Here is a 454,234-nt window from a genome sequence, read left to right as displayed (position 1 = left end):
CGACGTGGTGCTGCTCGACCTGGGCCTGCCGGACGTGGACGGCATGGTGCTCTGCTGGCGGATCCGCGAGATCAGCGACGTGGCGATCATCGTGGTTTCCGCTCGCGGTGAGGTCGACGACCGCATTCTCGGCCTGCGCTCGGGAGCCGACGACTACCTGGTCAAGCCGTACGACGTGGACGAGCTGGTGGCCAGGGTGCACGCGGTGCGCCGCCGCCGCGGCGAACCGGCCAGGGCGGCCACCGGCGCGATCAAGGTGGCCGACGTGGTGATCGACCTCGACCGGCACGAGGTGACCGCCGGTGGTGAGGTGATCACGCTCTCGCGCAAGGAATTCGGCGTGCTGAAGCTGATCGCGGCCGAGGGCGGCGCGGTCTGCTCGCGCGACCGGCTGCTCACCGAGCTGTGGGGCAGGCGCGGGCAGGCGGAAAGCCGCTCACTGGACGTCCATGTCGCTACCCTGCGAACGAAGCTCGGCCGCGCCGAGCTGATCGAGACGGTGCGCGGGGTCGGCTACCGGCTGGGCGCGCGGCCAGACGAGGAGTGAGCAGTGCGGGTCCGGCTCCAGGCCACGGTGCTTTCGCTGGTCGCGCTGCTCGTGTTCGGGCTCGGTGTGCCGCTGGCGCTGAGCGTGGCCGGGAGCGCCGGGCAGACGCTGTTCCTGGACCGGCTCACCGACACCGCGCGGTTCGCCTCGCTGGCGCAGCGGCCGCTGATCCAGGGGCAGCCCGACCTCATCGCCGCCGAACTGCGGCGGTACGCCGAGGTGTACGGCATCGCGGTGGCCGTGCTCAACCAGGACGGCCGCCCCACGGTCACCTCCGGCACGGTGCCCGGCGCGGTCCGGCTCGACCTGGCCGACACCAGGGTCGCCGGGCAGGTGCAGTCGGCGCTGGCCGGGCGGCACTCCGAGCCGGGGCCGACGCTGGTGCCCTGGGACGAGGGCACGCTGGTGCTGGCCGAACCGGTGCTGATCGACGGTGACGTGCGCGGGGTGGTGGTCACCGAGTCGCCGACCGCGCAGGCACGCCAGGAGGTGATGCTGTGGTGGGTGCTCATCGCCACCGTCGGCATGATCGCGTTCTGCCTGGCGCTGCTGGTCGCGCTGCCGCTGGTGCGGTGGATCCTGCGCCCGGTGCGCCGGCTCGACGAAGCCACCGGGTCCCTGGTCGAGGCCGTGGTGAGCGGGCGGGAAGTGGACCGCGTCGGCGAGGAGAGCGGGCCGGCCGAACTGCAGCAGCTCGGCCGCTCGTTCGACATGATGGCGGCGAGTGTGGGGGAAGCACTGGCCGCGCAACGCGCTTTTGTCGCCGACGCGTCGCACCAGCTGCGTAATCCGCTGACCGCGTTGAAGCTGCGGTTGGTGAATCTCGAAGGGCATGTGGACACCGAAGCCGAGGAACACCGCGAGGCCGCGGTCGCCGAAGCGGACCGGCTCAACCAGGTGCTCGACGGGCTGCTGTCGATGGCGCGCGCGGAAGCGTCAGCGGGTGAGCTGGTCGCGGTCGACGTGGACACCGTGGTCGCGGAACGGGCCGCGGACTGGAACGTGGTCGCGGTGGCCCGCGAAGTCAGCCTCGACGTGGAGGGTTCGACCGACGGCGTGCGCGCGCTCGCCCCGCCGCGCGGGCTGGAAGCGGTGCTGGACGCCTTGCTGGACAACGCGCTGAAGTTCACCGGCGCCGGTACCTCGGTCTGCGTGCGGACGTCCACTGTGGACGAAAAGGTGCGGCTGACCGTGCGGGACCACGGACCGGGGCTGCGTGCCGAGGAACTGGAGCGGGCCACCGACCGGTTCTGGCGCAGCACCGCGCACCAGAACGTGGCCGGGTCCGGGCTGGGGCTGTCCATCGTGGCGGAAATCGTGGCCAGGTCCGGGGGTTCGCTGAAGCTGGACCTGCCAGCGGGCGGCGGGCTCCGGATCACCGTTGAGCTGCCCGCCGCTAATTCTTGAGGTTGCGGTAGTACCGCAGCGCGCCAGGGTGCAGGGCCATCGGCGCGGTTTCGATGGCGGGCCGCAGATCGATCGACAGCGCGGCGGTGTTCGCCTTGGCCAGCTCGGGCCGCGCGTCGAACAGCCCGCGGGTGAGCGCCTCGGCCACGTCGTCGGACATGCTCGTCGGCACCACCAGGAAGTTGGGCACCACCAGCGTGGTCACCGGCCCGCCGGACTGCGGGTAGGTGGAGCCGGGAATGGTCGCCGTGCGGTAGACCGGGTTGGCCCGGCGCATCGCGGGCATCGCCTCGCCGACGTCGATCAGCCGCAGCGGGATCCGGTTGGCCAGCGTGCTGATCGAGTTCGTCGGCAGGCCGCCCGACCAGAAGAAGGCATCGATCTCCTGGCGTTCCAGCGCGCCGAGCGACTCGTCGAGGCCGAGGTAGCGCACGGTCATCGAGCCGGGGTCGCCGAGGCCGCTGGCGTTGAGCAGCAACTGCGCGATCACCGCCACCCCGGATTCGGGGGAGCCGATGGCCACCCGCCGCCCGCGCAGGTCGGCCAGCGACCGGACCGGCGAGTCGGCGCGGACCACCACGTGCAGGTAGTCGTCGTAGATGCGGGCGAGCGCGGCGAGATTGGGCTCGCCGCTGGGGTCGGTGGCCACGTCGGCCGCGCTGAACGCCACGTCGGCGGTGCCCGCGCGCAGCCGGGCGAGGTTGTCGGGGGAGCCGCGGGTCTGCTGGATCTCGGGCCGTTCGATCTCCAGCCCGGCCGCCCACGCCCCGGCCAGCGGCTGCGCGAGCTGGTAGTAGACGCCCCGGTCGTTGCCGGCGGCGATCCGCAGCCTGGTGCCGGTGAAGTCCGGCCCGCAGGCGGTGAGCGTGGTGAGCAGCAGGAGCACGGCGGCGGTCACCCGTGTCAGAGCTGTCACGCCCGCAGATGGTGCCAGCTCGGCGACCGGAAATGTCGTACATCCCGGTTACGATCCGGTAGTGCCGCAGTGGCACCCCGAGTAGCATGGGAGGTATGAAATTGAGCGTCAGCCTGTCGGACGAGGACGTGGCCTTCATCGACCACTACGCCGCCGCGGCGCACGTTCCGTCGCGCTCCGCGGTGGTCCACCGCGCGCTGGAGCTGCTGCGGGCCAGCCAGCTGGAGGACGACTACCGGGCCGCGTGGGACGAGTGGGCCGCCCGCGGGGACGAGGCCGAATGGGACGCCGCCACCGGTGACGGGGTGCTGACCCGCTGATGCGGCGGGCCGAGATCCGGCTGGTCGACCTCGACCCCGCGCGGGGCAGCGAGTCGAACAAGACCAGGCCGGCGGTGATCGTGAGCAACGACGGCGCGAACGTGATGGCCGGGCGGCTGGGCCGCGGGGTGGTGACCGTGGTGCCGGTGACCTCGAACGTGCGCCGGGTGTTCCCGTTCCAGGTGCTGCTGCCCGCCGCCGAGTGCGGGCTGGCGGTGGATTCGAAGGCGCAGGCCGAGCAGGTCAGGTCGGTTTCGGTGGAGCGGGTGGGCCGCCGGGCAGGCAAGCTGACGCCCGCGCTGATGGAGCGCCTCGACGCCGCGCTGCGCCTGCATCTCGGGCTGTGACCGGCGGGGCCTACCCTGGAGCCAGATTCGCCTAAGGAGCTTTTGTGTCCCGCACCTTCCAGATCCGCACGTTCGGCTGCCAGATGAACGTCCACGACTCCGAGCGCCTGGCCGGGCAGCTCGAGGCGGCGGGCTACGTGCCCGCCACCGACGACGCGCCGGACGTGGTGGTCTTCAACACCTGCGCGGTGCGGGAGAACGCCGACAACAAGCTGTACGGCACCCTCGGCCACCTGCGCCCGGCCAAGACCGCCAAGCCGGACATGCAGATCGCCGTCGGCGGCTGCCTGGCGCAGAAGGACCGCGGTGAGATCGTCAAGCGGGCGCCCTGGGTGGACGTCGTGTTCGGCACGCACAACATCGGCTCGCTGCCGACGCTGCTGGAGCGCGCGCGGCACAACGCCGAAGCGCAGGTGGAGATCCTCGAGTCGCTGGAGACCTTCCCGTCCACGCTGCCCGCGCGCCGCGACTCGGCGTACTCGGGCTGGGTGTCGATCTCGGTGGGCTGCAACAACACCTGCACCTTCTGCATCGTGCCGTCGCTGCGGGGCAAGGAGCGCGACCGGCGGCCGGGCGAGATCCTGGCCGAGGTCGAGGCGCTGGTCGCCGAGGGCGTGCTCGAGGTGACCCTGCTCGGGCAGAACGTGAACTCCTACGGCGTCGAGTTCGGCGAGCGCGACGCGTTCTCGAAGCTGCTGCGCTCGTGCGGGTCGGTCGAGGGCCTGGAGCGCGTGCGGTTCACCTCACCGCACCCGGCCGCGTTCACCGACGACGTGATCGACGCGATGGCCGAGACCCCGAACGTCTGCCCGCAGCTGCACATGCCGCTGCAGTCCGGTTCGGACCGGGTGCTCAAGGAAATGCGCCGCTCGTACCGGTCGGCCCGGTTCCTGTCCATTTTGGACAAGGTGCGCGCGGTCATGCCGGAGGCGGCGATCACCACCGACATCATCGTCGGTTTCCCCGGGGAGACCGAAGAGGACTTCCAGGCCACGCTCGACGTGGTCCGCCAGGCGCGGTTCTCCAGCGCGTTCACCTTCCAGTACTCGAAGCGCCCCGGCACGCCGGCCGCCGAAATGCCGGGGCAGCTGCCGAAGGAGGTCGTGCAGGAGCGCTACGACCGCCTGGTCGCGCTGCAGAACGAGGTGGCGTGGGAGGAGAACAAGAAGCTGGTCGGGCGGAAGGTCGAGCTGCTGGTCGCGGCCGGTGAAGGGCGCAAGGACGCGGAGACGCTGCGGATGAGCGGGCGCGCCCGCGACGGCAGGCTGGTGCACTTCACCCCGGGTGAGCTGAACGTGCGGCCGGGGGACGTGGTGGAGACCGTGATCACCTACGGCGCGCCGCACCACCTGGTGGCCGACGGCGAGCTGCTTTCGCACCGCCGCACCCGTGCCGGTGACAACGCCGAAGCCGGGCTGCGGCCGAAGACGAACGGCGTCAGCCTGGGCCTGCCGAGCATCGGCGCGCCGCCACCGCAGCCCGTGGCCACCGGGGGGTGCGCGCTGTGAGCACCTCGGAACCGCCGCGGGATTCCGTGGACGAGCTGGGCGCGGACGTCGACCAGGTGGTGCGCAAGGCGTCGCGCACGGTCGACCTCGGGCATCGCGCGCTGGTGGTCTCGATCGCGGTTTTTGTGCTGATCGTGGGCATGCTGCTGCCGTGGGCGGGTGAGCACGTCGGCTGGCAGGTGCTGGCCGGGCGGGCGGGGCCGATCCCGCAGCTGTTCGCGCTCACCTCGACCGGGTTCGGCGTGCTCGGCTCGATGGTCGTGCTGATCACCCGGCGCTGGTGGGTCGCGTGGGCCTGCGCCATCGGCGGCTGGTTCGCCTCGGTGGACGGCATGCTGGCGATCTGGTCGCAGCAGTCCTCGCAGGCCAGCGGCGCGGTCGGCGGTGGGCCGGGGTTCGGGCTGATCCTCGCGGTGATCGCGACCGTGGTGATCGCCTTCCAGTGGATGCGGGCGGCCTGGTCGCGCGGCTGAACCCGAGCGACGCCGGTAGGGTTCACCCAAAGTGTCGTTCACACACCCGAACGTGTGGGGGTTCCGCATGCACTCGAGCGGGCAAGAGGTGGAGCAGCTACTGGCCGTGAGGGCCGTGCTGGCGGCCGAAGCGGCCCGGCTGGCCGCGCTGCACGCCGGCGCGGACGAGGTGCGAAGGTTGCGCGCGCTGTGCGCCGACGGTGAGGCCGCGATCGCCGCCGGTGACGTCGACGGCATGCTCGCGGCGAGCACCACCCTGCACGAATGCGTGGCGGAGCTGGCCGGGAACCCGGCGCTGCTGGACTTCGTCGGGCAGGTGGACCTGCGGGTGAGCGCGCACTACCCGGCGATCACCCGGCAGCGCGGGGCGCAGGCGTGGCGGGAGCACCACGCACTGGTGGACGCCATCGAACGGAAGGACGCGGAGTCGGCCGCGCGCATCATGCGGGAGCACGTCGACCACACGCGGGCCGCCTACCTGCAAACCCACCAGCCCGCCGCCCCCGCCACGACCACCAGGACGCGCCCAGCCCCGGTCCCGGCACGCCGCCGTCGAGCCCCGCGCCCCTGACGCCCCGTCCCGTGTCACGAATGTGGCTTTCGAGACGTTTGGTGTCCCGAAAGCCACATTCGTGACATGCGAATGCTCGCGCCCCCCGCCAGCCCGCCGCCCAGCGGCCGCTACCAAGGCATCACACGCTCCTGACCCGCCACGTCCGAACGGTTCCCCAAGGTGAACACGAATGTGGCTTTCGGGGCGAAAAACGCCCCGAAAGCCACATTCGTGTCCGGTCGTGCTGCATCAGTCGGGCGGAATCAGCGGTCCGCGACGGCTCGTTCCGCGGCGTCCAGCCACTCCCGCCACTGCGCCGCCTGCTCCTCGGCCTTCTTCGCCCGTCGCTCGTCTCCGGCGGCCCTGGCCTTCGCGGCCTGCGACTCGAACTGCTCGACCCGCTCCCGGAACTGCGCGGCTCTGGCCTGCGCCTCGGGATCGGTGCGGCGCCACTTGCTCTCCTCGGCGTTGCGCACCCGGTCCTGCACGGCCTTGAGCCGTGAGTCGAGGTCCCGGATCCGCTCCCGCGGCACCTTCCCGATCTCGTCCCACCGCTCCTGGACCTTGCGCAGCTGCGCCTTCGCGGCCTCCAGGTTCGCGCCGGGGTCGATCTTCTCGGCTTCGGCGAGCAGTTCCTCCTTCTTCGCCGCGTTGCCGGCGAACTCGGCGTCACGCTCGGAGAACGCGGCCGACCGCCGCGCGAAGAAGGCGTCCTGCGCGGCGCGGAACCGCTGCCACAGCGCGTCGTCGCTGTCCTTGGGCGCGCGGCCGGCGGCCTTCCACTCGCCCATCAGCTCCTTGTACCGGGCGGCCGTCGGCCCCCAGCTCTCGGAGTCGGCCAGCGACTCGGCCTCGGCGATCAGCTCCTCCTTGCGGGCCTTCGCCGCGGCGCGCTGCTTGTCCAGCTCGGCGAAGTGCGACCCGCGGCGGCGGTTGAACGCCTCGCGGGCCTTGGAGAACCGGCGCCACAGCTCGTCGTCGGTCTTGCGGTCGACGCCCTTGATCGTCTTCCACTCGTCGAGGATGGCGCGCAGCCGGTCACCCGCGGCCTTCCACTGGGTGGAGTCGGCGGCGATCTTCTCCGCCTCCTCGGCCAGCGCCTGCTTGCGCGCGACCGCGACCTCGCGAGCCTGCTCGCGCTCCTGCTTCGCGTCGGCCAGTGACCGTTCGGCGTGCGCGATCACCTGATCGATGCGGGCGCCCAGCGCGGCGAGATCGCCGACCACCGCCGCGTCGGCGAGGCCGTCGCGCAGCTGGGTCGCGCTCGACAGCGCGTGCTTCGGGTCGCCGGCACCGGAGGCCAGCCGCGTCTCCAGCAGCTCCACCTCGGTGCGCAGGTCGTCGAACCGGCGCGCGAAGTGCAGCAGGCCCTCTTCCGGGGTGCCCGCCTGCCACACGCCGATCGCGCGTTCGCCGTCGGCGCCGCGAACGTAGACCGTGCCCTCCTCGTCCACCCGGCCCCAGCGCTCCGGGTGTGGTTCGGCCGGTGGCACCGGCGGAACCGGCTGGCCAACGGTGTGCGCGTGCGGCACCGGGTGTGGTGCCGGGGCTTCCGGGGCTGCGCTTTCCTGAGCGCCCTCGGTTGTGTTCTCCGCCATGGCAGGCTCCTTATCGCCTGTACGCCCGCTCGCGCGGGCGCCCCACCACCGGTGGGGCCGGGTCGTGCCGCTGCCGGACCACGCTCGTGTCCGTCGTGGCATTCAAACAGGTCAAGGCGCGTCGTGGTACATGGTGCTCGCATCAGGACCCGCTTTCGGGTGGCGAGGTAACGTCGGACAGCGTGATCACACGTGCCGTCGTGGTGCCGCAGCCGCCGCTGCTGGTGCCCGAAATCGCCGCCGGGGCGCGCGATTCCACCGCCGAACTGCGGGCCGCGTGCCTGGCCGCGGCCGACCGCCTCGCCGAAACCGCGAGCCGGTGGGTTGCCGTCGGCCCGGGTGAGGACACCGTGTCCGTGACGCCGCCGAGCGCGTGCGGATCGTTCCGCGGTTACGGCGTCGACGTCGGCGTCCGGCTCTCCGGCACCACCGGCACGGCGGCCGAGCTGCCGCTGTCCGCGCTGATCACCGGCTGGCTGCGCGAGCAGGCCGGCGCGGCCGAGGCCACCGTGCACGGTTTCCCCACCGACACCCCGGCCGACCGCAGCGCCAAGGCCGCCGCGCTGATCACCGAACGGCATCCCGGGCACGGCCTGCTGGTGCTCGGGGACGGCGCCAACCGCCACGGCCCGAAGTCGCCGGGCGGCGAGCACGAAGGCGCGCCCGCCTTCGACGCCGCCGTCGCCGAAGCGCTCGCCACGGCCGACACCGGCGCGTTGCTGGCGCTCGACGCCGAATACTGCGCCGAGCTGGGCGCGGGCGGCCGCTTCCCGTGGCAGGTGCTCGCCTCGATCGCCGAGGGCGCCACCTGGACCGCCGAACTGCTGTACTCCGGCGCGCCGTTCGGCGTCGGCTACCACGTCGCGGTCTGGACGCGCGCGTGACGCGCCCGATCGCGGTGGTCGGCCCGACCGCCACCGGCAAGTCCGAACTGGCCGTCACGCTGGCGCTCGCGCTCGGCGGCGAGGTGATCAACGCGGACGCGATGCAGCTCTACCGCGGCATGGACATCGGGACCGCGAAGGTGACCGCCGAGGAACGCCGCGGCGTGCCGCACCACCTGCTCGACGTGCTCGACGTGACCGAAACCGCCTCCGTCGCCGCCTACCAGCGCGACGCCCGTGCCTGCGCGGAACGGCTCATCGCCGAGGGCAAGGTGCCGGTGTTCGCCGGCGGTTCCGGCCTCTACGTGCAGGCGATCGTGGACGAACTGCGGTTCCCCGGCACCGATCCCGCGGTCCGCGCGCGCCTGGACGCCGAAGCCGCCGAAGTGGGCGCCGCGGCCCTCCACGACCGGCTCGCCCGCACCGATCCGAAGGCCGCCGCCGCGATCCTGCCGACGAACACCCGGCGGATCGTCCGCGCGCTGGAGGTCATCGAGATCACCGGCGAGCCGTTCTCGGCGAACCTGCCCCAGCCGGGGGAGCCGCGGTACGGCACCACGCTGATCGGCGTGGACCGCGAGATCGACGACCTCGACGAGCGGGTGGACCGGCGCGTCGAGCGGATGTTCGCCGCCGGCCTGGTCGACGAGGTGCGGGAACTGGAGAAACGCGGGCTGCGCGAGGGGAAGACGGCTTCACGGGCGCTGGGGTACCAGCAGGTGCTCGAACACGGCGACGATCAGGCGGCCGCCGCGGCCGCGACGGCGCAGGCCACCCGCCGGTTCGTGCGGCGGCAGCGGTCCTGGTTCCGCCGGGACAAGCGGATCCACTGGTTCCCCGGCGCCGCCCCGGAACTGGCCGACCGGGTGCTGGAACTCGTTGGCGGCCAAGGCAAGGCTACGCTTTGACCATGGGCGGTATCGAATTCCTCAAGGGGCACGGCACGCAGAACGACTTCGTGCTGCTCCCCGATCCGGCCGCGCGGCTGGACCTGACCCCGGCGCGGGTGGCCGCCCTCTGCGACCGGCAGCGCGGCATCGGCGCGGACGGTGTGCTGCGCGTGGTGCGCGCGGCCGACTTCGGCGTGGAGTCGGCCGGTGAGTGGTTCATGGACTACCGCAACGCCGACGGCTCGATCGCCGAGATGTGCGGCAACGGCGTCCGCGTGTTCGTCCGCTACCTGGTCGACGCCGGACTGGCCGCGGGCCCCGAGTTCGTCATCGGCACGCGGGCCGGGGATCGCCCGGTGGTGGTGCGCGAGGACGGCACCGTGACCGTCCAAATGGGACCCGCGACGATCACCGGTTCCTCGGTGACGATGGTCGGCGAGCAGTCGTTCTCCGGGGTGGCGGTGGACGTCGGCAACCCGCACCTGGTGTCGTTCACCGAGGACGACGTGGCCGGGCTCGACCTGCGCGACCAGCCCGCCTTCGACGGCGACTTCTTCCCCGAAGGGGTGAACCTGGAGTTCGTCAACGCGCTCGGTGAGGGGCACCTGCGCATGCGCGTGTACGAGCGCGGTGTGGGCGAGACGCGTGCCTGCGGCACCGGCACGGTGGCCGTGGTGGCCGCCGCGCAGCACCTGGCCGGGCTGGAGTCCGCCGAATCCGTGGTGGACATCCCCGGCGGCCGCGTGGTGGTCACGGTGGCGCCCGGCGAGTCCACGCTCACCGGGCCGGCGGAGATCGTCGCCAGGGGAGAGCTGGACGAGGCCTGGTGGGCGGCCAACGGCTGACCTAGGCGGGCACGGCCGCCGGGATGTCGCGCATCCGCCGCAGCGGTGAGGTGAGCACCCAGACCACGGCCAGCGTCTCCAGCGCCCCGGCGATCCACAGCGTGTTCCGGATGCCGGCGAATTCGCCGAGCACGCCGCCGAGCAGCGAGCCCAGCGGCAGCACCCCCCAGACCACGAACCGCACGCTCGCGTTCATCCGCCCGAGCAGCCGGTCCGGGCAGATCGCTTGTCTGTAGCTAACTTGCGCGACGTTATACACGATCACGCCGTAGCCGAACAACGCCAGGCCGGCCACGGCGAAACCCAGCCGCCAGCCCGGCGCGGCGAGCGGCACCAGCAGGTGGGCGGGCCAGGTCAGCAGCGGGACGAGCCAGATCGCCCGCGCCTGCCCGATCCGCCGGTTGACCAGCCCGGAGGTCAGCGCGCCGAGCACACTCCCCGCGCCGCCGACGGCCAGCAGCACGCCCACCGCGGCCGCCGACAGGCCCAGCGTGCGCGTCAGGAACAGCATCTCCACCGCGAGGAAGATGCCGTTGGCGAAGTTGGCGGTGGCGGTGGACGAGGTGATCGCGCGCAGGGTGCGGTTGCCGAAGACGAACCGCAGGCCCTCGGCGATTTGGGCGGACAACTTCGGGTTCTCGTGGGGTTCCGGCTCGGGCTCGGTGCGCCGGATCCGCAGCAGGCACAGTGCCGAGCTGAGAAAGCCCAGCCCGGTCACCAGCACCGCGTTCGCCGGGCCCAGCAGCTGCGCGATGCCGCCGCCGATCCCGGGGCCGACCACCTGCGAGACCGACTGGCTGGACTGGAGCTTCGCGTTGCCCTCCAGCAACTGGTCACGGCCGACGAGCGAGGGCAGGTACGACTGGTAGGCCACGTCGAAGAACACCGTGCACACGCCCACCAGCAGGGCGACCACCACCAGCTGCGTCAGCGTCAGCACCCCCGCCCACCAGGCCAGCGGCACCGAGATCAGCAGGGCGGCGCGGGCGAAGTCGGCCCGCAGCATCAGCGGGCGGCGGCGGAACCGGTCCACCCACGCGCCCGCCGGCAGGCCGAGCAGCAGGAACGCCAGCGTCTCCGACGCGGCCAGCACGCCCATTTCGAGCGGGGTGGCGGCCAGCACGGTGGCCGCGAGCAGGGGGAGCACGGTGTGCCCGACGAAGGTGCCGAGCTGGCTGGCCGTGTCACCGGCCCACAACCGGCGGAAGTCGGCATGCCGCCACAGCGAGTTCTCACGCACCCGGGCAGTCAAGCGGAAGCGATTGGAAAGTGTCAATCACTTTGCCGTCGTACGCTGACCGCCGTGGGCACCGAGCGACGCAGGGCGACCGAGGCCGAGGCGAACGCGCTGGCCTCGGGAATACGGCTGCGCATCATCCGGTTGACCTTCAAGGAAGCGCTGACCAACAAGGAACTGGCGCGCCGCCTTGGCAAGGACCCGGCGACCGTGCTCCACCACGTGCGCAAGCTGGTGGACACCGGGTTCCTGGTGGCGCAGCCCGCCCGGCGCGGCAACCGCGGCGCCAAGGAGATCCCGTACCTGTCGACCGGCCTGTCCTGGAACCTCCAGTTCGACGAAAGCGAAGAGCTGGGGCAGGCGTCGCTGGAGGCCTACCTCGCCGAGGTCGGGGAGGCAGGGACCGCCAAGGTCGAGCAAACGCGCCTGGTGCTCCAGCTGGCGGAGGACGAGCGCGCGGAGTTCAAGCGCCGCCTGTACGGGCTGCTCGAGGAGTACGCGGAACGGCCGGTCACCCCGGGTGCCGAGCGGACCGCGGTGTACGTGGCGCTGTACCCGAGCACGTAATGCATTCGGCAGTTCCCGCGGTTCGTGGGACCATGGAAGGACGATGACGGAACTGACACACACTGATATGGCAGCCGAACTCGACGGCGAGGAGCTGTCGATCGGTGAGCTGGAACTGGAAGACCGCGCCTCGCTGCGGCGCGTCGCCGGGCTCTCCACCGAGCTCGAAGACATCACCGAAGTCGAATACCGGCAGCTCCGCCTGGAGCGGGTCGTGCTGGTCGGCGTGTGGACCGAAGGTACCGCCGCCCAGTCGGAGGCCTCGCTGGCCGAACTCGCCCGGCTCGCCGAAACGGCGGGCTCGGAGGTGCTCGAAGGCATCGTGCAGCGCCGCTCCCGGCCCGACCCGGCCACCTACATCGGTTCGGGGAAGGTGCGCGAGCTGTTCGACATCGTGCGCGCCACCGGCGCCGACACGGTGATCTGCGACGGTGAGCTGTCCCCCGGCCAGCTGCGGCAGCTGGAGGCGAAGCTGAAGGTCAAGGTGGTCGACCGGACCGCGTTGATCCTGGACATCTTCGCCCAGCACGCCAGCTCCAAGGAGGGCAAGGCGCAGGTCGAGCTGGCCCAGCTGCAGTACCTGATCCCGCGGCTGCGGGGCTGGGGTGAATCGCTGTCCCGGCAGGCCGGTGGCCGGGCCGGTGGCGGCAACGGCGGCGTGGGCCTGCGTGGTCCCGGTGAGACCAAGCTGGAGACCGACCGCAGGCGGATCAACAAGCGCGTGGCCAAGCTGCGCCGCGAGATCGCCTCGATGGACACCATTCGCGAGACCAAGCGCGGCCGCCGCGTGGCCAACGAGGTGCCCAGCGTGGCCATCGTCGGCTACACCAACGCCGGCAAGTCGAGCCTGCTCAACGCCATCACCGGGGCCGGGGTGCTGGTGGAGGACGCGTTGTTCGCCACCCTCGACCCGACCACCCGGCGGGCCGACACGCCCGACGGGCGCACCTACACGCTGACCGACACCGTCGGCTTCGTCCGGCACCTGCCGCACCAGCTGGTCGACGCGTTCCGCTCCACGCTGGAGGAGGCGGCCGACGCCGACCTGCTGCTGCACGTGGTGGACGGCTCCGACCCGGCGCCGGAGGAGCAGGTCAACGCGGTGCGTGACGTGCTCGGCGAGATCACCAGCAAGCGCAGCGAGCCGCTGCCGCCGGAACTGCTGGTGATCAACAAGGCGGACGCGGCCGACGAGGTCACCCTCGCCAGGCTGCGGCACCTGCTGCCCGGCGCGCTGGTGGTTTCCGCCCAGACGGGTGAAGGCATCGAGGCGCTGGTCGCCGAGATCGCGCAGCGCGTGCCGCGCCCGGACGTGGTGGTCGACGCGGTGGTGCCGTACACCCGCGGCGAGCTCGTGGCCAGGGCGCACGCCGACGGTGAGGTCCTCACCGAGGAGCACACCGAGGAGGGCACGCACCTGCGGGCGCGGGTCCACCCGGACCTGGCCGCCGCGCTGGAGACCTTCGCGGTCAACGGCTCGCCCGCGTGACCCAGTACCTTCGACGGCGAGGGTTTCTTCGCTGACGGAGGTGGGTGGGTGCGCGGTCGGGCGTGCGCGGTGGTGCTCGCGGGAATGCTGGCGGTGACCCCGGCCGCGGTCGCGCAGGACGTGCCCGCGCCGGAGTCGCTGTGCACGGTCCGCGACGCACGGCTGGCCGAGCTGTCCGGCCTCGCGGCCGACGGCGATCGCTGGTACGCGATGGGTGACGGCGGCACAAAGCTGCAGGTGGTGGTGCTCGGCCGGGATTGCCGGGTGCAGAAGGTGATCTCCGCGCCGGTCGACCCGTACGACGTGGAGGACCTGGCCCGCGCGCCGGACGGCACGCTCTGGCTGGCCGACACCGGGGACAACCGCAAGCAGCGTGAAACCGTGGCGCTGCACGCGCTGACCCCGGCGGGCAAGGCCACGCTCTACCGCCTCACCTACCCGGACGGGCAGCACGACGCCGAGGCGCTGCTGCTCGACGGTTCCGGCACGCCGTTCGTGGTGACCAAGAACGTGCTCGGCCGCGCCGAGGTGTACAAACCGGCCGCCGAGCTGAAGAGCCCCGGCCCGAACGCGCTGGAGAAGGTCGGCACGCTGGACATCGCCACCACCGACACGCCGGGAGGACCGGTCGGTGGCGTCGGCTCCTTGCTGGTCACCGGCGGTGCGGTGAGCCACGACGGCAAAACCGTTGCCCTGCGCACCTACACCGACGCCTACCTCTACGCCGCCCCGGACGGTGACGTGGCGGCCGCGCTGAAGCGCAGTCCCGTGCGCGTGCCGTTGCCGAACGAACCGCAGGGCGAAGCCATTGCCTTCGAACCGGACGGCACGCTGCTGTCCGCCAGCGAAGGCACCGGCCAGCCCGTGCGGGCCGTGCGTGGGGCGACCGGGCTGGTCTCGGCCACCACTACCGCCGCGGACGAGCAGGGCTCGCCCGGACCCACCGGTGACCCCGCGACCGGTGGATCCGAGTCGGGCGTGCCGCTGTTGCCGGCGGCCGCCATCGCCGTGCTCGTCGCGCTCGGACTGGTTTTTGTGGTGAGCCGCCTGCGCCGCCGGTGAACTAGAGCCTGCGCAGTACCGCCACCACCTTGCCGAGGATCGTGGCGTCGTCACCGGGGATCGGTTCGTACGCCTCGTTGTGCGGCATCAGCCAGACGTGCCCGTCCTTGAGCTTGTAGGTCTTCACGGTGGCTTCGCCGTCGATCATCGCGGCCACGATCTCGCCGTTGTTCGCGGTCGGCTGCTGGCGCACCACCACCCAGTCGCCGTCGGTGATGGCCGCGTCGACCATCGAGTCACCGGTGACGCTGAGCAGGAAGACGTCACCCTCGCCGACGATGTCCTTCGGCAGCGGGTAGACGTCCTCGATGGACTGCTCGGCCAGCACCGGGCCACCGGCGGCGATCCGGCCGACCAGCGGTACGTAGGCCGGCTTGGGCATCTGCTCGATCGGCGTGCCCGGCTCGGCGTCCGCGGCCAGCACGCCCACCGCGCGCGGGCGGTTCGCGTCGCGGCGCAGGTAGCCCTTGCGCTGCAGGGCACGCAGCTGGTGGGAGACCGAGGAGGTCGAGTTGAGGCCGACCGCCTCGCCGATCTCGCGCACGCTCGGCGGGTAGCCGAAGCGGTCGACCCAGGCCCGGATCACTTCGAGGACCTGCGACTGCCGGACGGTCAAGCTCTCGTCCGAGTCCTCGGGTTCACGCAGCGCGGGTATCTTGCCGCCCGGCGGGCCCTTCCTGACACTCACTGTGGTTCGCCTCCCAGGTGCTGGAGGCCGGTGGACGGGGTCTGCCACCGGCCCGGTTCGGTTGCCGAGGGCCGCCACGCCACGCCGGAGCGCGCCACGCCGGTGGCCCTTCCTGCGACGCTAGCCCGCCACGGGGTGGAGATCAAACATTTGTTCGACCGACACGCCGGGCGCCGCTCGATTTTGTCGGTCCCGGGTGGTACACATTCGCACGGGAGTTCGATAGAACGCCTGTTCGAGGGTTCGGTGCCAGCGTACCGGCCCTGGGCGAGGGCCGCGAGGAGGTTCCGTGATGTCGGTGCTGGTCGACGTGAGCGACGTGCGGGGAGTGGTGGTCAGGCGCGGGGTCCTGATCGACGAGAACGTGACGGTCGGGGAGGCCGTGGATTCGGTGGAGGCGCCCGTCGCACCACCGGTCCGGTCCGCCCGCCGGGGCAGGGTCAGGGGCGAGGTCCGCCGCCCGCCGACGCGGCCGCGCGTGGTCGCCGGATTGCGTGCCGCGCCGGACACCCGGTGCACCCCGGTCCGGCGGGCGGTGCGCTGGCCGTGGCTGGCCGCGCTGGCGGTGGCCGTCGGCGTGGTGGTGGCCGGCTTCGGCCTGCTGGCCGACGCGATGACCGCGCCGGTGCCGTCGCAGACCGCGGTGGTCTCGGTCGCGCCGGGGGAGACGCTGTGGGATGTGGCCGAGCGGATGGCGCCGAGCAGCGATGGCGCCGCCGTGGTCGACCGCATCCGTGACCTGAACCGCCTGGACGAGCGCGGCCTCGTGCCAGGCCTGCCCCTCGAAGTCCCCACCGAAGCCCACACGAACTGACTCCACGGCTCCGCCTTCTGGGCGAGCCGGGGCAGGCGCACACCTGAGGTGTGCCCGCGTCGAGGCGCGGCTGTGCCCGGAACTGGCGAGGCCCGTCGAAGCGACCTCCGCGAACTGGCCCGCCGCTGTGCCCTCGGGATGCCGGGGCAGGCGCACACCGGCGGTGTGGCCAGGGATGGTCGGGCGCCAGGCTGCCCATCGAGGCTCCCGCCGAAGCGGTCGCCGCGAACTGCCGCTCCTGCTGCGGCTGGCCGTCGGCGGCCCGGCGAAACGGCGTCCGCGAACCAAGCCGCGCAGACAGCGGCCAGGGGTTACCCCATCGAGGGGACTACGAGCCCAGCAGAACTTCCGGCCCCCCAACGCGGGGCACCACGAGTGGCGAGGTGGACGTGGACGGCAACCAGCACCAGCCCGCCGGGGCACCTGAATCCGAGGTTCTGCATTCACCCGGTCCAGCGGCGTTGCGCGGTTGCGGTCGGCCCGGTGCGCTTCTAGAGTCCACCCCCATATCTAGTGGTAACACGCCTGTAGTTGGTCCACAGCTTGGGGTAGAATCGGAGCCAGTTGTCCCGGGTGTGCACACCTGCCGCGGAAGGAAGGGTGGTCTGCTGATGCGGTGCCCGTTCTGCCGTCACGCCGACTCCCGCGTCGTCGACTCGCGCGAGGTGGACGAGGGGCAGGCGATCCGCCGCCGCCGGTCGTGCTCGGAGTGCGGCCGACGGTTCACCACCTCCGAGACGATGGTGCTCGCCGTGGTGAAGCGGTCCGGGGTCACCGAGCAGTTCAGCCGGGACAAGGTGGTGCGGGGGGTGCGCCGCGCCTGCCAGGGCCGCCCCGTCGATGACGACGATCTCCAGCAGCTGGCGCAGCGGGTCGAGGAATCGATCCGGTCCGCCGGGCTCGCCGAGATCCCGAGTCACGAGGTCGGTCTCGCCATCCTCGGCCCGCTCCGCGACCTCGACGAGGTCGCTTACCTGCGCTTCGCCAGCGTCTACCGCTCGTTCTCCTCGGTCGAGGACTTCGAGAAGGAGATCGCGGACCTTCGCCAGGCCATAGCCGGTAGCGAAGAGAGCGCGAACGACGAGTAAGGCTCGCCGTTCCGTGCCGGAACGAGGGAGTGCCCATGACCGAAACCGTGGGAACCGGCGCGGACGCCGTTGAGCAGCGGCAACCCGGCCGGCTCGGCATCCGCCGCGTGTTCACCACCGAGGGCGTGCACCCGTACGCCGAGGTGGAGTGGGAACAACGCGACGTCGTGATGACGAACTGGCGCGACGGCACGGTGAACTTCGAGCAGCGCGGCGTGGAGTTCCCCGCGTTCTGGTCGGTGAACGCCACCAACATCGTGACCAGCAAGTACTTCCGCGGCGCGGTCGGCACCCCGCAGCGCGAGCGCAGCCTGAAGCAGCTGATCGACCGCGTGGTCGGCACCTACGTCCGCGCCGGTACCGAGCACGGCTACTTCGCCACCCCGGCCGACGCCGAGATCTTCGAGCACGAGCTCACCTGGATGCTGCTGCACCAGGTGTTCAGCTTCAACTCCCCGGTCTGGTTCAACGTCGGCACCGCTTCGAAGCAGCAGGTCTCGGCTTGCCTGCCGTACCACGCCCTGGTCAGTACACCCACCGGGCTGGTGCCGATCGGGGAACTGGTGGACACGGACGCGGTCGGGGCGAAGGTCTACGACGGACACGGCGTCACCGGCGTGGTGGCCACCAAGGCCAACGGCCGCAAGAACGTCCACCGGGTGCACACCAAGGCCGGGTACACGCTGGACGTCACCGCCGATCACCTGGTCTGGAAGGCGACGAGTGCCACCGGCGGCGAGTTCGTCGAAGCGGGCACGCTGCGCCCGGGGGACCAGCTCGACTGGCACCGGGTCCGCTCGTTCGGTGAGCGGGAGATCGATCAGCGCGAGATCGCCGAAGCGGCGCTGGCGGGTTGGCTGCAGTCCGATGGGTTCGTCGGACGCTACGAGGGCACGAACCGGTCCCTGACCATCGAGGCGATGACCGTCAACGACGCGGAGCTCGCCTGGGTGACCGACGCCCTCGACCGGGTGTTCCCGGGAGCGCACCGCCACGAACGGTCAGTGGTCACCAAAGACGAGGGACTGGACTGTCGTCGCACCCGGCTCTGCGGCAACCATCTCCAGTCCTTTGTGGATGCTTGGAGCCTGCGTACCCGCGGTGCGGCCATGACGGTCCCGGCGCGCCTGTACACCGCGCCGCTGCCCGTGGTGGCCGCGTACCTGCGTAGCCTGTTCCAGGCCGAGGGCTATGTCTCGGATCGCGAGCGGTCCACTTTGGTCGGCATGGACATGATCTGCGAGCAACTGGTCCGCGGGGTGCAGAACCTCCTGCTGCGCTTCGGCATCTTCTCGCGGGTGGCGAAGAAGGCCGACCCCCGGCCGAACCGGCACGGCTGCTGGTCGCTGCGGATCCAGAACCGGGGTGACTGGGAGATCTTCGCGGCGGAGATCGGCTTCGTCGACGAGCGCAAGTCGGCGAAGCTCGAGGCGAGCCTGGAACGGCCGGGCAGGCCCGCCAAGCCGACCAAGCGGCTGGAGATCGCGCGCATCGAGGACCTCGGGCCGATGGAGGTCTACGACATCCAGACCGACAGCGGGGAGTTCCTTGCCGGGAACCTTCGCGTGCACAACTGCTTCATCCTCGCCGTGGACGACTCGATGGAGTCGATCCTGAACTGGTACCGCGAAGAGGGCCTGATCTTCAAGGGCGGCTCCGGCGCGGGCCTGAACCTGTCGCGCATCCGGTCGTCGAAGGAACTGCTGTCCTCCGGTGGCACGGCGTCCGGCCCGGTTTCGTTCATGCGTGGCGCCGACGCCTCCGCGGGCACCATCAAGTCGGGCGGGGCCACCCGCCGGGCGGCGAAGATGGTGGTGCTCGACGTCGACCACCCCGACGTCGAAGAGTTCATCGAGACCAAGGCCAGGGAAGAGCAGAAGATCCGCGTCCTGCGTGACGCCGGGTTCGACATGGACCTGTCCGGTGCCGACATCTCCTCCGTGCAGTACCAGAACGCCAACAACTCGGTGCGCGTGTCCGACGAGTTCATGCAGGCGGTCGAGGCCGACACCACCTTCGGCCTGCGCGCCAGGCAGACCGGCGAGGTGGTCACCGAGGTCGAGGCGAAGAAGCTGTTCCGCTCGATGGCGCAGGCGGCCTGGGAGTGCGCCGACCCCGGCATCCAGTACGACGACACCATCAACGACTGGCACACCTGCCCCGAGTCCGGCCGGATCACCGCGTCCAACCCGTGCTCGGAGTACATGCACCTGGACAACTCCAGCTGCAACCTGGCTTCGCTGAACCTGCTGAAGTTCCTCGGCGAGGACGGCACCTTCGACGCCAACCGGTTCGCCCGCGCGGTCGAGTTCGTGATCACCGCGATGGACATCTCCATCTGCTTCGCCGACTTTCCGACCGAGCCGATCGGTGACACCACGCGGAAGTTCCGCCAGCTCGGCATCGGCTACGCCAACCTCGGCGCGCTGCTGATGGCGATGGGCCACGCCTACGACTCCGACGGCGGCCGCGCGCTCGCGGCGGCGATCACCTCGCTGATGACCGGCGTGTCCTACCGCCGCTCCGCCGAACTGGCCGGTGTGGTCGGCCCGTACGAGGGTTACGCGCGCAACGCCGAGGCGCACCAGCGGGTGATGCGCAAGCACGCCGCCGCGAACGAGCTCATCCGCACCTACCACACCACCGACGCCGCCGTGCGCAAGCTCGCCTCCGAGGAGTGGCACCGCGGCATCAAGATCGGCACCGAGCACGGCTGGCGCAACGCCCAGGCGAGCGTGCTCGCCCCGACCGGCTGCCTGACCGCCGACACCTTGGTGACCACCGACCGCGGGCTCGCCCGGCTGTCCGAGCTGGGCGAGGTGTACGGCGATCGCTGGCAGGACGTCGACTTCACCGTCGCGACCGACGAAGGACCGCGCCGGGCGACCAGGTTCTTCGTCAACGGCGAGGAGCCGACCCGGCGGCTGGTCACCGCGGGCGGGTACCGGATCCAGGGCACCCTCGCCCACCGGGTGAAGGTGGTCGAGAACGGAGCCTGGGTGTGGAAGCGGCTCGCCGATGTGCGCTCCGGTGACGTCCTGCCGCTGCAACTGGGCGGGCTGGTCGGCGAACCGCGCCGGGTGGCGATGCCGGTGCTGGACCAGGCCTGTGAGGGCGACCGGACCACGGTGGTCCCCGGCTTCGTCGACGAGGACCTGGCCGAACTGGCCGGTTACTTCATGGGCGAGGGAAGCCTGCACGCCGAGGGGCTTCGGTTCCGCGTCGCGGACGCCGATCTCGACGTGGTCGAGCGACTTCGGGTACTGGGCAAGGGGCTGTTCGGGGTGGAGGCCACGGTCACCCCGGCCGCCGGTCACCAGGAGGTGTTGTTCGCTTCCGTGCGCCTGGCCAACTGGTGGCGGGCGGCCGGGTTCGCCAAGGACCTGCCCGGCACCGATCACACCGGCAACGGCTGGACGCCACGCGTGCCCGCCGCGATCCGCGAGACGAACGACGTGACCGTGTACGCGGCGTTCCTGCGTGGTTTGTTCGAGGCGGACGGCACGGTTCTCGAAGGCGTGCCGAGCGTGAGCACGGCGTCGGAGACCTTTGCCGAAGACATCCGCTCGATGATGCTGACCCTGCGCCTGGCGACGACCACGCGGGAGATCACCAGCGGCCGGGGCGGTGCCCAGTACCAGGTGCGGGTGCGCGACGTCGACCACGCACCGGCGTTCGACGAGGTGGTCGGCTTCATCGGTGAGCGCAAGTCGCGCGCGGTGGTGGCGGTGGAACCGCGCACGTCCGCGAAGCGCGACCTGGTCTTCCTGCCCGCCGAGCGCTGGAACTCGCTGGTGCCGCCGGGGCACGAGGACCGCGACGCGGTGCTCCAGTCACTGCGGAAGACGGGCGGGGTGGCCAGGAGGCTGGCGTCGCGGCTGTTCGCCGAGACGCTCGACGAGCAGTTGGGGCACGCGCTCGGCTACCTCTTCGAAACGGTGGCGGCAAATGAGGACGGCGGGGTGCGGCCGACCTACGACCTGTCCGTGCCGGAGAACGTCACCTACGTCGCGAACGGGTTTGTCAGCCACAACACCATCGGCTTCATGATGGACTGCGACACGACCGGGATCGAGCCGGACTTTTCGCTGGTGAAGTTCAAGAAGCTGGTCGGCGGCGGCTCGATGCAGATCGTGAACCAGACGGTGCCGCGCGCGCTGTCCGTGCTGGGGTACCAGGGCGAGCAGGCCGAGGCGATCGTCGAGTACATCGCGCAGCACGGGCACGTGGTGGACGCGCCGGGGTTGCGGCCGGAGCACTACGAGGTGTTCGACTGCGCGGTCGGCGAGCGTGCCATCGCGGCGATGGGTCACGTGCGGATGATGGCCGCGGTGCAGCCGTTCCTGTCCGGCGCCATCTCGAAGACGGTGAACATGCCGGAGTCGGCGACCGTCGCCGACGTCGAGGAGATCTACTTCCAGGGCTGGAAACTCGGCCTGAAAGCGCTGGCGATCTACCGCGACAACTGCAAGGTCGGCCAGCCGCTGTCCACCGCCAAGTCGGACAAGCCCGCCGAGGCACCCCAGGTCGAGTACCGCCCGGTCCGCAAGCGCCTGCCGAAGAAACGCCCCAGCCAGACGGTTTCGTTCACCGTGGGCGGTGCCGAGGGCTACCTGCACGCGGGGTCCTATCCGGACGACGGGCTCGGCGAGATCTTCATCAAGCTCGGCAAGCAGGGGTCCACGCTGGCCGGGGTGATGGACGCGTTCTCCATGTCCATTTCGGTCGGCCTGCAGTACGGGATCCCGCTGGAGTTCTACATTTCGAAGTTCTCCAACCTGCGCTTCGAGCCGGCGGGCATGACCGACGACCCGGACGTGCGGATCGCCACCAGCGTGCTCGACTACCTGTTCCGGCGCCTCGCACTGGACTACCTGCCGTACGAAAAGCGTTCGCAGCTCGGCATCTTCACCGCCGAGGAACGCGCGGCACAGGCCGACACCGACTACGGCACGGCCACCGCCGAGCCGCCAGGGGTCGATCTCGACGAGTTGCGCAGCAGCGTCTACGCCGAGGAAGCCGAGCCGGAAAGCGAACGGAAGCCGCAGACCTCCGCCGAGCTGATGGAACTGCACCTCGGCAAGGTGGCCGATGCGCCGCTCTGCATGACCTGCGGCACCAAGATGCGACCGGCCGGCTCGTGCTACGCCTGCGAAGGCTGCGGCGCCACCTCGGGCTGCAGCTGAGTCACGCTCCCGGACGGGGTGCCTGCTTCAGCGGCAGGCACCCCGTCCGGCTTTCCCACCAGATCGAGCACCCGTTCCGCCCGGTCGAGTAGTTGCTGGTAGGTAATGACTTCGACTCGGCTGAGATGGCTGTTGAAGATGCGCAACGTCTCGTGGATCTCCGCGGCAGAAAGATTCTGCTGGAACCCGGGGTGGCCGACGACCACGGTCGCGCTCGCGCGGCGGGTGTCGATACCGAACTCGATTTGCAAGCTCGTGCGCTGTTCGTCGAGCAAGGTCAAGTAGTTCATCGTCTGGCCGACGGCTTCGTGTACCACGGCTCCGACAATGAGGCCATTGCGATGATTTCGCACAACCGGGACGTCGGCTCGCTTCAACTCCACGACGTGGAGAACCCCATCCGGCTGGAGCAGCGGGATGTCGAGTTCGGCCGTGGCCACCAAGCGGCGCCGTGCTGCTTCGCCGACGAACTCACCCCCGAACATCCACCACGCGTCGCTCAGCGCGGCCTGGATCTCCCGCTCCAGGGCGCCGGGCCGCCGGACGGCCGCCCGCACGGTGGCCAGCTGGTCTCGCCGGACGTGCAACTGGATCGCGGACAACAGTTGGGCGGCGTTCCCCTTTTCCAGCAAGCGAACTACCTCGATGGGCAGGCCTCCCACGGAGATGGTGGGTTCGTTCGGCTCGTCGTGGATACCGGCGAGCCAACCCTTGCGAATTCGCCGATCCCCCTGTGCCAGCTGAGCTGCATAGCGGCAGTCCGCGGGGGCGAGCCCGTAGTCATTCAAGCCGTAGCCGAAACCTCGGAAGTAGTCGTCGATTTTGCTTGCGTCGAACGGAGGGTGCCGAGGTGGGTCCGCCGCCACGTTTTCCACACAACGAGCCAACTCCGGAAACCCGTGCAATGTGAACAGGTTTTTCAGGAACAAGGCGGGTCTCTTGTGGTCGTAGACGAAGGAATCTTCGGGGTCCACTTCGATGCCGTTCAAGCCGCGTGTGCGCTCCTTCAGGCACAGCCGGAAGATCGCGGGTATGGCTCCAGCGAGCCAGGTGAAGGTGGTTGTCCTGATTCGGGCGCAGGGGAACAGCCGATGGAACGCGTACGTTGGCACCGGGAGCTGGTCCTCGTGGAACAGGGCGAAGGTCTCACCGTGGTTCGCGGCGCAGATTCCGTCGAGAAGGCCGATCCAAAGCAGCGCGGTGGTGGTCCACACCTCATGGACGCGGTCCGGGAGAGTTGACCATCTCTCGTCGGCCTTATCTGAGTCTGACAACGTGTCGACCGCTCGACGTGCCCACTTGGCTTGCTGAGCAGCGACTTTCCTGGCTGCCGAGGTGGGGTTTTCGCCCTCCCAGACCAGGTCGAGGAACCTGGGGAGCACGTGGATGCCGGCCAGGTACCGGATGTCCCACTCCTCGAGTTGTTCTATCGGCTGGAACTCCCGTACCGCGATTTCGACGAACCTGGCGTACTTGCGATGTTTGGTGTCCTGCTCCGAGCGGTCGTTGGTGCGGAGCCAAGCGGCGGCGACCATCACCGGTAGCCGTTCGGTCAGCATTTCGGCCAGCTCGGCGAGGAACGATTCCCGGCGCTCGCGACACTGCTTCCACACCTTGACGAGCGGCGCCCTGACCACCTTCGGGTGCTTCTGCCGGATGGTGGCGAGGTCGAAAGCGGTCAGGTCGACCGTGCCCTCTCCCAGTAGTTGGACGAGGGTGTCGGTGCGAGCGTCGAAATCGACGAGCGCCTCTCCCGCGGCGAAGTGGTCGGCAAGCGGACCTTGCGGAACGCAGTGCACCCGCCCGGGTGAAACCAGGTCCGCCAACGAGCCCTTACGGGGCTGCTTCTGCACGACGTGCCGTGCTCGCTGCTTCATTCCCGGGCAGGTGTCGTCGCCGTGCCAAAGCCGTCCGGACTTGGTGCACCAGAGCGTCAGTTCGGTACCGGCCAGCGGACCGAGCCGAACGTCCGCCATCGTCAAGGTCACGAGCGAGCACCAAACATCCACTGGTTTGCCCGGGTCACTGGTTCGTCCGGGAGGGTGACGCCATGGTGATGTGCCAGCTTCCTCTCGGCTTCGGCCATGATGCAGGCGATGGTGGACGGGTTGAGGCGACCTTCGCCGAAGTGGATGACCGCCCTGGCGAACTCGTCTTTCAGCACGGCGCGGAACCCATCTGTCAGTTCGTCGACGGCGATTCCGGCCGCCAACAGGCATTCGAGTGGTTTCCTGCCGAACATGACCTCGAATTCCGCTGTGCCGCGGATCGTCCAGTAGGTGTCGTATAAGGGAACACAGGTGGCTCGCAACCACCGCCACATGTACTCGGGTTCCGCATGGTTCGGTGCCTCGCGGTGGCATCGGCCGCACAGCAACACGAGGTTGTCCGGCGAAGCGCGTCCGCCGAGCGAGTCGGGGATGATGTGGCATCTCTCCAGGCGGGACCGATACCCGCAGCGCCAGCACCGTTCGTGGGCTTCAGCCCAGTCGACGGCCAGGCCGGATTCGTCCTCGACCGCCGCCCAGTAGTCGACAATCTGCTTGTGGCTGACGTCCATGTGCCCCCCTCAAGTCTGCTCTCAGCATGTCGGTCGACGTGGTACTTGTGTTACGGAAAGTGTCGGGTCAGCTCCCCGCGGCAGGCGAGTCCACAGGATCTCCACAAACCGTCCATCGAACCTCCCGGTGGGTTCGGCCAACGCGCTCCGTGCACCGCCCGTCTCAAGGGACGGAAGGAAAGGAGTGGCAAGTTGAGCGAATTCACCGGGTGGGTCGAGCACTTCGAGGCGGAAGCCGAGCGGCGGCGGGAGCTGGGTGATCCACAGTGGACAAAGGGGGCCGAGTTGCCGGCGGCGGTGATCCGCAGTGTGCAGCGGTTCCAGGTCGGCGAGGCGGGTGACGGCGCCAACCTGATCGCGAAGGCCGAAGCCGCCGGGGACGCGGCGTATTCGACGGCGGTGCGGATGTTCGTCGACGAGGAGCGCAACCACGCGCGCCTTCTCGAACACCTGCTCACCGCCGCGAACGCGAAGACCATCGGCGGCCACTGGACCGACGCCGTGTTCGTGCGGCTCCGCCGTGCGCTCGGGCTGCGCCTGGAACTGATGGTGCTGATGATCGCCGAGGTCGTCGCGCTGCGTTACTACCGCGCGCTGCGCGACGGCACGCCGGACGCGCTGACCACCGAGGTCGCCGGGCGCATCCTCGCCGACGAGGAGCGGCACGTCCCGTTCCACCTGCGGCGCCTCGCGGCCGCGTTCGCGCCGCTGTCACGGCCGGCGCGGCTGCTGGTGCACGGCGTGTGGCGGGTGCTGCTGTTCGGCGCGGTGGTCACGGTGTCCTACGACCACGGCCCGGCCCTGCGAGCACTCGGCCTGACGCGACGCCAGTTCGTCGCCGACGTGCTCCGGATCTGGGGAAGGACGTCGGAACTGCCGGACCCTGTCACATCGGGGCCCGCTGTGTAGTCCACAGCTCGAACGCGGCGAAAGGGAGGGCGATGACTCCGATCGTGGTGACCGGTGGCACCGGTTCGCTGGGCAGGCGAGTGGTCCGGACCCTGCTCGGCGCCGGGCGCGAGGTGGTGGTGCTGAGCAGGCGGACGCGGCCGGTGGCCGGCGGTAGCCGGTTCGTGCCGGTGGACCTGCGCACCGGCGCCGGGCTCGACGCGGCGCTGGCCGGCGTGGGCACCGTGGTGCACTGCGCCACCACGCTGACCGGCGGCGACGAGCAGTCCGCCGCGAAGCTGTTCGCCGCGGCGAAGCGGGCCGGGGTGGCGCACCTGGTGTACATCTCCATCGTCGGCATCGACCGCATCCCGTTGCCGTACTACAAGACCAAGCTCGCCGTGGAGCGGCAGCTGGAGGCGTCCGGCCTCGGGTACACCACGATGCGCGCGACGCAGTTCCACGAACTCATCCAGTTCATCTTCGCGACGCTGGGGCGGTCACCGATCGTGCCGGTGCCGTCGATCCGGTTCCAGCCGGTCGACACGCGGGACGTGGCCGACCGGCTGGCCGAGCTCGCGCTCGGTGAGCCGGCCGGGCGCGTCCCGGATTTCGGCGGCCCGGAGATCCGGGACGCCAAGAGCCTCGCACGTGCCTACTTCGCCGCCACCGGACGGCGGCGGTTGCTCGTGCCGCTCCGCGTGCCCGGCCGGATCATGGCCGGGTACCGGAGCGGGCACAACCTGGTCGGCGACCGGTTCGACGGGACGATCACCTTCGAGCAGTTCCTCGCCGAGCGCGCCACCCGGCGGCCCAGCCGGTTCACCGACGCCGGTGACAGCGGCGGCTGAGCTACGGCTGGCAGCTGCCGACCAGCTACCGCGACGGGCCGTTGCCGGCCACGGTTTTCTGCTGGTGGCGCGAGCTGGAGATCCACTTCGCCGATGCGGACCTCGGTTACCGGCCGGACGACTGGAGTCCCGAGTTCTGCGCGCACGCGCTCGACTTCCTCGCGCCCCGCGCGCCCGAAGGTGTTCGCCTGGTGCTGAAGCCGCCGTGTCGACAAGTCACTTCCCGGGCTCGGCCCGTGGCCGTGAGGTCATCGTGTCGTAAGCCGGGCGCAGCAGTTCGGTGACCGACCTGCCGCCGGATTCCAGCGGCAGCGGATCCAGCTGGTCGAGCACCGAGGTGGTCGCCCCACCGGAAACCGCCACCTCGGTTCGCTTGCCCCAGAAGGAATCCAGCTCGTCGGCCAGGGTGGCGGGCCCGGTGTCCCGGTCGGCCGAGTGGGTGCGCAGCGCACGCAGCCGGTCCAGCAGTTGCTCCCGCGTGCGCCCGCGCCAGGCGAGATAGGTGAACGGATCGGCGTCGAACGACTCCGCGAGCACCACGCAGGCCGCGGCCAGGTGGCGGCACGGCACTTCCCAGCCGGGGCAGGAGCAGTCCATCGTCATCTCCCGCAAGCTCCGCGGGAACAGGCTCAGCCCCAGCTTCACGAACAAGCCTTCGAGATCGGCGGGCACCTCACCGGCGAGCAGCTTCGCCGCGAACACCGCCTGCGCGGCGAGTTCCTGCTCGATCCGCGCCCAGTCCGCCGATTCAAAGGCCTTGACCGCGATCCGCGCGCGGTGCGGATCAGGCCCGGAGTCGCGGACCAGCGCGGTCACCAGGCTGGTCGACACCGACAGGTTCAGCACGTACCCGGCACGCGCGGACCGCTGCCCGCTGGTGCGGTAACCGCCGAGGCCGAGCCCGTCGAGCGTCTCCAGGAACCGCCGGGACCACCAGGTCATGGCGCCTCCAGGGTGAGCAGTTCGCGCAGGCTCTCGGTGGACAGCTCGGTGAGCCAGTGCTCCCCGGCACCAACCACCAGCCGCGCCAGCGACGCCTTCTCGGTCAGGATCCGGTCGATCTTCTCCTCCAGCGTGCCCGCGCAGGCGAACTTGCGGACCTGCACGTCACGCCGCTGCCCGATGCGGAACGCGCGGTCGGTGGCCTGGTCCTCGACCGCCGGGTTCCACCAGCGGTCGATGTGCACCACGTGGTTGGCCGCGGTCAGGTTCAGCCCGGTGCCGCCCGCCTTGAGCGAGAGCAGGAACAGCGACGGCCCGCCGGGTGACTGGAAGCGTTCGACCAGCCTGTCCCGCTCGGGCTGGCTGGTGCCGCCGTGCAGGAACAGCACCTCGGTGTCGAAGCGTTCGGACAGGTACGGCACCAGCATCGCGCCGAACCGCGCGAACTGCGTGAAGCACAACGCCTTGTCGCCTTCGGCCAGCACCTCTTCGAGCACTTCCTCCAGTCGCGCCAGCTTCCCGGACCGCCCGGCGAGTTCCGAGCCGTCGCCGAAGAAGTGCGCCGGGTGGTTGCACACCTGCTTCAGCTTGGACATCGTCGCCAGCACCAGGCCCTTGCGCTTGATCTGCTCGGCCTGCGCGATCTGGTCGAGCATGTCGTCGACCACCGCGCGGTAGAGCGTGACCTGCTCGGCGGTGAGCGTGCAGAGCTGCTTGAACTCCAGGCGTTCCGGCAGGTCGTCGATCACCACGGGATCGGTTTTCAGCCGCCGCAGCACAAACGGCCCGGTGGCGCGGCGCAGCCGGGCGGCGGCTTCGTGGTCGCCGTGGCGTTCGATCGGCACCGAGAACCGCGCGTGGAAGGTGTTGGCGGTGTCCAGGAAACCGGGGTTCAGGAAGTCCATAATGGACCAGAGTTCGGCGAGCCGGTTCTCCACCGGGGTGCCGGTCAGCGCCACGCGGTGGCGGGCGGTGAACCCGCGCACCGCTTTTGCCTGTTGTGACGCGCTGTTCTTGACGTTCTGCGCCTCGTCGAGCACCACCCGGTCCCAGTCCACTTCGGACAGAGATTCGGCGTCCCTGGCCGCGAGCGCGTAGGTGGTGATCACCAGATCGGCTTCGGCCGCGCGCACCGGGCCGCGGTCGATGCCGTGGTGGACGTGCACGCGCAGGTCCGGCGTGAACCGCGCGGCTTCACGCTGCCAGTTGCCGACCACCGTCATCGGGCAGACCAGCAGTGTGGGTGGTCGCGGGCCGTCCTTGCGGCACAACGCTTCCAGCGCGAGCAGCTGCACCGTCTTGCCGAGGCCCATGTCGTCGGCGAGGCAGGCGCCCAGCCCCAGTTCGTCCAGGAAGGCCAGCCACGCGAGCCCGCGGAGCTGGTACGGCCGGAGCGTGCCGTGGAATCCGGGCGGCGTGTCGATCCGTTCGACAAACCGGCCCGCCTTGCCTTCGAGCAGCTCACCGAACCGCCCGTCGCCGGTGACCTCCGCGACCGGCAGCGGCGCCGGGCTCGCGCCGAGGTGCCGGATCGCCTGGCTGACCGACATCTCCCCGCGGCGGCTGGTGTTCAGGAAGGCCAGCCCGGCGGCCAGTCCGCGCTGGTCGATGCGGGTCCACTGGCCACGCAGGCGGACCAGCGGCACCTTCGCGGCGGCGAGCGAGGCCAGCTCGGCTTCGGACAGCCTCTGCCCGCCCACCGACAGCTCCCACCGGTAGTCGACGAGCTGCTTGAGGTCGAGCGGACGGTCCTTCGTCACCACCCCGGTGGCCGACTTGCTCCGCGTTTCGAGCCGGAGCGCGACGTCACCGGGACGCCGCCACTCCTTCGGCAACAGCACGCCGTAGCCTGCCTCGTCCAGCGCCGGGGCCTGGGTGAGGAAGTCGTAGGCGCCTTCGGCGTCGAGATCGAGACCGGCCGGGTGCGCTTCGGCGAGCGCGTCGTCGAGCCGCCGGAACAGGCGGCTGGCGCGGCCGAGTTCGGTCAGCAGCAGCTCCTGCGGGCGGTGGATCCACCGGCTGAGCACGTCGTGCTGGCCGGACCGCCACACCTGGCTCGCCGGGATCAGCACGGACGGGTCCTCGACGGCTTGGAGCAGGAACTCCAGCCGCCAGTCCTCCTTCTCGTTCTGCTCCGGGGACAGCAGCCGGAAGCCCAGCCGGACTGCGGCGTCGTGCGCGGCGCTGGCGTGCCAGGCGTCGATCCGGTCGCGCAGCTCGCGGGCTTCGTGGCGGTCGGCCTCGAACCCGGGTTCACCGGTGAGCGCGCCCAGCCAGGACTCGACCGCGCCGGAGCCGGTGGCCAGCTGGAGCCCGTCCAGCCGGTCGCGGACCTCGTGGTCGGTCAGCGCGTTGAGCAGCGAGCGGAGCACCTCGGCAGCCGGACGGCCGTCGGTGTCTTCGGGTCGCACGGGCTGCGCGCGGCAGATCGGCGGCATCGCGGCGGCCAGCTTGGCGAACCGTGCCGAGTCCACTCCGGACAGTGCGGGCCGCCACCGCGCGCGCAGCCCGCCGACGCCGGTGACCAGGCCCGGCAGCACGCGCCCGCGGTCGGCCAGGTCCGCGGCGAAGGCGGTCACCTGGCGCAGGTAGTGCGGTGAGCTGCCGAGGCGGACTTGGGCTTCGGTGAGCCCGGCCAGCACCTCGGCGGCGGCACCGGGGGACAGCACCACGGCGGGCACGAGCCACGGCTCCAGCCGGACGCCGGTCGGGGGCGCCGGCTCGGCCAGCGGGTCGCGGACCAGTTCGGGGGAGGCGAGCGGCCCGTCACCGGTCGACGGCAGCAGCAGCGGCACGACCTCGGCCCGGCCGCCCGGCACCAGGTGGGACAGGTCCTCGACGGCGAACGGGTGCGCGACGGCGGCGCCGGGCAGCGGGCCGCTCACCGTCGCGGGCAGCGCCGAGTCCTCGGCCCACAACGCGACTTCACCGGCCGCGGTGCCCAGGCCGTGCAGGACCAACACCCCTCCACGCTAGCCGAGCTTGACTCTCCCGCTACGTCAAGGTGCACGGTGTCGGCCATGCCCACTCGACGTGACTTCCTCAAAGGCGGCGCCGCCGTCGCGGGCGGCCTGCTCGCCACCATCGGAACGGCCACCGCGGCCACCCCGCTCGTGCTCACCGGCGCCACGCTGATCGACGGCACCGGCGGCCGCCCGCGGCGCGGCTGCACGATCGCGCTGATCGGCGACCGGATCGTGGCGGCAGGCTCGGTCGCTCACGCGGGCGCGCGGGTGATCGACCTGCGTGGCAAGTTCGTGATTCCCGGGCTGTGGGACATGCACGTGCACACCGTGCCGCTGGACGCGATCTACCCGCCGCTGTACGTGGTCAACGGGGTGACCGGGATCCGCGAAATGTACGGCTACTTCCACCCGCAGCTGCCCGACCTGCGCGATCGCATCGAGCGCGGGGTGGTCACCGGTCCGCGCATGGTGATCGCCAGCAACATCATCGACGGGCCGCATTCGGTCCACGCGCCGACCGGGGCGGTGTCGGTGAGCACCCCGGACGAGGCACGCGCGGCCGGTCCGGACGATGAAGGAGCAGGGCGCGGACTTCGTCAAGGTGTACTCGATGCTGTCGGCGGAGGCGTTGCACGCGGTGGCCGACGAGTCCCGGCGTGTCGGCCTCCGGTTTGTCGGGCACGTGCCGGAGCGGATGTCCGCGCTCGACGCCGCCGACGCCGGTCAGCACAGCATGGAGCACCTGTTCGGCTTCTTCACCGCGACCTCGTCGAAGGAGGCCGAACTACGCGAGCGCCTCGCCGCGACGCCGATCGATCCGGCGAACCCGCAGGCCTGGTACACCGTCGCCCGGGCACTGGAGCGCGAAGCGGCCACGACGCACGACCGGCGTCGCGCGCGCCGCCTGTTCGACCGGCTCCGGCGCAACGGCACCCACGCGTCGCCGACGCTGAGCGTGCTGAGGGCGCTCTCCCTGCCCGCGAGCGGGTTCGACCGCAACGATCCGCGCCTGCGTTACCTGCCGAAGATGATCACCGACTACTGGTGGCTCCAGGTCGAGCAGACCGGACCGGCCACCCCAGTGGAGATCGAGGAGCACCGGCGGTTCTTCGAGGCCGAACTCGCGATGACCGGCGACCTGCACCGCGCTGGCGTGCCGATCCTGGCCGGGACCGACTCGAACAACGCCTTCTGCTTCCCGGGTTTCTCCCTGCACGACGAGCTGGCACTGCTGGTGCGCGCGGGGTTGTCGCCGATGAGTGCGTTGCAGGCGGCGACCAGGGACGCCGCGCGATTCCTCGGCCGCGACCGCACCGAGGGCACGGTCGAGCCGGGCAAGGTGGCCGACCTGGTGGTGCTCGACGAGGACCCGCTCGCCGACATCACCAACACCCGCCGCATCCACGCCGTGGTGCATCGCGGCCGCTACCTCGGACCCGGCGAGCGCACGCGCATGCTGGCGGACATCGAGAAGGCCGCCGCCGAGCAGCAGTTCCCGGAACCGCCCGTGTCGGGCTGCGGCTGCGGCGGCGGCCTGGTCTCAAGCGCGTCCGGCGGCGTCGCCAAGCCCGCAGGTGCGTAACGCGAGTTCACGCAGGTTCCGCTTGAGCCGGTCCAGGCTCACGCCGCGTTCCCGCTGGTAGCGGAACAGTTCCGGGGCCAGCGGCGCGAGCACGACGTCGACGAGGCCGTCGGGATCGGGCAGGCTCGCTTCGGTGAGCAGCGCGTGCACGTGGGCGCGCCAGAAACCGTAGGCGCCGGTGCCGAAGCGCTGGTGCCCGATCTCGCTGCCCAGCACCAGGTGCCCGTGGTCGGCGAGCAGGTCGAGCATCGCGGCGTAGAAGGCGGCCAGCCGCTCGGCGGGCGGCGCGCCGGGACCGAGCGGCGGATCGCCGCGCAGCAGCTGTTCCTGCAGCTTCCGCTCGTGCTCGTCCAACAGGGCGACGGCGATGGCCGCGCGGTCGGGGTACCGCCGGTAGAGCGTGCCCCGGCCGACCCCGGCCGCCTTCGCGATGTCGTCCATCGTCACGTTTTCGGCCCCGCGCTCGGCGAACAGCGCCTCGGCCGCGTGCAGCACCTTGGCGCGGTTCCGGGCGGCGTCGGCGCGTTCACGGGTCACCTCTCGCACTGTAGTGGACATCGTGTCCACTTCGCGCGTAGGGTGGGGAGTAAGTGGACGCGGTGTCCACTTACTCGGTGATCTTCCGGAGGGACCTCCCATGGCGCAGTTGCTCCACCTCGATTCCAGTGCCCGCCGCGACTCCTTCTCGCGACAGCTGGGTGCCCGGTTCGCCGAAGCCTGGCGTGCGGCGCACCCCGGCGCCGGGTACACCTACCGCGACCTCGCCGCCGACCCGGTGCCGCTGATCGGCGAGGCGTGGACCGAGATCTGCGACTACCTGCTGGCCCACGGCATCACCGAGCCCGCGCGGTACCCCGAGGCCGTGCGCACCGACGCGCAGCGCGAGGCGTGGGCGGTCGTCGCGCCACTGCTGGACGAACTGCTCGCCGCGGACGTCGTGCTGATCGGGGCGCCGATGTACAACTTCTCCGTCCCGGCCGCGTTGAAGACCTGGATCGACCAGGTCACCTTCCCGCGGATGTCGTTGTCGGGGAAGGCTTTTGTAGTGGTCGGCGCGCGTGGCGGCGCGTATGGGGCGGGCACCCCGCGTGAGCCCTTCGACTACCAGGAGCGGTACCTGCGTGACTTCTTCGCCGGGCACTACGACGTCACCGACGTGCGGTTCGTGCACGCTGAGCTGACCAACGCGGTGGTCGATCCGTCACTGTCCGATTTGGACGGCAAGCGGCGGGAGTCGCACGCCGCCGCGCTGGCCGCGGTCGATCGGCTGGCGTCGTGAGCTGGTTGCTCCTGGTGGCGGCGGGCCTGGTGGAGATCGTGTGGGCGCAGAGCATAAAACCCACCCGCCAGCCCGCCACCGCCCTCAACGGACGCGCTGCGCGCGCGGCCTAGACGAGTAATGCGTAAGTCGGGGTGGTAGCCGGGGAAGGACGAAGGGTGTTCAAGATCCGTTTGTGACGACAGACCTGAACACCCTTCTGACCGCACTCTACGTCAGGATCGACGACCACCTCGCGAGCAGGCGCCGCCTGGGCAGACCGCCCAGGCTGACCGACGCCGAGCTGGTCACCCTCGCGGTGGGCCAGGCATTGCTCGGGTTCACCTCCGAAGCCCGCTGGCTGCGGTTCGTACCCGCCCGTATGCCCGGCGCCTTTCCGTTCCTGCCTGGACAGCCCGGCTACAACCGCCGCCTGCGTGCCGCGTTGCCACTGATCAAGCAGGTGATGCGCTGGCTGGCGGCGGACACCGACCTGTGGACCGACACGACCTGGATCGTCGACTCCACCCCGGTGGAGTGCGGCCGCTCCCGGCCAACGGCCAAGCGTTCGGACCTGGCGGGCTGGGCGAAATACGGCTTCTGCCGTTCGCACTCCCGCTGGTTCTGGGGCCTGCGCCTGCACCTGGTCTGCACCCCGGCCGGGCTTCCGGTCACCTGGGCACTGGCCGATCCGAAGATCGACGAGCGGCAGGTGCTCATGGCCCTGTGCGACCATGAACCCCACCTACTCGGCGAACGTCCCGGCCTGCTGATCATCGCCGATAAGGGCTACGTCTCCCGTGAGCTGGACCGGTTCCTGCACGAGCGTGGGATCCGGCTGATCCGCCCGTCCTACCGCAACCGCACACCACATCCCGGCGAACCGCTGCTCAAGTCCATCCGCCAGCTCATCGAGTCGGTCAACGACACACTCAAAGGTCAACTAAACCTCGAACAACACGGTGGGCGCACCATCGAGGGCGTCGGCGTCCGCATCGCCCAACGACTACTCGCGCTGACCGCCGCCATCTGGCACAACCGCGCCACCGGCCAACCCGTCACCCGATCCCTTACCGCCTACGACCACTGACCGACTTACGCATTACTCGTCTAGTCCCCGAGAACTTTCACCAGGCCACTGCCCACGATCCGCTCAGCGCGGGCAGGCTGGCCGCGCTGAGCCTGATCGTCGGCGGCATCGTGCTGGCCAGGCTCACCGAGGCCGGCTGAGCTGCTGCCACAGGAACTCGAAGGTCAGCGCGGTCTTGAAGGCCAGCTGCTCGTTGTCGGCCGCGGCACCGTGCCCGCCCTCGATGTTCTCGTGGTAGCGCACCGGATAACCCAGCTCGCGCATCCGCGCCACCATCTTCCGGGCGTGCGCCGGGTGCACCCGGTCGTCCCTGGTCGAGGTGACGAACAGGATGGGCGGGTAGTCACGTCCACTGTGGACATTGTGGTACGGCGAGTACTCGCCGATGAACGCCCAGTCCTCCGGGTCGTCCGGATCACCGTACTCGGCCATCCAGGAGGCCCCGGCCAGCAACTTGTGGTAGCGCCGCATGTCCAGCAGCGGCACCTGGCAGACGATCGCGCCGAACAGCTCGGGGTAGCGGGTGAGCATCACGCCCATCAGCAGGCCGCCGTTGCTGCCGCCCTGGATGCCCAGCCGGTCCGGGGTGGTGATGCCACGGGCCACCAGATCCTTCGCCACGGCGGCGAAATCCTCGTACACCAGGTGCCGCTCCGCCTTCACCGCCTGGGTGTGCCAGCCGGGACCGTACTCACCGCCACCGCGGATGTTGGCCACCACGTAGGTACCGCCGCGCGAAAGCCACGCGCGGCCGGTCGCACCGCTGTAGGAAGGGGTGAGCGAGACCTCGAAACCGCCGTAGCCGTAGAGCATGGCCGGCCCGGCGTCCGCGCCTTCGGGGCGCACCACGAAGTACGGGATCGCGGTGCCGTCGTCCGAAGTAGCGAAGTACTGCGCCACCTCGATTCCCGTGCTGTCGAAAAAGGACGGTGCGGACCGGATCGGCTCGGCCCGCTCGCCGATCACCCCGCGCACCAGGGTGGACGGCTGCGTGTAGCCGCTGATGTCGAGGAAGTACTCGTTGCTGTGGTCGGGATCGGTGTCGACGATGTCCGCGCTGCCGACCTCCGGCGCACCCGGCAGCGGCTCGTCGGTCCAGCCGTCCGGGCCCGGCGTGAGCACCCGGAGCCGGGCCTTCACGTCGGAGAGCGTGCCGAGCAGCAGGTGGTCGCGTGTCCAGGTGTAGTACTCGAGCGAGGTGTGCGCGTCGGGGAGGAAGAGCGCGGTCAGCTCGCGCGACCCGGCGAGGTAGGCGTCGAAGTCGGCGGCGAGCAGCGCGCCCGCCGGGTACTCGGTGCCGCCGACCGTCCACGGCGAGCGGGTCCGGACGAGCAGCCATTCGCGGTGGACCGACGGCTGGGCGTCGTCGGGCACGTCGATCCGGGTGAGCGTGCCGTCGGCGCGGCGGAGGTAGCGCTCCGACCGGTAGAAGTCCAGGCTGCGGCCGACGAAGTCGCGTTCGAAGCCCTCGGTGAAGTCGTGGTAGGCGAACGCCGCCACGTCCTCGGGCTTGCCCTCGTAGACGACGGGGGCCTCTTCGATCGGCGTGCCCCGGCGCCATTCACGCATCACCCTGGGATAACCGGAGGTGGTCAGCGAGCCGGGACCGGTGTCGGTGCCGACGTACACGCGGTCGTGGTCGATCCAGCCGATCCGCGTCTTCGCCTCGGGCACCTCGAAGCCGCCCTCGACGAACTCGCGGGTTTCGAGGTCGAACTCACGGACCACGGTCGCGTCGGCGCCACCGCGTGAGAGCGAGACCAGGCAGCGCCGGTAGTCGGGGCGCAGCACGTTCGCGCCGTGCCAGACCCAGTTCTCGCCCTCGGCTTCGGCGAGCGCGTCGACGTCGAGCAGCAGCTCCCACTCGGGCCGCGACCTGCGGTACTGCTCCAGCGTGGTGCGCCGCCAGAGCCCGCGGGGGTGCTCGCCGTCGCGCCAGAAGTTGTAGAGGAACTCGCCGCGCCGCCGGGGGTACGGGATGCGGTCGTCGGCGTCGAGCACCTCGCGGATGCGGTCGCGCAGCTCGCCGAACCGCTCGCCGCCGGTCAGCTCGGCCACCGTCTCGGCGTTGCGGGCGCGCACCCAGTCGAGCGCCTGCTCGCCGGTGACGTCCTCCAGCCAGAGGTACGGGTCGTCGTCGATCTCGGTCATGCCCTCCAGTCTCGCCTACCGGTATCCTCGGGACAGCTGCCGAGGGTGGGGGAAATGAACATCGAGCCGACGTCCGCCTGGCCGCCACCCGCGTCGCCGCCGCCCTCGAACTCACCCGTCCGGGTGCTGGGCGTCCTGGTGCTGGTGGTGGCGGTCGTTGCCGCCGTCGCGCTGCCGGGGCTCGGCGTGGTCAGCTTCGGTGAGACGGTGGTCACCGGGCAGGCCAGGCCGGCCGGGTCGGGGGTCCACTCGCAGCGTGAGCCGGGCCAGCCGGGGCCGGTGTTCGCCACCGCGGAGAACCCGCTGCTCGCCGAGGGCGTCGAACTGCCGCAGACGAACTGCCAGCTGCCCTCGCTGCGCCGGTCGGAGGAGCAGCTCCAGGCCTACTACGAGGCGGCCATGCGCTGCCTCGACGCGGCGTGGAAGCCGACCCTGGAGAGCGTCGGCGAGCCGTTCTCCACGCCCGTGCTGCAGATCAAGGACGAGACCGAGAGCTCGTGCGGTGGCCTGCCGCCCAAGGAGGAGGCCACCGCCTTCTACTGCCCGGCCGACAAGGCCATCCACATGCCGCGCAAGCGCTTGCTGGAGACCGTGGGCACGGTGCAGGCGGCGCACCTGGCGGTGCTCGCGCACGAGTACGGCCACCACGTGCAGTCGCTCAGCGGCATCATGGAGGCCGCCTTCGAGGAGATGTCGGCGCACGGCGAGGACAGCCCCGGAGAACTGCAGGTCACGCGCCGGATGGAGCTGCAGGCGAACTGCTTCGCCGGGCTCTTCCTGGCCAGCACCAGCGGCCGCGGCTCGGTCAGCAAGGCGCTCGCGCAGCAGGGGGTCAAGGAGTTCGAGAACTCGATTGGCAGCGACAGCCACGGCACCGTGCCCAACCAGGTCAAATGGGCCAAAGCCGGGTTCCAGAAGGCGACCTCGGCGTGCAACACCTTCACCGCCGCCGACGGTGAGGTCCGCTAGGCGGCCGTCATGGAGATCCACATCGACACCGAGGCCGGGCGCGGCCGTCGAGAGGAGATCTACCGGCAGATCCGCGAGGCGATCCTCGACGGCAGGCTCCGCGCGGGTGAGGCGCTGCCGCCCACGCGGGAACTGGCCGAACGGCTCGCCGTCTCCCGGAACACCGTCAGCGCCGCCTACGACCGGCTGACCGGTGAGGGCTTTCTCGAAGGCCGGGTCGGCGCGGGCACCTTCGTCCGCAGGGTGCCGGGGAGCGCGGCACGCCGGCACGCCACCGAGTTCCCGATCGAGACGGCCGAGGTGTGGGAGCGCGTCCGGCTGCCGTTGCCTGCCGGGGTGCGGGCCGAATTCGACTTCCAGGCCGGGATTCCCGATGTCAGCCGGTTCCCGTTCGACACCTGGCGGCGGCTGCTCGGCGGTGAGCTGCGCGTGTCTTCGCCGGATTCGCTGGAGTACGGCGATCCGGCCGGGCACGCCGGGCTGCGCGAGGCGATTTCCCGGCACATCGCGGTTTCGCGTGACGTGCGGGCTTCGGCCGAGGAGGTGGTGGTGACCAGCGGCGCCCAGCAGGCGATCGACCTGCTCGGGCGGGTGCTGCTGCGGCCGGGCGACCGGGTCGCCGTCGAAGATCCGGGCTATCCGCCGGCCCGGTTCGCCTTCGAGGCGCTCGGCGCCGAGGTGGTGCCGGTCGGGGTGGACGCCGAGGGCATCCGGGTCGCGGACCTCCCGCGCGGCACGAAGCTGGTCTACGTCACGCCCTCGCACCAGTTCCCGCTCGGGTTGCCGATGTCGCTGGACCGGCGGCTCGAACTGGTGGCGTGGGCCGGGAAAACCGGGGCGGTGCTGGTGGAGGACGACTACGACACCGAGTTCCGGTACCACGGCAGGCCGCTGGAACCGTTGCACAGCCTCGATTCCACCGGCCGCGTGGGCTACGTCGGCTCGTTCTCCAAGGTGCTTTCGCCCGGGCTGCGGCTGGGTTTCCTGGTGGCGCCCGCATCGCTGTGCCGGGTGGTGGCGAAGGCGCGGTTCGTCACCGACTGGCATTCCGCCGGACCGGTGCAGGCGGCGCTCGCGCGGTTCATCGACGACGGCGGGCTGGCGAGTCACGTCCGGCGCATGCGACGCGAGTACCGGCGTCGGCACGATCTGGTGATTTCCTTGCTGGAGCGGGACTTCGCCCGCCTGCTGACGCCGATCCCGTCCGCGGCGGGGTTGCACGTGAGCGCGTACAGCACGCGGCCGACCGCGACGGCGGCGCGGCGGGCGCTGCGGGGCGGCGTGCTGGTCAACACCCTGGACGAGTACGCCGTGCTGCCCGGGCGGCGGCCCGGTTTTGTGTTCGGCTATGGCGGTATCCCGTTCGCCAAGATCGAGGCCGGGCTGTCCCGCCTCCGCGAAATCCTGCACTGAGCGAGCTGAATGTCGTACCCCTGTGCGACCTTCCCTGCATGACCACCCGCATCCCCGGCTTCACCACCCGCAGGCTCACCGCCGGCGGCACCGACCTGCACGTCGCGATCGGCGGCGCGGGCCCGCCGCTGCTGTTGCTGCACGGCTTCCCGCAGACGCACCTGACCTGGCGCGCGGTCGCGCCCGCGCTCGCCGAGTCGTACACGGTGATCTGCCCGGACCTGCCGGGTTACGGGGACAGCGGGCCGCCGGGGGAGGGCGTCGAGCACTACTCGAAACGGGCGATGACCGCCACGTTCGCCGAGCTGATGACCACGCTGGGCCACCAGCGGTTCGCCGTGGCCGGGCACGACCGCGGTGGCCTGGTCGCCTTCCGGATGGGCCTCGACCACGCCGACCGGGTGACGCACACCGCGGTGCTCGACGTGCTGCCCGCGGTGGACGTCTTCGGCGCGCTGGCGGGTGCGGGCGGGGTGTTCGCGTTCCACCTGTCCTTCCTGGCGCATCCGGAACCGTTGCCGGAGCGGATGATCGGGGCCGATCCGGCGGTGTTCTTCGGCCACTTCCTGGATGGCTGGACCAAGGTCACCGGCGCGCTGCCCGCCGAGGTCCGTTCGGAGTACCTGCGCACGCTGTCCGAACCCTCGGTGATCCACGCGATCTGCCAGGACTACCGGGCCGGGGTGTGCTTCGACCTGGAACACGACAAGCAGGACAAAGCACTCGGCCGGCGGTTGCCCATGCCGGTGCTGGCCCTGTGGCAGGACCCGGGTGAGGCGCCGCTGCCCTTCGATCCGGCCGCGCTGTGGCGCTCGTGGGCGCCGTCGGTCACCACGAAGGCGTTGGCGTGTGGGCATTTCCTGCCGGAGGAGCGGCCGGAGGAGGTGATCGCTGCGCTGCGTGAGCTGCTCGGCTGAGCCCGCGGCCGGGTGGCTGCCGGGAGGCCGCCACTCCGGTGGTGTCCGGTTCGCGACTTTCGTGCTCGGCCCGCTGGCCCTAACCTGGTGTGAGCCGGGTCACCAGCGTGAGGAGCTGCCATGCGGATCGCCGACGTGTTGCGGAGCAAGGGAACCCTGGTGGCCACGGTGGCCCCGGAATCCAGCGTGACCGAGTTGCTGGCCCAGCTGACCGAACACAACGTCGGCGCGATGGTCGTGCTCGGTGCCGATGAGCAGGTGGTCGGCATCGTGTCCGAACGCGACGTCGTCCGGCGCCTGCACGACCGGGGGCCGGAGCTGCTGAACAGGCCGGTGTCGGAGATCATGACCACCCTGGTGGCGACGTGCACCCCGGAGGACTCGGTCGACCACCTGAGCGCCGTGATGACCGAACGCCGCATCCGGCACGTCCCCGTCGTCGTGGACGGCAGGCTGGCCGGCATCGTCAGCATCGGGGACGTGGTGAAAACCAGGCTGAACGAACTCGAAGAACGCCACGACCAGCTACAGGCCTACATCGCCCAAGGCTGACCCCCTGCCCCGGGGCGCGACCACACGTTCACCTGCCACCGGGACGGCCCCACACGCCCACCCCGGCTCGCCCACCCGCGGCCCACTGTCCGCGCACCCACCATCAGGACGGCTACCCGCCCGCCGCTGATCTGGCTACGTACGGCCACGGTCCACGCAGCCACCATCAGGGCGGCTACCTGCCCGCCGCTGAACCGCCCATGCGCGGCCATGGTCCATGCACTTCACCCGTCACCTGGGCGGCCCCACGCGCCCGCGCCTGGCCACGCGCGGCCCACGGTGCACGCACTCACCCGCCACCCGGGCGGCCCCACGCGCCCGCGCCTGGCCTGGCCTGGCCATGCGCGGCTTCCCGCCCACGTCCACACGCACCCACCGCCGGGCTGGCTGCGTCACTCGTGCGCCCTTTGTCGCGCGGCCGCGCGACCCACTGGACTGGCCCGGCATGGCCGCAGCCCGCCGCACTCGCCTGCCGCCGCCCGCCGCACCCGCCCGCCGCAGCCCGCCACACTCGCCTGCCGCACCCGCGCGATCACTCGCGGGGCGCCGCTCGCCGCGGCCGCATGTCCTCTCTCGCGCCGCCGTCATTCACTGCTGAGGTGGCTGCGCGCGCCCGCCGCCCACTCGACCCAAGCGACCTCGCTCGCGGCCCCGCGGCCCGCTGCGGCCGCGTGCAATCACGCTCAACCAGCCCACCGGGCGAGCACGCGGTCGATCGCCGGGCGGATGCGTTCGCGGGCCTCCGCCCGGGGCACTCCGGCCATGAGCAGATCGTCGTAGTCGGTGTCGACGTGGCGGATCGAGGCGACCACGGCGGCCCGCACCGCGTCCTCGTCCAGTGCCCGCCCCGCCGCGGACCGCCCCACCCGGCCGCTGCCCCGCACGCCCGCGTGCGCCGCGATCGCCAGCGCGCGTTCGTCCGGGCAACCTGGGAACGCGGCCCGGATGGCCGCGGCCAGCTCCGCCTGGAATTCCGCGTCCGCGTTCACGCGGCGCTCGGCGTCCCGTTCCCGTCGCCGGGCGCGGATGTCCTCGTCGGCGAGGCAACGTTGCTCCGCGCGTTCCAGCGCGTCCTCCTCGACGAGCGTGCCGATCCGCTGGTACCGCTTCCGCCGCCGGTTGAACTCGACCACCACAGCCGACAGCTTGCTTTCGCTCTTCGCCCGCCGCGAGAGTGCCGCGTTGCCGGACGCCAGGAAACGCAGGTGGTCAAAATCGGCGCACGTCAGGCACAGCGACGACTTGTCCTCTTCGAACACCAGCTCACCCGCGTCACCACGAATGCCGCAGCCGTCGCACACCCAGGCCTTCGCCGACCGCACCACCACCAGGTCCGGCGCCTTGCTTTGCCGCTCCCGCAACCGTTCCAACCGCTTCTCGGACAGATCCGCCGAGACCCAGTGCGTTTGGAAGAGCCGTTCGAGTGCTTCGTCGCCGTCGGGGGTGAACCGCAGCGGACGCCGGTCGCGCGTGGCCGCCAGGTAGCTCACCTCGGTGGCGCGCAGTCCGCGTCCGGCCGCCCATTCGCGCAGGTAACCCAGCGCCGTCCGGACCTTTTCGGTGTCGACGGCCAGGCTGTCGCCGAGGTGAGGCGCCTGACCCCGGCGCCATTCGTCGACCCGCGCCGACGGCAGCCAGCCGAGCGCGTTGAGCACTTCGAGCGGAACGACCTGGCTCTTCGTCTTCAGCGCGATGTCGGCGGCCGAGATCACCCGGCGCTGGATCTTGGGCGGCTCTGGCGTGACCACGGACAGCGAGCTTACTTAGCCCTTCTCCGCGCCCGACAGCACCGGCGCCATCGCCGCGATGCCCGCCGTGATGGCCTGCGACGCGGTTTCGTAGCTCAGTCGCGACGGCTGGTGGGTCAGCAGCGCGACCGAATACCGATCGCCCACCACCCCGGTCGTGTGCAGCACAACGTGTCCCGCCGCCCGCATCCAGCCCTGCTTCACGCCCCAGGTGGTTTCGGGCAGCGCCGCCGGGATGCCGAAGAACTGGTCGAACCCGTCGGCCGCGCGGTCGTCGGGCCCGGTGAGCGCGGCCAGCAGCACGTCCCGCGCGGAACCGGGAATCCCGTGGTGGATGTACTCGTAGGTGGTGATCACGTCCTGCGCGCTGAGCCGCGTCATCTCCCACTCGTCGGAGACGTTCGGGGGAGTGGTGTTCGCCAGCCCGATCAACGCGCTCACCTGCCGCACGATGTCGCGCCTGCCCCCGGCCGCCCACAGCGCATCGGCGACGCCGTCGTTGCTCGCGCCGAGCAGCTGCGCGAGGTTTTCCTTCGCGCGGTCGTCCGCGGTCCAGCCCGCGTCGTGCAGGAGGTCGATCGCGATGAGCAGCTTGACCACCGACGCCGAGTAGAACGGCGCGTCGGCGTTCTCGGCGGCCACCGCCGAACGGGTCACCCGGTCGTACACGGCGAGCCCGAGATCGGTGCCGGGCGCGGCCGATTCCACCGCCGCGACCACAGCCGACGCCACCTCGGCCCGCTCTTCTTCGGTGAGCGGGACCCCCGGCGCGGGGGCGGCGGACGACGGCGACGCCATACCGTCCGGCAGTGGGGCCGACGACGGCAAGGCCATCGCCACCTCGTGCTTCGGCTCGGTCTCGGGCCGGGCGACCACGGCCACCGCGGTCAAGCCCGCCGTCACCGCGAGGGTGGCGACCAGGCCGAACACCACGGACCGGGGGCGCATGCCATCGATATAACCCGATCGAGTGTTTTTCCGCGGTTACCAGTTGCTGTCGGTTGCCTGTCGGTACGAAGGGCGCGCCAGCACGGTGCTCACTCGCGCCAGCCGCGCAGCTCCACCCCCTTCGACACGTCCACCCGGAACGACAGGTTCGCTTCGGCCGAAGCACCCGGAGCCAGCTCGAACCGCCAGGTGACCTCGCCGAGCGAACTCAGCTCTTCGGGGTCGGGGGAGGTGCGCACGTCCCGCACCACGATCGCCTCGTCGCGAGAAACCGGCGCCTGGTCCAGCACGGTGATCGGCGCGACGCGCGGACCGTGGTTCGTGACCGTGATCCGGTACTCCAGCTCACGCCGTCGCGTGCCGGTCAGCGCGGTCTTCGTCGCGCTGCGCCGCCGCAGCTCGCGCTTCACGCGCAGCCTGTCGTCCACCCCGAGCGCCAGCTCGACCTCTTCACCCGGCGCCCAGGTGTCCAGCCGCGTGGTGCCGACGAATTCGTTGTCGTGGAAGACGGACGCCTTGCCCGGCAGCAGGGTGTGTTCACCGCCGTTGGTCACCGTGGCCCGCAGGTACGCCTCCTCCGCGAGCACCGGCGCGGTCACGTAGCTCAGTTCCGCGTCGAGTCCCAGCGTCGCGATCGTCGTGCGGTGCGCGCCGCCGTCGGAGGGCACCGCGACCGGCCGCGCAGGCCGGTACGACGCCGCTGCCGCGCCCTGTTCCACCTGGGCCGTCATGTCCGCCATCGGTGGCCCCGCGGGTGCGGCCATCTCCGGCATCGACGCACCGTAACCGCCACCGCGTCCACCTGCGGCCGCGCTGCCCCCGCGCACTGCCGTGGGCACGGCGCGGTCGAGGTACCAGGGTTGCGGCTCCGGCACGTGCACGGTGGCCGCCGGGCGGGCGGTCGACAGGATCAGTTCGCATTCGGGCCAGTCCTCGCCGGTGTGCTGGGTGACCAGGCCGTACCAGGTGAGCCGCACCCGGTCCTCGTCGAGCCGGATGTCGTAACCGGACTCCCACCGGGCATTGGTGACCACATAGGACAGTTCCAGCTCGACCTCGGCGGGGCCGGCGTCCTCGGCCGGTTCCAGTTCGATCACCACTTCGGTGCGGTCGGGGGTTTGCGCCGCCTGCCGCGCCGTGACTTCACGCTCGACCGCTGCCAGTTCCTCGGCCAGCCGGGCGTGCCGGTCGGCCAGCTCCCGTCGGCTGGCGAGCACATCGGACAGCTGCGCCGCGAGCGCGTCACCGATCTCGGCCACCCGCGACGGTTGCGCGTTCCCGGCGGCGAGCGCGTCGGCGAACGCCCGGCCGGATCGCTGCGCCAGTGCGCTCAGCAGGTCCGCCCGCCCGGTCTCGACGGCTTCGGCGTCGGTCACCTCGTCGAGCTTCCGCTTGGCCACGCGCTGGCGTTCGAGCAGCTCGTCCAGTTCTCGCTCGGTCGGCCGGGCGAGGTGCTGCGGGCGGACGTCCACACCGACGATGGACGCGGGCCCGGTGCCCGAGGCACGTACCGAATCCGGCAGCAGGGTCCGGGGCAGCCCGCCGATGGAGAACCGGCCGTCACCACCCAGTTCGGTCCGGGCCCGGCGGACGATCCTGGCGTGCTGCGGGTAGACGGTGACGGCGACGATCGGGGCGCGCACGGGGGTCGGCATGAAACCCGACGCTAGTCCAAACGCAGAGCGCCCGTGCCGTCTTTCGTCGGTTAACGCCGGGAAGGGCTTGACACCCCTGTCGGCCGGAGCAAGTGTCATCGCAGTCCTTTCACCACACCTTCACAGGGGGTCCGTGTGAGATCCGCACGCCTTGCCGCTGTGCTCGTCGGTTTGCTGCCGCTGGCGCTGGTGCAGCCCGTCAGCGCCCAGGTCGCTCCGCCCACCGGGCCGGTCTTCGAGAACGGACAGGCCCAACCGGTGTTCGACCCGGCCGACGTCGTCCGGGACAACGTCTGGGTCACCGCACCGGTCGACAGCGACCGCGACGGCAAGAACGACGAGGTGCACGTCGAGGTGGTGCGCCCGAAGGCCACCCAGAACGGGCTCAAGGTGCCGGTCATCTACCAGGCGAGCCCGTACTACGCCGGTGGCAACGACGTCGCCAACCACAACGTCGATGTCGAGCTCTACGTGCCGGGCCAGCCCGCGCCCGCCGCGGGCCCGCGTGGCCGGACCTCCGACGTCGGCCCGTACGCCGCGCCGATCACCTGGCGCTACGAGTCCTACTTCACCTCGCGCGGGTTTGCCGTGGTGTACGGCGAATCGCTCGGCAGCGGCCAGTCGACGGGCTGTCCGACCACCGGTGGCGAGAACGAGACCATCGGCGCCAGGTCCGTGGTCGACTGGCTCAACAACCGGACACCCGCGCGTGACGCCGCTGGCGCCGCGGCCAAGGCGGACTGGACCACCGGGAAGACCGCGATGATGGGCGTCTCGTACAACGGCACGCTGCCGAACGCTGTCGCCAGCACCGGGGTCGAGGGCCTCGAGACGATCATCCCGATCGCCGCGATCTCCAGCTGGTACGACTACTACCGCGAAAACGGCGCCGTGGTGGCCCCCGGTGGTTACCAGGGTGAGGACGCCGACGTGCTCGCCGAGTACGTGCACACCCGTGCCGACCGCGCGGTGTGCCGCCCGGTGCTCGACGAGCTGGCCGCCCAGCAGGACCGGATCACCGGCGACTACAGCCCCTTCTGGGACGAGCGGAACTACCTCAACGACGTGGACCAGGTGCGTGCCTCGGTGCTCGCGGTCCACGGCCTCAACGACTGGAACGTGACCACCAGCCAGGTCGCCAAGTGGTACGAAGCGCTCAAGGCACACGGGGTGGAGCACAAGATCTGGTGGCACCAGTCCGGGCACGCCGACCCGTATTCGCTGCGCAAGGAGGAGTGGCTCGCGACCCTGAACAAGTGGGTCTCGCACTACCTCTACGACCTCGACAACGGCATCGAGAAGGAGCCGAAGTCGACCATCCAGCGCGAGAACGGCTCGTGGGCCGACGAAGCCGAGTGGCCGCTCCCCGGCACCTCCGACGCGACGATCTACCCGTGGCCGGGCGGTAGCGCCCGCGGCAAGCTCGACCCGCGGCACAAGCTGCCGGGCCGTCCGCAGGTCGAACGGCTCGCCGACGACGCCACCAAGACCGTCGAGCAGCTCGTCGACCTGCCCAGCTCCGGCAACCGCCTGGCCTACTCGACCACCGAGGCGCGGCAGCCGGTGCGGCTGAGCGGTACGGCGAAGGTGGACCTGAGCGTGTCGTTCGACCGGCCCGCGGCCAACGTGACCGGTGTGCTGGTCGACCGCGCGCCCGACGGCAAGGCCAAGGTGATCACCCGGGGCTGGACCGACCCGCAGAACCGCACCGACCCGGCCAGGACCCAGCCGATCGAACCGGGCAAGTCGTACAAGGTCTCGTTCGAACTGCAGCCGGACGACTACGTGCTGGCCACTGGCCACAAGCTGGAGTTCGTGCTGCTGTCCAGCGACCACGACTTCACGTTGCGCCCGAAGCCGGGCGCCGGGGTGGCGATCGACCTGACCAAGACCTCGATCACCTTGCCGGTGGCAGGCGGCAAGGAGGCGCTCCGCGCGGCTTTCTAGGGGATTCACCGCAAACGGGCCGTTCCGCTGGCGGGGCGGCCCGTTTTGTACGGAACGTGTACGCGCGATCGCTTGGCTGGTCGCTGACGAGTCCCCGTATCCCGGAGGTATCGATGTCTGTGTTGAGACGGCTCACGGCGGCGGCCGCCACCCTCGTGCTGCCGGTGCTCGGCCTGGTGGCCACGCAGGGCACCGCTTCGGCGGCGCCCAACTTCCAGGTGCCGTTCAAGTGCGGCGTCACCGTCACCGCGGCCACGTTCAGCGGGCACAACCCGGCGAACTCGGTCGACTTCCAGAAGTCGGGCATCACCGGCATGCCGGTCCTCGCCTCGGCCGCCGGCAAGGTGACCGTGGTCGGCAACACCGGTTCGACCAGCTACGGCCGCTGGATCGAGATCGACCACGGCAGCGGCTGGCGGACCCGCTACGCACATCTTTCCTCCCAGGAGGTCTCGGTCGGCCAGCAGGTGGCGCTGGGCAAGCAGATCGGGAAAGCGGGGGCGACCGGCGGCGTGACCGGCCCCCACCTGCACTACGAACAGCGGCTGAACGGCGTGGCGCAGAAGGCGGTGCTGCACGGCGTCGCGGTTCCGTACTACGGCCACACGAACTTCACCAGCAAGAACAACTGCGGTGGCGGCGGGAACAACCCGTACACCCCCGAGCAGGTCTGCGGCGCTGGCTTCGACGTGATCGACTCGGCCAACCTGGGTACTTCGGGCACGGCTTATCTCCTTTACAACGCGGACAACTCGAACAACTGCGTGACTACGCTGAAATCGGTCTCGCTCGGCACGGCTTCGCCCACCTCGGCGTTTCTTGAGGTGCAGGGTTCGGCCAGGGTGACCGACTCGGGCAACTTCACCTACTACGCGGGCCCGGTCAAGAAGGCCGCCGCGAAAACCTGCGTGAAATGGGGCGGATCGGTCGGTACGACGACCTACGAAAGCCCCTTCGAGCACTGCGACTGATATCGATCTCGTGAATGGGGCATTGCTCGCTCGGCGGGCAGTGCCCCATTCCTCTGCGATGCAGCCTACCCCGCGGCGCAAGGCGGCCCGGCGAGTTATCCACAACGGCTCGAGTTGTCCACAGTTTCGCGACTCGTGCCCCACGACCTTGCTTCTCGTCGCACAGTGGACCCATGACAACGTCCACACGCCCCGCAGCCCAGAACGGCGCCAACCTCAACCTTGGCGGCGATCCCGGCGAGATGATCGCCACTGTTCCCCCCATGCTTGGCTTCCGTCCCGCGAACTCCGTGGTGCTCATCGTGCACCGGCACGGAGAAAACGGTCAGCCCGGCAGCATCGTGCAGATGGCCAGAAGTGATCTGCCACCGCCAGGATTCGCACTGGCGGTGGCGGAGAGATTCGTGCCGCTGGTGCATGGCAACTCCGCGGCCACCGTGCTCATCATCGGTGGTGGCGGTGAGTTCGCCGGTGCGGAATTGGTCGAAACCATACGAGAACAGTTCGCCGCCACCGGTGTTGACCCAGTCCACTTCCTGTGGATGGCGGAAATCCGCACCGGCATGCCGTGGCGGTGTTATCTGGATCCGGACTGCCGCGGTGAGTTGCCGGACCTCGAACACGGCCGGATCGCGGCCGTGGCGGCGAGCGCGGGCTTGGTCACCTTCAGCAGCCGCGAGGCCAGTGCGGCCAGGTTGGACCCGACCGATCCGGAGGCGATCTCACGGCGTTCGCGCCAACTCGACCAGGCGGCCGACGAAGCCGAGCCGGATTCGCGGGCGATGGTGCCGGAACAGGGCTTCGCCGTGGTGCGGGCGGCCATCCGCCGTGCCCATCGCGGCAGGCTCGAACTGTCCGACAAGGACGTGCTCGATCTGGTGTTCGCCCTGCAGATCACCGAAGTGCGTGACGCCTGCCTCGCGCTGGCGGTGCCGTCCGGCACAGCCGTGGCGAGGGCGGCCGAGCAACTGTGGCTGGCCATGGTCCGCGAATGTCCGCCACCGGAACGCGCGCAGTTCGCCACGCTGCTCGCGTTCAGCTCCTACCTGCGCGGCGACGGCACCTTCGCCGGCATGGCAATGGACAACGCGCTGGAGGCCGATCCGGGGCACCTGCTGGCAGGGTTGTTGTCCAGGGCGATCGACGCGATGCTGCCGCCGTCGCGCCTCGCCGATCTGGGCCGGGCGGACCCGGCTCTCGACATCGACCTGCCGCCAGCCAAGGGAAAGTGACCACGCTGACGACGGTTCAGCCCAACGTCCGCGAGCGCTGACGCTCGCGTGAACGCGATCATTGAAAACTCAAGAGTGAATCTTCGCGAGCCGGTTAATTGTCCACAAAGGACAAATGTCCGGGCCGCCGTGATCGCGGCGGCCCGGACATTTGGTCAGGCGGGGTTCGCGGCGCCGCGGCGTTCCTGGGTGAAGCGCCAGGCGTCGGCGACGATGCCCGTCAGGTCGGCGCGCTGGGGCCGCCAGCCCAGTTCGGCACGGGCCCGGTCGCTCGCGGCGACCAGCACGGCCGGGTCCCCGGCCCGGCGCGGCGCGACCACGGCGGGCACCGGGTGCCCGGTGACCTCGCGGCAGGCCTCGATCACCTGCCGCACCGAGAAGCCGGTGCCGTTGCCGAGGTTGTAGATGCGGTGTTCACCGGCGGTGGCGTGGCGCAGGGCCAGCAGGTGGGCGTCGGCGAGGTCGGCGACGTGGATGTAGTCGCGGATCGCGGTGCCGTCCTCGGTGGGGTAGTCCTCGCCGTAGATCTGGATCTGCTCGCGGTCGCCGGTGACCACCTGCAGCACCAGCGGGATGAGGTGGGTCTCGGTGCTGTGCCGCTCGCCGATGCTGCCGTAGGCGCCGGCCACGTTGAAGTAGCGCAGGCTCACCGCGGCCAGGCCGTGGGCCCGCGCGTAGGTGGTGATCGCGTTGTCCACGGCCAGCTTGGTGGCGCCGTAGGTGTTCGTCGGCTGGGTCGGTGCGGTCTCCGCGATCGGCGAGACTTCCGGCTCGCCGTAGGTGGCCGCGGTGGAGGAGAAGACCAGCCGGGGAGTGCCGTGCTCGCGCATGGCGTCCAGCAGCTTCAGGGAGGTGACCACGTTGCCGTGCCAGTACCGGGCCGGGTCCTGCATCGATTCGCCGACCAGCGACTTCGCGGCGAAGTGCAGCACGCCGTCGAAACCTTCGGCCAGCAAGGTGCGCAGCGTGTCCGCGGCGTCACCTTCGACGAACCGGGCGCCGTCGGGCACCGCGTCGGCGTGGCCGGTGGACAGGTCGTCCACCACGGTGACCTGGTGGCCCGCCTCGAGCAGCCGCTGGGTGCAGACGCTGCCCACATAACCGGCGCCGCCGGTGACGACCAGCTTCAGAGGCGTGTTCGGGTTGTCGGTAGGCATGTGCTCGGTGGCCCTTCCAGTACGGCGGCGTTGGGTTCAGGTGGCGGAAAGTCTCCACCCTGACCGACGTTCCGGCGCAGGCGGGGTTGCCTTACCCGGCCCAGGTCTCCGGTGGGTCCTGGCGGGCGCCGGGTGAGGGCACGGCGACGAACGTGCGGGGTGCCTTCAGCCCCGCGCGCTCGAACTCGGCCTTCACGTTGGCCTCCACCTTGGCCAGGTCGGCCTCGGGCACCAGCGCGATCGCGGAGCCGCCGAAACCACCGCCGGTCATCCGCGCGCCGAGGGCACCCGCGGCGCGGGCGGCGTCGACGGCGACGTCGAGTTCCAGGCAGGAGATCCGGTAGTCGTCCCGCATGCTGACGTGGGAGGCGTCGAGCGAAGGGCCGATCTCGGCCAGGCGACCGGACTTGAGCAGGGTGACCACGTCGAGCACGCGCTGGTTCTCGGTGACCACGTGCCGGACCAGCGGTCGCAGGTCCTCCGGCAACCGGGCCAGCGCGTCGTCGAGACCGTCCGGTTCGATGTCGCGCAGCGCCTTCAGGCCCAGCAGGTCGGCCGCGCGTTCGGTGCCGCGGCGGCGGTCGCCGTAGCCGGACTCGGCGAGCGTGTGCTTGGCACGCGTGTCGATGACCAGGACCCGCAACCCCGCCGCGGCGGCGTCGAACGGGACCTGCTCGATTTCGCCGGAGCGCACGTCCAGGAACAGCACGCAGCCGTCGACGCAGCGCATCGAGGCGGTCTGGTCGAGCACGCCGGTGGGCACGCCGACGAACTCGTTCTCGGCGCGCTGGGCCAGCCGGGCGATCTCGGTGCGGCGGCGCTCGTCCGGATCGGCTTCGCCGGCCGCGCCGAGCAGGGCGAGGGCGACGGCGCATTCCAGCGCCGCCGAGGAGGACAACCCGGCACCAGTGGGCACGTCGCCGGCCAGCACGACGTCGGCACCGCGCTCGAAGCCGTGCGAGCGCAGCACCCAGGCGACGCCGGCCGGATAGGCGGCCCAGCCTTCGAGCTGACCGGGCTCGAGTTCGCTGATGTTCACCGGGTCGGCCTGCTGCACGCGGCCGTCCGAGCCGAGCGTGGCCACGGTGAGTTGCTCGTCCTCACGCGGCGCGACGGCGGCGGCGAGCCGGTGGGGCAAGGCGAAGGGCAGCACAAAGCCGTCGTTGTAGTCGGTGTGTTCCCCGATCAGGTTCACCCGGCCGGGGGCCGAGAAGACCCCCACGGGCTCCTTCCCGTGTAGTGAGCGGAACGTGGCGGCGGCGTCGCTGGCCGCGCTCACCGCGCCTGCGCCAGTACCGCGTGCAGGACCGACGGCGCGACCTGGACGCTGATGCTCTCGCCGGTGATCTCGATGGTGGAGCCCGAGCCGTTGGCCCGGCTCACGCTGACGGTCTGGCCGGGGACCAGGCCGACCGAGTTCAGCTCGGTCATCAGGGTCTCGTCCTGCTGCACGTGCTCGGCGATTCGGCGGATCTCCACCTTGCCGCCGCCGGCGCGGGCGAACTCGTCCAAGCGGACGAGGTCGGCCTCGGCGTCCGGAGCGGGGTCACCGGCGCCCAGCTTGTCGAGGCCGGGGATCGGGTTGCCGTACGGGGAGGTCGTCGGGTTGTTGAGGAGCTTGACCAGCTTGCGCTCGACGGCCTCGCTCATCACGTGTTCCCAGCGGCACGCCTCCTTGTGCACGTGCTCCCACTCGAGGCCGATCACGTCGAGCAGCAGGCGTTCGGCGAGGCGATGCTTGCGCATCACCGCGATCGCCAGCTCCCGGCCGTGGTCGGTGAGCTTGAGGTGCCGGTCGTCCGCGACGATGACCAGGCCGTCGCGCTCCATCCTGGCGACCGTCTGGCTCACCGTGGGACCGCTCTGCTGGAGACGCTCGGCGATGCGGGCGCGCAGCGGAACGACGCCCTCTTCCTCGAGCTCGTAGATCGTGCGCAGGTACATCTCTGTGGTGTCGATGAGCTCGTTCACTTCTGTCCCCTTCGTCCGCGTCTCCCATGGTAGTCGCTATCGACGACGACTACGGCAGGTGACCTGGAATTCCCCGGTCGGGCGGCCGGGCTGCGCGGGCGGCCCGGCCTGCTGGAAGATGGCCGCATGTCCCCCTTGATCACGACCGCGGAGCTGGCCGGCCTGCTGGACGGCCCGCTCGATTCGCGACCCACCGTATTGGATGTCCGCTGGCGTCTCGCCGGGCCTCCCGGGGTCGAGTCGTTCCGCGCCGGGCACATCCCCTCGGCCGTGTTCGCCGATCTCGACACCGCGCTGGCCGCGCCGCCGGGTGAGGGCGGGCGGCACCCGCTGCCCGAGCCCGCGGCCCTGCAGGAAGCGCTGCGGCTGGCCGGAGTGGACGAGGGCAGGCTGGTGGTGGCCTACGACGACGCCGACTCGTCCGTGGCGGCGCGGGCGTGGTGGCTGCTGCGCTGGGCGGGCCACGCCGAGGTGGCGGTGCTCGACGGCGGGTTCGCCGCCTGGGAGGCCGAGGGCAGGCCGGTGACCACCGAAGAAGAGGTGCCGTCGCCGGGCAACATCGTCGTGCGGCCCGGGGGCATGCCGGTGCTGAACGCCGACGAAGCGGCGGAGCTGGCCCGTGACGGTGTGCTGCTCGATGCTCGCGCTCCGGAGCGGTATGCCGGCGAGACCGAGCCGGTCGATCCGCGGGCCGGGCACATCCCGGGGGCACGCAACGCGCCGTTCAGCGCCCACTCCGGCGCCGATGGGCACTGGCACGCGCCTGAAGTGCTGGCACAGCACTTCGCCTCGCTGGGAGTCGGCGCGACTACGCCGGTCGGCGCGTACTGCGGCTCGGGGGTGACCGCGAGCTCGGTGGTGCTCGCACTGGAGATCGCCGGGCACCCGGCACCGGCGTCGCTGTACACCGGCTCCTGGTCGCACTGGTCGCGTGACCCGGAACGACCGGCGGCCACCGGTCACGAGCCCGGCTGAGCGCCCGCGGACGCATTAGGGTTTCGGGCATGCACCCCTCCGCCGTCGTCTGGGATCCCGCGCTACTGGGCTACGACCTGGGTGGTGAGCACCCGTTCAACCCGGTCCGCCTGGAGCTGACCATCCGGCTAGCCCGTGAGCTCGGCGTGCTCGACGACGTCGAGCTGCTGGTCCCGGAGGCGGCGACGGACAAGGAGCTGTACCGGGTGCACGTGCCCGAGTACCTGGAGGCGGTCAAGCAGGCGCCGATGGCGGGCTGGGACGTCGGCCACGGGCTCGGGACCACCGACAACCCGGTGTTCTCCGGCATGCACGACTCGGCCGCGCTGGTGGTCGGCTCCACCCTGCTCGCCGCGCGGAAGCTCGCCGAGGGCGAGGCTGAGCGCGCGGTCAGCATCGCCGGCGGGCTGCACCACGCGATGCCCGACCGGGCCGCCGGCTTCTGCGTCTACAACGACTGCTCGATCGCCATCTCGTGGCTGCTGGACCACGGGTTCGACCGCATCGCCTACGTGGACACGGACGTCCACCACGGCGACGGGGTCCAGGCGGCCTTCTACAACGACCCGCGGGTGCTGACGGTTTCGCTGCACCAGCACCCGTTCACGCTGTGGCCGGGCACGGGCTACTCCGGGGAGACGGGGGAGGAAGGCGCCGAGGGCACGTCGGTGAACCTCCCGTTGCCGCCGCACACCAGGGACCCCGGGTGGTTGCGGGCGTTCCACGCGGTGGTGCCGTCGCTGCTGGAGCAGTTCCAGCCGCAGTTGCTGGTCACGCAGTGCGGGGTGGATTCGCACGAGGAGGATCCGCTGGCCGATCTGTCGCTGTCGGTCGACGGCCACCGCGAGATCTACCGGACGCTCCGCGAGCTGGCACAGCGGTACGCCGGGGGCAAGTGGCTGGCCGTCGGTGGTGGTGGCTACCAGCTCATCCGCGTGGTGCCGCGCTCGTGGACGCACCTGCTGGCCACCGTGCTCGACCGGGACGTCAGCCCGGAAACACCGCTGCCGCCGGGCTGGCGGGACACGGTCGGCCGGGCCGCTCCCGGTGCCGAACTGCCGCTCAAGATGACCGACGAGGCCGACACCGCCTACCGCCCGTGGGGCGACGGGCAGGACGACCCGGTGGACATCGCCATCCGCGACACCCGGCGAGCGGTCTTCCCGTTGCACGGTCTCGATCCGGACGATCCCAGGGACTGAAGATGAGCACCGAGAACGACTCGGCCGAGCCCGATCTGCGCGAGTCCTACGACTACCCGCGGCACTGGGAAGCCGACGTGCTGCTTTCCGACGGCGGCACCGTCCACTTGCGACCGGTGGTGCCCGACGACGCGGACGGGCTGGTCGCGCTGCACAGCAGGCTGTCCGAGCGCACCAGGTACCTGCGTTACTTCGGGGCGTACCCGCGCATCCCGCAGCGCGACCTGGAGCGGTTCTCCCGGGTGGACCACCACGACCGGGTCGCCTTCGCGGCGATGCTGGGCGACCACATCGTCGCGGTCGGACGGTACGAGCGGCTCGACAACGGGCCATCCGCCGAGGTGGCATTTGTCGTCGATGACGCGCACCAGGGGCGCGGGCTCGGCTCGATCCTGCTGGAACACCTCGCCGCGGCGGCGTCCGAGCGCGGGCTGCGCCGGTTCGTCGCCGAGGTGCTCGCCGAGAACCCGCAGATGGTGCGTGTTTTCCGCGACGCCGGTTACCAGGTCAGCCGGGCGATCGAAGAGGGCGTGCTGCATCTGGAGTTCGACATCGATCCGACCGAGGAGTCGCTCGCGGTGGCGCGGTCGCGGGAGCAGGCCGCCGAGGCCCGCAGCGTGCACAACCTGCTGCACCCGCGGTCGGTCGCGGTCATCGGGGCGTCCACCGATCCGACCAAGATCGGCTACGTGGCGCTGACGAACCTGCTCACCGCGGACTTCGCCGGCACCGTCTACCCGGTCAACCCGGAGCACCGGTCGGTGCGCGGGGTGCGCGCCTATCCGTCCGTTGTGGACATTCCGGATCCGGTGGACCTGGCACTGGTCGCGGTGCCCGCCGACCAGGTGGAGTCGGTGCTCGACGGTGCGCTGGAGAAGGGCGTGAAAACCCTGCTGATCGTCTCCGGCGGGTTCGCCGAGGCGGGGCCGCACGGGCTGCACGCCGAGCTGCGGCTGGTCGGTGAGGCCCGTGCGCACGGCATGCGCGTGGTCGGGCCGAACGCGCTCGGGGTGCTCAACACCGATCGGAACGTCCGGCTCAACGCCACGCTGGCGCCCCGCCTGCCCGCGCGTGGCCGGGCCGGGTTCTTCTGCCAGTCGGGTGCGCTGGGCACCGCGATCCTCGCCGACGCCGAGGCGCGCGGCCTGGGGCTGTCCACCTTCGTCTCGGCGGGCAACCGGGCCGACGTCTCCGGCAACGACCTGCTCCAGTACTGGGAAACCGATCCGGGTACCGATCTGGTGCTGCTGTACCTGGAGTCGTTCGGCAACCCGCGCAAGTTCGCCAGGCTGGCGCGGCGGCTCGGCCGGACCAAGCCGATCGTGGCGGTGAAGTCGGGCCGCCACGCGGTGCGCCCGCAGCTCGCGGCCACGTCGGCCGAAGTGGATGAGGCGAGCGTGCAGGCGCTGTTCGAGCAGGCGGGCGTGGTGCGGGTGGACACGCTCGCGCAGCTCTTCGACACCGCGCTGGTCTTCGCGCACCAGCCGCTGCCAGCCGGGCCGCGGGTCGGCATCGTCGGCAACTCCAGTGCGATCGGCCTGCTCGCCGCGGACACCGCGCGGGCGCAGGGCCTGCGGCTCGCGTTCGAACCGGTGGACGTCGGACCGCAGGCGTCACCCGAGGAGTTCGCCGGTGCCGTGCGCGAGGCGTTGAACTCGGCCGAAACCGACGCGCTGGTGGTGGTTTTTGTGCCGCCGCTCGCGATTCCGGGCACCACGTACGCCCGTGCCCTGCGTGAGGTGGTGCAGGAACTGCGCAAGGAGAAGCCGATTGTCTCCACCTTCCTCGCCGCCGAAGGGGTGCCGGACGAACTGGCCGTGTGGTCGGACGACGGTGCGCCCGTGCGCGGGTCGGTGCCTTCGTACCCGAGTCCGGAACGCGCGGTGAACGCGCTGGCGCGGGTGGTCCGGTACGCGGCGTGGCAGCAGCGGCCGCAGGGCACGCTGACCCGGCCGGTCGGGCTGCACGCCGAGCAGGCGCAGGTGATCGTGAACGAGATCCTCAGCGAGGAGGACGGGTGGACCACCGTGCTCGCGGACGAGGACGTGGTGCGGCTGCTCGGCTGCTACGGCATCGAGGTGGTGCCGTTCCGGGTGGTGTCCACGGCGGACGAGGCCGTCGAGGCGGCGGGCGCGCTGGGGTACCCGGTTGTGCTCAAGGCGGTGGACGAACGACTGCGGGGGCGGCCGGACCTGGCCGGGGTGCGGCTCGACCTCTCGTCCGAGGACTCCGTGCGCGCCGCCTACCGCGACCTGCGCGAGGTCTCGGGTGAGGACGACATGTACGTCCAGGCCATGGCACCCAAGGGCCTCTCGTGTGTGATCGGCCTGCAGGACGACCCGTCGTTCGGCACGCTGGTCTCGTTTGGCCTGTCCGGCCTGGTGAGCAATCTGCTGGGGGACCGGGCCTACCGCGCGGTGCCGCTGACCGACGTGGACGCGGCGACGCTGATCCGGGAGCCGCGGACAGCGCCGCTGCTCACCGGCTACCGCGGTGACGAGCCCGCCGATCTGGCCGCGCTGCAGGACCTGGTGCTGCGGGTGGCCGCGCTCGCCGAGGACAACCCGGAGGTCCGGTCGCTCGTGCTGGACCCGATCCTGGCATCCCCGGATGGTGCCTTCGTGGTCTACGGCCGCGTTGTGCTCGGTCCACCGCCGTCGCGTCCGGACACCGGGCCGCGCCGACTGCGTCCGATCAACGCTCCGCGGGAGTGAGCCACCAGCGCTCCGCCACTCGCGGGTGCGAGCGCAGCCAGCCGAGCAAGGCGTTTTCGCCATAGGCGGCCAGTAGCGGATTGTTCTCGTCCTGCGTCACCCCGCGGGCGACGGCGGCCAGGTCGGGCGGCAGATCGATCGGCTCGATCACCGCGTCCAGGCGTGGGGCGAGGAAGAACGGGATGGAATACCGGTCGACGCCGGCCGGTGGGCTCAGCACCCGGTGCTGTGTCGCACGCAGGTATCCGTTCGTGGCGATTTCCAGCATTTCGCCGATGTTCACCACAAAACTGTCCGGAATCGGGGTGGCGTCGATCCAGGAACCGTCGGCCCGCTGGACCTGGAGCCCGCCGACCTCGTCCTGTTGCAGCAGGGCGAGGAAACCGTAGTCCTTGTGTGAACCGACGCCCTGCTCGGTGCCGCCGGGTTCGCGTGGCGGGTAGTGCACCACTTTCAGGTGCACCGCCGCTTCCGCGTCGAACCAGCGGTCGAAATACGTCAGTTCCTGGCCGAGCGCGACGGCCAGTGCCCGCAGCACCTCACGCGAGACCCGCAGCGCTTCGCACTGCCAGAGCAGCACCACGTCCCGCAGCTCGGGCAGGGCGGACGGCCACTGGTTCGGGCCGATCAGGCGCAGGTAGCGGGGATCGTCCTCGGTCAGGTGCAGTGCGGGGCGCTCGGGGCCGATGTCGAGTTGCTCGCGCCAGTCCGCGCCACCGGCGGTCTGTTCCGTACCCGTTCGGGTGTATCCGCGGAAATGCGGTGAACGCACATTCTCGATCTCCAGCCGCTGCGCCTGCGGCAGGGCGAAGAACCGGCGTGCCGAATCGACGATCGCCCGCATGGTTTCCGGGGCGACACCGTGTCCGACGAGGTAGAAGAAACCCACCTCGTGCGCGGCGTGGCGCAGTTCGGCCAGAAATCGTTCCCGCTGCCTCGGCACCCGGAAACGGGACAAATCCAAGATCGGCAGTGTGTTCACCCGGCTCAGGGGAGCACAACCGGGCGGAAGCCCGCCACGGCTCCCAGATACTGGTCTCAGCCGGAGATCAGGTCACCGAGCCGCCGCAGTTGCGCGGTGGCGCCGCCGAGGGTGAACTCCGCGCGCTTGGCGGCGACAAAATACCGGTGCAGCGGGTAGTCGACGTCGATGCCGATACCACCGTGCAGGTGCACCGCGGTGTGCGCGACCCGGTGCCCGGCTTCGGCCGCCCAGAACTTGGCGGTGGCCACTTCCTCGTCGGCGGGCAGGCCTTCGGACAGCCGCCAGGCGGCCTGCCACAGTGTCAGGCGGACCGCTTCCACGTCGGTGTAGGCGTCGGCGAGCCGCTGCCGGACCGCCTGGAACGAGGCGATCACGTTGTCGAACTGCTTGCGTTCCTTGGCGTATTCGGTGGTCATCTCCAGCGCGCGTTCGACCGTGCCGAGCTGGTAGGCGCACAGCCCGGTGGTGCCGCGCAGGCGGATCCACTCGGCGACTCCGGCACCGCTGAGGCGCGCCGAGTCGCCGACGTGCACGTCGTTCAGCTCGACGAGGCCGGCGTCGCCGCGGTCGACGACCTCCTGCGGGGAAATCTGGGCGGCGTCACGGTTGACCACGAACACCGCGTCACCGTCGTGCGTGGTGGCGGCAATCAGCAGGGCGTCGGCGTAGGCGGCGGCCGGGACGGCGGTCTGGGCACCGGTGAGCCGCCAGCCGTCGCCTTCGGCCTCGGCCGTGAACGCACACGGATTGCCCGCATCCGGTACGGCCGCGGTCAGCACCCGTTCGCCGCGTAGCACCGGGACCAGGGTTTCCAGCTGCCGCCCGGTCCCGAACTCGGCCAGTGCGGAAGCGGCCATGGTGATGCTCGGCAGGTACGGCACCGGGGCCACCGCGTGGCCCAGCTCGATCAGCACCGAGCACTGCTCCAGCAGGCCGAATCCGCCACCACCGGCATTCGAAGGCAGGGCCGCGTCGAGGATTCCGGCGCGGGCCAGCTCTGTCCACAGTGCTCGGTCGAAGCCGCCGGAACCGTGGGGTTCCCACGACTTCGGGTCCAGCTTGCCGTCGAGGATGCGGCGGGTGAGCCCGCCGAGGTCGTGCTGCGCCTCGGTCAGCGAGAAGTCCATCTGGCGTCCCCTTTCAGCGCGTGACCGGCAGGCCGAGCGTGGTGGCGGCGATCAGGTCGCGCTGCACCTCGTTGGTGCCGCCGCCGAAGGTGAGGATCAGCGCGGACCGGTGCAGCCGCTCGATCCGGCCGCGCAGCAGCGCACCGGGGGAGCCCTCGCGCACCACGGCGCCCGCGCCGAGCACCTCCATCAGCAACCGGTAGGCCTCCAGCGCGAACTCGGTGCCGAACACCTTGGTGGCCGAGGCCTCGCCGGGGCCGAGTTCCTGTTCGGCCGCGGCCCAGGCGATCTTCCAGTTGCGCAGTTTCAGGTAGTCGGCGTGCGCGTGCACGCGGGCCAGGTGCAGCCGGACCCATTCGGCGTCGATCACCCGCCGTCCGTCGGGGCCCTGGGTTTTCTGCGCCCAGTCACGCACCTCGCCGAGCGCGGTGCGGATCGGCGCGGCCGAGGTCAGCGCGACCCGCTCGTGGTTGAGCTGGTTGGTGATCAGCGGCCAGCCCTTGTTCTCCTCGGCGATCCGGGCGCTGAGGGGGACACGCACGTCGGAGTAGTAGGTCGCGCTGGTGCCGACGCCGGCCACCGTGCGAACCTTGGTCCAGGAGAAGCCCTCGGCGGTGGTGGGCACGACCAGGATGCTGATGCCGCGGTGCTTCTTCGCGTCGGGATCGGTGCGTGCGGCCAGCCAGACGTAGTCGGCGTACTCGATCAGGCTGGTCCACATCTTCTGGCCGTTGATCACGTACTCGTCGCCGTCGCGGACCGCGCGGGTGCTCAGCGAGGCCAGGTCGGTGCCGGCGCCGGGCTCGGAGTAGCCGATCGAGAAGTGCAGTTCGCCGGCGGCGATCCGGGGCAGGTAGAAGGCCTTCTGCTCCTCGGTGCCGTACCGCATGATCGTCGGCCCGACGGTGTTGATGGTCAGAAACGGTACCGGCACGCCCGCGGCCGCCGCTTCGTCGGTGAACACCAGCTGGTCCAGCATGGAGCGCGCCTGGCCGCCGTACTCCTCCGGCCAGCCGAGCGCGAGCCAGCCGTCCCGGCCCAGCTCCCGCACGATCTCCTGGTAGGCGCCGTCCTTGCCGTACTCGGCGCCGCCCGCGCCCAGTGCTTCGCGGCGTTCGGGGGTCATCAGCCGGGCGAAGTAGGAGCGCAGTTCGTCCGCCAGCCGCTCCTGCGCCTCGGTGTATCCGATCCGCATACCGTCACCTCCGCCCGTCGGGCTCGTTCTGGTGTATGCCCGTTAACCGCGTTAATCTAGAACAGGTTCTAGTTGTACCGCAGAACACCGGCCGGAGGAAGCCATCGGCACCGGCTTGTACTAGAACGCGTTCTCGTGGATGTCCGAAACCTGCTGCAAAACGGCCTTGCCTTGGACGAGAACAGATTCTAGTCTGACTGCATCCGACGGTCAGTGACGATGCGACAGGTGGTGGAGTTCTGGTGACTTCGGTGACCCTGGAAGGCCGCACTGCGATCGTCACCGGAGCCGGTGCCGGGCTGGGCCGTGCGGAGGCGCTGGCGCTGGCGGCGGCCGGTGCGTCGGTGGTGGTCAACGACGTCGCCGAGCCGGCCTCGGTGGTCGAGGAGATCGAGGCGGCCGGCGGCAAGGCCGTCGCGGTCACCGGGGACATCGGCGAGCGCGCCACCGCGGACGCGCTCGTGGAAGCCGCCGTCGGGCAGTTCGGCGGGCTGCACGTGGTGGTGAACAACGCCGGGGTGCTGCGCGACCGGATGCTGTTCAGCATGTCCGACGAGGAGTGGGACCTCGTGCTCCGGGTGCACCTGCGCGGGCACTTCCTGCTCTCCCGCAACGCCTCCGCCTACTGGCGCAACAAGTCCAAAGTAGACGGGCAACCGGTGTACGGCAGGGTGGTGAACACCGCGTCGGAGGCGTTCCTGCTCGGCTCGGCCGGGCAGCCGAACTACGCGGCGGCGAAGGCGGGCATCGTGGCGCTGACCATGTCCACCGCCCGGGGGCTCGCCAAGTACGGCGTGCGTGCCAACGCGATCTGCCCGCGGGCCCGCACCGCGATGACCAAGGACGTGTTCGGCGACGCGCCGGAGGGCGTCGACCCGCTGTCCGTCGAGCACGTGGCGCCGCTGGTCGCTTATCTCGCGTCACCGTCCGCGGCCAAGATCAACGGCCAGCTCTTCGTGGTGCACGGGGGCATGGTCGCGCTGCTCGCCCCGCCCACGATCGAGCAGCGGTTCGACACCGGGAACCAGCTGTGGAGCCAGGACGAACTGGAGGAACGCCTCGGCGGGTACTTCGCCGAGCGCGACGCCGACCGCATGTTCGTCACGCCCGAAGTCCTTTCCCTGCCTTAGGAAGGCCGTGCGGGCCACCGACCGACGAGATGATGTGAGGCGCGATGGGCAAGCTGGACGGCAAGGTCGCTCTGATCACCGGGGCGGCCAGGGGACAGGGCGCGGCGGCGGCCCGGCGGTTCGTCGCCGACGGCGCGCGGGTGGTGGCCGCCGACGTGGCCGACGAGCTGGGTGAGAAGCTCGCCGCCGAACTCGGGGACGCCTGCGTGTACCAGCACCTCGACGTCACCGACGAGAACGCCTGGCCGGTGGCGACCGGGCGCGCGGCCGAGGCGTTCGGCAAGCTCGACGTGCTGGTCAACAACGCGGGCGTGCTGTTCTTCTCGGCGCTGGAGCAGACCAAGCTGGCCGACTACGAACGCGTGATCCGGGTGAACCAGATCGGCACCTTTCTCGGCATGCGCGCGGCGGTCGGCCCGCTGACCGAGGCCGGTGGCGGCTCGATCGTGAACGTGTCCTCTGTGGAGGGTCTGGCCGGGATGCCCTACCTGACCGCCTACACCGCGAGCAAGTTCGCCATCCGCGGCATGACCAAGGTGGCCGCGCTCGAACTGGGCGAGCGCGGGATCCGGGTGAACTCGGTGCACCCCGGCGCGATCGACACGAAGATGATCACCGACGCGCTCGGGGGTGCGCCGGTGGACATGTCGCTGGTGGGCAAGAAGGTGGCGCTGGGCCGGGTCGGCGAGGCCGAGGAGATCGCCGCGCTGGTCGCGTTCCTGGCCAGTGACGACAGTTCGTACTGCACGGGGAGTGAGTTCGTGGCGGATGGCGGGGCGACCGCCACGCACGCCTTGAAGGTCTGACGAGTCCGGAGGCGCGATGGCTGGCCTGGCGACGATGCCCGGCACGGCGGCACTGGCCCAGGTGGGCAGGTTGGCCACCCTGGCCTGGGAAGTGCTGCGCGCCATCCCGCGCCGGCCCTTCCAGTTCCGCGAGTGGATCCAGCAGTGCTGGTTCTTCGCCAGCGTGACCATCCTGCCCACCGCGCTGGTGGCGATCCCGTTCGGCGCGGTGATCGCGCTGCAGCTGGGCTCGCTGACCCAGCAGATCGGCGCGCAGTCGTTCACCGGCGCGGCCAGCGCGCTGGCCATCGTGCAGCAGGCGAGCCCGCTGATCACCGCGCTGCTGGTGGCGGGCGCGGGCGGCAGCGCGGTCTGCGCGGACATCGGGGCGCGCAAGATCCGCGAAGAGATCGACGCGATGGAGGTGCTGGGCGTCAACCCCGTCCAGCGGCTCATCGTGCCGAGGGTGCTGGCCGCGATCGTGGTGTCGGTGCTGCTCAACGGCCTGGTCAGCGTGGTTGGCGTGCTCGGCGGCTACTTCTTCAACGTGGTCATGCAGGGCGGCACGCCCGGGGCGTACCTGGCCAGCTTCAACGCGCTGGCGCAGCTGCCCGACCTGTGGGTCAGCGAGATCAAGGCGTTCCTGTACGGGTTCGTCGCCGGGGTGGTGGCCGCCTTCCGCGGGCTGAACCCGTCCGGTGGGCCGAAGGGGGTCGGGGACGCGGTCAACCAGGCGGTGGTGATCACCTTCCTGCTGCTGTTCGCGATCAACGTGGTGCTCACCGCCATCTACCTCCGCATCGTTCCCCCGAAGGCGTTGTGATGACCGAAACCAGTACCGAACGGGTGCCGGACCGCACCCTCGAGATGATCGCGCGGCCGGGGGCGTTCCTGGAGGGCTTCGGCGCGCAGCTGTCCTTCTACGCCCGCGCGATCGCCTGGACGCCGCGCACGCTGCGGCGTTATTCACGCGAGACGCTGCGCCTGCTCACCGAGGTCAGCTTCGGCACCGGCGCGCTGGCGGTGATCGGCGGCACGCTCGGCGTGATGATCGGCATGACGCTGTTCACCGGCCTGGTGGTCGGCCTGCAGGGTTATTCCGCGCTGAACCAGCTCGGCACCGCCGCGCTCACCGGGTTCATCTCGGCCTACTTCAACACCCGTGAGGTCGCGCCGCTGTCGGCCGGGCTGGCGTTGTCGGCGACGGTCGGCTGCGGGTTCACCGCTCAGCTCGGCGCGATGCGGATCTCCGAGGAGATCGACGCGCTCGAGGTGATGGGCGTGCCGAGCCTGCCGTACCTGGTCACCACGCGCGTGCTGGCCGGGGTCACCGCGGTCATCCCGCTCTACGCGGTCGGCCTGCTGTCCTCGTACCTGGCGTCGCGGCAGATCACCATCTGGTTCTACGGGCAGTCGGCGGGCACCTACGACCACTACTTCGGGCTCTTCCTGCCGCCGGAGGACGTGCTCTGGTCGTTCCTGAAGGTGATCATCTTCAGCGTCCTGGTGATCCTTTCGCACTGCTACTACGGCTACACCGCGCGCGGTGGGCCCGCCGGGGTCGGCATCGCGGTCGGGCGGGCGGTGCGCACCTCGATCGTGCTCATCTCGGTGCTCGACTTCTTCCTCAGCCTGGCGATCTGGGGCACCAACACGACCGTGCGGATTTCCGGATGAACCCCGGGCGCCGCATCCTCCTCGGCCGCCTGCGCCACCAGGCGCTCGGTGTGCTGTTCCTCGTTGTGGTGGCGTTGTTCTTCACCGTCACGATCGCCATCTACGAAAAGAAGTTCGTGCCCTACACCGCGGTCACGCTGGAGACCGACCACGTGGGCAACCAGATGCGCGAGGGCGCCGACGTGAAGGTGCGCGGCATGGTGGTCGGCGAGGTGCGCTCGATCAGGGCCGCCGGGGACGCCGCGGTGCTCGAACTCGCGCTCGACCCGGACAAGACCGAGGTGATCCCGGGCAACGTCAACGCGCGGCTGCTGCCGAAAACCCTGTTCGGGGAACGGTATGTGGCGTTGCAGGTGCCCGGCGACCCGGCGCCGCCGATCGCCGCGGGCGCGGTGATCGGGCAGGACCGCAGCAGCACCGCCATCGAGCTGGAGGAGGTGCTCGGCAACGTGCTGCCGCTGCTGCAGTCGGTGCAGCCGCAGAAGCTGTCCAGCACGCTGAACGCGGTGGCCACCGCGCTGGAGGGCCGGGGTGAGCAGCTCGGGCAGACGCTGGTGCAACTCTCCGACTACCTCGGCCAGCTGAACCCGTCGCTACCCGACATCAAGGCCGATATCACCGGACTGGCCGACACCGCCGACGTCTACAACCGCGCCGCCCCGGACTTCCTCGACGCGCTGTCCGACCTGACCACGACCACGCGCACGCTGGTGGAGAAGCAGAACGGCGTGGCGGAGATGTTCGGCACGGTCACCGACGCCTCTGCCGACCTGACCAGCTTTCTCGAGGTCAACCAGGACAACCTGATCAACCTGACCAAAACCGTGCGGCCCACGCTCGACGTGCTGGCGAAGTACGCGCCCGAGTACCCGTGCCTGCTGCGCCAGCTCGCCGAATCGGTGCCCCGCGCGGAGGAAGCGTTCGGCAAGGGAACCGACGAGATGAACCACGTGACCATCCGGATCACCGCCAGCCGCGGCAAGTACCTGCCGGGCGTGGACGAACCGCGCTACGACGACAAGCGCGGGCCGCGGTGCTATCCGGACGTGCCGCCGCCGGGGCGGTGGCCGCAGTACCCGCCGGGCGGCCCGATCGAGGACGGGTCCAGCAAGCCGGCGCCGCCGAAGTCGCCGGGACCGGACCTGCCCGGCGGTGGTGGCGGGGCGAGTTCGCTGGCGAACTCGCCGGAGGAGCAGCAGTTGATCTCCGCGCTCACCGCGCCGGCACTGGGCCTGCCGCCCGCCGAGGTGCCGGGCTGGGGCGGGCTGCTGGTCGCGCCGTTGTACCGGGGAGCGGAGGTGACGCTCGAATGAGGAGCTTCGTACCGGCGTTGCTGAAGATCCTGGCCTTCGCGGTGGTGACCGTGCTGCTCACCGCGGTGCTCGGGGCCACCATCGCGAACACCGACTTCGGCGACAGCGCCCGCTACAGCGCGGTGTTCACCGATTCCTCCGGCCTCAAGGAGGGCGACGACGTCCGCATCGCCGGGGTCAAGGTGGGGCAGGTGGAGTCCATCACCGTCTCGGACGACCACCGCGCCGAGGTCCATTTCGGCGTGGACGCGCTGCGGGAGCTGCCCGAGGCGGTCACCGCGACGGTCAAGTTCCGCAACCTGATCGGCCAGCGCTACCTCGCGCTCGGGACCACAGTGGACGGTGACGGCAAGCTGCCGGACGGCGGCCGGATCCCGGTGGAGCGCACACAGCCCGCGCTCAACCTGACCGTGTTGTTCAACGGGTTCGAGCCCCTGTTCAAAGCACTCGAACCGGCACAGGTGAACCAGCTGTCCTACGAGATCATCCAGGTGTTCCAGGGCGAGGGCGGCACGATCCGCAGCCTGCTCTCGCACACCGCGTCGCTGACCTCGGCGATCGCCGACCGGGACGCGGTGATCGGCGAGGTGATCACCAACCTGAACAACGTGCTCGGCACGATCAACCAGCGCGGGCCCGGCCTGGGCAACCTGATCGACCAGACCCAGCAGCTGGTCACCGGCCTGGCCGAGCAGCGCCAGCCGATCGGGGAAGCGGTGTCCGCGCTCGGTGAGCTGACCGACACCACCGCCGGGCTGCTCGCCGAAGCCCGGCCGCCGCTGAAGGAGGACATCGCCGCGCTCGGGCAGCTGTCCGGCAATCTCGCCGACTCCGAGCAACTGCTGAACGAACTGCTGCAGGTGATGCCGGGCAACCTGGAGAAGTTCACCCGCACGCTGAGCTACGGCAGCTGGTTCAACTACTACCTGTGCGGGCTGTCCGGCACGATCGGCATCTCCTCGCTGAACATCACCGTGCCGTTCCTGCCGATTCCCACCAACGAGATGCCGGAGAGGTGCCAGCCGTCATGACGCCGCTGCGGGAACGGAACCAGGCCGCGGTCGGCGGCGTGGCGCTGGTGCTGATCGCGCTGGTCGCCGTGGTCACCTACGCCTGGAACGACCTGCCACTGCTGGACAAGGGGATCGGCTATTCCGCGGAGTTCGCCGAGTCGGCCGGGCTGGCCGCCGGCAACGAGGTGCGGGTGGCCGGGGTGACCGTGGGCGAGGTGACCTCGGTCGAACTGGACCGCAAGAAGGTGCTGGTCGAGTTCGAGGTGGAACGGGTCGGCGTGCCGGACGCCACGATCGCGTCGATCGAGATCAAGACGCTGCTGGGCGAGAAGTTCCTGGCGCTGCACCCGGCGGGGGAGCAGCCGCAAGATCCGGCCGCGTCCATTCCACTGGAACGCACGCGCACGCCGTTCGAGCTGCAGGACGCCTTCGAGAAGCTGTCCGACACGGTCCAGGAGGTCAACACCGACCAGCTGGCGCAGAGCTTCAACGTGCTCTCGGACGCGTTGAAGGACACCCCGCCGCACCTGCGTGAGGCGCTCGACGGGCTGTCGTCGTTGTCGAAGACGGTGTCCTCGCGGGACACCGAACTCGCGAACCTGCTGTCGAACACCAGCCAGGTCTCGAAAACGCTGTCCGACCGCAACGCCCAGCTCTCACGCATCATCGGTGACGGCAACCTGCTGCTCACCGAACTGCAGAACCGGCAGGACGCGATCACCCGGCTGCTGGACGGCACCAAGCAGCTGTCCGACCAGCTTTCCGGGCTGGTCGCGGACAACCGCGGGCAGCTCAAGCCGGCGCTGGAGAAGCTCGGCACGGTCACCGACGTGCTGCACCGCAACCAGGAGAACCTGAGCCGCAGCCTGGAACTGCTCGCGCCGTTCACCCGGATCGGCGCGAACGCCACCGGCAACGGACGCTGGTTCGAGGGCTACATCTGCGGGCTGCTGCCGCCGGTGATCACCGTGGCCGGGGCGCAGATCAATCCGGAGGGCTGCAGTCCGCCGATCGCCGCGCCGAACCAGGGGGTGGCCCCGCGATGACCGTCGAGACCAGGGCCGGGCGAAGCCTGCTGTCGTGGCTTTCCCTGGCGTGCGTGGCGTTGCTGGTGCTCGCGGCCGGACTGTGGTTCGCGGTGCGCGACCCCGGTGGCACCAGGATCACCGCGTACTTCGAGAAAACCGTCGGGCTCTACGCCGGTTCGGCGGTGCGGGTGCTCGGCGTGCCGGTCGGCGAGATCACCGAGGTGACGCCCCAGGGCGCGGTGGTGCGGGTCGAAATGCGGGTGGACGGCGGGGTGCAGATCCCCGAGGGCGCCGGTGCGGTGGTGGTGGCGCCGAGCCTGGTCAGCGACCGGTACGTGCAGCTGACCCCGGCCTACGACGAGGGGCCGGAGCTGGCTTCGGGAGCGGTCATCGGCACCGACCGGACGGCCACGCCCGCCGAGCTGGACGATCTGTACGGCAGCCTGAACGAGCTGTCGACGTCGCTGGGGCCGCAGGGCGCCAACCAGGACGGGGCGCTTTCGCGTGTGCTGGACACCGCGGCGGCGAACCTCGACGGCAACGGGCAGAACCTCAACGACACGGTCACCCGGCTCTCCGAGTTGTCCAGAACGCTGGAGGGTTCGAAGGGCGACATGTTCGCCACGGTGAAGAACCTCAAGTCGTTCACCGAAATGCTGGCGGGCAGCGACAAGCAGCTCAACGAGTTCTACGCGCGGCTGTCCGATGTGGCCGGTCACCTGTCCTCGGAGTCCGACGACGTGGGCGCCGCGCTGACCTCGCTGGCCACCTCGCTGGACGACGTGCGCGGGTTCGTCGAAGAGAACCGCGACCTGCTCGGCTCCAATGTGGACAAACTTGCCGGGATCACCAAGGTGCTGGTGGACCAGCGGGGCGCGCTGGCCGAGGTGCTCGACGTCGGGCCGACCGGCATGACGAACTTCATCAACACCTACGACGCGGCGTCGGGCAGCATCGCGGTGCGGTACAACGCGAACGAACTCGCGCACCCGCTGATGGTCACCGTGTGCAAGCTGGTCAGCGCCGGGACGCCGGCCCAGCTGCCGGACACGCTCGGGCAGTTGTGCCAGGGGCTGGCGCCCATTGTCGACGGCACGCTCAAGGTGCCTTCGCTGTCGCAGATGCTCAACTCCATCCAGAACGGCGAGCTGCCGCCGTTGCCGCTGCCGCTGGTGGACCTGCTCTCGGGCAACCTGGGGGTCAAATGACCAGGTGCCGCAAGCTGGTCGCCGCGGTGGCGGGCGCGTTGCTGCTCAGCGGCTGCGGGGAGTTCGCCGGCATGTACGACACCCCGCTGCCGGGCGGGGCGGAGCTCGGCGACCACCCGTTCCGGCTGACCGTGCAGTTCACCGACGTGCTGGACCTGGTGCCGCAGGCGGCGGTGAAGGTGGCCGACGTGCCGGTCGGGCGGGTCGAGGAGATCGCGCTGTCGGAGGACACCCACTACGCGGTGGTGCGGATCGTGGTCAACGGCGGCGTGGTGCTGCCCGCGAACTCCGGCGCCGAGCTGCGGCAGTCCAGCCTGCTCGGCGAGAAGTTCGTCGAGCTGCGCGGGCCGTCGGCCGGGGAGCAGGCGGACGGCAGGCTCGGGGAAGGCGCGGTCATCCCGCTGGCGAAGACCAATCGCAACCCCGAGGTGGAGGAGGTGCTCGGCGCGCTTTCCCTGCTGCTCAACGGCGGCGGCATCGACCAGTTGCGCACGATCAGCCAGGAGCTGACCAACGCGCTGTCCGGCAACGAGGCCGACATCCGCGCCCTGCTGTCCAGAGTGGACGAAGTGGCCACCGAGCTGGACGGGCACAAGGGTGAGATCGTGCGCGCCATCGACGGGCTGAACCGGCTGTCGAGCACGCTCAACTCGCAGACCGACGACCTCGAGGTGGCGCTGAACGACCTCGCGCCGGGGCTGCAGGTGGTCACCACGCAACGCGATCAGCTGGTCGGCATGCTGCAGTCGCTGGACAAGCTCTCCGATGTCGCGGTGACCACGGTCAACGCCAGCCGCGACGAGCTGATCGCCGACCTGCGCGCGCTGGAGCCGACACTGGAGAAGCTGGCCGAAGCGGGGCAGAACCTGCCGACCGCGCTGAAGATCCTGCCCACCTACCCGTTCCCGGACGCGGCGGGCGCGGTGGTCAAGGGCGACTACGCGAACGTGCGTGCCCGCGTCGACCTCAACCTGGATTCACTGGTGCAGAACTTCCTCAACTCCTCGCAACCACCGATCGCGCTGCCGCAGAACCCGTCGGCGCCCCCGCCGCCGTCACTACCGCTGCCGACCGCGCCACCACCGCTGGGCGTGCCGGGCGGCGGTGTGCTCGGCGGGCTGGACGGCCTGCTCGACGGCATCCTGGGAGGTGGCTGATGACGCTCGGCCGCAAGCACCGCATCCAGCTGATCGCCTTTGTGCTGATCGCCGTGGTCTCGGTGGTCTACGCGGGCGGCAACTACGCCGGGCTGGACCGGCTGTTCGGCGCGCGTGGTTACCTGGTCACCGCGCGGCTGGCCGATTCCGGCGGCATCTTCGTCAACGCCGAGGTGACCTACCGCGGGGTGACCGTCGGCAAGGTGACCGAGCTGGTGCTGCGGCCCGACGGCGTGGACGTCCGGCTGGACCTGGCCGACGACGGGCCCAAGATCCCCGCCGACACCGCGGCGGTGGTCGCCAACCGCTCGGCGGTCGGGGAGCAGTACGTGGACCTGCGGCCGCTGCACGAGAACGCGCCGTACCTCGAAGAAGGCAGCGTGATCACCAAGGATCGCACGCAGCTCCCGGTGTCACCGGACACCGTGCTGTCCAATCTGGACTCGCTGGTGTCCAGTGTGGATCCCCAGTCGCTGCGGACGGTGGTGGACGAGACCTATCTCGCCTTCGCCGACGCCGGGCCCGACCTGCGGCTGCTGCTGGACACCGCGGGCTCGTTCACCACCACCGCGACCGAGCACCTGCCCGACACCCGGGCGCTGCTCGCCGACGCCCGGGTGGTGCTGGACACGCAGCGGCGCCAGGGCGACAACCTGACTTCGCTGGCCAGCGGGCTCAAGGAGATCAGCGCGCAGCTGAAGGAGTCCGACCCGCAGCTCCGCAAGGTGATCGACGACGCGCCGAAGCTGAGCAGGCAGGTCAGCGACGTGCTGGCCACCTCGGGCACTGATCTCGGGGTGGTCTTCGCCAACCTGCTGACCACCGCGCAGATCACCACCGTGCGGGTGGACGCGGTGGAACAGCTGCTGGTGGCGTATCCGGTGATCTCCGCGTTCAGCCGGTCGGTCACCTCGAACGGGGAGGGCCACCTCGGTTTTGTGCTGAACCTGTTCGACCCGTACTCGTGCACGAAGGGTTACGAGGGCACCAAGCAACGGCCCGCGAACGACACCAGCGAACTGCCCGCCAACACCGAGGCGTACTGCGCGGAGCCACCGGGCAGTCCGACCGGGGTGCGCGGGGCGCAGAACGCGCCGTACGCGGGCAAGCCGGTCGAGGTGCCCGCCAAGCCGTCACCGCAGGCACCGGCGCCGCCGGGGCAGCCCAAGCTTCCCGGCCTGCTGGACCTGGCCGGGCGGCCCGGCTCGGAAAATGTCGGCGGACTCTTGGGCTTGCCCGGTTGATCTGGAATCGTGCGCGTGTGAAATCCGTGAACCTCCGCCTGCTGCGGCGTGGCCTGCTGGTGGCCGCGGTGCTCGCCGTGGCCGCGGCCGCCTGGTTCGGCTGGTCGTGGCGGGCCGCCGCGCAGGACGACGAGCTGACCCGCGCGCGTGAGCGCGACGAAGTGCTGTCCACCGCCTCCACCGCGCTGACCGCGCTGAACACGGTCGACTACCGCACCGTGCAGTTCGACTACGACCGCTGGCTGCAGGTCAGCACCGGGCAGTTCGGCAAGGACCTGGCCACCGACCGCGAGGAGCACCTCAAGCGCACGGCGGAGACCAGGACCATGGCCACCGCGTCGGTGCGGCAGGCGGCGCTGGTGGAGCTGCTGCCAGACACCGCGCGGCTGGTCGCCGTGCTGGACGTGCGGATCGGGATCAACAACGAGCCGCCGGTGCCCAACCGCAGCCGGCTGTCCGTCGAACTGACCCGGACCGACCAGGGCTGGAAGGTGAGCGCCGTCCAGGCGGGCTGATGATGGGTACTGACAAGCAGGACACGGAAACCGGCGAAGAATTCACCGAAACGCATTCGGGCACGCTGGAACTGGACACCGATGCCGTCTCCGGCACCGACGGCACCGAATCGGAAAAGCCGGCGGAAGAATCGGCGGAAACGGGCAAAACGGATTCCCGGCTGGCCACTTCGATCGCCGTGCTCGCGGCGGTGCTAGTGCTCGCCACCGGGTGCGCGGTCTGGTTCGGCGTGGAGGCGGCGCGGCTGTCCGAAGGCGATCCGTCGGCGAACCTCGCGCTGGTGGACGCCGCTGCCACGGCCGAGGTCTCCGATCAGGTCGGTGCCGCGGTGAAGGCGATTTTCTCCTACGACTACGCCAATCTCGACCGGACCGAGCGCGCCGCGGGCGGGCTGCTGGTGGACAAGGCGGTCACCCAGTACCAGGAGAGCTTCGCCGCGGCGCGGCAGCAGGCGGAGGCGGAGAAACTGGTGCGCACCACCACGATCCGCTCGGCGGGCGTGCGGGAACTGCGGGCCGACAGCGCGCGGTTGCTGGTGTTCCTCGACCAGCAGACGCTGCGTCCCGGCGAGAACGGGCAGACCTCTTCGGCCGCCCATCTCGACGTGCGCGCGAAGAAAATCGACGGCTCCTGGAAGATCGCCGAACTCACCGCACTGTGACCCGGCTCCCCGGCCCGGGGGAGAGTTCCGCGCTACCAAAGAGCGATCGGCCGCTCGCACCCAGTACCGCCTTGGGTCACCCGAATGCGCCGCCGGTAACCTGCCGCCTGTGTCTGTCAACAACGATGGGCCTGGCAGGTCCGGCGGGCAGGTGCCGGACAGCCCGGTGAAGGCCGTCGTCGCACCGCCCCGGCCGGCGCTGACCGAGCCGGTGCCGCTGAACACGCTGGTCGCCCGCGCCGACGCCCGGCTGATCGCGCCACCCGAAAGCGTGGAGACGGCGGTGACCGGCGCGACCCTGCGCGCCCAGCACGTCCTGCCCGGTGACCTGTTCGCCGCCCTGCCCGGTGCCCGCGCCCACGGCGCCGACTTCGCCGAAGCCGCGATCGCCGCCGGTGCCACCGCGGTGCTCACCGACGAGGCGGGCGCCGAGCGCCCCGCCGTGCGCGACTCCGGGCTGCCGGTGCTCGTGCACCCCGAGCCGCGCCAGGCGCTCGGCCTGATGGCCGCGTGGATCTACGGCGAGCCGTCGCTGAAGCTCTCGGTGCTCGGCGTGACCGGTACCTCCGGCAAGACCACCACGGCCTACCTGATCGACTCCGGGTTGCGTGCCGCGGGCCGCACCACCGGGCTGATCGGCACGGTGGAGACCCGGATCGCGGGTGAGCGGCTGGCCAGCGCGTTCACCACCCCGGAGGCGCCCGACCTGCAGGCGCTGTTCGCGGTGATGGTGGAGCAGGGCGTCACGCACGTGCCGATGGAGGTGTCCAGCCACGCGCTGGCGCTGGGCCGGGTCACCGGCACCCGGTTCGCGGTCGGCGCGTTCACCAACCTGTCGCAGGACCACCTGGACTTCCACCGCGACATGGAGGACTACTTCGCCGCCAAGTCGCTGCTGTTCGACGGCCGGTCCACCACCGAGGTGGTGGTGGTCGACAGCGCGTGGGGGCAGGCGCTGGTCACCCCGCACACGGTGACCGTGTCCACCGAACCGGAGAACGAGGCGGCCTGGACCGCCACCGAGCTCACCGCGCTGCCCACCGGCGAGCAGTCGTTCGTGCTGCACGCGCCGGGTGGCCGCACCGCCGCGGCGAAGATCCCGCTGCCGGGTGAGTTCAACGTGGCCAACGCGCTGCTGGCCGCGGCGATCCTGGACGTCACCGGCGTGGAACTGCCCGACATCGTGCGCGGGCTGAGCGAGGTCGAGGTGCCGGGCCGGATGGAACGCGTCCACTTGGGACAGCCGTTCACCGCGGTGGTCGACTACGCGCACAAGCCGGCCGCGGTGGCGCAGGCGCTCGACGCACTGCGTGCCCGCACCGACGGCCGTGTGATCACCGTGCTCGGCTGCGGTGGCGACCGCGACACCGCCAAGCGCCCGATGATGGGCGAGGCCGCGGCCAGGCGCAGCGACGTGCTGATCGTGACCGACGACAACCCCCGTTCCGAGGACCCGGAACCGATCCGCGCGGCGATGCTCGCCGGTGCGCGGTCGGCCGGTGCCGCGGGCGGCGAGATCGAGGAAATCGGCGACCGGCGCGCGGCCATCGCGCGTGCGGTGGAACTGGCAGGCCCGGGCGACATCGTGCTCGTCGCGGGCAAGGGCCACGAGACCGGGCAGGAGGCACACGGCGTGGTGCACCCCTTCTCCGACCGCGACGAGCTGGAGGCCGCGATCCGCATCAGGCTGGGGGTGCACGCGTGATCGCGCTGACCCTGGCCGAAATCGCCGAGATCGTCGGCGGGCGGCTGCACGGCACCGACGGCAGCCAGCGGGTCACCGGATCGGTGGAGTTCGACTCGCGGCAGCTCACCGAAGGCGGGCTGTTCATCGCGCTGCCCGGCGAGAAGGTCGACGGGCACACCTTCGCCGCCAAGGCGGTGGCCGCCGGCGCGGCCGGGGTGCTCGCGGCCCGCGAGGTCGACGCGCCCGCGGTGATCGTGCCGCCGCTGGCCGACGGGCAGGCGAACGAGCGCGCGATGGTGCTCACCGGGGACTCCGACGGTTCCGGTGCCGCCGTGCTGGCCGCGCTCGGCAAGCTCGCCGCGCACGTGGTCGGTGAGCTGGCGAAGACCGGGCTGACCGTGGTCGGCGTGACCGGCTCGTCGGGCAAGACCTCCACCAAGGACCTGATCGCGCAGCTGCTCGAACCGCTGGGCCCGACGGTCGCGCCGCCCGGTTCGTTCAACAACGAGCTGGGCCACCCGTGGACCGCGCTGCGTGCCGACGCGAGCACCCGGTACCTGGTGCTCGAGATGTCCGCGCGCGGGCCGGGGCACATCGCCGAGCTGGCCCGGATCGCGCCGCCGCGCATCGGCGTGGTGCTCAACGTGGGCAGTGCGCACGTCGGCGAGTTCGGTTCGCGTGAGGGCATCGCCAAGGCCAAGGGCGAACTGCCCGAGGCGCTGCCGGAAGACGGCATCGCGGTGCTCAACCTCGACGACGCGCTGGTCGCGGGCATGGCGTCGCGGACGAAGGCCAGGGTGGTCGGCGTCGGCGAACACCCGGACGCGGCCGTGCGCGCCGAGAACCTGGTGCTCGACGAGCAGGCCCGCGCTTCGTTCCGGCTGGTCACCGCCGCCGGTTCCGCGGACGTGAAGTTGCCGCTGCACGGCGAGCACCACGTCGGCAACGCGCTCTCGGCCGCCGCCGTCGCGCTGGAGCTGGGTGCCTCGCTGGAGGATGTGGCCGCGCGGCTGTCCGCGGTGACCCGGCGCTCCGCCCGGCGCATGGAGGTCACCACCAGGGAAGACGGCCTGGTGGTGCTGAACGACTCGTACAACGCCAACCCGGAGTCGGTCCGGGCGGCGCTGAAGGCCCTCGCCTCGATGAGCGCGGGCCGCCGATCTTGGGCGGTCCTCGGTGTGATGGGCGAACTCGGTGCCGATAGCGTGGCCGCGCACGACGAGATCGGCCGCCTGGCCGTCCGGCTCAACATCGGCAGGCTCGTGGTGGTCGGTGAGGAAGCCGCCGCGATGCACCAAGGCGCAAGCCACGAAGGTTCATGGGGAGAGGAGTCCGTCCTGGTGCCCGACACCGACGCCGCCATCGCCTTGCTTCGCGAGCAGCTGCGGCCGCAGGACGTGGTGCTGGTCAAGGCATCCAAGGCCGCCGCGCTGTGGCGGGTGGCCGACGCGGTGCTCGCGGGTACTGGCGGTGAGGCGTGATCAGCATCCTGATCGCGGCATCCGTCGGCCTGCTGGTCTCCATCCTGCTCACGCCGTACCTGATCCGCGTGTTCTCCCGCCAGGGCTTCGGCCAGGAGATCCGCGAGGAGGGCCCGGCCGGGCACAAGTCCAAGCGCGGCACGCCGACCATGGGCGGCGTGGCGATCATCATCGCGATGGTGGTCGGCTACTTCGTCGCCCACCTGATCAACTGGATGGGCGACGACAACAGCAGCGGCCCGTCCGCCTCCGGCCTGCTGGTGCTGTTCCTCGGCGTCGGCCTCGGCGTGGTCGGTTTTCTCGACGACTTCATCAAGATCCGCAAGCAGCGCAACCTCGGGCTGAACAAGACGGCGAAGATCGTCGGCCAGGTGGTGGTCGGGGTCGCCTTCGCGGTGCTCGCGCTGCAGTTCGCCGACGAGAACGGGCTCAGCCCGGCGTCGATGAACCTGTCCTACGTGCGCGACATCGAGCTGATCGTGCTGCCGATCCCGCTGTTCGTGCTGTTCACCCTGGTGGTCATCTCCGGCTGGTCGAACGCGGTGAACTTCACCGACGGCCTGGACGGCCTGGCCGGCGGCGCGGCGGCCATGGTGCTGGCCACCTACGTGGTCATCTCGTTCTGGCAGGCCAGGCTCAGCTGCGCGGAGAGCCCGGCGGCCGCCTGCTACAACGTGCGCGACCCGCTGGACCTCGCAGTGGTCGCCGCGGCCGCCACCGGCGCCTGCGTCGGCTTCCTGTGGTGGAACGCCGCGCCCGCGAAGATCTTCATGGGCGACACCGGCTCGCTGGCGCTCGGCGGCCTGGTCGCCGGGCTGTCCATGACCACCCGCACCGAGCTGCTCGCCATCGTCATCGGCGGCCTGTTCATGGTCGAGATGATCTCGGTGGTGCTGCAGATCGCGGTCTTCCGCACCACCCGGCGGCGGTTGTTCCGGATGGCCCCGTTCCACCACCACTTCGAGCTGGCAGGCTGGGCCGAAACCACGGTGATCATCCGGTTCTGGCTGCTCGCGGCGATCTGCTGCATGTTCGGCCTCGGCCTGTTCTACAGCGAGCAGCTGGCCGGCGGCGGCTGACGCAGGGAAGGACTAGCTGATGGAGCTGGCCGGACGCCACGTGCTCGTGGCCGGGGCCGGGGTGACCGGCCGGTCCGTGGTCACCGCGCTGCTCGGGCTGGGTGCCGAGGTCACCGTGACCGACGGCAACGCCGAACGCCTCGCCGAACTCGACGGGCTGGGGGCCGCGCTGGCCCCCGGCCTGACCGAACCGCCGGCGGGGACCGCGCTGGTGGTGACCAGCCCGGGCTGGCGGCCGACCGCGCCGCTGCTGGTGGCCGCCGAGGCGGCGGGCGTCGAGGTGATCGGCGACGTCGAGCTGGCCTGGCGGATCGGGCAGGACCTGCCGGAGCCGCCGGTGTGGCTGGCGGTCACCGGGACCAACGGCAAGACGACCACGGTCGGCATGCTGGAGTCGGTGTTGCGCGCGGCCGGGGTGGACGCGGTGGCCTGCGGCAACGTCGGCTACGCGGTGCTGGACGCGGTGCTCGCCGGGCACCGCGTGCTGGCCGTGGAGCTGTCGAGCTTCCAGCTGCACTGGTCGCGGTCGCTGGCGCCGCACGCGTCGGTGGTGCTCAACCTGGCCGAGGACCACATCGACTGGCACGGCTCGATGGCCGAGTACGCCGCCGCCAAGGGCAAGATCCACCAGCACTCGGCGACCGTGGTGCACAACTCGCTCGACGAGTGGTCGGTCCGGCTGGCCGCCGCGTACGCGCCCGAGTCCGCCACCCAGGTCGGCATCGGGGTGGACACGCCGCGGCCCGGTGAGCTGGGCGTGGTGGAGGACCTGCTGGTCGATCGCGCTTTTGTGGCCGACCCGGTGCACCGCGCCGAGGAACTGGGCGCGCTGTCCGACGTGCGCCCGGCCGGGGCGCACAACGTGCTGAACGCGCTCACCGCGGCCGCGCTCGCGCGGGCGTACGGCGTGCCCGCCGACGCGATCGCCAAGGGGCTGCGGGAGTTCCAGCCGGGCGCGCACCGGGCGGTGGAGGTCGCCGAGGTCGCCGGGGTGCGTTACGTCAACGACTCCAAGGCCACCAATCCGCACGCCGCCGCCGGTTCGCTCGGGGCCTACGCCGACGTGGTGTGGATCGCCGGCGGTCAGCTCAAGGGGGCCGCGGTGGACGGGCTGGTCCAGGCCGCCGCCGACCGCCTCCGCGGGGTGGTGCTGCTCGGCGTGGATTCGCCGGTGATCGCCGCCGCTTTGGCGCGACACGCGCCGGATGTCCCGGTGAAGACGCTCCGCCCGGGTGACGATGAGCCCATGACTGCGGCGGTGAGTGCGGCCAGTGCCATGGCACGTCCCGGGGACGTGGTGGTGCTGGCGCCCGCGGCCGCCTCATTGGACATGTTCCGCGACTACGCCCAGCGTGGCGATGCCTTCACCGCCGCGGTGCATGCCATGGCGGGCCGGGGGCGGAACAGTGACAGCGGCTGAGGCTGACGACGAGGGCAAGACCGCGGCCGGGCGCGCGGCGCGGCGGCGGGCGAAGGGCGAGCGGTCGTCCAGGAGCTTTTCCACCGAGCAGTTCGCGCTGACCGCGTGGCTGTCGCGGCCGCTGGCCTCGTTCCACCTGGTGCTCGCCATCACCGGCACGCTGACGGTGATCGGGATCGTGATGGTGCTCTCGGCGTCGTCGCCGTCCTCCTACAACCCCGAGACCGGCTCGTCGGTGTACGCGCTGTTCCAGAAGCACCTGATGTTCGTCGGCATCGGCTCGCTGGCGTTCCTGATCGGGCTGCGGGTGTCGCTGCGGCGGATCAGGGCGCTCTCGTCCACCGCGATGGTGGTCTGCCTGGGCCTGCTGATGCTGGTGCTCACCCCGCTCGGCAAGAACGTCAACGGCTCGCAGGGCTGGTTCGTGGTCGGGCCGTTCTCGCTGCAGCCGGTCGAGCTGGCCAAGGTGGCGCTCGCGCTGTGGGGCGCGCACATCCTGGTGATCAAGTACAACGTGCTGCACCAGTGGCGGCACCTGCTGGTCCCGGTGGTGCCCGCCGCGCTGCTGATGTTCGCGCTGGTGATGGCGCAGCCCGACCTCGGCGGCACGGTCACCCTCGGCGTGGTGCTGGTCGCGCTGCTGTGGTTCGCCGGTGCGCCGAAGCGGCTGTTCGGGGTGATCCTGGCCGGCGGTGTCGGCGGTGCGGTCATCCTGGCGCTGATCGCGCAGTACCGGCTGGACCGCGTGATGACCTTCCTCAACCCCGGCGCCGACCCGCAGGGCAAGGGGCTGCAGGCCAACCAGGCGCTCTACGCCATCGCCGAGGGCGGCTTCTTCGGCAAGGGGCTGGTGCAGGGGCAGTCGAAGTGGCGCTACCTGCCGAACGTGCAGCACGACTTCATCTTCGCGCTGATCGGCGAGGAACTCGGGTTCGTCGGCTGCGTGGTGGTGATCGGGCTGTTCGGCCTGCTCGCCGTGGTCGGCATGCGGATCGCCACGCGTAACCTGGACCCGTGGATCCGGATCGTGGCCGGCACGCTGACGGTGTGGGTGGTCGCGCAGGCGGCGATCAACATCGGCTACGTGATCGGGTTGCTGCCGGTCACCGGGGTGACCCTGCCGCTGATCTCCTACGGCGGCACCTCACTGGTGGTGACCATGCTGCTGCTCGGCATCCTGGCCAACTGCGCCCGGCACGAACCGGAGGCGGTGGCCGCACTGCGCACGCAGGGGCCGGGTAAATTCGGGCGACTGCTGCGCCTGCCGGCGCCCGAGCCGTACCGTCCGCCGACCAAGCGCCGGGGCTCCGCCGGTGCGCGTGGCAGCGGTACCAAGCGCGGCCGTCCCGCGGCCCGCGGCGACGGCAGGCCCGCCGCCGTCCAGCGGCGCGGCGGCGGTGCGACCAGGGCCACTACGGCACGCGGAAGTTCGACACGGAGAGGACGTCGGTGACAGACCCGGCAGTGGGAGCGGACAGAGCCAGCAGGGCCGTCGACCAGGCGGCGCCGACCGTGGTGGTGGCGGGCGGTGGCACGGCAGGCCACATCGAGCCGGCGCTCGCGCTCGCGGACGCGGTCAAGCGCCTGCGGCCGGACGCGAAGATCGTCGCGCTCGGCACCGCACGCGGACTGGAGACCAAGCTGGTGCCGGAGCGGGGGTATCCGCTGGAGCTGATCCCGCCGGTGCCGATGCCGCGCAAGCCGACGCCGGAGCTGCTCCGGCTGCCGCTGAAGGTGCGCGATTCGGTGAAGAAGACCCGCGAGGTGCTGGAGCGGGTGGGTGCCGACGTGGTGGTCGGCTTCGGCGGTTACGTCGCGCTGCCCGCGTACCTGGCCGCGCGTGGCCGCGTGCCGATCGTGGTGCACGAGGCGAACAAGACCGCCGGGCTGGCGAACAAGGTCGGTGCTCGCTTCGCCGCGCGCGTCGCGGTCGCGGTGCCGGGCACCCCGCTGCCCAACGCCGAGGTCGTCGGCATCCCGCTGCGGCGCTCGATCACCTCGCTGGACCGCGCGGCGCTGCGTGCCGAGGCACGCGCGCACTTCGGGCTCGACCCGGACGCGCCGACGCTGCTGGTGTTCGGCGGTTCGCAGGGCGCAGCCTCGATCAACAACGCGATTTCCGGCGCGGCCAAGGACTTCGCCGACGCGGGCATCGGCGTGCTGCACGCGCACGGCCCGAAGAACACCTTGGTGGTGCAGGAGTTCCCGGACAAGCCGGCCTACGTGCCGGTGCCGTACCTGGAGCGGATGGACCTGGCCTACGCGGCCGCCGACGCGGTGCTCTGCCGGTCCGGCGCGATGACCGCGGCCGAGGTTTCCGCGGTGGGGCTGCCCGCGATTTTTGTGCCGCTGCCGCACGGCAACGGCGAGCAGGGCCTCAACGCCAAGCCCGCGGTGGACGCCGGCGCGGCGCTGCTGGTCGAGGACGCGGACCTGACCGCGGGCAAGGTGGCCGAACTTGTGGTGCCGCTGGTGGCGGATAAGGCCAGGGTGGCGGAGATGAGCGCGGCCGCGGTGGGTCTCGGGCACCGCGAAGCCGACGAGGTGCTGGCCCGGATCGTGCTGGAGGCGGCGGCGAAATGACGGAACTTCCCGAGGTGCTGCGGCGGGCGCACCTGATCGGCATCGGCGGTGCCGGCATGAGCGGGATCGCCCGCATCCTGCTCGCGCGGGGTGCCGAAGTGTCCGGTTCGGACGCCAAGGACTCGCGTGCCTTCCCCGGCCTGCGCGCGCAGGGCGCGAAGATCGCGGTCGGGCAGGCGGCGGAGAACCTGGACGCCTTCGACGGCGGGCCGAGCGCGGTGGTGGTGTCCACCGCGATCAAGGACACCAACCCGGAGTTCGCCGCGGCGCGTGAGCGCGGCATCCCGGTGCTGCACCGGGCCGAGGCGCTGGCCGGGCTGATGGAGGGCCACCGGGTGGCCTGCATCGCCGGTACGCACGGGAAGACCTCGACCACCTCGATGCTCACCGTGGCGTTGCAGCACTGCCGGCTCGACCCGTCGTTCGCCATCGGCGGTGACCTGAACGAGTCCGGTTCGAACGCCCACCACGGCACCGGCGGCATCTTCGTCGCCGAGGCCGACGAGAGCGACGGGTCGTTCCTGGCCTACTCGCCGTCGGTCGCGGTGGTGACCAATGTGGAGCCCGACCACCTCGACCACCACGGCACCGCCGAGGCCTACGTCGAGGTGTTCACGAAGTTCGTCCGGCGGCTGGAGCCGGGCGGGCTGCTGATCGTCTGCGCCGACGACGCGCCCGCCGCCGAACTGGCTGGCAAGGCCGAGGCCGAGGGGCTGCGGGTGCAGCGCTACGGCCGGACGGTCACCGGAGAAGGCGACGCGAAGGTCCTCGACTACACGCCGGGGCCCGAAGGCGGCGTCGTCCGGGTCGAGGTCGGCGGCAAGCAGCTGGACGTGCTGGTCGCGGTGCCGGGGGAGCACATGGCGCTCAACGCGGTCGCCGCGCTGCTCGCCGGGGTCGAACTGGGCGCGCCGGTCGAGGAACTGGCCGAGGGGCTGGCCGCGTTCGGCGGGGTGCGGCGGCGGTTCGAGTTCAAGGGCCGCTCCGCCGACGTCCGGGTCTACGACGACTACGCCCACCACCCGACCGAGGTGGCCGCGCAGCTGCGCGCGGTGCGGCACGCGGCGGGCAGCGGGCGCGTGATCGTGTTGTTCCAGCCGCACCTGTACTCGCGGACCAAAACCTTCGCCACCGAGTTCGCCGAGGCGCTGAGCCTGGCGGACGAGGTGGTGGTGCTCGACGTGTTCGGCGCGCGCGAGGAGCCGGAGCCGGGTGTGAGCGGTGCTCTCATCGCGGAGCAGGTGTCCACGGTGTCCACCTCGGTCCACTACGAACCGGCCTTCGACAAGGTGGTGACGCTGGCGGCCGACCTGGCGAAGCCGGGTGACCTGGTGGTCACCATGGGCGCCGGTGACGTCACGCAGCTCGGTCCGGAGCTCCTCACCGAGCTGGACCGCCGGAGCGAGCAGGGCTAGCGCGTGACCACGGCCAGGGAAGCCAGGCAGCGGCGGCGGCGCGGGCCGGGCGAGGAGCGCGGGCCCGCGCGGTCGGCGTCGGCCAGCCGCCGGGGCCGCCGTCCGGCGAGCGCGCGCCAGCGCACCGGCACCCGGCCGAGCCGCCGCAAGGCGATGCAGCGCCGGTGGGTGGCGTTGCTCAGCGTGGTCAGCGTGATCGCCGGGCTCTACCTGGTGTTCTTCACTTCGCTGCTGGGCGTGCGCACGGTGGACGTGGTGGGCGCGACGAGCCTTTCGCCCGATCAGATCCGCGCGGTCGCCGCAGTGCCGGACAGGCGCGCGATGCTGCGGGTGGACACCGACGAGATCCGCGACCGGGTGCTCACCCTGCCGGGCGTGGCCACCGCGGACGTTTCGCGGTCGTGGCCGTCGACCATCGAGATCGCGGTTTCGGAGCGCACGCCGATCGGGTTCTTCAACACCGGGCAGGAAATCCACCTGGTGGACGAGTCGGGGTTCGTGTTCAAGAAGGTGCCGATGGCGCCGTCGGGGCTGCCGGAGCTGAAGCTGGCGCGCGTCGGCCCGGACGACCCGCCCACCCGCGCGGCGACGGCCGTGCTGATCGCGCTGCCGCAGCAGTTGCGCGCCCAGGTGGCCGCCGTCGGCGCGGACTCGCCCGGCAGCGTGCGGCTGGACCTCAACGACGGCAGGCAGATCCGCTGGGGCGACGCCGACCAGATCGATCGCAAGACCAAGGTGCTCGCCGCGCTGCTCACCCAGCCGGGCAAGGTCTACGACGTCTCCAGCCCGGAACTGCCCACGGTTTCCTGAGGCTCACGGCGAATCGTCGTACTGGAAGCCGAGCAGGGTGATCTCCTTGAGGTCGGGGTCGCCGTCGAACGGCTTGCCCTCGTAGGTGATGCCGAGCAGCGCGCGCAGCGCCTCCTCGCCCAGATCCAGCGGGTGGAACGGGAACGGGCCGGGCAGCAGCGGCGGGCGGTCACCCGACCAGTACGGCTTCTCGAACATCAGGGCGTCCCCGGTTTCCTCGAGAATGCCGTATTCCGGGGCGAGGCTGAGCGAACGCACCAGCGTGCCCTGCTCCCACATCGCGTAGGCGAACCAGTCCACCGCGCTGTGCATGGCGTGCAGGTAGACGGTGGCGTCGCCGGCCGGTTCCAGCAGGTTCGGCGGCAGCTGCGACGGCTGGTCCACCGCTGCCTCCGGCGCGCAGATCACGGTCAGCCCGGGAAAGCAGCCGACGTACATGCGGCCGTCGGGCGGGTTGACGTTCTCCAGCAGGTTTCCGTCGCCGATCTCTTCCAGCACGCCGTGGGGCTGGAGCCGCCGCGCCATCGCCCGCGTGGCCTCACGATCGGGCACGGGGTGGCCGGGCAGCACCACCTTCGCGTCGTCTTCGGAATAGACCAGCATGGCTGTCACCGCACCCATGGGGCCTCCTTCCGGCCAAGGCGAGGGCACGCACTGTCGTGTGTGGAGCGAGCCGGGCCAGTGAACCAACTGGCCACTGCGGAGATGACTAGTCTCAGCGAGCGAGCGGTATCCCAGCATCGGTACCCCTTTGGTCGGCCGTACTCCGTCGAGCATGTCGCGGTTGCGGTCCCCGCCGCATCAACCTCTTGGTGGATGCCGCGGCGGCGGGTACTGGGCAATTCCTTAGCTTGTTCCAGTTGCACCGTGCAGAATGCCGGGCATGGCTTCCGAAACGCGCCCCGAACCGCCGATGACCGGTTCCGAACGCGACCAGCTCAACGGTTTTCTCGATTTCCTCCGCAGCGCGGTTTCGCTCAAGGCGCGTGGGCTCACCGACGAACAGGCGCGGCGGGTGCACGTGCCGACCAGCACGCACACCACCGTCGCCGGGCTCGTCGGCCACCTCACCTACGTCGAGTCGTACTGGTTTTCCGTGGTGCTCGGCGGGCAGGAGGACCCGTGGCGGGAACGGTTCAAAGAGGATCGCGACGCCGAGTTCACCGCGGCCGCTTCGGTGCCGATCGACGAGTTGGTCGAGGCCTATGAGGCGCAATGCCAGACCGGCCGTGAAATCGCCGCGAAGCTCGAACTGGACCAGGTGATCACCTTCGGCCGCAAGGAGCGTGAGGTGACCGTGCGGTGGGTGCTGCTGCACATGATCGAGGAAACCGGCCGCCACGCCGGGCACCTCGACCTGCTTCGTGAACTCACCGACGGGCAGACGGGGGAGTAGCCCGCCGGGGCGGCAGCGGGAAGAACCCGCTGGTGCGCTCGACGTAGTAGGCGTATCCCGGCCGCGTGCGGTGGAGTCCCTTCTCCAGCAACGGTTTCCCGGTGCCCTTGACCAGGGTGAAGGTCATCACCAGCGGGGAGAGCACGGTGGCCGCGCCCGGCCAGGTCGAGCAGGCCAGCAGGTACAGCCCCCACCAGACGCAGGCGTCGCCGAAGTAGTTGGGGTGGCGGGTGTAGCGCCACAGCCCGGTGTCCAGCACCCGGCCGTGGTTGGCCGGGTCCGCCTTGAACCGCCGAAGCTGCTCGTCGCCGACGACCTCGAAGGCGAACCCGATCGACCACACCGCGACGCCCAGCCAGCCGAGCACGCCGATCCCGGTGCCGTGCTGCGCGGCCAGCACCGGCAGCGAAACGAACCACAGCACGAGCGCCTGCAGGAGGTACACGCGAACGAAAACCCGCGACGCCGGCCGGTCGGCCATCCCGGCGTAGCGCGGGTCCTCCGGCTGCCCGCGGTTGCGCAGGTGCAGGTGCACCGCCAGCCGCACACCCCAGACCACGGTCAGTCCGGTGACCACGAGCCGCAGCGCCAGGTCCCCGGTGCCGTACGGGAAGGCCACCACCGCGATCAGTGCGAAGCCCAGGCCCCAGAAGGTGTCGATGGTGTCGTACCGGCGCCGGGCCAGCGCGACGGCGAAGGTGGCGCACACCGCCACCAGCGCCATGCCGAGCGCCACCGCGGCGCTGATCAGCAGGTTCATCGCTCGCGGGTGGCCGTCAGGCCGCTTTCCCCGGCTTCACCCGGGCGTACGGCCAGGATCTGGTCCACTCCCATGCGGTTCTCCTCGAAGGCCAGCGCGCCGCCGGTCAGGTAGAGCCGCCACACGCGGGCCCCGGCCTCACCGATCAGCGCGACCACGTCGTGCCAGCGTGACTCCAGCGTGTCCGACCAGGCACGCACGGTTTCCACGTAGTGTTCCCGCAACGCGTGCACGTCGCGGATCTCGAAGCCGGAACCCTCCAGATGGCCCAGCGTGCGCGAGAGCGGGCGCATGGTCATGTCGGGCGCGATGTAGCGCTCGATGAACGCGCCACCGCCCGGGGCCGCCGCGCCCCGCGACATCTGCTGCAGCACCAGCCGTCCCCGCGGCTTGAGCAGGCGGAACAGCGTCCCGGTGTAACGCGGGTAGTTCTCCTCGCCGACGTGCTCGCCCATCTCGATGGACGCCACCGCGTCGAACGGTTCGCCGGTGATCTCGCGGTAGTCCTGCCGCCGCACTTCGACGCGGTCGTCCAGGTCGAGCGCGGCGACCCGTGTGCGCACGTGCTCTGCCTGCTCGGCGGACAGCGTCACGCCGACCGCGTGCACGTCGTAGTGCTTGGCCGCGTGGATCACCAGCGAGCCCCAGCCGCAGCCGACGTCCAGCAGGCGCATGCCCGGTCGCAGGCCGAGCTTGCGGCAGATCAGGTCGAGCTTGTCGCGCTGCGCCTGGGCCAGGTCGTACCCGGGCCGGTCGGCGGTCCAGTACGCGCTCGAATAGGCCATCGATTCGTCGAGCAGCAGCTGGTAGAAGGCGTTTCCCAGGTCGTAGTGGTGTGCGATGGCGGACCGGTCGCGCCGCGGCGTGTGCCGTCTGCCGGTCAGCCGCGCCTCCTCGGCCGGTGGTCGGGGTGGTGGCCCGGCGAGGCCGAGGCGCAGAGCCAGCCGGACGCCCCTGGCCCAGTGCGCCGGTCCCATCCGGACACGCGCGCCCGACCTGCTCAGCGCCCAGATCCGGCGGAACCCCTCGCTCAGGTCGCCCTCCACGTCCAGGTCGCCGCTGACGTACGCGCGGGCGAGCCCGAGTTCACCGGGTGCGTAGAGCAGCCGCCGCAGCGCCCGCCGCGAGTTCAGCACCACGGTGACGCCGGGCGGCCCGGCCCGCGAGCCGTCCCAGGCGCGGATGCCCACCGGCAGCGGCGCCCCCAGCAGGTCCCGTGCGAAACCGGCGATGCGTTCGGCAGTTCTCGGCATACCGGGGATTCGCCGCCGGCGCGCGAGCGGATGGGTACCAATCCGCTCGCCGGTGGGCGCCGAATGATCCACGTGCAGATCACTGGAGAACGAGTCGGCGTCATCGGCAGCGGCGTGGCCGGGCTCACCGCCGCCTACCTGCTACAACGCCGCTACGACGTGCTGCTGTTCGAAGCGGGCGACCGCCTCGGCGGGCACGCGCACACCCACGACGTCGCGGGCGCCCACGGCACGATCGGGGTCGATTCCGGCTTCATCGTGCACAACGAGCGCACCTATCCGACGCTGCTGAAGCTGTTCGGCGAGCTGGGCGTGCGCACGCAGGAGACCGAGATGTCGATGAGCATCCGGTGCGACGGCTGCGGTCTCGAATACGCCGGGGCGAAGGGTCTGCCGGGGTTGTTCGCGCAGCGGCGGAACCTGCGCAGCCCGCGGTACCTGCGCATGCTCGCGGAGGTCAAGCGGTTCCACCGGCACGCGGCGCGCGTGCTCGCCGCGCGTGATGCCGGTGATGTCACGATCGGCGCGTTCCTCGCCATCGGCGGCTATTCGCGGTACTTCGTGGACCATTTCCTGCTGCCGCTGGTGTCCACCGTCTGGTCGGCCGACCGCACCGGCACGCTGCGGTACCCGGCGCCGTACCTGTTCGCCTTCCTGCGCAATCACGGCATGTTGTCGGTCTCCGGTTCACCGACCTGGCGCACGGTCACCGGTGGCTCCCGTGAGTACGTCGATCTCGCGGTGAAGCAGCTGACCGCGGTCCACCTGTCCACGCCCATCCGCTCGCTGCGCCGCACGACGGCCGGGATCGAGCTGCGCGACGACGCCGACAGCGTGCACCGCGTGGACAAGGTCGTGGTGGCCACCCACGCCGACCAGGCGCTCGACCTGCTCGAACAGCCCACGGAACGCGAGCGCGACGTGCTCGGCGCGTTCGGCTACTCCCGCAACGAAGCCTGGCTGCACACCGGATCGGAGCTGTTGCCGCGCACGCCCGGCGCCCGCGCGTCCTGGAACTACGCCGCGCCCAGCTGTGGCGCGGACAACGGCGCGGTGCAGGTCAGCTACGACATGAACCGCCTGATGCGCTTGGACGAACCGGCGGAGTACGTGGTCACGCTGAACCCGTCGAAGGCCGTGGAGCCGTCGAAGGTGCTCGCGCGGATGACCTACGAGCACCCGGTCTACACGCCGGAGTCGGTCGCCGCGCAGCGCCGCCTGCCCGAGTTGAACGACGGCGTCGTCGCCTACGCGGGCGCGTACCACGGCTGGGGCTTCCACGAGGACGGCTGCGCTTCGGGCGCGCGGGCCGCCGAATCGCTGGGGGTGCGCTGGTGACCGCCGCGCTCTACGACGCCACGGTGGCGCACGTGCGGCGGATCGAGCCGCCGCTGTCCTTCGCGCACCGGCTTCATCTGTGGCTGGTCGATGTGGACGACCTGCCCCGGCTGCCGCGCTGGTTGCGGCCGTTCGCGCGGTTCGACGCCCGCGACCACTTCGGACCCGGGCCGGGCACCATCCGCCAGAAGCTCGACGCCTGGCTGGCGGCACGCGGGATCGATCTGGCCGGTGGCCGGGTGGTCATGCTGGCCAGCGCGCGGGTGCTCGGTTACGTGTTCAACCCGATCACGCTGTACTGGTGCCACCGGCCGGACGGCGAACCCGCCTGCGTGGTCGCCGAGGTGCACAACACCTACCGCGGCAGGCACGCGTATCTGCTGTTCCCGGACGCGGAAGGCCGGGCGACGGCGGCGAAGGAGTTCTTCGTTTCGCCGTTCCAGACCGGCGACGGCGAATACCGCATGTCGGTGCCCGAACCGGATTCGCTGCTGGCCGTTTCGGTGGTGCTGCACCAGGCCGGTTCGACCCCGCTGGCCGCCACCCTTCGGGGGGTGCGTCGTGCCGCCGGACCCGGACAGGTGGCCCGTATGCTGCTGGCCCGGCCGTTCGTCCCGCAGCGGGTGACCGCGTTGATCCGCAAGCACGGGGCCGTCCTGTGGCTGCGCCGCGCGCCGATGGCGGCGGTGGCACCGGCGGACCGGCTCGGCGAACTCGGAGGCTGTGGAGGCCTTGATGGATGAGACCGCACCGCGTGGGGAGCGGCCGTCCACTGTGGACGGGCCGACCACCGAGGAGCTGCTGGTCCAGGTGGCCAAGGGCGACGAGCGCGCGTTCGAGCAGGTCTACGACCGGCTCGCCGGGCCGATTCTCGGCCTGGTCCGCCGGGTGGTGCGTGACGGCGCGCAGTCCGAGGAGGTCGCGCAGGAGGTGCTGGTCGAGCTGTGGCGCACCGCGCCGCGGTACTCGCCGGAGCGCGGCAGTGCGCTGAACTGGGCGCTGACCCTGGCGCACCGCCGCGCGGTGGACCGCGTGCGCTCCGCCCGCGCGAGCACCGAACGCGAGGTCAAGGCCACCTTCGAGGCGAGCCGGAACCGCCCGTTCGACGAGGTGGCCGAGTCGGTCACCGCGCGCTGGGAACGCCAGCAGGTCCGCCGCTGCCTCGGCAACCTGACCGAGCTGCAGCGCGAGTCCGTGCTGCTGGCCTACTACCAGGGCTACACCTACCGCGAGGTGGCCGAAGTGCTGTCGACCCCGCAGGGCACGGTGAAGACCCGGCTCCGTGACGGGCTGATCCGCCTGCGGGACTGCTTGGGGGTGACCGCATGACCTCGCCGGAGATGCACACGCTGGCCGGGGCCTATGCGCTCGACGCGCTGGACGACCTGGAACGCGAGCGGTTCGCGCGGCACCTCGCCGAATGCCCGTCGTGCGCGCAGGAGGTGCGCGAACTGCGGGCCACCGCCGCGCGCCTGGGTGCCGCGGTCGCCGAGGAACCGCCGTCGGCGCTGAAGGCACGCGTGCTGGCCGAGGTCCGGACGACCCGCCAGGAACCGCCGTCGGCACGCGGGGACCGGGGCAGCCGGTCGCGGCGTGGTGCGGGCGCGCCGCGCTGGATGGTCCTGGTCGCGGCCGCCGCGGCGGTGATCGGGCTCGCGCTCGGCGGGGTGTTCGGCGGGCTCGCGCTGCACACACAGGGCGAACTGGACGCCGCGCGCCAGCAGGCCGCCGAGGCCAGGGCGAAGTACGCGCCGATGGGGGAGCTGCTCGCGTCGCCGGACGTGGTGACCGCGCACGATCCCGGCGGCCACGGCACGGTGGTGATGTCGCCGAGCCTGGACAAGGCCGCGTTCATGGCGTCGGACCTGCCAGCCAGCCCGCCGGACCGCGAATACCAGGTCTGGCTGATGCACGCCGACGGCCGGGTGCGGTCGATGGGCCTGGTGCCCGGCGGGCCGGAACCGGGGTCGGTACTCACCGCACAGGGCCTGGCCGGGGTGGCCAAGATCGGGGTCACCGTGGAGCCGCGGGGTGGTTCGCCGGCGCCCACCTCGGCACCCCTGCTGACCATCTCGATGGCGGCTTGACACTTTCCACACACGAAGGCGTTGTGGTCAAAGAGATTGCGACGCGCGCGGCGTGGCTCCTGGATTCCGGGCGTGCTCCTCCCTACCGTCCTGGAGCAACGTCGGTAGTTGACATAACTCTAAGCCTCGACTAGAGGTCGAGGGTTTCGGGCGGGGAAGTGTCCGAGGGGCGACCGCCGGCGGGGCAACACGCACAGTCACGATCAGGAAGGCGGATCCCGATGACGCCCCCGCACAACTACCTCGCGGTGATCAAGGTCGTCGGCATCGGTGGCGGCGGCGTCAACGCCGTCAACCGGATGATCGAGGTCGGCCTCAAGGGTGTCGAGTTCATCGCGGTGAACACCGACGCGCAGGCACTGCTCATGTCCGACGCCGATGTCAAGCTCGACATCGGCCGCGAACTCACCCGCGGGCTCGGCGCCGGCGCCGCCCCGGAGGTCGGCCAGCGTGCCGCCGAAGACCACCGCGAGGAGATCGAAGAGGTCATCAAGGGCGCCGACATGGTGTTCGTGACCGCGGGCGAGGGCGGCGGCACCGGCACCGGCGGTGCGCCGGTGGTGGCGCAGATCGCGCGCAAGCTGGGCGCGCTGACCATCGGCGTGGTCACCCGGCCGTTCTCCTTCGAGGGCAAGCGCCGCGGCAAGCAGGCCGAGGACGGCATCCAGGCGCTGCGCAACGAGTGCGACACGCTGATCGTCATCCCGAACGACCGGCTGCTGCAGCTCGGCGACATCGGCGTCTCGCTGATGGACGCCTTCCGCTCGGCCGACGAGGTGCTGCTCTCCGGTGTGCAGGGCATCACCGACCTGATCACCACGCCCGGCCTGATCAACCTGGACTTCGCCGACGTCAAGAGCGTGATGTCCGGCGCGGGCAGCGCGCTGATGGGCATCGGATCCGCGCGTGGCGAGGGAAGGGCGGTGCAGGCCGCCGAGAAGGCCATCAACTCGCCGTTGCTGGAGGCCTCGATGGACGGGGCGCACGGCGCGCTGCTGTCCATCGCGGGCGGCTCCGACCTCGGCCTGTTCGAGATCAACGAGGCCGCGTCGCTGGTGCAGGAGTCCGCGCACCCGGACGCCAACATCATCTTCGGCACGATCATCGACGACTCGCTCGGCGACGAGGTCCGGGTCACCGTGATCGCGGCCGGTTTCGACGCGGGCGCGCCGACGCACAAGAAGCTCGACCCGTCCGCGGTCGGCTCGCGCAGCACCACGGTGTCCGCCGAGGCCGGTCAGGTCGGCGGTTCGGGCAACGGCGCCGGTTCGCTGCCGCCCGCCTCGTCCCAGCGGCCGGGCACGCCGGCGCCGGGGCAGCGCGGGCAGTCGCCGGTCGGCGGCGGCGCCACGGGCGACCGGCTCGGTGGCGGCGGGTTCAGCGGCGGCACCGGCTCGATCTCGGGCGGCCTGCCGCAGCCGGGCGGGAGCCGTCCCGGCTACCCGACCCCGCGCACCACCTCGCAGAACACCCAGGGCAACCTGCCCCCCGGCCGTCCGGTGCCGGTCACCGACGACCCCAGCGACGACGAGGTGGACGTTCCCCCCTTCATGCGCCGCTAGGCTGCGTGGGTGCGTATTCGGAGGGTCGTCACGACCAGGGCGGGCGGTGCCTCGCGGGCACCGTACGAAAGCTTCAACCTCGGTGACCACGTCGGCGACGACGAGTCGGCGGTGGCGGCCAACCGTCGCCGCCTCGCCGCGGAACTCGGCCTCGCCGAAGGTGATCTGGCGTGGATGGAACAGGTGCACGGCCGCACGGCGACCGTGGTCGACCAACCCGGCGGGCCGCCCGCCGAGGCCACCGACGCGCTGGTCACCGCACGGCCCGGGGTCGCGCTGGTGGCGCTGGTCGCCGACTGCGTGCCGGTGCTGCTCGGTGACCCCGAAAACGGGGTGGTGGCCGCGGTGCACGCGGGCCGCGTCGGCGCCAGGGTGGGCGTGGTCCCCGCCGCGCTGGACGCGATGAAGTCGGCCGGTGCCGAACTCGGCAAGGTCGAAGCGCTGCTCGGCCCGGCGATCTGCGGTGAGTGCTACGAGGTGCCGAAGGCGATGGCCGACGACGTCGGGGCGCACCTGCCCGGCAGCGCCTGCAAGAGTCGCAACGGCACGCCGGGACTGGACCTGCGTGCCGGGCTGTGGCGCCAGCTGGCCGACGCGGGCATCGCCAAGATCGGCGTGGACCCGCGGTGTACCGCCGAGGACAAGACGCTGTTCAGCTTCCGGCGCGACGGCACCACCGGGAGGATCGCCGCGATCACCTGGGTCGAGGCCGGATGAGCACCGACCGGCAGGCCGAGCTCGCCGAGTCACTCGAACGGGTTCGCACGCAGATCCGCGACGCCTGCGCGGCGGCCGGGCGGCGTCCCGAAGAGGTGCGGCTACTCGCGGTGACCAAAACCTTTCCGGCGGTGGACGCCGCGCTGCTGACCGATCTCGGCATGACCGATCTCGCCGAGAACCGCGACCAGGAGGCGAGCGCGAAGGCGGGCGAAGTGGCGTCGATGCGCCCGGACGCGCGCGTGCGCTGGCACATGGTCGGCAGGCTCCAGCGGAACAAGGCCCGGTCGGTGGTCCGCTGGGCGGACGAGGTCCAATCGGTGGATTCGCTCCGGCTAGCGGACGCCCTCGCGAAGGCCGTCCGCGCCGCGCGCGAGCGCGGTGAACGTGATCATCCTCTCGATGTGCTCGCCCAGGTCAGCCTGGACGACGAGGAGACGGCGCGTGCGCGCGGCGGCTGCCCGCTCCCGGAGCTGCCCGCGCTGGCCGAGAACCTCACCCAGTCGGGTGATTTGCGGCTCCGCGGCCTGATGGCGGTGGCCCCGCTGGGTACTGACCCCGCCGAGGCCTTCTCCCGCCTGGCGGCTGCCAGGGAAAAGTTCCTTGAAGACCACCCCTCCGCCGTGGAACTCTCGGCGGGGATGAGCGGTGATCTTGAACAAGCCATCGCGTGCGGCTCGACCTGTGTGCGTGTCGGAACCGCGTTGCTCGGACGGCGAGGTTTAGCCTCACCGTAGTGAAATCGTCGGGCGGCGCCGTATTCGGTGACGTAGCGTAACGGTGGGGCACTGGCGTGGCTTTCGGGCGTGAGTGGCCGTGAGGGTCGAAGAGGGCAGGGAGGCACACCGCATGAGCGCGCTGCAGAAGCTGAAGGCGTACTTCGGCATGGTCCCGGCCGACAGTGACGGCTATGACGGGTACGACAGCTACGACGGCGACTACCGGCGTGACTCCCGTGACACCCGTGACTTCGCCGACTACGCCGACGCCGACGACGAGTACGAGACCTACGAGGAGCCTGCCGCACCGCCGGTGCGCACCCGCTCCCGGGGTCGGTACCGGGCGATGGACGAGTTCGACGACGACGAGCCGCGCCCGCGTGGCCGCGTGCCCGCCGCCACCCCGGCGGTGCAGGGCGCGCTCGCGGTGGACCGGCCGGACCCGGTGGCCAGGCTGCGGCCGGTGCCGGAGCAGTCGCGGCTGCCCAGCCGTGACCCGCTCAGCCGGATCACCACCCTGCACCCGACCAGCTACGCGGAGGCCAGGGCGATCGGCGAGCACTACCGCGACGGCATCCCGGTGATCATCAACCTGACCGAGATGGACAACGCCGACGCCAAGCGGCTGGTGGACTTCTCGGCCGGGCTGGCGTTCGCCCTGCGCGGCTCGATGGACAAGGTCACCAACAAGGTGTTCTTGCTCTCACCGCCGGACGTCGACGTGACCGCCGAAGACCGCCGCCGCATCGCCGAAGGCGGGCTCTTCCTCCGCAACTGACGCGTTCCGCGACCAGGGGCACCAGCCACGCGCCGGTGCCCCTGATCGGCGTTTCCGCCCTGTTGTACGGTGTTGTCCGCCACGCCGGTCCGCCCCAGGTCAGCCCGCTGTCCGCACGCCGGGGCACGGGTGTGGCAGAGTGGAGACGTGCAAGCGGTCTGGATCGTCCTCTACTACGTGCTGTTCGCTTTTTGGCTCCTGCTCACAGCACGGGTCGTGGTCGAACTCGTGCGCGCCTTCGCGCGCGAGTGGCGCCCCGCCGGAGGGGTTGCGGTGACGCTGGAGACCATCTACACAGTTACGGACCCGCCGGTCCGATTGGTCCGGCGGATCATCCCGATGGTGCGGATTGGCGGCGTCGGACTGGACTTATCGATTATGGTGCTGCTGTTGGTTGTGTTCATACTGATGCAACTGGCGTATCCAGGGTGATCGGGGACCCTGGTGACCTGCAGGCCATGGAGTGCGTGAGGTGATCTGATGTCGTTGACCCCCGCTGACGTGCACAACGTCGCGTTCAGCAAGCCGCCCATAGGCAAACGGGGCTACAACGAGGACGAGGTGGACGCGTTCCTCGACCTGGTGGAGACCGAACTCGCCCGGCTCATCGAGGACAATAACGAGCTTCGCCAGCAGGTGGAGCAACTCGATGCCGAGCTGGAATCGACCCGTGGCGAGCTGGAGACCGCGCGGTCCGCCGGCCCGGTGGGCAGCGTGCCCCCGCCCGCCCCGGTGCGCGAGGAACCCCGGCGGCTGGCCCCGGTCCCGCCGCCCAGTGCGATGGAGCAGACCCAGGCCCACGGCATGGGCCCGGACAACGGCGAGCCCAACGTGCAGGCGGCCAAGGTGCTCGGCCTGGCGCAGGAGATGGCCGACCGGCTGACCGCCGAGGCGAAGACCGAGTCCGACGGCATGCTGGCCGAGGCCAGGACCAAGTCGGAGCAGCTGCTCTCGGACGCGCGGGCGAAGTCGGACTCGATGGTCAACGAAGCACGCACGCGTGCCGAGACCATGCTGAACGACGCTCGCACCAGGGCGGAGACCCTGGAGCGGCAGGCGCGCGACAAGGCGACCACGATGGAACGCGAGTCGCAGCGCAAGTACACCGAGACGATGAACAGCCTGAACTCCGAGAAGAACACGCTGAACAAGCGGATCGAAGAGCTGCGGACCATCGAGCGGGAGTACCGCACGAGGCTGCGCGGGTTCCTCGAGTCGCAGCTGCGTGAGCTGGACGACCGCGGCTCGGCCGCCCCCGCTTCGCCGGGCGCGAACCAGTCGGCGAGCGGGTCCAGCAGCGGACAGGGCTACTCGTTCGGCCCACGGGCCGAGGCCGGCTGAGGCCACACGATCGAGTGAACCGGCGGCCCCGTCCCTCCTGCCGGAGGGTCGGGGCCGTTTCGGCGTGCCGTCCGTGTTGTAATTCACCGTGCTCTACGTCGTCCTGGTGCTGGTGCTGATTGCTGCGGGTCTGGTTGTCGCGGGTCTGATCACCGCGAACACGTTGTGGGCCTGGATCTCGGTGGGCGTGTCCGTGTTGGCCGGGATCGTGATGCTGGCCGAATGGCTGCGGCGCCGGAAACGGGCAGCCGCCGAGCCCGAGACGGCCGCGGCTGCGGCTTCGACCTCGGCGTCCGCGGACGAAGCCGCTGATGCCGACAAGGCCGATCCAGCCGACTCCGCCGTCGAGGGCGAGGTCACCGGCGAACTCCCGGTCGAGGACGAGAAGGAGCCCGCGACCGCACTCATCCCCGCTGAGGGTGATTTGGCGGAGTCTTCCGCCGACAAGGACGAGGACACGGCCGGTGCCGCCGAGCCCGATGAACCCGCCGCAGAATCCGGCGACCCGGGCGAAGAAGACACCGACGCCGCCGATCTGCTGGTGGTCTCGGGGCTGGACGTGGAAGTACTGGTGGTGGACGAGTACCCGCGCTACCACCTCGCGGCGTGCACCTGGCTGGTCGACCGGGACACCATCCCGATCGCCGTCGCGGAGGCGCGGGACCTGGGCTTCACCCCCTGCGACCGCTGCCGCCCCGACGCCCACCTCGCCGCCACCCACCGGGACAGCCGCAAGAAGGCCAACAAGTAGTAGGCGGGTAACGGCCTCCTTCCCGCTACCCCCGGATTCGCGCCCACGCCACTCGCACTACCTCGCGCCCCCGGCTGCTCGCGCTACCTCGCGCTCCGGGTTGCTCGCCCTGCCTCCCGCGCCCGGCTGCTCGCGCTGCCTCGCCTCACCTGGCGTGCTGTCACGCGCCCCACCTCCCGCGCCTCGCCCTGCCTCGCGCACCGGCCGCCGCGCTACGTCGCGCCCCCGGCTGCTCGCGCTGCCTCGAGCCTCCGGGGTGCTCGCGCTGTCTCGCGCCACCGGTCGCGCTGTCTCGCGCCACCTGGCGTGCTGTCTCGCGCCCCACCGCCCGCGCTTTTGCCCTGTCTCGCGCCCCGGCTGCTCGCGCCGCCTCGCGCCCACGCTGTCTCGTGCCCGCGCTGCCACGGATCGAGCCTGGCTGCGCTCTCGTTCGTGCCCGCCGGGCTCGCGCTACCCACTCACCTCGCTGGGATTTGTTCGAGCCACGCCTCCGCGGCCCGGTGCCGACCGGCTCGTGGCTGGTGGTCAGGTGGTCGAGCGCAGGGCGGTCAGGTGTGTGGTCAGCGACGTCAGCAGGAGGCGTTGCTCGTCGTCCGTGGGCGTGTCGGTGGGGGTGTGGCCGGCCAATAGCTCGGTGATGGGTTCGGCCAGGGAAGCGTGCCGGGGGCCTGGTAGGGCGATGGCGACGGCGGTGGTTTGCAGGCCCCGCAGGGCTTCGGCGGTTTGTTCCAGTGATTCCTGTTGTGGCCCAGTGGGTTCCGCGCTGCCCGGCTCGGCGGCGAGCAGGTCCTGCTGCGAACGCGCCGCCTGCCGGAACAGGGAAGCCAGCTCCCGTGGATCGGCGTCACCGCGCAGGGTGTCGGCCAGGCGGGACAGCAGCGCCCGCGTGTCGGCGACCGCTGTCGCCAGGCGTTCCGGCGCGCCTGGTTTGCGCACCCCCGGCACTGCGGCGAAACCGAACAGCAAGCCGATCATCACCGCCAGCAGGATCAGCAGCAGGTACTCCACCAGCACCGGCGCCGGATCCAGGTGCCGGTTCGCCGCGTTCACGCCGACGCTCATCAGCACCACGCACCCGTTGAACAGCACCGGCCTGCTGGCCATCACCGGCACGCCGGCGAGCATCGCGACCAGGCCGACCGGCAGCAGCGCCGACGGCGGCAGCCACCAGAGCACCAGCGCCAGCACCACCGCCCCACCAGCCGAACCGGCGACCCGCTGCCACGCCTTGCGAAGGCTGTCCCGCCACTCCGGCTGCATGACGGCAAAAGTGGCCATCAGGAACGAAAGCGTCAGCGGATCGCCCGGCCGCAGCCGGGCCACCGCCAGCGCCACGAACAAGCCCAGCGCGCACCGGACGGCGTGCCGCAGCTGCGCCGACTTCCACGACAACGCACCGCGCAGCTCGTCCGCCAGCACCCGGCGAGCCAAACCGCGTGGAATCTCCACAGTGGACTCGCCGCGGTGGGTGGCCGCGCGGTGGATCTCGCTGAGCGCTTCCCGCATCCTCGAATGCCACTCGTCGGCGGGGCCAGTCAAAGATGGCGCCGCAACCCCACTGTCCGAAGTGGACCGGGAACGCACCAGCGAAGCGAGCTTGTCCGCCTCGGTGGCGGCCTCCTCGGTAACCACCCCGCGTTCTTCGAGCACCCGGCGCGCCGCGCGGTACCGCAGGGTCTGGGCGAGCACCCGCGCGGTCCACCGCCGCGGCTGGTCGCCGAGCCACAACCGGGTGGCCTGCTCAGCGCTGCCGCCACCCGCCAACAACTCGGCGAGGGCCTCGCGGACCGGCTTGCCGGGGTCCCGCAACCCGGCCAGCAACCGCAGCACCACCACCACGCCGACGGCCAGCGCGGGCGCGCCGAGCACCTGGGCCGCGCTCGCCGCGCCGGTCAGCTGGAACCCGTACCCGAACACCGACGCCATGCCGAGCCCGAGCCCCACCGTCACGTACCGGCGGCCCAGCGCGGGCAGCAAGCCCGCCACGAAGACCACCGCGGTGAGCAGCGCGATCGCGGCCCAGTCCGACACCTCGCCGAGCAGCCGGGGCACCCCTGCGCCGAACACCAGCGCGGGCGCGAACCCGGCGAGCAGCCGCAGGTCCGCCCGCAGCGGTCCGCCGAAGGCCGCCATCAGGCAGAACAACGCGGTCAGCGCGGCGAGCACGGTCGCCGGGCCGAGCCCGGCCAGCGCGCCCAGCCCGGCCACCCCGCCAGCGACCACCACAACGAGCACGGGAAGTGCCAGCCCCTTCATGCTCAGCGACCCTAGCCCCGGAAAACCGACCTCCCCGGAATCCGCTTGCCCCGGCGCGTTAACCTGGAAGAACACAGGCGCTGATCCGGCCATCACCGGGGAGCCTCCGGAAGAACGGGCCACCGGCCTCAGTAGAACCGGACGGGTACGGCCCGTGACAGCCGTCGAACGAGCGGCCCGCGCTTCGCGTGCGGGCAAGCGGGGTGGTACCGCGGAACGCGGCCGTGACCGGCCGGGCTTCGTCCCCGTGACCCGGGACCACTGGACACCGCGAGGAGCGCTCGATGTACCCCAAGGCCGAGGCTGGTGAACCGACCGGCCAGGTGCCGTCCCAGCCGTCGTTCCCGGCGCTGGAGAAGGACGTGCTGGCCTACTGGGAGGCCGACCGGACCTTCCAGGCCACCGTGGACGCCCGCGACCCCGGCGTGAACGGCGCCAACGAGTACGTCTTCTACGACGGCCCGCCGTTCGCCAACGGCCTGCCGCACTACGGGCACCTGCTCACCGGGTACGTCAAGGACATCGTGCCGCGCTTCGAGACCATGCGCGGCAAGCACGTGGAGCGCCGCTTCGGCTGGGACACCCACGGCCTGCCCGCCGAGCTCGAAGCCGAGCGGCAGCTCGGCATCACCGACAAGTCGCAGATCGACGAGATGGGCATCGCCGCGTTCAACGACGCGTGCCGCGAGTCCGTGCTGCGTTACACCGGCGAGTGGCGCGAGTACGTCACCCGGCAGGCGCGCTGGGTCGACTTCGAAAACGACTACAAGACGCTCGACGCCACCTTCATGGAGTCGGTGATCTGGGCGTTCAAGCAGCTGTGGGACAAGGGCCTGATCTACGAGGGCTACCGCGTGCTGCCGTACTGCTGGCGCGACGAGACCCCGCTGTCCAACCACGAGCTGCGGATGGACGACGACGTCTACGCCAGCCGCCAGGACCCGGCGGTCACCGTCGGCTTCCGGCTCGAGGGCAACGGCAACGACCTCGACGGCGCGCACCTGCTGATCTGGACCACCACGCCGTGGACGCTGCCGTCGAACCTGGCGACCGCGGTGCACCCCGAGGTCACCTACGTGCAGGTCGCTTCCGGCGACCGGCGGTTCGTGCTGGCCGAGGCGCGCGTCGCCGCGTACGCCAAGGAACTCGGCGAGGAGCCCGAGGTGCTGGCGCGGTACACCGGCACCGAGCTGCTCGGCACCCGCTACGCGCCGCCGTTCCCGTACTTCCTCGGCCAGGAGAACGCGCACCGCGTGCTGTCCGCCGACTACGTGACCACCGACGACGGCACCGGCGTGGTGCACATCGCGCCCGCCTACGGTGAAGAGGACAAGGTGGTCACCGACGCGGCCGGGATCACCCCGGTCACCCCGGTGGACTCGAAGGGCCGGTTCACCGCCGAGGTGCCCGACTACGCCGGCCAGCAGGTGTTCGACGCCAACCCGAACATCATCAGGGACCTCAAGAACGGCACGGGCTCGGCCGGGCGGCAGGGCGCGGTGCTGCTGCGCCACGAGACCTACGAGCACCCGTACCCGCACTGCTGGCGCTGCCGGAACCCGCTGATCTACCGCGCGGTGTCCTCGTGGTTCGTCGCGGTCACCGAGTTCAAGGACCGGATGGTCGAGCTGAACCAGCAGATCACCTGGTACCCGGAGCACGTCAAGGACGGCCAGTTCGGCAAGTGGCTGGAGAACGCGCGCGACTGGTCGATCTCGCGCAACCGGTACTGGGGCACGCCGATCCCGGTGTGGATGTCGGACGACCCGAACTACCCGCGCACCGACGTCTACGGCTCGCTCGACGAGCTGGAGCGCGACTTCGGCGTGCGCCCGGCGGACCTGCACCGGCCGCACATCGACGAGCTGACCCGGCCCAACCCGGACGACCCGACCGGGAAGTCCACCATGCGCCGGGTGCCCGAGGTGCTCGACGTGTGGTTCGACTCCGGCTCGATGCCGTACGCCCAGGTGCACTACCCGTTCGAGAACGCGGACTGGTTCGAGCACCACTACCCGGGTGACTTCATCGTGGAGTACATCGGGCAGACCCGCGGCTGGTTCTACACGCTGCACGTGCTGGCCACCGCGTTGTTCGACCGGCCTGCCTTCCGCACCTGCGTGTCGCACGGCATCGTGCTCGGCTCCGACGGGCAGAAGATGTCGAAGTCGCTGCGGAACTACCCGGACGTCAACGAGGTGTTCGACCGGGACGGGTCCGACGCGATGCGCTGGTACCTGATGGCCAGCCCGATCCTGCGCGGCGGCAACCTCGTGGTCACCGACAAGGGCATCCGCGACGCGGTGCGCCAGGCGGTGCTCCCGCTGTGGAACTCGTACTACTTCCTCGCGTTGTACGCCAACGCCGAGGGCACCGAGGGCAAGTGGCGCACCGACTCGCAGCACGTGCTCGACCGGTACGTGCTGGCGAAGACCCACGAGCTGGTCACCGACGTCGAGGCGGCGCTGGAGGTCAGCGACATCGCCGGTGCCTGCGCCACCGTCCGCGAGTTCCTCGAGGTGCTGACGAACTGGTACGTGCGCCGCTCGCGCGACCGGTTCTGGGCCGGTGAGCAGGACGCGGTGGACACGCTGCACACCGTGCTGGAGGTGACCTGCCGGGTGCTGGCGCCGCTGCTGCCGCTGACCACGGAGTCGGTGTGGCGCGGGCTGACCGGCGGCCGTTCGGTGCACCTGGCCGACTGGCCGGGCACCACCGAGCTGCCCGCGGACGCCGCGCTGGTCACCGCGATGGACCGGGTGCGGCAGGTGTGCTCGTCGGCGTTGTCGCTGCGCAAGGCGAACAAGCTGCGCGTGCGGTTGCCGCTGGCGAAGCTGCTGGTGGCCGCCGAGGACGTGGACGCGCTGCGCCAGTTCACCGACATCATCCGCGACGAGGTGAACGTCAAGTCGGTCGAGCTGACCGGCGACGTGGCCGCGCACGGCGCCTTCGAGGTGGCGGTGAACGCGCGGGCCGCCGGGCCGCGGCTGGGCAAGGACGTGCAGCGGGTGATCAAGGCGGTCAAGGCGGGCGAGTGGTCCACATCGGAGGGTGGCGCGCTGGTGGCGGCCGGGATCGAGCTGCTGGAGACCGAGTACGACCGCAAGCTGGTGGCCAAGGACGAGGGCGCGGCGGCCGAGCTGCCGGGCGGGTCCGGGCTGGTGCTGCTCGACACCGAGGTGACCGAGGAGCTGGCGGCCGAGGGCGTGGCGCGCGACCTGGTGCGCGTGGTGCAGCAGGCGCGGCGTGACGCCGGGCTCGAGGTGGCCGACCGGATCGCGTTGACCGTGGACGCGCCGGTCGAGGTGACCGAGGCGGCGCGGGCGCACGAGGAGTTCGTCGCGGGGGAGACCCTGGCGACCTCGGTGGCCTACGACGCGGTGGCCGACGGCTCCACCGGCACCGTTGGCGACGGGGTCAAGGTGACCGTGGCGGTGCGCAAGAACTAGCGGGAGGCCCGTGAGCGGCGGCGGGGGATTGGCGGGGACCGGGGACCACCGCCGCTCACGGGCCAAGCTTCACCGCCGGTAAGTTGTTGATCACAACAAATCCTGCCTGGTCCATGACACCTCTTTCCCGGTGGTCTGGACAAGCGGCCATTCGGGCTAACGAGCCGGGGTGAGGTGGGACGCCGGCCGCGAAGCGCTGGGTGCCGCGCGCTCGCCGAGGCGGGGAGCTGGTTCGGGCTGAACGCCGACTTCGACCTTCCCGGCATCGCCACCGGTTATCGCGGGGATCGCCGCGAGTTTGCGCCACTGTCGCATGTGGACTCCGCGGACGTGGAGCCGATATTCACCAAAAGCGACGGTGATGTGTCGAAAATCCACCTTTTGCACCGAGCGCACCACGAGAACGCGCGTTCACTATTCTGAATGCGCGATCAGGTGACGAGGGGAGGCGGTGGATGGACCAGCTCCCGGTCATTCTCGGGGCGGGCGCGGCCGTGCTGCTCGTTTCCGTGCTCGCGGTGCGCGTTTCGATCCGGCTCGGCCTGCCCTCGCTGCTGCTCTACCTCGGCATCGGGGTGTTCATCGGGGAAGCCGGGCTCGGCCTGGAGTTCGAGAACGCCACGCTCACCCAGTCGCTCGGCCTCGCCGCGCTGGTGATGATCCTCACCGAAGGCGGCCTGACCACCCGTTGGCAGACCGTCAAACCGGCGCTGTGGCCCGGAATCGCACTGTCCACTGTGGGCGTTGGGGTGAGCATCGCGATCACCGGCGCCGCCCTGCACCTGCTGCTCGGCCTGGACTGGCGGATGGCGCTGCTGTGGGGCGCGGTGCTCGCCTCGACCGACGCCGCCGCGGTGTTCTCCGTGCTCCGCTCGGCGGGCATCGGCAAGCGGCTGGTCGGCACGCTGGAGATCGAATCCGGTATCAACGACGCGCCCGCCTACATCGCGGTCGTCGTGCTGGCCACCGGGACCACAGTGGACTGGACACTGCCGTTGCTGGTGGTCTACGAGCTGGGCGCGGGCCTGCTGATCGGGTTGCTGCTCGGCTGGGCCGGCGCGCTGGCGCTGCGCAAGGCGGCACTGCCCGCCACCGGCCTGTACCCGGTGGCCACCGTCGCGGTCTGCGTGGTCGCGTACTCCGGCGGTCAGCTGGCGCACGCTTCGGGCCTGCTCGCCACCTACGTCGCCGGTGTGGTGCTCGGCAATTCCCGGCTGCCGCACCGGTCCGACACGCTGTCCTTCGCCGAAGGGCTCGGCTGGCTGGCGCAGATCGGCCTGTTCGTGCTGCTCGGGTTGTTCGCCTCGCCGGGCAGGCTGCTGGAGAGCCTGGTGCAGGGGCTGGTCGCCGGGGCGGTGGTGCTGCTGCTCGCGCGACCCGCGTCGGTGCTGGTCTCCGCGCTGCCGTTCAAGCTGCCGTGGCGCGAACAGGTGTTCCTGTCCTGGGCGGGGCTGCGCGGGGCGGTGCCGATCGTGCTCGCGATGATCCCGCTCGCCGAGGGCGTGCCGGGCGCGCAGGAGCTGGTCGACGCGGTGTTCGTGCTGGTCATCGTGCTGACGCTGCTGCAGGGCGCGACGCTGACCCCGCTGGGGCGCCTGCTCGGGTTGTCCGATTCGACCGAGGCCAAGGAGATCCAGGTCGACGCCGCGCCGCTGGACGAACTCGGTGCCGAACTGCTCCAGGTGCGCATCCAGCGCGGCTCGCGGCTGCACGGGGTGTACCTGTCCGAGCTGCGGCTCCCGGCGGGTGCGTCGGTGAGCCTGGTGGTGCGCGACGGCAAGTCGTTCACCCCGCAGAGCACCAGTCGCCTCCAGGAGCTGGACCAGCTGCTCGTGGTCACCACCGAGGGGGCGCGGGCGGTGGCCGAGCGGCGCCTGCGGGCCATCGACCGGGCGGGCAGGCTGGCCCGCTGGCGGGGCGAGTCCGGGCACTGATCCACTGTGACCTAGGTCACCTGACAAGGATTTGTCTGACTTCGTGTATTCCTAACTGCCGCCGAATGGCTTACGTTTCGCTCGCATTGACTAACCCGAATGGTGGACAGCGAGCGTAGGGAGCACGGCGCGTGGTCAACTCGTCGAACCTTCGTGGACTGGCGGCAGCCGTGGTGCTCACCGGCGGCGTCCTGCTCGCCCCGACCGCGTCCGCCGCGGATGCCTTCCCGGTGTTCACGCTGCCGTTCGCCACCGGGCAGTCGGTCAGCTCGGCGGGCATCCACTCGGACAACGGCAACAGCGGCGTGAAGAACGCGATCGACCTGAGCCCGCGCGACGGCCTGGTGCGCGCGCCGCTCGCCGGGACGGTCCGGCTGCAGCACTGCGACGGCGGCGACTGGGTGACCATCGACCACGCCGGTGGCTGGCGCACCGGCTACTACCACCTGGAGCGGATCGCGGTCACCGACGGGCAGGCCGTCGAACCGGGCGTGGTGCTCGGCGAAACCGGCAACGCGCTGCCGTGCGGCGGCAGCAGTTCGGGTGCCCACGTGCACTTCACCCTGTGGACGCTGCCCGCGGGGGCGGGTGACTGGGACGGCCTCGGCTACCACCAGCTCCAGACGACGGTCGCCGAGGCACACGGCGAACCCGTCGACGGCAAGGAATTCGGCGGCTGGCGGTTCACCGAAGGCGCCGAACAGTACAGCGGCGTCGCGACGCACGTCGCCGATGGCCAGGCGGTCCAGCTCCCCGGCCGGTTCCGGTACGAAGCGGAGTGATCGCCGTCTCACCCACTGGGCGGCCCTGGCGCGGGCGCCGCCCAGTGGGTTAACTTTTCCGGTAGGTCATGAGTGCCAGCGACAAGCCCCGGCTAGCTGGCCGGCAACCCTCCAACCGCGGTGGGGTGCCCCGGGTGAGGACCTGGCTCGTCACGAGGTGTGGCGGGCAAGCGCGGATCCTCCGAGGCGGGGGTCCCCGACCTCGAGGAGGCCTCCCATGACGCTCGCACTCGAACGCCCTTGCCTGGTCCCGGAAGTCGCCGGTGCCGAGTTGTCCGTGCCGCTGGTCAACGGCGGCACGATCGGTTACGCGAACCTCGACCACGCCGCGAGCGCGCCGTGCCTGCAGCGCGTCCGCACCGCCGTCGACGAGTTCCTGCCCTGGTACGCCAGCGTGCACCGAGGCGCCGGTTTCGCCTCCCAGGTGTCCACAAAGGTCTATGAGCGCACCCGGGAAGTGTTGCGGCGCTTCACCGGCGCCCGGTCCACCGACACGGTGATCTTCACCCGCAACACCACCGACTCGTTCAACCTGCTGGCGAAGTGCCTGCCGCGCGAGACCTCGGTGGTGCTGTTCGACACCGAGCACCACGCGGCGCTGCTGCCGTGGCGCGGGCCGCGCGTGCACCGCGTGGAACCGCCGCGCACCAGGCTGGCCGCGGTGTCCGCTGTGGACAGTGCACTGGCCGCCTGCGCGCCGGGACCGCGGCTGGTGGTGCTCACCGGAGCGTCCAATGTGACCGGTGAGCTGCTGCCGGTGGCGGAAATCGCCGCGGTGGCGCGGAAGCACGGCGCGCGGATCGCGCTGGACGCGGCGCAGCTGGCCCCGCACCGGCCGTTCTCCCTGCGTGAGCTGGATGTGGACTACGTGGCGCTGTCGGGGCACAAGCTGTACGCGCCGTTCGGGGCGGGTGCGCTGGTCGGCCGTGCCGACTGGCTGCGTGCCGGGCAGCCGTACCTCGCCGGTGGTGGCGCGACCAAGGCGGTGCAGCGGCACCACGGCACCGAGCTCGGCGTGGTGTGGAACTCCGGGCCGGAGCGCCACGAAGCCGGTTCGCCGAACACGGTCGGCGTGTACGCGCTCGGCGTGGCGTGCGAGGCGCTTTCCGAGAACTGGGACGCCATTCGCGAGCACGAGGACGCGTTGCTGCGCCGGTTGCACCGCGGGCTCTCGTCCGTTCCCGGCTTCGCGGAACTGCGCCTGTTCGACGCCGACGTCGACCGCGTCGGCACGCTCAGCTTCGTCATCGACGGCTTCGAACCCGGCTGGCTCGCCGCGGTGCTTTCCGCCGAATACGGCATCGGTGTGCGCGACGGCGCGTTCTGCGCGCACATCGCGACGCGGCGGCTGATCCGGTTCGCCGGTGGTGCGGGGCAGCAGGCGGTGCGGGTCAGCCTCGGCCTCGGCAGCACGGAGGAACACGTCGACCGGCTGCTGCTCGCGCTGCGGCAGATCGTGGCCAGGGGAGCGCGGTGGGAGTACGGCAAGGTGGACGGCCGCTGGGCGCCCACCCCGGACCCGCGCCCGCTGCCGGAATTCCTTTCCTGAGCCTGGACGCGCGCCGCCGGGCGTGATCTTCTGCGGGGATGAGTGATCCGCTGACCGAACGCGAAGCGACGGCCGAAGCGCTGCGACTGGTGGCGGACGCCGCCGGGCCGTACCTGGCCACGTTGTCCGACCGGCTGGTCCAGGATCCCGCCGGTGCCCCGCTGCTCGACGAACTGGACGGCCCGCTGCCGGAACGCGGCGACGGCACCCTGCCGAGCGTCCGCGAACTGCTGCGGATCGGGACCGGGGCGGCCACCCATTCCTCCGGACCCCGGTTCTTCCACTTCGTCGTCGGCGGTTCGACCCCGGCGGCGCAGGCGGGCGACTGGGTGACCTCGCTGCTCGACCAGGTCGCCGGGCTCTGGCCGGCGTCGCCGTTCGCGGCCAGGGTGGAAACCGTCGTGCTGGGCTGGTTGAAGGACCTGTTCGGGCTGCCCGCGTCCTACGGCGGCGTGCTGACGCCGAGCGCGACGCTGGCGAACCTGACCGGGCTCGCCGCCGCCCGCCACTGGTGGGCCGAACGGCACGGCGTGGACGTCAGCGCCGACGGCATGCTGGGCCTGCCGCGCCTGCCGGTGCTCTCCAGCGGTTACGTGCATCCCAGCAGCCGCAAGGCGTTGCAGATCCTCGGCTGCGGCCGGGACACCGTGCGCGTGTTCGCCCGCGACGACGCCGGCCGGGTGGACCTGGGCGCGATGGAGACGGAACTCGCCGCCGTCGCCGGTCCGGCGGTGCTCATCGCGAACGCCGGTGAGGTCAACGCGGGCGACTTCGATCCCGTCGGCGAGCTGGCCGACCTGGCCGAGGCGTACGGCGCCTGGCTGCACGTCGATGGCGCCTTCGGCTTGTTCGCGGCGGTTTCCCCGAAAACGGCGCATCTCGTACACGGCGTCGAGCGGGCGGATTCGGTCGCGGCCGACGGGCACAAGTGGCTCAACGTGCCGTACGAAAGCGGGTTCGCCTTCCTGCGGGAGCCGCGGCGTCTGGTGCAGGCGTTCGCCATGCCCGACGCGGCATACCTGCCGGTCGGCGACGAAGCCAGGATCAACTACAACTCGCTCGGCCCGGAATCCTCGCGCCGGGCCCGCGCGCTGCCGATCTGGGCGACGCTGCGCGCGTACGGCCGCGAGGGCTACCGCGCCATGGTCGAACGCCACCACGACCTCGCCCGGCTGCTCGGCGAGCTGGTCGACGAGGCACCCGACCTGGAACCACTCGCGCCGCCCGGGCTGAACGTGGTCTGCTTCCGGTACCGCCGCGACGGGCTCGGCGACGAGCGGCTGGACGAGCTGAACCGGCGGCTGGGGGCCGAACTGCTCGAAGACGGCCGGGTCTACGCTGGCACGACCGTGTACCGGGGACGGCTCGCGCTGCGACCGGCGATCGTCAACTGGCGTACCGGGGAGGCGGACATCGAACTGCTCGTCTCGGTGGTGCGGGAGATCGGCGCCCGGCTCACGGCGTAACGGCGTCGACCTGGGGTGGAGCACGGCATGCGCGGACCGGTTTCGGACGGCAGGCGGGACTACTGGCTGCCACTGGCGCTGATCGGGTTCCTGCTGCTCGCCGCGCTCGCGTTCGCGCCGCGGGAGGACTTCGGCTGGTTCGCCTACGCGCCGCAGGGCGAGAACGTGGCGGTCGCGCAGCTGTACGCCTACACCGGGGACCAGGGACTGGTCGCGCTGGAGAGCCCGCAGCCGTTCACCGCGTTCGGTGACTGGCCGGTCGGCGCGCTGCTGGTGTTCGCGCTGACCGTGGCCTGGTACGTCTTCCGCGCGAAGCCGCGTCCGTCGCCGTGGCGGGTCGCCCTGCTGGTGGCCGGCGGGATCGCGGCGATCATGGTGCTGTCGATCTTCGGCGCGGCGAGCTGGAGCCTGATCGACGAATCCGGCTTCGTGACCACCTTCGTGCTGCCCTTGGGCGGGCTCGGGCTCCTCGGCCTGGCCTGGGCGTACTTCGGCACCGGCCGCGGCCGTACGGTGGCGGGCTGGCTCGGCGGGGTGCTGGCCGGGCTGGCGGCGAGCATGCTGCTGGCGATGGCGTTGCCCGGCATGGACGACCTGCTCGTCTACACCGCCGGCCTGCTGGTGCTCGCCTGGCTGGAGCGCAGCCTGTTGCTCGTGGTGATCACCGTGGCGGCCGTGGTGGGCTCGTTGGAGGTGATCCCCGCGCCGCCCGGGCTGGTCCCCGGCCTGGTGCTGCTCGCCGGGGCGATCGCCGCGCTGGTCACCCGCCGTGGACAATGGCGTGGTGAGCGACCAGCCGATACCGCCTGAGGCCGAGCCGAGCGAGGGCACCGACACCACCGGCAGCACCGAGACCGCACCCCAGCCGAAGCGGCGGGTGCTGCTGCTCGCGGTGATCGCCGTGCTGGTGCTCGCCGCCGACCAGGTGACCAAGGCGATCGCGGTGGCCGAACTGGAGTTCGCCGAGCCGGTGCGGGTCCTCGGCGGGGCGGTCTACCTGCAGCTGATCCGCAACTCCGGGGCCGCCTTCGGCATGGCGTCCGGCATGACCTGGGTGCTGGCGCTGATCGCCTGCGCGGTGGTGATCGCGCTGATCTGGTTCGCCAAACGACTGCGCTCGCCGGGCTGGGCGGTCGGCCTCGGGCTGATCCTGGCCGGTGCGATGGGCAACCTGACCGACCGGCTGTTCCGCGCGCCCGGTGTGCTCCAGGGCCACGTGGTCGACTTCGTTTCGGTGTTCGCGCCGAACGGTGACGTGTGGCCGGTGTTCAACGTGGCCGACTCGTCGCTGTTCATCGGCTGCGGCCTGATCATCCTGCTGTCGCTGCTGGGCAAGGACTACGACGGCAAGACGATCCAGAAGAAGGCCAGGAAGTCGTGAGCGGGCGCATGCTGCCGGTCCCGGACGGCCTGGACGGGATGCGGGTGGACGCCGGGCTGGCGAAGCTGCTCGGGCTGTCCCGCACCGCGGTCGCCGAGCTGGCCGAAGCCGGGGACGTGCTGCTCGACGGCAAGCCGGCGGGCAAGTCCGACCGGCTCACCGCGGGCGGCCTGCTGGAGGTCACCCTGCCCGAGCCGCGCACCGTCGAGGTGGTCGCCGAGCCGGTCGAGGGCCTCCGGATCGTGCACGACGACGACGACATCGTGGTGGTGTCCAAGCCGGTCGGCGTGGCCGTGCACCCGAGCCCCGGCTGGACCGGGCCGACCGTGGTGGGCGGGCTGGCCGCGGCCGGGCTGCGCATCTCCACCTCCGGTGCCGCCGAACGCCAGGGCGTGGTGCACCGGCTCGACGCCGGCACCACCGGCGTGATGGTGGTGGCCAAGAGCGAGCACGCCTACACCGTGCTCAAGCGGGCGTTCAAGGAACGCACCGTGGACAAGGGCTACCACGCGCTGGTGCAGGGCCATCCCGACCCGACCAAGGGCACCATCGACGCGCCGATCGACCGGCACCCCCGGCACGACTACAAGTTCGCCGTGGTCGCCGGTGGCCGGCCGAGCGTGACGCACTACGAGGTGGTCGAGGCCTTCCGCGCGGCTTCGTTCGCGCACATCAAGCTGGAAACCGGGCGCACGCACCAGATCCGCGTGCACTTCGCGGCGCTGCGGCACCCGTGCGTCGGTGACCTGACCTACGGCGCCGACCCGGTGCTGGCCCGGCGGCTGGGGCTGTCACGGCAGTGGCTGCACGCCAGGACGCTCGGCTTCGCGCACCCCGCGGACGGGCGCTGGGTGGAGTTCGAGGCGGACTACCCCGAAGACCTGGCGGCGGCGCTGGAAAAGCTGCGCGCGGAGTCGTGACGCGCTTCCGGGCGGGGCTCAGTCGTGGCGTTCGGCTACCCGATCGCACAGCGGCACCCAGGTTCCGGCGGGTTTCCACGCCCAGTGGATGGTTTGCCGCCGGTTGTGCTCGCTGAAGGTGATCTCGGCCCGTTCGGTGTCCCCGGTGATCGTCCACCGGTTGCCGTCGGCGGTGAGCTCGTACTGGCGGTAGAAGCCGCCGTTGTCGAAGGTCCGCACCACGTAGCCGCCGGTACTGGGATCGACGCCCAGCAGGCTCAGCGTGTCGAAGTCCTGCCCGCCCAGGCGGGCCCGTTCGTCCTGGATCAGGAAGAACCCGCCGGTGTGCCAGCGGCCGGTGTGCGTGCTCGACCACGGTGTTTCGCCTGGCTCACCACCGGGGCCGACGTGCGCGACGCCGGTGGCGCGCCAGTCGCCGAGGAACACTTCGAGGCGGCGGTGGGCATCGGTGCGGAGGGGTCGCTCGGTCATGGTGTCCTCTCTCGCCCGCGGCCGGGCACGGTCGTCGCGGGCAGCTCCATCGGCAGCCCGAGCGCGGGGAACTGGGCTGGGCTGAGGTTGACGATTTCGGTGATGTGCTCGCCCGTGGTGCGGAGCACGGTCAGGCTGAACGCGCGGTGCGGGGTGGTGCCGGGAAGCCGGCCGTAGGTGGCGACCGCGGGCTGGTTGTTCACCCCGAACTCGACCAGCCGCAGGTCGAGCGCCATGCTGCCGTGCAGTGCCGGCGCCCAGGCGTCCACTGTGGTCTGGCGGCCCCGGTACCAGGTGACCTCCGGGGTGGCGTTGCCGCCGTGCGGCTGGTGGCTGACCAGGACGTCGGCGGCCAGCAGGGTCGCGATCGCCTCGTCGTCACCGGATTCGACCGCCTCGACATAACGCCGCACCAGAGCCGCCTCGCTCGCGGGCGGGGAACTCCGGCGCCACTCGGCCCGGTCAGGTCCGAGCACCGTCCGCATCGTCCGGCGAGCCCGCTGCAGCAACGCGTTGACCGCCGACGTGGTGGTGCCCAGCTGCGCGGCGACCTCGCCGGCCGGCCAGCCGGCCACGTCACGCAGGACCAGCACCGCGCACTGCCGTCCGGTCAGGTGCTGCAACGCCGCGACGAACGCGATCTCCAGCGACTCCCGCCCCACCAGCCGCTCGTCCGGCCGCGGGTCCCGCTGCGCCACCGCCTCGATCGCGTCCTGCGGCACGGCCTGCAACCACGGCACGGTGGCCGGTACCGGAATGGCGACGCCGTCGCGAACCGCGGTGGCCGCGACCAGTCGCCGCCGCCGCTCGTCCTTGACGCGCCTGGCCAGGCAGGAGTTGGTCGCGATCCGGTACAGCCAGCTGCGCACGCTCGCCCGTCCCTCGAACCCGCGGATCCCGCGCCAGGCCTGGAGCAGGGTGTCCTGCACCGCGTCCTCGGCTTCGTCGTACCGGCCGAGCAACCGGTAGGCGTGCAGGACCAGCTCCGGGCGGAACCGGTCGGACAGCCGGCCGAAGGCCTCGCCATCGCCGCGCCGGGCGGCCGCCACCAGCTCGCTGAGCTCCTCGTTTTCGGTCACACGAGGCAGAGTGCACGACCGCGGGAAAGTGTGCGGCCTAGGGCGTGTTTCACAAGTCTGTTCGATGGGCTTCGTGATCCAGGTGGTTCCTGGCGGTGCCGGGCGTTCGGCCTCGTACTGGGCGTACTCGGCCGAAGGCCCGGTGCCGCCAGGGGCCGCCTGGGCGCGAAGAGCGCGAACAAGACTTGTGAAACGCGCCTTAGTCCTCGATGGACCAGGTGAGGGAGCGTTCGTCCACTTCGGGCCGGGCGTTCCACCGCACCGAAACCACCCGCGTCGCCTCCGGCAGCACGTAGACGGTGTGCCCGCCCGCGGTTTCGCCGGGCTGCACGCCGATCCGGTGCGGTGGCCGCGAGGACAGCGAGACCGGTGCCTTGCCGATGGCCTTGCCGTCGGCGGTGATCAGCTCCAGGTAGTTGTCCGGCAGCGAGGCGAACGGGATCTGGCCGCGGTTGGTGATCTCGGTGTGCACCACCACCGCGCGCTCACCCGGCTCCAGGCTGTACCCGGCCGCGCTGAACAGGAAGTCCGCCGGGTCCTGCACCTCGAGCAGCTGCAGCGCGAGGCGTTCACCTTCCAGGCCCTGGGTTTCCAGCACCTCGCCCGCCTTCCCGGTGCGCCTGCCGGGCGGCACCGGCGCGTTACCGGACGGCGGCTGGTCACCACGCGCCCATGACGCGCTCTGCGGTGGACCCCAGGTGCTCATCACCGGGTCGGCCGACGGCGGTGGCATCGGCGGCCGGTGGACCTGCTGCGGCGGTTGCTGCGGGGGGCGCGGCGGCGGCTGGTACCGGCCGGACGGTGTGCCCTGCACCGCGTACGCCCCGCTCGGCACGCCGTACGCACCGCTCGGCACCCCCTGCACGCCCGGCCGTGGTGGCGGCGCGTGCACGTTGTACCGGCCGGACGGGGTACCGGCGACATTCGGCTGAGGCGGCGGCGCCTGCTGCGGCTGCGAGACGGGCGGGCGCGGCCCGGCACCACCGACCAGCGCGGCCCGCAGCCCGTTCGGATCGCTCTCCACGCCGACGAGCAGCGGCAACCCGCTGCCGGACAGCGCCACCAGCCGGTAGGCCACCTCGCGCGGATCCATGCCGACCTTGGCGGCGAGTTCGTGTACGGCCGTCTTGCCCACCTCGGCCAGCGCGGCGAGCAGGCGGGCATCCACGGGATCGGTCACGGCCACAGCCCGTCACGCTACCGCCTCGCCCGCCCAGGTTCGGACTAGGCTCGGGTCCACCACACCGAACCGACCATGGGGGCCGCCCGATGACCGAGGCCGTCGCACTCGCCGACGAGTTCACCGACCTGCTCTTCGAAGCCGAGCCGCTGATGCCGGTGCTGCTCGGGCTGGACCAGAACCGCCCCGGCATCGGGGATCCCAGCGCGGAGGCCGAGCAGGCACATCGGGCCAAGCTGGCCGACATCGCGGACCGCGCGGCCGCGGTGGACCGGTCCGCGCTCGGCGAAACCGACCGCGTCACCCTGGACGTGCTGATCAGCCAGGCCAAGGCGCACATCGACGGCATCGACGCCCGGCTCACCGAGTTCACCATCACCGACATGTTCGTCGCGCCCGCGGTGAGCCTGCTCACCATGCTGCCGATGATCACCGTGACCGAGGCCTCCGCCGAAGCGCACCTCGGCCGGATCGCGGCGATCCCGGACTACCTGGAGCGGGTCGCCGACCGGCACCGCGCCGGCGTGGCGGCCGGGCGCACCCCGGTCGCGCACCTGGTCGAGGCCGCGATCAAGCACCTGGACCGGTATCTGGCCGAGCCGTCGCAGGACCCGCTGCTGCGTCAGGCCGCGCCGGACGAGGAGTTCGAGCGCCGCCGCGCCGAGCTGCTGAAAACCGCCGTGCGGCCGGCGTTCGCCGCGTACCGGAAGGTGCTCGCCGACGAGATCGCGGCCCACGGGCGCCCGCTCGACCAGGTCGGTCTCAAGTGGCTGCCGGGCGGTGACGAGATCTACACCGCGCTCGCCCGCAAGCACACCACCACCGACCGCACCCCGGAGGACCTGCACGCCACCGGCCTGCGGCTGATCGGCGAGCTGGCCGAGGAGTACCGGGAGCTCGGCGGCCGCGTCTTCGGCACCAAGGACCTGGCGGAGATCTTCCAGCGGCTGCGCACCGATCCCGCGTTGCGCTGGGAAAGCGCCGACGAGCTGCTGGAGTCCGCGCGGGCCGCGATCACGCGGGCCGAGGCGGAGGCACCCAAGTGGTTCGGCCGGATCCCGCCGCAGCAGTGCGTGGTCGAGCCGGTGCCCGAGGCGGAGGCGCCCGGTGCCGCGGCGGCGTACTACCTGTGGCCGGCCGCGGACGGCTCGCGCCCCGGTACCTACTTCGCGAACACCCACCAGGCGACCGAGCGGTTCCGGCACATGTCCGAGGCGGTGGCCTTCCACGAGGCCATTCCCGGGCACCACTTCCAGCTCAGCACCGCGCTCGGGCTGGACCACCTGCCGCTGCTGCGCCGGGTCGGCGACTTCAACGCCTACTCCGAGGGCTGGGGCCTCTACAGCGAGCGGCTCGCCGACGAGATGGGCCTGTACTCCGGCGACGTGGCCAGGCTGGGCATGCTGAGCTGCGACTCGATGCGGGCCGGGCGGCTGGTGGTGGACACCGGGCTGCACGCGCTGGGCTGGAGCCGCCAGCAGGCGGTGGACTACCTGACCGAGCACACCCCGATGCCACCGGTGGAGATCGAGTCCGAAGTGGACCGTTACATCGCGTTCCCGGGCCAGGCGCTGTCGTACATGGTGGGGCGGCTGGAGATCCAGCGCATCCGGGCCGCGGCCGAGGCCGCCATGGGGGAGCGGTTCGACATCCGCGCCTTCCACGACCTGGTGCTCGGCGGTGGTGCGCTGCCGCTGTCCGTGCTGGACGCCGTGGTGACCGAGTGGGCGGCGAAGTGAGCGCCGTCGGGCAGCTGGCGGACGAGTTCGTCGAGCTGCACTTCGAGCACCAGCCGATGCTGCCGTTGCTGCTCGGCCTCGGCATCCCGGAGCGGCAGCTGCCGGACTTCAGCGCCGAAGCGCAGGAGGGCTACCGCACCAGGTACCTGGAGCTGGGCCGCCGGGCCGAGGAGGCGACCGCGGAAACCGCCGAGGAGGAGACCACCCGCCGGACGCTGGCCGCCCTCGCGCGGTCCGAAGCAGCCAGGATCGAGGCGCGGGTGACCGACTTCTCGGTCAGCGACATGCAGGTCGGCCCGGCGCAGCACCTGCTGCTGTTCCTGCCGGTGCCGTCGGTGGCCGACGAGGCGGGCGCCCGCGCCCACCTGGACCGGCTGCGCGCGGTGCCGGAGTACCTCAGCGCGGCGATCACCCGCCACCGCGCCGGGTTCGCCGACGGCCTGCGCGCGCCGGAGTTCCTGGTGGACGCCGGGATCGCCAGCGTGGAGCGCTACCTGAACGCACCGGACGACGACCCGCTGCGCCTGACGCCGGGCGTCGAGCTGCCCGGGTACGCCGAGGAGCAGGACAGGCTGCTCGCCGACGTGGTGCGCCCGGCGCTGGCCGGGTACCGCGATTTCCTGGCCGCCGAGCTGAAGCCGGGTGCGCGGGGTGCCGACCAGCCGGGCATCTGCTGGCAGCCGGACGGCAAGGAGCGCTACGCCGCACTGGCGAAGGTGTACACCACCACCGAGCGGACGCCGGAGGAACTGCACGCCACCGGCCTGGAGATGATCGCGAGCCTGGCCGAGGAGTACCGCGAGCTGGGTGCGCGCGTGTTCGGCACCGAGGACCTGCCGGAGATCTTCCGGCGGCTGCGCGAGGACCCGAAGCTGCGCTGGCGCGACGGCGAGGAACTGCTGGACGCCGCGCGGGCGGCCATCCGGCGGGCGGAAGCCGTGGCGCCGCAGTGGTTCGGCCGCATCCCGGAGCAGGTCTGCGAGGTCACCTCGATCCCGGAGTCCGAGGCCGAGGGCGGCACCATCGCCTACTACATCCAGCCGCCGCTCGACGGTTCACGGCCGGGTGTCTACTACGCGAACACGTACCGCGCCGAGGAACGGCCGCGGCACACGAGTGAGGCGATCGCCTTCCACGAAGCCGTGCCGGGGCACCACTTCCAGTTGTGCACCGCGCTCGACCTGGACCACCTGCCGCTGGTGCGGCGGATCATGTCGGTGGATTCGTACCTGGAGGGCTGGGGCCTCTACACCGAGCGCCTGGCCGACGAGATGGGCCTGTACTCGGACGACATCGCGCGCTTCGGCATGCTGACCCAGGACTCCATGCGCGCCGGGCGGCTCGTGGTGGACACCGGGATGCACGCGCTGGGGTGGAGCCGTCAGCAGGCGGTGGACTTCCTGGTCGAGCACACGCCGATGGCGCGGCTGGAGATCGAGCTGGAGATCGACCGGTACGCGGGCTGCCCCGGACAGGCGCTGGCGTACATGGTGGGACGGCTGGAGATCCAGCGCCTGCGCGCCGACGCCGAACGCGAGCTGGGGGAGCGGTTCGACATCCGTGCCTTCCACGACGTGGTGCTGGGCGCGGGCATCGTTCCGCTGCCGGTACTGGAACACGTCGTGCGAACCTGGGTCGCCTCCGTCTAGGCAACCGAACACGAATGTGGCTTTCGGGGCGAAATCCGCCCCGAAAGCCACATTCGTGTCCAGGCTCGGGGCGTCACAGGCCCGCGCGGTTGAAGTTGCGCACCGACAGGGGCGCGAAGACCAGCAGCAGCAGGACCGACCACCCCACCGAAGCCAGCACCGGGTTCGCCAGCGGCCACGCCACGTCCGGCCCGGTCGGGATGCCGGGATTCCCGAACAGCACCCGCAGCGCGGCGACGGTGGCGCTGATCGGGTTCCACTCGGCGATTACCGCGAGCCAGTCCGGCATGCCGTCCGTGGGCACAAAAACGTTCGAGATCATGGTGACCGGCATCAGCAGCGGCCCGACCCGCGACGCGGTCTCCTCCTTCTTGATCACCGAGCCGAGGAACACCCCGACCCACGAGACCGCGAAGTTCATCAGGAACAACACCCCGAACCCGGCCAGCGTCATGCCGATCCCGTTGTGCGCCCGCCAGCCGAAAGCCAGCCCGCACAACGACATCACCACCACACCGGTGGCGCCGACCAGCAGGTCGGCCGCGGTCTGGCCGAACGGCACCGCCGCCCGCGACATCGGCATCGAGCGGAACCGGTCCATCACGCCGAGCCCGTTGTCCTTGGCGATCACCGTCAGCGTGCCGGCGATCGACATGGTCAGGCTCATCACGAACAAGCCCGGCATCAGGTACTCGCGGTAGTTCGCGCCGTTGTCGATCGGGATCGCGCTGCCGAAGACGTACCCGAACAGCACCACCGCGACCAGCGGGAACGCCAGCCCGGCGATCACCTGGCCCGGGCTGTGCTTGAGCTTGAGCAGGTTCCGGTAGAACACGGTCAGTCCGTCGTGCACGGTGAACCGCAGCTTCGACCACTGCGGCTGGTCCAACGTGGTCATGCGCGGGCCTCCGCCACGGGCTGGGTGCGGTGGGTCAGGGTGAGGAACACTTCGTCGAGCGTCGGCGTGCGGCGGCCGATGTCGGCCACCTCGATCCCGGCCATGTTCAGCCAGCGCAGCACGTCGGGCAGGCTCAGCGTGGCCGAGCCGGTGGCCACGCTGACGCGGCGCTCGTCGGGGTCGACGTCCGGGGCGGCGCGGGCGATCTCGGCCATCGCCCTGGCCGCGCGCATCAGGTCGGCGGTGGGCGCGACCACCACGTCGAGCCGTCCGCCGATGCGGGACTTGAGCTGCGCGGGGGTGCCCTCGGCGATCACCCGGCCGGTGTCGATCACCGCGATCTTGTGCGCCAGCTGGTCGGCCTCGTCCAGGTACTGGGTGGTCAGCAGCACCGTGGTTCCTCCGGCCACCAGCGTGCGGACGGCGTCCCAGATCTCGTTGCGGCTGCGCGGGTCGAGGCCGGTGGTCGGCTCGTCGAGGAACAGCACGGCCGGCCGGATGATCAGGCTGGCGATCACGTCGAGCCGCCGCCGCATGCCGCCGGAGTAGGTCCGCACCTGCCGGTCGGCGGCGTGCGTGAGGTCGAACTGCTCGAGCAGCTCGGCGGCGCGGCGCGCGGCCTGCTTGCCGGTCAGGTGGAACAGCCTGCCGAACATCCACAGGTTCTCGCGGCCGGTCAGTTCCTGGTCCACCGCGGCGTGCTGCCCGGCCAGCCCGATCCGGCGGCGGACCTCACCGGGCTGGGTGGCCACGTCGCACCCGGCGATCCAGGCGCGGCCGGCGTCCGGCTTGGTCAGCGTGGTGAGCACGCGGATGGTGGTGCTCTTGCCGGCGCCGTTCGGCCCGAGCAGGCCGTACACGGTGCCCGCCGGAATGCTCAGGTTCAGCCCGGACAGCGCCTCGGTCTCGCCGAACCGTTTCCGCAGGCCCTCCGCGACCACGATCGGCTGGTGCCCTGGTGCGTACATCCCGCTGACCTCCGAAAGCCACAGACCGGGTACGTCGTACGCAGAGGCTAGTCAACTGGGTACGACGTACGCAACAATGATTCCCCCAGTCTTCGAGGAGGAAGATGCGGCCAATGAGCGAGCCCAGTGCCCCGTGGAACATCTGGATGCGGCCCGAATGGAGCGGCCGCGGCCCGAAGCCGTCCTACAGCCGGGCGCAGATCGCGGACACCGCCATCCGGCTCGCCGACGCCGACGGCATCGAGGCGCTGTCCATGCGCAAGGTGGCCGCGGAGCTGGGCACCGGCGCGATGACCATCTACCGCTACGTGCCGAACAAGGAGGAACTGCTCGAGCTGATGATCGACCAGTGCTTCGCCGGGGCGGAGCTGCCGCCGCGCACCGGTGACTGGCGGGCCGACATCAGCGAGCTGCTGCGCGGGCACCGGGCCACCCTGCTGCGGCACCCGTGGCTCAGCCGGATGACCGTCAGCCGCTCCAGTGCCGGGCCGAACATGTTGCGCCGCATGGAGTTCGGCATGTCCATTTTGGACAAACTGGGGCTGGGCACCGGGTCGGTGCTGGAGACCTTCCTGGTGCTGGCCGCCTGGGTCTCCGGTTCCACCGACGCCGAGCTGGCCGAGCGCGAGGCACGCCGCCGCTCCGGCGCGGACCGCGACGCCGCGCACGCCGCGATCGCGCCCTACGTCGAGCAGGTGGTGGGCAACGGCGAGTACCCGTATTTCGAGCGGACCGTGCGCGAAGGCGGGTTCCGCAGTCCGGAGGAACGCTTCGAATCCGCCCTGAAACTGATCCTGGACGGAATCGAAGCGAACCTGCCGGGGAAGTGAGCTACTTCGCGTACAGCGTCTCGATGTCGCCGGCGTAGTTCTTGGTCACCACGTTGCGCTTGAGCTTCAGGCTCGGCGTGACCTCACCACCGGCCTCGGTGAAGTCCTGCGGCAGGATGACGAACTTCTTGATCGACTCCGCGTGCGAGACCAGGCGGTTCGCCTCGTCCACCGCGGCCTGCACCTCGGCCCGCAGGTCGGCGTCGTCGGCCAGCTCGGCCACCGTGGCGCCTTCCGGCTTGCCGTGCTGGCTCTTCCACGACGGGAAGTACTCCTCGTCGATGGTGATCAGCGCGCTGATGTAGGGCCGCGCGTCGCCGACCACCATGGCCTGGCTGATCACCGGGTGCGCCTTGAGGCTGTCCTCGAGCCCGGACGGGGCGACGTTCTTGCCGCCCGCGGTCACGATGATCTCCTTCTTGCGGCCGGTGATCTTGAGGAAGCCGTCGTCGTCCAGCTCGCCGAGGTCGCCGGTGTGGAACCAGCCGTCCTTGAGCGATTCGGCGGTGGCCTCCGGGTTGTTCCAGTAGCCGGAGAAGACCACCTCACCGGAGAGCAGCACCTCGCCGTCCTCGGCGATCCGCACCGAGGTGCCGGCGATCGGCCTGCCGACGGTGCCGACGCGGAAGGCGGCCTCGGTGTTGACGTTGGAGGCCGCGGAGGTCTCGGTCAGCCCGTAGCCCTCGAACACCGGCACGCCGATGCCGCGGAAGAAGTGCGCCAGCCGCGCGCCCAGCGGCGCCCCGCCGGACACCGCCGCGATGCACCGGCTGCCCAGCGCGGCCCGCAGCTTCGAGTAGACCAGCTTGTCGAACACCGCGTGCTTGACCCGCAGCCCGATGCCCAGCCCGCCGCTGTCCTTGGCCTGGCTGTAGGCGACCGCGGTGGCTTCGGCGGCGTCGAAGATCTTGCCCTTGCCGTCGCCGTGCGCCTTCTGCTTCGCGCCGTTGTAGACCTTCTCGAACACCCGCGGCACGGCGACCACGAACGTCGGCCGGAAGGTGCCGAGGTCGGCGACCAGGTTCTTCACGTCGGAGGTGTGCCCGAGCGTCACCCGCGCGGTCACCCCGGTCAGCGCCAGCGCCCTGGCCAGCACGTGCGCCAGCGGCAGGAACACCAGCAGCGAGTTGCCCTGCTCCATCAGCTGCGGGAAGGCCTGGATCGCGCCCTGGATCTCCGAAAGCAGGTTGTGGTGCGTCAGCTCGACGCCCTTCGGCCTGCCGGTGGTGCCCGAGGTGTAGACGATGGTGGCCAGGTCGGCCGACTTCACCGACTTGCGGCGCGCGTGCAGGTCGTCGTCGCTGATCCCGGCGCCCAGCTTGCCCAGCTCGGCGAGCGCCGGGGTGGCGCCCTCGATCTGCCAGGCGTGCTCCAGCGAGCCGAGCCGCGAGCGCACCTCCTCCAGCGTGGCGTGGTGCTCGGCGGTCTCCACAAAAACCGCCTTGGCCTGCGCGTCGGAGAGGATCCAGTGCACCTGCTCGGCGGCCGAGGTGTCGTAGATCGGCACGGTGACCGCGCCGGCCGCCCAGATCGCGAAGTCGAGCAGGGTCCACTCGTAGCGGGTCTTGGACATCAGCCCGACCCGGTCGCCCGGCTCGATCCCGGCCGCGACCAGGCCCTTGGCCGCGGAGAGCACCTCGGCGGCGAACTCCCGCGCGGTCACGTCGAGCCACGACCCGTCGACCAGGCGCCGGAAGCTGATCACGTCGCCGAAGCGCTCGGCGTTGGACCACACGACGTCGGCGAGGCTCTCCTCTTCGGACACCTTCCGGGCAGCGGGAGCGCTGAATTCGCGCACGTAGACCTCCGAATCGACCACCTGCGTTGGTGTTACTCGCGGGTTAACCTAGCTTGCGTAGTCCGGATTGGCCACGGTGGGCGCACGGTCGTTACGCCGTGTTGTCCGCTCGGGGGACGACCCCCGGACCCCCGAACCGCCTTGACATGACATTCTGCACTCCGTGCCAGCTTCGAACCAGGCGCCGCCCGCGCTCGACATCGTCGACGAGACCTTTCTCGCGGTGCCGCCGCCGACCGTGGCCGCCGCCTTCGCCGACCCCAGGTCGTGGCCGAGGTACTGGCCGGATCTGGTGCTCGAGGTGTACACCGACCGCGGTGACCGCGGCCTGCGCTGGACCGTGCGCGGCGCGCTCGTCGGCACCATGGAGGTGTGGCTGGAGCCGGTGCTCGACGGCACGCTGCTGCACTACTTCCTCCGTGCCACGCCGACCCGTGAGGTCACGCAGCGTGAGCTGAGGCGGGAGTTCGACCGGCGCGCCAGGGCGGCGAAGGCCATCGCGCTGGAGCTCAAGGAGATCCTGGAAGACGGGCGGGCCCCCGGGGTCCCGCCGGGGGGTTGAGGGAATGCGGGTACACGTGGTGTCGGACGTGCACGGCAACGCCGACGCGCTGGCACGGGCCGGTGACGGTGCCGACGCGCTGATCGTGCTGGGGGACCTGCTCGACTTCGTCGACTACCGGCGGCACGGCAACGGCATTCTCGGCACGCTGTTCGGCGAGGAGAAGGTGTCCGAGTTCGCCCGGCTGCGCCGGGAGGGCACCCGCGACGAGACGGTCGCCTTCGCGCGCTCGCTCTGGGGCAGCCTCGCCGACCCCGGCGGTGCCGTCGACGAGGCGATCCGCGAGCAGTACGAGAAGCTGTTCGCCGCGCTCACCGCCCCGGTCTACCTGACCCCCGGCAACGTCGACACGCCCGCGCTGTGGCCCGAGTTCGCCGGTCCCGGTGCCCAGATCCTGGACGGCGAGGTGGCCGAGATCGGCGGCCTGCGGGTCGGCTTCGTCGGCGGCGCGCTGCTGCCGGACGGGGTCAAGCCGCGGCCGAACCCGGTCTGGCGGCCGTACCTGCGCCCCCGGGAGGAGTTCGACGCGTCGGTGGCGAAGCTGACCGACATCGACGTGCTGTGCAGCCACATCCCGCCGGCGGTGCCCCAGCTGACCTACGACGTGGTGGCGCGACGCGCCGAGCCGGGCTCGGACGCCCTGCTCGAACTCATCCGTTCCGAGCAGCCGCGCTGGTCCGTTTTCGGCCATGTGCACCAGCCGCTGGCCGCGCGTGCGCGGCTCGGCCGGACCGAGTGCCGCAACGTCGGCCACTTCAAGGAGACGGCCCAGCCGTACGTGCTGCGCTGGTAGTCCTTACGGGACGGTAGCCTTTGGCGCATGGCCGAGCAGTCCACGCAGTCCATCGAGGTCGACGCGTCGCCGGAGCGGATCATGGAGGTGATCGCGGACTTCCCGGCCTACCCGGAGTGGACCAAGGCCGTCCGCGAGACCGAGGTGCTGGCCGAGGCCGAGGGCGGCCGCGCCAAGCAGGTGAAGCTGACCCTCGACGCCGGTCCGGTGAAGGACGTCTACACCCTGGAGTACGACTGGGCGCCCGACGGGCTCTCGGTCAGCTGGCACCTGGTCAAGGGCCAGATGCAGAAGGCGCAGAACGGGCGGTACCTGCTCGAGCCGCTGGGCGAGGGGCGGACCAAGGTCACCTACACGCTGTCGGTGGAACTGGCCCTGCCGATGATCGGACTGCTGCGCCGCAAGGCGGAGAAAATGATCATGGATACCGCGCTGAAGGAGCTCAAGCGCCGAGCCGAGGGCTGATTCGTGCGCATCCTGCTGTTCACCGGCAAGGGGGGCGTCGGCAAGACGACGCTCGCGGCCGCCACGGCTGCCTCGCTCGCCGCGCGGGGCAGGAAGACGCTGGTGGTGTCCACCGACCCGGCCCACTCGCTCGGTGACGCCTTCGCCACCGCGCTGACCGGTGAACCGTCCGAAGTGGACACCGCGCTCCACGCCGCCCAGATCGACTCGCGGGCGCTGGTCGACGACGCCTGGGCCGAGCTGCGAGGGCAGTTGCGCGGCCTGCTGGCCGGGGCCGGGATCGACGCGCTCGACGCCGAGGAACTGACCGTGGTGCCGGGTGTGGACGAGCTGCTCGCGCTGACCGAGGTGCGGCGGCTCGCCGAGGCGGGACCGTGGGAGAACGTGGTGGTCGACTGCGGGCCGACCGCGGAAACGCTGCGGCTGCTCTCGCTGCCCGAGGCGGTCGCCGGGTATCTGGGGCGGCTGCGCGGGCTCGGCAGACTCAGTGGGCTCGGCCGGTCCGTCCGGCGCTTCGCCACCCACCTGGCCGGGCTGCGCACGCTGCTCACCGATCCGTCGGTGACCACCGTGCGGCTGGTGCTCACCCCGGAACGGCTGGTGGTCGCCGAAACCCGTCGCACGCTGACCTCGCTCGCGCTGCGCGGCATCGCGGTGGACGGGCTGATCGTCAACCGCCTGATGCCCGCGCCCGGCCGCATGCCCGGTTCGGCGGCGGCGTGGCTGCGTGCCCGGCGTGCCCAGCAGGACGCCGTGCTCACCGAGCTGACCTCGAGCGGCCTGGAGCGCGCGCTGCGCCGCGTCGAGCACCGCGCGGTCGAACCGGTCGGCCTGCCCGCGCTGCTGGAGATCGCCGGTGAGCTCTACGGCACCGAAGACCCGCTGGCCCGCTCCGCGCGGCCGGTGGCGCCGCTGCTCTCGGTGTCCGAGACCGAGGGCGGGCACGAGCTGCGGGTGGGCGTGCCGCTGACCCGCTCGGCGAAGGTGGACCTGGCCAGGGTCGGCGACGACCTGGCGATCACGGTGGACGGGTTCCGCCGGCTGATCGCCCTGCCCGAGCTGCTGCGCCCGTGCCGGATCACCGGTGCGGAAGCCGATTCCGCCGGGCTGGTGGTCCAGCTCGAGCCGGCCGGAGGTGCCTGATGCCCGAGACGGAGACCGACACCGCGCATTCGCTCGCCGAGGAGCTGCGCCTGCTCATCGAGCTGGTGGTGGAGCGGGCGGCGCCGTGGCTGGACGGGGTGATCGCGGCCGGGCACGACGAATCCGGGCACGAGCGGCCCGCCGCGGGCGACTGCGGCTGGTGCCCGCTGTGCGCGGTCGTGTCGCTGGCGCGCGGGGAGCGCCCGGAACTCGTCGCGCGCGTGCTGGAGCAGGTCGCGCAGCTGGTCGCACTGCTGCGGGCGGTGCTGGCCGATCGCTGGGCGCCGGAGGAGGGCGTGCACATGCCCGGTTTCGCGCCCCGGCCGGAACCCCGTGCCGAGCGCGGCGCGACGCGTGTGCAGCATGTTCCGGTGCGACGCCGGGAAGACTGGGACACCGGCCGATAGATGGGTTCTCGTGGCTTGAAGAAGACGCTCAAACGGACGTTCCGCCGTCCCGAACTGGCGATCGGGGTGGACGTCGGCGGCACCAGCGTGCGCGCCGGGGTGGTCGACGACCAGGGTTCGCTGCTGGACACCACCCGGGTCGGCACGCCCGGCGGGGAAGGCGCGCTCGAGGACGCCATCTCCGGCGTGATCGAGGACCTGCGCAACCGGCACGAGGTGACCGCGGTCGGGCTGGCGGTGGCCGGGTTCGTGGCCAACGACCGGCGGTCGGTGATGTTCGCTCCCCACCTGGCGTGGCGGGCGGCGCCGGTGGCCGACCGGATCGCCAAGCGCGTCGGGCTGCCGGTCACCCTGGAGCACGACGCGAACTCGGCCACGCTGGCCGAGCACCGCTTCGGCGCGGCACGCGGGTCCAAGGTGGTGGCGCTGATCGCGCTGGGCACCGGGATCGGGGCCGGGCTGCTGCTCGACGGGCAGCTCTACCGCGGTGCGCACGGGGTCGGGCCCGAGCTGGGGCACCTGACCGTGGTGCCGGGCGGGCGGCCGTGCCCGTGCGGCAAGTACGGCTGCTGGGAGCGTTACTGCAGCGGGACCGCGCTGGCGGCGACCGCGGTGGAGCTGCTGGCGCGCAACCCCGGCCGGTCGACCGTGCTGGCCAGGGAGACCGCCGGTGATCCCGGCTCGGTGACCGGGCGGCGCGTGGCCGGTGCCGCCCGCGACGGCGACCCGGTCGCCCAGCGCGCGATGGCCGAGCTGGCGAAGTGGCTCGGGGAGGGGCTCGCGCTGGTGGCCGACGTGTTCGACCCGGAGATCATGGTGATCGGGGGCGGGGTGTCGGAGTCGGCGCCGCTGTTCCTGGACGAGGCCCGCGAGCACTACGCGGGCGCGATCACCGGAGCCGGGCACCGGCCGCTGGCCCGCATCCGCACCGCGCAACTGGGCGACGACACCGCCATCGTCGGCGCGGCCACCCTGGCCAGGGAAGCCGCGGCGGCCAGGGTTGGTGTGCCAGGGTAGACAGGGTGTTTGTTGAAGACACCTTCGTGACCTGTGCGCAGGGGCACCGGCACTGGGGGCTGCACGGTGCGGCGGGGCTGCTGCTCACCGACCCCGAGCGCGGGGTGCTGCTGCAGCGCCGCGCGTGGTGGACCCATCACGGGCGGACCTGGGCACTGCCCGGCGGCGCGCTGCGTCCGGGCGAGACCCCGGCGGAGGCGGCCACCCGGGAAGCCGACGAGGAGGCCGCCGTGCCACCGGCCGCGGTCCGCCCGCTCGCTTCGTCCACTGTGGACCACGGCGGCTGGCGGTACACCACGGTGCTCGCGGTGGCCACCGGCGAGGTGCGCGAGCGCGTGCGGAACAAGGAGAGCACGGAGCTGCGCTGGGTGCCGGTCGACGAGGTGGCGGACTACCGGCTGCACCGGGACTTCGCGCTGGCGTGGCCGGAGCTGCGTGCCCAGGTGGGGCGGGAACTGGTGCTGGTGGTCGACGCCGCGAACGTGATGGGCTCGCGACCGGACGGCTGGTGGCGGGACCGCGCGGGCGCCGCCGCCCGGCTGCGGGACCAGCTGGCGCCGCTGGCGTCTTCGGGCATGGTGCCGCCGATGCTGGACGAGTGGTACTGGTGGCCGCGGATCGTGCTGGTGGTCGAAGGCCAGGCGAGCGGGGTCGCCCCGGTGCCGGGGGTGGAGGTGGTCGCGGCGGCGCGGGATGGTGACTCGGAGATCGTGTCGGTGGTACGCGCGTCCCGGCCCGACGACCACGTCCTGGTGGTCACCGCGGACCGGGAACTGCGCTCACGCGTCGAATCAGCAGGCGCCACCACGATGGGCCCGCGCCCGCTGCTCCAACTGCTATGAATGTGGCTTTCATAGCGCCCACCCGTCGCCCACCGCCACCCTCAACGGAGCTACGCGCTGTTCCGTCGCGCAATGAAAGCCACATTCATAGCGGTCCGGCTCGTGGGATGGCGCCGCGCGGCGAGTGCAAGTGTTGCCGGGGCTACCGAGGCGTCACGAATGTGGCTTTCGGGACGTCTGGCGTCTCGAAAGCCACATTCGTGACATCTGGTCACCCCTCAGGAAGGCTCGCGGGCTGATCGGCCCGGACCCGCTGCTCACCTGACCCGCCAATGGACACGAATGTGGCTTTCGGGGCGAAATCCGCCCCGAAAGCCACATTCGTGTCCGGCCCCGCTCACCTCACCGGGGTGACGCCGTCTCGCATTTCGGCGATCAACGAGGCGACCACCGCCTTCAGGCTCCCGTTGTGCTCCCGCGCCACCGCCCGTTGCCGCTGGTAGCTCGCCCCGTGGCGCAGGATGGTCTCCACGCCGCGCAGCTCCCGGAGGCAGTCGAGCTGCTTCGCCACCGGTTCCAGTCGTTCGAGCACCACGTCCAGGTCCTCGGTGACCAGCCGCTCGTTGCCCGCCGCGTCGAGAATGATGATGGCGTCCATCCCGTACCGCGCGGCCCGCCACTTGTTCTCCTGCACGTGCCACGGCGGCATGGTCGGCAGCGTCTCGCCCTGGTCGAGCCGCGTGCTGAAGTCGTCCACCAGGCACTGGGTGAACGCCGCGATGGCGGCCACCTCCTCCAGCGTCGGCACCCCGTCGCACACGCGCATCTCGATGGTGCCGAAGTGCGGCGCGGGCCGGATGTCCCAGCGGATCTCCGAGAAGTGGTCGATCACCCCGGTGACGAACATGTCGTCCACGTAGCTTTCCAGCTCACCCCATTCGGTGAACTGGAACGGCAACCCAGCGGTGGGCAGCTGCTGGAACATCAGCGCCCGGTTCGACGCGTACCCCGTGTCCTCCCCGCCCCAGTACGGCGACGAAGCCGACAGCGCCTGCAGGTGCGGCGCGTAGTTGAGCAGCGCGTTGAGCACCGGCAGCACCTTGTCCCGGTGGTCGAGCCCGATGTGCACGTGCACCCCGTAGATCAGCATCTGCCGCCCCCACCACTGGGTGCGGTCGATCAGCTTGGCGTAGCGCTCCTTGTCGGTGACCTTCTGCTGGTACCAGGTGGAAAACGGGTGCGTGCCGGCGGAGAACAGCTCCACCCCGAGCGGGTCGGTGTGCACCCGCAGCTCGTCGAGCGAGGCGGCCAGGTCTTCGGCGACCTCGGCCACCGTGTCGCACACGCCGGTGATGATCTCGATGGTGTTGAGCAGCAGCTCCTGCTTGATCTTCGGGTGCTCGGCGCCGCCGGGCGGGCACACCGCGTCCAGCAGGCGCTGCGCCACCGAGGTCAGCTCGCCGCTGCGGCGGTCCACCAGCGCCAGCTCCCATTCGGCGCCCACGGTCGAGCGTCGCGACGGCTGGAAGTCGATGCGCATGACCAAGCCTACGGCGGGAAGCTCAGACCTGCGCGCCGCTGTCCGGGTCGGCACCGTCCGGCGGGCCCTGCCGGACGCGGAGCAGCAGCAGGCCGATGCCCACCGCGAGCACGAGCAACCCGATCGGGGTACCCAGCGAGCTGGACAGCCCGATCACGCCCGGCGCGATCAGCAGCAGCAGGCCCAGCACGAAGAACAGCAGCACCACCAGCGCGCCCTTGCGCGGCCGGGGCAGCGGCGGCGGTTCCGGCGGCACGAAGTGCTCGTCGTCCGAGGCCGGGTCGTCACCGAAGACGGTGGCTTCCCACTCGCGGTCGGCACCCCGCCAGCCGCTGGCCGCCACGGTCTGCTCGGGCGGGCCCGGCGCCGGTGACGGCGGCGGGGGCGTGGGCTCGTCGTCCGGCTGCTGCTCGAGCGTCGTGCCGACGCCTTCGGCCCGCAGGTCGGCCACGATCTCGGCGAACGTGGCGTCGATGTCCTCCGGGCCGTCAGCGGAGTTCGAACGGCTCATCTCGGGTCCACCTGCCCGCTGTGTGCGATCGATCGGAAGAAGCCGACACTGCGCTCGAAGATCAGCGGCGCGTCGTTGTCCAGGGTGGCCACGTGGTAGCTGTCGGTCAGCTCCACGTCGATCAACGGCGAGCTGCGCACGCCTTCGGCCACGATGCGCGCGTTCACCGGCTCCACCACGTGGTCAACGACCGAGTGCAGCAGAAGTAGCGGCTGCGTCACCTTGCCGAGGTCGCGGCGCACCAGGTTCCACAGCCGGCTCAGGCTGGCCGCCGCGCGCACCGGCACCCGCGAGTAGGCCTGCTCCACCACGCCCGGCTTCTTGATGTCCCCGGCCACGCCCGGCACCGACGGCAGCACGCGGCCGAGCACCGGCAGCAGCTTCGCGTCCCACCGCAGCGTGGTCACCGACGGGTTGACCAGCACCAGCCCGGCGATCCGGTCGCCGAACTCCTGCGCCAGCTTGAGCGTCAGCGTGCCGCCCATCGACTGCCCGCAGACGAACACCGAATCGCAGGTGTCCATCAGCTCCAGCAGTTCCGCGCGGACGCAGCCGTACCAGTCGGTCCAGTTCGTCCGGTTCATCTCCTGCCAGGTGGTGCCGTGGCCGGGCAGGCGCGGCCCGCGCACGGTGTACCCGGCGGCGGCCAGGTGCTCGCCCCACGGCCGCATGCTGGCCGGGGTGCCGGTGAACCCGTGGCACAGCAGCACGCCGGCTTCGGTGGAGCCGGTGTGCGCGAAGGGTTCCGCGCCGGCGAGCACAGGCATGCTGCCGCCTTCCTGGGAGAGCTTCCGGGGCCAGGTGAGACCTCCATATTCGCACGGGTCGGGCCGCTCGTGGGGCGATGCCGGACACTGGGGGTGATGCGGCCGGATGTGAGATCGATCGCTGGGCACTCGCAACCGGGGGTCAAGCGTTGTGCGGGGTACGGACGAGTTCGTAGTCTTGCTGATCGGATTCGGCTGACGAAGACCGTTTCGCCTGCGAGGAGGCCTGGAGCAAGGTGCTGTACCGGTTGATGAAGTACGTGCTGCTCGGCCCGCTGCTGCGGCTGCTGTGGCCGACCAAGGTCTCCGGGGCCGAGAACATCCCGGCCTCCGGTGGCGCGATCCTCGCGGGCAACCACCTCGCCGTCGCCGACTCCTTCTTCATGCCGCTCTACGTCCGCCGGAAGGTGACCTTCCCGGCCAAGTCGGAGTACTTCACCGAAAAGGGCATCAAGGGCAGGCTGAAGAAGTGGTTCTTCAGCGGGCTCGGCCAGATCCCGATCGACCGCTCCGGCGGCTCGGCCGCGCAGGCCGCGCTGGACACCGCGATCCGCGTGCTGCGCGAAGGCCACCTGCTCGGCATCTATCCCGAGGGCACCCGCTCGCCGGACGGCAGGCTGTACAAGGGCAAGACCGGCGTCGCCAGGATCGCGCTGCAAGCCGGCGTGCCGGTGATCCCGGTGGTCACCATCGGCACCGACAAGGTCAATCCGATCGGCTCGAAGATGTGGTGGCCGCGGCGGCTCGAGGTCCGCTTCGGCAAGCCGCTGGACTTCTCGCGGTACGAGGGCCTCGCCGGTGACCGCTTCATCGAGCGCTCGATCACCGACGAGATCATGTACGCGCTGATGGAGCTGTCCGGTCAGGAGTACGTGGACATCTACGCGGCCAAGGCCAAGGAGCTGGCCGCCGCCGAGGCCGCCGGGATGCGTCCCGACGTGCCGAAGCAGCCCTCCGGCGTGGACGCGGACCGCGTGCCGGAGAGCAAAGCCTCCTGATCGGCGGCCACCGGCCCGCTACTAGGGTTGCCCGGTGCGATTTTTCTACGACACCGAGTTCATCGAGGACGGCGTGACGATCGACCTGGTGTCGATCGGTGTCGTGGACGAGAACGGCCGGGAGTTCTACGCGGTTTCCACCGACTTCGACCCGGACAAGGCGGGCCCGTGGGTGCGCGACAACGTGCTCCCGAAGCTGCCGTCGCCCGCGGACAAGGCGTGGCGCGGGCGCGAGCGCATCCGCACCGACCTGCTGGAGTTCTTCGGCAAGCCGCCCGGCGGCATCGAGCTGTGGGCCTGGTTCGCCGCCTACGACCACGTGGCGCTGGCGCAGCTGTGGGGCCCGATGCCCGCGCTGCCGAGGCAGCTGCCCCGGTTCACCCGTGACCTGCGGCAGCGCTGGGAGGACGTGGGCAAGCCGAAGCTGCCCGCGGCCCCGGCGAACGCGCACGACGCCCTCGCCGACGCCCGCCACAACCTGGTGCGGTGGCGGGCGATCGAGGAGGAATGGCGCCGCCGGGGGCTGCCCGGCTGAGGTCGTCTCTCCTGGTCAGCGGGCCCGCACGGCCTCGGCGAGCCGGTCGAGCAGGCGCGCCGTGGTGGACCAGTCCAGGCAGGCGTCGGTGATGCTCTGCCCGTAGGTCAGCTCGTCCGCCCGGCCGAGGGTGAGGTCCTGGCGCCCGCCGGCGAGGAAGCTCTCCAGCATGACGCCGGTGAGGCCGCGTTCGCCGCGCTCGATCCGGCCGGCCAGCTCGCCGACGACCTCGGCCTGGCGCACGTGGTCCTTGCCGCTGTTGCCGTGGCTGGCGTCGATCAACACGCGCTCGGGCAGCCCGGCCTTGCGCAGCCTGCCGAGCGTGTCGGAGACGGTGCCGGCGTCGTAGTTCGGCCCGGCCGCGCTGCCCCGCAGGATCACGTGGCAGTCGGGATTGCCCGCGGTGGTCAGCAGCGCGGCGACGCCGTCGGAGTTGATCCCGGCGAACACGTGGCTCGCCGCGGCGGCGCGGGTGGCGTCCACGGCGACCTGCACGTCGCCCTCGGTGGAGTTCTTGATGCCGACCGGCATGGACAGCGCGCTGCACAGCTGCCGGTGCACCTGGCTGGCCGCGGTCCGCGCGCCGATCGAGCCCCAGGTGACGATGTCGGCGATGAACTGCGGGGTGATCGGGTCGAGGAACTCGCAGCCGACCGGCAGGCCGAGTGAGGACACGTCGAGCAGCAGCCGCCGCGCCATGCGCAGGCCGCGGTTGACCGCGAAGCTGCCGTCCAGGCCGGGGTCGTTGATCAGGCCCTTCCAGCCGAGCGTGGTGCGCGGCTTCTCGAAGTACACGCGCATGACCACGTGGAGCTGCTCGCCGAGGCCCTCGGCGTGCGCGGCGAGGCGCTGGGCGTAGTCCATGGCGGCGGCGGTGTCGTGCACCGAGCACGGGCCGACCACGACGAGCAGCCGGTCGTCGGTGCCGTCGAGCACGCCGACCGTCCCTGTTCGTCCTTTATGGACGGTCTGGGCGACGGCCTCGCCGACGGGCAGCTCCTCGCGCAGCAACGCCGGCGGGATCAGCGGGCTGATGCTGGTGGTGCGCTGGTTGTCCAGGGCGAGGGTGGGATCGAAGGTGATCGTCATGACGGGGGTCCTTTCGGCCCAGCCGCCCGATCGTGCTCCGCCCGAGCCGGCTGGGAAACCGGCTCGAGGGTGGAAGGTCAGCGCACGGCGTCGCCGACCGGCCCACCCGGGGCCGGCCTGCTAAACCAGAAATAGGAGCGCTGCACGCCGCGACGGTAGCACAGCCGGGATCGGCACCGGGGGTACGGCGGGCTCGCCCTGGTCGAGGCCTGTACAGTGGTCTAGACCATGGCTGCTGCACCGATCAAGTTCGGTACCGCTACGCTGGCGCCGGATGTGTGACCCAACACAATGCAGGCAAGCGGAGGTCTGAGTCTGATGCGAGTCGGTGTGCTGACCGGTGGCGGCGACTGCCCCGGGCTGAACGCGGTGATCCGGGCGGTGGTCCGCAAGGGCATCGAGGCCCATGGCTGGGAGATCGTCGGCTTCCGGAGCGGCTGGCAGGGCCCGATGACCGGCGACAGCAGGCCGCTGGGGCTCGGTGACGTCGAGGAGATCCTGACCAGGGGCGGCACGATCCTCGGGTCCTCGCGGACCAACCCGTACAAGACCGAGGGCGGGGTCGAGAAGATCCGCGGTGTGCTCGCCGAGCAGGGCGTGGACGCGCTGATCGCGATCGGCGGCGAGGACACCCTCGGCGTGGCGAAGAAGCTGACCGACGACGGCATCGGCGTGGTCGGCGTGCCCAAGACCATCGACAACGACCTCGGTGCCACCGACTACACCTTCGGTTTCGACACCGCGGTGCACATCGCCACCGAGGCCATCGATCGGCTGCGCACCACCGCCGAATCGCACCACCGCGCGCTGGTGGTCGAGGTGATGGGGCGGCACGCGGGCTGGATCGCGCTGCACTCCGGCCTGGCCGGTGGCGCCAACGTGATCCTGGTGCCGGAGCGGCCGTTCTCGGTGGAGAAGGTCGTCGAATGGGTGGAGCGGCGGTTCGAGCGCCAGTTCGCGCCGATCATCGTGGTCGCCGAGGGCGCCATTCCCGAGGGCGGCGCCGAGGTGCTGCACTCGGGGGAGAAGGACGCGTTCGGGCACGTCCGGCTCGGCGGGGTCGGCACCTGGCTGGCCGAGGAGATCGCCGAGCGGACCGGCAAGGAGTCGCGCGCGGTGGTGCTCGGGCACACCCAGCGCGGTGGCATCCCGACCGCCTACGACCGCGTGCTCGCCACCCGCTTCGGCCTGCACGCCGTGGACGCGGTGGCCGACGGTGACTTCGGCGTGATGGTGGCGCTGAGGGGCACCGACATCGTGCGCGTGAAGCTGGCGGAGGCCACGGCCGAGCTGAAGACCGTGCCCGCCGCCCGCTACGAGGAAGCCGAGGTCTTCTTCGGCTGAGCCGCCCCTGTCACGAATGTGGCTTTCGAGACGTTCCGCGTCTCGAAAGCCACATTCGTGACACCGCTCAGATGAGGGCCAGGTCGTCCAGGACGGTCGCGGCGGCGGCGATGTCCTCGGTGAGCGGCCGGTCCGCCGTGCTCGGGTCGAGCACCGCGCCCGCCTGCTCGAACGCCGCCCGCACCGGGATGTCCACCAGGTTCGCCCGCCGCATGCGCAGCGCCCGCACGGCCGCGACCAGCTCGCACGCCAGCAGCTGCCGGTAGGCCCGGCACGCCGCGGTGGTCGCCCGCGCCGCCTGCGTGGAGAAGCTCGCGTGGTCCTCCAGCCCCCGCGAGACGATCGCGCTGCCCAGGGTGACCGGCAGCGCCGCCTGCCGCAGTTCGGTCAGCGCGTCGTGTGCGACGTACTCCAGGATCATCACGCCCGAGCTGCCCGCCGGGCCGTCCGCGAGGAACGGCCGAAGCCCGGTGAACTCCGGCTCGACCAGGTCGCCCAGCCGCGCCGCCGACAGCTCGGCCACCTGGTGCACGGTCGCGCGCGCCTGGTCCAGCGCGGACGACACGTACGCGGTGTGGAAGTGCGCGTGGTGGTACGCGTCGCCCTCCGGTACGCAGATCATCGGGTTCTCGGTGCCCGCGTTGATCTCGATCGCCAGCACGTTCCGCAGGTGGTGCAGCGCGTCGAGCGCGGGCCCCTGCACCTGCGGGAACGCCCGCAGCCCGAACGGGTCCTGGATCCGGCGGCCGGGCGCGGGCGTGGCCTCCATGCCGAGCAGGCGCCGCAGGTCGGCGGCGCAGGCGACCTGACCGGCGTGCGGGCGTGCTTCGTGCACCGCGGTCGCGTACGCCTCGGGATTGCCGTCGAGCGCCACGTAGGTCAGCGCGGTGACCGCGTGACTGGCCTTGGTCAGCGTGTCCAGTTCGAGCGTGGCCAGTATCGCTTCGGCGAGCGTGGCGGCGTTGCTGCTCATGAACGCCAGCGCGTCGCCCGCCTGCACCGCCACCGGGGTAACGCCACCGCGGCGCCACGGGCGTTCCCCAGCCAGCGCGAGCCCGGTTTCCGCCAGTGGCGCCAGGTCGCCGGTGCCGATCGCGCCGAGCCGGTGCACCACCGGCAGCGCGCCGGCCCGCAGTGCGGCCGCGAGCGCTTCGATCAGGCTCGGGCTGATCCCGGACCGCGCCGCCAGCAGCTGGTTCAGCCGGATCAGCATCATCGCGCGCACCTGGCCGTCCGGCATCAGCTCACCGCTGCCGCCGGCGTGGCTGCGCAGCAGGCGCAGGCCGTGGTCGGTGGAGTGCTCCCCGGCGACCGCGTCGTCCTTGTTCGCGCCGACGCCGGTGGTGCGGCCGTACACCACGCGCCGCGTGCTCAGCTCCTCGGCCAGTTCCCACGCCTGCCCGGCCGCGGCCAGCGCACCCGGCTCGACCTCGACCTCCAGCGCGCCTTCGATGCCCGCCACCGCGACCACGTCACCACAGCGGAGTGTCCGCCCGTCCACCCTGACCAACCCGGTCTCCTTCCCGTCGGTTGCCGCTCAGCGTGCCGCTAGGCCGTTCCAGTGCACCCGCGGGGGCGTCCGGTGACCCCGGGTAGCCGGTCCCGGCAACTCAGCGAACCGTGGTCTGTACCATTGACGGATTGGTCTAGACCCATTTAGCTTGGTGGCTCGAGCGGTGCACCGTGGCACCGCCGGGCTCACGGAGGACACCGATGTTCTCATCGCGCAGACGGAGATGGCTGGGTGCGGGCGGCGTGCTCGCCGCCGCACTGATGGCGATCGCGGTCGTGGCTCCGGCCTCGGCCAAGGCACCGGCACCGGCGGAAGCAGCACCCGCCGAAGCCGGGATCACCGCACACGGCAAGACACTCGGCTACTTCGCCCAGTGGGGCGTCTACGGCCGCAACTACCACGTCAAGAACATCCACACCTCGGGTTCGGCGGCCAAGCTGACCCACATCAACTACGCCTTCGGCAACGTGGTCAACGGCCAGTGCGTGCTGGGCGACACCTACGCCGACTACGACCGGTTCTACGGCGCCGCCGAGAGCGTGGACGGCGTGGCCGACACCTGGGACAACGGCGCCCTGCGGGGCAACTTCGGCCAGCTGAAGCGGCTGAAGAAGATGTACCCCAACATCAAAGTGCTGTTCTCCTTCGGCGGCTGGACCTGGTCCGGCGGCTTCGGGCAGGCCGCGAAGAACCCCGCCGCGTTCGCGAACTCCTGCTACAACCTGCTCAACGACCCGCGCTGGGCCGGCGTGTTCGACGGCATCGACATCGACTGGGAGTACCCCAACGCCTGCGGGCTGACCTGCGACACCAGCGGCCCGGCCGCGCTGAAGAACCTGGCCGCGGCGTTGCGCGCGAAGTTCGGCTCGAAGCTGGTCACCGCCGCCATCACCGGTGACGGCTCAGCCGGCGGCAAGGTGGACGCGGCCGACTACGGTGGTGCCGCGCAGTACTTCGACTGGTACAACGTGATGACCTACGACTACTTCGGGGCCTGGGCGGCACAGGGGCCGACCGCGCCGCACTCCCCGCTGACCGCCTACAACGGCATTCCCGCCGCCGGGTTCAATTCGGACGCGGTCATCCAGAAGCTCAAGGGCAAGGGCATTCCGGCGAGCAAGCTCCTGCTGGGCCTCGGTTTCTACGGCCGCGGCTGGACCGGCGTGACGCAGGACGCGCCCGGTGGCACCGCGACCGGCCCGGCGCCCGGCACCTACGAGCAGGGCATCGAGGACTACAAGGTGCTCAAGAGCAAGTGCCCGGCCACCGGCACCATCGCCGGCACCGCCTACGCCAAGTGCGGCAGCCAGTGGTGGAGCTACGACACCCCGGCCACGATCAGGGGGAAGGTCGGCTACGCCCGCACCCAGGGCCTCGGCGGCACGTTCTTCTGGGAACTCTCGGGTGACACCCCCAATGGCGAGCTGATCAGCGCCATCCAGAGCGGCTAGCAGTGGCGGTAGCCGAGGAGCGGGCGGGGAAGCCGAGTTCCCCGCCCGCTTTCTGTCGTGGGCACCGATTATGGTGCGCGGGTGACGTTCACGGGCTTCGGCGAATACGCGATCGACTTCTACGACGGACTGGTGGTCGACAACTCGAAGCCGTACTGGGAGGACAATCTCCGCACCTATCGCGAGGACGTGCGCGCCCCGATGGAGGCGCTGCTGACCGAGCTGGACGCGGAGTTCTCCGACGGCTTCGGCAAGGGCAAGGTCTTCCGGCCGCACCGGGACGTGCGGTTCGCGAAGGACAAGCGGCCGTACAAGACGCACTGCGGTGGCGTGATCGAGCAGGGCCGCGGCGGTGGCGCGTACTACGTGGAGATCAGCTCGGCGGGGCTGCGCGTCGGCGGCGGCTGCTTCCACCTGGCCACCGACCAGCTGGCGAACTTCCGGCGCGCGGTGGACACCGAGCCGCACGGCCCCGAGCTGGAGCGCATCCTGGCCAAGCTGCGCAAGCAGGGCTGGGAGATCAAGGGTGAGGCGCTGAAGACCAAGCCGCGCGGATACGACGCCGACCACCCGCGCATCGACCTGCTGCGGCACAAGTCGCTCTACGCGGTGAAGCTCTGGGAGCCGGACGACACGCTGCACGAACGCGGTTGTCTGGACCGGGTCCGCAAGTCGTGGCGGCAGGTGCGCGCGTTCAACGAGTGGGCCCGCGACCACGTCGGCGTCAGCCAGCTGCCTCGCCGCTGAGCCACAGTTTTTCGCCGGTGGACAGCAGAATCCGGTTGCCGAGCGGGAAAGCGACGGCCTGCGGGGCCGCTTCCGGCAGGGCCATCTCCGTGCCGCAGCCGGTCCACAAGCGAGCCTGACCGCCGATCCTGCCGGTGGTGAGCACGTGTTCCCCGGCGAAGGCGAGGCCGGTGATTTCGGGCAGCTGCGCGGGATCGAGGCCCGGCCCCTCCGCCAGCGACCAGCTCCCGCCGGGCGCCGACCGCCAGCACGCCATTCGCTGGGTGTCCGACCGGGACAGCCCGGCCACCACGCACGCCGTGTCCGCGCAGGCGACCCGCGTGGCGGTCACGTCGGTCGCACCGGCGGGCCGGGGGAGTTCGGTCCGCTGCCAGTTCCGGCCGTTCTCGGAGGTCCAGACCAGAGGGGAGAACCGCCGGTCGGCACGCACGTCCCCGACGGCGGTGAACCGCGAACCGGCCGCCGCGACGCCGAGCGCGCGGGTCTGCGCGCCGGGCGAACTGAGCAATGCCGGTTCATCGTCGAGCCGGGACCACGCCTGACCGTCCGGCGAGGTCCACAGCGCGGCGCCGGGGCCGGTGGCCGGGTGGTCCCACTGCCCGGAGAGCACGGACGCCGCCGGGGTGGTCGCGGTGCCGTTGACCGCCATCGCGCGCGGGCCGCCGAGCAGTTCGAAGGGCTGAGGGTGGTCGGTGAGCCCGGCCGCGTCGCCGGACCAGAGGGTCAGTCGCGCGCTGCCGTGCGCGCCGCCGAAGGCGCGGCCGAGCGCGAGCAGCCTGCCGTCCGCCGCCGACGGCTCGATCAGTTCGGCCTGCCCGCCGTATCCACCCGCGGTGTGCAGCGGCAGCGGCCGCCAGCCGGTGTCCGGGGTGCCCAGCCAGGCCGCGGGCGCACGGCCGTCCGACCCCGGCAGCGACCCGGTGAGCAGGATCTCCTCACCCGATCGGGTGAACCCGAGGACGCGTGCTCCGGGTGACGGCGTGGTCAGCTCCGACCAGGCGGGCGGCGGTGGCGCGGGGCCGGGCGCGCAGGACACGAGGGCCACGGCCACCAGCACCGCCAGCGCCTTGAGCACCGTCGGAGCATACAAAGGGTTACTACCGAGCGAACACGGAAAGAAACAGGTTGAATCGGTCTCGGGATCGGTAAAGACGTGGCCGCGATAAGGGTCTACGCTGTCTGAACGTGAGCCGACGCGCGAAGATCGTTTGTACCCTTGGCCCCGCGACCGCCAGCCCGGAGAAGGTGCGGGCCCTCGTCGACGCCGGGATGGACGTGGCGAGGATGAACTTCAGCCACGGCACTCACGGCGACCACAAGGAGGTCTACGACGTCGTCCGGGCGGCGGCGGCGGAGACCGGGCGCGCGGTCGGCATTCTCGCCGACCTCCAGGGCCCCAAGATCCGCCTGGGCACCTTCGCCAACGGCCCGGTCGAGTGGCGCAACGGCGACATCGTGCGCATCACCGTGGAGGACGTGGCCGGGACCCACGAGCGCGTCTCCACCACCTACAAGGGCCTCGCGAACGACGCCAAGCCCGGTGACCGCCTGCTGGTCGACGACGGCAAGGTCGGCCTGGTGGTCCAGGAGGTCGACGGCCAGGACGTGGTCTGCGAGGTCACCGAGGGCGGCCCGGTCAGCAACAACAAGGGCGTCTCGCTGCCCGGCATGGACGTGTCCGTGCCCGCCATGTCCGAGAAGGACATCGAGGACCTCGAGTTCGCGATGCACCTGGGCGTGGACTTCGTGGCGCTGTCGTTCGTCCGCTCGCCCGCCGACATCGACCAGGTGCACCAGGTGATGGACCGGGTCGGCAAGGGCCGCGTGCCGGTGATCGCCAAGCTGGAGAAGCCCGAGGCGGTCTACAACCTCGAAGCCATCGTGCTGGCCTTCGACGGGGTCATGGTCGCGCGTGGTGACCTGGGCGTGGAGCTGCCGCTCGAGCAGGTCCCGCTGGTGCAGAAGCGCGCCATCCAGATCGCCCGCGAGAACGCCAAGCCGGTGATCGTGGCCACCCAGATGCTCGACTCGATGATCAGCAACTCCCGGCCGACCCGCGCCGAGGCCTCCGACGTGGCCAACGCGGTGCTCGACGGCACCGACGCGGTGATGCTGTCCGGTGAGACCAGCGTCGGCCGCTACCCGGTGGAGTCGGTGGCCACCATGGCCAAGATCATCCAGGCGGTGGAGACCGACTCGCCGCAGGTCCCGCCGCTGAGCCACGTGCCGCGGACCAAGCGCGGCGTGATCTCCTACGCCGCCCGCGACATCGGCGAGCGGCTCAACGCCAAGGCGCTGGTCGCCTTCACCCAGTCCGGTGACACCGTGCGGCGGCTGGCCCGGCTGCACACCCGGCTGCCGCTGCTGGCCTTCACCCCGGAGGAGAGCGTGCGCAGCCAGCTCGCGCTGACCTGGGGCACCGCCACCAGGATCGTGCCGAAGGTGGGCTCCACCGACCAGATGATCCAGCAGGTCGACCACGCCATGGTCGAGATGGACCGCTACCAGCCGGGCGACCTGGTGGTGATCGTGGCCGGGTCCCCGCCGGGCACGGTCGGTTCCACCAACCTGATCCGCGTGCACCGCCTCGGTGAAGACGATCACGCCTGAGCGCATCCCGGATGCGTGCTTTGCCGGGATAGGGTTTCCGGCATGACTGAGGTCGCCCGAGCCGCCGCCACCGAGCTGGACAACAACGTCGGCCAGGGCGGCCAGGTGGTGCTCGACCGCCTGGTCTCCCTGCTCGACCTGGAGCGGATCGAGGAGAACATCTTCCGCGGCGTCAGCCCGCCGCACTCGCCGGTGCGGGTGTTCGGCGGGCAGGTCGCCGGGCAGGCGCTGGTCGCGGCCGGGCGCACGGTGCCGTCCGAGCGCACGGTGCACTCGCTGCACGCGTACTTCATCCGCGGCGGTGATCCGCGGGTGCCGATCGTCTACGAGGTAGACCGCATCCGCGACGGGCGCTCGTTCACCACCCGCCGGGTGGTCGCGGTGCAGCACGGCAAGGCGATCTTCGCGTTGTCGGCATCGTTCCAGAAGGCGGAGCCGGGCATCGAGCACGCCGACGAGATGCCCGACGTGCCCGCGCCCGAGACGCTGCCGACCGTGCAGGAGCGGATCGAGGGTTACCCCGCACTGGAGGGCCTGCACAGCCGGCCGCGGCCGATCGACCTGCGTTACGTCAACGACCCGCCGTGGGTCACCCGCGGTACCGGGAGCCCGGCCACGCGCAACCAGGTGTGGATGCGCGCCGACGGCACCCTGCCGGACGACCAGTTGCTGCACGTCTGCGTGCTGGCGTATGCGTCGGACATGACCCTGCTGGACTCCCCGCTGGCCAGGCACGGCGCGTACTGGGAGCTGGACAAGGTGCTCGGCGCCAGCCTGGACCACGCGATGTGGTTCCACCGCCCGTTCCGGGCCGACGAATGGTTCCTCTACGACACCGAGTCGCCGTCCGCCTCGAACGCGCGGGCACTGGCCACCGGCCGCTTCTTCGCCGCCGACGGCACCCTCATCGCGACGGTGGTGCAGGAAGGCCTGCTACGCGTCCTGTGAGCCGCCGAGCCGTTCGCTGACCCGCCGAGCGTCCTCGATGGACACGGCGTCCTCGACGGACACGGTGGCCTCCGCTGTGGCGGTGGGGTGTCACGAATGTGGCTTTCGGGACGCCAAACGTCTCGAAAGCCACATTCGTGACACTCGGGGCACGCCTGGGAGGGCGGCATGGTCGCGTCGGGCTGCCCGAGCAGGCGGGCTGGGCGCGTCTCCGAGGGGCCTTACTCGCCCCCGGCCGGGCGTTTGCGGTGTCGTCGCCGTTGCGCCGGGCGGGTGATTTCCGCCGGGAGGCCGTCTCCGAGGGCGAGCCGCGCTGCCACGTAAGCGCGACACGGCACGGGTGGGTGAGGGTTTCGCCACCGGCGCCATCGGCGGCCCCGGCACGCCACGCAGCGGCCGCGGGCGTCCGTCCGGTGCTCCGCGAGCACCGCGCGCAACGCGTCGGCCAGAACCGGGATTTCGTGGCGTGCTACCCAGGCGGCGACTTGCGGATCGTCGGTGCCCGCCGATCGGGTGAGGTCGGTCAGCCGAAGTTCCACAATGGCGGCTAAAGGGTTCACGATGTTCAGCTCAGGGTGACCCACGGCGTCCCCGACCCCTCCCCGTAAGTGGTCTTCTCCGAATTTTGCCCGAGGCACTGGCTCCCGGCCCGGAAATGGAGCACACTGCGAGCGTACAACGGCAATGTGCAATTTGCAGTCCACCATCTGGGGACGCGGGCGAAATTGAAGTAGTCAATTCATCACGGCGAGTCTGGGCGGCTGGTTAGATATGACTGGGACATCGGCAAGTGCGGAACACAGTGGAGGTGGGGCAGTGGCGCGAGGACAGGGGCCGACCGTTCGCCGCCGCCGGCTGGCCGGCGAACTGCGCCGCCTCCGGGAGGCCGCCGAGCTGACCATCGACGAGGTCGGCGAGAAGCTTGAGTGCTCCGCGTCGAAGATCAGCCGGATCGAGACCGGGCACGTCGGTGTCACCCCGCGCGACGTCCGCGACATGCTGGAGCTCTACGGCCTGGTCGGCGACGAGCGCGAGGCGCTGGTCCAGCTCGCCAGGGAGGCCCGCAAGCGCGGCTGGTGGCACGCCTACAACGAGGTCTTCACCGGCACCTTCGTCGGCCTGGAAGCCGACGCCAGCTCCCTGCGCGCCTACCAGGCGCTGCTCGTGCCCGGCCTGCTGCAGACCGAGCGCTACGCGCGGACGGTGATCCGCGCGCTGCGCCCGGACGCCGACGAGACCGAGCTCAAGCGCCGGGTCGCGGCGCGGATGGCCCGCCAGGAACTGCTCACCGATCCCTCACCACCGGAGTACTGGGCGGTGATCGACGAGGCGGTGCTGCACCGGCGGGTCGGCGGGTGCGAAGTGATGGCGGAACAGGTTTCCCGGTTGCTCGAAGTGGCGCGGCTGCCGCACGTGACGCTCCAGGTGGTGCCGTTCGGTGCGGGCGCTCATCCGGGAATGGAGGGACCGTTTCTCATCCTCGGTTTTCCGGAGCAGGCAGATCCGGACGTAGTTTACGTGGACAGCACTTCCAGCGGCCTTTACCTGGAGATGCCGGATGATGTGCGCCGCTATACCCTCATGTTCGATCACCTGCGTGCCACTGCCTTGAAACCGGATGACTCGGTCGAACTCATCGCCGAGTCGGCCGATCGGCTGGGTGCGGAGCAAGCAAAGTAAGGAGTGGGGACCATGTCCGAGAACCCTGAATTCCTGACCCGATGGCGCAAGAGCAGCCACAGCGGTGGTGGCAATGACTGCGTCGAAATCGCATTCACCCGTGACGGCGCCGCCGTCCGCGACTCGAAGGACGTCGAGGGCGGTCTGCTCTCCTTCAGCTCCCGGGGCTGGCAGGGGCTGCTGGACGCCACGCGTGCCGGCAGCCTCGACCCCAGCTGAACCCAGCCGCACCGGCCCCTTACCCCCGCCGACCCTGGGGCATGGCGGGAGTAAGGGGCCGAGTCGTGTCCGGACTGCGTGATCGTCCGATGCCGGCGGGCACCCCTCAGCACGACTCTGAGACTCGGCAGAAGAGACCGGGAACAGAGGAGAACGCCATGAGGACCGACTGGATGTGGGACGCCGTGCAGGCCGAGGTCGCCTACCGCACCGACGAGCTGCGCCGCGCGGGCAGGCTGACCAGGGTGGTGCGCTCGACCAGGCCGTACCGCTGGCTGAGCAGCAAGCCACGGGTACACATACCGCAGCAGCGGGACGGGTCGCACGACGCCGCCGCGTAACCGCGATGAGCGCCACAGGCGCCACGCCACGAGCGAAAACCACAGGGCTCCGGGACCGCGGGTAGGCCACAATGCAGACCGTGCCCCGTCTCGGATCCGGAATCCCGCTCGTCGCGCGGACCAGTGAAATGCGCCGGCTTCGTGCCGCGCTCGCCCGTGCCGAGCGCAACGAAGCCGGCGCCGTGCTGTTGTCGGGGGACGCGGGGGTCGGCAAGACCCGCGTGCTGACGGAGCTGGGGGAGCACGCGGCGAGCCGGGGCGCGCTGGTGCTCACCGGCCGCTGCCTGGACGTGCGCGAGGGCGGCCTGCCCTACCTGCCCTTCGCCGAGGCGCTGACCCCGCTGGCCACCTCGGGGGACAGCGCGGTGGCCGACGCGCTGCGCGTGCGCCACGCGCTCGGCAGGCTGCTGCCGCAGCTGGGCACGGTGCTGCCGCCGAGCGCGGAGTACACGCCGGTGTCGGCCAGCGACCACGAGACGATGGGCCCGGTGCGGGCCGAGCGCGACCTCGGCCAGCTCCAGCTGTTCGACGCGGTGCTCGGCCTGCTCACCGAGCTGTCCGAGCGCACCCCGGTGGTGCTGCTGCTGGAGGACCTGCACTGGGCCGACGGCTCGACCCGCAACCTGTTGTCGTTCCTGCTGTCCCGCCTGCGCGCGCAGCGGCTGCTGGTGGTGGCCAGCTACCGCGAGGAGGACGTGCACCGGCGCCACCCGCTGCGGCCGCTGCTGTCCGAGCTGGTCCGGCTGGCCAGCGTGGAGCGGATCGACCTGACGCCGTTCTCCGAGGCCGACGCCCGCCAGTTCGTCGCCGCGCTGGCCGAGTCCACGCTGTCACCCGAGGTGATCACCGAGCTGATCGAGCGGTCGCAGGGCAACCCGTTCTTTCTCGAGGAGCTGATCGCCTCGTGCGGGGACGACGGTTCCGACCTGCCGACCGGGCTGGCCGAGGTGCTGCTGTCCAGGGTGGAGCGGCTGTCCGCGGAGACGCGCCGGGTGCTGCGGCTGATCTCGGTGGCCAACGGCGGGGTCTCGCACGCCGTGCTGAACGATCTGTCCGGTTTGGACGAACTCGCGCTGGACGAGGCGCTGCGTGAAGCCGTGCAGCACCACGTTCTGGTGGTGGACAAGAAGTTCTACCTGTTCCGGCACGCGCTGCTGCGCGAAGCCGTCTACGGCGACCTGCTGCCGGGGGAGCGCACGCGGACCCACGCCCAGTACGCGGACCGCCTGCGGCGCAGACCGGAAACCCGCGGTGGGTACGCGCTGCTGGCCTACCACAGCCTGGAGAGCAACGACCTGCCCACGGCCTTGGCCGCGTCCAAGCGCGCGGCCACCGAAGCCGAGGGGCTCGGCGCGCCGGCGTCCGCGCTCAAGCACACCGAGCAGGCGCTGGCCATCTGGGACGCGGTCCCGGAAAAGGACCGGCCCGAAGGCGTCGACGAGATCAAGCTGCTCAGCGAGGCGTCCTACTTCGCCGGGACTTCGGGTGAGCCCGAGCGCGCGATCGCCTACGCCCGCAGCGCCGTCGAAGCCATCCACGACGGTGTGTCCGTCGAGCGCGCGGCCACGCTGTGGCGACGGCTGGCCCAGGTGCTCGGTGTGCTGGACGGGACGTGGGACGAGTCGGTGGAGGCCATCGGCAAGGCGTGGGAACTGGTCGAGCGCGCGGAGGCCTCGCGCACGCGGGCGTGGGTGCTCTCCACCAGGGCGATCATCCAGCGCGGGGACAACGACATCGCCGGTGCGCTGTGGAGCGCGCAGAGCGCGGTGGCCGACGCCCGCGCGGTCGGCGCGGACGGCGCCGAGGCGGACGCGCTGGTCACGCTCGGCGCGCTCGCCGAAACCGAGGGGCACATCGAAGAGGCCCGCGACCGGTTGCGCCAAGCACAGCTCAAGGCGGAGAAGGCGGGCGCCCTCAACGTCGGGCTGCGGGCCAGGTACTTCCTCGCGTCCAGCTACGAGGAACAGTCCGAAATAGCCGAAGCGCTCGCCGCCTACCGCGAAAGTGCCGACTACGCCAAGGAAAACGGGCTCACCTGGAGCTCGTTCGGGCTGGAGGCGCGGGCCAGGCACCTGTACCTGCGGTACGTCAGCGGCGACTGGCCGACCGAGGACGGGCGCCCGCGGCGAGGGGTGTCCAGCGCGGTGGCGGCCAGGATGACCGCGTCGTGGGTGTACATCGTGGCCGCGCGCGGACGGCTCGCCGAGGCCGAGAAGATGGTCGAGAGCCTGGGCGGGGAGTGGCGCACGGACATCCTGATCGCGATCGCGGGTGGCGCGGTCGGCATCGATCTCGCGTACTGGCGCGGGGAGCACGCCGAAGCGCTGCGCCGGGCCGAGGACGCGATCCAGCGGCTGGAGCAGTTCGATCCGTGGTTGCTCGGCGGGTTGCGCATGGTGGTGCTGGGCATGCGGTCCGCTTCGGCGCTGGCGGCGGCCGCGAGGGTGCGCGGGGACACCGTAGCCGAGGCCGAGGCGGTGGCCAGGGGAGAGGCGTTGCTGGCGCACGGCCGCGCCTGCCTCGAGCACGGCAAGCCGCGGTCGGGCACGCTGGGGCCGGAAGGCCGGGCGTGGCGCGCGCGGCTGGAGGCCGAGGCGCCCGAGTTGCACGGGCGATTCGACCCGGCTGCCTGGGCGGAGACGGTGGCCGCCTTCGGGTACGGCGCGGTCTACGAGCAGGCCGTGTCGCGGCAGCGGTACGCGGCGGCGTTGCTGAGCACCGGGGAAGCCGCCGACGCCGAACGCGCCGCGGCGGAACTGCTGAAGGCGTACGAGGTGGCGGAACGGCTCGGGGCGAAACCGCTCGGGGACAGCATTCGCGACCTCGCGCACCGCGCCCGCGTCGAGCTGCCCGGTCAGGCGCCGCCGCGTGACGTGGTGGACCCGCTGACCGACCGCGAACGCGCGGTGCTGGAGCGGGTCGCGCTGGGCCGGACGAACCGGCAGGTCGGTGAAGAGCTGTACATCAGCGAGAAAACGGTCAGCGTGCACCTGTCCCGCGTGATGGCCAAGCTCGGCGCGAGCCGCCGCGCCGAAGCCGTGGCTATCGCGAAGGACCGCGGTCTGCTGGCCGGTTAGTCCCGGCGGAGGTGACGCCGGGTTTCGTCGACCGTCAGCGAGAAGACGTCCGGCCGCGAGTAGTGGCCCGGCCAGCAGGTCACCGGACGGTCCGGCGGTCAGGGCCAGCTTGCGGTGCTTGCCCGCGTACCCGGTCGCCGGATCGAGGAACACCGCCGTGCAGTACAAAGTGGACCCGTCGCGCTCGACCACCCCGTCCGTGTGTCCTCGCTCGCCCCGAGCTGGAGCGCCGAGAGGGCATCAGCCGATCGCCGCGACCGCTTCGACCTCGATCAGCAGGTCCGGCCGGACCAGGCCGGCCACCTGGACGAGCGAGCTGGTCGGCGGCCGTTCGGTGTCGACGAACTCGTCCCGCACCTGCCGTACCGTCGCCAGCGCGGAGGTGTCGACGACGTAGAAGGTGAGCTTGAAGACGTCCGTCCAGGTCGCGCCCGCGGCGGCGAGGGCGGCGCCGACGTTGTGCATCGCCTGGCGGGTCTGGGCCGCCCAGTCCCCGGCGGGCGCGACGGTGCCGTCCGCGGCGATCGGCACCTGGCCGGAGGTCCAGACCAATCGGCTGCCGGGGCCGACGCTGGCCACGTGGCTGTACCCGTTGGGCTGGGGAAGCGTGTCCGGCGTGGAGAACTCGATGTCGGCCATGCCGGACATCCTATGGCCGCGTCAGCGGGGCAGGCGCCGCAACGCTTTCATGCTCGCGGTCATGCCCTTCACCCACAGCTTCGGCGGCAGCCCGCGGAACGGGCGCAGCTTCAGCCCGCGCTGCACCGCGATCGACTGCGCCTCGGTGTACTTGAGCAGTCCTTCGGCACCGTTGCGGCGGCCGACGCCGGAGTCCTTCATCCCGCCCATCGGCACGCCGACGCTGCCGAAGGTCGCCGCGTAGCCCTCGTTCACGTTGACCGTGCCCGCCTTCAGCCGGGCCGCCACCGCCGCGCCCGCCCGCGTGTCGGTGCACCACACGCTCGCGTTGAGGCCGTAGTCGGTGTCGTTCGCGCGCTCCACCGCGTCGTCGATCTCGGTGTAGCCGTAGATCGACACCACCGGGCCGAAGGTCTCCTCGGCGAACACCTTCGCGGCCGGGGTGACGTCGGTGAGCACGGTCGGCGCGTAGAACAGCGGGCCGAGGTCGGGGCGCGGGTGCCCGCCGGTGAGCACGGTCGCGCCGTTGGCCCGCGCGTCGTCCACGTGCGCGGTGACGTTCGCGAGCTGGCTCTCCGAGGTCAGCGAGCCCATGTCGGCGGAGTGGTCGAGCTTGGCACCCAGCCGCAGCGCCTCGGTCTTCGCCACGAAGGCCCGGGTGAACTCCTCGCGAATGCTTTCGTGGACGTAGATCCGCTCGACCGAGACGCACAGCTGCCCGGCCGACGAGAAGCACGCGGTGACCGCGCCCGCCGCGGCCTTGGCCGGGTTCGCGTCCGGCAGCACGATCATCGGGTTCTTGCCGCCGAGTTCCAGCGAGTAGCCGGTGAGCCGCCCGGCGACCTGCTCGGCCAGCCGCTTGCCGGTCGGCGTGGAGCCGGTGAAGCAGAGGTAGTCGGATTCTTCGACCAGCGCGTCGCCGATCGCCGAACCGCGGCCGAGCACGATCTGCCACACCCCGGCGGGCAGTCCGGCCTCCTCGGCGAGTTCGTGCAGCCACAGCGCGGACAGCGAGGTCTGGTTGTCGGGCTTCTGCACCACCGCGTTGCCCGCCGCCAGCGCGGGCAGCACGTCCATCGCGGTCAGCGCGAGCGGGTAGTTCCACGGGGTGATCACGCCGATCACGCCCTTGGGGTGGCGGATCTCACCGGCCTTGGTGAGCACCGGGATCACCCCGGCCGCGCGGCGCGGGGACAGGATCCGCGCGCTGTGCTTGCCGTAGTAGGCCGCGACCAGCGCCGAGCCGCTGACCTCGTCGAAGGCGTCCAGCCTTGCCTTGCCCGCTTCGACCTGGACCAGGTCGAGCACCTCGTCCTGCCGGTCGAGCAGCAGGTCGTGCAGGCGGATCAGGATGCGCTGCCGCTCGGCCACGGGCACCGCCGCCCAGGCGCGCTGCGCCGTCCTCGCCTCGGCGAAGGCGGCGCGTGCCTCGGCGTCGTTCGCCTGCGGCAGCGACGCGGTGATCAGGCCGGTGAACGGTGAGGTGATTTCGGCCGGCGCGCGGTCGGCTCCGCCGGTGGCGCGGCGGACCAGCTGGGCGGCCCGCGCGGCCGAAGGCGCGCCGACCACGCCGCCCACCGTGCTCGGCCGGGAGGACTGCTGTCCGGTGGGCGCGGGGGTGGTGCTGGTCATGAGCGACTCCGTTCCGTGGCGAGGTTACCCGTCAGTACAGCATACCGGCGGTAGGCGAAACGAATCCGTAGAACGTGAAAGGCACTCACGTTACTCTGGTTGCGGGTGCCATGAACGGCCCACCCCGGGCCGTTCATGGCAGCGAGGGCGCTACTTCGGCGGCTCCTCGTCCTTCTTCTCTTCGGTCTTCTCTTCGGTTTTGCCGGCTTCGGCCTCGGCAGCTGGTTTCGCGTCCAGCGATTCGGTCGCCGCCGCCTGGGTGAACGGCGAAATGTACGGCTCGGGCGCGGGCGGGACCGCTGGTGGGGGCGGCGGTGCGGGTGGCGGCGACATCGGCGGCACTGGTGGCGCGAACCCGTGTGGTGGCGTCCTCGGCTCCACGAACATCTGGACACCGGGCCCCGGCGGCGGGCCCGCCACCGCACGCGAACCGGCCGCGGGCAGCCAGGCGACCACCAGCGCCAGCAGCGCCACCCCGCCACCGCAGATCAGCACCCACAGCCCGGTCTCCAGGTGGTACACCGTCCGGAAGGAGCCGCGGCCGACTTCGTCCGTCACGGCCATGCTTTCCAGGCTCGTCGCGGTCAGCGCGACCATCCACACCGCGACCACCGCGCCCGCGGTGGCGGTGCTCAGCATCAGGCGGGAACCCGCGCGCACGCCGGGATTGGCGCCGCGCCCGGCCGAAGCCACCGTGACGAACGCGCCGATCAGCAGGATCGCGGCGGCCACGGTCAGCACGATGCCGAACCGCGGCGGGTGCGCGCCCTCGGGTTCGGCGAAGGAGGCCGAGGCGACGTCGTTGTCACCGCTTTCGTCCATGATCCACTCCCAGCCGGTGGTCTGCTGGGAGAAGCTCTGCTCGCCGTCGTGGACGATCAGGTATTCGGTGTAGGGCAGGAAACTGCCGAAGATCAGCAGGCCGGCGGCTACCAGCGCGAGCACGCCGGCCGCCACGGAGAAGCCGTGCACGCCGGGCCGCCGCGGCGGCGGGGGCGGTGGCTGGTGGTGCGGCTGGAACTGCGGCGGCATCGCCGGGGGCGGCGGGGTCGCGCCTACGGTCATCGAGGACTCCTGTCGATGCTGGGGACGTCCTCACCATCGCGGGAAAAGTGCCGGAGGGTAGCCGCGGCGCGACCTTCGAGACCTAACCGTGCCCGTAGAGCAGGACCGCGATCCGCTTCCACTCGTCGAGCAACTGCTTGCGCCGCTTGGGATCCCCGCCGAGTTCGGCGTCCAGCGCCAGCCCCCTGGTGAGGTTGACGGTCAGCCAGAACAGCACCTCGGCGCGTTCACGCGGCAGCTCGCCCGCCACCACCGAGATCTGCTCCAGGGTGGAGCGCCCCAGCGCGCGGTCCACCGGCCGGATCGCCGCACGCAGCTCGTCGTCGGTGCGCGCGGCCACCCACAGCTCGGTGACCGCGGTCGCCAGCGTGCCCGAGTAGCCCTCCCAGAGCAGGTCGATCGCGGCCGGGATGCCGTCCGCGCCCGACGGCAGCCGCTCCAGCGAGGCGGCCAGCTCGGACTTGAGCCGGTTCGTCAGGTGCTCGACGGCGGCGGCCATCAGCTCCGCCTTGGCCGAGAAGTGGTGCTGCACCGCGCCTTTCGACACCCCGGCCCTGGCGCAGATCTCCTGCACCGAGGTGCGCGCGTAGCCGAGGTCCACCAGGCAGTCGATGGTCGCGTCGAGCAGGGCGGTCCGCGTCTGCGCCCGCCGCTCGGCCTGGGTGCGGTGTGTTGTGCCGGTCACAGCGAAACCCCGTTCCGCCGGGCTTTACCCGGCCTGGGCTCCAGATGTACATTCCGAGCAGAACTTACATTCCGATTGGCATGTTTTCCAGTCCGGAGGGTCCGCCGTGCCACTGCAGATTCAGAAGAGCTCATGGAGCAACCCCGATCTCGAGGACTTCCGCGACCTCGCGCGCACCTTCTGCCAGAAGGAACTGGTGCCCAACCAGGAACGCTGGATGGCGGAGAAGAAGGTCGACCGCGAGCTGTGGACGAAGGCCGGTGAGGTCGGCCTGCTCGCGCTGTCCATCCCGGAGGAGTACGGCGGTGGTGGCGGCACGTTCGCCCACGAGGCCGTGCTCTACGAGGAGCAGGCCCGGTGCGGGGACGGCGCCTGGGGCGTCACGGTGCACAACGGCATCGTCGCGCACTACCTGCTGCACTACGCGACCGAGGAGCGCAAGCGCGAGTGGCTGCCGAAGTTCGCCTCCGGCGAGTTCGTCGGCGCGGTCGCGATGACCGAGCCCGGCACCGGCTCCGACCTGCAGAACATCAAGACCCGCGCGGTCCGCGACGGCGACGAGTACGTGCTCAACGGCGCCAAGACCTTCATCACCAACGGCTACCACGCCGACCTGGTGGTGGTCGCCTGCAAGACCGATCCGGACGCCGGTGCGCAGGGCGTGTCGCTGATCGCGGTGGAGACCGACACACCGGGCTTCCGCCGCGGCCGCGTGCTGGACAAGGTCGGGCTCAAGGGCCAGGACACCGCCGAGCTGTTCTTCGACGACGTGCGCGTGCCCGCGGCGAACCTGCTCGGCGAGGAGGGCCAGGGCTTCATCCAGCTGATGCAGCAGCTCCCGCAGGAGCGGCTGATCATCGCGGTGACCGCGGTGGCCGGCATGGAGGCGGCGATCGACCAGACCATCGCCTACACCAAGGACCGCACCGCCTTCGGCAGGCCGATCTTCAACTTCCAGAACACCAAGTTCAAGCTCGCCGAAGCGGCCACCGAAGCCGCGGTGGCACGTGCCTTCCTCGACCAGTGCATCGAGCGCCACCTCAAGGGCGAGCTGGACGTGCAGGGCGCGGCGATGGCGAAGCTGTGGACCACCGAGCGGATCAACCGGGTGGTCGACGACTGCCTGCAGCTGTTCGGCGGTTACGGCTACATGACCGAGTACCCGATCGCGCGGGCCTGGGCGGACATCCGGATCTCCCGGATCTTCGGCGGGACCAGCGAGATCATGAAGGAAATCATCTCGAGGACGCTCTGACATGCCCGACAAGACCGGCCCGCTGTCCGGGCTCAAGGTGATCGAACTGGCCGGGCTCGCCCCCGCGCCGTTCGCCTGCACGATCCTCGCCGACCTCGGCGCGGACGTGATCCGGGTGGACCGCGCGAAACCGGGCGAGGACGTGCTGGGCTTCGCGTACGACCCGCTGATGCGCGGCCGGCGCACGATCGGCGTGAACACCAAAACGCCGGAGGGCGTGGAGCTGGTGCTCAAGCTGGCCGAACGCGCCGACGTGCTGATCGAGGGCTTCCGCCCCGGCGTGGCCGAGCGGATGGGGCTGGGGCCGGAGCAGGTGCGTGCCCGCAACCCGCGGCTGGTCTACGGCCGGATGACCGGCTGGGGCCAGGACGGCCCGCTCGCGCCGGCCGCCGGGCACGACATCAACTACATCGGCCTGGCCGGTGCGCTGGAGCCGGTCGGCCGGGCGGGGGAGCGGCCGGTGCCGCCGCTGAACCTGGTCGGCGACTTCGGCGGTGGCGGCCTGCTGCTGGCGATGGGCGTGCTCGCGGCGTTGTACGAGCGGACCTCGTCCGGGAAGGGGCAGGTGGTCGACGCCTCGATGGTGGACGGCGCGGCCCTGCTCACCACGCACCTGCACGGCCTGCGGGCGGCGGGTGTGTGGCCGGGGGAGCGCGGCGACAACATGCTCGACGGCGGCGCGCCGTTCTACGACACCTACGAGACCGCCGACGGCAAGTACGTGGCGGTCGGCGCGATCGAGATGCGCTTCTGGGCGGAGCTGGTCAAGGTGCTCGGCCTGGACCCGGCCGAGCTGCCGGTGCACGTGGACAAGAACGAATGGCCGCGGCTGCGCGAGATCCTCACCGCGGCGATCGGCAAGCACACCAGGGACGAGCTGGTGGCCATGGCCGAGGGCACCGACGCCTGCCTGACCCCGGTGCTCTCGCCGTGGGAGGCGGCCGAGCACCCGCACAACCGGGCACGCGGCACCTTCGTCGAGATCGGCGGGGTGGTGCAGCCCGCGCCGGCGCCGAAGTTCGACCGGACGCCGCCGGGGACGCCGGAGGCCCCGCACGACAAGGGCGCCGACACCGACGAGGTGCTGGCGGAGTACGGAGTGACCGAAGTGGACCAGCTTCGGAGTGCGGGAGTCATTAGTTAACGTGCGGTAACTGCCTGTGTTCGGAACACGCTCGGTCAGCTCGGTACACCATCGAGTGCCGGGCGTGTCCGACCGGGTAATCGGCCGCCCGGCTTCTACACTGGGTGGGAGATCGTCACCTACTCGGCGTGAACGGCAGTACGCATTGGCGTGAAAGCCTGTTCGAATCGGGTGTGGGCGGGGCAGGATGACGGTCGAGGGTGGTTTTGGAGTACGGCGACGCCGACCGCGTGGCCGCCGGGTACACCAGGATGGAGCCATGTCGCCGCAAATCAAGAAGATTCTGCTCGTCGGCGTCGTGGCGCTCGTGTTGTTCCTGCTGATCACCCAGCCCACGCAGTCCGCGGAGGCGGTGCAGACCGCGCTCGGCTGGCTGCGTGAGGGCGCCGAAGCCATCGTGACCTTCGTGAAGAGCCTGTTCGCCTGACCCGCCGGTAACCGTCCACTTCGGCCGGCCCCGCGTGTGCGACGCGGAGCCGGCCGAAGTGGTGTCCGGATAGGGCGAAATCACGCTTAGTCACCATTCCCAGAATTCGGGCGGATCGCTCGACCATCCGGGTGGATATCGACGATTAATGCACTGGTAGACCGATTCATCCGCGGCAAACACTGGCGGAAGCGGGGCCGTGCCCCCTACGGTGCTCACATTGCGTGATCGTCTGGTTCTCATGGATCCGCGTCGGCTCCCCGTTTCGAACAAAGCCCCCAGCTGTTCGACCCGGGCTGAACCCAACGCGGCGCATGGGTAAGGAGGCAGGGATGACCGGGGATCCCGGAGTGGACGCGTTGATCCAGCAGTGGGCCGCCGAGCGAGAGCAGAGCGCGGAGGAGCGCGAAGCGGACCGGATCGCGTCGGCGTGGCTCGCCGACATGCCGCAGGCCCCGCCGGGGATTCCCGGGCAGCGGGCGAGGACCGGTTCGACCGGCTGGGCGCCGCTGGAGGCGGCCGACCCCGGTTACGTGGAAGCGATGCGCGACCGGCTGCCGGAGGTGCCGGTGGAGCTGCTCAGCGCGGCCGCCGGCTGGTGGCAGATGATCGGGCCGGTGGCCGAAGCCGAGAAGTGGTGGGACGCCGGGATCAGCCCGCTCGACCAGCGCGCGCTGGACTACCGCGCGGCCGGGCTCACCCCGGCCGACCTGAGCAAGCGGCTCGGCCCGATGACCGTGCTGCAGCACCTGCGCCGCGGCAGCGCGCCCGCGTGGTGCGTGGCCAGGCTCGCCCGCCAGCGCCGCGACGCGGGCTGAGTCGGCTGGCCGAGGTTCCCAGCTGGCGAGCCGCGTCCGCGAAAGCGCGTGCGTAACGCTAGCCTGCGCCGAGTCGTTGTCCTGACGAAGTCGGTGTGGGTGGAGGGTTCGCGAGTTGACCAAGGTCCGAGCCGGGGTGGCCGCTGCCGCCGGGCGAGCGGGAATCGTGACCGCGGTGCTCGCGGTGGCCGGAGCCGGGGTGTGGGTGGTCGCCAAGGCCAGCGTGCCCGAGGCCGGGCCGATCACCACCGAGATCCCCGCGTTGCAGGTGCAGGCCGCGCCGGTGGAGCCGGGCACGCTCGCCCCGGTGGACGCCTCGGTCGGCGGGGCGCAGCAGCAGGGGCAGCCGCAGCAGCGGTCCGGTGAGGACCTGCTGGCCGGCTGGTCGCAGCGGGCGGCGGCGGTGATGGGTGTGCCGGCGCGGGCGCTGAGGGCGTACGGCAACGCGGAGCTGGCGGTGCGGGCGGAACTGCCCGGCTGCAAGCTGTCGTGGGCCACGCTCGCCGGGATCGGGCGAATCGAGTCGAACCACGGGCAGTACGGCGGGGCCGCGCTGGGTGCCGACGGCCTGCCGTCGAAGCCGATCATCGGCGTGCCGCTGGACGGCTCGCCGGGCGTCAAGGCGATCGGCGACACCGACGGCGGCCGGTTCGACGGGGACTCCACGCACGACCGCGCGGTCGGCCCGATGCAGTTCATCCCCGGCACGTGGGCGAAGTACAACTCCGACGGCAACGGTGACGGCGTCGGCGACCCGCAGCAGATCGACGACGCCGCGCTGGCCGCCGGGCGCTACCTGTGCGCGGGCGGGCGCGACATGTCCGCGGCGCAGGGCTGGTGGGCCGGGATCATGTCGTACAACAACTCGATCGAATACGCGCAGAAGGTCTTCGGCCTCGCGGACGGCTATGCCAAGTCCGCGCGCACCGTCGCCCCGAGCTGACCTCGCGCCTCCCGGCCCCGGTCCTGAACACGAATGTGGCTTTCGGGGCGAAAAACGCCCCGAAAGCCACATTCGTGTCCTGGCGGGCGGGGCGAGCCCCACGTTCGAGTGAGCGAGCGCCCGGGCTCTGCCTCGGGCAGGCGGGCATGTCACGAATGTGGCTTTCGAGACGCGGAACGTCCCGAAAGCCACATTCGTGACACCTCGGCGCCCGGCGAATCGGGCATATCGCGACCAGGTGTGCGGTGGCTCACCCGGACGGGGGTGCTAGCGTCGAAGCGTGTCCATGGCCACCTCACCCGTCGCCCGGCGCCTGGCGATCGCCGGGGTTTGCCTGCTGAGCCTGGTGCTCTGCTGCGGGCTGGCCTGGTGGCAGTGGGAGAAGTTCTCCTCGGCCAACGGCACCTTCCAGAACCTGGGTTACGTGCTGCAGTGGCCGCTGTTCGGCCTGTTCCCGGCCTTCATGTTCTGGCGCATCCGCCGGATCCGCCTGCGCGCGGAAGCCGAAGCCGAAGCCGGGACCCAAACGGAGGCCACCCCGCCGCCCGCGCCCAAGCCGGTCCGGCTCCCGGCGCCGCGGGTTTCCGACGAGCAGCCGCTGGACCCCGAGGACGCCGAACTGGCGGCGTACAACGCGTACCTCGCCGAACTCGCGGCACGCGACGAAGAAAGCAGGAAGTAGCAGATGGTGAGCGCCCAAGACGACACGAAGGACGGCACCGAGCGCGCGGCCGCGCTGCGCGGTCCGCTGGCCCGCTTCCGCGTGGCCGCCTACGTCACCGGTGTCGGCCTGCTGGGCCTGGTCGTGGTGATGATCTGGCGCTACGTCTTCGACAACCCCGGCCCGTCGGCGGTGTACTCGCCGATCCACGGTGTGGTCTTCATGGTCTACGCCGCGCTCACCATCGACCTGGCGATCAAGGCCCGCTGGTCGTGGAAGGCGGTGGCCGGGGTGCTGCTCGCCGGGTGCGTCCCGTTCGTCTCGTTTGTCGTCGAGCGCAAGGTCACCGCGAAGACGCTGGCTGGCGAGCAGCTGTAACCCCCTTCCGCCGGAAGGTCAGCGCGACCAGCAGCGTGCCGGTGGCGATGATCGCCGCCGCGGTGAACGCCGCGGTCATGCCGGTGGTCAGCCGCAGCCCGCCGGTCGTCTCGCGGGAAGCCACGCCGAACACGGTCACCAGCACGGCCAGCCCCACGGTGGTCCCGAGTTGCTGCATGGTCTGCAGCACCCCGCCGGCGGCACCGGCGTCCGACGGCCGCACGCTCGCCATGATGATCACGTTGAGCGGGGTGAACGCGGTGCCCGCGCCCAGCCCCATCAGCAGCAGCGGCCCGAACAGCCCGGGGAAGTAGGCGGTGTCCGGGCTCAGCCGGGTCAGCCAGGCGAGCCCGGCGACCATCAGCAGGCACCCGGTGACGGTGAGCGCCTTCGGCCCGAACCGGGGCAGCAGCCGCGGCACCAGCCGGCTCAGCCCGAACACCGCGCCGGCCATCGGCAGGAAGGCGAACCCGGTGGCCAGCGGGCCGAACCCGCCCAGCTCCTGCATGAACTGGGTGAGGAAGTAGAACATCGACATCATCGCCATCGGGCCGAAGAAGAAGTTCAGGTAGGCCGCGGCGCGGTCGCGGTCGGCGAACAGGGACAACGGCATCAGCGGCTGCCGCGTGCGCAGTTCGACCAGCACAAAAACGGCCAGCAGCACCAGCCCGGCGGCCAGGCCGAGCACGGTGATCGCGGCGGTCCAGCCGCCGGTGGCCGCGTGGTTGAAGCCGTACACCAGCGCCCCGATGCCGAGGGTGGCCAGCAGCGCGCCGGGCAGGTCGAGCCGCGCGCGGGTGCGGGGCGGTTCGACCACGAACCGCGCGGCGAGCAGGCAGACCGCGATGCCGAACGGCACGTTGATGAACAACGCCGCCCGCCACGAGAACCAGTCGGTGAGCAGGCCGCCGACCAGCAGCCCGACCGCGAACCCGCCGCTGGACATGCTGGTGAACAGGGCCAGCGCCCTGGTGCGCGCGGCTGGTTCGGTGATCGTCGTGGTGATCAGCGCGAGCGTGCTCGGCCCGGCCGCCGCGGCGCCGACGCCCTGCAGCACACGGGCCGCGACCAGCCAGAACGCCGAGTCGGCGAGCCCGCCGAGCAGGGACGCGGCGGTGAACACGGCCACGCCGCCCAGGAACAGGCGCCGCCTGCCGAACAGGTCGCCCGCGCGGCCGCCGAGCAACAGCAGCCCGCCGAAGACCAGGCTGTACGCGGTGATCACCCAGGACAGCCCGGTCGGGCTGAAGCCGAGTTCGGCCTGGATGCCGGGCAGCGCCACGTTCATCACGGTGACGTCGAGGACCAGCATGAGCTGCGTGGTGAGCACGGTGGCCAGCGCCAGGCCGGGCCGGGCGGCCGGTGGTGCCGGAAGCGTGGAGGTGGACACGGATGTCTCCAAAGTGGATGCGGGAACCCCAGGAAAGCTAAACGGAGAGATTGTCCGGTTAGCCGTGGGGTTAGCATAGGGAGAGACTCTCCGCTTCCGCAAGCCTAACCGGAGAATCTATCCGCTTAGCCTGACGAGGAGGTCGCGATGCGTGCCGACGCCCGCCGCAACTACGAGCGGATCGTCGCCGTCGCGCGGGAGCTGTTCGCCGAGAAGGGCACCGACGTGCCGCTCGACGAGGTGGTCAAGCGGGCCGAGGTCGGCGCGGGCACGCTGTACCGGCACTTCCCGCAGCGCGACGCGCTGGTCGAAGCGGTCTACCGCGGGGAGATCGAGGCGCTGGCCGACTACGGCCGCGAACTCGCCGCCGAGGCCGCGCCCGAGAAGATCATGCCGCTCTGGTTCCAGGAGCAGGTCCGGTTCTTCACCCGCAAGAAGGGGCTCACCGTCGCGCTCAAGGCGTCCCTGGACCGGGACCGCGAGGTGTTCGCCTGGGCGCACGCCGTGCTGCACGAGGTCGCCGCCGAGGTGCTCGCCGCGGCGGGAGAGCACGTCCGGTCCGACGTCACCAACGTGGACCTGCTGCGCCTCGGCCACGGCCTTTGTGTGGCCACCGAGCAGGCCACGCCCGAGGAGGCCGGGCGCCTGCTGGACATCGTGGTCGGCGGTCTACGCCCGGCCTGAGTGCCGCAGCGAGTACGGCGGCACGGTGCCGCCGCGCAGCGTTTCGGCGTCCACTGAGGACGGACGGTAGGGCAGCGTGGCCAGCCGGGCGGTCATCGTCGCCACCGGGTCCGGCAGCGTGTCGGCGCGCCCGGACAGGAACGCCCACTCGTGCTCGTCCGATCCGAAGTAGACGGTGGTGGCGAACACCTCGGTGAACCGTTGGTACAGCGCGAGCAGGGTCTCGTTGCGCCACAGCGTCGGGCAGCCGGCCTGGCAGCAGACCACCCCGCCCGGCGCCAGCACGCCCGCGCACCGGCGCAGGAAGTCCTTGCCGTACAGGCGGTTGTGCTGCGCCGACGGGTCGGTGTTCTCGTCCGGCAGGTCGATCACCACCACGTCGTAGCGGTGCTCGGTCTCGGCGAGGAACGACCAGCCGTCCCGGTACCACACCCGTGCGGTGTCCGTGCCGCGCTCGGCTTCGGCGAGTTCGGCGGGGGAGTAGCCGTACGGCAGCAGTCCGGCGCAGGTCCGCACCGCCTCGGTGTCGATGTCGACGTGGTCCACGAAGGCCCCGGCGGCCACCGCGATCTGCGTCGCCACGCCCTCGCTGGAGCCGATCACCAGCACCCGCGACCGGCCGTCGGCGAGCAGCAGCGGTGGCACCATCAGCGCCTCGTGGTAGACGAGCTGGCTGGCCTCGGTGCTCTGCCGTTCGTCGTCGCAGAACAGCGAGACGCCCTGGGCGGTGCGCGCGATCACCAGGTGCTGGTAGGCGGTCCGGGTGTCGGCCAGCACCTCGTCCAGCTCCCACACCCTGGTCAGCCCGGCACCGACCGGTTCGACGATGCTCGGCAACTCAGCTCCCGATCGGGTTGTGCGGCAGCACCACGCGGTGCCCGCGGTCGACTGTGGACGAGATCACCGAGCGCGTGCCGAGCGCTTCGGCGAGCAGGCGCACGGCCAGTTCCGGGTCGGCGCGTTCCCCGCAGGTGAACACGTCGACGAACATCGCGCCCAGTTCCGGATAGGTGTGCACGGAGGCGTGGGACTCGGCGAGCATGGCCAGCACGGTCACGCCCTGCGGTTCGAACCGGTGCGCCTGCACGCCGACCACGGTCGCCCCGGCCGACTCCATCACTTCGCGCAGCGCGGACCGCAGGAACCCCTCGTCGTCCAGCAGCGCCGGATCGACCTCGTGCAGCTCGGCCAGCACGTGCCTGCCCGCGAACAACCCGACCTCAGCCGTCATCTTCCACCCCCGTGCCCAGACAATACGTGCGCAGCGGCGGGATCCCGTTGAAGGCCACCGAGGAGTAGCTCGCGGTGTACGCACCGGCGTCGAGGATGTCCAGCCGGTCACCACCACGCAGGGACAGCGGCAGCCGGTACGGGGTGCGCTGGTAGAGCACGTCGTCGCCGTCGCAGGTCGGCCCGGCGACGATCACCGGCCCGGTGCCGGCCGACTGCTCGCCGACCGGCACCAGCCGGTAGGCGATGGCCTCGTTCTCCGTCTCGGCGAGGCCGTTGTACCGGCCGACGTCGAGATAGACCCAGCGCGTCTCGTCCACAGTGGACTTGCGGGCGACCAGCACCACTTCGGTGCGGATCAGCCCGGCGGGGGCCACCAGCGCGCGGCCCGGTTCCATCAGCAGCTCCGGTACGCCGTCCGGGAAGTGCCGCCGCAGCGAGCCGAAGATGGCGTCCGCGTAGTCGGCGGGCGCCGGGGCGTGCTCGCGGTAGGTGATGCCGAGGCCGCCGCCGAGGTTGAGCCTGCGCACGGGTACCTCGGCGGCGATCTTCGCCGCCGCCGCGATCCCGGCGTCCCAGGCCCGCGGGTCCAGTTGCTGCGAGCCGACGTGGAAGGCCACCCCGGCCGCGTCGAGCCCGAGCGCGGCGGCCCGCTTCAGCAGGATCAGCGCCAGCTCCGGCTCGCAGCCGAACTTCCGGCCGAACGGGGTGACCGAATCGGGCCCGTCCACCAGGATCCGCACCGACACCGAGGATCCGGGCGCGTGGCGGGCCAGGTTCTCCAGGTCCTCTTCGGCGTCGAAGACGAAGTCGCGGACGCCCGCCGCGTACGCGACCGCGATGTCCGCGGGCTTCTTGATCGTGTTGCCGTAGGACAGGGACTCGGGCCGCGCCCCGCACGCCAGGCACAGTTCGATCTCCGCCGGGCTCGCCACGTCGAACCGCGACCCGGCGGCAACGAGCGCGCGCACCACCGCGGGCTCGGGGTTCGCCTTGACCGCGTAGTACAGCGAGACCTTGTCGAACAGCGCGGACAGCTCGCGGTAGCGGTCGCGGACCACGTCGACGTCGAGCACCAGGCACGGCGTCGGCGGGTCCGCCCGCTCCAGGAAGTCCAGGATTCGATCAGCGCTCACCCGATCGAGGGTAGGTCAGCCGCTGATGCCGGTGATCGAGCGGACCTCCATCTCGGCCTGCTTGCGCGGGTCGGGCTTCTCGCCGAGCAGGGTGCCGACGATCCCGCAGAGGAAGGAGAACGGGATGGACACCAGGCCCGGGTTCTTCAGCGGGAACCAGCTGAAGTCCGCCTGCGGGAACAGCGAGTCCGGCGCGCCGGAGACCACCGGCGAGAACAGCACCAGCACCAGGCAGGCGGTCAGCCCGCCGTAGATGCCCCACAGCGTGCCGGTGGTGTTGAACCGCTTCCAGAACAGCGAGTACAGCAGCGTGGACAGGTTCGCCGAGGCCGCCACCGCGAAGGCGAGCGCGACCAGGAAGGCCACGTTCTGCCCGCTGGCCAGGATGCCGCCGGCGATGGCGAGCGCGCCGATCACCACCGCGGTGAGCCGCGCCACCCGCACTTCCTGCCGCGGCTCTGCCTTGCCGTCCTTGAAGATGTTCGCGTAGACGTCGTGCGCGAACGAGGCCGACGCGGTGATGGTCAGCCCGGCGACCACGGCCAGGATGGTGGCGAACGCCACCGCGGCCACCACGCCGAGCAGCAGCGTGCCACCGATGTGCAGGGCCAGCAGCGGGGCCGCGGAGTTCTCGCGGCCGGGCGCGCCGAGGATCTCGTCGGAGCCGACCAGCGCCGCCGCGCCGAAGCCGAGCACCAGCGTGCAGAGGTAGAAGACCAGCATGCAGGCGGTCGCCCAGACCACCGACCGGCGGGCCTCCTTCGAGTTCGGCACGGTGTAGAAGCGCATCAGCACGTGCGGCAGCGCGGCGGCGCCGAGGATCAGCGCGATCGACAGCGAGACGAAGTCGAGCTTGCTGGTGTCGGTGGCGCCGTAGAGCCCGCCGGGTTCGAGCAGGCGGTCGCCCATCGGGCTGTTGTCGGCGGCCGAGGAGAGCAGGTTCGAGAAGCTGAAGCCGAACTTGCCGAACAGGAAAACAGTCATCAGGGCCACGGTCAGGATCAGCATGGCGGCCTTGATGATCTGCACCCACGTGGTGCCCTTCATGCCGCCGACCAGCACGTAGAGCACCATCACCACACCGACCACGCCGATCACCAGCGCCTGGCCGAAGCCGCTGTCGATGTCCAGCAGGAGCGCGATCAGGCCGCCGGCGCCCGCCATCTGCGCGAGCATGTAGAACAGCGAGATCACCAGCGTCGAGGTGGCCGCGGCGGCCCGCACCGGGCGCTGGCGCATCCGGAAGCTGAGCACGTCGCCCATGGTGAACCGGCCGGTGTTGCGCAGCAGCTCGGCGATCAGCAGCAGGTCGACCAGCCACGCGACGAGGAACCCGATCGAGTAGAGAAAACCGTCGTACCCGTGGATGGCGATCGCGCCGGCGATACCGAGGAACGAGGCCGCGGACAGGAAATCACCCGAAAGTGCGATCCCGTTCTGACGACCGGTGAACGCGCTGCCCGCGGCGTAGTAGTCCGAAGTGGACGAGCTGCGGCTGCTGACCCGGTAGACCACGAACAGGGTGATGGCGACGAACAGCGCGAACACCACGATGTTGACCACCGGGTCGCTGTCCGGGGCCGCGGCGGCGATGGCGGTCACCGGCCGACGCTCCGGCGGATGGCGGCCACCTGCGGGTCGACGCGCCGGTTGGCGAAGCGCAGGTAGGCGGCGGTGACCAGCACGGTGGAGGCGAACTGGGCGAGGCCGAGCACCATCGCCACGTTCACCGAGCCGAAGACGCGGGTGCTCATGAACTCGTGCGCGTACGCCGCGAGCAGCACGAACGCCAGGTACCAGGCGAAGAACAGCAGGCTCATCGGGAAGATGAACCGCCGCAGCCGCGAGCGCAGGCTGACGAACTCCGGGCTCCGCTGGATCGCCTCGTAGTCCGGGCCAGCCTGCTCGGCGGGGTCGTGCCGGAGCACCGACGGGCCGGGGCCGCCGAACATGATCGGGAGCTGCCCGGTGTCCTCCATGGCGTTCCGGGCGGCACCGGCGTTCAGGGCAGGCACAGCGTTCCTGGCGGGCACCGCGTTCCCCGCGGTCCCGCCGTTCACGGCCCTCCGGGCAGGGGGCTCGTTGGTGAGCTCCGGCATCGTTCCTCCTCCGCGAGCTTGGGCGGCGGTCATCGTAACTACGGCCTTTCGGTGTCCGGAAAGCGACCACTGCTGAATCGTGAGAGTCCGAAAAACGATCTTCACCCGGGCTGGAATGCCCTGGTTAAAGCGCGAATAAATGCACCTTGTCACTCGAATTAGTGAAGGCTGCGGTGACGCTCAGTTCTATTCTTAGGCTAGCCTGTGCGACATCAGAGGGCCCGTTCCGGATAAGTGTCACCCGGCCGGATCACCACAGGTGACCGTGGTTGTGTGGGACCACGAGGACCCTCGGATCCCGGTGCCACCGCACCGCCTCCGGTCCGCCGCCGGTAATGATTCTCCATTTACGACAGTGGATGGAAAGAAGATTCCGGCTTCCGTTGAACCAGGATCAACACCACATCATCGGGGATAAATTGCAGCTCAAGTCCGGTCCAAGTGGCACGGTAGGTATGAGTTTGCCAACGCCGATCGTGGGTGCTGGGCTATGTGGGTGACACGGCGTTCGAGGAAAGGGGTGAACTCTGTAACCGGAATTCGGCCCGCCGCCCGTCCGGGTACGGACAACCCGGCGCCCGCTCCGCCCCAGACACCATTTTTGCAGGTCAGTAGGTGTTTGCTGAGCCGTTCGAACAATCACACTATTGGTGTACGATTCCGGCACCACGCTGACTTTTGTGATCGATTGGGTGCTGCTGTTGTCCCCGTGCACGTGCAGATGGCATGTTGCGTTGTGCCGTGCATCCGCCCGGGGCGATGCACGAGCGGCAGCAGCAGCTGAGCGAAGCCGGTGGCCGCGCGCCGGGTGTGGATCGACGTGCTCGACGATGGCGAACAGGGAGTCACTTTCGTGACTGGTGCAGGAGAAGGCCAAGTGCCTGTTGGAAAGCTGCTCGGACGGCCGCCCCGGAGGCCGTCCAGATGGCGCTCGCTGACGCGCTGGCGCGACTGGAACCTGCCGGTCAAGCTGGCCGCGGTGACGCTGGTGCCGATCCTCATCGCGATCGTGCTCGGCGTGCTGACCATCGGCAGCCAGGTGGAGCGCTCGAGCAGCTACCAGCGGATGGACCGGCTGGTCGCGCTCGGCGGTGAGCTCCGCACCACGCTGGCGCACCTGCAGGCCGAGCGGGTGCGCACGGCCGAGCTGCTGGTGCAGACCACCGTCCGTGATTCGCCGGAGCTGGCCGAACTGCGCCTGCGCACCGACGGCGCGCTGCCCGGGCTGGACTCCGCGATCGAGCGGGCCACCTCGCTCGACAGCGGCGTGGTCAGCCCCGCCAGGGAAGCCGACGACCAGCTCTCCCGGTTGAGCCAGATCCGCCAGCAGGTCGACGCGGGCGGGCTCGAACCCGCCGAGGCGATCACCGAATACACCGCGGTGGTGACCGGACTGCTCAAACTGGACACCGCGCTCACCGCGGGCATCAGCGACGAAGCCATCGGCGGCACGCCGACCGCGCTGCACGATCTGCTGGTGGCCAAGGAAGAGGTGTCGCTGGCGCAGGCGCTGGTGAGCTACGGCATCGCCCGCGGCACGCTCTCACCGGCCGAGCTGAACCAGTTGCGCACCACCGAGGTGCGCCTCGCCGACCGGCTCGCCGACTTCCGCGCCGCGGCCTCGCAGTCGCAGCGCCAGGACTTCGACACCACGGTCGCCGGGCCCAGCTTCGAAACCCGCGACACGCTGGTCCGCACCGCGCTCGGCGAGCAGGGCCGCTCGCCGGAGGAGGCGCTGCGGGAGACCTCGGCACAGCAGTGGACGGACAGCTCGACCGCGGTCGGCACCCGGCTTTCCGAGGTCAGCGGCCGGATCGGCGACCAGCTCGGCACGGTGTCGGCGAACCTGGCCGACCAGGCCAGCACCGGCGCCGGTGTGCTCACCGTGCTGCTGTTCGCCGCGCTGGTGCTCGCCGCCGCGGTGGTCTTCCTGATCACCCGGCAGCTGCTGCGCTCGCTGCGGGTGCTGCGGGCCAGCGCGCTGGACATCGCGGAGAAGCAGCTGCCCGGGGCGGTGGAGAACATCCAGGAGGGCCGTCCGCAGAGCACCGACGTGCAACCCGTTCCGGTGTCGTCGAAGGACGAGGTCGGCGAGGTGGCGCGCGCGTTCGACGCGGTGCACAGCCAGGCGCTGCGCCTCGCCGTGGAGCAGGCCGCGATGCGGACCGGCTACAGCAGCGTGTTCGTCAACCTTTCGCGCCGCAGCCAGAGCCTGGTGCAGCGGCAGCTCCAGCTGATCGAGCGGCTGGAGCGCGACGAGGAGGACGCGGACCAGCTGGCCACGCTGTTCCAGCTGGACCACCTGGCCACCCGGATGCGCCGCAACAACGAGAACCTGATGGTGCTCTCCGGCGCCGAACCGGCCCGCCGGTCCGGGCAGCCGGTGTCCACAACGGACATGCTGCGCGCGGCGGTCTCGGAGATCGAGCAGTACCAGCGCGTGGTGGTGCAGCCGCCGCCACCGGCGAGGGTGGTCGGGTACGCGGCGAGCGACCTGATGCGCCTGATCGCCGAGCTGCTCGACAACGCCACCGCGTTCTCCGCGCCGGAAACCCAGGTGACCGTGGCGACGCGGCTTTCGGAGGACCGCGTGCTCTCGGTGGACATCCTGGACAAGGGCATCGGGATGAACGAGGCGGAGGTCGCCGAGGCCAACACGCGGCTGACCGAAGCCGGTTCGGTGGACCTGGCGACCTCGCGCCGGATGGGGTTGTTCGTGGTCGGCCGCCTGGCCAGCAGGCACGGCATCGGCGTGGTGCTGCACGGCGGCCGGGACATCGTCGGCGTGCGCGCCACCGTGACCGTGCCCGCCGACCTGGTGATGGACGCGATCCCCGGCACCGGCACCCGGCCGCGGCTGGAGCCGCAGTCCACGCCGCCGGGCCGTCAGCCCGCCGGGGCGCTGCCGCGCCGGAAGGCCAACGGCACAAGCCGTCCCGGGCTGCTGCCCGCTTCTTCGCCGGTGCCGTCGCCGTCCGAGGGCAGCGCGCTGGAGCGGCGGCTGAGCGGGGAGGAGGTGCCGTCGCCGACCGCGGCGGAGGTCTCCGGTACCGCGTTGTTCAGCCCGGTCACGCCGACCGAAGAGATCCCGGTGACGGTGGACGAGCCGAAGCCGGAGCCGGAGGCGGCGCCGCTGACCTCGAAGCCGAAGCCCGCCGAGAGCGACAGCGAGGCCACGCTGCCCAGCGGCAAGGCGCTGTTCGTGTCCAATCAGGACACCAGCGCGCCACGCGGGGTGCTCAGCGACTGGTGGGCGGCGGCGACCACGGCGGAGCCCGCGCCGGAGCCGGACCAGCCGGAGAACACGCCGATCTTCGACGCGATGCTGTCGGCCTGGTTCCGCAAGAGCGAGCCGGAAGAGGCGGCGGCCGACCAGCCCGAGGCAGCCGCAGCGGCCTCGACGGCCAAGCCCGCTGTTGAGACGTCCGAAAAGGACACTGAAGCGGCCGAATCGCCCAAGCCGGAGTGGGACTTCCCGTCCGACGAGAGCTGGCGGACGGTGGAGGCGGTGTCCAAATCGGAGCCGTCGAGCTTCACCGCGGCCGGGCTGCCCCGGCGTCGGCGCGGGGAGAAGCTGCTGCCCGGCAGCGCGGCCGCGTCCACCCCGGCGCCGGTCGCCAAGGGCACCGACCTCCCGGTCCGCGACCCGGCGAACGTGCGTGGCCGGTTGAGCAGCTTCCAGCAGGGCGTCAACCGCGGACGGCAGGAAACCGGCCGGGTGCCCGCGGACGGTGCCGAGGTGCCCGCCATCGCGCAGGTCCCACTCGGCCCGGCCCCCGCCCCGGAACCCCAGACCGGCACCACCCCGCCCACCACCTCCGGCACCCAACCCGCGGCGAAGGCCAAGCCTGGTACCCCGCCCGCGAAGCGCGGCACCAACGGAACCAAGGCCGCCACCGGCGGGGCCACCAAGGCCACGAAGGCCACCGCCAAGCCCGGCACCAGCACGGAAACCGAGGCCGGGACCGAAACCGCGGCCAAGACCGGAAGCGAGCCCGCCGCCAAGGCCGGGACCAAGGCAGGAACCGGCACCGCTGCCAAGACCGGCACCGCTGCCAAGACCAAGACCGGCACGAAGACCGCGGGCAAGGCCAGCGGCGCCACCAAGGCCGAAACCGAGGCAGAAACCCCGGCCACTGCCGAGACCCGCACCGCCACCGGAGCCCGGGCGGCCGCCGGGTCTCGGGCTGCTACCGAAAACGGGGTCGCAGCGAAGAGCCCAGCCGCCGAAGCTTCGGCGACCGCCGAGACTCCGGCCACCGTGGAGACCCGGGCGGCAGCCAAGACGCAGGCCACCGTGGAGACCCGGGCCGCCGCCAAGACGCAGGCCACCGCCAAGACGCAGGCCGCCGAAGGTTCAGCGGCCCAGGCCGCCAACGCGGAGGCCCAAGCGGAAGCGAAGCCCGCTCCGAAGGGCTTCGGCTCCGACGAGGGCTGGCAGGCCGCGCAGGCGGTCGCCGAGGCGGTGTCCGGCATCGAGCCGTCCAGTTTCACCGCGGCGGGCCTGCCCCGCCGTCGGCGTGGTGAGCACCTGCTACCGGGCAGCGCCGCACCCGCTACCCCGGCCGCCGCACCGCGGCCGGGCCGTGACCCGCATGATGTGCGCGGCCGGTTGAGCAGTTTCCAGCAGGGCGTCCGCCGCGGGCGGCACCACAACGCTCAGGCCGCCGCGGACGGGAAAACAGAGAAAGTGGAGGGTGAATGACTTCCCCTAGTTCGGCCCAGCCCCAGAACCAGTTCGGCTGGCTGGTCAACGACTTCGCCGAGCGGGTCCCCGGCGTCGCGCACGCCGTGGTGGTCTCGGCCGACGGACTGCTGCTGACCGCGTCCAACCGGCTGCCGCTGGACCGGGCCGACCAGCTCGCCGCCGTCGCCTCCGGCCTGGTCAGCCTGACGCAGGGCGCGGCTCGCTGCTTCGAAGCCGGTGCGGTCAACGAAACCGTGGTGGAGATGGAACTCGGCATCATGGTGCTGATGTCCATCAGCGACGGTTCGTGCCTGGCCGTGCTCGCCGCCCCGAACTGCGACATCGGCCAGGTCGCCTACGAGATGACCATGCTGGTCGACCGGGTCGGCCAGATCCTCACCCCGGAACTCCGCGCGCAGTTGCAGGGCGCCGGCGGTTCGCTGATCGGCCAGCCGGTGGGATGATGGCCTGATGAGCACGGGACCGGACCACGGGCGTGAGCGGGACGACGGCACCTTCGCCGACGTCCTGAACGGGTTCACCCTGGATTCCGGTCGTGGACGTCGTAAGCGCAAGAAGGACAAGGACGGTCATGCTCATGCTCAGTCACTTGACGCACCACCGGCTGAAACGCGGGGGCACGCGATGACGCCCCCGCCGGCGCCGGTCGCCGAGATCCTCGCCCCGCCCAACCCGCTCTTCGACACCGGGCAGCAGCCGCGCGTGCAGCCCCACGGCCACCCCGCCTACCAGCCACCGCCCGTGCCGGAACCGCCACCGGCGGCCGAAGAGACCGCCATCGTCCGCCCGTACGCGCTGACCGGCGGGCGCACGAAGGCCAACCACGTGCTCGAACTGGAGACGCTGATCTCCACGAACGCCGAGGAACTCGCCTCCTTCGTGCCCGAACAGATCGAGCAGAGCTCGATCGTGGAAGAATGCCGGACCCCCCGTTCCGTCGCGGAGATCGCCTCGGCGTTGCGGGTGCCGCTGGGGGTGGCCAGGGTCCTGATCAGTGATGCCGCGGACGCCGGCCTGGTCATCGTGCACAAGACCGCCTCCGGCAGCGAGAACGACGAGGCACACCTGTTGTTGATGGAAAGGGTTTTGAGTGGACTCCGTCGGCTTTAAGGCTCCGCGGGAGAGCGCGCCAGGCACCATGACCTCGGCGAAGATCGTCGTGGCCGGCGGGTTCGCCGCCGGCAAGACGACCTTCGTCGGGTCGGTGTCGGAGATCGTGCCGCTCACCACCGAAGCGATGATGACCGAGGCCAGCAGCGGCGTCGACGACCTGCGGGCGACGCCGAACAAGGCCACCACCACGGTGGCGATGGACTTCGGCCGCGTCTCGCTGGACTCGGACCTGATCCTGTACCTGTTCGGCACGCCGGGGCAGCAGCGCTTCTGGTTCATGTGGGACGACCTCGTCCGCGGCGCGATCGGGGCGGTGGTGCTGGCCGACACGCGCCGCCTGGCCGACTCGTTCGCGCCGGTGGACTTCTTCGAGGACCGCGGCCTGCCCTACATCATCGGGCTGAACTGCTTCGACGGCGAGCTGCGGCACGACGTCGAGGACGTGCGCGAGGCGCTTTCGATCGATCCGAGCGTGCCGATCGTCAAGTGCGACGCGCGGGACCGCGAGTCCACCAAGCAGACCCTGATCACCATGGTCGAGTACGCCATGCGGCAGTGGCTGGCCCGCCGCGGCGGCGGCGTGGCGGCCGGGGTCCGCTAGAAGACTGGTGAAACTCCTCACACGATGGTGGCGGCCTTCAAAATAGTAGGAAGTCCAAGTATTTTGGAGGGATGAGCACCGAGCTGCACCAGCCCGCGCACCCCGTCCGGTTCGTGACCGCGTCCAGCCTGTTCGACGGCCACGACGCCTCGATCAACATCATGCGCCGGATCCTGCAGTCGCAGGGCGCCGAGGTGGTGCACCTCGGCCACAACCGCTCGGTCGACGAGGTGGTCACCGCGGCCATCTCCGAGGACGTGCAGGGCGTGGCCATCAGCGCGTACCAGGGCGGGCACGTCGAGTACTTCAGCTACCTGGTGGAGCTGCTCAACGAGCGCGGCGCCGGGCACATCCGGGTCTACGGCGGCGGTGGCGGCGTCATCGTGCGCGAAGAGATCGACCTGCTGCACTCGCGTGGCGTGGCCAGGATCTTTTCGCCGGAGGACGGCCAGCGGCTGGGCCTGCCGGGCATGATCAACCTGATGATCCGCGAGTGCGACACGGACCTGTCCGAGGCCGGCGCCGGCTCGGTGGACAAGCTGCTCTCCGGCGACGTGCCCGCGCTGGCCCGCACGATCACCCGGCTGCAGCTGGGCACGCTGCCCGAGGACCACCTGACCGCGATCACCGAGGCGGCCGCGAGCCGTCAGGTGCCGGTGCTCGGCATCACCGGAACGGGTGGTTCCGGCAAGTCCTCGCTGACCGACGAGCTGGTCCGGCGGTTCCGGCTCGACCAGGAGGACAAGCTGCGGATCGCGGTGCTCGCGGTGGACCCGTCGCGGCGGCGCGGCGGTGGCGCGCTGCTCGGCGACCGGATCCGGATGAACTGCCTGGACGGCTCGCCGGTGTTCTTCCGCTCGCTGGCCACCCGCACCACCAGCGGTGAGATCCCGGCCGGGCTGGACGAGTCGGTGCTGGCCTGCAAGGCCGCCGGGTACGACCTGGTGATCGTGGAGACGCCGGGCATCGGCCAGGGCGACGCGGGCATCGTCGACCACGTGGACCACGCGCTGTACGTGATGACGCCGGAGTTCGGCGCCGCGTCCCAGCTGGAGAAGATCGACATGCTCGACTTCGCCGACGCGGTGGCGATCAACAAGTTCGAGCGCCGCGGTGCCGAGGACGCGCGCCGCGACGTGGCCCGCCAGCTGGTGCGCAACCGGGAGGCCTTCGGGTCCTCGCCGGAGGACATGCCGGTGTTCGGCACGTCGGCCGCCAAGTTCAACGACGACGGGGTCACCGCGCTGTACCAGTACCTGCGGGACGCGCTGGCCGAGAAGGGGCTGTCGGTCTCGCCGGGCGTGCTGCCCGCGGTCGAGGGCAAGGTGTCCACCGACGCCAGCACGATCATCCCGTCCTCGCGGGTCCGCTACCTCTCCGACATCGCCGACACCGTGCGCGGTTACCACCAGCGCACGATCGACCAGGTCGCCGCGGTACGCCGTCGCGAGCACCTGGAGGCCGCGCGCACCGCGCTCGCCGAGGCGGGCGACGACGTGGCCGCCATCGAGAAGCTGGCCGAGCAGGCCGCCGACGCGGTCGACGCCGACGTCCGCCGCCTGCTGGAGCACTGGGCCGAGCTGGCCGAGTCCTACCGCGCCGAAGAGCTGGTGGTGAAGATCCGCGACAAGGAGCTGCACACGCAGCTCTGGCGCGAAACCCTGTCCGGCAGCAAGATCCCGCGCGTGGCGCTGCCGCGCTACACCGAGACCGGCGAGCTGCTGTCCTTCCTGCGCCGCGAGCACCTGCCCGGCTACTTCCCCTACACCGCGGGCGTTTTCCCGTTCAAGCGGGAGGGCGAGGACCCGGCCCGGATGTTCGCCGGCGAGGGCGACGCCTTCCGCACCAACCGCCGGTTCAAGTACCTGTCCGCGGATTCCGAGGCCAAGCGGCTGTCCACCGCGTTCGACTCGGTCACCCTGTACGGGCACGACCCCGACACCCGTCCCGACATCTACGGCAAGGTTGGCACCTCGGGTGTGTCGATCGCGACGCTGGAGGACATGCGGGCCCTCTACGACGGGTTCGACCTGACCGCGCCGAACACCTCGGTGTCGATGACCATCAACGGCCCCGCGCCGACCATCCTGGCGTTCTTCCTGAACACCGCGATCGACCAGCGCGTCGAGGCGTTCAAGGCCGAGCACGGCCGCGAGCCGACCGAGGCGGAGGCCGCCGAACTGCGGGAGTGGGCGCTGCGCAACGTCCGCGGCACCGTGCAGGCCGACATCCTCAAGGAGGACCAGGGCCAGAACACCTGCATCTTCTCCACCGAGTTCAGCCTGCGCATGATGGCCGACATCCAGGAGTGGTTCATCGAGCACGGGGTGCGGAACTTCTACTCGGTGTCCATTTCGGGCTACCACATCGCCGAGGCCGGGGCGAACCCGATCTCGCAGCTGGCCTTCACCCTGGCCAACGGCTTCACCTACGTCGAGTCGTACCTGGCGCGCGGCATGGACATCGACGACTTCGCGCCGAACCTGTCGTTCTTCTTCTCCAACGGCATGGACGCGGAGTACTCGGTGCTCGGCCGGGTGGCGCGGAGGATCTGGGCGGTGGCCATGCGCGACCGCTACGGCGCCAACGAGCGCTCGCAGAAGCTCAAGTACCACGTGCAGACCTCGGGCCGGTCACTGCACGCGCAGGAGATGAGCTTCAACGACATCCGCACCACGCTGCAGGCGCTGTGCGCGCTCTACGACAACGCGAACTCCTTGCACACCAACGCTTTCGACGAGGCGATCACCACGCCGTCGGAGAGCTCGGTGCGCCGCGCGATGGCCATCCAGATGATCATCAACAAGGAGTGGGGCCTGTCGAAGAACGAGAACCCGCTGCAGGGCGCGTTCATCATCGACGAGCTGACCGACCTGGTCGAGGAGGCGGTGCTGGCCGAGTTCGACCGGATCTCCGAGCGCGGCGGTGTGCTCGGCGCGATGGAGACCGGCTACCAGCGCGGCCGCATCCAGGACGAGTCGATCCTGTACGAGCGGCTCAAGCACGACGGTTCGCTGCCGATCATCGGCGTGAACACCTTCCGCAACCCGCATCCCGAAGAGGACGAGGTCGAAGTCGAGCTGGCGCGCGCCACCGAGGACGAGAAGCAGTCGCAGCTGCGTCGTCTCGCGGACTTCCAGCAGCGGCACGCGACCGAGGCCGAGCTGGCGCTGCGGAACCTGCGTGAGGCCGCGACCCGGGGTGGCGAGAACCTGTTCGGCGTGCTGATGGACGCGGCGCGGGTGTGCTCGCTCGGCCAGATCACCGAAGCCTTCTTCGAGGTCGGGGGCCAGTACCGGCGCAACGTGTGATCAGTGACGGCACAGACCCGTTCGGAACGGCCTGCCCGAGAGGTGCTCGTCGAGGTGATCGAAGTGGACGGCACGTGCGACGCCGAGCAGGTCGCGGACCTGGTGGACGCCCGGTTCAGCTGTTTCCGGTGACCCTGTCGGCCGCGATGAACACCGCGGCACGGCGTTCCGCGGCCATCACGCGGTCGTACTCGGCCCAGTCGTCGTGCGTGCCGGTGGCCGCTCGGAACACGTCGCGCAGCAGCGACGGCAGCTTGTCCTGGTCGAAATCGGGATCGGGGTCGTCGGGGCCGATGATCCGCACCGCGCCCTGAACGCCGGCCCAGTTCCAGCCGCGGCGGAACACGATCGTGGCGTGCCCGGCGGTGCGCAGCAGGCGCAGCTTCAGCGCGTCACCACGCGCGACAAAGCCGACCGACGGCACGTCGCTCACCGGATCGTCGATCAGGCCCGCGTTCACCACGGACGAGTGAACCGTGCCGTTCGCGCGAACGGTGGAAATGACGGCGAGGCCGTGTTCGTCCAGCGCGAGGCGCCGGAGCAGCTCCAGGTCGGCGGGCATGGCCCCACCGTACTGGTTTGCCCGCCGAAAACCGGGGGTAATCCTGCGCCACGACACTCCGTGAGGGGAGAAAGTCATGGCTCGCGAGACCACCGCGAAAACCCTGCGTCCCCGCCGCGCCGGTCTCCAGCCGGTCCAGCTGCTGGCCGGGCTGGTCGGCCTGGCCTTCCTGGTGTTCGGCATCGTCGGCCTGGTGCGGACCGGCTTCGGCGACTTCGCCGGTCACTCGCACGGGACCCTGCTCGGGTTCGCGATCAACCCGTTCCACAACGTGGTGCACGTGCTCAGCGGCCTGCTCGGCGTGCTGATGGCCACCTCGTCCGGGCTGGCAAGGACCTACGGCTGGCTGCTGCTGATCGGCTACGGCGCGGTCTTCGTCTGGGGCCTGATGATCACCGGCGTGATCGCCAGCAACCCGCTGTCCGGCCTGGGCGACCCGCTGCACATCAACGCCGCCGACAACTGGCTGCACGGCGGGCTGGCCCTGCTCGGCCTGGTGATGGCGCTGCTGCCGGCCCGGAAGGTGGTGCACGCGGCCGAGCCCGCCGACACGCCGGCGGAGACCACCGGCACCACCGAACCGGTCACCGACGAGACGGCCCGCGACGAGCCCGCCACCGGGCCGCTGCGCACCCCGAAGCACCGCCGCTGGGACCTGAGGACCCGCTGAACCGGGAATAACCGCCGGGGCGGCCGCGGTTCGCCACGAACATGGACTTCGGTATCTCCACGTTCGTGACCGACGAGGGCATCCGCCCCGGCGTGCTCGGCAAGGCGCTGGAAGAGCGGGGTTTCGACTCGCTCTTCCTCGCCGAGCACTCGCACATCCCGGCCAGCCGCGAGTCGCCGTACCCGCCGGGCGGTGACCTGCCGCGGATCTACTACCGCACGCTCGACCCGTTCGTCACGCTCGCCGCCATCGCGAGCACCACCTCGAACCTGCTGCTCGGCACCGGGGTCGCGCTGCTCATCCAGCGCGATGTGTTCCACACGGCCAAGGAGGTGGCCAGCCTCGACCTGATCTCCGGCGGCCGCGTGCTGTTCGGTGTCGGGGCGGGCTGGAACCGCGAGGAGATGCGCAACCACGGCACCGACCCGCGCACCCGCGGCGCGCTGCTGGACGAGCAGCTGCAGGCGCTGAAACTGCTGTGGACCGAGGAGCAGGCCGAGTTCCACGGCAAGTTCGTCGACTTCGACCCGGTGTTCTCGTGGCCGAAACCGGTGCAGCGACCCCACCCGCCGATCTACATCGGCGGTGAGAGCGAGCGCGCGCTGCAGCGGCTGGCGAAGTACGGTGACGCCTGGTTGCCGCGTCCGGGCACGCCGCCGGAGGAGATCCGGCGGGTGAAGTCGTGGCTGGCCGAGCAGGGCCGGGAGAACGTGCCGACCACCATCTTCGGCGCGCCTGCCGAACGGGCCGGGGTGGCCGCGCTGGCCGAAGCCGGGGTCGACCGGCTGTCGCTGCTGCTGCCGACGCTGCCGGAGTCCGAGACGCTGCGCAAGCTGGACGAGTTCGCCACGTTCGCGGGCGAGTTCAAGTAACCGGAGTAGGTTGGCGAAGCGAGAACCACGGGTGAGAAGGGGTAAGCGTTCGTGAGTGAAGTTCAGATCGGCATGGCCGCGGCACTGGAGCAGTTTTCGCCGCGGGAGTCCATCGAGCTGGCCGCACTGGCCGAGCAGCACGGGTTCTCCGGCCAGATGGCCGCCGACCATTTCCAGCCGTGGGTGCCCGCGCAGGGCGAGGCGTCGTTCGTGTGGAGCGTGCTGGCCTCGCTCGCCGAGAACACCACCGGTGACCTCGGGCCGGGCGTGACCTGCCCGTCGTTCCGGCTGCACCCGGCGGTGGTGGCGCAGGCCGCGGCCACGCTGGAGGCCACCTATCCCGGGCGGACCTGGCTGGGCATCGGCTCCGGCGAGTCGCTCAACGAGCACATCATCGCCGGGTACTGGCCGGAGGCGCCGGAGCGGGTGCGCCGGATGTTCGAGGCGCTGGAGATCATCCGGAAGCTGTTCAGCGGGCAGGACGTCAAGCACAGCGGCGAGTTCTTCAAGCTGCACACCACCAGGCTGTGGACGCTGCCGGAGGCGCCGCCGCCGATCTACATCGCCTCGGCCGGGCCGTACACCTCGCGCAAGACCGGTGAGCTGGCCGACGGCCTGATCACGCCGGGCGCGTCGCTGGAGAAGCTGGCCGGCATCCTGGACAACTTCGGCAAGGGCGCGAAGAAGGCGGGCAAGGACCCGGACGCGATGCCGAAGCTGCTGCAGGTCCACCTGTCGTGGGCGCCGACCGAGGAGGAGGCGCTGGCCAACGCGATGGAGCAGTGGCCCAACGGCGGCATGAAGTTCCCGAAGGCCGACGTGCGCTCGCCGTTCGACTTCGAGCAGATGGCGAAGCTGGTGCGCCCGGAGGACTTCGAGGGCCGCATGGTCATCTCGTCCGATCCGGACGTGCACCGCGCGTCGCTGCAGAAGTACGTCGACGCCGGGTTCAACCGGATCTACGTGCACAACGTGGGCCGGAACCAGAAGGAGTGGATCGAGGTGTTCGGCCGGGAGGTCCTGCCCAAGCTGCACGCCTGAGCCGCGCTATGAATGTGGCTTTCATTGAGCCTTTTCCATCTTGGTTAGTTGGGGAGGTGTTCGAGGGTGAGGATGGCGTGGGCGAGTGTGGTGACGCGGTGGGTGCTGCAGCGGGCTCGGGTGAGGACGCGCCAGTTTTTGAGGGTGGCGAATCCGCGTTCGCCGCGGCTGCGCACCCTGGCCAGGGCGTTGTTGGCGGCTTTGTAGGCGGGCCCTAGTTCACGTTTGGGCTGGTGGCGGTTGCGGCGGTTGCGGTACGGGGTGATCACCCCGGGGGCGACCTGGTCGTAGCCGCCATCGGCCAGCAGCCGCAGCCCGGCCTGGCGGACCTGCTCGCAGATGCGGTGGTGGCGGGCGGCGGCGGTGTCGTTGATCGCGCCGGGCAGCCCGGGCGAGAGCCACAGCAGCTGGCCATCAGGATCGGTGAGGGCCTGGAAGTTGATGCCGTGGTAGCGGTGTTTACCCGAGAAGAAGGGCTTGTTCGCGGCGACACGGTCGATGCGGACGACGGTGCCGTCGATGATGGTGTAGTTGTGCCGGGTGCGGGCCAGCCGTCGGAGGGCGTCGGTCAGGGTGGGAGCCTGGTGGGCGAGCAGGGTGATGGTTTCGTGCAGGTAGCGGCACACGGTGGCCACTCCGATGCCGAACCCGGCGGCGAGGCGGTGGTAGGTGTCGCCGTTGCGCAGGTGGGCCAGGGTGAGCAGGGCTTGGCGCTGCGGGGACAGCCTGCGCCAGCGTGAGCCGATCGCGCGGCGGTGGGTACGGATGATCCGAGTCAGCTCGCGCAGTGTCTGGGTGGACACCGGGATCACCGAGGGGTAAGAAAGCACAACGAAGCTCCTGGTAGCGCATGTTTCTTGGTCGATACACGCATCTACCAGGAGCTTCGCCATGTCCAGCCCAGCGACACACCCTCACCAACCCACATCAGGTTGGAAAAGGCTCATTGCGTCAGGCGCAATGAAAGCCACATTCATCGCATCACTTGTCCAGGAGCAGGTGCACCGAGAGTTCCAGCCGGTTCGCCACGTCCGCGGCCGACGCCCGCCGCGTCACCCAGGCGACCAGGTTCGCCATCCAGACGTCGGCGATGACGTGGAAGATGTCGCGGTCGGCCTCGGTCGGCTCGTCGATGCCCATCGCGGTGGCGAACATGTTCTCCATCAGCCGCCCGACGTGCTCGACCTCGGTGGCCGCGGTGGTGTCGGCGAACATGAACGCGCGCACCATCGCCTCGGTCAGGTGCGGGTCCCGCTGCATCAGCCGGGTGTTGCGGCCCAGCACGAAGAGCAGCCGCTCGGTGGGCGTGTCCCCGGGAATGGCGCCGCGCTGCAGCTTCTCCTGCGCGCGCTCGAACTCCCTGGCCAGCCCGGAAACCAGCAGGTGGATCTTCGACGGGAAGTACCGGTAGAGGGTGCCCAGCGCCACGTCGGCGCGTTCGGCGACGGCCCGCATCTGCACGGCGTCGTAACCGCCCTTGGACGCCAGCGCCAGCGTGGCGTCGACGATGCGCTTGCGACGGTCGCGCTGGGCCGCCGAGCCCAGCTCGTCCCCGTTCAGCGTGCCCATGGGGGCCTTCTGCTTGGCCATCGGGCGGCTCCCCCGGTCTGGTCGAAACTTGTTCCACTTTGCCTGGTTAGCCTACCTAACCTGACCGGGGGTTCAAACTCGGGGGCTTGACTGCCTAAACTGAAACACGTTCTATTTGTGGTCGAGAACGTGGAGGTAACCGTGCCGATCGCCATCACCGACGAGCAGCGGGCGCTGGCGGAGTCGATCCGGGCGTGGGCCGCGGATGACCGCCCGGTGGAACTCCTCCGCGCGGGTGGCGGCTTCACCGGTTGCCTGGCGCCGCTCGGGCGCATCGGCCTGTTCTCCGTGGCCGTGCCGGAAGCGCTCGGCGGCGCGGGCGCGGGCGTGGCCGACGCGGCCGCCGGGCTGGAGGCCACCGCCGAAGCGCTGGTGCCCGGCCCGGTGCTCAGCGGCGTGCTCGCCGCGCTGGTGCTGGGGCAGGCGCCGGACACGCCGGCGGCCAAGGAACTCGTGCCCGCGCTGGCCGACGGCTCGGCGACCGCGGCGGTGTCCTGGACGCCGTTCGAAGCGCTGCCGGGGGCGGACGGCGGGCTGCTGGTCACCGGCGAAACCGGGCCCGTGCTGGACGCCGGTCCGGCCGCGCACCTGCTGCTGACCGCGGGCGACCGGTGGTTCGTGCTGCCGCCGGGCTTTCCCGGGGTGGAGGTCACCCCGGTCGAATCGATGGACTCGTCGCGTGAACTGGGCACGATCCGGCTCACCGGCGCGGCCGTGCCAGCCGACGCGATTTTCCCCGTTTCGGGTGAGGTGCGGGCACTCGCGGTCACGCTGGCCGTCGCGGAGGCCGCTGGCATCGCCCAATGGTGTCTGCGCACGGCGGTCGACTACGCCAAGGTGCGCGAGCAGTTCGGCCGTCCCATCGGCGCGTTCCAGGCGGTCAAGCACCTGTGCGCGGAAATGCTCTGCCGCGCCGAAGCCACCGCCGCGCTGGCCTGGGACGCCGCCCGCGCGGCGGACGGTGACCAGCGGGAGTTCACCGCCGCGACGGCCGCCGCGTTCGCGCTCGACGCCGCGGTGGAGAACGCGAAGGACTGCATCCAGGTGCTCGGCGGCATCGGGTTCACCTGGGAACACGACGCGCACCTCTACCTGCGCCGCGCGGTGACCACGCGCCAGGTGCTCGGCGGGAGCGCGCGGTGGCGGCGCCGGGCCGCCGAACTCGCGCTCGCGGGCGTCCGCCGCCAAGGGGACACCACGACCGCGTCCGATCCGGAAATCCGGGCGCTGGCCGAGGAAATCGCCGCGTTGCCCGCCGACGAGCAACGCCTGAAGCTGGCCGAGACCGGGCTGCTCGCTCCACATTGGCCGGAACCGTACGGTCTCGGCGCGAGCGCGGCGCGACAGCTGGTCATCGACGCCGAACTCGAGCGCGCGGGCGTCACGCGGCCGGAACTGATCATCGGTGCCTGGGCCGCGCCGACCATTCTGGAGCACGGCACCGACGCGCAACGCGAGAAGTACGTCGGCCCGACCCTGCGTGGCGAGATCACCTGGTGCCAGCTGTTCAGCGAACCGGGTGCGGGTTCGGACCTGGCTTCCTTGCGCACCAAGGCAATCCGCGCCGACGGTGGCTGGCGGCTGTCGGGCCAGAAGGTGTGGACCTCGCTCGCCGACCGCGCGGACTGGGCGATCTGCCTGGCCCGCACCGATCCGGACGCGCCGCAGCACCGCGGCATCACCTACTTCCTGGTGGACATGCGCGCGAGCGGCATCGAAGTCCGGCCGCTGCGGGAGATCACCGGCGAAACCCGGTTCAACGAGGTGTTCCTCGACGACGTTTTTGTGCCGGACGAGCAGGTGGTCGGCGAGGTCGGCGGCGGCTGGCGGCTCGCGCGCACCACGCTGGCCAACGAACGGGTCGCGATGGGCTCGGGCACGCTGGTGGGGGAGGGCGTGGAGCGGCTCACCGGGCAGTTGCGCGGCACCGCGGATCCGCTGCTGCTGGACCGCCTCGGCGCGCTGGTCGCCGAAGGTTCCGCCGGTTCACTGCTCGGCCTGCGCGGCGCGCTGCGGCAGCTGGCCGGGCAGGACCCCGGTCCGGAATCCAGCGTGCGCAAGCTGATCGGCGTGCGGCACCGGCAGTCGGTGGCCGAGGCGATGCTGGAAGTCGTTGGCCTGCAAGGAGAAGCGGTGGCGGACGCGCAGTACGAGTTCCTGGTCTCGCGGTGCCTGAGCATCGCCGGCGGCACCACCCAGGTACTGCTGAACGTGGCCGCCGAACGCCTGCTGGGCCTCCCTCGCGCGTAATTGTCGGGGGCGCGTCCTACGGTGACCGCCATGGAGCTGGCTCCCGGAACCCAAGCCCTCTTTGTGCCGTCCGACCCACCTCGCGACGGTGTGCTCGCCCTGTGGGGGCACGGCGGCGGTGACACGCCGATCGACCTGGTCCTGCCCAGGGAACAGGCCTACCGCCGCACCCAGGTGGCCGCTTCGGTGCTGCCCGTCGCCGAGGCGGTCCGCGTGCTGCTCGCCGCCGGTGAGCACGCCAGCGCCACCATCAGCGCCTGGGCGGAGGTGGTGGCGGCGGGGCTGAGCCTGGTCGCGCGCGGCCGGATCGAGCCGGACGGCGCGAGCTGGCGAGCGGGCCCGCTCGAAGTGGACGACGCGCTGCGCCTGACCGAGCTGGCCGGCGCGCTGCCGCCGGAGGCGCTCGCGCTGCCGTTGTCCGGGCTGAAACGCGTCCGGCTGCATTCGCCGGAGTCGCTGGTGCGGGCGGTCTGGGACGCGATCGCCGATCTGCTCGCGGAGAACGAGTCCGTGCGCCTGGTGCTGCGCGTGGACCTCGGCGACGAGTGTTTTGCCGGGGTGCTCGCGGTGCGCAGTGCGAGTGATCCGGGCCTGGTGCTCGACGTGGCCGACCTCGCGGACGCGCCGGAGGTGGTGCGCGCGCAGTTCGGCGAGCACGTCCAGGTGCGGCTGGCGCTCGCGTTGCGGCGTGGAGCGGTCGTGTGGCCGCCGTTGGCGCGGGCGGTGGGCGGGGTGGTCGAGCTGGCGGATCACGAGGTCGCGGAGCTGTTGCGGGGTGGCGGGTCGCGACTGAGCGCGGCGGGCATCGAGGTGCTGTGGCCGAAGGACCTGTTCGACGGACTGCCGCGGGTCCGGGCGTCGGTGCGCGTGCCGTCGGATTCGCCGCCGCAGCTCACGTTGAGCCGGATGCTGGCTTTCCGCTGGCAGGTCAGCATCGGGAACGAGGAACTGACCGACGACGAGGTGGCCGCGCTGGCCGAGGCGAAACGGCCGCTGGTGCGGTTGCGCGGGCAGTGGGTCCGGGCGGATTCGCTGCTGCTGGCCAGGTTGCGCGCGGCGCGGTCGCCGATGAGCGAGGCGGAGGCGGTGGCCGCCGCGCTCGCCGGTTCGGTCGAAGTGGACGGTGAAGAATGCGAGTTCGTGCCGCCGTCGGTGCTCACCGGCCTGCTCACCCGCCTCCGTGAAGCGCCAGAGGCCGAGGTGGGGCCGCCGCCGGGGTTGCACGGCAAGCTCCGCCCGTACCAGCTGCGCGGGCTGGCGTGGCTGGCGCGGATGACGGAACTCGGCGTGGGCGGCTGCCTCGCCGACGACATGGGGCTGGGCAAGACGATCCAGCTGATCGCGCTGCACCTGCACCGCCGCGGTGATGGGCCGACGCTGGTCCTGTGCCCGGCTTCGCTGCTGGGCAACTGGGAGCGGGAGTTCGCGCGGTTCGCGCCTTCGGTGCCGGTGCGCCGGTTCCACGGTGGCCGCCGCAGCCTCGGTGGTCTCGCCGAGGACGAGGTGGTGCTGGCCACCTACGGCGTGCTGCTGCGTGATCGCCAGGCACTGGCCACAGTGGACTGGGGACTGATCGCCGCCGACGAGGCGCAGCAGGTGAAGAACGCGTTGTCGAAGACCGCGCGGGAGTTGCGCCGGCTGCCGTCGTCGGCACGCGTCGCGCTGACCGGCACGCCGATGGAGAACCGGCTGGCCGATCTTTGGTCCATTTTGGACTGGACCACGCCGGGGCTGCTGGGGAACGCCGAGCAGTTCCGGCAGCGCTACGCCCGTCCCATCGAACGGCACGCCGACCAGTCACGCACCGACCAACTGGCCGCGCTGGTGCGACCATTCCTGCTGCGGCGGCGCAAGACCGACCCGGACATCGCGCCGGAGCTGCCCGCCAAAACCGAGAGTGACCTGTTTGTGCCGCTGACCCGCGAGCAGGTCACGCTGTACGAGGCGGTGGTGCGGGAGAACCTGGCCGCGATCCAGCAGAGCACCGGCATCACGCGGCGGGCGCAGGTGCTCAAGCTGCTGACCGAGCTGAAGCAGATCTGCAACCACCCGGCGCAGTATCTGAAGGAGCCGGGGGCACTCGATGGGCGGTCGGGCAAGCTGGCCGCCTTCGACGAGTTGCTGACCGTGATGCTGGAGGCGGGGGAGCAGGTGCTGGTGTTCAGCCAGTACGTGGCGATGTGCCGGTTGCTGGAGGGCTGGCTGCGGGAGCGGGGGTTGCCGGTGCAGCTGCTGTCGGGTTCGGTGCCGGTCGGGGAGCGGGACCGCATGGTGCGCCGGTTCCAGGCGGGGGAGGTGCCGGTTTTCCTGCTGTCGCTGAAGGCGGGTGGGGTCGGGCTGAACCTGACCAGGGCCACGCAGGTCATCCACTACGACCGGTGGTGGAATCCGGCCGTGGAAGACCAGGCCACCGACCGCGCCCACCGCATCGGCCAGGACCGCCCCGTCCAGGTCCACCGGCTGATCACCGAAGGCACCGTCGAAGAACGCGTGGCCACCCTGCTCGCCCGCAAACGCGCCCTCACCGACTCCATCCTGGGCACCGGCGAAGACTGGCTAACCTCCCTGACCGATGCAGAGCTGGCGGCACTGGTGCACCTCCCCTGACCCACTTCTCCTGACCCGCTTCACCCGCCTGACCCACTTCGCCTGGCCCACCTCGCTTGGCCCACCTCGCGTGCCTGACTCACCTCGCTGCCCGACGCGCCACCTGCCTCACGTCACCTGATCCGCCTCACCTGGCGCAGCTCGCTTGCCCCACCTCGCCTGGCCCGCTTTGCCTGCTTGCCCATCTCGCCTGACGCGCCTCGCTGCCTGACGCGCCTCGCCGGACCGCCTCGTTGCCTGACGCAACTCACGTGGCGCACCCAGTCCGGCCCGCCCCGCGTGCCCTATCTCACCTGCCTGCCTAGCTTGCCTGACGCGCCTCGTTGCCTCGCGCACCTCGCATGCACATCTCGCCGCGCCAAGCCCGCCGCTTCGTACGCACCCGCGCGCTTTGCGCACTCCCGTCGCGCGGCGCACCCCCGCCCCCGACGTTGACACTCGGTCTCCGACGCCTAAGCCCCACAGGCTCGCGAGCCCACGCCCACACAGCCGATCTGTGCCTGCCTCGCCGGTCGCAGTGCTCCGTGCAGCCGAGGCCTAGCTCCGATGTCACGAAAGCCACTCAGTGTCAGGGTTGGTGTGGCCGCTCGTGGTGGGCGGTTAGGGTCCGGTCTTGATCGCGTGGTGACTCTGAAAGCCACTGCCGTTGCTGGCTTGCGAACGAATTGTCCAGCGTGATCAAGGTCCGGGCCTGGCTGGCCTGACTTGATAGAAGCGTGGGCATACGCCATCAACCTCGACTGAGGTGTGTCCGACCAGCCCGGCCCGGAAAAGACGCATGTTCTCCGGCTAGGGAAGGAACACACGCGGTGTCCATGGTGGTCATTGGCATCGATCCGCACAAGTCCAGCCACACCGCGGTCGCGGTCGATCAGACCGGCCGCCGCCTGGGGCAGAAAACCGTGACCGCCGACCCCGACGGGCTGCTGCGGCTGCGGTCCTGGGCCACCCAGTTCGGCACCGGGCCGCGCTGGGCGGTCGAAGACGGCCGCGGCGTGGCCGGGCGACTGGTCCGCACCCTGATCGGCACCGGCGCCACCGTGGTCTGGGTCCCACCCAAACTGATGGCCGCCTGCCGCGCCAGCGCCCGCACCCGCGGTAAATCCGACCCGATCGACGCCCTGGCCATCGCCCGCGCCGCCCTGCGCGAACCCGACCTGCCCACCGCACACCTGGACCAGACCGCCCTGGACCTGCGCCTGCTCTCCGACCGGCGCGAACACCTGGTCAACCGCCGCACCGCCAGCATCAACCAACTGCGCTGGCACCTGCACGACCTCGACCCCGCCCTGGACCAGACCCACCCCCGCCTGACCGGGCCCCGCGCCCAGCACACCCTCACCACCGCCCTGTCCACCCTGCCCGCCAGCGTCCGCCGCGACCTCGCCCTGGACCTGCTCACCGAGATCACCACCCTGACCCAGCAGATCACCCAGCTCGAACACCAACTCCGCACCCGAGTCCAGCCCCTGGCCCCCACCCTGCTGGCCATCACCGGCGTCAGCACCGTCCTCGCCGCGAAAATCATCGGCGAAACCGCCGGCATCACCCGCTTCCGCTCACCCGCCGCCTACGCCATGCACACCGGCACCGCACCCATCCCCACCTGGACAGCCAACAAACCCCACTACCGCCTCAACCGCGGCGGCAACCGCCAACTCAACACCTGCCTCCACCGCATCGCCATCACCCAACTCACCCACCACCCACCCGCCCGCACCTACCGCGACAACTGGACCAAACACCACCCCCACGCCACCACCAAAGCCGCCCTCCGCGCCCTCAAACGCCACCTCGCCAACACCATCTACCGAGCACTCACCACCGACCTCACTTGACATAGAAGCTTCATTCGAGACGCCAAACGTCTCGAAAGCCACATTCGTGACATCGGCCTACCGATCCCCAGCTCGGTAGTGGATGGCCAGGCCCGTTTCCCCCGGGGCGTGGGCCGGGCGTAGTACCAGGTCCCCGTCGTAGTCGCCGTGGTTTTGGTGGCGGTAGGGCAGGGGGCGGTCCGTGGCGGCCGAGAGCACTTTCGAGCGCACCAGCGAAGCGGCGGCGTCCAGTGCCTCCGCGCTCATCCGGTCCGCGCCATAAATCGCCACCGGGGGCAGCACGCTCATCCCGGTGTACCAAAGCGTGCCGTGCAGGAGCGGGAACAAAGCCAGGTCCAGCTGCCCGTTGATCCCCCGCGGCCCGAAGGCGGGCTCCCGGCTGCCCGCGGTCAGCACCACCAGCGCCCGCTTCCCGGCCAGCATGCCTTCCCCGTACCGCAGCGTCCGCCCGTCCGACGGATCGGTCACGCCGTACGCGAAACCCTTCACAAAAACCCGGTCCACCCAGCCCTTGAGGATCGCCGGCATGCCGTACCACCACAGCGGGAACTGCAACACGACCGTGTCGGCCCAGTCGAGCTTCTCGTGCTCGGCGCGGATGTCGGCGCTCAGCGTGCCCGCGTCGTAGGCCCGGCGCGAAGCCGAGGCGACCTCCAGCCGGGGCGACGTCTCCTCCGGGAAGTCGTCCCGGTCGACCACGGCCTTCCACTTCATCGCGTACAAATCCGACATCCGGACCGCATGCCCGGCCTCCGTCAGCGCCCGCACGCCCTCGTCACGCAGCACACCGCTGAGCGAAGCCTGTTCCGGATGCGCAAAAACCCAAAGCACGTTCATGATCCCCACCCTGCTGCCCAGGCAGCCCGCACACGAGTGGCCCAAAGGACAACATGTGCCAGAATTGGGCCATGACCGCCACGACCGTCGTCGCCGCGTTGGTTCGGCATGGGGTGATGCCGCTCGAGCTGGGCATCGTGCACCAGATGTTCGGCCGCGCCGCCACCCCGGACGGCGAACCGCTCTACGAGGTCGTGACCTGCGCACTCACCCCCGGCGAGGTCCGCACCGACGCCGACTTCCCGATCCACGTGGCCGCCGGGCCGGAGGTGCTGGACCGCGCCGACACCGTGCTGGTCCTCGCCTCTCACGAGCCGGACGCGACGGAGACCGAGGGGCGCCTGCCCGACGACCTGGCCGCCGCGTTCGCCCGGATCCGGCCGGGGGCCCGCATCGCGTCGATCTGCACCGGTGCCTTCGTGCTCGCCGCCGCGGGACTGCTCGACGGCAGGCGCGCGACCACGCACTGGAAGTCGGCCGCCGACTTCCGCCGCCTCTACCCTCGGGTCGATCTCGATCCGGACGTGCTCTACACCGACAACGGCGACGTGCTCACCTCGGCGGGCGAGGCCGCCGGGATCGACCTCTGCTTGCACATGATCCGCCGCGACCACGGTGTCGCCGTGGCCACCGAAGTGGCGAAGACCACCGTCGTGCCGCCGCACCGCGAGGGCGGCCAGGCCCAGTACATCTCGCTCCCGGTGCCGGAGGAACGCACTTCGTCGACCAGCGCCGCGCGAGCCTGGGCGCTGGCGCACCTCGACCGCCCGATCACCCGGAACGACCTGGCGAAGCAGGCGTCGATGAGCGTGCGCACCTTCACCCGGCGGTTCAGCGACGAGGTCGGCATGTCCCCGGCGCGCTGGCTCACTCAGCAGCGCGTCGAGCGGGCGCGCCGCCTGCTGGAGGAAACCGACCTCCCGGTGGACCGCGTCGCCGAGGAATCCGGCTTCGGCACGGCCTCCTCCCTGCGTCAGCACCTGCAGGCCACGCTGGGGGTTTCGCCGAGCAGTTACCGCACGACCTTCCGGGGAGGGCTTGCCGTCACGCCGGATCCGGGCTAAAACTAGAACAGGTTTCAGTTTGATCCCTGCCCGGATCCTGGCGAGGAGGCCTGAGTGGACTTCACCCCCGGTGCGCACGAGGCCGCGGTCACCGAGCTGGCGGCGCAGATCCTGCGTGGTGAAGCCGATTCCTGGCCCGCGCTGGCCAAGGCGGGCCTGCTCGCACTGGCGCTGCCCGCCGAACTCGGCGGGGACGGGCTCGGCGTGACCGAAGTCTGCGCCCTGCTCACCGAAATCGGCCGCGCCGCCGCCGACGTGCCCGCGTGGCCCGCGCTCGCCCTGGGCGCGCTGCCGCTCGAAGCCTTCGGCAGTCCCGAGCAGCGCGCGGCCTTCCTGCCCGGCGTCGGTGACGGCACCGAGGTGCTCACCGCCGCCCTGCACGAGCCGTCGGCGCCGTTCCCGCTGCGACCGGCGGTGACCGCGTCGCAGGCGAACGGCGGCTGGCTGCTCAACGGCATCAAGACCGCCGTACCCCGAGCCGCCGAAGCCACGCGTGTGCTCGTGCCCGCGTCGCTGCCGGTCGGCACCGGGGTGTTCCTGGTGGACCCGAACGCACCCGGCGTCACCGTCGAGGAGTCGTACCGCTCGGGTGACACCCCCGAATTCCGGCTGACCTTCGCGGAAACCCCGGTGGACGAACGGAATCTGCTCGGCGGCACGATCGAGGGCGTGCACCGCTTCGCGCTCGCGGGCACGCTCGCCGCGCTCGACGGGCTGCTCGCCGGCGCGCTGGAGCTGACCACGAAGCACGTGCGGGAGCGCGTCCAGTTCGGCAGGCCGCTGGCCACCTTCCAGGCCGTGGCCCAGCAGATCGCCGACGTCTACATCGCCTCGCGGACCGTGCACCTGAGCACCACCTCGGCGATCTGGCGGCTGGCGACCGGCCGTGACGCCGACGACGAACTCGACGTGGCCGCGTACTGGGCCACCGAGCAGGTGCCGCTCGCGATGGGCGCCTGCCACCACCTCCACGGCGGACTCGGCGTGGACACGAGCTACCCGATGCACCGCTATTCCGCCGCCGCCAAGGACCTGGTGCGCTTCCTCGGCGGGCACGCGCACCGCCTCGGCGAACTGGCGGGGAGGGCCTGATGCACGTCGAACTCACCAGCGAACAGCAACAGCTCCGCGACGAACTGCGGGCGTACTTCGCCGGGCTGGTCACACCGGAGGAACGCCGGGCGATGGTGCGCGAGCGCCACGGCAAGGTGTTCCGCGAAATCGTGCGGCGCATGGGCCGGGACCGCTGGCTCGGCGTCGGCTGGCCGAAGGAGTACGGCGGCCGCGGTTTCGGCGAGGTCGAGCAGCACATCTTCGCCGACGAAGCGGCGCGTGCCGAAGTGCAGCTGCCTTCGGTGACCCTGCAAACCGTCGGGCCCACGCTGCAGGCGTTCGGCACCGAGGAGCAGAAAGCCTTCTTCCTGCCCAAGATCCTCGACGGTGAGCTGCACTTCGCGATCGGGTACACCGAGCCGGAAGCGGGCACCGACCTGGCTTCGCTGCGCACCACCGCGGTGCGCGACGGGGACGAATACGTGGTCAACGGCCAGAAGATCTTCACCACCGGCGGGCACGACGCCGACTACGTCTGGCTCGCCGTGCGCACCGATCCCGAGGCGCCCAAGCACAAGGGCATCTCGATCCTCATCGTGGACACCCGGGATCCCGGCTACAGCTGGACGCCGATCATCACCTGCGACGGCGCCCACCACACCAACGCCACCTACTACTCCGACGTGCGCGTACCGGTGAACCGCCTGGTGGGCGCGGAGAACGCGGGCTGGCGGCTGATCACCACGCAGCTCAACCACGAGCGCGTGATGCTCGGCCCGGCCGGTCGCATCGGCGGCCTGTACGACCGCCTGCGGGCGTGGGCACGCGCGAACTCGTTGCTGGACCTGCCCGACGTACGGGCCGTGCTGGCCGAAGCCCGCGCGGTGACCAGGGTGAACGAACTGCTCAACTGGCAGGTGGCCTCGGTGGCCAAACCGTCCGGTGTGGACATTGCCGACGCCTCGGCGACCAAGGTCCTCGGCTCGGAACGCGTGCAGCGGATCGGCAGGCTGTGTGAAGAGATAGTCGGACGGCACGGGGATCTGGCCGATCCGGAAACCGCCGAGCTGGCCGAGCTGTTCGACCGGCTGGCCAAGCGCAACCTGGTGCTGACCTTCGGCGGCGGCGTCAACGAGGTGCAGCGTGAACTGATCGCCACCGCCGGGCTGGGCCTGCCGAGGGTGCCGCGATGACCACGGACGCGGAGATCAGGGCGGCGGCGGACCGCATCGCGGCCGGTGGTGAGTCCGCCCGGCGGTTCGCGCGCGACCCGGTGAACCAGGCCATGGTGAACAACTGGGTCGAGGCCATCGGGGACACGAACCCGGTCTACGTGGACCCGGAGTTCGCGGCGAAGTCCGTGCACGGCGGGCTGGTCGCGCCACCGGCGATGGCGCAGGTGTGGACGATGGGCGGGCTGCACCACCAGCGGGGCACCGGCGACCCGCTCGGCGCGATGATGTCCGTTCTGGACGATGCGGGCTTCACCTCGGTGGTGGCCACCAACTCCGACCAGACCTACCACCGCTACCTGCGCCCCGGTGAGCACCTGGCGGCCACCACGGTGCTCGAAGACGTCAAGGGCCCCAAGAAGACCGCGCTCGGCGAGGGCTGGTTCGTCACCACCAGGACGAACTGGTACGTGGGCGAGGAACTGGTCGCGGACATGGTGTTCCGGGTGCTGAAGTTCCGTCCCCGCGAGCAGCCGAAGCCGGAGGTCGTGGACGCGCCGGGTGCCGCCGTGCTGCGGCCGGTGATCAGCCCGGACACCGCGTTCTTCTGGGAGGGCACCAAGGCCGGTGAGCTGCGCATCCAGCGCTGGGGTGACGTGCTGCGCCACCCGCCTGGCCCGATGCCGCCCGACGGGGACCTCGACGCGGTGCCGGACTACGTGGTCGCGTCGGGACGCGGCACGGTGTACAGCTACGTCGTGCACCACCACCCGCCGGTGCCCGGCAAGGAGCTGCCGTTCGTGGTGGCGCTCGTGGAACTGGAGGAAGGCGTGCGGGTGCTCGGTGAACTGCTGGATGTCCGGCCCGACGAGGTCCACATCGGACTCGAGGTCCGGGCGGCGTTCCTCCGGATCGACGACGAGCTGACCCTGCCGGCCTGGCGGGTGGCCCGGTGACCGCGGTGGTGGGCACCGAGCTGCCCGAGCTGAAGATCGAGCTGACCCCGACCTTCGTGATCAGCACCGCGATCGCCACGCGCGACTTCCAGGACGTGCACCACGACCGTGACAGCGCGATCGCCCGCGGCTCCAAGGACATCTTCGCCAACATCCTCACCGACAACGGGCTGGTGCAGCGGTTCGTTTCGGAGTGGGCGGGGCCCGAGGCGCTGATCCGCTCGATCAGCATCCGCCTCGGGGTGCCGTGCTACGCCTACGACACGCTCGTGCTCTCCGGCCGGGTGTCCGAACAGGAGGGTGACGAGGTGGTGGTCGAAGTGACCGGGCGCGGCGCGCTGGGGGAGCACCTGTCCGGCACCGTGCGGGTCGTGCTGCCAGGGGGTGCGGCATGAGCTTCGCCGGGACAACAGCCATCGCCGGCATCGGTGCCACCGAGTTCTCCAAGGACTCCGGCCGCAGCGAACTGCGGCTGGCCGCCGAATGCGTGCGTGCCGCGGTGGCCGACGCGGGCCTCCAGCTGTCCGATGTGGACGGCCTGGTCAGCTTCACCATGGACGGCAACAGCGAGATCGCGGTGGCCAGGGAACTGGGCATCGGCGAGCTGACCTTCTTCAGCCGGATCCACTACGGCGGTGGCGCGGCGGCGGCGACCGTGCAGCAGGCCGCACTGGCGGTGGCCAGCGGTGTGGCCGACGTGGTGGTCGCGTACCGGGCGTTCAACGAGCGCTCGGGGCACCGCTTCGGCCGCGTGTCCGCGGCGGCCGCGCAGCAGGTGAACTCCTCGGGCGTGGACAACAGCTTCCACTACCCGATGGGCATCGCCACCCCGGCCGCCACGGTGGCCATGCTGGCCAGGCGCTACCAGCACGAGTACGGCGCGACCAGCGCGGACTTCGGCCGGGTGGCGGTGGTGGACCGCAAGCACGCGGCGACCAATCCGCACGCCTGGTTCCACGGCAAGCCGATCACGCTGGAGCAGCACCAGGCCTCCCGCTGGATCGCCGAGCCGCTGCGCCTGCTCGACTGCTGCCAGGAGAGCGACGGCGGGGTGGCGCTGGTGATCACCAGCGCCGAACGCGCGCGCGATCTGCCGCACCCGCCTGCGGTGATCGCCGCGGCCGCGCAGGGCAGCGGCACCGACCAGTACGTGATGACCAGCTACTACCGCGACGACCTGGCCGCGCTGCCGGAAATGGGCGTGGTGGCGCGGCAGCTGTGGGCGCAGTCCGGGCTGTCACCGTCCGATATGGACGTCGGCGTGCTCTACGACCACTTCACCCCGTACGTGCTGATGCAGCTGGAGCAGCTGGGGTTCTGCGGCCGCGGTGAGGCGAAGGACTTCATCGCCGACGGCAACCTGGAGCTGGACGGCTCGCTCCCGCTGAACCCGCACGGCGGCCAGCTCGGTGAGGCCTACATCCACGGCATGAACGGCATCGCCGAAGGCGTGCGCCAGCTGCGCGGCACGGCGGCCAACCAGGTCGGCGGCGCCGAGCGCGTGCTGGTCACCGCGGGCACCGGGGTGCCGACCAGCGCGCTCGTGCTCACGTCCTAGCGGTCAGCACGCCTTCGGACAGGACTACCGCGTCGTCGCGCTCGGGAACCGTGGCCACCACGACGAACCGGCCGTCTTCACGCCAGATCGAGGTCCGCAGGGTCTCGCCGGGGAAGACCACCCCGGCGAACTTCGCCGACCACGAGCCGACGGCCGTCGCGTCCCCGTCGAGCACCGCGTCGGTGACCGCCTTCGCCACGATCCCGTAGGTGCACAGGCCGTGCAGGATCGGCCGGTCGAACCCGGCACGGGCGGCGAACGCGGGATCGGCGTGCAGCGGGTTGCGGTCGCCGCACAGCCGGTACAGCAGCGCCTGCTGCGGCAGGGTCGCCGTGTCGACATGGTGATCCGGCTCGCGGTCCGGTGGGGTGATCTTCTCGGAACTGCCGCGGTGCCCGCCGAAACCCCCCTCACCCTTGGCGAAGATGCTCGACCGGGCCGTCCACAACGGACTGCCGTGCTCGTCCACCGTGGTGGTCTCGCGCACGATCACCGCGGCCTTGCCCTTGTCCAGCACGTCGACCACCTTCGTGCGCGAGGTGGCCTTGCCCGCCACCGGCAGCGGGCGGTGCGCGACGACCTCCTGGGTGCCGTGCACCACCTTGCTCAGGTCGATCGACACGCCGGGGAAGGCCACGGTCGGCGGCTCGGTCCAGTGGAACGAGGCGGCCACCGTGGCGAAGGTGGGCAGCACGTGCAGGTTGTCCTCCAGCACGTACCGCAGCTCACGCGGGTCGCCCGGATCGGCGCCCGCGCCGAGCGCGAGGTGGTAGAGCTGGACTTCGGACGCGGTCCAGGAGAACCGCTCCTCGCCGAGTTCCGCGCCGATCGCGACAGCTGGGTCGATGGGCATGCGCACCACTCATTCGTAAGTGACTGAAACCTCGTCGGTGAGCGGAATGGACTGGCACGCCAGCACGATCCCCTCGTCGAGGTCGTCGGAATCGAGTACTTCGTTGTTGAGCATCTTCACCTTGCCCGAGACCAGGCGGCAGGCGCAGGCACTGCACTGCCCGGCGCGGCAGGAGTAGGGCGCGTCGAGCCCGGCCTCCAGCAGCAGGTCGAGCAGCTTGCGTTCCCGTGGCCACGAAAGGGATCGCTGCTCACCGTCGAGATCGACGTGCACGGTCGCGGCCGGTTCGGCCGACGGCTCCTCGGCGACCACTTCGGCGGCTTCCTCGAACGGGTTTCCGTCCAGGGAAAGGAACTTCTCGACGTGGATCAGCTTGCGGTCCCAGCCCAGTGCCTTCAGCCCGGTCTGCGCGGCCTCCATGAACGGCTTCGGTCCACAGAGGAACGCCGGGCGGCCGGGGAAGGGTGCGGCCAGCGCCTGCAGCTGCTCGACCGACGGCAGGCCCTGCACGGATTCCAGCCAGTGCACCACGGTCAGCCGGTCCGGCATCGCGGCGGACAGCTCACGCAGCTCGCGCGCGAAGATCACCGACTGCTCGTCGCGGTTGGCGTACACCAGCAGCAGCCGGCCGGAACCCTTGGCCAGCACGGACTTCACGATGGACATCACCGGCGTGATCCCGCTGCCCGCGGCGAACAACAGCAGGTCGGCGTCCAGGTCCGGTGGGCAGAACACCCCGGACGGCGGCAGCACCTCGATCTCCGCACCCGGTCGGACGTTGTCGCAGATCCAGTTGGACGCGTACCCGGTGCGCTTGACCGTGACGGTCAGCGGATCACCGGTGTGCGGGGAACTGGACAGCGAGTAGCACCGCGCCACCGAACCGCAGCGGTCGCTGGGCACGCGCAGGGTGAGGAACTGGCCGGGCCGGTAGTCCATGCCGGGCGCCGATTCGAACACCAGCGAGTGCGCTTCGGCGGTCTCGGCGATCACGTCCGCCACCCGCAGGCGCCGGACGTCACTCACCGGCTACCCCCAGCGCGCCCGCGCGGACGTCCTCGTTGATGCTGTGCTGCAGTTCCGGGCAGGTGTCCTGGAGGGCGGCCGGCCGGTCGGACGCGGCGTACACCGGGCACGCCGAGCTCTCCGTGGTCCACTGGATGCTGGTGTGCTTGGGGCTGTTCTTCTTCACCAGCACCCGCACCGCGCAGGTCCGGCAGCCGACCGGCGCCAGCCCGCCGCTGAGGAATTCCCTGGTTTCCTCGGCCGACGCGACCGGAGAACCGAACACCGTGTAGTTCGGGGGTCCGGGGGTCGTCCCCCGAGCAGACGGCGGAGTGTAGGGCGTGACCACCTCAGACCTCCGCCTCGGCGGCCTGCCGGGCCAGGTTCTCCCGGACCTCCACCTCCCACACCTCGTTGGCGCGCGTGGTGTCCACTTCGAACTCGAAGCGCTGCGTCATCTCCGGCGTCACGTCGGCGACGTCCACGTAGAACTGCTCGTACCAGCGGCGCAGCTGGTAGACCGGACCGTCCTCTTCGCACAGCAGCGGGTTGTCGATCCGCGACTTGTTCCGCCAGATCTCCACGTCCTGCAGGAAACCCACGCCGATGCTCTTGGCGAACTTGCCGGCGATCTTGTCCGCCTGCTCGTCGTCCACCCCGGGCAGCTTCTTCACGCTCACGCCCCACTGGAGCACGAAGGAGTTCTCCGTGACCGGGTAGTGGCAGTTGATCAGCACGTTCTCGATCTCGAAGCCCTTGTAGGTGTTGAGCAGCGTGTTGATCATGTAGGACGGGCCGTAGTAGGAGGCCTCCGAGCGGAGCAGGTTCTCCTCGCCGCCGTAGTTCGAAGCCATGCCCATGTCCGGGCGGCCCTTGGTGTTCAGGTACTGGGTGGCGATGTGGCCCTCGAACACGTTCTTGAAGTAGGTCGGGAACGCGTAGTGGATGTAGAAGAAGTGGGCCATGTCGACCATGTTGTCGATGATCTCGCGGCAGTTGGAGTTCTCGATCAGCACCGAGTCCCAGGTCCAGTTGCTCCACTCACCGCTGAAGATGCCGTCGATGCGCGGGATCGCCAGCTCCGGCGGCGGTGGGTTGCCCTCGGGGTCGTGCCAGACAAAGAGCTGCTTGTTCTCCTCGCACGTGGTCCACGACCGCGTGCGGGCGCGCAGCGGAACCCTTTTGGCGTAGGGGATCGACTTGCACTTGCCGTCGCCGCCCCAGCGCCAGTCGTGGAACGGGCAGGCGATCTCGTCGCCCTTGACCGTGCCCTGGGTCAGGTCGCCGCCCATGTGACGGCAGTAGCCGTCGAGCACGTTCAGCTTGCCGTCACTGGACTGGAACACCACCAGCTTGGTGCCGAAGGCGTTGATGGCGTGGGGTTTTCCGTCGCGGAAGCTCTCGGCGAGGCCGAGGCAGTGCCAGCCCCTGGCGAACCGGGTCGGCGGTTTGCCTGCGTCGATAGTGCGAAAGCTCTCGGTCATCGCGTACCTCCGGTTCGATTCTTGGCCGCGAGGTCCTCGGCCGCAAGGTAGCCGAAGACCATCGCCGGGCCGATGGTCGCGCCGGGCCCCGCGTAGGTGTGGCCCATCACCGCGGCGCTGGTGTTGCCCGCGGCGTACAGCCCGTCGATCACCGAGCCGTCCGCCCGCAGCACCCTGGCGCGGGTGTCGGTCAGCAGGCCGCCCTTGGTGCCCAGGTCGCCGGGCACCACGCGCACCGCGTAGAACGGGGCCTGATCCACCGGGCCCAGGCTGGGGTTGGGCTTGTTGCGCGGGTCCCCGTAGTAGTGGTCGTAGGCGCTCTTGCCGCGGCCGAAGTCCTGGTCGACGCCGTCGCGGGCGAAGCCGTTGAACCGGGCAACGGTGGCTTCGAGGCGGTCGGCGGGCAGTCCGGTCGACTCGGCCAGCTCGCGCAGCGTGCCAGCCTTGGCCGCGATGCCCGCCTTGTACCAGCGGCCCGGCAGCGGCTGGCGCGGGCCGAGCCCGGTGAACATGTACCGGTTGCGGTTGCGCTGGTCGAAGATCAGCCAGGCGGGCACGTTCTCGCCGGGACCTTCGCCCTGGCCGTACTTCCCGCCGTACATCGCGTGCACGGCTTCGACGTAGGGCGCGGATTCGTTGACGAACCGCTCGCCGCGTTCGTTGACCAGCAGGCAGCCCGGCCGGGAGCGCTCGGCGAGCGCGAACCACGGCCCGCCGGTCAGCGGAATGGACGGGCCCCACCACGCGTCGTCCATCAACTCCGTGGTGGCGCCCAGCTTGAGACCGGCGAGAATGCCGTCACCGGTGTTCGCCTCGGCGCCGACCGTCCACTCCGTACCGATCGGCGCGCGCTGGTACTTGGCGCGCATTTCCGCGTTGTGCTCGAACCCGCCGCACGCCAGCACCACACCGAGCCGCGCGCGGATCTCGGTGCCACCGGCCACCACCACGCCGGTGACGCGGTCGCCTTCGGTGCACAGATCCACCAGCGGGGTGTCGAGCCGGACCGGCACGCCGGCACGCAGCAGCCCGGCGCGCAGGCCCGCGGCGAGCGCCTGGCCCATGGCGAGCTGGCGTTTCCCGGTCAGCCGCCCGGTCAGCCAGCGCGCGCCGAGGCGGAACACCCGCGTGATGCCGCGTGGATGCCGGGCGAGCAGGCTGAGCCAGCGGTAGTCGGCCTGCATCAGCGGCACACCGGCGGGCGGGGCGCTGTACGGCGGTTCCAGGTTGGCCAGTTCCTTGCCGAGCACGCGGGCGTCCAGCGGTTTCGGCTCGGCGGACCGTCCGCCGGCCCGGCCGCCGGGGGCTTCGGGGTGGTAGTCCGAGTAACCCGGCACCCAGCACAGCCGCAGCGGGGTTTCGCGGTGGAGGAACTCGATCACCTCGGGCCCGCGGTCCAGGTAGGTGTTCCGCCGCTCGGCGGGCACCACGTCACCGACGATGGCTTCGAGGTATTCGCGGGCCCGCTCGGGTGGCTCGTCGATCCCGGCCGCGCGCAGCGCCTCGTTGCCGGGAATCCACACGCCACCCCCGGAACGCGCGGTCGAACCGCCGTACTTGGCGGCCTTTTCCAGCACCACCACGCTCAGCCCGTGCCGGGCCGCGGCGAGTGCGGCGGTCATGCCGGCGGCACCGCTGCCGACCACCACGACGTCGAACTCGTCCGGCATCCATGCCTCCCGTGCTACTGGAACGCGTTATAGAAATGCGAACAGCTGGTCGCTGCACTATGGGTCACCATAGACGAGAACGTGTTTCAGTTCTAGGCTGGGCGGGGTGACGGGATCTCTGGAGCCTCTGCGAGCCGACGTGGTGGTGGCCGGGTTCGGGGCGGCTGGCGCCTGCGCGGCGCTGGAAGCCGCCGAAGCCGGAGCCGACGTGCTGGTGCTGGACCGATTCCAGGGTGGCGGCGCCACCACGATCAGCGGTGGCGTGGTCTACGCCGGTGGCGGCACCGCGCAGCAGCGGGACGCCGGGGTCACCGACTCGGCCGAGGCCATGTACGCCTACCTGCGGCACGAGACCGGCGACGTGGTCAGCGAGCGGACCCTGCGTGCCTTCTGTGAGGGCAGCACGGAGATGATCCGCTGGCTGGAGCGCCACGGCGTGCCGTTCGAAGGCAGCCTGTGCCCGGACAAGACCTCGTACCCGGGCAACCGGCACTACCTCTACTACTCGGGCAGCGAGGCGTCCGGCGCGTTCCGCGAGGTGGCCACGCCCGCGCCGCGGGGGCATCGCGCCAAGGGCCGCGGGACCTCGGGAAAGGCCCTGTTCAAGCCGCTCGCGGCCGCGGTACGCCATCGTGCGACGGTACTGCCGCAGACCCGTGTGCGCCGACTCCTCCAATCGGCTGACGGCACGGTCACCGGAGTGCTCGCGACAACGCTGCGTGACGCGCCGGGCTGGGCGAGGGCGACGCACCGCGTGCTCGGGCAATGGTCCGCGAAGCCCGGTATCTACGTGCCCGCGCTGCGGAAACTGCTGAACCGCCGGGTCGCGGCGATCGAGGCGCGGTTCGCGCGTGAGGTGGAAATCTCAGCACGCGGCGTGATCCTCACCGCCGGTGGTTTCATCGCCAACCGGGACTGGGTGCGCGAGCACGCGCCCGCCTATCGCGGCGGGCTCCAGCTCGGCACGGCCGGGGACGACGGTTCGGGCATCGAGCTGGGCCGGTCCGCCGGTGGGGCGACCGCCGAGCTGGGCCGCGTCTCGGCCTGGCGTTTCCTGACGCCGCCGAGCGCCTTTCTCGGCGGGCTGCTGGTGAACGCGCGGGGGGAGCGGGTCATCGACGAGTCGCGATATGGCGCGGCGGTCGGCGAGGAGCTGATCACCCGGCACGACGGCCGGGGCTGGCTGCTGCTCGACGACGAGCTGGTCCGGCGGGCACGCGCCCAGCGTGACGTGCAGTGGTTCCAGCGACTGCAGACCCGGTACCTGCTGCGGCGCGGACGGGTGGTCGGCAGCTCGATCGAGGAGGTCGCGCGCCGCGCCGGGATCGACCCGGGCGGGCTGGCCAAAACGGTGGCCGCCGCGGCCGACGGGCCCGACCCGATGGGCAAGCCCGCCGACTTCACGCACCGGCTCGGCACACCGCCGTACTCGCTGGTCGACGTGTCGATCCGGCCGAGCCTGGCCTTCCCGTGCCCGATGCTCACCCTCGGCGGGCTGGTGGTGGACGAGGACAGCGGCATGGTGCTCGACGGGGACCGCCGTCCGATCCCCGGCTTGTACGCCGCCGGCCGCACCGCGGTAGGAATCTGTTCTCGTTCCTACGTCAGCGGCCTGTCGCTGGCGGACTGCGTGTTTTCCGGCCGCCGTGCTGGGGCCCACAGTGGCCGGACGCTGCGGGAACTCGACAAAAACGAGAACGTGTTCTAGTCTTGCCGGTATGACAGAGTCGAGTGTCGGCGGTGTGCTCGCCGGGGTCGAGGACCTGCTTCCCGTGTTGCGGGAGCGGGCCCAGGAGACCGAGGACGCCCGCCGCATTCCCGAAGAGTCGATCAAGGCGCTGCAGGAAACGGGCTTTTTCAAGCTGCTGCAGCCCAAGCCGTACGGCGGCTACGAAGCCGACCCGGTTTCCTTCTACACCGCGGTGAAACGCATCGCGAGCGCCTGCGGGTCCACCGGCTGGGTGGCCTCCATTCTCGGCGTGCACCCCTGGCACCTGGCGTTGTTCGACGCCAAGGCGCAGGAGGACGTGTGGGCCGAGGACCACGAGGTGCGACTGTCCTCTTCGTACGCCCCGATGGGCAAGGCGAAGGTGGTCGACGGGGGATACCGGCTCAGCGGACGGTGGAGCTTCTCCTCCGGCTGCGACCACGCCACCTGGGTGCTGCTGGGCGCACCCGCCTTCGACGCGGACGGCAAGCCGGTCGACTTCTGCACCTACCTGCTGCCGATCGCCGACTACACCATCGAAGACGTCTGGGACACCGTCGGCCTCCGCGGCACCGGCAGCAACGACATCATCGTGGACGACGTGTTCGTCCCGGCGCACCGGGCGCTGAGCTTCATGGCCACCTCGAAGTGCCGGACCCCCGGCCAGGAGGTCAATCCCGGCCCGCTGTACAAGCTGCCCTACGGCTCGGTGCACCCGTCCACCATCACCGCGCCGATCATCGGCATGGCGCAGGGCGCCTACGACGCGCACGTGGAGTTCCAGCGCAAGCGGGTCCGCGCCGCGTACGCCGGTGAACAGTCCAAAGAGGACCCGTTCGCCAAGGTGCGGATCGCCGAGGCGGCCAGTGAGATCGACGCCGCCTGGTTGCAGCTGACGCACAACATCGACGAGCTGTACCAGCTGGCGTGCGCGGGGGAGAAGCTGCCGTTCGCCACCCGGCTGCGGGTCCGCCGCGACCAGGTCCGCGGCACCGAGCGCGCGATCGCCGCGATCGACCGGCTCTTCGAGAACTCCGGCGGGCGTGCCCTGCGGTCCGGCACGCCGATCCAGCGGTTCTGGCGTGACGCGCACGCCGGCCGCGTGCACGCGGCGAACGATCCCGAACGCGCGTACACCATGTTCGGCACCGGCGAGTTCGGGCTGCCGGTGGAAAATGGGATGGTGTGACGGTGACCGAAGGCCAGTACGCCCAGGTGACGCCGGAACTGCGGCTGCACTACCACGAAACCGGCGCCGAGCACGAGGAAACGGTGATCCTGCTGCACGGCGGCGGGCCGGGCGCGTCGGCGTGGAGCAACTTCGGGCGCAACCTGCCGGTGTTCGGCAAGGCGTTCCGCACCATCGCGGTCGACCAGCCGGGCTTCGGCCGGTCGGACAAGCCGACCGAGCACCCGCAGTACTTCACGCACAGCGCGAACGCCGTGGTGGCGCTGATGGACCACCTCGGCATCGAGCGCGCGCACCTGGTCGGCAACTCGCTCGGTGGTGGCGCGGCGGTCCGGATCGCGCTGGACCACAGTGGACGCGCCGGGCGGCTGGTGCTGATGGGGCCGGGCGGGCTGAGCGTGAACCTGTTCGCGCCGGACCCGACCGAGGGCGTCGGCAAGCTCGCCGCGTTCGGCGCGAACCCGACCAGGGAGAACATGGCAGCCTTTCTCCGGGTGATGGTGTTCGACCAGTCGCTGGTCACCGACGAGCTGATCGACGAGCGGTTCGCGCTGGCGAGCGCGCCCGAGTCACTGGCCGCGATGCGCGCGATGGGCGCGTCGTTCATGCGGCCGGACAGCTACGAGCAGGGCATGCTGTGGCGTGACGTGCACCGCCTGCGCCAGCGGGTGCTGTTGATCTGGGGCCGTGAGGACAGGGTGAACCCGCTCGACGGTGCGCTGGTGGCGTTGAAGAACATCCCGCGTGCGCAGCTGCACGTGTTCGGGCGCTGCGGGCACTGGGCACAACTGGAGAAGTTCGACGAGTTCAACCGGCTCGCCATCGAATTCCTCGGCGGAGGTGTGGGGTAAATGGGCATCCGGTCGCTGGGATATCTGCGCATCGAGGCCACCGATCTGGCGGCCTGGCGGGAATACGGGCTCAAGGTGCTCGGCATGGTCGAGGGCAAGGGCACCGATCCCGAAGCGCTGTACCTGCGGATGGACGACTTCCCGGCGCGGCTGGTGATCGTGCCCGGCGAATCGGACCGGCTCGCGCAGGCCGGCTGGGAGGTGGCCAACGCCGCCGAGCTGGAGGAGGTCCGGCAGAGCCTGGCCGCGCACGAGGTGCCGTTCAAGGAGGGCACCGCCGAGCAGCTGGCCGACCGGCACGTGGTGGAGATGATCACCTTCGAGGACCCGTCGGGCAACCAGCTCGAGGTCTTCCACGGCATCGCGTTGCAGCACCGGCGGGTGGTGAGCCCGTACGGGCACCGGTTCGTCACCGAGGAGCAGGGGCTCGGGCACGTGGTGCTGTCCACTCACGACGATGCCGCCGCGCTGCACTTCTACCGCGACGTACTGGGTTTCCGGCTGCGTGACTCGATGCGGCTGCCGCCGCAGTTCGTCGGCAGGCCCGCCGACGGGGAACCGGCCTGGCTGCGGTTCTTCGGCTGCAACCCGCGGCACCACAGCCTGGCGTTCCTGCCGATGCCGGTGCCGAGCGGGATCGTGCACCTGATGGTCGAGGTGGAGAACACCGACGACGTGGGCCTGTGCCTGGACCGCGCGCTGCGGCGGAAGGTGCCGATGTCGGCGACGCTGGGCAGGCACGTCAACGACCTGATGCTGTCGTTCTACATGAAAACGCCCGGTGGCTTCGACATCGAGTTCGGCTGCGAGGGCAGGCAGGTCGACGACGACACCTGGATGGCACGCGAGAGCACGGCGGTTTCGCTGTGGGGTCACGACTTCTCGATCGGGGCGAAGCAGCAGTGACCGCGTCGGCGGCGATCGACGCGGCCCGGTTCCGCGCGGTGCTGGGGCACTTCTGCACCGGGGTCGCGGTGGTGACCGGGCACGACGGCGCGGAACCGGTCGGGTTCGCGTGCCAGTCGTTCGCCGCCCTCTCGCTGGACCCGCCGCTGGTGTTGTTCTGCCCGGCGAAAACCTCCGGCTCGTGGCCGGTGATCGAACGCAGCGGCTCGTTCGCGGTCAACGTGCTTTCGGAGGAGCAGCAGGAACTCAGCGCCGTTTTCGGGGCGCGGGGGGTGGACAAGTTCGCCAGGGTCGCCTGGCAGCCAGGGCCGTCGGGGTCGCCGGTGCTGGATGGAGCCTTGACCTGGCTCGACTGCGACGTGGAAACCGTGCACGAGGCGGGAGACCACTATGTCGTGATCGGGCGGGTGCGGGCGCTGGGCGCCGAATCCGCGGACCACGGTTCGCCGCTGTTGTTCTACCGTGGCCAATACGCCTTGACCAGGCCACGGACGGAAATCGACAAACTGTTCGACTGGCCGCGCCCGGGCGATTGGCTGTAATGTGGCTTTCATAGCGCGCCAAACGCTATGAAAGCCACATTCATTGCACCCCCCCCGGAACTAGCGGCGTAGCGGGGAACCTGCCTCGTGCAGGTGGCGCAGGGCTTGCGCGTACGAATCGACGAGGCCGGTTTCGTGGTACGGCACGCCGATCTCGGCGCAGTAGTCGCGGACGATCGGCTGCGCGCGCCGCAGGTGCGGGGTCGGCATGCTGGGGAACAGGTGGTGCTCGATCTGGTAGTTCAGCCCGCCCATCGCGGTGTCGACGAACCACCCGCCCCGCACGTTGCGCGAGGTGAGCACCTGGCGCCGCAGGAAGTCCGGCCGCTTGTTCCCGGTCAGCGTCGGCATGCCCTTGTGGTTCGGCGCGAAGATCGATCCCATGTAGACACCCCACAACCCTTGGTGCACGGCGATGAACACCAGCGCCTTCACCGGCGAGAGCACCAGGAACACCGCACCCAGGTACAGCGCGAAGTGCGCGAACAGCAGTCCGGCCTCCAGCCCGCGCCGCTTCAGGCCCGGCTTCAGCACCGCGCGGACGCCCGACCAGTGCAGGTTCAGCCCTTCCAGCGTGAGCAGCGGGAAGAACAGGTACGCCTGGTACCGGCCGATGAACCGCGGGATGCCGCGGCTGGCCCTGGCCTGGTCCTTCGACCAGACCAGCACGTCCGGATCGACGTCGGGATCGAGTTCCTCGTGGTTCGGGTTCGCGTGGTGGCGGGTGTGCTTGTCCATCCACCAGCCGTAGCTCATGCCGATGCCGAGATTGCCCGCCAGCCGCCCGGCGACCTCGCTCGGCCGCCGCGTGCGGAACACCTGCCGGTGCGCGAGGTCGTGCGAGAGCAGCGCGATCTGCCCGAACAACACGGCGAGCAGCACCGCTACGAACAGCGTCGCCCACGAGTCGCCGACCAGTCCGAACAGCGTCCAGGCGGCGGCGAACAGGGCGGTCACCACGCCGATGCGCAGTGCGTAGTAGCCGGGACGCCGGTCCAGCAGGCCGGCCTGGTTGATCCGCCGGGACAACCGGGCGAAGTCGCTTCCGGTTTCCGCGGCGAGAAGAGGCTGTGTGGTCACGCGTCGAGTCTGGTCACCGCGTGTGCCCGCCGGTAGCCGGTGCGCACCCCGGCCGGGGGTGGGGCTGCCCCTACCGGCGCAGGTGCCGGTGCGGTGGCCCGAACAGCTGGCTGCTGCCGTGTGCGCGCTTGAAGTACCGGTGCGCGGGGTGTTCCCAGGTGATGCCGATCCCGCCGTGCAGCTGGATCATTTCCGAGGCGATCGTGGTGAAGGCCTCCGCACAGTGCACTTTGGCCACCCAGGCCAGCGATGGGTCCTCCGCGGCCGCCGCCACGCACGAGCGCGAGGTCTCGACCAGGACGTACAGGTCGGCCAGGCGGTGCTTGATCGCCTGGAAACCACCGATCACCCGGCCGAACTGCTTGCGTTGCTTCGTGTAGTCCAAGGTGATTTCGAACGCGCGCGCCATCGCGCCGGTCTGCTCGGCCGCGAGCAGCACACACGCCTGGTCCAGCAGGGAAGGATCGACGTCCCCGACCAGGGAAACCTGTGCTCCGCGAAGATCCACAGTGGCCAGTCGGCGGGTCTCGTCCATGGTGGGGGAGTGGGTGCGCCGGACACCCGGCTGCTCCACCGGTACCGAGTAGAGCCGATTTCCCGTCACGACCAGCAGAAGCTCGGCTGTGTCGCCGTCGAGCACGTACCGGCCTGTTCCGTCCACAGTGGACCCATCGGCCGAGAAGTCCGCGAAGGCAACGGTGCCGGTGGTCAACTTGGCGGCCAGCGGCGAGTCCGCCAGCGCCAGCGCGGCGATCGAAGTGGACAGGAACGGCAGTGGTGAGAGCACGCGGCCGAATTCTTCGGCGACCACGGCCAGTTCGGGCAGTCCCGCGCCGAGACCACCGTGTTCCTCCGGCACCGCGAGCGCGGCGACCCCGATCTGCGAGCACAACACGTCCCACGACGCACCCCGCGACAAGGCGCTGCGCACCGAGTCCCGCAGTGCGTCCAGCTCCTCCGCGGTGCTCACGGCAGCACCCGCCCGCGGTGGAAGGCGGGCGTGCCCCACGCCGCCACCAGTGCACGCACCTTCGTCAGGCGCAGGCCGAGGCCGTGTTCGGCGGTGTAGCCGATGGCCCCGTGCACCTGGAGTCCGGTCCGCGCGGCCAGTGAGGCGGCCTTTCCGGCGGCGGCCTTCGCCGCCGACACGTCCCGTGCCGACGTGCTCAGCGCGGCCGCCCAGAGCAGGGGCCGCGCGAGTTCGAGCGCGGTGACGGCGTCCGCGAGCAGGTGCTTGATCGCCTGGTAACTGCCGATCTCGCGGCCGTACTGCTTGCGTTGCTTGGCGTAACTCACCGAGGCGTCCAGCAGCCACTGCCCGGCGCCGAGCAGCTGCGCGGCGGTGGCGAGCGCGCCGTGTTCGAAGGCCAGCGGCACGTGGTCGCCGATCCGGTCACCGCGTTCGGGCTCGAACAACCGGCGGACCCGATCGACCGAGGTCAGCCGCTTGCCGGGGGAGAAGGTGTGCAGCCCGTCGCCGGTGAGCATCAGCCGGACATCGGCGACATCGGCGTCCAGGCCGTACGGCACGTGCGGCGGCAGCACCACCGACGCCAGCCGCCCGCCCGATTCGACGGACAGCGCGGGCAGCACGGCGGCGGCGTCGACCCACGGCCCCGGTACCGCGTGATAACCGAGCCGTTCGAAGGCGACCACCAGATCGACCAGCGAACCGCCGGAGTCCAGCAGGTCGAGCAGGCCGAGGCCGGTCAAGCCGTGCCAGAGCTTCATGCCCGGCCCGAGGTCGTCGTCCGCCCACGACCGGGCGGCCGCGTCGCAGTCCGCTGTGGACAGGTAGTCGTCCAGCGCGGCGGCGAAGTCGGTTTGCTCGGTGGACAGCGCGAACCTCATCGATCACCCCGTGGCAGGCCGAGCAGCCGCTCGGCGACGATGTTGCGCTGGATCTGGTCGGTGCCGCCGTAGATCGGCCCGGCCAGCGAGAACAGCCAGCCGTCCGGCCAGTCACCGTCCACTTCGGCCTCGGGCCCGAGCAGTTCGAGCGCGGTTTCGTGCAGGGAAACGTCCAGCTGCGACCAGAAGAGCTTGTTCACACTGGACTCCGGGCCGAGCGAAGCCCCATCGGCGAGGCGGGTGGCCGTGCCGAAGGTGTAGAGCTGGTAGGCGCGAGCCCCGATCCACGCGTCGGCGACCCGATCGGCCAGCGCCGGGTCGCGGCTTTCCGACCACAGCCGGACCAGCCGGTCCGCGCTGGCCAGGAACCGGCCGGGGCTGCGCAGCGACAGCCCGCGCTCGTTGTTCGCCGTGGTCATCGCGACCCGCCAGCCCTCGCCGGGCGTGCCGATCACGTCCTCGTCCGGCACGAAGACCTCGTCGAAGAACAGTTCGGCGAACCCGGGCTCGCCGTCGAGCTGGGCGATCGGCCGCACCTGCACACCGTCGGCCCGCAGATCGATCATGAAGTAGGTGAGCCCGCGGTGCCGCACCGCCTCCGGGTCGCTGCGGAACAACCCGAATGCCTTGTCCGCGAACGCGGCGCGGGAACTCCACGTCTTCTGCCCGGACAGCAGCCAGCCGCCGTCGGTGCGCTGGGCCGTGCTGCGCAACGCGGCGATGTCGCTGCCCGCTTCGGGTTCGGACCACGCCTGCGCCCAGACCGCTTCGGAGCGCGCCATCTTCGGCAGGATGCGGGCCTGCTGCTCCGGCGTGCCGTGGGAGAACAACGTGGGCGCGAGCATGAACAGGCCGTTCTGGTTGACCCGCCCCGGCGCGCGTGCCGCGTAGTATTCCTCCTCGAAGACCAGCCAGTCCAAAAGGGACGCATCACGGCCACCGAACTCGGCGGGCCAGGAGACCACCGACAACCGCGCGTCGGCGAGCTTGGCCTCCCACTCGCGGTGCAGTTCGAATCCCTCGGTGGTGTCGAACGAGGGCAGCGTGACGACGTTTTCCGCCAGCCAGGCACGCACTTCGGCGCGGAAGGCCAGCGTCGATTCGGGGAGGTCGAGGTCCATCAGGACTGCTTCCCGGCGTCCCGCATCGAGCGCGCGTCCTGCCCGCCGAGAGAGTCCCCGCCCGCGACCTCGGCGTTGTGCGCGTGCGCGAAGTGGTGCAGGCCGAACACCGAGTCCATGCCCGCGCGCAGGCCCATCAGGTCCTCCGCCTGGTTGACCGCCTTCTTCGCCAGCGCGAGCCCGAATCCCGGCATGGCGGCGATCTTCCCGGCCAGCGCCAGCGTCTCCGACTCCAGGTCCTCGCGGGGCACCACGCGGTTGAGCATGCCCCATTCCCTGGCCTGCGCGGCGGTGAACCGTTCGCCGGTGAACAGCACCTCCTTGGCCGCACGCGGCCCGAGCACCCACGGGTGCGCGAAGTACTCCACCCCCGGAATTCCCATGCGCACCACGGGATCGGCGAAGAACGCGTCTTCGGAGGCGACGATCAGGTCACACACCCACGCCAGCATCAGCCCGCCGGCGATGCACGCGCCCTGCACGCTGGCGATCATCGGCTTCGGGATCTCCCGCCAGCGGCGGCACATGCCCAGGTACACCTCGGACTCGCGGGCGAAGCGCCGGTCACCGCCGTCCCGGCCGGTGTGGTCCCACCACAGCACCGACCGGCGGTCGAAGGAGGTGTCCGCGTCCCGGCCCGGCGAGCCGATGTCGTGCCCGGCGGAGAAGTGCTTGCCCGCCCCGGCCAGCACGATCACCTTCACCGAGTCGTCGTCCACCGCCCGCGAGAACGCGTCGTCCAGCGCGTAGGTCATCGCCGAGTTCTGCGCGTTCCGGTACTCGGGCCGGTCCATGGTCACCACCGCGACCGCGTCCCGCTGCTCGTACCGCACCGTCATGGGGCCTCCTCGCCGTCGACACGGAGCATTCGCTTGAGTACCTTCCCGGACGCGTTGCGCGGCAGCGCGTTGACGAACTCCACCCGGCGCGGCCGCTTGTAGTTGGCCAGGTTTGCCTCGCAGTGCGCCAGAACGTCCTCTTCGGACAGTGCGGTGCCGTCATCGGAGCGCACCACGTAGGCGGCGCCGACCTCACCGAGCCGGTCGTCGGGCACCCCGATCACCGCCGATTCGGTGACCCCGGGCAGCCGCGCGAGCACCTGCTCCACCTCGGCTGGGTAGACGTTGAAGCCACCGCAGATGTACATGTCCTTGATGCGGTCGGTGATCCGCAGGTAGCCGCGTTCGTCCAGCTCACCGGCGTCACCGGTGTGCAGCCAGCCGTCGGCGTCGATCGCTTCGGCGGTGGCTTCGGGATCGTCAAGATAACCGAGCATGGTGTTCGGCCCGCGCAGCAGGACCTCACCGGTGTCCGCGATGCGCACCTCGAACCCGGCGGCCGCGCTGCCGCAGGTGGTCGCCACGGTGACCGGGTCGTCGCCCGCGTGGCACATCGTCGCCACCACCGCCTCGGTCAGCCCGTACGCGGTGAGCACGGTCTCCAGGCCGAGATCGGACCGCATGCGCTCGATCAGCGGGACCGGCACGGTGGCCGCGCCGGTGACCGCGACCCGCAGCGACGACAGGTCGTGTGCCGCGCGCTCGGGGTGGTCCAGCAGCACCTGGAAGATGGTCGGCGCGCCGGGCAGCACGGTGATCCGCTCGGTCTCGATCAGCTCCATCGTGCGCACCGGGTCGAAGGTCGCCTGCGGCACGATGGTGCTGCCGCCCAGGACCGCCGCGAGAATGCCCGCCTTGTACCCGAAGCTGTGGAAGAACGGGTTGATCACCAGGTAGCGATCTTCCGGGGTGAGCCCGGCGCGCTCGGCCCAGGCGCCGGCGACGCCCAGCGTGCGCCGATGGCTGGTCATCGCGCCCTTGCTGCGGCCGGTGGTGCCCGAGGTGAACAGGATGTCGGCGAGGTCGTCCGGTTCGACGGCGGTGTCGAATTCGCCGGTGAGGTCTGTCCAGTCGGTGGGGATGCGCAAGACCACTTCGGGGCGGGCGTCGCCGATTTCGGCGAGCCGGTCCACCCCGAGGAAGTTGTCGGCGACCACCAGTGCCCTGGCCGCGCTGCGGGTGATGACGTCGCGCATCTCCGGCCCGGTGAACCGGGTGTTGATCGGCACCAGCGCCGCCCCGGCGGCCGACGCGCCGAGCGCGGCGATCACCCAGTGGTACGAGTTCGGCGCGCAGATCGCCACGCGGTCGCCGCGGCGGATGCCCCGCTCGGCGAACCACGCCGCGCGGCCGAGCACCCGCTGGTGCAGTTCCGGCCAGGTGAGCCGCACCGGGCCGTCCACGAGCGCCTCACCGCTGGGCAGCCGGGCGGCCGTCGCGGCGAGTGCGGCGGGAATCGTGTCCGAAGTGTTCAAGGTCTTCGCTCCCTAGCAAGTGCTTGGTAGGGTAGCAGCGTGACCGAGTTCCGGGAACGGGTGCGCGACTGGCTGGCCGAGAACCTGGCCGGTGAGTTCGCCGCGCTGCGTGGCCTCGGCGGCCCCGGCCGCGAGCACGAGGCGTTCGAAGAGCGGCTGGCCTGGGAGCGGCGGCTCGCCGCCGGTGGCTGGACCTGCCTCGGCTGGCCGGTCGAGCACGGCGGCCGCGGTGCGAGCCTCGACGAGCAGGTGATCTTCCACGAGGAGTACGCCAGGGCGAACGCGCCCGCGAAGGTCAGCCACCTCGGTGAGCAGCTGCTCGGGCCGACGCTGATCGCCTTCGGCACGCCGGAGCAGCAGCGCCGGTTCCTGCCGAAGATCAGGGCTGTGGAAGAACTCTGGTGCCAGGGTTACTCCGAACCGGGGGCGGGCTCGGACCTCGCCGCGGTGTCGACCACGGCCACGCTCGACGGGGACGACTGGGTGCTGCACGGCCAGAAGGTGTGGACTTCGCTGGCGCACCAGGCCGACTGGTGCTTTGTGCTGGCGCGCACGGAACCCGGTTCCCAGCGGCACCAGGGCCTGTCGTACCTGCTGGTGCCGATGCGGCAGCCGGGCGTCGAGGTGCGCCCGATCGTGCAGCTGACCGGGACCTCGGAGTTCAACGAGGTCTTCTTCGACGGCGCCCGTACCGCGCGTGACCTGGTGGTCGGTGAACCCGGTGACGGCTGGCGGGTGGCGATGGGCACGCTCGGCTTCGAGCGCGGGGTGGCCACGCTCGGCCAGCAGGTCGGCTTCCGGCGTGAACTCCAGGCGCTGACCGAACTCGCCGAGCGCACCGGTGCCGCCGGTGACCCGCACATCGCCGAGAAGCTGGCCCGCGCGCGGGTCGGCCTCGAAGTGATGAACGCGCACGCCCGCCGCACGCTCGGTGACACCGCGCCCGGCGTGGCGGAAGTGTCCAAACTGGTCTGGGCGAACTGGCACCGTTCGCTCGGGGAGTTGGCGATGCTGGTGCGTGGCCCCGAAGCGATGCTCACCGGCGACGACCTGGACGAGTGGCAGCGGCTCTACCTGTTCACCAGGGCCGACACCATCTACGGCGGCTCCAACGAAATCCAGCGCAACGTGATCGCCGAGCGGGTGCTCGGCCTGCCGAGGGAGGCCCGTCCTTGATCCCCGTGCCGAAGTACCCGGAAGGCCGCGACCTGTTGCGGGACAAGGTGGTGGTGATCACCGCGGCGGCGGGCACCGGGATCGGGTCCGCGGTGGCCAGGCGCTGCCTGGAGGAGGGCGCGCGGGTGGTGCTCAGCGACCGGCACGAGCGCAGGCTGGCCGAGAAGGCCGCCGAACTCGGCGGGGTGCACGCGATCCCGTGTGACGTCACCGACGGTGAACAGGTCCGGGCGCTGATCGACGGCGCGGTGGCCCACCACGGCCGGCTCGACGTACTGATCAACAACGCCGGGCTCGGCGGTCAGAAGTCCATTGTGGACATGACCGACGACGAGTGGGCCACCGTGCTGGACGTGACGCTCACCAGCACCTTCCGGGTCACCAGGGCGGCGCTGCGGCAGTTCATCGCGCAGGGTGACGGGGGAGCGGTGGTGAACAACGCCTCCGTGCTCGGCTGGCGGGCGCAGGCCGGGCAGGCGCACTACGCGGCGGCGAAGGCCGGGGTGATGGCGCTGACGCGGTGCGCGGCGGTGGACGTGGCCGAGCACGGCATCCGGGTCAACGCGGTCGCGCCCAGCCTGGCGATGCACCCGTTCCTGGCCAAGGTGACCAGCGAGGACGTGCTGGCCGAGCTGACCGCGCGCGAGGTTTCCGGCAGGGCGGCGAAACCGTGGGAGGTGGCGAATGTGATGGTGTTCCTCGCCAGTGACTACGCCTCGTACCTGACCGGCGAGGTGGTCTCCGTTTCGAGTCAGCACGCGTAAGGAACACGAGAAGACGATGAGCAAGCCAGGAACGAACTCGGGCCGCCGCGCGGAACTGCTGGGCATCGCCGCGGGCCTGTTCGCCGAGCGCGGGTTCGTTTCCACCACGGTCCGGGACATCGCCGACGCGGCGGGCATCCTGTCCGGCAGCCTGTACCACCACTTCGACTCCAAGGAGCAGATCGCCGACGAGATCCTCACCGGGTTCCTCGACGAGCTGTTCGGCACCTACGCCGAGATCGTGGAGTCGCGGCTGGGGCCGCGCAAGACGCTGGAGGCGGTGGTCGCGGCGTCCTTCGACTCCATCCACCGGCGGCCCGCCGAGGTGGAGATCTACCAGAACGAGGCCAAGCACCTGGCCAAGCAGCCGCGGTTCGCCTACATCGGCACCCGCAACGCCGAGTTCCGCAAGCTGTGGCACGACCTGCTCGCCGAGGGCATCGCGGCCGGGGAGTTCCGCGCCGACCTGGACATCGAGCTGACCTACCGGTTCATCCGCGACACCGTGTGGGTGGCCGTGCGCTGGTACAACCCCGAGGGCACGCTGTCCGCGGCCGACGTGGCCGCGCAGTACCTCGGCATCCTGCTCGACGGCATCGCCACCCGGCGGCGCCGCGTCAAGAAGGAGACCTGATGGCCGAGGCCTACGTGCTCGACGCCGTGCGCACCCCGGTGGGCAGGCGCGGGGGCGCGCTCAGCGCGATGCACTCCGCCGATCTCGGCGCCCACGTGATCGAGGCGGTCGTCGGCCGGGCCGGGGTGGACCCGGCGCTGGTGGACGACGTGATCCTGGGCTGCACGGACACGCTCGGGCCGCAGGCCGGCAACATCGCCAGGACGGCCTGGCTGGCCGCCGGGTTCCCGCACCACGTGCCAGGGGTGACCGTGGACCGGCAGTGCGGGTCGAGCCAGCAGGCGGTGCACTTCGCCGCGCAGGCGGTGCTCAGCGGCACGATGGACCTGGTGCTGGCCGGCGGGGTGCAGAACATGAGCCAGATCCCGATCAGCGCGGCCATGCTGGCCGGGCGGGAGCACGGCTTCGACGACCCGTTCTCCGGCTCGAAGGGGTGGCAGGAGCGGTACGGCGCCGCGGAGATCTCGCAGTTCCACGCGGCGGAGATGATCGCTTCGCACTGGGGTTTCCCGCGTGCGCAGCTGGAGGAGTACGCGTACTCGAGTCACCAGCGGGCCATCGCGGCCATCGATTCCGGTCGTTTTGACGCGGAGCTCGCGCCGGTCGGCGATTTCCGCCACGACGAGGGGCCGCGGCGGGACACCACGCTGGAGCGCATGGCGTCGCTGAAGCCGCTGAGCCCCGGATCGGTGCTGACCGCGGCGGTGGCCAGCCAGATCTCGGACGGTGCTTCCGCGACGCTGATCGCTTCGGCTTCGTTCGTGGCGGAGCACGGCCTGAAGCCGCGGGCACGCATCCACCACCTTTCGGTGCGGGCCGCGGACCCGGTCTGGATGCTGACGGGCCCGATCCCGGCGACGGCGCACGCGCTGCGCCGCACGGGGTTGTCGATCGGGGACATCGACCTGTTCGAGGTGAACGAGGCCTTCGCGCCGGTGGTGCTGGCTTGGCTCGACGAAACCGGCGCCGACCCGGCGCGGGTCAACGTCAACGGCGGCGGGATCGCACTGGGCCACCCGATCGGCGCGACCGGGACCAAGCTGTTCGCCACCCTGCTGCACGAACTGGAACGCCGAGGGGGCCGGTACGGGCTGCAGACGATGTGCGAAGGCGGCGGCACCGCCAACGTCACGATCATCGAGCGAGTGTGATCTAGCCTCGCGGTATGGGTGAACACAAGGAGCGCATGCTGCGCGGCGAGCTGTACCGCGACAACGATCCCGAGCTGGTCGCCGAGCGGCATCGCGCGCAGCGCCTGTGCGCCGAGTTCAACGCGACCGAGCCCGACGCGAACGAGCGCCGGGACGAGCTGCTGCGCGACCTGCTCGGCAAGTTCGGCGACGGCTCGTGGATCATGCCGCGCTTCCAGTGCGACTACGGCTACCTGATCGAGATCGGCGCCAACTCGTTCCTCAACTACGACGCCATCCTGCTGGACTGCGCCCCGATCCGGATCGGCAACGACGTGTCGATCGGGCCGCGGGCGCAGCTGCTGACCGCGCTGCACCCGATGGAGGACCACGAGGCGCGACGCCAGCGGTGGGAGAGCGCGGCCCCGATCACCATCGGCGACAACGTCTGGTTCGGCGGCGGGGTCACCGTGTGCGCCGGGGTGACCGTCGGTGACGACACGGTGGTCGGGGCGGGGAGCGTGGTCACCAGGGACCTGCCGTCCCGCGTGTTCGCCGCCGGGAACCCGGCCAGGGTGATCCGGCCGCTCTGACACGGCACCCGCTACGAAGGCAGGTCCGCCAGCAGCTCCCGCAGGGCGGTTTCGAAGGCGGCCGGGTTGCGTTGCGGGGCCAGGTGCGCGCCCGGCACCTCGGCGAACGGCTGCCCCAGCTCGAGCGCAAGCGTTTTCGCCGGGCGGTAGTGGTAGTAGCCCCGGCTGTCGCGGCCGGCCGTCGGGGTGATCTCCACCCGCGACCGCCGCAGCGCCACCAGATCCGGCTCGTAGTGGTAGAACGCGCGGAGCTCCCTGGTGAACAGCCGGATCCACTCCCGCTCGTTCGGCAGGCGCACCATGCGCAGCTCAGGCAGCCCCGCCCCCGCCAGCGAACCGGCGAACTGCGTGAACGCCTCGACCAGGTCGCCCCGCTCACACGCGGCGACCTGCGACTCGGCGAAGGCCTCCCACTCCTCGGCGTCCGGCAGCAGCTGGACCAGCGGCGGCTCGTGCGCGACCAGCCCGGTCAGCACGTCGGGGTGCCGCGCGGCCAGGTCCAGCCCGATCAGCGCGCCCGCGCTGCTGCCGAACACCGTCGCCTTGCCGAGCCCGGCGTGCTCGATGACCGCCCGCGCGTCGTCGGCCTGCAGGCTGACCGGCACCGGGCCGGTGGTCTCGTCCGTGCTGCGGAAGTGCCCGCGCCGGTCGTAGGTGAGCACGGTGTAGTCGCTGCCCAGGCGCTTCGCCAGGGCGCGGTAGCTGTCCGCGGCGCCGAGCCCGCCCGCGATCATCAGCAGCGGCGGCCCTTCGCCGGTGGATTCGACCTGCAGCTCACCGTCGGCGACCGGGCAACGCTGGGAGATCATGCCGGGAAGTCAAGCACATCAGCAGCCGCCCAAGCGCCGAAGGATCAGCTCCGCGTCGGTCACGATTCCCTCGATCAGTTCCGCCACCGCGGGCAGGTCCGCCAGCAGGCCCACCACCTGCCCCGATGCCAGCACCCCGGCGTCCGGATCACCGCCGACCAGCCCGGCGCGCAACAGCATCGGCGTGTTCGCCGCCATCAGCACCTGCGCCCAGCCACGGTCGCCGCCGCGCTTCATCGCGAGGCCCTCACGCAGCATGGACCGCCAGCTCAGCCCGGTGATCCGGCGGAACCGCGCGGCGTTGGTGACCGCCCGCGCGAAGCCGGTGAGCCTGCCGGAGCGCTCCAGCGACTCGACCAGTTCGGTGCGCAGCACGCGGTGCGGCAGGCCGTCGACCTTGCGGGTCACCACGGTGTCACCGAGCCCGCGCGCCAGGTAGGCCTGCTTGACCGCGTCCGGCACGGTGCTTTCGCGGGTCAGCAGGAACCGCGTGCCCATCGCCACCCCGGCCGCGCCGTAGGCCAGCGCGGCGGCCAGGCCGCGGCCGTCGTAGAAGCCACCGGCGGCCACCACCGGGATGTCCACGGCGTCCAGCACGGACGGCAGCAGCAGCGTGGTGGCCACCCCGCCGGTGTGCCCGCCGCCCTCACCACCCTGCACGATCACCGCGTCGGCACCCCAGCCCGCCACCTTCTCGGCGTGTCGCGCGGCCCCGACCGACGGGATGACCACCACGCCGTTGTCCTTGAGCTTGGCGATCATGTCCGGTTTCGGGGCCAGCGCGAAGGAAGCGACCTTGACGCCCTCGGCGATGAGCAGGTCGACCCGCCGCCCGGCGTCCTCGGCGTCGGCACGCAGGTTGACGCCGAACGGTTTTGCCGTGCGCAGCCGGGTTTCCTTGATCGCGGTGGCGAGTTCCTCGTAGCTCATCGTCGCCGACGCGAGAATGCCGAGCCCGCCGCCCTCGGCGGTGGCGGAGACCAGCCGCGGCCCGGCCACCCAGCCCATTCCGGTCTGCACCACCGGATGCGTCACACCGGTCAGCTCGGTCAGCGCGGTCTTCACGACGGCACCTCGCGCTCCCGGTGCCCATTCGGATCGACGACCTCGCGCAGCAGGCGCAGTTCCTCGTCCGTGGGCAGCCGGGTTTCGGTGACCGCGCTGGTGTCCAGTTCGAACGAGGTGTTCGCGCACACCTCGTCCACCGAAACACCGGGGTGCGTGGACACCAGCCGCATCGTGTGGTCCGGCCCGCCGAAGTCGAGCACGGCCAGGTTGGTCACCACGCGGTGCACGTCGTGGTACGGGAAACCTTTGGCACGCTGGTAACCAACGCCGGACACGATGTCCACTTCGGACACGAAGACCCGCTTGCCGTGCCGCGGCACCCAGTAGCTGGTGCGGTGGTTGACCGTGTTGCCGGGCCCGCCGCGCACGCCGAGCAGTTGCTTCACCGGCCGGGAGTGCTCGCCGATCGCGGAGATGTTCTGGTCGCCGTGGCGGCCGATCTGGTTCGCGCCCATCACCACGTGCCGCTTGCCGTGCGGGACCACGGTGTCGAGCACCTTGCGGAACGGCTGCCAGCCCTCGATCACCCCGTCGGTGTCGACCAGGTACGCCTCGCCGTTGCTGAGCAGCAGGTCGGGTTCGAAGGTGAGCCTGGCCAGCCGCGCGCCGATCGACGGCAGCAGGCCCATCGGGCTGACCACGATCTCGCCGTCACCGCGGAACAGCTCCGCGCAGGCGACCGCGGCGACATCGGCACGGGTCGGGCTCACGCGGCCTCCTCGTGAAACTTGGCGACCTCGTCCTGGTACCGGCGCTCGTCCCCGCTGAGGAACCGGTCGGCGAAGGCGGGCCATTTGTCCGGGTCTTTGGCCGATTCGGCGTAGTGGCGCTGGAAGGCTTCGTCACGGCCGTAGTCGGGCGCCGCGGTGGTGAAGTGCGCGCCCTTCGGGGTTTCCGCCACGCCGTCGACCGAACTCCGGTTCAGCAGCAGGCTTTGCACCGGCCCGGCTTCGGTCAGTTCCGCGGTCTCCACCACTTTCTCCACGCTGACGAAGGTGCGTTCGGCGGCGAGGGCGAACAGCTCGTCGAAGTACGGGTCCGGCCCGAGGTACTGCGCGTTGCCGCGGGCGTCCGCGCGGTTGAGGTGGATGAGCGCGGCGTCCAGCTTCAACGCGGGCACGGCGAGCAGCTCCTCTCCGTCGTCGTAGGGCGAGCGGACGGTGCGCAGGTGGCGGTTCAGGTCGAGCACCGCCGAGCCCAGCCCCGCCCGCGTCGGCAGGAACGGAAGTCGTTGCGCGGCAGCGGAAAGCGCGGTACCGAACACGCCCTCGTCGTACTCGGTGACCTCGATCGCGCCCTGCTCGCGCACGCGGTTGAACCACGGGTCGAACGGGATCGAGTCGAGGGTGACAAAGCCGAACACCAGCCGCCGGATCTTGCCCGCCGACGCCAGCAGGCCCACGTCCGGCCCGCCGTAGGAGACCACGGTCAGGTCCTTGACCGGCGACCGCAGCAACGCGCGGACCAGCGCCATCGGCTTGCGGCGGGACCCCCAGCCGCCGATGCCGACGGTCATGCCGTCGCGCAGCTCGGCGACGATCTCGTCCGGCGTGGTTCGCTTATCCGGCATTCTTCCCCCTGTCCAGGAACTGCTGCCGTGCTTCGTCCGAGACACCGGCGAGGTTCAGCTCGAAGGTGAAGCCCTGTTCGTAGCGGTAGCTGCGGTGCACGTGCTGCGGGTCGATCCCGTTGATCGCCTGCTTCGCCGCGCGGATCACCCGCGTGTCCTTCGCCGCGATGGTGCGCGCCAGCTCCAGCGCCGCCTTGTCCAGTTCTTCGCGCGGCACCACGGAATAGACCGAACCGTGGTGGTGGAGCTGGTGCGCGTCGATGGTGCTCGCGGTGAAGTACAGCGCGCGCATCAGGTGCTGCGGCACCAGCCGCGCGAGGTGCGTGGCCGCGCCGAGCGCCCCGCGGTCCACTTCGGGCAGTCCGAAGGTGGCGTCCTCACTGGCGATCACCACGTCGGCGTTGCCGACGAGGCCGATGCCGCCGCCGAGGCAGAAGCCCTGCACGGCGGCGATCACCGGGACCGCGCAGTCGTAGACCGCGGCGAAGGCCGCCGCGCACCCCTGGTTGGCGCCGATGAGCGCGGTGTACCCGGAATCGGCCTGGATTTCCTTGATGTCGACGCCGGCGTTGAAGCCGCGGCCCGCCGCGCGCAGCACCACGACGTGGCACCGCTGGTCGTCCCCGGCGGCGCGGATCGCGTCCGCCAGGTCGAACCAGCCCCGCACGGACAGGGCGTTGACCGGCGGCGCGTCCACCGTGACCACGGTGACGCCCGGCTCCGGCTGTTCGGTGGTGATGGGCATGTCCGCCTCTCGCCAAACCTAGCACTTGCTTGGTACGTTAGCAGGGCAGTCGTCGGAAGGGCAGGCCATGACGACCTGGAATCTCGGCCTCGGCGGTGCCGTCGTGCTGGTCACCGGCGGCGCGCGAGGCGTGGGCGCCGGGATCACGGCCGCCTTCGCCGAGGTCGGCGCGCGGGTGGTGGTCTGCGGGCGGAAGCCGCCGGATTCCGTTGCCGGGGCGGATTTCCTGCCCTGTGACGTGCGGGAGCCGGAGCAGGTCGAGGCGCTGGTCGAGCGGATCACCGAACGGTACGGACGGCTCGACGTGGCGGTCAACAACGCCGGAGGCGCGCCCTTCGCCGAAGCGGCACGGGCGTCGCCGCGCTTCCACGAGAAGGTGGTCGCGTTGAACCTGCTGGCCCCGCTGACCGTCGCCCGCTGCGCGAATTCCGTTATGCAGCACCAGGAATCCGGCGGGGTGATCGTCAACGTCGGCAGTGTGAGCGGGGGCAGGGCGTCCCCGGGCACGGCGTCCTACGGCGCCGCGAAGGCCGGGCTGGCCAACCTGACGGCCAGCCTCGCCGTGGAATGGGCACCGAAGGTGCGGGTGGTCGCCATCGCGGCGGGCATGGTCCGCACCGAGCAGGCGCACCTGCACTACGGCGACGAGGCCGGCGTGGCGGCGGCCGGTCGCACGGTTCCGCTCGGGCGGCTCGCCGAACCGGCGGAAATCGGTGCGTGCGCGGTGTTCCTCGCTTCGGCGAAGGCGTCCTACGTCAGCGGGACCACGCTGACCGCGCACGGCGGCGGTGAGGTGCCGGCGTTCCTGGCGGCGAGCAACGCACAACACGAGGAGCGGGCATGATCATGGACGGCCGGGTGGTCGTGGTGACCGGGGCGGGACGCGGGATCGGGCGCGCGCACGCGCTGGCCTTCGCCCGTGAGGGCGCTTCGGTGGTGGTGAACGACTTCGGCGTGGCCGCCGACGGGAGCGGCACCTCGGCCGGGCCGGCTGAGCAGGTGGTCGCCGAGATCGAGGCGCTGGGCGGCAAGGCCGTCGCGAACACCGGCGACGTGGCCGACTGGGCGGGCGCCGAACGGCTGATCGGCACCGCGCTGGAGAAGTTCGGCAGGCTGGACGTGCTGGTCAACAACGCCGGCTTCGTCCGCGACCGGATGCTGGTCACGCTGAGCGAGCAGGAGTGGGACGCGGTGATCCGCGTGCACCTCAAGGGCCACTTCGCGCCGCTGCACCACGCGGCGGTGCACTGGCGTGCCGAGGCGAAGGCCGGCCGGACGCCGTCGGCGCGGGTGATCAACACCAGTTCGGGGGCGGGCCTGCTGGGCGGCATCGGGCAGGGCAACTACTCCGCGGCCAAGGCGGGCATCGCCGGGCTGACCGTGGTGGCGGCGGCCGAGCTGGCGCGGTACGGCGTCACGGTGAACGCGATCGCCCCGGCCGCGCGGACCCGGATGACCGAAGAGGTGTTCGCCGAGATGATGGCGGCGGGGGACGGGTTCGACGCGATGGCGCCGGAGAACGTCTCACCGCTGGTGGTCTGGCTGGGCAGCGAGGAATCGGCCGGGGTGACCGGGCGGGTGTTCGAAGTGGACGGTGGGCGGGTCTCGCTGGCCACCGGCTGGCGGCACGGGCCGGAGCGCGACAAGGGCGCCCGCTGGGAGCCGTCCGAGCTGGGCCCGGTGGTGGCCGAGCTGCTGGCCGAGGCGCCGGAACCGGAGCCGGTCTACGGCGGGTGAAAAACCGGTGCCCGAAACCATGACAGGTTCTGTCGGGGTTTCGGGTGACGCTGGGGGCATGACAGGTTCCTGGAAGCAGTTCGAAACCGAGGCACCCGAGCTGGCGAAGCGGGTGCACGCGCGGTTCACCGCGGAGAAGTCGCATGTCCTGGCCACGCTCCGGCGTGACGGCTCACCGCGTGTGAACGGCAGCGAGGTGGAGTTCCGCGACGGTGAGCTCCTGCTCGGCTCGATGCTCGACGCGGTGAAGGCACGCGACCTGCGGCGTGACGGGCGGTGCGCGATCCACGCGTTCCCGGGCGACCCGGAAGGCGGCGGGGACGCGAAGGTTTCGGGCATCGCGGAGGAGATCCCGGCGGGGGAGGACATGCACCTGTTCCGGCTGGCCCTGACCGACGCGTCGGTCACCTGGGTGGAGGACAACACGCTCAAGGTGGAGACGTGGTGGCCGGGCCGCCGCCGCGTCCGCTTCGAACGCCCGGAAAACGGCCCCGCGCAACGCTACGAGTTGTAGGTCCCGCGGCGGCCGCGCGCTCCGGCCTACAGGCGTTCCAGGATCGTGGCGGTGGACATGGCACCCCCGGCGCACATGGTGACCAGTGCCGTCGTCCCGTCCCGGCGTTCGAGTTCGTGCAGGGCGCTGGTCAGCAGGCGGGCGCCGGTGCTGCCGACCGGGTGCCCCAGCGCGATCGCGCCACCGTTGACGTTGACGCGGTCCGGATCGGGCTGGTGCACCCGCTGCCACGACAGCACCACCGACGCGAACGCCTCGTTCACCTCGAAGATGTCCGGGTCCCCGATGCTCATGCCCGCGCGCTCGAGCACCCGCGTGGTGGCCTGGATCGGCCCGTCGAGGTGGTAGTACGGCTCCGCGCCGACCAGCGCCTGCGCCCGGATACGAGCCCGCGGCCGCAGGCCGAGCGCGCGGGCGCGGTCGGCGTCCATGATCAGCAGCGCGGCGGCGCCATCGGAAATCTGCGACGAGTTGCCCGCGGTGTGCACGCCGCCTTCGAGCACCGGCTTGAGCCCGGCGAGCGCCTCGACGGACGTCTCGCGCAGCCCTTCGTCCCGGCTCACCAGTTCGTCGGAGGTCTTGACCGGCACCACTTCGCGTTCGAACCGCCCGTCCGCCCACGCGGCCGCCGCCTTGCGCTGCGACTCCGCGCCGAACCGGTCGACGTCCTCGCGGGTGATGCCCCGGCGGACCGCGATCCGTTCCGCGGCCCCGAACTGGTTCGGCATGTCGATCGCCCACGAGTCCGGTTTCGGCTTGCCCACGTCGGTGCCGATGTTCGAGCCGAGCGGCACGCGCGACATCGACTCCACGCCGCACGCCACCCCGGCCTCGATCGCCCCGGCCGCGACGAGCCCGGCGATCAGGTGCGCGGCCTGCTGCGCCGAACCGCACTGCGCGTCGATCGTGGTGGCGCCGCACCCCTGCGGAAGCCCGGCGTGCAGCCACGCCGTGCGCGTGACGTTCCCGGCCTGCTCGCCAGCCTGCGTCACCGCGCCGCCGATCACCTGCTCGACCAGTTCCGGCTCGATCCCGGCGCGGTCGAGCACGGCCTGCTGGGCCACCCCGAGCAACTCGGCCGCGTGCAACCCGGACAGCCGGCCGCGCCGCCTGCCGATCGGGGTGCGCGCCGCCGCCACGATCACCGGTTCCGGCATGGGCCGCTCCTCACTCGTCGTTCTGCGCCAAAAATAGAACACGTTCTTATTTGAGGCAAGCGGCCGCCAGGTCAACCGCCGATCGGTGACTCTTCGCCACCAGGTCAGTTACCAGTGGTTGACGGAGTCCCGTGTCCGAGTTAACGGGTTTCACTAGAAGCCCTTCACCTGGCGGGACAGCTGTGCTTCAATCGTGAAATAGAACGCGTTTCACTGCCGAGTTCGCGCTGGAGGCAACCGTGGCCGCTCCCGGGATCCCCGCTGGTTTCGACTTCACGGACCCAGATCTCTACGCCGAGAGAGTGCCCCTGGAGGAGTTCGCGGCGCTCCGCCGGACCGCGCCGGTCTGGTGGAACGCGCAGCCCCACAACCTGGCAGGCTTCTCCGACGACGGCTACTGGGTGGTGAGCAAGCTCGAGGACGTGAAGACGGTCTCGCGGAACGACAAGGTGTTCTCCTCACGGGAGAAAACCGCGATCATCCGCTTCGACGAGTCGATCACCCAGGAGACCATCGAGGCGAACCGCCTGGTGCTGCTGAACATGGACGCCCCGCAGCACACCAAGCTGCGGCGCATCGTGCAGAAGGGCTTCACCCCGCGCTCGATCTCGAAGCTGGAGGACGCCCTGCGCGAGCGCGCCCAGCGGATCGTGGCCGAGGCCAAGAAGAAGGGCTCCGGCGACTTCGTCACCGACGTGGCCTGCGAGCTGCCGCTGCAGGCGATCGCCGAGCTGATCGGCATCCCGCAGCAGGACCGGCTCAAGATCTTCGACTGGTCCAACCAGATGATCGCCTACGACGACCCCGAGTACGAGATCGAGCCGGTCGCCGCCTCCGCCGAGCTGATCGGCTACGCCTGGAACATGGCCGAGGACCGCCGCAAGTGCCCGATGGACGACATCGTCACCAAGCTGATCCACGCCGACGTCGACGGGGAATCACTGGCGTCGGACGAGTTCGGCTTCTTCGTGCTGCTGCTCGCGGTGGCGGGCAACGAAACCACCCGCAACGCCATCACCCACGGCATGAAGGCCTTCATCGACCACCCCGAGCAGTGGGAGATCTTCCGGGAGCAGCGGCCGAAGACCGCGCCGGACGAGATCGTGCGGTGGGCCACCCCGGTGACCGCCTTCCAGCGGACCGCGATGGAGGACACCGAGCTGGGCGGCCAGCAGATCCGCAAGGGCGACCGCGTCGGGCTGTTCTACGGTTCGGCCAACTTCGACCCCGACGCCTTCGACAACCCCGAGAAGTTCGACATCCTGCGCGAGGACAACCCGCACGTCGGCTTCGGCGGCACGGGCGCCCACTACTGCATCGGCGCGAACCTGGCGCGGCTGGAGATCGACCTGATCTTCAACGCCATCGCCGAGGAGATGCCGGGCATTCGCGAGGTGGCCGCGCCGGTGCGGTTGCGGTCGGGCTGGCTCAACGCCATCAAGCACTACGAGGTCGCGTACGGCTGACCGCGCTTGGTCAGCCGGAACGCGACGAACGCCGGCGCCTCGCTCAGCTGCGCGTAGCTCTCCGGATAGTGCTGCGCCATCTGCTCGTCCGGCTTCGGTTCCACCAGCTCGTCGATGACAAAACCGGCCGCGGAGAACTCCGCGCAGACCGCGGACAGGGGCTGGCGCCAGTAGCTCACGCGCCAGCCCTTCGTCCACGTCTCGGTGATCAGCTCGGTGCGGAAGTAGTCGCCGCCGGTGCGCAGCCAGTCCCAGGCCGGGTGCCCGGTCGACACCAGCAGCCTGCCTTCCGGCCGCAGCACGCGGTGCAGTTCGCGCAGCGCGGGCACGCGGTCGTCCAGGTGGTGGATGGCCAGCGCGAACAACGCCGCGTCGAACTGCCCGTCGGGCAGCCAGTCGAACGGGTCGTGCAGGTCGTGCACGCGGAAGTCGGCCTCGGGCACGCGTGCCTTGGCCAGCTCCACCATGCGCGGGCTCTGGTCCATCCCGAACACTTCGGCGCCGCGGGCGACCAGTTCGCTGGCGTAGAGCCCCGGCCCGCAGGCGGCGTCGAGCACCTTCGCCCCGCGCACGTCCCCGAGCAGGGCGAGCATGGCCGGGCGGTCGTAGAGCGCGTTGAACGCGCCGTTCTCGGCGTGCTCGGCGAACGCGTCCGCAAACACCTCGTACTGCGGCTCCCGCCCGATCCGGCCGGTCCTGCGCTCCTCGGTCACGCTCGCAGGTTAGTCACCCGGTTTGCGCGAGCCCACCACCCACATGGAGAAATATTGCGAGCCGCCGCCGTAGGCGTGTCCGAGTGCGATGCGCGCGCCGTCGACCTGGTGGTCACCGGCGCGGCCCATCACCTGGCGGGCGGCCTCGGCGAAGCGCAGCATGCCCGACGCGCCGATCGGATTGGACGAAAGGACCCCACCCGACGGGTTCACCGGTAACCGCCCGCCGATCGCGGTTTCGCCCGCCTCGGTCAGCTTCCAGCCCTCGCCCGCTTCGGCGAAGCCCAGGTTCTCCAGCCACATCGGCTCGAACCAGGAGAACGGCACGTAGATCTCCGCGGCGTCCACTTCGGACAGCGGATCGGCGATGCCGGCGTCGCGCCACAGCGCGGCCGCCGCGTCCCGGCCCGCCTGCGGGCTGACCTGGTCGCGGCCGGCGAAGGTGGTCGGCTCGGTCCGCATCGCGGTGGCGTGGATCCAGGCGGCCCCGCCCGGCACCGCGTCCCCGGCGGCCTCGTCCCCGATCACCATGGCGCAGGCGCCGTCGGAGGACGGGCAGGTCTCGTCGTAGCGGATCGGGTCCCACAGCATTTTCGACGCCCGCACCGACTCCACGGTGATGTCCGGCTGCCGCAGGTGCGCGTGCGGGTTGAGCGCGCCGTTGCGGCGGTCCTTCGCCGCGACCATCGCGCCGACCACCTCGGGCGCGCCCGAGCGCCGGATGTAGGAGCGCACGTGCGGCGCGAAGTAACCGCCGGCCCCGGCACCCACCGGCATCTGGAACGGCGGCACGATGGACAGTCCCCACATCGCGTTGGATTCGGACTGCTTCTCGAAGGCCACCGTGAGCACGCGGCGGTGCACGCCGGCCTGCACCAGACTCGCCGCCACCAGCGCGGTCGAGCCGCCGACCGAACCGGCGGTGTGCACGCGCAGCAGCGGCTTCCCGTTGGCGCCCAGCGAATCGGCGAGGAACAGCTCGGGCATCATCACGCCCTCGAACAGGTCCGGTGCCTTGCCGAGCACCACCGCGTCGATCTCGTCCCAGCCGACCTGCGCGTCGGCCATCGCGCGGTCGATCGCCTCGCGCAGCAGGCCGGGCATGGACACGTCGGTCCGCTTGGCCCGGTGGTGGGTTTGCCCGGTGCCGAGCACCGCGGCCGGTAGTGGCGCCATCTCAGTCCCGCCTTTCCAGCACGGCGACCAGGTTCTGTTGCAGCGCGGGCCCGCTGGTGGCGTGCGCGAGGGTGCGCCGGGCGCCGCCGTCGAGAATGCGCTTGGCCGCCTCGCCGATCCTGGCCAGCCCGGCGGCGAACATCGGATTGCCGGTGAGCACCCCGCCGGACGGGTTGATCCGGACGCCGTCGCCCAGGCCCAGTTCCCGGCGGAGGATGAGTTCCTGGTGGGTGAACGGCGCGTGCAGTTCGGCGACCTCCACCCCGTCGATCCCCGCCGCCGCGCCCGCGGCCGCGGTGCTGGGGGAGCGGGTCAGGTCGCGGGCGCCGAGCACCGGGGAATCCACGCGGTGCTCGATCCCGCTGATCACCGCCGGTCGTTCGACCAGGTCGCGGGCGCGTTCCTCGGAAGCCAGCACCACCACCGCGGCACCGTCGGTGACCGGGGCGATGTCGTGACGTCGCAAGGGGTCCGCGACCATCGGCGAGTCCAGCAGCTCGGCGGCGCCGGTGGCACCGGAGAACTGCGCGAGCGGATTGTCCGCCGCGTCGGCCAGGCTGCGCGCGGCGACCTCGGCGAGGTCCTTTTCGGACCACAGCCCGGCGTCGAGCCCGGCTCTGGCCTGCAACGCGGCGATGCTGATCGAATCCGGCCACAGCGGCGCGGTGAAGTACGGGTCGAGCTGGAGCGCGAGCACCCGGCGCAGCTGCCCGGCCGAGGACTTGCCGAAGCCGTAGACGAGCGCGGTGTCCACCTCGCCCATCCGGATCTTCAGCCAGGCCTCGTAGAACGCCCACGCCGCGTCCATCTCCACGTGCGACTCGTGGATCGGCGGGAAGGCGCCGATCGCGTCCACCGCGGCGATGAAGGAGAACGCCCGGCCGGCCAGGTAGTCCGACGAGCCGGAGCACCAGAACTCGATGTCCTGTTTGGACAGTCCGGTTTGCCGGTACGCGGTGGCGAGCAGCGGCACCAGCATTTCCACGCCGTTGGTGGTGCCCGGGGTTTCCCGCACGTTCGGCGCCTGCGCGAAGCCGATCACGGCGACATCTGGCATGTGTGCGTCCCTACAGGTGATGGGCGAAGGATTCGTACGGCGCGTCCGGTTCCCCGGTCGGCTCGAAGTGCGCGATGTTCTCCAGCGAGGTGGTCCACTCCTCGCGCGGGCGCCACGACGCGCGCACCCGCATGCCCATCCGCACGTCGGCCGCGTCACAGCCGAGGATCAGGTGCAGGAAGGCGATGTCGGCGCCGTCGATGAGCACGTAGGCGGTGACGTACGGCGGCTTGATGCGCTGGCCGAGGAACGGCACGTTCACCACGCAGAAGGTGGTGATGATGCCGGTGTCGGGCAGCTCGACCTCGTCGGTGGTCGGCACGCCGTCGGTCGGGCAGGCACCACGCGGGGGCAGGTAGACCTTGTGGCAGACCGGGCAGCGCTGGCCGATCAGCTTTCCCTTGGCCAGCGCGCGCAGGTACCGGCTTTCCTCCGGTGACGCGGAATGCCGGTACTTCAGGTGCACCGGGGTGATCACCACGCCGACCGGATCGCCTTCTTCGCGCTCGGCCACCGGCGGTGGATCGGCCGTCGGCCCGGCGTCGGCGGTGTCTGTCCTAACAGGACGGAAGTAGGCGATGTCGCGGATGTGCCCGACGGTCTCGTCGGCCCAGCGGACCGCCACGCGCATTCCGGTGCTCATGTGCTCCGGGCCGGGCACGTCCACGGCGTGCAGCATCGCGGTGTCGGCGCCGTCGAGCTGGATCAGCGCCCACGCGAAGGGGCGCGACAACGGCTGGCCGTCCAGCGGTTCGGCCATCCAGGTCCACGACTTGACCGTGCCTTCGGTGCCGACCTCGACGAACTCGGTCAGCGCTTCGGCGGTCAGCGGGTCGTACTCGACCGGCGGCACGTGGACGCGGCCGTCGCTGCCGCGGACGCCTTCGATCCGGTGCGCGGCGAGGCCGTTGACGAACCTGCCCAGTACCGGGCCGACCGAACGGGTGTAGTCGAACCCGATGTTCATCGGGGCCGACAGCGGGGCTTCGCTCAGGCTCACGAGCAGAAGTGAAACACGTTCTCGAAATCTCGGCAATGGGACGGCGCCGGGACTTGCCGGAAACTGGAACACGTTCTAGATTCGGGGGCATGAGCCTGGGTCTGTGGAACATCGCCGCCACCGAGGGCGGGCGCACCGCGGTGGTCGAGCCGGACGGTACCGAGGTCACCTACGGCGAGCTGGCCGCCAAGGCCAACGCCTACGCGAACGGCCTGCGGGAACTCGGGCTGGACACCGGCGACGCGATCGTCGTGCTGCAGCCCAACGGTGCCGAGCTGGTGGCCGCCTACTTCGCCGCGATCCAGACCGGCCTGTACATCGTGGTGGTGAACTGGCACCTGGTCGGGCCCGAGATCGCCTACATCCTCAGTGACAGCGGGGCCAAGGCATTCCTCGCGCACGAACGGTTCGGTGAGGTCGCCGTGGCGGCGGCCGACGAAGCGGGCATTCCGGCCGAAGCGCGGTTCGCGGTCGGTTCCGTCGACGGTTTCCGGCCGATCGAGGACCTCGCCGGATCGCCCGAGCGGCCGGAGGTGCGCACTTCGGGCTCGCCGATGCTCTACACCTCCGGGACCACCGGTCGCCCCAAGGGCGTGCGCCGCCCGCTGACCGGTGCCGACCCCGACCAGGTGCCCGCGGCGTCCACCTGGTTCTTCGGCATCTTCGGGCTGAAACCCGGAGACGGGCACGTGCACCTGTGCGGATCGCCGCTGTACCACACCGCGGTGCTCAACTTCGTGGCGATTTCCCTGCAGCTGGGCCATTCCGCGGTGCTGATGGACCGCTGGGACCCGGCCGAGATGCTGCGCCTGATCGAGCGGTACCGGGTGACGCACAGCCACATGGTGCCGACCCAGTTCCGGCGGCTGCTCGCCCTGCCCGACCGCGAGCGGTACGACGTTTCCTCGCTGCGGTGCATGATCCACGGCGCGGCGCCGTGCCCGCCGGAGGTCAAGCGGCAGATGCTGGACTGGTGGGGTCCGGTGGTCACCGAGTACTACGCGGCCACCGAGGGCGGCGGCACCGCGATCAGCGGCGAGGAGTGGCTGCGGAAGCCGGGTTCGGTCGGCAGGCCGTGGCCGGGCTCGACGATCAAGGTGCTCGACGAGGACGGCAAGGAGCTGCCCGCCGGCGAGATCGGCACCGTCTACATGCGCATGGGCGACTCGAAGTTCGAATACCACAAGGATCGGGAGAAGACCGAGCGCGCGCGGGTCGGCGACCTGTTCACCCTCGGCGACGTCGGGCACCTCGACGAGGACGGGTACCTCTACCTGCACGACCGCCGCAACGACATGATCATCTCGGGCGGGGTGAACATCTATCCGGCCGAGATCGAGGGTGAGCTGGTGATGCACCCGAAGGTGGCCGACGTGGCCGTGTTCGGCGTGCCGCACGACGACTGGGGCGAGGAGATCAAGGCCGTCGTGCAGCCCGCCGACGGGGTTTCCGGTGACCAGGCGCTGACCGCCGAGCTGCTGGAGTTCGCCGCGTCCCGGCTGGCGAAGTTCAAGCTGCCGAAGAGCGTGGACTACCTGCCGGAGCTGCCGCGCGACCCGAACGGCAAGCTGTACAAGCGAAAGCTGCGCGATCCCTACTGGGCGGGCCGCGACCGCGCGATCTGAAGCCGCCACAGCGAGGTGGTCTCGTCCTGGCGGGCTCTCTTGTGCGTGGGCCGGGTGTCCAGACGGTCCTGGACGCGCAGGCCCGCCGCGGTGATCTTTCTTTCGAGTTCCCCGCGGGGGCGCAGGCCGAGGTGCACGGCGAGGTCGGACAGGATGAGCCAGCCCTCGCCCGCCGGGGTCAGGTGGCCGGGGAGCTGGGCCAGGAAGCGGTCGAGCAGGTCGGTGTCGAAGATCGCCTGCTCGAGCGCGGAGTGCGCGCGGCCGGGCACCCAAGGTGGGTTGCAGACGACCAGATCCGCTTGGCCTGGCGGGAAAAGATCGCACTCGAGAACTTCGGCGTAATAGCCGAGGCGATCCAGGTTCTCGCGGGCGCAGACGCAGGCCCGCGGATTCACGTCGGTGGCGACGATCTTCCCGGCCCCGCGGCGGGCGAGGATCGCGGCGAGCACACCGGTCCCGGTGCCGATGTCGAACGCGGTGAACCTTGTCGACGGCACGGGTGCCTGGGCGGCGAGGTCCAGGTACTCCTGGCGGATCGGCGCGAACACGCCGTAGTGCGGATGGATCTTGGCGTTCAGCACGGGCACGTCGATGCCCTTGACCCGCCATTCGTGCGCGCCGATGACACCGAGCAGGTCACGCAGCGCGATCGCCTTGGGGCCGGTCGGCGGACCGAACGCCTCGGTGCAGGCGGCGCGGACGTCGGGCGCGCGGCGCAGTGGCACGGTGTAGTCGGCGTCGAGCGGGATGAGCAGCATCTTGAGCAGCGGCACACTGCCGGTGCGGCGGCCGAGGGCGTGCAGGAGCTGGCGGGCGCCGTGGAAGTCGCCCTGCCACAACACCGGGCGGCCGCGGCGGAAGTACCGCAGGGCGGTGTCGGCGGGGAGGCTGTCGTCCGCGGGCAGCGCCCGCACGGGAGGATCGGAAAGCACTTCGGCTCCTGGTGATCAGACGTGTGGGTACGCGGATCACTCCGGCGCCGGGGGAGGGTTACCGGACTTGGCTGCCCCGGCGCCGAAGGGGGAGCCGGATGTCGCCAAGGACCATGCCCATGTTCATCCAGAAACCGTGCCACGGCGGGGGCGGCTGAGGCAACCGAATAAGTACGCGTGGTGCGGGTTGGGACACGAATGTGGCTTTGGGGGCGTTTTGCGCCGCGAAAGCCACATTCGTGTCCCTGAACCGATCGAGACGGGGCCGGGTCGGCGGGCGGGCTGCCGTGCAATGAATGTGGCTTTCATAGCGTCTGGCGCAATGAAAGCCACATTCATAGCGTGGCGCCCCCGCCGGGCGCCTCCGTCGGGTGGGGCTGGGCGCCGTTGAGCTTGCGGGAGCCGCCGAGCGCTGCCGAGAGTGCAGCCGCGCGCGTTCGCCGCGCCGAGTGCCACCGAGCGCAGCCGAGTGCCGCCGGGCGCGGTCGCCGAGCCGGGCGCTGCTGAGCCTTTCCGCGAGCCGAGGGCTGCTGGCTTCCCGTGCCGCCGAGCCGAGCGCCGCTGGGTGCCGTGCTGCCGAGCCGGGCGCTGGGCCCTGTCCGTGAGTCGAGGGCTGCTGCGGCCCGTGCCGCCGAGTCGAGTGGCCCCGCCAAGCCCCCACCAAACCGCTAAGCCCCCGCCGAAGCCCGTCAAGCCCCGCCGAAGCCCGCCAAGCCCCGCCAACCCCTCATCAAGGCCTCCGTCAGCGGCCTTTGAACTCCGGGCGGCGTTTCTCCGCGAAGGCGCGTGGCCCCTCCTTCGCGTCCTCGCTGGTGAACACCGCCGCGCCCAGCTGGGATTCGATCTTGAACGCCTCTTCCTCCGGCATGCCCTCGGTGTCCCGGATCGTGCGCAGGATGGCCTGCACCGCCAGCGGCCCGTTCGCGGCGATCGCCTCCGCGGTCTCCATCGCCGCCTCCAGGGCGGTGCCGTCGGGCACCACGCGGCCGATCAATCCCAGTTCCTTCGCCTCGGCTGCGCGCACGTGCCGTCCGGTCAGCAACAACTCCGCCGCCACCGTGTACGGGATCTGCCGCGGCAGCCGGACCGCCGAACCGCCCATCGGGAACAACCCCCACCGCGCCTCGGACACGCCGAACTTCGCGCTTTCCCCGGCGATCCGGATGTCCGTGGCCTGCAGGATCTCCGTCCCACCGGCGATCGCGGGCCCTTCCACCGCGGCGATCAGCGGTTTGCTCAGCCGCCGCCCCTTGAGCAGCCCCGGGATCCGGCTCGGGTCCCACGTGCCGCGTTCGTACGCGTCCCCCGGCGAGTTGCGCGCCATCGACTTCAGGTCCGCGCCGGCGCAGAACGCGCCACCCGCGCCGGTCAGCACGCAGCACCGGATGTCACCGTCGGCGTCGACCCGGTCCCAGGCCTCGGTCATGATCGCCATCATTTCGCCGGTGATCGCGTTGCGCGCGGCGGGGCGGTTCATCGTGACGACCAGCGTGTGCCCGTGCTGCTCGACCAGGGCGTGGGGGGTATCGGTCATGCGAAGGCCTCCAGGTGCGCCGCTACCATTGCCCAAAACGATAACATGTTCTAATTTGGCCTGGTGGCACTCAACATCGCAGATCTGCTCGAGCACGCCGTCGACGCCGTGCCGGACCGCATCGCGGTCGTCTGCGGCGACCGGCAGGTCACCTTCGCCGAACTAGAGGCGCGCGCCAACCGGCTGGCGCACCACCTCGCGGGGCGCGGTGTGGGGAGAAATTCCCATATCGGCGTCTATTCCCGTAACTCCATCGAGGCACTCGAAGCGATGATCGCCGCCTACAAGCTGCGCGCCATCGCGGTCAACGTCAACTACCGCTACGTCCACAGTGAACTGAAGTACCTGTTCGACAACGCCGATCTGGTCGCACTCGTACACGAACGGCGGTATGCCGACAAGGTGGCGGCCGTGCTGCCGGAGTGTCCCGAACTGGAACACGTTGTCGTGATCGAAGACGGCAGCGACGCCGATTTCTCCTCCTACGGCGGCGTTCCCTACGAGACCGCCCTGGCGGAGAACTCCCCGGACCGCGACTTCGCCGAGCGCAGTGCCGACGACCTCTACATCCTTTACACCGGCGGCACCACCGGCTATCCCAAGGGCGTGCTCTGGCGCCACGAGGACATCTGGCGCGCGCTCGGCGGCGGCATCAACTTCGTCACCGGCGAGTACGTCAAGGACGAGTGGCAGCTCGCCGAAGAGGGCAAGGCGAGCAGCCTGGTCCGCCTCCCGGCGGCCCCGCTGATCCACGGCGCCGCGCAGTGGGCCGCCTTCGGCGCGTTGTTCACCGGCAGCCCGGTGGTCTTCGTGCCGCAGTTCGACGCCCACGACATCTGGAAGGCCGTGCAGCAGCACCGCGTCCAGGTGCTCACCATCGTCGGCGACGCGATGGCGCGTCCGCTGATCGAGGCCTACCGCGAGGGCGACTACGACGCGACCTCACTGGTGGCGTTGTCCAGTCATGCGGCGCTGTTCTCGCAGAGCGTCAAGCAGGAATTCCTGGACACCTTCCCGAACCTGGTGGTCACCGACGCGATCGGCTCGTCGGAGAGCGGGTTCACCGGGATCGGCATGGTGGCCAAGGGCAGCGACCACAGCGCGGGCCCGCGGGTCAACTTCGGCAGCCAGGCCGTGCTGCTCGACGACGACAACAACGTGATCGACCCGCAGCCGGGCGCGGTCGGCCGGATCGCGCGGCGCGCGCACGTGCCGCTCGGGTACTACAACGATCCGGAGAAGAGCCGCACGATCTTCACCGAGATCGACGGCACGCGGTACGTCATCCCCGGCGACTACGCGCGGTACGAGGGCGACGGCACGGTCACCCTGCTCGGCCGCGGGTCACAGTGCGTGAACACCGGTGGTGAAAAGGTCTACCCGGAAGAGGTCGAGGGCGCGCTGAAGTCACACCCCGACGTCTTCGACGCGCTGGTCATCGGCGTGCCGGACGACCGGCTCGGCCAGCGGGTCGCCGCCGTGGTGCAGCCGCGCGCCGGCCGCACGCTGGACCTGGCCGAGCTGGAGGCCCACGTCCGGCGCGAGGTCGCCGGGTACAAGGTGCCGCGCACGGTCTGGCTGGCCGAGCAGATCGGGCGCACGCCGACCGGCAAGCCCGACTACCGGTGGGCCCAGCGGTACGCGGAAGAACACGAAGCGGCAACCGGGCTGGTTGCGGGACAGGCGGGCTGATGCGCACGGAACTCTGCGACACCTTCGGCATCGAGCACCCGATCGTCGCGTTCACCCCGTCGGAGCACGTGGCCGCCGCGGTGACCAACGCGGGCGGGCTCGGCGTGCTGGGCTGCGTCCGGTTCAACGACGCCGGTGAGCTGGACCGCGTGCTCGACTGGATGGACGCCAACACCGGTGGCCGCCCGTACGGGGTGGACATCGTGATGCCGGCGAAGATCCCGGACGAGGGCAGTTCGGTGGACCTGGGCAAGCTCATCCCGCCGGAGCACCGCGAGTTCGTCGACCGCACGCTGGCGCAGCTCGGGGTGCCCGAGCTGCCCGGCGGCGCGGACGAGCGCGAGGGCGTGCTCGGCTGGCTGCACTCGGTGGCGCGGTCGCACGTGGAGGTGGCGCTCAAGCACCCGATCAAGCTGATCGCCAACGCGCTCGGCTCGCCGCCGGTGGACGTGATCGAGCAGGTGCACCAGCACGGCGTGCCGGTGGCCGCGCTGGCGGGCAAGGCCGAGCACGCGGTGCGGCACGTCGACAACGGCGTGGACATCGTGGTGGCGCAGGGTTACGAAGCGGGCGGGCACACCGGCGAGATCGCCTCGATGGTGTTGCTGCCGGAGATCGCGGACGCGGTCGGTGACCGGGTGCCGGTGCTGGCGGCCGGGGGCATCGGCTCGGGCAGGCAGGTCGCCGCCGCGCTGGCACTGGGCGCGTCGGGGGTGTGGACCGGCTCGATCTGGCTCACCACCGAGGAATATCTCCAGACCATGGCCGAATCCGAAGCCATGCAACGGGCTTTGGTGGAGGCGAAGTCCTCGGACACCGTGCGCACCCGGATCTACACCGGCAAGCCCGCGCGCCTGCTGAAGACGCGCTGGACCGAGGCGTGGGCGGCACCCGACGCGCCGGACCCGCTGCCGATGCCGCTGCAGAACCTGCTGGTTTCCCATGCGCACAACCGGATCCACGCCGCCGGTGACCCGAGCGTGGTGTCCATGCCGGTCGGGCAGATCGTCGGCCGGATGAACCGGGTCCGGCCGGTGGCCGAGATCATCGACGAGCTGGTGCGCGACTACGCGGCCGCACTGTCGCGTTTGGACAAAACGAGGTAGGCGAGCGCGCCGAGGGCCAGCACGCCGGCCCCGGCGAGCACCGACGCGAGCGGGAGGCTGAACGCGAGCACCACGCAGCCCGCGAAGCCGAGGCCGCCGATCACACGGCCGAGGGTGAACGCGCTGGCGTTCGCGATGGCGTAGTAGACGAGCACGGCGAACGAGGAGAACCCGATCGCCGAGCGCAGGTCCGCGACCGCGGCGAGCACGGCGACCACCACGCCGACGGTCACCTCGGCGCGGTGCGGCACGCCGAACTTCGGGTGCACGGCGGCGAGCCCGCGCGGCAGGTGGCCGTCGCGGGCCATCGCCAGCGTGGTCCGCGAGACGCCGAGCACCAGCGCGAGCAGCGCGCCGAGCGCGGCGATGGCGGCGCTGACCCGCACCGCCGGTGACAGCCAGCCCGGCACGGCCTGCGCGACCGGGTCGGTGGTCGCGGCGAGCGCGTCCGGGCCGAGCCGCATGAGCAGCGCGACGGCCACCACGGCGTAGACCACCAGCGTGATGCCCAGCGCCAGCGGCACGGCGCGGGGGAGCGTGCGCGCGGGGTCGCGGACCTCCTCGCCGAGCGTGGCGATCCTGGCGTACCCGGCGAAGGCGAAGAACAGCAGCCCGGCCGCTTCGAGCACCCCGCTGGTGCCCAGCCGCAGGTTCGACGGCTGCGGGTCGCCGGTGGCGAAGATGGTGACCACGGCGGCGGCGAGCACGGTCAGCGTGATCGACACGATCACCCGCATGGCCAAAGTGGACCGTTGCACGCCGCGGTAGTTCAACGCGGTCACCGCGAGCACCACGGCGGCGGCGAACGCGCCGCGCCACGGCTGGCCGAGCTCCGGCGCGGCGTAGCTGACCACGGCGATCGCCATCGCCGCGCAGCTCGCCGTCTTGCCCACGACGAAGCCCCAGCCCGCCAGGTAACCCCAGAACTCGCCGAGCCGCTCGCGCCCGTAGACGTAGGTGCCGCCGGAGGCCGGGTAGAGGGCGGCGAGGCGGGCGGAGGAGGTCGCGTTGCAGTAGGCGACCACCGCGGCGATGGCGAGCCCGAGCAGCAGGCCCGAGCCCGCGGCCCTGGCGGCGGGCGCGAAGGCGACGAACACGCCCGCGCCGATCATCGAACCGAGCCCGATGAACACCGCGTCGCCGGTGCCGAGCCTTCGCTGGAGGCTTTCGCTCACGCGGTCACCCTACGAGGCGGGCGGGGTTAGGGTGACTCCCCGTGCCTGAGTCTTCGAACACACATCCGGCCGCGAGCGGGGGTGGCCCGGTGCGCGACGGCATTCCCGAGCACGGCCGGATCCCGCGGTACTACGCGGTGAAGGTCGAACTGCTCGGGCTGATCGCCGAACTGGGGGAGGGCGCCGCGCTGCCCACCGAACGCGAACTCGGCGAGCGGTTCGACGTCTCGCGGGCGACGATCCGGCAGGCCGTCGGGGAGCTGGTGCTCGAAGGGCGGCTGAGCAGGCGGCAGGGGAGCGGCACGTTCGTCGCCGGGCCGAAGCTGGTGCAGCCGCTGGCGCTGGGCAGCTACACCGAGGGCCTGCGGCGGGCGGGCATCCAGCCGGGGCGGACGCTGATCACCCTGGAGACCGTGCCCGCCGGGGCCGCGCTGGGCGCCGACCTGCGCATCGCGCGCGACGACCGGGTCGTCCACATCGAACGCGTCCTCCTCGCCGACGACGAACGGGTCGGGCTGGAGTCGACGTATCTGGTGGCGGACCGGTTTCCCGGGCTGCTGGAGGTGTTCGACCCGGCGGATTCGCTGTACGCGTGCCTGCGGGACCGTTTTGGCGTCCGGTTCGAGGGTGCGGACGAGCGGGTGGAGACCGTGCTGGCCACGCCGCGGGAGGCGCTGCTGATCGGCACGAACCCGGCGCTGCCGATGTTGCTCATGCACCGGGTTTCGTGGGGGCCGGACGAGCGGCCGTTCGAGCGGGTGCGCTCCCTGTTCCGAGGGGACCGGCTCAGCTTCTCCACCCGCCTCACCCCTTGAGCGGGGTGCCTCCATGTCACGAATGTGGCTTTCGAGACGTTTGGCGTCCCGAAAGCCACATTCGTGACACTGCCGCCCCACCCCGCTTGCTGAGTGGGGGTCTCGATCGTGTTCGGGCGGCTGCCCGGTCGGCAGCGCTGCTGCGGAGCGTCGAAGGAGCGTAGGTCACGGATGGGTAACTGGTTCGGTCCAATGTTCCGGGGTGGTTGGCGTCCGGTTTGCTGATTGGCCACCCCGTGTTCGTGCGCGGCGGCGAACGTCGAAGGCATGCGAATTTTGATCGTCGGTGGCGGGGTGCTTGGCACCATGCACGCCTGGCAGGCCGTCGAGCGTGGGCATGAAGTGGTCCAGCTCGACCGGGAACTCGAGGCCCGTGGCGCCTCGGTGCGCAACTTCGGGTTGGTCTGGGTGGGCGGCCGCGCGTCCGGCCCCGAGTTGGCCACCGCCCTGCGTGCGCGCGAGCTGTGGGAGCGCATCGGCGCCCAGGTCCCCGAGCTCGGCTTCCGCCCCAACGGGTCGCTCACCGTGGTGCGCACCGAGGCCGAACTGGCCGTCGCGCGCGAGGTGGCCCAGGGCGAAGAAGCGGCGGATCGCGGGTACAAGCTGCTCGACGCGGCAGAGACCCGAGCCCTCAACCCCGCGCTCGGCGGCGAATACCTCGGCGCGTTGTGGTGCGACCGCGACGCCGCCGTCGAGCCGCGTACCGCGCAGCCCGCGTTGCGCGAGTACCTCACCGCGACCGGCCGCTACACCTGGTTGCCCGGCCGCGAGGTCCGCGGCCTCGGCGAGCACGGCGTCATCGACCAGACCGGAGAGTGGCACGGCGGCGACGTGGTGGTGCTCTGCACCGGCGCCGCGCTCGGTGGCCTGGTCCGCGAACTCGCCGGTGACCTCCCGGTCCGGCGCGTCCGCCTGCAGATGGCGCAGACCGAACCGCTCGGCACCACGCTCACCACCTCGGTGGCCGACGGCGACAGCCTGCGTTACTACCCCGCCTACCGCGGCCCGGCGCTCGACCGGCTGAACGACACCCAGCCCCAACCGGAAATCGCCGCCGAGCACCGGATGCAGCTGCTCATGGTGCAGCGGCGCGACGGCGGCCTGACCATCGGCGACACCCACGAGTACGAGGAGCCCTTCGGCTTCGACGTCACCGAGGAGCCCTACGACCACCTCAACGCGGTGGCGCTCGACCTGCTCGGCCGTCCGCTGCCCCGCATCGTGCGCCGCTGGGCCGGGGTCTACGCCCAGTGCGCCGACCGCGACCAGGTGGTGCACCGCGCCCGCGTCGGCGGCAACGCCTGGCTGGTCACCGGGCCCGGCGGCCGCGGCATGACCTGCTCGCCGGCGATCGCCGAGGAAACCGCGGCCGAAATCGGTTTCTGAACCGTCCTAAGTGGAATAAACAAACCCCGGCACGACGAAAGTAGGTACCGTGCAACCCGATCCGGGCCCGGCTCCGTCTACCGGGCATGAGGTACTCAGCGAAGATGGTTGGCATCGGTGTCGTCCTGCTCGCCGGTACGGCCTGTGCCAGCCCACAGAACGGCAGTCAGCCCGCGGTCGCACCGCCGCCACCGCCCGCGAGTGCGCCCGCGGACCAGGTGCCCCCTGGTGAACCGCAACCGGCACCTCCGGTGACCAAGGTGCCCGGCGGGGCCGAGCCCGCGGAGCCGGGCGATCCCGACGCCGGGACCGAGGTGCCCGAGCAGAAGATCGACGCGGCCAAGCTCCCGGAGGGCTTCCCGAAGGAGGTCGCCATGGTGTCCAATGGCAAGGTGCTCTCCATCGGCGCCCAGGAAGGCGGCTGCGGCAAGGCCAGCCTGGAACTGAAGGAGCAGAGCGCCGACAAGGTCGTGGTCAACGTCGTCGAGACCGAGCCCGGTGGCAACGTCGCGTGCACAATGGACATTCGCTACCCGACGCTGACCATCGAGCTGGCGGAGCCGCTCGGTGACCGGACCGTGGTGCTCGAGCACGAGCAGCGCAAGCAGTAAGCAGCAGACCATTTTGCCGGTGGCCGGGAACATGTCGGGGCGTGTTCCCGGCCACAACCCTGTTCTGGGCCCGAAATCGCCCTAGGGTGAGCGCATGGGACAACGTCAGGTCTCGTCCACCCGGGCGATCGCCGCCACGCCGGAGAAGATCTTCGAGCTGCTCGCCGACCCGGCGAAGCACCCGCTGTTCGACGGCTCCGGCACGGTGCTCGCGTCGCGGTCCGGCGGCCCCGAGCGGCTCAGCCTCGGCGCCAAGTTCGGCATGGACATGAAGATGGGCCGCTCGTACAAGATTCTCAACACCGTGGTGGAATTCGAGGAGGGCCGCCGGATCGCCTGGCGTCACTTCAACGGCCACCGCTGGCGGTGGGAACTCACCCCGCTCGACGACGGCAGCACGCAGGTCACCGAAACCTTCGACTGGTCGACCGCGCGCCTGCCGCTGCTGATCTCGCTCAGCCCGTTCCCGAAGCGGAACAAGGAGGCCATCGAAAAGTCGCTGGCCCGCCTTGACCGCCTGTTCCCCGGCTGAGCGAGAAACGCGCTCAGCTGCGGAACGAGATCTGCAGCACCGGCTCCGAGGTCTCGGCGAAGAAGTCGTTGCCCTTGTCGTCGATCACGATGAACGCGGGGAAGTCCTCGACCTCGATCTTCCACACGGCTTCCATGCCGAGTTCGGGGTATTCGAGGACCTCGACCTTCTTGATGCAGTCCTGCGCGAGCCGCGCCGCCGGGCCGCCGATCGAACCGAGGTAGAAGCCGCCGTGTGCCTGGCAGGCGGCGGTCACCTTCTTCGACCGGTTGCCCTTGGCCAGCATCACCAGTGAACCGCCGGCCGCCTGGAACTGCTCGACGTAGGAGTCCATCCGCCCGGCCGTGGTCGGGCCGAACGAGCCGGAGGCGTAACCGTCGGGCGTTTTCGCCGGACCGGCGTAGTACACCGGGTGGTCCCGCAGGTACTGCGGCATCTCCTCGCCGGCGTCCAGCCGCTCGGCGATCTTCGCGTGCGCGATGTCCCGCGCCACCACCAGCGGACCGGTCAGCGAGAGCCGCGTTTTCACCGGCAGCGCGGACAGTTGCTCGCGGATCTCGGCCATCGGGCGGTTCAGGTCCACCTCGACCAGCTCGCCGGACAGCTCGTCCTCGGTGACGTCGGGCAGGAAGCGGGCCGGGTCGCGCTCCAGCTGCTCGATGAACACCCCGTCGGCGGTGATCTTCGCCTTGGCCTGGCGGTCGGCCGAGCAGGACACCGCCACGCCCACCGGGCAGGAGGCGCCGTGCCGCGGCAGGCGGATCACCCGCACGTCGTGGCAGAAGTACTTGCCGCCGAACTGCGCGCCGATGCCGAATTCGCGGGTCATCTCCAGCACCTGCTGCTCGAGGTCCACATCGCGGAAACCGTGGCCCAGCGGGGAACCCTCGGTCGGCAGGTGGTCCAGGTACCGCGCGGAAGCGAGCTTGGCCACCTTGAGGTTGAACTCCGCCGAGGTGCCGCCGACCACGATCGCCAGGTGGTACGGCGGGCAGGCCGCGGTGCCCAGGCTGCGCAGCTTCTCGTCCAGGAACCGGGCCAGGCGCTTGGGGTTCAGCACCGCCTTGGTCTCCTGGTACAGGAAGGTCTTGTTGGCGCTGCCGCCGCCCTTGGCCATGAACAGGAACTCGTACTTGGGGTCGCCGTCCCCGTCCTTGTGGTACAGCTCCACCTGCGCGGGCAGGTTCGTCCCGGTGTTGCGCTCCTCCCAGAAGTTCACCGGCGCCATCTGCGAATACCGCAGGTTCAGCTCCTGGTAGGCGTCGAACACCCCGCGTGACAGGGCTTCCTCGTCGTTGCCGCCGGTGAGCACCCGCTCCGTGCGCTTGCCGATCACGATGGCGGTGCCGGTGTCCTGGCACATCGGGAGCACCCCGCCGGCCGAGATGGCCGCGTTGCGCAGCAGGTCCATCGCGACGAAGCGGTCGTTGCCGCTGGCCTCGGGGTCGTCCACGATCGACCGCAGCTGCGCCAGGTGTGAGGAGCGCAACAGGTGCTGGATGTCGGTGATCGCGGTGCGCGCGAGCTGGGTCAGCGCGGCCGGATCCACCTCGAGGAACCGCTTCCCGGCGGCCTCGACGACCCGGACACCTTCGGCGGTGACCAGGCGGTATTCGGTTTCGGTGTCCTCGCCGAGCGGCAGGACCTCGGTGTGCTGAAAAGTGGTGGTGGCAGGCAGTTCGGGCACTGCGCGGGCTCCCTTGCACGCGGATTTCGGTGCGGGAACCGTACCTCAGCGGTGAACCGGGCGGATAAACGGAAGGCCGGGCCCACCCCGACGGACCCGACCTTCCGGGGAAAGCGGTGCCGTGCGAGAAGCACCCACCGCGAAACTCATGGTGTGGCCCGGACCGAGACAATCGGGGGACCCGCCCCCGACCGTCTCGTGACACACGTCATAAGTCAACGCCGCCGAACGGGTGCCACTGAGTGACTCTCCGTGTTGCGCCCGGTGGATCAGCTGGCGTAGGCACGCAGGCGGTCGGCCCGCTCGCCCTGGCGCAGCTTGGACATGACCTCACGCTCGATCTGGCGGACGCGCTCGCGGGAGAGCCCGAAGTGCTTGCCGATCTGGTCGAGCGTGCGCGGCTGGCCGTCGTCGAGGCCGTAGCGCAGCCGGATCACGTGCTGCTCCCGGTCGTCCAGGGTGGCCAGCACCCGGCGCAGGTCGTCCTGCAGCAGGCCGGAGATCACCGCGCTCTCGGCGTCGGTGGCCTCGGAGTCCTCGATGAAGTCGCCCAGCGGGGCGTCCTCCTCGGTGCCCACCGGCATGTCCAGGCTCACCGGGTCACGCGCGTGGTCGAGCAGGTCGGCGATCTTGTGCTCGGCGATGCCCGACTCCGCCGCCAGCTCCTCGTTCGTGGCCTCGCGGCCGAGCTGCTGGTGCAGGTCGCGCTTGATCCTGGCCAGCTTGTTCACCTGCTCGACCAGGTGGACCGGCAGCCGGATGGTGCGGCCCTGGTCGGCCATGCCCCTGGTGATGGCCTGGCGGATCCACCAGGTGGCGTAGGTGGAGAACTTGAAGCCCTTGGAGTAGTCGAACTTCTCCACCGCGCGGATCAGGCCCAGGTTCCCCTCCTGGATCAGGTCCAGCAGCGGCATGCCCCGGCCGGTGTAGCGCTTGGCCAGTGAGACGACCAGGCGCAGGTTGGCCTCGAGCAGGTGGTTCTTGGCCACGGCCCCGTCACGCACCAGCGCGGACAGCTCGGCGCGGCGCTTCGGGGTGAGGTCCTCGGCGGTGTCCAGCATGTGCTGGGCGAACACGCCGGCCTCGATGCGCTTGGCGATCTCGACCTCGTCGGCCGCGGTGAGCAGGGCGGTCTTGCCGATCCCGTTCAGGTAGACCCGGACCAGGTCGGCGGCCGGACTCTGGGCGTCCAGGTCGGCGCCATCGGCGCTCAGGTTCACCGTGCTCTGCGTTCCCGCCGAGGCGGCCGAGGTGGCGCTCGAGGAGGAAGTGCCCGTATCGTCGGAAACGGACTTGGGAATCTTGCGCTGGCGAATGCCCCTGGCTTCGCGCTCAAGAGTCTGGACTGACATTTCTGCCTCCCCGGTCACGGGCTGACGTGTGTGGCTGGCGTCACACGCCAACGCTGTGCGTCACGGGACGGGCCTGTGGAACCCGTCTCGTGAGTCCGGCTGGCTGGCCGGACATTCGGTTCAACGCCTCGGTCTCTCGAAACGTTCCCGAGCCGTCGAAGAGAAGACGGCTCCGGGGAGGCCGAAGTTGCTCCAGCAAGCCTGAGCTTTTCCTGAGAACGACTCAGTAGCTTCGGTGTGACAGCGGGGAGTCAGTGTCGCGGTGTGGTCTAGACCATGTCTCACACTTCGACGAGCACGGTGAACGGGCCGTCGTTCACGCTGTGCACGGACATCATCGCGCCGAAGCTGCCGGTGGCCACGCGCGCGCCGCGGCCGCGCAACTCGGAAACCACTGAATCCACCAGTTTTTCCGCTATATCCCCGCGCGCGGCGTTCAGCCACGACGGCCGCCTGCCCTTGCGGGTCTCGCCGTAGAGGGTGAACTGGCTGACCACGAGCAGTGGCGCGCCGGTGTCCGCGCACGACCGTTCTTCGCGAAGAATGCGTAGTTCGTGCAGTTTCCTGGCCATCGTCGCGGCCTGTTCCTCGGTGTCGTCGGTGCGGATGCCGAGCAGCACCAGCAGGCCCGGTTCGCCGATCGCGCCGACCACCTCACCGTCGACTGTGACACTCGCCTCGGTCACCCTGGCGACCACGGCCCTCATCGGCCGGTGTCCTTGTCCACCGGCAGCAGCATGCCGTGCCGCACCAGTTCGCGGACCACCGGCAGCGCCGCCTCGGTCAGCTCCTCGGCGTCCTGGCCGTGCCCGAAGGCCAGCAACTCCAGCAGGTCGGCCAGCGGCAGCGCGCCGCGGCAACCAGCGAGCAACGCGGTCGCCAGCTCGTCCAGTTCGTGCTGCCAGCCCGGCCCGTCGGTGCGGTGCAGGCGGCGGATCGCGGTCTGCCAGCCCTCGTCGGTGGCGTTGTCGACGCGTTCGAGCACCACGGTCTCCGGCACGGTGAACCGCGTTTCCAGCAACTCCGCGTGGTGGTCGCGCAGCCAGTCCACCCGATCGAGCCACCCGGCCGCTTCCGCGCCCAGTGGATCGTCGAACGCCTGGCGCAGGTCTTCGCACACCACCGTCGGTGTGCCGCCGGTCCGGCGCAGCGTGACAAAGCCGAACCCGATGCCCTCGACGTCGTTTTCGGCGAACCAATCGAGCCAGGCACCCGCCTTGGCGCGTCCTTCCGGCGATTTCGGGTCCAGTCCGGCGTCACGCAGCCAGGTGCCGACGTACAACCCGGGATCGGCCACGTCCCGCTGCACGAACCACGCGTCGGTGCCCGCGGGCAGCCAGCGGTGCACCCGATCGGCCCAATCCTCACCGCGCACGTGCAGCCACGAAGCGAGCAGCTGGCCCACTCCGCCTTCGTTGAGGAAGGACGGCAGCTGACGCACCACGAGCGCGCTCGCGTCGTCCCCGGCGAGCCCGGAGTCGCGGTAGACGTAGTCCACCCGCGGCGGCCCGACCACGAACGGCGGATTGCAGACGATCTGGTCGAACCGGCGGCGTGCCACCGGCGCGAACCACTCACCACGCGCGAGTTCCACCTCCACCTCGTTCAGCTCGAAGGTGGCCTTGGCCAGCGCCAGCGCGCGCTCGGAGATGTCGGTGGCGGTGATCCGGTCCGCGTGACGGCTCGCGTGCAGCGCCTGCACGCCGTTGCCGGTGCCGAGGTCGAGCAGGCTGCCCACCGGACGGCGGCTGGTCGCGCGGATCAGGCTGAGCGAGGCGTGCCCGACGCCGAGCACGTGGTCCTCGGGCACCGGACCGCCGAGCACGTCGGAGTCGAGGTCGGACAGCACCCACCACGACGTGTTCTCGTCACCGTGCGGCCGGAGGTCGAGCGCGGCGCGGATGCCGTCGGAAACCCGGCGCACCAGACCGGCTTCGAGCGCGCCGTCGAGCGGCAGCGCCCCGGCGACGGCCCGCTCGGATTCGGTGGAGCCCAGCAGGAACAGCCGGATCAGCACCCCGAGCGCGCCCGCGTCCCGGCTGGCGCGGAAGGCCAGCTCCGGCTCACCGCGGCCGAGCGCGGCGTGCGCGGCACCGCCGAGCGCGTCCACCACCCCGTCGGCGTCGTAGCGGGCTTCGCGCAGCGCGTCCCGCAGGCGGGCGCGGAAGTCGGGGGAGAACTCGGGATGATCGCTCACGAGTCCGCATGATCCCACGGGCGGGGTGACTATGTTGGGCGCCATGTCTTCGGCACAGGTACCACTTTGGGTGCCGATCCTGGTGGGTGTGCTCGGTGTCGCGGGTGTGGTCACCGCGCAGGTGATCACCACGATGCGCGAAGAACGGCGGTGGCGTCGCGAGCAGCAGCGGGAGGACCTGCGCTGGGAGCGGCAGAAGGAGGAGCGCACGCACGAGGCGCGCTCCGCCGCCTACGCCGAGTTGATCGGCGTGGTCGAAGCACTGGACTTCGCGCTCTACCGGGTGCGCAAGTCGGCCAGGGACGAAACGCTCCGCGACGACCTGCGCGAGATCATTTCGAAGGCGCGGCTCGCCCTCGGACCGGTGAACCTGCACGCTCCCGAGCGGATCCGCGCGAGGCTGGCGGAGACGATGCTGCCGCGGTTCGACCTGGCCGCCGGGCTGCTGGACGGCCGCGACGACGACCCGGGGAAGTGGCGGAAGGGCCAGCGCGAGTACCGCCTGCTGCGCGCGGAAATGCGCCGTGACCTGGGCCTGGACGCGGAGGACCTGAGCCAGTGGGAGGAACGATGACCGGGGTGTTGGACGGGCTGCCGGGGCTGCTGCCGGACCTGGAGGCGCTCTACCTCGACCTGCACCGCCATCCGGAACTCGCCTTCGCCGAGCACCGGACCGCCGGAATACTGGCCGACCGGCTCGAAGCGGCCGGGTACGAGGTGCACCGGGGGATCGGGCAGACCGGCGTGCTCGGGGTCCTGCGCAACGGGCCCGGCCCGGTGGTCATGCTGCGCGCGGACATCGACGCGCTGCCGGTCGAGGAGAAAACCGGGCTCGACTACGCCAGCACCGTGCGGGTCACCGGTCCGGACGGGCAGGAGGTGCCCGTGATGCACGCGTGCGGGCACGACATGCACGCCACCTGGCTGTCCGGTGCGGCCGCGCTCCTGGCCGGTGGCCGGTCGGCCTGGTCGGGCACGCTGCTGGTGGTGTTCCAGCCCGCCGAGGAGGCGGGCGGCGGGGCCGCGGGCATGCTCGCCGACGGCCTGTTCGAGCTGGCCGGGCGGCCGGACGTGGTGCTCGGGCAGCACGTGGTGCCGGGCCCGGCCGGCTGGGTGCTCACCCGGCCGGGCGTGATCATGGCCGCCACCGACGCGCTGCGGATCGTGCTGCACGGCCGCGGCGGGCACGGCTCGCGGCCGGAGACCACGGTCGACCCGGCGGTGCTGGCCGCGTCCGTGGTGATGCGGTTGCAGACGATCGTCTCCCGGGAGATCTCGGCGAACGAGTCCGCCGTGGTGACCGTCGGCTCGATGCACGTCGGCACCACGCACAACGTGATCGCCGACGACGCGGTGATCGAGGTCAACGTGCGGACCTTCGACGACGCCGTGCGCAAGAAGGTGCTCGCCGCGATCGAGCGGATCGTGCACGGCGAGGCCGCCGCCGCGGGCGCGCCGGTACCGCCGGAGATCACCGAGATCGGCAGCTTCCCGGTGACCAGGAACGACGAGTCCGCCAACGCCGGGCTGACCGAGGCGTTCCAGGCGCACTTCGGCGCCGAGCGCGTGCTGGAAGCGCCGCTGGTCACCGGCAGCGAGGACTTCAGCGAGTTCGGCACCGCGGCTGGCGTGCCCTCGGTGTACTGGCTGGTCGGCGGCCTGGACCCGGAGCTGGTGCTGACCGCGATGGCGGCGGGCCGGTTCGAAACCGACGTCCCGTCGAACCACTCGCCGCGCTTCGCGCCGGTGCCGCATCCGACCCTGTCGGCGGGCGTGGAGACACTGGTGGTGGGCGCGCTGCACCGGCTGGCGCCCCCGGGTGTCGCTGGAGCGCGCGGAGTGGGAGCATAGGAGGGGTTGGAGGTGGTGTGGTGAGTGAACCGCGAGGCACTTCCGAGCCGGTACTGATCACCGAGGCGCAGCTCTCGTACGAGGAGCAGCACGCGGCCCGCAAGCGCAAGTACATGCTGATGATGGGGCTGCGGTTTCCGTGCCTGATCCTGGCCGGGGTCTTCTACCACACCTGGTGGCTGGCGCTGGGCCTGATCGTGCTGTCCATCCCGCTGCCGTGGGTGGCGGTGCTGATCGCGAACGACCGCCCGCCGCGCAAGGCCGAGAAGGTCAGCCGCTACCAGCGCGAAGCGCGGGCCATCGAGCCCACCGAACACCGCGTCATCGACGGCTGACCGCCTCGCCTCAGGGCTGCGCGCCCACCTTGCCCACGGCACGGGCGCCGAGGCGGACACCGGCACGCAGGGCGTCCACCTGCGACGATCCGGCCAGCCACGCCGCCAGCACGCCGGCGTCGAAGGCGTCCCCGGCACCGGTGGAGTCGATGCATTCGGCGGGCTCGGCGGGCACCGAGACCACGCCGTCGCCGTCGACCCAGCTAGCGCCGTCCATGCCCGAGGTGACCACCACCTCACCGACCGTGCCCAGCAGCGCCTTCGCCGCCGCCGGGTCGCCGGAGCCGGTCAGCGCGGCCAGTTCCGCCGCGTTCGGCATGAGCAGGTCGACCCCGCGCACGTCCTCGAGGAACTGCGCGCCGTCGGTCAGCAGCGGGGCCGACTGCGGGTCCACCGAGGTGGTCAGCCCGGCCCGCTTGGCCGCCGCCAGCGCAGCGAGACCGGCGGGCCTCGACGTGGCGTCGAGCAGCACGTATCCCGAGAGGTGCAGGTGCTGGGCACCTTCCAGCGCTTCCTCGGTGACGTCCTCCGGGCAGAACCGGGCGTTCGCGCCCCGGTCCGGCAGCATGCTGCGCTGCCCGTCGTTGTCCACCAGCACCACCACGCAGCACGTGGTCGCGTCCGGGTCCACCGCCAGCGCGCACCTGATCCCGGCGGCCTCCAGCTCCGCGCGGATCAGCCGCCCGCCCGCGTCGTCGCCGATGCGCGCGACCAGCGTCGCCTCCGCGCCGGCGGCCCGCAGCCACATCGCGGTGTTCGCGCCCGCGCCGCCTCCGGCGAACCGCACCTTCGTGCGCACGTCACCGCCGTGCAGGATGGGCCCGTCGTGCTGGGCGACCACGTCCAGCCCGGCGTCCCCGACCACGACGATCATGCGCTCAGCTCCACGGCCACCTCGGCGGCGAGCCGCACGTTCGACACCACCAGCGCCTCGTTCGCGTCCAGGCTCACCCCGCCGCTGGCGGTGTGGAAGTGCTCCAGCAGCACCGGCGTGACGTCCGAACCGAGCACCTCGCGCTCACGCAGCAGCTCGAGCCCTTCGGCGAGCAGCCGGTCGTGGAGCGCGGCGTCCATTTCGAACTCCGCGGGGATCGGGTTCGCCAGCAGCACCGCGGAACCGGTGAGCCGCCGGTGCGCGGCGACCGCGGCGGCGGCCTGCGCGGCGTCGTCCACCCGCCAGTTCACCTCGTACCCGGACGACCGCCGGTAGAACGCGGGGAACTCGCCGGTGCGGTAACCGAGCACCGGCACCGAGTTCGTCTCCAGCACCTCCAGCGTGGCCGCGATGTCCAAAATGGACTTGACCCCGGAGCAGACCACCAGCACCGGCAACCGGGACAGCGCGCCGAGATCGGCGGAGACGTCCCAGGTGGTGCTCGCGCCGGGCAGCGGCAGGTGCACCCCGCCGAGGCCGCCGGTGCCGAACACGCCGATGCCCGCGGCGTGCGCCAGCGCCGAAGTGCTCGCCACCGTGGTCGCGCCCGAACCACCCAGTGCCAGCGCCGGGCCGAGGTCGCGCCAGGACAGCTTGTCCAGCCCGGCGTCCTCGGCGCAGACCCGCTCCAGTTCGGCGGGGGAGAGGCCGATCACCGCGCGGCCGTCCAGCACGGCGATGGTGGCGGGCACCGCGCCCGCCCCGCGCACCGCGGCCTCCAGTTCGGCGGCCACCTTGAGGTTCCGGCCGGGCGGCAGGCCGTGCGAGAGGATCGTGCTTTCCAGCGCCACCACGGGATTGCCGTCGGCGAGGGCGTCGGCCACTTCGGGGGCCACGGTCAGGTAATCGGTCACAGGGGGACATCCTCACCGATCGGGCCGGTCGCCCGCCGCCCGGGTCTCGAGCACCGCCAGCTCCCTCGCCAGGTTCCGCTTCGCCGCGGCTTCCCAGCGTGACCGCCCGGCCGCGGTCCGGTACAGCGGGTCCCTGCCCAGCAGGCTCGCCAGCACCTTGGCCCGGCCGGTGACCCAGTCCGCGTCGGACACCGCCGCGTACTCGGCACGCACGCTCCGCGAGTACTCGTCGTAGGCGGCGTCCGAGGCGCCGAGGGTGGCGAGATCCGCGTCCAGCAGCGCCGACGCGGCCAGGTCCTCGGCAGGCGCGTCGTGCCCGAGCGTGGTCAGCACCAGTTCCTCCACCCGGAGCACGTCGGAGGCGGCGAGGCCGGCGGCCTCCAGCCAGCTCACCGCCCAGTCCGCGCTGTGGCGCTCGTCGTGGCCGGGGTTGGCGTCGTAGACCACGTCGTGCGCGCAGGCCGCGAGCGCGACCAGCGCCAGGTCACGGGCGTCGAGCCCCAGCTCGGCGCCGATTTCCCGGCTTTCGCGGACAACGGCTTCGAGGTGCTCGGTGGTGTGGTACCGCCGGTGCGGCTGCGCGTACCGGGCGGCCAGGTCGGCGGCCGCCCGGGCGCCGGCTTCGAGGTCGCCGCCGAGCGTGACCAGTGCCTGCAGCCAGGCCTCCCTGGCGTTCAGTCGAAGATCCCGCGTGCCTTGGCCACTTCGTGCAGCCAGCCTTCGAGTTGCTTCTCCCACGGCACCCGCTCGAGGTTCGCGTGGTCGACCTTGAACGAGCCGAGGAACTCCTGCCCGCGCCCGCCGAAGCCGCCGGTCTTGCTCACCCGGACCCGCTTGACCACCTCGAGCACCACGGTGGTCTCGGTCGGGTTCGACAGGAAGGTGACCGCCACCGAGTCGAAGACCGGCGCGAACCGCGGTGACGGGCTGAACCGGATCTCCTGGAAGAACGGCAGCTGCTGGGTGACGCCGTTGATCCGGCCCTTCTCCAGCGCCGCGCCGGCGAAGGTGAAGCCGATCCGGCTCATCGCGTCGAGAATGCGCTTCTGCGCGGGCAGCGGCTCGACCGAGGCGGCGTCCACGTCACGCGGGTCCGACACGCTGCCCGCCAGGTCGAGGCTGGTCTGCACGCCGACCGCGATCCCGGCCAGCGGCTTGCCGAACACGCTGCTGATCGGCGTCTCCCACGGCAGCGCGATCTCGAACGGCAGCCGGACCTGCTGGCCGGGCCGGATGACCTCGTTGCCTGCCAGGTGCTGGTCGCCGAAGCCGAGGTCGCCGATCTCCGGCTCACCGCGGTCCGACGGGATCTCCACCCTGGCGATCAGCCGGATGCCCAGCGCGTTGATCTCCTGATCGACTTCCCCGCCGAACAGCAGAACCTCACCGCGGAGCGGACGGCCCGGCTGGACCGCGCGCTCGGTCAGCCGCGCGTCGAGCCGCGCGCCACCGGAGCCGAAGCTGGCAAGCACCTTCTGGAACATGGCGCCGATACTGCCATTATGGAGGGGTGAGTACGCAGACCTTGCCGGAAGTCGACACCCGTCCAGAGGGCACCGACACCACGGACGACGACGCCCCGAAGATGTTCCACTACGTGAAGAAGAACAAGATCGCCGAAAGCGCGGTCATGGGCACTCACGTGGTGGCGCTGTGCGGAGAGGTGTTCCCGGTGACGAAGTCGCCGAAGCCGGGTTCGCCGGTGTGCCCCGACTGCAAGAAGATCTACGAGGGCCTGCGCCCCGGCGGCGACGACTGAGCCCTTCGATGTCACGAATGTGGCTTTCGAGACGCAGAACGTCCCGAAAGCCACATTCGTGACACTCGGCCCTAGTGGGCGCCCGCCAGTTCGGGTGCCTCGGTGCGGGGCGCCTTCTTCGCGCGCCGCCGTTCCTTGCCGCCCTCGACCATGGTGTACAGCGTCGGCACCAGTACCAGCGTCAGCACCGTCGAGCTGACCAGGCCGCCGATCACCACGATCGCCAGCGGCTGCCCGATGAAGCCGCCCTGCCCGGTCAGCCCGAGCGCCATCGGCACCAGCGCGAAGATGGTCGCCGCCGCGGTCATCAGGATCGGCCGCAGCCGCCGCCTGCCGCCCTCGACCACCGCCTCAGCCACGCCCATGCCCTCGTCGCGGTACTGGTTGACCAGGTCGATCAGCACGATCGCGTTGGTCACCACGATGCCGATCAGCATCAGCATGCCGATCAGCGCGGGCAGCCCCAGCGCGGTGCCGGTGAGCAGCAGCAGGCCGAGCGCGCCGGTGGCCGCGAACGGGATGGACACCAGCAGGATCAGCGGCTGCACCAGGCTGCGGAAGGTGGCCACCATGATCAGGAAGACGATCGCGATCGCCGCCAGCATGGCCAGCCCGAGTTCGGCGAAGGCCTCGTTCTGCTCCTGGCTGACCCCGCCGAGCGAGTAGGCCGCGCCGCCGGGCAGCGAGAGCGCGTCGAGCTTCCCGGTCAGCTCCTGGGTCACCGCGGACAGGTCGGAGCCGGTGGTCTTCGCCGAGACCGTGGTGCTCAGCTCACCGTCGGTCCGCTTGACCTGGGTCGGCCCGTCCACCGTGCGCACGGTTGCCACCTGGTCCAGCCGGACGATCCCGGTCGCGGACGGCACCGGCAGCGCGGCGACCGCGGCCGCGTCGGCGGGCCGGTCGCCGGTGCGCAGCACCACGTCGGTCCGGGTGCCGTCGACCGGCAGCTGCGCCACCGTCTGCCCGGCGATGGCCTGGTTCGCCAGCTGCCCGATGGTGGTCGCGCTCAGCCCGCGCCGGGCCGCCTCGACCTGGTTCACCTCGATCTGCACGCGCGGCATGCCGGTGGCCAGGTCGTTGGTCACCGCGATCAGCCCGGAGACCTCCCCGAAGGCCCGTTCCACCGCGTCGGCGGCCGGGCGCAGCGCGGCCTCGTCCGGCGCGGTGACGGTCACCGACACCTCGTCCGACGCCGGACCGGCGGCCGGGCCGCCGAACTCCAGTTCGCCGAGGCCCGGCTGCGCGTTCAGCGTGTCACGCAGGCGGTTCTCGAAAGCGTCGAGATCGGTGCCCTCCTTGACCGTGATGCTGATGGTGCTGGTGTTCGCCCCGCCACCGCCGAACATCGCGGCGAGCGGGTCGTTGCCCACGGTGACCTGGTACTTGTCCACCTCGCCGGTGGCCGCGAGCGCCTGCTCGACGCGGATCGCGGCCTGTTCGCGGGTTTCCAGGCTGGTGCCCGGCTCGAACTTCTGGCTGAGGCTGGTCGTGGTGGTGGCGCCGTCGTCGAGGAAGTTCGTCTCCAGCTTCGTGGTCAGCCCGATGGTGCCCGCGAAGATCAGCAGGGACAGCAGCACCACGGTCAGCCGCCGCCGCGTGGCGAACCGGATCACCGGCACGTACATCCGCTGCAGCAGCCCGCGCCGCTCCTTCTCCAGCGCGCGCTGGAGGTTCGCCTCGGCTTCCTCCGCCGACGCCGCGGCCTTCGGCGGCTTGAGGAACCAGTACGCCAGCACCGGCACCACGGTCAGCGACACCAGCAGCGAGGCCAGCAGCGCCACGGTGACGGTCAGCGAGAACGGCGTGAACAGCTCACCCGCCATGCCGCCGACAAAGGCGATCGGCAGGAACACCGCGACCGTGGTGAGCGTGGAGGCGGTCACCGCGCCCGCCACCTCACGCACGCCGTTGAGCACGGCGCGTTGCTTGCCTTCGCCGTAACCGAGGTGGCGCTTGATGTTCTCCAGCACCACGATCGAGTCGTCCACCACGCGCCCGACCGCGATGGTCAGCGCGCCCAGGGTGAGCAGGTTGAGCGAGAGGTCACCGGCCCACAGCGCGAGCAGCGCCACCACCACCGACAGCGGGATGGACACCGCGGTGACCAGCGTGGAGCGCACCGACAGCAGGAAGAGCAGGATCACCACGACCGCGAAGGCCAGCCCCAGCAGGCCCTCCGTGGTCAGCCCGCTGACCGCCTCGGCCACCTGCGGGCCCTGGTCGAAGACCGGGGTCAGCTCGGCGCCGACCTGCCGGCTCAGCTCGGGCAGCTTCTCCGCGACCGCTTCGGACACCGCGACCGCGCTGCCGTCGGCGACCATGGTGACGTTGATGCCCAGGCTCGGCTTGCCGTTCGTGCGCGTGATCGACCCGGCCTCGGCGGTGGTGGCTTCCACGCTCGCCACGTCACCGAGCTTCGCCCTGGGGGAGAGCTGCAGCTCGCGCAGGCTGTCCACGGTGACCGGCCCGCCGCCGACCTCCACGCTGAGCGTGCGTTCGCCGTCCTCGACCGTGCCCGCCGGGACCGCCACCCCGGCCGTCTTGAGCGTCGTGGCCAATGCCGTCGGGTCCACGCCCGCGGCCGCGAGCTTGACGTAGTCGACGTTGATGGTGACCGTTTTCTCCTGCGCACCGGTGACGTCAACGTCACGCACGTCGGTGATCTTGCGCAGTTCGGGCACCACTTCGCGGTTCAGCCGCTCGGCGAACTGCTGCTGGTCGCCGGGTGCGGAGGCGGCCAGCATGACCACCGGGATGTCGTCGGTGCCGCCGGCGCTCACCGTGGACTCGCTGTTGTCCGGCAACTGCGGGCGCAGCCGGTTGACCGCCTGCTGCAGCTGGTTCACCGAGGCGTCGATGTCGGTGCCGTAGGCGAACCGGACGACCACCGTGGACGCGCCCTCGGCGGAGGTGGAGGTGATCCGCTCCACGCCGGTGATGCCCTGGATGCCGCCCTCGATCGGCTGCGTGAGCTGCCGGTCCACCGCGTCGGGTGACGCACCCGGGTACGGGGTCACCACCAGCGCGCTCGGCAGTTGCAGCGACGGGTAGAGCTGTTGCTTGAGCTGCGGCAGCGCGAGCGCGCCGAAGCCGAGTACCAGTATCGCCAGCAGCCCGATCAGGCTTCTGTTGCGGAGGCTGAGCTTGGCCAGCGCGGACATGACGGAGAACCCCCTGGATGCGGATGACTCGCCACGCCATCGCGCGGCAGGCCAAAGCTTGTCAGCGCGGGGGGTACCGGCGGCTCAACCCGGGAGTGGATTCACGTCCTACTTTGGGATGAGGGCGGGGTTTCGGCCGGTCGCGGCGGGTGGTCGGCCGGTGCTTCCCGGTCACCTTCGGGCTCGGGGTCCTGGCGGTCCTCCTGCTTGCGCGGGCGCCGCAACGGGATGGTGGTCCGCTCCCAGAGCTTGCGGCCCTCCTCGGTGCGCAGGCGCTCGCTGGCCCGCTCCATCTCCAGCCGCCGCCACTTGCGCCGCTGCCGCCGGGTCATCTTGGCCGGCCACAACTCCTGGATGGCGCTGTTGAAGTAGGCGCCGCCGACCACCGCGAGCCCGATGAAGAAGGTGAACAGCAGGAAGGCGATCGGCGTGGCCAGCGCGCCGTAGGTGTAGCCGGTGGTGGTGATCCACGAGATGTAGATCCGCAGGCCCACACTGGACAGCAGGAAGATCGCCATCGCCAGCACCGCGCCCGGCAGGCCCCGGTGCCACGGCAGCTTGCGCGGCAGCGCCAGCTTGTACAGCGTGGCCAGCGCGAGCACCAGCAGCGCGCCGAGCACCGGGAAGTACAACGTGCCGATCCACTCGCGCACGGTCGGCTGCCATGGATCCGGGAAGAACTCGGGCAGCAGGTCCGGCCCGATCGCGATCACCGGCAGCCCGACCACCAGGAACACCAGCATCACCAGGTAGAGCAGCAGCGCGAAGATCCGCTGCCAGACCTCGTTGCGCACGCCGTACTGGCCGTGCGCCACGGTGATCGCGTCGACGAACGAGGACATCGCCGAGGAACCCGCCCACAGCGAGATCAGGAAGCCGATCGAGACGATCTCGCCCTTCCCGATGGTCAGTATGTCGTTGACCGTCGGCTCGATGATCCTGGTGACCACGTCGGAGCTGAAGATCTGCGCGCAGAAGGCGATGATCCGGTCGTGCACGGCGGTCACCACGCCCTGGCCGAACCAGTCGCCGATGAAGCCGAGGCTGCCGAGCAGGCCGAGCAGCAGCGGCGGCAGCGAGAGCGTCTGCCAGAACGCGGCCTCGGCGGACTCGGAGAAGATGTTGCCGTCCCACGCCTTGTTCAGCGTGCGCTGGATCAACCGCAGCGGCCGCTTGCGGGCAGGCGGGGGCGCCGGAGCCCGCTCGGCGTCCGGGTCCGGGTCTGCGGCGTCCTCGGCTGTGTTCATCTTCACCCTCAAGCATGGTGCATTCGGGCGAATTTGGCTCGTGGGGGCCCGAGTTGCCCGCCTGTGTTCGCCGTCTCGCCACTTCCGGCCGTGGCGCGGCACGAAGTTGTCGGGGGCGGCGGGTAAGCTCGTCGGAGCCTCCGCAGCGGTGCCACGCGGGGGCGTTCGCATGTAGCCGCACGGGTAGCACGCCCGAAGCGCCACCAGAGGGGAGTTGGACCTTCTTGTCGGAGACGGCCCAGCACGATCGGGCGGCCGCCGGTTTCAGTGCTCCGCCGCCCGGCCAGGACACCACGGCCCGGCCGCTGCGTGCCTGGCAGCGACGCGCGCTCACCAAGTACCTGACGACCAAGCCCAAGGACTTCCTCGCCGTGGCGACGCCCGGTGCCGGCAAGACCGTCTTCGGCCTGCGCATCGCCGCCGAGCTGCTGTCCGACCGCACCGTCGAGGCGGTCACCATCGTCACGCCCACCGAGCACCTCAAGCACCAGTGGGCGGCCTCGGCCGCGGCGGCGGGCATCGCGATCGACTCGAACTTCCGCAACACCACCGGCGTGACCTCGTCGGACTACCGCGGCGTCGCGGTCACCTACGCGCAGGTCGCCGCGCACCCGACGATGCACCGGGTGCGCACCGAGAACCGCAAGACGCTGGTCATCCTGGACGAGATCCACCACGGCGGGGACGCCAAGTCCTGGGGTGACGCGGTCCGCGAGGCGTTCACGCCCGCGGTGCGCAGGCTCGCGCTGACCGGGACGCCGTTCCGCAGCGACGACTCGCCGATCCCGTTCATCACCTACGAGCCCGACGGCGAAGGCGCCATGCGCAGCCGCGCCGACCACGCCTACGGCTACTCCGACGCGCTCGCCGACGGCGTGGTGCGGCCGGTGGTCTTCCTCGCCTACTCGGGGGAGGCGTCGTGGCGCACCAGCGCGGGTGACGAGTTCACCGCGCGCCTCGGCGAGCCGCTGACCGCCGAGCAGAACGCCCGCGCCTGGCGCACCGCGCTCGACCCGGCCGGTGAGTGGGTGCCCGCGGTGCTGCAGGCCGCCGACACCCGGCTGAGCCAGGTCCGCACCACCATGCCCGACGCCGGTGGCCTGGTCATCGCCACCGACCAGGATTCCGCCCGCGCCTACGCGAAGATCCTGCAGCGGATCTCGGGGGAGGCGCCCGCGGTGGTGCTCTCCGACGATCCGAAGGCCTCCGCGCGCATCGGCGAGTTCTCCGAGTCGACCGATCGCTGGCTGGTCGCGGTCCGCATGGTGTCCGAGGGCGTGGACGTGCCGCGGCTGGCGGTCGGGGTGTACGCGACGAGCGCGTCGACGCCGCTGTTCTTCGCGCAGGCGATCGGCCGGTTCGTGCGTGCCCGCCGCCCCGGCGAGACGGCGAGCGTTTTTGTGCCGAGCGTGCCGGTGCTGCTGGAGCTGGCCAGCGAGCTGGAGGTCCAGCGCGACCACGTGCTCGGCAAGCCGCATCGGGAGAAGGACGGCTGGGACGACGAGCTGCTGGTCGCCGCCAACCGCACCGAGGACGAGCCGGGCGAGGAGGAGAAGGCGTTCACCTCGCTGGGTGCCTCCGCCGAGCTGGACCAGGTGATCTACGACGGCAACTCGTTCGGCACCGCGGTGTTCTCCGGTTCCGACGAGGAGCAGGAGTACCTGGGGCTGCCGGGCCTGCTGGAGCCGGACCAGGTGCGCGCGCTGCTGCGCAAGCGCCAGGAGGAACAGCTCGCCGACGAAAAGCGGCGCAAGCCGAAGGTCGAAGCCGCCCCGCCGGAACCCAAGCCCCGCACGGTGGCCGAGCGCCTCGGCGCGCTGCGGAAGGAACTGAACGCGCTGGTCGGCATGTACCACCACCGCACCGGGAAGTCGCACGGCCAGATCCACAACGAGCTGCGTGCCGCGTGCGGTGGCCCGCCCACCGCCATGGCCACGCTGGAACAGCTGGAAGAACGCGTCGTCACCCTGCGCTCCTGGTAACCCCCGCGCGCCCCGGGGCGCGGTGCAACCGCCGCGGGCCCCTCCTTGCCTTGATGTCACGAATGTGGCTTTCGAGACGCGAAACGTCTCGAAAGCCACTCAGTGTCAGGGTTGGTGTGGCCGCTCGTGGTGGGCGGTTAGGGTCCGGTCTTGATCGCGTGGTGACTCTGAAAGCCACTGCCGTTGCTGGCTTGCGAACGAATTGTCCAGCGTGATCAAGGTCCGGGCCTGGCTGGCCTGACTTGATAGAAGCGTGGGCATACGCCATCAACCTCGACTGAGGTGTGTCCGACCAGCCCGGCCCGGAAAAGACGCATGTTCTCCGGCTAGGGAAGGAACACACGCGGTGTCCATGGTGGTCATTGGCATCGATCCGCACAAGTCCAGCCACACCGCGGTCGCGGTCGATCAGACCGGCCGCCGCCTGGGGCAGAAAACCGTGACCGCCGACCCCGACGGGCTGCTGCGGCTGCGGTCCTGGGCCACCCAGTTCGGCACCGGGCCGCGCTGGGCGGTCGAAGACGGCCGCGGCGTGGCCGGGCGACTGGTCCGCACCCTGATCGGCACCGGCGCCACCGTGGTCTGGGTCCCACCCACACTGATGGCCGCCTGCCGCGCCAGCGCCCGCACCCGCGGTAAATCCGACCCGATCGACGCCCTGGCCATCGCCCGCGCCGCCCTGCGCGAACCCGACCTGCCCACCGCACACCTGGACCAGACCGCCCTGGACCTGCGCCTGCTCTCCGACCGGCGCGAACGCCTGGTCAACCGCCGCACCGCCAGCATCAACCAACTGCGCTGGCACCTGCACGACCTCGACCCCGCCCTGGACCAGACCCACCCCCGCCTGACCGGGCCCCGCGCCCAGCACACCCTCACCACCGCCCTGTCCACCCTGCCCGCCAGCGTCCGCCGCGACCTCGCCCTGGACCTGCTCACCGAGATCACCACCCTGACCCAGCAGATCACCCAGCTCGAACACCAACTCCGCACCCGAGTCCAGCCCCTGGCCCCCACCCTGCTGGCCATCACCGGCGTCAGCACCGTCCTCGCCGCGAAAATCATCGGCGAAACCGCCGGCATCACCCGCTTCCGCTCACCCGCCGCCTACGCCATGCACACCGGCACCGCACCCATCCCCACCTGGACAGCCAACAAACCCCACTACCGCCTCAACCGCGGCGGCAACCGCCAACTCAACACCTGCCTCCACCGCATCGCCATCACCCAACTCACCCACCACCCACCCGCCCGCACCTACCGCGACAACTGGACCAAACACCACCCCCACGCCACCACCAAAGCCGCCCTCCGCGCCCTCAAACGCCACCTCGCCAACACCATCTACCGAGCACTCACCACCGACCTCACTTGACATAGAAGCTTCATTCGTGACACCGGCTTCCCGGCCTAGCCCTGCTGGCTGAGACCGGCGCCCCGCCCCCCCGGGCACTTTCGGTAGCCCCTTTCCCCGTGCCCGCTTATCGGGTGAACCTGCCCCTGGTCCCTGGCCTCCCGCCGTCACGCTGCGGATAGTGGGCGGGCACCCACTCAGGGCACTCGTTGTTGCCAAAACGTATCCGGACATCCGCGACTGGATCGATTCAGTCTTCTTCCGTTGGTAACCTGCCGGGACATATGTTGTCGCCCACAACATTTGCGCGACGGTGCGCCGGTCCGGGCAGGATCGCCGCGCTGCTCGGGAGCAGAAATCCGGGAAGGACAACGGATGCGCAGGACAAAGACTCTTGCCCTCTTCGCTGCGGCGGCGAGCGTCACGATCGCACTCGCGGGCTGCGGCGCCAACACGGAGGCGCCCTCGGCCGGGTCGAGCGGCACCCCGGCCGCCGGGCAGCAGCCCGCCACCGGTGGCGCGAAGGTCGGCGTGGTGCTGCCGGAGACGGCGACCTCGGCCCGCTGGGAAGGCTTCGACAAGCCGATGATCGAGGAGGCGCTGCGTGCCGCCGGTCTCGACCCCGACGTGCAGAACGCCCAGGGTGACGTGCAGAAGTTCAGCACGCTGGCCGACGGCATGATCGCCCAGGGCGTCAAGGTGCTGATCATCGCCTCGATCAACAGCGAGGTCGGCAACGCGGTGGCGACCAAGGCGCGCAACGCCGGCATCCCCACCATCGACTACGACCGCCTCAACCTCGGCGGCAGCTCCGACTACTACGTCTCGTTCGACAACGAGAAGGTCGGCGAGTTGCAGGGCCAGGCGCTGGCCGACGCGCTCAAGGAGAAGCCGGGCGCGCAGGTCATCGAGATCGAGGGCGCGCCGACGGACAACAACGCGACCCTGTTCTACAACGGCCAGCAGCGCGTGCTCGGCCCGCTCTACACCTCGGGCGCGCTGAAGCTGGTGCAGAAGCAGGCCATCGACAACTGGGACAACCAGAAGGGTGGCGCCACCTTCGAGCAGATCCTGACCGGCAACGGCGGCAAGGTCGACGGTGTGGTCGCCGCGAACGACGGCCTGGCCGGCGCGATCATCACCGTGCTGAAGAAGAACGGCCTCAACGGCTCCGTCCCGGTCACCGGCCAGGACGCCACCGCCGACGGCCTGAAGAACATCCTCCGCGGTGACCAGTACATGACCGTGTTCAAGCCGATCAAGGAGGAGGCCGACGCCGCCGCCAAGCTGGCCGCCGCGCTGGCCAAGGGCGACAAGGCGGCCGCCGACGCGATCGCCACCGGCACCGCCCGCGACGACAAGGGCGGCCGCGACGTCAAGTCGGTGCTGCTCACCCCGCAGACCGTGCTCAAGGCCGACATCAAGAAGGTGGTCGACCAGGGTTACGTGAAGGCGGCGGAGATCTGCGCCGGCGACCTGCAGCCCGCCTGCGCCGAACTCGGCATCCAGTAGCCGAGCCCACCGAGCTCCGGGCTGGGGTGCGTGCCCCGAAGGCGCACCCCAGCCCGGGCCCACCCGTGTAACCACCAGCCCGGAGAAAACTCAGATGACAGTTCCGATTCTCGAACTCAAAGCGGTGAACAAGAGCTTCGGCCCGGTCCACGTCCTGCACGACGTGGACTTCTCGGTGCGGGCCGGTGAGGTCACCGCGCTGGTCGGCGACAACGGTGCGGGTAAGTCCACGCTGGTCAAGAGCATCGCCGGGATCCACCCGACGGACTCCGGGGAAGTGCTGTTCCAAGGCGAGCCGGTGAGCATCAAGGGCCCCAAGGACGCCGCGGAGCTGGGCATCGAGGTCGTCTACCAGGACCTCGCGCTGGCCGACAACCTCGACATCGTGCAGAACATGTTCCTCGGCCGCGAGCGCGGCAGCAGCTGGCTGCTCGACGAGGCCAGCATGGAGCAGGCGGCCCGCGAGACGCTGGCGTCGCTGTCCGTGCGCACGGTGAAGTCGGTGCGCACCCCGGTTTCCGCGTTGTCCGGCGGGCAGCGGCAGACCGTGGCGATCGCCAAGTCGGTGCTGTGGGACAGCAAGGTGGTGCTGCTCGACGAGCCGACCGCCGCGCTCGGCGTGGCGCAGACCCGCCAGGTGCTCGACCTGGTCCGGCGGCTGGCCGAGCAGGGCCTCGGCGTGGTGCTGATCAGCCACAACATGGCCGACGTGTTCGAGGTGGCCGACCGCATCGCGGTGCTCTACCTCGGCCGTCTCGTCGCCGACGTGCACACCAAGAACGTCACCCACGGGCAGGTGGTCGAGCTGATCACCGCCGGTCGTTCCGGCGACCTCGGCCTCGCCCGCCCCGAAGCCGTAGCGATCTAAGCTGCCATCTCGCAGGAGAAATGAAGCAATCATGACTGAGACCCCCGCCAAGCCGGCCGAGCCGGAGGTGTCCGGCTCCGGGTCCGCCAAGGCCGCGATCTCCGACTTCGGGATCGACACCACCTCGATGTCCACCGGCGAAGCCGTCCGCGACTACTTCTCCCGGTTGCGCGCCGGGCAGCTCGGTTCGCTGCCCGCGCTGCTCGGGCTGATCGTGCTGGTCGTGGTGTTCGCCGGCATGTCGGACGTGTTCCTGTCGCTGAACAACATCGCGAACCTCCTGGCGCAGGGCGCCGGGCAGACCATCATCGCGATGGGCATCGTTTTTGTGCTGCTCATCGGCGAGATCGACCTGGCGGCGGGCACCGCTTCCGGGGTGACCGCCGCGGTGATGGCGATGCACTACGTGGAGAACGGCAACCTGCTCGGCGGCATGGGCTCCACGGTGTTCTACGTCTTCGTCACCGTGCTCGGCATCGGTGCCGCGCTGGCGATCTTCCTGCGGATCTGGGCCGGTGCCGTGCTCTCGGTGGTGGCCATCGTGATCGCGCTGCTCGGCATCGCGGCCAACCCGTGGGTGGAGATGCTGCTCGCGCTGTGCGTCGGCGCGGCGATCGGCTCGATCACCGGCTTCCTGGTGTCCAAGATCGGCATGCCGTCGTTCGTGGTGACGCTGGCGCTGTTCCTCGCCTGGCAGGGCGTCATCCTGCAGTTCATCGGCGACGGCGGCGTGCTCGGCATCAGCTCGTCGAGCGTGCTGGACAAGGTGGCCAACGGCAACCTGTCCACCTTCGGCAGCTGGCTGCTGTTCTTCCTCGGCGCCGGCGGGTTCGCCGCGGTGACCCTGGGCAGGCACTTCACCCGGCTCAAGCGCGGGCTGGTCACCCAGCCCACCCCGCTGGTGCTGTTCAAGGTCGGCGGTATCGCGGCGCTCGCCGCGGTGGCCACCTACCTGCTCACGCTCAACCGCGCGCCCAGCCCGACGATCGTCATCTCGGGTGTGCCGTACGTGGTGCCGATCGTGCTGGTGCTGCTGACCATCGGCACCTACGTGCTCAACCGGACCCGCTACGGCAGGCACATCTACGCGGTCGGTGGCAACGCCGAAGCGGCGCGCCGGGCCGGGATCAACGTGACCAAGATCCGGGCCAGCGTTTTTGTGGTGTCCTCGTCGGTGGCCGCGGTGGGCGCGATCGTCTACTCGTCGAAGGTCGGCTCGGTGGATCCGCAGGCCGGTGGGCTGAACACGCTGCTGTTCGCGGTCGGCGCGGCGGTGATCGGCGGCACCTCGCTGTTCGGCGGCAAGGGCCGGGTCTTCGACGCGGTCATCGGTGGCACCGTGCTGGCCGTGGTGGCGAACGGCCTCGGCCTGCTCAAGCAGCCCGCGGCGGTGGTCTCCATCGTGACCGGGCTGGTGCTGCTGCTGGCGGCCACCGTGGACGCGCTTTCGCGCCGCCGCGCGGCGGCTTCACCGCGCTGACCGTGCACATGGGACGATAACCATCGTGACCAGCACGCCCGTTGCACGACCAGACGAGGTGCGCCGGCACAATCGCACGACCCTGCTGCGGTTGCTGCACGTGGGCGGCCCGGTCACCCGGGCCGCCCTGGCCACCGAACTCGGCCTCAACCGCAGCACCATCAAGACGCTGGTGGACAGCCTCGCCGAGGCCGGGGTGGTCGAGGAGCGGGTGCCACGACCGGGGCGAGGTGCCGGGCGCCCCTCGCTGCTCGTGCTGCCGCAGCCGCAGGCCGCCGTGGTGCTCGCGGTGGACATCCAGGTCGAGCACGTCGCCATCGCGCTGGTCGGCTTCGGCGGGCAGATCCTCGGGCGCAACAGCTGGAACCTGCGTGGCCGCTCGCGGGAACCGGACGAGGTGATCACGCACGTCATCGAGTCGGCGGGCATGCTCGCCGCCGATCTCGGCGTGGAGCCGATCGGGACCGGGGTTTCGGTGCCCGGCGTGGTCCGGCGCTCCGACGGTTACGTGCACCAGGCACCCAACCTGCGCTGGACCGACGTCGCGCTCGGCGAACGGCTCGGCTCGGTGCTGCGCATGCCGGTGATCGTCGGCAACGACGCCGAACTGGGCGCGGTCGCCGAGCACCTGCGCGGCGTGGCGAAGGGCTCGTCGGACGCGGTGTACGTGTCGGCGGACGTCGGGGTCGGCGGTGGCGTGATCGCCGACGGGTCGTCGTTGCGCGGCGCCGCGGGGTACATCGGTGAGCTCGGGCACATGGTCATCCGGCCCGGCGGGCGCGGCTGCTACTGCGGCAGCAGCGGCTGCTGGGAGACCGAGGTGGGCGAGGCAGCGCTGCGGCGCGCGCTGGACGTGCCGGAGGAGACCCCGCGCGGGGTGCTGCTGGTCGAGCTGCGTGAGCTGGAGAAGGACCCGGCCAGGGCGGCGGAGAAGCTCGGCGAGTTCGCCGAGTGGCTGACGCTGGGCCTGGTCAACGTGGTGAACCTGCTGGGGCCGCAGCTGGTGGTGCTGGGCGAGCTGTTCGGCATGCTGCCGGAGGAGGTGGTCCGGCAGGTGACCGCCGAGGTGCAGCGGCGCAGCATGGTCAGCCGGGCGGTCGGCGGCACGCGGATCGTGCCCTCGGCACTGGGCGTCGACGTCAAGCTGCTGGGCGCCGCCGAAGTCGCCTTCGAAGGCGTCCTGGACAAGGTCTAGAACACCCGCGGGGCCGCGCACCACGCGAGGTCGCGCCGCTCAACGGAGGAAGGCGCGACGGGCCGCCCAGCGGCACGGCGTGCCTTCCCCCGTTGAGCGGCTCCAAAGCGACCTCGCCGCCGCGCCGGAGGCGCGGCCAAAAATACAGGGGCGGGGACCCCGATGGGATCCCCGCCCGAGACGGATGGATGGCTGCCGGGTGGCTGAGCGCTGTCAGCCTCGCTCGATGCTCGCTTCGAGTTCCTTGAGCTTGTCCTCGTGAGCCCTGGCGTGGTGGCCGCAGAAGAGCAGCTCGCCACCGGTGCGGAGCACGGCGCGAACCTGGGCCGCGGCGCCGCACCGGTCACAACGGTCCGCAGCGGTCAGTTCGGGGCGGGTGAGCGTAGGCGAAGTCATGGGAGTCTCCCTCCGTCCCGGCATCGGCGGGGCCGATGCCATCGATCCAGCCGCGACCACTCCGGTACTTATCCGGCGACGGGGCGTCTCCGGCTCCTCGGTGTTCGCTGCTTCTACTCTTGCAGACGTTTCGCGAGCCGCAAGTGTTCCCATCTCCGTGGGAGGTGTGTCACGCCGAATTACCCCGGATGTCGCAAGTGGCCACTGGCAGCCGGAACAGCCGGTGACGGCAGGTGGTGTTTCCGCAGGTCAGAGCGTTTTCGACGAGCGACGCGGGTGGCTGGTTCCGGTGGCCGAAACGCCCGGGGGAATCCGTGTTCGTTCAGAGCTGAATTTTGAACCGTTATCCCGGGGAAGGCGGGCCGTGACTAAAAACGACCGGGCCTGCCGGTCGGCCGGATTACCCGGTTTGCCGACAAATTCCCTGGTGGGCAACGAAAAATTCGGTTAAACATCGAGTCGCGCGGCGACCGGGGCCGGGCTTCGGACCGCCCGCGGCACCGGTTCGGCGTGGGTTATGTCACGCTCCGTGCCCGCCGCCGAGGTTCGGCAAGAAAAAAGAAGGGATTGCGGGCTGTCACGGGACCCGGACGCCATAGCACCGCTCGCCGTTGGCCCGCCAGAACCCGTTGGTGTCGCCCAGTCCGGCCGCCGCCACGAGCTGCTCGGTGAACCGGACGATCTCGCCGTATTCACCACGAAGACGGCAGACCGGCCAGTCGCTGCCGAACAGCACCCGGTCCTCCCCGAAGGTCTCGAAGGCGAAGGCGGCATAAGGGACAAACCGCTCGACCGGCGTGTCGGCGGCCACTTCGGTGCGCAGGCCGGACAACTTGCACCAGGTGTTCGGCAGTTCGGCCAGCCTGCGCAACCAGGTCCGCCATTCGGCGTCGGCTTCCCAGTCGTAGCGGGGTTTCGACAGGTGGTCGAGCACCACGGTCAGCTCGGGCAGCTCGCTGAGCACGGCGTACAGCGTCGGCAGGTGCCGGGTGAAGGTCAGTGCCTCGAACCGCACCCCGGCCTCGGCGAGCGCCCGCAGGCCGTCGCGGACCTCCGGCCTGCCGATCCAGTGGTCGTCGGGCAGGTCCTGCAGCATCGGCCGCACACCGAGGAAGTACGGGTCGGCGGCCAGCTCGGGTAGCGCGTCCGGCCGGTCGAGCGGTAGCCAGCCGGTCACGCCGAGCATGAAGCCGGTGTTCGCGGCCAGGTCGAGCAACCAGCGGGTCTCGGCGACGCTCGGCGCGGCCTGCACGACGATGGTGCCGGTCACCCCGGCCGCGCTCAGCTCCGGCGCCAGCCGGTCCGGCAGGTACTCCTCCGGCAGCGGCCCGTCCGGCGGCATCCACGGGTAGTCGCCGCGCTCGATGCCTGCCCGGCTCCACAGGTGGTGGTGCGTGTCGAACCGGTTCACCGGCCCACCCCCGCTTCCTGCGCCACGATCGCCGCCTGCACCCGCGAGCGCAGGTCCAGTTTGGTCAGCACCCGCGACACATGTGTTTTCACCGTGGTCTCGCCGATGAACAGCCTGCTCGCGATCTGCGCGTTCGAGAGGCCCTCGCCGAGGCAGGCGAGCACCTCGCGTTCGCGGTCGGTCAGCTCGGCCAGCCCGGACGGCACCGCCGGTTCGGCACGCGGCGGCTCGGTGGCGGCGAAGGCGCTGATCAGCTTGCGGGTGATCTGCGGCGCGAGCACGCCCTCCCCGGCGTGCACCAGCCGGACCGCCTCCACCAGGCGCACCGCCTCGACCGACTTGAGCAGGAATCCCGCCGCGCCCGCGCGCAACGCCGCGAACACGTACTCGTCGAGGTCGAAGGTGGTCAGCACGAGGACCTGGCCGAGCTGCTCGGCGACGAGCTCGCGGGTGGCCGCGATGCCGTCGACGCCCGGCATGCGCACGTCCATCAGCGTGACGTCCGGGCGCAGCACCCTGGCCTGCCGGACCGCGGTGGCGCCGTCGGCCGCTTCGCCGACCACCTCGATGCCCTCGGCGTTGTCCAGGATCATCACCAGCCCGGCGCGGATGGCGCCGTGGTCGTCGGCGACCAGAACGCGGATGCTCATCCGGCCTGCCCTCCGATCGGCAGCGCGGCGAACACGCGCCAGCCGGGCGCGGCCGGGCCCGCGGTGAAGGAACCCCCGACGGCCTGCGCCCGCTCACGCATGTTCAGCAGGCCGTGCCCGGTGTCCGAGGTGCGGTGGCTGGTGGTCAGCTCGTTGGTGACTTCCACGGTGAGGATCTTGCCGTCGAGCCGGACGCACACCGCGGCCGAGGTGCCAGGGGCGTGCTTGACCGCGTTGGTCAGCGCCTCCTGGGCGATGCGGTACGCGGTGAGGTCGACCACCGCGGGCAGCGCGACCGCCGGGTCGAGTTCGTTGGCCACGGTCACCGACACCCCGCTCGTGCGCGCCGATTCGACCAGTTTGGACAGTTCACCGAGACGCGCCGGCGCGGTGGTCTCGTCCTCGCCGACCCCGTGCGAGCGCAGCAGGCCGATCATCGCGCGCATCTCCTCCAGTGCGTCGACGCTGTTGCCGCGCACCGATTCCAGCACGGTGCGCATGGTTTCCGGCTTGGCGCCGTCGGCGATGGACAGCGCGGCCTCGGACTGGATGGCGATGGCGGACAGGTGCCCGGCGATCACGTCGTGCAGGTCGCGGGCCATGCGCGCGCGTTCGGCGGCGACCGCCGCGTTGCGGTCCAGTTCGGCGATCCTGGCCAGCTGCGCGGCGTTGGCGCGTTCCTTGAGCGCGATTTCCCGGTGGGTGCGGACGTTCGACGCCCACCACACCGGCGTGATGATGAACGGCACCGCGGCGACCGCCGCCAGCACCGCGGTGCGCCAGTCGTCGGCGACGATCAGCGCGATCACCACGGCGCCGATGGTGCTGGTCGCGGCGAGCCCGATCATGGTGCGGCTGAGCCATCGCGAGCCGTAGAGCGTGGCCGCGTAGAGGTGGTCGGAGAAGGCGATCAGGATCGGCGCGGACATGCCGAGGGAGAGGTCGACGGCAAACGGGACGGCCGCCAGCAGCAGTGCCACGCCCGGCGTGCGGCGGCGCAGCAGTTGCAGCGCGCACACCGCGCCGAGCAGCAGGAACCGCGTCCAGATCAGGTGGGTCGGCTCGCCGAAGATCGGGTAGATGCCGGACAGGTAGAGCACCGTGCCGCCGGCGAAGTAGAGCAGGGCGATGCCGACGTCCTGGGTGAACGGCGGCAGCCGGCGGTAGTCCAGTCGCACGTGGACCATCACAGCACACCGCGTGAAGCCCGTTCGTCCTCCGAAGTGATGACGGCCGGTCCTGCCCTTCGGCGACGCGCTGGCGCGGACGGCGGCCGCAGGCTGGGTGCCATGAACGAGGTGCTGGATTTCGTCCGGGACAACCCGATGGCGGCGGTGGTCGCGGCGGGGGAGATCGGGTTCTGGGTGTTCATCGCGGCCGGGCTGGTGGCGCGCTACCTGCTCAGGCTGCGGCGGACGAGCGTGGTGCTGCTGGCGATGACACCGCTGATCGACGTGGTGGTGCTGGTCGCCACCATGGTCGATCTCGCCGGGGGCGGGCAGGCGTCGTGGACGCACGGGCTGGCGGCGCTCTACCTGGGCTTCAGCGTGGTGTTCGGGCCCAGCATGATCCGCTGGGCGGACGTGCGGTTCGCGCACCGGTTCGCCGACGGCCCGCCGCCGGTCAAGCGCGGCGGGGCGGAGCGGTTGCGGCACGAATGGCGTGAGTGGGGCAAGTGCGTGCTCGCCTGCGTGCTCGCGGCGGCGGTGCTGGGGGTGCTGATCCTGGTGGTCGGCACGCCGGCGCGGACCACCGCGTTGTGGTCGGGCGGCGGGGCGTGGCTGCCGCGGCTGGGCTGGATCGCCGGTCTCTGGCTGGTGTTCGGGCCGTTGTGGCAGCTGGTTTCTTCGACGGGATCTCGGGAAGGGGTACAGCGATGATCGAGGTGCTCGGCATCATCCTGGTGGTGCAGGGGGTCGGGGGTTTCATCAACCGGGTGGCGGAAAGCTCGTCGATGAGCTGGTTCGTGCAGCTGCACGTCCTGCCGTCGTGGGCGCACATCCCGGTGAGCGTGGTGATGGCGCTGACCGGCGGGGCGCTGGTGCTCGCCGACATGGCGCGGCGGAAGCGGAAGCGCGCCGACTGAGCGGCCGGGGGAGAACACGAATGTGGCTTTCGGGGCGTTTTCCGCCCCGAAAGCCACATTCGTGTCCAAGGGGGCCGCGTCACACGGTGAAGACGACCTGCAGGATGCCCAGCACGATGGTGACCACGGTGAGGATGACGGTCACCACGGTGAGCCGCGTGACGCGGTTGCTGACCGTGCTTTCGTAGGCGTACCGGGTTTCCTCGTCCATCGCCTCCGCCTGCCGGTCGAGCTGGCGCACGATGCGCTCGACGCCCATGTTCGTGATCAGCCGCCGTTCCAGCGAGTCGACTTCGGGCGGCAGCACGGAGTTCAGCATCTGCAGGATGTCGTCGAGCGAGCCGCGCAGCAGGCGGTGCCGGTTCACCGCCCGCGACTCGTCGGCGGCCTCGGCGAGTTCCCGCTGCGCCCGGTGCAGCCACTGGTGCGCCAGCGCCATCCGGATCAGCACCCGTTCCAGCACCAGCAGCCCGCCGTGGTCGAGCCCGCCGATCTCGGTGTCCAGCTCGAAGTACGGTTCCGCCTTGCCGAAGTACCGCCGCGCCAGCTCGGTCTGGTGTGCCGAGTACACCGTGCCCTTGTTGTTGAGGCAGACGATCCCGGCCGAAACCGGGTACATGGCGACGAACGAGCGCGTGCCCCACGCCTCGCCGAGCGACTGCCGCGCGACCTCCCGCGGCACAAACCGCCAGCCCTCGTCGCCGTGTGCCAGGCCGTAGAACGGGCGCGGGTCGGCGGCCACGGTGGCGTCCGGCGGCCGGCCGTCGTACCCGCGCAGTTCGACACACCAGCCGTTGCGGTCCAGCGACTCACGCACTCCGCACCCGTCGACCAGTTCGCCGAAGGCGCGCTCGACGGCGGACCGCAGCGACGGGTACCGCTCGTCCCGGTACCGGCCGTGCAGCAGCCCGGACGGCTCGGACCGGCGGTGGTGCAGGCTGTGCAGGATCGCGATGGTGCGGTCCACATCGGACGTTTCGAGCACCTCGCCACGACCGGAGATCGTCGCGGTGACGAGCAGCGTCATCGCGTGGTACGCGGGATGCCAGGTGACGGTCAGTCCACAAGGGAGGGACGAGTCGCCTTCGCCGATGGCCAGCGGGACGGTGAACCGGTAGCGGTCCGGCGGCTCGCCGTGTGAGGTCAGGAAGCCTTCGGCGACGGACCATTCGGTGCCGACCCGCCCGCCGAGCGGTTCGAGCAGCCCGCGGCCGGGCCGGAAGACGGCCTCCGCTTCGGCCGTGCTCATCGGCACCGGCCAGGCGAAGGAAAGCAGCAGCTTGTTCCGCGTCGCCCCGGGCGGCCACTCGGTCATCTCAGCCGGCCAGGCGGAACAGGTTCACCGTGTCGCGGCCGACTTCCTTGGCCAGCAACGGGGATTCGTTGACCAGTTCGTCGCGGTCGCCGTGCGCGTCGAGCCCGGCGAGGTCGTCCAGCACGTGGTAGGTCCACTCCCAGTCGAGCCGCCAGCCCGCCTCGGCGGCCTCCGCCCGCACCTCCGCCGGGTCGAGCAGGCGGACCGGCAGCGTGTCCGGCAGGCCGGGACCGGCGACGATCTGGTCGAACCGCGCCCGGTCGATCGGCTCCGACGTACTGCGCCCGCCGACCAGCCGGTCGAGCGAGTAGGCACCGCGGCCGACCGGCGACCGGCTGTAGCACAGCACCAGCGCGCCATCGGGGGCGGCGAGCGCGGCCAGGTCCCGCAGGATCGTGCCGACCGCGCCGGTCGGCACGTGCTGGATCACGTGGTTGGCCAGGAGGAGGTCGTACGGCCCGCCGCCGACGCCCGAGGTGTCCGCGACGGTGTAGGTGATCTTGGTGCCCGGCACCAGTTCGCCGCTCTTGCCGCGGGCCGCGTCCAGCCGCGACGGATCGGGGTCGATGGCGGTGATCGTCGCGGCCAGCTCGCTGAGCCACGGCAGCAGCCGTCCGTCACCGCAGCCCGCGTCCAGCGCGCGCACCCGCTCGCGTGGCCCGGTTTCGAGCTGTTCGACGAGGCGCTCCAGCGCCAGGCGCTCGCTGGCCACCCAGTAGCCGGGAAACGGCTCGTGGTGGCCGATGAACGAGGCCGTCACCCGATCGCCGGAGTCCGGGTAGCGGTAGTCGCCGGTGATCACCCCCCTGACTATAACGAGCCCGGCCACCGTGCGGGGCCGTGACGACACCCGGCTGGGGGCTGTTGCCCGCCCGGGCCTGCCAGCAGGCTGGACGGGATGGGATCTTCGCGGCAGACACACCTCAACCAGTCGCTGTTGCGCATTCCCCGGCGAGCGGAGGGCGTGGATCGGGCGACGCTGAGCCGGACCTTCGTCGCGGCCGGCTCGTTCGCCGCGATGCTGCACTCGACCGACCACCAGATCCTGTACGGGCGGCGCGGCACCGGCAAAACGCACGCCCTGCGTTACCTGCACGAACTCGCCTCGCGGTCCGGTGATCTGTCGGTCTACCTCGACCTGCGCACGATCGGCTCGGCCGGCGGGCTGTACTCGGACAGCGAGCTGGGCGCGGACCTGCGTGGCACGCAGCTGCTGGTCGACACGCTGGAGGCGCTGCACGAAGAGCTGTTCACGCTGGCCGTCGAGCGCGAGGTGGGTGATCACCGCCTGTTGCCCGCGCTCGATGAGCTGGCCGAGGCCACCACCGCGGTCGAGGTGGTCGGTGAGGTGGAGAGCGCCACGAAGGTCGGCGCGGCGGCCGAAGCGGAGGCCGGGCTCGAAGTGTCGTCGTCGGCGAAGCTGTCGGGGCGGCGGAAGGACGCGCTGACCGCCGAGAGTTCGTTGCGCCGCACCGGGACCGAGCGGCACCGGGTGGTGTTCGGGCCGCTCGGCCGGGCGCTGCAGCGGATCGCCGCCGCGCTGGGCGGTGCCCGGCTCTGGGTGCTGCTCGACGAGTGGAGCAGCCTGCCGCTGGAGCTGCAGCCGCTGCTCGCCGACCTGCTGCGCCGCAGCGTGCTGCCGGTCAACGGGCTGACGGTGAAGATCGCCGCGATCGAGCGCCGGTCGCGGTTCCGCCGCCGCCTGCCCGACGGGGACCACCTGGGGATCGAGGTCGGCGCGGACGCGGCGACGGCGGTCAGCCTGGACGACCAGCCCGCCGGGCAGGACGAGTTCTTCGCCGAGCTGCTGTTCAACCACGCTTCGGTGCCACTGGCGAAGATGCTCGCCGACCCACCCTCCAAAGTGGACTCATTCTTGCGGGAGGTGTTCCGGCCCAACGCCTTCGGGGAGCTGGCCCGAGCGGCGGAGGGGGTGCCGCGTGACGCGATCAACATCGCCGCGCTGGCCGCGCAGCACGCGCACGACGAGCCGATCGACCTCCGCGACGTCCGGCTCGCGGCCCGCGACTGGTACCTGCGCGACAAGCGCAAGGCGATCGAGACCGACCGTGCCGCCGCCGAGCTGCTGCGCAAGCTGATCGACGAGGTGGTCGGCCGCCGCCGCTGCCGGACCTTCCTGCTGGCGCAGGAGTCGCGGTGGACCGCGATCGACGACCTCCACGACGCCCGCCTGCTGCACCTGCTGCGCCGCGGGGTGGTTGACGAGAACGCGCCGGGAACCCTGTATGACGGGTACTCGCTGGACTACGGCTGCTATGTCTCGCTGCTGCTGGCCGCGGGCAAGTCGAGCAGGCCGCAGGATCGGGTCGGCTGGCTGCGCACCGCAAAAGGCGTGCCACCGGACGACTTCCGCCCGGCGCGGGAGGTGGTCGATCTGGCGGCGCTGCGCTAGAGGTCGAGTGCGATGGTGCCGGTGGTGCGGTCGGTGCAGATCAGCATGCTGTCCTGGTCGCCGTCGAGCACGCGCACGCGGCAGGTGCCGCAGAAACCCTGTCGGCAGGAGTAGGCGACCTCCGGCCGTACCGCGCGGATCACCTCCAGCGCCGAGCGGTCGGCTGGCACCTCCACCGTCCGCCCGCTGCGGCGCAGCTCGACCAGGAACGGCTTGCCGTCCACGATCGGCGGCTCGGCGAACCGTTCGAAGTGGACGGTCCTGGCCCCGCCCGCCAGCGCGTCGGTGCGCACCGAGGTGAGCATCGGGATCGGGCCGCAGCAGTACACGTGTGCGCCCTCCGGTGCCTTCTCCAGCAGTTCGGCGCCGGAAGCGGGAATGCCGTACTCGGTGTCCGGCCGGATCCACACCCGGTCGGTATCCAATGTGGACAGTTCATCGGCGAAGGGCATGGAGGCGCGGTCGCGGCCGGTGTAGACCAGCCGCCAGTCGGCACCGGCCGCCGCGGCGGCGTGCACCATCGGCAGGATCGGCGTGATGCCGATGCCGCCCGCGATGAACTGGTAGCTGCCCGCGCTGATGAAGGGAAAGGCGTTGCGCGGCCCGCGCACGGTGACCCGGGTGCCGGCGCCCACCGCTTCGTGCACCTCGCGTGAACCGCCGTGCCCGTCCTCGATCCGGCGCACCGCGATGCGGTACCAGCCCAGGTCGCCGGGATTACCGCACAACGAGTACTGCCGGACGCGGCCGGACGGCAGGACCAGGTCGAGATGTGCGCCGGGCCGCCACGAAGGCAGCGGCGCGCCGTCGATCCGGCGCAGCCGCAGGGTTTTCACGCCCTCGGCGAGCATTTCCGCCTCGTCGACCACCATCGGCAGGTCGCGGTCCACCGCGGCCACCGGCGGGCGCCACCGGCCGCTCACCCGGCTGATCCGCGTGTACACCGCCGCGACCCCGCTCAGCGTGGACAGCAGCCGGTCCGCGCGGGGGCGGCCGCGCAGGTCCGGCGGGAACCTCGGCTGCGTCACTGGGCCGCCAGCGCCGCCGGTGAACTGGCGAGATAGGCCACCGCCTGCTCGGTGTCGCCGGTTTCGGACGGGTGGTACGACCGCCGGAAGTACGGCCGGATCTCCCGCAGCAGCTGACGCCCGCTCGGCACCAGCCCGCGCCGCGCGCCGCTGCGGAACGCGCCCCAGGTCGCCTTCCGCGACAGCGTCGGGTCGGCGGCCATCAGGAACCGCGTGCCACGCACCCACAGCCAGGCCAGCACCGGCGTGACCAGCGCCATCGTGCGCGCCCGGCGCAGGTACCTGCCGTCGAGGTGCTGGTAGAGGTCGTAGGCCACGGCGCGGTGCTCGACCTCTTCGGCACCGTGCCAGCGCAGCAGGTCCAGCATGGTCGGATCGGCACCGGCGTGGTCCAGTGGCACCGAGTCGAGGATCCACTGGCCGAGGAACGCGGTGTAGTGCTCGATCGCGGCGACGATGGCGACCCGCTCGATGATCCACTCCTCGCGGGCCTTGCCGGTGAGGTCGCGGTCGCCGAGCAGGCGGCGGAACACCCATTCCATCTGCCGGGTGTAGGGGCGCGGGTCGAGCCCGTGTGCCTCGAAGTGGTCGAGCACGCCGCTGTGTGCTTCGGCGTGCATGGCCTCCTGGCCGATGAAGCCGAGCACGTCCTGGCGCAGCCGGTCGTCGCGGATCATCGGCACGGCCTGCTTGAACAGCTCGACGAACCAGCGCTCGCCCTCGGGCAGCAGCAGGTGCAGCACGTTGATCGTGTGCGTGGCCTGCGGTTCGGCCGGGATCCAGTGCATCGGCAGCGCGGACCAGTCGAAGTGGACGTCGCGGGCGCGCAGCACCAGCTGCTCGTCCTCGGTGGTCACCGCGCCCGCCCGGTCAGCTCGTAGTGGCTCGGGTCCACGTGGCGGGTGCGCTGCCAGTAACGCCAGGTGAAGCCGGGCCAGATGGTCCGGTTCACGCCCTTCGCGTCGAGGTACCAGCTCTTGCAGCCGCCCTGCGTCCACACGCCCTTGACCAGCTTGTCCTGGATCTCGGCCTGGAACTCCTCCTGCGCGCGCTCGCGCACGGTCAGCGCGGCGGCGCGGTGGCGTTCGGTCAGCTTGATCGCGTCCACCACGTACCGGGCCTGCGACTCGATCATGAAGACCACCGAGTTGTGGCCCAGCGCGGTGTTCGGACCGAGCAGGAAGAACAGGTTCGGGAACCCGGCGACGGTGATGCCGAAGTGCGTGCGCATGCCCTCGGTGGCCCATTCCTTGGCCAGATCGCGCCCGTCGACACCGGTGATGCGCAGGTACTCCAGCGCGTCGGTGACGTGGAAGCCGGTGCCGTAGATGATCGCGTCGACTTCGTGCTCGACACCCGCTTCGTCCACAATGGAGTGCTCGCGGACCTCGCGGATGCCGTCGGTGACCACGTTGACGTCGTCGCGGGAGAGCGCGGGGTAGTAGTCGTTGGAGATGAGCACGCGCTTGCAGCCCATGGTGTAGTCCGGGGTGACCTTGCGGCGGAGGTCGTGGTCCGGGATCTGCTTGCGGATGTGGCGCTTGGCCACGGCTTCGCCAGCCTTCATCAGCGCGGGGTGGCCGTTGAAGCCGAGCGCGCGGACTTCGAGCAGCCAGTACAGCGCGGTGCGGTAGGCGCGCTGGGCGCCGGGGACGCGGCGGAACAGCTGCTTGGCCCAGTCGGGCATGGCGTGGTCGGGCTTGGGCATGATCCACGGCGGGGTGCGCTGGAAGAGGTCCAGCCGGGTGACGTCGCGGGCGATGCGCGGCACGAACTGGATGGCGCTGGCCCCGGTCCCGACCACGGCGACGCGCTTGCCGGTCAGGTCGTAGTCGTGGTCCCACTGCGCGGAGTGCCAGGTGCGGCCCTGGAAGCGTTCGATGCCGGGCAGTTCGGGGATGCGCGGGATGTGCAGGCCGCCGACCCCGGACACGACGAACTGCGCGACGAACTCCTCGCCGGACTTGGTTTCGACGGTCCACAGGCTCTTCGACTCGTCCCAGTGCGCGCCGGTGATCTCCACGCCGAAGCGGATCTTGTCGCGCAGGCGGTACTTGTCGGTGACGCCCTTGAGGTAGTCGAAGATCTCCGGCTGGCGGGAGAAGGAGCGGGTCCAGTCGGGGTTCTGCTCGTAGGAGAAGGAGTACATGTGGGACTGCACGTCGCAGGCGCAGCCGGGGTAGGAGTTGTCGCGCCAGGTGCCGCCGACCTCGTCGGCCTTCTCCAGGATCACGTAGTCGCGGATGCCCGCCTTCTCCAGCTGGATCGCCTGGCCGAGCCCGGAGAAGCCGGTACCGACGATGACCACCTTGAACCGCGCACCCATGGGTCCTCCACGCCGTTGCGGACACAAGTAGCTGTAACCGGAAGTAACAGCTACTTCGGAGTAGGATGCGGGACGCGCATTGCCGTGTCAAGCGGGGACGCCGACGGACACGAATGTGGCTTTCGGAGCGTTTTCCGCCCCGAAAGCCACATTCGTGTCCGGACCGGGGGTGATGGAGGGCTGGCTGCCCGCGGGTGGTCGCCGTGCTGGGGCAGGCATGGCCCGGCGGGACCTGGCGGTGTCACGAATGTGGCTTTCGAGACGCGATACGTCTCGAAAGCCACATTCGTGACACCGGGCCTATCCAGGTCAGAGGGGGTTGTATTCGCCCAGGGGAGCGGTGCAGAACGGGCCGCCGATGTGGTCGGCGGCGATTCCCGTCGGGCCGGGGAGGTCGGCGACCTCGGCGGCATACGACTCGGCATCGTCCTGCGGCTCGTACCCCAGCGCGGCCGCCTCGTCCAGCGAGAACAGCCGCCGCTTGTTGTTCGAGACGCCCCAGATCAGCCGGTACCCAGGCGAAGGCGCGCTCAGGCAGGCCTCGAAAAGCCGCGCCCCGTCGTCGGGGGAGAGCCACGTCGTCAGCCCACGCTGACCCAGCACAACCGGCGTTTCGAAGCAGGACCCGATCCGCACGCAGATCACGTCCATGCCGAACCGCGAAGCGTAGAGGCTCCCCAGCGCCTCCATCGCCGCCTTGCCCACGCCGTAGTACGTGTCCGGCCGCGCGCTCGAATCGGCGGGCAGCCCGTCCGGGCCAGCCTCGTCGTTCCGGCGGAAGCCGACCGCGTGGTTGCTCGACGCCAGGATCACGCGCTTGATCCCGGCCGCCTGCGCCGCGGCCAGCGCGATCTGCGTGCCGTTGATGTTGACGTCGAGGATCTCTTCCCACGAGTTCTCGCGGCTGTGCCCGCCGAGGTGGATCAGCGCGTCGGCGCCTTCGCAGGCCCGCGCCATCGCTTCGGGATCGGTGACCGACCCGGTCAGCACCTCGACCGCCTCGCCGGGCTCCGGGGGAGCGGGCGGGCGCACGTCGAGCAGCCGCAGGATCCGGCCCGGCTTGGCCAGCCGCGGCCGCATCAGCGTGCCCACCACCCCCGACGCACCCGTGATCAGGACGCGCTCGTCTGCCATGACGCCTCTTTCTTCAACCAGGGAGAGTTTCAGCGGATACCGGCGCGTCGCAGGGTTTGCCCGAGTTCGGTGGTGATCTCGGCGATCAGCTCGCCCGCCCGCCGCGCCTCGGCCTCGGTGACCTGGTCGACCGGCATCGAGCAGCTGAGCGCGTCGGTGCCGGGGATGCGGTACGGCACCACCGCGGCCACGCACCGGATGCCCGGCGTGCCTTCCTCGATCTCCGAGGCGTACCCGCGTTCCCGTGTCTCGGCGAACTGGCGGTGCAGCTCGTCGAGCGAGGTCACCGTGTTGGGCGTGAGCGCGGTGAGCGGGTTCGGCAGCAGCGCGTCGATCTCGTCGTGGGTGAGTTCGGCGAGCAGCACCTTGCCCAGCGCGGTGGCGTGCGCGGGCAGCGTGCGGCCGACCCGCGAGACCAGGTGGATGGACTTCGCGGACTCCCGCGTTTCCAGGTACACCACCTCGGTGCCGTTGCGCCGCGCGTAGTGCGCGGTGAACCCGGTGCGCTCACGCACCTTCTCCAGTGCCTCGGTGGCGAACGGCACCACCGGGTCCCGGTCGAGGTAGGCCGTTCCGCAGATCAGCGCGCGCACGCCGAGGCGGTACCGCGTGCCACTGGAATCGGTCTCCAGCCAACCGGCCTCGTGCAGGGTCCGCAGCAGCCCGTGCAGGCTGGACCGCGGGAACCCGGTGCGGGTGTGCAGGTCCGAGAGCGACATCCAGACGTCGTTCTCGGCGAAGGTCTCCAGCAGGTCGATCGCTCGGCGCGCGGATTTGACGCCGGCCGGCTCGGCATTCTGCTCACCGGCTGAAACAGCCGTCGGCTGAGCCATCGCCCCCTCCTCCACCTGCGGGTTGACTTGTGTCCGCACCCATATTAACGTCCTGCGACAGTGTTCTTGTAGGTGAACGAGCGTCACGATAGCAGATCTGATTCATAAATGTGAACAGAAGGGTTGTGGTGGGGAAGTTGGGACAGCCCAAGACGGCCAAGACGGAACTGGACGGCCTGCTCGCGTTCCCGCTCACCCCGTTCACCGAGGACCTCCAGCTCGACCTCGGTGCCTTCGCCGACCACGTCGAACGGCACCTGGAGGCGGGGGCGGGGGCGTTGTTCATCGCGTGCGGCACGGGCGAGTTCAGTTCGCTGGCCCCCGACGAGGTGCAGGCGCTGCTGGCCAGGGCTCGTGAAGTGGTCGCCGGGCGCGTGCCGATCTGGGTCGGGGCCGGCGGCGGGTCCGCCACCGCGCGCGCCGGGGTCGCCGCGGCCGAGGCGGGTGGTGCGGACGGGGTGCTGCTCCTGCCGCCGTACCTGGTCACCGGCCCGCCGGACGGGCTGGTCGACCACGTCCGCCACACCATCGGCGACAGCGGCGTCCCGGTGATCGTCTACCACCGTTCGCCGGGCGTGTTCACCGCGGCCGCCGCGGTCCAGCTGCTCGAGCTGCCGTCGGTGGCCGGGCTCAAGGACGGCTTCGGTGACGTCGACCTGATGACCAGGATCGTCACCGGCATCCGCGGCGCGGACAACCCGCGCGGACAGGAGTTCCTGTTCTTCAACGGACTGCCCACCGCCGAAGTGTCGGCACGAGCCTACGCGGCCATCGGCGTCGCCCGGTATTCGTCGGCGGTGCACTGCTTCGCGCCCGAGATCGCGCACGCCTTCCACAAAGCACTGTCCACTGGGGACGAAGCGACGATGGACGCGCTGCTGGCCGGGTTCTACCTGCCGCTGGTCGAACTGCGTGACGAGACACCGGGGTTCGCGGTGTCGCTGGTCAAGGCCGCGGCCCGGCTGCGCGGGGAGAAGGTGGGCACCGTGCGCCCGCCGCTGCGTGAACCGAACCCGGCGCAGCTGGACCGCCTCGAACGCATCGTCAGCGAAGGCTTCGCGGTGCTCGGCCGGATCGGGGCCGCGTGATGAGGGTGACCGGCTACGCCTACCCGTGGGACGTGCTGGACGCGCCGGGATTCACCGAGCGCGCGGAAGAACTCGGTGTGGACGAGGTCGCCGTCGCGGTCTCGTACCACAGCACGCGGGCGGCGACCCCCTGGTCGCCGAGCAGGTCGTCGGTGGTGGCGCGGCACGCCGCGTTCTACCGCCCGATCCGCGAGTCCGCCTGGGGACGGCTGCGCCCCGCCGAGCCGGACTGGGCCGGTGCCGAGGACAGCGCCGGTGACGCGGTGCGTGCGCTCGGCAAGGCCGGGATTCCCGCGGCCGCCTGGGTGGTGTTCACGCACAATTCGCTGCTGGGCACCAAACACCCGGAGGTCGCGGTGCGGAACTGCTTCGGCGAGGTGTACCCGTGGGCCCTGTGCCCGGCCCGTGAGGAGGTCCGCGAGTACGCCGCGAAGGTGGCCGCGGAAAGCGTGCGCGGGCTGGAGTTCCGGTCGGTGATCCTGGAGGCCTGCGGGCCGCTCGGCGTGGTCCACCAGCACCAGCACGAGAAAACCGACGGGGTGTGGTCGCCGGCGGCGGCACGCGTGCTGTCGATCTGCTGCTGCGCGGCCTGCGCGGCGCAGTGGGACGGCGACACCGGCGAGATCCAGGCCGCGCTCGCCGCCGAGGCGCGGCGCCTGATCGCCAGCGGCGACCTCGGCGCCACCGAGGACAACCTGTCGCCGGAGGTCAAGGCGACCGTGCTCGCCGGACGGCAGCGGTCCGTCGACGCGCTGCGGGCCGGGATCCTCGCCGAGATCGGCGCCGGGCCTAGACTGGTGCTGCACGGGGCACTGGACCCCTGGGTGACCGGGGCGTTGCCGGGACTGACCCCGGGCGCGCCCGACGACGTGCATTCCGTGGTGCTCCAGTGCTGGGCGCCCGGGCAGGTCAGCGTGGACGCGGTCGCCGCCGCCCGTGCCACGCTTCCGTCCAATGTGGACGTCGGCGCGTACGTGACCGCGGTGGCCGCCAGCCCGGTGCCCGAGATCGACCGCTACACCGCCGAGCTGGCCAAGGCCGGCGCCGGTGAACTGCACCTGTACCACCTCGGCCTGGCCGGCGCCGGTCGCTGGGCCGACCTGGCCGCCGCCGTGCGCGGCGCCCGCACCGTGAACTAGGAGTTTGTGCCTTGTCTGCAGAACTTGCCGCCGAAACCGAAGAAGCCGAGCTGGAGCGGGTGCTCCAGGCCGCTGCGGACGTCGCGCCCGCGCTCGCCGAGACCACGCCCGCCGAGCGGGCCGGCTGGCTCACCGCGGCCGCCGACGCGCTCGACGCGGCCGCCGACGAACTGGTCGCGCTGGCCGCCGAGGAAACCCACCTGCCCGCCGCCCCGCGCCTGCGTGGTGAGCTGAAGCGCACCACCTTCCAGCTGCGGTTGTTCGGCCAGGTGCTGACCGACGGCGCCTTCCTGCGGGCCACCGTGGACCACGCCGATCCGGAGTGGCCGATGGGCCCGCGCCCGGACATCCGCCGGGTGCTGGTGCCGATCGGGCCGGTGCTGGTTTTCGCCGCCAGCAACTTCCCGTTCGCCTTCAGCACCGCGGGCGGGGACACCGCCTCGGCGCTGGCCGCCGGCTGCCCGGTGGTGCTCAAGGCGCACCCCGGGCACCCGCGCCTGACCGACCAGACCGGGCGCGTCCTGCTCGCCGCGCTGCTCGCGGCCGGGGCGCCGGAGGGCGTCTTCGCAGTCGTCCACGGCCGCGAAACCGGGGTGACCGCGCTCAAGGACCCGCGCATTTCGGCCGCGTCGTTCACCGGATCGGTGCCCGGCGGCCGGGCGTTGTTCGACATCGCCAACGCCCGTCCGGTGCCCATCCCGTTCTACGGTGAGCTGGGCAGCGTCAACCCGGTGGTGGTCACCCCGGGCGCGGTGAAGGCACGCGGCGAGGAGATCGCGAAGGGCTACGCGGGCTCGTTCACCCTGGGCGCCGGGCAGTTCTGCACCAAGCCGGGCCTGGTCTTCCTGCCGGCCGAGCACGGGCTGGACAACGCGCTCAAGTCCGCTGTGGACGGTGTCGCCGCGCAGGAGATGCTCAACGACCGCATCGCGGGCGGCTACTCCGAAGGCGTGGCCGCACTGCGGTCCACCGAGGGCGTCGAGGTGGTGGCCGCGCCGGAGAACGCGGGCAGCGGCTTCGCGCCGACGCTGCTCAGCACCACCGCGGAGAACTTCGCCAAGGGGTCGGAGGTGCTGCGGCACGAGTGCTTCGGCCCGGCTTCATTGGTGATCACCTACTCCAGCCAGGAAGAACTGATCGGCCTGCTGAACGGCCTCGAGCCGGGGCTGACCGCCACCCTGCACGCCGAAGAGTCCGAAGTGGACGATGTGCGCCCGCTGCTGGCGCCGCTGGCCCGCATCGCCGGTCGCGTGCTGTACAACGACTGGCCGACCGGGGTCACGGTCAGCTGGGCGCAGCAGCACGGCGGCCCGTACCCGGCCACCACCGCGCCGACCACCACCTCGGTGGGCACCGCCGCGATCGACCGCTTCCTGCGCCCGGTGGCCTGGCAGGGCTTCCCCGACGCGCTGCTGCCGCCCGCCCTGCGCGAGGACAACCCGTGGCAGCTGCCGCGGCGGACGGACGGTTCACCGCAGATCCTCTGACTGGGAGACACCATGCCCGAACTCACCCGCAGATCGGCGTTGCTCGGCGGGGCGGTGGTGGCCGTGGCCGCGACCGGTGCGTTCCCGCACCTGGCCGCGGCCGGCGGCGATCCGGCGAAGATCATCGCCGCGTACCGGTACCTCCAGGTGGGTGCCGGGCGCACCTCGCCGGAGCGGACGAAGGCGGTCCAGGCGCTGGACGAGGTCGCCGTGGCGTACAACGCCGCGATGGACACCACGCGCGACCAGCTGTGGCCGGATCTGCCGGTGGGGCCGGGCAGCACCTACTTCCAGAAGATGTACTACCGGCTGCGCACCATCGCGGTGAACTGGGCAACGCCGGGCTCCGCGCTCTCGGCGGACCCGGCGCTGCCGCGACGGATCCACACCGCGCTGGAAACGCTGTACCGCGTGCAGTACAACGAAAACACCGACGAGATCGGCAACTGGTACAGCTACGAGATCGGCACCCCGCTGTGGTTGCTGCAGACGCTGGCGTCCACTTGGGACATCGTGCCGGCGGCCGATCGCGAGCGGTACCTGCGGCCGGTGCTGCGGTTCGTCGCCGACCCCAACCGGCGCACCAACAACCCCCGGGTGGTGGAAACCGGCGCGAACCGGGCCGACAAGGCCACGCTGACCGTGGTGTCCGGCGCGATGATGGCGGACAGCGCACGCATCCAGCTCGGCGTGGACGCGGTGACCGACGTGGCCGGTGGTGGTGCGGCCAGCCTGATCGCGAAGGTCACCTCGGGCGACGGTTTCCACACCGACGGCTCGTTCATCCAGCACGACGTGGTGCCCTATCCGGGTCACTACGCGCTGGTACTGGTGCAGGCCGTGGCCGGGCTGATGGAGATCACCCGCGGCACCGAGTGGGAACTGCCGGCGCAGGTGCGGCGGGCGATCTGCGCGACCGTGCCGGATTCGCTGGCGCCGTTCATGTTCAACGGCTACATGATGGAGCCGGTGCGCGGCCGGTTCCTGTCCAGGCAAGGGGAAACCGGGCACGACGCCGGGCACCAGCTGACCGCCGCGACGGCGCTGCTGGCGCGCAACGCGCCCGAACCGGAACGCGCGCAGCTGACCGGGCTGGTCGCCTCGTGGATCCAGCGCGGCAAGTGGGCACCCTACCTGGAGGTGACCGACGTCGGGCGGTTCTCCGGCGGGCTGCAGCCGGTGGGCGTGCCGGAGGTCGAGTACGCGCAGGAGTTGCTGGCGTCGAACCCGGCTCCGGCGCCGGTGGTGCCGGAGCACCGGGTGTTCGGCCAGCAGGACCGGATGCTGCACGTCACACCGTCGTGGTCGGCGTCGCTCGGGGTCAGCTCGACGCGGATCTGCCGGTACGAGGCGATCAACTCGATGAACCTGCGCGGCTGGTACACCGGCGACGGCGTGCTGTACGTGTTCCGGCCCGACGCCGAGGGCCACTACAGCGACGCCTACTGGCCGACGGTCGACGCGAAACTGCTGCCGGGCACCACGGCGAAGGACTCCGAACCGCCGAAGCTGGAGCAGATCCCGTTGTCCAGCAAGCCGTATTCGGGTGGCGTGCGGTTCGACGCCCAGCACGGCGCCTACGGGGTCGACTTCATCTCGCAGGACGGCACGCTCACCGCGAAGAAGTCGTGGTTCTTCACCCCTGACGGTGTGGTGTGCCTCGGCGCGGGCATCAGCGACGCCAGCGGCGCGAACGTGCGGACCACCGTGGAAAACCGTGCTCTCGGCGCGAATCCACGCAACGCGCTGCGGGCGGACGGCCGTCTGTTGCCGATCGAACTCGGTAAAACGACCGCGCTGCGGAACCCGCGCTGGGCGCACTTGGACGGTGTCGGTGGTTACGTGCTGCTGTCCGATGTGGACGTTTCGGTGCTGCGGGAGGACCGCACCGGCGCCTGGGCCGACATCGACAAGGGCGCGAACACCGGTGGCACCACCACGCCGTACACGCGGCGGTACCAGAAGGTGGTGATCGAGCACGGCGCGAACCCGTCCGGCGCGAGCTACGCCTACGTGGTGCTGCCGGGTGCTTCGGCGGCGGCCACCGCGGCTTCGGCTTCGTCGTGGCGGGTGCGGTCGAACACCGCCGAGGTGCAGGCGATCCGGTTGCGGGAGGGCGCGCTGCTGGCGAACTTCTTCACCGGTGGCACGATCGACGACGTGACCGTCTCGGGTCCCGCGTCGATCGCGGTGGCGCGGGTGCGTGACGGCTGGGAGGTCGCGGTCTCCGATCCGACGCAGCTGCAGCAGTCGATCCGGGTGACGATCCTGCGCCGGTCGGTGGACGTCGACGTGGCCGGGGCGCAGGGCGCCACCAGGACGGTCAAGATCAGCCGCTGAGCTTGCGTGCCTCGATCAGGTACCGCCGCGAATGCGCCACGAACGAGCCTTCCACCTGGATGCGCCGGTGCAGCTCGGCCAGTCGCGGCCGGTACTTGGCCACGGTGAAGTCCGGCACCGTCCACAGCACCTTGCGCAGGAAGTAGACCACCGCGCCGACGTCGTAGAACACCACGCGCAGCTTTTCGTGACGCACGTCGAGTACTTCGAGCCCGGCGTCGCGGGCCCGATCGGCGGCCCTGGCGGCCGCGCCCTCGTCGGTCTCGCTGTTGCCCGCCTGCGGGCCGAGGAAGAACTCGTACAGCTCGCGGTTCGAGCCGGTGCCGACGCCCTGGGTGAGGAAGGTGCCGCCGGGCCGGAGCACCCGCGCGATCTCGGTCCACGGCTCCACGATCAGGTGCCTGCCGGTGATCAGGTCGAAACTGTGCTCGCGGAAGGGAAGCAGGCCGTCGTGCGCGGCGAGCACCACCGAACCGCCGAGGCGGCGCAGGCGTTGCGCGGCGATCGCGGCGTTGGGCGGCCAGCCTTCGGTGGCGACCAGGCGCGTGCCGCCACGGGCCGCGCTCGCCAGCACCTCACCGCCACCGGTCTGCAGGTCGAGCGCGATCGAGGCGGCCGAAAGCCGGTCGGCGAGCAGCCGCGAGTACCCCCACGACGGCCGTTCCTCGGTGGCGCGCCCGTCGAACCAGGAGAAGTCCCAGCCCTCGACGGGCTCGGCTTCCCCTTCGGCGAGCAGGCGTTCGAACTCCTCCAGATCCACGGGTGACACGCCTGCCGACGCTAGGACAGCCCGGCGGGGACGTCCAGCGAATTCGCTCGGTCAGAGCTTCCACCGCTCGGCCGGGGGTGGTTCCGGCTCGAGTTCACCGCGGAAGGCGGCGGCGATGTCCTCGACCTCCCACCGGGGGCAGGTCAGCACGGGCTGCTTCACCGCGTGCTGCCGCACCAGGTGCAGCTTGTCGCCGCGCAACCGGACCAGCTGGCCGGTGATGCCCGCCGACAGGTCGCTGAGCAGGTAGGTGACCAGCGGTGCGGCCAGGTCGGGGGTGAGGTCGCGGCTCAGGCGCGCGCGTTCCACCTCGTCGGCCTCGACCATCCGGGTCCAGGCCAGCGGGCTGATGGCGTTCACCCGGATGGTCGTCTCGGCCAGGTCCGCGGCCCACGAATAGGTGAGCGAGGCGACCGCGCCCTTGGACGCCGAGTACGCGGCGGCACCGCGCTTTCCCAGCAGCGCGCCCGAGGCGACGTTCACGATCACGCCGGTGCCGCGGTCGCGCATCACCCGCAGGGCCGCCATTCCGGTGAACATCGTGCCCAGCACGTTGACCTCGATCAGCTCCCGCATCCGCACCGGATCGTCGGCCCACGGCGGCACCTGGTAGTTCAGGCCCGCGTTGTTCACCAGCCCGTCGATCGTGCCGAAGGCGCGCACGCACTGGGTGACGATCGCGGCGGCCTGGTCGGCGTCGGCCACCGAATGGGTGCTGACCTCGGCCCGGCCACCCGCCTCGGTGATCAGGGCGGCGACTTCGGTGGCGGGCTCGGGATCCACGTCGTTGACCACCACCGCGGCGCCCGCCGCGGCGGCGTGCCGGGCGTACTCGCGGCCGAGGCCGCGCCCGGCGCCGGTGACCACCACGGCCTTGCCGTCGAGAAGTCCCATCCCGCCAGTTTTGGGCTATGGCCGCAAATTGCCAACTCGGACACCTTCGCCGCGATGGACGTGTACAGCTTTCTCAGCTCGACGGACTTCACGCTGCGGAGCCTGACGACGCAGTTCGGGCAGCTGCCGCCGTCGGGCGTGGCCGCCGGGGACGAGTTGGCCAGGAGCCTCCCGGGGGCGCGGTCGCGCAATGGTTGCCTTCGGGGGAGGGGTGCGCCGGTGCGCCCCTGAGGCCGGTGCCCTCCGGGTGCCTCCCTGCCGCGCGACACGAATGTGGCTTTCGGGGCGGAATCGGCCCCCAAAGCCACATTCGTGTCCCGGGGCCGACACAAAAGCCACATTCGTGTCCCCGGCCGATGTCACGAAAGCCACATTCGAGACATCTGGCGTCTCGAAAGCCACATTCGTGACACCAGGCCCCGCCGTCACGGGGCCGGTTGAGCGGCGGTGATCTCGGCGATCTTCGCCTCCTGGCCTTCCACGATTTTCCTCGCCAGCGCCTTCGTTTCCTCGTGGGCACCGGTCAGCTGGACGTTCTTCGCCATCGCGACGCCTTCGCGTAGGTGCTTCGCCATGGTGCTCAGCCACTTCTGGTCGAACTCCGCCCCGCTCGCGTTCTCCAGGGCGGCGATGTCCTGCAGCGTCAGCATTCCCGGCATGGCGTGGCCACCGTGCGCGCCCGGCGCCGGGACGTCCACGCCCCAGCTCCGCAGCCACCCGGTCATCTGCTGGATCTCCGCGGCCTCGGTGGTCGAGACCTCCTCCGCGGTGGTCTTGACCAGTGGCAGCGTGCCGCGTTCCTTGGCCAGGCCGGCGATCTCCAGTGTCTGCTGGTGGTGCGGGATCATCTGCTGCGAGAAGCGGATGTCCGACTCGTTCCCGGCGGCGGCCGCCGGGGCGTTCTCCCCGCCAGAACCAGAACCAGAACCGGAGCCGGAACCAGAGCACCCGGCGAGGAGAACGGCGGCCAGCAAACAAGCGAGCAAGGCAAACGTGCGCATGGATCCTCCTGGTGCGGGGGCACCACTGGATACGGTCCCCGCACCGCCATGGTTCACCGCCTCAGCAGGTGAGCGTCAGCTCCGCCCAGTCCGCGTGGTCGTTGGTGATGCCGTTGCCCGCGTCGGTGGCCACCAGCCGGACCGCCGCCGCGCCCGTGACGTCGGCGACGAGCGTCCTGGCCGGGTCGGCGGGCGTGAGCACCCCGCTGTCGTACACGCGCTCACCGTCGGCCCACACCTCGAAGGTGACCGAGCCGTTCTTGCCGTCGTCCACGCCGACCAGCGCGCGCACCTCCGCGCACGAACCGCCGGTGAAGTACTCGACCGACGACTGCGCGTGCGTGCCGAGCCCCTTCGCGTAGGTGACTCCGCGCAGCGTGATCGGCCCGCCGTCACCGGCGGCGCGTTCACCGTTCGTGGTGTCCTTCTCGACCGGGCCCCACCCGTTCGACGACCGCAGCCACAACACGTCACTGAGGTACCTCGTGCCGGTCTGCGGTACTTCCGGGACAACGGCCTCGGCGACGTGGGTCAGCGTCCCCGGCGTGCCACTTCGCGGATTCACGTAGTCGAACACCGCGCTCACCGGATACCGGCCCGGCGGCGTGCCCGGCGGCGGGGTCACCTCCCACGTGGTGTGGAACTGCTCGTTCCCGCGCAACACCGTGGCCGCAGCCTCCGAGGTGGCGCGGACCGACCAGTCCGCCGGGGCGAGCAGCCGCGCCCGCACCTCGCTGACCGGCGCACCGCCCGAATTGCCCAGCGTGGTGGTGTACGCGGCCGGGGTGCCCGGCGCGACCACCGGCAGCGCACCGGCGTAGGACAGTTCGACCTCCGCGGCCGCGTCGAGTGCGGGCGGGTACTGGAACCAGTGGCGGTCGGCGCCGATCCGGTACATCGCGGTGCCGTGCGCGGGCACCATCGCGCTGATCGTGCCCGCGGTGTGCGCGTCGGTGTGCGCCCACAGGTCACGCAGCCGGTAACCCGAAGACTGCGGCAGGCCGAGTTCCGCCGCGGTGGTGCTGATCCGCGCCGGCGTGTCGTTCTCGTTGAACAAGGCGACCGCCTTGTCCCCGCCCGCCAGCGGTTTCACAAAAACGTGCAGCCCGTTCGCCGAGCGGATCGGCCGGCCCTGCACGCCGAGCGGGTCCTGGTCGACCGCGATCACGTCCTGGTTGCCGAGGATGTCGAAGGTCTCCTGGCTCGCCTCGCGCAGGTCGGTGCCGATCAGCAGGGGAGCGGCCATCATCGACCACAGCGAGAAGTGCGTGCGGTACTCGGTGCCGGTCATGCCACCGTTGCCGACCTCGAGCATGTCCGGGTCGTTCCAGTGTCCCGGCCCGGCGTGGTCGGCGCGCACCATGTTCTGCTTGAGAATGCTGAGCATGCTGGCCCAGCTGTCGTTGATGTCGATGGTGGTGCGCCACAGGTGCCCGACGCCCTTGCCCCATTCCCACGGTTTGTTCATGCCCCATTCGCAGATCGAGAACACGATGGGCCGCCCGGTGGCCCGCAGCGCGTCACGCATCTTCGTGTACCGCTCGACCGCGTTGATGCCCTGGTTGTTGCAGTTGTCGTACTTCAGGTAGTCGACCCCCCACGAGGCGAACAGGTTCGCGTCGCGCTGCTCGTGGCCGAGCGCGCCGGGGAACCCGGCCTCGTGGCAGGTCTTGGTGCCCGCGCTGGAGTAGATGCCGAACTTGAGCCCCTTGCCGTGCACGTAGTCGGCGAGTGCCTTGATACCGCCGGGAAAGCGCACCGGGTCGGGCACCAGGTCCCCGTTGGGCGCGCGCTCGGGCAGCGCCCAGCAGTCGTCGAGGTTGACGTAGGTGTACCCGGCTTCCTTCAGGCCCTTCGACACGAAGATGTCGGCGATGTCGCGGATCATCGTCTCGTTGAAGGTGCCGTCACAGTGCGTGCTGTTCCAGTTGTTGAAGCCCATCGGCGGGGTGAGCGCCAGGCCGTCGCCTGCCGGTTCGGTGACGGCGGTGGCAGCGGTGCCGGCCACCGGCAGCGCGAAACCGGCGCACAGCGCGAGCGCCGCGGCCAGTAGCCAGCGGCGCGCGGGTCTTCTTTGTCGTTCTGCGGACACGGGTGCTCCTCGGCGGTTGGCGGAAACAATGGCCGGACCCGGCGGGAGGCAGGAAAATCGCTTACCATGAACCCGGCCGGGCGGATCGAGCGCGACAATCCGAACACCTGCCGCGCGGTCCGGCAACCCCCTGCCCGAAGCACCGGAAATACCCCTCAGCAAAATGCGTGACCCCTGTTCGAACCACCGGAAGGAGCGGGCCAGTGGCGGATTTCCCGGCCGCATACCAAGGACCGGCGCTGGCCGTGGACCGGGCGTTCTACACCGGACTGGCCGAAGGCCCGCGTGAGCTGGTGGAGCGGTTCGAGGTGCCGATCCGATCGGGTCGCGCGTGGACGGTCCCACGCGGGCACCTGTGCCGGCTGGTCACCGTGGACGGCCCGCAGGTGGGCGACCTGAACCTGTGGAACGCGGCCGATCCGCGCGAACGGCTGTGGGCCTCGCGCACGCGGCAACTGCAGCGCGCGCACGTGAGCACCTTCGACCGGCTCTGGTCGAACCTGCCGTTCCTGCGCCCGCTGGTCACCATCACCGCGGACACGCTCGAAGGCTACGGCCCGGACGAGCACGGCGGCCGGGTGCACGACCTGCTCGGCACCCGCTGCGATCCCTACGTGAACCGGATGCTCACCGGCGAGGACTTCGATTTCCACTGCCATTCGAACCTGGTGCGCGCGATATTGCCGTACGGGCTCACCGAATTCGACGTGCACGACGTGCTCAACGTTTTCCAGTGCACCGGGCTCAACAATGAGGACCGCTATTTCATGAAGGCGTGCCCGGCGCGGCAGGGCGACCATTTCGAGTTCTTCGCCGAACTGGACCTGCTTTGTGCGCTGTCGACCTGTCCCGGCGGTGATCTGTCCGTGCCATTGTGGGGACCGGACGCCCGCGATCCCCTCGACACCTGTCACCCGATCGGTGTCGAGGTGTACCGGCCCGCCCCGGAACTGCTCGACGGCTGGCGGCCGCCGGAGCGGGCGGCGTACCGCAACCTGCACGGCCTGCGCCCGCCGCGAGAAGGGAACGCGCGATGACCGAGAAGCGGATCGCCGACTTCTGGTTCGACCCGTCCTGCCCGTACACCTGGCTCACTTCACGCTGGATGACCGAGGTCGAGCGGGTGCGCGCGGTCGAGGTGCGGTGGCACGTGATGAGCCTGGCCGTGCTCAACGAACACGCCGAGGTGGATCCGGAAGGCGACACCGAGGGCTATCTGTGGTTGCCGGTGCGGTTGTTCGCCGCCGTCGAGCAGCGTTACGGGCAGGAAGCGCTGGGCACGCTCTACACGGCGTTCGGCACGCGCGTGCACCAGAACGGCCAGTGGGGTTTCGAGGGCGTGCTCGCCGACGCCGGATTGCCCGAGGAACTCGCCGCGGTCGCCGAAACCACCGAATACGACCAGGCCGTGCGCGCCTCCCACGAGGAAGGCATCGCGAAGGTGGGGGACCACGTCGGCACACCGGTGATCTCGTCGGCCGGGGTGTCGTTCTTCGGGCCGGTGATCTCCCGGGTGCCGCGCGGGGAAGACGCCGGGCGGCTGTGGGACGGCACGCTGCTGGTCGCCGCGGTGCCCGGGTTCCACGAACTCAAGGGGCGTCCGCACGAGGAGCCGAAGTTCTGAACCCGGCCAGCCGGGCCAGCGCGGCCACGGTGTCGTCGAACCCGTCGCCGAGCAACGCGCGCAGTTCGGCGTTGAACCGGTCGAGTTCGGGCCGGATGCGCGCGAGCGCGTCTTCGCCGCCTTCGGTCAGCACCAGGCACCGGGCGCGGTGCTGCTCGGGGTGGCGTTCCCGCGCGAGCAGACCCGCGGCGGTCAGCCGGTTCACCATCGCGGTGATCGCCGATTCGCGCTGTCCCAGCACCGCCGCCAGGTCGCGCTGGGACAGGCCGGGCGACTCGCGCACGGCGAACAACGCGCCCAGCTGAGCGGTGGTGATCCCGGCCGCGCCGAGGCAGCGGCGGTCGGCGTCCACCCGCAGTTCGTGGGCGGCTCGCTGGAGCAGGAAGTACAGGCGCTGCTCGGGCATGACTTCGATCTTGACAGCTCGCGCGGGTCCGCGCCATTCTCAATTCACTAGTGAAGTGAGGTGTTCCGCGATGGATCTGGCCTTCGCCCGCGCCGGGCTCGACGCCCAGCCGTTCAGCAAGCTGCTCGGCGCCAGGCTCGCCGAGTTCGGCGACGGAATCGCCGTGCTGGAACTGGACATCCGCGACGAGCTGCGGCAGCAGAACGGGTTCGTGCACGGCGGGGTGCTCAGCTACGCCGCCGACAACGCGCTGACCTTCGCCGCCGGCAGCGTGCTCGGCCCGGGGGTGCTGACCAGCGGGTTCACCATCGACTACCTGCGCCCGGCCACCGGCGGCCTGCTGCGGGCGGAGGCGAGCGTGGTGCGCGCGGGCAGGCGCGGGGCCACCTGCCGGTGCGATCTGTACACAGTGGACGAACAGCGGCGGCTGTGCGCCATCGCCCAGGGTTCGATCGCGGTGACCGGTGACCCCGCCCCGGTGAGCGCGGGGGGTCAGCTCGCCTTGAGCAGGCCGGTGACGTAGGGCCGGAGCCGGTCGGTGAGCCAGTCGTGCGCGCCTGCCTCGCGCAGCTGCGGCGGTTCGGCCAGGCCGGGGCGCCCGGAGAGCGCCTTCGCGGCGAACCGGGCGACTTCGGCGGGGCGTGCCAGCAGCTTGTGCCCGAGGTAGCAGACGATCAGCAGGTCTTCGGCGGAGTGGGTTTCCACGGCCAGCGCCCAGCCGTGGCGTTCGTCCCAGACCAGTGCGACGTCGCGGTCCGGATAGCGGCGCAGGCGCCCGTCCAGCGCGATGTAGGCGGAAGCCGGGGTGCCGGTGTCGACGGTGCAGGACTCCGGCCCGGCGCCGCAGGCCGAGCCGACGGCCGCGGTGTAGGCGCGCAGGGCGCGGGTGAACTCGAAATCGGTTTCCAGCAAGGGGACCACGGTTGCGCGTGCCTCTCGAGATGGGCCGCCGTCCCGTCACGGGGACGGCGGCGGTCCGGTGAGGGTCAGGCCTGGATTTCCTTGCGGTCGCCACCGCTCGCGGAGATGGCGATCTTGCGGGGCTTGGCCTGCTCGGCGATCGGGATGCGCAGCTTCAGCACCCCGGCCTCGTAGTCGGCGCTGATGCGCTCGGTGTCCAGGGAGTCGCCGAGGAACAACTGGCGCGAGAACACGCCGAGCGGGCGTTCCGCGACCTGCATTTCGGCGTTTTCGGCGACCGGCCGCCGTTCGGCCTTCACGGTGAGCACGTTGCGCTCGATGCCGAGTTCGATCGCGTCCGGGTCCACCCCCGGCAGATCGAACATGACCACGAATTCCTCGCCGGAGCGGTAGGCGTCCATCGGCATGGCCGCCGGCTTCGACCAGGTGCCGAACATCTGCTGGGTCAGCCGGTCGAAGTCACGGAACGGGTCGGTGCGCATCAACATCGGTTCCACCTCCTGGAGTAGCGGGCAAGGGGGTGTCAATACGCACCAGTTGTTCTAGCATGTCGTCATAACGATGACAAGCAAAATGTCGTCGAAAGGATGACACATGGATCCCGAGTCACGGTTGCGGCAGGTCGGCGCCGCGCTCGCCGACCCCGACGCGAGCCCGCAGGACCTGCTCGAAGCGCTCACCGCGCTGCGCCTGCTGCGGGAGGAAATGACGGCGTGGGAGCCGGAGCTGATCTCGGCGGCCCGCGCGAAGGGGGTCAGCTGGGCGGCGCTGGCGCCCGCGCTCGGGGTGGCCAGCCGCCAGGCGGCCGAACGCCGCTACCTGCGGCTCAACCCGTCGAGTTCGGGTGAGGCGACCGGCGAGGGGCGCGTGCGCGCGCAGCGCGACCGGCGGGCGGGCGAGCGCGCGGTGGCCACCTGGGCACGCGAGAACTCCGGGTCGCTGCGGCGGCTGGCCGGGCAGGTCAGCGCGGCGGGCGGGCTCGACTCGGAAAGCGCCGGCCGGGTGGAGCGGGCGCTCGGGGACAACGACGCGGCGGCGCTGCTGTCCCCGCTGGCCGAGGCGAACCCGCGGCTCGGCGCGGACCACCAGCAACTGGCCGCCGAGGTCGCCGCGGTCACCGAGCACACCGACCGGCTGCGCCGTGACGCGATCGACTCCCGGCGGCCGGTCAGCGGCGGAACACGATCTCCGGGCACCGGCTGAGCGGGCCGTCGTCACGCACATCTTCGAGCGGTTGATGCGCCTGGCCGCGCCGCTCGCCGGGCTCGAACTGGTGCCCGCCGTCGAACAGTCGCGTCGGCCGGTTCGCGCAGGTGCAGGTCGAAGGGCGGCTCACCGAGCACACCGACCGGCTGCGCCGTGACGCGATCGACTCCCGGCGGCCGGTCAGCGGCGGAACACGATCTCCGGGCACCGGCTGAGCGGGCCGTCGAACAGCCGGGTCGGCCGTCCGCACAGGTGCAGGTCGAAGAAGGCACGCAGGTGCGTGCGGGTGGCGGTGACCACCTTGCCGGGCGCGGTCGGGCCCAGCCGCGGTGAGCCGGGCGGCAGCAGCGGTTCGTAGTCGGTGAACGAGAGCGTGGTCGTGCCGGCCACGGCCAGGTCGCGCTTCCAGCCGTGGTGCCGCGCCCAGAACGACTCGGCCGCCGGCGTCCGGTTGCCCGCCTCGCTGCCGAGCAGCAGGACAGGGCGCTCCAGGTCGTGCCCCGGCATCGGCGGCAGGAACTCGCCGTCGAGCACCACGCCCGCGCGCAGCCGGTTGTCGCGGTACATCGCCTCCGCCGCGGTGCCGCCGCCCGCGCCGTGGCCGAAGATGCCCAGCCGCGTCAGGTCGAGCGCCGCGCCGAGCCCCGGCGGCAGCAGGCCGTCCCCGGGCACGCGCCCCTCGGCCAGGGAGGTCAGCTTGGCCAGCACGGTACGCACGTCCTCCACGCGGGCCGGGATGCGTGCCCGGTCGGCGCGCCGCTCGGTGATCCGGCCGCCGGGGAAGTCGACCGCGGTCTCGTAGGTGTGGTCGATGGTCACCACCACGTAACCGTGGCTGGCCAGGTCCTCGACCAGGGTGGTGTGGAAGTCCCGCGGAATGCCGAAATCGGGGGAGAACAACACGACCGGCCGCTTCTCGCCGCGGGGGACGGCCGCGCCCTCCTCGGTGTGCAGGCCGACGCCGGTCACGTCGAGGTCGCCGATGCTCGCGGCCGCGCCCACGCGCAGGTAACGCGCGGGCCTGCCCCCACCTGCCGACGGGTACCAGAGGCTCACCATCAGCTCGCGATAAGGCTGTTCCGGCACCCACGGATCGGGCCGGGACCAGTCGACCAGCCGGAGTGTCACGCGGCCGGGCAGGTGCCGTCCGCCCGGCCGGGGAAGCGTGGTGCGCACTGTTGTGGTCATGCCGTTCCTCCTCGAACCCGCCGGGAGCAGGTTCGCGGAGGAACGGGTGCGCGGGCTTCCCCCTGCGGCGGGAATCGCCTCCCTCTAGGGAAGGAGTTCCTGCACCTTGGTCTTCACGCCCTCGCGGGCCATGCGCCACGCGTTCGGGTCACCGCGGAGCACCGCCTGCGTGGTCGCCTTGATCTGGTCGAAGGTGGCGTGCGGCGGGATCGGCGGCACCTCGGGGTCGCAGTGCACGTCCAGCACGGTCGGCCCGTCCGAGGCGAGCGCCTGCTCCCAGGCCGGGCCCAGCTGGTCCGGCTCGTCCACGGTGATGCCGCCGAGGCCGACCCCGCGCGCGAAGTCCGCATAGGACACTTCGGGCAGGTTCTGCGACTCCTCGAACTTCGGCGCGCCGCCGAGCGCCCGCAGCTCCCAGGTGACCTGGTTCAGGTCGCCGTTGTGCAGCACGCAGACCACCAGCCGCTGGTCCGTCCACAATGCACGGTAGCGGGCGATGGTGAGCAGCTCGGCCAGCCCGTTCATCTGCATCGCGCCGTCCCCGGCGAGCGCGATCACCGGCCGGTCCGGGTGGGCGAACTTCGCGCCGATCGCGTACGGCACCGCGCAGCCCATGGTGGCCAGCGTGCCGGAGAGCGACCCTCGCATGTCGCCGCGCATCCGCAGGTTCCGCGCGTACCAGTTGGCGGCGGAGCCGGAATCCGCGGTGACGATGGCGTTCTCCGGCACCCGCGGCGAAAGCTCGTGCACCACGCGCATCGGGTTGACCGGTTTCGCGTCGACCATCGCCTGCTGGCCGACGGTCTCCCACCAGTTCTCCACGTTCTTCTCGATCTTCGACCGCCAGCTCGCCGAATCCTTGGGCACCAGCAGCGGAAGCAGCGCACTCAGCGTGCTCCGCGCGTCCCCGAGCAGGTTGACCTCGGTGGGGTAGCGCAGGCCGAGGAACCGGCCGTCCACGTCGATCTGCACCGCCCGCGCCTGGCCGAACTCCGGCAGGAACTGCGAATACGGCAGGCTGGAGCCGACGATCAGCAGCGTGTCGCACTCCTGCATCAGCTCCCAGCTCGGCCGGGTGCCGAGCAGGCCGATCGAACCGGTGACGAACGGCAGCTCGTCGGAGAGCACGTCCTTGCCCAGCAGCGCTTTTGCCACGCCAGCGCCGGTCAGCTCGGCGAACTGGGTGAGTTCGGTGACCGCCGAGCGAGCGCCCTGGCCCGCGAGCACGGCGACCTTCTCGCCGGAGTTGATCACCGCCGCGGCGGCGTCGAGCTGCTCCCGCGGCGGCACCATGGTGGTGCGCGGCAGGTCCGGCGGGCTCGACGGCACGTGCTTGAACTCGTGCTGCGGTGGGGTGTACTTCTCGTCCTGCACGTCGGCCGGGATGATCAGCGCGGTCGGCGCCCGCTGCGTCAGCGCGGTCCGGATGGCCCGGTCCAGCGCGTTCGGCAGCTGCTCCGGCACGTTGACCTCGACCAGGTATTCGCTGGCGACGTCCTTGTACAACGCCTGGAGGTCCACTTCCTGCTGGTAGCTGCCGCCCATCGCGCTGCGCGCGGTCTGGCCGACGATGGCGACCACCGGCACGTGGTCCAGCTTCGCGTCGTAGAGGCCGTTGAGCAGGTGGATGGCGCCGGGGCCCGAGGTCGCCATGCAGATCCCGGCGTGCCCGCTGAACTTGGCGTAGCCCACCGCCTGGAACGCGGCCATCTCCTCGTGCCGCGCCTGCACGAACCTCGGGTCGTTGTCCGCTCTGCCGAACGCGGCCACCAAGCCGTTGATGCCGTCGCCGGGATAGGCGAACACCTGCCCGATCGACCACTGCCGCAACCGGTCCACCACGAAGTCAGCGACTGTCTCAGCCATGCGACTTCGGGTACCGCCCCGCTCCGGCGGCTAAACCGAGTTTGCCCGCACGGTCGGCGGGCACCCGTGGAGCACGAAGGCAGACGCGGACGGAGGACAGCATGAAAGCGGTCACCTGGCACGGCAAACGGGACGTGCGGGTCGACACCGTCGACGATCCGAAGCTGCTCGAACCCACCGACGCGATCATCCGCGTCACCTCGAGCGGGATCTGCGGTTCGGACCTGCACCTGTACGAGGTGCTGGGCCCGTTCATGGGCGAAGGCGACATCCTCGGCCACGAGCCGATGGGCGTGGTCGAGGAGGTGGGCACCGAGGCGGGCGGCCTGAAACCGGGCGACCGCGTGGTGGTGCCGTTCAACATTTCCTGCGGGCACTGCTACATGTGCGGCATGGGCCTGCAGTCGCAGTGCGAGACCACCCAGGTCCGCGACCAGGGCAAGGGCGGCGCGTTGTTCGGCTACACGAAGCTCTACGGCCAGGTGCCCGGCGGCCAGGCCGAGTTCCTGCGGGTGCCGCAGGCGCAGTACGGCCCGATCAAGGTGCCGGACGGCCCGCCGGACGAGCGGTTCGTCTACCTGTCCGACGTGCTGCCGACGGCCTGGCAGGCGGTCGAGTACGCGGCCGTGCCCGACGGCGGCAGCCTGGTGGTGTTCGGCCTCGGCCCGATCGGGCAGATGTGCTGCCGGATCGCGCTGCACCGCGGGGCGGGCAAGGTGATCGGCGTCGACCTGGTGGACGAGCGCCTGACCATGGCCGAGCGGCACGGCGTGACCACGCTCGACGTGCGCACCCAGCCGGAGGTCGGCGGCGTGATCCGGGACCTGACCGGCGGTCGTGGTGCCGACTCGGTGATCGACGCGGTCGGCATGGAGGCACACGGCGCGCCGGCGGGCAAGCTCGCGCACCAGCTGGTCGGCCTGCTGCCGAAGCCGATCGCGGCGAAGGTGACCGAGAAGGCCGGGATCGACCGGCTGAGCGTGCTGTACGCGGCGATCGACGCGGTCCGGCGGGGCGGCACGATCTCGCTGAGCGGCGTGTACGGCGGCATGATGGATCCGCTGCCGATGCTGGAGCTGTTCGACAAGCAGATCCAGTTGCGCATGGGGCAGGCCAACGTCCGGCACTGGATCGACGACCTGATGCCCCTGGTCACCGGCGACGGTGATCCACTCGGCGTCGAGGACCTGACCACGCACCGGCTGCCGCTGGAAGACGCGCCGCAGGCCTACAAGATGTTCCAGGAAAAGCGCAACGGCGCGATCAAGATCCTGCTGCAACCCGCGTGAGAGAGAACGTGCGGCGCGCGCTGTTCATGCTCAGGGCTGTGCGGCGCGCGCCGTTTCCATGGCCAGTTGCAGTTCCTCGCGGGACTGCACAGTCAGCACGGGCAGTCCGGACCGGCTGATCACCGCGTCCTCCTCGCGGGCGGTGTCCAGCCCGCCGCGGAAGCCCAGGATCCCCAGCCCCGCCGCGATGTCCTCGGCGAGTTCCGGCTGGTCCCAGCCGATGTCCCCGGTCAGCACCAGGCCGTCGATCCGGTCCAGGCTCGCCGCCGCCGCAGCCAGTTCGCGCCGCGCCCGGTGGGCGAACACCTCCAGCGCCAGCCTCGCGTCGCTGTCGTCGCGGGCCACCAGGTCGCGGGTGTCCTCGGCGCCGCCGAGCCCGAGCAGCCCGGATTCCTTCTGCAGCCCGGTTTCCAGCTCATCCACGCTCAGCTTCCCGGTGCGCAGCAACCACAGCAGCAGGCCGGGATCAACCGTGCCCGACCGCTTGGCCATCACCAGGCCCTCCAGCGGCGTGAAGCCCATCGACGTGTCGACACTGCGGCCTTCACGCACCGCGCAGACCGACGAGCCGCCGCTCAGGTGTGCGATCAGCAGGTTCAGCTCACCAGCGGGCTTCCCGAGCAGTTCACCCGCCCGGCGCAGCGCCCACGCGTAGGAGATGCCGTGGAACCCGTACCGCCGCAGACCCCAGTCCTCCCGCCACCGCCGGGGCAGCGCGTAGGTGCGCGCCGCCTCGGGGAGTCCATTGTGGAACGCGGTGTCCGGGCACAGCACGTGCGGGCGTTCCGCGATCTCGTCACGCAGGAAGTCCAGCAGCGCCACCGTGTTCGGCACGTGCAGCGGCGCCAGCGAAGTCAGTTCGCGCACCTGGTCGGCGACCTTGTTGTCCACCACCACCGGTTCGGTGATCTCCGGACCGCCGTGCACCAGCCGGTGGCCGACCGCGGTCAGCGCGCCCGAAGGCAGCCGGTCGAGCAGTTCACGCAGTTCCTTGCGCGCTTCCTCCGAGTCAGCGGGGTGCCCGATCTCGGCCGCGTCCACCACGCGGTTGTCCGTGGTGTCGACCAAGTGGGCCCGCAGGCTCGACGAGCCCGCGTTCACCGTGAGCACCAGCATCACGACCACCTCCAGCCGGTGAATTCCGCCGGGTCTTCCCCGTCGGTGTAGGCGCGGTGCCGCAGTTCGTCGCGCTCGCGGAGCAGCGCGTCGGCGAGGTCGCCACCCCGCGAACCCCAGCCCCGCGCGTGGGAAAGCGCGGCGGCGGCCAGGTCGTACCGGCTCATCCGGTTGCGCACCAGCAAATCGAAGGGTGTGGTAGTGGTGCCTTCTTCGAGATAACCGTGCACGTGGAACCGGTTGGGCCGGGTGCGGCCGTGCAGCACCTCGTGAACCGCCGAGGGGTACCCGTGGAAGCCGAACACCACCGGCACGTCCTCGGCGAAGCAGGCGGCGAACTCTTCGTCGCTCATACCGTGCGAATGGCGTTCCCGCGGCGCCAGCGTGAGCAGGTCGACCACGTTGACCACGCGCACCCGCAACTCCGGCGCCGACCGCCGCAGCAGCCACGCCGCCGCCAGCACCTCGGTCGTCGGGGTGGTTCCCGCGCAGGCCAGCACCACCTCGGGCGTGGCACCACCTTCGGTACCCGCCCAGGCCCACACCCCGGCACCCGCCTGGCAGTGCGCGCGGGCCTCGTCCAGGCCGAGCCACACCGGACCGCTCTGCTTCCCAGCCACCACCACGTTGATCAGGTCGGTGGTGTCCAGGCAGCGGCGCAGGGTGACCAGCAGCGTGTTGGCGTCCGGCGGCAGGTAGATTCGCGCCACCGACGACTTCTTGTTCAGCATCGAGTTGAGGAAACCGGGGCCCTGGTGGCTGTAGCCGTTGTGCTCCTGACGCCAGCCGTCGCTGCTGAGCAGGTAGTTCAGGCTCGGCACCGGGGCCCGCCAGCCGACCTCGGCCGACATCTTGAGGAACTTGGCGTACTGGTTCACCATTCCGTCCACAATGGAGGCGAACGCCTCGTAGCTGGCCAGCAGCCCGTGCCGCCCGGTCAGCAGGTAGCCCTGCAGCCAGCCCTGGCACAGGTGCTCGGACAGCACCTCCATCACCCGGCCGCCGCGCCCGAGGTTCTCGGCGTACCCGGGGACTTCGCGGGCATAGGCGCGGGAAGTCACCTCCAGCACCGCGCCGAGCTTGTTGGACTCCAGCTCGTCGGGGCACATGATGCGGAAGTCGCGGCGTTGCTCGGTGGCGCGGAACAGTTCGGCGAGCCAGGCGCCGAGCACGCCGGTCGCACCGGCCGCGCTGGCGCCCGGTTCCTCGACGGGCTCGGCGAACCGGTCCAACTCGGGCAGCGGGAGCGGTTCGCGCAGGCGGCCGCCGTTGGCCTGGGGCACCCGGCCCAGCCGCAGGTCGCCGTCGGGCACCTGGGCGAGCAGGTCCCCGGCCGGGCGACCGTGCTCGTCGAAGAGTTCTTCGGGCCGGTAGGACCGCAGCCATTCCTCCAGCAGGGCCAGCTCACGCGGGTCGTCGGCGGCGTTGGTCAGCGGGACCTGGTGCGCGCGGAACGTCCCGGCCAGCGGCTTGCCCTCGGCGTCTTCGCCGGGTGCGCCCGCGCCCTTGGCGTTGCGCAGCACGATCATCGGCGGCCGTTCGTGCTCGAGCCCGGCGTAGGCCTGGTCGAGCGCATCGGCGAGGGCCTGGTCCGGATCGGCGGCGGTGGTGGTGTCGACGATCAGGGGCGTCCAGCCGCAGCCGCGGAAGTAGTCGGTCAGCTCCTCGTCGGACATCGAGCCGTACACCGTCGGTGACGCGATCTTGTAGCCGTTGAGGTGCAGGATCGGCAGCACCGCGCCGTCCACGCCCGGCACCCGGAACTTGACGGCCTGCCAGGAACCCGCGGTCGGCCCGGTCTCGGCCTCACCGTCCCCGACCACGCACGCGACCAGCAGGCCGGGATCGTCCAGCGCGGCGCCGAACGCGGTCGCCAGCGCGTAGCCCAGCTCGCCGCCTTCGTGGATGACACCGGGCACGTCGGGGGAGAGGTGGCTCGGGAAGCCGCCGGGCCAGGAGAACCGGCGCACCAGCTCGGCCAGCCCGCTTTCGTCCCGGCCCAGCCTCTCGTCGTACTCCGCGTGCGTGCCTTCGAGCCACAGGTTCGCGTGGATCGCCGGAGCGCCGTGACCCGGCCCGGTGACCAGCAGGGTGCGCCTGCCGGTTTCGCGGACCAGCCGGTTCAGTCCACTGTAGACCAGAGTGAGCCCGGGGCAGGTGCCCCAGTGGCCCAGCTGGCGGGGTTTCAGGTGCTCGGGGCGCAGCGGTTCGCGCAGGAGCACGTTGTCCCGCAGGTAGATCATCGCGGCGGCCAGGTAGTCGCAGGCACGGCGGTACCGGGCCGGCGGCGTGGCGTCGGGCAACGGTTCGGCCTTTCCCTCGGGTGCGCTTCGGGAGTAGCCCGGAGCCCGGCCGGGCAAACGCGCGGTGAGGATTGGCCAGGCGCCAAACGGGTAGCCGGTGGAGGTGACCGCGGCGGAGAAGGACCTGCTCGACACCCTCACCAGGGTGGCGAACACGTTGACGCACCAGGGGATCCGGTTCGCGGTGGCCGGCGGCTTCGCGGTGTACGCGCGGGGCGGGCCACCGTCGGAGCACGATGTCGACGTGCTGCTCAAGGAGTCCGACGCGGAGAAGGCGAGCCGGGTGCTCGCGGAAACCGGCATGATCCCGGTCGAGCCGCCGGAGGACTGGCTGACCAAGGTCTACGACGGCGACATCCTGGTCGACCTGATCTTCCGGCCCAACCACCGCGAGGTCACCGACGAGACGCTCGACCGCGCCGAGCCGATGCGCATCGGCTCGACCATGGCCCCGGTGGTCACCGGGACCGACCTGATGACCGACAAGCTGCTCGTGCTCGGCCCGCACCGGTGCGATTTCACCGGCCTGCTGCAGATCGCCAGGGAGCTGCGGGAGCAGGTGGACTGGGCGCGGGTGGCCGACGAAACGCGTGATTCCCCGTACGCACGGGCTTTTCTCCAGTTGCTGCGGGAACTCGACGTGGTGGAGGACCGATGACCGAGCACGCCGAAGACGTGCCGCAGTACTGGGCGGCCCGGTTGCGCCGGGCGATCGCCGAGGACGAGCGCACCACCGAACTGGGGGTGCGGGTGGACATCCGCGGCGGCCACGTGCACCTGTCCGGCGAGGTCGCCTGCGAGGCACGCCGCGCCGAACTGGAGCAGGTGGTCCACGAGCACGCCCCGGACCTGCGGGTGCACAACGACCTGCGGGTCTCGGCGGTGGGGGAACCGGCTTCGAGGGAGGAACTGCGGTGATCCGGATCGCGGCCATCGGGGACGTGCACCTGGGCGAAGACGCGCGCGGCCGGCTCCGCCCGGCGCTGGAGCACGTCGGTGAGCACGCCGACGTGCTGTTGCTGGCCGGGGACCTGACCCGGCACGGCACGCTGGACGAGGCGGAGGTGGTCGCCGACGAGTTCGCCGGCCTGCCGGTGCCCGTGCTTTCGGTGCTGGGCAACCACGACTACCACGGTGACGCCGAGAAGGAGATCACCGAGCTGCTGCGGGAGCACGGCATCACCGTGCTCGAAGGCGAGCACGTCACGCTGGAGATCGGCGGGGAAACGCTGGGCGTGGCCGGGATCAAGGGCTTCGGCGGCGGGTTCGCCGGCAAGTGCGCGAGCGCGTTCGGCGAGCCGGAGATGAAGAACTTCGTGCGGCATTCGGTGGAGCTCGCCGACCGCCTGCACGACTCGCTCGCCGAGTTGCGCACCGATGTGAAGGTCGCGCTGACGCACTACTCGCCGATCCCGGGCACGCTGCGTGGTGAACCGCCGGAGATCTACCCCTTCCTGGGCGCGTACCAGCTGGGCGAGGCGATCGACGCCACCGGCGTGGACCTGGCCGTGCACGGGCACGCGCACTTCGGCTGCGAGCAGGGCGTCACCCCGGGTGGGGTGCGCGTGCGCAACGTGGCCCAGCCGATCATCCGGTCGGCCTACGCCGTCTACTGCGTGGAACCGGCCCGGGTGCCGAGTGCGTGAGCAGTGGCCCCGGACCGCGGTGATCCAGGCGGTCAAGGCGGCCGTCGCGGCCGTGATCGCCTGGCTCATCGCCGCCGAGTGGTGGGGCCTGCCTCAGCCCTTTCTCGCGCCCTACGCGGCGGTTTTCCTGATCGAGGCCACCGTCTACCGCGCGCTGTGGTCGGCACTGCAGCAGATCGGGGCCGTGGTGCTCGGCGTGGTGCTGGCCGCGGTGGCCATCCAGGTGCTGCCGTGGCAGGCGGTGGCGCTGGGGCTGGTGGTGTTCACCGGGCTGCTGCTCGGCCGCTGGCGCGGCTTCGGGTCGAGTGGCGTGTGGGTGGGCGTGACGGCGTTGCTGCTGGTCAGCTACGGCACGGCGGAGAATTCGATGCTGATGCTGGACCGGGTCGGCGAGACCGTGCTCGGCGCGGCCATCGGGGTCGCGATGAACGCGCTGGTCTTCCCGCCCGTGTACACGCGGGGCACCGAGGCGGCCACCAGGGCCGTCGCCGCGGAACTCGCCGACGTGCTGTGCGACATCGCGGCGACCCTGCGTGAGCCGTCGGTGCCCGATTCGTCACCCCACTGGGTGGCCAGGGCACGCAACACCGAGCAGCTGCTCCGCCGTGCCGAGGAAGCCAGCGGGTGGGGCACCGAAAGCGTGCGCTTCAACCCGCGGTCCAAGGTGGGCGACCGGGGTGCGCACGTCGCCCGCTGGCACGCGCTGATGGTGCAGTTGCGCGCGGCCTGGCCGCACGTCCGTGAACTCACCGAAGCGCTGGACCACGCCGTGCGGGAGCACGACGCCTACCGGTACCCGTCCCAGGAGGTGCGCGAGCGCCTCGCCGCGCTGCTCGACGCCACCGCCCGGTTGAGCCGGGCCAGAGCGGACGGCGAGGAGCTCGCGCCGATCGTCGAAGAGGGCCGGGAGGCGATGGACGCGCTCGAACGGGACCTGGTCTCGTCGCAGGGGGTGGACCTGACCGTCGGGCTGGCCGGGGTCCTCCTCCCCGCGAAGAAGGCGTTCGAGCAGTTCGCCGCCTGAGCCGTCAGGCCGTGGCCCGTTCCACCGCGGCCACCACTTCCGGGTGACCCAGCGGAAGGTCTTCGAGGGTGATCACCTCACCGGTGTTCCTCGCCTCCGGCGGCGGGTTGACCAGCAGCAGCGAAGCCGCCGCGTCCGGCTGGTCGTCGAGCACGCGCAGCACCGGGTGGACCGCCTGCGCCCCGCACACCACGTGCACCGGCGGGGTCAGGCCGCCGTCGGCGAGCAGCTCGGCGGCCTCGGTGAGCGCGCCGTCGGCGGGCACGCGGCACCAGACGACGCGCCGCCGTTCGGTCAGCGGGCGCCAGGTGGCCGGCAGCTCACCGTGCTTGGCGAGGCCGTTCGGATCGAACACGAGTATCGTGGACTGCCCTGGATCTCCGCCGGTGACGACCGGCGGTCCTTCGGTTTCGGGATGTGCCGTCATAGTGCGCGAGTACCCGTCCGAGAGGGTGTGAACCGGCCCCGGCACGGGTATCGCTTCCGTCGTGGAGGTGACGTGGTGGCCGCAGTGAGGGAAGTGCTCCAGCCGAGGCCGGTGGAGCACCGGCCACGCCACGCCGGGCCCAAGGGCGGCCTGCTGCTCAACCTGCTCCGCACCACCGATCACAAGCAGATCGGCATTCTCTACCTGTCCACCTCGTTCGGCTTCTTCCTGGTCGGCGGTGTGATGGCGCTGCTGATGCGTGGTGAACTCGGCTATCCGGGACTGCAGTTCCTCTCGCAGGAGCAGTACAACCAGCTGTTCACCATGCACGGCACGATCATGCTGCTGCTCTACGCCACGCCGAACGTGTTCGGCTTCGCGAACTTCATCCTGCCGCTGCAGATCGGCTCTCCGGACGTGGCGTTCCCCCGGCTGAACGCCTTCGCCTACTGGCTGTACCTGTTCGGCGGGCTGATCGTGCTGGCCGCGTTCGTCACGCCCGGCGGCGCGCCCGACTTCGGCTGGACCGCCTACACGCCGCTGTCCAGCGCCATCCACTCGCCGGGCATCGGCGGTGACCTGTGGATCTCCGGGCTGATCGTGTCCGGGCTGGGCACCATTCTCGGCGCGGTCAACATGACCACCACGGTGGTCTGCCTGCGCGCGCCCGGCATGACCATGTGGCGGATGCCGATCTTCACCTGGAACATCCTGTTCACCTCGATCCTGGTGCTGGCCGCGTTCCCGATCCTGACCGCGGCGCTGTTCGGCCTGCTCGCCGACCGGCACCTCGGCGCGCACGTGTTCGACCCGGCCAACGGCGGGGCCATCCTGTGGCAGCACCTGTTCTGGTTCTTCGGCCATCCCGAGGTCTACATCGTGGCGCTGCCGTACTTCGGCATCATCACCGAGATCGTGCCGGTGTTCAGCCGGAAACCGCTGTTCGGCTACAAGCTGATGGTGTGGGCGACGGTCGGCATCACCGCGCTGTCGTTCGCGGTGTGGGCGCACCACATGTACGCGACCGGCGCGGTGGTGCTGCCGTTCTTCGCCTTCCTGACCTTCCTGATCGCGGTGCCGACCGGGATCAAGTTCTTCAACTGGATCGGCACCATGTGGCGGGGGCAGCTGAGCTTCGAAACGCCGATGCTGTGGGCGATCGGGTTCATGGTGACCTTCCTGCTCGGCGGGCTCACCGGGGTGCTGCTCGCCTCGCCGCCGCTGAACTTCCACATCACCGACACCTACTTCGTGGTGGCGCACTTCCACTACGTGCTGTTCGGCACCATCGTGTTCGCCACCTTCGCCGGCATCTACTTCTGGTTCCCGAAGATCACCGGCCGGATGCTCGACGAACCGCTGGGCAAGCTGCACTTCTGGACCACGTTCCTCGGCTTCCACACCACTTTCCTGGTGCAGCACTGGCTCGGCGACGAGGGCATGCCGCGGCGGTATGCCGACTACCTGGTCAGCGACGGGTTCGTCGGGCTGAACATGGTGTCCACGGTGGGCGCGTTCCTGCTGGGGCTGTCGGTGCTGCCGTTCCTGTGGAACGTGGTGCGCAGCTACCGCTACGGCGAACCCGCCGAAGTGGACGATCCGTGGGGCTTCGGCAATTCGCTCGAATGGGCGACCACCTGCCCGCCACCGCGGCACAACTTCACCGAGCTGCCGCGCATCCGCTCCGAACGGCCCGCGTTCGAGCTGCACTACCCGCACATGTCGGCGCGCTGGCGGGACGAGACGCACGTTTCGCCGTTCCGCCGCCGTGAGGAACCGCCGACGCCGTCGGAGAAATTGGCCGACGCGAGCAAATCGCCCGAAGGCTGAGTGTAGGCGGCTCTCCGGTGGGTATGCCTGCGGCGAGGGGAACCGACCAGGAGGTGACTGATGACCAAGGCGCGAGACATCATGACCGCCGGCGCCGAGTGCGTGCGCACCTCGGACACCGCACTCGACGCCGCGCGCCGGATGGCGGAGCTGGACGTGGGCGCGGTGCCCATCTGCGGTGAGGACAACCGGCTCAAGGGCGTGCTCACCGACCGCGACATCGTGGTGAAGGTGCTCGCCGCCGGCAAGGACCCGCGGGCGATCCGGGCCGGTGACCTGGCCCAGGGCGAGGCGGTCACCATCGGCGCGGACGACGAAGCCGAGGAGATCCTGCGGACGATGGCGGAGCACCAGGTGCGCCGCCTGCCGGTGATCGACGGGCACGACCTGGTCGGCATGGTCAGCCAGGCCGACGTGGCCAGGTCCCTGCCGAACCCGCAGACCGGCGACCTCGTCGAGGCCCTGTCGTACTGACGACACGAATGTGGCTTTCGGGGCGTTTTCCGCCCCGAAAGCCACATTCGTGTTCAGGGTTTCCCCCTCGCGCACCCGGGTAGTCCACGGAGCGTGGTGACCAGAACAGCGGCCGAGTTCGTGCCCGCGACCAAGGACCTTGCCCGCCTCCGCGAGGCGGCCGCCGGTTGCCGCGGCTGCGACCTCTACCAGGACGCCACCCAAACCGTCTTCGGCGAGGGCGGCCGCGAGGCCAAGACCATGCTCATCGGTGAGCAACCCGGTGACCAGGAAGACCGCCGCGGTGAACCGTTCGTCGGCCCCGCCGGGCGCCTGCTCGACCGGGCGCTGAAGGAAAGCGGCATCGACCGCGAAGGCGTCTATCTCACCAACGCCGTCAAGCACTTCAAGTTCCGCCGCGACGAGCGCGGTTCCCGTCGCATCCACAAGAAGCCGGGCCGCACCGAAATCGTCGCGTGCCGTCCGTGGTTGCTCGCGGAACTCGCTTCGGTACGACCCGAACTGGTGATCCTGCTCGGCGCGACGGCGGCGCAGGCGGTGTACGGCCCGGACTTCCGCATCACCGAACGCCGCGGCGAAGTCCTTGAACTGCCTGGTGAAGATCTCCCCGGCGAGCACGAGGCACGGGCCGTGGCGACCGTGCACCCCTCGTCGATCCTGCGGTCACGCGAACGCGACGAGGCCTACGCCGCCTTTGTCGCCGATCTCAAGTCCGCTGTCGCGGTGCTGTGACGTCGAACGCCAGCCCGAAGTTGTCCAAAGTGGACGGCAGGCGGCCCGGCTCCAGCGGTTTGAGCGCGGTGAACTCCGCGCGTTCCAGCAGCGCCGACAGCAGCGTGCTGGTCACCAGCAGGACCAGGTTCCGGCCGGGGCACTCGGCGGGACCGGCGCTGAACGGCACCAGCGCGGGGTGCTGACGCGCGCGGCCGTCGAGCCAGATCTCCGGGATGAACCAGTGCGCGAACGGCAGTTCCTCCTCGTCGCGGTGGAAGAACGGCGCGAAGATCAGCACGGTGGTCCCGGCGGGCATGGTGCCGCCACGCCAGTCGGTGTCCTCTGTGGAGTCACGCAGGATCATCGGCGTGGTGGGCCACAACCGGACCGATTCCAGTTCGCAAGCACGCAGGTACGGCAGCAGCGGGCCCTCGTCCTGGAGCGCCTTCGCGCGTTCCTCCGCGTGCGTGGCGAGCAGTGCCAGCGTCCGGTACGACGTGATCCCGGCGGCGTCGAAGGCGAACAGCCAGTGCGGGAGCTGCCCGACCGGATCGGTTTCCGGGCTCGCCGTGGTCTGCGCGATCACGCCGGCCAGGCTGTCCTTCTCCGCGCGGGCCACGTGCGCGCGCAACCGCTGACCGACTTCTTCGCGGGTGGCCTTGTCCTTCTTCATGCCGTAGGCGACGTTCGCACGCAGTCGCAGGCGCGCCAGCAGGTCCGTGGTGCGGTGGTCGTCGCGGGCCGCGTCGCCGAGCGTCACCCGGCGCACGATCCGCCACCAGGCCGTGTTGAACGTGTGCCAGTCGAGCCTGCCGCCGACCTCCGCCAGTTCCAGCATCCGGCTCGCTTCCTCGCGCACCTTCGCGGCCACGGCGGGCGCCAGGTGGTGCAGTGGTTCACCGGTCTCCAGCACGTTCTCGTTGAACTGGCGGCGCACGTCCCGTTCGGCGCCCTGCGAGATCAGCACGCCGTGTGGCTGGAAGTGCGACAGCGCGGCGGTTTTCTCCAGGTTCGCCGGGTGGAACGGCGACGGCGACTCGGCGAGCACGCGGCCGGCGTCCGCCGAGGACAGGGGCAGCGCGAAGGTCCGGCCGGGCGCCTTGATCAGCAGTGGCCCGTCGCCGTGGCGATCACGCAGGCGGCGCAGCACGCGGTCCGCGCTTTCGTCCACACGCAGCTTTTCGGCGACCTTCATCATCGGCGGCAGCCGCTTGATCACCCCGGCGGCCAGCGTGGGCAGTGCGACCCCGGTGAGCACGCGGGCCGCGTCGGTCACCGGCAAGGTGGTCAGGCCGTGGTCTTCCGCGCTGGGCCGTGGCATCGTGTGGACCTCCCTGGTGCGGTTTCCGGTCGCCAACCGACTACCCGCGTGGTGGCCGCCGAAACTGTCGGTGCCCGCTGGCATGATCCATCCGGGTCGAGGGGAGAGGTGGGCAAGTGGGGTTGGGAGGCGTGGTGTCCGAGGTGCCTGAGGTGTCTCCGGCACGGTGGAGCACCGAGCGCGTGATCGGTCTCGCGCCGGACGCGGCTTCGGCGCGGGCCGGGCGCGCGCAGGCGGCGGCGGTGCGCTGGTCCGGCGCGGGCGCGTCGGCGGCGGCCGTGTGGGGGTACTGCCAGGGCAGCGGCAAAAAGCCGTACCAGACGTGCGTGGAACTGGCCGGTCCGGCGTACCGGTGTTCCTGTCCCAGCCGCAAGTTCCCGTGCAAGCACGCGCTCGGCCTGCTGCTGCGCTGGGCTGGCGGTGAGCTGCCGGAGGAACCGGAGCCGGAGTTCGTCACGGCCTGGCTCGCCGAGCGCGCCAGGCGGGCCGAGCGCACCGAGCAACGCCGGGAAAGCGCGGGGCCGCGTGATCCCGAAGCCGCGGCCAAACGTGCCGAGCGCCGGGCCGACAGGGTCAGCGCCGGTGCCGGCGAGCTGCGTGAATGGCTGCTCGACCAGGTCCGCGGCGGGCTGGCCGGGCTGGAGCGCGGCGGCGCCGAGGAACTGCGGCGGGTGGCCGCGCGCATGGTGGACGCGCAGGCCCCCGGCCTGGCCGGTGGGCTGCGCCGGGCGGCGGGCCTGGTCGGCCGCCGCAAGGACTGGCCGAGCCGCGTGCTCGCCGAACTGTCGCTGCTCTACCTGCTGGCCGAGGCCGGGTCGCGGCTGGACGAACTACCGCACGCGCTGGCCGAGACCGTCCGCACGCGGCTTGGCTTCAACACCGACACCGCGCGGGTGCTGTCGTCCGGTGAGCGCGTCTCGGACACCTGGTTGGTCGGCGGGGTGCTCGACGAGGAGCGCGACCAGCTGGTCACCCGGCGGTCGTGGTTGTTCGGCGAGCGGAGCGGCCGGGTGGCGCTGGTGCTGTCGTTCGCGCCGCCGGGCCAGCCGCTCAGCTCGGTGCTGCCCGCCGGGCACGTGCTCCCGGCGGAGCTGGCCTTCCACCCCAGCGCGCTGCCGTTGCGCGCGCTGGTCGCCGACCACGGTCCGCCGGTGCCCGCCACCCGGCCGGACGGCGACACCATCGACGTCGCGCTGGCCGCGCACGCACGGGCGATGGCCGCCGATCCGTGGCTGGACCGCTGGCCCGTGCTGCTGTCCGGGCTGCGCCCGGCACGCCACGGCGAGGAGCTGGTGTTGTCCGATGTGGACGGTCGAATACTGCCGCTGGTACCGGGGTTCGACCCGTGGCGGCTGCTCGCGGTGTCCGCGGGCGCGATGGTCACGCTGGCCGGGGAATGGGGTTCGGCCGGGTTGCGGCCGTTGCTGTGCTGGGACGGGGATCGGGCGGTGCGGTTGTGACGGCGTGGGCGGATCTGGTCGGGGTCGCGCTGCTCGGCACCCGGCGGCGGGCGCCGGATCTCGGCGCGCTGCCACCCGCGGTGCGGGAGCTGGCCGGTGAGCGCACCGATCCGGCGGACGCGCTGCTCACCGCGGGCGCGTTGCTCACCGCGTACCGGCGCGCGGGCTGGCAGCCGGAGAACGCGGCGGAAACACTGCCGGTGGCGGAGAGCGATTCCCGGCCCGACCTGCCGGACGCGGCGCGAGAACGGCTGGCCCGGTTGCTCACGGCGAGCCGTCCCGAACTGCTCGCGGAATGGCTCGGCGTGGTGGCCGAGCGCGGGCTGCGCGTGCCGCCGGAGCGGCTGCCCGCGCTGGCCGAAGCCGCCCGCGCGAAACCGGCGCTGCGTGGTCCGGTGGCGCTGGTGGCCGGACCGGCCGGGCGCTGGCTGGCCGGGCTGAACCCGGAATGGCGCTTCCTCACCGCGGCCGCTCCCGAGCCCGGCGGCGGGGCCGACGACTGGCGTTTCGGCTCGCCGGCGCAGCGGCGCTCGTGGCTGGCGGTCGCGCTGGTGGCCGATCCCGAAGGCGCCCGCGCCGCGGTCACGGCCAGCTGGGAAAGCGAGCCCGCCGAGGTCAGGGCCACCGTGCTCGAACTGCTCGGTGAACATCTGCGGGCCGAGGACGAGCCGTTCCTCGAAGCCGCGCTCGGCGATCGGGCCGCGTCGGTCCGCCAGCTGGCGTCGGCGCTGCTGCTCCGGGTGCCCGGGTCCGCGCTGGGCCGCCGGATGGCCGATCGCCTGCGCCCGCTGGTCCGCGTCCGCGAAGACGCGCTCGAAATCGACGTGCCGGAGGCGGACACACGCTGGCTGCGCCAGGCGGTCGCCGCGACACCGCCCGAGTTCTGGGCCGAGTTCGGCACACCGGCCGAGCTGGTCCGGCTGACCGTCCAGGGCGCGCCGGCGTCGGTGCTGCGTGAGGGCTGGGCCGTGGTCGCGGTCCGGCATCGCGACGCACGCTGGGCGAAGGCCCTGTTCGACGCGGATCCCGGCCGGGCGGACGCGGGCACGCTGATCCAGGTGCTGCCGCCACCCGAACGGGCGAAGGTGCTGGCGCGGCTGATCCGGCAGGCGCGGCCCGAGGCGGTGGCGCGGCTGGTGGTCGACCTGCCCGCGCCGTGGCCGCCCGAAGTGGGCACGGTCCTGCTCGACTGGCTGGCCGGCCGCGAGGACACCCGGGCCGTCGCGCACGCCGCGGTCACCATCGCGCGAACGGTCCCGCCGGAGTGCCTCGGGCACCCGCTGGCCACCACCGCGCCCGAACCCGGCTCGGCGCCCTGGCGGCGGGCGCTGGCCGAAACCCTGAACTTCCGCCGTGAGATGTACGAGGAGCTGGCATGACTTCCACTGTGCTGCGGCCGCACGCCGAGCAGGACCACGCCGACGAGCTGGCGGCGCTGGCCGCGGTCGACGACAGGCCGCGCCCGCCGTCGTGGCGGCTTTCCCCGTGGGCGGTGGTGCAGTACCTGCTCGGCGGCACGCTGCCCGACGGGACCGAGATCACCCCGAAGTACGTGGGGCAGCGGCGGCTGATCGAGGTCGCCGTCGCCACGCTGGCCACCGATCGCGCCCTGCTGCTGCTCGGCGTGCCCGGCACGGCGAAGACGTGGGTTTCCGAGCACCTCGCGGCGGCCATCAGCGGCGATTCCACGCTGCTGGTGCAGGGCACCGCGGGCACCGCCGAGGAGGCCATCCGGTACGGCTGGAACTACGCGCGGCTGATCGCCGAGGGGCCGAGCGAGAAGGCGCTGGTGGAGAGCCCGGTGCTGCGTGCCATGCGTGACGGCCGCATCGCGCGGCTCGAGGAGCTGACCCGCATCCCGGCCGACGTGCAGGACTCGCTGATCACCCTGCTGTCGGAGAAGACGCTGCCGGTGCCGGAGCTGAACACCGAGGTGCAGGCCCGTCCCGGGTTCAACCTGATCGCCACTGCGAACAACCGCGACAAGGGCGTCAACGAGCTGTCCAGCGCGCTGCGCCGCCGGTTCAACACCGTGGTGCTGCCGCTGCCGGACACCGCCGAGGCCGAGGTGGAGATCGTCAGCAGGCGGGTGGCGCAGCTGGGCGCGTCGCTGGAGCTGCCCGCCGACGTCGCCGACCTGGCCGAGATCCGGCGCGTGGTCACCGTGTTCCGTGAGCTGCGTGCCGGGCGCACCGAGGACGGCCGCACCGCGGTGAAGTCGCCGTCGGGCACGCTGTCCACCGCCGAGGCGATCAGCGTGCTCACCGGCGGCCTCGCGCTGGCCGCGCACTTCGGTGACGGCGTGCTCCGGGCACACGACGTGGCCGCCGGCATTCTCGGCGCCGTGGTCAAGGACCCGGTGGCCGATCGCGCCATCTGGGTGGAGTACCTGGAGACCGTGGTCCGCGAACGCGAGGGCTGGGACGACTTCTACCGCGCCGGGCAGGAGATCGCCGGGTGAGCGTGCATCTGCTCGGCATCCGGCACCACGGTCCCGGTTCGACCAGGGCCGTGCGCACCGAGCTGGCCGAGCTGGCGCCCGACGTGGTGCTGATCGAGGGGCCGCCGGAGGCCGACGCGCTGGTCCCGCTGGTCCGCGAGCTGCGGCCGCCGGTGGCGCTGCTGGCCTACGCGAGCGACGACGTCTCGCGCGCGGCGTTCTGGCCGTTCGCGTTGTTCAGCCCGGAATGGCAGGCGCTGCGGTACGCGGTCGAGCACGAGGTGCCGGTGCACTTCTGCGACCTGCCCGCCGCGTTCCAGTTCGCCGAACCGGACGGCACGGCCAGGGCGGGGCGGTCGGCGGATCCGCTGGCGCGGCTGGCCGCGGTCGCCGGCTACGACGACCCGGAACGCTGGTGGGACGACAAGATCGAGCACTGGCGTGACGGCACGTCGCCGTTCGAGGTGATCGCCGAGGCGATGACGGCCCTGCGCGAGGACGAGCCGGATTCCGGCGAGCACGAGCAGCGGCGTGAGGCGTACATGCGCACGGTGCTGCGCCGCACGATCAAGCAGGGCTACGAGCGGATCGCGGTCATCTGCGGGGCGTGGCACGTGCCCGCGCTGGCCAGCCCGCTGCCGCCGGCGAACCGCGACCAGGCCGTGCTCAAGGGCCTGCCGAAGCGGAAGGTGGCCTGCACCTGGGTGCCGTGGACACACGGGCGGCTGGCCGGGGCCAGCGGCTACGGCGCCGGCATCCGCTCACCCGGCTGGTACCACCACCTGTTCACCACCGAGGACGACGTCACCGCGCGCTGGATGACCGAGGCCGCCGGGGTGCTGCGTGGGCAGGACCTGCCGGTTTCCACCGCGCACGTGATCGAGGCCGTCCGGCTCGCCGACACGCTGGCCACCCTGCGCGACCGGTCCTCGGCCGGGCTGGCGGAGGTTTCGGAGGCCATCCAGGCAGTGCTCTGCGACGGTGACGAACTGCGCGGGAAGCTGGTCGTCGAGAAGCTGATGGTGGGGGAGCGGCTCGGCGCGGTGTCCGAGCAGGTCCCGCAGGCGCCGCTCGCCGCGGACCTGACAGCCACGGCGCGGCGACTGCGGCTGAAGCGGGATCCGGTGGTCCGCGAGCTGGATCTCGACCTGCGCACCGATTCGGGCCTTGGCAAATCGCGCCTGCTGCACCGCCTGCGGATCCTCGGCATCCATTGGGGCGTCAGGGAAGTCTCCGCGGTCCGGAGCAAGGGCACGTTCCGCGAAACCTGGGAACTGGCCTGGGAACCGTCCTTCGAGGTGGACCTGATCGCCGCCGGGGTCTACGGCACTACGGTCCCGGCCGCGGCCACCGAGGTGGTCCGCAAGGTGGTGGCCGGGCGGCCGCCGCTGCCGGAGATCACCACCGCGGTGGAGGACTGCCTGCTCGCCGACCTCACCGACGCGCTGCCCGAGGTGCTGGCCGCGCTGGACGAACGCGCCGCCGCCGACGCCGACGTGGCGCACCTGATGGCCGCGTTGCCCGCGCTGGCCAGGGTCACCCGGTACGGCGACGTGCGCGGCACCGACGTGGCCGCGCTGCGAGTGGTCGCCGATCGCAGCCTGGCGCGCGTGTGCGCCGGGCTGCCGCCCGCCGCGCACGGCCTCGACGACGACGCGGCCGCCCGCCTCGGCGAACTGATCGACGACGTGCACGAGGCGACCACCCTGCTCGACGAGAGCGCCAAGGAACGCTGGATCGACGCGCTGCACGGCCTGGTCGACGCACCCGGCCTGCCCGCGTTACTGGCCGGGAAGCTCGCGCGCCTGCTGCTCGACGCCGACCGGCTGGACACCGGGGACGTGGAGATCCGGCTCGGCCGCGTGCTCACCGCCGGCATCGAGCCGGTCAAGGGCGCGGCCTACGTCGAAGGCTTCTTCGCCGGTGGCGCGCTGCTCCTGGTGCATGACGACAGGCTGCTCCGGGTGATCGACGCCTGGCTCGCGGCCATTCCGGGCGAGCAGTTCACCGAGGTGCTTCCGTTGCTGCGCCGCACGTTTGGCGCGTTCGCCGGGCCGGAGAAGCGGGCCATCGGGGAACGCGCGGCCGGGCTCGCCTCCGGTGGCGGCACCCGGAAAGCGGTGGTGGCCGAGGAACTCGACGAGGAACGGGCCGAGGCCGTGCTGCCGGTGCTCGCGAAACTGCTGGGGGTGAGCCGATGACCGAGGAACGGTTGCGCAAGTGGCGGCTGGTGCTCGGCGGCGAGGACGACGGCACCGGCGCCGGACTGTCCGATGAGGACAGTGGCGTCGACGGTGCGCTGGCCGCGTTGTACGACACCCCGCCGGACGAGGCCCGCGGCGGCCGCCGCACCGGCGGGCTGGGCGGTTCGTCACCGCGGGTGGCGCGCTGGCTCGGGGACATCCGGCGCTACTTTCCGGGCACGGTCGTCCAGGTGATGCAACGCGACGCGGTGGACAGGCTCGGGCTGACCAGGATGCTGCTCGAGCCGGAGCTGCTGTCCGCCGTCGAACCGGACATCCACCTCGTCGGCACGCTGCTTTCGCTGAACAGCGTGCTGCCGCAGGAAACCAAGGAGACCGCACGCGGGGTGGTCCGCGAGGTGGTCGCCGAACTGGAAGACAGACTCGCCGAGCCGACCAGGGCCGCCGTCCGTGGCGCCCTCGACCGCGCCGCCCGCACACACCGGCCACGCCTGTCCGACGTCGACTGGTCGCGCACGATCCGCGCCAATCTCCGGCACTACTCGCCCGAGCTGGGCACGGTGATCCCGGAACGGCTGATCGGCTACGGCCGCCGGGCCCGCCAGGTGCGGCGGGAGGTGATCCTGTGCGTCGACCAGTCCGGCTCGATGGCCGAGTCGGTGGTCTACTCCGGCGTGTTCGGCGCGGTGCTGGCCTCGATGCACTCGCTGAGCACGCGGTTCGTCGCCTTCGACACCGAGATCGCCGACCTGACCGAGCACCTGGCCGATCCGGTGGACGTGCTCTTCGGCACCCAGCTCGGCGGTGGCACCGACATCAACCGCGCGCTGGCCTACTGCCAGAGCCTGATCACCAGCCCGGCGAACACGCTGCTGGTGCTGATCAGCGACCTGTACGAAGGCGGGGTGCGGGAAGACCTGCTACGCCGCGCGGCGGAGCTGACCGGGTCCGGGGTGCAGATGGTGGCGCTGCTCGCCCTGTCAGACTCCGGCGCACCCTCGTACGACCGGGAAAACGCCGCCGCCCTGGCCGACCTGGGCATCCCGGCTTTCGCCTGCACGCCGGACCTGTTCCCCGAACTGATGGCAGCCGCCATCCGCCGAGACGACCTGACCCAATGGGCAAGCCACATGACCAGCACAGAACGCTGAATCCCACCCCACCCCACCCCACCCCACCCGAACCGAACCGACGACGCCCCGCCCTGCCCCGGCGACCCCCCGCCCCTGCCCTGCCCCAGCCCGGCGACGCCCCGCCCCTGCCCGGCCCCGGCCCCGGCGACGCCCCGCCCCTCCCCGGCGCCACCCGCCCCGAATCGGGCAGTGAAGCCCCACCCCCGAATCGGGCGGTGACGCCCCACCCCGAATCGAAACGGTGAGGCCCCACCCTGAATCGGGTGGTGAAGACCCGCGCCAGGTCGGGCGATGAAGCCCCACCTCGGGGTCGGGCGGTGACGCCCCACCCCGAATTGAAACGGTTAGGCCCCACCCTGAATCGGGCGGCGAAGATCCGCGCCAGGTCGGGCGGTGCAGACCCGCCCGGGTCTAGGCGGTGAGAATCCCCGGGTCGAAATCGTGAGGCCCCGCACGTGATCGAAGCGGTGCAGCCCTACCCCGGATCGAGCGGCGAAGACCCGCCCCGGTTCGGGCGGTGAGGGCTTGCACCGGTCGGGCGGTGAAGCCTGCACTGGATCGGAGTGAGGAACCGCCCCGGCCCGGGCGGCGAAGCCCTGTCCCGGACCGGAGCAGTGAACGCCCGGCCCAGGTCGGAGTGGCGAGGGTCCGCACCAGTCGGGCGGGTGAAGACCCGCACCGGGTCGGAGTGGTGAGGATCCGTCCCGTGTCGGAGCAGTGAACGCCCGTCCCGACCGGAGCGGTGAGGGCCGCGCCAGTTGGGCGGGTGAAGACCTGCCCCGGGTCGGAGTGGTGAGGAACCGCACCGGGGAGGGCGGGGGTGAAGACCTGCGCTGGGTCGGAGTGATGAAGATCCGTCCCAGATCGGAGGGGCGAAAAATCCGCCGAATACTCGCCGCCCGCCGCCGGTCGCAACCGCTAGGGTCGCACCTGTGAAATCTTCCGGCCGGCGGGTCGTTTCCAGTGTGCTGTCCACCTTGCTGCTGGCCGCGCTGGTGACCAGCCCGGTCGCCCAGGCACGCCCGGTGCCCGCCGCCGGAGACGATCCAGCGGCGGCCGCGCCCGGCTTCGAGCCGGAACTCGGCAGGCGCATCCTCCGCGCGGAGTCCTACGCGCGTAGCCGCCCCGGATTCGCCGGGATCGTGGTGCACGACAGGCAGACCGGCGCCACCTGGCGCAACGCCAACTCGGACACGCTCATCTGGGCCTGCTCCACACCGAAGCTGGCGATGGTGGTCGACCTGCTCCTGCGCGACGACGCGGGCGCCGTCGATTTGACCGACGAGGATCGCGCGCTCATGCACGCGATGCTGAACACCAGCGACAACGACGCCGCGCACACGCTGTGGAACCGGTACGGCGGCGAGGACTTCGCCACCCGCTTCCCGTCATACGGCATGACCGACATGCGCTTCACCGACGAGCACCCGCACCACTGGGGCTGGATCCTCACCACGGCGGACGACCTCGGCCGCCTGATGGACTTCGTGCTCGAGAGGATGCCGGTCGAACACCGCGACTACATCGTCGGTGAACTGCGCGCGGTGGACGCGAACCAGCAGTGGGGCGTGTGGGGCGCGGGCCCGGCCGCGAAGCCGGGCAACAAGAACGGCTGGTCCGACGACAACAACGACGGCTCGTGGCTGGTGAACACGGTTGGCTTCGTCGGCCCGGACGAGCGCTACACGGTGGCGGTCATGAACAACACCCAGGTGGTGGAGGGTGGTTTCGAGACCGGCGTCGAAACGACCACCCGCGTCAACGAAATCCTGTTCCGGGGCTACTTCGGCTAGGGCACGTTCAGCGTCGGGTTCCGGTCGAAGAAGCCGGTCGGCTTGAGGGTGAACTTGGCGTGGTCGACCGGCATGATCGGCCAGTCCTCCAGGCGCGGCACGTGGGTCGGGCCGAAGGTGTGCCACAGCACGATGTCCTCGCCGTCGATGTCGCGACCGGCGGCGGTGTAGGCGGGCAGCCCGTCACCGCCGGGGCTCTGGTTCACAAAATCGCCGGCCGCGTACCGCTCGCCCGATGCGTACCGCGTGACCCACAGGTGCTTCGTGGCGAACGAGGCACGCGCGGCGATCACCGATTCTGGGTCGGCCAGCAGCGTCGGTGACTGCTGCACCGAAAGCGTGTAACCGACCGGCTCACCCATCCGGTTCAGCTTACCCGGGTTGACGATGCGCCAGACGCGGTTCGGTGCGGCCTCGCGGGCCGTTTCACTGGTCAGCCGCGTGGCCCTGGTGGTGAACGCGTTGCCGTGCTCGTTGCCTTCGCCCATCGGCGTGGGCACCACGTCGATTTCGTCGACGGCGTTCGCGCCGCCGTCGACCGCCATGTCGAGCCGCGCGCAGAACAGGTGCTGGTGGTACGGCGCGCCGAGGCCGGGCGCCACCTGCGTGGCGAAGTCGGATCCTTCCTCCGGATACGCCGAGGTGAACAGGAAACCGGTGAGCTTGACCTCGCATTCGATGGTGCCGTCGAGGTAGAGGTACCAGTAGAAGCCGTAGTCGTAATTTCCGACGGTGGTGAAGAAGCTGATCACGAGCCGGCGTTGCCTGCGGGTTTCGGCGATGCCGGTGAACAGGTCGCTGTGCTTCCACAGCGTGCCGAAGTCCTCCTCGTGCACGCAGATCGCGTTGTCGACGACCCGCGGATTGCCCAGTTCGTCGGCCACGGTGACGTCGAGATAGGTGATCTCGCCGAGGCAGTCACAGCCGAGCTTCAGCGAGTTCGCGTAACGGCCGAACAGGTACTCGCCGGTGTCGAAGTAGTTCTGCCAGAACCGGACCGGCGACGGATCGGCGTAGGGCACCACCATTTCGGCGATCGACGCGCGTTCTACGATCGGCCGTCCGCCGAACGCGAGCTTCCGCAGCACCAGCCCTTCCCGAGTGTCGAAGCCGACGCGCAACGACCAGTTGGCCCAGTGCAGTTCGTCGCCATCGAACCGGAAGGACGGCCCTTCCGGCTGACGGATCTCGATCGGCTTGAGCCCCTCGAGTGGCGGCCCGGCCACCTCCGGATCGTTGTAGTTGCCCGATTCCTCCGGTACCTCGAATACGCGGTGGTCGATCAGCTTGTGCAGCTTGCGCTCGATCAAGTCGACATAGGCACACAGCCCGTCCACCGGATGCGCCCAGCAGTGGTCCGCCGGAAAGTCCTGGCGGAAGGCGAGCACCCGCAGCAACCGCTTGCCCACCTCGTCCGGATACCCGTAGTTGCCCGCCGACAGCGGCGCAAAAATCACCGAGCCCGGATCGACGCCGCGTTTCTCCAGCGCCGCCAACCACTCTGGCGACTCGTTGAGGATCGGCCCGATGACGCCGAATTCCTCGTCGAGGATGGGCAACTGCCCGACCGCGGCGTCGATCGGGACGACCTCCACCGCCTTGGTCGTCAGAAAAACGCGCGCATCGCTCGCCGCGCCCGTTTTGAGGTTGAGCAGCAACGCGCGCGCCCGCCGCTCCGGCGCGGTCTCGTACTTGTCGGGCTCGTCCAGACCGACGTACGCGAACCGGGTGTCCGTGTTGACTTGCCCGGCGTCGGTCAGCACCCGCCGGACGTCGTTGATTTCGTCAGCGGTGAGCGCGGAGAGCGGATGCGGCGTCATCGGCGTTCCCTTCGTCGGCGGTCGCTTCCGGGGCTGTCACCCCACCGTCGATCACACCCGCCACCGCTGTCATCATCGGCACCGCGGATTTGACCCGAATGCCGTCAAATCCGCCGCCGTCCACCTCGCCTGGACTGCGTGTCCAAGCTCTGGACAGTTTGTCTATAGTGCTCGGCATGGGCACTCCGTACCTCGCGCTTGACCGGGCCAAGCTCGAAACCAACATCCAGCGGCTGCGCCACCGCCTCGGCGGCACCACGCTGCGGCCGCACGTCAAAACCGCGAAGTCGGTCGAGGTCGCGCGCCTGCTCTTCGACGGCGGAACCGGCCCGATCACCGTCTCCACCCTCGCCGAAGCGGAGGCCTTCGCCGACGCGGGCTTCACCGACATCCTCTACGCCGTCGGATTTTCGCCCGACAAGGTCGGCCGCGTGCGTGCGCTACGCGACCGCGGCGTCGACCTCGTCGTTTTGCTCGACAGCGTGGAGCAGGTGGTGCCCGGCATCCCCGCCCTGATCGAGGTCGACTGCGACGGCCACCGTGGTGGCCTGGTCCCAGGCGACCCCGCCGCACTGGAAATCGCGCGGGCACTTGGCGCCGACCTGCGCGGCGTGCTCACCCACGCCGGCGAGTCCTACTTCGCCGACAGCCCCGCCGCGCTCGTCGCCGCCGCGGAACAGGAGCGGCTCGCCGCGGTGACGGTCGCCGGCGATCTACGAGACGCCGGGCACAAGGCTCCCGTGGTGAGCGTCGGTTCGACGCCCACCGCTCACTTCGCCGAGGACCTCACCGGCGTGACCGAGGTCCGGGCCGGCAACTTCGTCTTCTTCGATCTCGTGATGGCCGGGATCGGCGTCTGCCGGATCGACGACCTCGCGTTGAGCGTGGTCACCACGGTGATCGGCCACCGCCGCGACAAGGGCTGGATCCTGACCGACGGCGGCTGGATGGCGACCTCACGCGACCGCGGCACCGAACGGCAGCGCGTGGACCAGCGCTACGGCCTCGTCGCCGATTTCGACGGCGAGCTGTACCCCGACCTGCTGATGGCCGACGCCAGCCAGGAGCACGGCATTCTCGCGCTCCGTCCTGGCAGCACCGAAACGTTGCCGGACCTGCCGATCGGCACCCGCGTCCGCATCCTGCCGATCCACGCCTGCGCGACCGCCGCGCAACACGACGAGTACCACCTCGGCGATGGCGAACGGTGGCCGCGAGTGCGCGGCTGGTGAACCCGGCGCTTCAGCTGCGCACGGGCTTGAGCGGGTCGTGCCCGAGGGACATCAGCTTGTGCCGCCAGGCCGCCTGGCCCTGGGTGGGCTCCAGGTCGTCGCGCCGTTCGGCGTGCACCCGGTCGACGACCTTGCGCATCACCCGCTCATCGTCATTGTCCAGGTCGACGCGCCGCTTGCGGAGCACCGCGAGCACCTGCCTGCCCAGCTCACGGCCCGCCTGATCCGGCAGCGCCTCGGTCTCGGGCCCGGCGCCGTCGGTGCGCAGCCACTCGTCCAGCTCGCGGGAGGTCATGTTCACCACGCGGTGGAACTCGTTCCAAAGTTCGTCGTCGAGGGACGGCATTCTCGCCTCCATCCGTCGAAGGTCGTGAAGATCGAGTACCCAGCCGCCCGGTGAGCTATTCGAGCGCGCGCAGGATCGGCGCGGCTTCGTCGGGGTGTACGCGCAGTTCGGTCCGCCGGTTCGCCGAATGGAAGGTGATCGCCTGCCGGTCCACCGCCTGCATGGTCAGCGCCCCCGGGTCGAATTCCCGGCCGTCCCAGGTCACCGGCTTCCCGCCGCCGACCGCGAGGTGTCCACCCTGCTCCGCGCCCCCGGTCAGCTCGGCGTCCTTGAGCACGCACGGAATCTCGACGCGTTCGCCGCGCGCGATGGCGTCCGCCCTGGTGCGCCGCCGCCGTCGCTCCCGCACGTCGAACCAATCGACGAGCGGTGCGAGGTGCCCCACGAGCACCAAGAGCCCGCGCCCGACCAGCGCCAGCAGTTCGGCCATGAACCCAGTTCTACCGGGATCGTTCAGCCGATGCCCAGCTTGCCCGCCAGCCTTCCGAGCCAGGCGGTGACCTCGTCGGGTTCACGATCCGGCAGGCCGAAGATCAGCTCGGTCACGCCGATCGACGCGAGGTGCGCGATCCGGCCGGGGTCCGGCTTCCCGCTCAACGCGGCAACCTCCGGCTCGCCCGCGCGGCCCGCTTCGCGCCAGATCCGCCGCAGCAGCGCCACCTGGTCGTCGATTTCGACGTCGCCGGGAGTGGTGAGCCAGCCGTCGGCCGATTTGGCGATCCACCGGAATGTCCGCTCCGTGCCTCCAGCGCCGACCAGCACCGGGATGTGCGGTTGGACCGGCTTCGGCCACGCCCAGCTCGCGCCGAACGAGACGTACTCCCCGGCATAGCTCGCTTCTTCCGCCGTCCACAGCGCACGCATCGCCTCGAGGTACTCGCGCAGTACAGTCCGCCTCTTCGCCCCCGGCACCCCGTGATCGGCGAGTTCGTCGACGTTCCAACCGAAACCCGCGCCGAGCGTGACCCGCCCGCCGGAGAGGTGGTCCAGGCTGGCGATGGTTTTCGCGAGCGTGATCGGGTCGCTTTCGACCGGCAACGCCACCGCGGTCGCCAGCCGGATGCGCGTGGTCACCGAGGCGGCGGTCGCCAGCGCCACCCACGGATCGAGGGTGCGCAGGTATCGGTCGTCCGGCAGGGCCGCGCCACCGGTACCCGGGTGCGGCGCCTCCCGCTTGACCGGGATGTGGGTGTGTTCCGGCACGTAGAACGTGTCGAAACCGGCTGCTTCGGCGGCCTTGGCCGCGGCGGCGGGCGCGATGCCCCGGTCGCTGGTGAACAGCACGATCCCGTGTCTCACCCGGCGGACGTTATTAGAACGTGTTTCAGTTTGCAACCCTGTCACGGGCGCTCGCGACGGCCTGACCGGCGCCGGAACCGTCAGCGCGGGCGACGATCCGGCCGCCCTCGACGCGGATCGCGACCTCCGTGTTGTCGCCGTCGTCCCCGATCGCGGGCACACCTGCCGCCGCGGCGAGTGCTCCCGATGCGTCGCCGACCACCCGCAGCCGAGGCCAGGCCGTCACCGGGAACGCCGGACGCAGGCAGCTCGTGAACTCGGCAATGGTCAGCCGGGCCAACGGCATCAGCTCGTCCGGCGATGCGGTGACCAGGACGGCGGTCACCACGTCGTCCGAACGAACGGCCTGCTCCACGGCGGCCAGCCGGTTCAGCCCGAGAACCACTACGATGCCGTCGTCCTCGAGCGATACGTCCTCGCCGTGCACCAGATCGACCGCCGTCGGCGGCACCCATGGCTCGTCCACCTTCCGGCTCGGCGAAATCGTCGACGGGGGCGCCCACCAGTCGTTGAGGTCGAGGCCCGCCAGCCACTCGCAGGTGCTGACCACGTCGAACGGTTCGACGAAGCCCGGCGCGGCCGCCGCCAGCCGGCTCGCGCCCTGCAACGTTGTCGAAACCGACTCGGCGACCCGGACCAGCCGGCGCGGCGGCGCGCCGGGCGGTCGCTCCGGCGGCTCCAGCCGTTCCATCGCCAGGCCGAGCAACAGCCCGTTGAGCTTCATCAACTGCGTGAACGGCTGTCGAAGCCGTTCATCGGAGCTGACCTCGGCGACCAAGTCCATGCCGAGGCGCGCGGTGTCGGGCGCATCGACGTCCGCGATCGGCAGCCTGCTCACCCAAGTCCGCGCAAGCGACCCGAGTGCTTCACGGAGGTCACGGCCAGGTTCGGCGTGTGGGGGAGGGGTCGCCTGCTCGGCCAGGTCCGCCAGCACCGCGAAATACAGGGCGCGCTTGCCGGGGAAGTTGGAGTAGACGGCACCCCGGGTCAGCTCGGCGCGCTCGGCGATCGAGTCGACCTTCGCGTCGCGGAAGCCGCGTTCGGTGAACTCCTCGCGTGCGGCTTTGAGCACCTTCGCCCGGTTGCGCTCCTGCAGTTCCGCCCTGCTGAGCCGAGCCATCGTCCTCCCTTTCCGGCGTTCAGATGACGCTAACATCTGATCCGCTTCGTGGGTCAGAAGTCGATGCCCGCGTCGTGCACGAGGTGGCGTGCGCGGTCCGCGAGCTGCCGCGCCGCAACGGGAGAGCGGTTCACGATGGGGCCGATCTCGTCGTACGGCATCGCAAAGAGGTCGCGCAGCACAAACGTGAGTCGTTCCGCCGGAGTCAACTGCTCCAGTGCGATCACCAGCGCGAGCCCCACGGAATCGGCGAGTCGCGCTTCGTTCGACAAATCGACGTCCGCTTCTCGCCCACGTAGCTGCTCGATGCACACCCGCGCGACCACCGCCGTCAGCCAGCTGCCGAGGTTGTTGTCGACGCCCGCGTCCGTCAGCCGAGCCAGTGCCTCCCGCATCGCGGCGTCCGCTGCGTCCGGCGAGCCGAGCAGCCGGTGGGCGACCGTTCGCAGCTGAACGCGGTGCGCATCGAACGCCTCCGCCGGGATCGTGCCGTCGTCCACTTTCACGTCCTTCCGTCATCGCACTGACGCCCGGCAGGCGGCCGATGTGACAACGGGGCTTTTCCGGCGGACGCCGGATGGGTATATCGATAGGTGTGAACAAGCGCGCGAAGACAACCGATCGGCTGGCCAAATACCAGTCGATGCGCGATTTCACGCGCACAGCGGAACCGGCCGGTGACGGCAAGACGCAGCCCGCGGGCAACCGCTTCGTGGTGCAGCGCCACCGCGCCCGCCGCCGGCACTACGACGTCCGGCTGGAGATCGACGGCGTGCTGGTCAGCTGGGCGGTGCCGAAGGGACCGACGCTCGACCCCAAGGCACGCCGGATGGCCGTGCACGTCGAGGACCACCCGATCGAGTACGCCGACTTCGAGGGCGTGATCCCGGCGGGCGAGTACGGCGGCGGCGATGTGATCGTCTGGGATCGCGGCACCTGGGAGCCGGTCGACACCGACGACCCGCTGAAGGCCATCGAGAACGGCAACCTCCACTTCAACCTCTACGGCGAAAAACTGCACGGCCTGTTCGTGCTGGTCCGCCCGCGCCGCGCGGAGTCCGAGAAGGACCAGTGGTTTCTCCTGCACAAGCAGGACGAATACGCGGAGCCCGGCTGGGACGCCGAGGACCATCCGAAGTCGGTGAAGACCGGCCGCACGAACGACGAGGTCGCCGCCAATCCCGATGCGCTGTGGCGCAGCGACCTGCCTGCCGCCGAGGCCGAGGTCCGGATGGGCACGCGGCAGTGGGAGCCGCCGACCGAGGACGAGATGGCCGCCCTCGAGGAACTGGGCGCGAAGGGCACCTGGGAACTCGCCGGCCGGTCGCTCAACCTGACCAATCTGGACAAGGTGCTGGTGCCCGGGCGCGATGGCGAGGAGCCGCTGACCAAGCGCGACCTGATCCGCTACTACACGTTGATCGCGCCGACGATGCTGCCGTACCTGGCCGGTCGCCCGCTGAACACCCACCGCTTCCCGAACGGCACCGACAAGCCCGGGTTCTGGCACAAGGAAGTGCCCAGCCACGCGCCGAAGTGGCTGAAGCGCTGGCATCACGAGCAGGCCGAGGCCGGCGACGTCGAGTACTACCTCGTGCCGGACAGCCTTCCCGCGATGGCGTGGCTGGCGAACTACGGCGCGATCGAGCTGCACGCGTGGACGTCTCGGGTGCCGGACGTCGAACACCCGACCTGGGCGCTGTTCGACATCGACCCCGGCCCGGAAACCTCGTTCGACGACCTGCTGGTGCTGGCGCGCCTGCACCGCACGGCGCTGTCGCACCTCGGTCTCGAAGGCCGTCCGAAGGTCACCGGCCAGCGCGGCATCCAGGTGTGGGTGCCGGTCGAACCGCGGTACACCTTCGCCGAGACCCGCGCCTGGACCGAGACCGTGTCGAAGACGATCGGCCGGACCGTGCCCGACCTGGTCAGCTGGAAGTGGACCAAGGACAAGCGCAAGGGCCTGGCGCGGCTCGATTACACGCAGAACGTCATCAACAAGACGCTGGTCGCGCCCTACAGCATCCGGCCGCGCCCGGGGGCGCCGGTTTCGGTGCCGATCGAATGGGACGAACTGGATGATCCGGAGCTGGCCCCGGACCGCTGGACCGTGCGCAACCTGTTCGACCGGCTCAAGGACGCCGGCGATCCGTTCGCCGCGTTGCTCGGTGTCGAGCAACGCCTGCCCAAGCTGTAGACCCTCCGTTTCGTCGATCCCGGCTGTCACCTGGTTCGACGGTGACGCCGCCGGACTCAGGCGGAGTAGGTCTGGATTTCCGTGGCCTTCAACGCCGCCCACAGCCGGGCGCCCGGCGTGATGCGCAGTTCGGCGACCACCGCGGGTGTGATGTCGGCGTGCACAGACGGTTCCCCGTCGAGATGGACGCGGATCGTGTGCGCGTGCTGCTCCAGCCCCAGCACGGTGACCGGCCAGGTGTTGCGAGGGCTGCCGGTCGGCCGGTCGGGGTGCAGGCTGATGGCGGTGGGGGAGAAGGCCACGTGCACGGCACCGGTTGCGGGTTCGGCGACCGTGAGCTGACCGCCGTTGTCGAGCACGACCGTGGTGCCGTCGGCCTTGCCGCGGTGCAGGTTCAGCCCGACCAGCTGCGCGATGTAGTCCGTGCGGGGCCGACGCGCCACTTCGGCGGGGGCGCCTTCCTGCACGACCTGGCCCTGCTCGACGATCACCAGCCGATCCGCGAGCACCATCGCGTCGAGCGGATCGTGGGTGACCAGCAGCGTGCGGCCCGGGTAGTCGGCGAGATGGCGTCCCAACTCGGCGCGGATGTGCAGGCGGGTGCCGGCGTCGAGCGCCGCGAGCGGCTCGTCGAGCAGCAGGAGCTCGGGATCGGTGACCAGGGCACGCGCGAGCGCGACCCGCTGCGCCTGTCCACCCGACAGCGACCGCGGCCGGGTGTGGTGGTGGGCGTCAAGCCCGACCTTGTCCAGCCAGGCCGCGGCCAGGCGTCTTGCCGTGGTGCGCTCGGTGCCGCGCGCGCGAAGTCCGAAAGCGACGTTCTCCAGCGCAGACAGGTGGTTGAACAGCAGGTAGTCCTGGAAAACGACGCCGATCGGCCGGTGCTCGGCGAGCACGAACTCCCGAGGCGGTTCGTCCCAGACGCGGTCGTCCAACCGCAACGAACCCTCGCTGATTGGCAGCAGTCCGGCGAACGACCGCAGTGCGGTGGTCTTGCCCGCACCGTTCGGCCCGAGCAGGGCGACCACTTCGCCAGGCGCGACCGCCAGCCGCAGGTCGAGCCGGAACCCACTGTCCCGATCGACCTGGAAATCGGCGTGCAGCGTCACGACACCCCCCGGATCCAGCGGTCCCGCAGGCTGGCCAGCACCACGACCGACACGATGAGCAACACCATGCTCAGCACGATCGCCGCATCCGGATCGGCTTCCAGCGCCAGGTACACCGCGAGCGGCATCGTGGTGGTCTCGCCGGGGAAGTTTCCGGCGAAGGTGATCGTGGCACCGAACTCACCGAGCGCACGCGCCCAGCACAACACCGTGCCCGCCACGATCCCCGGCGCGATCGACGGCAGCGTGACCCGCCGGAAGGTCAACCAGCGCGACGCGCCCAGCGTCGCGGCCGCTTCTTCGTAGCGAGGGTCGGTGGCCCGGAGCGCGCCCTCCACGGAGATGACCAGGAACGGCATCGCGACGAACGCCTCGGCGATCACGACACCGGCTGTGGTGAACGGCAGCGAGATGCCGAACCACGAGTCGAGGTACTGGCCGATCGGCCCGCGCCTGCCGAGCACGAGCAGCAGGGCGACACCGCCGACGACGGGCGGCAGCACAAGCGGCACGGTCACCAGCGCCCGCAGCACTCCCCGGCCGCGCAGTTCACCGCGGGCCAGCACCCACGCCAGTGGCACACCGAGCACCAGGCAGATCACCGTGGCCAGGCTCGCGCACACCAGTGACAGCCGAAGCGCCTCGCCGACTTCGGGGCTCAGGAGCTGGCTGGGCAGCGTGCTCCACGGCGCCCTGATGATCAGCCCGGCCAGCGGCACCACCAGGAACGCCAGGCTGAGCAGTGCGGGAACGAGCAGGATGAGGGGGAGCCGCCCCCGTGCTCTGCGGCGCGTGGTCATCGCGTTGTCATGGGGCGTCGAAGCCCGCCTCGCCGAGCACGGCGCGCCCGCGTTCCGACAGCACGAACTGCAGGAACGCTCCGGCCGTGCTGGCGTTGGGTGCCTTCGCCAGCGTGGCGATCGGGTAGTCGTTGACCGCCTTGTCGGCCTCCGGGAACGCGATGCCGTCGACCTCGCCGCCGGCGGCCTTGACGTCGGTCCGGTAGACGAGCGCGGCATCGACCTCGCCGAGGCGGGCCTTGGTCAGCGCCGCTTTGACGTCCTGCTCGAGTGTGTCCGGTGCGGCCGTCACCCCGGCGGCCTCGAAGACCTTCTTGGCCGCCGCGCCACAGGGCACCTTCTCGTCGCACAACGCGATCTTGCGGTCGGCGTTGGCAAAATCGACGAGCCCGGTGATCCTTGCCGGATTGCCCTTGGGTACCGCGATCTCCAGGCGGTTCCGGGCGAAGGTGACCGGCTCGCCGCTGGCCGCGCCGGTGTCGCTGACCTGCTTCATGTTGGCTGGCGCGGCGGAGGCGAACACGTCCGCGGGCGCGCCCTGGTTGATCTGCTGCGCGAGCGCCGAGCTGCCGGCGAAGTTGAAGGTGACCTTCGTGCCTGGGTTCGCGGTCTCGAACTCCCGGCCGAGCTTGGTGAAGGACTCGGTGAGCGAGGCTGCGGCGAACACGGTGACCGGTCCGTTCACCGCGCCGGTGGCGTTGTTGTCGCCTACCGGTGCCTCGCTGCCGCAGGCGGCCAGCACCAGCATCGCGGCCACCAGGGTCGTACTGATCCGCAAGTTCGGCATGATCGGCAGTGTAGCTACGCGATCGCGGAAGAAAACCTGTGATGCGGTATCTATTGCGGATCGACTGTGAGACCCCGCGTGAGGTCGCGCCGCGGCAGCGGGCTCGAATAGACCACGCTCGTGGTGACCGAACCCAGACGGGCGATCCGCCCGGTGACCGTCTCCAGGTGCCGCATCGACCGGGCGAGGACCTTCAGGACGAAACAGTCCTCGCCGGTGACGTGGTGTGCCTCCAGGATCTCCGGTGTGGCCGCGAGCAGATCCTGGAACGGCTTGTAGTTGCCCGTCGGGTAACGCAGGCGCACCAGTGCGGTGATGGCCAAGCCGAGTCGTTCTGGGTCGACCACCGCGGAGTAGCCGGTGATGACCCCGGCTTCCTCCAGGCGGCGCACCCGCTCGGTCACCGCGCTCGGCGACATCGCGACGGTCCTGGCGAGGTCCGCGTAGCTGGCGCGACCGTCGAGCTGGAGTGCCTCCAGGATGCGCCAGTCGGTGTCGTCCAGTGATTCAACGGTCATCGCTCCTGGATACCAGGGAAGTGGCGGCGAACCCAGCAATACGCCGTGGAACTTCGGTTCCCTGCGACAGCTCGCCTGTCTAGCGTTCTTCTCATGACGATCACTTCCTCGGATGCCGTGTCCTACTTCGCCACCCAACTGCGGTTCCGCACCGACGCCGCCGACGTGCACGCCGCGCTGGAGTCGGGGACCCCCGGGTTCACCCTGCTGGATTCGCGGGGCGACGTGGCCTGGGCACAAGGCCGCATCCCGGGCGCGCTGCACCTGCCCACGGCCGAGATCGCCCGCCGTGGCCTGGACCTGCTCGACCCGACCCTGCCGGTGGTCACCTACTGCTGGGGGCCGGGCTGCGACGGCGCCACCAAGGCGGCTCTGGCCGTGGCCAAGCTCGGCTTCCACGTCAAGGAGATGATCGGCGGCATCGAGTACTGGATCCGCGAAGGCTTCGGCGTCGAAACCGACGACGGCATCGTGCGACGGCCCGCCGACCCGCTGACGTCGCCGACCGCCGGAGTCACCTGCGACTGCTGAGGCTGGGCCGGATAAAGGCGTGGACAGCGATCCTCGGGGCTGGCTAGCCTGCTAGGCATGTCCAGCCCCGAGGCGTCCAGACGGTAGCCGACCGCGAATTGTCCTATTCGGACATCGCTGAACGCTGCCGTTTTCCCGACGTCCTCAATGGGGTCCTTCATGCCTTTTGCCGTCTACCTGCTCGGGCTGGCCGTATTCGCCCAGGGCACTTCCGAATTCATGCTGTCCGGGCTCATCCCGGCGATCGCCACTGATCTGCGCGTTTCCGTTCCCGCCGCGGGCCTGCTCACCTCCGGTTTCGCGGTGGGGATGGTCGTCGGCGCGCCCTTGATGGCGGCGCTGAGCCTGCGCTGGCCACGCCGCCGCGCGCTGGCGATTTTCCTGACCACCTTCGTGGCGGTCCACATTGTCGGTGCGCTGACCACGAGCTACGAAGTACTGCTAGCCACTCGCGTCGTCGGGGCCTTGGCTAACGCCGGATTCTGGGCCACCGCACTGGCGACCGCCAACGCGATGGTCCCGTCGAACGCCAAGGCCCGCGCCACGTCCATTGTGGTCGGCGGAGTCACCGTCGCCTGCGTTGCCGGTGTGCCGGCCGGCGCTTGGCTCGGGCAGCAGTGGGGTTGGCGCTCGGCCTTCTGGGCCGTCGCGTTGGTTTCGCTGCCGCCGCTCATCGCGATCCTGCGGACGATTCCGGCCGGTCGGCCGGACATCGCGGAGTCAGGTGTGCGCGGTGAACTGCGGTCGCTGCGTAACCCTCGGCTGCTCGTGGTTCTGCTGGTGGCCGCGTTGGTGAACGGCGCGACCTTCTGCGCCTTCACCTATCTCGCGCCGCTGTTCACTACCGATACTGGGCTCAGTGAGGGCTGGGTTCCGGCGTTGCTCGCATTGTTCGGCGTCGGCTCGTTCCTCGGGGTGACGATCGGCGGCCGGATCGGCGACACGCATCCGGTGCCGTTGCTGGCCACCGGCATGGTGGCGCTGATCGTGGGCTGGTCGTTGTTCGCGATGACGGCAGGTAACACGTTCGCCGTCATTGTACTCGTGCTGGTGCAAGGAACGCTCGCTTTCGCGACCGGGTCCACGTTGATTTCCCGTGTGTTCTACCTCGCGGAAGAAGCGCCCACACTGGCTGGCGGATTCGCCACGGCTGCTTTCAACGTCGGCGCCGCTGTCGGGCCGTGGCTCGGTGGCATCGCCATCGGCACCGGGCCGGGGTTCCGCGCACCGTTGTGGGTCAGTGCGGCGTTGATGGTCGCGGCGTTCGCCGTTGCCCTTGCCGCACAGGGTGTTCGGAAGCGAGTTCGCCAGTGACGTGGTGAAGTTGGGCCGGGCACCGTATTCCTCAAATCGAGGAGCGGTGCCCGGCCTTCAGTTCATGCACCGACGGGCCACCCAGGAAGCACCAGACGGCGATCACCGGATCGCAGATGGCGCAACCGAGGGAGGAATGCTCGGCGAACGGCAGAATCGGGGCGCCTTTCCAGTGGTGCAAGGCATCCCACGCCGTGTGGAGCAGCCAGCCGATGCCGATGAAGGTCCACGAATCGAGCCCGCGGTAGGCGACGTAGGTGACCACGGCCGCGAACGCGAGTTCCCACGGGCCGAAGCCGCCGCTGCTGAGGTAGGCGGCTCCGGCGCCCGCGACCATCACCGCGTTGAACCGGCGACGGTTGTGCGGTTCACGGATGAACGAATTGAGGCAGACGTAGGCGATCCCGACCAGGATCGGGGCGATGATGAGCACGTGCCGGACGTTAATCCGGCCCAGGCGCGCCCGACACCGGCTGAATCGCCAACTTCCCCCGGATTATCGCCAACTGTCCCGATGTGCGGCGGCGAACTCGGCGAACGTGCGGGCGGGACGCCCGGTCACCTCGTCGACGGTGGTGGTGACACGGTCCTCGGCACCGTGGCGAATCTGCTCGTCGAGCGCTGCGAGTACATCGGCGAACTCCGAGGGCAGCCCGGTCGCGGTCAGCAGCGCGGCGAATTCGCCGGTGGTGACGGGACGATGGCGTACCGGCTTGCCGGTGACCTCGCTGATGATGCTCGCCGCGTCGGCGTAGCTCAGTGCCTGCGGGCCGGTGATCACATGGTCGGTGTTGTGCGGCAACGGATCGAGCAGAGCGCGGACGGCGACCGCGGCGATGTCGTCGGCGTCGACAAAGGCGACACGACCCGAGCCGGTCGCGGTGACGATCTCGCCCGTCGACCGAATGCTCCGCGCGACGGCGTGCTCGCCGGAGAAGTTCTGCATGAACCAGGACGGCCGCAACACCGTCCATTCCGGAAACCCCACCCGCACCAGGCGCTGGAGTTCGCCCAGTTGGGGAGTGTCCTCGGTGATCGCCGACGAACTCAGCAGTACGACCCGGCGTACACCGTGGTCCCGGGCCTCGGCCAGGAACGGTTCGACGATCGGCACCGGGTCGGCCACGCCGATGGGAGGCACCAGGTAGATCCGGTCGACGTCGGCCAATGCCGGACCGTAGGTTTCCGGTTCCCTCCAGTCAAAACGAGTCTGACCGGCCAGAGCCGGCTTGCGGGTGGCGACACGGGCGGACGAACCGACCAGGGCGGCAACCCGGCTGCCGGTTGTGCCGGTTCCGCCGATGACCAGCGTCGTCATGTCGTCGATGTCGTGGAGTTGGCGAACGACATGAGCTCGCCGGCGCCACCCATCGCTTCGGCAGCGGCCAGCGGGCTCCAGTAGTCGCGGTAGTGCGCAATTTCCCCGTCTTTCGCGGTGATGACCGCGATGTAGCGCATGCGGTAGGGCTGCCCGCTGGCCACGATCGTCCCGGCCACCTCGAACTCCGCGACGACCCGATCGGCGTCGGCCACTTCGTGGATCTCACGAGCTACCACGCGCTCCGGAGCGAGGTAGTTGTTGTAGTCGCGCAGGTACTCGCGCACGGCGTCGCGGCCGTCGAGGCGGCTTGGATATTCAGCGGAGGCGAAGGGGAACTCGAGGACTCCGTCAGCTGCCCAAAGGTCGGCGAAGCCGGTCATATCCTGCACCAGGATTCGGCGCAGACCCTCTTCTACCAGGTCACGGGCGGTTCTAGGCACTACAACTCCTGCAAGTCGACGAATGGACGATACGGCACCGTCCCGTCCACAACCCTACGCGGGACGGGTCCGTCCCGTCCAGTCGTATGCTGTGGGGCATGACCACTCGTCGCACTCCGACCGGCGCGGCCGTGCTCCAGCCCCGGATCACTTCGGCCATCACCGATGCCGTCCTGGATGAGCTCGCCGTCTGCGGTTACGGCCGCCTGTCGATGGAGGCCGTGGCCAGGCGTGCTGGGGTCGGGAAGAGTGCCCTCTACCGCCGCTGGCCGTCCAAGCAGGAGATGGTGCTCGCGGTGTTGTCGGAATTCAGCGTTCCGTTGGCGGAGGTGCCCGACACCGGCTCGCTGCGTGGTGACCTCCTGGCCACCGTGGATGCGCTCCGTGACTGGTTCACCCATTCGCACTTTTCCGCGATCTTCCCGGATCTGACCGCCGAGGCCGGGCGAAACCCCGCGCTGGCTGCCGCTATCCAGGCGATGATCGGTGAGCCGCGACGTCGGCAGGGTGCGGCTATGTTGCGCAGAGCGATCGCGCGCGGTGAACTGCCCGCTGACCTGAACCTGGAAATGGCCCTCGATTTCCTTCCGGGGCCGCTGTTCTGGCGATTGGGTGTGCGGAAAGTGGCTCTGGATCCCGGATATCGAGAAGAGTTGGTCGAGTTCCTGTTGCGAGCCTTGGGGTCGGGGTCTTCGTCAGGCTCTTGACCTTGAAACACCCATTCGTGGCAGGAACAAGTGTTCGATTGTTGGGTATCGTTGTCTGCATGAAGCGATCCCAATTCTTTTCCCTCAGTTCTGCTGCTATCCAAGGGTTCGACGACAGCTCGGTTGTCGACGCCCTGTTCAGCGCGAAGCGGCTGAGCGCGCAGCTCGAAGCGATCGAACTGCGCGCGATCCACCGGTTGACCGAGTTGCGTGGCGACACGCGTTCGGTCGTCGACGAGGTGGCATTCGAGCTGTCTCTGTCGAGACGCGCCGCGGAGAACCTCGTCAGACTCGCTCGCGATGTCATGCACCGCTTGCCGAACGTGCTAGCGGCGATGGAGGCCGGTGCCTTGAGCCGACTTGCCGCAGAGAAGATCTCCGACGTGGTGGCACCGTTGCCGGACGACTTGGCCGGCAAGGTGGACGTTGCCCTGGTCGGCCGGATCACCGCCAAAGACGCTGGTCAGATCCGGCGCATCACCCGCGATCTCGTCCACAAGATCGACCCGGATGGTGCCGAAGCGCGAGCGAGAGCACGAAGATCGGATCGAAGGGTCGAGATTCGTCATCGTGATGACTCGATGGCGCAGCTGGCCGCAGAGTTGCCCGCCGAGGTGGCCTCGACGATCTACGCTCGAGTCAACCGCATTGCTCGGACCATGCGGTCCCGCAAGGAAAAGCGCACCATGGACCAGCTTCGTGCCGACGTGTTCGCCGAGTTGCTCCTGGGGGAGCGTACTGGTGCGCCTCGTGCCGAGGTGTTCATCCATGTGGCGGCAGACGCGGCATTGGGCATCACCGATCGGGCCGCGGAGTTGGTGGGGCATGGTCCCATCCCGGCCTCGATCGCGCGCGACATCATGAAGCAACCGAACAGCGTCTGGCGCAAGGTGATCACGGATCCCGCCAGCGGGGCTCCACTGGATGTGGGACGTTCCCGGTATCGGCCACCCGCTCACCTCGCCGACTACGTGCGAGTGCGAGACCGGGTGTGCCGGATGCCGGGCTGTCACCATCCGGCGCAGTGCGCTGACCTGGACCACAACCGAGAGCGGGTCAAGGGCGGCGACACCAGTTGCCAGAACCTCTGCGTGCTCTGCCGCTCCCATCATCGGCTCAAGGACGCGCCCGGCTGGAAGTTCGATCTCAACCGCGAAACAGGCGAGCTGACCATCACGACCCCGACGGGGCGCAGCCGTACGACGAAGCCGACTCCGCTTTTCCCGGCGAGCCCGCAACAAGCACGCGCCGCCTGATCAACGATGACGAACGGTGTTCAAATCCGTCCAGCCGCCGCCGGCGGCCAGGGCGGTCAGCACCCGATCGATGTGCTCGGCCACCACTGCCAGGTCGGCATGGAGCAGGGCCGCGCGGTCGACGTCGAGCGGTTGGTCGTCGTCCCACCAGAGCCCCACGGCGGCGCCGGTCGTCAGGAACATGGACTGCACCAGCGGCGTGAGCGTTCCGCGTTCAAGTTCATCACAGACGGCGAGCAGCTCACGGATGCGGCGGATGGCGTCGGCCGGGGTGCCGGTCCAGGAACTGTCCGGCCACACCTGATCGCTCAACTCCAGCCACAAACGCCAGCCGGCGAGCAGGTCGGCGTCGTCCCCGGGTGTCCACGAGAGCGACCAGTCCATGGTGCAACGGTGCGCCACGTGGTGCTGTTCGGTCAGCACCTCGTGCCAGAGTTCACACAGGCGGGCAGTCCGTGTGACCACCTGTTGCGGTTGATGGGTGAACGTCTGCTGTTCGGCGTTGTAACCGACATCAGGCATCTCGGCGCCGTAACACGATCGCCGCACTGCCGAGGGCCAGCGTTACGTAGAGCACGATCGCGACCGCCGCACCTGCCTGGGAAAGAACCAGCTCCGGCCCCATCCCGAACTTTCCAGACCCGGCCAACTGCTCCGGAAGGTGGGTGAGCATGACCGACGTCGTCCAGGACGCCCATTCACCTGGCAGCTTCTGGGTGACCAGTGGAGCGACGTACCAGTATGCGACGAGCGCCGAGATTGCGCCGGCAGTCGAGCGCAGGAGCGTGCCGAGGCCAAGTCCCAGCATGGCGTATACAACGGCGATTGAGCCTGCGGCCAGCATCCGCGGGGCCTCTTCGGCGAGTGTGCTCGTGTGACCGACGACGATGCGGTCACCGATCATTGCCCGGCTCAGAAAGAACGAGCCGAACTCGACGATTTGACCGACGGAGAACGCGACCGCGGCAAGCACCAGGGCCTTGCCCGCGAGCACCTTCGTCCGCTGAGGTACCGCGGTGAAGCTGGTGCGGATAAGACCGCTGGAGTGTTCGCTGGTTATTGCCAGGACACCGAGAATCGCCAGGCCGACGCCGGCCAGCCACGAGGTGAAGCCCGTCAACGGGGAGAGGATGACGGTGTCGCGGCGAGCGGGTGTGGCGTCCCAGAAGTTCACGACGGTCATGGTCATCAGAGCGACCAGGCCGAGGATGGCAGGAACGATTGTGAGGATCACGTAGGTGGAGCGAACCGATCGCAGTTTCACCCATTCCGAGCGCAGGATCCCAGTCATCCGACATCCCTCCGGTGGATCAGCACGGTGGCGACGGCCAAAAACACGACGGCCAGCCCGAGCGCGCTAGCTGGATTGGTCAGCAAGGTCGAACTGATTCGTTCACGCCACGGCTCCGGCAGGAACCCGCTGATCATCGGCAAGACGAACAACAACAGCACAAGGAGGGAAACAGCACCGGCCGTGGATCGCAGCACTGTTCCGGCACCGAGACCGATCAACGCCACCAACCCGACCGTTGTTCCGGCGCCGAGCAAACCAGGTGCTTCGCTGGCCAGATCGTGGTAGCCGGGGAAGTCACGGTCGCCGAATATCGCCTTGCTGATCAGGTGGATGGCGAAGGTTGCGCCGATGCCTGCGACGAGCGACAAGGCACTGATTGTGATTGCCTTTGCCGTGAAGACAGAAGTCCGGCGCGGTAGCACGGTGAGGGTGGTCCGGATCAGGCCGGTCGCATATTCGGCGGTGATGGTGAGTGACCCGAGAATGCCCAGGCAGAGCTGGAGAACGGGAAGCAGGGTCTCCTCGATGGAACCATCCGACAACGAACTGCGGCGTTCGATCGTCATCGAATCCCACGTCCGTCCCCACGCCCAGGCAAGGACCGCGCCGACGACCACACTGCACAACACCATGCCGAGCACGTACTGGGTCGACCGCACTGAACGGAGTTTGTGCCATTCGGCGGCCAGTGCCGCGGTCATCGCGCCGCCCGGTAGTCGACGCTGTCCGCGGTCAGCTCCAGGTACGCCTCTTCCAGCGACGCGCTGCGGGGCATGACCTCGTACACCGGGATGCTGCGTGCGGCGGCTATTTCTCCGATGCCGTCAACGCCCATTCCGTGCACAGACAGTGCTTCGTCGCTTTCCTTGACGACCTCGGCACCGGCGTTTCGGAGGGCGTCTGTCAACTCGAGAGCGCGTGGGGAGCGGACGAAAACGCCGCGCTGGAAACGTGCCTCGAGTTCACGAACGGAGGTGTCGGCGATCAGGCGTCCGCGGCCGATGACGATGAGGCGATCGGCGGTGAGGGCCATCTCGCTCATCAGGTGGCTCGACACCAGCACGGTTCGGCCGTCGGCGGCCAGCGACCGCAGCAGTTCGCGGATCCAGCGCACCCCATCGGGATCCAGGCCGTTGACCGGTTCGTCGAGCAGCAGGACGGCGGGGTCGCCGAGCAAGGTGGCGGCGAGTCCCAGCCGTTGCTTCATGCCCAGCGAGAACTTGCCGGCACGCTTCCGAGCCACGTCGCTCAGACCGACCTGTTCCAGTACTTCGCGCACCCGCGCCGGGCCGATGCCGTTTGTCAATGCGAGGGAAAGCAGGTGGTCGTAGGCGCTGCGACCACCATGAACCGCGTTCGCGTCGAGCAGGGCACCTACTTCGGACATCGGCCGCCGCAGGGTTGCGTACCGGCGGCCGCCGACGAGTGCCTCGCCGGTGTCGGGTGCGTCCAGCCCCAGCACGATTCGCATGGTGGTGGACTTCCCGGCGCCGTTCGGTCCCAGGAAACCGGTGACAGCGCCGGGCCGCACCGTGAAGGACAGGTTGTCGACCGCGGTCGCCCGGCCGTAGCGTTTGCTCAGTTCACGCACTTCGATCACGCTCGCAGGCTAGGAACGGCGGCACGGTCGCCGCTGTCCTCGAAGGTCGCTCCCGGTGTTCACCAAAGTCGTTAGCCTCACCGCATGGGCCGAGTGGTGATAGCCGTGATCGCCGTGCTGGTGGACGTGGTCTGGCTGGCGCCGGACCGGGTGGCTGGTGCGGGCTGGTGGGCAGCGCCGTTGTTCGCCGGTGCGATCGCGCTGCTTCTGCTGTGGCGCCGAGCTGTGGCGGGGTTCGCCGTGGCGGCGGTGCTGGCGTGCCTCACCGGTGGTGGCTATGCGCTCCTGTTGTGCACGAGCTATCGCGCCGGTCAGCAGGCTGGTTCGCGGCGGGACTACCTGACGGTTGGCCTGGCGGCGGCGGTCTATCTGGGTGTGCAGGTGGCGGCGGGCCCGCAGCTGGTGCCGAAGGTGGTTGTGCTGGTGGCGTCGCCGATGGTGGTCGGCCGGTACTTCGCGCAGCATCGGCAGCTCGTCGCCGCGCTCGACGAGCACAATCGCCGGCTCCGTGCCGAGCGCGACCTGCTGGCCGAGCGGGAACGGCTCACCGAACGCCTCCGAATAGCCCGGGATATGCACGATTCCCTCGGGCATCGCCTCGGGCTGTTGTCGGTGCAGGCCGCCGCGTTGGAGGTCGGTGGGGCACCAGACCGTGAGGCGGTGCGCCGCCTGGCCGGGATCGCGCGCCAGGCCACCGCCGAGCTGCACGAGCTGGTCGGTACCTTGCGCCGCCCGGGTGAGGTCGAAGGCCGTGAGCCGCGGTTGGCGGAGATCGTCGGTCTTGCTGACGAATTCCGCGCGGCGGGGATGCGGGTGGAGTTGCGCGACGAGGGTGAGGCCAGGCAAGTGGAGCCGGAGGTCGAGCAGGCGGCCTACCGCGTGGTCGAGGAAGGGCTGACCAACGCGGCCAAGCACGCACCTGGCGCCGAGGTTCAGGTGTCGTTGCGCTGGGAGGACGACGCCTTGCTGGTGAGCGTCCGCAACGAACTGTCGAGCGCAGCCGAGAACACCGGCAGGCACGGGCTGGCCGGGCTGGCGGAGCGCGTCGCGTTGGCCGGTGGGCTGGTGCACCACGAGCGGTCGGACAAGGAGTTCAGGTTGACGGCGATGCTGCCCGCCCCAGTGAAGCAGGAGGCCGAGCCGCGATCGCTGGGCCGGGTGCGCGTGGCCGCGCTGGTACTCGCCGTGGTCTCGATGGTGGCCATGGTCGGCCCGGCGAGCGCCTTTGGAGTCGCGGGATGATCCGGGTCCTGATCGCGGACGACGAGCCGCTGATCACCGCCGGTATCCGGACGGTGCTCGAATCCGACGCCGGGATCGAAGTGGTCGCCGAGGCCGCTGACGGGCGTACGGCGGTCGAACTCGCGCGGGCGCACCGAGTTGACGTCGCTGTACTCGACCTGAACATGCCCGAGCTCGACGGGTTGTCGGCCGTGCGGGAGCTGCCCGGCGTGCCCGTGGTCATCCTGACCGCTTTCGGCGTCGAACCGAATGTTCGCCGGGCGATCCGGCAGCAGGTCGCCGGGTTCGTGTTGAAGAACTGCACGCCGGACGAGCTGATCCGGGCCGTTCACGCGGCGCACGCGGGGAAGGCCTACCTCTCGCCCGAAGTGGCGCGGCTGGTGCTGGACATGGTCGGCACCGGCGACGACGGTCGCCGGGAGAGCGCGGCCGCGCGCTTGGCCGCGCTCTCCCCGCGGGAAGCGGAGGTGCTCGGGCTGCTCGCCGAAGGCCTGTCGAACGCCGACATCGGCGCCAAGGTGCACATGAGCGAGGCCACCATCAAGACCTACGTCAGCCGCATCCTGTCCAAACTGGACTGTGCGAACCGGGTGCAGGCGGCCCTACTGGCTCGCGACGGGCTCGGCTGAGCGCTCCAGGCGCCCGGTGCGGGCGTCCCAGCGTTCGAACAGCACGGTGCCGAACGGCGGGATGCTGGCGACCAGCGCGAGCACGGTGGTGCGGGCGTCCCAGCGCAGCGACTCGCGCACCAGGAGCGCGACGATCACGTAGCCGACGAAGATGACGCCGTGGATCGGGCCGAAGATCTTCACGCCGATCTCGTTGCCGACGACCACGTACTTGAAGAGCATGCCGATCAGCAGGCCGGCCCAGGACACCGCCTCGGCCAGGGCGAGCAGGCGGAACCGTCCGGCGGGACTGGTGAGCACGAAGCGCTCCCTTCGGTGGGGGATTTGTCCCCATTGTGGAGATGGCGTCGTGGCCGCCGCCGGGCGGGTCAGTTCAGTGTTGCCAGGATCATGGTGTTCCACCACGTGTCCAGCTGTTCAAGTGCGTCGGCGCTGGTCTGGCCGGGCGCGATAAGTGCACCGATGGTCAGGGTGCGGGTGTCCACCCACCACACCTGCCCGGCGCCCGCTTCGTCGAAGCAGGTGGTGAAATCGCCGGGGAGCGGGCCGCCGGTGTCCCGGTAGTACAGCGCGTAGTGCGTCTCCTGCGTGCGCGGCCGGCAGCCGCCGTGCTCGTCGTGGCGTGGGATGTTCCGGTCGGTCACCAGCTTCCGGAAGAAGGCGTCCTGGCTCGCCCGATCGGCGAACAGGTGGAAGGTGGCTTCCGCGGGCGCCGAAAATGTCGGATGCCTCTGGTTGGCTTGCGTGCAGGTGGCCGTGGACAGTGCGCCGTCGGCTTTTTCGACTACGTGGCAGGAGGGATTGCCGTGGTAGACGGCGGGAAGCAGGTCCAGGAGGTCGGCGTTCACCGTGGTGGTCGACGACGGTGGAGTGCTGGGAGAGGAGGGCGTCGACGGAGTCGACGGAGCTGAGGGGCCTGATGGCGTGGGTGCGGACGAGGTCGCACCGGCGATCGCGGTGCCGGTAACCAGGGAGCCGTCGCTTCGGAAGAGCAGGAGGGCGGACACGACCGAGGCGATGACGAGCACCGCGAGCCCGGCCGGCAGTGTCGGCCGACGGCGGGGTGAGCGAGGAGGCATGACCGGCTGATCGAGTGCGGCCTTGGCTGCGGTGGCCAAGGCGCCCGCGGTGGGGAAGCGCTGGTCCGGTTCCTTCGCCATGCCGCGGATGATCACTTCGTCGAGCGTCGGCGGAATCGACGGGTTCCACCGCGACGCGCGCGGTGGTGGTTCCTGCAGGTGCGCCCAGATCTGCGCGGCTGTGCCTTCGACGGCGAACGGACGCCGCCCGGTCAGGTTAGTGTAGAGCACGCACGCGAGCGCGTAGACGTCGGCGCGGCCGTCGACGGTGCCCTCGCCGAACCGCTCGGGCGCCATGTAGTCGAGCGTGCCGACCACCGCACCGGACGCGGTGATCGCCGTCGCCGTGGGGGACGAGCTGCGGGCGATGCCGAAGTCGGCCAGGTAGACGAAGTCACCGGGCGCGACCAGGATGTTCGACGGTTTGACGTCGCGGTGCACGAGTCCGTCGGCGTGCGCGGCGTCCAGTGCGCTCGCCACCTGCTCGACGATCCGCACAGCCCGCGCCGGCGCCAGCGGGCCCGTGTCGGTGAGTTCCTTCAGGTCCGGCCCTTCGACCAGGCGCATGTCCAGGTAGAGGCGCCCGTCGATTTCGCCGTAGGCGTGGATCGGGATGACGTGCGGTTCGCGCAGCCGCGCGACGATCCGCGATTCGCGCCGGAACCGGGCGCGGAAGCCGGGGTCGCCGCCGGCCGACGCGGACAGCCGCTTCAGCGCGACGACCCGGTCGTGGGTGGTGTCGTAGGCGCGATGCACCTCGCCCATGCCGCCGCGCCCGAGCAGTTCCTCGATGCGGTACGGCCCGAAGGTCTCACCTGGCATGCCTGATCGACGCCGGGGGCGCCCGCCGGGTTCCCGCCGCTCAGCTGGTGACGTCGGCGAAATCGACGGCGTATTCGGCCGACGGCTCGATCTCGGTGATCACGTCGACGAGCACGCCAGCCGGATCGGTCACGATGAAGTGCCGCTGGCCGAATTCCTCGCTGCGCAGCGGCTGCGCCAGGGGCAGCCCGGCCTCCTCGACCAGGTGCCGGTGCTCGGCGTCCACGTCGTCGACCTCGAAGTTCAGGATCAGCCCGGCAACCGGTCTGCGGCTGCCTTCCGGCACTGACGGGTGCGTGTGGTCGACGATGCCGAGTTCGTACGAGCCGCGACGCAGGCTGACGTACCAGCCCGAGTCGAAGGTGACTTCGAAGCCGAAGTGCTCGACGTAGAAGTCGCGGGTGGCGGCCACGGTCGCGGCGTCGGCGCAGATGACGGGGTAGAAGCTGGACAGTTTCACAACGGCTCCCTCAGATACGTACCGGCGGTCGGTATGTGAAAGATAGATACCGACCGCCGGTACGTCAACTAGGATCTTGTCCATGCCGACGAAGGCGCAGCAGCGCGAGGAGACCACCCGCAACCTCGTCGCGGTGGCACGCGAACTTTTTGCGGCGAAGGGCTACGGCCAGGTGAGCCTGGCCGAGATCGTCAACGCCGCCGGGGTGTCCAAGGGCGCGCTCTACCACTACTTCACCGGCAAGGACCAGCTCTTCCGCGCGGTGCTGGAGGAGGTGCACGCGGAGGTGGCCGCCCGGGTGGACAAAGCGGCGCCGGACGCCGATCCCTGGACGCAGCTGGTGGCGGGCTGCACCGCGTTCCTCACCGTGACCACCGAGCCGGAGATCCAGCGCATCATGCTGGTCGACGCGCCCGCGGTGCTCGGCTGGGAGACCTGGCGTGAACTCGACGCGACCGCGTCGATGCGGCACCTCGCCGAGGCGCTCACCCGGCTGATCGACGACGGTGTGCTGGTCCGGCAGCCGGTGGCCCCGCTCGCGCACCTGCTCTCCGGCGCGATGAACGAGGCCGCCGCCTGGCTGGCGGGCTCGGCCGAACCGGCCCGCGACCTCGCGGACACCGTGGCCGCGCTGACCCGGATGCTCGAATCGATGAAGGCCTGACGGCTGTTGGTGGTGTTCAGGGCGGGGAGCTGAGTGGCGTCTTGTGCTCCGGCTTGCTGCAGAGTGCGGCGAATGGCGTCAGGTGCGTGTGGACCATCGCGGGCTCGGCTTCGCTGCGGTGATCGGGTATTTGGTGCGGTGGCACTGGAATGGCGCCGGAGAGTCCTGATCGGAATGCTCGTCGGCAGGAGGACGAGCACTTCTGTCCTCATCGGACGGCGGAATGCCGAGTGCCGCGGACGTTGCCGCCCTTGGTGATCACGCGAATGGCGGTATGCGCGGCACCGTGCAAGGGGTGCTGAGCCGAACGGAGCAGTTCACCCGATGATATTCCGCTTCAACTGGCTGGACGGTTTGGCCCCGGCGAATTCGGCGACAGGGTGAATCGTCGATCCGGCCCGAATTCGACGGTATTCTTCGATGCATGGCGTCCCGGAATGTCACCAGGCTCTTCGGCATGCTGGACCGGCCCCTTGGCGAGCCCGAAGCCGTGGCGCTGGCCGAGCGGATGTACGGCGCGGACCTGATCGCGGTGGCGGTGCGCGAGCACCGCTTCGGCGTCGCTTCCCGCACCGACGACAATCCTTACCCGGCGCTGGAACTTGCTGGTCAGGCGTTCGTGGAGGTGCTGGCCGACGCCGGGTTCACGGTGAAATCGTGGGAGTCGGTCGAGTGGCTTTCCGGCGCCGAGGCGCGGCTGCGGGAGGAGGCCGACGATTTCGCTGAGTGGATGCCAGCCCCGCTCGCCGCGCCGTGAATAACACCGGTAATACGACGAATGGTGGCGGTATTTCTGCCCTGGCGTAGGATTCGGCCATGCCGGGGGAGTCCGTCGAGCAGTTGATCGCAGCCGCGCGCGCCGGCGATCAGGATGCTTTCCGCGGGCTCGTCGATCCCTTTTGTGACGAGCTGCAAGCGCATTGTTACCGCATGCTCGGCTCGGTGCACGACGCCGAGGACGCCCTGCAGGAGACCCTGGTACGGGCCTGGCGCGCGCTGCCGAAGTTCGACGCGGCCCGCGGCACGATCCGCGCCTGGTTGTACAAGATCGCCACGAACCGCTGCCTGACCACGATCGAGCGCCGTGGCCGCCGCGAGCTGCCCGCCGATCTCGGGCCCGGCGCGCCGGAGACCGAAATTGCCTGGCTGGAGCCTTATCCGGACGACCGGCTCGGGCCGGAGGCCCAGTACGCGGCCAGGGAGAACGTGGAACTCGCGTTTGTCGCGGCGTTGCAGCACCTCGGCGCCCGGCAGCGCGCGGTGCTCCTGCTGCGCGAGGTGCTGGACTTCTCCGCGAACGAGGTCGCCGAGTTGCTGGAAACCACCGTCGCCTCGGTCAACAGCGCGCTCCAGCGGGCCCGCCGGACGATCGATCCACAACGGACCAGTCAGCGGGCTGCGCTGGCCGAACTGGGCGCGGACGGCGTCCGCAAGCTCGCCGGCCAGTACGCCGACGCGTGGCAGCGCGGCGATCTTCAGGCCATTGTGGACATGCTGACCGAGGACGCCAGGTACTCCATGCCGCCGCTGACTGCCTGGTACGCCGGGCGCGCGGACATCCGGGAGTTCCTGGCGACCGGGCCGCTGCGCTGGGACTGGCGGTTCCTGCCCGCGCGGGCGAACGGCCAGCTCGCCTTCGGCACCTACCGGTGGGACGAGGAACAGGGCGTCTACCTGCCCTGCGGACTGGACCTGCTCGCCGTGCGCGGCGACCGGATCGCCGAGGTCGTCTCGTTCCTGGACGCCGACTTCAGCCGGTTCAGCCTGCCGCCGTGGCTCTAGGTCGCATCGTGGAAGACCAGGCCGAGCGTGTGCCGTCGCCCGCTGCGCACCGGGGAAACCCCGTGCCGGACCGGCGCCGCGGACCAGCCGCGCGCGGAGACCACCGGCCGGTCGCGGGTGGTGAACACCAGGCCGTGGCCCTGCGGGATGAGCGTCGACATGCCACGCGACTGCGCCCGTGGCCGCTGTTCGACCAGCAGGAACTCGCCGCCGGTGTGATCGACGCCCGGTTCGTCGAGATTGAGCACCACCTGCAGCGGGAACACCTTCTCGCCGTAGAGGTCGCGGTGCAACGCGTTCCACCCGCCGGTCTCGTAGCGCAGCAGGATCGGCGTCGGCCGGGTCTGCCCGGTGTCGTGGCAGACGCGCAGCCATTCGCCGAGGGTGTCCGGCCATTCCGCGTCCCGGCCGAGCTTGGCGTACCAGTCGCGGGCGATCGGCAGCAGCCGCGGGTACAGCGCTTCGCGCAGGGCGGCCACCGGTTCCGGGAACGGTTCGGCGAAGTAGCGGTAGTCGCCGTGGTCGCCGAATCGGTGGCGGCGCAGGTTGATCGTCGCGCGGAAGCGGTCGGTCTCGTGCCACAGCCCGGCGATCCGGCGGCACTCGGCCGGGGTGAGCAGCCGCGGCAGCAGGGCGCAGCCGAGGTCGCCCAGTTCGGCGGCCACCGCACCCCAGTCGGCGGCGGCGACACGTTTGGCGTACTTGTCCATACTTCGAAGACGCTCGCCGGACGCGGAACGTGAGATCCGAATTCCCATCGGTAGAACGTGTTACAGTTTTGCCATGATCCTCGACCGCTTCCGGCTGACCGGACGGGCCGCCGTGGTGACCGGCGCGGGCCGTGGCATCGGCGCCGCGACCGCGGTGGCGCTGGCCGAAGCCGGTGCCGACGTGGTGCTCTCCGCCCGCACCGCGGACCAGTTGCGCGAGATCGCGGCCCAGGTCGAAGCCGCGGGCCGCCGGGCAGAGGTGGTGCCCGCCGATCTCAGCGACCCGGCGGCCGCCGCCGCGCTGGCCGATGCGGCCACCGGCGCCTTCGGCAGGCTCGACATCGTGGTGAACAACGTCGGTGGCACCCTGCCTCGGCCGTTGCTGGAGACTTCGCCGCGCTTTCTCGAAGAGGCCTTCCGGTTCAACGTTTCGACCGCGCACGCGCTGACCCGCGCCGCGGCCCCGGCGATGCTGGCGGCCGGCGGCGGTGCCGTCGTCAACATCTCCTCGGCGCTGGGCCGGGTCGCCGGGCGCGGTTATCTCGCGTACGGCACCGCGAAGGCCGCGCTCGCGCACTACACGCGGCTCGCCGCGGCGGACCTCGCGCCGAAGATCCGGGTGAACGCGGTCGCCGTCGGCACGGTGCTGACCTCCGCGCTCGAGGTGGTCGCGGCCAACCCGGAACTCAAGGGGCGGATGGAGCAGGCCACCCCGCTGCGGCGGCTCGGCGAGCCGGAGGACATCGCGGCCGCGGTGCTCTACCTGACCTCGCCGGCCGGCGCCTACGTCACCGGCAAGCTGCTCGAAGTGGACGGCGGGCTGCAGGCGCCCAACCTGGACCTCGGCCTGCCGGACCTGTGAGGCTCAGGACTTCCAGTCCAGCGGGGAGCGCTCGGCCAGCGCCTGGTCGTGCTTGGTGAAGCTGGCCAGGTCGCCCCGGAGCGTGTTGTGGAAGGCCAGGATCAGGCCGTCGCGGATGAGCTTGGTCTGGACGCCGTCCACGGTGCCCTTACGCGGCCCCGCCGGAACGTGCAGTGTCGAGTCGGTGTGCACGAGCAGCAGGCCGTCGCCGAGCGGGCGGCTGCCGATCAGCCGGTACTCCAGCACGCTGCCCCGGTAGACGGTGTCGAAGATCTTCTGGTGCTCGGTGCCGATCACCTCCCGGCCGCGCTGGATGCGGCCCAGCGCGTCGACGAAGTCGGCGTCCTCGGCGAAGTGCGCGCCCCAGCCGGCGCCGTCACCCGCGTTCCACGCCCGCTGCATGCCGGAGATGATCTGTTCGACGGTCATCGGTTACCCTCACTAGATCGATGGTCCAAAACTTGGAACGACGTTCTAATTCGGAGCATACATGGCAGCGGACCTGCCGGGCATCGTCCGGCTGCGGGATCGGCGCGAAGCGCTGACCCTGCGCACGATCCTCACCGCGGCACGCGGGCTGTTCGCCGAACGCGGGTACGCGCGCACGCCGATCCGGCTGATCGCCCAGCAGGCCGGGGTCGCCCCGCAGACGATCTACGCGCACTTCGGCTCGAAGGCGGGCGTGCTCGGCGGGCTCGTCGATCTGCTCGACGACGAAGCCGGGCTGCCCGACCTGGTCGCCTCCGTCGAGGACCTGCCCGACCCGGCCGACCTGCTCGGTGTGCTGGCGAGGGCGAGCCGCCAGGTCAGGGAGCGCTGCGGGGACATCGTGGCGATCCTCAGCTCGGGCGCCGCCGTCGATCCGGACATCGCGGCGACCCAGGCCGAAGGCGCGCGCCGCAACCGGATGGGCGTCGAGATGGTGATCGAGCGCATCCGCTCGGCCGGGCACCACGTCGAGCCGCGAGCTGCCGACATCGCCGTCGCGCTGATGAGCGCGGGGGTGCACGACAGCCTGGTCGGCGAGGCGGGCTGGTCGCTCGACGACTACGAAGAGTGGCTGCGGAAGACCCTGGTCAGCGCGATCCTGGGCTGAGTTCGACACGGACGGTCAGCAGGTCCGTGCCCAGCACGCGCACCGCTGCGCTGTTCAGGCGAGGCAACGCGGCCAACCGCGCACGGGCGTCGTCGCCCGGTTCGAGGTGCGCGACGCCGTGGTACCACCGGCCCCGCAGCCGGACGCGCACCGACGGATCGGCCTGGATGTTGCGGATGTACTGCGACTTCTCGCCGAACTCCGAGACGAACCAGAACTCGTCGCCGACGCGCCGCCCGCCGATCGGGGTCCGCCGCGGCAGGCCGGACTTCCGCCCGGTCGTCTCCAGCAGCACCTGGAACGGCGACCGCCGCAGGATCGGGTTGCCGACGTGCCGCTGGAACGCGGTCACCAGCCGCTGCTTGTTCACCGGCCGGGCACCTTGATCTCGTACTGCGCCATCTTCCGGTAGATCGTCGCCCGGCTCATGCCGAGTTCGGCGGCCGCGCGCACCACGGTGGCGCCCGGCTCGGTCAGGCAGCGCACGATCTCGTCGCGTTCGAGCGCCTGCAACCGGCTCAGCCGGTGCGCGCCCGAGCTGAACAGTTCGGCGGGCAGGTGCCGCCGGTCGACCACGTCCGCGCGTGCCGCCGCGGTGCGGACCACGCGCTTGAGCTGCTTGACGTTCTCCGGCCAGTGGTACTCGGTCAGCGCCCGCGACGCGGCGGCGGTGAAGCTGATCGGCCGTCCGCGCTCGCGTTCGGCGAAGTGCCTGGCCAGCGGCAGGATGTCGGCGGGACGGTGCCGCAGCGCGGGTGCCTCGACCACGGTGTCCACCAGCGAGCCGAGCGGCCCGGGCAGCGCGCCGAAGTCCTCGGCGGTCAGCACGAACGGCTGCGGCCGTCCGCTGTCGCAGCGGACCGACGTGAACAGCTTCGCCAGCTCGCCAGCCGCCCACGCGGGCAGGGTGTCCACACCGGACACGATCACGCAGGTGTTGTCCTTCTCCAGCTCCGGCGTCCACAGCGTCAACCAGGCGTCCACGTCGTCGGGCGCCGGGTGGCGGGCGCTGAGCACGCGTTCGCGTGGCCGCGCCTGGCGGTGCGCCATCGACGCGAGCGCGGTTTTGCCCGAGCCCGGCTCACCGACCACCGCGACCACCCGGCCCGCCGCGAACGCCGTGTGCGCCTCGGCGACCGCCTCGCTCCAGAGCCGTGACACGCAGGATCCGCCGTCGGCCTGCTGGAACCGGTCGGCGTAGACGTGGAACACCTCACCGCGCGGGGTCGGCCGCATCCGGCGGCCGGCCGAGCGGGCCAGCATCAGCGCGGTGGTGTTGCCCGCGGCGGCCTGCGCCAGCGCGAGCAGCAGGTCCGACGAAGAATTCGACCACGTGGTCAGGTTGACGCTGCCAGCCAGCTCACCGGTGAGCGGGTCGAGCACCGGCACCGCCGCGCAGGTGTACCCGCGCAGCCCGGTGCAGTAGTGCTCCTCGGCACGGACCAGCGAGGGCGCGCGGTCGGCCAGCGCCAGGCCGAGCCCATTCGTGCCGGCGTTGCGCTCGGCGAAGTAGAAGCCCGGCGCCAGGTGCACCCGATCGAGTGAACGGTTGATCGAGTTGTCGTTGCACAGCCTGGCCAGCACCAGCCCGGCGCTGTCGGTGATCATCAGGCTGACCGGTTCGTTCGCCAGCGTGGCCTGCAGTCCGCTGAGCACTTCGTAACCGCATTCGTAGAGCAGGGAACCGGTGTCCACCGAACCGGTGAAGACGGGCTGGACCTCGTCCAGTGACACCCCGTAGCGCTCGCTGCGCTGCCAGGACGCCCGCAGTCGTGGCCGGTCGGGCGTGAGTTGCCGATTCTCCACTTCGACCTCCAGTGGACGCTTCGCTGCGCCGGTCCCAGCCAGGCTAACCCCTGAACCCGCCGGTCAGCGGTGCCCGCGTGTCTCAAACTGAGACAGCCGGACGCTGCCGCGGGCGCCCCGGCCTGCCTAGCGTTCCCTCGCAGAACGTGCCGAAGGCGCCACGACGCGGAGGAAACCCATGTACAGCAAGGACGGCGAGAACTACTTCATCGTCGACGCGCACATCGCGCTCTGGGACGCCCGCCCGGAGAACCAGCTCAACATCCACGGCAAGCAGTTCATCGACTGCTTCTACGACTACCACCGGAACCTGAGCCCGGAGCCGGAGCTGTGGCCGTACGAGGACTACCTCTACTACGGCGGCGAGCGGCTGATGAAGGACCTGTTCGAGGACGGGTACGTCGATCACGCCATCTTCCAGCCCGCCCGCCTCGGCGCGTTCTACAAGAACGGCTTCGGCCAGACCGAAGAAGCCTTCGCGCTGGCCAGCCAGCACCCGGACAAGCTGACCTACAACCACTGCTTCGACCCGCGCTTCGAGCAGGCCGGTCTCGAGCAGCTGCGCCGCGACGCGGACCGCTTCGGGCTCAAGGGCGTCAAGCTCTACACCGCCGAGTGGCAGGGCGATTCGCGCGGTTACAAGCTGGACGACCCGTGGAGCTACCGCTACCTGGAGGCCTGCCAGGAGCTGGGCATCCGGAACATCCACGTCCACAAGGGCCCGACCATCCGCCCGCTGGACCGCGACGCCTTCGACGTGGCCGACGTGGACAAGGTGGCCACCGACTTCACCGACCTGAACTTCGTGGTCGAGCACTGCGGCCTGCCGCGGCTGGAGGACTTCTGCTGGATCGCCACGCAGGAGCCGAACGTGCACGCCGGGCTCGCCGTGGCGATGCCGTTCATCCACACGCGGCCCCGCTACTTCGCGCAGATCATCGGCGAACTGCTGTACTGGCTCGGCGAGGACCGGATCCAGTTCTCCAGCGACTACGCGCTGTGGACGCCGCGCTGGCTGGTCGAGCGGTTCGTCGACTTCCAGATCCCGGCCGACATGACCGAGTACGCGCCGATCACCGTGGCGCAGAAGAAGAAGGTGCTCGGGCTGAACGCCGCCGCGATGTACGGCATCGAGGTACCGGCCGGCCTGGGCGCCGAGACCCCGGTGGCGGTGTGACCATGCTGGAACGCCAAGCCTGGCGGGCACTCGACGCGGTGCTCGACCCCGAACTCGACGAACCCATCACCGAGCTCGACTTCGTCCGCTCGCTCGAAGTCGACGGCGGCCGCGTGACGGTGCACCTGCGCCTGCCGACCGCGTTCTGCTCGCCGAACTTCGCCTACCTGATGGCCTCGGACGCCAAGGACGTGCTGTCCGCGCTGCCGTGGACCGAGGAGGTGGTGGTGCGCCTGGACGACCACCACGACTCGGACCTGATCAACCGCGGCCTCGCCGCCGACGCCGGTTATCGCGGCACTTTTGGTGACGAGGCCGAGGAAAGCCTCGACGAGCTGCGGTTGATCTTCCGGCGCAAGGCGCACACGGCCGCGATGGAGCGGTCGCTGACCGCGTTGATCCGGCAGGATCCCGAACTCCGGCCGCACGAAACGACCCTCGGCGACCTGCCCGCCGGGCCGGCGACGGACGCGCTGCTGCGCCGCCGCGAAGCGCTCGGGCTGAATACCGATCCGGCTGCCAAGGTGCTGGTGGACGAGCACGGAAATCCTTACCCCGCCGAGGAAACCCCGGTGCGCCTGCGGTTCGCGCGCTCGGTCCGCATCTCCATCGAGGGCAACGCGCACTTCTGCCGCGGCCTGCTGAAAACCCGCTACCCGGAAGCGAAGGCGAACGCATGATGAAGGCAGTACAGGTGGTCGGCTACGGGGAGAACCTGCGGCTGACCGAGGTGCCCGCCCCGGAGGTCACCGGCCCGTTCGACGTGGTCGTCCGGATCGGCGGCGCCGGGGTGTGCCGCACCGACATCCACATTCTCGAGGGGCAGTGGGCGGAGAAGTCCGGCGTGACGCTGCCTTACACGATCGGGCACGAGAACGCGGGCTGGGTGCACGCGGTGGGCAGCGCGGTGTCGCATGTGGCCGAAGGCGACAAGGTGATCCTGCACCCGCTGATCACCTGCGGGCTGTGCCGCGCCTGCCGGTCCGGTGACGACGTCCACTGTGCACAGTCGCGGTTCCCGGGCATCGACACGCACGGCGGTTACGCCGAATACCTCAAGACCTCCGCGCGCAGCGTCGTCCGGATCGACGACTCCCTCGAACCCGCCGACGTGGCCGCGCTCGCCGACGCCGGGCTCACCGCGTACCACGCGGCGGCGAAGGCGGCGCGCAAGCTGCGGCCGGGGGACCGGTGCGTGGTGCTCGGCGCCGGCGGGCTCGGGCACATCGGCATCCAGGTGCTCAAGGCGCTGACCGCGGCGGAACTGGTGGTCGTCGACCGCAACCCGGAGGCGGTCAAGCTGGCCGGGGCGATCGGCGCCGACCACGGGGTGGTCGCCGACGGCGGCCACGTCGACGAGGTGCTCGCGCTGACCGGCGGCGACGGTGCCGAGGTGGTGCTCGACTTCGTCGGTGAGGGCGGCGCGACGAAAGACGGCGTGCGGATGCTGCGGCGGGCGGGTGACTACCACGTTGTCGGCTACGGCGAAAATCTCGACGTCCCCACCATCGACATCATTTCCGCCGAGATCAACTTCATCGGCAACCTGGTCGGTTCCTACACCGACCTGTGCGAGCTGATGGCGCTGGCCGCGCGGGGCCTGGTCCGGCTGCACACCGCGAAGTACCCGCTCGAAGGCTTCCAGGACGCGCTCGACGACCTGGAAGCCGGGCGCATCCGGGGCCGCGCCATCCTCACCCCGTGACGCGCCGGGACTACCGCGGTTCCAGCAGCACCAGCGGGATTTCCCGGTCGGTCTTCTCCTGGTAGCCGCGGTAGTTCCGGAAGTCACCGGAGATGCGCGGCCACAGCTCGGCGCGCTCCTCGGCGGTGGCCACCCTGGCGCGCATCGGTTTCGCGGGCGCGCCCTGCAGCGCCACCTCGACTTCGGGATTGGCGCGCAGGTTCAGAAACCACGCGGGATGGTGGTCGTCTCCACCACGCGAAGCGACCACCACCAGCGTGTCGCCGTCGTGCACGGGCGCGGTCAGCATGACCGAGCGCTTCTGCCCGGACTTGCGGCCGACGGTGGTCAGTTCCAGCACGGGCATGCCCGCCGCCTGCCAGCCCACCCGGCCGCCGGTGACCTTGAGCAGGCCGCGGTGGGCCCCGTTCATCAGTTTGAGCACGACGTCGTGTGGCATGGACCGACCCTAACCCGCGGCGGGCCGTGTTACCGTGGAGGCAGCCGCACATCGCAGAGCGCTTCCCGATTCGCCTGGCAACTGACCGGCCCGGAAGCCCGCGGCTCATTCGAAGGAGTTTCACCGTCAACACCACCACAGCGGGAAATCCGCTGTTCAGTCACCCGTACGCCGACGAGGACACCAGCGGCCCCACGGCCGCCGCGACCCTCGGCGCCACCTACCAGAACCTCTTCCGCGAGCCCGGCGCCCGCGACCTGCCGAAGCAGCGCACCAAGCAGGAGGCCGGATGACCGCCACCCTCGAGCGGCCGCGGGCCGAACCGATGCTCGACGGCGAGCAGAGCGGCACCGAGAACTTCCTGGTCAAGCTGTTCGCCGTGGTACCGCTGCTGGCACTGGCCGCGGCCGTGCCGATCGCCTGGGGCTGGGGCCTCGGCTGGACCGATCTCGGCCTGGCGCTGGGCTTCTACCTGCTCACCGCGCTCGGCGTGACGGTCGGTTACCACCGGTACTTCACCCACGGCGCGTTCAAGGCCAACCGCGGCCTGCGGATCGCGCTCGCGGTGGCGGGCAGCATGGCCATGCAGGGCCCGGTGATCGGCTGGGTCGCCGACCACCGCCGCCATCACGCCTACGCCGACCGCGAGGGCGACCCGCATTCGCCGTGGCGCTACGGCACCTCGGCCGGTGCGCTGGCCAAGGGCTTCTGGCACGCCCACATGGGCTGGCTGTTCGACCGGGAGAAGACCAACGCCAAGCGGTTCGCGCCCGATCTGCTCGCCGACCGCGACCTGGCCAGGATCGATCGGCTGTTCCCGGTGCTGACCGTGGTGACACTGCTCTCACCGGCGTTGCTCGGCGGCCTGCTCACCATGTCCTGGTGGGGTGCGCTGACCGCGTTCTTCTGGGCCGGGCTGGTCCGGGTCGCGGTGCTGCACCACGTCACCTGGTCGGTCAACTCGCTGTGTCACCTGATCGGGGACAGGCCGTTCGCTGCCCGTGACAAGTCGGCCAACTTCTGGCCGCTCGCCCTCGCTTCGATGGGGGAGTCGTGGCACAACTCGCACCACGCCGACCCCACCGGTGCCCGGCACGGCGTCCGGCGCGGTCAGGTCGACATTTCCGCCCGGCTGATCTGGATGTTCGAGAAGCTGGGCTGGGCCACCGACGTGCGCTGGCCCAGGCCCGAGCGTCTCGCGCGCAAGCTCAACCCGCGCTAGCGGGCCAGCAGGGCACGCAACTCCTTGATCACCACGCCGGGATCCTCCTCGGCCATGAAGTGGCCGCAGGAGACGGTCCGGTGCTCGAGGTCCGGCGCCCAGGCCCGCCAGCGGGCGGCGGCGTCGAACCCGAGCGCGGCACCCCAGTCCTGCTGCAACACGCTCACCGGCATCCGCAGCTGCCGACCGGCCCGCCGGTCGGCTTCGTCGTGTTCGACGTCGATGCCGGCCGAGGCCCGGTAGTCCGCCACGATCGACGGCACCGCCTCGCGGCTCGCCTTCAGGTACGCCGCGCGGACCTCGGCCGGGATGGCCGCCGGGTCGTTGGTCCACAGGTCGAGGAAATGGCCGAAGAAGGCGTCCGCGGAATTGCCGATCAGCTGCTCGGGCAGACCGGGCGGCTGCGCCATCAGGTACAGGTGGAAGCCGACGGCCGCCGAGGTGCCGTGCATGACGTCCCACATGTCCGGCGTCGGCAGCACGTCCAGCGACGCCAGGTGCGTGACCACCTCCGGGTGGTCGAGCCCGGCACGGATGGCGACCAGCGCGCCCCGGTCGTGCCCGGCCAGCGCGAACCGCTCGTGGCCGAGCGCGCGGGCCAGCGCGACCACGTCGGCGGCCATCGTGCGCTTCGAGTAGTCGCCGTCCGGCTTGTCGCTGTCGCCGTAGCCGCGCAGGTCGGGGCAGATGACCGTGTGGTCGGCGGCCAGGTCGGCGGCCACGTGCCGCCACATCAGGTGCGTCTGGGGAAAGCCGTGCAGGAGCACGATCGGGTCGCCGGAGCCGCCGACGGCGGTGTGCAGCGCGACGCCGTCGGCGACGGTCACGCGCTCGGTGGTGAAGGAAGGGATCATGCGCTCGATCGTGGGCGCTTCCGATCAGCGGCCGATCAGCGCCGGATCAGCACGGTTAGGTTGTGGGCATGGTGGTGTTCCGCGTGCTGGGCCCGCTGACGGCCGAGAACGCGGCGGGGCCCGTCCGGCTGGGCGGCCCGCGGCACCAGGCCGTGCTCGCGCGGCTGCTGGTGGCGAGGGGCCGAGTCGTGCCGGTGACCTGGCTGATCGACGATCTCTGGGGCGGCGACCCGCCGGACGGCGCACTCGGCTCGGTGCAGACCTTCGTCGGTGTGCTGCGGAAGGCGCTGGAGCCGGACCGCCCGCCGCGCACGCCGTCCCGGCTGCTGGTGACCGAGTCGTCCGGATACGCCCTGCGTGCCGAGCCCGATGCCGTGGACGCGTGGCGCTTCGAAGCGGCCGTCGCCGAATCCGCCCGCCTGCTGGCCGGGGGAGAGGCCGAGCGCGCGCGGGTGGTGCTCGACGACGCGCTCGCGCTCTGGCGCGGGCCCGCGTATGTCGAATTCGCCGACGAGGACTGGGCGAGGGCCGAAGCCGACCGGCTGACCGAACTGCGGCTGCTCGCCGTCGAACGCCGTGCCGAAGCGGCGATCGCCGCGGGGCAGGCCGCCGAATCGGTGCCCGACCTGCGGGCGCACGTCGCCGGGCACCCGCTGCGCGAGGACGGCTGGCGGCTGCTCGCGCTGGCGCTGTACCGGTCCGGGCGGCAGGGTGACGCGCTCGCCACGCTGCGCCGGGCCCGCGAAGTGCTGCGGACGGAACTGGGCGTCGATCCAGGCGCCGAGCTGCGGCAGCTGGAGGCGGACGTGCTCGCGCAGGAACCGCGGCTCAGCGCACCGGCACCGCCGCCGGTCGATGAGCCGTTCGTCGGCCGGGAGGACGAGCTGGCCGACCTGATCAAGGCCGCGGTGGCCACCGCGTCGGCGGGACGGCCGGGGCTGGTGTTGCTTTCGGGCGCGGCCGGGGCGGGCAAAACCGCGCTGGCCAGGGCGTTGACGCGGCGGCTGGGCGCGATGGGCTGGGCCACGGCGTGGGGTGGCGGTGTCGAACTTCCGGCGGTGCCGGGGGACGACCTCGCCGTCGCCCGCTTCCGCCGCCAGCGCGCGATGGAGGAGTACCTGGCGAAGCTCGGCGGGCGGGGTCCGGTGGTGCTGGTTTTCGACGACCTGCACTGGGCCGACGAGGAAGCGCTCGCGTTGCTGACCGGGTTGGCCACCGATCCCGGCGCCGGGCCGGTCCTGCTGGTTGGCACCTACCGGTCGACCGAGATCTCCGCCGGGCTGGCCGCCGCGCTCGGCCGCGCGGCCAGAGCCGAACCGGTGCGGGTCTATCTCGGCGGGCTGACCGAGCCGCAGGTCGCCGAGCTGGTCGTCGCCGTCGGTCACCGCGAACCCACGCGTGAAGCCGTCCGGGTGATCCATCGGCGCAGCGGGGGAAATCCGTTCTTCGTCCGTGAACTCGCCCGGTTGTGGGCGGCCGAGGGCGAGGCCGGGCTGCACGCGGTGCCCGCCGGGGTGCGTGAGGTGATCCGGCACCGGCTGGCCGGGCCCGCCGGGACAACGCAGCTGCGGCAGGCCGCGGTGCTCGGCCGGGAGGTCGAACTCGACCTGCTGATCGCGCTGGCCGGGGACGAGGACGCGGTGCTGGCGGCGGTCGAAGCGGCAGTGGCCGCGGGATTCCTGGTCGAGGCCGGTGCCGACTTTGTCCACTTCGGACACGACCTGGTGCGGGAGACGCTCTACGAGGACATCTCGCTGGCGCGCCGGGCACGCTGGCACACCGCGGCGGCCGAGCTGATCGAGCAGCGGCGGCCCGATGACGTGGCCGCGATCGCGCACCACTACCTGCGGGCGGGCAGCGCGGCCACCGCGGGCCGCGCGGCGCACTACGCGCGGGCCGCGGCCGAAGCCGCCGAACAGCGCTCGGCGCCGCACGAAGCGGCCCGGCTGTGGCGGGAGGTCGTGGTGCGCTCGGACGGCCGTGCCCGGCTGGAAGCGACGATGGGGCTGGTGCGGGCGCTGGCGGTGACCGGTGATCTGGTGCGGGCGCGGCAGCTGCGCGCGGAAGCGGTCGCCGAAGCGGAGGCCTTCGGAGATCCTTTGCTGACCGCGCGGGTGATCGGTTCCTTCGACGTGCCCGCGATCTGGACGGCCAACGACGACGAGGCACACTCGGACCGGCTCGTCGCGGCCGCCGAACGCGCGCTGGCGGGACTGTCCGGCCGGGACGCCGAACGTGCCCGCCTGCTGACCACCATCGCGATGGAACGGCGCGCGGACACCGGTGGCCGGGGCGGCGAGGCAGCGGCGGAGGCCGTGCGCCTCGCGCGCGGGCTTCGTGATCCCGCGCTGCTTGCCTTGGCGCTCAACGGACTTTTCCTGCAAACCTTCCACCGGGCCGGGCTCGCCCCGGACCGCGCGCGCGTCGGCGCCGAACTTGTGGCGCTGTCCGGGGAAAGCGGCGGGCTGGTGACCTTCGAGGTGCTCGGTCACCTGATCCAGCTGCAGTCGGCGGCCGCACTGTCCGATCTGGACACCGCCGACGAGCACGCCGCGGCGGCCGACCGGCTCGCCGAGCGTTATGAGCTGCCACTGGTCGGCGTGTTCACCGAGTGGTACGCCGCGCTGCGGCTGGCCATCACCGGACAGCACACGGCCGCCGCGGCGGCCTACCGGGAGGCCGCCGCACGCCTCGGCGGCACCGGGATGTCCGGGCTGGAGCCGGGAATCCTGGCGTTCGCCCTGCTGGGCGTGGACCCGGACACCACGGGGGACTTCGGTCCGTATGAGCCGTGGGCGCGTCCTGGAGAGTCCATTCCGGACTCACCGCGGGATCTGCTGTTCGAGGCCCGCACCTGCCTGCACGCCCGGCACGCGATCCAAAATGGACAGACGTCGGTGATGGAACGCCTGTACGCCGAACTGCTGCCCGCCGCCGGCGAACTGGCCGGCGCGGGAAGCGGCCTGCTCACCTTCGGCCCGGTCGCCCGCTACCTTGGCGACCTCGCCACCGCACTGGGCCGCCCCGCCGACGCCGCCACCCACTACCGCCAGGCCGATGCCCTCAGCCGTCTCGGAAGGCGGCGATGACGGCTTCCGTGCACTCTTGGGCCACTTCGTGGTCCGGGGTGAGGACGTTGCCGGTGATGGTGATCGGCGGGTCCAGTGGCAGCGACCGCACGCGCGTCGAGCCGGTGGCGGCGACGTCGGTGGCGGGGAGCAGCGCCCAGCTCCGCGGATCCGAGCCGACTTCGACGATGGTGTCCGGCACGCTGCCCGCCGGCCGGCCGAACTCCACCGCACTGCCCAGCGCGGCGGTGACCACCTCGCACAGGGGCGGGTCGGATGGCGCCCGCAGCACGTGATCGGCCAGTTCCGCGACGGTCACGCTCTCGCGCCCGGCCGCCGGGTGGTGCCGGGAAACCACGGCGTGCAACGGTTCCGTCCACACCGGCAGCACGCGCACCCCCGGCGCGGAAACCGGGCCGCGCACCAGCGCCAGGTCCAGCTCACCCCGCCGCAGCGCGTGGACGCGGTCGGTCACCGGCAGGTCGACGAGCACCAGTTCGAACTCCGGGTTCTGCGCCCGCAGCGCGTCGATCCCGCGTTCCAGCCGCGCGGTGAGACCGGCCGCCGTGCCGACGCGGAACAGACCACCGCGCTCGTGCGCGGCCGCGCGCACCCGTTCCGCCGCGGCGAGCGTTTCGCGTGCGGCGGCGAGCACCCGGCGTCCGGCGTCGGTGAGGCGGACCGTGCGCGGGGTGCGGTCCAGCAGCCGGGTGCCGAGTTCCCGCTCCAGCCGGGCGACCTGCTGGCTGACCGCGGGCTGCACGATGTTCAGCCGCTCGGCCGCCCGCCCGAAGTGGAGTTCCTCCGCGACAACTACGACTTTCTTAATGCACTCTATCGCTCCCGGGAATCCGGCGGCTGGGCAGCCGGGGGACCTGCCCAGGCGCCGGACGTCGCGAACACCTGCGATGACTGAGCGGAGAGCCTGGCTCGCAATGTGTACGTCGGCACCCCGCATGCCCGCGCCGCCCGCTGGAATGCTTCACGATCGAACTCCCCCACCGCGCGCGGTCCACGCTTGGCTAGTACCCACTCCCGCAGCGGGGCGTACTGCCCATCGGCCCCGGCCAGTACGTCCAGCACAGGCACGGGCACCCACACGTATGGCCCACGACAAGCCCCCAAATCAGCTTCGACACCGCCCAGCAGGCTAGGCATGTCCAGGTTCAGGAAACGGCATAGATCCCGCAGACCCGACACCGTGATTCGCTGCTGGCCGCGCTCGATCATCGATACCGACGTGCCCGACAACCGGTGCACCGCTTTACCCACATCCGTGCAGGCGGCGCCTCGCGACATCCGGACAGCCCGTAAGCGGCCGCCCAGCAATTCCAGGAATGCTTGATCGTGGGTGGTCTGCACTCCGCGCCATTCCGCCCGGTTCACGCTTCCTCCTGCTCGGCATCGGGTTGGTTATGGCGCTGAACGGGCAACATTCGGGCGTGGCCTTCCATATCAGATGAGGCATACACCCCGCGTAGAGCAGCCGCGTCGATATCGCCGCCGCCGCTGTTACCTCCCTGGACTCCCCACTCCTGAGCCTGCGACCGCCTCATGGGAAGATCACCCCTGACACTACTTCGACCACCCGGCGACCTCGCTGCCAGCGGTCACACCCTGGACACCGCCCCACGAACGACGCAGCCTGCCGGGAGCGATCCGCGACGGCGCTCCGGTCATGCCGATCCGGGTAGTAACGCCCTTCCTGGCAACCCGGCGTGATCGCCACCGCCCCGGCTTCTGCTAGGTCGTTCTCCCGGTAAGCGTGCTCCAGTCCATCACCCGCATACCAACGCCGCTCGACACGAACCGCCGTCGGGTCATCAGCGGGTAGTGCCTGGCTAACCAGAGTGTGCCGTCCCATCAGGTCCTCCGTCGTCCCGCATGATCTTCGTGGCTCCTGACCTTCTGCCACCGCAGATGACCTTGAAGCGTGCTTCGCGAGCGGACAAGCAACCACACTGGCAGCGAACCGCCAACGAACCGCCATTTGATACGCTTGACCTGCGGTTACTTGGTGGACCTCGTTCGCACGATGGGACTACGGATGACGATGAAGCGGCCGGAATTGGCGCGAGCGCGCAGGGCTGCGGGCTACACGCAAGAGCTGCTTGCGGAGCACGTTGGCGTGTCCCCCCAAACTGTGCGTAACTGGGAAAGCGGCAGGGCGGAGCCACTTGCATACAAACGACCAAAACTCGCACGCGTGATAGGCATTTCCTTAACCAGACTTGAGACGCTGCTCAAAAACGCGCCCCTGGAACCGGGAAACTGGAATTGTTCGACAGTTCCATCAAATATTGCTATCGCGGATAGTGTGCCTATTGGCGAAATTCCCCTGGATACCCAATATGTCGAAAGCCTGCATAGCCGGATCCAAGAATTAGTGCGCATGGATATGCAATTTGGCGGTGATCTCAGTTCTGGCGTTGCGCTTAAGCTGTTCCAGTCAGTTCACCGCAAGCTTGGGCAAGTCAAGTATGACCAAGCGATTGAGGCCGACTTATATTCGGCAGCCGGTGAATTGGGAGAATTAACCGGATGGTTATTGTTCGACGCGGGAAAGCACGACTTGGTGCGGCGTGTCAATAACGAAGCTTTGAATTTGCTGCGCATGGCGGGCGATCGAAGCACTGAAATACTGACCCTGCAGAACATGTCTATGCATGCAGGTTATCTAAAACGGCCCGCCGAAGCGCTGCGCCTTTCGCAGATGGTGCTTGAGCAAAATAACCTGTCACCTCGCCTGCGCGCCTTATTTCTTATCCGCAAGGCGCGGGCTCTGGCGCTCGGCGGCAACAACAGCGAGGCTAAGCGAACATTTGACCAAGCCGCCTCCCTCTATCTAGACGGAGTGCGCGACAATGATCCCGGATGGGCCTGGTGGATCAATGACGAAGAGATCGCTTGGCATGAGGCGATGATTTACGGTGACATTGGTGAACGATATAGGTCCATAGATATCTTGCAAGAATGCGTTGATCTGACTCCTGTCAATGCGGTTCGCGGTCGTTACGTTCATACGGCCTCATTGCTCGAAGCTCAAACACATGCGCAGGCGTGGGCTGAAATTTCAAACACATTTGAGCGACTAATGCCTTACGTGGACGAGGTTGGGTCGACTCGGGCGGCTACAATGCTGCTAAAAACTATTCCAATTATTGAAAAGTCCGCAACCGCTTCGGGTGATGTGCGCTCGAATGCCGCCGAACTTAAACGGCGCCTGATTGACGCGGGCTACTTTCAGGAAGATGAGTAGTGAGCTACCGCGAAATTGATCGAGGGTTTTCCTGGATCGGCCGGATATTTCTTAATCAAGAATATGATCACACCGAAATTCAGGCAACTGTTAGTCGCTTGTCGTCCATGAGTCTCGATACTATTACCGGATACTACGATAAACAATCCTTGACATTTACAATGCTGCGATGGCCAGAACATCGGCCCAATTATCGGCCGACACCACCAGACATTGCCTGTGACGCTACCCTTAATCATCTATCTGATGACTTAAACATTACCGCAAAGGTTCGCGTATTTATAGGCGAGAATCGCCTGCATGTCTTACTTGGCCGATTAATGAACGGATACGGAACGGGCAAGATTGCCCCATTGTCCTTATTTCGGGCAAATGTGGCGGATTATGCAATCCGGGAAGTGTACATGATCTCAGCTCGGGTGCACGCGAAACGAGGATTGGAATCCTATGGCGAACCGGCGGTAATTATCGAGACCCGTAAAAACAATGAAGGAATTGTACACGCAACCGCCGAACAGGCACAGCAACACCATTACGCAATTGAATTTGGCGAACCCTGCGGGCAGCCCGGTTGCGTCATACTTTATGAGACGGACTTGGCGCGGCGCGTGAAATAGACCGCCTAGCGTCTTTTGTGCCTTTTGAAAGGGTTTAGCCACCCGTCTCTGGGTAACAATTCGGTCACTCCTGCATACTTGATGTCCAAAAAACACTGTTTTTTCGGCCTTGTGTTGTAGCTGGGTCGCCCGGCCTGGCTGTCGCCGAAGGACTGGAGTTGATCTGTGGGCGCCGCCGCACGGTATGTCTCAATGGGATCTCGATTGAATGACGGTTCGGTGGCGGTTGTTCAATAACAGTGTTTTTTTTGGAGTTAGCGGGTGCCTGGGTCGTTCGGCCCGGCTGATCTCGACAGGACAGGGGTTGGTGATCGCCATGAGCGCGACGTGTGATGCGGGTGGCGTGGATGAGCGGGGTGCGGATGGGGTGGCGGTTGGTTCTGCGGATGGTGTGGCGCCGGGTCGGCGTTGTGGATCCGCTGCCCCATCCGCCGGGGCCGCTGGCCGTGGAGCGGCTGGTGGCGGCTGCGTGAGGCGGCCTGGCAGGGAAGGCCGACTGAGGGGGGATGAATCATCATCTACCCAGGACATGGGGGGCGGGGCGGGCCGGCGACTCCGCGGGGCGCCTGGCCGGCGCCGGGCGGGCGAGCCTGATGCCTCGGTCTGGTTCCGCCTGGTCGAGCGTGACCGCCGGGTCTTGGAGCTGCTGGCCGAACATCGGGTCCTGACCACGGGGCAGATCACGGCCGTGGAGTTCTCGTCGGTCCGGCGGGCACAGGACCGGATGCGGCAGTTGCGCGGGCTCGGCGTGGTGTTCTCGTTCCGGGATTCCTACGCGACGGGCGGGACGAGTGAGTCTCGCTTCGCGCTGGGGTACGTCGGCGCGCGGATGATGGCGGCACGGCGTGCGGTCACGCCGCCGACGGCGAAAGAGCACACGCAACGGCTGGAACGGCTGGCGTTGTGGCCGAAACTGGCGCATCACCTCGGCGTGAACGATTTCTTCTGCCGACTGGCCGCCTACAGCAACCCCGCCCGCCCGGCGCTTGCTGCATCTCCGGATGCGGGTGCGCTGACGCAGTGGTGGTCGGAACGTCGATGCGCGGATTTCTTCTGGACCCATCAGGGCGTGAAAGGTGAAGCGCGTATCCGGCCGGACGGTTACGGCTGCTGGGAATCCGGCGGGCGCGTCGTGCGCTTTTTCCTGGAGTACGACACAGGCACGGAATCGTTGCGTGTCGTGGCCCGCAAAATCTCGGGATACGGCGGGTTTCCGTCCGACCGGTTCGGGGTGCTGCTGTTCTCGTTTCACTCGGCCCGGCGGGAAACGGCGTTCCGTGCGGGGCTGGGGAAAATGCTGGGCGGATATGACGCGGGGGTGGTGATCGCGACGACGGCACGGGATCTCCCGGCGCAGGAGTATCCGGCGGGTCCCGTGTGGGCGTTGTGGTCGGCGCGTGAGCCCTGCCCGGCGCGGGAGCGGCTGCGATTGGCGGACCTGCCCGAACGCGGTCCCCGGGTGCGTCACCACACCCCAGACCTGCCCTATGGGCGAGCGGCCTTCGCGCCGAACGATCCGGCGGTGTTCCGGCTGCTCAGCACCGACGCCGCGTGACCCGGAAATCGTGTGCATTCGCACTGTCCAAAACGGCCGTGTTTTCCGGAGTTCAGGAACGTCCCGAATCCATTCCTGCCTGAAAGGCTCGTCATGACCGAGAACACCACCCCGCCCGCCCAAGGTGTCACCCGGGCCGGTTGCGGCCCGCAGGCGCGCTCTGAAGACCGTTTCCGGCTGCCTAGTGAGCGGCTGTCTGCGATGGCCGACGCGCTGTCGGTGCCCGACGGCGGGTTCACCGTCGATCCGGTCACCGGCGCCGACGTGCGGACCGGGTACGCGGTATCGGTGCACCCCGAGTGTGAACGTGTGCTCGACCACCCGGTCACGGCTATGGATCTGGCGTCCTACGTGGCCGATAGGGCCGCCACGCTGGAACGCCCCCGCCGGGTGCTGGGCGGCTGGCACGACCCTGATACCGGGCATGTGTACCTGGATGTGTCCATCGTGGTCGCCACCGAAGCCGCCGCACGCCGACGCGGGCGCCTTGCCGGGCAGAAAGCCGTCTTCGACCTCGCCGCCGGAGAATCCCGGCTGATCCCCCGGCCACGCCGTCACGGCGCGGGAAACCGGCCCGCGCAGGCGGGCAAACGCGGCACCGACCGGCCGCGCGGTGCCCGCCCGCCACGCCTGGAAAGGGTCACGCCGGTTGTCCCGGAACCACGCCCGGCCGAGTCGGACCCGACCCGGTCAATACCGACGCCGCAGGAATGGGCAGAGGAACAACTTGCGCAGGCTCCGCAGCGATCGCAGGAATGGGCACGCGATGTCGCCTCGATTTACGGCCTAGAAATAACGCGCCCTGAAGAAACGGAGTGACGCGGGCGCAGACCGGGAGTATAAACGGCGGTGGGGCGTTCACCCATATTTGGGTGGGCACCCCGCCGCCGTTTCACATGCGTGCTTTCTGGGTTCATTGCCGTTCTTCCTTGAATACTGGCGTGATCTGGTCCGGATGGAACCGCACACCCTTTCCGGCGGGAGCGATGATCACGGCTTCCAAGCTCCGCGCAATGGCGGCCTGCTTCAATTCAATGGTGAAACTCGGCTTCTCCCATTCCTCTGCCAGGTTCGCGACCGCAGCGTCGCGGGCATCTTGCTTTGCAGCGTATTTGCGCTGCTCTCGTTTTAAGGTGGCTACGGCGGCTTCCATGCGCGCCAGGCTGGGAAAGTAGCGTTCCGCCGAATAGTCGCCTGCCTCGTATCGTAACGTGGACTCCCGGATCCGGGCTTGCAGGTCTCTGAGTTCTTTCTCTTTCGGCCAAGGTGGCAGCTTTTCCAGCTTCCGTGATTGAATCTTCTGCTGCTCGGCGATCACCAGCGCGCGAACATAGGCGTCCACTGGTGCGGCATTACGGGTCACGCCAGCGCATCCGCCTTGGCCCTTTGACGGGCACCGATAGATTTCGACCAGTTCACCGGAACGCTGATCGCGCCTGTTTGAACCGATCATGCGGGAATTGCATTTCCCGCAGCGGACGAACGGTGATAGCAGATGAATGGTCCGATAACCGCGTCCCTTGCCGCCGACCCGAGATTTTTCGTGTTCCTCTGCGGGAATCCACGCGCGCACCACCGCCGCATACTGGTCATCAGTCAGGATTGGCTCCCAGCGGCCGCGTACCGGTTTGCCGTCTTCTCCCGTGAGTACCGCCCCCCGGTAGATGACTTTCCCGCACATGCGAGGGCGCGTGAACATATTCCGGACCGTGGCCGCTCGCCATTCAACCCCGGTCACCGTGGGAATCTTACGCTTGTTCCATTCCCGTGCCAGCGTGAGCGGACTCAAGCCTGCGACGATACGCGGCACCGCTTCGCGGATATGTTTCGCTTCACGCTTGTTCACGGTAATCCGGTCCTTGCGCCAGCCAAACGGCCGATTCGGGCCACCGTGCGTTTTCCCCGCATAGGCGCCGCGCCTTTTCCCATTAATGACACGACGGGACGTGTTGCGGGACTCCGAGTTGCGCTGATTGACCAGGCGTCGCGCCGAGTCGATTCCCTCATCGGTAGTGAGGTTGATATTCCCGGTCATACTCACGACATAAACGCCATATAACTCAACCGCATCGATGAGATCTTCCAGAATACGAGGATCCCGGGTAGCGCGGTCGATATCCGCAGAAGCTAGGGCGTTTGCCTCACCACGGCGCAACGCGGTCAGGATGGACTCCCAATCAGGGCGGACCACCCGATAGCCGTAGGTGCCGTCAGGCAGCAGCACACGGCGGCGTTTGAAGGAGGACACGTTAGGCTCCGGAACCTCACGGTCCACTCTTCCGCCGATGGCCTTGACGAACTTGCGCAGGTCGCTGAGTTGGTAGTCAACCTGCCCCTCACCAGGAGCGTCCTGCCCCGGCGTGACCCTGGACTCACGGGCCTGCAGGATCCAAACTAGCTGGTCAGGGTCGTATTCGATCAGCGTCCGACCCTGCTCACGGAGTGGCTGTGAAGGTCCCATGACTCCAAGTGTGCACTAGAACCGCCGTCGCTACGGTGACGAAGTACCGCAGCGCCCGCAACTCCATCCGCCCTCCCGAACGATCACCACATCTTATCGCTGCGCGGGCGAACCGGGTCTCGCTCACCGGCCCGGTTCGCGCTGGACTGGAGGCATGCGGACTGGATTACACCTCGTCACCTCCGGCGCGCGCGGCGTCGCCGACCTCATCGCGGAAGCCGCCGGTATCAAGGCACGCGGCTACCACAGCGTGTGGGCCAACCAGCACCCCGGCGGCTGGGACCCCATCCCGGTGCTGGCCGCGCTGCCGGACGCCCCGCCGGAACTCGCCACCGCGGTGGTGCCGACCTATCCCCGGCACCCGGTGGTGCTCGCCACCGAGGCGCTGACCACGCAGGCGCTCACCGGCGGCCGGTTCACCCTCGGCATCGGCCCGAGCCACGAAACGCTGATGACCGGCCAGCTCGGCCTGCCCTACGACGCGCCGGCGCGTCACACCCGCGAATACCTGGAGGTGCTGCGCCCGCTGCTGCGGGGTGAGCACGTCAAGTACACCGGGCGCTTCTTCACCGTCGACACCCAGCTGGCGATCAGCGCGCCGGAGCCGCCGGTGCTGGTTTCCGCGCTCGGCCCGCGCATGCTGGAAGTGGCCCGTGAGCTGGCCGACGGCACCATCGCGCTGTGGGTGCGGCCCGAACTCGTCGCGGACTACCTGGTGCCGCGGCTCGCGGAAAAGTCGCGCGTGGTGGTGATGGCGACCGTTTCGGTGACCACCGATCCCGACGGCGTGCGCGAAACCTTCGCCCGCGAATTCGCCATGATCAACGAATTGCCCGCCTACCGCGCGGTGCTCGACCGAGGCGGCCTTTCCGGCGCGGCCGACACGGTGATCGCCGGGGACGAGGAGGCGGTGGCCGCGGGGCTGCGCCGGTTCGCCGACGCCGGGGTGACCGATTTGATCATCAACGCGACCGGTGACCCGCGAGAGCGGGAACTCGCGCTCGACCTCGGGGTGTCGCTGTAGCGGCCGAGGTGTCGCAGAGACCACAGTGGACATCGAACAGATGAGCGACGTATGTTGCCGGGTATGGACCTGCCGACGACCCCCGACCGGCCGTGATCGTCAGCCCGCACACCCGCTGGCGGGGTGACGAGCTGCACGGCCGCGTTCCGGTGATCACCCCGGTGTGGGTGCGGCTGGACGCGTTGTACCCGCGCGCACCCGGTGCGCCGGAACACGTGGTGGAAACCGGCCTCGACCTGACCGGCGAGGTGCCGGGCAGGCTGCACGGCTGGTTCCCTACGGTGAAAGGGGACTGGCTGGGCGTGGTGAACTTCGAGGTTTCCTACGCCGACGGCCGACGCGACCAGTTGCACCTGCCCGACCAGCTGGTGCCGGCGCACGCGCTCCGGCCCCGGCGCAGCTGAAGGCGCGCCGGGGCCGGCGGAACGCTTTCCGCGAACCCAGTGCTTTTAGAAACCCGGTGCTTTTAGAACCAGTGGGCGCGGCCACCGACCTTGGTGCCCGTCCGCCCGAGTACCGCGAGCACAATGCCGATGATCGCCAGCGCGATACCGATTGAGTAAAGCACGGGAATGCTGGCGATGACTCCGATGACAATCAGGATTACGCCGAGAACGATCATCTAACTGGCCTCCAGGTGGGGATTTCTGCGCCGCCCGGTGGTGGCGCGGGCAAACCCCGGGTATCCCGTTCTCGGCGTCGATAAACCCGTTCGAATGAACTCGGCGTCGTGGCGAGCCTTATTTTCCGGTGGGTTTTTCACCGAATTCTGCCGAACGGGCTAAGCGTGACCGCCGGATGCCGGTCACCCGGGCGGGTCGCCGACCTCACCAGGCGGCAGGAAGTGCACGTCGTGCTCCGCGGAGACGCGGACCGCCTCGGCCATGTCGGTCAGGTCGTGCAGCCGGTCGAACAGCTGCGCCAGCCGACCCGCCGGGCTGACCCAGAACAGCCCGCGTGACGGCGCCTCACCGCGGTTGTAGTAGGCGTGCGGCAGGTTCTTCGGCATCCGCACGGTGTCCCCTGGCCCGGCGGTCAGCCATGCACCGTCCAGGTAGAGGGTGAACACGCCCTCGAGCACATAGATGTGCTCGTCCTGGGTGGGGTGCACGTGCGGCGGCACCCCGGTGCCCGGCGGGTCGAAGGTTTCGAACGCGAAGCTGCTCTCGGCGGCGGACTTCATCGCGTACCGGTGTCCCAGCACGTTCCAGACGCGGCTGCCCATGCCCTCACCGGCGAGCGTGATGCCCTTGGGCAGCGGTCCCAGCACGATCTCTTCGGTCATGCCCCATCCAAGCGCAGCCTGCCGGGGTTTGCCTTTCGGCTGAACGGGGTAACAACGCGGGCACTGACGTTGATCCGCTGGCGGAGGTGGCGTTCATGTCGATCCCGGACGGGACCGAGCTGCAGTCCTCGCACCTGCTCGAAGACGGCAGCGACCTGGCCGGGATCCGGACCGCCCTCCGCGCGCTGGTCGAGCCGTACGGCCGGGAGGCGGTGATCGACACCCTGCTGGTGGCCGACGAGCTGGCGGTGATCGCGCTCGGCAACGGCAGCCTGCCGGGGGAGGTGCACGCGGTGATCAGCCCGTTCGCCGCCGCCCAGCCGCAGTTGCGGGTCGAGGTGCGCACCGGCCGCGCGCCGGTCCCGCCGGGCACCGCGCCCAGCCGGGAGAGCTGGAAGGTGCTCAGCAACTGCACGCTCGCGTGGGGCATCAGCCGCGACGGCGAGCTGACGATCTTCTGGGCCAACGTCCGGCTCCGCATCCCGGTCGACGAAGGGCACAACGCCGAAGTGCACGTCCTGCGCCGACCGGGCTGACTGGCTCAGCCGGTAGGGCATCATGGGGTGGTGGAGTCCACCCGAGTGGACCGCTGGCTGTGGGCGGTCCGGCTGACCAAGACCCGACCGGATGCCGCCGCGGCCTGCCGTGGTGGGCACGTCCGGGTGAACGACAAGCCCGCCAAGCCCGCCACCACGGTGTCACCGGGTGACCAGGTGCGTGCCCGCGTCGGCGACCGGACCCGCGTGGTCGAGGTGGTGCGGGTGATCCAGAAGCGCGTCGGGGCCGCGGACGCCGCCACCTGCTTCATCGACCACACCCCGGCGCCGCCGCCGGAAGCCGCCATCCCGGTCGCGCGGCGTGAGCGCGGTGCCGGGCGGCCCACCAAACGTGAGCGCCGCGTGCTCGACCGGTTCCGCGCCGGCCGCTGAGCGGTTTCAGGCGGCGAGCGGGCGCCAGACCAGGTCGGGGGTGTGGTGGTGGAACGGGGTCTCGGCGCCGCAGAGCCATTCGACCGAGCGCCACGAACGGATCTGGTAACCCGCTTCGGCCAGGCCGTCGGCGAAGGCCTCGCCGGCGATCTCCAGTGCGGGGTACGGCGTGAAGCGGGTGCGGTTGGCGACGCCGAGCAGGTCGCCCCGCACGGCGATGGCGATCAGCTCGGCGCCGTGCATCCGCCTGGCCAGCTCCTCCGCCTGCCGGTGGCTGATCTCCCGGTCCAGCCTGGCCGAGACCATCGTGGTGTTCCGCGGTGTCATATCAGGCATCCACTCCCGTCGAGTGTCCATTAGCGACACTGCCGGCGGGGCACAGCGTAACCCGGCGGAGGCGCCTCGTCGTGGTGCGAATGGACCCCGCTCAACTGGGTTAACCCGGCTCGCCGCCGCTGTCCTTCGTGGACGGTGACCGTGCTCACTACCAGCGCAAACCCTGATAACACCGCGCCCGGTCCCGGCGAATACCGAGCCGGAGCAACCGAGGGCGAGGCGTGTGATGTGGGCAGAGAGCGTGGTGGACCGCCTGCTGGTCCAATGGCGTGCGGAGATCGACAGCGTGCCGATGCCGGAGCTGGTGTCCATCGAGCGGGCGGTGGCCATCATCGAGTGCGCGCGACGGGCCAGGTCCGCCTGAATCACCCTGCGTGACCGGATCGTGGCGAACGACCACGCTGAGGTACAGGTCACGTCCGCGGCCGGAACACCAGCGGGGCCGGAGCGTTGTACTGGGTGCCGGCCCGCGCGGAGTCCCCGGGCCTCACCCCTTGCCTTCGCGGAATACCAGTACGGCTGGAGCCGCGTCGTGCCACTCGCCGAGAGGCGACCCCCGGGCCGGCCCAGAACTCCCGCTTCGCCTCGGAGCCCCCCGATCCTTGCAGGCGAAGCGGGACTTTTTCACTTGTGCGGCAGGGCGGGCAGGTATTCGTACCCGCGCAGGATCCGGGTGGCGCGCCGCCGCGCGCCGGGCAGGAGCCGCAGTCCGGGGAACCGGTCGAACAGCACCCGCAGCCCGACCTCGCCCTCCATGCGTGCCAGCGCGGCGCCGAGGCAGTAGTGGCGGCCCGCCGAGAACGACAGGTGTTCGCGGGCGTTCTCCCGGCCGACGTCGAACCGCGCGGGATCGTCGAACACGGCCGGATCGCGGTTCGCCCCGGCGAGGATCGTGGTGACCACCGCTCCCTCGGGCACCCGCGTCCCGGAAACTTCGGTGTCACGCACACAGGTCCGGGCGGTGAGCAGCACGGGCGGATCGACCCGCAGGATCTCGTCCACCGCGTTCGGCCAGGCGTCCGGCTCGCCCTTGAGCGCTTCGAGCTGGTCCGGGTGGTCGTGCAGGAGCGCGATGCCGTTGCCCAGCAGGTTCACCGTGGTCTCGAACCCGGCGGCGAGCACCAGGCCGGCCGTGGCCCTGAGCTCGGCGTCGGTGAGCCCCACGCCGTCCTCGCGGGCGGCGATGAGCTTGCTGAGCAGGTTGTCGCCCGGGTTCTCCCGCAGGTGGTCGAGGTGGCGGGCGAGCCAGCTGTCGAACGCTTCGAGCGCGGCCTCCACCGCGCGGAACTGCCGCCACGGCAGGCCCATGTCGAGGCTGGGCGCGGCGGCGGAGCCCAGTTCGAGCATGTGCTGACGCTCGTGCGGTGGCACACCGAGGATTTCGGCGATCACGGTGACCGGGAGCAGGCCGCAGTAGGTGCTCGCCAGGTCGACCGGGCCCGCCGGATCCAGCTGGTCGAGCAGTTCGTGGGCGACCTGCTCGGTGCGGGCGCGCAGGTTCTCCACCGCGCGCACGGTGAACACCCTGGTCACCAGCTTGCGGTACCGCGTGTGGTCGGGTGGTTCGGTGGCCAGCAGGGACGGCGGGGCCATCGGGTGCAGCAGGTCGCTGGCGGACCATTCGGTCAGCCGCGCCAGCAGGCCGCCGCCCGCCACGCCGACGCCGCTGCGGAAGTTGTTGCCGGTGAGCACTTCCTTGACCGTGGCGTGCGACGCGGTGGCGTAGACGAACTGGGACTTGAACAACGGCCCGTGGGCGCGGATGCCGTCGAACACGGGCGCCAGCTCGGCCGTGGTCGCCGAGCTGGCCGAGACGAAGAGCCGGGCCTGCAGATCGCCGCGACGGGCGGCGGCACGCAACGCGGTGCGGGGGAGCGCGTGACCCAGGCTCCAGCGCACGACCGGCTTGATCCTGGTTTCCGCGGTCATCGCCACCTTACCCACGGTAGGAAAGGAGCGAGCCGCTGGTCAAGCGCGGGAAGTCAGCGGATGCGGGCGGACGGGGTGCTGGTGAAGCGGAATTCCAGGGTGACGGGCAGGGTGGTCAGGTCCAGTGCCTGGCGCAGGCGCGGCAGGCCCTCGGTGTCCAGGCGCTGCCGGATGGCGGTGAGGTCGCCGTCCTGGTGGACGCGCAAGGTCACGGCGAGCGCCGGGGCGGTCCGCGGCCCGGCCAGGGTGGCTGACGCGGAATCCACGCCGGGATAGCCGCCGACCTCGTCCACGAAGGGTGCGACCGCCGTCCCGGCGGCGAGTTCGGTGCGGCCCGCCGCGGGATCGGTGTCGAGCCGCCAGGTGTGGGTTTTCGGCTTTCGCGTCAGCTGGGCCAGCAGCCAGCGCAAGGCCAGCAGCCCGGCCACGATCGCGGCCGCCGTGGCGGCGTAGAGCGCCCAGGTCGGCGGCGCCGCGGTACCCGGCACCAGCGAGCCGGTTCGGTCGAGCAGGGTGAGCCTGCCGGAGTAGGTGCCCAGCGCGAACCCGCCGGCGGCGAGCAGGACCAGGCCGACCACGCCGAGCAGGCTGCGGTTCAGGCGCGCTGGACGGTTGAGTGCGGTCATCGCGGCCTCCTGGGACTGCGGCTAGTTCGAGCGCCTGGCGACTTTGACGGAGATTCGCGGCTGGACGGCCGGGTCGATCTGGGCGACGCGCTGCTCGATCGCCGCGCGCACGGCCTCGGCCAGGCCGGTGGGATTGGTGCGTTCGGTGCGCACCTTCGCGGCGACCCGGCGCCGTCGCAGGGTGAGTTTCGCGCGGGACACACCATCCACGCCCGCGGCCGCCGACCGCAGGGTGGACCGGTAGCTGCGCCGCGAGGCCCCGGAATCGGTCTCGCCGCGCAACGGCAGGATGGTCAGCCTGCCGGGCAGGACCGCGGCGAGCACCAACGTCAGTCCTGACAGGACCAACACGCCGCCGCTGACGGCGACCGGCAGTTCGTTCCAGTGGATGCGGTGCAGCACGCCGTAGTCGAGCCACGGCCGTTGCCCGAGGATCAACTGGATGGCGGCCACCGCGACCACGGTGCACCCGCCCAGCAGCACCAGCGCGGTCAGCGTGGCCGGGGTGCTGCGGCGGGGCCGGCGCTTCACCGGACCCTCCGCGTTTCCGCGGCACGCGGCCGCAGCGCGGTGACCGTGATGTCCACGCGCGAAACCGTCAGCCCGGCCAGTTCGCCGACGCGCTGCCGCAGGTGCCGCCGGGCGCTCTCGGTGGTGCTCGCCACCGAGAGCGGGTATTCGACGGACAACCGGACGTCCAGCGCCGCCGTCTCCCCGGTCACCCGCGCGCTGACCTTCGCGGCCTGGTCGTCCCCGAACAGCCGCGTGGTGCCGCCGAGGCCGTCCAGTTCGGTGACCGCTCGCGTGGCGATGCGCTCGATCACCCGGTCTTCGATGGTGAGGGTGCCGCGTTCGGACATGTGCTCACCCCCGGTCGCGGCCGGTCAGCTGGGACAGGTCCAGCTCGCCGTCCAGGAACCGGCCGACGAGCAGGCCGAGCCCGCCCAGGACGAGCACGATCAGGAAGGCGCCGAACCCGCCGAACGCGGCCGCGAGGCCGAGCGCCAGTCCGGTGAGCAGGCCGATTCGAGTGGCGTTCATGGTCTGCTCCCCGCTCAGCGGACGCGGCCGGTGTCGGCGACCTCGTCACCTTCGTCCTCGTCGGGCAGGTGCACGTCGGCCACGGTGATGTTGACCTCGACGACCTCCAGCCCGGTCATCCGCTCCACGGCGGTGATCACGTTCCGGCGCACGGCACGGGACAGGTCCGCGATGGCCACCCCGTACTCGACCTCGAGCTGCAGGTCCACCGCGGCCTGCCGCTCGCCGACCTCCACCGAGACGCCCTGCCCGGCGCTCGCGGTGGCGCCGGGGATGCGCTCGCGCAGGGCGTTGAACGCCCGCGCCGCGCCGCCGCCGAGCGCGTGCACCCCGGAGATCTCGTTCGCGGCCAGCCCGGCCACCTTCCGCACCACGGTGTCGGCGATCGTGGTGATGCCCTCGCTGGTGACCAGCGCGCTGTCCGCCCGCTTGGTGACTTCCTGGGCCGGCTTCTCCTGCTGCTGAGCCATCTTGTCCTCCTCGTTGGTGGCGTCGGTGGAAGGACACGAGGAGCGGGGAAACGTCACGGGTGGATTCTGTGGCGCCGGTCACGGCGGCCAGGACTGTCTACATCGGACGACGGGACGATCAGCCGGGGGTGACCGCTTCGCCGCCTGCCACTTCGCGGCCGGTCACGTCGGTTTTCAGCACGACCGCGTCCACCGGGGAGAGGGTGACCTCGGCCCAGACCGTCTTCCCGCCTTCATGGGCGGCCTGCCCCCAGGAGGTGGCGTAGGCGTCGACCATGCGCAGCCCGCGGCCGCCGTCGTTGCCCGGCGCCCGGTACGCGGCGGGGGCGGGCGAGCTGTCGCTGACCTCGATCCGCAGCAGTTCCGGAGACCGCCGCAGGAGCACGCGGCGGGGTGCAGAGCCGTGCCGGATCGCGTTGGAAGCCAGTTCGTCGAGCGCGCCGACGACGTCGCCGAGCAGGGCGGGCTCGAGTCCGGCCAGCACGGTACGGGCCCAGCGCCGGACGCGGACGAGTTCGGCGGGGTCGCCGGAGAGATCCAGTGCGTGCTCGCCCGGATCCTGGTCCACCACGGTCGCGGCCCTTCCTCCGATCGAACGAACCGATGTCTGGATACCCCAGCCTAAACCTCCCCGCCGCGGCGGGTCCGCGGACGGCACGCGGTGGCGAGCTTGCGCGGGTCGCGGCGGGGTGGTGTGTAGCCTTCCTCAGACGGCCGTGCGGGTACGAGCCGTGCGTTGGTGGCAACGGGTGGATTTGGCGGATTCGGAGGGTGGATGGGCCCGGCTCACTCGCCTGAAAAGGCAGGTCCACTCCCGCGGCTGTCGGCGGGGTATCGCTTGCACGTGTTGCTGGTCGAGGACGACGACGGGGACGCGCTGCTGGTCGAGGAGATGCTCTCCGACGCGCTCGAGCCGACCACGCTGCGGCGGGTCGGCACGCTCGCCGAGGCGCTGTCCGCGCCCATCCGCGCCGACTGCGTGCTGCTCGACCTCGCGCTGCCCGACGCGATGGGCCTCGATTCGGTGGCCAGGCTGCGCCGGGCCGCGCCGGGCACCGCGGTGGTGGTGCTCACCGGCCGCGCCGACGAGCGCACCGGCCAGGCCGCGGTCGCCGCCGGCGCCCAGGACTACCTGGTCAAGAGCCAGGTCGACGGCCCGCTGCTGAGCAAGGCGCTGCGGTACGCCTGGGAGCGCAAGCGGGCCGAGCAGGTCGAGCGGTCGCTGCGCGAGCAGCAGCTGCTGGCCAGCGAGTACACCCGGCTGGAACGCGGCCTGCTGCCGACCCCGCTGCTGGCGTCGGAGGAGCTGTCGCTGGTCTCGCGCTACCGGCCGGGCCGCGACGGCGCGCTGCTCGGCGGCGACTTCTACGACGCCGTCGAAACGGCCGACGGCACCCTGCACGTGATCATCGGCGACGTCTCCGGTCACGGCCCCGACGAGGCGGCGCTGGGTGTCGCGCTGCGCATCGCCTGGCGGTCGCTGGTGCTCGCCGGTCTGCCGCAGGACCAGGTGCTGGCCACCGTGCAGCAGGTGCTCACGCACGAGCGGATCCACAACCACTTCGCCACCGCGTGCGTGGTCTCGGTGGCCCCGGACCGCCGCTCGCTGCGGATGCGGCTGGCCGGGCACCCGCCGCCCCTGCTGCTCACCGGCACCGGCACGCGGCTGCTGCCGGTGGACCGCCTCGGCGTGCCGCTGGGCGTGCTGCCCGACGCCGGCTGGGCCCCGGCCGAGATCGACCTCGAACCGGGCTGGGACCTGCTGCTGTGCACCGACGGCATCTTCGAGGGCCGCAGCGGGCAGGGCAGCGAGCTGCTCGGCCAGGAGAACATGACCGAGCTGTTCCTGGCGCTGCTCGCCGACCGGCCGGACTGGCGGGAGGCACCCGGCGAGGTGCTCGACGCCCTGATCGCCGAGGTCGAGCACCGCAACGGCGGCCCGCTCGACGACGACGTGGCGGTGGTCCTGCTCGGCCACCGGGAGGCGTCGTGACCAGTGCCGTGACCAGTACCGCCGAGACCCCGGCCCAGCAGCGCGAACGCGCGGCCACCGGCTGGCCGATCCGCCGCTGGATGACGCTGCTGGCCACGATCACCGTGGCGCTGCTCGCCGGGGTGATCGTGGCCGGGGTGGTGGCGCTGGAAAACCTCGAAAGCTCCCGCGCGCGCCTGGTCGACGAGATCGATCCCGGGCTGATCGGCGCGCAGACGCTGACCTCGGCGCTGCTGAACCAGGAGACCGGCGTCCGGGGCTACCTGCTCACCGGCGACCGGCGCTTCCTCGCGCCCTATCCCCAGGGCCTGGCCGAGCAGGCGCGTGCGGTGGGGCAGCTGCGTGACGCCGGGGCGCAACCGGGCACGGTGCCAGGTGCGGATCTCGACGCCGTGCTGGCGCGGGCGGGGGAGTGGCAGCGGCTGGCCGACCGCTGGACCGCGCCCGGCGCGCCGCCGGTCGGCGTGGCGCAGGTGGAGCAGAGCAAGGCCTACTTCGACGGCGTCCGCGAGGTGCTCGACGTCCAGCGCGCGCACTACGCCGACGCGCGGGCCGACGCACGCGACGGGCTGGACGCGTCGGCGAGCTTCCTGCAGTGGATGCTCGTGGTGGTGGCGGTGCTGCTGATCGTCCTGTTCGGCGCGCTCTACCTCGGCTTCCGGCGGGCCATCGCCCGGCCGCTGCAGAAGCTGGCCAGCGAGGTCAGGGCGGTCACCGACGACGACCTGAACCGCGAGGTGAGCGCCAACGGCCCGCGGGAGCTGGTCGAGCTGGGCGCCGACGTGGAGGACATGCGCCGCCGGATCGTCGCCGAACTGGCGGAGCTCAAGCGCGCGCAGGACGAGCTGCAGCGGTCCAATTCGGACCTCGAGCAGTTCGCCTACGTCGCCTCGCACGACCTGCAGGAGCCGCTGCGCAAGGTGGCCAGCTTCTGCCAGCTGCTGCAACGCCGGTACCAGGGGCAGCTCGACGAACGCGGTGACCAGTACATCGACTTCGCGGTGGACGGTGCCCGCCGGATGCAGGCGCTGATCAACGACCTGCTGGCGTTTTCCCGGGTGGGCCGCAAAACCGGCGAGATGGCCGAAGTGGACACCGCGAAGCTGGTCGGCCAGGCGATGCGCAACGTGGAGGCGGTGGTCGAGGAGACCGGCGCCACCATCACCCACGGCGAACTACCGGTGGTGCACGGCGAAACCAGCCTGCTCACCGGCGTGTTCCAGAACCTGCTGAGCAACGCGCTGAAGTTCCGCGGCGAAGACCCGCCGGAGGTCCGCATCGAGGCGGAGCGGGACGGCGACGACTGGGTCTTCTCGGTCACCGACAACGGGATCGGCATCGAACCCGAGTACGCCGACCGCATCTTCGCGATCTTCCAGCGGCTGCACCCGAAGAGCGCGTACCCGGGCACCGGCATCGGGCTGGCGATGTGCCGCAAGATCGTGGAGTACCACGGCGGCCGCATCTGGCTCGACACCGATCCGCCGGCCGGGCACACCCGGTTCCGCTTCACCCTGCCCGTCCATCCCGGGACCAGCCGGGCCGAACGCACAGAAAGCGAGTCCCCGTGAGCGATTCACTGGCCCCGATCGACATCCTGCTGGTCGAGGACGACCCCGGTGACGTGCTGATGACGCAGGAGGCGTTCGAGCACCACAAGATCCGCAACTCGCTGCACGTGGTCAGCGACGGTGTCGAAGCGCTGGAGTTCCTGCGCCGCGACGGCGCCTATCCCGACGCGCCGCGGCCGGGGCTGATCCTGCTGGACCTCAACCTGCCGAAGAAGGACGGCCGCGAGGTGCTCGCCGAGATCAAGGCGGAGCCGGAGCTGCGCAGCATCCCGGTGGTGGTGCTGACCACCTCCGAGGCCGAGGAGGACATCCTGCGCAGCTACGACCTGCACGCCAACGCCTACGTCACCAAGCCGGTCGACTTCGAGCGGTTCGTCGAGGTAGTCCGCCAGATCGACGACTTCTTCGTCACCGTGGTGAAACTGCCGAAGTGACTCAGGCCGCGAGCGCGTTGAATTCGGCTTCGGTGCGCTCGCGCTCGACGTACATCGTCCACGCGGTGTCGGCGATGTCGTCGGGGTTGAGCGTGCCGACGCCCTCCGCGAAGTCCTCCCGTGCCGCGAAGGCGCGGTGGATGTCGCCGCGCTCGATCAGCCCGCCTATGGTGAGCGTGGCCGCGTAGACGCCGGTGTCCTTCAGCGCCTCGGCGAGGGTGAGCACGTACATGCGCAGCGCGGCCGCGGCGGGCACCAGGTTGCCCAGCAACGGCATGGGGATCTTGCCGCTGAGCCCGCCGCCGAAGAACAGCGCGCCGTCGCCGCGTGCCACCATCTCCGGCACCACCTCCCTGGCCAGCGTGGCCGGTGCGGTGAGCAGGTGCTGCATCGGCGCCATCAGGTCCTGCGCGCCGGCTTCGGTGAGCGGGATGACCGACAGCGTGTCCGGGCTCACCGGTCCGAAGTAGACGGTGTCGAACCCGCCGAGGTCGGCGGTGATCTCGCCGAGCACCCGCTTGAGTTCCGTCGCGTCGGTGACGTCGGCGGTGTAGGTGCGTGATTCGATCCCCGCCGCCGCGAGGCTCGCGCGGTAGTCCGCGTGCCGTCGATCGGTCCGGGAGACGAGCGCCACCCGGAAGCCTTCCTTGCCGAACCGATGGGCCATCGACATGCCGAGCCCCGGTCCCGCACCGAGCACCACCAGCACCTTGCCTGACGAATCCGTCATGTTCTCTCCATCGTCCATGTTGAGGTCGTCCTCAACTTATTTCGACGCTACCGCTAACTTGAGGCCGCCGTCAACTTGCTAGGCTGGGCGCATGCGCCGGGACGCCCAGCTCAACCGCGAGAAGCTCATCGAGTCGGCTCGCGCGCTCTTCGCCGAGCGCGGGCTGAACGTGGCGCTGGAGGAGGTCGCGCGCCGGGCCGGGGTCAGCATCGGCACGCTGTACAACCGGTTCCCGACCAGGACGGACCTGTGCGCGGCGGTGTTCGCCGACCGGGCCCAGACGGTGGTGCTGACCGCGGAGCACGCCCTGTCCATGCCCGACGCGTGGGCCGGGTTCACCCACTTCCTGGAGCAGCTCTGCCTGTTGCAGGCGGCGGATCGCGGGTTCAACGAGCTGGCCGAGCGCGGGCTGCCGCAGCCGGGGGAGGACCAGCGGCGCGGCTACGAGCTGATGTGCGAGCTGATCGCCCGCGCGCGGCGGGAAGGCGTGCTGCGCGAGGACTTCACCACCGAGGACCTGGCGCTGGTCGTCTGGTCGATCACCAGGACCATCGAGGCCACCGCGGCGGTCAGCCCCCAGCTGTGGCGGCGGCACCTGGCGATGATCTGCGACGGCCTGCGTGCCGGAGCCGCGCATCCGCTGCCCGAGCCGCCGCTGCGGCCGGAACAGCTCGCCGGGATCATCCAGGGTGGCTGCTGAGCGCGTCCAGGAAGGCGGTCGCGGCCGGGCTCAGCCCCGCCCGGCTCCACACCAGGTATTCGACGCGGCCGGGCGCGCCGAGCACCGGGATGGTCGCGACGCCGGTGAGCTGCGGTGTGTAGGCCGACGGGAGCATCGCCACGCCGAGGCCCTGCCGGATGAGCTTGGCCATGAAATCCGCGGTGGTCACCTCGAAGGCCACCTCGCGGTCGAGACCCGCCGCCGCGAAGGCTTCGTCGGACTGCGCCCGGCCAGCCGTCCCGGCCGGGAAGTCCACAAAGGTCTCTTCGGTCAGCCGCCGGAGGTCCACTTGCGACAGTTCGGCCAGCGGGTGGTCCGGTGCGGTCACCGCGACGAGGTGGTCGCGGGCCAGTTCGCGGGCGTTGACCCCGTGCGGCCGCGCGGTGGTCGGCAGCCCGAGGAAGGCGACTTCGAGGCTGCCCTGCTTCACCGCGTCGACCAGTTCCTCGCTGGCGCCGGATCGCAGCCCGACGCGCACCAGCGGGTACCGGCGGTGGAATTCGCGTAGTGCCACCGGAATGTCCACCGCGGCCACGGTCGGGATGGCGCCGACGGTGAGCCTGCCGCGCACCTCGCCGACCGCCGCCGCGACTTCGGCGACGGCGCGCTCGGCGGCGTCGAGGCACTGCCGTGCCGCGGGCAGGAACGCCTCCCCGGCGGCGGTCAGCCGCACCCGGCGGCTCGTGCGCTCGAACAGCTTCGCGCCCAGTTCCCGTTCCAGGCGGGCGATCTGGTGGCTGAGCGCGGACTGCGCGACAAAGCAGCGCTCGGCGCCGCGGGTGAAGCTGTTCGTTTCGGCGACGGCGAGCACGTACCGCAGGTGCTGGAGTTCCACGAATCAATCGTGCAGCACGATCATTGTGGTGACAAACATGTATTGGACTCATGGACGCAGGTCAGCCACCTTGAACGGGTGACCACCCTGACTTCCGGCACGCTGACCCGGACCGCGCTGACCGCCTTCGCACCCGCCGTTTGGGGCACCACCTACGTCGTGACCACCGAGCTGCTGCCCGCCGGGCACCCGCTGTTCGCGGGCCTGATGCGCGCGCTGCCCGCCGGGCTGATCGCGCTGGCCGTCACCCGCGTGCTGCCGCGTGGGGTGTGGTGGTGGCGGGCGGCGGTGCTCGGGGTGCTCAACATCGGCCTGTTCTTCCCGCTCTTGTTCACCGCCGCCGAGCGCCTGCCCGGCGGGGTCGCCGCGACGCTGGGGGCAGGGCAGCCGCTGGTGGTCGCCGTGCTGGCGGTCGGGGTGCTGCACGAACGCCCGTCGGTGGCGCGGTTCGCCTGGGGACTGGCGGGGGTCGCCGGGGTCGGGCTGGTGGTGCTCGGGCCGGCCGCCGGGTTCGACACCGCCGGGGTGCTCGCCGGGCTCGGCGGCGCGCTCGCGATGGCGCTGGGGGTCACGCTCACCAAGCGCTGGGGCAGGCCCGCCGGCGCCGGCCCGACCGCCTTCGCCGGCTGGCAGCTGACCGCGGGCGGGGTGTTCCTGGTGCCGGTCACCTTTCTCGCCGAGGGCGCGCCGCCGTCGATCGACCTGCCCGCCGTCGCCGGGTACCTCTGGCTCGGCCTGGCCGGCGGGCTGCTGGCCTACGTGCTGTGGTTCCGCGGCATCGGCCTGCTGCCGGTCACCTCGGTCGCCGTGCTGGGCCTGCTGTCGCCGATGGTCGCGGCGCTGCTCGGCGCACTGGTGCTCGGGCAGGAACTCGGCCCGGTCCAGCTCGCCGGGTTCGCGCTGGCGCTGACCGCGATGGTGGCCGGTCAGCTGCCGCACGAACGCTGATCACCGTCCTCTGTGGGCGGTTCGCCACCGCCGGAACCCCCACACCGCCGCCACGCCCAGCGCGACCAGCAGCACCGGCAGCAGGGTGAGCGTCCACGGCCAGGCCGGGCCGTCGAGGACCAAGCCGCCGGTGGGCAGCTCCAGCACCTTCGCCGTCCAGCGGGCGGTCGCCACATCGGTGGTGCCCGCGAGGTCGCGCACGGTGGCGTCGAAGGCAAAACCCGGTTGCTGGTGCGGGTATTCGGGCGACGGACCGCCGGGAACCGGGGCCACGGCCCGGGAGCCGGGCACGAGCAGGCGGTCCAGCCGGGGCGCGGCGGTGGCGAGATCCGCGCGCGGCAGGAAGGTCAGGCCGTGCCGCGAGCGCATCGGCCCGCCGTCGGCGGTCACCGCCAGCGTGCGTGCCGACAGCGACTGGCCGCCGTGCACGTCGAACACCGAAGCCAGCTCGATCTCGCCGGTGCCGTCGGTGAGCACCACGCCGATTTCCGGCGGGTTCCAGGTGAATCCGGCGTTGATGATGGCGACCGGGTCCGGCATCCCGGCTTCCGGCGTGACCGGCGGATCGGCGTGGCGCCAGCCGACCGCCGACGCGGCGGCCGCGGCCGCTTCGGGACCGGCCAGGCGCTTGATCACGTGCAGCGTGCCGTCGATCCCGGACAGGATGCCCGCCGTGGAGACGATGCCGCCGTCGTCGACAAATCGCTGTCCCCGCACCCAGTTCACCGCGGGGTAGACGCCTTCGAACTCCCCGATCCGCAGCCAGTGCGCGGTGGCGGACCGCCCGTCGAGCAGGCCGGCCGAAGCGAGCACACCCGAGCCGTTGCACACGCTCAGCAGGTGCGCGCCGCCCGCGGCCTGCGTGCGCAGCCAATCCGTGACCGGTGCCGTGCTGGGCTCGCCGACGTCGGGCAACGCGGGCACCACGACCAGGTCGGCGACGGGCGTCCGGGCGGCGAGTTCGGTGAACGTCAGGTCGGGGACGAGGTCCAGGCCGCCGGTCAACGGCACCGGGCGGCGCTGCGAGGCCGCGGTGTAGACGTTGAACTTGCCGGTGGCGGCGAAGATTTCGTACGGGGCAAGGACATCCGAGACCACCGCACCGCGGTCGCCGACCACGACCACGGCGGTGGGCTTGGCGGGGTCGTGGCGCAGCGGTGCCGCCGCCGGGACGGCCCGCTCCGGTCCGGGGGCGTGGAGGGCGTCGAAGGCGGACAGCGCCGAGACGGTCGCCCCGGCGGCCGGGACCAGCAGCACGGCGACCACCGCGAGAACGCGCTTGACGAAGGTACGCATGGCTCAGTGCCAGTATTCGTCGCGGCGCCACACCATGGCGGCCAGCATCAGCGGGAACATGATGACGTGCCCGGCGGCCATCACCGCGGAGCCGGACAGCACGCCGAACCAGTGCGGCACCAGCAGCGCCAGGAACGGCAGGTACATCACCGCGGACATCTCCGCGATCCGCGGCCACGAGTGCCGCCGGACGGCCATCCACAACGCCATCGCGACGGTCATGTCGGTGGCCATCACCAGCGCGGCCACGTCCGGTCTGGCCACCCACGCGTCGGGCCACAGCGGGGCGAGCGCGAACATGCCGACGAGCATGGCCACGACCATTTCCAGGTAGTGCGCGGTGAAGCGGACCAGCTTGCGGGTCGTGGTGCGGTGCGTGGCGGTTGTCATGGCGGGGACCTCCCGATCGCGGTGAACGCCTTGTCGCGATCGAGCATCGCCGCCGGAGGCCGTGCTGCCAGGTGCCGGAGGTCATGACCTCCGGTCATGTGCCGGGCATGACCTCACAGCAGGCCGAGCGCGCGGGCCCGCAGCGCGGCCTGAGTGCGGTCGCGGGCACCCAGCTTGGCCAGCACGCTGGTCACGTGGTTCTTCACGGTGCCCTCGGCGAGGAACAGCGAGCCGGCGATCTCCCGGTTGCTGTGCCCGTCGGCCAGCAGGCGCAGGACGTCCAGCTCGCGGTCCGACAGCGGAACGACCAGCGGCTGCGGCCGTGGTGCCGGATCGGTGTCGGGCAGTTGCGCGAACCTGGCCACCACCTTCGCCGCGACGGACGGCTGCAGCACCGACTCACCGCGGGCCGCCGCCAGCACCGCGTCCACCAACTGCGCCGAGGACGCGTCCTTCAGCAGGTACCCGAGCGCCCCGGCACGCAACGCGGCGAACACGTCCTCGTCGTCGTCGAACGTGGTGAGCGCGATGACCTGCACACCGGGTTGCTCGGCGCGCAGCCGCCGCGTGGCCGCGACACCGTCGAGCACCGGCATGCGCAGGTCCATCAGCACGACGTCGGGGGCCAGTGCGGCGGACCGGCGCAGCGCCTCGTCCCCGTTGCCCGCCTCACCCACCACCTCGATGTCGTCGCGGGTGGCCAGCAGCGTTGCCAGCGCCTCGCGGAACAGCGCCTGATCGTCCACGAGCAACACGCGGACCGCGCTCATCCCGGTACCTCCATGGTCAGTGCGGACCCCTTGCCAGGGGCGGGTTCGAAGCTCAGCCGCCCGCCGAGCGCGGCGGCTCGTTCGCGCAGTCCCAGCAGGCCGAAGCCGGGCGTCCGGCCGTCCACCACGCCGGTTCCGTTGTCGCGGACGACCAGCCGGATCTTGCCGTCGGCAAAGGTGAGGCCGATTTCCGCGCGGGTGGCGGCGGCGTGCTTGCGGACGTTGGTCAGGCCCTCCTGGGCGGTCCGGTACAGCGCCTCCCGCGCTTCGTCGGCGACCGGCCGTTCGGTGCCGGAAACCGTGACGCCGGTGGGCACTCCGGTCGCGGAGGTCTCTTCGGCCAGCGCGCGCAACGCTTCGGGCAACGGCGGGATCGACCGCGGTTCGCGGAGTGCGCTGACCGAGCGGCGTACGTCGGCCAGCGCGGCTTCGGCCTGCTCCTGCGCTTTGGCGAGCACGGCGTCGGCCTTGGCGGGGTCCGTCTGCAACACCGCCCGCGCGGCCTTGACCTGCATCTGGACCACGGTCAGGGAATGCCCGAGTCCATCGTGGATGTCACGGGCGACACGGTTGCGTTCCTGCGCGGTGGCGAGCCGTTCCGCCTGTGCGGTGTAGTCGCGCAACTGCTCGTGCGCCTCGGCGAGCGCGCGCCGGGTTTTCTGTTCGCGCTGCAGGAGTTCGGTGATGATCGCGGCGAACAACACCGAGGCGAACAGGCCGATGCCTTCGCGCAGCGCGTCGTGCCAGGCCATGCCGGCGTGCGCGAGCGGGACGAGCAGGATCACCACCGCGGTGCCGGGCCGGGGGAGCAGCAGCACGCACTGACTCACCAGCACCACGAAGAACAACGTGCCGCCGACACCGGGATCGTAGGAGAACACCGCGTACGCGAGCGGCAACTGGACCGCGACGTACGCGATCGACCAGCCGAGCCGCTCGCGCCGGTGCACCCAGAGGAAGCCCGCGGTGCCGAGTGCGGTGAACACCGCGCCGAGCGGGATCACCCACAGGGGTTCACGGGACGCGAGCGCGCCGATCACCAGTGTGAGGAACGCGCCGCCGGTCAGCGCCGCGAGAGCCCGGTTCATGGGCTCACTTTGGGCTTTCCGGGTGCGCTGGTCAACGGAGAACGGGCGGCTTCCGCGGTTCGGCCCGCCGGAACAGCCAGGCCGAACCGAGGAAGAGCGCGGCGAAGAACCCGTTGAGCCCCAGGAGTTCAAGCACGGAGGTGGCTGGCGACTCGTGTTTGCCCGCGGCGAACGCGAGCACGGTGACCAACGCCTGGGCGGCCGCCGTGGCGACCAGCGCGCGTGCCATGCCCGCCGGGCGGAAGCGCGCGAGAACGGCACCGACGACCCCGACGGCGAGCACGCCGAAGTACATCAGGTCGGCACGGTCGCCCTCGACGCCGATGACGCCGACCGCGCCCATGCCCCACAGCAGGATCAACGCGGCCGCGAGCGCGACACCGACGGCCGAGCGGTAGGCGGTCTTCTGCTTCTTCATCGCTTCCTCCAGCGTGGGGAACCGGTCCTGGAGGTGTTGTCCCCGCCAGGAAACGTCCGCGGGCAGGCCACGCACCATTCGCGACAGCAGGCCGAGCGCGATCCGCGTGCCGCCGGTTCCGGCGTCGCGTTCGCAGGTGATGTGGTCGTGCAGATCGGCCGCGATCTCCCCGATCCGGCGCTCGGCGATCGGCGCGGGCAGGCCGCGTGTGTAGCAGCGCACCCAGCGGGTCACCAGCGCGGCCACGCGTTCGGGGTTCATGCGGGCTCCGGGGAGGTGCGCGGGGCACGGCGGGCGGGCTGCTCGGCGGCGGCGCGCGCGGCCACCTGGGCGCCCCGCCCGGTGAGTTCGTAGAGGCGGCGGCGAGGACGGCCCTCGGCTGCCTCGGCGTCCTCCCATTCGGAGGTGAGCAGGCCGAATTCCTCCAGCCTGCCCAGGGCTTTGTAGAGCGTGCCGTGGCTCGTCAGCGTGGACGAGCCGCGTTGCTCCCGCATGGTCTGGGCCAGTGCGAACCCGTGGAAGGGCGCGTCCGACCGCAGCGCCGCTTCGAGGATCTCGGTCTCGAGCGGCAGCAGGCTTCCCGGCTTCCGGCGTGGCATGCCGAGAACTATAGGAAGATATCTTCCGATAAGTCAACCACGGGTCGATCCGCTGACCGTCGGGAATGGAGGGAGCTGGGTCACACCGGACGCGTGATCCTGGTCGCAGAAAGCAGAACGGCCCGCCGGATCGGAACCGGCAGGCCGTTGACATCGCTAAACTGGGCGGTGGGCGATACTGGGATCGAACCAGTGACCTCTTCGGTGTGAACGAAGCGCTCTCCCGCTGAGCTAATCGCCCCGCTTGCGGTGTGTGAACACATTAGCGCACCCCCTCGCGGGGCCCGCACACCGGGGTCCCGTTAGCCGGGACCGGGCCCGGCCAAACGGGTGGTTCCGGATCGACACGTTCCGCGCACCGCCCGACACGGAGCGAACAACAACGTGGTAGCGAAGGCCTTCGGCGGGCGGAGGCCGGTGAGTGACTTCCGACATTCGCGCGACAGCGCTATCGCGCCGGGATCAAACCGAGCAGTATGGACCCGTGGGAGATCAGCCAGGGCGCGTGCGGCGGCCCGGAGGCCAGGGGTGATGATGGAGCGAGTGGCCGCCGCGATGACCCCGTACGGGTGATCTTCGGCGAATCCGCGAGCGACACGGCGCCCCGGTACGTCTCAACGTCGCGACTCGGTCAACCTGGACCGGGAGAGGAGTGAAGGGTAGGACGATGCGAAACGATCACGTGACGCTCCGCTCGACCGCGGTCTTCGACCTGCTGGCCCCGCGGACGCCCGCAGTCCCCGTCAAGGTGGAGCTGCGCTACGACACTCGCGACCCGTACGCGGTCGTCGCCGCGTTCCGGACCGGCCGCGCCGGTTGGGTCGAGTGGGTGTACGCACGTGACCTGCTCGCCGACGGCCTGCTCGCCGACGCCGGCGACGGGGACGTGCGGATCCGCCCTTCGGCCGAGGACCCCGAGTCGGTGCTGATCGAGCTGAACTCGCCGTCGGGGCACGCGATGTTCGAGGCGTCGGCCCAGGAACTCGCCGACTTCCTCGACCGGACCTACGACGTGGTGCTGCCCGGAAACGAGCACCTGTGGGTCGACGTCGACGACGCGCTGACCCACCTGATCCCGAACGACCTGAGCTGATCGGGCCTGTTCACGGCCCCGGGAAAGGTTGTGGCCACCCCCCTGTAACCGGGGTCCGGGGCATCGGCTAGAGTTCTTCACACACCGCGAGCGAGGGAAACCCCGAGCGAGCGGGAGAAATGCGGACGTAGCGCAGCTGGTAGCGCATCACCTTGCCAAGGTGAGGGTCGCGGGTTCGAGTCCCGTCGTCCGCTCGGAAGGCCTACTCGGGCCTGACACGGTGGAGTGGCCGAGAGGCGAGGCAACGGCCTGCAAAGCCGTGTACACGGGTTCGAATCCCGTCTCCACCTCGCGCGATTAGCTCAGCGGGAGAGCGCTTCCCTGACACGGAAGAGGTCACTGGTTCAATCCCAGTATCGCGCACCAGCTGTTTTCGCAGGCCAAGGCCCTGTTCCTCCTCCGGAGGGATGGGGCTTTACTTGTGCAATGGAGACGAAATGGAGACGGTCCGCGGGGCCGATTCCAACTCGCCCACCGGCCTTGTCTTCCTTAAGTGGGGGAACCACTCGCCGAGCTTGGTCCGCTCGGTGGGCCGGAGTGCGTTGAGCGAGGCCAGCCAACGTCGTTCGAGTGCCTGGATGACTGCCCGTTCCATTTCCGGGGTGATGTGGTCGTAGACCCGGGCCATACCCTTCATCTTCTGCCCCAGCCGCGCTCGCCGGGCGACTTCGGGTATGCCGTCTTCGATCAGCCAGGTGGCATGGCTGTGACGTCCCTCATGGAAGGTGAACTCCGGCAGGATCGCCGGGGCGACTTGCCGGTCGCCACCCTCGGTCCCATCCCAGACCGGTCGCCAGTGCCGGTTGCGGAAGTTGGACCGCCGCCATGGTTTGCCCTCGGGCGTGCAGAGCACGAACGGGTGTGGGTGGCTGTCCATCAGTTCTTCGTAGAACACCGCGATGCTCGGCGGGAGGTCAACCCATCGGGTCCCGGCTGGTGTCTTGGTCCGGCCCTTCTTCCCCTTGCTCCGCCGACGTCCCGGTCGCACCGGGGAGGGGTGCGATGTCGCTCCGCCTGATTGCGCGGCGAGGCTGCCGCCCTTGAATACTTTCCCGCTGACCTCCTTGAGCGGCGCACAGATCCGGATCCGGCGGCGTTCCGGGTCGTACTCGTGGCGCTGCTGCCCGACCAATTCACCCCAGCGAGCGCCGGTGTAGCCGTCGAGCAGGCAGAGGGTGAACCCGCCGAGGCCGAGCCCGCGTTCGTACAGGCGCATTGCTGCTCGCAAGATCTGGACGGGACTGGCGACGAGGCGTTCCTCTTCGTACTCACCGGAGCCGATCCGCACACCACGGCACGGATTGCCTGGGATGATCTTCGCCCGATCCGAGGCGACGCCCATGATGGTGGAGAACAACGCGAAGTACGAGGATACGGAAGAGTCGGCGTAGTTTTCGTCCAACTGCGACAGCCACTTCTCGATCTCCTCGTAGTCGTGGTAGATGACCACCATGGGCCAGCCGGACCACTTCGGTAGCAGCTGGTTGTCCAGGTAGGATCGATACTTCGCGACCGTGGTGGGTTCCAGCCTCGGCGACACCGCGGCGAACCACTCCTCGGCGAAGACGTCGAACGGCTTCTCCCCCTCGCGCGGGTCCCTCCACACGCTGCGCCTGATCTGGTCTTCCTGCTCGTCACCCCAATCTTCTGCTGCTTCTTTCGTGGGAAACCCTGATTTGCTGCCCCAGGTGCCGTTGGGCAGTTTGAATCGGCACCTCCACAACGGCGGGTCCTTGACTATCAGCTCGCCGTAGGCCATTTTTTCTCCTTCCAGTTGTCGGGGATGCGGGGTGCGCATCGGGCGTGACGCACCATCTCGGCGACGTCGTCGCGGCTGAACCGGTAGTGCTTGCCGAACCTGCGGTGCGGAAACACCCGGGCCGCCGCCTGATCCTTCAACGTGCGCGGCGACAAGCCGAGCAACTCGCCAACTTGCTCCGCGGTGAGCAGCGCATCCGGATCCCGCTGGGCGGCGACGGCCAGGGTGTGGACCGCTTCGGCAAGCTGCTGCACTGCTGCAGGCAGATCCGAAGCCTGATTGCTGGTCGTGAAGTCGTCCACAACGCCTCCTTCCTGTGCCGGTTTCCCTCTGGCAGCGCCGACTTTGAGCGGGCCCGGAAGAGTAGTCGGAGAAGTGCTCATCCCGGAGGCCCCCGATCGGGTGGGCCCTGCCGCGTTGCCGGTCACGCTGCCGACCTCCCGCCGGTGGAGCACAGGCCGAGCCGCCGCAGTCCGATGTCGTGGAATTCCGGGTTCAGGTCGATCCCGATATAGGAGCGGCCGAGTTGCCGGGCAGCGATTCCGGTGGTGGCGGCGCCGCTGAACGGGTCGAGCACGGTGCCACCATCAGGGCAGCCGGCGGTGATGCAGCGCAGCGGCAGGTCGATGGGGAAGGCGGCGAAGTGCGCTTCCCGGAGCGGTCGGGTGGTGATGGACCAGACGTCGCCGGGGTTCCTGCCTCGCGGGTTTCTCGCGGTGTGGCGGGTGCCGGTGGGCCGCATCGCCTGGCCATGGCGGTTGCCGGAGAAGGGTGCGGTGCGGGCATACTTGCCGTCCACGTTGGCATCGACTCGGCGTGCGGGGGCGGGTGGACGGGCGGGTGGTTCCCGGATCGGGTCGAGATTGAAGAAGTAGTGCTGCTGCTTGGTCAGCATGAACACCATTTCGTACCGGGTGGACACGCGGTCGCGTACCGGCTCGGGCATGGCGTTGGGTTTGTGCCAGATGATGGCGCTGCGCAGAATCCACCCGTCGTCTTGAAGCGCGAACGCCACGCGCCAGGGCATGCCGACGAGATTCTTGCGCGGGAGGGGCCGGGTGCGCCGCACCCCTGCGCGGCGAACGGATTCCCGCAGCGGCGCGGCCGCGGATCTGCCGGCCAGGGTGCTCGCTCGCATGCCGTCGGCCGTGCGACCTGGGGGATCGGCGGCGTAGGAATCGCCCAGGTTCAGCCAAACAGTGCCGGTGCCGACCAGGACTCGCGACAGCTCGTTGAACACCGCTCGCAGGCGGTCGATGTAGTCCTGTGGCGTCGGTTCCAGACCGTGTTGCAGGTCCGAGCGCCGAGCCCCGCAACGACGGCACCGCGAGCCTGCGGTGGTCAGGTGCGCGCAGGTCGGGTCACCGCCGCTCCAGCGGGCGGTGCCGTAGTCGCGCAAGCCCCAGTAGGGCGGGCTGGTGACCACGCAGTCGACGGAGCCGTCGGGCAGTCCGCCCAGGACGGTGGCGGCGTCACCGGTGAACAGCGTGACGCCGTGACCGTCGAAGTGAACTTGAGACACGACAAGAACTCCTTAAATCGGGGCGTGACGACGAGAACCCGACCGTCCGGACGCGCGCGTTCGTGATCCGGGTAAGAACCGTGCGGTCGGAGTAACGATGAGCAGCTGTGCGGTGCGGGACACGGTTCGGCACCAACAAAGGGGCCGCACCGTCGCGCCCGCGCCCGAGACGGGGTGCGTGAGGCCAATGGCTGACTGGCATGCGCCACGTTCGGCGTAGTGGCCTTTGCCGAGCAGGCCCACGGCATAGTGGTGGAGTCATCGAGCCTTCCGCACGGTCGTCGGCGTGTATCGCGAAATCACTCCAAGAGGCCGCTCACAGGCCCGGATTTCGACACCAACGACCGAACTTGACTGAATGGCACCTGCTGTCGCGGGTGGAACTCCGAATACAGCACCTCTGCCGAACGACCTCAATGCTGTGAAGTCACCGGTGCGAGCTTGATCAGCCGAGGCACCGGCAGCTGGTACGGCGTTTCCAAGGCACGCTACTTGTCCGCCGACGAGCGCCACAGGGACGGAAGCGGAAGCGAACGTACATGCTGGCGCGCGGCAATTGAGTACCGCCAGTATCCGAACCCGCTGGTTAAGAGTCCGAAGTCCGCCGTGTCGGATGGTGCCGAGTGATGCCGAACAAGACCTTTTCGGCCACCCGGCGGCAGCGCAGCCTGTCCGTTGATGTTGACAAGTGTCGACCGCTGTCGTCTTGTCCGAGCCCTCTCGGGCTCCCCTCGGGCTCGCAAATGTCAACTTCTGCCGGACCACCCCAGCATTTGGGAGCGGTCGTCGGAGGCGCTGGATGTGCCCCTGGGTTCGCCGTTAGCGACGTTGGTCGCAGGTTGGTGCCCTCGGCAGGGCTACACGCAGACGGTTCCGCGGCTGACCAGCGGTTTCCCAGCGGCATGCTGGTCATTGAGGGCAAGTTCGTCGTCGGCGGCCCCGGGGAGGTGCCTGATGGCCTTCGCTGATTTCGCCCGATCGGAGCCTCTTCGGGACCCTGGCCCCATCGTCCGGGCGGTCACGGTGATCATGGGAACGGTCGTCGGGCTGACGTTCCTCTTCGGCTTCGGCAACGTTCTGAACCTGGCGCTCCGGCTCGGAGTACCCGTGTGGGTGGCGCCGTTGGTGGCGCCTGCGGTCGACCTGTCGATCCTGGGGTTGCTGCTCGGTATCCGGCACCTCGTGCTCGCTGGCGCCACGGCAGCGCAGTTGCAGCCGGCGCGTCGGCTCCTGATGTTCGCGAGCGTGGTCACCTTGGCGTTGAACGTCGCCGAGCCGCTTGTGGCGGGCCAGTACGGGAAGGCTGCGTTCGACGCGGTTGGCCCGCTGCTGCTGATCGGCTGGGCCGAGGTTGGCCCGGGTCTCATTCAAGCGATGGCCGGGACCTGCCGCGAACCGGCACCGGTTCGGCCGGTCGGCGGCCCCAACCCCCGGGTGAGTGAAGCTCAGGAGACTGACGGCCTGCCGGGGGCCGACTCGGTGAAGGACGACCAGGGTGATCCCGGTGAACGCCCGGCAGCGCATCTGAAGAATCGAGGTCTTGACCACGGTCTGCTGGAACGGGCCCGGCGGGAAGATGCGCTGCACTGGGAGCAGCACAAGCGTCCGATCTCGGCTGAGACCCTCCGGAAGCGACTCGGTGTCGGAGCGGTTCGTTCGCGGGAACTTGTCGCGGCCGTTCGGTCCGCTCAGGTGGTAAAGCCCTGATGGGTGCACGTCGGCGGCGAAGGTCAGAACCGGCGAGCTAGCCCGCCACCGACCGTGGACAAGCCGCGGTCCTACCTGTGCTATTTCGCCTGCTTTGGCGCCGCTATCTGCATGCGAATCTGACCTCGCCGCTGGCCGAGGACACGATCGCCACCACGGCTGGGACCGGGTCGGCGTGGCAGCTGCGATGGTGTCCGCGTGAGCGCGGGGGCAACCGATCCTCGGCGTCGGCCGCCGGATCACCTTCGACGACGGCGAGCACCAGGTCATCGGGATCTCCAGCACCGCGGTCCGGTTGCGCGGTGAGGACGGCACAGAGCAGGTCGTGCTGGCCGGGTATCTGATGGCCGCGCCGGACCTCGCCGGCCACGTCGGCCGCATACGCGCGGCGCTGGAGCCGTTTGGGTTGCTGGACTCCCTGCCGGGCGAGGTGGTCGCCGAGGCCGAGCGCTGGCGCGCACTTCGTGGAGGTCGAGACCGGGGTCTCGCACGGGGCGTCCGTTCCGGATGTGGCTGTGGCGGTCCGCGCTGATCCTGCCCCGGGAGGAGGGCCGGCGCGTGACCGGTGTCGACGAAGGTCTGTTCATCAGCGTGAGCGAATCCGCCGTTGGCAGCGTGGTGCGGGTCGCTGGCGGCCGGGACGTGGCCAGGTATCTGCAGCTGCGTGATCTGATCTTGAAGTGCTCCGAAGCACGCTGGGCCCAAGCCCGCTGGCTGCTGCACGACGACAACGTCAAGCCGGAAGACCGTGTCGCTGGTCTGCTGGTACTGCTCTACGCTCAATGGCCCTCGGCCATCAGTCGCCTCACCCTCAACCACGTCGAGCGCGGCGACAACGAAGGACGGCTGCGCCTCGGCCGTGAACCGGTCGTCCTGTCGAACCCGCTTGCCGAACTCGTACTCCTCCTCGTCGCCACACGCCGCGGCAAAGCCGCGCTCGGTGACCAAGGCACCTCGCCCTGGCTGTTCCCCGGTGGACAACCCGGCCGTCCGCTCAGGGCCTTCGGCCTCGGCGATCGGCTCCGCCAACTCGGCCTGCACTCCGGCCAAGCACTATCCACCGCCCTGTTCCAGCTCGCTACCGACCTGCCCACAGCCGTGCTGGCCAAGATGCTCGGCATCCACATCAGCGTCGCTGGCGCGTGGCAACGCGCCAGCAGCGGCGACTGGACCACTTACGCCGTCGAAGTCAGCCACCGGACTCCTCATTGAAGACAGGGCATTCGGACAGTTCCAATATTTGACGTTGCCAGAGGCCGTCTACAACGACGACGTTCTGCGCCAGCATCGCTCGTTCATAGCCCGGCGCCGCGCCCTGCGCCCCGGCGGGCGAATACCGCGACCCCAGCCCCAGAGGAGAGTCGAGGTCGGGCCGGTAGGTCGGGGTACTGCTCTGGCGGGGCGCCGAATGGGATGAGTGGCCCCTCGCCGTCGAGGAAGAGCAGAGGCCGTTGTCCAGTGCCCGTCACGACCGCACGATGGCTGCTGATCAGCCTGCGCGGGGCTCGATGAGGAGGCTACGAATTCGACTCGTGACCGCGATCAAGGATTCGGTGGTTCCGTCTGCAGAGCCCCGAAGCGGCCTTGCAACTCGGTATCTCGCAGCTCCAGGTCAAGGGGTGTCGGCGTGTGCTTCGGGGTTCCTGGCCGATGGTTCGGTCGGTGTCGGGAGGTCCAGTGCGCGGGCGAGGGCTGCGGTGACCGGGGCGGCGTGACGGGGCAGGTTCTGGGCGGCCCAGTCGGCTGCCAGCGCGAGGAAGCTGGTGAGGTCGTGCTCGGCTCCTGCAAGAAGGTGCCGGAGATCAGTAGCAAGCAACTCGATCACCGGACTGTCGTTCTGCTCAGCGTCGATGGTCAGCCGGACGTTCTCGCCGTGGCGTTCGGCGCGCGGATCGGGATCGTGCCCGAACCAGGCTTGCCCGCTGCCATCGAGCACCTGGTGCCACTCGCGCCAGTCCTTCAGGCTGTTGCAGCAGCCCGGCAGGAACGCCACGCCCGTGGCGCTGTCGGTCACCCGCAGGCCGCCGGCTGCGAAGAGCGTGTCGAGGGTGAGCAGGCCGTGCAAGAACGACCCCAGTGGGTCGGCGGGGCGGGGCGGGCTGCCGTCATCCTCGGGATCGAGGTCGTTGCAACTGGCGATGCGCATCACCGCTGTCCCGACCTCAAGGGGCGTGAGCTCGCCGCTAAGCGCCAGATAGCCGAACGGCTCGACCTCCGCGACAGGCCAAAGGGCAAAGCCTTCCGGCGCGTAGACCTCCACGACGGGCTGCATCGTGATCACCTGGAGAGTGTCGCGCAACCCCACCCCGTCCTGCCTCCCAATTACGTTGTGCGCCACTGCTCCCTGTCATGCCTGGCCGCTGCCTGGTGTGGCTGCTGCCTGCTCGATGACCTGAACTTCCCGAGCAGGTCCAAGGCGGGCGGCAAGTCCGCGCCGAACGCGTTGATCTTGCCTCACCCAGGCTGGCCGGGTGAGGATGAGCGCGCCGTGGCAGCGGAAGAAGAAGGTCAACTCGAACAGGACTGCGTCGGCAGGAGCATCCAGTCACGATGCCAAATTGCTCGACCGCCCCGCAGAGCGGCGGATCTAAGGCATGCCGAGGCCGACCGGCACGCTGCGGGTGGCGCGCATGGCCTCCTATGACGCCAGGCGTCTCGCTGGAATTGCACTAGATCTACTCTGTACGCTGGCCGAGCAGTAGCAACTTTCTGGCGAGTGAACCGATTAATGCGCCCGTTGCTAGCATTGACCAGTTCTCTCATCTATAGGTCTCCGCAGCCGCATTTCTAGTCTTCATTCGTGCAGCTGTGGCATAGTTTTCGTTTCTAGATATTCGATCAACTTTTCGCCAAGGTTGTCGAGCTTGAAATTAGCCAATTCTCCGCCCCCAAAAAGCACCTGGCCCGTTAGGGTGTTCTTGATAAGGTCCAGCGAATCTAACTGTTTGATCAGGACGCCAATCACGTGCTCCAAATGCGGGAGCTTTGACAAGATATGTGGCACATTAGCGTGCGCCTGTCGCTCTTTGTGAATGGAGTCATCTGACGGGTATTCCCAATCCCTCAGGGTTGTCAGAATTTCTACATGTTCTTTGTCGAGGAAGTCTATTATCCGCAATAAGATCCTGGCGTAAACCCGCTGAACGGGGTCTGATTCAATGCTTCCTGCGAGTACGCCTGCAAGCAACTTTTGCTTGGTTTCGAAGCTCGCTGCACTTGCTGCCGCCATTCCGCGAGCCACGATGTCGGCCAGTTCGCTATCGTTTTCCAATTTTTCCTTAAGGAGTGAAATGTCGACCTGATGATCCTCAATCATCGATTTGATAACTCGTTCTTTGTCGGCTTGTTTGACTTCGTCCAGTCCATTGAGAAACTCAACGATTGCGGGTCCAGCGAATGGGATCGATCCCAAGAGTGCCTTAGCTGCCGACTTGCCTGCTATTTTCGCATTTTCACCCTTCTTCGAATCTTTTCTGACTAGCTTCGTTACGTCAATGTCACTTGTCTTCGCTGGAAGGTTCTTGCCTTCTTCGACCATCGATGCCTCACTTTCGAACCTGGTTCCTCGGAGAGTCGCGGGCGCTGTCGGATGCGTTACTGCACGACCAACGATCGGAAGGTCGTTCCTTGGCACTGAACTCGGCTCTGGTGCGCGTCCCTGGCGCGGGGGAAGTATCACTCGCTCCGCCCGGCACCCCAGAGCCGCCTGGCGCGACGTCGCCGCTGGCGGCGGCATGGTGCGGCCTTGGCCTGTCCACGCCGGATGGCACCACGCTGCCATGGAAGGTGGATAAAGAGGGCACCGAGCACTGGCAGCCTCACCCCGGCTCGCTACATCTACAGTTCCAGGAGCTGATCGTGGTCGTGCTGTGCAGCGCTCGGATCAAGTAGTCGGTGTTCTCGGAGTGCAGCACCCTGCAGCACTCCGCCGCGCGCTGCCCGTGCCACGGTTTGGGCCACGGACTGGTCAAGGCCGCCACGAGGTCGGCGCCAGGGCTTCGTTGCGCGGCCAGGTCGGCCCCGGCTCTGAGGCAGTCAACCTGTCGTCTCGAGGTTCAGCGACCCCTCCTGAACCCGGCTGCGGACGGCGCGATACCTCAAGGACGGACAGGCCGGATGCGGGAACAGAAGCCCTCTTTGATCAAGCTCCCCCAGTCGCGTGCGGGCGTCCAGCTCGGTTGCCGCGTAACGCGGCACCAGCCTTCGCCGCCACCGTTGCAGCGGTGTGGTCGAGGTGAACGCGCTGTCGAAGGACAGCCTGAATAGCGCCAGCAGGGTTACCGCCTCCCGCAGCGAGAAGGCTGCGACCTTCGCCGGCCGGTATTTATCATACCAACCGTGGTCCTCACGCCGCCGCTTCACAGCGACCACTTGATGTGCTGTATCGACTGCGGACGCGCGGCACGGCGCGCGCCTGGACCTCGCCGACCTCTAGCAGCTTGGACACCTTCTTACAGTCGGGGCCGGTTGTCTCGCCGACGCGGAGACCCGCAAGAACGACGGCGAGATCACGGCGACAGATGTCTGCTTCGTCCTGGTCGGCGTTGCATTGCCGTACCCACTCGGCTCGATCCGCTCGGTCGCTGGCCTCGATTTAGATGTGAGGACGATCTGGTGACCTGGACCGAGCGGGAACCGAATCTCCTCGGCGTCGACGATTCCTCTGCCTCGGAATCGATCCATGTAGGATTCCTGGTGCCGGACTATCATCGGTGTGTCTGAGGTGATCAGACGCGGCTTGCGTGCTATCTCCAGGCTCCAGCGCTTGTCGAGTAGCACATCGACCACCTGTTCAATGGTGCTCAGCGGTAGTGAGGTTTTCTCAGTAGCGGGTGTTGGGGGTGGTGGGAACGAGGACGGAGAGCCTTGCTAGGACTGGATTTGCGAAGATCAAGTCCGACCGCGAAGGCTCTCCGTGACCACCTATCGTGCCACGCTCGATGTCGACCGCCCGATCGGCCAGTACCTCGCCCAGCTCCTGGCCGACGAACGCGCCCGCCGCGGCACCCGCACCGGCCGCCGGGCACTAACGGTCTGGGGCCACGCCGTGCTGGTCCTGCGCTGGCTCCGCGACGCCACCCGGGTGAAAAACCTCGCCACCGACAACCACATCGGCCTGGCCACCGCTTACCGCTACCTGCACGAAGGCCTCACCGCACTGGCCAGCCAAGCCCCCGAGCTGCCCGACGTGCTGGCCCAGCGCCTGGCCGCCGGGGACACCCACCTCATCCTCGATGGCACCCTGGTCCGCACCACCCGCGTCGCCGGCACCGTCGGTAAAACCCGCGGCCGGACCGCCGGTAGCCGGGTGCATCGCTGGTACTCCGGCAAACACCGCGCCTTCGGCGCCAACATCCAGTTCCTGGCCACCGCCGACGGATTCCCCCTGTGGTGCTCCGAGCAGCTACCCGGCACCGTCAACGACCTCACCGCCGCCCGCACCCACGGCATCATCGGCCCACTCTGCGCCGCCGCCGCACACGGCCTGACCATCCTGGCCGACAAGGCCTACCACGCCGCCGGGATCGGTATCCGCACCCCGTTCAAAGGCGCCCCCGGCAACCACCCCCTGCACGGACGGCCGCTGCACATCGACCAGCACAGCCACAACACGCTCCACAACAGTCTGCGGGCCCGCGGCGAACGCGCCGCCGCCCTGCTCAAAACCCGCTGGAGAGCCCTCCAGCGGGTCACTCTCAGCCCCAGCCACATCGGCACCATCATCAAAGCGGCCCTGGTACTCACCCAACTCGAGCACCAAGACCGCTACTGAGAAAACCTCAGTGTGACAATCTCGTTCCTCGTTAGCGGCGAATAAAGTTCTGTGGATGCCTGCACGAAGGTCAGCGCGCCGGATATCTCGCCTGCGGAGGGTTTGAATCCCAGGTGGACCTGTTCCAGGTACTCGGCAATGAGGCCACGGTCTACCGTGCGGTCTCCTGCGTAGGCGAGGACATCGGTGGGGAATGAGGCAAACGCGCGAGCCTCCGGCGTCCGCGACTTCTGGATGGCCAAGTAGTAGGCCAACGTCTCTCGTTCAGTGGAACTTGGAGCAGGTAGGGTGCCGTTCGCGATCACGGCCTCGAAAGCTCGGTTAGCCTCACCATCGATATCGGCCAAGCGATCCTCGAGGACTGCCGAGGCGCTGCCGCCCTGTGCTTCTGTCGTGTAGAAGCCTGACTCGACGGCGACTTTGAGCGTGCGCGTGATAATGACGCGCCCCGGTCTCGCCACCTCACTGCCACCCGGTCATCTCTACCAAAGCGCTCCAGATAGGCGCGTGGGACGAAATGATGGCGCTTCGCCATGTTCATCGCCACAGGGTGACATATTTGGATCTCGGTAGCCTCTTGGTTAACCGCAAGTGCCGGGTTCTTAGCAGCCAGTATCGACGGCAACAGGTAGCCCCGGATGGGCAGGGGCGGACGATGGCCATAGCCGCCGTCGGCGGACTGCTACCGCGGCCCTGACCTGGCGATGGACCCCGCTCGCGCGGGGACCAGCCGGCTTCGGCCAGCAGTGGCAGGAAGTCTCCCGGCCTACCCTCGCTCGCGCGGACCACACCTTGTGACCTGCGACGGAGCTGCTGGCCCGGGAGGTCGAGCTGGCCTGGGCAACCAACTGGGGCAGGGTCGCCGCCGACCGGATCGCGCCCCGGTAGGGCTGCCGGAGCTGCCGGTGGTCGAGAATGCAGCTCGCGGGCCCGCGTTCGGCTGGTCGGCCAAGATCGGCCCGATCCGGCGGTGGATCGGCGATTGCCCGCTCGTGTGGATTGACGATCAGTTCGGCGGCAAGGAGCCGGGTTGGGCCGAGGGACCGGTGCGACGAAGCTGGTATCCCGACTCCTCGCCAGAACGCTCGGTAACGGCCACATTCCGCAAACGCGTTTCGCCATAACTTGAACGAATCTGCCATTGGGCGGCATTCGGCTGGGGAGGCACCCTAAACCCTTGCCTCTTGCCAGGCGGAGCAACACCGCCGAACCAGTGATAAGGCCTTTGTGTGCGGTGTGCGCAATTGCGTCCATCATCACGGCAGCTGCCTGTCGCGAACGCAGCAGCCAGCTCGACGCGGCGCCAACAGATGCTGCAGCGCAGCAGGAGGCTTGTGTCCGTTGGACCGCCACCGACGACATCAGCGCTGGCCGCTTGACGCGGTCAGCTCAGGTATAGGGGCAGCAAGTCCCCTCGTCGACTGGCCTTACGATGCCGCCCCCAGCGTACTGGTGTGGATTTTCCGATGAATGGAAGGAAATCACGACGGTTTGGTGGTGGCGGAACCGCGGCGGTAGGTGAAATCGTCAGATCGGGACGTCGAACTGAGGGGGCTGGCTGTGTCCGAGGGGAATCCGCTGGTAGCGCAGGCGCAGTCGCAGACCACCGGGGTGACCGGGATCGGGATCGCGGAGTCGGCGGTCGATCTGGCCAACGGGGTATCGGACGGGTCCTGGGTTGAGGCCGGGCTGGGGGCTGTCGGGGTCGGGCTCGAGGTCCTCTCGATGGTGGTTGACCCGATCGGCACACTCGCTTCCTACGGGGTGTCGTGGTTGATCGAGCACGTGCAGCCGTTGAAGGAGGCGCTGGACTGGCTGGCCGGGGATCCACCGGTGATCCAGTCGTTCTCCGAGACCTGGGCCAACGTCGCCGCCGAGGTCAACACGATCGCCGGTGACCTGACCAACGAGGTCAACAACGGCACCGCGGGCTGGCAGGGAGAGGGTGCCGAGGCCTACCGCGGTGCCGCCGCCGAGCAGGCCGACGCGCTGGCCGGAGCGGCCTCGCTGGCGGACGGCATCTCCGCCGGTGTGATGATCATGGGCACCGTGGTGGCCACGGTCCGCGAGCTGGTCCGCGACCTGGTGGCCGAACTGGTCGGCAAGCTGATCACCTGGGCGCTGGAAGCCGCCGCCACGCTCGGGTTCGCCACGCCCGCGATCGCCGTGCAGGCCACCACCGCCATCTCGAAGACGATCAGCAAGATCAGCGACTTCATCCGCAAGCTGGTCAAGACCATCGGCAACGTCTCGCCGAAGATCCGCAAGATCATCGACAAGCTCGGTGAGATCATCGAGAAGCTGTCCAAGATGCTGCGCAAGGGCGGCAAACCGGGCGGCGGCACCACGCCGTCAAGCGCCAAGGGCGGCCCGCCCAAGTCTCCCGACACCACTCCGAACTCGCCGGACACCACCCCGTCGGGCACGGACACCACACCCAGCGGTGCCGACGGGCCGGGCTCGACCTCGCCGGGCGGCACGTCGCCGAGCAAGTCGCCGGGCAAGGGTGATCCGGACGCCACCGGCGGGCAGAAGTCCGAAGGCGTCGGCGGCTGCGACGGCAAGGGCGGTGACCCGGTTGACACCGTTTCCGGGCAGATGATCACCGCGGGCACCGACGTCACCCTGCCCGGCCTGCTGCCGCTGCTGCTCGTCCGGTCCTACGCCTCCGGGTATCTCGACGGCCGCTCCTTCGGCCCCGGCTGGGCGTGCACGCTCGACCAGCGGCTGGTGCTCACCGACGCCAGGGTCCGCTACCTGGGCGAGGACGCCGAGGTGCTCAGCTACCCGCACCCCGCGCGCAACGGGGAACCGGTGCTGCCCGCCTTCGGCGCCCGGTGGCGGCTGAGCTGGGACGCGGCCACCGAGACCTACCTGATCACCGATCCCGGCTCCGGCTGGACCCGGCACTTCACCGCCAGCGCCGCCGATCCGGACCTGTGGCTGATCAGCGCGCTGTCCGACCGGAGCGGGCACCGCGTCGACTACCTGCGCGACGAAGCGGGCACCCCGGTCGCCGTCACCCATTCCGGTGGGTACCGGGTCGCCGTTGACACCGTGCGCGGTCCCGCGGGCACGCGCATCGCCGGGTACCGGCTGCTCGGCGCGGGCCCGCAGGGCACGGACCAGCCGGTGGTGTCCTTCCGGTACGACAACCGCGGCAGGCTCACCGGCATCGTCAACTCGACCGGCGTGCCCTATGAGTACGGCTACGACGACGTAGACCGGATCGTCGAATGGGTTGACCGCAACGGCTACCGCTACCGCTACGTCTACGGCGACGACGGCCGGGTGGTCCGCGGTGAGGGGCTGGGCGGCTTCCTCAACGCCACCTTCGACTACGACCTGGACAACCGCGTCACCGTGGTCACCGACAGCCTCGGTCACCGGATCGAGTACCACTACGACGAGCACAACCACATCAGCGCGGTGGTGGACCAGAACGGCAACGTCGAACGGCCCGAGTTCGACCGCCTGCACCGGCTGATCTCCTACACCGACAAGAACGGCAACGTCACCCGCTACGAGCGGGACGAGACCGGCGAGCCGGTGCGCATCGTGTACCCGGACGGCACCCAGACCACCATCGAGTACGACCCGCGCTGGCAGCTGCCGGTCCGCGTGACCCGGCCGAACGGCGGGGTCTGGCGGCACACCTACGACCACGCGGGCCGCCTGCTGTCCACTGTGGACCCGCTGGGCGCGGTGGTGACCAACGAGCTGGACGAGCGCGGCCACCTGACCGCCACGATCGACGCCGACGGCGGCCGGTGGAGCTACACCAGCGACGGCACCGGCCGTCCGCTGTCGATCACCTCGCCGCTGGGCGAGACCACCCGCTTCCGGCTCGACGGCTTCGGCCGGGTGATCGAGGCCGTGGACCCGCGCGGCCGGGTGACCCGGTACGGCTGGACCGTGGAAGGTGCGCCGACCTGGCGGGTCGGGCCGGACGGCAACCGGGAGGAGCGGGTCTACGACGCCGAGGGCAACCTGGTGCGCAGCCGCTCGGCCAGCGGGGCGGTCAGCACCCGCGAGTACGGCCCGTTCAGCATGCTCATCGCCCGCACCGGGCAGGACGGCATCCGGCACACCTTCGCCTACGACACCGAACTGCGGCTCACCGGCGTGACCAATCCCGCCGGGCAGGTCTGGTCCTACCGCTACGACCCGGTGGGCCAGCTGGTCGGGGAGCAGGACTTCACCGGCCGGGTGGTGGACTACCAGGTGGACGCGATGGGCAGCCTCGTCCGGCGGTCCGAAGCGGGTGGCGCGGTGGTCGAGCTGGCCAGGGACGTCCGCGGCCGCGTGCTCCGGCAGTCCGTGGCGGGGCGGCACACCGACTTCGAGTACGACGAGGGCGGCTGGCTGCGCCGGGTCGGCGACGGGGATACCGAGGTGACCTACGAGCGGGACCTGCTCGGCCACCCGCTGGTCGAGTCGATCAACGGCCGGGCCGTGCGCAGCGAGTTCGACGCGGTCGGCCGCCGGACCCGGCGGGTGACCCCGTCCGGCATCGAGACCACGTGGCGCTACGACGAGCTGCGCCGGGAGACCGAGCTGGTCGGCACGGCGGGCACGATCGCCTTCGAGTACCAGGCGGGCAACGAAGTGCTGCGCCGGCTCGGGGCGAACGCCACGCTCACCCAGACCTACGACGACCTCGGCAGGCTCACTGGCCAGGCGTTGTTCTCCGCGGCCGCGTCCCCCGGCACGCGGGGCCAGGTGCGCGCGGTGCAGCAGCGGACCTTCCGCTACCGCCCGGACGGCCAGCTGACCGCGATCGACGACCGGCTGCGCGGCGACCGGGTCTACGAACTGACCCCCGGCGGCCGGGTCACCGGGGTGCGGGCGAGTACCTGGTCCGAGCGGTACGCCTACGACGCGCTCGGCAACGTGGTCGCCGCCGATCCCGGCCCGGAACCGTCCGATGAGGACTCCCCGGCGACCGGCGGACCGCGGCAGGTGGACGGGGTGCTGCTGCGGGCCGCCGGCCGCGTCTCCTACGACTACGACGCCGCGGGCCGGGTGGTCAGGCAGGTCCGGCGCACCCTGTCGGGACGGCGGCTGGTGCGCGAGTACGAGTGGAACGACCTGCACCAGCTCGTCGCCGTGACCACTCCCGAAGGGGTGCGCTGGCACTACACCTACGACCCGTTCGGGCGACGGCTGGCCAAGTACCGCCTCGGTGAGGACGGCACGATCGCCGAGGAGATCACCTTCGCCTGGGACGGCACGCTGCTCGCCGAGGAGCGGCGCACGGTCGCGGGCACCACCACCGTGACCGCGTGGGACTACCGCTCCGGCAGTGCCGAACCGGTCGCCCAGACCTCCCGCTCGTGGCTGGCCGACGCGCCCGCCGAGATCATCGACACGCGGTTCCACGCGATCGTCGCCGACCTGATCGGCACGCCGACCGAACTGGTCGACGCCGACGGCCAGGTGGCCTGGTACCAGACCACCGGGCTGTGGGGCAACCAGCTCGCCGTGTCCGCGTCGGCCGGGACGAGCTGCCCGCTGCGCTTCCCCGGCCAGTACCACGACGCGGAGACCGGCCTGCACTACAACGTGCACCGCTACTACGACCCGCACACCGCGCGGTACCTCTCGCCGGACCCGCTCGGGCTGTCCCCGTCGGCCAACCACTACACCTACGTGGCCAACCCGCTGGCCGTGGCCGACCCGCTCGGCCTGGCCGGGTACCAGGACCCGGCCAGCGGCCGGTTCGCCCGCGACCCGGCCCTGCCGCCCGCCGACCACGTGCACAACCGGAGTACCGAATACCCGAGCGGCTACCGGCAGCAGACACACGACGAGATGGCCGCGAAGTGGACCGACGAGGGCCGGGCGCAGGGCGGCACGCCGCGTGACCCGACGACCGGCGAGCGGATCCCGCACGACCAGCTGACCTGGCGCGACGCGACCGGTCGCGAGATTCCCTACTACGACTCGGAAGGCCGGACGAACCTGACCTACGAGCACGTTCCGCCGGTGGCCAGGCACTGGATCGAAGAGGGCTACAACATGACCGACGCGGAACGGGCGGACTGGTACAACAGGACCGACGACATGGAGGCCATGGGCCGGTCGGAGAACTCCTCCGGTGGGGGGAAGATGACCGAGCGCTACGCCGACCAGGCGCCAGGGCCGAGGCACCCCTGTACGTTGAGTCACTGACCGGGCCGCACAAAACGGAGGTAGGCCGTGGACCTGACCGAGCACTATTCGGCGATGCCGAACGTGACCAGCCTCGGCGAGCTGCCCGACGCGTGGCACTGGTCGCACGCGCCGGGCTTCGACTTCAGCGCCGCGCTGTCCGCCGACGGCAAGCACGCCTTCCAGGCGTACGCGCTGGATTCGTTCGACGAAGGTCTCGCGATCGCGATCCTGTCCTTCGCCAGGGAACACGGCGACGAGCTGATCGCCGCCCCGGAGCGGCCGCTGGTGCTGGCCGAGGGGTTCACCCACGAGGGTTATGCCTTCGACACCGTGGTGGCGGTCAGCCCGGCGATCCACCGCCTCTATCCCGACGACCCCGAGCTGAACTCGGCGGTGCGCGCCCTGATCCCGGCGTTCCGCTGCGAGTTCACCGGCGACGAAGATGAGGCCGACGCGGAGTACCGCTACAACCGCGCGGCGGGGGTGCCGGGCACCAAATGGGGGCGCGAACCCCGCCCGTACCTGAAGATGCGGTTCCGCGGGAACACCGGCAACCTTCCGGCGGACCGCGAATTCGACCGGCCCAAGCTCCTGGTTTCGTGGATAGCCCGGAACGAGAACAACTCCGATCTCTTTGTCGAGTTCGAGAACTACCAGCACGAGGTTTACACCGTCGAATGGACCGACACCTGGACCATCACCGCTCCGGGTGCGGAACCTCGCCAGACCACGCTCGAGGACCTGCGCGAGACGATCAAGTCCGCACTGTACGGCCCGAACCTCGACGCTGGCACCAGCGAGTTTCCTAGCTGAACCCGACGAAGTACTGTGGTGGGGCACTGACGATCAGAGGTAGCGTCGCGCTCGATCGCGATCACATGCGTTCCGCGAATCAAGCGCCATCCGCCGGACCATCCTCAGGGAACGGGACGTGCCCGGCGGCGTGAACATCGGACTCCTCTCGACCGTGACGCGCTACGCCCTCGACAACGGCTTTCACGTGATCGTGGAAGGCATCCTGCCCGCCGAGCACTACGGCGACATGCTCGGCGAGCTCGCCGCCGATCACCGCGGCCGCACCGGCGTCTACTACCTGGACGTCTCGTTCGAGGAATCGCTGCGCCGGCACGCGACCCGGCCGCAAGCGGCCGAGTTCGGCCCCGAGCACATGCGCGAGTGGTACCGCGGACGGGACCTGCTCGGGCTCGACGGCGAGCAACTCGTCCCGCCGACCTCCAGCCTGCAGGACACTGTCGGGCGCATCCTCGCCGAAGTCTTCGACCAGCAGCACAAACGAGACACCGACCCGGCCACTTCTGCCGCCTTGGGCAGCGCCCCCGACAGGTGACCGCCGCCGCGCTCCGGTCCGCTCAGCGTGCGACGGTGTGGATCTGGCAGTCGCGGCCAAGCTCGAAGACTCCCCATCAGAAGCGCCTCGCGCCACAGCCGCGTGGCGGTTGTCGGGTCGTGGGTCGGTTAGAACAGGCTTCCTGCTCTGTGGTGTCTGTTGTCGGGTCCTTGGGCTCCAGCCGAGCGTCGCGTTCAAGGCCGTGCAGCCCGCACCACGGACCCAGTCCGAGCAGGCGGGTCAGTACGGTGAGGGTGAGTTCGACGTCGGCCATCGCCCGGTGCCGGTCGGCGGGTATCGGGATGTCCAGGTGGCGCGCGACGTCGTTGAGCCCGTGATGCGTCAGTACGGTCAAGACAGTGCGAGCTAGTCGGACGTTGTCGAGTAGTGGTGTCGCCGCCAGGTTCGGGCAGTGGACCTGTCCGTAGACCAGGGTGCGCTCGGTGGCCGCTCCATGTGCCACTACCCGGTACGGCCAGCAAGTTGATCTTGATCAGTGTCCGAGGAGGGTGTCGTGGATATGGTCGTCGAGTTCGGCCAGAAAGGCTTCGCTTCGCCATGGCCGAAGGTGGCGCCGGGCTAGCCTGATCCGTTGCGCGGCGACCCGTCCGCCCGTCGTCGCGGTGATGTCGACGGCTTCGTGCATAAGCTCGACGCAGGCAGCTGGGTCGCCGAGCCGCAAGCGTGCGAGCGCTAGGTCCGTGCTGCTGACGATGCCGAGTTGGACGGCGTCTTGCGACAATCGCAAGGCGGAAACTGACTGGGTGAGGCTGTCATGTGCATGGTCCGCGTTACCTGCGTGCAGGGCGCACAAGCCGTCAAAGCCGCGCAGGCGATCGGCATTGAATCCGCCGTGCGGATCGTCCACAGTCGATACCAGCCCGGACGGCGACACCAGAACGCGGAGCGCGTTTTTCTCCGGTCCGGCTGACACCGAGCGTCTGTTCGATCCATTGCCCGGCGGTGGGTGGGCCGCGGCGGTGGCGCGCGGTTTGCGGCACGGCGCAGCGGGCCGGTGCGGAGATGGTGATCGTTGCCGATCCCCACAGGCCTGGCGGCCAAGGCGAGGGCGATGGCTGGACGACGTTGACCGGTGCTGTGGGCCGCTGCGTCGCCAAGTCTCTCCCGGTGTGGTGTGTGTGCCGGCGATGGCGCTGTGGTGGGAACGACTGTTGGCCGCGCACCTGGTCCGCCCGCTGCTGGCGCACCAGCAGCGAGCTGTCGAGATCGCAGTAGACCGGCTCCGGTTCGCTCGGGCACGTCAGGCGACGTGGCGAGGCCGGGCCGCTGTGGTCCTGCTGATCGCGTTCGTGTGCGGCACGACCGCCGCGATCCTGACCTACCTCGCCGCCGGAACGTACCCGCCGCGATCCTGGCTGGCCTCAGCGCAGCCGGAGGCGCGACCGTCGTCCTCCACTCGCCCCTCCAGCAACCGGATACGTTGGCCAACCTACCTTAGGGTGGTCAACACCGGCCGTAAGCGCCGCATTCTGTTGCGGCCCTCGGGGGACGGCACCCTCGAATATCAAAATCTCTGGGGCGCCAAAATGGCAATATCCTAATCTGTCGGGCCAGTGACTCAGGGCACTAAGACAGCTCGTTCAGCCACCCATTCACGGCGTTCTCATTGTGTGCGTCCCCCGCCATGCGAAACGCCGAGATCGCTTCTGTGCCGGCAGCTTTTGCCTCCTCTGGGCGCCCCGAATCCCTTTGCGCGAGCCCGAGGTTGTTCCACGCCACGCCTTCGGCGTGGTGGTCGTTTAGCTCGCGGCAGATCTTCAAGTGGTTCTGGTGGGCGGTGATGGCTTCGTTGAACCGCCGCACCTGCCGGAGTGCGTTTCCGAGGTTGTTCCACGCTCTTCCTTCGGCGTGGCGGTCGCCTAGTTCTCGGTAGAGGTCGCGGGCTTTTTGGTGGGCGGTGATGGCTTCGTCGAATCGCCGCACCTCTTGGAGCGCGCTTCCGAGGTTGTTCCACGATCCCCCTTCGCCGCGGCGGTCGCCTAGTTCTTGAAAGAGGTCGCGGGCTTTCTGGCAAGCGGTGATGGCGTCATCGAATCGTCGCACCTGCCGGAGCGCGTTTCCGAGGTTGTTGCGCGCCACGCCTTCGGCGTGGTGGTCGTTTAGCTCGCGGCAGATCTTCAAGTGGTTCTGGTGGGCGGTGATGGCTTCGTCGAATCGCCGCACCTCTTGGAGCGCGTTTCCGAGGTTGTTCCACGCTCTTCCTTCGGCGTGGCGGTCGCCTAGTTTTTGAAAGAGGTCGCGGGCTTTTTGGTGGGCGGTGATGGCTTCGTCGAATCGCCGCACCTCTTGGAGCGCGTTTCCGAGGTTGTTCCACGCTCTTCCTTCGGCGTGGCGGTCGCCTAGTTTTTGAAAGAGGTCGCGGGCTTTTTGGTGGGCGGTGATGGCTTCGTCGAATCGCCGCACCTCTTGGAGCGCGCTTCCGAGGTTGTTGCACGCCACGCCTTCGGCGTGGTGGTCGTTTAGCTCGCGGCAGATCTTCAAGTGGTTCTGGTGGGCGGTGATGGCTTCGTCGAATCGCCGCACCTGCCGGAGTACGTTTCCGAGGTTGTTCCACGCTCTCCCTTCGCCGTGGCGGTCGCCTAATTCTCCGTAGAGGTCGCGGGCCTTTTGGAGAGCGGTGATCGCCTCGCCAAACCACCGCGCCCCGCGCAAAGCGAGTCCAGAATAGTTCAAGGAGGCCGCGAGCGTCCGGGGGATGTTGAGGTGCTGTGCAGCGATGAGGGAATATTCGCTGACGGTGAGTCGGTCGGAGACGTGATGCCGCCAGTGCAAATACTCGTCCAATGCGGCGGCGAGACGGGTGGTGAGGTCATGTTGGCGACCGGTGAGAGCGAGGCCGACTGCGGCGACAAGGTTGGCTCGTTCGGCGTCTAACCAGGCGAGCGCATCTTCTCGCCTAGTGAACCGTTCAAACTCAAGGTCGCCGGCCAGGTCTCGCAGGTGACGGTCTGCCGCTTTGGTGGTTTGTTCGTAGTGGTCGAGCAGCCGCTGAGTTGCCGTGTTTGGGTCCGGGGTGTCGCTGTGGTGGAGGTGGTCGCGGGCGTGGTTGCGGATGAGGTCGTGCATCGTCCACCTGCCGCTTTCGGTACGGCGCAGGAGGCTTGCGTGGCGCAGTGTCCGTAGCCACGACACTGTCGCTGCTGGTGGGTGGCCGGCGAGAGCGGCGGCGGCGTCGGTGTGGAAGTCCGAGCCGGGGTTGAGAGTCAGAAGGGGCAGCAGGCGTGCGGCGTCGGGGTGGCGGGTGCGTAGCCGATGCCAAGACTGGTCGATCACCGCACCGACGGTGCGTTCGCCAGCGGGCAGGCGGTGGACTCCGGTCCCGCCCACCGTTTCGAGTTCGGCGATCAGGTCTGTAATGGACAGGTCGGGCTCGTCGGCCAGAACTGAGGCGGTGATTTCTACCGCCAACGGCAGCGCACCGCACGTTGTCACCGCCAGACGTTTCGCGGCGTCCGGTTCACTGGCGGTTCGTCGGTCGCCGGGCCGCCGGCGGGTGAGGATGGCACTCAGCAGTTGCAGTGCGTCGTGGGCGTGCATGACGTCGAGGTTGAACTGATGGGCGCCGGGCAAACTCAATGTGTCGCGGCTGGTGATCAGCGTTCGATGCAGTCCGGCCCGTGGCACGAGGTCCGCGATCTGTGTGCTGGTGGCGGCGTTGTCCAAGACCAGCAATACTCGTCGTCGCTGGGTCGCGAGCCTGCTTAGAACCTGGTGATACGCCGCTGCCTGCTCGTCAACGGTGGCCGGGACCTGATCGTCGGGTGCGAGGATCCGCAGCATCGACGCGAACACGCGCTCGGGCTGGACTTGGTGGTTGTCAAGGTCGTAGCCGCGCAAGTCCACGAAGAGCACGCCGCCGGGAAACCAGCCCCGGTCCGCGGCGACTGAGGCCGTGTGGCTGCTCAGGGTTGTCTTGCCTATCCCGCCCATCCCGGCCACCACCACGGGGCCCGGGTTCCGCTCGGTGGGTGCGAGCAGATTCAGCAGCCGCTCGAGCTGGTCGTCTCGGCCGACTAAGAGCTCTCCCGCGTGCTCGGCGCTGCCGGTCACGGTGGTGACAACCGCGGCCGCGCCGGTCCCAGCGGCTTGATGGACGTAGTAGTTGTTCTGAGTGTTGTAGTGGCCTGCCTGGACGCCCTGGCTGTTGCGGACCTCGTGCGTCGGCGGTAGCTGACCTTGCGGCTGGGAAGCGGCAGGTGTCTGTTCCGGACCGGGTGGGTTAGCGGGCATGGACGATGGGGTCAGTTGAAGGTGTTGTGCTGGGTGTTGTGCTCGCCTGCCTGCACGCCTTTGTTGTCCCGCAGTAGCATGCGGTACTTTCCCGCCCGGCTTCCGTCTGAATCGGTCACCGTCGTGTCGGGGTGCGTGGCGCCTGGCCCAGGATCTTTCTGGCCCCGTGCCGCACCCTCCGTATTCGAGGTGTGTCGCTTGCCGTCTGCGGGGATTGTTTCGGTGAGGGCGATGGCGAAGGCGGCTGCGTTGGCCGCGGCGATGGGTTGGCCGCCGGCTTTGTCGGCGGTGTGTTTGTTGCCGTCGGCCTTGTCGCTGATACCGCGGATCGCGAGGGTGGGCAGGTTGTGGTTGAGGTGACCTGCTTTGGCGACGCCGGCGCTTTCCATTTCGATGGCGGCGGCGTCGTTGTAGGTGGTGTGCAGTTGTGCCGCGAGTGGGGTGGTTCGGGAGTTGAGGACGACTTCACCGGCCGCGACCGGTTTGAAATGCACCTGGGGCTGCTGCGCGTTGGGGGAGTCTTGCACGAGGGCGGTCCAGGCGCCGAGTCGCGAGGTGTGGCGTGCGAGTTCCTCGAGAACGTAGGAGGCTTCCCAGGCTTGCGGCCGGGTGAGGAAGCCACTGTCTTCTTCCTTGCCGCCGTGGTAGCCATAGACCTTGGTCGCTACGACGATGTCCCCGGATTCGAGGTCGTCATCGAGGGCACCGGCGACGCCGACGAACAGCAACGCCTGGGGTGCGAAGGTGGTGATGGCGCGTTCGGTGATCACGGCTGCCGCTTGGTTCCCTTGCCCGGTGCGGGCAAGAACGACGGTTCGTTGACCATTCGGCGTCTGACCTACTTCGAACAGTGTCCCCGCCTGGTGGTGCTCTACTCGAGGGCTGCGCAGCAGGGCGCGCACGGCGGCGTATTCCACGTCGAGTGCGGTCAGGACCACGATGGTGGGCTCGGGCGTGCTATTCATTGGTTACCTGTCATCTTTCCGAATGGTTCTGGTTGTGTCCGCGCAGGATCGGCGGGTGCATCACCGTGGCCGGTCCGCGCCGGTAGAGGGCGGCGGGGCGGCCACCGTCCCGGGTCGTTCGCTCACCGGTGGGCACAAGAAACCCTGCCACGCTGGTAATCTTGCGGTGGAAGTTGCGGGGATCGAGCTGCTGTCCCCAGACGATCTCGTACACGCGGCGGAGTTCGCTGATCGTGAATTCCGCCGGGCAGAAGGCCGCGCCCAGGCTGGAATATTCGAGTTTGCCGCGGGCGCGTTCCACCGCGTCGGAAACGATCACCTGGTGATCGAACGCCAAGTGCACCTCGCCAGTGAGGATCGCGTCGACCGGTGCCCAGCGCGCGGAGCGAGCGTCCCCGCCCGCGACGGGAATGGGCAGATCGGGCATCAATGCCAAGTAGCACACGGTCACCACCCTTCCCCGAGGATCACGATCTGGCCTGCCGTAGGTACGTAACTGTTCCAGATGCAGCCGATCGGCCGTCAGCCCGGTCTCCTCTGCCAGTTCCCGGGCAGCGGTGACATCGATGTCTTCATCATCGGTATCGATAAAACCGCCAGGCAACGCCAACTGGCCGCGGTAAGGCTGATTAGCCCGTTCCACGAGCAAGATTTGAAATCGATCTTCGCGCACGGTGAAAATCGCCAGGTCGACGGCCAAAGCGACCTTGGGTCGGTGTTGTAGATCTTGAGGCATGTCACCACCGTAGCTTCTCGTCACCTTGACAACAAGGTGGCCAGGCGGCTAGCGTGAAGACTCTTAACGTCTGACTGACGAAAAGGGGTTGTGATGCGGGTTCACTTGTCGGCTTCGCGCGCTCTTAAGGTCGCCGCGGTCCTGCTGCTCCTCGGTGTGGTCGCCGGGTTCTGCCTCGCCAGCTTCGGGCCGGTGGCCGCGGAGACGGCAGCCGGCCTGGCAGGGGTTGGTAGGCATGCCGCGTGCTGAACGGCCGTTGGAGTCGGATGGTTCCGCCCTTTCGCACTTTGCCGCTGCTCTGAGGGCCCTGCGGGTGAAGGCAGGTAGTCCGCCGTATCGGGAATTGGCGCGGCGTGCGCACTACTCGTCGACGACGTTGTCTGACGCGGCCGGTGGGCGCCGGTTGCCGAGCCTGGAGGTGACGCTGGCGTATGTGCGGGCTTGTGGCGGGGACGTCGAGGAGTGGGAGCAGCGGTGGCGGTCGGTCGCCGTGGAGCTGAGCACCGCGGCCACGCCTGCCGACAGTCCGATCTCCGAAGGTGCGCCGTATGTCGGCCTGCGTGCCTACGGCAGCGAGGACGCCGAGTGGTTCTTCGGCCGTGAACGCCTTGTTGATGACCTTCTCCACCGGATCACGCAACAGAGACTGGTGGCGGTCGTCGGCCCGTCGGGATCCGGGACGTCCTCGCTGCTGCACGCCGGCCTAGTCCCGAGATTGACCGGCCTCGTTCTCATGTCCACCCCCGGTGCTCACCCTTTTGAGGAGTGCGCGATCCGGCTCGCGGCGCTCACCAAGAACGCCGTGGCGAGCGTGCGCGAGGATCTGATGAGCGACTCCGGAGGTTTGCACCGGCAGGTCTCGCAGCTGGTTGGCTCCTGCCCAGCGGTGGGCGACGTGGTGATCATCGTTGACCAGTTCGACGAACTGTTCACGACCTGCCAGGACGATCACGAACGAACGCGGTTTGTCGCCGCGCTACTCAACGCGGCCACGGCTGACGACAGCCGCTGCCGCGTCGTGCTCGGTGTGTGTGCTGACGTTCTGCCGCAGTGCGTGCGGCTCCCGGAGCTAGCCGACGCTCTCCGGGGCGCAAAGGTCGCCGTCGGCCCGATGAGTCCGGACGAGCTGCGCCGGGCGATTTCCCAGCCGGCTGGCCGTGCCAGGTGCGCGGTCGAGAGCGGCTTGCTCGCCACGCTCGTAGCGCTCGCACACAATCAGTCTGGTGCGCTGCCGTGGCTATCACAGGCCCTGCTCGAGACGTGGCGGCGCCGCAAAGGCAACACCCTCACCCTCGCCGCTTTCGAAGCCAGCGGAGGCTTCGACGCTGCCTTGGCGAACACCGCCGAAGCCGTCTTCACCGCGCTTGACCAACAGCGGCAAAACGCTGCCCGCTATGTGTTTCAACGACTGACTGCACCCGGTGAGGAAGCCCAGGACGTTGCGTGCGCCGTCAAGGTGCGGGAACTGCACGACGACCCCGCTGTCGCCGACGTCGTCGGGCTGTTCATCCGGGCACGGCTGCTGGTGCGTGGCACGAACTATCTCGAACTGGCACACGAGGCACTGGTCCACGTGTGGCCGCGTCTCCGGGCGTGGCTGGGCCAAGACCGCGAGGGCCGGCGGCTCCACCGCGAACTTAGCGATGCCACCGCACTGTGGGAACGTCACGACCGAGACCGCAGCGCGTTGCTCCGCGGTACCCGACTCGCACTCCTCCGCGCCTGGGCCGACCGCACCTGGTATCCGAACACCGCGGAGCGAGCGTTTCTCGACGCCAGCGTGGCCGCTGAGAAACGGGATCACGACACACGCCGACGGATGACACTCCGCCAACGGCGACTCGTCGTGTCCGTCGTACTGGTATTCCTCATGGCGATATCGATCATGGCCTACCCGTGCACCACGGCAGCCCATTCCCCGAGGTCAACGACGTTAGCCGACGCTGGGTCGCACTGGCTCCAGGTGGCGACTCCAGGCAGTACGCCACGTCGCGCACTCGACAAATGACTTTACCGGTCGAGGCCGGTGCGGCCCAGGGCGGTGTCTTGGAAGGGCGCGCGAGGTCGCCTATGGCGGGACACCTCGGGACCTCTACGGCCGGCGTACCCGAGGCAAGCAGATACAGCGGAGTGTGGCCGATGTTGTCCAAGCCGAGCCGGTCGGCCAGCAGTGAGTCGCTGAAGGCGCCACTCTGGTCGGGGTCAGGCCGAGCGCGGAGGCGGCACAAGCACCCTGGCGACTACCAATAGCGAACGCCGGGGGCCCGTGCCCGCGGCCTTCGTCAGGTCCAGCCAGCTCCACCAGCCGATGTCCATCGTCGTCATCACCCTGATGCACCGGACCCATCGGCAGGACTTCCTCGGTCGACGACGCGCAATGCTCGACACGGGCCTCGCCGCCGACGATCGGGACTGGGGCACCGGCCCGCCGCGAAGCCCAAGCACTCACTGGCAACGTGAACACACCCGGACCGAGGTCGGTCGGACTTGTGGTCAGTGCCGTGACCGACGACGAGGTGGCTCCCGCGGGCTGTGAGCAGGCGCGGGAGGTTCTTGCGTCACCGGCGGACCACCTGCGTAGCGAGCTGACGACGTCGTTCACCGACTATTGGCGACGGCTCTCGAACCCACCTCAACCCTTGTCCGGACGTTGTTGTCCGGCTGCAGAGTTCCGGCGCCGGACACAGCAAACAGCGTACAACGATCTCCGGGACTCGCGTTGAACATGCAGCGGATCGAGGTCCCTCGGCCGCCGGCCCACAGAGGACTACGGCCGACCCAAGAGCAAGTGACCAACAATCGAGGGAGAGGCAATGAAACGGCTTTTCGCCCGCTCGCCGCCCGTCCGGCATTGTCCGCCAGAATCGCAACCGCGGACACCGCTGAGGCAGCTCTGCCGCTGCCCTTCAAGGCCGTGACCGGCAACAAGGGCACCTTCTGGACCATCGCAGCACAGTCGGTAAAGCGAGGGTCTTCAGGCCCGCTCAACCAGCCGGTCTAACCAGCACGGCCTGCCCGGAGTCGCCCGCGAGCGCGGCCAGTACGCACCGCTGCCTCGGTGTACCCGAGTCCACCGCTTGCCCGTCTGTTCACCGAAGCCTCTGCTTAGCGGCTGATGGTGACACCGGGGGTTGCGTGCGAGACGGTGATTGTCGTACTGGCCAATCCCGACCAAGGCCGGTCGCCGGAAACAGCGCCTCGCTCCGAGGGGGACCGAGGACGCCACCGGAACGTGGAGCACTAACAATCGAGAAAGGAAACAAAAGCATGCCCAAGTTCAAAGGTCTATGCGCCGCGCTAGGACTAGCCGCGCTTGTCGCCGCCGCGCCCGCAGCCACCGCTCATGCGGCACCGAGCAGCGATGGAACTGTGTCAGTTGCCGCATACTCGGATTGCCCAGCTGGCTTCTTCTGCATGTGGGACGGCCGTGATGGCACGGGCAATATGCTAGGCTATGATATTGGTTCTGGTGGTGAGTCCAATTTGCACAATGTCGCTCACCCCCGAGGCGACTGGGGCGACAAGACTCGTTCGGTCTGGAATCGGACCGGCACCGTTTGGTGCACCTATATCGACATTAAATTCGAAAGAGGTCTGTGGAAGGTCGGAAACTGGCGGGGAAACACCTGGCAGTACGGCCGAGAGCTGAACATCAGCTCCCTCCATCCGCACACTCCCGCGACCCCTTGCCGACCAGTGTAATGAGCCTTTTCCAACCTGGTTTGGCTTGGTGAGGGTATCGTCGAGCTGGACACCGCGAAGCTTCTGGTAGGCGCGTGTATCGGCCAACAAACATGCACTACCAGGAGCTTCGCTATGCTTTCTCCCCGTCTGCGATCGCGTTGCCTACCCCGGACACTCACCAAGCTCACCCGGATCATCCGCGCGCACCGCCGCGCCACCGGGTCACGCCGGCGCTGGCTGCTGTGGATCTCCGACAGGCTGCCCGGCTCGACCAACTACACCACCACAGCCCGCTACCAACACATTCGCGACCACGTCCACCGCACCAGTCTGCACCTGCTCGCCGACAGCGGCTACGGCAACGTCGCCCCAGACGTGACCCCCATACAAGAACTACCGAGGTTGCCACCAGCCCAAACGCGAGCTCGGCCCGCCCTACGACGGCCAACACCGCCCTCGCCGCAGCACGCGGCCGACGCGTCCCCCGGTCGTTGCCGCCGGCGCCACGTCTTACCGCGATGGGCCTGACGACGATCGAGCCGACCCGCGCGACGCAGTTGCTGGTAGAAGGTGCGACGTCGTCGCGGGCTGTTCCAGCCCCGGGAAGTGGCCGCCGCGGTCGCGCTCGGTCCAGCGGACGATGTTGTGGGTTCGTTCGGCGATACGACGCGCCGTCACGGAAATGCAGAGGGGGGACTGCGCGCACTCGGCAGTGGCGGTGTTCGAGTGCCGACATGGCCGGGGTGAGCGAATCCCGCCAGCAGCGCCGCGCCCGCGAGCGCCGCGAAACCAAGGAAGCCACCCGCCCTGGCCCACCACCACCACGGCAACCCGGCAACCCCTTGGAGTGAAACGGGAGCGGTCGGGACTGTTCCAAGATCGGTGTTTCCGGCCCGACACGCTGGGCTGAGGTCCGGCGGGATGGGCACTGTGAGTGATGACATCTGAGGTTGTGAGTCCACGCAAGCGTGAGTCCAAGCCGGCGCGGGAGCTGTCGCCGGAGCAGGCCGCCGCGGCGGCGATGGTGGCCGAGGCCAAGGCGCGGGCCTGGCGCTGACCGGCCCGGACGGGTTGCTGAAGCTGTTCACCAAGAACGTGCTGGAAACCGCGCTCAACGAGGAAATGACCGAGCATCTCGGGCATGAGAAGAACCAGGCCGGCCCGGATCGCGAGTCGGCGAACGTGCGCAACGGCACCCGGGCGAAAACGGTGATCTCGGACGCCGCGGGCGAGGTCGAAATCAATGTACCGCGAGATCGGGAGAGCACTTTCGAGCCGCAGATCGTGAAGAAGCGGCAGCGTCGGCTCACCGAGGTGGACGAGATCGTCTTGTCGTTGTACGCGAAGGGAATGACTACCGGGGAGATTTCGGCGCATTTCGACGAGATTTATGGTGCCGCGGTGTCGAAGGAGACGATCTCGCGGATTACCCACAAGGTCGTCGCCGAGATGAACGAGTGGTCCAGCCGCCCGCTGGACGCGGTCTACGCCGCGGTGTTCATCGACGCCATCCACGTCAAGGTCCGTGACGGGCAGGTCGCCAACCGCCCGGTCTACGCCGCCATCGGCGTCACCGTGGACGGTCGCAAGGACGTCCTGGGCCTGTGGATGGGCGTCGGTGGCGAGGGCGCGAAGTTCTGGATGAGTGTGTTGATCGACCTGAAGAACCGCGGAGTGCGGGACGTGTTCTTCCTCGTCTGCGACGGCCTCAAAGGCCTGCCTGACGTCGTGACGAACGTGTGGCCGCAAACCATTGTCCAGACCTGCGTTGTTCACCTGATCCGCAACACCTTCCGGCTCGTGTCCCGCCGGGACTGGGACGCGGTGAAACGCGACATCAAACCCATCTACACCGCACCCAGCTCGGACGCCGCGGTGACCGCTCTCGACGAATTCGAAGAGAAATGGGGCGCGAAGCACGCAGCGGTGATTCGCCTGTGGCGCAACGCCTGGGATGAGTTCACGCCGTTCCTCGACTACGACGTCGAGATCAGGGCGATGATCTGCTCCACAAACGCGATCGAATCGCTGAACGCCCGCTACCGGCGGGCGATCCGCGCACGCGGGCATTTCCCGACCGAGCAGGCCGCGATGAAGTGCCTGTATCTTGTGACCCGCAGCCTGGACCCGACCGGGACAGGCCGCGCCCGATGGACGATGCGCTGGAAGCCCGTGATCAACGCCTTCGCCATCACCTTCGGTGACCGCTGGCAGGGAGCCGAAACCTACTGATCAACAACGCCGGAAACACCGATCACGGGACAGACCCCAACTAGCGCCTGTCTGTGTGACTGCGCGCTTCAGTTGGCCAGTTGAGCGTGTTGTTGGCCAGTGGGACTTTGATCCGTTTGCCCGGGCTGGTCTTCGTGACACGGTCGACGCCTGCGTGCCTACCTGAGCAAGAAGTTTCGCAGCTCCGGGGATGTGCGGCTGTTGCTGTCCCTGGCTGACGTGCTAACCACATCGTTCCTCACCGACCTCGGGAAGCTGGCCGCTCGGGTCTGTCTGGCCGACTGGTCGGGCGGCGGCGGGGGTGAGAGCGGTTACAGCCAGCCGCGCTCGTCGGCCGCCCGCAGGGCCTCCATCCGGTTGCGGGTGCCGGTTTTGGTGGTGGCCCCGGACAGGTAGTTCCGGACGGTGCCCTCGGCGAGGTACAGGCGAGCCGCGATCTCGGCCACGGTGGCGCCGGAGCGGGCGGCGATGAGTACGTCGCGTTCGCGGGCGGTGAGCGGCGACTGGCCGGCCGCCAGCGTGGCCGCGGCCAGCGCCGGGTCCACCACCCGCTCGCCAGCCGCTACCCGCCGGATGGCGTCGGCGAGTGTGTCGGCCGGGGCGTCCTTCACGACGAACCCGACGGCGCCGGCCTCCATGGCCCGGCGTAGGTAGCCGGTGCGGCCGAAGGTGGTCAGGATGATCACGCGGCAGTCGGGTACCTGTGCGGTGAGCACGGCGGCCGCCGCGAGTCCGTCCAGCCCGGGCATGTCGATGTCCAGTAGCGCGACGTGGGGGCGGTGTTCCAGTGCCGCGGCGGTCACCTCGTCGCCGCGGCCGACCGAGGCCACCACCTCGAAGTCCGGTTCGAGGTCGAGCATCACGTGCAGTGCCTGTCGGATCAGTTCTTGGTCGTCGGCGAGCAGCAGCCGGATCGTCATGCCGACGCCTCCACCCGCAGTGACCACCCACGGGGCCGCGACGGGCCGGCGGTCAGCATTCCACCGGCCGCCGCCACCCTGGCCCGCAGGCCGTCCAGCCCGGATCCCGCGCCGGCCGGGCCGCCGACCCCGTCGTCGCGCACCTCCACGGAGGACGCGGTCAGCTCGACCGTGCACCGGCTGGCCCGCGCGTGCCGCACCACGTTCGTCACCCCTTCCCGCACGACCCAGCCGAACAGCTCCTGCCGTTCCGGCGGCACCCCGTCGTAGGCGGTGGGCAGGTCGGCGGCGACCCCCGCTGCCCGCAACAGCTCCCGACCGCGGGCGAGCTCGCCCGCGAGCGTGACGTCCTGGTAACCGGACACCGCGGCCCGCACGTCGGTCAACGCCTGGCGGGCCAACTGCTCCACCGATTCCATCTCGGCCAGCGCCGCAGGCGGTGCGCCGACGGCCAGCCGTCGGGCCAGGCCGCTCTTCACGGTGATGGCGGTGAGCGAATGGCCCAGCAGGTCGTGCAGGTCGCGGGCGATCCGGTTGCGCTCGGCCTCCGAGGCCAGCCTGGCCACTTCCGCCCTGGCCTCGCGCAGCTGCTGGTTGGCCGTAGCGGTGCGGCTGAAGGCGTGGACCAGCAGTGCGGTGAACACCACGGCCACGGCGTAGTACCAGGCCGGGTCGGTGCTCCAGCCGGGCACCAGCATCGGCACCACGACGCACCCTGCGGCGCCCAGACCCACGAGACCAAGCGCCGCTCGACCGCCAACGCGCGCTGCCGCTGCCGGCACGATCACCGCGGCGAGGATCAGCACGTTCTCGTGCGCCAGCGGCGCGACCAGCACGGCCAGCACCGTCATGAGCGCCAGCAGCCACCAGTAGGCCCGCCATGCCGATCGCATCGAGGCCACCACGATGGCCAGGTAGCAAGCGGAGACGGCCACCAGCAGCAGGTAGCCGACGACGAGGCCGGCGCCGCGCGTGTGCTGGGCGACGCCGACGCCGGCCAGGAACGGGTAGCAGAGCATGCCCAGCGCGAGCAGCAGCCGGCGCCGCTCGTCCAGGCCACGCAGATCCTCGGATTCCAGCCGGTCCTCCACGTCGGTGACCGTACCGCCACCTGGCTGGACCTGCGCGGATGCGCTCACCGGGCCGCGAAGGTGGTGCGCACAGCCCGTGCGACGGTCGCCAGGACGACGATGACCAGCAGCGCACCGCACACGCCATTCTCGATCTTGAACCAGAGCGGGAAGGCACCGGGGATGGACTCGATCACGACGATCGCCACCACCTGGGCCAGCGCGATGATCTGCACCCTGCGGTAGTTGCCCCGCGAGCCTTTGGCCATGGACACACCGAGCGCGAAGGTGATCAGCGAAGCGACGGCGAGGATCGAGCCGCGGATCCACACCGCATCGGTAACGATGTCGGGATTGCCACTGAACACCACGATCGCCAGCAGGGTCAGCACGCTCACTGCCGCGTAGCCACCGAGTAGTACCTGGGCGATGTGCAGCTTCTCGCGGGCGTCGGGGTCGGTCACGGTCACGGTCGGATTGGTCTGCTTCGTCATGCCCTCAATGCTGATCAACCGACGTTCCCGCTGGTAGCGACGTTGTCCACCACCTCGTCATGACATCTGTCAGAAACTGGACATCCGGCGCGCCACGCCACTCCCTCACATCTGCGCTGGCAGCTGATCCCTCGTGAAGGGCCCACCGCTCCGCCCACGGCACCATCTGGCATCACTTCCAGACCGGCAAATCGCCGCGGCACTACGCAGACCTCAAACAGCTTCTCGACAGAGACACACACAACACGTGATCGAAACCATCGAGGCCAACTGAGGGCCAGACTGGCCAACTACGACGCTCAACTGGCCAATCGAAGCGCTCAGTCACACTGTCCCAGCGTTGCCTCGTCCGCGCCTGTGACAACAAGCGCTCACAAGTGACAGATATCGCTCACAGTCACACCGACGACCACCCGCTCGACGGCCAGGCGCGCTACCGCACCGACGGCCTCGGTGAGCGGGTGGTCGTGCTGCCCGCGACCTGCAAGCGAGGCCTCCACCAGCTGCCTGCCGCCGGTTTCCGCGCGGTCGCCGAGCAGGGGTGGATCCTGGTGGAGTGCCTGGCGTGCGGCGAGGGAGACCAGGTCAGCCAGTGGCGGTTGACCACGTGCGGAGCTGTTGCCGAACGGGCCGAGTTCGACGACCAGCCCTACGCCGGTCACAGCCTGCAGTAGGTGGGTGCCGTGCTCCACACGCCCTACACCCGCTGGACTGACGACGACGGCCGCGGACGCCGCCCGGTCTTCACCGCTGTCTGGGTCCGCCTGGATGCGCTCTACGCCCGCCCGTCCGGAACACCGGGCCATGAGGTGGCCGCCGGTCTCGACGTGACCGGGGAGGTGCCCGGCCGCCTGCACGGCTGGCTCTCGAGTGTGAAAGGCGAGTGGCTCGGCGTGGTCGACTTCGAGATGCCCTACGCCGATGGCCGCCGCGAGCGGCTCGCCGTCGCCGACCAGCTCGTCCCGGCCCAGGCTCTTCGGCCGGACCGGACAAGAAGGTCAGTCGCCGAGCAGGAGCCCGGCGTCGGTGACGATCGCCGCGGCAGCTGAGCTGGCCTGGCTGGCATCCAGGGTCGCACCGCGCAGCGTCAGCAGCCCGCGGGCACCGGTCAGTTCGGAGCCGCGCAGGTCGCAGCCGGCCGCCCTGGTGGCCTGGAACTCGGCGCCGGTGAGGTCGCAGTCGGTGAAGAGCACGTTCGACACATCACCGGTGATCACCGCTTCCCGCAATGAACATCCCGACAGCACGAGGTGGCCCTTCACCTTCTCGATCCGGAGCACCGCGTAGTCCAGCCGGGAATCCTCGACGAACACGTCCTGCGCCTGCGCCAGTTCGAGTTGCCAGCCGATCCCGCGGCACTGGAGGAATTCCACACGGCGGGCCTGTACTCGTCGCCAGGTGGCAACCGAAAGATCCGGCATCGCCGGTGTCGATCGGCGGCCGCAGGACGTTCCGTTTCGCGCGAGCCTGCGGAACTCGGTGGTAGGGCTACGGGCCTAATGGTGTAAGCCTGCGCGGCGTCGGTCGGCTCACCGCCGGCGGGGTGGGAGTAGACTGGTACAATTGGTGAATACGCCGTAGCTCGACGAATCAAGTAGCGAAGGACTGTGCGAGTGCCAGAACGTATGACGCTTGATGATGAATTCCTGCCCGCTCTTGAATTCGAAGTCTATGACGTGAGGCTCGATGTCGAGCATAAGCAATGGGTCGAGTCGATTGACAAGGCGGCTGTGACATCGGTGTGGCTGGGGCATCGAGCAAGTGACGATCGAAGGGCGATCCTGGTCGGCACCATACCGAAGCGTGCCGACCAGGCTGAAGTCGGCTTAGGCTTGAACGCTCCTGGTCGGCCGATTGGCCGCTTGATGGACATCGTGGAACCATGGACTACGCCTGAATCTCGCTCCGTCGTCGGACGAAAAGTAATTGCGCATCTCGAGTCTAAAACGGCGCAAGTTTCGACTTGGCCTCGCACTTCTTGGATGGTGTCCGGTGTCCGGGTTGAAGCTGCGGTCATGCACTTTGGCGGCGCATGGCTTGCGCTGGCAGATAGCTTGACTAATTCGACGATCGTTTCGATCGGTGTCGACATCAGTCCCGACGACTTGGAGTTTAGCACGACCCGCGGTGCCACCTATGGCCTTGACTTCAAGGCGCCTATCACTGTCGGAACTATCAACAAGCTGCCGACTGTTGGCATGCCGAAGCCAAACCAGCCGCATCCGGACCTGCTTGATTTCCTGGCTCCATGATGGGCGCTTGGTGAGCTCGAAGTCGAAGTGCAGGGAGTGATGATACGACCGGTCGAGCGTTCGGGTAAGGTCCCTTTGCTGGATGTGCTTCTCCGCCCACGCCTGGTCGACCAAGGTGGGCGGAGCTGCGAGGACGCTGATTAGTAGGATTTGTATAGTCTCATCGAATAGACATGATCATTGCAGCTCCAGGGCACGGAAACATCCCACAGGAAGTGGAATCGTCCACATTCGTTGTTGAAATCCGTCTCTGAATATATGGCACTGCCATTGCACTCGTTGAAGGTGCGGTAGGATGAGATCCCGCCTACGGCACTGTTGTGTTCCCTGATGTCGGAGAATCCCCAGCCGGCGCTGTCGCAGGCAGCGTCGGCTACGAGGTCCGCGCGCCAGCCGCTAAATCCGTGCTGGAAAAGGTGCGCAAGTAGAACGCTGGCCTTCAGGTTGGGACGCTTCGCTTGAGCGGCTTCCCTTGTCGGTCCGCAGGTTCGGTCAATCTCGGTAGCCTCAGGGCTGCCTGGCGTGAGCCGCTCGACGGTAATGATGCAGTACGCGCCGGAATCGGCCTGTGCCACGCCTGGTGAAGCAATGAAAAGTGTGGAAATCAATGCCAAAATACTGGCGAATGACGCCCCAATTTTGCGAAACGTGGCTCTTCGTTGCACCAGTAATCCTTCCATGAAGCTGGCTGCTTTGTGCTGCCAGTCGAGTCTTGATCTCTACGAAATTCGAAGCTACCGCAATGGTGTGGAGGGGGCTACAGCCAAGCGGGTGAGTCGCATGCGCGTCCTTCGTTCAAGTATTCTTCCGCTGGATGAAAGGCTCGGGTAAAACGATCGCGGAGATGATTTGGACTGCTGTGAGGGCTTAAGTGCGCATATGGCGCGCCCGAGGTGCAACGATGGAAGTTGTGCGTGTGTTGTCGGCGCCCGCTGCGCTGCGGATCACGGGGCCGAACAAGACCGTAACCAACCGGGTGTACGCCAAGCTGACTAGTTCGGCATTTTGTGCGACGGCGGCGACGCCGCTCCCAGGGTGGACCTGCCCGGACGCGCGACGCGTGGTAGTAGTGACTGCTTCAAGGCCGCGGGGCGCAACCACGTCGCCAGGTAGAGCTATTTAGAACCTTCATCGGCAGTAACTTGCGGTCGGCCAGCTCCTAGAGCTGGCCGACCGCGGTAGGCACCGAATTTCGTGACCGGCCTGCAAGTCCGCGCCGAAGCCGCAACCCGCTGAGGGCCAATTAGCCCACCATGGCGAAGAGCAGGTACCGACTGCGGCACGGGCGCTCGTGCCCGTTGAGACCAAGCTACGCGCGACTGCGCACCCTGTCCCTAGACCAGATCTCCCACTTTTGCGGTGGAGAACGTCAACCGTTGGCTGGGCGGGTAGCGCCAGCGTAGTCGTCGCCGGGGTGGCGGTGGTTGTCGATTTGGACGGGTTGGCCGAAGGTGGGGGCGTTGATCATTTTGCCGTTGCCGAGGTAGAGGCCGACGTGGTGGATCTTCGCTGGGGTGCCGTAGAAGACGAGGTCGCCGGGCAGTAGAGGTTGGTCGTCCGGGACGTGGGGGCCGGCGTGGAACTGGGTGTGGGCGGTGCGGGGGAGGGTGATGCCGGCGGCGTTGTAGGCGGCTTTGGTGAGGCCGGAGCAGTCGAAGCCGGTGTGGCCGGCGTCGGGGCCGTTGCCGCCCCAGACGTAGGGGAGGCCGAGTTGGCCGCAGGCGTAGTTGATGGCGATCACGGCCGCGGCGGTGGGGGCTTGGATGTCGTCGCAGCTGCCGGTGCCCGGGGCGCAGTGGGCTCCGGCGACGGCGGCGACGATGGTGCGGGCGGTGGGTTCGTGCTGGGCGTAGGCGTGGGGGAAGCCGGATCCCTGGACGGCTTGGGCGGCGTCGGTGAGGCTCATGTGCTGCCAGCCGGGGGTGGCGTGGAGGTGCTCGAAGAACTTGGTCGCGGCGTAGCTGGGCGTGGTGACCTGCTCAGGGGTGCCCCAGCCCATGGAGGGGCGCTGCTGGAACAGACCGAGGGAGTCGCGATCGCCGTGGTGCAGGTTGCGCAGCCCGGATTCCTGGATGGCGGCGGCGATGGCGATGATCCAGCCTTGTTCGGGGATGCCCATCTGTTTGCCGACGGCGACGATGGTGGCGGCGTTGCTCATTTGCTCCGGGCTGTATCCGGCTGGTGCGCCGCTGGCGGTGCCGGTCGGGGTGCAGTTCATCCCGCTGGGTGAGCTGCCGAAGATGGCTTGGACGACGGCGATGGCGCTTCCGCTGATCAGGAGGATGAGCACGACGGCGAGCGCGGTGATCGATGTGGCGGCCTTGCTCACGCGGTCCGCCTCCAACTGGGGCTGGGCGGCGGCAGTGGTGAGGGTGCCACCAGACCGAAACGCGGCCTGGTGGGGTCGGACGACGCTGGTCGGTGGTCGCCGAGGTTGGCCGGTGCGGGCAGGCCAGGCCAGAGCGTGGGCAGGTCGGCCAGTGGGGTCCGGCCGTTGTTGCCGGTGTCGCCGACGGGCCGCCAGCGGGCCGCGGTCATGTCGAGCGGGTCGGCGGCGGTCTCGGCGCTGGTGGTGGCGATCGGCACGTGGGCGGGCTGGTCGAGCGCTCGCTGGGCGTCGGCCAGCGTCTGGCGTGCGTGGGCTTCCCGGGCGGCGGTGGGGAACCACATCAGCACCGGCGTGGTGATACCGGTGGTCTCGGCCAGCCGCGCATAGCGGGTGAGCTTGACGGCGAGGCGGGACAGCTGTTCGGTGCCGAAGTCGAACTCGACGAACCATTCGACCTCGCGGCCGCGCTGCTGCCAGCGGCCGTAGCCGTCGGGGTTGACGATGTCGCCCCAGTGCCGGCCGCAGCGGGTGGCTGACCACCAGGCGGTGAGGCGTCCGGTGGCGCCGAGCTGACGGCTGTGGCGGATCAGGTTGGTGAACAGGCCGTTGCAGCCGATGGTGTGGCCGAGCTGCAGCGAGTAGGCGCGTCCGATCTCGCGTTCGCGGTGGTAGCCGAGTTCCTTGGGGGCAGGCCGGTTTCGTGGGCGAGGGCGACCGCGCCGGCGGTGTCGAGGACGTAGTGCATCGGGTGCGAGCCGCGGGTGCGGTGGGGTTGGAAGCGGTGCAGCACGCCCCATTGGTAGAGGTCGCGCAGGCGCAGGTTCGCGGCGCGGCGGCTGGGGAAGGCGATGTCGACGATCTGGGTGCTGGTGAGTACGTGGTGCTCGAACAGCATCCGGCACAGCCACCGGTCGCGGTCGGTGAGGTGTCCGGTGAGCCAGGCGTGGTGCTCGGCGGAATTGAGGACCCGCGGGGCTGGGCGTTGCGGGCGGTGTCCGCGGAGCTGGCGTTGGGGTGTCGGGTTGCTGACCATGGTGGACGGCACCTCCAGGGTTCAGGTGGTTCGGCGGGGATCGGCAGCGGCTGGACGGCCTTCCACGCAGGGCTCGGCTGGGGGCGTGGTGTTGACGAGGGCGAGGTGGCGGATCTTCTTGGCGCGGCCGGGAATGGCGGGTGGGAGTTTCTGGGTGACGGCGGTGAAGGGCGGGGCTTCCTCGCTGTCGAGGACCAGGCGGGCGGCGATGTGGAAGCGGCCGAGGTTGGCCAGGTCGTGCTCGGTCACCCGCGGCGCGGTGTGGCGGGCCAGGGTGCGGGCGTCTTCGGGCGAGGCCGCGTAGATGATCTTGTTGCGGGCGTTGGCGGAGATGCCTTCGGCCAGTTCGGGTGTGAGCTGGCGCAGGTACTGGTGCGCGAGCACGATGGACATCCGGTAGCCGCGGGATTCGGCGAGCATGTCTTCCAGCGGGTAGGCGAGGTTGAGGAAGTTGTGGCACTCGTCGATGTAAAGGCCGCAGTCGCGCCGCTCGTGCTGCGGGATGCGGGCGCGGCGGGTGGCGGCTTGCCAGGTGCGGGCGACGACGAGTGAGCCGATCAGCTTCGCGGTGTCGAGCCCGAGTGCGCCTTTTCCGAGCCGTACCAAGCAGATCCCGCCGTCGAGCACCTCGCTCATGTCTACTGTGGATCGTCCGCCGGTCAGCGTTGCACGGACGAACGGGCGAAGCAGCAGGCCGCGGAGTTTGTTCATCAGCGGTGCCACGACCTGGGCGCGGGCGGCGTCGGACAGCTCGTCGTACCAGGCCCAGAACCCGGCCAGCACGTCGTCGCAGATCTGCTCGAGCGCGCGGGCGCGGAACGCGGGCACGGTGAGCAGCTTGGGCAGGTCGGTCAGGGCGGGGGTGCCGGGCAGAGCGCGCAGGGTCAGCAGCCCGGAGCGCAGGATGTCCTCGGTGCGCGGTCCCCAGCTGGAGGCGTAGACGCGGGAGAAGATGCTGACCAGGTTGTCCACGGTGCGCGCGGTGTCCGGGCCTTCGAGCGGGTTGAGCACCGGCGGGCGGGCGCGGCTGTCGGCGTCGAAGAGCACGACGTTCTCGCCGAGGCGGGCGGGCAGGCGCATGAGGACGTCGGTGACGAGGTCGCCCTTGGGGTCGATGACCACCAGCCCGCGCCCGGCGTCGGCGTCCTCGAGTGCCATGCGCGCCATCAGCTCGGACTTGCCCGACCCAGTGGCGCCGAGGATGTGCACGTGGTGGCGGGCGTCGGCAACCCGCAGGCCGACCGGGCGCGGGCGCCCGGAGTCGCTGACGCCGATCGGCTTGATCCCGGGCCCCTCGGTGGCGATCCCGGGTGGCGGCGGGACGGCTTTCGCGCCGGCTCGCTGCAGCCCGGGGATGGCCTCGTCGGTGGGCACGTGCGCCAGCGCGGCCAGCTCCGGGATCGAGAGCAGGTCACCCTTGTTCAGCCGCCGCTCGGCGACCGCGCGGACCGGGTGGGGGAGTCGGACGCGGCGGTAGTAGTTGTGCTCGGTGAAGGCCGCGAACGCGCTGGCGATCGCGTGCCCGCGGCCGCGCAGGTGCTCGTGGACCGCCGCCCGTTCGGCGCCGGTCGCGTGCTCGGGGAGCAGGGTGGCCACCGCGTAGCGGACCCGGGTCTCGTACTGCGTGCCGCGCTGCTTGGCCACGATCGCCCGGTCCTGCGCGGCGTTCTCCAGCGACGTCTGGTTGTCGAGCACTGGCTTGGCGCGCGTGGACGACGGCCGCGATCCGCCGCCTGGAGTGATCAAGTCCAGAAGGCGGCTGGCGAGCTTGGTCGAGCGCCCCGCACGGATCCGGCGCGCGGCCCGGCGGGCTGTGCGCACTCGGGTTCCGGTGACCGGGCGCGCCAGGATTTGCACAACCGCGCGTTCGTGGGCGGCCAGCCCGGCCGGGGCGCCCAGCAGAGCGCGGACCGGGTCGGCAGGGAAGTCCGACCGGATGGGCAGTGCCTCGCTGCGGGCCAGCCGCAGTTCACCGCCGACCGCGTCGACAACCTTGCCCGCCGGGGCGGACAGCGGGATCGGGGGTTCGGCCGGGGTGGTGCGGGTGTGCGCGCCGGGCCAGGCGGCTTCGATCGCGCGCTCGGCCATCCCCGGCGGCACGATCCCCGGCAGCCACAACCGCAGCGCCATCCCGGCTTGGGAGAACACGTAGTCCCACACCAGGTGCGGCTGGCCGAACACCCGCCGCTTCCACCCCGGCCGCAACAACCCGACGAGGTTGGCATACAGCGCCGCCGCGCCATCGGAATCGACCGTGGGAGGGGCGAGCACGGTGACCACGCGGGCATCGGCGGCCATCCGGTCGTGGCAGCGGCGCGCCCACCACCGCCGCCCGGCAACCACACCCACCACGGCGGCGACCACGAACAGCGGGACGGCGACCGGGCCCGCGGTCACGGCGAATTCCCGCAGCGCGCCGAGGACCGCGCGCAGGGCGGCGCCGGGGTCGCGCAGGTAGTCCTGCAGTGGCGAGCCGGTCATGCGGCCCGCCGTTCGGGCTCCGACGCGTCGGTGGGAACCAGGTGCAGATGACGGCGTCGGCGGGCGTGTCGTTCGGCGTCGATTTCGGCTTGCCACTGCGACAACCTGCGCTGTCCCAGGCGCTTGAGGAACTGCGGGATCCGGTTCGCGGGCACGCCGACCAGGCGCGGCCCGAGCACCGCCAGCAGATCGGACGCTTCCTGCGAGGACCATCCCGCGGCGGCGATCGCGGTCTCGTCGGGAAAGACGTCGGCGACCCGGTCCCGGTCGGGGTCGATGAAGGAGTCCTCGCGGCCGCCGTAGCTGTAGACCCACAGGAAGTTCGGCGGCGGATCCGGCTCGATGAGCCGTTTGAACCTGCGAACTTCCTTGGTTTTACCAACCACGACAGCCCGTTTGACGCCGGTGACCTGCGCTGATCCGAAGCTTACATGTTCGCCACGATGCTGCGACGGATGTGTGTGCCGACGTGTCGGGGTGACTATGTTGCTGCCATGACGACGAGTGACGAGCTGGATGACGAAGCCCACGATGAGTTTCGGCGGGCGTTGCTCGACGAGAGTCACGGTGATGCGCGAATCCAGTTCCTCTCGACGATCTTGGGTGTGTTGGTCAACATTGAGGACTGGCTCGCGATTGATTCGTGGCTCGGGGGCGGCAAGGCCGAGCATCCTGATCGTGGCGAGAAGCCGGACCTTGCCAGTGTCATGGCGTTTCGCGCGGTAACAACGGTTGCAAGCATGAGTACCGAACTGGCTGACGCGGCCGTGGCGATGGTGGCGAAGCGTCGCTACTACGCTGTCGGCGCGGTGATCCGCCAGCTCATCGAGTGCGAGTATCTGCTTGTGCTGTTCGACGAGGATCTCGACCACGCGCGACGGTGGGGCGAGAGCACTCCGGCCGAGATCCGAAGCTCGTTCAGCCCGAAGCAGATGCGGACACTCACAGGTAAGTTCTCGAACGAGGAGTACTGGGGCCACTGCGATACCGGCGGTCATCCCGCGCCCAAGGGTGCGAGGCTTCTGGAAAAGCTGGACCCGATGCGTCAGTCGTGGCCTGTCTCGGCAGCTGAGCTGTCGATCGACTTGGGCCTTCACCTCCGACGGATCTGGAAAGCTATCGACAGCCTGCTGGTGAAGCACCACGTTCGATATCAACGAGTTCGCGCCGATCAGCGACAGCTGGCTGAAGACGCGTGGGTGACTTGGCGCGCCGATGATCCCGTGGTTGAGGCGCTGACGGCTTCTGACGGTTGAGCCGGTCGGCCGACGAACTGTGTCGGACCTGTGTGGACGGCGTGCATGTCAACTCCGATCGCTGGAATCGAGTAGCTGTACTTCGAGTTCGGCGATTCGCCGGTCCTGGAATCGGACGTTCGAGCGTGCAGCCTTCAGCCGGTCATCAAGTTTCTGGTTGTCGTCGGTGAGCTGCCGAACCTGTTGTTTGAGCGTGGTGTTCTCGGTCGTGATACGGAGGATCGAATCTTCGACGCATTCGGTCTCCATGTCGCGAATCTGGCCCATCAAGTCGCCAATGTGCTTGCGCTGCTTGACAATCTCCTCGTGTGCCGTCTTCAGCATGGCCTCTGCGTTGAGCGCTCGTTCTCGCCACGAGTCCTCGATTTCGGCTTCGTGCAAAGGATCCGTGGCTGCGCGGTCGGTTGCTGCGGCCGTTCTGGTCGTACTGACCGCAGTTCGCGCGTCGGGGTTCTCGTAGAGGAAGGTTCGGGAGACGCCGGCTCGTCGTGCGACGCCAGCGGCGGTGATCGGTGTCTTTTCTCGGAGCATGCGCGCGACGGCGTCGTGGACGCGCTCGATTGCCGCAGCAGTCCGTTCTTGTCGGGCCGCCGTTGCCGCGGCCGTGCGAGACGAGCGGTGAGGGCTGTTCACGGTTGAGGCTCCGAAGAATCGCCGTTGTTGATGGGGAAGGAGGCGTCTGCGAGTTCGGTCGCGCGGAAGGACAGGCTCCAGATGCGGTGGAAGTAGTCCTGGGGACGGCGCAGGTCGAGAGCGAGCGCTTCGTCGAGCAGGCCCATACCCGCCAATGCTTTCTCCAGCCCGTCGATCGCGCGGCCGGTGGGTTCGAAGACCTGGTGGAGGTAGTCGGCGGTGGCGTCATCCGGTGCGCGTTCGGCGATGGAACGCCATTGCTCGCGTTTGCGGCGCCAGTAGAGGAGGTCGGCGCCGGAGAGGACGAACTTGTCGCAGTTGTGGCAGTCCAGCTTCCAGGGACAGGCGTCGCCGTTGACGACAGGTTGGAAGGTGCAGAATCCGCCTTCGGCCGGGGTGCTGCGGCGCGATAAGTCGATCGCGAGGGCGTGCGCTTGCTCGCGGCTCATTGTCTTGGTGTCACCGGAAAGCAATTCGCCGGGGTGAGGTGCTGCGGGGCCTGCGACCCACACGTGCTGGAGGACGTCCTCGATCTCGGACACGGCGACGTGGGTGTAGTGCTCTGCCATGCGATCGGAGACTTGGCCGAGGTAGCGGCGGATGTGGGTCAGGCTGGCACCGTGGCGCAGCAGCGTCGTGGCCAGCGTGTGCCGGGCCTGGTGCGGAACGCACGTTCCGAGGTTCAGCTCAGCGATCCACTGCTTGAAGCCCGTGCTGAACCAGCTGTAGGACAGGGATTTCTGACCGGCGAGGTTTCGGCTTCGCGTTGGGAACAGAGCCAAGGCTCGGCGTTCAGCATCCGTGGGCGGTCGGCCGTGTCGGGCAACGAATCGGTCGAGTGTCTTGCGCTGCCGCTGCCGGAGTCGTTGGTAGAGGCCTTCGGGGATCCGGATCGCCTGGTCGTAGTTGCCGACCTTGGTCTGATCGTGCCAGAGCATGGGCAGATCGCCGTGGCGGCCGAGACAATCCCACCGCAGCCCAATGGCCTCGTTCGCGCGCCGGCCGGTGACGATGATGGTCTCCCAAATATCGCGGAGGCCTTGGTCCTGCGGGTCATAGGAGTGGGCGAGTTGCTGCAGGTTGGCTTCGTCGGCGAGTGCATGGGCGACCTCGTCAGAGAACGGGGTCCGGGTCCGGTGCACGGCCTTCCCGCCGGACGGTGCCGCGATAACGAAACCGCGGTCCAAGCCGATCCGGTCTGTCTCGCCGGAGTCCATCGCGGTGCGCAGCAGTCGCCGAACGTGGTTGAAGATCAGTCGTCGGGAAGCTTGGGTGGTCGCGAATGCCGTGCCGTCGGCCTTCTTCATGCTCAACGACGGCAAGCCGTGGGTAGCCCGGTGACGTTGGTCGGTGACGAAGCGCAGCATGTGCTCCTCGCCGAGTCGGGTGGGGTCGTCGCCGTGGCCGGGAGCCTCGGCTTGGAGGAAGGCGCTCAGTTCGGCGCTGGCGCGGCGGAGGTTGGCGAACACCCCGGAGGAGCGAGGGCAGTGCGGAGACCGCATCGCTGCCGCGAGGTGATCCCATAGCATGTTCCGCAGCCAGCGTTGCGACACCACGGTGAGGTCGATGTAGCTACCGCAGTTCGGGAAGCGGACGCCGAAGTGGTCGGTCTCGATGAAACCCGCGTCGCGAGTGTCCTCGGGTCCGAAGTAGACCAGCCGCAGCCCGTTGAGGATCTCCCGCGCGATGAGCCGACTGAAGTGGGTGCATGAGCCCAAGTCCAGCTCCGTCAACGAGTTCAGGTCGCGGCGTCGGCAGAAGTTCACCAAGGTCTGCAGCCAGCCCGGACCCCACTGGGAATGCTGGCCCTGGGTATGGGCGAACAATCCCCACTGGAACTCAGCACGCAAAAGAGGCCGCAACCCTCGCAGGTTGAACTGATTGGCTCGCGGGATCGGATCAACCTCCGCGCACCACCGCCGGAATGTCAGCTCGTCGGCGTACACGACCACCCGGTTGTCGTCGACTTCGGTGAACTGGTTTCCCGTTCGCCCCAGCAAATGAGCGCCGCCGGGACGACCCGCAGACCGGTAGCGAGACTCGTGTCCAGCACACAAACCCAACGAGGACTGCGCGAGGTCGCTGCACACCACAACGCAGCATCGTCCGAATCCCGGATGCGAATGTTGCTCTGAAAGCCAGTCGTCGTAGTCTGTCGCCGCGCCGTGCGTTTTGATGCGGTAGAACCAACTGTGCTTGTGGCGATTGCACAACCGACGAGCGATGTCGGTGGCGGGCCGGACCAGGCAGATCCGGCAGACCCGCTGGCCTGCGGCATCCGCCGGCGCCAGTTGGTCCGCGTTGAGCAGGAAGGCAGCTTTGCCGGTGCCCGTATCGCGGGCCTGTTTCCACTGTCGTTGGTGCGTGGAACAGAGGTCACCGCTGTTGCCGCGGAAGTGTTCGCAGCCGGGAACGACGCACTCCCATGCGTAGACAGGGTGGCCGCGCGGGACGTCGATCAACTCGGTGCGGAACAGCGGGGTGAAACTGGGTCCGTTGATCAGTGCTGTCAGCAGGTCCAGCCGATCGGTTTCCGCTCGGCTGGGCGGAGTCTGGTGCGCTGTGAGCAGTGGGAGGTGCTTCATGCCTGCACGCTCCAGACCTGCCGTAGCGCAGCGTCGAAAACGGGATCGTGGATATCCACATGGGCGTAGATCTCATCGACAACCACGGTGGACGCCCAGCCACCGGCGTCGCGCGCGACAACCAGATTGCCGCCTGAAGCATCCAGAACGGCGGTCGCGAACCTGTGCCGGAACTCGTGCGGCTTGATCTTCCCGAGCCCCGCCCGGATCGATGCACGCCGCAACATTCCCCGCGCTGCGACTGGCGCCCACGGCTGGCCATGGTGCGGTCCATGCAGTTGCACCAGAAGCATGCCGTGGTCAGTCAGCTGACTAGGGTATTCCTCGGTCATGTAACGGAAGTAGCTGTGAATCATCGCCGGACTGACGCGCTTGATCAGCCCGCCGCGTACGGTCCCACGCTCGATCGACCACTCGTGCTTCGTCTTGGCTGCCGCGCGGTTCGGATTGCCGGGCCGGTGGCAGACGTGCACGTGCGGGGATCGGCACTGGCCGCAAGCCGCGTTGTCGCGCAGGTGAAGGTCCACCAGATGCAGGCCGCATAGCTCCCCGATGCGGAACCCGCCATCGGTCAGCCAGGTGACGACAAGTTCGTCGCGGGCCGACTGCAGCACATCCAGCAATTGTGGGGTCGCGCCTTCTGGGAGCATCTTTGGATGGCGACGGCGTCCGCGCCGGGGAGCCAGCGGGTTCGCCGGCGCGCTGCGCGCCACGTGCCCGAGGAAGGCCCGGCGTCGGTCCTCTCGTGACGGCAACCGGGACTGGTTCAGGCGCGACCCGAGCTCGGGGTTGACTCCCAGCATTCCCTGGTGTCGATAGAAACCCTTCAGACACGCAGCGGTCGTGGACAGCGCGTCCTTGCCGTACGGTCGCTTCCCGACCCGCCACGGTTCACCCAGAGGCATGCGCACGTCGGCGCCAAGGATTCCCATGTAGCGCTCCAGATCTCGAAGTACTACGCGATCCACGGTGAGACCCTCACGTTCGAGCCACCGCAAGTGGTCCACGAGGTAGTAGGCGTAGGTGCGCTGGGTTCCAGATCCGTCATGCACACGCAGGAACTGATCAGCATCCTCACGCACCGTCCCCTCCGGCCACACGATCGTCCACATACGACTTCCGTCACGTCGAAGCAGCTCCTGTACTCGTAGCTGCCCGACCACGCACTTGCGAACCACAAACCCTCCATACCGACGCCTGACACTCCGAACGATCCGGACATGGTCGGTAACCAAGCACGGCACGTTCGCGAAGTGGCGCAGGACGGACGGCACGTACGGGTCTACGTACGGTCGGTAAACTTGGTGTAGGCGTAAAACGTGACCGATGGGCAGGCGCGCATCACGCGGCACCAGGCCAGGGTGTAGGCGTCGGAGAAGAAGTCGCCGACGTCGTGGATGCGAACGAACTTCCCGGCGAACCGGCGCGCGGACAGCTCGCGTGTCATCGCCTGTTCCCAGCCGGGCAGGTCGTCGAGGACGAAGGCCAGGTTGGCTTGGTGGCGGGCTTGGACGACGGGGAAGCGGTAGGTTCCGTTGCGGCCGTAGCAAATCTGGGCGCAGGCCCCGGCGGCGGGGCAGGTCACCTGGGTGCGGCCATCGGGCAGCCTGGCGGCGAGGGCGGGCAGGCTCCAGTTCCAGACGCCGATGGCGCGCAGTTCGCGGTTCTGCGTCAGCAACCGGGTCGGTCGGTGGTTTTCGGACGAGGGCATGGGGCACCTCACGAACAGGCAGGGCACGGTTAAGCGGCGGTGTCGAGGTCGACGTGGCCGTCGACGGGGTTCGGCTCGGTGGAGGTGGCGAGCTCGGCGGGATCGGTGGTGATGAGCGCGTTCTCCCGCGGGGAGGCCAGTGCCTGGAAGGCGACGCGCTGGGTTCCGGCGCTGAGCAGGCCTTGGCCCTTGTCCGCGGAGATGAGGAACTGCTTTTCGCCGTCGGAGAGGTTGAAGGTCGCGACGATCTCGTCGATCGCTTGCGGGGCTTGGCGGAGCAGGATCTGGGTGGCGGCGTTGGCGACGATGGCCTTGCCCAGTTCGGTGCCCAGGACGTCGCCGACGTCCTGGGTGGAGATGGTGAGCCCGGCCCAGTATTTGCGGCCGGATTTGGCCAGGCGGTGCAGGAATCGCGCGCCGGCGGGGTCTTGCATGATCAGCCAGGCTTCGTCGACGGTGATCAGGCGGGGGCGGCACAGGGCGGGGTTGCTCACCCGTCGCCACACAGTGTCGAGGGTCAGCAGCGTGCCGATCGGGCGCAGTTCGTCGGGCAGATCCCGGAGGCTGAACACGGTCAGATGGCCTTCGGGCGTGGTCGTGGTGGGCCCGGAGAACAGCTGGGCGAAGGCACCGTCGACGAACGGGCGGAGCCGGGCGCCGAGGTCGACGCCGACCGGGTCGGTGTCCTCGGTGAGGACCGCGGCGAGGTCGGCGAGCAGTGGTGCTGGGCGGTTCCAGGTGCGCGGGTCGCTGGTGATCCCGGCCTGCTGGTAGGTGGAGATGATCGCGCGGTCCAGCGCGGCGCGTTGCTCGGCGGCCAGTTCGGTGCCGGTGAGGACGTCGATGACGGTGTGCAGGAACAGCGCCCGGCGGGTGAGGGCGTCTTTCGGTGCGGTACGGCGGCCGTCGGGGCGCACGGCGATGGGCAGGTCGAACGGGTTGATGCGCACCCCGGCCTCGCCGAGGTGGAGGTAGGTGCCGCCGATGGCCTCGCACAGGCGCCGGTATTCGTCTTCGGGGTCGATGATGGTGACCTCGATGCCGCGGTAGAGCGAGCGCAGCGCCTCCAGCTTGACCAAATAGGACTTGCCCGCGCCCGAGCGGCCGAGCAGGACGCTGTTGTAGTTGTCCGCGGCGAACCGGTCCCAATGGACGAGCCCCTGCGATCCGACGTTGAACCCGTAGAGCACGCCCGCCGGGGCGGCGACGCTGGCCGGGTCCGCGGGCGGGAGGTCCGGGCTGGTGAAGGGAAACGCCGCGGCAAGTGCGCTGGTGTCGAAGGTGCGCCGCATCCCGATCAGATCCAGCGCCAGTGGCAGCGTGGAGACCCAGCCCTGCAGAGTGCGGTAGGTGGTGGGCTGTGCGTTCATCAGCAGCGACGCCGCCAGCGAGCGCACGGCGGCGACCTGCTCGGCGAGGTCCTCTTCGCTGCCGGCGTGCACGGTCAGGTAGAGGCCGAGCCGGAACAGCTTGCCCTCGCCACGGGCGACACGGGCGGACAGGTCGTAGGCGTCTTCGGTCGCGGCTTCGACCATCGGGTCGAGCAGCCGTCCTTTCTCGCTGGTGTGCCGACGGCCGGATTCCAGTTTGGACAGTTGCCGTTTGAGCCGGTTCGCCGCGGTGACCGGGTCGATCGGCTCGACGTGCAGGCTCACGTCCACCCGGCCGGGGTAGGCGAGCAGCGGTTGCAGCCACCCCGGGTGCACCTCGCGCGGGTAGCCGGTGATCGCGAAGGACGCGACCCACTCACCGCCGATCTCCAGGTGCCGGGGCGCGACGGACAGCGAGTCGGGCGTGAACGCGCCGGCGTTGGAGTTCACAGCTCACCGCCTTCCCCATCGAGGTCCGGGGAGGCGGTGGTGATGACGTCGTCCGCGCCCGCCAGACCGGCCGACGGCGGCAGCAGGGAATCCGGGTTGCAGGCGGTCGCGAGCACGGCGGTGGCCTGCCCGGCATCCAGGGCGGTGATCGTGATCCCGGCGGGGGCGAGCAACTCGGTGGCCTCGCCGAGGCGGCGCACGAGCCGGGTTTCCGCGGACCGACGCGCGCTCTCGGTGACCTCGGTGGTGCGGTTCCGGCGGGGGCGCAGCATCGCCAAGGGAGACGGGCCGCCGAGCCCGTCGGCGGGCTGGGCCGCGCGGACGGGCTCGCGCAGCACGAGCAGCACCTGCCGGCGCAGCAGGTCGGTGGAGCGCCGCAACTGGTCGAGGTAGGTCGCGTGCTCGAGCGCGGCGGCCTCGAGCTTCGGGTGGGGGAGGCCGGGCGCGGCGTCGCGTAGGTCGCTGATCTGGCGGGACAGGTCGAGCCGTTCGGCGCGGACGAGCACCTGCACCGGGGCGGAGATTGAGTGCAGGTAGCGGCCGAAACCGGCGACGAGGGCTTCCTACTCCCCGGGGGTGCGCAGCGCGAAGTTGAGCGTGCTGGCCACCGCCACGATCGCGACACCATCGGCACCGAGGTCGACGACACCGGCGTCGGTGACGCCTTCGGCAGGCAATCGGAGCGCGGCCGGAGATACCTGCGCCTCGCCATGAGGGGTGAGCCAGGCCGGGGCGGCACGTACCCCTTCAGGCGCAGCCACCCGGTGCCGCGGCTGCAGGCGCTGGCGGAGCGCGGCGAGCAGCAGCCGGTCGAGGCTGACGCCGTCGCGCTGCCCCAGCGCCAGCACCGCGGCGATCACCCCGATCGGGATCGCCACGATCAGGAACACCGGCAGCGGCACGACCGTGCGGGTCACCGTCCAGCCGCCGTAGAGCACGATCCCGGTGACGGCCAGGATCGCCAGCTGGCGCGCGGTCAGGTTCGCGAGCACGCGGTCCTCCCGATCGACATCGGCAGGGATACGCACAGGCTGGGTCATGACGTCGAACCTCCGCGGGGCGGGGAAGTCGGTGGGCTGGGTGCGCGGAACGCGACCGGCGGCACGGAGGGAGTGCGCGGGCGGGCGTCGCCAATGCGCGGCTCGGGATGTGCCGGGCGGAACACCGGCGTGGGCGGTGGCGGTGTCGCGGGCCGGATCGGTGTTGAGGTGTGGCTCGGCTCGGCGGAGGGCGGCTGGAACCGCAAGTGCGGCGGCACCGCGGCAACCGCTACCGGCCGCGCTCGCTCGCCATCGACCGGGTGTGCAGTCCCCGCCGCCCGGAATCGCGGAATCGGCTGCGGTCCCGGTGACGGCCGGACCGGTGTTGCGGGCCGCGGCGGAGAGCTGAACGTGGGCTTAGCGGCCACCTGGCCGACCGGGATGACGGCGGGATCATGGACGGCTTCCTGCGGGGTGGGCTGCAGGAACTGTGGTCGTTGCGACGGCAGGCGCGAACGTCGCGCCGCACGCGTTTGCTCGGCGTCGTACGCGGCCTTCACCCTTTTGCTGACCGCCGCCGGGGTTGGTGCGAGCAGGGGCTGCGCCGGGCGCGGCGGAGCACTTAAACTGCTCCTGCTCGTGCTGGCGACAGCAGCCTTGACGCTCGTGCCGGTTTTACCGGCGACCATGCCAAACGTTTTCGCGGCGATGTAGGCCTTGGCCAGCCCACCGAGGAAGGACCGCCCGTTGCCGAGTTTCGTGGCGGACAGGAACCAGAACGGGATCTTGAACAAGATGTAGAACAGGGCGATCGCGGAGATGAGCGTGCCCAGCGCGGACAGCGTCGAGCTGAACAGCTGTGTGCCGCCGGCCAGGAAGGTGCGCACGGCGGTGATGAGCACCAGGGACTGGGCGACCTGAATCGCGAGCACCGCGCCGATGGCCTTCCACCACCACCGCGCGAGGGGATCGGTGTGGGGCAGGCAGTGGCACATCAGGAACAGCGGCGCGGTGATGATCAGGATGAGGGTGAGCGCGACCCGGACCACGTACACGATGAGCAGCCCGAGACCGATCACCACCAGTGCCACGGCGACGAAGATGAGGAACAGCCCACCCGAAAGGGCACCGTCGAGCGCGTCCTTGAGCGTCGTGGCGAGCGAGGGCGGATCGACGCCGTCGCCGAGCACGGCGGACGAGAGCGCGTTCGCCAGCCGGATGAACTTCTCGGCGAAGAACAGGCTCAGCGCCGAGGCGAGGAACCCGATCGGGATCCGCGGACCGATCTCCTTGATCGAGTACCGGTTCTGCACGCTCTCGTGCGACATCACCACGATCCCGGCGACCAGGACCAGCATGCCGTAGGCGGCGAGCACGATCTCCCACGAGGAGTTCCACAACTCGCCGATGCCGGGCAGCTGGTCCAGCGTCGGCGTGGTCAGCGCGGTGTTGCCGAGCAGTTCGAGGATCGGGTCCAGCGCGGCGTTGACCAGGTCCCGGAACACCGTGTTGAGCGCCTTCGCCAGGCACCCGGGAATGTTGGACAGCCCGCACTCAGGATCACTCGGGTTCGAACCGGTGCCGCCGGGCGGCGGCACGCTGCCGGATGCCTGCGGTGTGGGCTGGGGGATGCAGTCCTCACCCGTGCACGGCGCGGGCGGCGCACCAGGGCTACAGCCAACCTGACCCGGCGCACACGTTGGTGGCGGCGGCAGTTCGGTGATCGGCGGCAACGGCACGGCCGGGATCGACGGCGGCGTCGTCGCGGTTGGAAGCTGGCACCACGGCTCGCTCGACGGTGCACACGTATCCACCGGAGGAACCGGAACGTCCGGCGGTTGCTGCGCACCAGGCTGGCCCGGCGACGCCCAGGCGCCGACCGCCAGGACGCTGAGGACCGCCACCGCCACCGCCAGCACCGCTGCCCGCCGTCGAAGACCGGGTCGTTCGGTGGCGTGTGGCGCCAGCAGCACCCGCTCGCGGGGCGCGTCGGTCTCGGCCATGGCGTCAGGCCCCGACAATCCCGCGCAGGATCTCGACCACGAGCGGCGCCAACGCCGCCAGCCCGTACCCCCACCCAGCCGACTTGAAGGCTTGCTTCGCCTTCTCGACTTCGCCGGGGTCGCCCCCGGCCATCAGGTAGCGGACCCCGCCGACGGTCAGGAACACCGTCGCCAGCCCTGCCAGGATCCCGACCAGCCAGTTGCGGATGTTGTCGAAGACCTCCGTGACCGTCTGCGCGAGCGCCACAACCTGCGTGGCCCCCTGTGCCGAGTCGGCGGTCGCGGTGCTCAGCACAAGCGCGCCGAGCAGGGCCGCGGCGGCCATCCGGCCGACGACTCGGCGAACCGAACCAGCAGCAGTTCGAGAGGGCGGCGGTGGTGTTTTCCCCGCCGCGGGATCGGGGGTGTGGGGGTGGGGTGTCACGCGCATCGGCGCCCCTCCGAAGTCGGCTCGTGCTCGGCGGTGCGCGAAGAACCGGGTCGGTTCTCCCCGCACCCCAAGAGGCCGGAACCGCCGCTGTTTTTCGACACCGAGCGTGAACGCCTCTCCCGGCTGGCCGGTCGGCCGTTGCGCAGACGTCCGCTCACCGCGCGTGACGACGAGTCCTGTTCGCCGGCGGGTTCGTCGGCGGTGCTGGCGGCCAATCCCGCGAGCGCGGCCTCGGCGACGGGGTCCTCGGAGTCGGTGTCGGTGGATCGCTCGCGCAGCCAGGCGACGAGTCGGTCTTCAGCCCGCGACCGCGCCTTGTACGCGGTCGTGAGCGCGGTGCCGCGGCGTCGTGCCCAGTCGGTCATCGACGTGTCACCGAGCCGGGTGGCCGAGATCAACTCCGCTTCGACGGGGGTCAGGATCTGCTCACCGACTGCCTGCGCGAGCACCAAGTCGGGGTGCCCGTAGGGCGGTCGCGGCAGGGCGGAGTGATAGCCCGACGCCACCGGCAACGGGGCGTCGAGGGACTCCTCCAGCGCGGCCTGTCCGGCGCGGCGCGCGGCGAAATGCAACCGGACGACGATGCCGGGATCAGCCAGATCCACCCTCGCCAGCGCCTGGACAAACCCCGCGAGCACGGCCGCGTGAACGTCCGCGCGATCACCGCGGTAGCGGGCGGCCAGCCACCGCGCGCTCCCGGCCAGCGACGGCAACGCCATGCCCGCACACGCAACCGTCCACGCGCCGCCGAACGCACGCGAGCGCAGCACCAGATACGCCCACACGTCATCGCGCGTACGAGCCGGGCACTGCTTGCTCATCAACCGGTCCCGCAGCTCGTCCAGCGGCACCGGCCGCCGCGGCAACCCGGCGAAACGCGCACCAGGCACCGCCATCGGTTCCGGCCCGGTCACCAGCCACTGGAAGGTATCGCGCACCGTGTCCAGCGGCAGCCAAACATGCCCTTCGTGATCGTGGCGAACAGAGGAAGTAGTTGTGTTGTCCTTCGTCATTTCTTGCTCCCGTGGCGGTCGTGCTGATCGACCACGGCAGGACGCCAGAACGGCAACAAGAAAAGAACAAAGATGATCTTCTTAGTAGGACGTGCTGGCGGGCGCAGGCGCGAGCTGCCCTCTCCCGCGTGAGCTGGCGATTTAAGCGGGCGTTAGTAGCAGTCGATGCAGACGAAACGAAGCGGGCAAAAAAACCGCTCGGTCCGCTGTCCTGGTGACCGTCGGGAACGGGTGCGAACCTGTCGGCAGATACGCGGCGCGGTGTCGAAAAGCAGTCGCCGAAAGCGCCTCTTGGGATGACTTTGGCGAACCACGCCGACCACACCGCGAAGAAGGCCGCCGATGACTTCACCGCCGCACCGCGAACCCCGACAGCGCGCCGCCCGAACGCTGCACCGCCGCATCCACGGGCCACTGCCCGCGGCACAGAGCTGGCGTCGCGCCGCCGCCAACCGCGCGCTTCGCCCGGCAACCCTGTGGCCCTTCGCGGATGCCGAACCGCTCCCCGGCACCGCCCGGCTCGCCGGCTGGCTCGCGCGCACGATCATCACCCTCGTCACCACCTACACCCGCCCCGGCGACCGCGTCCTCCTGCTCACACCACCAGCTGGCACGCCGGGGCCACGGCGGTCCGCTCACCCTTACAGCGGTCTCACCGAGGCGGTCTGGACGATCACCCGGCTGGGCCGCAGCACCGACACCGCGACAGCCGAACCGGCACCGGCCGACCCGCCAAACCACGCCGACGCCACGCTGGCCGAGTCGGTGTCCGGACGCCGACTCCACCAGCCCGCAGAGCACGGCTCGGCTGACCCGAACACCGACCCCGTGCGCCACCACCACGGCAGCGGGCACCGGCCCGAGGGCGCCTTCGCGCTGACGATCACCGCGGTCGAACCGCACGCCACCGACTGGCTCGCCCGCACCGACTGGACCAGTCTGCTCACCCAGCGCGGACTCGTTGCCGTCGTCACGCACAGCGACCTCGCGGACCAGCGACTGCTCGATCCACAGCCCGCGATCGTGAACACGCTGGGTGAGCATGGCCTCCGGCTCGCCGACCACATCGCCGTGCTCGACGCTCCACTGCCCGCACCCGCCGCTCACCCGTCGCGACCGGACACGGGGCCCGTGCGCCGGGTGCACCACGACCTCCTCCTGTTCACCCGCCCCGCCGCCAGCGAGGCCGACGAGCAGACGGAGAACCCGGATGCCTGACCTCGACCCGCACACCCCGTCGGCCGGTGCACCGGCGCTGACCTCGGTCTGGCCGACCGGCCACACCAGCCTGGCGACCCAGCTCAACGACGGCGGCTACCACACCGCCACCAGCACCGACCTCGCCCTCATGCCGCCGGCCATCGCCCGCCACGCCATCACGGCGTTCACCCCGCCCGGCGGCATCGTGCTCGACCCCGACTGCGGCGCCGGAACCACCATCGTCGAAGCACTGCGCGCCGGACGACACGCGATCGGACTGACCCGCCAGCGCCGATGGTGGCGCCTCGCCCGCGCCAACGTCACCGCCACCAAAGCCCGCGGCGCCTTCACCGACGGCATGGTCCTTGTTCTCGACCGTCGTCCCAGCACAGCCGCGGCCGCGGCAACAGCCGGGCTGACCGGGCGCATCGACCTCATGCTGACCACGCTGCACCCCGTCGCCGACGACGTCACCGACTCGCTGGACCGGCTCGAGACCCTGCTGGTGCAGTACCGGCCGCTCCTCCGCCCCGGCGGCCACCTGGTCCTCACCTGCTCACCGCGCCGGCACCCCACCCAGCACGACCTCCTCGACATCACCAGCCCGATCACCGACGCCGCCACCGCTGTAGGGCTTGCACCGGCGGCACGTTGTCTCGCCCTCACCGCCCAAATCCGAAGTGGACGCGTGTACACCCGGGCCACCCTCGACGAACGACGCGCCGCCACCCGGGCCGAACACGCTCGCGGCCACCCTGTCGCACTTCCGGCGCACCACACCGCACTCGTCTTCCGCGCCGACCCCGAAGCCGCCGATCCGGCGCTGACCCAGCCAATGCCACCCGTGCCCGCAGGGACGAGGAAGACCAGACGGGCTCAAACAGCGAAGCCGGAATTGACCGCGGCCTAGACCTGCCCGCACCCCCCTTCGATCAGCCACGTCAAGAAGGTCCCGATGCCCCAGCCCTACTTCCACAACCACGGCATCACGCTCTACACCGGCGACGCCACCACGGTCATGGCCAGGTTGCCCGAACGCTCGGTGGACTGCGTCGTCACCAGCCCGCCCTACTGGGGCCTGCGCGACTACGGCACCGGCCGCTGGACCGGCGGCGACCCGACTTGCGCACACCAGGTTCCAGCCCAACGCCACCTCAACCGGCAGCGGTGCCACCGTTGCGGAGCCCGCCGCGAGGACCAGCAACACGGTCTGGAACCCACACCGCAGGACTACATCGACCGGCTGCTCGCCGTGTTCAGCGAGCTGGCCCGAGTCCTGGCCGACACCGGCACGGTCTGGCTGAACCTCGGCGATTCCTACTCCGCTGAACCACCAGGAAAGGCCGCCGAGCCGATGCGCGCCAGCACCCTGTCCGGCCGCGGCGCGGCCGCTCCGCTCCGCGAATCCGTACGCCGCGCCGACGTCCGCCGCACACGGTCGCTGCCTCGGAAGAACCTCGTCGGCATGCCCTGGCGCGTGGCTTTCGCGCTACAGGCCGACGGCTGGATCCTGCGCAACGCCATCGTCTGGCACAAACCCAACGCCATGCCCGAATCCGTCCGCGACCGGCTGTCCAACCGATACGAGATGGTCTTCCTGCTCACCACACAGCAGCGCTACTTCTTCAACCTCGACGCCATCCGGGAACCACTGGCCCGACCAGAAGCCCTTGGCGAGGGCATCGTCATCGGCGGCCAGAACAAGGGCCGCGACGGTGGAATCGGGGCAACCGAACGACGCCGCGGACGCAGCATCTACGGCAAATACGACCACGCCGAACCATTCGCCAGCCGACCACACGGCCAGGCGATGCGACCCACCGGAACCCGGCACACCACCGGCCACCCGCACGGCAAGAACCCCGGCGACGTGTGGTCAATTGCCACCCGCCCCCTGCGCGAAGCGCACTTCGCCGCATTTCCCATCGACCTCCCACACCGGTGCATCACCGCCAGCTGCCCGGATGGCGGCACCGTGCTCGACCCGTTCAGCGGCGCCGCCACCACCGGCATCGCCGCCCGCCAACTCGGCCGCTCCTACATCGGCATCGACCTCAACCCTGAATTCCACGACATCGGCTTGCGCCGGCTCGGCCTGGATCCGGCGAGCGAAGGCGCGGCGGCCTGAGCTGCCCGAGGCCCACCCGATCGGGGCCTCCGTTTCCCGTTGATCGAAGTTACGATTTCAGGCCCACCTCGCCCGCCGAGGGAGGCAGGTCCGCGAAGCGGCGAATGCGGCCGACCCGGGTGGGTCAGTCTCGTGCCTGAGCGTGAAGGGGAAGTTGTGCCACGAACTGCGGCGACTGGAGCTGAAGGACCCGAGGGGACTCAGACTTCCCCGGGTTCGAGCGGTGACGGCGTTGGAGTTGTTCTGCAATTCACCAGGGCTGGACATGCGGATGCCCAGGCGCATGATTCCAAGTGGATGTTCGACACCGAGGTTCGCAGTGTGACCGGGGACGAAGCTGAATGGCTGCGCCGCGAACTTGCCGCCGTCCTCTGCGACCTTCTGCGTTGGGCGAACGAGGACATCGCGACGGCGGGGGACGACGAGGGGAGCTGGGCTGCGTGACGATCAGTGAGTCGAATCCGCCCGCTCCGGCGCTGAATTCGCGCTTCGGACGCGGCGGTTTGAGCGATCTGGCCGTGTCGCCGTTCGGGATGCCACTGGCTTTGCATGCCAAGGAAGTCCGGGTCGCGTGGGTGGGGCGGACGTCGACCGAGGAGCATCAAGACCCGCGGCAGTCGCTGTTGCGTCAGCTGGAGCGCTCGAAGGTCGCGTTGCCGGAGTCGTGGGTGATCGTGTGCCACTTCTACGACGTCGAGTCCGGGCGCATGGAGCTCGGACAACGTGGCCGGGGCAGCGACTACGAGCGGTTCGATGTCCCGATCGCGCGGGATGGCGGAATCGCGGATCTGCTGGAAGAGGCGAAGCGACCGGATCGCCGGTTCGACGTGGTGATCTGCGAGTCGATGTCGCGGACCGCGCGCAAGATGTACGAGAGCCTGTCGGTCGAACGCGAGCTGGAGCGGTTCGAGGTGCCGATGCTCGCCGCGAACGAACCGATCATGCTCTCCGGTGGGCGCGCGCAGCAGATCCTGCAACGGCGGATCAACCAGTCGGTGGCCGAGTATGAAGTGCTGAACATGCTGGAGTTGTCCTGGGGCGGCACCTGCACGCACGTCCGTGAGGGCTACAACATCGGCAAGCCCACGCACGGCTACAAGGCGAAGAAGATCCGGCACCCGAACCCGGTCAAGGCGGAGAAGGGGCTGACCAAGTCGCGCCTTGAGCCCGACTGGGCCAAAGCGGCGACGGTCACGCTGGCCGCGAAGTGGCGTTACCACCTGAAGCTCGGGTTCGACACGATCGCCGAGAAGCTGAACGAGGACCTGGAGAAGTACCCGCCGCCGGAACCGCCGAACAAGTCACGGGCCCGGCACGCGTGGTCGAAGTCCAGCGTCGCGTCGATGTTGAGCAACCCGAAGTACACCGGCTACCAGGTCTACAACCGGCGCGCTCGGCGCAGCCAGGGCGGGCGTAACAAGCCGAATCCGCCGCAGATGTGGGTGTGGTCGGTCGAGCCGGCGCATGAACCGCTGATCCCGAAGTGGATGTTCGACGCGATCAACGCCATGAGCGAGGAGCGGACGGGCTCACGCGACGGTGCAGGGTTGAAGAAGGACCCGCGGGCGAAGCGTACGTACCGGTTTCGGCGGCGGGTGCTGTGCGACTGCGGCCGCCGGATGATCGGCAACCCGCGGCACGGGATCACCTACTACCGCTGTCACCCTCAGAACAACAACCGCGGACGGCCGGACAAGTACGCCAGGCACCCCGCCACGATCTACCTGCGCGAAGACTTGATCATGACCGAGGTCAGCCGCTTCTTCGCCGAACGCGTCTTCGGCCCCGATCGGATGAACCTGTTCGTCTCCGAGCTGGACGAGGTGGACGAGAGCGCCCAGCGCGAGCGAGCCGAGAAGCGGCAGCGGCTGCAGCGCAAGCTCGCCGACATCACCCGGAAGCTGGACAACATCCTCCGGCAGGCCGAGGACGCCGACCCTGCCGATCCGTTCACTCAAGGTCTGCGGCAGCGGTACAACGAGCTGAACACCGAACGCCAGGCTCTGCTGGAGGCCATCGCGGACCTGGACCGCCAGGAGGGTCAGGAGCCGGATCGGCCCAGTGCCGGTCAGCTCGGTCTTCTCGACACGCTGCCGCACCTGGCGATCAATCTGGACCGCGCGCCCAGCGAGCTACTTGACCGCCTGTTCGACCTGACACAGCTCACCATCCAGGTGCACTACGCCACGGACGAAGCGACGCTGCAGGTCACCTTGCCCGGCGAGATGGCGAAGGCGGTGGCTGAGATCGGCCGGGCGATGGGGGAGGAGCCCTCGGAAGAGGTTGCCGAATGCGGCAAAAGCGCAGGTCAAAGCCTGTGTGCATCCTGTACGTGCCCCCGGTGCGACTCGAACGCACACTGGACGGATTTTGAGTCCGCTGCCTCTGCCGATTGGGCTACGGGGGCGGCGCCGCCAGACTTTACGGGATCGGGGGCTGAGCAGCGCAACAGGGTTACCAGTGGGGCCGATGGGGTGAAACCGCCTCTCGCGGTAAACCGTGTTAAACGTGTGTGACCTGGCCACACACGTGGTGAACGCCATCTCTCAATCGGTTCCGCTCCCGGTAGGCTCGGGGTCCGCGGCAAGCCGCGCCTTCCACCCCTTCGAGCTAGCAGGAGGACACCGGTGACCGAACCGGCTGCCGAGGCCAACGGCGTCGCCACCGCCCCACAGCGTCGGGTGCTCGTCGCCGAGGACGAGGCCCTGATCCGCCTCGACCTCGTCGAGATGCTCCGCGAGGAGGGCTACGAGGTCGTCGGCCAGGCCGGCGACGGCGAGGAGGCCATCAAACTGGCCACCGAACTCAAGCCCGACCTGGTCATCCTCGACGTCAAGATGCCCAAGCTGGACGGCATCGAAGCCGCCTCGAAGATCACCGGGGACCGCGTGGCGCCGGTGGTCATCCTGACCGCGTTCAGCCAGCGCGACCTGGTCGAGCGGGCCCGTGACGCCGGGACCATGGCCTACCTGGTCAAGCCCTTCGCCAAGCGGGACCTCGTCCCGGCCATCGAACTCGCCGTCAGCCGGTTCGCCGAACTGCAGGCGCTGGAGTCCGAGGTGGCCGGGCTGACCGACCGGCTGGAAACACGCAAGGTGATCGATCGGGCCAAGGGCCTCCTGATGAGTGAACAGGGCTTGTCCGAGCCGGACGCCTTCCGCTGGATCCAGCGGACCGCGATGGACCGCCGGACCACGATGAAGGCGGTTGCGGAAGCCGTCGTTCGGGGGATTGGCTGACCAAGGCTGACCGCTGCCTCCGGGCCATGACTGGGCAAATTGTCACTTGTGGTTACCACTCGTTCGTTGCAACCCGATGATCGGGTATAAAGCCTCCGTTAACGCCGGTGACCACCGTCACGATGTGGAAACAACAAGCTTTGTGACGCTGTGCAACGCGGCGAGGGGCGACTAGGTTCAGCGCCCAGTCAGGTCCAGGGACGGACAACCGTTCAAGGTGGTTCGTCGGCATTTGGAGGAACGAGTGTCAAGAGCACGACTCACGCGGGTTTTGGTGCTGGCAGCGACCGCATCGCTGGCCCTGGGCGCGTGTTCGGCGCGTACGGACAGCGGGTCCAACGGGGACACCCCCACCGCCCCGCAGGCCAGCGCTCCCGCCCAGGCCGCCGACGCGGCCGACCCCAAGGGCGACGGCAAGGCCACCTGCCCCGCCGGCACGTCGATCGCATACGCCGGAACCATCAACGGCGAGAACGCCGCCCTTGGCCAGAACATCCTCAACGGTGTCAAGGTCGCGGTGAACCGGCACAACGAAGCCAACCCGGGCTGCAAGGTCGAGCTCAAGGAGTTCGAGACCGAGGGCACCCCGGACAAGGCGCCCGGCATCGTCACCCAGATGGTGAACACGCCGCAGATCCTCGGTGTGGTCGGCCTGCCGTTCTCCGGTGAGTCGAAGGCCGCCGGCAACATCTTCAACGACGCCGGCCTGGTCTCGATCACCCCGTCGGCCACCGGCCCCGGCCTGTCCCAGAACGGCTGGAAGACCTTCTTCCGCGGCCTCGGCAACGACAACACCCAGGGTCCCGCCGCGGCCACCTTCATCACCAACGAGCTGAAGGCCGAGAAGGTCTGCGTCGTCGAGGACGACTCGGAGTACGGCATCGGCCTGGCCAACGCCATCAAGGGCGCGCTGGGCGCGAAGGTCACCTGCAACGAGAAGGTCAAGTCCAAGCAGATCGACTTCGCCGCCACGGTGAACGCGGTCAAGGGCGCCGACCCGCAGGCCGTGTTCTACGCCGGTTACTACCGTGAGGCCGCGCCGTTCGCGCAGCAGCTCGCCGACGCCGGCGTGACCGCCAAGTTCGTCGCGCCGGACGGCGTGAAGGACGACGAGTTCGTCAAGGGTGCCGGTGACGCCGCCGCCAGCGCGTACTTCACCTGCCCGTGCGTGCCCGCCGACCAGTTCACCGAGTTCACCAACGCGTACAAGGCGCTCTCGGGCAAGGACCCGGGTACCTACTCGCCGGAGGGCTACGACATCGCCACGATCCTGCTGAAGGGGATCGACTCCGGCAAGACCGACCGCGCCGGCCTGCTGGACTACGTGAAGAACTACGACGGCCAGGGCCTGACCAAGAAGTTCAAGTGGGACCCGACCGGTGAGCTGGCCGCCACCACCGTGTGGACCTACAAGGTCGAGAACGGAAAGATCGTCCGGAACACCGAGATCAAGTAAAGAGCCGCTCTCGGCAAATCGATTTTGTAACCGGGGTGTGCGCGCGACGGTTAGATCCCGTCGCGGGCACACCCCGGAACCACATGGAGAACGAGTGTGTCCATAAACCACGCACTACCGCTGTTCCTCGCACAAGAGGACAGCTGGATCAAGTTCGACCTCGAGGCGCTCGGCAGCCAGTTCTGGAACAGCACCGTCGAGGGGCTGTCACAGGGCAGCATCTACGCGCTCGTCGCGCTCGGCTACACCCTGGTCTACGGGGTGCTGAAGCTGATCAACTTCGCGCACTCCGAGGTGTTCATCTACGGCGCCTACGCCACCTGGTTCGTCTTCTACGGACTCGGCTTCCGCCCCGGTGCCACCCCGGACCTGCCGGTGATGGAGCTGATCGGCTTCCTCCTGCTGGCGCTGGTCGCCGCGATGGCGATATCCGGCGGCACGGCGGTGGCCCTGGAAAGGGTCGCCTACCGGCCGCTGCGGAAGAAGGGCGCGCCGCGGCTGGTCTTCCTGATCACCGCGATCGGTGCCTCCTTCGTGCTCCAGCAGCTGCTGTTCATCTGGCGCGGCGGCAACGCCGAGCAGGCGATCCGGCTGCTGCGCCCGCAGGAGGTCTTCAGCATCGGTGACGCCAGCGTCACCAACATCACCCTGATCATCGTGGTGGCCTCGGTGCTGATGATGGTCGGCATCAACATGTTCGTGAACCGCAGCCGCCTCGGCCGCGGCATCCGCGCGGTCGCGCAGGACCCGGACACCGCCACGCTGATGGGCGTGAACAAGGAACGCGTCATCGTGATCACGTTCCTCATCGGTGGCCTGCTGGCCGGCGCCGCGGCGCTGCTGTACATGATGAAGAACCCCCAGGGGGCGTCCTACCAGGGCGGCTTCCTGCTCGGGATCAAGGCGTTCACCGCCGCCGTGCTCGGCGGCATCGGCAACCTGCGTGGCGCGCTGCTCGGCGGCCTGCTGCTCGGGCTGGCCGAGAACTACGGGCAGTCCCTGTTCGGCGGTGAGTGGCGTGACGTGGTCGCGTTCGTGCTGCTGGTGCTGATCCTGATGTTCCGTCCCACCGGCATCCTCGGTGAGTCTCTCGGGAAGGCACGGGTATGACGACGCCAGACACCGCAAGCCGCCGCTCGCTTGGCGAGTGGTGGAGCAATCTCTCCCGGCCGCAGCAGTGGCTGGTGCTCATCCCGGTGGTGGTGCTGATCTACGCGCTGCCGGTGCTGAACCCGCCGATCATCTCCACCGAGCCGGGGTTCGACTTCCAGATCGCGATGTTCGAGGTGGCCCGCTACGCGCTGGTCGCCATCGGCCTGAACGTGGTGGTCGGCCAGGCGGGCCTGCTGGACCTCGGCTACATCGGCTTCTTCGCCATCGGCGCGTACGTGGCCGCGTTGTTCACCAGCCCGGACTCGCCGCTGCAGAAGCTGCCGTTCCTGGCGGTGATCCCACTGGCCATGGCGATCACCATGGTCTTCGGCATCATCCTCGGCACACCGACACTGCGACTACGCGGTGACTACCTGGCGATCGTGACGCTGGGCTTCGGTGAGATCGTCCGGCTGGTCGCCGACAACGTGGACCCGCTGCGCGGCCAGTCCGGCTTCCAGCAGGTCGGGCACCCACCGGGGACCAACGACGACGGCAGCGCGTTGTTCAACAACACCGACGGCACACCGTGGTACTGGCTGACCGTCACGGTGATCATCGCGGTGCTGTTCCTGGTCGGGAACCTGGAGCGCAGCCGCGTCGGCCGCGCCTGGATCGCCATCCGCGACGACGAGGACGCGGCGTCGATCATGGGCGTGAACACCTTCAAGTTCAAGATCTGGGCGTTCGTCATCGGCGCGGCGATCGGCGGGCTCTCGGGCGCGCTCTACGCCGGGCAGATCGGCTTCGTGAACAACCAGAAGTTCGACGTGGTCACCTCGATGCTGTTCCTGGCCGCGGTCATCCTCGGCGGCTCGGGCAACAAGGTCGGCGTGATCCTCGGCGCGGTGGTGGTGGCCTACGTGCCGCTGCGCTTCCTGGTGATCGCCGAGTACAAGTTCCTGATCTTCGGCATCGCGCTGATCGTGCTGATGATCTTCCGGCCGCAGGGCCTGCTCGGCGCGCGCCAGCGCCTGCTGACCTACGGCAGGCAGGCTTATCAACGCCTGCTGGGCAAGGGTGAACAGGTCTCCAGCGACACCGCGCTGGTGGTCGAGAAGAACGGAGGGGCGCGCTGATGACCACACCGGAGAATCCGTTCGACCCCCCGCCCGCGGCACCACGCAACGGCGACGCCGGCCCGGAGGTGGTCGCCGAAGGCGGCATCGTCGCCGAGCTGGCGCACATGACGGCCGAGGAGCGCGCCGCGCACGACGCGGAGGTCGCCGAGGTCGTCGCGCCGGACCGCGAGATCGCGGTCGAGGTCGGTGAGACGCTGCTCGAACTGCGCGAGCTGACCGTGCGGTTCGGCGGCCTGGTGGCGCTGGACAGCGTCTCGTTCGGCATCAAGCGCGGGGAGATCCTCGGGCTGATCGGGCCGAACGGGGCGGGCAAGACAACCTGCTTCAACGCCATGACGGGGGTCTACCGGCCGACCTCGGGCCAGGTGCTGCTGGAGGACAAGCCGCTGGGCAAGGTCTCCAAGCACGGCATCACCCAGCTCGGGATCGCCAGGACCTTCCAGAACATCCGGCTCTTCGGCGAGATGACCGCGCTGGAGAACGTGGTGGTCGGCACCGACGCCCGGCACCGCACCAGCGTGCTCGGCGCGCTGCTGCGCCTGCCCCGCCACTTCAAGGAGGAGCGGGAGGCGGTCGACCGGGCGATGGCGCTGCTGGAGTTCGTCGGCATCGCCGACCGAGCCGCGGACAAGGCGAGGAACCTGCCCTACGGCTACCAGCGCCGCCTGGAGATCGCCAGGGCGCTGGCCACCGAGCCGAAGCTGCTGTGCCTCGACGAGCCCGCCGCCGGGTTCAACCCCCAGGAGAAGGAAGAGCTCATGGGGTTGATCAAGAAGATCCGCGATGACGGGTACACGGTGCTGCTCATCGAGCACGACATGAAGCTGGTCATGGGCGTCACCGACCGGATCGTGGTGCTGGAGTTCGGCAAGAAGATCGCGGACGGCAGCCCCGCCGAGATCAGGGACAACCCCGCGGTGATCGCGGCGTATCTGGGGGTGCCAGACGATGACGTTGCTTGAGCTCTCCGGAGTGTCCGTCCACTACGGACGGATCAAGGCGGTGTCCGAGCTGACCCTGACCGTGGCCGAAGGGGAGATCGTCACCCTCATCGGCGCGAACGGGGCGGGCAAGTCCACCACCATGCGCGCCATCTCCGGGATCCGGCCGCTGTCGGCCGGGTCGATCTCCTTCGCCGGTGAGGACATCACCAAGCTGCGGGCCGACCTCCGGGTGGTGCGCGGCATCTCGCAGGCGCCGGAGGGCCGGGGGATCTTCCCCGGCATGACGGTGATGGAGAACCTGGACATGGGCGCCTACGCCCGCAAGGACCGGAAGAACCTGCAGCCGGACCTGGACCGGGTCTTCGAGCTGTTCCCGCGGCTGGCGGAGCGGCGGACGCAGGTCGGCGGCACGATGTCCGGTGGCGAGCAGCAGATGCTCGCGATCGGGCGCGCGCTGATGGCCAAGCCGAAGCTGCTGCTGCTGGACGAACCGTCGATGGGGCTGGCCCCGCAGTTCATCCAGCAGATCTTCCGGATCATCACCGAGATCAACAACCAGGGCACCACGGTGCTGCTGGTGGAGCAGAACGCCCAGCAGGCGCTGTCGCGCGCGCACCGCGCGTACGTGCTGGAGACCGGGCAGATCACCAAGACCGGCACCGGCCAGGAGCTGCTGGCCGACCCGTCGATCAAGGAGGCCTACCTCGGGGTGGGCTGACGCCCCTCGCGCAGTGCAATGAATGTGGCTTTCATAGCGCCAGGCGCTATGAAAGCCACATTCATTGCGTTCGGGGGTACGAACGCCCGGGCGCGGGGGCTCACCGGGCTCCTGCAGCGCGGCGGCTGAGCGCGTCCGATGTCACGAATGTGGCTTTCGAGACGTTGGGCGTCTCGAAAGCCACATTCGTGACATGGCCTTGCTCCGTCGCGCACCCGCTACAACCGGTGGTTGTGGTGGGTGCGGGAAAGGCTGTTGGACCGCTGGCTCCCCAGGCTGTTTCCTAGACACAGCAAGGAAAACAGCGAAGGAGAAACCAGCGATGACGACCTCGAACGCGATCCAGGGCACGGCCGCCGGCGTGCCGTTTGTGGCGCTGCCGCCCGCCGGTGACGGGCCCGCGCCGCTCGTGGTCACCTGGCACCTGATGGAGCCGCCCGCCTCGGAGGCGGCGATGGCCGACGCGGTGCCGATGCGCGGGCTCGACGCCTGGCGTGTCTACTTCGGACTCCCGATGTCGGGCGCCAGGCTGCCCGAAGGCGGGTTCGACGAGTTCTTCCGCCTGGCCGGCGAGGACTACGTGCTCAACGTGATGGAGCCGGTGACCGGGCAGGCCGCCGACGAGTTCCCGGCCGCGGTCGCCGCGTTGCGGGAGCGGTTCGCCATCGCGGACGGCCCGGTCGGCGTGGCCGGTGGTTCGGCCGGGTCGACCGTGGCGCTGGAGGTGCTGGCCCGCGCCGAGGTGCCGATCGCGGCGGCCGCGGTGGTCAGCCCGGTGCCGCAGCTGGCGCCCGCGGTCGGCCGCAACGAACGCTTCTACGGCATGACCTACCCGTGGACCGATCGGTCGCGCGCGGTCGCCGACCACTACGACTACGTGAGCCGAGCCGGCGAGCTGGGCGCGGACCTGCTGCTGGTGGTCGGTGAGGCCGACGACGTGGCGTTCCGGGAGCCGTCGGCCGCGCTGCACCGGGCGCTCGGCGACCGGTCGAAGCTGGTCACCGTGCCGGGCATGGCGCACACGCTGGCCGAGGAGGACGGCACGCCGAACGAGCACGCGGCCGCGGTCGACGCCGAGTTCACCGCGTGGTTCAGCGCCCGCCGGTGAGCGTCCCTTCGGGCAGCCAGTCCCGCTCCGGGTCGTAGGAGCACCAGCCCTCCTTCCGGCTGAGCAGGCTCAGCAGCTTGAGCAGCCGGACCAGGGCTGGCGGCTCACCGCCCCGGCGCCACACCACCGACCACGGGTAGAGCGGTGACGGCGCGAACGGCAGGCGGCGCAGGTTCAGATCGGCGGCCAGCTCCATGTCGGCACCGGCCAGCGTCACGCGAGGCCTGCCGTAGCGGGTCTGCTCCAGGGTGTGCCGCAGGTCGAAGCTGACGCCGGAGTCGTCGACCGGCACCGACCAGGCACCAAAACCGGCACGCAGGAAGGCGCGGAACTCGCCGGGGCCGGCCAGCGACGGCAGCCAGACCCCTTCGTCCCGCAGGTCCTCGACGTGGACCGCGTCGCCGGCGGCGAGCCGGTGCTCCGGGGGCAGCAGCGCGACCAGCGGTTCCAGGCGGACCAGCCGGTGCGCCAGCCCGGACGGCGGGTCCTGTCCCGGCGCACCGGCCCAGCCGAAAGCCAGGTCGAGGTCACCGGCCAGCAACGGCTCGAAGCTGTGCACCAGCCCGCCGCGGGTGCTGCGCTCGACCCGCAACTCCGGGTCGGCCATCGCGCACCGGCGCAGCACAAAAAGCGGGGACAGGCGGTGGTCGATCACATCGACCCGCAGCCGGGGCAGCTCGCCGGTCGCCGCGAGCACCGCCTCGTCGTTCAGCTTGACCAGCTCGCGGGCCAGCGGCAGGAACCGGTGACCGGCGTCGGTCAGCTCGACCCCGCGGTTGGTGCGCCGGAACAACGCGCCGGGCAGCGCGGCCTCCAGCTTGCCGATGCGCTTGGACAGCGCCTGCTGGGTGAGGAACAGGCTCTGCGCGGCGCGGGTGAAGTTCTGGTGCTCGGCGACCGCGACGAACGCGCGCACCTGACCCAGATCGAGGTCCATGACCTGGGAATCTAGTGCTTCAGGAGCCCGGCGGGCGGTCCCGTACCGCGCAGGTCAGCCGGGCCGTGCAGGTGCGCTTGCCCGCGTCGTCGGTCAGCACGATCTCCACGGTGATCGTGCTGCGGCCGACGTGCAGCGGCGTCGCCACCCCGGTGACCAGGCCCTCCCGCACGCCGCGGTGGTGGGTGCACGACAGCTCGAGCCCGACCGCGGCGCGGTCCGGCCCGGCGTTGACCGCCGCCAGCGTCGAGCCCAGCGCCTCGGCGAGCACCGCGTTGGCACCGCCGTGCAGCAGGCCGTACGGCTGCAGGTTGCCCTCGACGGGGATCGTGCCGACCACGCGCTCGGTGGTCACTTCCAGCAGCTTCATGCCGACCTTGTCGTTGAGCTGCTGCTGCGCCCAGCGCGGATCGATCTGGAACATCTCGGCGGTGATCGCCGCCCCCTGGTCGGGCACCCGTGCCTCCTTAGAGTGTCGGGGTATCACCCTAGACTCGCTCCCGTGAGCCCAGCCGAGAACACCCAAGTAGCGAACGACACACCCCGCCTGTTGCTCATCGACGGGCACTCGATGGCGTACCGCGCCTTCTTCGCGGTACCCGCCGACCGGTTCCGCACCACCACCGGCCAGGTCACCAACGCGGTGTTCGGGTTCACCTCGATGCTGATCAACCTGCTGCGCGACGAGCAGCCCACCCATCTCGCGGTGGCGTTCGACCTGTCGCGCCAGACCTTCCGCTCGGAGGCCTACGCCGAGTACAAGGCGGGCCGCTCGGCCACCCCGGACGACTTCAAGGGGCAGGTCGCGCTGGTCAAGGACGTGCTGGGGGTGCTCGGCATCCCGATCCTGACCAAGGAGAACTACGAAGCCGACGACATCATCGCCACGCTGACCACGCAGTCGGAGGCGCTCGGTTACCAGGTGCTCATCTGCACCGGCGACCGCGACGCCCTGCAGCTGGTCACCGACTCGGTCACCGTGCTCTACCCGCGCAAGGGCGTCTCGGACCTGGTGCGCTTCGACCCGGCGGCGGTGGCGGACAAGTACGGCCTCAGCCCGGCCCAGTACCCGGACTTCGCCGCGCTGCGCGGGGACCCGTCGGACAACCTGCCCGGCATCCCCGGCGTGGGGGAGAAGACGGCGACCAAGTGGATCCAGCAGTTCGGTTCGCTCGACGAGCTGATCGACCGGGTGGACGAGGTCAAGGGCAAGGCCGGGGACGCGCTGCGCGCGCACCTCAGCTCGGTCGCGCTGAACCGCCAGCTCACCGAGCTGGTGCGCGAGGTGCCGCTGGAGACCACCCCGCCGGAGCTGGAGCTCAAGCCGTGGGACCGCGACGCGGTGCACCGGCTGTTCGACGAGCTGGAGTTCCGCGTGCTGCGGGACAGGCTGTTCGCCACGCTGTCCAGTGCCGAGCCGGAGGCCGACGAGGGCTTCGACGTCACCGGTGCCGCGCTGGAGCCGGGCCAGATCGGCGGCTGGCTCGCCGAGCACGCGGCCGCTGGCACCACCACCGGGCTGTCCTTCCGCACCACCGGCGCCTCGGTCAGCGCCGACGTGCAGTCCATCGCGTTCGCCGCCGAGGACGGGGCCGGTGCCTACGTCGATCTGTCCACTCTGGACGAAACCGACGAGAAGACGCTGGTGGCCTGGCTCGCCGACGAGAAGGCGGGCAAGTGCGGGCACGCGCTGAAGGTGGCCGTGCACGGCCTGCGCGCGCGTGGCTGGCGGCTGGCCGGGCTGCGCACCGACACCGAGCTGGCGGCCTACCTGGTCCGGCCGGGGCAGCGCTCGTTCGAGCTGGACGACCTGACCCTGCGCTACCTCAGCCGCGAGCTGCGTTCGGACGCCGGTGAGGGTGACGGCCAGCTTTCGCTGCTCGACGGCGAAGAAGGCGCCGACGCCAAGATCGTGCAGGCCGAGCTGGTGCGCGCGCGGGCGATCTCCGAGCTGGCCGGCGCGCTGCACGAGGAACTCGGCAAGATGAACGGCACCAAGCTGCTCGACGAGATCGAGCTGCCGCTGTTCGAGGTGATCAACGAGCTGGAAGCGGCGGGCATCGCGGTCGACGTCGAGCAGCTCACCGAGCTGGAGGCGCACTACGCGAACCGCGTGCACCAGGCCGCCGACGCCGCCTACGAGGTGATCGGCAAGCAGATCAACCTCGGTTCGCCGAAGCAGTTGCAGGTGGTGCTGTTCGACGAGCTGCAGATGCCGAAGACCAAGCGCACCAAGACCGGTTACACCACCGACGCGGACGCGCTGCAGACGCTGTTCGAGAAGACCGAGCACCCGTTCCTGCAGCACCTGCTCGAGCACCGCGACGCCACCCGGCTGCGCACCACGGTGGAGGGGCTGATCAAGTCCATCGCGGACGACCGCCGCATCCACACCACGCTGTACCAGACCATCGCGGCCACCGGGCGGCTGTCGTCCACCGAGCCGAACCTGCAGAACATCCCGATCCGCACCGAGGAGGGCCGCCGCATCCGCGACGCCTTCGTGGTCGGCGAGGGCTACACCGACCTGATGACCGCGGACTACAGCCAGATCGAGATGCGGATCATGGCGCACCTGTCCGAGGACGCGGCGCTGATCGAGTCCTTCCAGTCCGGGTTCGACTTCCACGCGGCCACCGCGGCGAAGGTGTTCGGAGTGGAGCCGGGCGAGGTCACCGGCGCGCAGCGGGCCAAGATCAAGGCGATGAACTACGGCCTGGCGTACGGGTTGTCGGCGTACGGGCTGTCCGCGCAGCTGCGGATCTCCACCGAGGAGGCGCGGGGCCTGATGGACGACTACTTCGCCGGGTTCGGCGGGGTGCGCGACTACCTGCAGTCGGTGGTGGTGGAGGCGGGCAAGGTCGGCTACACCGAGACCATCTTCGGCCGCCGCCGTTACCTGCCCGACCTGAACAGCGACAACCGGCAGCGGCGCGAGATGGCCGAGCGGATGGCGCTCAACGCGCCGATCCAGGGCAGCGCGGCGGACATCATCAAGGTCGCCATGCTCAACGTGCACCGCGGCCTGACCGAGGCCAAGCTGCGCAGCCGGGTGCTGCTCCAGGTGCACGACGAACTCGTGCTGGAAGTCGCCGACGGCGAGCACGACGAGCTGGAAGCGTTGGTGCGCAAGGAAATGGGCGCCGCCTACGAACTCGCGGTGCCGCTCGAGGTCTCGGTCGGCTACGGCCGCTCCTGGAACGATGCAGCGCACTGAAATTTTGGCCACGCCTCCGGCGTGGCGGCGAGGTCGCTGTTGAGCCGATCTCCGGAGCGGACCACGCCGTGCCGCTGGGCGGCCCGTCGCGGCCCACTCCGGAGATCGGCGCGACCTCGCGGGCGGTTCAGTGGACAGGAGGTGCGAGCTGTGACCGGGCGCGCTGATGCGATAGGGCACCTTCGCCGGGCGAAGGACCGCATCGACGCGCGTTACGCCGAGCAGCTCGACGTGGACCAGCTCGCCCGGGTGGCGGGCTGGTCCCGCGAGCACTTCATCCGCACCTTCGCCGCGGCCTTCGGGGAGACGCCCGGTGCGTACCTGGCGCGGCGAAGGATCGAGCGGGCGCAGGATCTGCTCCGCTCGGTGAACCTGACCGTGACGGAGGTGTGCCACCTGGTCGGCTATTCGAGCCTCGGCACATTCAGCCGTCGCTTCACCGAAATCACCGGGGAAAGCCCGACGGCCTACCGCGCGCGTACGCGCGAGCACGCACCGCCGCCGGTTCCCGGTTGTTACCTGATGATGTGGACCAGGCCGGCCGGGTTCGGCGGGAACCGCGACGAGTCCGGAAAGGACGTCACTTCCGGATAAGCCATCCGGGCGCGGACGCGGCTAGCGTTCGGGCCAGTGCGCGAGACGGGAGTGGAAATGATCAAGAATTTGTCGCACGCCGGCATCTACGTGCTGGACCACGAATCGGCCAAGGAGTTCTACACCGCGAAGCTCGGTTTCGAGGTGCGCCAGGACGTGCGCATGGACGGCCGGTTCCGCTGGCTGACCGTGGGCCTGCCCGGGCAGCCGGAGCTGGAGTTCACCCTGATGGAACCCGGTCCGCCGCAGCACGACCCGGAAACCGAGAAGCAGCTGCGCGAACTGATCGCCAAGGGCGTGCTCGGCATGGGCGTGTTCGAGACCGAGGACTGCCGCAAGACCCACGAGGTGCTTTCCGCGCGCGGGGTGAACTTCCTGTCCGAACCGGCTGACCGACCGTACGGAGTGGAATGTCTGTTCCGTGATGACTCCGGGAACTGGTTCAGTCTCACCGAGCGACGGGAATTCGATCCCGGCAAGGACTGGGGCTTCGGCGAGACCGGTTGATCGCGTTTCATCGCGGTAAACAAGCCTTTCGCCGGACGGCAGGGGCTTCCGCTCGCGAGTAGCGTGGCTCACATGGTGCTGAGAAAGGCGCTGATCCTGGGTGGCACCGGCATGCTGGCCGGCGTCGCGGAATCGTTGACCGGTGACGGCTGGCTGGTGGTCCTGCCGAGCAGGCGCTACAGCCCGATCGGCGGCCGCCCGCTCGAGCCGGGCATCGCCGCGCGGCTGTCGATGGGGCCGCGCGGGCACCGGCCGCAGGGCGGTACCGCGACGCTGGGCCGGGCCATCTGGGTCGAAGCGCAATGGGAACGTCCACGTGAACTGGCGAAGAAGGCGGAGGACGCGCTCGGCGGCCCGGCGGACCTGCTGGTGGCCTGGGTCCACGACTCCTACCGCCGTGCGGTGATGGGGGTGGTCGAGCCGCTGCTGCGGCCGGAAGCCCCGGTGGTGGAGGTGCGGGAGGCCGCGTCGGTGCGGGCGGGAGAGGCGGAATCGCTGCTCGCGGTGCACCCCACCCAGCAGGTGCGCCTCGGCGCGATCTCGGAGCAGACCGGCAGGCCGCTGAGCCACGCCGAGATCGCCACCGGGGTGCTCGAAGCGGTCGAACGGGCACTGGAGGGCAGGCCGACCTCGGTGCACCAGATCGGGCACAACCGGCCCTACGTGCGCTGACCCGCCCCCGCCCACGCCCCCACTGCTCCGGTAGTGGGGGCGTTTTCGCGTGCCCTTGATCGTGAATCGGCTGCGGTGCTACGTTGCCGAAATAGATAACTTTGTTAACTAATTGAACACCCACCGCTTTCCGCCGCCCGCACCTCGAGGAGAGCGCAGATGAGCCGATCCGCCCTGCTGAAGGGGCTGCCGATAGCGCTGGCCGCCCTGCTGGCCCAGTCGGTGGTCGCCGCGAGCGGCGAGACCGTCGCGGAAACCCTGCTGTCCCACCAGAAACCCACCACCACCTCGTCGGTGGAGAACGCCACCTTCGGCGGCGGGCTCGCCGTCGACGGTGACACCACCACCCGCTGGGCGAGCGCGGAGGGCAGCGATCCACAGTGGATCGCGGTCGATCTCGGCGGGCCCGCGCGGATCACCCGCGTGAAGCTGAACTGGGAGGCCGCCCACGCCAGCGCGTACCAGCTCCAGGTCTCCGCCGACGGCAGCGCGTGGACCACGGTCAAGTCGGTCACCGGCTCGGACGGCGCGATCGACGAGCTCACCGGCCTGGACGCCGCGGCCCGGCACGTGCGCGTGCTCGGCACGCAGCGCGCCACCAGCTACGGGTACTCGCTGTGGGAGCTGGAGGTCCACGGCTCGCGCACCGGTGGTGGTGACATCGAGGCGCCGAGCGCGCCGTCCGGGTTGAAGGCCACCTCGGCCACCACCGACGCGATCACCCTGGCCTGGACGCCCGCCACCGACAACGTCGGCGTCACCGGGTACGAGGTGCTCCGCAACGGCAACGTCGTCGGCACCAGCACCACCGCCGGGTTCACCGACACGAACCTCGCCTCCGGCACCACGTTCACCTACGCGGTGCGTGCCCGCGACGCCGCGGGCAATCTGTCGGCGCCGAGCGCGTCGGTGCAGGCGAGCACCCAGCCGGGCAACGGCACCGGCGGCACGGTTTTTGTCATCGCCGGGGACATCGCCAAGCGCGAACTGCCGTCCGAGCACTCGAAGACCGCCGAACTGGTCGCGGGCATCAAGCCGCAGCACGTGCTGACCGTCGGTGACAACCAGTACGACAACGGCACGCTGAGCGAGTTCAGGGCCTACTACGACAAGACCTGGGGCAAGTTCAAAAGCATCACCAAGCCCACTCCCGGCAACCACGAGTGGTACGACCAGCTCAAGGGGTACAAGGCGTACTTCGGCTCGATCGCCACGCCGCAGGGCAAGCCGTACTACAGCTTCGACGTCGGTGACTTCCACTTCGTCGCGCTCGACTCCGATCCGGTGACCGACGGCAACCACGCCGAGCAGGTCACGTGGCTCAAGCAGGACCTGGCCAAGAACACGAAGTCGTGCGTGGTCGGCTACTGGCACCACCCGCGGTTCAACTCGGGCGAGTACGGCGACAACAAGGCCATCGCGCCGCTGTGGGACGAGATGGTCAAGGCCAGGGCCGACGTGGTCTTCGGCGGGCACGACCACCACTACGAGCGGATCAAGCCGCTGAACTCGCAGGGCCGGGTGGACGAGGCGAACGGCGTGCGGTCGGCGATCGTCGGCATCGGCGGTGACAGCCTGTACACGCAGATCAAGCCGCGCGATGGCGTGGAGAAGTCGTTCGCCAAGCACGGCGTGATGAAGTTCGTGACCAGCGGCAAGACCTACTCGTGGGAGATCATCGGCACCGACGGGAAGCTCCTCGACAAGGCCGGTCCCTACACCTGCCGCTGACCGGGGGAGACCACCGTGTACATCGCATCGGCGCGGGAAACCGGCCTCGAAGCGCGGCCGGACGGCGCCGGGCGCCGCGTGGCTGGCAACGTGTTCGCCCTCGGCGCGGTCAGCCTGGTCACCGACGTCTCCTCGGAGATGGTGACCGCGGTGCTCCCGCTGTACCTGGTGCTGCAGCTGGGTTTTTCGCCGCTGCAGTTCGGCATCCTGGACGGGCTGTACTCCGGGGTGACCGCGTTCGTGCGGATCGCCGGCGGCACGCTCGCCGACCGCTGGCAGCGTCGCAAGCTGGTGGCCGGGCTCGGCTACGGCATCTCCGCCGTGGCCAAGCTCGGCCTGCTCGGGGTGACCGGCTCGGCCACCTCGATGGGGCTGGTGCTGGCGGCCGACCGGACCGGCAAGGGCCTGCGCACCGCCCCTCGTGACGCGCTGATCTCGCTGAGCAGCGATCCCGGCACGCTCGGCCGCGCGTTCGGCGTGCACCGCGCGATGGACACCGTCGGCGCCTTTCTCGGGCCGCTGGTCGCCTTCCTGCTCCTGTGGGCGGTGACCGGCGGTTACCAGGCGGTGTTCTTCGTCAGCTTCTGCGTCGCGACGCTGGGTGTGGTGCTGCTGGTGTTGTTCGTCCGGGACCACCGGGAGCCGGTCGACCGGCGAAGCTCGGTTTCGCCGCGGGCGGCGTTCGGCCTGCTGCGTGATCGCGGGTTCCGGCGGATCTGCGGCTGGGCGGCGCTGTTCGGCCTGGCCACCGTCGGTGACGCGTTTGTCTACCTGCTGCTGCAGGACCGGCTGTCCATCGAGCCGGCCTACTTCGCGGTGCTGCCGCTGGGCACCGCCGGGATCTACCTGCTGCTGGCCGTGCCGCTGGGCCGGGTCGCCGATCGGATCGGCCGCTGGAAGGTGTTCGTGGCCGGTCACCTCGCGCTGCTCGCGGCCTACACGCTGCTGCTCGGCGCGGCGGACGGGCTGTGGCTGGTGGTGGCGAGCCTGACCGCGCACGGCCTGTTCTACGCCTGCACCGACGGGGTGCTGATGGCCGCGGCCGGCCCGCTGCTGCCCGCCGGGCTGCGGACCAGCGGCCTCGCCGTGCTGCAGACCGGGCAGGCGCTGGCGAAGCTCGCGTCCTCGGTGCTGTTCGGCGCGGCCTGGACGCTGTGGGGCATGCGGCCCGCGCTGTACCTCGCGGCGGGAGCGCTGGCGGTGGTGGTGGTCGCGGCGCTGATCGTCCGGCCGCTGCGCGCGGAAAGGGGAGCGGTATGAGGTTCGGGGTCAAGGTGTGGACCGCGCTCGGCGCCACCGTGCTGCTCGGCGGGGCGGCCACGATCTACACGCTCGACGCGATGGCGGGAAATCCGACGCGGGCACGGCCGGACGTCACCGTCGCGGTCGACCACAGCGGCCCGCCCGACCTGCTCGAACCGGGCCGCCTGCTGTTCCGCACCACCGCGCCGGGACCGGACCACGGCAAGGTCGCCTCGGTCGCGCTGGCCGATCCCGGCGGGCCGCGGCGGATCAGCCAGCTCGCCTGCGACCGGTTCCACACCGAAGCCGGGACCGGGGTGTGCCTGGCGACCGCGCCGGGCCTGATGCCCAGCGCGGTCGCGCTGCGGGTGGACGAGCGGCTGCGCGAGACCGAACGCGTGGAGGTCGCGGGCATCCCGAGCCGGGCGAAGCTGTCCGCCGGCGGCCGCATGGCCACCTGGACCACCTTCGTCACCGGCGACTCGTACACCCAGGGCACCGGGTTCTCCACGCGCACCGCGATCCTGGACCGCCGGGACGGCGCGTACCTGAGCAACATCGAGGGCATCCCGCTCACCGTGGACGGCAGGCCGTACCAGGCCGAGGACGTCAACGTCTGGGGCGCGGGCTTCACCGCCGACGGCAGCCGCTTCTACGCCACCGTGTCCACCGCCGGGCGGACCCACCTGCTCGAAGGCGACTACGACGCGTGGACCGCGCGCACCCTGGCCGAGAACGCCGAATGCCCGTCGCTGTCACCGGACGGCAGGCGGCTGGCGATCAAGAAACGCGTTTCCGACGACGCCGCGCGGCCGTGGCGCGAGTACGTGCTCGACCTGGAAACCCTGCGGGAGACGCCGCTGGCCGAGACGCGCAGCGTCGACGACCAGGTGGTCTGGCTGGACGAACACACCGTGGCCTACGAACTGCCGCGGGACGGCGGCTCGGACATCTGGGCCGTGCCCGCCGACGGTTCCGGTGCCCCAAGGCTGCTGGTGCCGTGGGGCTCGTCCCCGTCGGTCACCTCGCGAGGCCCCTGATCAGCACCATCACCGACTCGCGGACCTCGTCCCGGCTGCGCTGCCGCTGAAACACCTGCCAGTCCAGCGCCACCACCAGCAGCGTGCCGAACAACCCGGCCGCCGCGGTCGGGATCTGCACGCCGTCGGGCAGGCGTCCAGCGTCGGCGACGCGCTGCAACTGCTCCTTGACGATGGAGATGATCTCCTCGCGCAGCAGCGACAGCGTTTCGTGCCACTGGCCCGGCGTCCGCCACATCTCGCTGACCAGGATCTGCGAGAAGCCGGGGTACTCGGCGATGAACCGGAGCGCACTGTCCACTTGGGACTCCAGTGCCTCGACCGGGTCAGCGGGCGCGGCCGCTTCGCGCAGCCGGTCGGCGAGCTGGCCGACGCCGTAGC

The 454,234-nt window shown here is 70.2% G+C and carries 428 protein-coding genes, 5 tRNA genes, 5 pseudogenes and 1 riboswitch (2 of these 439 only partly in view); of the genes and pseudogenes, 244 read left to right on the top strand and 194 right to left on the bottom strand.

Going from position 1 to position 454,234, the window contains the following annotated elements; genetic code table 11:
• Together A4R43_RS17065 and A4R43_RS17060 are read left to right on the top strand one after the other, a co-directional pair.
• A protein-coding gene (locus tag A4R43_RS17065; protein WP_113693235.1) for a response regulator transcription factor crosses the window boundary here: on the top strand, positions 1–547 show its 3' portion. The gene continues 128 nt to the left of window position 1, outside the view; 547 of the gene's 675 nt are visible here — the last part of the coding sequence; the start codon falls outside the window, past its left edge; its stop codon occupies positions 545–547.
• A 3-nt stretch (positions 548–550) separates the two neighbouring features.
• A complete protein-coding gene (locus tag A4R43_RS17060) occupies positions 551–1,954 on the top strand; it encodes a sensor histidine kinase (RefSeq protein WP_113693234.1) in 1,404 nt (467 codons plus the stop codon).
• Here the strand turns inward: A4R43_RS17060 and A4R43_RS17055 are convergent.
• Positions 1,944–2,870: a TAXI family TRAP transporter solute-binding subunit gene (locus A4R43_RS17055; protein WP_236809077.1), complete on the bottom strand. Its 927-nt coding sequence runs from the start codon at positions 2,868–2,870 to the stop codon at positions 1,944–1,946. The genes A4R43_RS17060 and A4R43_RS17055 overlap by 11 nt on opposite strands.
• A gap of 95 nt (positions 2,871–2,965) precedes the next feature.
• Here A4R43_RS17055 and A4R43_RS17050 point away from each other — a divergent pair, with 95 nt between their 5' ends.
• The 5 genes from A4R43_RS17050 to A4R43_RS17030 all read left to right on the top strand — a co-directional run bounded on the left by A4R43_RS17050 (position 2,966) and on the right by A4R43_RS17030 (position 6,089).
• Positions 2,966–3,190 carry a ribbon-helix-helix protein, CopG family gene (locus tag A4R43_RS17050; protein ID WP_113693232.1) on the top strand — a complete coding sequence of 75 codons (225 nt, stop codon included), beginning with the start codon at positions 2,966–2,968 and terminating at the stop codon, positions 3,188–3,190.
• Positions 3,190–3,537: a type II toxin-antitoxin system PemK/MazF family toxin gene (locus A4R43_RS17045; protein WP_113693231.1), complete on the top strand. Its 348-nt coding sequence runs from the start codon at positions 3,190–3,192 to the stop codon at positions 3,535–3,537. Before A4R43_RS17050 ends, A4R43_RS17045 begins: the two co-directional genes overlap by 1 nt.
• 83 nt (positions 3,538–3,620) lie before the next feature.
• On the top strand, positions 3,621–5,045 hold the full coding sequence (miaB, locus tag A4R43_RS17040; protein ID WP_236809221.1) for a tRNA (N6-isopentenyl adenosine(37)-C2)-methylthiotransferase MiaB: 1,425 nt from the start codon (positions 3,621–3,623) through the stop codon (positions 5,043–5,045).
• Positions 5,042–5,518: an Rv2732c family membrane protein gene (locus A4R43_RS17035; RefSeq protein WP_113693229.1), complete on the top strand. Its 477-nt coding sequence runs from the start codon at positions 5,042–5,044 to the stop codon at positions 5,516–5,518. Before miaB ends, A4R43_RS17035 begins: the two co-directional genes overlap by 4 nt.
• A gap of 106 nt (positions 5,519–5,624) precedes the next feature.
• Positions 5,625–6,089: a GntR family transcriptional regulator gene (locus tag A4R43_RS17030; protein WP_162788499.1), complete on the top strand. Its 465-nt coding sequence runs from the start codon at positions 5,625–5,627 to the stop codon at positions 6,087–6,089.
• Positions 6,090–6,334: 245 nt separating this feature from the next.
• Here A4R43_RS17030 and A4R43_RS17025 read toward each other — a convergent pair whose 3' ends face one another.
• Positions 6,335–7,669 carry a DUF349 domain-containing protein gene (locus tag A4R43_RS17025; protein ID WP_113693227.1) on the bottom strand — a complete coding sequence of 445 codons (1,335 nt, stop codon included), beginning with the start codon at positions 7,667–7,669 and terminating at the stop codon, positions 6,335–6,337.
• A gap of 182 nt (positions 7,670–7,851) precedes the next feature.
• Between A4R43_RS17025 and A4R43_RS17020 the strand changes: the two genes are divergently transcribed.
• Genes A4R43_RS17020 through dapF form a run of 3 tightly spaced genes read left to right on the top strand, consistent with a single transcriptional unit; the run spans position 7,852 to position 10,288 of the window.
• Positions 7,852–8,553 (top strand): class III extradiol dioxygenase subunit B-like domain-containing protein, encoded by a 702-nt coding sequence (locus A4R43_RS17020; protein WP_113693226.1) that lies wholly within the window; start codon positions 7,852–7,854, stop codon positions 8,551–8,553.
• A complete protein-coding gene (gene miaA, locus A4R43_RS17015; RefSeq protein ID WP_113693225.1) occupies positions 8,550–9,461 on the top strand; it encodes a tRNA (adenosine(37)-N6)-dimethylallyltransferase MiaA in 912 nt (303 codons plus the stop codon). Before A4R43_RS17020 ends, miaA begins: the two co-directional genes overlap by 4 nt.
• Positions 9,462–9,463: 2 nt before the next feature.
• A complete protein-coding gene (gene dapF, locus A4R43_RS17010; RefSeq protein ID WP_113693224.1) occupies positions 9,464–10,288 on the top strand; it encodes a diaminopimelate epimerase in 825 nt (274 codons plus the stop codon).
• 1 nt (position 10,289) lies between these two features.
• Here the strand turns inward: dapF and A4R43_RS17005 are convergent, their stop codons facing one another.
• Positions 10,290–11,528 carry an MFS transporter gene (locus A4R43_RS17005; protein WP_113693223.1) on the bottom strand — a complete coding sequence of 413 codons (1,239 nt, stop codon included), beginning with the start codon at positions 11,526–11,528 and terminating at the stop codon, positions 10,290–10,292.
• Positions 11,529–11,591: 63 nt separating this feature from the next.
• On the opposite strand from A4R43_RS17005, the gene A4R43_RS17000 reads away from it, so the two are divergent.
• Genes A4R43_RS17000 through A4R43_RS16990 form a run of 3 tightly spaced genes read left to right on the top strand, consistent with a single transcriptional unit; the run spans position 11,592 to position 14,643 of the window.
• The gene (locus A4R43_RS17000) at positions 11,592–12,092 is read left to right on the top strand and encodes an ArsR/SmtB family transcription factor (protein ID WP_236809075.1); all 501 of its coding nucleotides are present in this window, start codon (positions 11,592–11,594) and stop codon (positions 12,090–12,092) included.
• A 43-nt stretch (positions 12,093–12,135) separates the two neighbouring features.
• The gene (gene hflX / locus A4R43_RS16995) at positions 12,136–13,581 is read left to right on the top strand and encodes a GTPase HflX (RefSeq protein WP_113693221.1); all 1,446 of its coding nucleotides are present in this window, start codon (positions 12,136–12,138) and stop codon (positions 13,579–13,581) included.
• A gap of 48 nt (positions 13,582–13,629) precedes the next feature.
• Positions 13,630–14,643, top strand: a complete 1,014-nt coding sequence (locus tag A4R43_RS16990) for an esterase-like activity of phytase family protein (protein ID WP_162788498.1) — start codon at positions 13,630–13,632, stop codon at positions 14,641–14,643.
• Between the two features lies 1 nt (position 14,644).
• On the opposite strand, the gene lexA is transcribed toward A4R43_RS16990, so the two are convergent.
• Entirely contained in the window at positions 14,645–15,298 is a 654-nt protein-coding gene (gene lexA / locus A4R43_RS16985) for a transcriptional repressor LexA (RefSeq protein ID WP_205215492.1), read from the bottom strand.
• 325 nt (positions 15,299–15,623) lie between these two features.
• Here lexA and A4R43_RS44015 point away from each other — a divergent pair, with 325 nt between their 5' ends.
• The 3 genes from A4R43_RS44015 (at position 15,624) to A4R43_RS44010 (ending at position 22,419) form a co-directional block, all read left to right on the top strand.
• The gene (locus tag A4R43_RS44015; protein ID WP_236809072.1) at positions 15,624–16,145 is read left to right on the top strand and encodes a LysM peptidoglycan-binding domain-containing protein; all 522 of its coding nucleotides are present in this window, start codon (positions 15,624–15,626) and stop codon (positions 16,143–16,145) included.
• Positions 16,146–16,756: 611 nt separating this feature from the next.
• A complete protein-coding gene (gene nrdR, locus A4R43_RS16975; protein ID WP_113693219.1) occupies positions 16,757–17,233 on the top strand; it encodes a transcriptional regulator NrdR in 477 nt (158 codons plus the stop codon).
• Between the two features lie 35 nt (positions 17,234–17,268).
• Positions 17,269–22,419: an adenosylcobalamin-dependent ribonucleoside-diphosphate reductase gene (locus tag A4R43_RS44010; RefSeq protein ID WP_113693218.1), complete on the top strand. Its 5,151-nt coding sequence runs from the start codon at positions 17,269–17,271 to the stop codon at positions 22,417–22,419.
• Here the strand turns inward: A4R43_RS44010 and A4R43_RS16965 are convergent.
• Entirely contained in the window at positions 22,377–24,407 is a 2,031-nt protein-coding gene (locus tag A4R43_RS16965) for a Shedu anti-phage system protein SduA domain-containing protein (RefSeq protein WP_113693217.1), read from the bottom strand. The two genes, A4R43_RS44010 and A4R43_RS16965, sit on opposite strands and share 43 nt — an antisense overlap.
• A complete protein-coding gene (locus A4R43_RS16960; RefSeq protein WP_113693216.1) occupies positions 24,404–24,979 on the bottom strand; it encodes an HNH endonuclease in 576 nt (191 codons plus the stop codon). Before A4R43_RS16960 ends, A4R43_RS16965 begins: the two co-directional genes overlap by 4 nt.
• A gap of 192 nt (positions 24,980–25,171) precedes the next feature.
• On the opposite strand from A4R43_RS16960, the gene A4R43_RS16955 reads away from it, so the two are divergent.
• Together A4R43_RS16955 and A4R43_RS16950 are read left to right on the top strand one after the other, a co-directional pair.
• Complete coding sequence (locus tag A4R43_RS16955; RefSeq protein ID WP_113693215.1) at positions 25,172–25,888, top strand: ferritin family protein; 717 nt, start codon at positions 25,172–25,174, stop codon at positions 25,886–25,888.
• A gap of 32 nt (positions 25,889–25,920) precedes the next feature.
• Positions 25,921–26,718 (top strand): SDR family oxidoreductase, encoded by a 798-nt coding sequence (locus A4R43_RS16950; RefSeq protein WP_113693214.1) that lies wholly within the window; start codon positions 25,921–25,923, stop codon positions 26,716–26,718.
• Positions 26,719–26,934: 216 nt separating this feature from the next.
• Here the strand turns inward: A4R43_RS16950 and A4R43_RS16940 are convergent, their stop codons facing one another.
• Together A4R43_RS16940 and A4R43_RS16935 are read right to left on the bottom strand one after the other, a co-directional pair.
• Entirely contained in the window at positions 26,935–27,660 is a 726-nt protein-coding gene (locus A4R43_RS16940) for an SWIM zinc finger family protein (RefSeq protein WP_113693212.1), read from the bottom strand.
• Complete coding sequence (locus tag A4R43_RS16935; RefSeq protein ID WP_113693211.1) at positions 27,657–30,623, bottom strand: DEAD/DEAH box helicase; 2,967 nt, start codon at positions 30,621–30,623, stop codon at positions 27,657–27,659. Before A4R43_RS16935 ends, A4R43_RS16940 begins: the two co-directional genes overlap by 4 nt.
• A 574-nt stretch (positions 30,624–31,197) precedes the next feature.
• Between A4R43_RS16935 and A4R43_RS16925 the strand changes: the two genes are divergently transcribed.
• Positions 31,198–32,208 carry an amidohydrolase family protein gene (locus A4R43_RS16925; RefSeq protein WP_113693210.1) on the top strand — a complete coding sequence of 337 codons (1,011 nt, stop codon included), beginning with the start codon at positions 31,198–31,200 and terminating at the stop codon, positions 32,206–32,208.
• Here the strand turns inward: A4R43_RS16925 and A4R43_RS16920 are convergent.
• Positions 32,167–32,766 (bottom strand): TetR/AcrR family transcriptional regulator, encoded by a 600-nt coding sequence (locus tag A4R43_RS16920; protein WP_113697666.1) that lies wholly within the window; start codon positions 32,764–32,766, stop codon positions 32,167–32,169. The genes A4R43_RS16925 and A4R43_RS16920 overlap by 42 nt on opposite strands.
• A gap of 79 nt (positions 32,767–32,845) precedes the next feature.
• Between A4R43_RS16920 and A4R43_RS16915 the strand changes: the two genes are divergently transcribed.
• Entirely contained in the window at positions 32,846–33,487 is a 642-nt protein-coding gene (locus A4R43_RS16915) for an FMN-dependent NADH-azoreductase (protein ID WP_113693209.1), read from the top strand.
• A gap of 175 nt (positions 33,488–33,662) precedes the next feature.
• A complete protein-coding gene (locus A4R43_RS16910) occupies positions 33,663–34,556 on the top strand; it encodes an IS982 family transposase (RefSeq protein ID WP_113692748.1) in 894 nt (297 codons plus the stop codon).
• Between the two features lie 123 nt (positions 34,557–34,679).
• Here A4R43_RS16910 and A4R43_RS16905 read toward each other — a convergent pair whose 3' ends face one another.
• Positions 34,680–36,707: a prolyl oligopeptidase family serine peptidase gene (locus tag A4R43_RS16905; RefSeq protein WP_113693208.1), complete on the bottom strand. Its 2,028-nt coding sequence runs from the start codon at positions 36,705–36,707 to the stop codon at positions 34,680–34,682.
• A 54-nt stretch (positions 36,708–36,761) separates the two neighbouring features.
• Here A4R43_RS16905 and A4R43_RS16900 point away from each other — a divergent pair, with 54 nt between their 5' ends.
• The 4 genes from A4R43_RS16900 (at position 36,762) to A4R43_RS16885 (ending at position 40,558) form a co-directional block, all read left to right on the top strand.
• The gene (locus A4R43_RS16900) at positions 36,762–37,676 is read left to right on the top strand and encodes a neutral zinc metallopeptidase (RefSeq protein ID WP_113693207.1); all 915 of its coding nucleotides are present in this window, start codon (positions 36,762–36,764) and stop codon (positions 37,674–37,676) included.
• Between the two features lie 9 nt (positions 37,677–37,685).
• Entirely contained in the window at positions 37,686–39,089 is a 1,404-nt protein-coding gene (gene pdxR / locus A4R43_RS16895) for a MocR-like pyridoxine biosynthesis transcription factor PdxR (RefSeq protein ID WP_113693206.1), read from the top strand.
• 38 nt (positions 39,090–39,127) lie between these two features.
• Positions 39,128–40,006, top strand: coding sequence for an alpha/beta fold hydrolase (locus A4R43_RS16890; protein ID WP_113693205.1), 879 nt, complete (start codon positions 39,128–39,130; stop codon positions 40,004–40,006).
• Between the two features lie 120 nt (positions 40,007–40,126).
• Entirely contained in the window at positions 40,127–40,558 is a 432-nt protein-coding gene (locus tag A4R43_RS16885) for a CBS domain-containing protein (RefSeq protein WP_113693204.1), read from the top strand.
• Between the two features lie 683 nt (positions 40,559–41,241).
• Here A4R43_RS16885 and A4R43_RS16880 read toward each other — a convergent pair.
• The 3 genes from A4R43_RS16880 to A4R43_RS16870 form a co-directional block, all read right to left on the bottom strand.
• Positions 41,242–42,306, bottom strand: coding sequence for a DUF2293 domain-containing protein (locus A4R43_RS16880; protein ID WP_205215357.1), 1,065 nt, complete (start codon positions 42,304–42,306; stop codon positions 41,242–41,244).
• A 15-nt stretch (positions 42,307–42,321) separates the two neighbouring features.
• The gene (locus A4R43_RS16875) at positions 42,322–43,254 is read right to left on the bottom strand and encodes a serine hydrolase (protein ID WP_113693203.1); all 933 of its coding nucleotides are present in this window, start codon (positions 43,252–43,254) and stop codon (positions 42,322–42,324) included.
• A gap of 89 nt (positions 43,255–43,343) precedes the next feature.
• Positions 43,344–44,909 carry a DUF4139 domain-containing protein gene (locus A4R43_RS16870; RefSeq protein ID WP_113693202.1) on the bottom strand — a complete coding sequence of 522 codons (1,566 nt, stop codon included), beginning with the start codon at positions 44,907–44,909 and terminating at the stop codon, positions 43,344–43,346.
• A gap of 135 nt (positions 44,910–45,044) precedes the next feature.
• Here A4R43_RS16870 and A4R43_RS16865 point away from each other — a divergent pair, with 135 nt between their 5' ends.
• From A4R43_RS16865 to A4R43_RS16855, 3 genes are all read left to right on the top strand, one after another.
• Positions 45,045–46,856 carry a Xaa-Pro dipeptidyl-peptidase gene (locus tag A4R43_RS16865; protein WP_113693201.1) on the top strand — a complete coding sequence of 604 codons (1,812 nt, stop codon included), beginning with the start codon at positions 45,045–45,047 and terminating at the stop codon, positions 46,854–46,856.
• A gap of 113 nt (positions 46,857–46,969) precedes the next feature.
• Positions 46,970–47,827 (top strand): M23 family metallopeptidase, encoded by an 858-nt coding sequence (locus A4R43_RS16860; protein WP_113693200.1) that lies wholly within the window; start codon positions 46,970–46,972, stop codon positions 47,825–47,827.
• A gap of 14 nt (positions 47,828–47,841) precedes the next feature.
• Positions 47,842–49,059 (top strand): DUF4192 domain-containing protein, encoded by a 1,218-nt coding sequence (locus A4R43_RS16855; RefSeq protein WP_418190826.1) that lies wholly within the window; start codon positions 47,842–47,844, stop codon positions 49,057–49,059.
• Between the two features lie 155 nt (positions 49,060–49,214).
• On the opposite strand, the gene galE is transcribed toward A4R43_RS16855, so the two are convergent.
• The 3 genes from galE to A4R43_RS16840 form a co-directional block, all read right to left on the bottom strand.
• Positions 49,215–50,216: a UDP-glucose 4-epimerase GalE gene (gene galE, locus A4R43_RS16850; protein ID WP_113693198.1), complete on the bottom strand. Its 1,002-nt coding sequence runs from the start codon at positions 50,214–50,216 to the stop codon at positions 49,215–49,217.
• Positions 50,217–50,307: 91 nt separating this feature from the next.
• Positions 50,308–51,495: a galactokinase gene (gene galK / locus A4R43_RS16845; protein WP_113693197.1), complete on the bottom strand. Its 1,188-nt coding sequence runs from the start codon at positions 51,493–51,495 to the stop codon at positions 50,308–50,310.
• Positions 51,492–52,187: a metal-dependent transcriptional regulator gene (locus A4R43_RS16840; protein ID WP_113693196.1), complete on the bottom strand. Its 696-nt coding sequence runs from the start codon at positions 52,185–52,187 to the stop codon at positions 51,492–51,494. The genes galK and A4R43_RS16840 overlap by 4 nt, the downstream gene beginning before the upstream one ends.
• Positions 52,188–52,313: 126 nt before the next feature.
• Here A4R43_RS16840 and A4R43_RS16835 point away from each other — a divergent pair, with 126 nt between their 5' ends.
• Genes A4R43_RS16835 through A4R43_RS16825 form a run of 3 tightly spaced genes read left to right on the top strand, consistent with a single transcriptional unit; the run spans position 52,314 to position 57,078 of the window.
• Positions 52,314–53,162 carry a sulfurtransferase gene (locus A4R43_RS16835; RefSeq protein WP_113693195.1) on the top strand — a complete coding sequence of 283 codons (849 nt, stop codon included), beginning with the start codon at positions 52,314–52,316 and terminating at the stop codon, positions 53,160–53,162.
• A 29-nt stretch (positions 53,163–53,191) separates the two neighbouring features.
• A complete protein-coding gene (locus A4R43_RS16830; protein ID WP_113693194.1) occupies positions 53,192–54,364 on the top strand; it encodes an acetoin utilization protein AcuC in 1,173 nt (390 codons plus the stop codon).
• Positions 54,365–54,366: 2 nt separating this feature from the next.
• Positions 54,367–57,078: a bifunctional acetate--CoA ligase family protein/GNAT family N-acetyltransferase gene (locus tag A4R43_RS16825; protein ID WP_113693193.1), complete on the top strand. Its 2,712-nt coding sequence runs from the start codon at positions 54,367–54,369 to the stop codon at positions 57,076–57,078.
• Here A4R43_RS16825 and A4R43_RS16820 read toward each other — a convergent pair.
• From A4R43_RS16820 to A4R43_RS16810, 3 genes are all read right to left on the bottom strand, one after another.
• Positions 57,059–58,042 (bottom strand): isopenicillin N synthase family dioxygenase, encoded by a 984-nt coding sequence (locus tag A4R43_RS16820; protein WP_236809069.1) that lies wholly within the window; start codon positions 58,040–58,042, stop codon positions 57,059–57,061. The two genes, A4R43_RS16825 and A4R43_RS16820, sit on opposite strands and share 20 nt — an antisense overlap.
• A gap of 74 nt (positions 58,043–58,116) precedes the next feature.
• On the bottom strand, positions 58,117–59,190 hold the full coding sequence (locus tag A4R43_RS16815) for an acyl-CoA dehydrogenase family protein (protein ID WP_113693191.1): 1,074 nt from the start codon (positions 59,188–59,190) through the stop codon (positions 58,117–58,119).
• Between the two features lie 13 nt (positions 59,191–59,203).
• The gene (locus tag A4R43_RS16810; RefSeq protein WP_113693190.1) at positions 59,204–60,385 is read right to left on the bottom strand and encodes an acyl-CoA dehydrogenase family protein; all 1,182 of its coding nucleotides are present in this window, start codon (positions 60,383–60,385) and stop codon (positions 59,204–59,206) included.
• A gap of 251 nt (positions 60,386–60,636) precedes the next feature.
• Here A4R43_RS16810 and A4R43_RS16805 point away from each other — a divergent pair, with 251 nt between their 5' ends.
• The 20 genes from A4R43_RS16805 (at position 60,637) to A4R43_RS16710 (ending at position 82,592) form a co-directional block, all read left to right on the top strand.
• The gene (locus A4R43_RS16805) at positions 60,637–61,515 is read left to right on the top strand and encodes a 3-oxoacyl-ACP reductase (protein ID WP_113697664.1); all 879 of its coding nucleotides are present in this window, start codon (positions 60,637–60,639) and stop codon (positions 61,513–61,515) included.
• Positions 61,516–61,559: 44 nt separating this feature from the next.
• Positions 61,560–62,321 carry a glucose 1-dehydrogenase gene (locus A4R43_RS16800; RefSeq protein ID WP_113693189.1) on the top strand — a complete coding sequence of 254 codons (762 nt, stop codon included), beginning with the start codon at positions 61,560–61,562 and terminating at the stop codon, positions 62,319–62,321.
• A gap of 16 nt (positions 62,322–62,337) precedes the next feature.
• Positions 62,338–63,123 carry an MlaE family ABC transporter permease gene (locus A4R43_RS16795; RefSeq protein WP_113693188.1) on the top strand — a complete coding sequence of 262 codons (786 nt, stop codon included), beginning with the start codon at positions 62,338–62,340 and terminating at the stop codon, positions 63,121–63,123.
• On the top strand, positions 63,123–63,977 hold the full coding sequence (locus A4R43_RS16790) for an MlaE family ABC transporter permease (protein ID WP_113693187.1): 855 nt from the start codon (positions 63,123–63,125) through the stop codon (positions 63,975–63,977). The genes A4R43_RS16795 and A4R43_RS16790 overlap by 1 nt, the downstream gene beginning before the upstream one ends.
• Positions 63,974–65,290 carry an MCE family protein gene (locus A4R43_RS16785; RefSeq protein ID WP_113693186.1) on the top strand — a complete coding sequence of 439 codons (1,317 nt, stop codon included), beginning with the start codon at positions 63,974–63,976 and terminating at the stop codon, positions 65,288–65,290. Before A4R43_RS16790 ends, A4R43_RS16785 begins: the two co-directional genes overlap by 4 nt.
• Positions 65,287–66,321 (top strand): MCE family protein, encoded by a 1,035-nt coding sequence (locus tag A4R43_RS16780; protein WP_113693185.1) that lies wholly within the window; start codon positions 65,287–65,289, stop codon positions 66,319–66,321. The genes A4R43_RS16785 and A4R43_RS16780 overlap by 4 nt, the downstream gene beginning before the upstream one ends.
• Positions 66,318–67,349 (top strand): MCE family protein, encoded by a 1,032-nt coding sequence (locus A4R43_RS16775; protein WP_113693184.1) that lies wholly within the window; start codon positions 66,318–66,320, stop codon positions 67,347–67,349. The genes A4R43_RS16780 and A4R43_RS16775 overlap by 4 nt, the downstream gene beginning before the upstream one ends.
• Entirely contained in the window at positions 67,346–68,539 is a 1,194-nt protein-coding gene (locus A4R43_RS16770) for an MCE family protein (protein WP_113693183.1), read from the top strand. Before A4R43_RS16775 ends, A4R43_RS16770 begins: the two co-directional genes overlap by 4 nt.
• Positions 68,536–69,696 carry an MCE family protein gene (locus tag A4R43_RS16765; RefSeq protein WP_113693182.1) on the top strand — a complete coding sequence of 387 codons (1,161 nt, stop codon included), beginning with the start codon at positions 68,536–68,538 and terminating at the stop codon, positions 69,694–69,696. Before A4R43_RS16770 ends, A4R43_RS16765 begins: the two co-directional genes overlap by 4 nt.
• On the top strand, positions 69,696–70,940 hold the full coding sequence (locus tag A4R43_RS16760) for an MCE family protein (protein ID WP_113693181.1): 1,245 nt from the start codon (positions 69,696–69,698) through the stop codon (positions 70,938–70,940). The genes A4R43_RS16765 and A4R43_RS16760 overlap by 1 nt, the downstream gene beginning before the upstream one ends.
• A 17-nt stretch (positions 70,941–70,957) precedes the next feature.
• On the top strand, positions 70,958–71,455 hold the full coding sequence (locus A4R43_RS16755) for a hypothetical protein (protein WP_236809068.1): 498 nt from the start codon (positions 70,958–70,960) through the stop codon (positions 71,453–71,455).
• Between the two features lie 173 nt (positions 71,456–71,628).
• Positions 71,629–72,117, top strand: a complete 489-nt coding sequence (locus tag A4R43_RS16750; protein WP_236809220.1) for a hypothetical protein — start codon at positions 71,629–71,631, stop codon at positions 72,115–72,117.
• Between the two features lie 166 nt (positions 72,118–72,283).
• Positions 72,284–73,822 carry a UDP-N-acetylmuramoyl-L-alanyl-D-glutamate--2,6-diaminopimelate ligase gene (locus tag A4R43_RS16745; protein ID WP_113697661.1) on the top strand — a complete coding sequence of 513 codons (1,539 nt, stop codon included), beginning with the start codon at positions 72,284–72,286 and terminating at the stop codon, positions 73,820–73,822.
• Complete coding sequence (locus tag A4R43_RS16740; protein ID WP_113693180.1) at positions 73,819–75,285, top strand: UDP-N-acetylmuramoyl-tripeptide--D-alanyl-D-alanine ligase; 1,467 nt, start codon at positions 73,819–73,821, stop codon at positions 75,283–75,285. The genes A4R43_RS16745 and A4R43_RS16740 overlap by 4 nt, the downstream gene beginning before the upstream one ends.
• On the top strand, positions 75,282–76,364 hold the full coding sequence (gene mraY, locus A4R43_RS16735) for a phospho-N-acetylmuramoyl-pentapeptide-transferase (protein WP_113693179.1): 1,083 nt from the start codon (positions 75,282–75,284) through the stop codon (positions 76,362–76,364). Before A4R43_RS16740 ends, mraY begins: the two co-directional genes overlap by 4 nt.
• A gap of 19 nt (positions 76,365–76,383) precedes the next feature.
• Positions 76,384–77,784 carry a UDP-N-acetylmuramoyl-L-alanine--D-glutamate ligase gene (gene murD / locus A4R43_RS16730; protein WP_162788496.1) on the top strand — a complete coding sequence of 467 codons (1,401 nt, stop codon included), beginning with the start codon at positions 76,384–76,386 and terminating at the stop codon, positions 77,782–77,784.
• On the top strand, positions 77,771–79,237 hold the full coding sequence (gene ftsW, locus A4R43_RS16725; RefSeq protein ID WP_418190825.1) for a putative lipid II flippase FtsW: 1,467 nt from the start codon (positions 77,771–77,773) through the stop codon (positions 79,235–79,237). Before murD ends, ftsW begins: the two co-directional genes overlap by 14 nt.
• Before the next feature lie 11 nt (positions 79,238–79,248).
• Positions 79,249–80,367: an undecaprenyldiphospho-muramoylpentapeptide beta-N-acetylglucosaminyltransferase gene (murG, locus tag A4R43_RS16720; protein ID WP_113693176.1), complete on the top strand. Its 1,119-nt coding sequence runs from the start codon at positions 79,249–79,251 to the stop codon at positions 80,365–80,367.
• On the top strand, positions 80,364–81,782 hold the full coding sequence (murC, locus tag A4R43_RS16715; RefSeq protein WP_113693175.1) for a UDP-N-acetylmuramate--L-alanine ligase: 1,419 nt from the start codon (positions 80,364–80,366) through the stop codon (positions 81,780–81,782). Before murG ends, murC begins: the two co-directional genes overlap by 4 nt.
• A gap of 3 nt (positions 81,783–81,785) precedes the next feature.
• The gene (locus tag A4R43_RS16710; RefSeq protein ID WP_113693174.1) at positions 81,786–82,592 is read left to right on the top strand and encodes a cell division protein FtsQ/DivIB; all 807 of its coding nucleotides are present in this window, start codon (positions 81,786–81,788) and stop codon (positions 82,590–82,592) included.
• A gap of 3 nt (positions 82,593–82,595) precedes the next feature.
• Here A4R43_RS16710 and A4R43_RS16705 read toward each other — a convergent pair whose 3' ends face one another.
• On the bottom strand, positions 82,596–83,213 hold the full coding sequence (locus A4R43_RS16705) for a DUF6928 family protein (protein WP_113693173.1): 618 nt from the start codon (positions 83,211–83,213) through the stop codon (positions 82,596–82,598).
• A 262-nt stretch (positions 83,214–83,475) separates the two neighbouring features.
• Between A4R43_RS16705 and A4R43_RS16700 the strand changes: the two genes are divergently transcribed.
• Complete coding sequence (locus A4R43_RS16700; RefSeq protein ID WP_236809066.1) at positions 83,476–83,988, top strand: DinB family protein; 513 nt, start codon at positions 83,476–83,478, stop codon at positions 83,986–83,988.
• On the opposite strand, the gene A4R43_RS16695 is transcribed toward A4R43_RS16700, so the two are convergent.
• Entirely contained in the window at positions 83,963–84,748 is a 786-nt protein-coding gene (locus A4R43_RS16695; protein WP_113693172.1) for a DUF1295 domain-containing protein, read from the bottom strand. The genes A4R43_RS16700 and A4R43_RS16695 overlap by 26 nt on opposite strands.
• Entirely contained in the window at positions 84,745–86,001 is a 1,257-nt protein-coding gene (locus tag A4R43_RS16690; RefSeq protein ID WP_113693171.1) for an SAM-dependent methyltransferase, read from the bottom strand. The genes A4R43_RS16695 and A4R43_RS16690 overlap by 4 nt, the downstream gene beginning before the upstream one ends.
• Positions 86,002–86,073: 72 nt before the next feature.
• Between A4R43_RS16690 and A4R43_RS16685 the strand changes: the two genes are divergently transcribed.
• The 11 genes from A4R43_RS16685 to A4R43_RS16635 all read left to right on the top strand — a co-directional run bounded on the left by A4R43_RS16685 (position 86,074) and on the right by A4R43_RS16635 (position 95,294).
• Positions 86,074–87,339 (top strand): NAD(P)/FAD-dependent oxidoreductase, encoded by a 1,266-nt coding sequence (locus A4R43_RS16685; protein WP_113697659.1) that lies wholly within the window; start codon positions 86,074–86,076, stop codon positions 87,337–87,339.
• Positions 87,333–88,082: a DUF1365 domain-containing protein gene (locus A4R43_RS16680; protein WP_113693170.1), complete on the top strand. Its 750-nt coding sequence runs from the start codon at positions 87,333–87,335 to the stop codon at positions 88,080–88,082. Before A4R43_RS16685 ends, A4R43_RS16680 begins: the two co-directional genes overlap by 7 nt.
• Positions 88,075–88,668 (top strand): ECF RNA polymerase sigma factor SigK, encoded by a 594-nt coding sequence (gene sigK / locus A4R43_RS16675; RefSeq protein ID WP_113693169.1) that lies wholly within the window; start codon positions 88,075–88,077, stop codon positions 88,666–88,668. The genes A4R43_RS16680 and sigK overlap by 8 nt, the downstream gene beginning before the upstream one ends.
• The gene (locus A4R43_RS16670) at positions 88,665–89,426 is read left to right on the top strand and encodes an anti-sigma factor (protein ID WP_113693168.1); all 762 of its coding nucleotides are present in this window, start codon (positions 88,665–88,667) and stop codon (positions 89,424–89,426) included. Before sigK ends, A4R43_RS16670 begins: the two co-directional genes overlap by 4 nt.
• A gap of 221 nt (positions 89,427–89,647) precedes the next feature.
• Entirely contained in the window at positions 89,648–90,988 is a 1,341-nt protein-coding gene (gene ftsZ, locus A4R43_RS16665; RefSeq protein ID WP_113693167.1) for a cell division protein FtsZ, read from the top strand.
• Positions 90,989–90,997: 9 nt separating this feature from the next.
• Positions 90,998–91,705, top strand: coding sequence for a peptidoglycan editing factor PgeF (gene pgeF, locus A4R43_RS16660; RefSeq protein WP_113693166.1), 708 nt, complete (start codon positions 90,998–91,000; stop codon positions 91,703–91,705).
• Positions 91,702–92,442: a YggS family pyridoxal phosphate-dependent enzyme gene (locus tag A4R43_RS16655; protein ID WP_113693165.1), complete on the top strand. Its 741-nt coding sequence runs from the start codon at positions 91,702–91,704 to the stop codon at positions 92,440–92,442. Before pgeF ends, A4R43_RS16655 begins: the two co-directional genes overlap by 4 nt.
• A 112-nt stretch (positions 92,443–92,554) precedes the next feature.
• Complete coding sequence (locus A4R43_RS16650; protein WP_113693164.1) at positions 92,555–93,202, top strand: cell division protein SepF; 648 nt, start codon at positions 92,555–92,557, stop codon at positions 93,200–93,202.
• A gap of 147 nt (positions 93,203–93,349) precedes the next feature.
• Positions 93,350–93,634, top strand: coding sequence for a YggT family protein (locus A4R43_RS16645; RefSeq protein WP_113693163.1), 285 nt, complete (start codon positions 93,350–93,352; stop codon positions 93,632–93,634).
• 48 nt (positions 93,635–93,682) lie between these two features.
• Positions 93,683–94,543, top strand: a complete 861-nt coding sequence (gene wag31, locus A4R43_RS16640; RefSeq protein ID WP_113693162.1) for a DivIVA-like cell division protein Wag31 — start codon at positions 93,683–93,685, stop codon at positions 94,541–94,543.
• A gap of 88 nt (positions 94,544–94,631) precedes the next feature.
• Positions 94,632–95,294 (top strand): hypothetical protein, encoded by a 663-nt coding sequence (locus tag A4R43_RS16635; protein ID WP_113693161.1) that lies wholly within the window; start codon positions 94,632–94,634, stop codon positions 95,292–95,294.
• A 525-nt stretch (positions 95,295–95,819) separates the two neighbouring features.
• Here A4R43_RS16635 and A4R43_RS16630 read toward each other — a convergent pair.
• The gene (locus A4R43_RS16630; protein WP_113693160.1) at positions 95,820–97,550 is read right to left on the bottom strand and encodes an FUSC family protein; all 1,731 of its coding nucleotides are present in this window, start codon (positions 97,548–97,550) and stop codon (positions 95,820–95,822) included.
• Positions 97,551–97,834: 284 nt separating this feature from the next.
• Between A4R43_RS16630 and ileS the strand changes: the two genes are divergently transcribed.
• The 8 genes from ileS (at position 97,835) to A4R43_RS16590 (ending at position 109,031) form a co-directional block, all read left to right on the top strand.
• On the top strand, positions 97,835–100,999 hold the full coding sequence (ileS, locus tag A4R43_RS16625) for an isoleucine--tRNA ligase (protein ID WP_113693159.1): 3,165 nt from the start codon (positions 97,835–97,837) through the stop codon (positions 100,997–100,999).
• A 455-nt stretch (positions 101,000–101,454) separates the two neighbouring features.
• Positions 101,455–102,933 carry a potassium/proton antiporter gene (locus A4R43_RS16620; RefSeq protein ID WP_113693158.1) on the top strand — a complete coding sequence of 493 codons (1,479 nt, stop codon included), beginning with the start codon at positions 101,455–101,457 and terminating at the stop codon, positions 102,931–102,933.
• 131 nt (positions 102,934–103,064) lie between these two features.
• A complete protein-coding gene (locus A4R43_RS16615) occupies positions 103,065–103,715 on the top strand; it encodes a M23 family metallopeptidase (protein WP_113693157.1) in 651 nt (216 codons plus the stop codon).
• 64 nt (positions 103,716–103,779) lie between these two features.
• A riboswitch (SAM riboswitch) is annotated at positions 103,780–103,894 on the top strand.
• 38 nt (positions 103,895–103,932) lie between these two features.
• Positions 103,933–105,264, top strand: coding sequence for an aminotransferase class V-fold PLP-dependent enzyme (locus A4R43_RS16610; RefSeq protein WP_113693156.1), 1,332 nt, complete (start codon positions 103,933–103,935; stop codon positions 105,262–105,264).
• A gap of 38 nt (positions 105,265–105,302) precedes the next feature.
• Positions 105,303–106,730, top strand: coding sequence for a pyridoxal phosphate-dependent decarboxylase family protein (locus tag A4R43_RS16605; RefSeq protein WP_113693155.1), 1,428 nt, complete (start codon positions 105,303–105,305; stop codon positions 106,728–106,730).
• 27 nt (positions 106,731–106,757) lie between these two features.
• Positions 106,758–107,540 carry a hypothetical protein gene (locus tag A4R43_RS16600; RefSeq protein ID WP_113693154.1) on the top strand — a complete coding sequence of 261 codons (783 nt, stop codon included), beginning with the start codon at positions 106,758–106,760 and terminating at the stop codon, positions 107,538–107,540.
• The gene (lspA, locus tag A4R43_RS16595; protein ID WP_472240950.1) at positions 107,515–108,111 is read left to right on the top strand and encodes a signal peptidase II; all 597 of its coding nucleotides are present in this window, start codon (positions 107,515–107,517) and stop codon (positions 108,109–108,111) included. The genes A4R43_RS16600 and lspA overlap by 26 nt, the downstream gene beginning before the upstream one ends.
• Positions 108,108–109,031: an RluA family pseudouridine synthase gene (locus tag A4R43_RS16590; RefSeq protein WP_113693153.1), complete on the top strand. Its 924-nt coding sequence runs from the start codon at positions 108,108–108,110 to the stop codon at positions 109,029–109,031. The genes lspA and A4R43_RS16590 overlap by 4 nt, the downstream gene beginning before the upstream one ends.
• Positions 109,032–109,049: 18 nt before the next feature.
• Here the strand turns inward: A4R43_RS16590 and A4R43_RS16585 are convergent, their stop codons facing one another.
• The 3 genes from A4R43_RS16585 to A4R43_RS16575 all read right to left on the bottom strand — a co-directional run bounded on the left by A4R43_RS16585 (position 109,050) and on the right by A4R43_RS16575 (position 111,767).
• Positions 109,050–109,502 carry a DUF1579 family protein gene (locus A4R43_RS16585; RefSeq protein WP_113693152.1) on the bottom strand — a complete coding sequence of 151 codons (453 nt, stop codon included), beginning with the start codon at positions 109,500–109,502 and terminating at the stop codon, positions 109,050–109,052.
• Positions 109,499–110,581 carry an RNA polymerase subunit sigma-70 gene (locus A4R43_RS16580; protein ID WP_162788495.1) on the bottom strand — a complete coding sequence of 361 codons (1,083 nt, stop codon included), beginning with the start codon at positions 110,579–110,581 and terminating at the stop codon, positions 109,499–109,501. Before A4R43_RS16580 ends, A4R43_RS16585 begins: the two co-directional genes overlap by 4 nt.
• Before the next feature lie 199 nt (positions 110,582–110,780).
• Complete coding sequence (locus A4R43_RS16575; protein ID WP_113693150.1) at positions 110,781–111,767, bottom strand: AsnC family protein; 987 nt, start codon at positions 111,765–111,767, stop codon at positions 110,781–110,783.
• An 83-nt stretch (positions 111,768–111,850) separates the two neighbouring features.
• Here A4R43_RS16575 and A4R43_RS43315 point away from each other — a divergent pair, with 83 nt between their 5' ends.
• Both A4R43_RS43315 and A4R43_RS43310 read left to right on the top strand, forming a co-directional pair.
• Positions 111,851–113,500, top strand: coding sequence for a DUF885 domain-containing protein (locus A4R43_RS43315; RefSeq protein WP_113693149.1), 1,650 nt, complete (start codon positions 111,851–111,853; stop codon positions 113,498–113,500).
• A complete protein-coding gene (locus A4R43_RS43310; RefSeq protein ID WP_236809064.1) occupies positions 113,485–115,149 on the top strand; it encodes a DUF885 domain-containing protein in 1,665 nt (554 codons plus the stop codon). Before A4R43_RS43315 ends, A4R43_RS43310 begins: the two co-directional genes overlap by 16 nt.
• A 73-nt stretch (positions 115,150–115,222) precedes the next feature.
• Here A4R43_RS43310 and A4R43_RS16560 read toward each other — a convergent pair whose 3' ends face one another.
• Positions 115,223–116,047, bottom strand: a complete 825-nt coding sequence (locus tag A4R43_RS16560) for an ABC transporter permease (RefSeq protein WP_113693148.1) — start codon at positions 116,045–116,047, stop codon at positions 115,223–115,225.
• Positions 116,044–117,015 (bottom strand): ATP-binding cassette domain-containing protein, encoded by a 972-nt coding sequence (locus tag A4R43_RS16555; RefSeq protein WP_113693147.1) that lies wholly within the window; start codon positions 117,013–117,015, stop codon positions 116,044–116,046. Before A4R43_RS16555 ends, A4R43_RS16560 begins: the two co-directional genes overlap by 4 nt.
• Before the next feature lie 113 nt (positions 117,016–117,128).
• On the opposite strand from A4R43_RS16555, the gene A4R43_RS16550 reads away from it, so the two are divergent.
• A complete protein-coding gene (locus A4R43_RS16550) occupies positions 117,129–117,845 on the top strand; it encodes a TetR/AcrR family transcriptional regulator (RefSeq protein ID WP_162788494.1) in 717 nt (238 codons plus the stop codon).
• 1 nt (position 117,846) lies between these two features.
• Here the strand turns inward: A4R43_RS16550 and A4R43_RS16545 are convergent, their stop codons facing one another.
• The gene (locus A4R43_RS16545; RefSeq protein ID WP_113697656.1) at positions 117,847–119,643 is read right to left on the bottom strand and encodes an AMP-dependent synthetase/ligase; all 1,797 of its coding nucleotides are present in this window, start codon (positions 119,641–119,643) and stop codon (positions 117,847–117,849) included.
• 163 nt (positions 119,644–119,806) lie between these two features.
• Here A4R43_RS16545 and A4R43_RS16540 point away from each other — a divergent pair, with 163 nt between their 5' ends.
• The 7 genes from A4R43_RS16540 (at position 119,807) to A4R43_RS16510 (ending at position 124,872) form a co-directional block, all read left to right on the top strand.
• Positions 119,807–120,205, top strand: a complete 399-nt coding sequence (locus A4R43_RS16540) for a polyketide cyclase / dehydrase and lipid transport (RefSeq protein ID WP_113693145.1) — start codon at positions 119,807–119,809, stop codon at positions 120,203–120,205.
• A gap of 4 nt (positions 120,206–120,209) precedes the next feature.
• A complete protein-coding gene (locus A4R43_RS16535; protein ID WP_113693144.1) occupies positions 120,210–120,998 on the top strand; it encodes a metallophosphoesterase family protein in 789 nt (262 codons plus the stop codon).
• Positions 120,999–121,025: 27 nt separating this feature from the next.
• The gene (locus tag A4R43_RS16530; RefSeq protein ID WP_113693143.1) at positions 121,026–121,463 is read left to right on the top strand and encodes an SRPBCC family protein; all 438 of its coding nucleotides are present in this window, start codon (positions 121,026–121,028) and stop codon (positions 121,461–121,463) included.
• A gap of 3 nt (positions 121,464–121,466) precedes the next feature.
• On the top strand, positions 121,467–122,606 hold the full coding sequence (locus A4R43_RS16525) for an ArsA family ATPase (RefSeq protein WP_113693142.1): 1,140 nt from the start codon (positions 121,467–121,469) through the stop codon (positions 122,604–122,606).
• Complete coding sequence (locus tag A4R43_RS16520) at positions 122,606–123,013, top strand: hypothetical protein (RefSeq protein ID WP_113693141.1); 408 nt, start codon at positions 122,606–122,608, stop codon at positions 123,011–123,013. Before A4R43_RS16525 ends, A4R43_RS16520 begins: the two co-directional genes overlap by 1 nt.
• Before the next feature lie 66 nt (positions 123,014–123,079).
• Complete coding sequence (locus A4R43_RS16515) at positions 123,080–124,030, top strand: ROK family protein (RefSeq protein WP_113697655.1); 951 nt, start codon at positions 123,080–123,082, stop codon at positions 124,028–124,030.
• A 26-nt stretch (positions 124,031–124,056) separates the two neighbouring features.
• The gene (locus A4R43_RS16510; protein ID WP_236809062.1) at positions 124,057–124,872 is read left to right on the top strand and encodes an NUDIX hydrolase; all 816 of its coding nucleotides are present in this window, start codon (positions 124,057–124,059) and stop codon (positions 124,870–124,872) included.
• 337 nt (positions 124,873–125,209) lie between these two features.
• Here the strand turns inward: A4R43_RS16510 and A4R43_RS16505 are convergent, their stop codons facing one another.
• From A4R43_RS16505 to A4R43_RS16495, 3 genes are read right to left on the bottom strand one after another with little or no spacing between them, the layout of a single operon-like run.
• On the bottom strand, positions 125,210–126,352 hold the full coding sequence (locus A4R43_RS16505; protein ID WP_113693139.1) for a glutamate--cysteine ligase: 1,143 nt from the start codon (positions 126,350–126,352) through the stop codon (positions 125,210–125,212).
• 22 nt (positions 126,353–126,374) lie between these two features.
• Positions 126,375–126,863: a hypothetical protein gene (locus A4R43_RS16500; protein WP_113693138.1), complete on the bottom strand. Its 489-nt coding sequence runs from the start codon at positions 126,861–126,863 to the stop codon at positions 126,375–126,377.
• Entirely contained in the window at positions 126,860–127,630 is a 771-nt protein-coding gene (locus A4R43_RS16495) for an alpha/beta hydrolase (RefSeq protein WP_113693137.1), read from the bottom strand. Before A4R43_RS16495 ends, A4R43_RS16500 begins: the two co-directional genes overlap by 4 nt.
• A gap of 236 nt (positions 127,631–127,866) precedes the next feature.
• Here A4R43_RS16495 and A4R43_RS16490 point away from each other — a divergent pair, with 236 nt between their 5' ends.
• Both A4R43_RS16490 and A4R43_RS16485 read left to right on the top strand, forming a co-directional pair.
• Positions 127,867–128,628, top strand: a complete 762-nt coding sequence (locus tag A4R43_RS16490) for a lysophospholipid acyltransferase family protein (protein WP_113693136.1) — start codon at positions 127,867–127,869, stop codon at positions 128,626–128,628.
• A gap of 34 nt (positions 128,629–128,662) precedes the next feature.
• Positions 128,663–129,163, top strand: coding sequence for a polyadenylate-specific 3'-exoribonuclease AS (locus A4R43_RS16485; RefSeq protein WP_113693135.1), 501 nt, complete (start codon positions 128,663–128,665; stop codon positions 129,161–129,163).
• 15 nt (positions 129,164–129,178) lie between these two features.
• Here A4R43_RS16485 and A4R43_RS16480 read toward each other — a convergent pair whose 3' ends face one another.
• Positions 129,179–130,252, bottom strand: a complete 1,074-nt coding sequence (locus tag A4R43_RS16480) for a 3-deoxy-7-phosphoheptulonate synthase (protein WP_113693134.1) — start codon at positions 130,250–130,252, stop codon at positions 129,179–129,181.
• Between the two features lie 318 nt (positions 130,253–130,570).
• On the opposite strand from A4R43_RS16480, the gene A4R43_RS16475 reads away from it, so the two are divergent.
• Positions 130,571–131,596: a 6-phosphofructokinase gene (locus tag A4R43_RS16475; protein WP_113693133.1), complete on the top strand. Its 1,026-nt coding sequence runs from the start codon at positions 130,571–130,573 to the stop codon at positions 131,594–131,596.
• A gap of 67 nt (positions 131,597–131,663) precedes the next feature.
• On the opposite strand, the gene A4R43_RS16470 is transcribed toward A4R43_RS16475, so the two are convergent.
• On the bottom strand, positions 131,664–133,106 hold the full coding sequence (locus A4R43_RS16470) for an aromatic amino acid ammonia-lyase (protein ID WP_113693132.1): 1,443 nt from the start codon (positions 133,104–133,106) through the stop codon (positions 131,664–131,666).
• Positions 133,107–133,369: 263 nt separating this feature from the next.
• Here A4R43_RS16470 and A4R43_RS16465 point away from each other — a divergent pair, with 263 nt between their 5' ends.
• On the top strand, positions 133,370–134,560 hold the full coding sequence (locus tag A4R43_RS16465) for a glycoside hydrolase family 18 protein (protein WP_162788828.1): 1,191 nt from the start codon (positions 133,370–133,372) through the stop codon (positions 134,558–134,560).
• Between the two features lie 81 nt (positions 134,561–134,641).
• Positions 134,642–135,307: a DUF2461 domain-containing protein gene (locus A4R43_RS16460; RefSeq protein ID WP_113697654.1), complete on the top strand. Its 666-nt coding sequence runs from the start codon at positions 134,642–134,644 to the stop codon at positions 135,305–135,307.
• On the opposite strand, the gene A4R43_RS16455 is transcribed toward A4R43_RS16460, so the two are convergent.
• Complete coding sequence (locus tag A4R43_RS16455) at positions 135,285–136,382, bottom strand: hypothetical protein (RefSeq protein WP_113693130.1); 1,098 nt, start codon at positions 136,380–136,382, stop codon at positions 135,285–135,287. The two genes, A4R43_RS16460 and A4R43_RS16455, sit on opposite strands and share 23 nt — an antisense overlap.
• A gap of 110 nt (positions 136,383–136,492) precedes the next feature.
• Between A4R43_RS16455 and pyk the strand changes: the two genes are divergently transcribed.
• From pyk to A4R43_RS16420, 6 genes are all read left to right on the top strand, one after another.
• Positions 136,493–137,917 carry a pyruvate kinase gene (gene pyk / locus A4R43_RS16450; protein WP_113693129.1) on the top strand — a complete coding sequence of 475 codons (1,425 nt, stop codon included), beginning with the start codon at positions 136,493–136,495 and terminating at the stop codon, positions 137,915–137,917.
• A gap of 42 nt (positions 137,918–137,959) precedes the next feature.
• Positions 137,960–138,865, top strand: coding sequence for an acyl-CoA thioesterase II (gene tesB, locus A4R43_RS16445; RefSeq protein ID WP_113693128.1), 906 nt, complete (start codon positions 137,960–137,962; stop codon positions 138,863–138,865).
• Between the two features lie 816 nt (positions 138,866–139,681).
• On the top strand, positions 139,682–140,545 hold the full coding sequence (locus tag A4R43_RS16435) for a helix-turn-helix domain-containing protein (protein WP_113693127.1): 864 nt from the start codon (positions 139,682–139,684) through the stop codon (positions 140,543–140,545).
• A 12-nt stretch (positions 140,546–140,557) separates the two neighbouring features.
• Positions 140,558–140,764 (top strand): DUF397 domain-containing protein, encoded by a 207-nt coding sequence (locus tag A4R43_RS16430; RefSeq protein WP_113693126.1) that lies wholly within the window; start codon positions 140,558–140,560, stop codon positions 140,762–140,764.
• A 158-nt stretch (positions 140,765–140,922) separates the two neighbouring features.
• Entirely contained in the window at positions 140,923–141,105 is a 183-nt protein-coding gene (locus A4R43_RS16425; protein WP_113693125.1) for a hypothetical protein, read from the top strand.
• 71 nt (positions 141,106–141,176) lie between these two features.
• The gene (locus A4R43_RS16420; protein WP_113693124.1) at positions 141,177–144,182 is read left to right on the top strand and encodes a helix-turn-helix transcriptional regulator; all 3,006 of its coding nucleotides are present in this window, start codon (positions 141,177–141,179) and stop codon (positions 144,180–144,182) included.
• A gap of 240 nt (positions 144,183–144,422) precedes the next feature.
• On the opposite strand, the gene A4R43_RS16410 is transcribed toward A4R43_RS16420, so the two are convergent.
• The 4 genes from A4R43_RS16410 to A4R43_RS16395 all read right to left on the bottom strand — a co-directional run bounded on the left by A4R43_RS16410 (position 144,423) and on the right by A4R43_RS16395 (position 148,203).
• Positions 144,423–144,821 (bottom strand): RidA family protein, encoded by a 399-nt coding sequence (locus A4R43_RS16410; protein ID WP_113693123.1) that lies wholly within the window; start codon positions 144,819–144,821, stop codon positions 144,423–144,425.
• A gap of 21 nt (positions 144,822–144,842) precedes the next feature.
• On the bottom strand, positions 144,843–146,453 hold the full coding sequence (locus A4R43_RS16405; protein WP_113693122.1) for a succinic semialdehyde dehydrogenase: 1,611 nt from the start codon (positions 146,451–146,453) through the stop codon (positions 144,843–144,845).
• A gap of 150 nt (positions 146,454–146,603) precedes the next feature.
• On the bottom strand, positions 146,604–147,518 hold the full coding sequence (locus A4R43_RS16400; RefSeq protein WP_113693121.1) for a hypothetical protein: 915 nt from the start codon (positions 147,516–147,518) through the stop codon (positions 146,604–146,606).
• 82 nt (positions 147,519–147,600) lie between these two features.
• A complete protein-coding gene (locus A4R43_RS16395; protein WP_113693120.1) occupies positions 147,601–148,203 on the bottom strand; it encodes a TetR/AcrR family transcriptional regulator in 603 nt (200 codons plus the stop codon).
• A gap of 106 nt (positions 148,204–148,309) precedes the next feature.
• Between A4R43_RS16395 and A4R43_RS16390 the strand changes: the two genes are divergently transcribed.
• From A4R43_RS16390 to A4R43_RS16365, 7 genes are all read left to right on the top strand, one after another.
• The gene (locus tag A4R43_RS16390; RefSeq protein ID WP_113693119.1) at positions 148,310–149,458 is read left to right on the top strand and encodes an acyl-CoA dehydrogenase family protein; all 1,149 of its coding nucleotides are present in this window, start codon (positions 148,310–148,312) and stop codon (positions 149,456–149,458) included.
• 1 nt (position 149,459) lies between these two features.
• A complete protein-coding gene (locus A4R43_RS16385) occupies positions 149,460–150,602 on the top strand; it encodes a CaiB/BaiF CoA transferase family protein (protein ID WP_113693118.1) in 1,143 nt (380 codons plus the stop codon).
• Between the two features lie 259 nt (positions 150,603–150,861).
• Entirely contained in the window at positions 150,862–151,029 is a 168-nt protein-coding gene (locus tag A4R43_RS43305; RefSeq protein WP_205215355.1) for a hypothetical protein, read from the top strand.
• 332 nt (positions 151,030–151,361) lie between these two features.
• The gene (locus A4R43_RS16380) at positions 151,362–151,847 is read left to right on the top strand and encodes a helix-turn-helix transcriptional regulator (RefSeq protein ID WP_113693117.1); all 486 of its coding nucleotides are present in this window, start codon (positions 151,362–151,364) and stop codon (positions 151,845–151,847) included.
• Positions 151,848–151,962: 115 nt separating this feature from the next.
• Entirely contained in the window at positions 151,963–152,790 is an 828-nt protein-coding gene (locus A4R43_RS16375; RefSeq protein WP_113693116.1) for a lytic transglycosylase domain-containing protein, read from the top strand.
• Positions 152,791–153,076: 286 nt separating this feature from the next.
• Positions 153,077–153,472, top strand: a complete 396-nt coding sequence (locus A4R43_RS16370) for a hypothetical protein (protein ID WP_113693115.1) — start codon at positions 153,077–153,079, stop codon at positions 153,470–153,472.
• Between the two features lie 3 nt (positions 153,473–153,475).
• Positions 153,476–153,829 (top strand): DUF3817 domain-containing protein, encoded by a 354-nt coding sequence (locus tag A4R43_RS16365; RefSeq protein ID WP_113693114.1) that lies wholly within the window; start codon positions 153,476–153,478, stop codon positions 153,827–153,829.
• Here the strand turns inward: A4R43_RS16365 and A4R43_RS16360 are convergent.
• Positions 153,795–155,219 (bottom strand): MFS transporter, encoded by a 1,425-nt coding sequence (locus A4R43_RS16360; RefSeq protein WP_236809059.1) that lies wholly within the window; start codon positions 155,217–155,219, stop codon positions 153,795–153,797. The genes A4R43_RS16365 and A4R43_RS16360 overlap by 35 nt on opposite strands.
• A 147-nt stretch (positions 155,220–155,366) precedes the next feature.
• Here A4R43_RS16360 and A4R43_RS16355 point away from each other — a divergent pair, with 147 nt between their 5' ends.
• A complete protein-coding gene (locus tag A4R43_RS16355; RefSeq protein ID WP_113693113.1) occupies positions 155,367–155,903 on the top strand; it encodes a TetR/AcrR family transcriptional regulator in 537 nt (178 codons plus the stop codon).
• Here the strand turns inward: A4R43_RS16355 and A4R43_RS16350 are convergent.
• Genes A4R43_RS16350 through A4R43_RS16330 form a run of 5 tightly spaced genes read right to left on the bottom strand, consistent with a single transcriptional unit; the run spans position 155,889 to position 160,248 of the window.
• Complete coding sequence (locus tag A4R43_RS16350; protein ID WP_113693112.1) at positions 155,889–156,740, bottom strand: spermidine synthase; 852 nt, start codon at positions 156,738–156,740, stop codon at positions 155,889–155,891. The two genes, A4R43_RS16355 and A4R43_RS16350, sit on opposite strands and share 15 nt — an antisense overlap.
• Position 156,741: 1 nt before the next feature.
• Positions 156,742–157,134 carry an adenosylmethionine decarboxylase gene (gene speD / locus A4R43_RS16345; RefSeq protein WP_113693111.1) on the bottom strand — a complete coding sequence of 131 codons (393 nt, stop codon included), beginning with the start codon at positions 157,132–157,134 and terminating at the stop codon, positions 156,742–156,744.
• Positions 157,124–158,269: a type III PLP-dependent enzyme gene (locus A4R43_RS16340; protein WP_113693110.1), complete on the bottom strand. Its 1,146-nt coding sequence runs from the start codon at positions 158,267–158,269 to the stop codon at positions 157,124–157,126. Before A4R43_RS16340 ends, speD begins: the two co-directional genes overlap by 11 nt.
• A 15-nt stretch (positions 158,270–158,284) precedes the next feature.
• Positions 158,285–159,871, bottom strand: a complete 1,587-nt coding sequence (locus A4R43_RS16335) for a solute symporter family protein (protein ID WP_113693109.1) — start codon at positions 159,869–159,871, stop codon at positions 158,285–158,287.
• Positions 159,868–160,248, bottom strand: coding sequence for a DUF485 domain-containing protein (locus A4R43_RS16330; protein WP_113697652.1), 381 nt, complete (start codon positions 160,246–160,248; stop codon positions 159,868–159,870). Before A4R43_RS16330 ends, A4R43_RS16335 begins: the two co-directional genes overlap by 4 nt.
• 997 nt (positions 160,249–161,245) lie before the next feature.
• On the opposite strand from A4R43_RS16330, the gene A4R43_RS16325 reads away from it, so the two are divergent.
• The 6 genes from A4R43_RS16325 to A4R43_RS44445 all read left to right on the top strand — a co-directional run bounded on the left by A4R43_RS16325 (position 161,246) and on the right by A4R43_RS44445 (position 170,233).
• A complete protein-coding gene (locus A4R43_RS16325) occupies positions 161,246–165,073 on the top strand; it encodes a nitrate- and nitrite sensing domain-containing protein (protein WP_113693108.1) in 3,828 nt (1,275 codons plus the stop codon).
• The gene (locus A4R43_RS16320; RefSeq protein WP_113693107.1) at positions 165,070–165,519 is read left to right on the top strand and encodes a roadblock/LC7 domain-containing protein; all 450 of its coding nucleotides are present in this window, start codon (positions 165,070–165,072) and stop codon (positions 165,517–165,519) included. Before A4R43_RS16325 ends, A4R43_RS16320 begins: the two co-directional genes overlap by 4 nt.
• A gap of 7 nt (positions 165,520–165,526) precedes the next feature.
• Positions 165,527–166,186, top strand: coding sequence for a DUF742 domain-containing protein (locus A4R43_RS16315; protein WP_113693106.1), 660 nt, complete (start codon positions 165,527–165,529; stop codon positions 166,184–166,186).
• Positions 166,167–166,790, top strand: a complete 624-nt coding sequence (locus A4R43_RS16310; protein ID WP_162788493.1) for a GTP-binding protein — start codon at positions 166,167–166,169, stop codon at positions 166,788–166,790. Before A4R43_RS16315 ends, A4R43_RS16310 begins: the two co-directional genes overlap by 20 nt.
• 71 nt (positions 166,791–166,861) lie before the next feature.
• Positions 166,862–170,101, top strand: a complete 3,240-nt coding sequence (gene icmF, locus A4R43_RS16305) for a fused isobutyryl-CoA mutase/GTPase IcmF (RefSeq protein ID WP_113693104.1) — start codon at positions 166,862–166,864, stop codon at positions 170,099–170,101.
• Positions 170,102–170,104: 3 nt separating this feature from the next.
• Entirely contained in the window at positions 170,105–170,233 is a 129-nt protein-coding gene (locus A4R43_RS44445; RefSeq protein WP_257791794.1) for a hypothetical protein, read from the top strand.
• Here the strand turns inward: A4R43_RS44445 and A4R43_RS16300 are convergent.
• Positions 170,217–170,663, bottom strand: coding sequence for a pyridoxamine 5'-phosphate oxidase family protein (locus tag A4R43_RS16300; protein ID WP_113693103.1), 447 nt, complete (start codon positions 170,661–170,663; stop codon positions 170,217–170,219). The genes A4R43_RS44445 and A4R43_RS16300 overlap by 17 nt on opposite strands.
• A 76-nt stretch (positions 170,664–170,739) precedes the next feature.
• Here A4R43_RS16300 and A4R43_RS16295 point away from each other — a divergent pair, with 76 nt between their 5' ends.
• From A4R43_RS16295 to A4R43_RS16285, 3 genes are read left to right on the top strand one after another with little or no spacing between them, the layout of a single operon-like run.
• Entirely contained in the window at positions 170,740–171,333 is a 594-nt protein-coding gene (locus tag A4R43_RS16295; RefSeq protein ID WP_113693102.1) for a DUF4383 domain-containing protein, read from the top strand.
• Between the two features lie 41 nt (positions 171,334–171,374).
• Positions 171,375–172,205 carry an LLM class F420-dependent oxidoreductase gene (locus A4R43_RS16290; protein WP_113693101.1) on the top strand — a complete coding sequence of 277 codons (831 nt, stop codon included), beginning with the start codon at positions 171,375–171,377 and terminating at the stop codon, positions 172,203–172,205.
• Between the two features lie 51 nt (positions 172,206–172,256).
• Positions 172,257–173,246 (top strand): TIGR03557 family F420-dependent LLM class oxidoreductase, encoded by a 990-nt coding sequence (locus A4R43_RS16285; protein WP_113693100.1) that lies wholly within the window; start codon positions 172,257–172,259, stop codon positions 173,244–173,246.
• Positions 173,247–173,290: 44 nt separating this feature from the next.
• On the opposite strand, the gene A4R43_RS16280 is transcribed toward A4R43_RS16285, so the two are convergent.
• Together A4R43_RS16280 and kstR are read right to left on the bottom strand one after the other, a co-directional pair.
• Positions 173,291–174,076, bottom strand: coding sequence for a transposase family protein (locus tag A4R43_RS16280; RefSeq protein WP_113693099.1), 786 nt, complete (start codon positions 174,074–174,076; stop codon positions 173,291–173,293).
• 151 nt (positions 174,077–174,227) lie between these two features.
• Positions 174,228–174,836, bottom strand: coding sequence for a cholesterol catabolism transcriptional regulator KstR (kstR, locus tag A4R43_RS16275; RefSeq protein WP_113693098.1), 609 nt, complete (start codon positions 174,834–174,836; stop codon positions 174,228–174,230).
• Positions 174,837–174,977: 141 nt separating this feature from the next.
• Here kstR and A4R43_RS16270 point away from each other — a divergent pair, with 141 nt between their 5' ends.
• From A4R43_RS16270 to A4R43_RS16260, 3 genes are all read left to right on the top strand, one after another.
• Positions 174,978–177,086 (top strand): acyl-CoA dehydrogenase, encoded by a 2,109-nt coding sequence (locus tag A4R43_RS16270; protein ID WP_113697651.1) that lies wholly within the window; start codon positions 174,978–174,980, stop codon positions 177,084–177,086.
• A 30-nt stretch (positions 177,087–177,116) separates the two neighbouring features.
• The gene (locus A4R43_RS16265; RefSeq protein ID WP_113693097.1) at positions 177,117–179,693 is read left to right on the top strand and encodes a DEAD/DEAH box helicase; all 2,577 of its coding nucleotides are present in this window, start codon (positions 177,117–177,119) and stop codon (positions 179,691–179,693) included.
• 815 nt (positions 179,694–180,508) lie between these two features.
• Entirely contained in the window at positions 180,509–181,531 is a 1,023-nt protein-coding gene (locus A4R43_RS16260; protein ID WP_113693096.1) for an IS110 family RNA-guided transposase, read from the top strand.
• 57 nt (positions 181,532–181,588) lie between these two features.
• On the opposite strand, the gene A4R43_RS16255 is transcribed toward A4R43_RS16260, so the two are convergent.
• Complete coding sequence (locus A4R43_RS16255; RefSeq protein ID WP_113693095.1) at positions 181,589–182,368, bottom strand: NAD(P)H-dependent oxidoreductase; 780 nt, start codon at positions 182,366–182,368, stop codon at positions 181,589–181,591.
• A 71-nt stretch (positions 182,369–182,439) separates the two neighbouring features.
• On the opposite strand from A4R43_RS16255, the gene A4R43_RS16250 reads away from it, so the two are divergent.
• The 6 genes from A4R43_RS16250 to A4R43_RS16225 are packed head-to-tail and all read left to right on the top strand — an operon-like array spanning position 182,440 to position 188,171.
• The gene (locus tag A4R43_RS16250; RefSeq protein WP_205215354.1) at positions 182,440–183,432 is read left to right on the top strand and encodes a GlxA family transcriptional regulator; all 993 of its coding nucleotides are present in this window, start codon (positions 182,440–182,442) and stop codon (positions 183,430–183,432) included.
• 54 nt (positions 183,433–183,486) lie between these two features.
• Positions 183,487–184,524 carry an acyl-CoA dehydrogenase family protein gene (locus A4R43_RS16245; protein WP_113693093.1) on the top strand — a complete coding sequence of 346 codons (1,038 nt, stop codon included), beginning with the start codon at positions 183,487–183,489 and terminating at the stop codon, positions 184,522–184,524.
• Positions 184,524–185,678 (top strand): acyl-CoA dehydrogenase family protein, encoded by a 1,155-nt coding sequence (locus A4R43_RS16240; protein ID WP_113693092.1) that lies wholly within the window; start codon positions 184,524–184,526, stop codon positions 185,676–185,678. Before A4R43_RS16245 ends, A4R43_RS16240 begins: the two co-directional genes overlap by 1 nt.
• Complete coding sequence (locus A4R43_RS16235; protein ID WP_113693091.1) at positions 185,675–186,613, top strand: bifunctional MaoC family dehydratase N-terminal/OB-fold nucleic acid binding domain-containing protein; 939 nt, start codon at positions 185,675–185,677, stop codon at positions 186,611–186,613. The genes A4R43_RS16240 and A4R43_RS16235 overlap by 4 nt, the downstream gene beginning before the upstream one ends.
• The gene (locus A4R43_RS16230) at positions 186,610–187,008 is read left to right on the top strand and encodes a MaoC family dehydratase (protein WP_113693090.1); all 399 of its coding nucleotides are present in this window, start codon (positions 186,610–186,612) and stop codon (positions 187,006–187,008) included. Before A4R43_RS16235 ends, A4R43_RS16230 begins: the two co-directional genes overlap by 4 nt.
• The gene (locus A4R43_RS16225; protein ID WP_113693089.1) at positions 187,005–188,171 is read left to right on the top strand and encodes a lipid-transfer protein; all 1,167 of its coding nucleotides are present in this window, start codon (positions 187,005–187,007) and stop codon (positions 188,169–188,171) included. Before A4R43_RS16230 ends, A4R43_RS16225 begins: the two co-directional genes overlap by 4 nt.
• On the opposite strand, the gene A4R43_RS16220 is transcribed toward A4R43_RS16225, so the two are convergent.
• The 5 genes from A4R43_RS16220 to kstD form a co-directional block, all read right to left on the bottom strand.
• Positions 188,161–189,024, bottom strand: coding sequence for a MaoC/PaaZ C-terminal domain-containing protein (locus tag A4R43_RS16220; RefSeq protein ID WP_113697650.1), 864 nt, complete (start codon positions 189,022–189,024; stop codon positions 188,161–188,163). The genes A4R43_RS16225 and A4R43_RS16220 overlap by 11 nt on opposite strands.
• Positions 189,025–189,033: 9 nt before the next feature.
• Entirely contained in the window at positions 189,034–190,050 is a 1,017-nt protein-coding gene (locus A4R43_RS16215) for a ferredoxin--NADP reductase (protein ID WP_236809057.1), read from the bottom strand.
• The gene (locus A4R43_RS16210; protein ID WP_113693088.1) at positions 190,043–190,315 is read right to left on the bottom strand and encodes a hypothetical protein; all 273 of its coding nucleotides are present in this window, start codon (positions 190,313–190,315) and stop codon (positions 190,043–190,045) included. The genes A4R43_RS16215 and A4R43_RS16210 overlap by 8 nt, the downstream gene beginning before the upstream one ends.
• A gap of 64 nt (positions 190,316–190,379) precedes the next feature.
• On the bottom strand, positions 190,380–191,513 hold the full coding sequence (locus tag A4R43_RS16205) for a Rieske 2Fe-2S domain-containing protein (protein ID WP_113693087.1): 1,134 nt from the start codon (positions 191,511–191,513) through the stop codon (positions 190,380–190,382).
• Positions 191,510–193,183, bottom strand: a complete 1,674-nt coding sequence (gene kstD / locus A4R43_RS16200) for a 3-oxosteroid 1-dehydrogenase (protein ID WP_113693086.1) — start codon at positions 193,181–193,183, stop codon at positions 191,510–191,512. Before kstD ends, A4R43_RS16205 begins: the two co-directional genes overlap by 4 nt.
• Before the next feature lie 118 nt (positions 193,184–193,301).
• Here kstD and A4R43_RS16195 point away from each other — a divergent pair, with 118 nt between their 5' ends.
• From A4R43_RS16195 to hsaB, 5 genes are read left to right on the top strand one after another with little or no spacing between them, the layout of a single operon-like run.
• On the top strand, positions 193,302–194,891 hold the full coding sequence (locus A4R43_RS16195; RefSeq protein ID WP_113697648.1) for an FAD-binding protein: 1,590 nt from the start codon (positions 193,302–193,304) through the stop codon (positions 194,889–194,891).
• 10 nt (positions 194,892–194,901) lie between these two features.
• A complete protein-coding gene (hsaA, locus tag A4R43_RS16190) occupies positions 194,902–196,080 on the top strand; it encodes a 3-hydroxy-9,10-secoandrosta-1,3,5(10)-triene-9,17-dione monooxygenase oxygenase subunit (protein WP_113693085.1) in 1,179 nt (392 codons plus the stop codon).
• Positions 196,081–196,082: 2 nt separating this feature from the next.
• A complete protein-coding gene (gene hsaD, locus A4R43_RS16185; RefSeq protein ID WP_113697647.1) occupies positions 196,083–196,931 on the top strand; it encodes a 4,5:9,10-diseco-3-hydroxy-5,9,17-trioxoandrosta-1(10),2-diene-4-oate hydrolase in 849 nt (282 codons plus the stop codon).
• Positions 196,932–197,837 (top strand): iron-dependent extradiol dioxygenase HsaC, encoded by a 906-nt coding sequence (gene hsaC, locus A4R43_RS16180; protein WP_113693084.1) that lies wholly within the window; start codon positions 196,932–196,934, stop codon positions 197,835–197,837.
• On the top strand, positions 197,834–198,379 hold the full coding sequence (gene hsaB, locus A4R43_RS16175) for a 3-hydroxy-9,10-secoandrosta-1,3,5(10)-triene-9,17-dione monooxygenase reductase subunit (RefSeq protein ID WP_113693083.1): 546 nt from the start codon (positions 197,834–197,836) through the stop codon (positions 198,377–198,379). The genes hsaC and hsaB overlap by 4 nt, the downstream gene beginning before the upstream one ends.
• 60 nt (positions 198,380–198,439) lie before the next feature.
• Here hsaB and A4R43_RS16170 read toward each other — a convergent pair whose 3' ends face one another.
• The 6 genes from A4R43_RS16170 to A4R43_RS16145 form a co-directional block, all read right to left on the bottom strand.
• A complete protein-coding gene (locus A4R43_RS16170) occupies positions 198,440–199,459 on the bottom strand; it encodes a fatty acid desaturase family protein (protein ID WP_113693082.1) in 1,020 nt (339 codons plus the stop codon).
• A 70-nt stretch (positions 199,460–199,529) separates the two neighbouring features.
• Positions 199,530–200,429 carry an acyl-CoA dehydrogenase family protein gene (locus tag A4R43_RS16165; RefSeq protein WP_113693081.1) on the bottom strand — a complete coding sequence of 300 codons (900 nt, stop codon included), beginning with the start codon at positions 200,427–200,429 and terminating at the stop codon, positions 199,530–199,532.
• On the bottom strand, positions 200,426–201,310 hold the full coding sequence (locus tag A4R43_RS16160) for an acyl-CoA dehydrogenase family protein (protein WP_113693080.1): 885 nt from the start codon (positions 201,308–201,310) through the stop codon (positions 200,426–200,428). Before A4R43_RS16160 ends, A4R43_RS16165 begins: the two co-directional genes overlap by 4 nt.
• Complete coding sequence (locus tag A4R43_RS16155) at positions 201,307–202,431, bottom strand: acyl-CoA dehydrogenase family protein (RefSeq protein WP_113693079.1); 1,125 nt, start codon at positions 202,429–202,431, stop codon at positions 201,307–201,309. Before A4R43_RS16155 ends, A4R43_RS16160 begins: the two co-directional genes overlap by 4 nt.
• Positions 202,431–203,270 carry an enoyl-CoA hydratase gene (locus A4R43_RS16150; protein ID WP_113693078.1) on the bottom strand — a complete coding sequence of 280 codons (840 nt, stop codon included), beginning with the start codon at positions 203,268–203,270 and terminating at the stop codon, positions 202,431–202,433. Before A4R43_RS16150 ends, A4R43_RS16155 begins: the two co-directional genes overlap by 1 nt.
• Positions 203,267–204,745 carry a FadD3 family acyl-CoA ligase gene (locus A4R43_RS16145; RefSeq protein ID WP_113693077.1) on the bottom strand — a complete coding sequence of 493 codons (1,479 nt, stop codon included), beginning with the start codon at positions 204,743–204,745 and terminating at the stop codon, positions 203,267–203,269. Before A4R43_RS16145 ends, A4R43_RS16150 begins: the two co-directional genes overlap by 4 nt.
• A gap of 39 nt (positions 204,746–204,784) precedes the next feature.
• Between A4R43_RS16145 and A4R43_RS16140 the strand changes: the two genes are divergently transcribed.
• Genes A4R43_RS16140 through A4R43_RS16120 form a run of 5 tightly spaced genes read left to right on the top strand, consistent with a single transcriptional unit; the run spans position 204,785 to position 209,042 of the window.
• A complete protein-coding gene (locus tag A4R43_RS16140) occupies positions 204,785–205,921 on the top strand; it encodes an acyl-CoA dehydrogenase family protein (RefSeq protein WP_113693076.1) in 1,137 nt (378 codons plus the stop codon).
• A complete protein-coding gene (locus tag A4R43_RS16135; RefSeq protein WP_113693075.1) occupies positions 205,918–206,685 on the top strand; it encodes an SDR family oxidoreductase in 768 nt (255 codons plus the stop codon). Before A4R43_RS16140 ends, A4R43_RS16135 begins: the two co-directional genes overlap by 4 nt.
• 16 nt (positions 206,686–206,701) lie before the next feature.
• Entirely contained in the window at positions 206,702–207,319 is a 618-nt protein-coding gene (locus A4R43_RS16130; protein WP_113693074.1) for a TetR/AcrR family transcriptional regulator, read from the top strand.
• The gene (locus tag A4R43_RS16125; RefSeq protein ID WP_113693073.1) at positions 207,319–208,470 is read left to right on the top strand and encodes an acetyl-CoA C-acetyltransferase; all 1,152 of its coding nucleotides are present in this window, start codon (positions 207,319–207,321) and stop codon (positions 208,468–208,470) included. The genes A4R43_RS16130 and A4R43_RS16125 overlap by 1 nt, the downstream gene beginning before the upstream one ends.
• Before the next feature lie 14 nt (positions 208,471–208,484).
• Positions 208,485–209,042, top strand: a complete 558-nt coding sequence (locus tag A4R43_RS16120; protein ID WP_113693072.1) for a sugar O-acetyltransferase — start codon at positions 208,485–208,487, stop codon at positions 209,040–209,042.
• Between the two features lie 11 nt (positions 209,043–209,053).
• On the opposite strand, the gene A4R43_RS16115 is transcribed toward A4R43_RS16120, so the two are convergent.
• The 5 genes from A4R43_RS16115 to A4R43_RS16095 are packed head-to-tail and all read right to left on the bottom strand — an operon-like array spanning position 209,054 to position 213,234.
• On the bottom strand, positions 209,054–209,851 hold the full coding sequence (locus tag A4R43_RS16115) for an alpha/beta fold hydrolase (protein WP_113693071.1): 798 nt from the start codon (positions 209,849–209,851) through the stop codon (positions 209,054–209,056).
• A gap of 18 nt (positions 209,852–209,869) precedes the next feature.
• Positions 209,870–210,916, bottom strand: a complete 1,047-nt coding sequence (locus tag A4R43_RS16110) for an NAD(P)H-dependent flavin oxidoreductase (protein ID WP_113693070.1) — start codon at positions 210,914–210,916, stop codon at positions 209,870–209,872.
• Positions 210,913–211,629: a CoA-transferase subunit beta gene (locus A4R43_RS16105; protein ID WP_113693069.1), complete on the bottom strand. Its 717-nt coding sequence runs from the start codon at positions 211,627–211,629 to the stop codon at positions 210,913–210,915. The genes A4R43_RS16110 and A4R43_RS16105 overlap by 4 nt, the downstream gene beginning before the upstream one ends.
• Positions 211,626–212,489, bottom strand: a complete 864-nt coding sequence (locus A4R43_RS16100) for a CoA transferase subunit A (RefSeq protein WP_113693068.1) — start codon at positions 212,487–212,489, stop codon at positions 211,626–211,628. Before A4R43_RS16100 ends, A4R43_RS16105 begins: the two co-directional genes overlap by 4 nt.
• Positions 212,479–213,234, bottom strand: a complete 756-nt coding sequence (locus tag A4R43_RS16095; RefSeq protein WP_113693067.1) for an enoyl-CoA hydratase family protein — start codon at positions 213,232–213,234, stop codon at positions 212,479–212,481. The genes A4R43_RS16100 and A4R43_RS16095 overlap by 11 nt, the downstream gene beginning before the upstream one ends.
• Before the next feature lie 67 nt (positions 213,235–213,301).
• On the opposite strand from A4R43_RS16095, the gene A4R43_RS16090 reads away from it, so the two are divergent.
• Genes A4R43_RS16090 through A4R43_RS16080 form a run of 3 tightly spaced genes read left to right on the top strand, consistent with a single transcriptional unit; the run spans position 213,302 to position 215,485 of the window.
• Complete coding sequence (locus tag A4R43_RS16090; protein WP_113693066.1) at positions 213,302–214,078, top strand: SDR family oxidoreductase; 777 nt, start codon at positions 213,302–213,304, stop codon at positions 214,076–214,078.
• Complete coding sequence (locus tag A4R43_RS16085; RefSeq protein ID WP_113693065.1) at positions 214,075–214,971, top strand: SDR family oxidoreductase; 897 nt, start codon at positions 214,075–214,077, stop codon at positions 214,969–214,971. Before A4R43_RS16090 ends, A4R43_RS16085 begins: the two co-directional genes overlap by 4 nt.
• A gap of 58 nt (positions 214,972–215,029) precedes the next feature.
• Entirely contained in the window at positions 215,030–215,485 is a 456-nt protein-coding gene (locus A4R43_RS16080) for a pyridoxamine 5'-phosphate oxidase family protein (RefSeq protein ID WP_113693064.1), read from the top strand.
• Between the two features lie 26 nt (positions 215,486–215,511).
• Here the strand turns inward: A4R43_RS16080 and A4R43_RS16075 are convergent, their stop codons facing one another.
• Complete coding sequence (locus tag A4R43_RS16075) at positions 215,512–216,642, bottom strand: steroid 3-ketoacyl-CoA thiolase (protein ID WP_113693063.1); 1,131 nt, start codon at positions 216,640–216,642, stop codon at positions 215,512–215,514.
• 239 nt (positions 216,643–216,881) lie between these two features.
• Here A4R43_RS16075 and A4R43_RS16070 point away from each other — a divergent pair, with 239 nt between their 5' ends.
• Positions 216,882–218,108: a cytochrome P450 gene (locus A4R43_RS16070; RefSeq protein ID WP_162788492.1), complete on the top strand. Its 1,227-nt coding sequence runs from the start codon at positions 216,882–216,884 to the stop codon at positions 218,106–218,108.
• Here A4R43_RS16070 and A4R43_RS16065 read toward each other — a convergent pair.
• Genes A4R43_RS16065 through A4R43_RS16050 form a run of 4 tightly spaced genes read right to left on the bottom strand, consistent with a single transcriptional unit; the run spans position 218,087 to position 222,021 of the window.
• Positions 218,087–218,821, bottom strand: coding sequence for a class I SAM-dependent methyltransferase (locus tag A4R43_RS16065; RefSeq protein WP_236809054.1), 735 nt, complete (start codon positions 218,819–218,821; stop codon positions 218,087–218,089). The two genes, A4R43_RS16070 and A4R43_RS16065, sit on opposite strands and share 22 nt — an antisense overlap.
• Before the next feature lie 9 nt (positions 218,822–218,830).
• Entirely contained in the window at positions 218,831–219,997 is a 1,167-nt protein-coding gene (locus A4R43_RS16060) for a thiolase domain-containing protein (protein WP_113693061.1), read from the bottom strand.
• A 1-nt stretch (position 219,998) separates the two neighbouring features.
• Positions 219,999–221,054 carry a thiolase domain-containing protein gene (locus A4R43_RS16055; protein WP_113693060.1) on the bottom strand — a complete coding sequence of 352 codons (1,056 nt, stop codon included), beginning with the start codon at positions 221,052–221,054 and terminating at the stop codon, positions 219,999–220,001.
• 10 nt (positions 221,055–221,064) lie between these two features.
• The gene (locus A4R43_RS16050) at positions 221,065–222,021 is read right to left on the bottom strand and encodes a Zn-ribbon domain-containing OB-fold protein (RefSeq protein WP_205215491.1); all 957 of its coding nucleotides are present in this window, start codon (positions 222,019–222,021) and stop codon (positions 221,065–221,067) included.
• Between the two features lie 122 nt (positions 222,022–222,143).
• Here A4R43_RS16050 and A4R43_RS16045 point away from each other — a divergent pair, with 122 nt between their 5' ends.
• A complete protein-coding gene (locus tag A4R43_RS16045; RefSeq protein ID WP_113693059.1) occupies positions 222,144–223,679 on the top strand; it encodes an acyl-CoA synthetase in 1,536 nt (511 codons plus the stop codon).
• Here the strand turns inward: A4R43_RS16045 and A4R43_RS16040 are convergent.
• Complete coding sequence (locus tag A4R43_RS16040; protein ID WP_113693058.1) at positions 223,649–224,611, bottom strand: methyltransferase; 963 nt, start codon at positions 224,609–224,611, stop codon at positions 223,649–223,651. The two genes, A4R43_RS16045 and A4R43_RS16040, sit on opposite strands and share 31 nt — an antisense overlap.
• 742 nt (positions 224,612–225,353) lie before the next feature.
• The gene (locus A4R43_RS16035) at positions 225,354–226,145 is read right to left on the bottom strand and encodes a crotonase/enoyl-CoA hydratase family protein (protein WP_113693057.1); all 792 of its coding nucleotides are present in this window, start codon (positions 226,143–226,145) and stop codon (positions 225,354–225,356) included.
• 63 nt (positions 226,146–226,208) lie between these two features.
• On the opposite strand from A4R43_RS16035, the gene A4R43_RS16030 reads away from it, so the two are divergent.
• On the top strand, positions 226,209–227,837 hold the full coding sequence (locus A4R43_RS16030) for an acyl-CoA synthetase (protein WP_113693056.1): 1,629 nt from the start codon (positions 226,209–226,211) through the stop codon (positions 227,835–227,837).
• On the top strand, positions 227,837–228,943 hold the full coding sequence (locus A4R43_RS16025; RefSeq protein ID WP_113693055.1) for an NAD(P)H-dependent flavin oxidoreductase: 1,107 nt from the start codon (positions 227,837–227,839) through the stop codon (positions 228,941–228,943). The genes A4R43_RS16030 and A4R43_RS16025 overlap by 1 nt, the downstream gene beginning before the upstream one ends.
• On the opposite strand, the gene A4R43_RS16020 is transcribed toward A4R43_RS16025, so the two are convergent.
• Complete coding sequence (locus A4R43_RS16020) at positions 228,904–230,055, bottom strand: APC family permease (protein WP_113697644.1); 1,152 nt, start codon at positions 230,053–230,055, stop codon at positions 228,904–228,906. The two genes, A4R43_RS16025 and A4R43_RS16020, sit on opposite strands and share 40 nt — an antisense overlap.
• A gap of 104 nt (positions 230,056–230,159) precedes the next feature.
• Here A4R43_RS16020 and A4R43_RS16015 point away from each other — a divergent pair, with 104 nt between their 5' ends.
• The 4 genes from A4R43_RS16015 (at position 230,160) to A4R43_RS16000 (ending at position 233,462) form a co-directional block, all read left to right on the top strand.
• The gene (locus tag A4R43_RS16015) at positions 230,160–230,933 is read left to right on the top strand and encodes a GntR family transcriptional regulator (RefSeq protein WP_113693054.1); all 774 of its coding nucleotides are present in this window, start codon (positions 230,160–230,162) and stop codon (positions 230,931–230,933) included.
• Positions 230,934–231,200: 267 nt separating this feature from the next.
• The gene (locus A4R43_RS16010) at positions 231,201–232,319 is read left to right on the top strand and encodes a TIGR03364 family FAD-dependent oxidoreductase (protein ID WP_113693053.1); all 1,119 of its coding nucleotides are present in this window, start codon (positions 231,201–231,203) and stop codon (positions 232,317–232,319) included.
• Positions 232,320–232,570: 251 nt separating this feature from the next.
• On the top strand, positions 232,571–232,930 hold the full coding sequence (locus A4R43_RS16005) for a hypothetical protein (protein WP_236809052.1): 360 nt from the start codon (positions 232,571–232,573) through the stop codon (positions 232,928–232,930).
• Between the two features lie 94 nt (positions 232,931–233,024).
• Positions 233,025–233,462, top strand: a complete 438-nt coding sequence (locus tag A4R43_RS16000) for an SRPBCC family protein (RefSeq protein ID WP_113693051.1) — start codon at positions 233,025–233,027, stop codon at positions 233,460–233,462.
• Between the two features lie 13 nt (positions 233,463–233,475).
• Here the strand turns inward: A4R43_RS16000 and A4R43_RS15995 are convergent, their stop codons facing one another.
• The 4 genes from A4R43_RS15995 to A4R43_RS15980 all read right to left on the bottom strand — a co-directional run bounded on the left by A4R43_RS15995 (position 233,476) and on the right by A4R43_RS15980 (position 238,743).
• The gene (locus A4R43_RS15995) at positions 233,476–235,149 is read right to left on the bottom strand and encodes a fumarate hydratase (protein ID WP_418190824.1); all 1,674 of its coding nucleotides are present in this window, start codon (positions 235,147–235,149) and stop codon (positions 233,476–233,478) included.
• 269 nt (positions 235,150–235,418) lie between these two features.
• On the bottom strand, positions 235,419–236,501 hold the full coding sequence (locus tag A4R43_RS15990) for a sigma-70 family RNA polymerase sigma factor (protein ID WP_113693050.1): 1,083 nt from the start codon (positions 236,499–236,501) through the stop codon (positions 235,419–235,421).
• Between the two features lie 281 nt (positions 236,502–236,782).
• Positions 236,783–237,208, bottom strand: a complete 426-nt coding sequence (gene dtd / locus A4R43_RS15985; protein WP_113693049.1) for a D-aminoacyl-tRNA deacylase — start codon at positions 237,206–237,208, stop codon at positions 236,783–236,785.
• Entirely contained in the window at positions 237,205–238,743 is a 1,539-nt protein-coding gene (locus tag A4R43_RS15980) for a DUF7782 domain-containing protein (protein ID WP_113693048.1), read from the bottom strand. The genes dtd and A4R43_RS15980 overlap by 4 nt, the downstream gene beginning before the upstream one ends.
• Between A4R43_RS15980 and A4R43_RS15975 the strand changes: the two genes are divergently transcribed.
• The 3 genes from A4R43_RS15975 to A4R43_RS15965 are packed head-to-tail and all read left to right on the top strand — an operon-like array spanning position 238,742 to position 240,884.
• Complete coding sequence (locus A4R43_RS15975; RefSeq protein ID WP_162788491.1) at positions 238,742–239,272, top strand: hypothetical protein; 531 nt, start codon at positions 238,742–238,744, stop codon at positions 239,270–239,272. The genes A4R43_RS15980 and A4R43_RS15975 overlap by 2 nt on opposite strands.
• Entirely contained in the window at positions 239,269–240,549 is a 1,281-nt protein-coding gene (locus A4R43_RS15970) for an amidohydrolase (RefSeq protein ID WP_113693046.1), read from the top strand. The genes A4R43_RS15975 and A4R43_RS15970 overlap by 4 nt, the downstream gene beginning before the upstream one ends.
• A gap of 20 nt (positions 240,550–240,569) precedes the next feature.
• Complete coding sequence (locus A4R43_RS15965; RefSeq protein WP_236809049.1) at positions 240,570–240,884, top strand: DUF3099 domain-containing protein; 315 nt, start codon at positions 240,570–240,572, stop codon at positions 240,882–240,884.
• 10 nt (positions 240,885–240,894) lie between these two features.
• Here A4R43_RS15965 and A4R43_RS15960 read toward each other — a convergent pair whose 3' ends face one another.
• The 4 genes from A4R43_RS15960 to A4R43_RS15945 are packed head-to-tail and all read right to left on the bottom strand — an operon-like array spanning position 240,895 to position 244,156.
• The gene (locus A4R43_RS15960; protein WP_113693044.1) at positions 240,895–241,758 is read right to left on the bottom strand and encodes a carbohydrate kinase family protein; all 864 of its coding nucleotides are present in this window, start codon (positions 241,756–241,758) and stop codon (positions 240,895–240,897) included.
• Positions 241,755–242,672: a pseudouridine-5'-phosphate glycosidase gene (locus tag A4R43_RS15955; RefSeq protein ID WP_113693043.1), complete on the bottom strand. Its 918-nt coding sequence runs from the start codon at positions 242,670–242,672 to the stop codon at positions 241,755–241,757. Before A4R43_RS15955 ends, A4R43_RS15960 begins: the two co-directional genes overlap by 4 nt.
• Positions 242,673–242,684: 12 nt before the next feature.
• Positions 242,685–243,410 carry an HD domain-containing protein gene (locus A4R43_RS15950; RefSeq protein WP_335645159.1) on the bottom strand — a complete coding sequence of 242 codons (726 nt, stop codon included), beginning with the start codon at positions 243,408–243,410 and terminating at the stop codon, positions 242,685–242,687.
• Entirely contained in the window at positions 243,347–244,156 is an 810-nt protein-coding gene (locus A4R43_RS15945) for a sporulation protein (RefSeq protein WP_113693042.1), read from the bottom strand. Before A4R43_RS15945 ends, A4R43_RS15950 begins: the two co-directional genes overlap by 64 nt.
• Before the next feature lie 26 nt (positions 244,157–244,182).
• On the opposite strand from A4R43_RS15945, the gene A4R43_RS15940 reads away from it, so the two are divergent.
• Positions 244,183–244,431: a DUF3039 domain-containing protein gene (locus tag A4R43_RS15940; RefSeq protein WP_113693041.1), complete on the top strand. Its 249-nt coding sequence runs from the start codon at positions 244,183–244,185 to the stop codon at positions 244,429–244,431.
• 71 nt (positions 244,432–244,502) lie between these two features.
• Here the strand turns inward: A4R43_RS15940 and A4R43_RS15935 are convergent, their stop codons facing one another.
• Together A4R43_RS15935 and A4R43_RS15930 are read right to left on the bottom strand one after the other, a co-directional pair.
• Positions 244,503–247,592 carry an efflux RND transporter permease subunit gene (locus tag A4R43_RS15935; RefSeq protein WP_113693040.1) on the bottom strand — a complete coding sequence of 1,030 codons (3,090 nt, stop codon included), beginning with the start codon at positions 247,590–247,592 and terminating at the stop codon, positions 244,503–244,505.
• A 101-nt stretch (positions 247,593–247,693) separates the two neighbouring features.
• Complete coding sequence (locus tag A4R43_RS15930; protein ID WP_113697641.1) at positions 247,694–248,839, bottom strand: YihY/virulence factor BrkB family protein; 1,146 nt, start codon at positions 248,837–248,839, stop codon at positions 247,694–247,696.
• A 224-nt stretch (positions 248,840–249,063) separates the two neighbouring features.
• Here A4R43_RS15930 and A4R43_RS15925 point away from each other — a divergent pair, with 224 nt between their 5' ends.
• From A4R43_RS15925 to A4R43_RS15900, 6 genes are all read left to right on the top strand, one after another.
• Positions 249,064–250,821, top strand: a complete 1,758-nt coding sequence (locus tag A4R43_RS15925; protein WP_113693039.1) for a DEAD/DEAH box helicase — start codon at positions 249,064–249,066, stop codon at positions 250,819–250,821.
• Between the two features lie 352 nt (positions 250,822–251,173).
• The gene (locus A4R43_RS15920; RefSeq protein ID WP_113692749.1) at positions 251,174–252,196 is read left to right on the top strand and encodes an IS110 family RNA-guided transposase; all 1,023 of its coding nucleotides are present in this window, start codon (positions 251,174–251,176) and stop codon (positions 252,194–252,196) included.
• 354 nt (positions 252,197–252,550) lie between these two features.
• Entirely contained in the window at positions 252,551–253,687 is a 1,137-nt protein-coding gene (locus tag A4R43_RS15915; protein ID WP_113693038.1) for a sugar ABC transporter substrate-binding protein, read from the top strand.
• 94 nt (positions 253,688–253,781) lie between these two features.
• Positions 253,782–254,555 carry an ATP-binding cassette domain-containing protein gene (locus A4R43_RS15910; RefSeq protein ID WP_113693037.1) on the top strand — a complete coding sequence of 258 codons (774 nt, stop codon included), beginning with the start codon at positions 253,782–253,784 and terminating at the stop codon, positions 254,553–254,555.
• Between the two features lie 31 nt (positions 254,556–254,586).
• Positions 254,587–256,035, top strand: coding sequence for a sugar ABC transporter permease (locus A4R43_RS15905; protein WP_113693036.1), 1,449 nt, complete (start codon positions 254,587–254,589; stop codon positions 256,033–256,035).
• 25 nt (positions 256,036–256,060) lie between these two features.
• A complete protein-coding gene (locus A4R43_RS15900; protein ID WP_205215353.1) occupies positions 256,061–257,230 on the top strand; it encodes an ROK family transcriptional regulator in 1,170 nt (389 codons plus the stop codon).
• Between the two features lie 213 nt (positions 257,231–257,443).
• Here A4R43_RS15900 and A4R43_RS15895 read toward each other — a convergent pair whose 3' ends face one another.
• The 4 genes from A4R43_RS15895 to A4R43_RS15880 all read right to left on the bottom strand — a co-directional run bounded on the left by A4R43_RS15895 (position 257,444) and on the right by A4R43_RS15880 (position 260,874).
• The gene (locus A4R43_RS15895; protein WP_113693034.1) at positions 257,444–257,626 is read right to left on the bottom strand and encodes a DUF7455 domain-containing protein; all 183 of its coding nucleotides are present in this window, start codon (positions 257,624–257,626) and stop codon (positions 257,444–257,446) included.
• Between the two features lie 577 nt (positions 257,627–258,203).
• Entirely contained in the window at positions 258,204–259,037 is an 834-nt protein-coding gene (locus A4R43_RS15890) for an amidohydrolase family protein (protein WP_113693033.1), read from the bottom strand.
• Positions 259,034–259,687 carry a response regulator gene (locus A4R43_RS15885; protein WP_113693032.1) on the bottom strand — a complete coding sequence of 218 codons (654 nt, stop codon included), beginning with the start codon at positions 259,685–259,687 and terminating at the stop codon, positions 259,034–259,036. Before A4R43_RS15885 ends, A4R43_RS15890 begins: the two co-directional genes overlap by 4 nt.
• On the bottom strand, positions 259,684–260,874 hold the full coding sequence (locus A4R43_RS15880) for a sensor histidine kinase (protein WP_113693031.1): 1,191 nt from the start codon (positions 260,872–260,874) through the stop codon (positions 259,684–259,686). The genes A4R43_RS15885 and A4R43_RS15880 overlap by 4 nt, the downstream gene beginning before the upstream one ends.
• Before the next feature lie 102 nt (positions 260,875–260,976).
• Between A4R43_RS15880 and A4R43_RS15875 the strand changes: the two genes are divergently transcribed.
• Both A4R43_RS15875 and A4R43_RS15870 read left to right on the top strand, forming a co-directional pair.
• On the top strand, positions 260,977–261,567 hold the full coding sequence (locus A4R43_RS15875; protein WP_113693030.1) for a hypothetical protein: 591 nt from the start codon (positions 260,977–260,979) through the stop codon (positions 261,565–261,567).
• The gene (locus tag A4R43_RS15870; protein WP_113693029.1) at positions 261,564–261,773 is read left to right on the top strand and encodes a hypothetical protein; all 210 of its coding nucleotides are present in this window, start codon (positions 261,564–261,566) and stop codon (positions 261,771–261,773) included. The genes A4R43_RS15875 and A4R43_RS15870 overlap by 4 nt, the downstream gene beginning before the upstream one ends.
• A gap of 79 nt (positions 261,774–261,852) precedes the next feature.
• Here A4R43_RS15870 and A4R43_RS15865 read toward each other — a convergent pair whose 3' ends face one another.
• Both A4R43_RS15865 and A4R43_RS15860 read right to left on the bottom strand, forming a co-directional pair.
• Positions 261,853–263,088 carry a hypothetical protein gene (locus tag A4R43_RS15865; RefSeq protein ID WP_113693028.1) on the bottom strand — a complete coding sequence of 412 codons (1,236 nt, stop codon included), beginning with the start codon at positions 263,086–263,088 and terminating at the stop codon, positions 261,853–261,855.
• Position 263,089: 1 nt separating this feature from the next.
• Positions 263,090–263,890, bottom strand: a complete 801-nt coding sequence (locus A4R43_RS15860) for a class I SAM-dependent methyltransferase (RefSeq protein ID WP_113693027.1) — start codon at positions 263,888–263,890, stop codon at positions 263,090–263,092.
• A 96-nt stretch (positions 263,891–263,986) separates the two neighbouring features.
• On the opposite strand from A4R43_RS15860, the gene A4R43_RS15855 reads away from it, so the two are divergent.
• A complete protein-coding gene (locus A4R43_RS15855; protein ID WP_113693026.1) occupies positions 263,987–265,501 on the top strand; it encodes an ORC-CDC6 family AAA ATPase in 1,515 nt (504 codons plus the stop codon).
• On the opposite strand, the gene A4R43_RS15850 is transcribed toward A4R43_RS15855, so the two are convergent.
• The 5 genes from A4R43_RS15850 to A4R43_RS15830 all read right to left on the bottom strand — a co-directional run bounded on the left by A4R43_RS15850 (position 265,498) and on the right by A4R43_RS15830 (position 270,822).
• Positions 265,498–266,529 carry a PDR/VanB family oxidoreductase gene (locus A4R43_RS15850; protein WP_113693025.1) on the bottom strand — a complete coding sequence of 344 codons (1,032 nt, stop codon included), beginning with the start codon at positions 266,527–266,529 and terminating at the stop codon, positions 265,498–265,500. The genes A4R43_RS15855 and A4R43_RS15850 overlap by 4 nt on opposite strands.
• The gene (locus A4R43_RS15845) at positions 266,526–267,386 is read right to left on the bottom strand and encodes a metal-dependent hydrolase (protein WP_113693024.1); all 861 of its coding nucleotides are present in this window, start codon (positions 267,384–267,386) and stop codon (positions 266,526–266,528) included. The genes A4R43_RS15850 and A4R43_RS15845 overlap by 4 nt, the downstream gene beginning before the upstream one ends.
• Positions 267,383–268,855 carry a flavin-containing monooxygenase gene (locus A4R43_RS15840; protein WP_113693023.1) on the bottom strand — a complete coding sequence of 491 codons (1,473 nt, stop codon included), beginning with the start codon at positions 268,853–268,855 and terminating at the stop codon, positions 267,383–267,385. Before A4R43_RS15840 ends, A4R43_RS15845 begins: the two co-directional genes overlap by 4 nt.
• Positions 268,856–269,164: 309 nt before the next feature.
• Positions 269,165–269,989: an NAD-dependent epimerase/dehydratase family protein gene (locus A4R43_RS15835; RefSeq protein WP_113693022.1), complete on the bottom strand. Its 825-nt coding sequence runs from the start codon at positions 269,987–269,989 to the stop codon at positions 269,165–269,167.
• A 29-nt stretch (positions 269,990–270,018) separates the two neighbouring features.
• Positions 270,019–270,822 (bottom strand): IclR family transcriptional regulator, encoded by an 804-nt coding sequence (locus A4R43_RS15830; RefSeq protein ID WP_113693021.1) that lies wholly within the window; start codon positions 270,820–270,822, stop codon positions 270,019–270,021.
• Between the two features lie 128 nt (positions 270,823–270,950).
• Between A4R43_RS15830 and A4R43_RS15825 the strand changes: the two genes are divergently transcribed.
• The 4 genes from A4R43_RS15825 to A4R43_RS15810 are packed head-to-tail and all read left to right on the top strand — an operon-like array spanning position 270,951 to position 276,876.
• A complete protein-coding gene (locus A4R43_RS15825) occupies positions 270,951–271,910 on the top strand; it encodes a 5-dehydro-4-deoxyglucarate dehydratase (RefSeq protein WP_236809046.1) in 960 nt (319 codons plus the stop codon).
• Positions 271,910–273,049 (top strand): hypothetical protein, encoded by a 1,140-nt coding sequence (locus A4R43_RS15820; RefSeq protein ID WP_113693019.1) that lies wholly within the window; start codon positions 271,910–271,912, stop codon positions 273,047–273,049. Before A4R43_RS15825 ends, A4R43_RS15820 begins: the two co-directional genes overlap by 1 nt.
• An 11-nt stretch (positions 273,050–273,060) precedes the next feature.
• On the top strand, positions 273,061–274,536 hold the full coding sequence (locus A4R43_RS15815) for an aldehyde dehydrogenase (NADP(+)) (RefSeq protein WP_113693018.1): 1,476 nt from the start codon (positions 273,061–273,063) through the stop codon (positions 274,534–274,536).
• Positions 274,537–274,548: 12 nt separating this feature from the next.
• Positions 274,549–276,876 (top strand): polysaccharide lyase 8 family protein, encoded by a 2,328-nt coding sequence (locus tag A4R43_RS15810; RefSeq protein ID WP_113693017.1) that lies wholly within the window; start codon positions 274,549–274,551, stop codon positions 276,874–276,876.
• On the opposite strand, the gene A4R43_RS15805 is transcribed toward A4R43_RS15810, so the two are convergent.
• From A4R43_RS15805 to A4R43_RS15790, 4 genes are all read right to left on the bottom strand, one after another.
• The gene (locus tag A4R43_RS15805; RefSeq protein WP_236809043.1) at positions 276,866–277,645 is read right to left on the bottom strand and encodes a class I SAM-dependent methyltransferase; all 780 of its coding nucleotides are present in this window, start codon (positions 277,643–277,645) and stop codon (positions 276,866–276,868) included. The genes A4R43_RS15810 and A4R43_RS15805 overlap by 11 nt on opposite strands.
• A 51-nt stretch (positions 277,646–277,696) precedes the next feature.
• Complete coding sequence (locus A4R43_RS15800) at positions 277,697–278,539, bottom strand: SDR family NAD(P)-dependent oxidoreductase (RefSeq protein WP_113693016.1); 843 nt, start codon at positions 278,537–278,539, stop codon at positions 277,697–277,699.
• 425 nt (positions 278,540–278,964) lie between these two features.
• Complete coding sequence (locus tag A4R43_RS15795) at positions 278,965–279,540, bottom strand: DUF305 domain-containing protein (protein ID WP_113693015.1); 576 nt, start codon at positions 279,538–279,540, stop codon at positions 278,965–278,967.
• 61 nt (positions 279,541–279,601) lie between these two features.
• Complete coding sequence (locus A4R43_RS15790; protein ID WP_236809041.1) at positions 279,602–281,632, bottom strand: NPCBM/NEW2 domain-containing protein; 2,031 nt, start codon at positions 281,630–281,632, stop codon at positions 279,602–279,604.
• Positions 281,633–281,835: 203 nt separating this feature from the next.
• On the opposite strand from A4R43_RS15790, the gene A4R43_RS15785 reads away from it, so the two are divergent.
• Positions 281,836–282,669 carry a DUF1989 domain-containing protein gene (locus A4R43_RS15785; protein WP_205215352.1) on the top strand — a complete coding sequence of 278 codons (834 nt, stop codon included), beginning with the start codon at positions 281,836–281,838 and terminating at the stop codon, positions 282,667–282,669.
• The gene (locus tag A4R43_RS15780; RefSeq protein ID WP_113693013.1) at positions 282,666–283,256 is read left to right on the top strand and encodes a mycothiol-dependent nitroreductase Rv2466c family protein; all 591 of its coding nucleotides are present in this window, start codon (positions 282,666–282,668) and stop codon (positions 283,254–283,256) included. Before A4R43_RS15785 ends, A4R43_RS15780 begins: the two co-directional genes overlap by 4 nt.
• Here the strand turns inward: A4R43_RS15780 and A4R43_RS15775 are convergent.
• Positions 283,222–283,662: a MarR family winged helix-turn-helix transcriptional regulator gene (locus A4R43_RS15775; RefSeq protein WP_113693012.1), complete on the bottom strand. Its 441-nt coding sequence runs from the start codon at positions 283,660–283,662 to the stop codon at positions 283,222–283,224. The genes A4R43_RS15780 and A4R43_RS15775 overlap by 35 nt on opposite strands.
• 70 nt (positions 283,663–283,732) lie before the next feature.
• Here A4R43_RS15775 and A4R43_RS15770 point away from each other — a divergent pair, with 70 nt between their 5' ends.
• Positions 283,733–284,185, top strand: coding sequence for a PaaI family thioesterase (locus A4R43_RS15770; protein ID WP_113693011.1), 453 nt, complete (start codon positions 283,733–283,735; stop codon positions 284,183–284,185).
• Here the strand turns inward: A4R43_RS15770 and A4R43_RS15765 are convergent.
• Complete coding sequence (locus A4R43_RS15765; RefSeq protein WP_113693010.1) at positions 284,155–284,583, bottom strand: DUF6292 family protein; 429 nt, start codon at positions 284,581–284,583, stop codon at positions 284,155–284,157. The two genes, A4R43_RS15770 and A4R43_RS15765, sit on opposite strands and share 31 nt — an antisense overlap.
• 65 nt (positions 284,584–284,648) lie before the next feature.
• Positions 284,649–285,071: an Hsp20/alpha crystallin family protein gene (locus tag A4R43_RS15760; protein WP_113697638.1), complete on the bottom strand. Its 423-nt coding sequence runs from the start codon at positions 285,069–285,071 to the stop codon at positions 284,649–284,651.
• 106 nt (positions 285,072–285,177) lie between these two features.
• Here A4R43_RS15760 and A4R43_RS15755 point away from each other — a divergent pair, with 106 nt between their 5' ends.
• Positions 285,178–285,786 (top strand): HSP18 transcriptional regulator, encoded by a 609-nt coding sequence (locus tag A4R43_RS15755; protein ID WP_162788490.1) that lies wholly within the window; start codon positions 285,178–285,180, stop codon positions 285,784–285,786.
• Here the strand turns inward: A4R43_RS15755 and A4R43_RS15750 are convergent.
• The 3 genes from A4R43_RS15750 to A4R43_RS15740 all read right to left on the bottom strand — a co-directional run bounded on the left by A4R43_RS15750 (position 285,752) and on the right by A4R43_RS15740 (position 288,843).
• Positions 285,752–285,919, bottom strand: coding sequence for a hypothetical protein (locus A4R43_RS15750; RefSeq protein ID WP_162788489.1), 168 nt, complete (start codon positions 285,917–285,919; stop codon positions 285,752–285,754). The genes A4R43_RS15755 and A4R43_RS15750 overlap by 35 nt on opposite strands.
• Before the next feature lie 50 nt (positions 285,920–285,969).
• A complete protein-coding gene (locus A4R43_RS15745; protein ID WP_113693008.1) occupies positions 285,970–286,977 on the bottom strand; it encodes an alpha/beta hydrolase family protein in 1,008 nt (335 codons plus the stop codon).
• An 84-nt stretch (positions 286,978–287,061) separates the two neighbouring features.
• On the bottom strand, positions 287,062–288,843 hold the full coding sequence (locus A4R43_RS15740) for a thiamine pyrophosphate-requiring protein (protein WP_113693007.1): 1,782 nt from the start codon (positions 288,841–288,843) through the stop codon (positions 287,062–287,064).
• Positions 288,844–288,944: 101 nt separating this feature from the next.
• On the opposite strand from A4R43_RS15740, the gene A4R43_RS15735 reads away from it, so the two are divergent.
• A complete protein-coding gene (locus A4R43_RS15735; protein ID WP_113693006.1) occupies positions 288,945–290,132 on the top strand; it encodes a zinc-dependent alcohol dehydrogenase in 1,188 nt (395 codons plus the stop codon).
• A gap of 30 nt (positions 290,133–290,162) precedes the next feature.
• On the opposite strand, the gene A4R43_RS15730 is transcribed toward A4R43_RS15735, so the two are convergent.
• Both A4R43_RS15730 and A4R43_RS15725 read right to left on the bottom strand, forming a co-directional pair.
• Positions 290,163–291,248, bottom strand: coding sequence for an acetate/propionate family kinase (locus A4R43_RS15730; protein ID WP_205215351.1), 1,086 nt, complete (start codon positions 291,246–291,248; stop codon positions 290,163–290,165).
• Positions 291,248–293,491: a phosphoketolase family protein gene (locus tag A4R43_RS15725; protein WP_113697636.1), complete on the bottom strand. Its 2,244-nt coding sequence runs from the start codon at positions 293,489–293,491 to the stop codon at positions 291,248–291,250. Before A4R43_RS15725 ends, A4R43_RS15730 begins: the two co-directional genes overlap by 1 nt.
• Positions 293,492–293,654: 163 nt before the next feature.
• Between A4R43_RS15725 and A4R43_RS15720 the strand changes: the two genes are divergently transcribed.
• From A4R43_RS15720 to A4R43_RS15705, 4 genes are read left to right on the top strand one after another with little or no spacing between them, the layout of a single operon-like run.
• The gene (locus A4R43_RS15720) at positions 293,655–294,209 is read left to right on the top strand and encodes a nucleotidyltransferase family protein (RefSeq protein ID WP_113697635.1); all 555 of its coding nucleotides are present in this window, start codon (positions 293,655–293,657) and stop codon (positions 294,207–294,209) included.
• Positions 294,206–294,469: a BON domain-containing protein gene (locus tag A4R43_RS15715; RefSeq protein ID WP_113693004.1), complete on the top strand. Its 264-nt coding sequence runs from the start codon at positions 294,206–294,208 to the stop codon at positions 294,467–294,469. The genes A4R43_RS15720 and A4R43_RS15715 overlap by 4 nt, the downstream gene beginning before the upstream one ends.
• Positions 294,466–295,197 (top strand): metallophosphoesterase family protein, encoded by a 732-nt coding sequence (locus tag A4R43_RS15710; protein ID WP_205215350.1) that lies wholly within the window; start codon positions 294,466–294,468, stop codon positions 295,195–295,197. Before A4R43_RS15715 ends, A4R43_RS15710 begins: the two co-directional genes overlap by 4 nt.
• Positions 295,190–296,221: an FUSC family protein gene (locus A4R43_RS15705; protein ID WP_162788488.1), complete on the top strand. Its 1,032-nt coding sequence runs from the start codon at positions 295,190–295,192 to the stop codon at positions 296,219–296,221. Before A4R43_RS15710 ends, A4R43_RS15705 begins: the two co-directional genes overlap by 8 nt.
• A gap of 4 nt (positions 296,222–296,225) precedes the next feature.
• Here the strand turns inward: A4R43_RS15705 and A4R43_RS15700 are convergent, their stop codons facing one another.
• Positions 296,226–296,648 (bottom strand): hypothetical protein, encoded by a 423-nt coding sequence (locus tag A4R43_RS15700; RefSeq protein WP_113697633.1) that lies wholly within the window; start codon positions 296,646–296,648, stop codon positions 296,226–296,228.
• Between the two features lie 93 nt (positions 296,649–296,741).
• Between A4R43_RS15700 and ctaD the strand changes: the two genes are divergently transcribed.
• The 3 genes from ctaD to A4R43_RS15685 all read left to right on the top strand — a co-directional run bounded on the left by ctaD (position 296,742) and on the right by A4R43_RS15685 (position 299,684).
• The gene (gene ctaD / locus A4R43_RS15695) at positions 296,742–298,478 is read left to right on the top strand and encodes an aa3-type cytochrome oxidase subunit I (protein ID WP_236809215.1); all 1,737 of its coding nucleotides are present in this window, start codon (positions 296,742–296,744) and stop codon (positions 298,476–298,478) included.
• Between the two features lie 60 nt (positions 298,479–298,538).
• Positions 298,539–298,952: a CBS domain-containing protein gene (locus A4R43_RS15690; RefSeq protein ID WP_113693001.1), complete on the top strand. Its 414-nt coding sequence runs from the start codon at positions 298,539–298,541 to the stop codon at positions 298,950–298,952.
• Between the two features lie 96 nt (positions 298,953–299,048).
• Entirely contained in the window at positions 299,049–299,684 is a 636-nt protein-coding gene (locus tag A4R43_RS15685) for a UdgX family uracil-DNA binding protein (protein ID WP_113693000.1), read from the top strand.
• On the opposite strand, the gene A4R43_RS15680 is transcribed toward A4R43_RS15685, so the two are convergent.
• Positions 299,659–300,987, bottom strand: a complete 1,329-nt coding sequence (locus A4R43_RS15680; RefSeq protein ID WP_205215349.1) for a cytochrome P450 — start codon at positions 300,985–300,987, stop codon at positions 299,659–299,661. The two genes, A4R43_RS15685 and A4R43_RS15680, sit on opposite strands and share 26 nt — an antisense overlap.
• A 152-nt stretch (positions 300,988–301,139) precedes the next feature.
• Here A4R43_RS15680 and A4R43_RS15675 point away from each other — a divergent pair, with 152 nt between their 5' ends.
• From A4R43_RS15675 to A4R43_RS15650, 6 genes are all read left to right on the top strand, one after another.
• Complete coding sequence (locus A4R43_RS15675; protein ID WP_236809036.1) at positions 301,140–302,447, top strand: SWIM zinc finger family protein; 1,308 nt, start codon at positions 301,140–301,142, stop codon at positions 302,445–302,447.
• Positions 302,444–303,826, top strand: a complete 1,383-nt coding sequence (locus A4R43_RS15670) for a DUF5691 domain-containing protein (protein ID WP_113692999.1) — start codon at positions 302,444–302,446, stop codon at positions 303,824–303,826. The genes A4R43_RS15675 and A4R43_RS15670 overlap by 4 nt, the downstream gene beginning before the upstream one ends.
• Positions 303,823–304,908, top strand: a complete 1,086-nt coding sequence (locus A4R43_RS15665) for an ATP-binding protein (protein WP_113692998.1) — start codon at positions 303,823–303,825, stop codon at positions 304,906–304,908. Before A4R43_RS15670 ends, A4R43_RS15665 begins: the two co-directional genes overlap by 4 nt.
• Positions 304,905–307,088: a DUF5682 family protein gene (locus tag A4R43_RS15660; protein ID WP_113692997.1), complete on the top strand. Its 2,184-nt coding sequence runs from the start codon at positions 304,905–304,907 to the stop codon at positions 307,086–307,088. Before A4R43_RS15665 ends, A4R43_RS15660 begins: the two co-directional genes overlap by 4 nt.
• A complete protein-coding gene (locus A4R43_RS15655) occupies positions 307,085–308,242 on the top strand; it encodes a VWA domain-containing protein (protein WP_113692996.1) in 1,158 nt (385 codons plus the stop codon). The genes A4R43_RS15660 and A4R43_RS15655 overlap by 4 nt, the downstream gene beginning before the upstream one ends.
• Before the next feature lie 914 nt (positions 308,243–309,156).
• Positions 309,157–310,017 (top strand): serine hydrolase, encoded by an 861-nt coding sequence (locus A4R43_RS15650; RefSeq protein ID WP_236809033.1) that lies wholly within the window; start codon positions 309,157–309,159, stop codon positions 310,015–310,017.
• On the opposite strand, the gene A4R43_RS15645 is transcribed toward A4R43_RS15650, so the two are convergent.
• A complete protein-coding gene (locus A4R43_RS15645; protein ID WP_113692995.1) occupies positions 310,014–311,837 on the bottom strand; it encodes a primary-amine oxidase in 1,824 nt (607 codons plus the stop codon). The genes A4R43_RS15650 and A4R43_RS15645 overlap by 4 nt on opposite strands.
• Positions 311,838–312,013: 176 nt before the next feature.
• Between A4R43_RS15645 and A4R43_RS15640 the strand changes: the two genes are divergently transcribed.
• Positions 312,014–313,069: an alanine racemase gene (locus A4R43_RS15640; RefSeq protein WP_113697629.1), complete on the top strand. Its 1,056-nt coding sequence runs from the start codon at positions 312,014–312,016 to the stop codon at positions 313,067–313,069.
• Between the two features lie 10 nt (positions 313,070–313,079).
• Here A4R43_RS15640 and A4R43_RS15635 read toward each other — a convergent pair whose 3' ends face one another.
• The 5 genes from A4R43_RS15635 to A4R43_RS15615 are packed head-to-tail and all read right to left on the bottom strand — an operon-like array spanning position 313,080 to position 316,334.
• Positions 313,080–313,415 (bottom strand): DUF3140 domain-containing protein, encoded by a 336-nt coding sequence (locus tag A4R43_RS15635; RefSeq protein WP_113692994.1) that lies wholly within the window; start codon positions 313,413–313,415, stop codon positions 313,080–313,082.
• Between the two features lie 55 nt (positions 313,416–313,470).
• On the bottom strand, positions 313,471–313,845 hold the full coding sequence (locus A4R43_RS15630; protein WP_113692993.1) for a hypothetical protein: 375 nt from the start codon (positions 313,843–313,845) through the stop codon (positions 313,471–313,473).
• 23 nt (positions 313,846–313,868) lie between these two features.
• Positions 313,869–314,714 (bottom strand): LLM class F420-dependent oxidoreductase, encoded by an 846-nt coding sequence (locus A4R43_RS15625; RefSeq protein ID WP_113692992.1) that lies wholly within the window; start codon positions 314,712–314,714, stop codon positions 313,869–313,871.
• A gap of 25 nt (positions 314,715–314,739) precedes the next feature.
• Complete coding sequence (locus tag A4R43_RS15620) at positions 314,740–315,834, bottom strand: TetR/AcrR family transcriptional regulator (protein ID WP_113692991.1); 1,095 nt, start codon at positions 315,832–315,834, stop codon at positions 314,740–314,742.
• A 53-nt stretch (positions 315,835–315,887) separates the two neighbouring features.
• Entirely contained in the window at positions 315,888–316,334 is a 447-nt protein-coding gene (locus tag A4R43_RS15615; RefSeq protein ID WP_113697628.1) for a sigma factor-like helix-turn-helix DNA-binding protein, read from the bottom strand.
• A gap of 95 nt (positions 316,335–316,429) precedes the next feature.
• Between A4R43_RS15615 and ligD the strand changes: the two genes are divergently transcribed.
• Positions 316,430–318,031, top strand: a complete 1,602-nt coding sequence (gene ligD / locus A4R43_RS15610; protein WP_472240949.1) for a non-homologous end-joining DNA ligase — start codon at positions 316,430–316,432, stop codon at positions 318,029–318,031.
• Between the two features lie 56 nt (positions 318,032–318,087).
• On the opposite strand, the gene A4R43_RS15605 is transcribed toward ligD, so the two are convergent.
• The 4 genes from A4R43_RS15605 to A4R43_RS15590 are packed head-to-tail and all read right to left on the bottom strand — an operon-like array spanning position 318,088 to position 321,245.
• Positions 318,088–319,140, bottom strand: coding sequence for an ABC transporter ATP-binding protein (locus A4R43_RS15605; RefSeq protein ID WP_113692989.1), 1,053 nt, complete (start codon positions 319,138–319,140; stop codon positions 318,088–318,090).
• Positions 319,137–319,940 (bottom strand): molybdate ABC transporter permease subunit, encoded by an 804-nt coding sequence (gene modB, locus A4R43_RS15600; RefSeq protein WP_113692988.1) that lies wholly within the window; start codon positions 319,938–319,940, stop codon positions 319,137–319,139. The genes A4R43_RS15605 and modB overlap by 4 nt, the downstream gene beginning before the upstream one ends.
• A gap of 7 nt (positions 319,941–319,947) precedes the next feature.
• Entirely contained in the window at positions 319,948–320,727 is a 780-nt protein-coding gene (modA, locus tag A4R43_RS15595) for a molybdate ABC transporter substrate-binding protein (protein ID WP_113692987.1), read from the bottom strand.
• A gap of 50 nt (positions 320,728–320,777) precedes the next feature.
• Positions 320,778–321,245, bottom strand: a complete 468-nt coding sequence (locus tag A4R43_RS15590) for an Lrp/AsnC family transcriptional regulator (protein WP_113692986.1) — start codon at positions 321,243–321,245, stop codon at positions 320,778–320,780.
• Positions 321,246–321,338: 93 nt separating this feature from the next.
• On the opposite strand from A4R43_RS15590, the gene A4R43_RS15585 reads away from it, so the two are divergent.
• Entirely contained in the window at positions 321,339–321,776 is a 438-nt protein-coding gene (locus A4R43_RS15585) for a rhodanese-like domain-containing protein (protein WP_113692985.1), read from the top strand.
• A gap of 159 nt (positions 321,777–321,935) precedes the next feature.
• Positions 321,936–323,090 carry a Cmx/CmrA family chloramphenicol efflux MFS transporter gene (locus A4R43_RS15580; RefSeq protein ID WP_113697627.1) on the top strand — a complete coding sequence of 385 codons (1,155 nt, stop codon included), beginning with the start codon at positions 321,936–321,938 and terminating at the stop codon, positions 323,088–323,090.
• Between the two features lie 31 nt (positions 323,091–323,121).
• Here A4R43_RS15580 and A4R43_RS15575 read toward each other — a convergent pair whose 3' ends face one another.
• The 3 genes from A4R43_RS15575 to A4R43_RS15565 all read right to left on the bottom strand — a co-directional run bounded on the left by A4R43_RS15575 (position 323,122) and on the right by A4R43_RS15565 (position 324,851).
• A complete protein-coding gene (locus tag A4R43_RS15575; protein ID WP_113692984.1) occupies positions 323,122–323,523 on the bottom strand; it encodes a DUF6010 family protein in 402 nt (133 codons plus the stop codon).
• Positions 323,524–323,586: 63 nt separating this feature from the next.
• Entirely contained in the window at positions 323,587–324,408 is an 822-nt protein-coding gene (locus A4R43_RS15570) for an NmrA family NAD(P)-binding protein (RefSeq protein ID WP_113692983.1), read from the bottom strand.
• On the bottom strand, positions 324,405–324,851 hold the full coding sequence (locus A4R43_RS15565; protein ID WP_236809031.1) for a nuclear transport factor 2 family protein: 447 nt from the start codon (positions 324,849–324,851) through the stop codon (positions 324,405–324,407). Before A4R43_RS15565 ends, A4R43_RS15570 begins: the two co-directional genes overlap by 4 nt.
• A 98-nt stretch (positions 324,852–324,949) precedes the next feature.
• On the opposite strand from A4R43_RS15565, the gene A4R43_RS15560 reads away from it, so the two are divergent.
• Complete coding sequence (locus A4R43_RS15560) at positions 324,950–325,558, top strand: TetR/AcrR family transcriptional regulator (protein WP_205215348.1); 609 nt, start codon at positions 324,950–324,952, stop codon at positions 325,556–325,558.
• A gap of 59 nt (positions 325,559–325,617) precedes the next feature.
• Positions 325,618–326,814, top strand: a complete 1,197-nt coding sequence (locus tag A4R43_RS15555; RefSeq protein ID WP_113692981.1) for an HNH endonuclease signature motif containing protein — start codon at positions 325,618–325,620, stop codon at positions 326,812–326,814.
• Here the strand turns inward: A4R43_RS15555 and A4R43_RS15550 are convergent, their stop codons facing one another.
• From A4R43_RS15550 to A4R43_RS15535, 4 genes are read right to left on the bottom strand one after another with little or no spacing between them, the layout of a single operon-like run.
• The gene (locus tag A4R43_RS15550) at positions 326,815–327,336 is read right to left on the bottom strand and encodes a hypothetical protein (protein WP_335645158.1); all 522 of its coding nucleotides are present in this window, start codon (positions 327,334–327,336) and stop codon (positions 326,815–326,817) included.
• Entirely contained in the window at positions 327,329–328,105 is a 777-nt protein-coding gene (locus A4R43_RS15545) for an ABC transporter permease (RefSeq protein WP_113692980.1), read from the bottom strand. Before A4R43_RS15545 ends, A4R43_RS15550 begins: the two co-directional genes overlap by 8 nt.
• On the bottom strand, positions 328,102–328,809 hold the full coding sequence (locus A4R43_RS15540; protein WP_113692979.1) for an ABC transporter permease: 708 nt from the start codon (positions 328,807–328,809) through the stop codon (positions 328,102–328,104). The genes A4R43_RS15545 and A4R43_RS15540 overlap by 4 nt, the downstream gene beginning before the upstream one ends.
• Positions 328,806–329,708: an ABC transporter ATP-binding protein gene (locus A4R43_RS15535; RefSeq protein ID WP_113692978.1), complete on the bottom strand. Its 903-nt coding sequence runs from the start codon at positions 329,706–329,708 to the stop codon at positions 328,806–328,808. The genes A4R43_RS15540 and A4R43_RS15535 overlap by 4 nt, the downstream gene beginning before the upstream one ends.
• Before the next feature lie 84 nt (positions 329,709–329,792).
• Here A4R43_RS15535 and A4R43_RS15530 point away from each other — a divergent pair, with 84 nt between their 5' ends.
• Entirely contained in the window at positions 329,793–330,950 is a 1,158-nt protein-coding gene (locus A4R43_RS15530; protein ID WP_162788486.1) for a sensor histidine kinase, read from the top strand.
• Positions 330,947–331,579: a response regulator transcription factor gene (locus tag A4R43_RS15525; RefSeq protein WP_113692976.1), complete on the top strand. Its 633-nt coding sequence runs from the start codon at positions 330,947–330,949 to the stop codon at positions 331,577–331,579. Before A4R43_RS15530 ends, A4R43_RS15525 begins: the two co-directional genes overlap by 4 nt.
• Here the strand turns inward: A4R43_RS15525 and A4R43_RS15520 are convergent.
• From A4R43_RS15520 to A4R43_RS15510, 3 genes are all read right to left on the bottom strand, one after another.
• Positions 331,553–331,879 (bottom strand): DUF3817 domain-containing protein, encoded by a 327-nt coding sequence (locus A4R43_RS15520; protein WP_113692975.1) that lies wholly within the window; start codon positions 331,877–331,879, stop codon positions 331,553–331,555. The two genes, A4R43_RS15525 and A4R43_RS15520, sit on opposite strands and share 27 nt — an antisense overlap.
• A 68-nt stretch (positions 331,880–331,947) precedes the next feature.
• On the bottom strand, positions 331,948–333,480 hold the full coding sequence (locus A4R43_RS15515) for a serine/threonine-protein kinase (RefSeq protein ID WP_113692974.1): 1,533 nt from the start codon (positions 333,478–333,480) through the stop codon (positions 331,948–331,950).
• A gap of 40 nt (positions 333,481–333,520) precedes the next feature.
• The gene (locus A4R43_RS15510; protein WP_113692973.1) at positions 333,521–333,940 is read right to left on the bottom strand and encodes a VOC family protein; all 420 of its coding nucleotides are present in this window, start codon (positions 333,938–333,940) and stop codon (positions 333,521–333,523) included.
• A gap of 82 nt (positions 333,941–334,022) precedes the next feature.
• Between A4R43_RS15510 and A4R43_RS15505 the strand changes: the two genes are divergently transcribed.
• The 3 genes from A4R43_RS15505 to A4R43_RS15495 all read left to right on the top strand — a co-directional run bounded on the left by A4R43_RS15505 (position 334,023) and on the right by A4R43_RS15495 (position 336,386).
• Complete coding sequence (locus A4R43_RS15505) at positions 334,023–334,604, top strand: TetR/AcrR family transcriptional regulator (RefSeq protein WP_113692972.1); 582 nt, start codon at positions 334,023–334,025, stop codon at positions 334,602–334,604.
• Between the two features lie 424 nt (positions 334,605–335,028).
• Positions 335,029–335,361, top strand: coding sequence for a hypothetical protein (locus A4R43_RS15500; RefSeq protein WP_113692971.1), 333 nt, complete (start codon positions 335,029–335,031; stop codon positions 335,359–335,361).
• A gap of 59 nt (positions 335,362–335,420) precedes the next feature.
• Positions 335,421–336,386, top strand: coding sequence for a sigma-70 family RNA polymerase sigma factor (locus A4R43_RS15495; protein WP_113692970.1), 966 nt, complete (start codon positions 335,421–335,423; stop codon positions 336,384–336,386).
• Here the strand turns inward: A4R43_RS15495 and A4R43_RS15490 are convergent.
• The gene (locus A4R43_RS15490; protein WP_113692969.1) at positions 336,383–337,096 is read right to left on the bottom strand and encodes a 2OG-Fe(II) oxygenase; all 714 of its coding nucleotides are present in this window, start codon (positions 337,094–337,096) and stop codon (positions 336,383–336,385) included. The two genes, A4R43_RS15495 and A4R43_RS15490, sit on opposite strands and share 4 nt — an antisense overlap.
• Positions 337,097–337,169: 73 nt before the next feature.
• Here A4R43_RS15490 and A4R43_RS15485 point away from each other — a divergent pair, with 73 nt between their 5' ends.
• Entirely contained in the window at positions 337,170–337,958 is a 789-nt protein-coding gene (locus A4R43_RS15485) for an SDR family oxidoreductase (protein WP_113692968.1), read from the top strand.
• A 3-nt stretch (positions 337,959–337,961) separates the two neighbouring features.
• Here A4R43_RS15485 and A4R43_RS15480 read toward each other — a convergent pair whose 3' ends face one another.
• Positions 337,962–338,387 carry an SgcJ/EcaC family oxidoreductase gene (locus A4R43_RS15480; protein WP_113692967.1) on the bottom strand — a complete coding sequence of 142 codons (426 nt, stop codon included), beginning with the start codon at positions 338,385–338,387 and terminating at the stop codon, positions 337,962–337,964.
• A gap of 61 nt (positions 338,388–338,448) precedes the next feature.
• On the opposite strand from A4R43_RS15480, the gene A4R43_RS15475 reads away from it, so the two are divergent.
• Positions 338,449–339,054 (top strand): TetR/AcrR family transcriptional regulator, encoded by a 606-nt coding sequence (locus tag A4R43_RS15475; protein ID WP_113692966.1) that lies wholly within the window; start codon positions 338,449–338,451, stop codon positions 339,052–339,054.
• On the opposite strand, the gene A4R43_RS15470 is transcribed toward A4R43_RS15475, so the two are convergent.
• Positions 339,035–339,424, bottom strand: a complete 390-nt coding sequence (locus A4R43_RS15470; RefSeq protein ID WP_205215347.1) for a nitroreductase/quinone reductase family protein — start codon at positions 339,422–339,424, stop codon at positions 339,035–339,037. The two genes, A4R43_RS15475 and A4R43_RS15470, sit on opposite strands and share 20 nt — an antisense overlap.
• On the bottom strand, positions 339,421–340,860 hold the full coding sequence (locus tag A4R43_RS15465) for an AAA-type ATPase lid domain-containing protein (protein WP_113692965.1): 1,440 nt from the start codon (positions 340,858–340,860) through the stop codon (positions 339,421–339,423). The genes A4R43_RS15470 and A4R43_RS15465 overlap by 4 nt, the downstream gene beginning before the upstream one ends.
• 178 nt (positions 340,861–341,038) lie before the next feature.
• Between A4R43_RS15465 and A4R43_RS15460 the strand changes: the two genes are divergently transcribed.
• The 3 genes from A4R43_RS15460 to A4R43_RS15450 are packed head-to-tail and all read left to right on the top strand — an operon-like array spanning position 341,039 to position 343,742.
• Entirely contained in the window at positions 341,039–342,037 is a 999-nt protein-coding gene (locus A4R43_RS15460) for an amidohydrolase family protein (protein WP_113692964.1), read from the top strand.
• 2 nt (positions 342,038–342,039) lie between these two features.
• A complete protein-coding gene (locus tag A4R43_RS15455) occupies positions 342,040–342,717 on the top strand; it encodes an iron-sulfur cluster assembly protein (RefSeq protein WP_113692963.1) in 678 nt (225 codons plus the stop codon).
• Entirely contained in the window at positions 342,717–343,742 is a 1,026-nt protein-coding gene (locus A4R43_RS15450) for an NAD(P)-dependent alcohol dehydrogenase (protein ID WP_113692962.1), read from the top strand. Before A4R43_RS15455 ends, A4R43_RS15450 begins: the two co-directional genes overlap by 1 nt.
• A gap of 10 nt (positions 343,743–343,752) precedes the next feature.
• Here A4R43_RS15450 and A4R43_RS15445 read toward each other — a convergent pair whose 3' ends face one another.
• Positions 343,753–344,181, bottom strand: coding sequence for a nitroreductase/quinone reductase family protein (locus tag A4R43_RS15445; RefSeq protein ID WP_113692961.1), 429 nt, complete (start codon positions 344,179–344,181; stop codon positions 343,753–343,755).
• Here A4R43_RS15445 and A4R43_RS15440 point away from each other — a divergent pair.
• Both A4R43_RS15440 and A4R43_RS15435 read left to right on the top strand, forming a co-directional pair.
• Positions 344,175–344,474: a hypothetical protein gene (locus A4R43_RS15440; RefSeq protein WP_162788485.1), complete on the top strand. Its 300-nt coding sequence runs from the start codon at positions 344,175–344,177 to the stop codon at positions 344,472–344,474. The two genes, A4R43_RS15445 and A4R43_RS15440, sit on opposite strands and share 7 nt — an antisense overlap.
• Positions 344,471–345,403 (top strand): acyl-CoA desaturase, encoded by a 933-nt coding sequence (locus A4R43_RS15435; protein WP_236809030.1) that lies wholly within the window; start codon positions 344,471–344,473, stop codon positions 345,401–345,403. The genes A4R43_RS15440 and A4R43_RS15435 overlap by 4 nt, the downstream gene beginning before the upstream one ends.
• Here the strand turns inward: A4R43_RS15435 and A4R43_RS15430 are convergent.
• Positions 345,400–346,257, bottom strand: a complete 858-nt coding sequence (locus A4R43_RS15430) for an alpha/beta fold hydrolase (protein WP_113692959.1) — start codon at positions 346,255–346,257, stop codon at positions 345,400–345,402. The two genes, A4R43_RS15435 and A4R43_RS15430, sit on opposite strands and share 4 nt — an antisense overlap.
• 68 nt (positions 346,258–346,325) lie before the next feature.
• Between A4R43_RS15430 and A4R43_RS15425 the strand changes: the two genes are divergently transcribed.
• Positions 346,326–349,346, top strand: coding sequence for an AfsR/SARP family transcriptional regulator (locus tag A4R43_RS15425; RefSeq protein ID WP_113697622.1), 3,021 nt, complete (start codon positions 346,326–346,328; stop codon positions 349,344–349,346).
• On the opposite strand, the gene A4R43_RS15420 is transcribed toward A4R43_RS15425, so the two are convergent.
• Complete coding sequence (locus tag A4R43_RS15420) at positions 349,321–350,088, bottom strand: LysR family transcriptional regulator (RefSeq protein WP_236809029.1); 768 nt, start codon at positions 350,086–350,088, stop codon at positions 349,321–349,323. The two genes, A4R43_RS15425 and A4R43_RS15420, sit on opposite strands and share 26 nt — an antisense overlap.
• Positions 350,089–350,159: 71 nt before the next feature.
• Positions 350,160–350,711 carry a helix-turn-helix domain-containing protein gene (locus tag A4R43_RS44000; protein WP_162788484.1) on the bottom strand — a complete coding sequence of 184 codons (552 nt, stop codon included), beginning with the start codon at positions 350,709–350,711 and terminating at the stop codon, positions 350,160–350,162.
• Positions 350,712–351,372: 661 nt separating this feature from the next.
• Between A4R43_RS44000 and A4R43_RS15410 the strand changes: the two genes are divergently transcribed.
• The 4 genes from A4R43_RS15410 to A4R43_RS42755 all read left to right on the top strand — a co-directional run bounded on the left by A4R43_RS15410 (position 351,373) and on the right by A4R43_RS42755 (position 355,575).
• Positions 351,373–352,584 carry a helix-turn-helix domain-containing protein gene (locus tag A4R43_RS15410; protein WP_162788483.1) on the top strand — a complete coding sequence of 404 codons (1,212 nt, stop codon included), beginning with the start codon at positions 351,373–351,375 and terminating at the stop codon, positions 352,582–352,584.
• Complete coding sequence (locus tag A4R43_RS42760) at positions 352,584–353,201, top strand: hypothetical protein (protein WP_162788482.1); 618 nt, start codon at positions 352,584–352,586, stop codon at positions 353,199–353,201. Before A4R43_RS15410 ends, A4R43_RS42760 begins: the two co-directional genes overlap by 1 nt.
• 637 nt (positions 353,202–353,838) lie before the next feature.
• Positions 353,839–354,756: a replication-relaxation family protein gene (locus A4R43_RS15405; RefSeq protein ID WP_236809028.1), complete on the top strand. Its 918-nt coding sequence runs from the start codon at positions 353,839–353,841 to the stop codon at positions 354,754–354,756.
• Positions 354,757–354,849: 93 nt separating this feature from the next.
• A complete protein-coding gene (locus tag A4R43_RS42755) occupies positions 354,850–355,575 on the top strand; it encodes a hypothetical protein (protein ID WP_162788481.1) in 726 nt (241 codons plus the stop codon).
• Positions 355,576–355,669: 94 nt separating this feature from the next.
• Here A4R43_RS42755 and A4R43_RS15400 read toward each other — a convergent pair whose 3' ends face one another.
• Positions 355,670–357,217: a recombinase family protein gene (locus A4R43_RS15400; protein ID WP_113692954.1), complete on the bottom strand. Its 1,548-nt coding sequence runs from the start codon at positions 357,215–357,217 to the stop codon at positions 355,670–355,672.
• A gap of 154 nt (positions 357,218–357,371) precedes the next feature.
• Between A4R43_RS15400 and A4R43_RS15395 the strand changes: the two genes are divergently transcribed.
• Both A4R43_RS15395 and A4R43_RS15390 read left to right on the top strand, forming a co-directional pair.
• Entirely contained in the window at positions 357,372–358,241 is an 870-nt protein-coding gene (locus A4R43_RS15395; protein ID WP_113692953.1) for a TIGR03564 family F420-dependent LLM class oxidoreductase, read from the top strand.
• Between the two features lie 92 nt (positions 358,242–358,333).
• Entirely contained in the window at positions 358,334–358,645 is a 312-nt protein-coding gene (locus A4R43_RS15390) for a hypothetical protein (RefSeq protein ID WP_113692952.1), read from the top strand.
• Between the two features lie 62 nt (positions 358,646–358,707).
• Here the strand turns inward: A4R43_RS15390 and A4R43_RS43300 are convergent, their stop codons facing one another.
• Positions 358,708–358,863 (bottom strand): DUF6131 family protein, encoded by a 156-nt coding sequence (locus A4R43_RS43300; protein WP_205215346.1) that lies wholly within the window; start codon positions 358,861–358,863, stop codon positions 358,708–358,710.
• A gap of 183 nt (positions 358,864–359,046) precedes the next feature.
• The gene (locus tag A4R43_RS15385) at positions 359,047–359,526 is read right to left on the bottom strand and encodes a cupin domain-containing protein (RefSeq protein ID WP_205215345.1); all 480 of its coding nucleotides are present in this window, start codon (positions 359,524–359,526) and stop codon (positions 359,047–359,049) included.
• 95 nt (positions 359,527–359,621) lie between these two features.
• Here A4R43_RS15385 and A4R43_RS15380 point away from each other — a divergent pair, with 95 nt between their 5' ends.
• Together A4R43_RS15380 and A4R43_RS15375 are read left to right on the top strand one after the other, a co-directional pair.
• Positions 359,622–360,062, top strand: a complete 441-nt coding sequence (locus A4R43_RS15380; RefSeq protein ID WP_113692951.1) for a hypothetical protein — start codon at positions 359,622–359,624, stop codon at positions 360,060–360,062.
• Positions 360,063–360,092: 30 nt separating this feature from the next.
• Positions 360,093–360,455: an RNA-binding S4 domain-containing protein gene (locus A4R43_RS15375; RefSeq protein WP_113697620.1), complete on the top strand. Its 363-nt coding sequence runs from the start codon at positions 360,093–360,095 to the stop codon at positions 360,453–360,455.
• 6 nt (positions 360,456–360,461) lie between these two features.
• On the opposite strand, the gene A4R43_RS15370 is transcribed toward A4R43_RS15375, so the two are convergent.
• Complete coding sequence (locus A4R43_RS15370; RefSeq protein ID WP_113692950.1) at positions 360,462–360,782, bottom strand: hypothetical protein; 321 nt, start codon at positions 360,780–360,782, stop codon at positions 360,462–360,464.
• Positions 360,783–361,017: 235 nt separating this feature from the next.
• On the opposite strand from A4R43_RS15370, the gene A4R43_RS42750 reads away from it, so the two are divergent.
• Positions 361,018–361,155 (top strand): hypothetical protein, encoded by a 138-nt coding sequence (locus A4R43_RS42750; RefSeq protein ID WP_162788480.1) that lies wholly within the window; start codon positions 361,018–361,020, stop codon positions 361,153–361,155.
• Between the two features lie 260 nt (positions 361,156–361,415).
• Here the strand turns inward: A4R43_RS42750 and A4R43_RS15365 are convergent, their stop codons facing one another.
• The 7 genes from A4R43_RS15365 to A4R43_RS15340 all read right to left on the bottom strand — a co-directional run bounded on the left by A4R43_RS15365 (position 361,416) and on the right by A4R43_RS15340 (position 365,428).
• Positions 361,416–362,720 (bottom strand): cytochrome P450, encoded by a 1,305-nt coding sequence (locus A4R43_RS15365; RefSeq protein ID WP_113692949.1) that lies wholly within the window; start codon positions 362,718–362,720, stop codon positions 361,416–361,418.
• Positions 362,721–362,773: 53 nt separating this feature from the next.
• Positions 362,774–363,346 carry an alkaline shock response membrane anchor protein AmaP gene (locus A4R43_RS15360; protein WP_113692948.1) on the bottom strand — a complete coding sequence of 191 codons (573 nt, stop codon included), beginning with the start codon at positions 363,344–363,346 and terminating at the stop codon, positions 362,774–362,776.
• Positions 363,347–363,367: 21 nt separating this feature from the next.
• Positions 363,368–363,877 (bottom strand): DUF6286 domain-containing protein, encoded by a 510-nt coding sequence (locus A4R43_RS15355; RefSeq protein ID WP_113692947.1) that lies wholly within the window; start codon positions 363,875–363,877, stop codon positions 363,368–363,370.
• A complete protein-coding gene (locus tag A4R43_RS15350) occupies positions 363,874–364,206 on the bottom strand; it encodes an Asp23/Gls24 family envelope stress response protein (protein ID WP_113692946.1) in 333 nt (110 codons plus the stop codon). Before A4R43_RS15350 ends, A4R43_RS15355 begins: the two co-directional genes overlap by 4 nt.
• Before the next feature lie 4 nt (positions 364,207–364,210).
• Positions 364,211–364,387 carry a hypothetical protein gene (locus A4R43_RS43295; protein ID WP_205215344.1) on the bottom strand — a complete coding sequence of 59 codons (177 nt, stop codon included), beginning with the start codon at positions 364,385–364,387 and terminating at the stop codon, positions 364,211–364,213.
• A gap of 14 nt (positions 364,388–364,401) precedes the next feature.
• Entirely contained in the window at positions 364,402–364,857 is a 456-nt protein-coding gene (locus tag A4R43_RS15345) for an Asp23/Gls24 family envelope stress response protein (RefSeq protein WP_113692945.1), read from the bottom strand.
• A 118-nt stretch (positions 364,858–364,975) separates the two neighbouring features.
• Entirely contained in the window at positions 364,976–365,428 is a 453-nt protein-coding gene (locus A4R43_RS15340; RefSeq protein ID WP_236809027.1) for an ATP-binding protein, read from the bottom strand.
• 204 nt (positions 365,429–365,632) lie between these two features.
• Between A4R43_RS15340 and A4R43_RS15335 the strand changes: the two genes are divergently transcribed.
• The 3 genes from A4R43_RS15335 (at position 365,633) to A4R43_RS15325 (ending at position 368,855) form a co-directional block, all read left to right on the top strand.
• Positions 365,633–366,850 carry a PP2C family protein-serine/threonine phosphatase gene (locus tag A4R43_RS15335; RefSeq protein ID WP_113692944.1) on the top strand — a complete coding sequence of 406 codons (1,218 nt, stop codon included), beginning with the start codon at positions 365,633–365,635 and terminating at the stop codon, positions 366,848–366,850.
• Positions 366,851–366,930: 80 nt separating this feature from the next.
• Positions 366,931–368,421 carry a sensor histidine kinase gene (locus tag A4R43_RS15330; RefSeq protein ID WP_113697618.1) on the top strand — a complete coding sequence of 497 codons (1,491 nt, stop codon included), beginning with the start codon at positions 366,931–366,933 and terminating at the stop codon, positions 368,419–368,421.
• On the top strand, positions 368,418–368,855 hold the full coding sequence (locus A4R43_RS15325) for a response regulator (protein WP_113692943.1): 438 nt from the start codon (positions 368,418–368,420) through the stop codon (positions 368,853–368,855). Before A4R43_RS15330 ends, A4R43_RS15325 begins: the two co-directional genes overlap by 4 nt.
• A gap of 1 nt (position 368,856) precedes the next feature.
• Here the strand turns inward: A4R43_RS15325 and A4R43_RS15320 are convergent, their stop codons facing one another.
• On the bottom strand, positions 368,857–369,585 hold the full coding sequence (locus tag A4R43_RS15320; protein WP_113692942.1) for an SDR family NAD(P)-dependent oxidoreductase: 729 nt from the start codon (positions 369,583–369,585) through the stop codon (positions 368,857–368,859).
• Between the two features lie 91 nt (positions 369,586–369,676).
• On the opposite strand from A4R43_RS15320, the gene A4R43_RS15315 reads away from it, so the two are divergent.
• Positions 369,677–370,285 carry a TetR/AcrR family transcriptional regulator gene (locus A4R43_RS15315; RefSeq protein WP_113692941.1) on the top strand — a complete coding sequence of 203 codons (609 nt, stop codon included), beginning with the start codon at positions 369,677–369,679 and terminating at the stop codon, positions 370,283–370,285.
• Here A4R43_RS15315 and A4R43_RS15310 read toward each other — a convergent pair.
• Entirely contained in the window at positions 370,266–371,141 is an 876-nt protein-coding gene (locus A4R43_RS15310; RefSeq protein WP_113692940.1) for a LysR family transcriptional regulator, read from the bottom strand. The two genes, A4R43_RS15315 and A4R43_RS15310, sit on opposite strands and share 20 nt — an antisense overlap.
• A 78-nt stretch (positions 371,142–371,219) precedes the next feature.
• On the opposite strand from A4R43_RS15310, the gene A4R43_RS15305 reads away from it, so the two are divergent.
• On the top strand, positions 371,220–372,089 hold the full coding sequence (locus A4R43_RS15305) for an EamA family transporter (RefSeq protein WP_113692939.1): 870 nt from the start codon (positions 371,220–371,222) through the stop codon (positions 372,087–372,089).
• Here A4R43_RS15305 and A4R43_RS15300 read toward each other — a convergent pair whose 3' ends face one another.
• From A4R43_RS15300 to A4R43_RS15270, 7 genes are all read right to left on the bottom strand, one after another.
• Positions 372,090–373,385, bottom strand: a complete 1,296-nt coding sequence (locus A4R43_RS15300; RefSeq protein WP_113692938.1) for a DJ-1/PfpI family protein — start codon at positions 373,383–373,385, stop codon at positions 372,090–372,092.
• A gap of 3 nt (positions 373,386–373,388) precedes the next feature.
• Positions 373,389–373,775, bottom strand: a complete 387-nt coding sequence (locus A4R43_RS15295) for a hypothetical protein (RefSeq protein WP_113692937.1) — start codon at positions 373,773–373,775, stop codon at positions 373,389–373,391.
• A gap of 113 nt (positions 373,776–373,888) precedes the next feature.
• Positions 373,889–374,545, bottom strand: a complete 657-nt coding sequence (locus tag A4R43_RS15290) for a response regulator (RefSeq protein WP_113692936.1) — start codon at positions 374,543–374,545, stop codon at positions 373,889–373,891.
• A complete protein-coding gene (locus tag A4R43_RS15285; protein ID WP_113692935.1) occupies positions 374,542–375,633 on the bottom strand; it encodes a sensor histidine kinase in 1,092 nt (363 codons plus the stop codon). Before A4R43_RS15285 ends, A4R43_RS15290 begins: the two co-directional genes overlap by 4 nt.
• A gap of 31 nt (positions 375,634–375,664) precedes the next feature.
• Positions 375,665–376,312, bottom strand: coding sequence for a hypothetical protein (locus A4R43_RS15280; RefSeq protein ID WP_113692934.1), 648 nt, complete (start codon positions 376,310–376,312; stop codon positions 375,665–375,667).
• On the bottom strand, positions 376,309–376,650 hold the full coding sequence (locus A4R43_RS15275; protein WP_113692933.1) for a PadR family transcriptional regulator: 342 nt from the start codon (positions 376,648–376,650) through the stop codon (positions 376,309–376,311). Before A4R43_RS15275 ends, A4R43_RS15280 begins: the two co-directional genes overlap by 4 nt.
• Before the next feature lie 169 nt (positions 376,651–376,819).
• Positions 376,820–376,891: transfer RNA gene (locus tag A4R43_RS15270), tRNA-Val, on the bottom strand.
• Between the two features lie 426 nt (positions 376,892–377,317).
• Here A4R43_RS15270 and A4R43_RS15265 point away from each other — a divergent pair.
• The 4 genes from A4R43_RS15265 (at position 377,318) to A4R43_RS15250 (ending at position 378,109) form a co-directional block, all read left to right on the top strand.
• Positions 377,318–377,743 (top strand): SsgA family sporulation/cell division regulator, encoded by a 426-nt coding sequence (locus A4R43_RS15265; protein WP_113692932.1) that lies wholly within the window; start codon positions 377,318–377,320, stop codon positions 377,741–377,743.
• Between the two features lie 121 nt (positions 377,744–377,864).
• Positions 377,865–377,937, top strand: a tRNA-Gly gene (locus tag A4R43_RS15260).
• Positions 377,938–377,962: 25 nt separating this feature from the next.
• Positions 377,963–378,033, top strand: a tRNA-Cys gene (locus tag A4R43_RS15255).
• Position 378,034: 1 nt separating this feature from the next.
• Positions 378,035–378,109 (top strand) — tRNA-Val (locus A4R43_RS15250).
• Between the two features lie 49 nt (positions 378,110–378,158).
• Here A4R43_RS15250 and A4R43_RS15245 read toward each other — a convergent pair.
• The 3 genes from A4R43_RS15245 to A4R43_RS15235 form a co-directional block, all read right to left on the bottom strand.
• Positions 378,159–379,502, bottom strand: a complete 1,344-nt coding sequence (locus tag A4R43_RS15245; protein WP_113692931.1) for a tyrosine-type recombinase/integrase — start codon at positions 379,500–379,502, stop codon at positions 378,159–378,161.
• Positions 379,484–379,804 (bottom strand): helix-turn-helix domain-containing protein, encoded by a 321-nt coding sequence (locus tag A4R43_RS15240; RefSeq protein WP_236809025.1) that lies wholly within the window; start codon positions 379,802–379,804, stop codon positions 379,484–379,486. The genes A4R43_RS15245 and A4R43_RS15240 overlap by 19 nt, the downstream gene beginning before the upstream one ends.
• 122 nt (positions 379,805–379,926) lie before the next feature.
• Positions 379,927–380,928 carry a DNA-methyltransferase gene (locus A4R43_RS15235; protein WP_205215343.1) on the bottom strand — a complete coding sequence of 334 codons (1,002 nt, stop codon included), beginning with the start codon at positions 380,926–380,928 and terminating at the stop codon, positions 379,927–379,929.
• A 1,050-nt stretch (positions 380,929–381,978) separates the two neighbouring features.
• Here A4R43_RS15235 and A4R43_RS15230 point away from each other — a divergent pair.
• Positions 381,979–382,731, top strand: a complete 753-nt coding sequence (locus A4R43_RS15230) for a hypothetical protein (RefSeq protein ID WP_205215342.1) — start codon at positions 381,979–381,981, stop codon at positions 382,729–382,731.
• 103 nt (positions 382,732–382,834) lie between these two features.
• Here A4R43_RS15230 and A4R43_RS43290 read toward each other — a convergent pair whose 3' ends face one another.
• Complete coding sequence (locus tag A4R43_RS43290; protein WP_205215341.1) at positions 382,835–383,101, bottom strand: hypothetical protein; 267 nt, start codon at positions 383,099–383,101, stop codon at positions 382,835–382,837.
• Positions 383,102–383,289: 188 nt separating this feature from the next.
• Between A4R43_RS43290 and A4R43_RS15225 the strand changes: the two genes are divergently transcribed.
• Positions 383,290–383,943, top strand: a complete 654-nt coding sequence (locus A4R43_RS15225) for a hypothetical protein (protein WP_162788479.1) — start codon at positions 383,290–383,292, stop codon at positions 383,941–383,943.
• Positions 383,944–384,343: 400 nt separating this feature from the next.
• On the opposite strand, the gene A4R43_RS15220 is transcribed toward A4R43_RS15225, so the two are convergent.
• Both A4R43_RS15220 and A4R43_RS42745 read right to left on the bottom strand, forming a co-directional pair.
• Complete coding sequence (locus A4R43_RS15220; RefSeq protein WP_113697615.1) at positions 384,344–385,003, bottom strand: hypothetical protein; 660 nt, start codon at positions 385,001–385,003, stop codon at positions 384,344–384,346.
• A 522-nt stretch (positions 385,004–385,525) separates the two neighbouring features.
• Positions 385,526–386,269 carry a hypothetical protein gene (locus tag A4R43_RS42745; protein WP_162788478.1) on the bottom strand — a complete coding sequence of 248 codons (744 nt, stop codon included), beginning with the start codon at positions 386,267–386,269 and terminating at the stop codon, positions 385,526–385,528.
• Between the two features lie 2 nt (positions 386,270–386,271).
• Between A4R43_RS42745 and A4R43_RS44910 the strand changes: the two genes are divergently transcribed.
• Positions 386,272–386,622, top strand: coding sequence for a phage tail tube protein (locus tag A4R43_RS44910; protein WP_472240948.1), 351 nt, complete (start codon positions 386,272–386,274; stop codon positions 386,620–386,622).
• Between the two features lie 144 nt (positions 386,623–386,766).
• Here the strand turns inward: A4R43_RS44910 and A4R43_RS42740 are convergent, their stop codons facing one another.
• Both A4R43_RS42740 and A4R43_RS44770 read right to left on the bottom strand, forming a co-directional pair.
• A complete protein-coding gene (locus A4R43_RS42740; RefSeq protein WP_162788477.1) occupies positions 386,767–387,102 on the bottom strand; it encodes a hypothetical protein in 336 nt (111 codons plus the stop codon).
• Positions 387,103–387,162: 60 nt separating this feature from the next.
• Positions 387,163–387,510, bottom strand: coding sequence for a hypothetical protein (locus tag A4R43_RS44770; protein WP_418190849.1), 348 nt, complete (start codon positions 387,508–387,510; stop codon positions 387,163–387,165).
• 136 nt (positions 387,511–387,646) lie between these two features.
• Here A4R43_RS44770 and A4R43_RS15215 point away from each other — a divergent pair, with 136 nt between their 5' ends.
• Complete coding sequence (locus A4R43_RS15215; RefSeq protein ID WP_113692928.1) at positions 387,647–388,504, top strand: transposase family protein; 858 nt, start codon at positions 387,647–387,649, stop codon at positions 388,502–388,504.
• Here the strand turns inward: A4R43_RS15215 and A4R43_RS15210 are convergent.
• Positions 388,498–388,965 carry a DUF4238 domain-containing protein gene (locus A4R43_RS15210; RefSeq protein WP_113692927.1) on the bottom strand — a complete coding sequence of 156 codons (468 nt, stop codon included), beginning with the start codon at positions 388,963–388,965 and terminating at the stop codon, positions 388,498–388,500. The two genes, A4R43_RS15215 and A4R43_RS15210, sit on opposite strands and share 7 nt — an antisense overlap.
• A 1,099-nt stretch (positions 388,966–390,064) precedes the next feature.
• On the opposite strand from A4R43_RS15210, the gene A4R43_RS15205 reads away from it, so the two are divergent.
• The 3 genes from A4R43_RS15205 to A4R43_RS15195 all read left to right on the top strand — a co-directional run bounded on the left by A4R43_RS15205 (position 390,065) and on the right by A4R43_RS15195 (position 396,008).
• Complete coding sequence (locus tag A4R43_RS15205) at positions 390,065–394,678, top strand: RHS repeat-associated core domain-containing protein (RefSeq protein WP_113692926.1); 4,614 nt, start codon at positions 390,065–390,067, stop codon at positions 394,676–394,678.
• Positions 394,679–394,705: 27 nt separating this feature from the next.
• The gene (locus A4R43_RS15200) at positions 394,706–395,473 is read left to right on the top strand and encodes a hypothetical protein (RefSeq protein ID WP_113692925.1); all 768 of its coding nucleotides are present in this window, start codon (positions 394,706–394,708) and stop codon (positions 395,471–395,473) included.
• 118 nt (positions 395,474–395,591) lie between these two features.
• The gene (locus A4R43_RS15195; RefSeq protein WP_236809023.1) at positions 395,592–396,008 is read left to right on the top strand and encodes a P-loop NTPase family protein; all 417 of its coding nucleotides are present in this window, start codon (positions 395,592–395,594) and stop codon (positions 396,006–396,008) included.
• 76 nt (positions 396,009–396,084) lie between these two features.
• Here A4R43_RS15195 and A4R43_RS42735 read toward each other — a convergent pair whose 3' ends face one another.
• The 5 genes from A4R43_RS42735 to A4R43_RS15175 form a co-directional block, all read right to left on the bottom strand.
• Positions 396,085–396,363: a hypothetical protein gene (locus A4R43_RS42735; RefSeq protein WP_162788476.1), complete on the bottom strand. Its 279-nt coding sequence runs from the start codon at positions 396,361–396,363 to the stop codon at positions 396,085–396,087.
• A gap of 138 nt (positions 396,364–396,501) precedes the next feature.
• A complete protein-coding gene (locus A4R43_RS15190; RefSeq protein WP_113692924.1) occupies positions 396,502–396,876 on the bottom strand; it encodes a hypothetical protein in 375 nt (124 codons plus the stop codon).
• Positions 396,877–397,595: 719 nt separating this feature from the next.
• A complete protein-coding gene (locus tag A4R43_RS15185) occupies positions 397,596–400,259 on the bottom strand; it encodes an ATP-binding protein (protein WP_113692923.1) in 2,664 nt (887 codons plus the stop codon).
• Positions 400,260–400,270: 11 nt separating this feature from the next.
• Positions 400,271–401,224, bottom strand: a complete 954-nt coding sequence (locus A4R43_RS15180) for a 5'-methylthioadenosine/S-adenosylhomocysteine nucleosidase (RefSeq protein ID WP_113692922.1) — start codon at positions 401,222–401,224, stop codon at positions 400,271–400,273.
• Between the two features lie 10 nt (positions 401,225–401,234).
• Positions 401,235–401,960, bottom strand: a complete 726-nt coding sequence (locus A4R43_RS15175; protein WP_113692921.1) for an NUDIX hydrolase — start codon at positions 401,958–401,960, stop codon at positions 401,235–401,237.
• Between the two features lie 235 nt (positions 401,961–402,195).
• Here A4R43_RS15175 and A4R43_RS15170 point away from each other — a divergent pair, with 235 nt between their 5' ends.
• The 3 genes and pseudogenes from A4R43_RS15170 to A4R43_RS15155 all read left to right on the top strand — a co-directional run bounded on the left by A4R43_RS15170 (position 402,196) and on the right by A4R43_RS15155 (position 407,876).
• A complete protein-coding gene (locus tag A4R43_RS15170; protein WP_113692920.1) occupies positions 402,196–403,968 on the top strand; it encodes a helix-turn-helix domain-containing protein in 1,773 nt (590 codons plus the stop codon).
• A 1,259-nt stretch (positions 403,969–405,227) separates the two neighbouring features.
• A complete protein-coding gene (locus A4R43_RS44765; RefSeq protein WP_113692919.1) occupies positions 405,228–405,662 on the top strand; it encodes a peptidase inhibitor family I36 protein in 435 nt (144 codons plus the stop codon).
• Positions 405,663–406,596: 934 nt separating this feature from the next.
• Positions 406,597–407,876: pseudogene (locus A4R43_RS15155) on the top strand (IS256 family transposase).
• A 311-nt stretch (positions 407,877–408,187) separates the two neighbouring features.
• Here A4R43_RS15155 and A4R43_RS15150 read toward each other — a convergent pair.
• From A4R43_RS15150 to A4R43_RS15140, 3 genes are read right to left on the bottom strand one after another with little or no spacing between them, the layout of a single operon-like run.
• A complete protein-coding gene (locus A4R43_RS15150; protein WP_113692918.1) occupies positions 408,188–408,796 on the bottom strand; it encodes a response regulator transcription factor in 609 nt (202 codons plus the stop codon).
• Positions 408,793–409,935: a sensor histidine kinase gene (locus A4R43_RS15145; protein ID WP_236809021.1), complete on the bottom strand. Its 1,143-nt coding sequence runs from the start codon at positions 409,933–409,935 to the stop codon at positions 408,793–408,795. Before A4R43_RS15145 ends, A4R43_RS15150 begins: the two co-directional genes overlap by 4 nt.
• Positions 409,932–410,360 carry a hypothetical protein gene (locus tag A4R43_RS15140; RefSeq protein WP_113697613.1) on the bottom strand — a complete coding sequence of 143 codons (429 nt, stop codon included), beginning with the start codon at positions 410,358–410,360 and terminating at the stop codon, positions 409,932–409,934. Before A4R43_RS15140 ends, A4R43_RS15145 begins: the two co-directional genes overlap by 4 nt.
• Before the next feature lie 377 nt (positions 410,361–410,737).
• On the opposite strand from A4R43_RS15140, the gene A4R43_RS15135 reads away from it, so the two are divergent.
• Together A4R43_RS15135 and A4R43_RS15130 are read left to right on the top strand one after the other, a co-directional pair.
• On the top strand, positions 410,738–411,034 hold the full coding sequence (locus A4R43_RS15135) for a hypothetical protein (RefSeq protein WP_113692917.1): 297 nt from the start codon (positions 410,738–410,740) through the stop codon (positions 411,032–411,034).
• Positions 411,035–411,409 (top strand): hypothetical protein, encoded by a 375-nt coding sequence (locus tag A4R43_RS15130; RefSeq protein WP_205215340.1) that lies wholly within the window; start codon positions 411,035–411,037, stop codon positions 411,407–411,409.
• Here the strand turns inward: A4R43_RS15130 and A4R43_RS15125 are convergent.
• Entirely contained in the window at positions 411,359–411,733 is a 375-nt protein-coding gene (locus A4R43_RS15125; RefSeq protein ID WP_162788474.1) for a pentapeptide repeat-containing protein, read from the bottom strand. The two genes, A4R43_RS15130 and A4R43_RS15125, sit on opposite strands and share 51 nt — an antisense overlap.
• A 240-nt stretch (positions 411,734–411,973) precedes the next feature.
• Between A4R43_RS15125 and A4R43_RS42730 the strand changes: the two genes are divergently transcribed.
• On the top strand, positions 411,974–412,612 hold the full coding sequence (locus A4R43_RS42730) for a hypothetical protein (RefSeq protein ID WP_162788473.1): 639 nt from the start codon (positions 411,974–411,976) through the stop codon (positions 412,610–412,612).
• 140 nt (positions 412,613–412,752) lie between these two features.
• Here A4R43_RS42730 and A4R43_RS42725 read toward each other — a convergent pair whose 3' ends face one another.
• From A4R43_RS42725 to A4R43_RS15105, 6 genes and pseudogenes are all read right to left on the bottom strand, one after another.
• Positions 412,753–413,292 (bottom strand): hypothetical protein, encoded by a 540-nt coding sequence (locus tag A4R43_RS42725; RefSeq protein ID WP_162788472.1) that lies wholly within the window; start codon positions 413,290–413,292, stop codon positions 412,753–412,755.
• Between the two features lie 689 nt (positions 413,293–413,981).
• Complete coding sequence (locus tag A4R43_RS15120; protein ID WP_113697612.1) at positions 413,982–414,941, bottom strand: C40 family peptidase; 960 nt, start codon at positions 414,939–414,941, stop codon at positions 413,982–413,984.
• On the bottom strand, positions 414,938–415,576 hold the full coding sequence (locus A4R43_RS15115) for a replication-relaxation family protein (RefSeq protein ID WP_335645164.1): 639 nt from the start codon (positions 415,574–415,576) through the stop codon (positions 414,938–414,940). The genes A4R43_RS15120 and A4R43_RS15115 overlap by 4 nt, the downstream gene beginning before the upstream one ends.
• Positions 415,528–415,836, bottom strand: a complete 309-nt coding sequence (locus tag A4R43_RS44620; protein WP_335645163.1) for a replication-relaxation family protein — start codon at positions 415,834–415,836, stop codon at positions 415,528–415,530. Before A4R43_RS44620 ends, A4R43_RS15115 begins: the two co-directional genes overlap by 49 nt.
• A gap of 159 nt (positions 415,837–415,995) precedes the next feature.
• A complete protein-coding gene (locus tag A4R43_RS15110) occupies positions 415,996–418,455 on the bottom strand; it encodes a DUF8128 domain-containing protein (RefSeq protein ID WP_113692915.1) in 2,460 nt (819 codons plus the stop codon).
• Positions 418,452–418,829: pseudogene (locus A4R43_RS15105) on the bottom strand (GP88 family protein); the annotation flags it as partial. The pseudogene A4R43_RS15105 and the gene A4R43_RS15110, both read right to left, overlap by 4 nt.
• Positions 418,830–418,949: 120 nt before the next feature.
• Between A4R43_RS15105 and A4R43_RS15100 the strand changes: the two are divergent.
• Entirely contained in the window at positions 418,950–419,711 is a 762-nt protein-coding gene (locus A4R43_RS15100; protein WP_113695283.1) for a hypothetical protein, read from the top strand.
• A gap of 48 nt (positions 419,712–419,759) precedes the next feature.
• On the opposite strand, the gene A4R43_RS15095 is transcribed toward A4R43_RS15100, so the two are convergent.
• The 9 genes and pseudogenes from A4R43_RS15095 to A4R43_RS15055 form a co-directional block, all read right to left on the bottom strand.
• A complete protein-coding gene (locus tag A4R43_RS15095) occupies positions 419,760–420,344 on the bottom strand; it encodes a DUF6262 family protein (RefSeq protein ID WP_113692913.1) in 585 nt (194 codons plus the stop codon).
• Positions 420,341–422,929, bottom strand: coding sequence for a tyrosine-type recombinase/integrase (locus A4R43_RS15090; RefSeq protein ID WP_113692912.1), 2,589 nt, complete (start codon positions 422,927–422,929; stop codon positions 420,341–420,343). Before A4R43_RS15090 ends, A4R43_RS15095 begins: the two co-directional genes overlap by 4 nt.
• On the bottom strand, positions 422,926–424,041 hold the full coding sequence (locus A4R43_RS15085; protein ID WP_236808367.1) for a tyrosine-type recombinase/integrase: 1,116 nt from the start codon (positions 424,039–424,041) through the stop codon (positions 422,926–422,928). The genes A4R43_RS15090 and A4R43_RS15085 overlap by 4 nt, the downstream gene beginning before the upstream one ends.
• A gap of 188 nt (positions 424,042–424,229) precedes the next feature.
• Positions 424,230–424,640, bottom strand: a pseudogene (locus A4R43_RS15080) (GP88 family protein); the annotation flags it as partial.
• A gap of 29 nt (positions 424,641–424,669) precedes the next feature.
• Positions 424,670–426,460: a VirB4 family type IV secretion system protein gene (locus A4R43_RS15075; protein ID WP_113692910.1), complete on the bottom strand. Its 1,791-nt coding sequence runs from the start codon at positions 426,458–426,460 to the stop codon at positions 424,670–424,672.
• Positions 426,457–427,500 (bottom strand): annotated as a pseudogene (locus tag A4R43_RS15070) (PrgI family protein). Before A4R43_RS15070 ends, A4R43_RS15075 begins: the two are co-directional and overlap by 4 nt.
• Positions 427,497–429,443 (bottom strand): TrbL/VirB6 family protein, encoded by a 1,947-nt coding sequence (locus A4R43_RS15065; protein ID WP_205215339.1) that lies wholly within the window; start codon positions 429,441–429,443, stop codon positions 427,497–427,499. Before A4R43_RS15065 ends, A4R43_RS15070 begins: the two are co-directional and overlap by 4 nt.
• A gap of 4 nt (positions 429,444–429,447) precedes the next feature.
• Positions 429,448–429,768, bottom strand: coding sequence for a pilin (locus A4R43_RS15060; RefSeq protein WP_113692909.1), 321 nt, complete (start codon positions 429,766–429,768; stop codon positions 429,448–429,450).
• A 95-nt stretch (positions 429,769–429,863) separates the two neighbouring features.
• Positions 429,864–430,886 carry a hypothetical protein gene (locus tag A4R43_RS15055; RefSeq protein ID WP_236809017.1) on the bottom strand — a complete coding sequence of 341 codons (1,023 nt, stop codon included), beginning with the start codon at positions 430,884–430,886 and terminating at the stop codon, positions 429,864–429,866.
• Positions 430,887–431,228: 342 nt separating this feature from the next.
• On the opposite strand from A4R43_RS15055, the gene A4R43_RS15050 reads away from it, so the two are divergent.
• The 5 genes and pseudogenes from A4R43_RS15050 to A4R43_RS44760 all read left to right on the top strand — a co-directional run.
• Positions 431,229–432,104: a hypothetical protein gene (locus A4R43_RS15050; protein ID WP_113692908.1), complete on the top strand. Its 876-nt coding sequence runs from the start codon at positions 431,229–431,231 to the stop codon at positions 432,102–432,104.
• The gene (locus tag A4R43_RS15045) at positions 432,097–432,996 is read left to right on the top strand and encodes a DNA methyltransferase (protein ID WP_113692907.1); all 900 of its coding nucleotides are present in this window, start codon (positions 432,097–432,099) and stop codon (positions 432,994–432,996) included. Before A4R43_RS15050 ends, A4R43_RS15045 begins: the two co-directional genes overlap by 8 nt.
• Before the next feature lie 45 nt (positions 432,997–433,041).
• The gene (locus A4R43_RS15040) at positions 433,042–434,214 is read left to right on the top strand and encodes a DNA-methyltransferase (protein ID WP_113692906.1); all 1,173 of its coding nucleotides are present in this window, start codon (positions 433,042–433,044) and stop codon (positions 434,212–434,214) included.
• A 297-nt stretch (positions 434,215–434,511) separates the two neighbouring features.
• Entirely contained in the window at positions 434,512–434,658 is a 147-nt protein-coding gene (locus A4R43_RS43995) for a hypothetical protein (protein WP_236809015.1), read from the top strand.
• Between the two features lie 89 nt (positions 434,659–434,747).
• A pseudogene (locus tag A4R43_RS44760) lies at positions 434,748–435,677 on the top strand (recombinase family protein); the annotation flags it as partial.
• A 66-nt stretch (positions 435,678–435,743) separates the two neighbouring features.
• On the opposite strand, the gene A4R43_RS43280 reads toward A4R43_RS44760, so the two are convergent.
• Complete coding sequence (locus tag A4R43_RS43280) at positions 435,744–436,313, bottom strand: hypothetical protein (RefSeq protein WP_205215338.1); 570 nt, start codon at positions 436,311–436,313, stop codon at positions 435,744–435,746.
• A 234-nt stretch (positions 436,314–436,547) separates the two neighbouring features.
• Positions 436,548–436,621 (bottom strand) — tRNA-Leu (locus A4R43_RS15030).
• 220 nt (positions 436,622–436,841) lie between these two features.
• Between A4R43_RS15030 and A4R43_RS15025 the strand changes: the two genes are divergently transcribed.
• The 7 genes from A4R43_RS15025 to A4R43_RS14995 all read left to right on the top strand — a co-directional run bounded on the left by A4R43_RS15025 (position 436,842) and on the right by A4R43_RS14995 (position 443,913).
• Positions 436,842–437,453, top strand: a complete 612-nt coding sequence (locus tag A4R43_RS15025; protein WP_113692905.1) for an ANTAR domain-containing response regulator — start codon at positions 436,842–436,844, stop codon at positions 437,451–437,453.
• 274 nt (positions 437,454–437,727) lie between these two features.
• Positions 437,728–438,909 (top strand): branched-chain amino acid ABC transporter substrate-binding protein, encoded by a 1,182-nt coding sequence (locus tag A4R43_RS15020; protein WP_113697610.1) that lies wholly within the window; start codon positions 437,728–437,730, stop codon positions 438,907–438,909.
• 102 nt (positions 438,910–439,011) lie between these two features.
• Positions 439,012–440,019 carry a branched-chain amino acid ABC transporter permease gene (locus tag A4R43_RS15015; protein WP_113697609.1) on the top strand — a complete coding sequence of 336 codons (1,008 nt, stop codon included), beginning with the start codon at positions 439,012–439,014 and terminating at the stop codon, positions 440,017–440,019.
• Complete coding sequence (locus tag A4R43_RS15010) at positions 440,016–441,140, top strand: branched-chain amino acid ABC transporter permease (protein ID WP_113692904.1); 1,125 nt, start codon at positions 440,016–440,018, stop codon at positions 441,138–441,140. The genes A4R43_RS15015 and A4R43_RS15010 overlap by 4 nt, the downstream gene beginning before the upstream one ends.
• Positions 441,140–442,105 carry an ABC transporter ATP-binding protein gene (locus A4R43_RS15005; protein ID WP_113692903.1) on the top strand — a complete coding sequence of 322 codons (966 nt, stop codon included), beginning with the start codon at positions 441,140–441,142 and terminating at the stop codon, positions 442,103–442,105. Before A4R43_RS15010 ends, A4R43_RS15005 begins: the two co-directional genes overlap by 1 nt.
• Positions 442,092–442,805 carry an ABC transporter ATP-binding protein gene (locus A4R43_RS15000; protein ID WP_113692902.1) on the top strand — a complete coding sequence of 238 codons (714 nt, stop codon included), beginning with the start codon at positions 442,092–442,094 and terminating at the stop codon, positions 442,803–442,805. Before A4R43_RS15005 ends, A4R43_RS15000 begins: the two co-directional genes overlap by 14 nt.
• Positions 442,806–443,127: 322 nt before the next feature.
• Entirely contained in the window at positions 443,128–443,913 is a 786-nt protein-coding gene (locus A4R43_RS14995; RefSeq protein ID WP_113692901.1) for an alpha/beta hydrolase family protein, read from the top strand.
• Here A4R43_RS14995 and A4R43_RS14990 read toward each other — a convergent pair.
• Both A4R43_RS14990 and A4R43_RS14985 read right to left on the bottom strand, forming a co-directional pair.
• Positions 443,897–444,850, bottom strand: a complete 954-nt coding sequence (locus tag A4R43_RS14990; RefSeq protein ID WP_113692900.1) for a LysR family transcriptional regulator — start codon at positions 444,848–444,850, stop codon at positions 443,897–443,899. The two genes, A4R43_RS14995 and A4R43_RS14990, sit on opposite strands and share 17 nt — an antisense overlap.
• Positions 444,851–444,869: 19 nt before the next feature.
• Positions 444,870–445,274 carry a PaaI family thioesterase gene (locus tag A4R43_RS14985; protein WP_113697608.1) on the bottom strand — a complete coding sequence of 135 codons (405 nt, stop codon included), beginning with the start codon at positions 445,272–445,274 and terminating at the stop codon, positions 444,870–444,872.
• A 78-nt stretch (positions 445,275–445,352) separates the two neighbouring features.
• On the opposite strand from A4R43_RS14985, the gene polA reads away from it, so the two are divergent.
• The 7 genes from polA to A4R43_RS14950 all read left to right on the top strand — a co-directional run bounded on the left by polA (position 445,353) and on the right by A4R43_RS14950 (position 453,853).
• A complete protein-coding gene (polA, locus tag A4R43_RS14980; RefSeq protein ID WP_113692899.1) occupies positions 445,353–448,067 on the top strand; it encodes a DNA polymerase I in 2,715 nt (904 codons plus the stop codon).
• 150 nt (positions 448,068–448,217) lie between these two features.
• Complete coding sequence (locus tag A4R43_RS14975; RefSeq protein WP_113692898.1) at positions 448,218–448,661, top strand: helix-turn-helix domain-containing protein; 444 nt, start codon at positions 448,218–448,220, stop codon at positions 448,659–448,661.
• Positions 448,662–448,718: 57 nt separating this feature from the next.
• The gene (locus A4R43_RS14970) at positions 448,719–449,168 is read left to right on the top strand and encodes a VOC family protein (protein ID WP_113692897.1); all 450 of its coding nucleotides are present in this window, start codon (positions 448,719–448,721) and stop codon (positions 449,166–449,168) included.
• A gap of 72 nt (positions 449,169–449,240) precedes the next feature.
• Entirely contained in the window at positions 449,241–449,840 is a 600-nt protein-coding gene (locus A4R43_RS14965; protein WP_113692896.1) for a Rossmann-fold NAD(P)-binding domain-containing protein, read from the top strand.
• A 159-nt stretch (positions 449,841–449,999) separates the two neighbouring features.
• Positions 450,000–451,571, top strand: coding sequence for a discoidin domain-containing protein (locus A4R43_RS14960; protein WP_113692895.1), 1,572 nt, complete (start codon positions 450,000–450,002; stop codon positions 451,569–451,571).
• Between the two features lie 15 nt (positions 451,572–451,586).
• Positions 451,587–452,831, top strand: a complete 1,245-nt coding sequence (locus A4R43_RS14955) for an MFS transporter (RefSeq protein WP_113692894.1) — start codon at positions 451,587–451,589, stop codon at positions 452,829–452,831.
• Complete coding sequence (locus tag A4R43_RS14950; RefSeq protein ID WP_113692893.1) at positions 452,828–453,853, top strand: PD40 domain-containing protein; 1,026 nt, start codon at positions 452,828–452,830, stop codon at positions 453,851–453,853. The genes A4R43_RS14955 and A4R43_RS14950 overlap by 4 nt, the downstream gene beginning before the upstream one ends.
• On the opposite strand, the gene A4R43_RS14945 is transcribed toward A4R43_RS14950, so the two are convergent.
• Positions 453,834–454,234 carry the 3' portion of a TetR/AcrR family transcriptional regulator gene (locus A4R43_RS14945; protein WP_113692892.1) on the bottom strand. It continues 178 nt past the right edge of the window, so 401 of the gene's 579 nt are visible here — the last part of the coding sequence; its start codon lies off the right edge, out of view — the gene reads right to left on this strand; it ends in the stop codon at positions 453,834–453,836. The genes A4R43_RS14950 and A4R43_RS14945 overlap by 20 nt on opposite strands.

It is taken from the genome of Amycolatopsis albispora (genome assembly GCF_003312875.1).
Taxonomy (GTDB): Bacteria; Actinomycetota; Actinomycetes; order Mycobacteriales; family Pseudonocardiaceae; genus Amycolatopsis; species Amycolatopsis albispora.
This window is presented reverse-complemented; position numbering and strand designations above follow the sequence as displayed.

Excerpts from the sequence above, each read along its gene's own strand:
- A4R43_RS17050 (WP_113693232.1), top strand. The coding sequence starts at position 2,966 with ATGAAATTGAGCGTCAGCCTGTCGGACGAGGACGTGGCCTTCATCGAC.
- A4R43_RS17045 (WP_113693231.1), top strand. The coding sequence starts at position 3,190 with ATGCGGCGGGCCGAGATCCGGCTGGTCGACCTCGACCCCGCGCGGGGC.
- miaB (WP_236809221.1), top strand. The coding sequence starts at position 3,621 with ATGAACGTCCACGACTCCGAGCGCCTGGCCGGGCAGCTCGAGGCGGCG.
- A4R43_RS17025 (WP_113693227.1), bottom strand. The coding sequence starts at position 7,669 with ATGGCGGAGAACACAACCGAGGGCGCTCAGGAAAGCGCAGCCCCGGAA.
- dapF (WP_113693224.1), top strand. The coding sequence starts at position 9,464 with ATGGGCGGTATCGAATTCCTCAAGGGGCACGGCACGCAGAACGACTTC.
- hflX (WP_113693221.1), top strand. The coding sequence starts at position 12,136 with ATGACGGAACTGACACACACTGATATGGCAGCCGAACTCGACGGCGAG.
- A4R43_RS44015 (WP_236809072.1), top strand. The coding sequence starts at position 15,624 with ATGTCGGTGCTGGTCGACGTGAGCGACGTGCGGGGAGTGGTGGTCAGG.
- nrdR (WP_113693219.1), top strand. The coding sequence starts at position 16,757 with ATGCGGTGCCCGTTCTGCCGTCACGCCGACTCCCGCGTCGTCGACTCG.
- A4R43_RS44010 (WP_113693218.1), top strand. The coding sequence starts at position 17,269 with ATGACCGAAACCGTGGGAACCGGCGCGGACGCCGTTGAGCAGCGGCAA.
- A4R43_RS16960 (WP_113693216.1), bottom strand. The coding sequence starts at position 24,979 with ATGGACGTCAGCCACAAGCAGATTGTCGACTACTGGGCGGCGGTCGAG.
- A4R43_RS16950 (WP_113693214.1), top strand. The coding sequence starts at position 25,921 with ATGACTCCGATCGTGGTGACCGGTGGCACCGGTTCGCTGGGCAGGCGA.
- A4R43_RS16940 (WP_113693212.1), bottom strand. The coding sequence starts at position 27,660 with ATGACCTGGTGGTCCCGGCGGTTCCTGGAGACGCTCGACGGGCTCGGC.
- A4R43_RS16925 (WP_113693210.1), top strand. The coding sequence starts at position 31,198 with ATGAAGGAGCAGGGCGCGGACTTCGTCAAGGTGTACTCGATGCTGTCG.
- A4R43_RS16920 (WP_113697666.1), bottom strand. The coding sequence starts at position 32,766 with ATGTCCACTACAGTGCGAGAGGTGACCCGTGAACGCGCCGACGCCGCC.
- A4R43_RS16915 (WP_113693209.1), top strand. The coding sequence starts at position 32,846 with ATGGCGCAGTTGCTCCACCTCGATTCCAGTGCCCGCCGCGACTCCTTC.
- A4R43_RS16905 (WP_113693208.1), bottom strand. The coding sequence starts at position 36,707 with ATGACCGAGATCGACGACGACCCGTACCTCTGGCTGGAGGACGTCACC.
- A4R43_RS16900 (WP_113693207.1), top strand. The coding sequence starts at position 36,762 with ATGAACATCGAGCCGACGTCCGCCTGGCCGCCACCCGCGTCGCCGCCG.
- pdxR (WP_113693206.1), top strand. The coding sequence starts at position 37,686 with ATGGAGATCCACATCGACACCGAGGCCGGGCGCGGCCGTCGAGAGGAG.
- A4R43_RS16890 (WP_113693205.1), top strand. The coding sequence starts at position 39,128 with ATGACCACCCGCATCCCCGGCTTCACCACCCGCAGGCTCACCGCCGGC.
- A4R43_RS16885 (WP_113693204.1), top strand. The coding sequence starts at position 40,127 with ATGCGGATCGCCGACGTGTTGCGGAGCAAGGGAACCCTGGTGGCCACG.
- A4R43_RS16875 (WP_113693203.1), bottom strand. The coding sequence starts at position 43,254 with ATGCGCCCCCGGTCCGTGGTGTTCGGCCTGGTCGCCACCCTCGCGGTG.
- A4R43_RS16870 (WP_113693202.1), bottom strand. The coding sequence starts at position 44,909 with ATGCCGACCCCCGTGCGCGCCCCGATCGTCGCCGTCACCGTCTACCCG.
- A4R43_RS16860 (WP_113693200.1), top strand. The coding sequence starts at position 46,970 with ATGTCTGTGTTGAGACGGCTCACGGCGGCGGCCGCCACCCTCGTGCTG.
- A4R43_RS16855 (WP_418190826.1), top strand. The coding sequence starts at position 47,842 with ATGGGGCATTGCTCGCTCGGCGGGCAGTGCCCCATTCCTCTGCGATGC.
- galE (WP_113693198.1), bottom strand. The coding sequence starts at position 50,216 with ATGCCTACCGACAACCCGAACACGCCTCTGAAGCTGGTCGTCACCGGC.
- A4R43_RS16835 (WP_113693195.1), top strand. The coding sequence starts at position 52,314 with ATGTCCCCCTTGATCACGACCGCGGAGCTGGCCGGCCTGCTGGACGGC.
- A4R43_RS16830 (WP_113693194.1), top strand. The coding sequence starts at position 53,192 with ATGCACCCCTCCGCCGTCGTCTGGGATCCCGCGCTACTGGGCTACGAC.
- A4R43_RS16825 (WP_113693193.1), top strand. The coding sequence starts at position 54,367 with ATGAGCACCGAGAACGACTCGGCCGAGCCCGATCTGCGCGAGTCCTAC.
- A4R43_RS16815 (WP_113693191.1), bottom strand. The coding sequence starts at position 59,190 with ATGGACTTCTCGCTGACCGAGGCGCAGCACGACCTCGGCGGGCTCACC.
- A4R43_RS16810 (WP_113693190.1), bottom strand. The coding sequence starts at position 60,385 with ATGCGGATCGGATACACCGAGGCGCAGGAGCGGCTGGCGGACGAACTG.
- A4R43_RS16800 (WP_113693189.1), top strand. The coding sequence starts at position 61,560 with ATGGGCAAGCTGGACGGCAAGGTCGCTCTGATCACCGGGGCGGCCAGG.
- A4R43_RS16795 (WP_113693188.1), top strand. The coding sequence starts at position 62,338 with ATGGCTGGCCTGGCGACGATGCCCGGCACGGCGGCACTGGCCCAGGTG.
- A4R43_RS16790 (WP_113693187.1), top strand. The coding sequence starts at position 63,123 with ATGACCGAAACCAGTACCGAACGGGTGCCGGACCGCACCCTCGAGATG.
- A4R43_RS16785 (WP_113693186.1), top strand. The coding sequence starts at position 63,974 with ATGAACCCCGGGCGCCGCATCCTCCTCGGCCGCCTGCGCCACCAGGCG.
- A4R43_RS16780 (WP_113693185.1), top strand. The coding sequence starts at position 65,287 with ATGAGGAGCTTCGTACCGGCGTTGCTGAAGATCCTGGCCTTCGCGGTG.
- A4R43_RS16775 (WP_113693184.1), top strand. The coding sequence starts at position 66,318 with ATGACGCCGCTGCGGGAACGGAACCAGGCCGCGGTCGGCGGCGTGGCG.
- A4R43_RS16770 (WP_113693183.1), top strand. The coding sequence starts at position 67,346 with ATGACCGTCGAGACCAGGGCCGGGCGAAGCCTGCTGTCGTGGCTTTCC.
- A4R43_RS16765 (WP_113693182.1), top strand. The coding sequence starts at position 68,536 with ATGACCAGGTGCCGCAAGCTGGTCGCCGCGGTGGCGGGCGCGTTGCTG.
- A4R43_RS16760 (WP_113693181.1), top strand. The coding sequence starts at position 69,696 with ATGACGCTCGGCCGCAAGCACCGCATCCAGCTGATCGCCTTTGTGCTG.
- murD (WP_162788496.1), top strand. The coding sequence starts at position 76,384 with ATGGAGCTGGCCGGACGCCACGTGCTCGTGGCCGGGGCCGGGGTGACC.
- murC (WP_113693175.1), top strand. The coding sequence starts at position 80,364 with ATGACGGAACTTCCCGAGGTGCTGCGGCGGGCGCACCTGATCGGCATC.
- A4R43_RS16705 (WP_113693173.1), bottom strand. The coding sequence starts at position 83,213 with ATGGGTGCGGTGACAGCCATGCTGGTCTATTCCGAAGACGACGCGAAG.
- A4R43_RS16700 (WP_236809066.1), top strand. The coding sequence starts at position 83,476 with ATGGCTTCCGAAACGCGCCCCGAACCGCCGATGACCGGTTCCGAACGC.
- A4R43_RS16695 (WP_113693172.1), bottom strand. The coding sequence starts at position 84,748 with ATGAACCTGCTGATCAGCGCCGCGGTGGCGCTCGGCATGGCGCTGGTG.
- A4R43_RS16690 (WP_113693171.1), bottom strand. The coding sequence starts at position 86,001 with ATGCCGAGAACTGCCGAACGCATCGCCGGTTTCGCACGGGACCTGCTG.
- sigK (WP_113693169.1), top strand. The coding sequence starts at position 88,075 with ATGGATGAGACCGCACCGCGTGGGGAGCGGCCGTCCACTGTGGACGGG.
- A4R43_RS16670 (WP_113693168.1), top strand. The coding sequence starts at position 88,665 with ATGACCTCGCCGGAGATGCACACGCTGGCCGGGGCCTATGCGCTCGAC.
- ftsZ (WP_113693167.1), top strand. The coding sequence starts at position 89,648 with ATGACGCCCCCGCACAACTACCTCGCGGTGATCAAGGTCGTCGGCATC.
- A4R43_RS16655 (WP_113693165.1), top strand. The coding sequence starts at position 91,702 with ATGAGCACCGACCGGCAGGCCGAGCTCGCCGAGTCACTCGAACGGGTT.
- A4R43_RS16650 (WP_113693164.1), top strand. The coding sequence starts at position 92,555 with ATGAGCGCGCTGCAGAAGCTGAAGGCGTACTTCGGCATGGTCCCGGCC.
- wag31 (WP_113693162.1), top strand. The coding sequence starts at position 93,683 with ATGTCGTTGACCCCCGCTGACGTGCACAACGTCGCGTTCAGCAAGCCG.
- A4R43_RS16630 (WP_113693160.1), bottom strand. The coding sequence starts at position 97,550 with ATGAAGGGGCTGGCACTTCCCGTGCTCGTTGTGGTGGTCGCTGGCGGG.
- ileS (WP_113693159.1), top strand. The coding sequence starts at position 97,835 with ATGTACCCCAAGGCCGAGGCTGGTGAACCGACCGGCCAGGTGCCGTCC.
- A4R43_RS16620 (WP_113693158.1), top strand. The coding sequence starts at position 101,455 with ATGGACCAGCTCCCGGTCATTCTCGGGGCGGGCGCGGCCGTGCTGCTC.
- A4R43_RS16610 (WP_113693156.1), top strand. The coding sequence starts at position 103,933 with ATGACGCTCGCACTCGAACGCCCTTGCCTGGTCCCGGAAGTCGCCGGT.
- A4R43_RS16605 (WP_113693155.1), top strand. The coding sequence starts at position 105,303 with ATGAGTGATCCGCTGACCGAACGCGAAGCGACGGCCGAAGCGCTGCGA.
- A4R43_RS16600 (WP_113693154.1), top strand. The coding sequence starts at position 106,758 with ATGCGCGGACCGGTTTCGGACGGCAGGCGGGACTACTGGCTGCCACTG.
- A4R43_RS16585 (WP_113693152.1), bottom strand. The coding sequence starts at position 109,502 with ATGACCGAGCGACCCCTCCGCACCGATGCCCACCGCCGCCTCGAAGTG.
- A4R43_RS43315 (WP_113693149.1), top strand. The coding sequence starts at position 111,851 with ATGACCGAGGCCGTCGCACTCGCCGACGAGTTCACCGACCTGCTCTTC.
- A4R43_RS16560 (WP_113693148.1), bottom strand. The coding sequence starts at position 116,047 with ATGACCACGTTGGACCAGCCGCAGTGGTCGAAGCTGCGGTTCACCGTG.
- A4R43_RS16555 (WP_113693147.1), bottom strand. The coding sequence starts at position 117,015 with ATGTACGCACCAGGGCACCAGCCGATCGTGGTCGCGGAGGGCCTGCGG.
- A4R43_RS16550 (WP_162788494.1), top strand. The coding sequence starts at position 117,129 with ATGAGCGAGCCCAGTGCCCCGTGGAACATCTGGATGCGGCCCGAATGG.
- A4R43_RS16535 (WP_113693144.1), top strand. The coding sequence starts at position 120,210 with ATGCGGGTACACGTGGTGTCGGACGTGCACGGCAACGCCGACGCGCTG.
- A4R43_RS16530 (WP_113693143.1), top strand. The coding sequence starts at position 121,026 with ATGGCCGAGCAGTCCACGCAGTCCATCGAGGTCGACGCGTCGCCGGAG.
- A4R43_RS16520 (WP_113693141.1), top strand. The coding sequence starts at position 122,606 with ATGCCCGAGACGGAGACCGACACCGCGCATTCGCTCGCCGAGGAGCTG.
- A4R43_RS16505 (WP_113693139.1), bottom strand. The coding sequence starts at position 126,352 with ATGCGCATCGACTTCCAGCCGTCGCGACGCTCGACCGTGGGCGCCGAA.
- A4R43_RS16500 (WP_113693138.1), bottom strand. The coding sequence starts at position 126,863 with ATGAGCCGTTCGAACTCCGCTGACGGCCCGGAGGACATCGACGCCACG.
- A4R43_RS16495 (WP_113693137.1), bottom strand. The coding sequence starts at position 127,630 with ATGCCTGTGCTCGCCGGCGCGGAACCCTTCGCGCACACCGGCTCCACC.
- A4R43_RS16480 (WP_113693134.1), bottom strand. The coding sequence starts at position 130,252 with ATGACGATCACCTTCGATCCCACCCTCGCCCTGGACAACCAGCGCACC.
- A4R43_RS16475 (WP_113693133.1), top strand. The coding sequence starts at position 130,571 with ATGCGAGTCGGTGTGCTGACCGGTGGCGGCGACTGCCCCGGGCTGAAC.
- A4R43_RS16465 (WP_162788828.1), top strand. The coding sequence starts at position 133,370 with ATGGCGATCGCGGTCGTGGCTCCGGCCTCGGCCAAGGCACCGGCACCG.
- tesB (WP_113693128.1), top strand. The coding sequence starts at position 137,960 with ATGACTGAGGTCGCCCGAGCCGCCGCCACCGAGCTGGACAACAACGTC.
- A4R43_RS16430 (WP_113693126.1), top strand. The coding sequence starts at position 140,558 with ATGTCCGAGAACCCTGAATTCCTGACCCGATGGCGCAAGAGCAGCCAC.
- A4R43_RS16425 (WP_113693125.1), top strand. The coding sequence starts at position 140,923 with ATGAGGACCGACTGGATGTGGGACGCCGTGCAGGCCGAGGTCGCCTAC.
- A4R43_RS16420 (WP_113693124.1), top strand. The coding sequence starts at position 141,177 with ATGCAGACCGTGCCCCGTCTCGGATCCGGAATCCCGCTCGTCGCGCGG.
- A4R43_RS16410 (WP_113693123.1), bottom strand. The coding sequence starts at position 144,821 with ATGGCCGACATCGAGTTCTCCACGCCGGACACGCTTCCCCAGCCCAAC.
- A4R43_RS16405 (WP_113693122.1), bottom strand. The coding sequence starts at position 146,453 with ATGACCAGCACCACCCCCGCGCCCACCGGACAGCAGTCCTCCCGGCCG.
- A4R43_RS16400 (WP_113693121.1), bottom strand. The coding sequence starts at position 147,518 with ATGACCGTAGGCGCGACCCCGCCGCCCCCGGCGATGCCGCCGCAGTTC.
- A4R43_RS16385 (WP_113693118.1), top strand. The coding sequence starts at position 149,460 with ATGCCCGACAAGACCGGCCCGCTGTCCGGGCTCAAGGTGATCGAACTG.
- A4R43_RS43305 (WP_205215355.1), top strand. The coding sequence starts at position 150,862 with ATGTCGCCGCAAATCAAGAAGATTCTGCTCGTCGGCGTCGTGGCGCTC.
- A4R43_RS16380 (WP_113693117.1), top strand. The coding sequence starts at position 151,362 with ATGACCGGGGATCCCGGAGTGGACGCGTTGATCCAGCAGTGGGCCGCC.
- A4R43_RS16370 (WP_113693115.1), top strand. The coding sequence starts at position 153,077 with ATGGCCACCTCACCCGTCGCCCGGCGCCTGGCGATCGCCGGGGTTTGC.
- A4R43_RS16365 (WP_113693114.1), top strand. The coding sequence starts at position 153,476 with ATGGTGAGCGCCCAAGACGACACGAAGGACGGCACCGAGCGCGCGGCC.
- A4R43_RS16355 (WP_113693113.1), top strand. The coding sequence starts at position 155,367 with ATGCGTGCCGACGCCCGCCGCAACTACGAGCGGATCGTCGCCGTCGCG.
- speD (WP_113693111.1), bottom strand. The coding sequence starts at position 157,134 with ATGACGGCTGAGGTCGGGTTGTTCGCGGGCAGGCACGTGCTGGCCGAG.
- A4R43_RS16330 (WP_113697652.1), bottom strand. The coding sequence starts at position 160,248 with ATGGAGGACACCGGGCAGCTCCCGATCATGTTCGGCGGCCCCGGCCCG.
- A4R43_RS16320 (WP_113693107.1), top strand. The coding sequence starts at position 165,070 with ATGACTTCCCCTAGTTCGGCCCAGCCCCAGAACCAGTTCGGCTGGCTG.
- A4R43_RS16315 (WP_113693106.1), top strand. The coding sequence starts at position 165,527 with ATGAGCACGGGACCGGACCACGGGCGTGAGCGGGACGACGGCACCTTC.
- icmF (WP_113693104.1), top strand. The coding sequence starts at position 166,862 with ATGAGCACCGAGCTGCACCAGCCCGCGCACCCCGTCCGGTTCGTGACC.
- A4R43_RS16300 (WP_113693103.1), bottom strand. The coding sequence starts at position 170,663 with ATGCCCGCCGACCTGGAGCTGCTCCGGCGCCTCGCGCTGGACGAACAC.
- A4R43_RS16295 (WP_113693102.1), top strand. The coding sequence starts at position 170,740 with ATGGCTCGCGAGACCACCGCGAAAACCCTGCGTCCCCGCCGCGCCGGT.
- A4R43_RS16290 (WP_113693101.1), top strand. The coding sequence starts at position 171,375 with ATGGACTTCGGTATCTCCACGTTCGTGACCGACGAGGGCATCCGCCCC.
- kstR (WP_113693098.1), bottom strand. The coding sequence starts at position 174,836 with ATGGCCAAGCAGAAGGCCCCCATGGGCACGCTGAACGGGGACGAGCTG.
- A4R43_RS16265 (WP_113693097.1), top strand. The coding sequence starts at position 177,117 with ATGGAGCTGGCTCCCGGAACCCAAGCCCTCTTTGTGCCGTCCGACCCA.
- A4R43_RS16260 (WP_113693096.1), top strand. The coding sequence starts at position 180,509 with ATGGTGGTCATTGGCATCGATCCGCACAAGTCCAGCCACACCGCGGTC.
- A4R43_RS16255 (WP_113693095.1), bottom strand. The coding sequence starts at position 182,368 with ATGAACGTGCTTTGGGTTTTTGCGCATCCGGAACAGGCTTCGCTCAGC.
- A4R43_RS16250 (WP_205215354.1), top strand. The coding sequence starts at position 182,440 with ATGACCGCCACGACCGTCGTCGCCGCGTTGGTTCGGCATGGGGTGATG.
- A4R43_RS16240 (WP_113693092.1), top strand. The coding sequence starts at position 184,524 with ATGCACGTCGAACTCACCAGCGAACAGCAACAGCTCCGCGACGAACTG.
- A4R43_RS16235 (WP_113693091.1), top strand. The coding sequence starts at position 185,675 with ATGACCACGGACGCGGAGATCAGGGCGGCGGCGGACCGCATCGCGGCC.
- A4R43_RS16225 (WP_113693089.1), top strand. The coding sequence starts at position 187,005 with ATGAGCTTCGCCGGGACAACAGCCATCGCCGGCATCGGTGCCACCGAG.
- A4R43_RS16220 (WP_113697650.1), bottom strand. The coding sequence starts at position 189,024 with ATGCCCATCGACCCAGCTGTCGCGATCGGCGCGGAACTCGGCGAGGAG.
- A4R43_RS16205 (WP_113693087.1), bottom strand. The coding sequence starts at position 191,513 with ATGACCGAGAGCTTTCGCACTATCGACGCAGGCAAACCGCCGACCCGG.
- kstD (WP_113693086.1), bottom strand. The coding sequence starts at position 193,183 with ATGCCGGACGAGTTCGACGTCGTGGTGGTCGGCAGCGGTGCCGCCGGC.
- hsaA (WP_113693085.1), top strand. The coding sequence starts at position 194,902 with ATGACAGAGTCGAGTGTCGGCGGTGTGCTCGCCGGGGTCGAGGACCTG.
- hsaC (WP_113693084.1), top strand. The coding sequence starts at position 196,932 with ATGGGCATCCGGTCGCTGGGATATCTGCGCATCGAGGCCACCGATCTG.
- A4R43_RS16160 (WP_113693080.1), bottom strand. The coding sequence starts at position 201,310 with ATGAGGTTCGCGCTGTCCACCGAGCAAACCGACTTCGCCGCCGCGCTG.
- A4R43_RS16155 (WP_113693079.1), bottom strand. The coding sequence starts at position 202,431 with ATGGACCTCGACCTCCCCGAATCGACGCTGGCCTTCCGCGCCGAAGTG.
- A4R43_RS16150 (WP_113693078.1), bottom strand. The coding sequence starts at position 203,270 with ATGACGGTGCGGTACGAGCAGCGGGACGCGGTCGCGGTGGTGACCATG.
- A4R43_RS16130 (WP_113693074.1), top strand. The coding sequence starts at position 206,702 with ATGAGCAAGCCAGGAACGAACTCGGGCCGCCGCGCGGAACTGCTGGGC.
- A4R43_RS16125 (WP_113693073.1), top strand. The coding sequence starts at position 207,319 with ATGGCCGAGGCCTACGTGCTCGACGCCGTGCGCACCCCGGTGGGCAGG.
- A4R43_RS16120 (WP_113693072.1), top strand. The coding sequence starts at position 208,485 with ATGGGTGAACACAAGGAGCGCATGCTGCGCGGCGAGCTGTACCGCGAC.
- A4R43_RS16115 (WP_113693071.1), bottom strand. The coding sequence starts at position 209,851 with ATGATCTCCCAGCGTTGCCCGGTCGCCGACGGTGAGCTGCAGGTCGAA.
- A4R43_RS16100 (WP_113693068.1), bottom strand. The coding sequence starts at position 212,489 with ATGCCGGATAAGCGAACCACGCCGGACGAGATCGTCGCCGAGCTGCGC.
- A4R43_RS16095 (WP_113693067.1), bottom strand. The coding sequence starts at position 213,234 with ATGCCCATCACCACCGAACAGCCGGAGCCGGGCGTCACCGTGGTCACG.
- A4R43_RS16090 (WP_113693066.1), top strand. The coding sequence starts at position 213,302 with ATGACGACCTGGAATCTCGGCCTCGGCGGTGCCGTCGTGCTGGTCACC.
- A4R43_RS16085 (WP_113693065.1), top strand. The coding sequence starts at position 214,075 with ATGATCATGGACGGCCGGGTGGTCGTGGTGACCGGGGCGGGACGCGGG.
- A4R43_RS16080 (WP_113693064.1), top strand. The coding sequence starts at position 215,030 with ATGACAGGTTCCTGGAAGCAGTTCGAAACCGAGGCACCCGAGCTGGCG.
- A4R43_RS16075 (WP_113693063.1), bottom strand. The coding sequence starts at position 216,642 with ATGCCGGAACCGGTGATCGTGGCGGCGGCGCGCACCCCGATCGGCAGG.
- A4R43_RS16060 (WP_113693061.1), bottom strand. The coding sequence starts at position 219,997 with ATGGCGCCACTACCGGCCGCGGTGCTCGGCACCGGGCAAACCCACCAC.
- A4R43_RS16055 (WP_113693060.1), bottom strand. The coding sequence starts at position 221,054 with ATGCCAGATGTCGCCGTGATCGGCTTCGCGCAGGCGCCGAACGTGCGG.
- A4R43_RS16050 (WP_205215491.1), bottom strand. The coding sequence starts at position 222,021 with ATGAACATCGGGTTCGACTACACCCGTTCGGTCGGCCCGGTACTGGGC.
- A4R43_RS16045 (WP_113693059.1), top strand. The coding sequence starts at position 222,144 with ATGAGCCTGGGTCTGTGGAACATCGCCGCCACCGAGGGCGGGCGCACC.
- A4R43_RS16035 (WP_113693057.1), bottom strand. The coding sequence starts at position 226,145 with ATGACCGATACCCCCCACGCCCTGGTCGAGCAGCACGGGCACACGCTG.
- A4R43_RS16025 (WP_113693055.1), top strand. The coding sequence starts at position 227,837 with ATGCGCACGGAACTCTGCGACACCTTCGGCATCGAGCACCCGATCGTC.
- A4R43_RS16020 (WP_113697644.1), bottom strand. The coding sequence starts at position 230,055 with ATGATCGGCGCGGGCGTGTTCGTCGCCTTCGCGCCCGCCGCCAGGGCC.
- A4R43_RS16010 (WP_113693053.1), top strand. The coding sequence starts at position 231,201 with ATGCGAATTTTGATCGTCGGTGGCGGGGTGCTTGGCACCATGCACGCC.
- A4R43_RS16000 (WP_113693051.1), top strand. The coding sequence starts at position 233,025 with ATGGGACAACGTCAGGTCTCGTCCACCCGGGCGATCGCCGCCACGCCG.
- A4R43_RS15990 (WP_113693050.1), bottom strand. The coding sequence starts at position 236,501 with ATGTCAGTCCAGACTCTTGAGCGCGAAGCCAGGGGCATTCGCCAGCGC.
- dtd (WP_113693049.1), bottom strand. The coding sequence starts at position 237,208 with ATGAGGGCCGTGGTCGCCAGGGTGACCGAGGCGAGTGTCACAGTCGAC.
- A4R43_RS15975 (WP_162788491.1), top strand. The coding sequence starts at position 238,742 with ATGTCTTCGGCACAGGTACCACTTTGGGTGCCGATCCTGGTGGGTGTG.
- A4R43_RS15980 (WP_113693048.1), bottom strand. The coding sequence starts at position 238,743 with ATGGCGCCCAACATAGTCACCCCGCCCGTGGGATCATGCGGACTCGTG.
- A4R43_RS15970 (WP_113693046.1), top strand. The coding sequence starts at position 239,269 with ATGACCGGGGTGTTGGACGGGCTGCCGGGGCTGCTGCCGGACCTGGAG.
- A4R43_RS15960 (WP_113693044.1), bottom strand. The coding sequence starts at position 241,758 with ATGATCGTCGTGGTCGGGGACGCCGGGCTGGACGTGGTCGCCCAGCAC.
- A4R43_RS15945 (WP_113693042.1), bottom strand. The coding sequence starts at position 244,156 with ATGTTCCAGAAGGTGCTTGCCAGCTTCGGCTCCGGTGGCGCGCGGCTC.
- A4R43_RS15935 (WP_113693040.1), bottom strand. The coding sequence starts at position 247,592 with ATGTCCGCGCTGGCCAAGCTCAGCCTCCGCAACAGAAGCCTGATCGGG.
- A4R43_RS15930 (WP_113697641.1), bottom strand. The coding sequence starts at position 248,839 with ATGAACACAGCCGAGGACGCCGCAGACCCGGACCCGGACGCCGAGCGG.
- A4R43_RS15920 (WP_113692749.1), top strand. The coding sequence starts at position 251,174 with ATGGTGGTCATTGGCATCGATCCGCACAAGTCCAGCCACACCGCGGTC.
- A4R43_RS15915 (WP_113693038.1), top strand. The coding sequence starts at position 252,551 with ATGCGCAGGACAAAGACTCTTGCCCTCTTCGCTGCGGCGGCGAGCGTC.
- A4R43_RS15910 (WP_113693037.1), top strand. The coding sequence starts at position 253,782 with ATGACAGTTCCGATTCTCGAACTCAAAGCGGTGAACAAGAGCTTCGGC.
- A4R43_RS15905 (WP_113693036.1), top strand. The coding sequence starts at position 254,587 with ATGACTGAGACCCCCGCCAAGCCGGCCGAGCCGGAGGTGTCCGGCTCC.
- A4R43_RS15895 (WP_113693034.1), bottom strand. The coding sequence starts at position 257,626 with ATGACTTCGCCTACGCTCACCCGCCCCGAACTGACCGCTGCGGACCGT.
- A4R43_RS15885 (WP_113693032.1), bottom strand. The coding sequence starts at position 259,687 with ATGAGCATCCGCGTTCTGGTCGCCGACGACCACGGCGCCATCCGCGCC.
- A4R43_RS15880 (WP_113693031.1), bottom strand. The coding sequence starts at position 260,874 with ATGGTCCACGTGCGACTGGACTACCGCCGGCTGCCGCCGTTCACCCAG.
- A4R43_RS15875 (WP_113693030.1), top strand. The coding sequence starts at position 260,977 with ATGAACGAGGTGCTGGATTTCGTCCGGGACAACCCGATGGCGGCGGTG.
- A4R43_RS15870 (WP_113693029.1), top strand. The coding sequence starts at position 261,564 with ATGATCGAGGTGCTCGGCATCATCCTGGTGGTGCAGGGGGTCGGGGGT.
- A4R43_RS15865 (WP_113693028.1), bottom strand. The coding sequence starts at position 263,088 with ATGACCGAGTGGCCGCCCGGGGCGACGCGGAACAAGCTGCTGCTTTCC.
- A4R43_RS15855 (WP_113693026.1), top strand. The coding sequence starts at position 263,987 with ATGGGATCTTCGCGGCAGACACACCTCAACCAGTCGCTGTTGCGCATT.
- A4R43_RS15840 (WP_113693023.1), bottom strand. The coding sequence starts at position 268,855 with ATGGGTGCGCGGTTCAAGGTGGTCATCGTCGGTACCGGCTTCTCCGGG.
- A4R43_RS15835 (WP_113693022.1), bottom strand. The coding sequence starts at position 269,989 with ATGGCAGACGAGCGCGTCCTGATCACGGGTGCGTCGGGGGTGGTGGGC.
- A4R43_RS15830 (WP_113693021.1), bottom strand. The coding sequence starts at position 270,822 with ATGGCTCAGCCGACGGCTGTTTCAGCCGGTGAGCAGAATGCCGAGCCG.
- A4R43_RS15820 (WP_113693019.1), top strand. The coding sequence starts at position 271,910 with ATGAGGGTGACCGGCTACGCCTACCCGTGGGACGTGCTGGACGCGCCG.
- A4R43_RS15810 (WP_113693017.1), top strand. The coding sequence starts at position 274,549 with ATGCCCGAACTCACCCGCAGATCGGCGTTGCTCGGCGGGGCGGTGGTG.
- A4R43_RS15800 (WP_113693016.1), bottom strand. The coding sequence starts at position 278,539 with ATGGGACTTCTCGACGGCAAGGCCGTGGTGGTCACCGGCGCCGGGCGC.
- A4R43_RS15795 (WP_113693015.1), bottom strand. The coding sequence starts at position 279,540 with ATGCGCACGTTTGCCTTGCTCGCTTGTTTGCTGGCCGCCGTTCTCCTC.
- A4R43_RS15780 (WP_113693013.1), top strand. The coding sequence starts at position 282,666 with ATGACCGAGAAGCGGATCGCCGACTTCTGGTTCGACCCGTCCTGCCCG.
- A4R43_RS15775 (WP_113693012.1), bottom strand. The coding sequence starts at position 283,662 with ATGCCCGAGCAGCGCCTGTACTTCCTGCTCCAGCGAGCCGCCCACGAA.
- A4R43_RS15770 (WP_113693011.1), top strand. The coding sequence starts at position 283,733 with ATGGATCTGGCCTTCGCCCGCGCCGGGCTCGACGCCCAGCCGTTCAGC.
- A4R43_RS15760 (WP_113697638.1), bottom strand. The coding sequence starts at position 285,071 with ATGTTGATGCGCACCGACCCGTTCCGTGACTTCGACCGGCTGACCCAG.
- A4R43_RS15755 (WP_162788490.1), top strand. The coding sequence starts at position 285,178 with ATGGATCCCGAGTCACGGTTGCGGCAGGTCGGCGCCGCGCTCGCCGAC.
- A4R43_RS15745 (WP_113693008.1), bottom strand. The coding sequence starts at position 286,977 with ATGACCACAACAGTGCGCACCACGCTTCCCCGGCCGGGCGGACGGCAC.
- A4R43_RS15740 (WP_113693007.1), bottom strand. The coding sequence starts at position 288,843 with ATGGCTGAGACAGTCGCTGACTTCGTGGTGGACCGGTTGCGGCAGTGG.
- A4R43_RS15735 (WP_113693006.1), top strand. The coding sequence starts at position 288,945 with ATGAAAGCGGTCACCTGGCACGGCAAACGGGACGTGCGGGTCGACACC.
- A4R43_RS15730 (WP_205215351.1), bottom strand. The coding sequence starts at position 291,248 with ATGCTGGTGCTCACGGTGAACGCGGGCTCGTCGAGCCTGCGGGCCCAC.
- A4R43_RS15725 (WP_113697636.1), bottom strand. The coding sequence starts at position 293,491 with ATGATCTACCTGCGGGACAACGTGCTCCTGCGCGAACCGCTGCGCCCC.
- A4R43_RS15715 (WP_113693004.1), top strand. The coding sequence starts at position 294,206 with ATGACCGAGCACGCCGAAGACGTGCCGCAGTACTGGGCGGCCCGGTTG.
- A4R43_RS15700 (WP_113697633.1), bottom strand. The coding sequence starts at position 296,648 with ATGACGGCACATCCCGAAACCGAAGGACCGCCGGTCGTCACCGGCGGA.
- A4R43_RS15690 (WP_113693001.1), top strand. The coding sequence starts at position 298,539 with ATGACCAAGGCGCGAGACATCATGACCGCCGGCGCCGAGTGCGTGCGC.
- A4R43_RS15680 (WP_205215349.1), bottom strand. The coding sequence starts at position 300,987 with ATGCCACGGCCCAGCGCGGAAGACCACGGCCTGACCACCTTGCCGGTG.
- A4R43_RS15665 (WP_113692998.1), top strand. The coding sequence starts at position 303,823 with ATGACTTCCACTGTGCTGCGGCCGCACGCCGAGCAGGACCACGCCGAC.
- A4R43_RS15655 (WP_113692996.1), top strand. The coding sequence starts at position 307,085 with ATGACCGAGGAACGGTTGCGCAAGTGGCGGCTGGTGCTCGGCGGCGAG.
- A4R43_RS15645 (WP_113692995.1), bottom strand. The coding sequence starts at position 311,837 with ATGACGCCGCATCCGCTCTCCGCGCTCACCGCTGACGAAATCAACGAC.
- A4R43_RS15640 (WP_113697629.1), top strand. The coding sequence starts at position 312,014 with ATGGGCACTCCGTACCTCGCGCTTGACCGGGCCAAGCTCGAAACCAAC.
- A4R43_RS15635 (WP_113692994.1), bottom strand. The coding sequence starts at position 313,415 with ATGCCGTCCCTCGACGACGAACTTTGGAACGAGTTCCACCGCGTGGTG.
- A4R43_RS15630 (WP_113692993.1), bottom strand. The coding sequence starts at position 313,845 with ATGGCCGAACTGCTGGCGCTGGTCGGGCGCGGGCTCTTGGTGCTCGTG.
- A4R43_RS15620 (WP_113692991.1), bottom strand. The coding sequence starts at position 315,834 with ATGGCTCGGCTCAGCAGGGCGGAACTGCAGGAGCGCAACCGGGCGAAG.
- modB (WP_113692988.1), bottom strand. The coding sequence starts at position 319,940 with ATGACCACGCGCCGCAGAGCACGGGGGCGGCTCCCCCTCATCCTGCTC.
- modA (WP_113692987.1), bottom strand. The coding sequence starts at position 320,727 with ATGCCGAACTTGCGGATCAGTACGACCCTGGTGGCCGCGATGCTGGTG.
- A4R43_RS15590 (WP_113692986.1), bottom strand. The coding sequence starts at position 321,245 with ATGACCGTTGAATCACTGGACGACACCGACTGGCGCATCCTGGAGGCA.
- A4R43_RS15585 (WP_113692985.1), top strand. The coding sequence starts at position 321,339 with ATGACGATCACTTCCTCGGATGCCGTGTCCTACTTCGCCACCCAACTG.
- A4R43_RS15580 (WP_113697627.1), top strand. The coding sequence starts at position 321,936 with ATGCCTTTTGCCGTCTACCTGCTCGGGCTGGCCGTATTCGCCCAGGGC.
- A4R43_RS15570 (WP_113692983.1), bottom strand. The coding sequence starts at position 324,408 with ATGACGACGCTGGTCATCGGCGGAACCGGCACAACCGGCAGCCGGGTT.
- A4R43_RS15560 (WP_205215348.1), top strand. The coding sequence starts at position 324,950 with ATGACCACTCGTCGCACTCCGACCGGCGCGGCCGTGCTCCAGCCCCGG.
- A4R43_RS15555 (WP_113692981.1), top strand. The coding sequence starts at position 325,618 with ATGAAGCGATCCCAATTCTTTTCCCTCAGTTCTGCTGCTATCCAAGGG.
- A4R43_RS15550 (WP_335645158.1), bottom strand. The coding sequence starts at position 327,336 with ATGCCTGATGTCGGTTACAACGCCGAACAGCAGACGTTCACCCATCAA.
- A4R43_RS15545 (WP_113692980.1), bottom strand. The coding sequence starts at position 328,105 with ATGACTGGGATCCTGCGCTCGGAATGGGTGAAACTGCGATCGGTTCGC.
- A4R43_RS15540 (WP_113692979.1), bottom strand. The coding sequence starts at position 328,809 with ATGACCGCGGCACTGGCCGCCGAATGGCACAAACTCCGTTCAGTGCGG.
- A4R43_RS15530 (WP_162788486.1), top strand. The coding sequence starts at position 329,793 with ATGGGCCGAGTGGTGATAGCCGTGATCGCCGTGCTGGTGGACGTGGTC.
- A4R43_RS15525 (WP_113692976.1), top strand. The coding sequence starts at position 330,947 with ATGATCCGGGTCCTGATCGCGGACGACGAGCCGCTGATCACCGCCGGT.
- A4R43_RS15515 (WP_113692974.1), bottom strand. The coding sequence starts at position 333,480 with ATGCCAGGTGAGACCTTCGGGCCGTACCGCATCGAGGAACTGCTCGGG.
- A4R43_RS15505 (WP_113692972.1), top strand. The coding sequence starts at position 334,023 with ATGCCGACGAAGGCGCAGCAGCGCGAGGAGACCACCCGCAACCTCGTC.
- A4R43_RS15500 (WP_113692971.1), top strand. The coding sequence starts at position 335,029 with ATGGCGTCCCGGAATGTCACCAGGCTCTTCGGCATGCTGGACCGGCCC.
- A4R43_RS15495 (WP_113692970.1), top strand. The coding sequence starts at position 335,421 with ATGCCGGGGGAGTCCGTCGAGCAGTTGATCGCAGCCGCGCGCGCCGGC.
- A4R43_RS15490 (WP_113692969.1), bottom strand. The coding sequence starts at position 337,096 with ATGGACAAGTACGCCAAACGTGTCGCCGCCGCCGACTGGGGTGCGGTG.
- A4R43_RS15485 (WP_113692968.1), top strand. The coding sequence starts at position 337,170 with ATGATCCTCGACCGCTTCCGGCTGACCGGACGGGCCGCCGTGGTGACC.
- A4R43_RS15480 (WP_113692967.1), bottom strand. The coding sequence starts at position 338,387 with ATGACCGTCGAACAGATCATCTCCGGCATGCAGCGGGCGTGGAACGCG.
- A4R43_RS15475 (WP_113692966.1), top strand. The coding sequence starts at position 338,449 with ATGGCAGCGGACCTGCCGGGCATCGTCCGGCTGCGGGATCGGCGCGAA.
- A4R43_RS15460 (WP_113692964.1), top strand. The coding sequence starts at position 341,039 with ATGTACAGCAAGGACGGCGAGAACTACTTCATCGTCGACGCGCACATC.
- A4R43_RS15455 (WP_113692963.1), top strand. The coding sequence starts at position 342,040 with ATGCTGGAACGCCAAGCCTGGCGGGCACTCGACGCGGTGCTCGACCCC.
- A4R43_RS15450 (WP_113692962.1), top strand. The coding sequence starts at position 342,717 with ATGAAGGCAGTACAGGTGGTCGGCTACGGGGAGAACCTGCGGCTGACC.
- A4R43_RS15445 (WP_113692961.1), bottom strand. The coding sequence starts at position 344,181 with ATGCCACACGACGTCGTGCTCAAACTGATGAACGGGGCCCACCGCGGC.
- A4R43_RS15435 (WP_236809030.1), top strand. The coding sequence starts at position 344,471 with ATGACCGCCACCCTCGAGCGGCCGCGGGCCGAACCGATGCTCGACGGC.
- A4R43_RS15430 (WP_113692959.1), bottom strand. The coding sequence starts at position 346,257 with ATGATCCCTTCCTTCACCACCGAGCGCGTGACCGTCGCCGACGGCGTC.
- A4R43_RS15425 (WP_113697622.1), top strand. The coding sequence starts at position 346,326 with ATGGTGGTGTTCCGCGTGCTGGGCCCGCTGACGGCCGAGAACGCGGCG.
- A4R43_RS15410 (WP_162788483.1), top strand. The coding sequence starts at position 351,373 with ATGACGATGAAGCGGCCGGAATTGGCGCGAGCGCGCAGGGCTGCGGGC.
- A4R43_RS42755 (WP_162788481.1), top strand. The coding sequence starts at position 354,850 with ATGACCGAGAACACCACCCCGCCCGCCCAAGGTGTCACCCGGGCCGGT.
- A4R43_RS15400 (WP_113692954.1), bottom strand. The coding sequence starts at position 357,217 with ATGGGACCTTCACAGCCACTCCGTGAGCAGGGTCGGACGCTGATCGAA.
- A4R43_RS15395 (WP_113692953.1), top strand. The coding sequence starts at position 357,372 with ATGCGGACTGGATTACACCTCGTCACCTCCGGCGCGCGCGGCGTCGCC.
- A4R43_RS43300 (WP_205215346.1), bottom strand. The coding sequence starts at position 358,863 with ATGATCGTTCTCGGCGTAATCCTGATTGTCATCGGAGTCATCGCCAGC.
- A4R43_RS15385 (WP_205215345.1), bottom strand. The coding sequence starts at position 359,526 with ATGACCGAAGAGATCGTGCTGGGACCGCTGCCCAAGGGCATCACGCTC.
- A4R43_RS15380 (WP_113692951.1), top strand. The coding sequence starts at position 359,622 with ATGTCGATCCCGGACGGGACCGAGCTGCAGTCCTCGCACCTGCTCGAA.
- A4R43_RS15370 (WP_113692950.1), bottom strand. The coding sequence starts at position 360,782 with ATGACACCGCGGAACACCACGATGGTCTCGGCCAGGCTGGACCGGGAG.
- A4R43_RS42750 (WP_162788480.1), top strand. The coding sequence starts at position 361,018 with ATGTGGGCAGAGAGCGTGGTGGACCGCCTGCTGGTCCAATGGCGTGCG.
- A4R43_RS15365 (WP_113692949.1), bottom strand. The coding sequence starts at position 362,720 with ATGACCGCGGAAACCAGGATCAAGCCGGTCGTGCGCTGGAGCCTGGGT.
- A4R43_RS15360 (WP_113692948.1), bottom strand. The coding sequence starts at position 363,346 with ATGACCGCACTCAACCGTCCAGCGCGCCTGAACCGCAGCCTGCTCGGC.
- A4R43_RS15350 (WP_113692946.1), bottom strand. The coding sequence starts at position 364,206 with ATGTCCGAACGCGGCACCCTCACCATCGAAGACCGGGTGATCGAGCGC.
- A4R43_RS43295 (WP_205215344.1), bottom strand. The coding sequence starts at position 364,387 with ATGAACGCCACTCGAATCGGCCTGCTCACCGGACTGGCGCTCGGCCTC.
- A4R43_RS15345 (WP_113692945.1), bottom strand. The coding sequence starts at position 364,857 with ATGGCTCAGCAGCAGGAGAAGCCGGCCCAGGAAGTCACCAAGCGGGCG.
- A4R43_RS15335 (WP_113692944.1), top strand. The coding sequence starts at position 365,633 with ATGGGCCCGGCTCACTCGCCTGAAAAGGCAGGTCCACTCCCGCGGCTG.
- A4R43_RS15330 (WP_113697618.1), top strand. The coding sequence starts at position 366,931 with ATGACGCTGCTGGCCACGATCACCGTGGCGCTGCTCGCCGGGGTGATC.
- A4R43_RS15320 (WP_113692942.1), bottom strand. The coding sequence starts at position 369,585 with ATGACGGATTCGTCAGGCAAGGTGCTGGTGGTGCTCGGTGCGGGACCG.
- A4R43_RS15315 (WP_113692941.1), top strand. The coding sequence starts at position 369,677 with ATGCGCCGGGACGCCCAGCTCAACCGCGAGAAGCTCATCGAGTCGGCT.
- A4R43_RS15300 (WP_113692938.1), bottom strand. The coding sequence starts at position 373,385 with ATGCGTACCTTCGTCAAGCGCGTTCTCGCGGTGGTCGCCGTGCTGCTG.
- A4R43_RS15295 (WP_113692937.1), bottom strand. The coding sequence starts at position 373,775 with ATGACAACCGCCACGCACCGCACCACGACCCGCAAGCTGGTCCGCTTC.
- A4R43_RS15290 (WP_113692936.1), bottom strand. The coding sequence starts at position 374,545 with ATGAGCGCGGTCCGCGTGTTGCTCGTGGACGATCAGGCGCTGTTCCGC.
- A4R43_RS15285 (WP_113692935.1), bottom strand. The coding sequence starts at position 375,633 with ATGAACCGGGCTCTCGCGGCGCTGACCGGCGGCGCGTTCCTCACACTG.
- A4R43_RS15280 (WP_113692934.1), bottom strand. The coding sequence starts at position 376,312 with ATGAACCCCGAACGCGTGGCCGCGCTGGTGACCCGCTGGGTGCGCTGC.
- A4R43_RS15275 (WP_113692933.1), bottom strand. The coding sequence starts at position 376,650 with ATGCCACGCCGGAAGCCGGGAAGCCTGCTGCCGCTCGAGACCGAGATC.
- A4R43_RS15265 (WP_113692932.1), top strand. The coding sequence starts at position 377,318 with ATGCGAAACGATCACGTGACGCTCCGCTCGACCGCGGTCTTCGACCTG.
- A4R43_RS15245 (WP_113692931.1), bottom strand. The coding sequence starts at position 379,502 with ATGGCCTACGGCGAGCTGATAGTCAAGGACCCGCCGTTGTGGAGGTGC.
- A4R43_RS15230 (WP_205215342.1), top strand. The coding sequence starts at position 381,979 with ATGGCCTTCGCTGATTTCGCCCGATCGGAGCCTCTTCGGGACCCTGGC.
- A4R43_RS15220 (WP_113697615.1), bottom strand. The coding sequence starts at position 385,003 with ATGCAGCCCGTCGTGGAGGTCTACGCGCCGGAAGGCTTTGCCCTTTGG.
- A4R43_RS42745 (WP_162788478.1), bottom strand. The coding sequence starts at position 386,269 with ATGGTCGAAGAAGGCAAGAACCTTCCAGCGAAGACAAGTGACATTGAC.
- A4R43_RS44910 (WP_472240948.1), top strand. The coding sequence starts at position 386,272 with ATGCCTCACTTTCGAACCTGGTTCCTCGGAGAGTCGCGGGCGCTGTCG.
- A4R43_RS15185 (WP_113692923.1), bottom strand. The coding sequence starts at position 400,259 with ATGCCCGCTAACCCACCCGGTCCGGAACAGACACCTGCCGCTTCCCAG.
- A4R43_RS15180 (WP_113692922.1), bottom strand. The coding sequence starts at position 401,224 with ATGAATAGCACGCCCGAGCCCACCATCGTGGTCCTGACCGCACTCGAC.
- A4R43_RS15175 (WP_113692921.1), bottom strand. The coding sequence starts at position 401,960 with ATGCCTCAAGATCTACAACACCGACCCAAGGTCGCTTTGGCCGTCGAC.
- A4R43_RS15170 (WP_113692920.1), top strand. The coding sequence starts at position 402,196 with ATGCCGCGTGCTGAACGGCCGTTGGAGTCGGATGGTTCCGCCCTTTCG.
- A4R43_RS44765 (WP_113692919.1), top strand. The coding sequence starts at position 405,228 with ATGCCCAAGTTCAAAGGTCTATGCGCCGCGCTAGGACTAGCCGCGCTT.
- A4R43_RS15150 (WP_113692918.1), bottom strand. The coding sequence starts at position 408,796 with ATGACGATCCGGCTGCTGCTCGCCGACGACCAAGAACTGATCCGACAG.
- A4R43_RS15140 (WP_113697613.1), bottom strand. The coding sequence starts at position 410,360 with ATGACGAAGCAGACCAATCCGACCGTGACCGTGACCGACCCCGACGCC.
- A4R43_RS42725 (WP_162788472.1), bottom strand. The coding sequence starts at position 413,292 with ATGGAAGGATTACTGGTGCAACGAAGAGCCACGTTTCGCAAAATTGGG.
- A4R43_RS44620 (WP_335645163.1), bottom strand. The coding sequence starts at position 415,836 with ATGCTGTTCGAGCACCACGTACTCACCAGCACCCAGATCGTCGACATC.
- A4R43_RS15110 (WP_113692915.1), bottom strand. The coding sequence starts at position 418,455 with ATGACCGGCTCGCCACTGCAGGACTACCTGCGCGACCCCGGCGCCGCC.
- A4R43_RS15100 (WP_113695283.1), top strand. The coding sequence starts at position 418,950 with ATGACGACGAGTGACGAGCTGGATGACGAAGCCCACGATGAGTTTCGG.
- A4R43_RS15090 (WP_113692912.1), bottom strand. The coding sequence starts at position 422,929 with ATGAAGCACCTCCCACTGCTCACAGCGCACCAGACTCCGCCCAGCCGA.
- A4R43_RS15085 (WP_236808367.1), bottom strand. The coding sequence starts at position 424,041 with ATGTGGACGATCGTGTGGCCGGAGGGGACGGTGCGTGAGGATGCTGAT.
- A4R43_RS15065 (WP_205215339.1), bottom strand. The coding sequence starts at position 429,443 with ATGGCCGAGACCGACGCGCCCCGCGAGCGGGTGCTGCTGGCGCCACAC.
- A4R43_RS15060 (WP_113692909.1), bottom strand. The coding sequence starts at position 429,768 with ATGGCCGCCGCGGCCCTGCTCGGCGCGCTTGTGCTGAGCACCGCGACC.
- A4R43_RS15055 (WP_236809017.1), bottom strand. The coding sequence starts at position 430,886 with ATGACGAAGGACAACACAACTACTTCCTCTGTTCGCCACGATCACGAA.
- A4R43_RS15050 (WP_113692908.1), top strand. The coding sequence starts at position 431,229 with ATGACTTCACCGCCGCACCGCGAACCCCGACAGCGCGCCGCCCGAACG.
- A4R43_RS15045 (WP_113692907.1), top strand. The coding sequence starts at position 432,097 with ATGCCTGACCTCGACCCGCACACCCCGTCGGCCGGTGCACCGGCGCTG.
- A4R43_RS15040 (WP_113692906.1), top strand. The coding sequence starts at position 433,042 with ATGCCCCAGCCCTACTTCCACAACCACGGCATCACGCTCTACACCGGC.
- A4R43_RS43995 (WP_236809015.1), top strand. The coding sequence starts at position 434,512 with ATGTTCGACACCGAGGTTCGCAGTGTGACCGGGGACGAAGCTGAATGG.
- A4R43_RS15010 (WP_113692904.1), top strand. The coding sequence starts at position 440,016 with ATGACGACGCCAGACACCGCAAGCCGCCGCTCGCTTGGCGAGTGGTGG.
- A4R43_RS15005 (WP_113692903.1), top strand. The coding sequence starts at position 441,140 with ATGACCACACCGGAGAATCCGTTCGACCCCCCGCCCGCGGCACCACGC.
- A4R43_RS15000 (WP_113692902.1), top strand. The coding sequence starts at position 442,092 with ATGACGTTGCTTGAGCTCTCCGGAGTGTCCGTCCACTACGGACGGATC.
- A4R43_RS14995 (WP_113692901.1), top strand. The coding sequence starts at position 443,128 with ATGACGACCTCGAACGCGATCCAGGGCACGGCCGCCGGCGTGCCGTTT.
- A4R43_RS14990 (WP_113692900.1), bottom strand. The coding sequence starts at position 444,850 with ATGGACCTCGATCTGGGTCAGGTGCGCGCGTTCGTCGCGGTCGCCGAG.
- A4R43_RS14985 (WP_113697608.1), bottom strand. The coding sequence starts at position 445,274 with ATGTTCCAGATCGATCCGCGCTGGGCGCAGCAGCAGCTCAACGACAAG.
- A4R43_RS14970 (WP_113692897.1), top strand. The coding sequence starts at position 448,719 with ATGATCAAGAATTTGTCGCACGCCGGCATCTACGTGCTGGACCACGAA.
- A4R43_RS14965 (WP_113692896.1), top strand. The coding sequence starts at position 449,241 with ATGGTGCTGAGAAAGGCGCTGATCCTGGGTGGCACCGGCATGCTGGCC.
- A4R43_RS14960 (WP_113692895.1), top strand. The coding sequence starts at position 450,000 with ATGAGCCGATCCGCCCTGCTGAAGGGGCTGCCGATAGCGCTGGCCGCC.
- A4R43_RS14950 (WP_113692893.1), top strand. The coding sequence starts at position 452,828 with ATGAGGTTCGGGGTCAAGGTGTGGACCGCGCTCGGCGCCACCGTGCTG.